This is a genomic window from Gardnerella sp. DNF00038 (assembly GCF_049262855.1).
Taxonomy (GTDB): Bacteria; Actinomycetota; Actinomycetes; order Actinomycetales; family Bifidobacteriaceae; genus Bifidobacterium; species Bifidobacterium vaginale.
In genome coordinates, this window is sequence record NZ_CP058407.1 from 807,399 (window position 1) to 1,268,771 (window position 461,373).

At 40.7% G+C, this 461,373-nt stretch carries 369 protein-coding genes, 7 tRNA genes, 7 pseudogenes and 1 riboswitch (1 of these 384 cut by a window edge); of the genes and pseudogenes, 128 read left to right on the forward strand and 255 right to left on the reverse strand.

Features of this window, described 5'->3' with window-relative positions:
* Positions 1–134: 134 nt before the first annotated feature.
* From HXT19_RS03110 to HXT19_RS03120, 3 genes are all read left to right on the forward strand, one after another.
* The gene (locus HXT19_RS03110; protein ID WP_422119749.1) at positions 135–1,136 is read left to right on the forward strand and encodes a SpaA isopeptide-forming pilin-related protein; all 1,002 of its coding nucleotides are present in this window, start codon (positions 135–137) and stop codon (positions 1,134–1,136) included.
* Positions 1,137–1,353: 217 nt separating this feature from the next.
* Positions 1,354–3,042 (forward strand): InlB B-repeat-containing protein, encoded by a 1,689-nt coding sequence (locus tag HXT19_RS03115; protein ID WP_422119752.1) that lies wholly within the window; start codon positions 1,354–1,356, stop codon positions 3,040–3,042.
* Between the two features lie 217 nt (positions 3,043–3,259).
* Entirely contained in the window at positions 3,260–3,892 is a 633-nt protein-coding gene (locus HXT19_RS03120) for a metal ABC transporter permease (protein WP_004128556.1), read from the forward strand.
* A gap of 114 nt (positions 3,893–4,006) precedes the next feature.
* Here the strand turns inward: HXT19_RS03120 and HXT19_RS03125 are convergent, their stop codons facing one another.
* On the reverse strand, positions 4,007–4,810 hold the full coding sequence (locus HXT19_RS03125) for a sulfite exporter TauE/SafE family protein (RefSeq protein WP_019261274.1): 804 nt from the start codon (positions 4,808–4,810) through the stop codon (positions 4,007–4,009).
* A gap of 129 nt (positions 4,811–4,939) precedes the next feature.
* Between HXT19_RS03125 and HXT19_RS03130 the strand changes: the two genes are divergently transcribed.
* Together HXT19_RS03130 and HXT19_RS03135 are read left to right on the forward strand one after the other, a co-directional pair.
* A complete protein-coding gene (locus HXT19_RS03130) occupies positions 4,940–5,278 on the forward strand; it encodes a hypothetical protein (RefSeq protein ID WP_004573940.1) in 339 nt (112 codons plus the stop codon).
* Between the two features lie 46 nt (positions 5,279–5,324).
* Positions 5,325–5,816: an NUDIX hydrolase gene (locus tag HXT19_RS03135; RefSeq protein ID WP_004120512.1), complete on the forward strand. Its 492-nt coding sequence runs from the start codon at positions 5,325–5,327 to the stop codon at positions 5,814–5,816.
* A 408-nt stretch (positions 5,817–6,224) separates the two neighbouring features.
* Here HXT19_RS03135 and HXT19_RS03140 read toward each other — a convergent pair whose 3' ends face one another.
* The 6 genes from HXT19_RS03140 to HXT19_RS03165 are packed head-to-tail and all read right to left on the reverse strand — an operon-like array spanning position 6,225 to position 13,202.
* Positions 6,225–7,634 (reverse strand): ABC transporter ATP-binding protein, encoded by a 1,410-nt coding sequence (locus tag HXT19_RS03140; protein WP_101887808.1) that lies wholly within the window; start codon positions 7,632–7,634, stop codon positions 6,225–6,227.
* Entirely contained in the window at positions 7,631–8,365 is a 735-nt protein-coding gene (locus HXT19_RS03145) for an energy-coupling factor transporter transmembrane component T (protein WP_101887807.1), read from the reverse strand. The genes HXT19_RS03140 and HXT19_RS03145 overlap by 4 nt, the downstream gene beginning before the upstream one ends.
* Positions 8,365–8,949 carry an MptD family putative ECF transporter S component gene (locus tag HXT19_RS03150; RefSeq protein WP_004120520.1) on the reverse strand — a complete coding sequence of 195 codons (585 nt, stop codon included), beginning with the start codon at positions 8,947–8,949 and terminating at the stop codon, positions 8,365–8,367. Before HXT19_RS03150 ends, HXT19_RS03145 begins: the two co-directional genes overlap by 1 nt.
* 47 nt (positions 8,950–8,996) lie before the next feature.
* Entirely contained in the window at positions 8,997–10,754 is a 1,758-nt protein-coding gene (locus tag HXT19_RS03155; RefSeq protein WP_101887806.1) for an ABC transporter ATP-binding protein, read from the reverse strand.
* Positions 10,747–12,492: an ABC transporter ATP-binding protein gene (locus tag HXT19_RS03160; RefSeq protein WP_101887805.1), complete on the reverse strand. Its 1,746-nt coding sequence runs from the start codon at positions 12,490–12,492 to the stop codon at positions 10,747–10,749. The genes HXT19_RS03155 and HXT19_RS03160 overlap by 8 nt, the downstream gene beginning before the upstream one ends.
* Positions 12,489–13,202, reverse strand: a complete 714-nt coding sequence (locus HXT19_RS03165) for a TetR/AcrR family transcriptional regulator (RefSeq protein WP_016827934.1) — start codon at positions 13,200–13,202, stop codon at positions 12,489–12,491. Before HXT19_RS03165 ends, HXT19_RS03160 begins: the two co-directional genes overlap by 4 nt.
* An 840-nt stretch (positions 13,203–14,042) precedes the next feature.
* Here HXT19_RS03165 and abc-f point away from each other — a divergent pair.
* From abc-f to HXT19_RS03180, 3 genes and pseudogenes are all read left to right on the forward strand, one after another.
* Positions 14,043–15,485, forward strand: coding sequence for a ribosomal protection-like ABC-F family protein (gene abc-f / locus HXT19_RS03170; protein WP_064623139.1), 1,443 nt, complete (start codon positions 14,043–14,045; stop codon positions 15,483–15,485).
* A gap of 201 nt (positions 15,486–15,686) precedes the next feature.
* Entirely contained in the window at positions 15,687–15,866 is a 180-nt protein-coding gene (locus HXT19_RS03175; RefSeq protein ID WP_064623140.1) for a hypothetical protein, read from the forward strand.
* Positions 15,862–16,230: pseudogene (locus tag HXT19_RS03180) on the forward strand (hypothetical protein); the annotation flags it as partial. The gene HXT19_RS03175 and the pseudogene HXT19_RS03180, both read left to right, overlap by 5 nt.
* Positions 16,231–16,321: 91 nt before the next feature.
* Here the strand turns inward: HXT19_RS03180 and HXT19_RS03185 are convergent.
* The gene (locus tag HXT19_RS03185; RefSeq protein ID WP_004123519.1) at positions 16,322–16,699 is read right to left on the reverse strand and encodes a type II toxin-antitoxin system death-on-curing family toxin; all 378 of its coding nucleotides are present in this window, start codon (positions 16,697–16,699) and stop codon (positions 16,322–16,324) included.
* The gene (locus HXT19_RS03190; RefSeq protein WP_004120533.1) at positions 16,696–16,944 is read right to left on the reverse strand and encodes a prevent-host-death protein; all 249 of its coding nucleotides are present in this window, start codon (positions 16,942–16,944) and stop codon (positions 16,696–16,698) included. Before HXT19_RS03190 ends, HXT19_RS03185 begins: the two co-directional genes overlap by 4 nt.
* 169 nt (positions 16,945–17,113) lie before the next feature.
* On the opposite strand from HXT19_RS03190, the gene HXT19_RS03195 reads away from it, so the two are divergent.
* The 12 genes and pseudogenes from HXT19_RS03195 to HXT19_RS03250 all read left to right on the forward strand — a co-directional run bounded on the left by HXT19_RS03195 (position 17,114) and on the right by HXT19_RS03250 (position 27,163).
* Positions 17,114–17,314 (forward strand): hypothetical protein, encoded by a 201-nt coding sequence (locus tag HXT19_RS03195; protein ID WP_064623667.1) that lies wholly within the window; start codon positions 17,114–17,116, stop codon positions 17,312–17,314.
* Positions 17,315–17,499: 185 nt separating this feature from the next.
* Positions 17,500–18,708: an ATP-binding protein gene (locus tag HXT19_RS03200; protein ID WP_013399688.1), complete on the forward strand. Its 1,209-nt coding sequence runs from the start codon at positions 17,500–17,502 to the stop codon at positions 18,706–18,708.
* A gap of 184 nt (positions 18,709–18,892) precedes the next feature.
* A complete protein-coding gene (locus tag HXT19_RS03205) occupies positions 18,893–19,045 on the forward strand; it encodes a hypothetical protein (protein ID WP_174143060.1) in 153 nt (50 codons plus the stop codon).
* Between the two features lie 36 nt (positions 19,046–19,081).
* On the forward strand, positions 19,082–20,068 hold the full coding sequence (locus HXT19_RS03210; RefSeq protein WP_101888004.1) for a helix-turn-helix domain-containing protein: 987 nt from the start codon (positions 19,082–19,084) through the stop codon (positions 20,066–20,068).
* Between the two features lie 24 nt (positions 20,069–20,092).
* Positions 20,093–20,326: pseudogene (locus HXT19_RS03215) on the forward strand (hypothetical protein); the annotation flags it as partial.
* A gap of 91 nt (positions 20,327–20,417) precedes the next feature.
* Complete coding sequence (locus tag HXT19_RS03220) at positions 20,418–20,702, forward strand: hypothetical protein (RefSeq protein ID WP_004123534.1); 285 nt, start codon at positions 20,418–20,420, stop codon at positions 20,700–20,702.
* 333 nt (positions 20,703–21,035) lie between these two features.
* Positions 21,036–22,070: an alpha/beta fold hydrolase gene (locus HXT19_RS03225; protein WP_004117905.1), complete on the forward strand. Its 1,035-nt coding sequence runs from the start codon at positions 21,036–21,038 to the stop codon at positions 22,068–22,070.
* Positions 22,071–22,778: 708 nt separating this feature from the next.
* Positions 22,779–22,988, forward strand: a pseudogene (locus HXT19_RS03230) (type I restriction endonuclease subunit R); the annotation flags it as partial.
* Positions 22,989–23,079: 91 nt separating this feature from the next.
* Positions 23,080–23,901 carry an SMODS domain-containing nucleotidyltransferase gene (locus HXT19_RS03235; protein ID WP_004125829.1) on the forward strand — a complete coding sequence of 274 codons (822 nt, stop codon included), beginning with the start codon at positions 23,080–23,082 and terminating at the stop codon, positions 23,899–23,901.
* 1 nt (position 23,902) lies between these two features.
* Complete coding sequence (locus HXT19_RS03240; protein ID WP_004125833.1) at positions 23,903–24,457, forward strand: SLATT domain-containing protein; 555 nt, start codon at positions 23,903–23,905, stop codon at positions 24,455–24,457.
* Positions 24,458–24,479: 22 nt separating this feature from the next.
* Positions 24,480–25,931 (forward strand): RNA-binding domain-containing protein, encoded by a 1,452-nt coding sequence (locus HXT19_RS03245; RefSeq protein ID WP_064623384.1) that lies wholly within the window; start codon positions 24,480–24,482, stop codon positions 25,929–25,931.
* A gap of 629 nt (positions 25,932–26,560) precedes the next feature.
* Positions 26,561–27,163 (forward strand): DUF4097 family beta strand repeat-containing protein, encoded by a 603-nt coding sequence (locus HXT19_RS03250; RefSeq protein WP_101888003.1) that lies wholly within the window; start codon positions 26,561–26,563, stop codon positions 27,161–27,163.
* A 247-nt stretch (positions 27,164–27,410) separates the two neighbouring features.
* Here the strand turns inward: HXT19_RS03250 and HXT19_RS03255 are convergent, their stop codons facing one another.
* The 4 genes from HXT19_RS03255 to tkt all read right to left on the reverse strand — a co-directional run bounded on the left by HXT19_RS03255 (position 27,411) and on the right by tkt (position 31,807).
* Positions 27,411–27,812, reverse strand: coding sequence for a DUF2178 domain-containing protein (locus tag HXT19_RS03255; RefSeq protein WP_101888002.1), 402 nt, complete (start codon positions 27,810–27,812; stop codon positions 27,411–27,413).
* Complete coding sequence (locus HXT19_RS03260) at positions 27,809–28,012, reverse strand: helix-turn-helix transcriptional regulator (protein WP_004113289.1); 204 nt, start codon at positions 28,010–28,012, stop codon at positions 27,809–27,811. The genes HXT19_RS03255 and HXT19_RS03260 overlap by 4 nt, the downstream gene beginning before the upstream one ends.
* 379 nt (positions 28,013–28,391) lie before the next feature.
* Positions 28,392–29,495, reverse strand: coding sequence for a transaldolase (gene tal / locus HXT19_RS03265; protein ID WP_064623174.1), 1,104 nt, complete (start codon positions 29,493–29,495; stop codon positions 28,392–28,394).
* Between the two features lie 212 nt (positions 29,496–29,707).
* Positions 29,708–31,807, reverse strand: coding sequence for a transketolase (gene tkt / locus HXT19_RS03270; protein ID WP_180947165.1), 2,100 nt, complete (start codon positions 31,805–31,807; stop codon positions 29,708–29,710).
* A gap of 261 nt (positions 31,808–32,068) precedes the next feature.
* Here tkt and hrcA point away from each other — a divergent pair, with 261 nt between their 5' ends.
* The 3 genes from hrcA to fmt all read left to right on the forward strand — a co-directional run bounded on the left by hrcA (position 32,069) and on the right by fmt (position 35,396).
* The gene (hrcA, locus tag HXT19_RS03275; protein ID WP_016810515.1) at positions 32,069–33,085 is read left to right on the forward strand and encodes a heat-inducible transcriptional repressor HrcA; all 1,017 of its coding nucleotides are present in this window, start codon (positions 32,069–32,071) and stop codon (positions 33,083–33,085) included.
* 59 nt (positions 33,086–33,144) lie between these two features.
* Entirely contained in the window at positions 33,145–34,302 is a 1,158-nt protein-coding gene (locus HXT19_RS03280; RefSeq protein ID WP_101886456.1) for a DnaJ C-terminal domain-containing protein, read from the forward strand.
* A gap of 113 nt (positions 34,303–34,415) precedes the next feature.
* Positions 34,416–35,396, forward strand: coding sequence for a methionyl-tRNA formyltransferase (fmt, locus tag HXT19_RS03285; RefSeq protein WP_285067353.1), 981 nt, complete (start codon positions 34,416–34,418; stop codon positions 35,394–35,396).
* A gap of 62 nt (positions 35,397–35,458) precedes the next feature.
* Here fmt and serB read toward each other — a convergent pair whose 3' ends face one another.
* Positions 35,459–36,142, reverse strand: coding sequence for a phosphoserine phosphatase SerB (serB, locus tag HXT19_RS03290; RefSeq protein ID WP_004117887.1), 684 nt, complete (start codon positions 36,140–36,142; stop codon positions 35,459–35,461).
* Between the two features lie 267 nt (positions 36,143–36,409).
* Between serB and HXT19_RS03295 the strand changes: the two genes are divergently transcribed.
* The 3 genes from HXT19_RS03295 (at position 36,410) to HXT19_RS03305 (ending at position 39,529) form a co-directional block, all read left to right on the forward strand.
* Positions 36,410–37,252, forward strand: a complete 843-nt coding sequence (locus tag HXT19_RS03295; protein WP_004111680.1) for an inositol monophosphatase family protein — start codon at positions 36,410–36,412, stop codon at positions 37,250–37,252.
* 180 nt (positions 37,253–37,432) lie between these two features.
* Positions 37,433–38,203 (forward strand): polyphosphate--glucose phosphotransferase, encoded by a 771-nt coding sequence (gene ppgK, locus HXT19_RS03300; RefSeq protein ID WP_004111678.1) that lies wholly within the window; start codon positions 37,433–37,435, stop codon positions 38,201–38,203.
* Positions 38,204–38,314: 111 nt separating this feature from the next.
* Positions 38,315–39,529, forward strand: a complete 1,215-nt coding sequence (locus HXT19_RS03305; RefSeq protein ID WP_101891978.1) for a pyridoxal phosphate-dependent aminotransferase — start codon at positions 38,315–38,317, stop codon at positions 39,527–39,529.
* 10 nt (positions 39,530–39,539) lie between these two features.
* On the opposite strand, the gene HXT19_RS03310 is transcribed toward HXT19_RS03305, so the two are convergent.
* A complete protein-coding gene (locus HXT19_RS03310; protein WP_004117879.1) occupies positions 39,540–41,759 on the reverse strand; it encodes a hypothetical protein in 2,220 nt (739 codons plus the stop codon).
* Between the two features lie 15 nt (positions 41,760–41,774).
* The gene (locus tag HXT19_RS03315; protein ID WP_004111673.1) at positions 41,775–43,376 is read right to left on the reverse strand and encodes an ABC-F family ATP-binding cassette domain-containing protein; all 1,602 of its coding nucleotides are present in this window, start codon (positions 43,374–43,376) and stop codon (positions 41,775–41,777) included.
* A 260-nt stretch (positions 43,377–43,636) separates the two neighbouring features.
* Here HXT19_RS03315 and uvrA point away from each other — a divergent pair, with 260 nt between their 5' ends.
* The 19 genes from uvrA to HXT19_RS03410 all read left to right on the forward strand — a co-directional run bounded on the left by uvrA (position 43,637) and on the right by HXT19_RS03410 (position 64,309).
* Positions 43,637–46,660, forward strand: a complete 3,024-nt coding sequence (uvrA, locus tag HXT19_RS03320; protein WP_101887999.1) for an excinuclease ABC subunit UvrA — start codon at positions 43,637–43,639, stop codon at positions 46,658–46,660.
* A gap of 47 nt (positions 46,661–46,707) precedes the next feature.
* Complete coding sequence (uvrC, locus tag HXT19_RS03325) at positions 46,708–48,939, forward strand: excinuclease ABC subunit UvrC (RefSeq protein WP_422119615.1); 2,232 nt, start codon at positions 46,708–46,710, stop codon at positions 48,937–48,939.
* A gap of 88 nt (positions 48,940–49,027) precedes the next feature.
* Positions 49,028–50,158 (forward strand): GuaB3 family IMP dehydrogenase-related protein, encoded by a 1,131-nt coding sequence (locus HXT19_RS03330; protein WP_004115105.1) that lies wholly within the window; start codon positions 49,028–49,030, stop codon positions 50,156–50,158.
* A 306-nt stretch (positions 50,159–50,464) separates the two neighbouring features.
* A complete protein-coding gene (locus HXT19_RS03335) occupies positions 50,465–51,046 on the forward strand; it encodes a hypothetical protein (protein WP_020759710.1) in 582 nt (193 codons plus the stop codon).
* Positions 51,047–51,257: 211 nt separating this feature from the next.
* Positions 51,258–53,318 (forward strand): AMP-dependent synthetase/ligase, encoded by a 2,061-nt coding sequence (locus HXT19_RS03340; protein ID WP_004117868.1) that lies wholly within the window; start codon positions 51,258–51,260, stop codon positions 53,316–53,318.
* Between the two features lie 127 nt (positions 53,319–53,445).
* Positions 53,446–53,934 (forward strand): peptide deformylase, encoded by a 489-nt coding sequence (gene def / locus HXT19_RS03345; RefSeq protein WP_004115099.1) that lies wholly within the window; start codon positions 53,446–53,448, stop codon positions 53,932–53,934.
* Positions 53,935–54,204: 270 nt separating this feature from the next.
* Positions 54,205–55,005 (forward strand): 30S ribosomal protein S2, encoded by an 801-nt coding sequence (gene rpsB, locus HXT19_RS03350; RefSeq protein ID WP_004111661.1) that lies wholly within the window; start codon positions 54,205–54,207, stop codon positions 55,003–55,005.
* A 29-nt stretch (positions 55,006–55,034) separates the two neighbouring features.
* Positions 55,035–55,886, forward strand: coding sequence for a translation elongation factor Ts (gene tsf / locus HXT19_RS03355; protein ID WP_004117867.1), 852 nt, complete (start codon positions 55,035–55,037; stop codon positions 55,884–55,886).
* Positions 55,887–56,062: 176 nt separating this feature from the next.
* Positions 56,063–56,812, forward strand: coding sequence for a UMP kinase (gene pyrH / locus HXT19_RS03360; RefSeq protein ID WP_004111656.1), 750 nt, complete (start codon positions 56,063–56,065; stop codon positions 56,810–56,812).
* Between the two features lie 102 nt (positions 56,813–56,914).
* Entirely contained in the window at positions 56,915–57,469 is a 555-nt protein-coding gene (frr, locus tag HXT19_RS03365) for a ribosome recycling factor (protein WP_004111654.1), read from the forward strand.
* A gap of 34 nt (positions 57,470–57,503) precedes the next feature.
* A complete protein-coding gene (locus HXT19_RS03370; protein ID WP_004111652.1) occupies positions 57,504–58,544 on the forward strand; it encodes a phosphatidate cytidylyltransferase in 1,041 nt (346 codons plus the stop codon).
* A gap of 90 nt (positions 58,545–58,634) precedes the next feature.
* Positions 58,635–59,570, forward strand: a complete 936-nt coding sequence (gene lgt / locus HXT19_RS03375) for a prolipoprotein diacylglyceryl transferase (protein WP_422119616.1) — start codon at positions 58,635–58,637, stop codon at positions 59,568–59,570.
* A gap of 64 nt (positions 59,571–59,634) precedes the next feature.
* Positions 59,635–60,300, forward strand: a complete 666-nt coding sequence (gene rpe, locus HXT19_RS03380) for a ribulose-phosphate 3-epimerase (RefSeq protein ID WP_004120631.1) — start codon at positions 59,635–59,637, stop codon at positions 60,298–60,300.
* 100 nt (positions 60,301–60,400) lie between these two features.
* Positions 60,401–61,003 carry a CDP-alcohol phosphatidyltransferase family protein gene (locus HXT19_RS03385; protein WP_004125866.1) on the forward strand — a complete coding sequence of 201 codons (603 nt, stop codon included), beginning with the start codon at positions 60,401–60,403 and terminating at the stop codon, positions 61,001–61,003.
* 43 nt (positions 61,004–61,046) lie between these two features.
* Positions 61,047–62,078, forward strand: a complete 1,032-nt coding sequence (locus HXT19_RS03390; RefSeq protein WP_422119617.1) for a DUF881 domain-containing protein — start codon at positions 61,047–61,049, stop codon at positions 62,076–62,078.
* A gap of 11 nt (positions 62,079–62,089) precedes the next feature.
* Entirely contained in the window at positions 62,090–62,422 is a 333-nt protein-coding gene (locus tag HXT19_RS03395) for a small basic family protein (RefSeq protein WP_004111642.1), read from the forward strand.
* A 1-nt stretch (position 62,423) separates the two neighbouring features.
* Positions 62,424–63,326: a DUF881 domain-containing protein gene (locus HXT19_RS03400; RefSeq protein ID WP_004115091.1), complete on the forward strand. Its 903-nt coding sequence runs from the start codon at positions 62,424–62,426 to the stop codon at positions 63,324–63,326.
* A gap of 18 nt (positions 63,327–63,344) precedes the next feature.
* Positions 63,345–63,785 (forward strand): FHA domain-containing protein, encoded by a 441-nt coding sequence (locus HXT19_RS03405; RefSeq protein ID WP_004111634.1) that lies wholly within the window; start codon positions 63,345–63,347, stop codon positions 63,783–63,785.
* Positions 63,785–64,309 carry a MerR family transcriptional regulator gene (locus tag HXT19_RS03410; protein WP_004115090.1) on the forward strand — a complete coding sequence of 175 codons (525 nt, stop codon included), beginning with the start codon at positions 63,785–63,787 and terminating at the stop codon, positions 64,307–64,309. Before HXT19_RS03405 ends, HXT19_RS03410 begins: the two co-directional genes overlap by 1 nt.
* A 115-nt stretch (positions 64,310–64,424) precedes the next feature.
* Here HXT19_RS03410 and HXT19_RS03415 read toward each other — a convergent pair whose 3' ends face one another.
* The 12 genes from HXT19_RS03415 to hisS all read right to left on the reverse strand — a co-directional run bounded on the left by HXT19_RS03415 (position 64,425) and on the right by hisS (position 79,450).
* Positions 64,425–65,123, reverse strand: coding sequence for an HAD hydrolase-like protein (locus HXT19_RS03415; protein WP_014554580.1), 699 nt, complete (start codon positions 65,121–65,123; stop codon positions 64,425–64,427).
* 45 nt (positions 65,124–65,168) lie between these two features.
* Entirely contained in the window at positions 65,169–65,516 is a 348-nt protein-coding gene (locus tag HXT19_RS03420; protein WP_004111625.1) for an RNA polymerase-binding protein RbpA, read from the reverse strand.
* A gap of 90 nt (positions 65,517–65,606) precedes the next feature.
* Positions 65,607–68,246: a DEAD/DEAH box helicase gene (locus tag HXT19_RS03425; RefSeq protein WP_422119618.1), complete on the reverse strand. Its 2,640-nt coding sequence runs from the start codon at positions 68,244–68,246 to the stop codon at positions 65,607–65,609.
* A 54-nt stretch (positions 68,247–68,300) separates the two neighbouring features.
* Positions 68,301–68,666, reverse strand: a complete 366-nt coding sequence (locus HXT19_RS03430) for a hypothetical protein (protein WP_004115087.1) — start codon at positions 68,664–68,666, stop codon at positions 68,301–68,303.
* A gap of 1 nt (position 68,667) precedes the next feature.
* Positions 68,668–70,593, reverse strand: coding sequence for a helix-turn-helix transcriptional regulator (locus tag HXT19_RS03435; RefSeq protein WP_004115086.1), 1,926 nt, complete (start codon positions 70,591–70,593; stop codon positions 68,668–68,670).
* Between the two features lie 252 nt (positions 70,594–70,845).
* On the reverse strand, positions 70,846–72,273 hold the full coding sequence (locus HXT19_RS03440) for a UTP--glucose-1-phosphate uridylyltransferase (protein WP_004115085.1): 1,428 nt from the start codon (positions 72,271–72,273) through the stop codon (positions 70,846–70,848).
* 162 nt (positions 72,274–72,435) lie between these two features.
* Positions 72,436–73,539 (reverse strand): amino acid ABC transporter permease, encoded by a 1,104-nt coding sequence (locus HXT19_RS03445; protein ID WP_004115083.1) that lies wholly within the window; start codon positions 73,537–73,539, stop codon positions 72,436–72,438.
* A 5-nt stretch (positions 73,540–73,544) separates the two neighbouring features.
* Positions 73,545–74,222, reverse strand: a complete 678-nt coding sequence (locus HXT19_RS03450) for an ABC transporter permease subunit (protein ID WP_004111612.1) — start codon at positions 74,220–74,222, stop codon at positions 73,545–73,547.
* Position 74,223: 1 nt separating this feature from the next.
* On the reverse strand, positions 74,224–75,096 hold the full coding sequence (locus HXT19_RS03455) for a glutamate ABC transporter substrate-binding protein (protein WP_014554578.1): 873 nt from the start codon (positions 75,094–75,096) through the stop codon (positions 74,224–74,226).
* Between the two features lie 55 nt (positions 75,097–75,151).
* Positions 75,152–75,922 (reverse strand): amino acid ABC transporter ATP-binding protein, encoded by a 771-nt coding sequence (locus HXT19_RS03460; protein WP_004137994.1) that lies wholly within the window; start codon positions 75,920–75,922, stop codon positions 75,152–75,154.
* 216 nt (positions 75,923–76,138) lie between these two features.
* Entirely contained in the window at positions 76,139–77,935 is a 1,797-nt protein-coding gene (gene aspS / locus HXT19_RS03465) for an aspartate--tRNA ligase (protein ID WP_004111605.1), read from the reverse strand.
* A gap of 114 nt (positions 77,936–78,049) precedes the next feature.
* Complete coding sequence (hisS, locus tag HXT19_RS03470) at positions 78,050–79,450, reverse strand: histidine--tRNA ligase (protein WP_004117838.1); 1,401 nt, start codon at positions 79,448–79,450, stop codon at positions 78,050–78,052.
* Positions 79,451–79,546: 96 nt separating this feature from the next.
* On the opposite strand from hisS, the gene HXT19_RS03475 reads away from it, so the two are divergent.
* The gene (locus tag HXT19_RS03475) at positions 79,547–80,914 is read left to right on the forward strand and encodes a DUF349 domain-containing protein (protein ID WP_004111602.1); all 1,368 of its coding nucleotides are present in this window, start codon (positions 79,547–79,549) and stop codon (positions 80,912–80,914) included.
* Between the two features lie 63 nt (positions 80,915–80,977).
* Here HXT19_RS03475 and HXT19_RS03480 read toward each other — a convergent pair whose 3' ends face one another.
* The 7 genes from HXT19_RS03480 to HXT19_RS03510 form a co-directional block, all read right to left on the reverse strand.
* A complete protein-coding gene (locus HXT19_RS03480; RefSeq protein ID WP_004117833.1) occupies positions 80,978–82,126 on the reverse strand; it encodes an Mrp/NBP35 family ATP-binding protein in 1,149 nt (382 codons plus the stop codon).
* Between the two features lie 9 nt (positions 82,127–82,135).
* The gene (ligA, locus tag HXT19_RS03485) at positions 82,136–85,018 is read right to left on the reverse strand and encodes an NAD-dependent DNA ligase LigA (RefSeq protein WP_009994731.1); all 2,883 of its coding nucleotides are present in this window, start codon (positions 85,016–85,018) and stop codon (positions 82,136–82,138) included.
* Between the two features lie 86 nt (positions 85,019–85,104).
* Positions 85,105–88,404, reverse strand: a complete 3,300-nt coding sequence (locus tag HXT19_RS03490) for a tetratricopeptide repeat protein (protein ID WP_014554576.1) — start codon at positions 88,402–88,404, stop codon at positions 85,105–85,107.
* Positions 88,405–88,674: 270 nt separating this feature from the next.
* Entirely contained in the window at positions 88,675–89,574 is a 900-nt protein-coding gene (locus HXT19_RS03495) for a LysR substrate-binding domain-containing protein (RefSeq protein ID WP_004115065.1), read from the reverse strand.
* An 89-nt stretch (positions 89,575–89,663) separates the two neighbouring features.
* Positions 89,664–91,277: an alkyl hydroperoxide reductase subunit F gene (ahpF, locus tag HXT19_RS03500; RefSeq protein WP_422119619.1), complete on the reverse strand. Its 1,614-nt coding sequence runs from the start codon at positions 91,275–91,277 to the stop codon at positions 89,664–89,666.
* Positions 91,278–91,352: 75 nt separating this feature from the next.
* Positions 91,353–91,916, reverse strand: coding sequence for an alkyl hydroperoxide reductase subunit C (gene ahpC, locus HXT19_RS03505; RefSeq protein WP_004111569.1), 564 nt, complete (start codon positions 91,914–91,916; stop codon positions 91,353–91,355).
* Positions 91,917–92,186: 270 nt separating this feature from the next.
* Positions 92,187–92,262, reverse strand: a tRNA-Gly gene (locus tag HXT19_RS03510).
* 304 nt (positions 92,263–92,566) lie between these two features.
* On the opposite strand from HXT19_RS03510, the gene adhP reads away from it, so the two are divergent.
* Positions 92,567–93,577: an alcohol dehydrogenase AdhP gene (gene adhP, locus HXT19_RS03515; protein WP_004111567.1), complete on the forward strand. Its 1,011-nt coding sequence runs from the start codon at positions 92,567–92,569 to the stop codon at positions 93,575–93,577.
* A 98-nt stretch (positions 93,578–93,675) separates the two neighbouring features.
* Here the strand turns inward: adhP and HXT19_RS03520 are convergent, their stop codons facing one another.
* A complete protein-coding gene (locus tag HXT19_RS03520) occupies positions 93,676–94,686 on the reverse strand; it encodes a glycosyltransferase (RefSeq protein WP_004111565.1) in 1,011 nt (336 codons plus the stop codon).
* Positions 94,687–94,794: 108 nt separating this feature from the next.
* A riboswitch (FMN riboswitch) is annotated at positions 94,795–94,946 on the forward strand.
* 5 nt (positions 94,947–94,951) lie between these two features.
* On the opposite strand from HXT19_RS03520, the gene HXT19_RS03525 reads away from it, so the two are divergent.
* From HXT19_RS03525 to HXT19_RS03535, 3 genes are all read left to right on the forward strand, one after another.
* On the forward strand, positions 94,952–95,551 hold the full coding sequence (locus HXT19_RS03525) for an ECF transporter S component (RefSeq protein WP_014554574.1): 600 nt from the start codon (positions 94,952–94,954) through the stop codon (positions 95,549–95,551).
* A gap of 58 nt (positions 95,552–95,609) precedes the next feature.
* The gene (locus tag HXT19_RS03530) at positions 95,610–97,958 is read left to right on the forward strand and encodes an energy-coupling factor transporter ATPase (protein WP_116437127.1); all 2,349 of its coding nucleotides are present in this window, start codon (positions 95,610–95,612) and stop codon (positions 97,956–97,958) included.
* A 208-nt stretch (positions 97,959–98,166) separates the two neighbouring features.
* A complete protein-coding gene (locus tag HXT19_RS03535; protein ID WP_004117809.1) occupies positions 98,167–98,472 on the forward strand; it encodes a YhbY family RNA-binding protein in 306 nt (101 codons plus the stop codon).
* Positions 98,473–98,546: 74 nt separating this feature from the next.
* Here the strand turns inward: HXT19_RS03535 and HXT19_RS03540 are convergent, their stop codons facing one another.
* The 4 genes from HXT19_RS03540 to HXT19_RS03555 all read right to left on the reverse strand — a co-directional run bounded on the left by HXT19_RS03540 (position 98,547) and on the right by HXT19_RS03555 (position 105,583).
* Positions 98,547–99,920: a replication-associated recombination protein A gene (locus HXT19_RS03540; protein ID WP_422119620.1), complete on the reverse strand. Its 1,374-nt coding sequence runs from the start codon at positions 99,918–99,920 to the stop codon at positions 98,547–98,549.
* Between the two features lie 94 nt (positions 99,921–100,014).
* Positions 100,015–102,543, reverse strand: coding sequence for a DEAD/DEAH box helicase (locus HXT19_RS03545; RefSeq protein ID WP_422119621.1), 2,529 nt, complete (start codon positions 102,541–102,543; stop codon positions 100,015–100,017).
* 65 nt (positions 102,544–102,608) lie between these two features.
* The gene (gene der / locus HXT19_RS03550) at positions 102,609–104,813 is read right to left on the reverse strand and encodes a bifunctional cytidylate kinase/GTPase Der (protein WP_422119622.1); all 2,205 of its coding nucleotides are present in this window, start codon (positions 104,811–104,813) and stop codon (positions 102,609–102,611) included.
* Positions 104,810–105,583 (reverse strand): pseudouridine synthase, encoded by a 774-nt coding sequence (locus tag HXT19_RS03555; RefSeq protein ID WP_004113665.1) that lies wholly within the window; start codon positions 105,581–105,583, stop codon positions 104,810–104,812. The genes der and HXT19_RS03555 overlap by 4 nt, the downstream gene beginning before the upstream one ends.
* 199 nt (positions 105,584–105,782) lie before the next feature.
* Between HXT19_RS03555 and HXT19_RS03560 the strand changes: the two genes are divergently transcribed.
* Positions 105,783–106,769 carry an MIP/aquaporin family protein gene (locus tag HXT19_RS03560; protein ID WP_013399605.1) on the forward strand — a complete coding sequence of 329 codons (987 nt, stop codon included), beginning with the start codon at positions 105,783–105,785 and terminating at the stop codon, positions 106,767–106,769.
* A 27-nt stretch (positions 106,770–106,796) separates the two neighbouring features.
* Here HXT19_RS03560 and HXT19_RS03565 read toward each other — a convergent pair whose 3' ends face one another.
* The 15 genes from HXT19_RS03565 to HXT19_RS03635 form a co-directional block, all read right to left on the reverse strand.
* Positions 106,797–107,186, reverse strand: coding sequence for a DUF3017 domain-containing protein (locus HXT19_RS03565; RefSeq protein ID WP_004113661.1), 390 nt, complete (start codon positions 107,184–107,186; stop codon positions 106,797–106,799).
* A gap of 106 nt (positions 107,187–107,292) precedes the next feature.
* Complete coding sequence (gene purH, locus HXT19_RS03570) at positions 107,293–108,933, reverse strand: bifunctional phosphoribosylaminoimidazolecarboxamide formyltransferase/IMP cyclohydrolase (protein ID WP_162861370.1); 1,641 nt, start codon at positions 108,931–108,933, stop codon at positions 107,293–107,295.
* A gap of 73 nt (positions 108,934–109,006) precedes the next feature.
* A complete protein-coding gene (locus tag HXT19_RS03575) occupies positions 109,007–110,602 on the reverse strand; it encodes a DUF6350 family protein (RefSeq protein WP_422119623.1) in 1,596 nt (531 codons plus the stop codon).
* A 133-nt stretch (positions 110,603–110,735) separates the two neighbouring features.
* The gene (locus HXT19_RS03580) at positions 110,736–111,317 is read right to left on the reverse strand and encodes an adenine phosphoribosyltransferase (RefSeq protein ID WP_004113656.1); all 582 of its coding nucleotides are present in this window, start codon (positions 111,315–111,317) and stop codon (positions 110,736–110,738) included.
* 18 nt (positions 111,318–111,335) lie between these two features.
* Positions 111,336–111,752: a preprotein translocase subunit YajC gene (gene yajC, locus HXT19_RS03585; protein ID WP_004113655.1), complete on the reverse strand. Its 417-nt coding sequence runs from the start codon at positions 111,750–111,752 to the stop codon at positions 111,336–111,338.
* Between the two features lie 68 nt (positions 111,753–111,820).
* Positions 111,821–112,882: a Holliday junction branch migration DNA helicase RuvB gene (ruvB, locus tag HXT19_RS03590; RefSeq protein ID WP_004113654.1), complete on the reverse strand. Its 1,062-nt coding sequence runs from the start codon at positions 112,880–112,882 to the stop codon at positions 111,821–111,823.
* 6 nt (positions 112,883–112,888) lie between these two features.
* Entirely contained in the window at positions 112,889–113,527 is a 639-nt protein-coding gene (ruvA, locus tag HXT19_RS03595) for a Holliday junction branch migration protein RuvA (protein WP_004115031.1), read from the reverse strand.
* A gap of 48 nt (positions 113,528–113,575) precedes the next feature.
* On the reverse strand, positions 113,576–114,157 hold the full coding sequence (gene ruvC / locus HXT19_RS03600; RefSeq protein ID WP_004113652.1) for a crossover junction endodeoxyribonuclease RuvC: 582 nt from the start codon (positions 114,155–114,157) through the stop codon (positions 113,576–113,578).
* 6 nt (positions 114,158–114,163) lie between these two features.
* Positions 114,164–114,922 carry a YebC/PmpR family DNA-binding transcriptional regulator gene (locus tag HXT19_RS03605; protein WP_004113651.1) on the reverse strand — a complete coding sequence of 253 codons (759 nt, stop codon included), beginning with the start codon at positions 114,920–114,922 and terminating at the stop codon, positions 114,164–114,166.
* Between the two features lie 65 nt (positions 114,923–114,987).
* The gene (locus tag HXT19_RS03610; protein WP_020759735.1) at positions 114,988–115,650 is read right to left on the reverse strand and encodes a CDP-alcohol phosphatidyltransferase family protein; all 663 of its coding nucleotides are present in this window, start codon (positions 115,648–115,650) and stop codon (positions 114,988–114,990) included.
* Between the two features lie 106 nt (positions 115,651–115,756).
* A tRNA-Gln gene (locus tag HXT19_RS03615) sits at positions 115,757–115,827 on the reverse strand.
* Between the two features lie 76 nt (positions 115,828–115,903).
* The gene (locus tag HXT19_RS03620; protein WP_032833905.1) at positions 115,904–116,926 is read right to left on the reverse strand and encodes a ribose-phosphate diphosphokinase; all 1,023 of its coding nucleotides are present in this window, start codon (positions 116,924–116,926) and stop codon (positions 115,904–115,906) included.
* A 126-nt stretch (positions 116,927–117,052) separates the two neighbouring features.
* Positions 117,053–117,889 (reverse strand): nicotinate-nucleotide adenylyltransferase, encoded by an 837-nt coding sequence (nadD, locus tag HXT19_RS03625; protein WP_004117782.1) that lies wholly within the window; start codon positions 117,887–117,889, stop codon positions 117,053–117,055.
* 49 nt (positions 117,890–117,938) lie between these two features.
* On the reverse strand, positions 117,939–118,514 hold the full coding sequence (locus tag HXT19_RS03630; RefSeq protein ID WP_020760379.1) for a hypothetical protein: 576 nt from the start codon (positions 118,512–118,514) through the stop codon (positions 117,939–117,941).
* A gap of 49 nt (positions 118,515–118,563) precedes the next feature.
* Entirely contained in the window at positions 118,564–119,922 is a 1,359-nt protein-coding gene (locus HXT19_RS03635; RefSeq protein WP_116437763.1) for a glutamate-5-semialdehyde dehydrogenase, read from the reverse strand.
* A gap of 72 nt (positions 119,923–119,994) precedes the next feature.
* Here HXT19_RS03635 and thrC point away from each other — a divergent pair, with 72 nt between their 5' ends.
* Positions 119,995–121,512, forward strand: a complete 1,518-nt coding sequence (thrC, locus tag HXT19_RS03640) for a threonine synthase (RefSeq protein ID WP_174142850.1) — start codon at positions 119,995–119,997, stop codon at positions 121,510–121,512.
* Between the two features lie 10 nt (positions 121,513–121,522).
* On the opposite strand, the gene HXT19_RS03645 is transcribed toward thrC, so the two are convergent.
* The 7 genes from HXT19_RS03645 to HXT19_RS03675 form a co-directional block, all read right to left on the reverse strand.
* Positions 121,523–122,248 (reverse strand): regulatory protein RecX, encoded by a 726-nt coding sequence (locus HXT19_RS03645; protein WP_004115019.1) that lies wholly within the window; start codon positions 122,246–122,248, stop codon positions 121,523–121,525.
* An 86-nt stretch (positions 122,249–122,334) separates the two neighbouring features.
* Positions 122,335–123,489: a recombinase RecA gene (recA, locus tag HXT19_RS03650; protein WP_004113623.1), complete on the reverse strand. Its 1,155-nt coding sequence runs from the start codon at positions 123,487–123,489 to the stop codon at positions 122,335–122,337.
* Positions 123,490–123,701: 212 nt separating this feature from the next.
* A complete protein-coding gene (locus tag HXT19_RS03655) occupies positions 123,702–123,935 on the reverse strand; it encodes a DUF3046 domain-containing protein (RefSeq protein ID WP_004113620.1) in 234 nt (77 codons plus the stop codon).
* A complete protein-coding gene (locus tag HXT19_RS03660) occupies positions 123,922–124,638 on the reverse strand; it encodes a CinA family protein (RefSeq protein WP_009994272.1) in 717 nt (238 codons plus the stop codon). Before HXT19_RS03660 ends, HXT19_RS03655 begins: the two co-directional genes overlap by 14 nt.
* A 7-nt stretch (positions 124,639–124,645) precedes the next feature.
* The gene (gene pgsA, locus HXT19_RS03665; protein ID WP_004113615.1) at positions 124,646–125,260 is read right to left on the reverse strand and encodes a CDP-diacylglycerol--glycerol-3-phosphate 3-phosphatidyltransferase; all 615 of its coding nucleotides are present in this window, start codon (positions 125,258–125,260) and stop codon (positions 124,646–124,648) included.
* 63 nt (positions 125,261–125,323) lie between these two features.
* A complete protein-coding gene (locus tag HXT19_RS03670; RefSeq protein ID WP_415698986.1) occupies positions 125,324–128,077 on the reverse strand; it encodes a DNA translocase FtsK in 2,754 nt (917 codons plus the stop codon).
* A 195-nt stretch (positions 128,078–128,272) separates the two neighbouring features.
* Positions 128,273–128,348, reverse strand: a tRNA-His gene (locus tag HXT19_RS03675).
* A 133-nt stretch (positions 128,349–128,481) separates the two neighbouring features.
* Between HXT19_RS03675 and purT the strand changes: the two genes are divergently transcribed.
* From purT to purD, 6 genes are all read left to right on the forward strand, one after another.
* The gene (gene purT / locus HXT19_RS03680) at positions 128,482–129,819 is read left to right on the forward strand and encodes a formate-dependent phosphoribosylglycinamide formyltransferase (protein ID WP_020759741.1); all 1,338 of its coding nucleotides are present in this window, start codon (positions 128,482–128,484) and stop codon (positions 129,817–129,819) included.
* A gap of 172 nt (positions 129,820–129,991) precedes the next feature.
* Positions 129,992–130,774: a phosphoribosylaminoimidazolesuccinocarboxamide synthase gene (purC, locus tag HXT19_RS03685; protein ID WP_004113609.1), complete on the forward strand. Its 783-nt coding sequence runs from the start codon at positions 129,992–129,994 to the stop codon at positions 130,772–130,774.
* A gap of 137 nt (positions 130,775–130,911) precedes the next feature.
* Entirely contained in the window at positions 130,912–134,673 is a 3,762-nt protein-coding gene (locus HXT19_RS03690) for a phosphoribosylformylglycinamidine synthase (RefSeq protein WP_422119624.1), read from the forward strand.
* 66 nt (positions 134,674–134,739) lie between these two features.
* Positions 134,740–136,227: an amidophosphoribosyltransferase gene (gene purF, locus HXT19_RS03695; RefSeq protein ID WP_410309648.1), complete on the forward strand. Its 1,488-nt coding sequence runs from the start codon at positions 134,740–134,742 to the stop codon at positions 136,225–136,227.
* Between the two features lie 80 nt (positions 136,228–136,307).
* The gene (purM, locus tag HXT19_RS03700; RefSeq protein WP_004113603.1) at positions 136,308–137,342 is read left to right on the forward strand and encodes a phosphoribosylformylglycinamidine cyclo-ligase; all 1,035 of its coding nucleotides are present in this window, start codon (positions 136,308–136,310) and stop codon (positions 137,340–137,342) included.
* 57 nt (positions 137,343–137,399) lie between these two features.
* A complete protein-coding gene (gene purD, locus HXT19_RS03705) occupies positions 137,400–138,674 on the forward strand; it encodes a phosphoribosylamine--glycine ligase (protein WP_004113602.1) in 1,275 nt (424 codons plus the stop codon).
* Between the two features lie 25 nt (positions 138,675–138,699).
* Here purD and HXT19_RS03710 read toward each other — a convergent pair whose 3' ends face one another.
* Complete coding sequence (locus HXT19_RS03710) at positions 138,700–140,733, reverse strand: LTA synthase family protein (protein WP_004117762.1); 2,034 nt, start codon at positions 140,731–140,733, stop codon at positions 138,700–138,702.
* Positions 140,734–141,000: 267 nt separating this feature from the next.
* Here HXT19_RS03710 and HXT19_RS03715 point away from each other — a divergent pair, with 267 nt between their 5' ends.
* Positions 141,001–142,377, forward strand: a complete 1,377-nt coding sequence (locus HXT19_RS03715; RefSeq protein ID WP_415698987.1) for an alpha/beta hydrolase-fold protein — start codon at positions 141,001–141,003, stop codon at positions 142,375–142,377.
* Between the two features lie 3 nt (positions 142,378–142,380).
* Positions 142,381–145,089, forward strand: a complete 2,709-nt coding sequence (locus tag HXT19_RS03720; protein WP_422119625.1) for a bifunctional lysylphosphatidylglycerol flippase/synthetase MprF — start codon at positions 142,381–142,383, stop codon at positions 145,087–145,089.
* Between the two features lie 84 nt (positions 145,090–145,173).
* On the opposite strand, the gene HXT19_RS03725 is transcribed toward HXT19_RS03720, so the two are convergent.
* The 9 genes from HXT19_RS03725 to lepA form a co-directional block, all read right to left on the reverse strand.
* The gene (locus tag HXT19_RS03725; protein ID WP_004113597.1) at positions 145,174–145,578 is read right to left on the reverse strand and encodes a Fur family transcriptional regulator; all 405 of its coding nucleotides are present in this window, start codon (positions 145,576–145,578) and stop codon (positions 145,174–145,176) included.
* Positions 145,579–145,670: 92 nt separating this feature from the next.
* Positions 145,671–146,843, reverse strand: coding sequence for a 5-(carboxyamino)imidazole ribonucleotide synthase (gene purK / locus HXT19_RS03730; RefSeq protein WP_004113596.1), 1,173 nt, complete (start codon positions 146,841–146,843; stop codon positions 145,671–145,673).
* Entirely contained in the window at positions 146,827–147,291 is a 465-nt protein-coding gene (gene purE, locus HXT19_RS03735) for a 5-(carboxyamino)imidazole ribonucleotide mutase (protein WP_415699089.1), read from the reverse strand. The genes purK and purE overlap by 17 nt, the downstream gene beginning before the upstream one ends.
* 150 nt (positions 147,292–147,441) lie before the next feature.
* Positions 147,442–148,080: an ABC transporter ATP-binding protein gene (locus tag HXT19_RS03740; RefSeq protein WP_004117754.1), complete on the reverse strand. Its 639-nt coding sequence runs from the start codon at positions 148,078–148,080 to the stop codon at positions 147,442–147,444.
* 158 nt (positions 148,081–148,238) lie between these two features.
* On the reverse strand, positions 148,239–149,579 hold the full coding sequence (locus HXT19_RS03745; RefSeq protein WP_415698990.1) for an ABC transporter permease: 1,341 nt from the start codon (positions 149,577–149,579) through the stop codon (positions 148,239–148,241).
* Positions 149,580–149,603: 24 nt separating this feature from the next.
* Entirely contained in the window at positions 149,604–150,974 is a 1,371-nt protein-coding gene (locus tag HXT19_RS03750; RefSeq protein WP_422119626.1) for an ABC transporter permease, read from the reverse strand.
* Positions 150,975–151,436: 462 nt separating this feature from the next.
* A complete protein-coding gene (locus HXT19_RS03755) occupies positions 151,437–151,892 on the reverse strand; it encodes a tripartite tricarboxylate transporter TctB family protein (protein WP_004117747.1) in 456 nt (151 codons plus the stop codon).
* 45 nt (positions 151,893–151,937) lie between these two features.
* The gene (gene hemW, locus HXT19_RS03760) at positions 151,938–153,230 is read right to left on the reverse strand and encodes a radical SAM family heme chaperone HemW (protein WP_415698993.1); all 1,293 of its coding nucleotides are present in this window, start codon (positions 153,228–153,230) and stop codon (positions 151,938–151,940) included.
* A 26-nt stretch (positions 153,231–153,256) separates the two neighbouring features.
* Positions 153,257–155,137 (reverse strand): translation elongation factor 4, encoded by a 1,881-nt coding sequence (lepA, locus tag HXT19_RS03765; RefSeq protein WP_004126037.1) that lies wholly within the window; start codon positions 155,135–155,137, stop codon positions 153,257–153,259.
* A 255-nt stretch (positions 155,138–155,392) separates the two neighbouring features.
* On the opposite strand from lepA, the gene rpsT reads away from it, so the two are divergent.
* Positions 155,393–155,653 (forward strand): 30S ribosomal protein S20, encoded by a 261-nt coding sequence (rpsT, locus tag HXT19_RS03770; RefSeq protein ID WP_004113577.1) that lies wholly within the window; start codon positions 155,393–155,395, stop codon positions 155,651–155,653.
* Positions 155,654–155,797: 144 nt separating this feature from the next.
* Here the strand turns inward: rpsT and HXT19_RS03775 are convergent, their stop codons facing one another.
* The 3 genes from HXT19_RS03775 to HXT19_RS03785 form a co-directional block, all read right to left on the reverse strand.
* Positions 155,798–156,526 (reverse strand): GntR family transcriptional regulator, encoded by a 729-nt coding sequence (locus tag HXT19_RS03775; RefSeq protein WP_004114987.1) that lies wholly within the window; start codon positions 156,524–156,526, stop codon positions 155,798–155,800.
* Positions 156,527–156,825: 299 nt separating this feature from the next.
* A complete protein-coding gene (locus tag HXT19_RS03780; RefSeq protein WP_004113572.1) occupies positions 156,826–158,211 on the reverse strand; it encodes a PTS ascorbate transporter subunit IIC in 1,386 nt (461 codons plus the stop codon).
* A 402-nt stretch (positions 158,212–158,613) separates the two neighbouring features.
* Positions 158,614–159,807 (reverse strand): SLC13 family permease, encoded by a 1,194-nt coding sequence (locus tag HXT19_RS03785; protein ID WP_020760373.1) that lies wholly within the window; start codon positions 159,805–159,807, stop codon positions 158,614–158,616.
* Between the two features lie 277 nt (positions 159,808–160,084).
* On the opposite strand from HXT19_RS03785, the gene HXT19_RS03790 reads away from it, so the two are divergent.
* A complete protein-coding gene (locus HXT19_RS03790; protein ID WP_004117736.1) occupies positions 160,085–161,800 on the forward strand; it encodes an acetolactate synthase large subunit in 1,716 nt (571 codons plus the stop codon).
* A 161-nt stretch (positions 161,801–161,961) separates the two neighbouring features.
* Here the strand turns inward: HXT19_RS03790 and HXT19_RS03795 are convergent, their stop codons facing one another.
* The gene (locus HXT19_RS03795) at positions 161,962–162,918 is read right to left on the reverse strand and encodes an ROK family protein (RefSeq protein WP_248903107.1); all 957 of its coding nucleotides are present in this window, start codon (positions 162,916–162,918) and stop codon (positions 161,962–161,964) included.
* Between the two features lie 277 nt (positions 162,919–163,195).
* Here HXT19_RS03795 and HXT19_RS03800 point away from each other — a divergent pair, with 277 nt between their 5' ends.
* Together HXT19_RS03800 and HXT19_RS03805 are read left to right on the forward strand one after the other, a co-directional pair.
* Positions 163,196–164,335, forward strand: a complete 1,140-nt coding sequence (locus tag HXT19_RS03800; protein ID WP_422119627.1) for an ROK family protein — start codon at positions 163,196–163,198, stop codon at positions 164,333–164,335.
* 66 nt (positions 164,336–164,401) lie between these two features.
* Positions 164,402–166,345: a beta-N-acetylhexosaminidase gene (locus HXT19_RS03805; RefSeq protein WP_415698998.1), complete on the forward strand. Its 1,944-nt coding sequence runs from the start codon at positions 164,402–164,404 to the stop codon at positions 166,343–166,345.
* A gap of 136 nt (positions 166,346–166,481) precedes the next feature.
* Here the strand turns inward: HXT19_RS03805 and HXT19_RS03810 are convergent, their stop codons facing one another.
* The gene (locus HXT19_RS03810; RefSeq protein ID WP_415681787.1) at positions 166,482–167,447 is read right to left on the reverse strand and encodes a nucleoside hydrolase; all 966 of its coding nucleotides are present in this window, start codon (positions 167,445–167,447) and stop codon (positions 166,482–166,484) included.
* A 17-nt stretch (positions 167,448–167,464) separates the two neighbouring features.
* Positions 167,465–168,643: an MFS transporter gene (locus HXT19_RS03815; protein ID WP_004113554.1), complete on the reverse strand. Its 1,179-nt coding sequence runs from the start codon at positions 168,641–168,643 to the stop codon at positions 167,465–167,467.
* A gap of 136 nt (positions 168,644–168,779) precedes the next feature.
* Between HXT19_RS03815 and HXT19_RS03820 the strand changes: the two genes are divergently transcribed.
* From HXT19_RS03820 to HXT19_RS03840, 5 genes are all read left to right on the forward strand, one after another.
* Positions 168,780–169,481 (forward strand): Crp/Fnr family transcriptional regulator, encoded by a 702-nt coding sequence (locus HXT19_RS03820; RefSeq protein WP_004113553.1) that lies wholly within the window; start codon positions 168,780–168,782, stop codon positions 169,479–169,481.
* 79 nt (positions 169,482–169,560) lie between these two features.
* A complete protein-coding gene (locus tag HXT19_RS03825) occupies positions 169,561–170,172 on the forward strand; it encodes an ECF transporter S component (RefSeq protein ID WP_013399619.1) in 612 nt (203 codons plus the stop codon).
* 240 nt (positions 170,173–170,412) lie between these two features.
* On the forward strand, positions 170,413–171,033 hold the full coding sequence (locus HXT19_RS03830) for an energy-coupling factor transporter transmembrane component T (RefSeq protein WP_230479200.1): 621 nt from the start codon (positions 170,413–170,415) through the stop codon (positions 171,031–171,033).
* Positions 171,017–171,871 carry an energy-coupling factor ABC transporter ATP-binding protein gene (locus HXT19_RS03835; protein ID WP_415699000.1) on the forward strand — a complete coding sequence of 285 codons (855 nt, stop codon included), beginning with the start codon at positions 171,017–171,019 and terminating at the stop codon, positions 171,869–171,871. Before HXT19_RS03830 ends, HXT19_RS03835 begins: the two co-directional genes overlap by 17 nt.
* On the forward strand, positions 171,855–172,700 hold the full coding sequence (locus HXT19_RS03840) for an energy-coupling factor ABC transporter ATP-binding protein (RefSeq protein WP_009993757.1): 846 nt from the start codon (positions 171,855–171,857) through the stop codon (positions 172,698–172,700). The genes HXT19_RS03835 and HXT19_RS03840 overlap by 17 nt, the downstream gene beginning before the upstream one ends.
* A gap of 45 nt (positions 172,701–172,745) precedes the next feature.
* Here the strand turns inward: HXT19_RS03840 and HXT19_RS03845 are convergent, their stop codons facing one another.
* Positions 172,746–175,871: an alpha-mannosidase gene (locus HXT19_RS03845; protein WP_415699002.1), complete on the reverse strand. Its 3,126-nt coding sequence runs from the start codon at positions 175,869–175,871 to the stop codon at positions 172,746–172,748.
* Positions 175,872–176,297: 426 nt separating this feature from the next.
* Here HXT19_RS03845 and HXT19_RS03850 point away from each other — a divergent pair, with 426 nt between their 5' ends.
* Complete coding sequence (locus tag HXT19_RS03850) at positions 176,298–177,548, forward strand: AGE family epimerase/isomerase (protein WP_415699003.1); 1,251 nt, start codon at positions 176,298–176,300, stop codon at positions 177,546–177,548.
* A gap of 178 nt (positions 177,549–177,726) precedes the next feature.
* Here HXT19_RS03850 and dnaG read toward each other — a convergent pair whose 3' ends face one another.
* The 9 genes from dnaG to HXT19_RS03895 all read right to left on the reverse strand — a co-directional run bounded on the left by dnaG (position 177,727) and on the right by HXT19_RS03895 (position 189,249).
* Complete coding sequence (dnaG, locus tag HXT19_RS03855; protein ID WP_101887963.1) at positions 177,727–179,829, reverse strand: DNA primase; 2,103 nt, start codon at positions 179,827–179,829, stop codon at positions 177,727–177,729.
* Between the two features lie 57 nt (positions 179,830–179,886).
* A complete protein-coding gene (locus tag HXT19_RS03860; protein WP_004114951.1) occupies positions 179,887–181,170 on the reverse strand; it encodes a deoxyguanosinetriphosphate triphosphohydrolase in 1,284 nt (427 codons plus the stop codon).
* Between the two features lie 44 nt (positions 181,171–181,214).
* Positions 181,215–182,570, reverse strand: coding sequence for an alanine racemase (gene alr, locus HXT19_RS03865; protein ID WP_415681089.1), 1,356 nt, complete (start codon positions 182,568–182,570; stop codon positions 181,215–181,217).
* Positions 182,571–182,696: 126 nt separating this feature from the next.
* Positions 182,697–183,242, reverse strand: a complete 546-nt coding sequence (locus HXT19_RS03870; RefSeq protein ID WP_415681088.1) for an N-acetyltransferase — start codon at positions 183,240–183,242, stop codon at positions 182,697–182,699.
* 60 nt (positions 183,243–183,302) lie between these two features.
* Positions 183,303–183,803, reverse strand: coding sequence for an S-ribosylhomocysteine lyase (locus HXT19_RS03875; protein ID WP_101887959.1), 501 nt, complete (start codon positions 183,801–183,803; stop codon positions 183,303–183,305).
* 181 nt (positions 183,804–183,984) lie between these two features.
* The gene (locus HXT19_RS03880) at positions 183,985–185,658 is read right to left on the reverse strand and encodes an ABC transporter ATP-binding protein (RefSeq protein WP_101887958.1); all 1,674 of its coding nucleotides are present in this window, start codon (positions 185,656–185,658) and stop codon (positions 183,985–183,987) included.
* Complete coding sequence (locus tag HXT19_RS03885; RefSeq protein WP_165847519.1) at positions 185,648–186,493, reverse strand: ABC transporter permease; 846 nt, start codon at positions 186,491–186,493, stop codon at positions 185,648–185,650. Before HXT19_RS03885 ends, HXT19_RS03880 begins: the two co-directional genes overlap by 11 nt.
* An 8-nt stretch (positions 186,494–186,501) precedes the next feature.
* Positions 186,502–187,470 (reverse strand): ABC transporter permease, encoded by a 969-nt coding sequence (locus HXT19_RS03890; protein ID WP_004138287.1) that lies wholly within the window; start codon positions 187,468–187,470, stop codon positions 186,502–186,504.
* Between the two features lie 96 nt (positions 187,471–187,566).
* Positions 187,567–189,249, reverse strand: a complete 1,683-nt coding sequence (locus HXT19_RS03895; protein ID WP_101887956.1) for an ABC transporter substrate-binding protein — start codon at positions 189,247–189,249, stop codon at positions 187,567–187,569.
* A 520-nt stretch (positions 189,250–189,769) separates the two neighbouring features.
* On the opposite strand from HXT19_RS03895, the gene pdxS reads away from it, so the two are divergent.
* Both pdxS and pdxT read left to right on the forward strand, forming a co-directional pair.
* Positions 189,770–190,603: a pyridoxal 5'-phosphate synthase lyase subunit PdxS gene (pdxS, locus tag HXT19_RS03900; protein WP_042711222.1), complete on the forward strand. Its 834-nt coding sequence runs from the start codon at positions 189,770–189,772 to the stop codon at positions 190,601–190,603.
* 15 nt (positions 190,604–190,618) lie between these two features.
* Positions 190,619–191,212 (forward strand): pyridoxal 5'-phosphate synthase glutaminase subunit PdxT, encoded by a 594-nt coding sequence (gene pdxT, locus HXT19_RS03905; RefSeq protein WP_075038864.1) that lies wholly within the window; start codon positions 190,619–190,621, stop codon positions 191,210–191,212.
* 94 nt (positions 191,213–191,306) lie between these two features.
* Here the strand turns inward: pdxT and HXT19_RS03910 are convergent, their stop codons facing one another.
* Positions 191,307–193,070: a glycoside hydrolase family 13 protein gene (locus HXT19_RS03910; protein WP_101887954.1), complete on the reverse strand. Its 1,764-nt coding sequence runs from the start codon at positions 193,068–193,070 to the stop codon at positions 191,307–191,309.
* Positions 193,071–193,273: 203 nt separating this feature from the next.
* Between HXT19_RS03910 and HXT19_RS03915 the strand changes: the two genes are divergently transcribed.
* Positions 193,274–194,044, forward strand: a complete 771-nt coding sequence (locus HXT19_RS03915; protein ID WP_004114938.1) for a type III pantothenate kinase — start codon at positions 193,274–193,276, stop codon at positions 194,042–194,044.
* Between the two features lie 39 nt (positions 194,045–194,083).
* On the opposite strand, the gene HXT19_RS03920 is transcribed toward HXT19_RS03915, so the two are convergent.
* From HXT19_RS03920 to map, 11 genes are all read right to left on the reverse strand, one after another.
* Complete coding sequence (locus tag HXT19_RS03920; protein WP_075038910.1) at positions 194,084–195,574, reverse strand: ABC transporter substrate-binding protein; 1,491 nt, start codon at positions 195,572–195,574, stop codon at positions 194,084–194,086.
* An 11-nt stretch (positions 195,575–195,585) separates the two neighbouring features.
* Positions 195,586–197,493 carry a glutamine--fructose-6-phosphate transaminase (isomerizing) gene (gene glmS, locus HXT19_RS03925; protein ID WP_101887953.1) on the reverse strand — a complete coding sequence of 636 codons (1,908 nt, stop codon included), beginning with the start codon at positions 197,491–197,493 and terminating at the stop codon, positions 195,586–195,588.
* Between the two features lie 108 nt (positions 197,494–197,601).
* Positions 197,602–198,423, reverse strand: a complete 822-nt coding sequence (locus HXT19_RS03930) for an amino acid ABC transporter ATP-binding protein (protein WP_004113503.1) — start codon at positions 198,421–198,423, stop codon at positions 197,602–197,604.
* Between the two features lie 66 nt (positions 198,424–198,489).
* Positions 198,490–199,482: an amino acid ABC transporter permease gene (locus HXT19_RS03935; RefSeq protein ID WP_004113501.1), complete on the reverse strand. Its 993-nt coding sequence runs from the start codon at positions 199,480–199,482 to the stop codon at positions 198,490–198,492.
* A 160-nt stretch (positions 199,483–199,642) separates the two neighbouring features.
* On the reverse strand, positions 199,643–200,569 hold the full coding sequence (locus HXT19_RS03940) for an ABC transporter substrate-binding protein (RefSeq protein WP_004114929.1): 927 nt from the start codon (positions 200,567–200,569) through the stop codon (positions 199,643–199,645).
* Positions 200,570–201,176: 607 nt separating this feature from the next.
* Positions 201,177–201,665, reverse strand: a complete 489-nt coding sequence (gene smpB, locus HXT19_RS03945; RefSeq protein ID WP_004113499.1) for an SsrA-binding protein SmpB — start codon at positions 201,663–201,665, stop codon at positions 201,177–201,179.
* A gap of 30 nt (positions 201,666–201,695) precedes the next feature.
* A complete protein-coding gene (locus HXT19_RS03950) occupies positions 201,696–203,090 on the reverse strand; it encodes a CHAP domain-containing protein (RefSeq protein ID WP_004138227.1) in 1,395 nt (464 codons plus the stop codon).
* Positions 203,091–203,245: 155 nt separating this feature from the next.
* Positions 203,246–204,169 carry a permease-like cell division protein FtsX gene (gene ftsX, locus HXT19_RS03955; protein ID WP_004114923.1) on the reverse strand — a complete coding sequence of 308 codons (924 nt, stop codon included), beginning with the start codon at positions 204,167–204,169 and terminating at the stop codon, positions 203,246–203,248.
* Positions 204,169–205,515 carry a cell division ATP-binding protein FtsE gene (ftsE, locus tag HXT19_RS03960; RefSeq protein WP_004114920.1) on the reverse strand — a complete coding sequence of 449 codons (1,347 nt, stop codon included), beginning with the start codon at positions 205,513–205,515 and terminating at the stop codon, positions 204,169–204,171. Before ftsE ends, ftsX begins: the two co-directional genes overlap by 1 nt.
* A 142-nt stretch (positions 205,516–205,657) precedes the next feature.
* A complete protein-coding gene (prfB, locus tag HXT19_RS03965) occupies positions 205,658–206,800 on the reverse strand; it encodes a peptide chain release factor 2 (RefSeq protein ID WP_004120869.1) in 1,143 nt (380 codons plus the stop codon).
* Between the two features lie 60 nt (positions 206,801–206,860).
* Positions 206,861–207,634: a type I methionyl aminopeptidase gene (gene map, locus HXT19_RS03970; RefSeq protein WP_004138346.1), complete on the reverse strand. Its 774-nt coding sequence runs from the start codon at positions 207,632–207,634 to the stop codon at positions 206,861–206,863.
* A gap of 91 nt (positions 207,635–207,725) precedes the next feature.
* Between map and HXT19_RS03975 the strand changes: the two genes are divergently transcribed.
* Complete coding sequence (locus tag HXT19_RS03975; protein ID WP_004138339.1) at positions 207,726–209,858, forward strand: M13 family metallopeptidase; 2,133 nt, start codon at positions 207,726–207,728, stop codon at positions 209,856–209,858.
* Positions 209,859–209,959: 101 nt separating this feature from the next.
* Here HXT19_RS03975 and HXT19_RS03980 read toward each other — a convergent pair whose 3' ends face one another.
* A complete protein-coding gene (locus HXT19_RS03980) occupies positions 209,960–211,171 on the reverse strand; it encodes a hypothetical protein (RefSeq protein WP_004138215.1) in 1,212 nt (403 codons plus the stop codon).
* 393 nt (positions 211,172–211,564) lie between these two features.
* On the opposite strand from HXT19_RS03980, the gene HXT19_RS03985 reads away from it, so the two are divergent.
* Complete coding sequence (locus HXT19_RS03985; RefSeq protein WP_004138146.1) at positions 211,565–212,209, forward strand: single-stranded DNA-binding protein; 645 nt, start codon at positions 211,565–211,567, stop codon at positions 212,207–212,209.
* Between the two features lie 206 nt (positions 212,210–212,415).
* Here HXT19_RS03985 and HXT19_RS03990 read toward each other — a convergent pair whose 3' ends face one another.
* The 13 genes from HXT19_RS03990 to HXT19_RS04050 all read right to left on the reverse strand — a co-directional run bounded on the left by HXT19_RS03990 (position 212,416) and on the right by HXT19_RS04050 (position 233,685).
* Complete coding sequence (locus HXT19_RS03990) at positions 212,416–214,245, reverse strand: proline--tRNA ligase (protein WP_032836382.1); 1,830 nt, start codon at positions 214,243–214,245, stop codon at positions 212,416–212,418.
* Between the two features lie 166 nt (positions 214,246–214,411).
* Positions 214,412–215,869: a PIF1 family DEAD/DEAH box helicase gene (locus HXT19_RS03995; protein WP_004137998.1), complete on the reverse strand. Its 1,458-nt coding sequence runs from the start codon at positions 215,867–215,869 to the stop codon at positions 214,412–214,414.
* Between the two features lie 39 nt (positions 215,870–215,908).
* Positions 215,909–216,616 carry an oligoribonuclease gene (gene orn, locus HXT19_RS04000; protein ID WP_004138208.1) on the reverse strand — a complete coding sequence of 236 codons (708 nt, stop codon included), beginning with the start codon at positions 216,614–216,616 and terminating at the stop codon, positions 215,909–215,911.
* A 71-nt stretch (positions 216,617–216,687) separates the two neighbouring features.
* Positions 216,688–216,939, reverse strand: a complete 252-nt coding sequence (locus HXT19_RS04005; protein WP_004130611.1) for a hypothetical protein — start codon at positions 216,937–216,939, stop codon at positions 216,688–216,690.
* A 136-nt stretch (positions 216,940–217,075) separates the two neighbouring features.
* Positions 217,076–217,315, reverse strand: coding sequence for a hypothetical protein (locus tag HXT19_RS04010; protein WP_004120033.1), 240 nt, complete (start codon positions 217,313–217,315; stop codon positions 217,076–217,078).
* A 192-nt stretch (positions 217,316–217,507) separates the two neighbouring features.
* Positions 217,508–219,052: an IMP dehydrogenase gene (gene guaB / locus HXT19_RS04015; protein WP_004114891.1), complete on the reverse strand. Its 1,545-nt coding sequence runs from the start codon at positions 219,050–219,052 to the stop codon at positions 217,508–217,510.
* A gap of 81 nt (positions 219,053–219,133) precedes the next feature.
* Entirely contained in the window at positions 219,134–220,237 is a 1,104-nt protein-coding gene (locus HXT19_RS04020) for an MraY family glycosyltransferase (protein WP_004113078.1), read from the reverse strand.
* The gene (locus HXT19_RS04025; RefSeq protein ID WP_422119628.1) at positions 220,234–220,920 is read right to left on the reverse strand and encodes an L-threonylcarbamoyladenylate synthase; all 687 of its coding nucleotides are present in this window, start codon (positions 220,918–220,920) and stop codon (positions 220,234–220,236) included. Before HXT19_RS04025 ends, HXT19_RS04020 begins: the two co-directional genes overlap by 4 nt.
* Positions 220,913–221,821 carry a peptide chain release factor N(5)-glutamine methyltransferase gene (gene prmC, locus HXT19_RS04030; RefSeq protein WP_422119629.1) on the reverse strand — a complete coding sequence of 303 codons (909 nt, stop codon included), beginning with the start codon at positions 221,819–221,821 and terminating at the stop codon, positions 220,913–220,915. The genes HXT19_RS04025 and prmC overlap by 8 nt, the downstream gene beginning before the upstream one ends.
* 66 nt (positions 221,822–221,887) lie before the next feature.
* Positions 221,888–222,985 (reverse strand): peptide chain release factor 1, encoded by a 1,098-nt coding sequence (gene prfA, locus HXT19_RS04035; RefSeq protein ID WP_004114886.1) that lies wholly within the window; start codon positions 222,983–222,985, stop codon positions 221,888–221,890.
* Positions 222,986–223,127: 142 nt separating this feature from the next.
* Entirely contained in the window at positions 223,128–223,340 is a 213-nt protein-coding gene (rpmE, locus tag HXT19_RS04040; protein ID WP_004114884.1) for a 50S ribosomal protein L31, read from the reverse strand.
* A 102-nt stretch (positions 223,341–223,442) separates the two neighbouring features.
* Positions 223,443–232,748 carry an InlB B-repeat-containing protein gene (locus HXT19_RS04045; protein ID WP_422119630.1) on the reverse strand — a complete coding sequence of 3,102 codons (9,306 nt, stop codon included), beginning with the start codon at positions 232,746–232,748 and terminating at the stop codon, positions 223,443–223,445.
* A gap of 319 nt (positions 232,749–233,067) precedes the next feature.
* Positions 233,068–233,685, reverse strand: coding sequence for a 50S ribosomal protein L25/general stress protein Ctc (locus tag HXT19_RS04050; RefSeq protein WP_004114880.1), 618 nt, complete (start codon positions 233,683–233,685; stop codon positions 233,068–233,070).
* 389 nt (positions 233,686–234,074) lie between these two features.
* On the opposite strand from HXT19_RS04050, the gene HXT19_RS04055 reads away from it, so the two are divergent.
* Complete coding sequence (locus HXT19_RS04055; protein ID WP_020760211.1) at positions 234,075–236,141, forward strand: AMP-dependent synthetase/ligase; 2,067 nt, start codon at positions 234,075–234,077, stop codon at positions 236,139–236,141.
* A 350-nt stretch (positions 236,142–236,491) separates the two neighbouring features.
* Here HXT19_RS04055 and era read toward each other — a convergent pair whose 3' ends face one another.
* From era to HXT19_RS04085, 6 genes are all read right to left on the reverse strand, one after another.
* Positions 236,492–237,565 carry a GTPase Era gene (gene era / locus HXT19_RS04060; protein ID WP_101887941.1) on the reverse strand — a complete coding sequence of 358 codons (1,074 nt, stop codon included), beginning with the start codon at positions 237,563–237,565 and terminating at the stop codon, positions 236,492–236,494.
* Between the two features lie 9 nt (positions 237,566–237,574).
* On the reverse strand, positions 237,575–239,119 hold the full coding sequence (locus tag HXT19_RS04065) for a hemolysin family protein (protein WP_101887940.1): 1,545 nt from the start codon (positions 239,117–239,119) through the stop codon (positions 237,575–237,577).
* Complete coding sequence (ybeY, locus tag HXT19_RS04070; RefSeq protein ID WP_004124548.1) at positions 239,109–239,636, reverse strand: rRNA maturation RNase YbeY; 528 nt, start codon at positions 239,634–239,636, stop codon at positions 239,109–239,111. The genes HXT19_RS04065 and ybeY overlap by 11 nt, the downstream gene beginning before the upstream one ends.
* Positions 239,637–239,638: 2 nt before the next feature.
* Positions 239,639–240,886 (reverse strand): PhoH family protein, encoded by a 1,248-nt coding sequence (locus HXT19_RS04075; protein ID WP_101887939.1) that lies wholly within the window; start codon positions 240,884–240,886, stop codon positions 239,639–239,641.
* 3 nt (positions 240,887–240,889) lie between these two features.
* Entirely contained in the window at positions 240,890–241,258 is a 369-nt protein-coding gene (locus tag HXT19_RS04080; RefSeq protein ID WP_004114864.1) for a histidine triad nucleotide-binding protein, read from the reverse strand.
* Between the two features lie 125 nt (positions 241,259–241,383).
* The gene (locus HXT19_RS04085) at positions 241,384–242,181 is read right to left on the reverse strand and encodes a 16S rRNA (uracil(1498)-N(3))-methyltransferase (RefSeq protein ID WP_101887938.1); all 798 of its coding nucleotides are present in this window, start codon (positions 242,179–242,181) and stop codon (positions 241,384–241,386) included.
* Between the two features lie 158 nt (positions 242,182–242,339).
* Between HXT19_RS04085 and HXT19_RS04090 the strand changes: the two genes are divergently transcribed.
* Positions 242,340–243,521 carry a succinate dehydrogenase/fumarate reductase iron-sulfur subunit gene (locus tag HXT19_RS04090; protein ID WP_101887937.1) on the forward strand — a complete coding sequence of 394 codons (1,182 nt, stop codon included), beginning with the start codon at positions 242,340–242,342 and terminating at the stop codon, positions 243,519–243,521.
* 16 nt (positions 243,522–243,537) lie between these two features.
* Here HXT19_RS04090 and HXT19_RS04095 read toward each other — a convergent pair whose 3' ends face one another.
* The 5 genes from HXT19_RS04095 to HXT19_RS04115 all read right to left on the reverse strand — a co-directional run bounded on the left by HXT19_RS04095 (position 243,538) and on the right by HXT19_RS04115 (position 248,358).
* On the reverse strand, positions 243,538–244,407 hold the full coding sequence (locus tag HXT19_RS04095; RefSeq protein ID WP_014554523.1) for a TIGR00730 family Rossman fold protein: 870 nt from the start codon (positions 244,405–244,407) through the stop codon (positions 243,538–243,540).
* Between the two features lie 69 nt (positions 244,408–244,476).
* Positions 244,477–245,736: a Na+/H+ antiporter NhaA gene (locus tag HXT19_RS04100; protein ID WP_004114860.1), complete on the reverse strand. Its 1,260-nt coding sequence runs from the start codon at positions 245,734–245,736 to the stop codon at positions 244,477–244,479.
* Between the two features lie 222 nt (positions 245,737–245,958).
* Positions 245,959–246,031: transfer RNA gene (locus HXT19_RS04105), tRNA-Ala, on the reverse strand.
* A 129-nt stretch (positions 246,032–246,160) separates the two neighbouring features.
* Positions 246,161–247,285 carry a hypothetical protein gene (locus HXT19_RS04110; protein WP_032840915.1) on the reverse strand — a complete coding sequence of 375 codons (1,125 nt, stop codon included), beginning with the start codon at positions 247,283–247,285 and terminating at the stop codon, positions 246,161–246,163.
* Positions 247,286–247,362: 77 nt separating this feature from the next.
* Positions 247,363–248,358 (reverse strand): DMT family transporter, encoded by a 996-nt coding sequence (locus HXT19_RS04115; RefSeq protein ID WP_180947157.1) that lies wholly within the window; start codon positions 248,356–248,358, stop codon positions 247,363–247,365.
* A 481-nt stretch (positions 248,359–248,839) separates the two neighbouring features.
* Here HXT19_RS04115 and HXT19_RS04120 point away from each other — a divergent pair, with 481 nt between their 5' ends.
* Positions 248,840–249,244, forward strand: coding sequence for a pyridoxamine 5'-phosphate oxidase family protein (locus tag HXT19_RS04120; protein WP_004113128.1), 405 nt, complete (start codon positions 248,840–248,842; stop codon positions 249,242–249,244).
* Positions 249,245–249,406: 162 nt separating this feature from the next.
* Here HXT19_RS04120 and HXT19_RS04125 read toward each other — a convergent pair whose 3' ends face one another.
* The 6 genes from HXT19_RS04125 to HXT19_RS04150 form a co-directional block, all read right to left on the reverse strand.
* Entirely contained in the window at positions 249,407–249,856 is a 450-nt protein-coding gene (locus HXT19_RS04125; RefSeq protein WP_004113130.1) for a DUF3021 family protein, read from the reverse strand.
* Between the two features lie 77 nt (positions 249,857–249,933).
* Positions 249,934–250,434: a LytTR family DNA-binding domain-containing protein gene (locus HXT19_RS04130; protein WP_004138033.1), complete on the reverse strand. Its 501-nt coding sequence runs from the start codon at positions 250,432–250,434 to the stop codon at positions 249,934–249,936.
* A gap of 174 nt (positions 250,435–250,608) precedes the next feature.
* Positions 250,609–251,430: a histidine phosphatase family protein gene (locus HXT19_RS04135; protein ID WP_009993488.1), complete on the reverse strand. Its 822-nt coding sequence runs from the start codon at positions 251,428–251,430 to the stop codon at positions 250,609–250,611.
* A 9-nt stretch (positions 251,431–251,439) separates the two neighbouring features.
* The gene (gene rsfS / locus HXT19_RS04140) at positions 251,440–251,877 is read right to left on the reverse strand and encodes a ribosome silencing factor (RefSeq protein ID WP_009993484.1); all 438 of its coding nucleotides are present in this window, start codon (positions 251,875–251,877) and stop codon (positions 251,440–251,442) included.
* A 29-nt stretch (positions 251,878–251,906) separates the two neighbouring features.
* Positions 251,907–253,322, reverse strand: a complete 1,416-nt coding sequence (glmU, locus tag HXT19_RS04145) for a bifunctional UDP-N-acetylglucosamine diphosphorylase/glucosamine-1-phosphate N-acetyltransferase GlmU (RefSeq protein ID WP_013399648.1) — start codon at positions 253,320–253,322, stop codon at positions 251,907–251,909.
* A 72-nt stretch (positions 253,323–253,394) separates the two neighbouring features.
* Positions 253,395–253,467, reverse strand: a tRNA-Arg gene (locus tag HXT19_RS04150).
* Positions 253,468–253,716: 249 nt separating this feature from the next.
* On the opposite strand from HXT19_RS04150, the gene HXT19_RS04155 reads away from it, so the two are divergent.
* A tRNA-Leu gene (locus HXT19_RS04155) sits at positions 253,717–253,790 on the forward strand.
* A 287-nt stretch (positions 253,791–254,077) separates the two neighbouring features.
* Here HXT19_RS04155 and pyk read toward each other — a convergent pair.
* The 6 genes and pseudogenes from pyk to HXT19_RS04185 all read right to left on the reverse strand — a co-directional run bounded on the left by pyk (position 254,078) and on the right by HXT19_RS04185 (position 260,196).
* Complete coding sequence (gene pyk, locus HXT19_RS04160) at positions 254,078–255,517, reverse strand: pyruvate kinase (RefSeq protein WP_004113139.1); 1,440 nt, start codon at positions 255,515–255,517, stop codon at positions 254,078–254,080.
* 240 nt (positions 255,518–255,757) lie between these two features.
* Entirely contained in the window at positions 255,758–257,872 is a 2,115-nt protein-coding gene (uvrB, locus tag HXT19_RS04165) for an excinuclease ABC subunit UvrB (RefSeq protein WP_004113141.1), read from the reverse strand.
* 89 nt (positions 257,873–257,961) lie between these two features.
* On the reverse strand, positions 257,962–258,633 hold the full coding sequence (coaE, locus tag HXT19_RS04170; RefSeq protein WP_020759460.1) for a dephospho-CoA kinase: 672 nt from the start codon (positions 258,631–258,633) through the stop codon (positions 257,962–257,964).
* Between the two features lie 69 nt (positions 258,634–258,702).
* Positions 258,703–259,275, reverse strand: coding sequence for a TM2 domain-containing protein (locus HXT19_RS04175; RefSeq protein ID WP_020759461.1), 573 nt, complete (start codon positions 259,273–259,275; stop codon positions 258,703–258,705).
* A 224-nt stretch (positions 259,276–259,499) separates the two neighbouring features.
* A pseudogene (locus HXT19_RS04180) lies at positions 259,500–259,616 on the reverse strand (dephospho-CoA kinase); the annotation flags it as partial.
* A 55-nt stretch (positions 259,617–259,671) separates the two neighbouring features.
* Complete coding sequence (locus HXT19_RS04185; protein WP_016833167.1) at positions 259,672–260,196, reverse strand: GNAT family N-acetyltransferase; 525 nt, start codon at positions 260,194–260,196, stop codon at positions 259,672–259,674.
* Between the two features lie 529 nt (positions 260,197–260,725).
* Between HXT19_RS04185 and HXT19_RS04190 the strand changes: the two genes are divergently transcribed.
* Entirely contained in the window at positions 260,726–262,921 is a 2,196-nt protein-coding gene (locus tag HXT19_RS04190; protein WP_020759462.1) for a sialidase family protein, read from the forward strand.
* Between the two features lie 142 nt (positions 262,922–263,063).
* Here HXT19_RS04190 and HXT19_RS04195 read toward each other — a convergent pair whose 3' ends face one another.
* The 3 genes from HXT19_RS04195 to HXT19_RS04205 form a co-directional block, all read right to left on the reverse strand.
* Positions 263,064–263,393, reverse strand: a complete 330-nt coding sequence (locus HXT19_RS04195) for a TM2 domain-containing protein (protein ID WP_009994376.1) — start codon at positions 263,391–263,393, stop codon at positions 263,064–263,066.
* A gap of 231 nt (positions 263,394–263,624) precedes the next feature.
* Positions 263,625–265,127, reverse strand: coding sequence for a 30S ribosomal protein S1 (gene rpsA / locus HXT19_RS04200; RefSeq protein ID WP_004113153.1), 1,503 nt, complete (start codon positions 265,125–265,127; stop codon positions 263,625–263,627).
* Positions 265,128–265,289: 162 nt separating this feature from the next.
* The gene (locus tag HXT19_RS04205; protein WP_020759463.1) at positions 265,290–266,174 is read right to left on the reverse strand and encodes a bifunctional methylenetetrahydrofolate dehydrogenase/methenyltetrahydrofolate cyclohydrolase; all 885 of its coding nucleotides are present in this window, start codon (positions 266,172–266,174) and stop codon (positions 265,290–265,292) included.
* A gap of 243 nt (positions 266,175–266,417) precedes the next feature.
* On the opposite strand from HXT19_RS04205, the gene HXT19_RS04210 reads away from it, so the two are divergent.
* On the forward strand, positions 266,418–267,491 hold the full coding sequence (locus HXT19_RS04210) for a metal ABC transporter solute-binding protein, Zn/Mn family (RefSeq protein WP_004114839.1): 1,074 nt from the start codon (positions 266,418–266,420) through the stop codon (positions 267,489–267,491).
* A gap of 133 nt (positions 267,492–267,624) precedes the next feature.
* Here HXT19_RS04210 and HXT19_RS04215 read toward each other — a convergent pair whose 3' ends face one another.
* Positions 267,625–268,221, reverse strand: coding sequence for a CarD family transcriptional regulator (locus HXT19_RS04215; protein ID WP_009994378.1), 597 nt, complete (start codon positions 268,219–268,221; stop codon positions 267,625–267,627).
* Between the two features lie 146 nt (positions 268,222–268,367).
* Between HXT19_RS04215 and glgB the strand changes: the two genes are divergently transcribed.
* From glgB to HXT19_RS04230, 3 genes are read left to right on the forward strand one after another with little or no spacing between them, the layout of a single operon-like run.
* The gene (gene glgB, locus HXT19_RS04220) at positions 268,368–270,641 is read left to right on the forward strand and encodes a 1,4-alpha-glucan branching protein GlgB (protein WP_004117613.1); all 2,274 of its coding nucleotides are present in this window, start codon (positions 268,368–268,370) and stop codon (positions 270,639–270,641) included.
* Between the two features lie 47 nt (positions 270,642–270,688).
* Positions 270,689–271,429, forward strand: a complete 741-nt coding sequence (locus tag HXT19_RS04225) for a response regulator transcription factor (protein ID WP_004113162.1) — start codon at positions 270,689–270,691, stop codon at positions 271,427–271,429.
* Complete coding sequence (locus HXT19_RS04230) at positions 271,401–272,534, forward strand: sensor histidine kinase (protein ID WP_004114833.1); 1,134 nt, start codon at positions 271,401–271,403, stop codon at positions 272,532–272,534. Before HXT19_RS04225 ends, HXT19_RS04230 begins: the two co-directional genes overlap by 29 nt.
* Positions 272,535–272,541: 7 nt before the next feature.
* Here the strand turns inward: HXT19_RS04230 and HXT19_RS04235 are convergent, their stop codons facing one another.
* Together HXT19_RS04235 and HXT19_RS04240 are read right to left on the reverse strand one after the other, a co-directional pair.
* Entirely contained in the window at positions 272,542–273,327 is a 786-nt protein-coding gene (locus HXT19_RS04235) for a ComF family protein (protein ID WP_009994383.1), read from the reverse strand.
* 118 nt (positions 273,328–273,445) lie between these two features.
* Positions 273,446–274,264: an HAD-IIB family hydrolase gene (locus HXT19_RS04240; protein ID WP_004113169.1), complete on the reverse strand. Its 819-nt coding sequence runs from the start codon at positions 274,262–274,264 to the stop codon at positions 273,446–273,448.
* A 175-nt stretch (positions 274,265–274,439) separates the two neighbouring features.
* On the opposite strand from HXT19_RS04240, the gene HXT19_RS04245 reads away from it, so the two are divergent.
* Positions 274,440–274,868: a metallopeptidase family protein gene (locus HXT19_RS04245; RefSeq protein WP_004138024.1), complete on the forward strand. Its 429-nt coding sequence runs from the start codon at positions 274,440–274,442 to the stop codon at positions 274,866–274,868.
* 28 nt (positions 274,869–274,896) lie between these two features.
* On the opposite strand, the gene HXT19_RS04250 is transcribed toward HXT19_RS04245, so the two are convergent.
* Both HXT19_RS04250 and HXT19_RS04255 read right to left on the reverse strand, forming a co-directional pair.
* Positions 274,897–276,498, reverse strand: a complete 1,602-nt coding sequence (locus HXT19_RS04250) for a DUF5719 family protein (RefSeq protein ID WP_285067803.1) — start codon at positions 276,496–276,498, stop codon at positions 274,897–274,899.
* Positions 276,499–276,547: 49 nt separating this feature from the next.
* Positions 276,548–279,844, reverse strand: coding sequence for a glycosyltransferase family 2 protein (locus HXT19_RS04255; protein ID WP_422119631.1), 3,297 nt, complete (start codon positions 279,842–279,844; stop codon positions 276,548–276,550).
* 104 nt (positions 279,845–279,948) lie between these two features.
* Here HXT19_RS04255 and HXT19_RS04260 point away from each other — a divergent pair, with 104 nt between their 5' ends.
* From HXT19_RS04260 to HXT19_RS04275, 4 genes are all read left to right on the forward strand, one after another.
* Positions 279,949–281,403, forward strand: coding sequence for an LCP family protein (locus tag HXT19_RS04260; RefSeq protein ID WP_004113175.1), 1,455 nt, complete (start codon positions 279,949–279,951; stop codon positions 281,401–281,403).
* Positions 281,404–281,544: 141 nt separating this feature from the next.
* Positions 281,545–282,930: an LCP family protein gene (locus HXT19_RS04265; protein WP_422119632.1), complete on the forward strand. Its 1,386-nt coding sequence runs from the start codon at positions 281,545–281,547 to the stop codon at positions 282,928–282,930.
* A gap of 95 nt (positions 282,931–283,025) precedes the next feature.
* The gene (locus tag HXT19_RS04270) at positions 283,026–284,915 is read left to right on the forward strand and encodes an FtsK/SpoIIIE domain-containing protein (RefSeq protein WP_165844581.1); all 1,890 of its coding nucleotides are present in this window, start codon (positions 283,026–283,028) and stop codon (positions 284,913–284,915) included.
* 179 nt (positions 284,916–285,094) lie between these two features.
* Positions 285,095–285,367, forward strand: a complete 273-nt coding sequence (locus HXT19_RS04275; protein ID WP_004113182.1) for a WhiB family transcriptional regulator — start codon at positions 285,095–285,097, stop codon at positions 285,365–285,367.
* Between the two features lie 7 nt (positions 285,368–285,374).
* On the opposite strand, the gene HXT19_RS04280 is transcribed toward HXT19_RS04275, so the two are convergent.
* A complete protein-coding gene (locus tag HXT19_RS04280; protein ID WP_032837358.1) occupies positions 285,375–286,859 on the reverse strand; it encodes a sensor histidine kinase in 1,485 nt (494 codons plus the stop codon).
* Between the two features lie 322 nt (positions 286,860–287,181).
* Here HXT19_RS04280 and HXT19_RS04285 point away from each other — a divergent pair, with 322 nt between their 5' ends.
* Together HXT19_RS04285 and HXT19_RS04290 are read left to right on the forward strand one after the other, a co-directional pair.
* Positions 287,182–287,448, forward strand: coding sequence for a type II toxin-antitoxin system HicA family toxin (locus tag HXT19_RS04285; RefSeq protein WP_004113190.1), 267 nt, complete (start codon positions 287,182–287,184; stop codon positions 287,446–287,448).
* Entirely contained in the window at positions 287,442–287,840 is a 399-nt protein-coding gene (locus HXT19_RS04290) for a type II toxin-antitoxin system HicB family antitoxin (protein ID WP_009993678.1), read from the forward strand. The genes HXT19_RS04285 and HXT19_RS04290 overlap by 7 nt, the downstream gene beginning before the upstream one ends.
* A 29-nt stretch (positions 287,841–287,869) precedes the next feature.
* Here the strand turns inward: HXT19_RS04290 and HXT19_RS04295 are convergent, their stop codons facing one another.
* The gene (locus HXT19_RS04295) at positions 287,870–288,478 is read right to left on the reverse strand and encodes a pyroglutamyl-peptidase I (RefSeq protein ID WP_004114816.1); all 609 of its coding nucleotides are present in this window, start codon (positions 288,476–288,478) and stop codon (positions 287,870–287,872) included.
* A gap of 335 nt (positions 288,479–288,813) precedes the next feature.
* Between HXT19_RS04295 and nox the strand changes: the two genes are divergently transcribed.
* Together nox and HXT19_RS04305 are read left to right on the forward strand one after the other, a co-directional pair.
* Positions 288,814–290,154, forward strand: a complete 1,341-nt coding sequence (gene nox / locus HXT19_RS04300; RefSeq protein ID WP_004138306.1) for a H2O-forming NADH oxidase — start codon at positions 288,814–288,816, stop codon at positions 290,152–290,154.
* 181 nt (positions 290,155–290,335) lie between these two features.
* Positions 290,336–291,460: a 4-hydroxybutyrate dehydrogenase gene (locus HXT19_RS04305; RefSeq protein WP_101890386.1), complete on the forward strand. Its 1,125-nt coding sequence runs from the start codon at positions 290,336–290,338 to the stop codon at positions 291,458–291,460.
* A 108-nt stretch (positions 291,461–291,568) separates the two neighbouring features.
* Here HXT19_RS04305 and HXT19_RS04310 read toward each other — a convergent pair whose 3' ends face one another.
* The 4 genes from HXT19_RS04310 to HXT19_RS04325 all read right to left on the reverse strand — a co-directional run bounded on the left by HXT19_RS04310 (position 291,569) and on the right by HXT19_RS04325 (position 296,741).
* Positions 291,569–293,647 carry a YhgE/Pip family protein gene (locus HXT19_RS04310; protein WP_422119753.1) on the reverse strand — a complete coding sequence of 693 codons (2,079 nt, stop codon included), beginning with the start codon at positions 293,645–293,647 and terminating at the stop codon, positions 291,569–291,571.
* Positions 293,637–294,404, reverse strand: a complete 768-nt coding sequence (locus tag HXT19_RS04315; RefSeq protein WP_020761271.1) for an ATP-binding cassette domain-containing protein — start codon at positions 294,402–294,404, stop codon at positions 293,637–293,639. The genes HXT19_RS04310 and HXT19_RS04315 overlap by 11 nt, the downstream gene beginning before the upstream one ends.
* Positions 294,405–295,014: 610 nt before the next feature.
* Positions 295,015–295,977 (reverse strand): 2-keto-3-deoxygluconate permease, encoded by a 963-nt coding sequence (locus tag HXT19_RS04320; RefSeq protein WP_004113201.1) that lies wholly within the window; start codon positions 295,975–295,977, stop codon positions 295,015–295,017.
* A gap of 11 nt (positions 295,978–295,988) precedes the next feature.
* Positions 295,989–296,741, reverse strand: coding sequence for an SDR family NAD(P)-dependent oxidoreductase (locus HXT19_RS04325; protein ID WP_004113203.1), 753 nt, complete (start codon positions 296,739–296,741; stop codon positions 295,989–295,991).
* A 278-nt stretch (positions 296,742–297,019) separates the two neighbouring features.
* Here HXT19_RS04325 and HXT19_RS04330 point away from each other — a divergent pair, with 278 nt between their 5' ends.
* A complete protein-coding gene (locus HXT19_RS04330; protein ID WP_004113204.1) occupies positions 297,020–298,351 on the forward strand; it encodes a Na+/H+ antiporter family protein in 1,332 nt (443 codons plus the stop codon).
* Positions 298,352–298,584: 233 nt separating this feature from the next.
* Positions 298,585–301,104, forward strand: coding sequence for a hypothetical protein (locus HXT19_RS04335; protein WP_422119633.1), 2,520 nt, complete (start codon positions 298,585–298,587; stop codon positions 301,102–301,104).
* 188 nt (positions 301,105–301,292) lie between these two features.
* On the opposite strand, the gene HXT19_RS04340 is transcribed toward HXT19_RS04335, so the two are convergent.
* The gene (locus HXT19_RS04340; protein WP_422114260.1) at positions 301,293–301,871 is read right to left on the reverse strand and encodes a LemA family protein; all 579 of its coding nucleotides are present in this window, start codon (positions 301,869–301,871) and stop codon (positions 301,293–301,295) included.
* A 97-nt stretch (positions 301,872–301,968) separates the two neighbouring features.
* Entirely contained in the window at positions 301,969–302,955 is a 987-nt protein-coding gene (locus HXT19_RS04345) for a DUF3137 domain-containing protein (protein WP_422114464.1), read from the reverse strand.
* Between the two features lie 400 nt (positions 302,956–303,355).
* On the opposite strand from HXT19_RS04345, the gene HXT19_RS04350 reads away from it, so the two are divergent.
* From HXT19_RS04350 to HXT19_RS04365, 4 genes are all read left to right on the forward strand, one after another.
* The gene (locus HXT19_RS04350; RefSeq protein WP_004114802.1) at positions 303,356–303,955 is read left to right on the forward strand and encodes a sensor histidine kinase; all 600 of its coding nucleotides are present in this window, start codon (positions 303,356–303,358) and stop codon (positions 303,953–303,955) included.
* A 78-nt stretch (positions 303,956–304,033) separates the two neighbouring features.
* Positions 304,034–304,834, forward strand: coding sequence for an energy-coupling factor transporter transmembrane component T family protein (locus HXT19_RS04355; RefSeq protein WP_004138180.1), 801 nt, complete (start codon positions 304,034–304,036; stop codon positions 304,832–304,834).
* The gene (locus HXT19_RS04360) at positions 304,816–305,670 is read left to right on the forward strand and encodes an energy-coupling factor ABC transporter ATP-binding protein (protein ID WP_422114261.1); all 855 of its coding nucleotides are present in this window, start codon (positions 304,816–304,818) and stop codon (positions 305,668–305,670) included. The genes HXT19_RS04355 and HXT19_RS04360 overlap by 19 nt, the downstream gene beginning before the upstream one ends.
* A complete protein-coding gene (locus HXT19_RS04365) occupies positions 305,667–306,482 on the forward strand; it encodes an energy-coupling factor ABC transporter ATP-binding protein (RefSeq protein WP_422114262.1) in 816 nt (271 codons plus the stop codon). Before HXT19_RS04360 ends, HXT19_RS04365 begins: the two co-directional genes overlap by 4 nt.
* Positions 306,483–306,668: 186 nt before the next feature.
* On the opposite strand, the gene HXT19_RS04370 is transcribed toward HXT19_RS04365, so the two are convergent.
* Both HXT19_RS04370 and HXT19_RS04375 read right to left on the reverse strand, forming a co-directional pair.
* The gene (locus HXT19_RS04370) at positions 306,669–308,453 is read right to left on the reverse strand and encodes an ABC transporter ATP-binding protein (protein ID WP_410313057.1); all 1,785 of its coding nucleotides are present in this window, start codon (positions 308,451–308,453) and stop codon (positions 306,669–306,671) included.
* Between the two features lie 271 nt (positions 308,454–308,724).
* Positions 308,725–309,534: a nucleoside phosphorylase gene (locus tag HXT19_RS04375; RefSeq protein ID WP_004114793.1), complete on the reverse strand. Its 810-nt coding sequence runs from the start codon at positions 309,532–309,534 to the stop codon at positions 308,725–308,727.
* A 615-nt stretch (positions 309,535–310,149) separates the two neighbouring features.
* Between HXT19_RS04375 and cysK the strand changes: the two genes are divergently transcribed.
* Both cysK and epsC read left to right on the forward strand, forming a co-directional pair.
* Positions 310,150–311,082 carry a cysteine synthase A gene (cysK, locus tag HXT19_RS04380; protein WP_004113241.1) on the forward strand — a complete coding sequence of 311 codons (933 nt, stop codon included), beginning with the start codon at positions 310,150–310,152 and terminating at the stop codon, positions 311,080–311,082.
* Positions 311,083–311,222: 140 nt separating this feature from the next.
* Positions 311,223–312,080 (forward strand): serine O-acetyltransferase EpsC, encoded by an 858-nt coding sequence (gene epsC / locus HXT19_RS04385; protein ID WP_422119634.1) that lies wholly within the window; start codon positions 311,223–311,225, stop codon positions 312,078–312,080.
* Between the two features lie 7 nt (positions 312,081–312,087).
* Here epsC and HXT19_RS04390 read toward each other — a convergent pair whose 3' ends face one another.
* From HXT19_RS04390 to HXT19_RS04500, 23 genes are all read right to left on the reverse strand, one after another.
* Entirely contained in the window at positions 312,088–312,510 is a 423-nt protein-coding gene (locus tag HXT19_RS04390; protein WP_422119635.1) for a GNAT family N-acetyltransferase, read from the reverse strand.
* A 101-nt stretch (positions 312,511–312,611) separates the two neighbouring features.
* Complete coding sequence (gene sstT / locus HXT19_RS04395; protein ID WP_004114786.1) at positions 312,612–313,868, reverse strand: serine/threonine transporter SstT; 1,257 nt, start codon at positions 313,866–313,868, stop codon at positions 312,612–312,614.
* A 209-nt stretch (positions 313,869–314,077) separates the two neighbouring features.
* Entirely contained in the window at positions 314,078–315,385 is a 1,308-nt protein-coding gene (locus HXT19_RS04400; RefSeq protein WP_064623609.1) for an MFS transporter, read from the reverse strand.
* A 420-nt stretch (positions 315,386–315,805) separates the two neighbouring features.
* A complete protein-coding gene (locus HXT19_RS04405; RefSeq protein ID WP_014554499.1) occupies positions 315,806–316,744 on the reverse strand; it encodes an ABC transporter permease in 939 nt (312 codons plus the stop codon).
* Positions 316,741–317,520, reverse strand: a complete 780-nt coding sequence (locus HXT19_RS04410) for a hypothetical protein (protein WP_004114776.1) — start codon at positions 317,518–317,520, stop codon at positions 316,741–316,743. Before HXT19_RS04410 ends, HXT19_RS04405 begins: the two co-directional genes overlap by 4 nt.
* 10 nt (positions 317,521–317,530) lie before the next feature.
* Entirely contained in the window at positions 317,531–318,637 is a 1,107-nt protein-coding gene (locus HXT19_RS04415; RefSeq protein WP_174142881.1) for an ABC transporter ATP-binding protein, read from the reverse strand.
* 666 nt (positions 318,638–319,303) lie between these two features.
* Positions 319,304–320,191 carry a nucleoside hydrolase gene (locus HXT19_RS04420; RefSeq protein ID WP_230454602.1) on the reverse strand — a complete coding sequence of 296 codons (888 nt, stop codon included), beginning with the start codon at positions 320,189–320,191 and terminating at the stop codon, positions 319,304–319,306.
* 44 nt (positions 320,192–320,235) lie between these two features.
* Positions 320,236–321,030, reverse strand: a complete 795-nt coding sequence (locus HXT19_RS04425; protein ID WP_004114772.1) for an energy-coupling factor ABC transporter ATP-binding protein — start codon at positions 321,028–321,030, stop codon at positions 320,236–320,238.
* A gap of 2 nt (positions 321,031–321,032) precedes the next feature.
* The gene (locus tag HXT19_RS04430; RefSeq protein ID WP_004117513.1) at positions 321,033–321,872 is read right to left on the reverse strand and encodes an energy-coupling factor ABC transporter ATP-binding protein; all 840 of its coding nucleotides are present in this window, start codon (positions 321,870–321,872) and stop codon (positions 321,033–321,035) included.
* A complete protein-coding gene (locus tag HXT19_RS04435) occupies positions 321,872–322,609 on the reverse strand; it encodes an energy-coupling factor transporter transmembrane component T (RefSeq protein WP_004113256.1) in 738 nt (245 codons plus the stop codon). The genes HXT19_RS04430 and HXT19_RS04435 overlap by 1 nt, the downstream gene beginning before the upstream one ends.
* Positions 322,602–323,213, reverse strand: coding sequence for an ECF transporter S component (locus HXT19_RS04440; RefSeq protein ID WP_032842046.1), 612 nt, complete (start codon positions 323,211–323,213; stop codon positions 322,602–322,604). The genes HXT19_RS04435 and HXT19_RS04440 overlap by 8 nt, the downstream gene beginning before the upstream one ends.
* Positions 323,214–323,804: 591 nt before the next feature.
* The gene (locus tag HXT19_RS04445; RefSeq protein ID WP_020761119.1) at positions 323,805–324,503 is read right to left on the reverse strand and encodes a Crp/Fnr family transcriptional regulator; all 699 of its coding nucleotides are present in this window, start codon (positions 324,501–324,503) and stop codon (positions 323,805–323,807) included.
* A gap of 1,074 nt (positions 324,504–325,577) precedes the next feature.
* A complete protein-coding gene (locus HXT19_RS04450) occupies positions 325,578–326,153 on the reverse strand; it encodes a hypothetical protein (protein ID WP_422119636.1) in 576 nt (191 codons plus the stop codon).
* A gap of 425 nt (positions 326,154–326,578) precedes the next feature.
* Positions 326,579–327,610 carry a PDDEXK nuclease domain-containing protein gene (locus HXT19_RS04455; protein WP_422119637.1) on the reverse strand — a complete coding sequence of 344 codons (1,032 nt, stop codon included), beginning with the start codon at positions 327,608–327,610 and terminating at the stop codon, positions 326,579–326,581.
* A 533-nt stretch (positions 327,611–328,143) separates the two neighbouring features.
* On the reverse strand, positions 328,144–329,352 hold the full coding sequence (locus tag HXT19_RS04460) for an ATP-binding protein (RefSeq protein ID WP_422119638.1): 1,209 nt from the start codon (positions 329,350–329,352) through the stop codon (positions 328,144–328,146).
* A gap of 354 nt (positions 329,353–329,706) precedes the next feature.
* On the reverse strand, positions 329,707–329,982 hold the full coding sequence (locus HXT19_RS04465) for a type II toxin-antitoxin system RelB/DinJ family antitoxin (protein ID WP_285089095.1): 276 nt from the start codon (positions 329,980–329,982) through the stop codon (positions 329,707–329,709).
* 43 nt (positions 329,983–330,025) lie between these two features.
* Positions 330,026–331,384, reverse strand: coding sequence for an ABC transporter permease (locus tag HXT19_RS04470; protein WP_240318831.1), 1,359 nt, complete (start codon positions 331,382–331,384; stop codon positions 330,026–330,028).
* A complete protein-coding gene (locus HXT19_RS04475; protein WP_014554489.1) occupies positions 331,288–332,895 on the reverse strand; it encodes an ATP-binding cassette domain-containing protein in 1,608 nt (535 codons plus the stop codon). Before HXT19_RS04475 ends, HXT19_RS04470 begins: the two co-directional genes overlap by 97 nt.
* 100 nt (positions 332,896–332,995) lie before the next feature.
* Positions 332,996–333,430: a hypothetical protein gene (locus tag HXT19_RS04480; protein ID WP_004113272.1), complete on the reverse strand. Its 435-nt coding sequence runs from the start codon at positions 333,428–333,430 to the stop codon at positions 332,996–332,998.
* Positions 333,431–333,683: 253 nt separating this feature from the next.
* Positions 333,684–333,869 carry a hypothetical protein gene (locus tag HXT19_RS04485; protein ID WP_422119754.1) on the reverse strand — a complete coding sequence of 62 codons (186 nt, stop codon included), beginning with the start codon at positions 333,867–333,869 and terminating at the stop codon, positions 333,684–333,686.
* A 93-nt stretch (positions 333,870–333,962) separates the two neighbouring features.
* Positions 333,963–335,228 carry a YcxB family protein gene (locus tag HXT19_RS04490; protein WP_285067874.1) on the reverse strand — a complete coding sequence of 422 codons (1,266 nt, stop codon included), beginning with the start codon at positions 335,226–335,228 and terminating at the stop codon, positions 333,963–333,965.
* Between the two features lie 197 nt (positions 335,229–335,425).
* Positions 335,426–336,385, reverse strand: a complete 960-nt coding sequence (locus HXT19_RS04495; protein ID WP_422119639.1) for a hypothetical protein — start codon at positions 336,383–336,385, stop codon at positions 335,426–335,428.
* Between the two features lie 129 nt (positions 336,386–336,514).
* Positions 336,515–337,021 (reverse strand): GNAT family N-acetyltransferase, encoded by a 507-nt coding sequence (locus HXT19_RS04500; protein WP_101891932.1) that lies wholly within the window; start codon positions 337,019–337,021, stop codon positions 336,515–336,517.
* A gap of 314 nt (positions 337,022–337,335) precedes the next feature.
* Here HXT19_RS04500 and HXT19_RS04505 point away from each other — a divergent pair, with 314 nt between their 5' ends.
* The 4 genes and pseudogenes from HXT19_RS04505 to HXT19_RS04520 form a co-directional block, all read left to right on the forward strand.
* A complete protein-coding gene (locus HXT19_RS04505) occupies positions 337,336–337,539 on the forward strand; it encodes a helix-turn-helix transcriptional regulator (protein WP_004134772.1) in 204 nt (67 codons plus the stop codon).
* Positions 337,536–337,937 carry a DUF2178 domain-containing protein gene (locus HXT19_RS04510; protein ID WP_422119640.1) on the forward strand — a complete coding sequence of 134 codons (402 nt, stop codon included), beginning with the start codon at positions 337,536–337,538 and terminating at the stop codon, positions 337,935–337,937. Before HXT19_RS04505 ends, HXT19_RS04510 begins: the two co-directional genes overlap by 4 nt.
* 363 nt (positions 337,938–338,300) lie before the next feature.
* Complete coding sequence (locus HXT19_RS04515; RefSeq protein WP_422119641.1) at positions 338,301–338,558, forward strand: type II toxin-antitoxin system Phd/YefM family antitoxin; 258 nt, start codon at positions 338,301–338,303, stop codon at positions 338,556–338,558.
* Positions 338,559–338,773: 215 nt separating this feature from the next.
* Positions 338,774–338,977, forward strand: a pseudogene (locus tag HXT19_RS04520) (type II toxin-antitoxin system RelE/ParE family toxin); the annotation flags it as partial.
* Between the two features lie 304 nt (positions 338,978–339,281).
* Here the strand turns inward: HXT19_RS04520 and HXT19_RS04525 are convergent.
* From HXT19_RS04525 to HXT19_RS04680, 32 genes and pseudogenes are all read right to left on the reverse strand, one after another.
* Positions 339,282–339,914 (reverse strand): helix-turn-helix domain-containing protein, encoded by a 633-nt coding sequence (locus HXT19_RS04525; RefSeq protein ID WP_285084885.1) that lies wholly within the window; start codon positions 339,912–339,914, stop codon positions 339,282–339,284.
* A 657-nt stretch (positions 339,915–340,571) separates the two neighbouring features.
* A complete protein-coding gene (locus tag HXT19_RS04530) occupies positions 340,572–341,009 on the reverse strand; it encodes a GNAT family N-acetyltransferase (RefSeq protein ID WP_119675712.1) in 438 nt (145 codons plus the stop codon).
* A gap of 71 nt (positions 341,010–341,080) precedes the next feature.
* A pseudogene (locus tag HXT19_RS04535) lies at positions 341,081–341,197 on the reverse strand (conjugal transfer protein TraG); the annotation flags it as partial.
* 31 nt (positions 341,198–341,228) lie between these two features.
* A complete protein-coding gene (locus tag HXT19_RS04540; RefSeq protein ID WP_422119642.1) occupies positions 341,229–341,714 on the reverse strand; it encodes an NUDIX hydrolase in 486 nt (161 codons plus the stop codon).
* Positions 341,715–342,173: 459 nt separating this feature from the next.
* On the reverse strand, positions 342,174–343,652 hold the full coding sequence (locus HXT19_RS04545; protein ID WP_004113321.1) for an Lsa family ABC-F type ribosomal protection protein: 1,479 nt from the start codon (positions 343,650–343,652) through the stop codon (positions 342,174–342,176).
* A 107-nt stretch (positions 343,653–343,759) separates the two neighbouring features.
* Positions 343,760–344,044 (reverse strand): hypothetical protein, encoded by a 285-nt coding sequence (locus tag HXT19_RS04550; RefSeq protein ID WP_004114737.1) that lies wholly within the window; start codon positions 344,042–344,044, stop codon positions 343,760–343,762.
* A 91-nt stretch (positions 344,045–344,135) separates the two neighbouring features.
* Entirely contained in the window at positions 344,136–344,729 is a 594-nt protein-coding gene (locus HXT19_RS04555; protein WP_004111245.1) for a DUF4097 family beta strand repeat-containing protein, read from the reverse strand.
* 270 nt (positions 344,730–344,999) lie between these two features.
* Positions 345,000–346,427 (reverse strand): class I SAM-dependent RNA methyltransferase, encoded by a 1,428-nt coding sequence (locus tag HXT19_RS04560; protein WP_101887656.1) that lies wholly within the window; start codon positions 346,425–346,427, stop codon positions 345,000–345,002.
* A gap of 55 nt (positions 346,428–346,482) precedes the next feature.
* Positions 346,483–347,256: a DUF3159 domain-containing protein gene (locus HXT19_RS04565; protein ID WP_101887657.1), complete on the reverse strand. Its 774-nt coding sequence runs from the start codon at positions 347,254–347,256 to the stop codon at positions 346,483–346,485.
* A gap of 56 nt (positions 347,257–347,312) precedes the next feature.
* Positions 347,313–348,119 carry a DUF3710 domain-containing protein gene (locus HXT19_RS04570; protein WP_004114681.1) on the reverse strand — a complete coding sequence of 269 codons (807 nt, stop codon included), beginning with the start codon at positions 348,117–348,119 and terminating at the stop codon, positions 347,313–347,315.
* Positions 348,120–348,242: 123 nt separating this feature from the next.
* Complete coding sequence (locus tag HXT19_RS04575) at positions 348,243–349,106, reverse strand: exodeoxyribonuclease III (protein WP_004113341.1); 864 nt, start codon at positions 349,104–349,106, stop codon at positions 348,243–348,245.
* 149 nt (positions 349,107–349,255) lie between these two features.
* Positions 349,256–351,283 carry a dipeptide ABC transporter ATP-binding protein gene (locus HXT19_RS04580; RefSeq protein ID WP_004113343.1) on the reverse strand — a complete coding sequence of 676 codons (2,028 nt, stop codon included), beginning with the start codon at positions 351,281–351,283 and terminating at the stop codon, positions 349,256–349,258.
* Positions 351,284–351,306: 23 nt separating this feature from the next.
* On the reverse strand, positions 351,307–352,296 hold the full coding sequence (locus HXT19_RS04585; RefSeq protein WP_180372322.1) for an ABC transporter permease: 990 nt from the start codon (positions 352,294–352,296) through the stop codon (positions 351,307–351,309).
* Positions 352,297–352,308: 12 nt separating this feature from the next.
* Positions 352,309–353,235: an ABC transporter permease gene (locus tag HXT19_RS04590; protein WP_004113346.1), complete on the reverse strand. Its 927-nt coding sequence runs from the start codon at positions 353,233–353,235 to the stop codon at positions 352,309–352,311.
* A 232-nt stretch (positions 353,236–353,467) separates the two neighbouring features.
* The gene (locus HXT19_RS04595) at positions 353,468–355,099 is read right to left on the reverse strand and encodes a peptide ABC transporter substrate-binding protein (RefSeq protein ID WP_004113349.1); all 1,632 of its coding nucleotides are present in this window, start codon (positions 355,097–355,099) and stop codon (positions 353,468–353,470) included.
* Between the two features lie 544 nt (positions 355,100–355,643).
* The gene (locus HXT19_RS04600) at positions 355,644–357,311 is read right to left on the reverse strand and encodes a CTP synthase (RefSeq protein ID WP_004114673.1); all 1,668 of its coding nucleotides are present in this window, start codon (positions 357,309–357,311) and stop codon (positions 355,644–355,646) included.
* A gap of 60 nt (positions 357,312–357,371) precedes the next feature.
* A complete protein-coding gene (gene aroQ, locus HXT19_RS04605) occupies positions 357,372–357,839 on the reverse strand; it encodes a type II 3-dehydroquinate dehydratase (RefSeq protein ID WP_004113352.1) in 468 nt (155 codons plus the stop codon).
* 3 nt (positions 357,840–357,842) lie between these two features.
* Positions 357,843–359,585 (reverse strand): bifunctional shikimate kinase/3-dehydroquinate synthase, encoded by a 1,743-nt coding sequence (locus HXT19_RS04610; protein ID WP_075038778.1) that lies wholly within the window; start codon positions 359,583–359,585, stop codon positions 357,843–357,845.
* Positions 359,582–360,769: a chorismate synthase gene (aroC, locus tag HXT19_RS04615; protein WP_422118596.1), complete on the reverse strand. Its 1,188-nt coding sequence runs from the start codon at positions 360,767–360,769 to the stop codon at positions 359,582–359,584. The genes HXT19_RS04610 and aroC overlap by 4 nt, the downstream gene beginning before the upstream one ends.
* Before the next feature lie 535 nt (positions 360,770–361,304).
* Entirely contained in the window at positions 361,305–361,820 is a 516-nt protein-coding gene (locus HXT19_RS04620) for a peptidase A24 (protein WP_014554432.1), read from the reverse strand.
* Positions 361,821–362,276: 456 nt separating this feature from the next.
* On the reverse strand, positions 362,277–363,434 hold the full coding sequence (mltG, locus tag HXT19_RS04625) for an endolytic transglycosylase MltG (protein ID WP_422119643.1): 1,158 nt from the start codon (positions 363,432–363,434) through the stop codon (positions 362,277–362,279).
* Between the two features lie 100 nt (positions 363,435–363,534).
* Positions 363,535–363,999 (reverse strand): annotated as a pseudogene (gene ruvX / locus HXT19_RS04630) (Holliday junction resolvase RuvX); the annotation flags it as partial.
* Between the two features lie 60 nt (positions 364,000–364,059).
* Entirely contained in the window at positions 364,060–366,744 is a 2,685-nt protein-coding gene (gene alaS / locus HXT19_RS04635; protein ID WP_048730125.1) for an alanine--tRNA ligase, read from the reverse strand.
* Positions 366,745–366,931: 187 nt separating this feature from the next.
* Complete coding sequence (locus HXT19_RS04640) at positions 366,932–367,171, reverse strand: hypothetical protein (RefSeq protein WP_004113365.1); 240 nt, start codon at positions 367,169–367,171, stop codon at positions 366,932–366,934.
* A complete protein-coding gene (locus tag HXT19_RS04645; protein WP_004113368.1) occupies positions 367,171–367,605 on the reverse strand; it encodes a DUF948 domain-containing protein in 435 nt (144 codons plus the stop codon). The genes HXT19_RS04640 and HXT19_RS04645 overlap by 1 nt, the downstream gene beginning before the upstream one ends.
* A gap of 160 nt (positions 367,606–367,765) precedes the next feature.
* Positions 367,766–368,440, reverse strand: coding sequence for a histidine phosphatase family protein (locus HXT19_RS04650; RefSeq protein WP_285067856.1), 675 nt, complete (start codon positions 368,438–368,440; stop codon positions 367,766–367,768).
* Between the two features lie 117 nt (positions 368,441–368,557).
* A complete protein-coding gene (gene galT, locus HXT19_RS04655; RefSeq protein WP_407066230.1) occupies positions 368,558–370,033 on the reverse strand; it encodes a galactose-1-phosphate uridylyltransferase in 1,476 nt (491 codons plus the stop codon).
* A gap of 1,028 nt (positions 370,034–371,061) precedes the next feature.
* Entirely contained in the window at positions 371,062–371,688 is a 627-nt protein-coding gene (gene rpsD, locus HXT19_RS04660; RefSeq protein ID WP_004113375.1) for a 30S ribosomal protein S4, read from the reverse strand.
* A gap of 750 nt (positions 371,689–372,438) precedes the next feature.
* Positions 372,439–373,203: an ABC transporter ATP-binding protein gene (locus tag HXT19_RS04665; RefSeq protein WP_422118598.1), complete on the reverse strand. Its 765-nt coding sequence runs from the start codon at positions 373,201–373,203 to the stop codon at positions 372,439–372,441.
* On the reverse strand, positions 373,193–374,404 hold the full coding sequence (locus HXT19_RS04670; protein ID WP_415703001.1) for an FtsX-like permease family protein: 1,212 nt from the start codon (positions 374,402–374,404) through the stop codon (positions 373,193–373,195). Before HXT19_RS04670 ends, HXT19_RS04665 begins: the two co-directional genes overlap by 11 nt.
* 21 nt (positions 374,405–374,425) lie before the next feature.
* Positions 374,426–374,851, reverse strand: coding sequence for a DUF4418 family protein (locus HXT19_RS04675; RefSeq protein ID WP_020761348.1), 426 nt, complete (start codon positions 374,849–374,851; stop codon positions 374,426–374,428).
* Positions 374,852–375,225: 374 nt separating this feature from the next.
* Positions 375,226–378,072: an ATP-dependent helicase gene (locus HXT19_RS04680; RefSeq protein WP_422118599.1), complete on the reverse strand. Its 2,847-nt coding sequence runs from the start codon at positions 378,070–378,072 to the stop codon at positions 375,226–375,228.
* A 449-nt stretch (positions 378,073–378,521) separates the two neighbouring features.
* Here HXT19_RS04680 and HXT19_RS04685 point away from each other — a divergent pair, with 449 nt between their 5' ends.
* From HXT19_RS04685 to HXT19_RS04700, 4 genes are all read left to right on the forward strand, one after another.
* Positions 378,522–379,103, forward strand: coding sequence for a xanthine phosphoribosyltransferase (locus HXT19_RS04685; RefSeq protein ID WP_004113391.1), 582 nt, complete (start codon positions 378,522–378,524; stop codon positions 379,101–379,103).
* Positions 379,104–379,325: 222 nt separating this feature from the next.
* Positions 379,326–380,576 carry a thiolase family protein gene (locus HXT19_RS04690; RefSeq protein ID WP_004114646.1) on the forward strand — a complete coding sequence of 417 codons (1,251 nt, stop codon included), beginning with the start codon at positions 379,326–379,328 and terminating at the stop codon, positions 380,574–380,576.
* 192 nt (positions 380,577–380,768) lie between these two features.
* The gene (locus tag HXT19_RS04695; protein WP_422118600.1) at positions 380,769–382,094 is read left to right on the forward strand and encodes a hydroxymethylglutaryl-CoA reductase, degradative; all 1,326 of its coding nucleotides are present in this window, start codon (positions 380,769–380,771) and stop codon (positions 382,092–382,094) included.
* Between the two features lie 143 nt (positions 382,095–382,237).
* Entirely contained in the window at positions 382,238–383,545 is a 1,308-nt protein-coding gene (locus HXT19_RS04700) for a hydroxymethylglutaryl-CoA synthase (protein WP_101890361.1), read from the forward strand.
* A gap of 209 nt (positions 383,546–383,754) precedes the next feature.
* Here HXT19_RS04700 and HXT19_RS04705 read toward each other — a convergent pair.
* The 6 genes from HXT19_RS04705 to HXT19_RS04730 all read right to left on the reverse strand — a co-directional run bounded on the left by HXT19_RS04705 (position 383,755) and on the right by HXT19_RS04730 (position 394,390).
* Positions 383,755–383,839, reverse strand: a tRNA-Ser gene (locus HXT19_RS04705).
* 84 nt (positions 383,840–383,923) lie between these two features.
* On the reverse strand, positions 383,924–384,685 hold the full coding sequence (locus HXT19_RS04710; protein WP_004117411.1) for a Bax inhibitor-1/YccA family protein: 762 nt from the start codon (positions 384,683–384,685) through the stop codon (positions 383,924–383,926).
* Between the two features lie 85 nt (positions 384,686–384,770).
* Entirely contained in the window at positions 384,771–385,577 is an 807-nt protein-coding gene (locus HXT19_RS04715; protein WP_019261378.1) for a GTP pyrophosphokinase, read from the reverse strand.
* 237 nt (positions 385,578–385,814) lie between these two features.
* Entirely contained in the window at positions 385,815–386,945 is a 1,131-nt protein-coding gene (locus HXT19_RS04720; protein WP_248911765.1) for a class C sortase, read from the reverse strand.
* A gap of 302 nt (positions 386,946–387,247) precedes the next feature.
* Positions 387,248–388,969 carry a SpaH/EbpB family LPXTG-anchored major pilin gene (locus HXT19_RS04725; RefSeq protein WP_285085125.1) on the reverse strand — a complete coding sequence of 574 codons (1,722 nt, stop codon included), beginning with the start codon at positions 388,967–388,969 and terminating at the stop codon, positions 387,248–387,250.
* Positions 388,970–389,263: 294 nt separating this feature from the next.
* Entirely contained in the window at positions 389,264–394,390 is a 5,127-nt protein-coding gene (locus tag HXT19_RS04730) for a Rib/alpha-like domain-containing protein (RefSeq protein WP_422118833.1), read from the reverse strand.
* Between the two features lie 798 nt (positions 394,391–395,188).
* Between HXT19_RS04730 and HXT19_RS04735 the strand changes: the two genes are divergently transcribed.
* Positions 395,189–395,506 (forward strand): DUF6725 family protein, encoded by a 318-nt coding sequence (locus HXT19_RS04735; protein WP_004117380.1) that lies wholly within the window; start codon positions 395,189–395,191, stop codon positions 395,504–395,506.
* Between the two features lie 239 nt (positions 395,507–395,745).
* On the opposite strand, the gene HXT19_RS04740 is transcribed toward HXT19_RS04735, so the two are convergent.
* From HXT19_RS04740 to sufB, 9 genes are all read right to left on the reverse strand, one after another.
* Positions 395,746–396,585 carry a ParA family protein gene (locus HXT19_RS04740; protein WP_004113420.1) on the reverse strand — a complete coding sequence of 280 codons (840 nt, stop codon included), beginning with the start codon at positions 396,583–396,585 and terminating at the stop codon, positions 395,746–395,748.
* Positions 396,586–396,638: 53 nt separating this feature from the next.
* Positions 396,639–397,658: a site-specific tyrosine recombinase gene (locus tag HXT19_RS04745; RefSeq protein ID WP_415691135.1), complete on the reverse strand. Its 1,020-nt coding sequence runs from the start codon at positions 397,656–397,658 to the stop codon at positions 396,639–396,641.
* A 27-nt stretch (positions 397,659–397,685) separates the two neighbouring features.
* Entirely contained in the window at positions 397,686–398,750 is a 1,065-nt protein-coding gene (locus HXT19_RS04750; RefSeq protein ID WP_422119644.1) for a prephenate dehydrogenase, read from the reverse strand.
* Positions 398,744–399,772, reverse strand: coding sequence for a prephenate dehydratase (locus tag HXT19_RS04755; RefSeq protein WP_422119645.1), 1,029 nt, complete (start codon positions 399,770–399,772; stop codon positions 398,744–398,746). The genes HXT19_RS04750 and HXT19_RS04755 overlap by 7 nt, the downstream gene beginning before the upstream one ends.
* A gap of 130 nt (positions 399,773–399,902) precedes the next feature.
* Positions 399,903–400,337 (reverse strand): alcohol dehydrogenase, encoded by a 435-nt coding sequence (locus HXT19_RS04760; RefSeq protein WP_248898488.1) that lies wholly within the window; start codon positions 400,335–400,337, stop codon positions 399,903–399,905.
* Between the two features lie 9 nt (positions 400,338–400,346).
* On the reverse strand, positions 400,347–402,269 hold the full coding sequence (typA, locus tag HXT19_RS04765; protein WP_004114597.1) for a translational GTPase TypA: 1,923 nt from the start codon (positions 402,267–402,269) through the stop codon (positions 400,347–400,349).
* An 82-nt stretch (positions 402,270–402,351) separates the two neighbouring features.
* A complete protein-coding gene (sufC, locus tag HXT19_RS04770; protein WP_004113429.1) occupies positions 402,352–403,128 on the reverse strand; it encodes a Fe-S cluster assembly ATPase SufC in 777 nt (258 codons plus the stop codon).
* A gap of 9 nt (positions 403,129–403,137) precedes the next feature.
* Positions 403,138–404,427, reverse strand: coding sequence for a Fe-S cluster assembly protein SufD (gene sufD / locus HXT19_RS04775; RefSeq protein ID WP_004117366.1), 1,290 nt, complete (start codon positions 404,425–404,427; stop codon positions 403,138–403,140).
* Positions 404,427–405,986: a Fe-S cluster assembly protein SufB gene (gene sufB / locus HXT19_RS04780; RefSeq protein ID WP_004117361.1), complete on the reverse strand. Its 1,560-nt coding sequence runs from the start codon at positions 405,984–405,986 to the stop codon at positions 404,427–404,429. The genes sufD and sufB overlap by 1 nt, the downstream gene beginning before the upstream one ends.
* A 232-nt stretch (positions 405,987–406,218) precedes the next feature.
* Here sufB and HXT19_RS04785 point away from each other — a divergent pair, with 232 nt between their 5' ends.
* Together HXT19_RS04785 and HXT19_RS04790 are read left to right on the forward strand one after the other, a co-directional pair.
* Positions 406,219–406,482 carry a type II toxin-antitoxin system RelB/DinJ family antitoxin gene (locus HXT19_RS04785; RefSeq protein WP_004113434.1) on the forward strand — a complete coding sequence of 88 codons (264 nt, stop codon included), beginning with the start codon at positions 406,219–406,221 and terminating at the stop codon, positions 406,480–406,482.
* Positions 406,475–406,735: a Txe/YoeB family addiction module toxin gene (locus HXT19_RS04790; RefSeq protein WP_004113436.1), complete on the forward strand. Its 261-nt coding sequence runs from the start codon at positions 406,475–406,477 to the stop codon at positions 406,733–406,735. The genes HXT19_RS04785 and HXT19_RS04790 overlap by 8 nt, the downstream gene beginning before the upstream one ends.
* A 9-nt stretch (positions 406,736–406,744) precedes the next feature.
* Here the strand turns inward: HXT19_RS04790 and HXT19_RS04795 are convergent, their stop codons facing one another.
* The 6 genes from HXT19_RS04795 to coaD all read right to left on the reverse strand — a co-directional run bounded on the left by HXT19_RS04795 (position 406,745) and on the right by coaD (position 411,869).
* The gene (locus HXT19_RS04795; protein WP_422118603.1) at positions 406,745–407,818 is read right to left on the reverse strand and encodes a tyrosine recombinase XerC; all 1,074 of its coding nucleotides are present in this window, start codon (positions 407,816–407,818) and stop codon (positions 406,745–406,747) included.
* A 42-nt stretch (positions 407,819–407,860) separates the two neighbouring features.
* Complete coding sequence (gene rnc / locus HXT19_RS04800) at positions 407,861–408,757, reverse strand: ribonuclease III (protein WP_004117354.1); 897 nt, start codon at positions 408,755–408,757, stop codon at positions 407,861–407,863.
* Between the two features lie 110 nt (positions 408,758–408,867).
* A complete protein-coding gene (rpmF, locus tag HXT19_RS04805; protein WP_004113441.1) occupies positions 408,868–409,062 on the reverse strand; it encodes a 50S ribosomal protein L32 in 195 nt (64 codons plus the stop codon).
* A 590-nt stretch (positions 409,063–409,652) separates the two neighbouring features.
* Complete coding sequence (locus HXT19_RS04810) at positions 409,653–410,294, reverse strand: YceD family protein (protein WP_422119646.1); 642 nt, start codon at positions 410,292–410,294, stop codon at positions 409,653–409,655.
* Positions 410,295–410,296: 2 nt separating this feature from the next.
* Positions 410,297–411,226, reverse strand: a complete 930-nt coding sequence (locus HXT19_RS04815) for a hypothetical protein (RefSeq protein WP_048730162.1) — start codon at positions 411,224–411,226, stop codon at positions 410,297–410,299.
* Positions 411,227–411,299: 73 nt separating this feature from the next.
* On the reverse strand, positions 411,300–411,869 hold the full coding sequence (coaD, locus tag HXT19_RS04820; RefSeq protein WP_014554409.1) for a pantetheine-phosphate adenylyltransferase: 570 nt from the start codon (positions 411,867–411,869) through the stop codon (positions 411,300–411,302).
* A gap of 319 nt (positions 411,870–412,188) precedes the next feature.
* Here coaD and HXT19_RS04825 point away from each other — a divergent pair, with 319 nt between their 5' ends.
* The gene (locus HXT19_RS04825) at positions 412,189–413,598 is read left to right on the forward strand and encodes a nicotinate phosphoribosyltransferase (protein ID WP_009994867.1); all 1,410 of its coding nucleotides are present in this window, start codon (positions 412,189–412,191) and stop codon (positions 413,596–413,598) included.
* Here HXT19_RS04825 and HXT19_RS04830 read toward each other — a convergent pair.
* The gene (locus HXT19_RS04830) at positions 413,595–413,942 is read right to left on the reverse strand and encodes a DUF3039 domain-containing protein (RefSeq protein ID WP_004113460.1); all 348 of its coding nucleotides are present in this window, start codon (positions 413,940–413,942) and stop codon (positions 413,595–413,597) included. The two genes, HXT19_RS04825 and HXT19_RS04830, sit on opposite strands and share 4 nt — an antisense overlap.
* 139 nt (positions 413,943–414,081) lie before the next feature.
* Here HXT19_RS04830 and cysS point away from each other — a divergent pair, with 139 nt between their 5' ends.
* From cysS to trmD, 7 genes are all read left to right on the forward strand, one after another.
* The gene (gene cysS / locus HXT19_RS04835) at positions 414,082–415,671 is read left to right on the forward strand and encodes a cysteine--tRNA ligase (RefSeq protein WP_422119647.1); all 1,590 of its coding nucleotides are present in this window, start codon (positions 414,082–414,084) and stop codon (positions 415,669–415,671) included.
* Positions 415,672–415,743: 72 nt separating this feature from the next.
* Positions 415,744–417,444 carry a signal recognition particle protein gene (gene ffh, locus HXT19_RS04840; RefSeq protein ID WP_004117337.1) on the forward strand — a complete coding sequence of 567 codons (1,701 nt, stop codon included), beginning with the start codon at positions 415,744–415,746 and terminating at the stop codon, positions 417,442–417,444.
* A 25-nt stretch (positions 417,445–417,469) separates the two neighbouring features.
* Complete coding sequence (locus tag HXT19_RS04845; protein ID WP_422119648.1) at positions 417,470–418,531, forward strand: endonuclease/exonuclease/phosphatase family protein; 1,062 nt, start codon at positions 417,470–417,472, stop codon at positions 418,529–418,531.
* 605 nt (positions 418,532–419,136) lie between these two features.
* On the forward strand, positions 419,137–419,598 hold the full coding sequence (gene rpsP / locus HXT19_RS04850) for a 30S ribosomal protein S16 (protein WP_116692659.1): 462 nt from the start codon (positions 419,137–419,139) through the stop codon (positions 419,596–419,598).
* A gap of 2 nt (positions 419,599–419,600) precedes the next feature.
* Entirely contained in the window at positions 419,601–419,834 is a 234-nt protein-coding gene (locus HXT19_RS04855) for an RNA-binding protein (protein ID WP_004113470.1), read from the forward strand.
* An 8-nt stretch (positions 419,835–419,842) separates the two neighbouring features.
* Complete coding sequence (gene rimM, locus HXT19_RS04860) at positions 419,843–420,427, forward strand: ribosome maturation factor RimM (protein ID WP_009994861.1); 585 nt, start codon at positions 419,843–419,845, stop codon at positions 420,425–420,427.
* 32 nt (positions 420,428–420,459) lie between these two features.
* Positions 420,460–421,284, forward strand: coding sequence for a tRNA (guanosine(37)-N1)-methyltransferase TrmD (gene trmD, locus HXT19_RS04865; protein ID WP_422119649.1), 825 nt, complete (start codon positions 420,460–420,462; stop codon positions 421,282–421,284).
* 3 nt (positions 421,285–421,287) lie between these two features.
* On the opposite strand, the gene HXT19_RS04870 is transcribed toward trmD, so the two are convergent.
* Positions 421,288–421,872 (reverse strand): RsmD family RNA methyltransferase, encoded by a 585-nt coding sequence (locus tag HXT19_RS04870; RefSeq protein WP_415706554.1) that lies wholly within the window; start codon positions 421,870–421,872, stop codon positions 421,288–421,290.
* Positions 421,873–422,103: 231 nt separating this feature from the next.
* Here HXT19_RS04870 and HXT19_RS04875 point away from each other — a divergent pair, with 231 nt between their 5' ends.
* Together HXT19_RS04875 and HXT19_RS04880 are read left to right on the forward strand one after the other, a co-directional pair.
* The gene (locus HXT19_RS04875; protein ID WP_004113476.1) at positions 422,104–423,042 is read left to right on the forward strand and encodes a nucleoside hydrolase; all 939 of its coding nucleotides are present in this window, start codon (positions 422,104–422,106) and stop codon (positions 423,040–423,042) included.
* Positions 423,043–423,070: 28 nt separating this feature from the next.
* Entirely contained in the window at positions 423,071–424,492 is a 1,422-nt protein-coding gene (locus HXT19_RS04880) for an MFS transporter (protein ID WP_285064570.1), read from the forward strand.
* A 128-nt stretch (positions 424,493–424,620) separates the two neighbouring features.
* Here HXT19_RS04880 and HXT19_RS04885 read toward each other — a convergent pair whose 3' ends face one another.
* The 18 genes from HXT19_RS04885 to infC form a co-directional block, all read right to left on the reverse strand.
* Positions 424,621–425,769 (reverse strand): PfkB family carbohydrate kinase, encoded by a 1,149-nt coding sequence (locus tag HXT19_RS04885; RefSeq protein ID WP_422119650.1) that lies wholly within the window; start codon positions 425,767–425,769, stop codon positions 424,621–424,623.
* Between the two features lie 255 nt (positions 425,770–426,024).
* Positions 426,025–428,412: an ATP-dependent DNA helicase RecG gene (locus tag HXT19_RS04890; protein WP_415699063.1), complete on the reverse strand. Its 2,388-nt coding sequence runs from the start codon at positions 428,410–428,412 to the stop codon at positions 426,025–426,027.
* Between the two features lie 95 nt (positions 428,413–428,507).
* Complete coding sequence (gene rpmB, locus HXT19_RS04895) at positions 428,508–428,702, reverse strand: 50S ribosomal protein L28 (RefSeq protein ID WP_004105392.1); 195 nt, start codon at positions 428,700–428,702, stop codon at positions 428,508–428,510.
* Between the two features lie 144 nt (positions 428,703–428,846).
* Positions 428,847–431,336 carry a type 2 isopentenyl-diphosphate Delta-isomerase gene (gene fni / locus HXT19_RS04900; protein ID WP_415699064.1) on the reverse strand — a complete coding sequence of 830 codons (2,490 nt, stop codon included), beginning with the start codon at positions 431,334–431,336 and terminating at the stop codon, positions 428,847–428,849.
* Positions 431,333–432,472: a diphosphomevalonate decarboxylase gene (gene mvaD, locus HXT19_RS04905; protein WP_415699065.1), complete on the reverse strand. Its 1,140-nt coding sequence runs from the start codon at positions 432,470–432,472 to the stop codon at positions 431,333–431,335. The genes fni and mvaD overlap by 4 nt, the downstream gene beginning before the upstream one ends.
* A gap of 66 nt (positions 432,473–432,538) precedes the next feature.
* Positions 432,539–433,696, reverse strand: coding sequence for a mevalonate kinase (gene mvk / locus HXT19_RS04910; protein WP_004113489.1), 1,158 nt, complete (start codon positions 433,694–433,696; stop codon positions 432,539–432,541).
* 916 nt (positions 433,697–434,612) lie between these two features.
* The gene (locus HXT19_RS04915; protein ID WP_422119651.1) at positions 434,613–441,944 is read right to left on the reverse strand and encodes a peptidase; all 7,332 of its coding nucleotides are present in this window, start codon (positions 441,942–441,944) and stop codon (positions 434,613–434,615) included.
* Between the two features lie 1,330 nt (positions 441,945–443,274).
* Complete coding sequence (gene rplI / locus HXT19_RS04920; RefSeq protein WP_004117309.1) at positions 443,275–443,721, reverse strand: 50S ribosomal protein L9; 447 nt, start codon at positions 443,719–443,721, stop codon at positions 443,275–443,277.
* Between the two features lie 16 nt (positions 443,722–443,737).
* On the reverse strand, positions 443,738–443,986 hold the full coding sequence (gene rpsR / locus HXT19_RS04925) for a 30S ribosomal protein S18 (RefSeq protein ID WP_004105399.1): 249 nt from the start codon (positions 443,984–443,986) through the stop codon (positions 443,738–443,740).
* 205 nt (positions 443,987–444,191) lie between these two features.
* Positions 444,192–444,833: a single-stranded DNA-binding protein gene (ssb, locus tag HXT19_RS04930; RefSeq protein WP_004112976.1), complete on the reverse strand. Its 642-nt coding sequence runs from the start codon at positions 444,831–444,833 to the stop codon at positions 444,192–444,194.
* Positions 444,834–444,907: 74 nt separating this feature from the next.
* Positions 444,908–445,204 (reverse strand): 30S ribosomal protein S6, encoded by a 297-nt coding sequence (gene rpsF, locus HXT19_RS04935; protein WP_004112977.1) that lies wholly within the window; start codon positions 445,202–445,204, stop codon positions 444,908–444,910.
* Between the two features lie 172 nt (positions 445,205–445,376).
* On the reverse strand, positions 445,377–446,393 hold the full coding sequence (locus HXT19_RS04940) for a ribose-phosphate diphosphokinase (protein ID WP_004112979.1): 1,017 nt from the start codon (positions 446,391–446,393) through the stop codon (positions 445,377–445,379).
* A 67-nt stretch (positions 446,394–446,460) separates the two neighbouring features.
* On the reverse strand, positions 446,461–447,483 hold the full coding sequence (locus tag HXT19_RS04945; RefSeq protein WP_004114540.1) for a ribokinase: 1,023 nt from the start codon (positions 447,481–447,483) through the stop codon (positions 446,461–446,463).
* 81 nt (positions 447,484–447,564) lie between these two features.
* Positions 447,565–448,929: a PFL family protein gene (locus HXT19_RS04950; protein ID WP_004574905.1), complete on the reverse strand. Its 1,365-nt coding sequence runs from the start codon at positions 448,927–448,929 to the stop codon at positions 447,565–447,567.
* 19 nt (positions 448,930–448,948) lie between these two features.
* Positions 448,949–449,242 carry an ACT domain-containing protein gene (locus HXT19_RS04955; protein WP_004112985.1) on the reverse strand — a complete coding sequence of 98 codons (294 nt, stop codon included), beginning with the start codon at positions 449,240–449,242 and terminating at the stop codon, positions 448,949–448,951.
* 364 nt (positions 449,243–449,606) lie between these two features.
* Entirely contained in the window at positions 449,607–449,990 is a 384-nt protein-coding gene (gene rplT, locus HXT19_RS04960; RefSeq protein ID WP_004114536.1) for a 50S ribosomal protein L20, read from the reverse strand.
* Positions 449,991–450,046: 56 nt separating this feature from the next.
* Positions 450,047–450,241 carry a 50S ribosomal protein L35 gene (gene rpmI, locus HXT19_RS04965; protein ID WP_004112988.1) on the reverse strand — a complete coding sequence of 65 codons (195 nt, stop codon included), beginning with the start codon at positions 450,239–450,241 and terminating at the stop codon, positions 450,047–450,049.
* Positions 450,222–450,956, reverse strand: coding sequence for a translation initiation factor IF-3 (gene infC, locus HXT19_RS04970; protein ID WP_013399724.1), 735 nt, complete (start codon positions 450,954–450,956; stop codon positions 450,222–450,224). The genes rpmI and infC overlap by 20 nt, the downstream gene beginning before the upstream one ends.
* A 301-nt stretch (positions 450,957–451,257) precedes the next feature.
* On the opposite strand from infC, the gene HXT19_RS04975 reads away from it, so the two are divergent.
* The 5 genes from HXT19_RS04975 (at position 451,258) to HXT19_RS04995 (ending at position 455,044) form a co-directional block, all read left to right on the forward strand.
* Entirely contained in the window at positions 451,258–451,995 is a 738-nt protein-coding gene (locus HXT19_RS04975) for a thiamine diphosphokinase (RefSeq protein ID WP_004112993.1), read from the forward strand.
* Positions 451,996–452,169: 174 nt separating this feature from the next.
* On the forward strand, positions 452,170–453,225 hold the full coding sequence (gene gap / locus HXT19_RS04980; protein ID WP_004112995.1) for a type I glyceraldehyde-3-phosphate dehydrogenase: 1,056 nt from the start codon (positions 452,170–452,172) through the stop codon (positions 453,223–453,225).
* A 110-nt stretch (positions 453,226–453,335) separates the two neighbouring features.
* Positions 453,336–453,836: a Cys-tRNA(Pro) deacylase gene (gene ybaK / locus HXT19_RS04985; protein WP_004112997.1), complete on the forward strand. Its 501-nt coding sequence runs from the start codon at positions 453,336–453,338 to the stop codon at positions 453,834–453,836.
* Between the two features lie 71 nt (positions 453,837–453,907).
* Positions 453,908–454,867 carry an aldose 1-epimerase family protein gene (locus HXT19_RS04990; RefSeq protein WP_020759597.1) on the forward strand — a complete coding sequence of 320 codons (960 nt, stop codon included), beginning with the start codon at positions 453,908–453,910 and terminating at the stop codon, positions 454,865–454,867.
* 102 nt (positions 454,868–454,969) lie between these two features.
* Complete coding sequence (locus HXT19_RS04995; protein WP_369803150.1) at positions 454,970–455,044, forward strand: 50S ribosomal protein bL37; 75 nt, start codon at positions 454,970–454,972, stop codon at positions 455,042–455,044.
* 330 nt (positions 455,045–455,374) lie between these two features.
* Here HXT19_RS04995 and HXT19_RS05000 read toward each other — a convergent pair whose 3' ends face one another.
* From HXT19_RS05000 to HXT19_RS05010, 3 genes are all read right to left on the reverse strand, one after another.
* Positions 455,375–456,163 carry a zeta toxin family protein gene (locus HXT19_RS05000; protein ID WP_032834329.1) on the reverse strand — a complete coding sequence of 263 codons (789 nt, stop codon included), beginning with the start codon at positions 456,161–456,163 and terminating at the stop codon, positions 455,375–455,377.
* A gap of 38 nt (positions 456,164–456,201) precedes the next feature.
* Positions 456,202–456,675, reverse strand: a complete 474-nt coding sequence (locus HXT19_RS05005) for a helix-turn-helix transcriptional regulator (RefSeq protein WP_004113003.1) — start codon at positions 456,673–456,675, stop codon at positions 456,202–456,204.
* Positions 456,676–457,212: 537 nt separating this feature from the next.
* On the reverse strand, positions 457,213–458,643 hold the full coding sequence (locus HXT19_RS05010) for a hypothetical protein (RefSeq protein ID WP_004114528.1): 1,431 nt from the start codon (positions 458,641–458,643) through the stop codon (positions 457,213–457,215).
* An 867-nt stretch (positions 458,644–459,510) separates the two neighbouring features.
* Here HXT19_RS05010 and galE point away from each other — a divergent pair.
* Positions 459,511–460,521: a UDP-glucose 4-epimerase GalE gene (galE, locus tag HXT19_RS05015; protein WP_004113007.1), complete on the forward strand. Its 1,011-nt coding sequence runs from the start codon at positions 459,511–459,513 to the stop codon at positions 460,519–460,521.
* Between the two features lie 224 nt (positions 460,522–460,745).
* Here the strand turns inward: galE and HXT19_RS05020 are convergent, their stop codons facing one another.
* Positions 460,746–461,373 carry the 3' portion of an ROK family transcriptional regulator gene (locus HXT19_RS05020; RefSeq protein ID WP_004113009.1) on the reverse strand. Its footprint extends 485 nt past the window's final position, so 628 of the gene's 1,113 nt are visible here — the last part of the coding sequence; its start codon lies off the right edge, out of view; the stop codon is at positions 460,746–460,748.

The following is a 461,373-nucleotide window of genomic DNA, read 5'->3' on the forward strand; positions in this document are numbered from 1 at the left end:
ATTAATTTACAAATAAATATTGCAAATCAACCCTACCTTTTCCTTGATTTTACTACGCTTGCTGACAAAAAGCCACTGTGTAAATTAAACCCTACTTTAGTTGCCATCAACATGAAAATGCGGGGTGAATAAATATGACAGCAAGAATAATAAAAAAATGGATGATCCTATTACTGGCGGTGGTCATGCTTATAAGCATGGCTCCATTAAATGTGAGTGCAAGTGCAAGTGCAAGTGAAACTGATAAGACTTATCAGGCGTATGATGCTAGTCAGCATAGAAAAGTTATAAGTGAAAATGGAACAACAGATTCAGAATGGTCCTTATGTATGGATCATCATAAACAATCTCCAGGAAAACCCGGTGAAGCCACAGGGGAATATTCAAAAAACGAAAATGCTACGAAAGATACGTATGCCAGTAACGGTGGAAAAGGAGATTTTCAGAAAATCAAAAGGATGCTATTTTATAAATTAAAACATCCGGAACTTAATTATACAGTCTTACAAAATGAATATTACTATCAGCAAGACAATAAAACTAAAATTTATGATACACATTATAGTCAAAACCCAGAATTGAACAAGCAAAAACAAGACTTAAGAACTTTTGCTGAGGATTCTTCTCATGATGATGAGATTAATAGCACAATGGAAGTTTTTATTTATAAATCAAAAAACCCAAAGATGCAAAATTTAATTAGCGCGAAGTTGAAAGAAGTTCCAACACCAACAAAAGTTAAGTTTTCTAAGAAAGCATTAACAGAGAATGGAGAAGATCTTAAGGGCGCAACTATCCAATTGACAAAAGCAGATGGAAGCTTAGTCAAAAAATGGGTAACAGATGGAACGGTAACAGAGTTTGAATTAAAAGACGGTAAGTACACATTCACAGAAACATCTGCACCAGCTAAATATCAAGTAGCGACAGCAATAACATTTGAAGTAAAAAATGGAAAAGCAATAGTGAAAGGTATAGCTGTAACAGGAAATACGATAGTGATGGTAGACAAACTATCAATTCAGGTGTTACCTAAGACTGGTGAATCCGGCTCTCTTGGCGCATTTCTTTCTGCATTGGGATTATCTTTAGCTGGTCTTGGAGTACTTTACAAAAAAATGAAGGCTTGTGAATAACGTCAAATAAATTTAGCATAAAAGGTTTGCAAGCCATGAAAAGACTGACAAAATCCTTGACAGACAGACAGCATAACTCTGTCTATTTTCACGTAGAATTTTTTAATTTGCAGAATTATATACCTGATGGATAGTTATGTGTTTCTGCCTATTTTTATGCAGTTTTTTCAAAGTAATAAAAAGAACATTTTTAGATTAATAAGGAAATGTGAATAAGATGAAATTGTTAGCAAAAAAGACAATGGGGCTACTGCTGGCAACATTAGTAGCATTTGGCGTAGTAGCTGGAACTACGCAGGCATTTGCTGGTGGCGATGCGGTAGCATCTAAGCAAGCCGACAAATATACGGAAATAGACATGCAGGAACCGTATATAAAAGACGCAGAGCTGCATGTTTATTCTGTAAAAGACGATAACGGCTCGCCTGCAGCCGCGATAACTATCACTCACAAAAATTCGGGTGGAGTTGACCCTCAGCTTACAGGCGTAAGGGAGTACACTGCCGCTGCAAAAGAAAGTTGGGTTTTTAAGAATTGGACGTACGAGCAGTTTTTAAAAGACAAGGACTACGGAAACTACAAAGGTATTTTCTATTCATTTTCGAAAGATCACAACAACAAGAGCATTCCTTATACATCGGGAAATGTGATTTCCGTAAACAGAACGGGGACTATAGGAGAATCAACATTAATTAAGCGAATTTATAAGGTCTATGCAAACCTTAATCCTACTATCACGGCAACTGCCGGTGAAGGCGGATCGATAACTCCTGCCGGAAAGACAGAAGTCACATACGGAGAAAATCAGAAATACAATTTTACAGCCAACGAAGGATACATAATAGCTTCGCTGAAGATAGACGGAGTAGAACAGACCGTCGAACATACAGCTTCGGGTTCATATGAATTCAAGGCTGTAAAATCGCCTCACACTATAGAAGTAAGCTTTGTAAGAGAATACACGATAACTTATACTGATGGCGTTGACAACGAAGCAATTTTTACCGATCAGGTTTACAAAGCTGCTTCGGGTTCCAATACTCCTGCTTTTGTGGGAACCGCTCCAAGCAGAAAAGATTATGTTTTTACAGGCTGGACTCCTACCGTTGCAGATAAGGTAACTCGTGACGTAACATACGTCGCTCAGTGGAAGGACGACAAGAACAACAATGGTACTCCTGACGATCAGGAAGGTCACTTCACAGTTACTTATACCGACGGTGTTGATGGAGCTGAAATATTCCATGACCAGGTACATCAAAATATACTCGTAAACATGCCTACTCCTGCTTTTGTGGGAACCGCTCCAAGCAGAACAGATTATGTTTTTACAGGCTGGACTCCTACCGTTGCAGATAAGGTGACTGCTAACGTAACATACGTCGCTCAGTGGAAGCGGATTCAAAGAACAGTTACTTTCAAGGATGGCAATAAGACTCATGCAAAAGTGAAAGTGGAAACTGGTAAGGCTATTAATACTGATGCGTTGACTAATGAGTTCATGCCGAAGAATCCAACGAAGGACGGTTATACCTTCAAGGAGTGGAATACGAAGGAAAATGGTAAGGGTGAGACGTTTACGGGAGAAAGCGTAGTTAATGGTGATATGACTGTGTATGCCATTTACACGAAAGATTCTGCACCAACTCCTAAGCCGGCTCCAACTCCGACACCGGCTCCAGCTCCTAAGCCGGCTCCAACTCCGACACCGACGCCAACTCCAACACCGACGCCAACTCCTAAGCCGCAGCCAACTCCTAAGCCGCAGCCTGAAAAGCGTATTGGCATGATTCCTAAGACGGGTGAATCGGCGTCGTTTGCAGGCTTGCTTGCAGCACTTGGTTTCTCGATTGCCGGACTTGCAATTCTTCTTAAGAAGAAAATGACGGAAGAAAACAATAAGTAAGCACGCTTGTTTTAAGTAACTAGCATTGTTTATTAGAAGATGGCTCTAGCGATATGTTAGAGCCATCTTTTTGTATGCTATTTTTTAAGTGTTATTTGAGATGTAAGCTTTCTTATTCTCAATAAGAAATAATATGATGCTCCAAGCTCTAAAGTTTCAGAGTACAGAGCAATAGTTTCAGAGTTCAAAAGCAAAGCTTCATTGTATACAACACGTAATGAAGCTAGATGTAATCTCCAAAGTAAAAGGACAAGGTCCAAATACAGCGTCTGGAGTGCTTTTAACTGTAGGATTCGCCCTAGGCTTTTTACTATTGAAACTTTTCCAACCAATACCTTTAAAAGTAAATAGTTTTATTTCTGGCAATATATTAACAGCTAACTCATTGGATATACAAGTAACTTCAATAGCATTAATAGCATGCATAATCACATTACTTGCATATGGTAAACAAATTATTTTTGCATGCCTCGATGAAACGTGTATGCAAGCAAGCGGATATAATTTGCGTAAAACTGACTTTATCATACTAATAATGATTACAGTTACAGTCGTTATAGTGATGCCTGCTGTTGGTTCAGTATTATCTATCTCTCTGATAGTAGGACCTGCAAGCGCAGCTATAAAACTTAGCTCATCAATATGGCAAACGGTAATTTTTGCTCCAATACTTGGAATTATAGCTGGAACTTTAGGTCTCTATTCAAGTATTTATTTAGGTCTATCTTCCGGAGGAATGATAACTGTATTTTCTGCAATTGTTTATATAGTTTGCGTAATTATTTATCACGCAAAAAACATGATAATAAAATTTATACAAGCAAAAAGAGATGTTACTCAAATGGCATAATTGTAAAAAGTCACTTTATAACGTTCTCCTATATCGTGGGGCTTAAATCTAAGCCCCACTTTTTATATTCAAAACTATTTTTTTAAATAAATAAAAGTCAAAGACTTTACATATTTAACGCTTATTCTTAGCTAAAATACCTGTTTTTAATATCATTCGTAAGCATGCACTGAACAAAAAAATACAAAACAATATATTGCATATAAAAGGTGAAATACTGCGCGCAGTTATTGCGCCTAAGTTTACAGTAAATGTCGCAAAAATACCGATAATAATTCCTTCAGTAAAATGAGTATAATGGTAACGAGCATTAGCAATACTACCACTTATAGCTGTAGGAAGCGTGACAAGCAAAGCAGTTCCTCTTGCCATAAGGTCTCCCATGCCGAGCAAAAGTTGCACGCATGGCACTATAATTCCTCCGCCACCAACGCCTAAAATACCTGAAAAAATACCAGAAAAAACGCCTATAAATATAAGACATATAGCTTTTAAAAAACTAACATTAAAATCTACATTTCTTAACGGAATCCAAACTTGACTAGAACATATAACTAGTAATACAAAAAGTGTAAAACACCAAGGAAATATTTTTTTAGGCAAAATATGTGAAAAATATACCCCAATTTGTGATCCGAAAACTGAACCTATTATTAGAAAAAATGCTGATAAAAATGACACTTTGCCGTCTAAACCGTAAACAATGCTTCCACAAAGCGACGTTATAATTATGGCAACAAGAGAAGTAGCAGTAGCATGACGCTGATCAAATTTCATAAAAACAGTTAATGCAGGAACTATCACCATTCCTCCACCTACACCGAACAATCCTGATAAGAAACCTGCTAATAGTCCAATGAAAACGATTAAAACAATATTATGGAAATTATATTTGGTTTTAAAAATATTTCTCAACATATATCTTTTCTTCACAAATTACCTCCTCGTAATTTATTCACTACTTTTACTATGTTATATGAAAAATAGAATGTTTCTATACTAGTTCAATTGTAATTTATGTATTTATTTATCTAATTAACGTAAGTAATGGATAATAAGAAGTTTATCGCAGAGACGAAAGATGTTCGTTTAACGGTGAAACGTGCTGATACCTTTGGTGTGAGCTTTGTTAACTGTGAACAAGATATATTGAGGGTTGAGGAAGCGCAAAATGTTATAAGGCTTATTCAAACTAAAAAAGTTTCAGCTTCGAATTGGCTGAGGTGGTTTACTCAGGGTATGCCTGAAATTGTTGTGAGTTTGCCACATGATGTGGAAGTTTGTGAGGTTGAATCTGATTCTAATCAAGTGCTCATCACGGATATTGAGATTGGTAAGCTTTATGTAGAAGTGAACAATGGCTTTGTATCCACTGGAGAAAGATAAAATTCATATTTAATGAAATTGACAATCAGGCCTTATGGAGGGTTTTATGGCTGAGATTTGGGATGCGTATGATAAAGAATTTAATAAATTAAAGAATATTACATTAGTGAGAGGAGAACCAATTCCTGACGGCATGTATCATTTGGTGGGCGAAGTAATTGTTAAACATATAGATGGGACTTACCTTATTATGCAAAGAGATTTTGAAAAGAAATTCGGTGGAATGTGGGAGTTGACAGCAGGTGGTTCTGCATTGCAATATGAAACACCATTAGAATGTGCAGTAAGAGAATTAAAAGAAGAAACAGGTATTGAAGCTTCAAAAATTATGGAGATCGGAAGATTTGTGCAGGATGTTTACCACTCTCTTTATGTTGAATATCTATGCGTAACCGATTGTAAGAAAAATGCAATTGCTCTTCAAAAAGGAGAAACGGTTAATTATAAGTGGGTAGATGAAAAGAGCCTTTTGGAAATGAGCCAAGACGAGTTAGTATCATCAAGGGCAATCAAACTTATTAAAACAGTAGATATATAAATTCAAGTTTGGCTGTTTGAGGGAAGATATCAACGCTCTGGGGTTGAGTGCACATGATGTTAACGTGCTTCGCTTGTGTTGAAAGCACAGTGTGCTTTCAACTTTGAGCAAGCTCAGCGAATCGAAGTGCATTCGCGAATTATGTTTTAATCGCTCATGCAAGTCGATTCGCCACTTTGCACCCAGGCTGTGAAGTCGGAAATGTTAATTAAGCACGATTCATGCACAGTATGATGAAATAATAGTTGAATCGTATGTGTCAACAAGGCGCGCAACTTTAGAACAATTTTGATTTGCTTCGGAAAAGAAACGAGTTCATTTGCGTTTATATTTATTCATACTCCCTTTTGGGGAGGTCATAGTATGTGGTTCAAGATAAATAAATTCTATGCATTTCGAGAGCTAACTTTACATATGAATCAATCTTGTGCAACATGCATGTATGAGTTCACTATCGTGAGTTACTACAACAATTGTTGTATTCATTGACTTAAGTTTTGATAGTAGCTGTGCTAGTTCTTGCATATGCGCATAGTCTAATCCGCTCGTCGGCTCGTCTAACGCTAGAATTTCTCTACCTGTTGCCAGCGCGCATGCAATTGCTAATCGCTGTTTTTGCCCACCCGATAGACTCTGCGGATGACGGTGCGCCAAAAAGTCCAAATCAAATTGTCGTAATATATTCATCGCAACATCGTTCTTATTTTTGCTGCGCTTAGGCAAACTAATTAAAACTTCATCTAAAACGCTTTCTGTAAACAGCTGGTTTCCTGTATTTTGCATCACCATAAAACATAATTTTTTACGTGCTCGATTACTTAAAACGCGATCCTCGTATTTAAAAATACCTTTGCAGTTTTTTTCTAAACCGCAAAAACAATTGAGAAAACTGGTTTTGCCAGCTCCATTTTTTCCTACAATTGCTGTAATTTGATTACGCGCAATAGCAAGCGATTTAATATTGACTATTTTCTTCTTTACGCCATGATACGCAAAGTTGAAATTTTTTAATGCGATTATCTGATCGTCTTGTGTGACAGATGGCATTTTATTAATTTGTATGGGTGATACCATAAGTCGTGTTCTCAGTCCCATTTTTTGCGCATCTATGTCGTTAAGAGCATCTTTTTGTTCGGATTTAATATCTTTAACGATCTCACCTTGTTGCATAACCACTAGGCGATCCATAATATCCCAAAGATAAGCTATTCGATGCTCAGCTACAACAATTGTTCTTCCTTGTTTTTTCCAATGCAAAATCAACTTTTTAAGCATCAACGTTGAGTCGTAATCTAAATTTGCTGAAGGTTCATCTAACAAAATTATGTTTAATCCTGCTACTTCAATTGACGCACAAGCTATTTTTTGCTTTTCGCCATCAGATAGATGAAAAATATTGCGATCCATCAAATTTTCCATGTGCAAATCAGCAACTGTTGTATCAATACGCTGATAAATATCAGATTTTGGTAGTCCTTGATTTTCACACGCAAACGCTAGTTCACTCGTTGTATCAACATTATAAAATTGTGACTTAGGATTTTGAAAAACCGTGCCTACAACATGTGCTAAATCATATAATTCATTATTTTTAAAAGATCGACCGTTTAATAGTATATCGCCTTTTACATTTCCTTGATAGAAGCGTGGAATTAAACCATTTATAAGACGTAACAGCGTTGTTTTGCCACAACCCGAAGGTCCGGTTATCAAAATTAATTCGCCATCTTCTATGCGCAAGTTAATATCATTTAATTCACTTGTATGATGGTCATCTTCAGTTCCATAATGGAAATAAACATGCCTAAATTCGATCATACGCTTACTCCTAAGCTACACAACAACCAAAAACATATGACCGACAAAGAAATGAGTAATAAAAACCAATCTTGTATTCGAAAACCAATTTGGCAAATATTAGTTCGCTTGATAGGGTAGCCTAATCCTCGAATTAACGCTGCTGCCGATAGTTCTTCGCCAATACGTACACCCGAACTAATCATAGGAATTAATTGGTACTCTAATATTTTTCCAATACCAACTGCTCCTATATGAATTTCACGCATATTCATAGCGCGACAAATTGATTTCCATTCTGTTGCAATCGTTGGAAACATTCTAAACATAACTGACATTGGCACAATAATGGCTCGTGGCATATGTATTTTTTCCATTGCTGCAATAAATTCACTCACCGAAGTTGTAGCTATAACATAATTGCCCATTGCAACTGTTGCTACAAAGCGCGTAAGAATATATCCGCACATTAAAGCGATAGGTTTTATCATACTAGGCAAATATGGTATCACCAAAAGACAGCCATAACCTATTATGAGCATGATACTTGCATGCCAAAATTTTTTCCATTGTTGTTCTATCAAAAGCAGCACAAAAGGAATGATAGATAATACAAAACTTATATCTTTCATGCGTGCGCCACACACGCCGCCCATTACGAATATTGCTAATAGCAAAACAAGGACGATTTTTACGCGTGGATCTAGAAAACTGCGTTTGTTCTTTTGCGCTGCTAGAGATGAATATGCCATTAAACAAGACCAGCTTTTTCAAAATGTTTTTTCAAAACTTTTTGACCAAACAGTCCGCCTAAAATACCGCAGATAAAGCATACAATTAGCAGAACGAACGCCATCCAATTTGGTAGGAGCTGAGCAACAGCCTCGGCATAAGCTTTACCAAAGCTTGCACGTTGTGCAAAATATTGTTCGCGATCAAGAAACAGTGACATATAGTTGCCATACATCCACAGGCTAAAAAATCCATATGTCAAAACAGCTTTTTTAGCACTGGCATAGTTGCCACTTTTGAACACAATTTCTGCAATCAAACCAGCAATCGCACTTGTTAACAACGACCACATTCCCATGCCTGTGAGCACCATCAATAGACCCATCATGATTGCCATGATAAAAATCATTCCTGGCTTTTTAACTTTGGTCAAAAAGAGCATAAAAGGAATACCGCCTATAATTGGCATTAATACCGCAAGGAGCGGCAAAAAGACGGGTACTATCCCAAGCATTGATATTACACATACAATAACAAAATAAATGGCTCCAAATATACCAATGTTTATCAGGTCATGACCACTTAATTTAGTTGCGCGTTCCATAACAAATTCCTCCTTTTTCTATCATGCGCGTTCTACACGCGCTCAAACTAATACGAAAACTCCTCTGCTGCACACGTTTTATCAATAAGATTTTGATAAGTAGGGCTTATCTGGATAAGCTCGGCATGTGTACCGCATGCTTCAACGTGACCATCTTTTAACACAACTATTCGATCAACATTTTCAATTGACTTCATGCGGTGAGAAATAATAATCACAGTCTTATTTTTTACCAATTCGGTAAGTGACTGTTGAATTTTAATCTCGTTGTCAACGTCTAAACTTGAAGCAATTTCATCAAGAATAAGAATTGGTGAGTTTTTCAAAAATGCGCGCGCTATTGATATACGCTGACGCTCGCCTCCAGAAAGCTGCTGACCGTTTTCGCCGATAATGGTGTTGATCCCATCTGGGAGTGCGTCAATAAAGTCGCAATGCGCAAGCTGAGCTGCATGTTTCACTTCTTCGTCTGTAGCATCTTCTCGACCTATACGAATATTTTCCAAAATGCTTGTGTTGAAGAGAGTAACATCTTGAAAAACGATAGATATATTTCGGTACAGGTTTTCAGTAGAAACTTTCCGTATATCTACGCCGTCAATACGAATGCTACCAGAATTAAAATCGTACAGACGCGCTATAAGTCGAAGCAGAGTTGTTTTTCCGCAGCCTGACTGCCCAACAAGTGCGCAAACTGTTCCATGCGGCACAGTAAAACTTACGTCGTTTAGCACAGGAGTAGCGTCATCGTAAGAAAAGCTGAGCTTGTTTATCTCTATATCAAAATTAGCAAATTGAGTAGCGCGTTTATCTGTAGTGTGTACGTCTGTAGCAGCTTCCGGCTGCACATCTAATACCTTTGCGTCGCGAATTTCACGAATACGCTTCACAGCCGAATTGATATAGAAAACTTCCATAAGGAATTCCATATTCGAGTCCACAAATTCTTTGAGCTTCATGGCAGCAAGAACGTAGCCTAGCAGATATAGCACAGAAATTTCGCCAGTTTGCATAAGAAAAATGCCACCGATAATCGTGAATGCCAACGAAAAATGCGAGAAAATATCGGCAAATATCAGCAAGAACCCAGCGTTGCGTTCGCTTTCCCACTGGACGCGGAGCGTGTCATCAAGCTTGGCATAAAGCTTTGTTTTTATACGTTCTGCAAGATTAAACGCCGCAATTTCCTTGGACAGCTCAATACGATCTTGAAACGCTTGAGAATTTTCGCGTAATCGCAGGTAATGTTTGTTGTGCTGCGCACGTACATAGCGCTTTGATACTACAATCAGCAAAAACGAAAGAAGCGTAGGGCCAACGGCACAAATCGCCATTTTCCAGTTCCCTATGAACATTAATACAGAAAGAAATGGTAAGAATAAACAAAACGCGAGCAGTTTCGGAACTGCGTGACTTTCTGCATGCTCAAGTGACGCTACGTCTGCCATAATACTTTGAGAGAGATCGGTAAGATCGTGTTTTGCGAAGTAAGACATTTCTAGTCGCGAAAGTTTCTCTGCAATATTAAGACGCAAATGAGCTGCTTCTTTATATGTTTCGTTATATTGTGCTTCGTATTCAAAACTCAATAGCACTGCCATTACCACCAAGGTCACAATAGAACACACAAGATAGATGGCTGTACTATGTACATGGCGTAGTAACAGATGATCTACCAACAATAGCAGCAGCATTGAAGGAACCATATTGATAACAAATACCAAAAAACTAAGTACACCCGATTTAAAAGCGCCTCGTACACCTTGATCGGTAAGAGCAAACGTATTTTTTAAAAACTTAATCATTAACAACCCTCCACTCATTAGCTTGGGTGTAAATTGTGTACAAATGTGTATATTGGCCATTTTGCGCCATAAGCTGAGCATGTGAACCGCGCTCAACAATGTGTCCGTGGTCAACAAGCAAAATCTCATCCACACCCGTAATGGACGTCAGACGATGTGCAATCATAATGACCGTTTTACCACGCATTAAACGTTTAAATGCTTTTTGTAACTCATGCTCGTTGTCTGCGTCAATAGAAGCAGACGCTTCGTCCATAATTACGATGGGAGAATTTTTTAAAATGGCACGAGCAATCGCAACGCGTTGAGTTTCTCCACCTGAAAGATACACGCCTTTTGTTCCAATTATGGTATTTTCTCGCTTATCTAATTTATCTAATACCGAATCAAGTCCTGCTGCAGAAATCGCAGACATTACTTCCTCGTGGCTTGCGTCATGTTTTACGCAGCTAACATTGTTATATAGTGTGTCACTAAACAACTTAGAATCTTGAAAAACAAAGGAAATTTCTTGCATGAGCGCTTCTTGAGAATATGTGTTAAGAGGTTTATTGCCAATTAAAATTTCTCCAGAACTTATGTTGTAATATGCGCACATCAGTTTAGCAATTGTAGATTTACCTGATCCAGATTTTCCTACTAGAGCATATATCTTATTTTCTGCTAAATTGAAGGACAGATTTTTCAAAACTTCTTTTTTGTCATACGAGAACGAAACGTTACGAAACTCAATGTTGTGATTTGCAAAATGATCTTCATTGCCAAAATGTATTTCTTCTTTCGACATTTGCGCATAAAGCTTCTCAAGCGAATCAACCGCATGATTACCCTGGAACGAGTACATGCCAATGTACATAACGCGCATAAATGCTGCAAACATTAATCCCGATACGAAAAACGTCATAATTAAATCGAGAGCCAAACGTTTGGGACTGCCCAAATCGTCAATAAAAAATACCAGCGGCAGTGTAAGTATTGCAATAATACCAAAGAAAAGGCATTCATACACAACGTATCCTGCTTTGCAATGCTTTGAATATTGGTAAGCATATGTTGAATAATTGTGAATAAGTTTGGATAGCTTTTTCATGGAACTTACTGAAACGCCAAAGATTTTGATAACAGAAATGCCACGAATATATTCGACTGTTTCGGCAGATAGATTATCGAGTGCGTCTTGGTACATTTTCATGAATTGCTTGCCGCCCATCATGCTAGCCATAATAGCGCTACCGACAATAGTAAGTATTAGAATGCATAAACCTACGCGCCAGCTTATGCAAAAGCTGAATGCAATTATGAAAAATGGCATAAGGATTGCGCGCGTAGCGTCAGGAATCATGTGTGCGACAATCGTGTGAGTGAGCGCTGCATTGTCGTCAATAGTTTTGCGAATAGTTCCAGATGAATGTGTGTCAAAGAATGTAAAACTTGCACGATTTAAGCCTTCAACACCGCGTTTGCGCAAAACATTTTCTAAATTGAATCCCACGTAATGAGCCATAAGACCCGACGCGCCAAGACATAAACTGCCGGTAAGTAAAAGCAGTGCAATGACGAATGCAAAATTTTGAGCGACAGGCAAGTTTTCGTCAATAATAAGCGCATGCAAAAAACAATGTATCGCATAATATCCGCAAGTAGTTAGTAGAGCTGACAAAGCTGAAACGAGTACTGCTCCAATAGCTAAACCCTTAAACTGTGGAATATAGGCAAACAGTTTGCGGTATGTGTTCATGAGAGCTCCTTTGCTGGTAAAGAAGTTGAAGATGCTTGAACAGACTCTTGTATGCTGCCTAACTGATTGTTTCCCTCGTCGCTGGAGCGAGTAGCGCCGCGGCTGTTGCCCTCGTGACTGGATTGAGCGGTGTCCTGTTTCAAAATATTCAAGAGCAGCTGCTTAATAAGCGCCTGATTATCTTGTACAAGTTTGTGTTCGTTGAGCACATGCGCAGAAAGAATGATCGCGTTTACAAAAAACGCCATAAGTTCAAAATTCGAAGGCTTAACAGAAAGCGTTTCTGCATCGATGTTATGTGCCCTAAACGTATCAAAAGCAGTGTGTTCAAGCTGTCTATATACCTGTTCAAGCTGGGGGTTTCTCTTCTTAGCCAACAAAAGTTCCACGTAGACGGGCATAAGCGCATTGCTATCAACTGCTTTTCTGGCCATTTCATCAGCAAGAAGATCAATGCTCCATTGCTTGCCATCCTCTATAGATTTCATCATGATGGTGTTGCGGTATGCGATGCCGTCGAGCATGATGTCGTGGAGTATGTCGGTTGTATTCTTGTAGTAGTGATAAAACCCACCCTTTGATAAGCCTGTTTCTTTTACCAGGTCTTCCATGGTTGTGTTCTCAAAGCCTTGTTTGACAAAAATACGTATAGCAGCATGCTTTATTGCTTGCTTGCGTTCATTAAAACTAAGCCGCTTATTACGAGCCATGCAATTCACCTCACACCACAAGCTGGTAAAGGGTTAACGCGCCAAATAGTTGTCATGAGTCAACGCGTAAAAAGTCTTCGCGCCTTGGCTACATCTAAGGGGTCGTCATCCTATCGACGGATGCGTCGATACATACAGTATAAGTTAGATAGTGTTTACTGTCAAGCTCTTGCTTGAAAGTAAACACTATTTGTCGATGCTGGTTAGAAGAGTGCCTGCTTGTGCTAATAAAATTCATAAGAAACTAGGCGATAGTTCAGCAAATCCATAAACGCATACCGTATTTATAGTTTGCATATATGTACCACAGTACAAAAAAGTTCAATCGTTCGTGTATTTTTGGGCTACATGGGGAGTGTCGTATTGATGTCAAGGGCTGATTAGGTGGGTGCATTTTTGCCCTTGTGTAGCAGGGGTTTGCGGGGTCTATCGTTAAAAGGTTTAATGCGAAGCGGCTTTAAGCTGGGTTCTCGCGGTTTTTGAGCGCAGTTTGGCTGTTTGAGGAAACATATCGACGGTGTAGGGTCGAGTGCACAGGATGTTAACGTACTTCGCTTGCGTTGAAAGCACACTGTGCTTTCAACTTTGAGCAAGCTCAGCGAATCGAAGTGCATTCGCGAATTATATTTAATCGCTCATGCAAGTCGATTCGCCACTTTGCACCCAGCTTTGTGAAATAAGTAAGACGATAGTTAAGTTGCTTGAAGTACTAAGTTATATATGAGTACATGGTATAATAGTGGCAATTATTTTCGGAGGTATCAAAAGATGGTAATTAATAAATCCTGTTCTAACTAATGTAGAGAGGTTAAATCCTCTCGGTATTTTCAAGGAGGATTTATGATACGTATTGATAATTTAACAAAAGTTATAGGTGCAAGAACTTTATTTGCGATTGATCATCTATCTATTGGTGCTTGTGACAAGGTTGGTTTAATTGGTGATAACGGCACAGGCAAAACCACCTTTTTACGCATACTTTCAAGTCTTGATACTGACTATGCGGGGCGAGTTCAAATGGACGACGAGATTAGTTATTTGCTCAACAATTTAGAAGATGAACTCGGTTTTATGTATCAGCGTCGTTTTCAGCAGAATTGTAGTAGTAGTCCAGGCGAGCAGCAAAGATTGAAACTGGAGCACCTTTTAGTTGATAATAAAGCATTTTTGCTTATTGACGAGCCTACATCACATTTAGACATTAAGCAAAGAAAGCTATTAGCTAAACGGCTCTATTCTCGCAATAAGGGTTTTATTCTTGTCTCCCATGATCGAGATTTTATTAATCAAACCTGTACGAAAATTTTCGAATTGGTCAATGGGAAAATTGAGGTTTATAGCGGTGATTATTCGTTTTACCTATGCGAAAGAGAAAAGAGGTATAAGTGTGCTGAGAGGGAATATGAGAGTTATGTAAAAGAAAAGAAGCGTCTTTTACAGGTTGCAAATGCAATAAAACAGCAGTCAGCAAAAGTAAAAACCACACCCAAAAGGATGGGTAACTCAGAAGCTAGGCTGCATAAAATGGGTGGGCAACAAAATAAGAAGAAGCTCGACAAACAGGTAAAAGCCACTTTAGAAAGAGTAAATCAACTAGAGGTGAAGAGTAAGCCATATCAAAATGCAGCCATCAAGCTCAATATGGACGAGCGAGAAAAAATTCATTCCAAGGTACTCATCAGGGCAGAAAATCTCAATAAGAGCTTTGATAGCAAGGTGATTTTTAAGAATGTCAATTTTGCGATAGACAATACAAATAAAGTTGCCTTATTAGGTGACAACGGTTCAGGGAAAACCACTTTGCTCAACATGATTCTTAACGGTGAAACGTGGACACATCCGAATTTACGAATTGGTTACTATAGTCAGCTAGGAGAAACACTCGACTATACAAAAACGATTCTAGGCAACGTATTACCTTATTCAATCTATGACCAGTCAATGACGAGAATCATCTTGGCTCGTCTAGGTTTCAAAACAAATGATGTGTTCAAGCAAGTGAATGTGCTTAGTGATGGTGAAAAAGCCAAGGTGAAATTGGCGAAGCTTCTAACAGGTAACTTTAATTATTTGCTGATGGATGAGCCAACTAACTTTTTAGATATTCGTGCCATAGAAGCCTTAGAAGAGCTGCTTCAAGGCTACGACAGACCCTTGCTTTTCGTGACGCATGATGTGTCCTTTATCAATAATGTAGCGGATTCTTTGTTACTTATCGAGAATGAAAAGATTACTGGTTTTGAAGGTAATTTGCAGCAATATAATGAGGAAAATGAGGTTTAAACTAATTATCATAATGAGAATATTTGCTGTTATTCGCTGGCATTGAACAAATGAGAAGTTTAGTGCCCAGAAATACATAGATGTCAATTGCAATTATCCTGGTGATTGGGATGGTGTAATAGAACGCATTGAAGAAATATAGCTCAAAAGGTAAAATGAAACCTGAATATTAGTATGTGTACGAGGAGGTGTTTAAGGATAATGGATAAGCTCGTTCGTTTTTGCCGTGAAGTAGCGACATTCGGCTTGACGGTTGCCTTAATCGCGATGCTGCTTGCCTTAATATGGGGTGGCACACTTGCTATTAGAGTTGGTTTTACCTCTTTTGCTATTGGTGTCACAGTGATCTCGCTTAAGACTGTCCTTCGAAAGACTGATTGAATTTTGTGAGGTTGAATCTGATTCTAATCAAGTGCTCATCACAGATATTGAGATTGGTAAGCTTTATGTAGAAGTGAACAATGGCAAGGTAGAAGTTGTTAATTTGAAAGCGGATGATGTCTTTCTTAAATGTTGTAATGGGTCGGCTTCAGCAACAAACGTAGAAGTAACTCATGTTTGTACACTTGATACGTTAAATGGCATGAGTATTTTAGAAGGAACAATCACCAAGGATGCAAGCCTTGAAGTAGATTGTGAGAATGGTATTAGCGAGGTTTCTGATAAGAAGAAGGTAAATTGTAAAAACGATGGGTTTGCGCATTACATGGTGCACTGCCTTAATGGAAAAGCTGTAGTTAAGTAATACTGTTGTGGTGTTTTATGTCCGCTACTTTGATCAATCGCACGAAATAGTGTTTGGCATATTCTAAAAAATGCTTTTAAATGTTGGAGTATTAGGCTTGGTGGTTTTTAATCCAGGTGTAAAGGTCATTTTCATTTGCTTTGCCTGATGCAACTTTGAGAATAATATCGATCAGTTCTTCATCTTTATAAGACAACATAATGTTGTTGAGTGCTAGAAAGATTAGCATTACATGTGTGCCGATACGCTTGTTTCCGTCTATAAAAGGGTGGTTTTTTATAAGACCAAAAGCTAGACGTGCTGCCTTATCTAAGACAGATGGGAAAAGTTCATTCTCGTCAAATGTTTGCAGTGGGGTCTTTAATGCAGAATCAAGCATTCCTTCATCTCGTATACCTGAAGAACCACCGCTTGTTTCAATCAGAGCTTGGTGAAGTTTAATAACTTGTTCTCGTGTTAAATACTTCATTTGGCAAGTTCCTCATAGACTTTTTTGTTCTTTTTTATGAACATGTTGGATAAAGCCATAACTTCATCGTTTGTTGGAACAGTAACTTTTTCAGTTTTGGCTTTTGGGAATTCTAAAATTACGTAGCGAGGAGCGTTGTTTTTCAAAATAACAGCTGATCCGTATGTGTCAACAAGTCGCGCAACTTTGGAAAAGTTTTGATTTGCTTCAGAAATAGAAACAAGCGTGTCTGTATTTACATTCATATCAAGAACCTCCATTTTTAGGAGAATTATAGCATATATTTTAGGATAAATAAATCCTAAGTATTTTGAGAGTTATTTTATAAATGACATATAGTCTATATGTGATTTAGTTGTTTATGTTTTGGGGAACAAATCGGTGTAATAATTGTAAAAAAGTTCCCTACATTATTTGATTTCTCACGGTAAAGGCTTGTTGGTTATTCCAGAAAATAAAGTTCCTGAGTTTAAGAAGTTGCTTGTTGAATATTATGAGGGTGAAGATTTGCAGGTGATTGCTTCGTTTATGATGGATATTGTTGGAAGCATTAAACGAGCACTGATTGGCTATTTTGTTTGCTGCGTGCATTTTCTGCATAAGACGATAAGTTAACCAATTTGAGCGTAATTTTAAAGTTGAACTTGAAATTTACGCCCATTATTAGAACACTGCGGCTTCAATCTCAAAGGTGAATTTTTAATTTGTTTCGTTTATAATAGAAACAAATGTAAAAAACGATAAATTCATCGACTATAATCGAAATTGTAAGCAAGGCTGTAATCGAAAGGTGTGAGGATATGTCATATATATTACGTAAAAAATACCTTAATAAGATCAAACCTTTTATTGACAAGCCTATTGTGAAGGTGATTACAGGTATGAGACGAGTGGGAAAGTCCACTTTGTTAAAAATGATTCAATCTGAATTGCTTGTAGACGTTCCTCAAAGTCGTATTATTTATATCAATTTAGAATCAGCTCAATACTTATCTGTGAAAAATGATTTTGATCTGCAGAGATTAATTACGGAACGTAGTCAACAAATCGAAGGTAAAATATATTTTTTCTTTGATGAAATTCAATTAGTTTCTCACTGGGAACGTGTTATAAATGCGCTTAGAGTTGATTATGATTGCGATATTTATTTGACTGGTTCTAACTCAAAATTATTGTCCGGCGAGCTTGCCACCTTGCTTGCGGGGCGTTATGTAAGTTTTGAGGTGCTTCCTTTTACTTTTAGCGAATTCGTGAATTTGTATCAAAGTTTGAATTTAAGCATACAGGAATTATTTCAGCTATATATCAAAATTGGTGGTATGCCTCCTCTTCATTATTTTAATGGGGAAGAGGAGCCGAGTTTTAGATATTTAAACGACATTTATAATACCGTTGTTGTTAAGGATATACTTGAATACAATTCGATCCGAGATGTTGACGTATTTAATCGCATTTTACTTTTTTGTTTAGATAATATTGGACAAAGTTTTTCGGCTAATAGTTTACGTAAATATTTTGTTAGCGAAAATCGTAAAGTTTCAGTTGATACCATTTTGAATTACTTGAATTTTTGCCAAGCGGCGTATCTTCTGAAAAAAGTTCCACGCTATGACAGTGTTGGAAAAAAGTTATTGACGGTTGAGGAAAAATACTATATAACAGATCATGGTTTTAGACAAGCAGTAGGCTTCTCAAACGTTGCGTCAATTGAACGTATTCTAGAAAATATTGTCTATATTGAGCTTTTGTCTCGTGGTTTTCAGGTTCAAGTTGGTCGTATTAATAATCAAGAAATCGATTTCATTGCTACTAGACAAGGTGAGACTGAGTATTATCAAGTCTCTTATTTGATGGCTAGCGAAGAGACTCGTAGCCGGGAATTTGGTGTTTATCGATTGGTTAAGGATAATTATCCTAAATTCGTTTTATCTATGGATACAATGAATTTTTCGCAAGAAGGGATTATACACAAATATTTACCAGATTTTCTTTTGGAAGATAATGCGTAATCTGCTTGATTTTGCTCTCATGTAGATTATGTTTCGCGATGGCTATTATTAAAAGGTTTAGTCTGCAAGCGTAAGCGCGATGTTTCATAGTTTTCCTTGCGAATTGGCGGGATATTAGTACTACGATTGGCGAGTTTTCATTCCGACGATTGGCGAAATTCTGTTCCGATGTTTGGCGGCATCAGTGAAGATGATTGGAAAGCGCGGTGTGAAAATGAAAGAAAACGAATTGGCGGTCGGTTGCGCTCATTTGTCGGCAGAAATTGCGCTTTCAACGGCAATTGCCAACCGCACTTGCTACTACGCAACTGCTGTTTCAGCTATAATTTCACCATGATCATGATGAATTCTAGTTTGAAATGGAGATGTTTTTATGATTTTAGCAGATAAAATATTGGAACTGCGTAAACAAAACGGTTGGTCGCAGGAAGAATTGGCGGACAAATTGGGCGTCAGTCGCCAAGCTGTTTCCAAATGGGAAGGTGCACAAAGTATCCCGGATATGGAACGGATAATTGCATTGAGCCGTTTGTTTGGTGTTAGTACAGATCTTCTGGTAAAAGATGAAATTGATGTTATGGGGAAGAACGTCAACGCAGATGAAAATGCCTGCCAGGAAGAAGCCGGCGTTCGCATGCGGGTAATTGAGCTGGAAGAAGCCTCCGCTTATATTGCTCACAGAATATCATTTGCCGCCTATGTTGCTCTAGGCGTTCTTCTTTGTATTCTGGCGGCAATCCCGTTGGTCGGCAGTGATCTTTTGCTTTCTCACACAGTAAATGCGCAAGTCGGTAAAACTTTGGGCTTAGCATTTAGTGTTGCGATTATTACTGTAGCTGTAGCTATTTTTATTATTCAGAGTTTCCACGGAAAGCGTTATCAATATTTGGAAAAAGAGGACTTTGAAACGGCTTACGGAGTTGACAGTGTGCTCAAAGAACGCTTGGAACGGTTCATGCCGTCGTATGTGCTGCGGACGGTCAGCGGTGTCGTTTTATGTATGGTTGCCTTTATTTTTCTTATAATTTCGGATATAGCGCCGAAATTTTATCAACTTTCATCCGGCTTTTTTGTAGTTATCGCTATTGCCCTGGTGGCAGCAGCCGTTTATTTATTCGTACAGGCGAATATTGTCCGCTCGTCCTATTACCGTTTGCTGCAACCGAAGAAAAAGATTGTCTATCCTGCAAAGATTAGGTTATTCCTCCAAGCTTACTGGCTTATAATTGTCTGCATTTATTTAGCCTACAGTTTCATCACGTCCGATTGGGGAAGAAGTTGGATTGTTTGTCCGTTGGCCGCATTGACTTACGGAGTAATAGAAGTAGTGCTCAAAGCGTGGATGCTCGGAAAGAAATAAGTGACTTTCAGCGTCGATTTTGTGGCGAATAATGTTAAGGTTGTTGCTTCTTGCATGGTGGATACGTTAAATGGTACGAGTGTTTTAGAAGGAGAAATACCTAAGGATGCATGTCTTGAAGTAGTTTGTGAGAATGGTATTAGCGAGGTTTCTGATAAGAATAAGGTCAATCTTAGTTGTAATAATCTTGGGCGCAAAACAGACGGATGTGCTCACTACGTTGTGCATTGCTTAAATGGGAAAGCTATTGCGAAGTAGCAGACATATAGATCAAAAAAGAAGCAATAAAACTTGATATAAGTTGGAATTAGAGCGTATATAGACATACCAATAAAGGAGGAAGCCGTATATGCTCTATGTAAAATTTGATGATTTCGAAGATGTTAGTGTCATGGGAAATGAGAAAGACCGTGGCATGTTTATTCCAATTAAGGATGGAAATGTGTATGCTGAGTGCGAACGGTGCGGTGTAGTTGAAAGGATCACCTCACCATGCGAATTCATTGCTAGCACATTTAAGTCAAGAGTGAACTTTAATGAAGGTTATGAATTTTGCGAGAAGTGCTTGCAAGAGGTTGAGTTTGTTACTGTCGCTTTGAGAACTGGAAAATTGCCTAATCGAGAATTGAAATAACTGAAAAAGCAAAGCAGTGATAACCGTAGTAATACAGGAAAAACTAAAGGGTTAGACCAATTTCTGAAAATAGCCTAACAATCTCACGTTGAAGCTATAGCGTTGATACAAAAGATGTAAATTTAGAAATCCTGCATTTTAAGCAGTTTTATAAGCATTTTGTATTTGAAAAAGATGAAGAAGGATACGTCAAAACAGGCCGGCAATTCTATTGCGGTGGATGTTTTAATGTAGATTAGTGTAATGAATACTCTAAAGATTATATAATAACAACAAACAGATTTTTTTATATAGTATTAGACTCTGTATACTATTTTAAAGGAAACTAATAAAATGAAGAAAATGAAGAAAATATTTTTTGGAATCTTTTCAGTTATTATTATTTTAGTAGTTTTAGTTTTTAGTCTTAGGATATATAACGACCATAAGTATAAAGATATCAATGCTTTAAATTTTCCTGAATATTATAAGGATGTTACTAATATAAGTCTATACCCTACAGATATTAATGGAGTTGATGTAACTTATGTAGATGAGGGTAGAATGCAAGGATTTAGATTTGTACCTAAAGAAAAATCACATAAGGGTCTTGTAATTTGTTTTGGAGGTTCTGAAGGAAGTCCAAATTTTGAAAATGCTAAGATATTAGCAAAAGAAGGCTATGAAACCTTTGCTCTATTTATGTTTGGTATGAAAAATCAAGAATCGACTTTGACAAAAATTCCCTTAGAACAATTTGATGATGTTATCAATTATATAAATAAAAATATAAAAGACAATAAACCGATAAGTGTTTTGGGAGCGTCAAAAGGGGCAGAATATGCACTTAATTTGGCTTGCAAATATCCTGAAATAGATAATCTGATTTTAATATCGCCTTCGTCTTATAATTTTGCTGGTCTAGATTTTAAAGATTATGGTTCATCATGGACATATAAAGGAAAGCAACTTCCATATATAGATATAAAAAAATCATCATTTAACTCATTTCTAAAAAATATTATTGTTCCAACTATAATTAAAAGTCCTATTAGTTATAAAGAATCTTATAAAAGCGCAATAGAACAAGACTCCTCAAGCCAAGAAAAACTAATACCAGTCAAAAATGTTAAGGCAAATATATTAATGATGGCTGGCGAAGATGATTTGATGTGGGATAGCTTTGCCATGGCAAAAAAAATAAAAGAGCAAAACCCTAATGCAAAGATTTATTCTTATAAAGGAGCAGGACATATATTTGCAGGCAATGGTGTTTTAAATCTAGGAAGAATTAGAATTGCAACAGGTGGAACAATTGAAAGCAATGATAAAGCAAGAAGTGAATCAAGAAAAACTATTGATGCTTTCTTAAAAGAAAATCATAAATAGATAATTACTTGTGTGTTCAAAGTAAAGGTCAAGAGCTCTTATGGCAAGGATATTATAAACAAGGTCGGCAGGCAGGATTTAAGGACATGCAAACGAGTTAATTCTTTTTGAGACATAGATAATCTTTCCATCCTTGTATTTTAATCTAACTAACTAATTTGTTTCTAATCCTTCCCGGCAATTGTTTGTTACACGGGTGGGTGAAATTTTAATTGGTTAGTTACAGGGGTGAAATTATCATAGATTAATAGCATTACGGGCTGATTAGGTGGGTGCAAATTTGCCCTTGTGTAGCAGGGCTTAGCGAGGGATATCGTTAAAAGGTTTAATGTGTGGCGGATTTAAGCTGGGTTTTCGCGGTCTTTGAGAGTGATTTTGCTGTATAGGGGAAGATATCGACGCTCTGGGGTTGAGTGCACAGTATGTTAACGTACTTCGCTTGCGTTGAAAGCACGCTGTGCTTTCAACTTTGAGCAAGCTCAGCGAATCGAAGTGCATTCGCGAATTATATTTAATCGCTCATGCAAGTCGATTCGCCACTTTGCACCAAGGCTGTGAAGTGGGAAAATAAGGTTTAGGCTAATTATCGAAGTGGTTCAATTACGATAATTATGCAAAACTATATAGATCTGTTCTATCAGTCCACAGCTCACACTGAGTCATTACTGTTTGAACAGCATCTTCCATACCTTCAGGAGGATAGTGGTGCTCCTTAAGAAACATAAATACCCGCCGGAGGGCATGGATGACGCTGTTGCTACTGTAATGCTTCAGTGTGACCTCTGGGCGGACAACAATGATATGGAGCATCGGGTAGTTAACTATAGTGAGGTACTGAAAGAGAGTAATAATCAGGAATTGATTATGGTTGCCGAAGACAGAGGAGTTTATGATAATAATGAGTGCTGGTACAGCTGATATAACGAAAAGAAGATGTTGTGGTTTCTTGGCGGCTTTCGAATAGAGTTTCCTGATAATCAAAAGGCAAAAATGAAATGGAGAAATAATTATGAGTTCAAACGTAATAAGACATGATAACATTATCCCTTTAGTAACGCGTCAAAGCATAGCAAGCAGATATCATACGGTTACGAAAGCTATAAATCAAGAGTTTTGGAATTCAACGAGTGAAACTACACATAGTCTCTATGTTGGTTCTTATGGAAGAAACACAGCAATAAATACAAGCGACATAGATATACTTGTTGAAATTCCAGAAGATGAATATAATCGGTACTCATATTCTAAATGGAATGGGCAATCTAGACTTTTACAGGCTGTGAAGAATGCGATTGAAACTCACTATTCAAGAAGCGATATTAGGGCAGATGGTCAGGTTGTTAAAATTGCCTTTTCTGATGGGATGAAATTTGAAGTGTTACCAGCGTTTCCGCAGACAAGTTTGGGTGGTAGTGTTTCATACAAATATCCAGATACGAATATGGGAGGAAACTGGAGAACAACAGATCCTAAGTCTGAGCAAAAAGCAATGAAGGAAAAGAACAGCTCATCTAATGGGTTATTGTGTGCTACTTGTAAGCACATAAGAACGATCAGAGATGATTCTTATTCGAGCTATCATCTGTCAGGAATTTTAATTGATTCCTTTGTATATGTTGCGATGGAAGGATGGCATTTTACGGATGGAGATAGCAATTCCTCAAGCCAACCAAGATCGTATGAACAGGCATTACTTGATTATTATAATCATATTCCATGCAACGAAATACTTGCGCCAAGTCTATCTGCTCCCGGAAGTGGAATGTCGATTGATACTACAAAAGGATGGGATGTCCTCGGCAAGATCCTAAATAAAATGGTATCGGAGTAAAATGGAAAGTGATAAAAGCTATAGGGCACGATTAAAAAATCAAATAAAGGATGCTTGTGGAAAAGTTATATACACATATACTGCGCATCACAAATTAGCTGATCGACTTGAGAAAGAAAATAAGTATGTGAAGAATGCACAGATTATATTGACCGCACTTTCTTCTTGCGGATTTTTTTACAGCATTATAACAAACAAGGTCATATCGACATGGGTAGGTGGAATTGCTGCTGTATTGTCTTTGTGCCTAAATCTATATGCCAAGGAATATAAGATTCAAAATGAAGTAAGCCAGCATCGAAATGCAGCAAATGTGTTGTGGGGTATTCGAGAAGAGTATGTTTCCTTATTAGTTGATTTTGAAGTGCTTGACGATAGTGAGATACAAAAAAAGAGAGATGTTCTTTGTAATAAAGTTTCAGAAGTCAATAATAATTATCCTGCAACTGATGAGAGAAGCTACAGGGCTGCGCAGAAGGCTTTGCAAAAGGAAGAAGAACAGACTTTTAAGGAGAACGAGGTTGATTCCATTTTGCCTAATGGAATTGATAAGTGAATAATCGAAAGGGGTGAGTTATATGATACTCCCTGAAAATTTGATGAACTTGATTCATCAGGGCGAGGGGCTGACGGTCGAATTCAAAAAATCAACAACAGATATTACGAAGGATGTCTACGATACTGTTTGTTCTTTTTCTAATCGGGATGGCGGTCATATTTTCTTTGGTGTGAAGGATAACGGGACGATTCTCGGTGTTGATAAAGACTGCGTTGAGCAGATGAAGAAAAATTTTGTTACTACGATTAACAATGAGAGAAAAATGTATCCGCCACTCTATTTGACTACAGAGGAATATGAGATCGATGGGCGTATTGTTCTTTATGTCTATGTCCCGGTTGGAAAAACCGTTTACCGCAATGCGGGCAGAATATTTGATCGCAATAATGAGTCGGACATCGATATTACAGATAATGCGGACATGGTTTTCAACCTTTATGCCCGTAAGCAAAGCACCTATTTTGTGAATAAGGTCTACCCTGCCATCCCGGTTTCAAGCCTTCGTCATGATCTTATGGATCGAGCAAGGAGAATGACGAGAGTGAATACTGAGCACCATCCGTGGATTGACATGACGGATGAGGAGATGCTCAGAAGCTGCGGGCTTATACTTGAGGATCCGGAAACGAACAAAGAAGGTATAACACTTGCGGCAATCTTGCTCTTTGGTACGGATAACCGTATCATATCCGTGTTACCTCAGCATAAGACAGACGCTATTTTCAGAGTGTTCAATGTTGATCGTTATGATGACAGGGATGTGGTGATTACAAACCTGATTGAAAGTTATGATCGTCTGATGGAATTTGGAAAGAAGCATCTGAATGATGTTTTTACATTGGATGGTGTCCAGCGGATAAGCGCCAGAGATAAAATCCTGCGTGAGATTATTTCCAACCTGCTCATGCACCGTGATTTTTCCAGTGGATATGTACCGAAGCTTGTCATTGAACGGGATAAGATTACAACAGAGAATGCGAACCTTGCGCATGGGCACGGCAACCTGAATCTGAAAACATTCAAGCCATTTGCAAAGAATCCGCCGATAGCAAAAGTGTTCCGTGAGATCGGACTTGCTGATGAGCTTGGAAGCGGTATGCGCAACAGCTATAAATACACGAAGATGTATTCTGGTGGAGAGCCTGTCTTTACAGAGGCAGATGTTTTTACGACAGTGATTCCTCTTTCTGAGGCGGCAACTGCCACGGTCGGGCCGACCGAAGAACTTGATCCAAGGGAGCAAGTTAGGGAGCAAGTTAGGGAGCAAGTTACGATACAAGCTCTCCTTCAATTTTGTATCGTTCCTCGTAGTCGGAAAGAAATGCAAGAATTTATGGGTCTGACCGGTAGAAGAAACTTTTCTGAAAAATATATCAAGCCTTTGCTTAGTGCAGGAAAAATAGAAATGACGATACCAGATAAGCCAAACAGCAGGAACCAGAAATATAAAAAAGTGAACATTGAAGATTAAAAAGCGACCATTGGAGACAGAAACCATATATCGAATAGAGGAAAACGGACATTCAATGTATAGTTTTGGTTTCACAAATAGGTATGTCGAGACGATGGGATTTCGGACTTATTTCCTCAGAGCGAAGTCTTGAAACGAACGTCAAATCTACGGATTTGCATATCATAGGTAGTAACATGGTCCTTTGAACTTTTCCGAGAACGTATAAGGGCAAAAATCGGTGTATTTCCGAGCAAAAACATGCTTTGACCAATTCCAGCGAACGAGCACGAATCTGGCTACACACTCGACATTAAGATGAAGCAGTCGAGCCATACAGAAAATCAGTGGCGCTCCTTTACAAATCGCGCTGAATTGGAATAGCGTTTTTTCTGATACCTACTATGCGTGCATTCTAGTTGTTGCGTTTTCGTTCTGACATTTGTTTGTGTTCATAAAGGTGAGTGTAAGACTAAATAATCTTGTTAGAAAGAAAAAAATTTGTGCTAGTTTGAAAGATTTAATAAAATACTCTCATTGGTGTAGCATACGTAAATAACAGTACCCGACGCGCCTATTAACAATGCGGACCAAGTCGGGTCTTTTGATTTTTGGTCTATAACCCGATATTTAACAAGGGAGTTGTTCAAGTGGTGAATAGTAGGAAGTTTGTAGCAAAAACGAAAGATGTTAGCTTAACGGTGAGAAGGGCTGATTCTTTTAGCATTAGTTATGTTAATTGTGAAAAAGATATATTTCATATTGAAGAAAATCAAGACGGTATAAAACTTGTTCAAACAGAAAAAGTATCGGCTTTTTACTGGCTGCATTGGCTTGCTAAAGGCAGTCCTGCTGTCATTGTTTCATTGCCGGAGAGTATTGATTTTTGTGAAATTGAAGCTGAGTCGAATCAAGTATTAGTAGCAGATATTAAAGCTGACAAGATTTATGCGGAAGTTCATAACGGCAGGGTGGAAGCAAGGAATGTTCAGGCGAATGATGTTTTTCTAAAGTGCCTTAATGGTTCTGCTGTGGCGAATAATGTTAAGGTTGTTGCTTCTTGCATGGTGGATACTTTAAATGGTACGAGTGTTTTAGAAGGAGAAATACCTAAGGATGCATGTCTTGAAGTAGTTTGTGAGAATGGCGTGGCTGAAGTTTGTGATAAGCATAAAGCAAATCTCGTGCGCAACCCAGATGGATGTGCTCACTACGTTGTGCATTGTTTGAATGGAAAAGCTGTAGTGAAGTAATACTGTTGTGGTGTTTTATGTCCGCTACTTTGACCAATCGCACGAAATAGAGTTTGGCATATTCTAAAAATGCTTCGGAATGTTGGAGTATTAGGCTTTGTGGTTTTTAATCCAAGTGTAAAGGTCATTTTCATTTGCCTCGCCTGATGCAACTTTGAGAATAAAAAAGTTCCGTATTGTAGATAAAGAATTTATGAAAGTTGGTCAGCTTCGTAATAATTAGTAAATGAGCGGGTTAGGTCTGATTTTAATATTTTTTCTCATAATATTTGTTGATAAAAAACATGATTAATGGAGAGAAGGCGACTGAAATAGCTAAAAGAGTAGCTGGTAAATATGCTTTTGTGATAAATGCAATTATGGCAATTATTCCCATTAGGTGCATTAGTATGAATGCTATTGTTGCATTTACTTTATCTTTGATTTTCTCGTTTCTTTCATCGTTCATATTTATTTTGTAGTTGTGGTCTTTTTCCATCATCTTATAGTGCATGATTTTTACGTGTGAAAGTGAGATAATTGCAACAAAAACAACTGACAGTGCAATTTCTACGGATTCGTTCAGTTTAAGAGTGAGTGCAAGAATTAGTCCGCAAATTCCTATTACATATCCTATGTACCAAAAATTCTGTGTTTTTTGTTTTTTCATTTTTTATCCTCCTCGTAGATAAATATTTCTTCGATTGTTAAATTAAAGTACTTAGCAATTTTGTATGCCAATATGATTGACGGGTTGTATCTTCCATTTTCCAAAGAACCGACTGTTTGTCTTGATACTTCGAGTGCGTCTGCAAGTTCTTCTTGTGTTATGCCTTTTTCTTTTCTAATTTGTTCAAGTCTATTTTTCACATTACATTCTCCTTCCTAATGGAAAGCTAGCTTTACATATAAGATAATTGTTTCGAGAGTAAATGTCAAGTTTGCTTTCCATTGGATTTAATATTGTATTTAATAAAGATGTGGCGAATTATGAGCCGTTTTGCAGAGATATTTATTCCAGGTTCTCAGATTAACGCCAGTGGAGATCTTTTAGATTGTGCTTTCTAAAATAAGATCATAGATGAACAATTGAATCAATTTTTTTAGATACAAGTATATCCAAGATATACATACTCCTAATGCAGCAAATGCACATGGTAATATTTCTTTATGTAAACAAAAACCGCACATGTGTGAACTAATCCACTTGCATGTGCGGTTTATGTTTAGCTATTACTGATTAATCAAATCAGGCGTTTACGCGATCGATGCCAGACTGTACGTCTGCAATCACGGAATCCCAAGACTTGATGAAGGCGGCAACACCGTCGGCCTCAAGCTTGTCGGTAACGTCCTTAATGTTAATTCCAAGCTCAGCAAGCTTGTTCATAATAGCGTGGCTTTCTTCGTAAGTGCCCTTAATGGAAGCAGCACCGTTGCCGTGATCAGCAAGAGCGTTCAAAGTCTTCTCTGGCATGGTGTTAACAACATGCTCAGCAACCAACTCATCAACGTACTTGCAATCGGAGTAAGCCGCATTCTTGGTACCGGTAGAAGCCCAAAGTGGACGCTGCTTCTTAGCACCCTTGGCCTCAAGTTCAGCCCAACGTGGGTCGGCAGCGAACTTCTTCTCGAAGAGTTCGTAAGCCAAGCGAGCGTTAGCAACAGCAGCCTTGCCTTCAAGAGCCTTAGCTTCTTCGGAGCCGTTAGCTTCGAGGAGCTTATCAACAGCGGTATCAACGCGGGAAACGAAGAAGGAAGCTACGGAACCAATGTGCTTCAAGTCGTGGCCGTTAGCAGCTGCCTGAGCGATACCTTCGATGAAGGCGTCGATGACCTGCTCGTAGCGCTCGAGGGAGAAGATCAAGGTCACGTTCACGGAGATACCCTTAGCAAGGGTAGCGGTGATAGCTGGAAGACCTTCCAAAGTTGCAGGAATCTTGATCATAACGTTTGGACGATCAACCTTTGCCCAAAGCTCTTCAGCCTGCTTTTCAGTGTTGGCAGTATCGTGAGCCAAACGTGGGTCAACTTCGATGGAGACGCGGCCGTCAACGAAGTCGGTCTTTTCAGCGATCTCGCGGAAGATATCAGTTGCGTTACGAACATCGGTGGTGGTCAACTCGCGGATAGCGGTCTCAACGTCAACCTTGCCGAGTTCCTTAAGCTGTGCGTCGTATGGACCAACCTGGCTCAAAGCCTTCTGGAAGATAGATGGGTTGGTAGTAACACCAACAACATTCTTGTTAGCGATCAAATCCTGCAAAGAACCAGACTCAATGCGGGTACGGGACAAATCGTCCAACCAAATAGAAACGCCGGAATCGCTAGTGCGCTGCGTTGCTTCAGTCATGTTATCTCCTTAACACTGTGTTCCACCAGTTGGAACACGTTGGTAGTGTTGGCGTTTTACAGGAAACAGCGGTTGATGCTAAACCAACTGTAGCTTAACATCAACACGCCTTTGCTGTTTCCAGTGAAGTTGCTAAATTAGCACTTCGAGTTTTGTGATGAATCAATTTTATTTTGACACATCAAGTTTTTTTATTTTGCTTAATTTCTATCTTAAGCGCGTGCTTCTTCGATAGAAGCCTTAGCGGCTTCTACTACGTGCTCAGCAGTAATGCCCAAATCGATCATGTTCTGACCGCCGTCACCCTGCAAGCCGTACTGTTCGATAGAAACAGCCTTGCCGCAATCGCCAAGATACTTGTACCAAGGCAATGCCAAGCCAGCTTCGATGGAAACGCGAGCCTTGACGGACTTTGGAAGGATTGCTTCCTTGTACTCTTCGTCTTGCTCTTCGAACCACTCGAGAGATGGCATAGAAAGAACGCGAGCCTTAATGCCTTCAGCTGCCAAAGTCTTGGCGCCAGCAACAGCCCACTGAACTTCAGAGCCAGTAGCCATGATGATTACGTCTGGAGTGCCTTCGCAGTCAACCAACACATAACCGCCGTGCTTTACGCCTTCGCGAGCCTTCTCAGCAGTTTCTGCAAGAGTTGGAACGCCCTGACGGGTCAAAATCATAGCGGTTGGGTAGTTGTTCTTCTTCTCGAAGAAGTAGCGGTAAGCTTCAGCAGTCTCATACTCATCTGCAGGGCGTACAACCTCAAGCTGAGGAATAGCGCGGAAAGCAGCCAAGTGCTCGATTGGCTGGTGAGTTGGACCATCTTCGCCCAAAGCTACGGAGTCGTGAGTCCAAACGTAAAGGTTTGGAATCTCCATCAAAGCAGCCAAGCGAACTGCTGGGCGCTCGTAGTCAGAGAACTGGAAGAATGTGCCGTTGAATGGGCGAGTGTCAGAACCAAGCAAAATGCCGTTGGTAATAGCACCCATTGCGAACTCGCGCACACCAAAGTGAAGCTGGCGACCGTATTCGGAAACGTTTGGCCAAGTGCGGGTTGCGTCTTCGGATGGACCGAAGGAGTCAGCGCCCTTAATGTTGGTGTTATTGGAGCCGCCCAAATCAGCGGAGCCGCCCCAAAGTTCTGGCATAACAGCAGCAATTGCGTTAAGAACTGCGCCAGAAGCCTTACGGGTAGCCACCTTGGAACCGACTTCGAAACCAGCAACCAAGTCGTCGATAGTCTTGTCGAAGCCTTCAGGAAGCTTGCCAGCCTTAAGGCGCTCGTATAGAGCAGCCTTATCTGGGTTTTGAGCAGCCCACTTTGCAAGAGCTTCATCCCAAGCCTTGTGAGCAGCCAAACCGCGTTCAGCAACCTTACGAGCATGAGCCAAAGCTTCTTCGTCGATTGGGAACGAAACTTCTGGGTCGAAACCGCAAAGTTCCTTCAAACCCTTAACAGCTTCTTCACCAAGCTTAGAGCCGTGAGAAGCTTCATTGTTGGTCTTGCCTGGGGTTGGCCAAGCAATCAAAGTATTAACCTTAATGAAGTGAGGCTTATCGGTAACTTCCTGAGCCTTTTCAATAGCTGCAGCCAAAGCCTGAACGTCTTCCTTGTAGGAGCCGTCTGGCTGAATGAAGCTAACTTCGTCGGTGTACCAACCGTATGCACGGTAACGAGCAAGAATATCCTCGGAGAAGGTGAGCTTAGTGTCGCCTTCGATCTGAATGTGGTTTGCATCGAAGATTACAGTCAAATTACCAAGCTTTTGGTTTCCAGCCAAGGAAGCAGCCTCGGAAGAAACACCTTCCTCAACGTCGCCTTCGCCGCAGATAACCCAAACCTTGTGATCGAATGGGGAAGTGCCAGCTGGAGCTTCTGGATCAAGAAGACCACGCTCAAAACGCTGACCATAAGCGAAACCAACAGCAGAAGCAAGACCCTGTCCAAGAGGACCAGTGGTCATTTCAATGCCTGGAGTTAAGCCATATTCTGGGTGACCTGGAGTACGCGTGTCTGCGCCGCCACGGAAATACTTGAGATCATCAAGAGTCAAGCCGTATCCAGAGAAGAACAGCTGCACATATTGCGTAAGCGAAGCGTGGCCGCCAGAAAGAATAAAACGATCGCGACCGGCCCACTTTGGGTCAGCTGGATCGTGCTTAATGAAGTGCTGGTACAAGGTGTACGCAATCGGTGCCAATGAAACAGGGGAGCCAGGATGTCCGTGTCCTGCTCGCTCAACAGCATCAGCCGAGAGAACCTTCGCCATCTTTACGGCGCGCTCGTCTAATGCAGACCAGTTGAATTCGGTCATGTGATCTACTTTCCTTCCAATAATTCGGGTTTTTTGCGCACAGCTTACGCTGGCCATCACCCTCACATTGCCATTTAATCCTATCTTTTATATCAGACGAATTTCTAACAAAGTGTGTCAAAACTTAACAAAAGTTTATATTTATAGTTAGTTGTTAAGATAACAAAAAATAGTTAATCACATATTATTCTGGAATATATAATAGTTGACAGTAAAAGTTACATTACCTAAATAAAAGGAGGATCAATGCAGTCACGTCGCATGATGATACTCCGTGCGGTTGTTGAAGATTATATTCGTTCACACGAGCCAGTTGGGTCAGCGTCTTTGGCTAAAAATCATAAATTAGGTGTTAGCTCTGCAACAATTCGCAACGATATGTCAATACTAGAAGAAGAAGGTTATTTAATTCAGCCACATACATCTGCTGGTCGAATTCCTACGGAAAAAGGATACAGATATTTCGTTGATGGAATGGCAGCGCTAATACCACTTTCTAATGCACAAAGAAGAGGAATACGCAGTTTCTTAAGTGGATCTGTAAGTTTGCAAGACACACTTCAACGTTCAGCTCGTCTTCTTGCAAGTATCACTGGGCAGGTTGCTCTTGTTGCGTCACCTGCATTATCTAGATCAAAAGTAAAAAGAATTGAGATTGTTCAAGTATCGTCATCAACTCTTCTTGTTGTAGTAATTACAGACGCTGGAGGAGTAGCGCAACATATGATTCAGGCTTCCAATGTGGATTCAGATGATTTGTTGCATTTAACAAATATGATTAATGAAGATTGCATTGGATTGTCGCTTTTGAATGCATCTAAAAAAGTGTGTGCATTGTCGGAACGTAAAGATTTAGTTTCCTCGTTACAAATAATTAAACAATTGTCTAATGCTATTGAAGATATGTACGATGGCGATCGAGCACACGAATTATACATGGCTGGAACCTCCCAGCTTGCGCATAGACAGAATATTGGTGATTTTGCTGCTCTTTTTGATGCTTTAGAAGAGCAAGCTGTTATTATGCGTTTGATGACTTCGCTAAGTGAGGAGGCAAGTGATTGTGCAAGTGGAGTCAGTGTTGCAATAGGTTCAGAAACTCACACGCCTGGTCTTTTGAACGCTTCTGTTGTGACGAGTGCTTACGGATATAATTCCGATCCTGATTCCGCATTCATTGGTTCAATCGGACCTACTCATATGGATTATGCTGCAACAATGACTGCGGTTAAAGCAGTGGCTAAGTATCTTAATGCGTTTATATCCGAAAATTCATAAAAATATAACTGGCTGTGCCTTATGCAAGAATTATTTTATTAAGGTAAAAGGGGAGTTAAGTGACTGACTACTACAAAATTTTAGGTGTTGATTCTAACGCTAGCGATGATGAGATTCGTAAAGCATATAGAAAATTAAGTCGAAAGTACCATCCAGATATCGCAGGTCCTGAGTTTGAAGACAAATTCAAGGAAGTTAATGCTGCATACGACGTTTTGTCTAATCCAGAAAAACGCAAAATGGTAGATATGGGTGTTGACCCAAACAATCTATCGGCATCGGGTGCTGGTGCTGGCGCTGGCGGATATGCCAATATGAATATGGATATGGGAGATATTTTAAATCAATTCTTCTCTGGATCATTTGGAACAAGTACGGGTTCTCCTATTCCGCGCGTGAATCGTGGTGAAGATTCACTCACAGAAGTTAAAGTTGATCTTAAAACAGTAGTATTTGGTGGAAATGCTAAGGTTCATGTAGTGACTTTTGGCTTGTGTCAAGATTGTGCTGGAAAAGGCTCTGCAGATAAATCAGACCCTATAACTTGCCCGCAATGCAAGGGCGCTGGTTTTGTACAAAGGGTTACTCGAACAATGTTTGGTCAAATGATGTCATCTGAGCCATGTAGAGAATGCGAAGGTCACGGAACAATCATTAAGAATGTTTGTCCAAATTGTCATGGACATGGTCGAATTCGTACATCAAGAGAAATTGGGATTACTATTCCTGCTGGTATAAAAGACAATTCTCGATTGCGACTTGCTTCGCAAGGAGCAGTAGGAGAATGTGGTGGTCCTGCTGGTGACTTGTATGTTGATGTACATATTCGAGAAGATAAACAGTTTACTAGGAATCTAAACGATTTACATTGTTGGATTGACGTTCCAATGACTTGGGCTGTTTTGGGACATAAAGTTGATATAGATACTTTTGACGGCAAAAAGAGCGTGGAAATCCCTTCTGGTTCTCAAAGTGAAAATACTATTTCTGTACCTAATTTAGGTGTAACGGTTCTAGGCTCTAAAGAACGCGGAAATCTTGTTGTTCATATTCTTGTTAATATTCCAACAAAGCTGAGCGATGAAGAGCGTAAACTTATTGAAGAGTTTGAAAAATTGCATGATGGAAAAGATAGTGTTATTGTTCAACGTGCTATCCCAGATTCAACTACAAATCACAAAGGATTCTTTAGCAAGTTAAAGGATGCTTTCTGCTAATTCGCTAATTCTTAGTATTTTCATGACTATTCTCGTTACTGTTCGATTGTTGAGAGTATATGATTTTTGAAGATGCTAGGAATAATGAAGATATTTTTTAAGGGGGTTTACGTATGGTGCTACCTATTTTATTTGCTGGAACACCAGAGGTTTCTGTTGCGCCATTGCGTGCTTTAGCTCAAGATAAAGAGCATTTTGATGTTCGTGCTGTTCTTACGAGACCTGATGCTCCGACAGGCAGAGGTAGGAAAATTGTTCCTAGCGCTGTTAAAAAAGCTGCGATTGAACTTGGAATTCCTGTTTTAGAGGTTAATCCTAGTGATGAACAGGAGTGCATAAGAGCTTTAAAGGCAACTGGCGCTAAACTTGCTGCCGTGGTTGCTTATGGAAAGATTCTTAGACAATCTGTTTTGGACGCTCTTCCTCTAGGATGGTACAACTTGCATTTCTCGCTTCTTCCACAGTGGCGAGGGGCAGCTCCTGTTCAGCGTGCAATTTGGGCTGGAGATGATATTACCGGTGCCACTGTTTTTAAGATTACGCGTGGAATGGATGAAGGACCTATTCTTGCACAAATGACTACCGAGATTGGTGCTCATGAAACAGCTGGCGACTTGCTTATGAGACTAAGCAATGATGGTGCAGATCTTCTTTGCTCTGCTCTTGTTGGGATGGAATCTGGTCAAATTATTCCTGTTGAGCAAGATTCTACACCTTGCCAAATCGCGCAAAAAATCACTGTTGAGGATGCTCATATTCGTTTTGATATTCCAGCATTTGCAATCGATAGGCAGATTCGTGCTTGCACGCCAAATCCTGGAGCTTGGTGTAATCTTCACGCTTATTGCGAAGATTCACAAATCATTAGTTTGCATGTTCTTTCTTGTGCATTGGCAAAAGATGAGGATATTTCAATACATAATCTAAGCGAACTTAAGCCTGGGCAGATTTTTGCAGGTAAGCGAAATGTCTGGGTTGGTTCTTCAAGTGGTGTTCTTGAGCTTTTAGAAGTTAAAGCGCAAGGTAAAAAGGCTATGAAGGCTGCAGATTGGGCAAGAGGAGCGCATTTAAGTCAAGAGTCCTATTTGGATTGAAGCGATAAGTGTAATCTTGAAAAACGCAAAGTAAAATTTGTATAAATTCTAGTTAGTTAAGTTTAGTTTAGTAAATCTAAAACTAGGCTTAGGTCACGCGTATCTATGCTTGCTTTAGCTTGACTTTTTAATAACTGCTTTGCGCAAAATGCGACGCCTAATCCTGCTGTTTTAATCATATCGATATCGTTAGCACCGTCTCCAATAGCAACGCTTTGAGCAATATCAATATTGTTCTTGCGCACCCAATTAATCAATGCTTTTGCTTTATATTGGCGATTTACTATAGGCTCAATAACTTTCCCACTTAGCTTAGAATCTACTACTTCTAGATTGTTTGCTACCCAAAAATCTATGTTTAGATTTGGCAGAAAATCATCTAAAACATTATTGAATCCTCCAGAAACTGCTCCTATTTTCCATCCAAAGGAATGTAATGTGTCTATAAGTTTTTTGGCTCCACTGGTTACGTGGATACTTTCAATAGCTTTTTTAAAACAAGTGCATTCGAGTCCTTTTAACATTGAAACCCTTAGCTTTAAAGATGTGTCAAAGTCAATTTCTCCTTTCATTGCTTTAGAAGTTATATATGCTAAATTTGACCCGACCCCAGCAATATCTCCTAGTAAGTCAATCACTTCTTCTTCAATAAGAGTGGCGTCAACATCTAAAACAAGAAGTCCTGGTTTTTTCAATGAAGGAACATTAATTAATTTTTGGTTTTTTAACTCTAGTATTTTAGTCATGTTATAATCTTTTGAAAGAGATGTTAGGTTATGAATTAATTTTAAGGCTGGTTTAAGAAATTTAAGGATTTGTTTTTCTATGCGTTTTGCATTGTAAAACTTTTCTATAAAACTTATATCAAATGTGAAAGTTTATTGATTTTATTGGAATATTGCGTGTGGAAGTTTGGTTTAATTTAATTAGTTGAGTAGAATAGTTGCAGATTTTATGAGAACAAGATTAAAGAATTTGAAAACAATTGTATTAGACAGAGGGGTGAGAAGAATATGGCAGGTATGAATTTAAGGGATGTAGCTCTTGAAGTTGCTAGAATATTAGAAGATGTTGGTAAACATGCATATCAGGATCAGCTTAATCCTAGAGATATGGCAAGTATGATGGTTCTAGGTGATCCTAATCAATCCGATTCAGCTTTTGGAGATAAGCTAGTACGTTTTATTGAAAATCGTCTTACTTATATAAATACTTTCCAAGGATTCTGGAGAAATAGACCAGATGATTGCAAAACAGGTGATCGTTTTTGGTGTGTAGGCAATATTGACGGTGCTATTAACTTTAACCGCGATATGGCTGAATGGACTTTAACTGTTTCGCTTTTCGAGTTTAATGATCAAGGCTCTGCTAGACCTGTTCTTGGTGTTGTTCATGCCCCAGCTTTAGGGCTTACATATTTGGCTGCTAAGGGTCAGGGTGCTATTCGTATTCGTAAAACTCCTAATGGGGAGAAGCGAGAGAAAATCACGCCTTCTACAACATCAACATTGCATGGCTCTGTTGTTTGCTATGGAATGTCTTATATTCCAGGTGAATCTAAAAGAGCTTTAGACGTTGTTTCTTCGCTTGAGGAAGAATGCCCAGCAGATATTAAGCGTATTGGTCCTGCTTCGCTTGACTTGTGCAAAGTAGCAGATGGTACTTACGACGCATATTTTGAGCCACATCTTCATAGGTGGGATATTCCAGGTGTTTCAGCTGGCGCCGTTGTTGTTAAAGAAGCACAGGGGCATGTTCGACAATGGAATGGTGACTCAATTCATTGGAGACGTGAAAATGACGTTATTGCTTCAAATGGTTTAATAAACAAAGAGCTTCAAAACTATTTGCGATAAATTAGAGTTAAAATCTTAGCAATTGTTTGCATGATTTTTAATATTAAAGCTTTAATTTTGAGAAAAACATTTATGCAATCGTTATCATTAAATAGACAATTATATAAGCGTGTCGCTTTAGCAATATTGTAGAATGAACATGATATCCCATTGTCCGACATTCAGAGGGGAGTGTTAACGATGATTGACACTGCACAAGCATTTGGCGTAGATATTGGTGGCTCTGGTATTAAGGCTGCACCAGTTAATTTGGAAAAAGGCGAGTTTGCAGAACCGCGATATAAGATTCTCACTCCAGCGGTTTCCACACCTCAAGCTGTTGCAGATATTGTTCGTCAGCAACTTGAGCATTTTGATGTTCCTGCAGATGTTCCTGTTGGAATCGCTTTTCCAGCTCCTATTAAGCCTGGAAAGAAGCTTGAGTTTATGGCGAATCTCGATCAATCTTGGATTGGTGTGGATGTTACAGAAGTGTTCAGCGAAGCTTGCGGTCGTCCTGTTACTGTAGTGAATGATGCTGATGCTGCTGGTCTTGCTGAGCAACACTTTGGTGCTGCAAAAGATAAAGATGGCTTGGTTATTGCTACTACGCTAGGCACTGGAATTGGCACAGCATTGATTTATAACGGTACTCTTATTCCTAATACAGAGCTCGGTCATATTCAGCTTGAAAAGGGTAAGGGAGATGCGGAAAAGTATGCTGCTTCTTCTGTTCGCGAAAAGTTAGACATGGGTTATAAAAAGTGGGCTAAGCGTCTTACTAAGTATTATGGTTTGATGGAAAAGTACTTTAACCCAGACCTGTTTGTTGTTGGCGGCGGTGTTAGCCGTGTTAGCGAGAAGTTCTTGCCTCATATCGACATTAAGACACCTATTGTAGTTGCGTCTTTGCATAATGAAGCTGGCATTATCGGTGCGGCATATTATGCAATGCAGCAAAGAAACAATTAAGGATTTTTGATATTTTATTTGCGCTGGATGCTTTTGCGTTCAGCGCATTTTTGTATTGCATATTTTTGTATTTTTATATATTTGGTTTATACAATGCGCTAGTGTAGTCGAGTGCGATTTTCTTCTAGAGTTGATGTGAGTGAGCCAAATCCAATTATTCTGGCTCAACGTGTTGCTATATCTAAAGGTATTAAACTTACAAAACTTAACGATTCAAACCCAACGGCACATGGTCTTTCTCCAGAGTGCTTAAATGCAAAATATACTGCGGATCCTAGAGGTCCTGTCGAAGTTAGGCGCATTCTTGCTAACTTTATAAATCATAGAGATAATCGCGTAGATCAAAATATTGTAAATAAGAAGGGTAGTTCAGCTAAGGTTCTTAATCCAGATAATCTATACGTATTATCATCAACTTCTCAAGCATACGCATGGTTAATGATGCTAATGTGTGATTGCGGTGATTCTGTTTTAGCTCCGACTCCTGGATATCCTCTTATAGAATCGATTGCAAGGCTACAAGGCGTAAAATCTATACCTTATCCGCTTGTTTATGATGGCTCTTGGACTATTGATATTCCTAGGGTTAAAGAACTTTTAGAGAATACGGATAATCGTATTCGTGCACTTGTTTTAATAAATCCAAATAATCCAACAGGATCTTATATAAAACCTCAAGAAAGAAACGCATTATTGCAACTATGCAATAAAAATAATGTGGCAATTATAGCTGATGAAGTTTTTTATGATTATTGTCTAGAACCTTTTGATGGAAACTGTAGGTTAGCAGGTGAAGAATCTACGCTAGTTTTTGCTTTAGATGGATTCTCAAAGATGCTTGCAGCTCCGCATGCAAAAGTTGGATGGATTGAGGTTTCGGGACCTAGTCAAGACGTGCAGGATGCTATGAAACGCCTTGATGTTATTGCTGATGATTTTCTTCCAATTGGTGTAACTGTATCAGAAAGAATTCCGGAATTATTGCAATGTGCTAAAGAACAAACCGATCTTGTTCAAAACAGAGTTAGGTCTAATCTTAAAACACTTAGAAAAATGCTTGCAAACTACCCAAATTGTTGCGTTAGTGCATTGCGTGCTGAAGGCGGATGGAATATTCTTATCCGTGTTCCATCGTGTTTAGATGATGATGATTTAGCTCTAAGACTTATGCAAGATTATCATCTTGTATCTCAGCCTGGCTATTACTTCGATATGCCAAATAATGGATATTTGGCATTATCTTTGTTGCCAGAAGAAAAACAATTTGTGTATGGTGTTAAAGCGTTGCTAGATACTGTTCATACAATGCTGGAAGAATTAAATTAATGAAAACAAATTAGATTAATGTGAACCAGCATCTCACAGTATGCCACATTTGAGGATTAAAACGTAGTATTGAGTCTTCTCTGCCTGGTACGAACCAGCTTAGAAAAGCTATTGCTATGGAGAAAAATAGAAGACCAAAAATAACGAATCGCAGTAAATAGCATAATGTTTTAGTTTTCCAAGTGTCACATACTGTAATATCAGCATATTTTTGTAGCAAAGAATTAATACCTATTATTGCGCTTAAAGCGAAAAGCCATGCAAAATCCGCAATATATCGCCATCCTATCCCAGCTTTTAAGCTGTCAAAAACAATAACGATTATGCCAGAAATTACAGATATTATAGCTAATCTTGTAGCGATTTTACTCATGTTTCTAGTCATTGTGAAAACGCATATAATTCCTAGTAATGCGAGTGGAGATAATGTAAACATTCCACCAATCATTGGCTCTGCATATTGCCATTTTTCAAAAGCAATAGGTTGAATTGCTATCCAAGGGAAAGTTGATATAAAACGTATTGGCAAAGCTATATAACTTAAAATGGATGGAATGATGTTCTGCGAAGGGAGACGCATTGTAGTCATATCTGTAATCGTAATCTGATATTCATTGCCAAAATTAAAAGGGGACCCAAATCTTAAAGCATTATATAATCCGATTGGTATTGCAACTATTATAAATGGAATAATTATGCAAAGAATTAGCTTTAATAAGTTTTTAAGATTTTCTATAGATTTTTTGTCACTGATAATAATATTTTTAATATATGAGTAAAAATGAGTATAAAATAGCGGAATTGCGAATAGAAAAGCGATTATAAAAGTTGGTCTACAACCAAGATTAAAAGCAATAAACAACGATCCTGCTGCAATATGCTTAAACGATATTATTGATGATGGTTTTAATTGTTCCACTATTTTGTGTGATTTTATAGTTTCCTCATCTTTAATAGATCCGAGATAAAACCATAATCCTAGTGAAGTGAAGAATAATGATGCAGCCATTGGAACTGAATAAAAGGATGTTCTAAACCACAAGTAAACGGTGTTTGAAGTAATAAAGAATAAGGTTAAACAAATTGATACACAAGCAAGAGTTGCCTGATGATTAACACGTTTAATTAGACGAATAACCAATAGTGAGCCAAAAATTAAAAATCCAATTAAGCATATGAAAGTGGCTATTGTTGTAGGGAGCATGGCTCCACCAGGAATCCACAAATTGGATATAATCTTATACGGGATAAAGAATAAAACAACTGGTATTACACCAAAATACGAATACCAATGACCCTTATAATACGCATGATCCCAATAAATATTGTGTACACAATCAGAAAGAAGATTATTTCTTGCAATTGGGTCATACGGATTAGATAATTTTTGCATTTGCGGCGGAACAGGTAAATCAAGATGAGTCTTACCTTTAAGTAGAGCGTCTGCTGTACGTGCGTATTGATCAAAATCGTAAGTGTAGTTTCCAGCAACATCAAAATGCATTGGAATACCGTTAAAAACATTCCAAAATATTGCAAAAATAGCAATCAAAAGGAAAGGTGTCCAAAATAAAGTAAGTAAAAGTCTTTGATTAATACTCTTTGTATTAAGTCTGATTTTCCAAAGCTTAGACCACGGATTCCATAATGCAATAAAAATTGAAATTATTATAAGAAGAAAAACGCGACCCCAATTCCAGCTAAAAGGTGCTCTAACATTTGCTTTAGCATCCTCAACGTCTACAACATCTCCTTTAGGATGTTGTATCCATAATCTAAGAGTGCTTTTAACTCCAATTGCTTGATCTGGAACTGGAAGCATAGCAAAACTAATGGCTCTAGGGTTGGTACTTAAAGGCTTTCCAGCGATTTTATTAACATCAATTCGTACATGCACATCCGTTTTAACAGGGCTTTTGCCAATTTTTTTCGGCGTAATTAGTGAAGGCTTAAGCTGAATATATGGTGAAGATCCGTCGGAATTAACTTCTAAATAAGATTCCGAAGGATCGGTAATTAAAAGTCCTCCAGAAGAAAGTCTTTCAATACCTGGACCAGTTGCATTGTGTGCGAACATGCTATCTGTGCTGCCAGTAACACTATTCCAAAATGGAATATTTCCAACAGTGCATTCAAACAATGCTATTAACAGCAAGATTGCTAAAGGCGCGCGAAGAACATGGAAAATGTGTTGTAGCGTAAAATTAGCAAATCTAGCTGTTGTTTTCATAGCAATCCTAAAATCCTATTCTTCCGCAACCAAATCAAGATAGTCATCACTCCACAAATCTTCGTCACCGTCTGGCATAAGAAGAACTCGTTCAGGGTTTAACGCAAGAACTGCTCCTTCATCGTGAGTAACCAATACAATAGCGCCTTCGTATTTTGCAATGGCTTTAAGAATTTCATCTCTAGAAGCTGGATCTAAATTGTTAGTAGGCTCATCGAGCAAAAGCACGTTTGCTTTTGAAGTTACAAGAGTTGCCAAGGCTAGACGAGTTTTTTCGCCTCCCGAAAGCACTTTAGCTGGCTTCATTGCGTCATCTCCAGAAAATAGGAAGCTTCCTAGCATAGATCTTGCTTGAGTGTCATTTAAATCTGGAGCAACATGCTGAAGATTTTCTAATACTGTCGCATCTAAATCCAAAGTGTCGTGTTCCTGAGCAAAATAGCCAATCTTGCAGCCATGCCCATAGTTTACGCTGCCAGTATCTGCACTTTCTTCTCCAGCTAGAATACGTAAAGTGGTTGTTTTACCAGCACCATTATATCCAAGAATAACAACTCTTGAACCTTTATCTATAGCCAAATTTATGCCAGCAAATACAATATTGGATCCATAAGCTTTTGAAATATCTTCAGCCATAATAGGTGTTCGTCCGCAAGGAGCAGGTTCTGGAAAACGAATATCTGCTACTTTCTCGCGACTTTGTGCTTCGCTTGTTTCACTTAACAGACGTTCAGCCCTACGCATCATGTTTTGAGCTGCTACTGCTTTTGTTGCTTTTGCATGTAAACGAATACCTTGTTTCATAAGGCGTTCAGCTTTTTTTTCAGCCACTTCTCGTTCTCTGCGCCTGCGTTCTTCGTCTACAACGCGTTGATGTAAGTATGCTTTCCAACCCATTGAATACATGTCTATTTGAGCCAATTGTGCATCTAAATGCCAGACTTTATTTACAACCTCATCTAGCAATTCTGTTGAATGGGATATTACTAAGAATCCACCAGAGAATTTTTTCAAATAGTTTCTCAGCCAAATTATAGAATCTGCATCTAAATGGTTGGTAGGCTCATCTAAGATCAGCGTGTCTGCATCGGAGAAAAGTATTCGTGCAAGTTCAATTCGTCTACGTTGACCGCCAGATAGAGTTCCAAGAGCTTGCTTCATAATTTCTTGTGGAAGCCCAAGGCTGTTTGCCATCGATATTGCTTCCGATTGAACAGCGTATCCACCAGCTTTTTCAAAGTCTTCAATGGCCTTATCGTAGCGATTCATGGCTTTCGTCATAATATCTGGATCTGGATTCGTCATCTCTTTTTCTGCTTTTCGTATACGAGATACGATTGATGAAATGTCGCGAGCGCTCATAATCCTATCTAACGCGCTTTGTTCTGGGTCTGCTGCATGAGTATCTTGTGGTAGATACCCCAATCCACCGCTTACTCGTACAGTTCCGCCAGCTGGGAGCATTTCTCCTGTTATTACTCGTGTAAGAGTTGTTTTTCCAGCTCCATTCCTTCCAACTAAGCCGATTTTGTCGCCTTTTGTTACATGAAAGTCGGTAGGGTTTAATAGCGTACGCGCACCAATTTGTATAGTTAATCCTTGTGCGTCAATAGCCATTTGCACCCACTCCTTAAAATAATGCTTTAATCTGAATATCTTCAAAATGTGTTAGCCAAACTCACAATTATACAGTTAGGCTTGCATAGTTTTTACTAAAGGATTTTATTCTTCATATTTCTACGTATTTCGACAACACGCAGAAAATTATCTACTTCGAACAAGTGTTCTATAATTAATTGTATTGTATAATTAGTGCTCAATCAATAGTGAGTTTGGTGCAAAGTCTTGATTCTTAAAATAGCTCTTAGGGAGGCAGAATGCAAAGCAAATCAGATTCTTCGCAAAACATGCAATTACCTTTATCCCAAGATGCAATTTTAGATAACAAAAACCATGAATGCACTAAAAAAGCTGACATCTTGCAATCTATGCTCGACTCTGCTCAGCCTGTAAAAGATAATGATAATTTAGTATATGATTTGTCTTCTGTTCCTTCAGATTTAAAGATAACCATACAAGGAGCTAGAGAGCACAATTTAAAAAATGTTAGTTTACAATTGCCTAGAAATCGTATGATTGTTTTTACTGGATTGTCAGGATCTGGTAAATCTTCTCTTGCTTTCGACACTCTTTTTGCAGAAGGTCAAAGGCGTTATGTGGAATCCTTAAGCGCGTATGCTAGGCAATTCCTTGGAAGAATGGATAAACCAGATGTAGATTTTATTGAGGGATTAAGCCCAGCTGTATCTATTGACCAAAAAACTACTAATCGTAACCCTCGTTCTACTGTTGGAACAATCACAGAAGTTTATGATTATTTAAGGCTTCTTTTTGCTAGAGTTGGAATTCCTCATTGCCCTAAATGTGGCGAACTTGTCAGTGCTCAAACACCACAACAAATGGCTAATTCTATACTTTCTTTACCAGAAAGAACAAGATTGCAAATATTAGCACCTGTTGTTAACGGCAGAAAAGGCGAATTCAAAGATACAATTACTCTTCTTAGATCAGACGGCTATTCGAGAGCGCTTGTAGATGGGCAAATGCGCGAGCTTTCTGAAGATATTACTTTAGAAAAACAAAAGAAACACACAATCGAAGTTGTAATAGATAGGTTAATTATAAAAGATGGCATACGTACTCGTTTGACTGATTCTATAGAAACGGCTTTAAAACTTTCTAAAGGAATTGTTATAGCTGATTTTGTAGATGAAGTTGCTGATTCTAAATGCAGACGCCGAAATTTTTCTGAGCACAGAGCTTGTCCTAACAATCACCAGCTTAATTTATCAGAAATAGAGCCTAGAACATTCTCATTCAACGCTCCTTATGGGGCGTGCCCCGATTGCTCTGGAATCGGTTACAATCTAGAGATTGACCCTGCTCTTGTTGTTCCAAATACAGAAAAATCACTTAACGAAGGCGCGATAGAACCTTGGGCACTAAATAAAGCTGCAGGGGAATACTATAGGCATGTGCTACAAGGGCTAAGTGTTGAACTTGGTTTTAGTATGGATACACCATGGTGTGAATTGTCGAAAGATACGCAAAATTCAATACTTTATGGGCATGATTTCGAAGTAAAAGTATCTTATAAAAATAGATGGGGTAGGCAGAGAGAATATTCAACAGGATTCGAAGGTGTAGTGCGCACTCTTATGCGCAAGCATGATGAAACAGACTCAGATCAAATGCGCCAATACTACGAGTCGTACATGCGAGAAGTTCCATGCTTAACATGTAACGGTAAACGATTGCGTCCAGAAGTCTTAGCAGTAACAATAAACTCATACTCAATTGCAGACATATGTGATATGCCAATAGAAAAAAGTCTTGAATGGATTAATTCTTTAAAACTAGAAGGATCAAGCAAGATAATTGCTAAAGAAATTGTAAAAGAAATCAAGGCAAGATTAGGATTCTTAAATGATGTTGGCTTAAATTATTTAACTCTTTCTAGAGCCGCAAAAACACTTTCAGGTGGAGAGGCACAAAGAATAAGATTGGCGACTCAAATTGGATCTGGACTAGTTGGAGTCATGTACGTTCTTGACGAGCCTTCAATAGGATTACATCAAAGAGACAATGAGAAACTCATATCAACATTGCACAATCTTCGCGACTTAGGTAACACTCTTATAGTTGTTGAACATGATGAAGATACAATTCGGCAATCCGACTGGTTAGTAGATATTGGACCCGAAGCAGGAGAAAACGGTGGAGAAGTAGTATATTGCGGACCAGCAAATCACATAAAAGATGCAAAACGTTCAATTACAGGAGACTATATTGCAAAAAGAAAATGCATAGAAGTTCCTAAAAATCGTCGAAAAATAAACAAAAATCGTTTACTAACTATTGTTGGAGCAAAAGAACACAACCTTAAAAATATAGATGTAGAAATACCTTTAGGCATATTTACTTGCATAACAGGAGTATCTGGATCTGGAAAATCTAGTCTTATAAACTCGATACTCTACCCAGTTTTAGCAGATAAGCTAAACGGCGCTCGCATTGTTCCAGGACTTCATAAACGAGTTGTTGGTATTGAAAATTGTGACAAGGTTGTTCACGTAGACCAAAACCCTATTGGCAGAACGCCAAGATCAAACCCTGCGACTTACACTGGTGTCTGGGACAAAATACGTACACTTTTTGCTCAAACACCAGAAGCAAAAGTTAGAGGTTATGGTCCTGGAAGATTCTCGTTTAACGTAAAAGGCGGAAGATGCGAAGCTTGCAGCGGAGACGGAACGCTTAAAATCGAGATGAATTTTTTGCCAGATGTATACGTACGATGTGAAGAATGTCATGGGAAAAGGTACAACAGAGATACTCTAGACGTAACGTATAACGGTAAAACTGTTTCAGACGTGCTGAATATGCCAATTTCTGAAGCTGCTGTATTCTTTAAAGCATATCCATCTATTTCAAGATATTTGGATACTCTTGTACAAGTTGGTCTTGGATATATTAAACTTGGACAAAGTGCTCCAACATTATCTGGTGGAGAATCACAAAGAGTAAAGCTTGCTACAGAGTTGCAAAAACGTTCAACTGGCAAAACTGTTTATATTCTTGATGAGCCTACAACTGGATTGCACTTTGAAGATGTTCGTAAACTTTTAAGCGTTCTTCAATCTTTGGTAGATAAAGGCAATACTGTAATAGTTATTGAACACAATCTTGATGTTGTAAAATGCGCGGATTGGATTATTGATTTAGGACCAGAGGGAGGAGACAAAGGCGGCGAAATAGTAATCACTGGCACTCCAGAAGAAGTTGCAAAATCGACAAAAAGTTGGACGGGCAAATTCTTAAAGCCTATGCTCAAATCTTAAAGGAAATATTATTAAAAAGTATTTTTATGAAAGGAGGTGAAAACATAATGGAAATTGTGAATAATAACATAGATATCAAAGAAGATGCTATAAGCAGTCAAGGCAAATGGAAGAAAACTCATCTGTCTAATAGTGATATAAGCACTACTGACATTTTGAACAATTCAGTTAAAAATAATTTTGGAGCATCACTTTTAGGTGACACGAGAGACTTATTTAGACCAAAAACTTCCGATATTCCAAATCAACCTGGAGTATACAAGTGGAGAGATGATAAGGGGAAAGTAATATACGTTGGAAAAGCAAAAAGTTTAAGAAATAGGTTGTCTAATTATTTTCAACCGTTAAATCAGCTTCATCCTAGAACTCAGTCGATGGTTTTAACAGCTCGAAGTCTAGAATGGACCGTTGTAAACACTGAGCTTGAAGCTTTAACACTAGAATACACGTGGATTAAGGAGTTTAATCCACGTTTTAATGTTGTTTTTAAAGATGATAAAACATATCCTTATCTTGCTGTATCTGTGAATGATGATTTTCCAAGAGTCTGGATCACAAGAAATAGGAATTCTAAATCAACTAGATACTTTGGTCCATATGCAAAAGTGTGGCAGCTAAGGCACAGTCTAGATTCTTTGCTTAAGACTTTTCCTGTAAGAACGTGTAGACAATCCGTTTTTGTCAAAGCTCATAAAACTGGTAGACCTTGTCTTCTTGCAGACATTGGAAAATGCTCTGCACCTTGCATTGCAAAAGTGGATCGTAAAACTCACAGAAATAATGTTGAACAATTAGTTGGTGTACTAACTGGTTCTATAGGTGATTCTTACATTAACGATTTAACAAGAGAAATGAAAGAATCTAGCGATAATCTTGATTTTGAGAATGCTGCAAAAATAAGAGATAAAATAAACATTTTTAAAACTGTTATGCAACAAAATTCTGTTGTTTTTGACGAGAATGTTGAAGCTGATGTTTTTGGTTTTAGTGGAGATTCTCTAGAGGCATGCGTTCACGCATTCTTTGTTCGCGAAGGCTTATTGCGAGGAGAGAAAAATTGGCAGGTTGAAAGAAGCGAGGATATTAGCGATGCAGATATAATAGCGAATTTGCTTATGCGAGTTTATTCAGAATATGAATCAAATAATAATTTGCAATATGAAGACTCTTTGAAAATAGAGCAATCAAGAAATGCATTGCAGATTGACTTGGAGAATACCAAGAGTAAATATATTGACTCAGCGTATCGTGCAAAAACAACAAAAGAGCGTAAAAAAAGGCAAGAATCAACAGGAAGGGGAGATTTACTAGACCCAATTACCCCAATCCCTAGAGAAATAATCATTCCTTTTGAAATATCACAGAATCAATGTGAAAATTTGGAAAATTGGTTAAGCAAATTGCGTGGATCTAAAGTTAGCATTAAGGTTCCTGAACGTGGCGATAAACGAAATCTTATGAATCAAGCAAATGATAATGCTAAACAATCATTAATGAGACTGAAGTCCAGCAGAATCAGCAGTTTAGATGCAAGAAGTAGCGCCATGAACGAGGTTGCCGATGCTCTTGGAATGAGCGAATCTCCTTTGCGTATTGAATGTTATGATATTTCCAATACGATAAATGGAGAATATCAGGTTGCATCAATGGTTGTATTTGAAGATGGTATTGCTAAACCTAGCGAGTACAGAAGATTCTCCATAAAAGGGTCTGATGGCAACGGAAAACTTGATGATTTGAGCGCATTGTATGAAACTATTTCTAGGCGTTTTAAGCACACAAGTAGTGGCGATGTAGATGATGATTACGGAGAAAATCTTGAAAAATCAAAATATAAAAAATTCGCTTATACGCCTAATCTTATAGTTGTTGACGGGGGTAGAGAACAAGCCAGAGCAGCACAAAAAGCTATGATAGATTGTGGAATAAAAAACATAGTCGTATGCGGTTTGGCTAAAAAGCTTGAAGAAGTTTGGCTTCCTAATAATGAATACCCAATTATTCTTAAACGAAGCTCCCAAGGATTATATTTGCTACAGAGAGCTAGAGATGAATCGCATCGTTTTGCTATAACTTATCATAGGCAGAAACGAAGAAGAGCCATGTTAAATTCGTCACTAGACTCGATTCCTGGTATTGGAGAGTTTTACAAAAAACGTCTTCTTTCCGTATTTGGTAGTGTTAAGAAATTAAAATATGCGAGTGTTGACGATTTACAAAAGGTTTCTGGCATCGGTCAAGCTAAAGCTAAATCTATTTACGAATCATTGCATAAGTAACACTGATATTCAATAGAATTATCTTATAAATTAGTTAAATAATTTTCGGCATGTTGATTCGTCATGATAAGACACTAGCCTTGTAAGTATGTCTCAGGAAATTGAAATAGGATTGGGCAAAAAAGCCCGAGTTGCTTACTCACTTGACGATATTGCTATACTACCTTCTCGTCGTTCTCGCGACCCGCAGGCTGTTTCTACGTCCTGGCAAGTCGATGCTTATAGTTTTGACGTACCAGTGATTGCTGCGCCAATGGATTCTGTTACTAGCCCAGATACGGCTATTGCAATGGGTCAGATGGGCGCCTTGGGTGTACTTGATTTGGAAGGTTTATGGACTCGTTACGAGGATCCAGAACCACTTCTAAAGGAAATTTCGGAGCTTCCAAACGAAATTGCTACGAAGCGTATACAAGAAATTTATTCTGAACCAATTAAGCCTGAACTTATTGTTAAACGTTTGCGCACTATTCGTGATTCTGGAGTTACTGTTGCAGGTGCTCTTTCTCCTCAGCGCACTCAGGAATTCTATTCTACTGTGTTAGAAGCTGGAGTAGATCTTTTTGTTATCCGTGGAACAGCTGTTAGTGCAGAACATGTTTCTAAAGATCATGAACCACTTAATCTAAAGAAATTTATTTATGATCTTGATGTTCCAGTTATTGTGGGAGGCTGTGCTGATTACACTTCAGCTTTGCATTTAATGAGAACTGGTGCAGCTGGAATTCTCGTAGGTTTCGGTGGAGGTGCAGTTTCTGCAACTATGAATACTCTTGGTGTTCAAGCTCCTATGGCAACTGCAATCTCGGATGTTGCCGAAGCTCGTCGCGACTATATGGATGAATCTGGCGGAAGGTATGTTCAAATTATTGCAGATGGCGGAATGGGAACATCTGGCAACTTTATTAAGGCTTTGGCTATGGGAGCAGATGCAGTTATGCTTGGAACTCCTTTAGCACGAGCAACCGAGGCTCCAGGACGCGGAATGCATTGGGGAGCAGAAGCTCGCCATCCATCTTTGCCACGCGGAATGCGTACGAATGTTGGAACTGTTGCTCCGCTGGAGAATATCTTGTTTGGTCCAAGTCATATGGCAGACGGAAAAACAAATTATGTTGGTGCGTTAAGGCGCACAATGGCATCCACTGGCTATGTCGATGTTAAGAGTTTCCAGCGTTGTAGTGTTGTATTTAACCCATTCCATCAGGATGTTCGGTAATTTTTAATACTATTTGTTTACTTCCTTGTGAGCTTAAAACTAAAAATTTAAGTGCACAAGGAAGTAAAAACTATAATGTGCATAACTTAACACTAAATAATCCTTGATTTTTCAACAAAAATCGAGGATTTAATTTTATTTATGCACACTTAGAAATAATACTTTGAATTTTTGAAATAAGTTGTATGCTTTATTTAAACCTTTGCTAGACATTGGTTTTAAATTAAAAATACAAAAAAATAAAATAAGGAATTTAAAAATAGAAAATGGGATAAGTAACAAATTTTAACGGGAAAGAGCAGGAAAATGAATAATACTCTTGGTACCATAGTCAGCGATAACTATGACGAAAATGATGCATTCTGGGAAGTTGTAAAAAACGACTTTGCTGCAAATGATGATCATCCTACGTTCAAGTGGAATGATCGCAAGCCATTGCCAGTATACGAAGGTTCATTCCTAGTGGGTTCTTCGCATTTTATGGCAACATATCATGTATCATCATGCTTTAATAATTCGGCAGATGAGGAATTGTACTTAGACCTCGCTTTAAGAGCGTGCAAAGTAGCATGTATTGCTAGTGACATTTCTAGAGGAAGACCTATATCGTCACAAATGCGTAAGGCTCTTAGCGAAGAATGTATTTTTAAGCTTGAAAACATGTGGTATTTAATATCTCAATGTTTCTCAGACAAACACGATGAATATACAAGTTGGCAACTACGTTGCAAACCGACTATGCCAAGAATGATAAATGGAATGCTAATTAGTCCAACTCGTTTTGAGGCAGTTGTTTTATTTTCTATTGGAAGCTTAAATTATTGTGCGTCTTTGGCATTTAAATCTCAAAACGGAAGTTGGATATGTACATTAGTTGACTTGGGATGATTGGTAGGAAATATACTAGCCTTTAAATTCCATTGTCAATTAAATAATAGTTAAATACAAAAATATGACTCTTCTGGTTTAGGTAATCATTATTAGTTTGCTTCTAATTATCTAACCAGAAGAGTTTATTTGTAAAGACCACCAATTTTAGGTTGACATTTTTGTATGACTTTCGTTTGTGTCGTGTTAGATATACCGTACAATTAAGACTATGCTGCGAGAATTTGCTGTAGAGGTCATTCACCCAACAAATGACGGTGACACAATTTATTCACTGCTTGCCAATAGGGCAATGCGAGATCCACAAGGCGTAATAGCCCAATGGCAAGACGATGATACTCGTCAATGGCATGATGTTACTGCATCTGAAATGCTATTAAAAGTTCGTGCAACAGCTAAGGGGTTGATTGCTCTTGGCGTTGAACGAGGAAGCAAAGTTGTTATTTATTCCCCAACCTGTTATGAGTGGGGCGTTGCGGATTTTGCTTGCGCTTGCATTGGTGCTGTAACCATTCCGATTTACGAAACAGATTCAGCAATTCAAGCTGCTGAAATTATTTCTGAAGTAAAACCTGTGATAGCTTTTGCAGGTGATGATGAACATGCACAGTGCTTAGAGCGAGTTCGCCAAGACAATAAGCGTATGTCTTTAAAGACTATTTTTAACTTTAAAGCTGCTGGAATAGATGCAGTGATTGATTTCGGAAAATCAATCAGCGACGACGAGCTTAATAAAAGCATATGTCAAGTAAAAGCTGATGATTTAGCGACTATCGTATACACCTCTGGTTCAACTGGAAAACCAAAGGGTGCAATGCTTTCCAATAGGAATTTTACGCATATTGTGTATGCAGCTTATGACGTTTTAAATGATATGCTTTATAAGCCAAGTAGACTATTGCTATTCCTTCCGTTAGCTCATTGCTTTGCCAGATACATACAGTATGTGGCAATAGGTTCTCACGGTGTTATTGGATATGTGCCAAATGCAAAGCATTTATTAGCAGATTTGCGTAGTTTTAAACCTACATATTTGCTTGGAGTCCCAAGAGTGTTTGAAAAGGTTTATAATGCTGCGTCTCAAAAAGCTGGAGCAGGTATACGAGGTAGGATTTTTGCAAAGGCTGTACAACATTTTATTGAGTGGTCTAAAGATGAAGTTGAAGGTAGAACACACTCAATTTATGCAAAACTTCAGCATGACTTTTATATGAAAACTGTTGGATCTTCCATACGATCTGCTTTGGGACCTAATTTATCATGGCTAGCTTGCGGCGGAGCTCCAATAAACGCTGAGCTTGCTCATTTCTTTAACGGGTTGGATGGAATAACCTTTATTCAAGGTTATGGAATGACCGAAACAGCAGCTCCTTGTGTTGTTAATTTTGAGCATGCTAATCAAGTTGGTTCTGTGGGTCGCCCTGGTCCTGGAATTACTATCCGTATTGCAGATGATGGAGAAGTCCTTGTAAAAGGTCCTAACGTTTTTATCGGATATTATGATAAGCCAGATCTTACTTCGGATGTTATTGACGAAGATGGATGGCTCCATTCTGGAGATTTAGGCGAGATCGACGATGAAGGATTCTTGTCTATTACTGGTAGAAAGAAAGATATTATTATCACTGCTGGTGGAAAAAATATAAGTCCAGCGCCTTTGGAAAGTATTATCTCTAAGTGTCCTCTCGTATCTCACGCAGTAGTTGTAGGAGACGGTAAGCCATTTGTTTCCGCTTTGATTGAGGTTGAGCCAGATATGGTTCGTTCTTGGCTTAAGAGTCAAGGAATGGATGAAAATCTTTCTATGAGTGCTGTTGCGGAAAACGATGCTATTCGTTCTGTTGTACAACAGTTTATTGATCAGGCAAATAGCACTGTTTCTAGGGCTGAGTCTATTCGTAAATTTATTATTTTGGATGAAGAATTTTCACAAGAAACTGGCACTTTGACTCCAAGCATGAAAGTTGTGCGTCCTAAGGTTTTGAAGAGGTATTGTGATCTTATAGAGAATCAGCTTTATGCTCCAAAACCAAACAGTAGACCATTACCTGCTACAGTTAAGATTTTAGATAAGACAACTGAGACTGTTAAGCAAGCGCAAGAAACTGTTAAACAGGCTCAAGAAGCGGTTACTCCTAGAGTTAAGCAAGCAATCGATCAGGCTGCTACTCATCTGAAACGTTTTGGTGAGGATTTGCCTACACAGGTTAATGTAAAAGATCAGCATACTGAATATGCTGAGAAGAATAATAATTCTAACGACAAAGAATAGTTATTCGAAACTAAATTAGCTATAAAACGTTAAATAGGCTGATTAAAATTGCAATTTTAATTACACTAAGTCTTGTATAATTGCATTGCATTTTTAATTAGCCTTTTAGAATTTTTAAGGAAGTACTGTGACTATTAGACAGATTCGCATTGTTCCAGATCCTGTTCTTCGAACACCATGTGATCCAATTCGTGAGATTACTCCAGCAGTTAGAAATCTCGTAGAAGATTTATTAGAGACTGTAAACGATCCAGGAAGAGCAGGTCTTAGTGCAAATCAAATAGGTATTAGCCTTAGAGCGTTTTCATACAATATTGAAGGTCATATTGGCTATATTCTCAATCCTGTTATTGAAGAATTGAGTGGTGAACAATATGGGGATGAAGGTTGCTTGTCCGTTCCAAGATTATGGTATAAGACTCGCAGGGCAGATTATGCTAGGGCTAAAGGCATTGATTTAGACGGTAAAACTATTGTTCTAGAGGGCAAGGGTTTAATGGCTCGTATGATTCAGCATGAGTGTGATCATTTAGATGGACACGTTTATTTGGATCGTTTAGAGAAAGATGTTAGAAAACAAGCTTTGCGCCAACTTCGTAATGGATTATCTAAATAATATCTAAATGAGAACTAGCAACAACTATAGTATTAGTTTGTATTATTTATTTAGTATTAAGCGTCTGATATGATTATCTTTTGCGTGTCCATTGAGCATGAATGTTGTCGCGTTATATGATTGCTCGTTTTTTATTGTCTACTCGGATACGCGAATACGCGCCATGTACGCGTCCGTTCGTGTCGGTCGGCTTGGATTTAGACATATGTTATCCAAGTTGCATGCGAACAGGCATGGCCAGGCAAGAACCGACAAGAAAGGTATATAGATATGGCACAGATTACCATGAGTGAAATGCTGAAGGCAGGTTTGCACTTCGGACATCAGACTCGTCGCTGGAATCCAAAGATGAAGCAATTTATTCTAACCCAGCGCAATGGTATTCATATAATCAATTTGTTCAAGTCGCTCGACATGATCGACAAGGCTTATGACTTCATTAAGCAGACTGTTGCTCACAACGGTACTGTTTTGTTCGTGGGTACCAAGAAGCAGGCTCAAGAAGCTGTGCAAAATCAGGCTACTCGTGTGAACATGCCTTACGTGAGCGAGCGTTGGCTCGGCGGTATGCTGACGAACTTCCAGACTGTTTCCACTCGCGTAAAGCGTCTCAAGGAACTTGAGGAAATGGACTTCACTGATGTTCGTGGATCTGGTTTGACTAAGAAGGAGCTTTTGCTTCTTGAACGCGAAAAGGACAAGCTTTCCAAGCAGCTCGGCGGTATTCGCAACATGAACCGTACTCCTTCGGCAATGTTTGTTGTTGATATTAACAAGGAAGCTTTGGCCGTTGAAGAAGCTCACAAGCTTGGTATTCCAGTTGTGGCAATCGTTGACACCAACACTGATCCAGACTCTGTTGAGTATCCTATTCCAGCAAATGATGATGCAATTCGTGGTGTCGAGCTTCTTACTAGCTTGATGGCTGACGCTGTTGCAGAAGGTTTGCTTGAACGTGCTGGAAAGGGCGCAAAGTCCGAAGGTTCTGACGCTCAGCCAATGGCAGCATGGGAAAAGGAACTACTCACTAAGGAAACTGAACAGTCTGAAGACGAAGCCAAGGCTGAATAAGTCTGTTGGCGGTTAATGAGGAGAACAAAATGGCAGCAATTACTGCAGCGTTGATTAAGCAGGTGCGCGAAGAAACTGGCGCTGGCATGATGGACGTTAAGAAGGCTCTTACCGAAGCCGAAGGCGATGTAGCTCGCGCTAAGGAAATTATCCGTGCTAAGGGCATTCAGGCCGCTGGCAAGCGTGAAGGTCGCAAGGCTCAGGAAGGAACCGTTGCTTCTAAGGTTGTTAAAACTGCAGAAGGTGAAACTGGCTATGCAGTTGAATTGAATTCCGAAACCGACTTTGTTGCTAAGACTCCAAAGTTCGTTGAATTCTCCGAAACTGTGTTGAACAATGCTATTGAAGCCAATGCTTCTAGTGCAGAAGAGCTTCTTGCAGCTAAGGCTGGAGATGCTACGGTTAAGGAAGAAGTAGAAGAAGCAGCAGCATTGTTTGGCGAGCACGTTAAGGTTGGGCAGATTGCCAAGATTAGCGGTCCTCACGTTGAGGTTTATGCTCACAAGAAGTCCGTTGAATTACCTCCAAGCATTGTTTCTATGATTGCTACCGACGAAGCGGGCGCTAAGGTTGCTCACGAAGCTGCTTTGCAGATTTCCGCTATGGGCGCTCAGTGGCTTCGCCGCGAAGATGTTCCAGCAGATGTGTTGGAGTCTGAGCGTCGCGTTGCTACAGAAAAGTCTTTAGCTGAAGGCAAGCCAGAGAAGATTGTTCCAAAGATTGTTGAAGGCCGTTTGAACGCCTTCTTCAAGGAAACCGTTCTTCTTGAGCAGTCTTATGTCAAGGATCCTTCCAAGACTATTGGAGATTTGTTCAAGGAAGTTGGTGGCACTGCTTTGGCTTTCGCTCGCGTTGAGGTTGGCAAAGGCTCTGCTGAATAATTTTTAAGCGAAAGCTTATTAAAAATTCATAAAACAAGAATGGGTTTGCGTGATAAGTCATGCAAGCCCATTCTTTTAATTTATACATTATAAAATCGTGTTTTGCTGTGTCGTCATTGAAAGATATCATGGCAAAGATATGCTTGCGTTCGCCGTTATGACTGGAGGAAAGTTTTATGACTATCGCACAAGCGGGGGAAAGCAAGTCTCGTAGAGTTTTATTGAAGCTCTCGGGAGAAGCATTTGGCGGTGGAGCCGTTGGTATTGATACTCATGTTATTCGTAGAATTGCTGGAGAAATTGTAAAAGCAGTGCATGAAGGCGTGCAAGTTGCAATTGTTGTTGGCGGCGGAAACTTCTTCCGCGGAGCAGAACTTCAGCAGGCTGGAATTGATCGTAGCCGTGGTGACTATATGGGTATGCTCGGTACTGTTATGAATTGCTTGGCTTTGCAAGATTTTCTTGAACAAGCAGGGCAGGCAACGCGTGTGCAAACTGCTATAACAATGGGTCAAGTTGCAGAACCTTATATTCCACTTAAGGCAATTCGACACCTTGAAAAGGGTCGTGTAGTTATTTTTGGTGCTGGTGCTGGAATGCCATATTTTTCAACCGACACTGTATCTATTCAGCGATCTTTGGAAATACATTGCGATGAGGTTTTGATGGGCAAGAATGGTGTAGATGGCGTTTATAGCGCTGATCCACGGAAAGATAAGAACGCGAAGAAATTTGTAACGTTAAATTATCAACGTGCTCTTGTCGATGGTCTTGCTGTTATGGATGCTTCTGCACTATCTATGGCTAGAGATAACAAGCAGAAGATTCGCGTATTCGGATTAGAGGGTGAAGGAAACGTCACTAGAGCACTGGTTGGTGAGGAAATCGGAACTTTAGTTTCGGATGCTGAACCTACATTTGCTTAAATATGCGAATATTCATAATTTGAATATTTAAAATTTAATAAACATGAATAGATAGTTAAATAATAAATTTTAAAATTGGCACATACCGATAAAGGAGAATACATGCCAGCGATTATCGATCAGGCTCTTGAACAGATGAACAAGTCTGTGGAAGCTACTAAAGAGAACTTCATGGGTATTAGAACTGGACGTGCTAATCCTGCTCTTCTTAATGGCATTATGGTTGACTATTATGGTGCTCCAACACCTATTAAGGCTGTTGCTTCTATTGGTGTTCCAGAGCCTCGCACTCTTTCTGTAACTCCTTTTGATGCTTCGCAAGCTAATGCTGTAGAAAAGGCTATTCGCGATTCAGATTTAGGAGTAAGCCCTAATAGAGATGGAAATGTAATTCGTGTTACAATGCCAGAACTTACAGAAGACCGTCGTAAAGAATACGTAAAGCTTGCTAAAACAAAAGCTGAAGAAGGTAAGGTTGCTGTTCGAAATATTCGCCGTAAAACCAAGGAGAATATTGATAAGTCTGTAAAAGATGGTGAAATCGGCGAAGATGAAGGAGAGCGCTTACAAAAAGAGCTTGATAAAGTTACGAAGCAAGTAACTGATTCCTTAGATGCTTTGCTTGATGGCAAGCAGAAGGAAATAATGGAGGTCTGATTCTTCAGAAACTTTTAGGTTGAATGGGTGTCGTATGAATCAAGAAAATCTTGGAGAATTGTCTAACAAAGCTGATTTGTTAACTAATAACAATTTAGTCGGTAATAATAAGTCGGCAAAATCTGATTCTTCACATGAAAAGACCATTAACGGCACCCATGATACTTTAGACGATATAAATCGTCGTACTGGCAGAAATATGCCTCAGGCTATAGCGACTGCGATTTTATTGGTTGCTGTGATTGTTGCTTGTCTTGTAATTAGCATCGATACTTTTGTTATTCTTTTAACCATTTTTATGGTTCTCGCGTTGTGGGAGTTGCATGTAGATTTTGCTACGGCAGGTTTCAGGATTCCATTTCTGTTATTGTCTGTTTGTTCTGTAATCACTATTCTTTCTGCTTTTTATGCAAGATGGCATACTGTTGCTATGGCTAGTGGCATAACAGCATCATTGCTTTTAACTGTTGTTTTTGCTACATTGAATAGCACTGTTTCGCAAAGGACTTTACGCGCTGTAGAAAAAAAGCTCCAGCATCCTACATCATCTAAAAGTGCAAAGGCAAATACTTTCACTAATACGGCAGTCTCATTGTTTGTTGTATTGTATATTCCTTTGCTTGCCTCATGCATTGTTTTGTCTTTAACAAATACTAAGTATGCTATAGCGCATGCGATGCTGCTTGTGTTTCTACCAGCTTTAAGTGACACTGGTGGTTTGTTTGCTGGTGCGTGGCTTGGTAAGCATAAGCTCTCTCCTCGTATTTCTCCTAAGAAATCAATAGAGGGTCTTTTAGGGTCAATGCTTTTTGCTTTGATAGGTGCTTACGCTATCATATCTGGCTTCTATGGATCTTCTTGGATAAAATTCTGGTGGATGCCAGCAATAATGGGTGTTGCATCAGGCATGGTTGGTACCTTTGGTGATTTATGTGCTTCAATGCTTAAAAGGGATATTGGTATTAAGGATATGGGGCATTTGCTTAAAGGTCACGGTGGCGTTTTAGATAGAGTGGATTCTATTTTGCTTTGTGCGCCTGTTCTTATGGCGTTGATTAAGGTTGTAGGATTCTAATTTATAGGTAATATTTTAGATATTAATCGTTTGTTTTGTCATAAAAACATTACAAGTAACCGTCATGGTTTTCTACTAACATGAGGATTTATGACGATTTGTTCTATTCCTAGTCCTAGTATTTCTCAGATTACATTAGGACCTGTCACGTTAAGATTTTATGCTTTATCAATTCTTGCTGGTGCACTTGTTGCAATGTGGATTACCACTCGTAGATGGAAACGAGAAGGCGGAGATTTTAATCAGATATTAGATGTTGCACTGGTTAGTCTTCCGTCAGGAATAGTTGGAGCACGTCTTTATCATGTTATTACCACTCCCGAAAAGTTCTTTGGACCTAAGGGAGATTTGTTGGAGATGTTTAGAATTTGGAATGGTGGCTTAGGAATCTGGGGAGGAGTAATCCTAGGATCTATTGCTGCAAGCGCACTGTGTGCCTATAAAAAATATCCAATAAGCTTGCTCGCAGATGCAGCTGCACCTAGCTTGCTTATTGCACAAGGTATAGGGCGGTTAGGTAATTGGTTTAACCAAGAACTTTATGGTGCTCCAACTACTTTGCCATGGGGCCTAAAACTTAATTATTCTGCTGCAAATGCTATAGGACACAGTGAAAGTTGCTACGATGGTCTCACATGCCCAGAGGGTACTCTGTTTCACCCTACTTTCTTATATGAAATGATTTGGAATTTTGCAGGCGCAGCCTTGCTTATTTCTTTCGGCAAAGTTCTTAAGAGAAAACTTAAATCTGGATCTGAGTTTGTTCTTTACGTAATGTGGTATACGGCAGGAAGAATGTGGATTGAGTCTTTAAGGATTGATTTTTCACATACTTTCCTTGGAGTAAGAATTAACGTATGGGTTTCTATAGTTATATTTATTATTTCAATTATTGTTTTTATGATTTTGCAGAATAGCCACAGGTCAAGAACAGATCTTGTGAATCGTCTTATTGATATAACTGCAGATGAACGTGAGCGCGAATCTCAATCTAATTCAAATATTAAAACAAAAAGATTATCCTAAAATATTCTTAAATAATATAGTTATTTTGTTTTTCTAGTCGCTTGCTTTTCTTAGAATGGAACACATGAATATACAAATAGCACCTAGCATTCTTTCTGCAGATTTTTGCAATCTTGAAAGAGATCTTATAGCAATTTCAAATGCTGATCTTGTTCACGTTGATGTTATGGATCATCATTTTGTACCGAATTTAACTTTAGGGGAGCCTATTGTTAAACGTATTTGCGAAGTAACCGATCTTCCTGTAGATGTTCATTTGATGATTGAGGATCCTGATCGTTGGGCTCCAGAGTATGCAAAACTTGGTGCTGATTCTGTGAGCTTCCATATGGGTGCCACTCATGCGCCTGTTCGTCTTGCTCGTCAGCTTCGAGACATGGGTTGCAAAGCTTGTTTTGCAGTTCGCCCAGCTGAGCCAGTTGAACCTATTTTCGATATTCTTGATGAATTCGATATGGTTCTTATTATGACTGTTGAGCCTGGTTTTGGTGGACAGAAGTTCTTGAGCAATCAAATGGGTAAGGTTCGTCGTTTACGTGATGAAATTACTCGTCGTGGATTGGATACTCATATTCAGGTTGATGGTGGAGTAAGCCCTTCTACAGCTGCTATAGTCGCAGAAGCTGGTGCTGATGTGCTGGTTGCAGGATCTGCTGTTTATGGTGCTGAAAATCCATCAGCAGCTATTGATTCTATTCGTAATATTGCGCAAGAGGCTTGGCGAGCATGAAACTTTTATTGGGGCATTTTTAGAATAATGCCCCAATATTTTATTTATGCAAAATAGAATACAATTAGTAAATCTTTTAAATTGTTTTAAGGAAATTGGTATGGTTAAGTTCGTTTCTAATCAGGAGTACAGTCCTGAAGCACTTGATCGAGTTTTTACTGTACCTAATGTGATTAGTTTTCTGCGTATATGTTCAATACCATATCTTGCCATTTTAATTGCGCAAAATAAAATGTGGTTTGCTCTAATTATTCTTGCTATATCTGCTTTTTCAGATTGCGTTGATGGTTATATTGCTAGAACTTTTAATCAGGTTAGTAAATTAGGGCAGATTTTAGATCCTGTTGCGGATAGGCTTTTAATAGCATGCAGCATTTTAGCTTTAGCGTTTGCCAAGATTATACCTTGGTGGGCGTTGGCTCTTGTTGTTTTGCGAGACATAATAATGGCTATTTTGATTGTTATTCTTGCGCAATATGATTATGGACCTTTACCAGTGAACTTCATGGGTAAAACTGGAACAGCATTATTGATGGTTACTATCGTATTATTTATGATTGTTTATGCTGTTGCGACTGAACCAATGCTTATTCTGTATGCTGCAGCAATAGCTTGTGCAATTTGGGGAATAACGCTTTACTGGTTTGCTGGAGTGTTGTATTGCATTCAAGCTTATAAGTTATTAATAAAAAAGTTTAAATAAGGATTATACGTATTATAAACTGGTTTGAATAACGGACATATTTATGGTGCAAAAGACTTCTAATCTAAATCATGATGTGAATAACACTGATCATAGTGTTATTCCAGAGTCTTTTCCTGCTCCAACCGTTATCTTATTTTCAAAACGCAGAGCAGTTTTTTCCAAATCAGTGTTTGCTCTTGGTCCTCATCATGTGACTACTTCAAGTTATAACTTTTCTAACCATAATGAAAAAAGACGTCGTATTGAAGACTATTCATTACGCTTAATTGACGATTTAAGCAATAGACCAGTGGATCCTCTTTTTATGGATTCCCGTCTTAATAAGCAGAATGTTAGTAAGATTAATCTCTGGATTACTAGAATAATTGTTTTTATTATTTGTGTTGCTCTTGGTACTGTGGGAAGCCAATTTGTGCGAAAATTGCATACGGATTCTCGTAAAGCCATACGTTTATCGTTAGCTAACGAGCTTACTTCTCACGCAAGCCGTTTTGACAATCTTGTTAAAGATGTAACTAGATTGCGGGCTAGTGTAGATCGTGAGTCAAAAAGAATTAATACTCCTTATGAAAATCAAGTTGATAAATCTGACAATATGACGAATGGTACACATGGTGTTGTAGGGCCTGGAATTGTTTTAACTATTGCTAATCCTATTTCTACAAACAATGACGTCTCTAGCGGCAACATTCCTAGAGAAATGGCTAAAGGAGAAAGAATTAGGGTTGTTACAGATAGAGATATTCAGATTTTTGTTTCCATTCTTTGGGATGCAGGCGCAGAAGCAATATCAATAAATGGTCATAGAATTGGCGCTCAAACGTCCATCCGTACTGCTGGGTCAACTATTCTTATAGGTGTTAATCAGACTCAAAGCCCTTATATGATTGAGGCTATTGGAGACAGTTCTAGTCTTATTGAAAAGTTAAATTCTCAAAAGCGCTCTCCGTGGTTTGTTTCTCTTAGCGACGCAGGTATTAACCCGCAAATTTCTAAGTCAAATACGCTTAAACTTTCTGCTGCGGGAACTGGTGAAATTAATTTTGCAAAAGAATTATTGAGTAGGAGATAGGAAAATAGGTTATGACAGCTGTTCTTGGATTGATTTTAGGTGCGCTTATTGGGATTGTTGTACATCCTGATATTCCAGTAGTTATTCAACCTTATCTGCCGATTATGGTTCTTGCAGCCTTGGATGCTCTGCTTGGAGCTGCTAGAGCTTATTTTGAGCGTAGTTTCTCTGATAAGGTGTTTGTTATTTCATTCTTTTCGAATGTTATTGCTGCTACTCTTTTAGTTTTACTCGGAAACCAACTTGGAGTTGGAGCACAATTGCAAACTGCTGTTATTGTTGTATTAGGAATACGAATCTTCTCTAACGTTTCTGCAATACGTCGTTTTATATTTAGAGGCTGATATGCGTCACCCATTTTCTAATACATCAAAAAATAGCATAAAGAACGACAATTTAGACGATACTTTTGATAAAAATGTTGACAAAAATATTGATAAAAATATTGACAATATCGTCAGAAAATTGCATCGTCAGCATGCTAAAGATCGCGAAAGTGATCGTACACAAACAGGTTCTTTCCCGATTGTTAAACGAAAAAATAAGCCTTCATTGCAAGGTCATATTACGCGTACTCGTATTTTAACTGGCTTACTTGTTATGCTTCTTTGTGCATTGCTTGGATTTGCTTATATGATTCAAGTTAATAGAAGTACACTTGTATATCAGACGATGAGTGAGGATGAGCTTACTCGTTTAATTACAGAAACTAATTCGCAAATACAAAATCTAGAGCAGCGAAAGTTTGAGTTAACTAGCCAGCTTAATTCTTTAAAAGCATCTGTTAACAAACAGGAGGAAGCTGCTAGGATTGCTAAGCAGAATTCTCAGACGAGTGGTTTAATATCTGGTCGTCTTCCAGCTGTTGGTAAGGGAGTAATTATTCACATTACTGCTGGAGAAAAAGAGCGTGTGGATGCTGCTACAATGTTTCAACTGCTTGAAGAGCTTCGTAATGCTGGAGTGGAGGTTATGTCTGTTAACGACATACGTATAGTAACTTCTAGCTATATTTCTGACACTAAGCATGGGTTATTGTGTGATGCAATTGAGATTAATCCTCCATATGTTGTTAAGGCTATTGGCGAGCCTCAGAATTTGCAAAACGCCGTAAATATTGCTGGGGGAGTTGGGTCTAGATTAAAAGTCAAATTCGGTGCTTCCGTATATGTTTCAACGCCTGAAGAGGTTGAAATTCGCTCGACACGCGAACCAAAACAGTATCAATATGCAAAACCGGTCGAATAAGAAGGTAAAATAGCAATTATGACTGAACCGATTCCTACTGCTGGCGAAACAACCATTATTGGTATGCCAGCTATTACCATTCCAATAAACTCTAATGCAGATCGTCCTCTTAGGCAGGATGATTTAGATACTATAGCAAAGCTGCTTCCTGGTACCGCTTTACTTATTTCTACACGTGGAGCAGTTTCTGGATCGCGTTATTTACTAGATGAGGACGTCGTTTCTGTTGGACGAGATTCTAGAGCTGATATTATGCTAGACGATTCTACTGTCTCTAGAGCTCATGCTGTTTTTCGTAGAAATGGTACTGTTTTTAGCATTGCTGACGCTGGAAGTCTAAATGGAACGTATGTTAATCGTAACCGTGTTGATGAAGCTATTCTTCATAATGGTGACGAAATTATGATTGGCAAGTTCCGATTAATGTTCTTTACGTGTGACGCTGTTACTAAACGATAATGAATTTTGAAAACTCTCCTGAAGATAGTGCGTTGGTTGATTCTTTAAAACATGATCATCAGCCAACGCAGGGGGAACTGTTTTCGTTTTCGGATGATGAAGAGTATTCCACAGGATACCGTGGAAGCGTTGCTATGAATATCGCTGGTATTACATATAGACAACTTGATTATTGGGCTCGTAAACACATAATTGAGCCTTCTATTAATCCGTCTCATGGTTCTGGGTCTCGTCGTTTATATTCTTTTAAAGACATTGCAATTATGGCGGTTTCTAAGCGACTTTTAGACGCTGGAGTAAATCTTACTAATGTGACTACTGCTATAGTGTTTTTAAATTGTTTTAGTGTAAAGCATCTCGAAAATATGACCATAATTTGCGATGGTCAATCTGTTGTGGAATGCGATAGTAATCAGGAAAATATGCGAGATATGCTTGAATGTGGCACAGCTGTTTTTGCTATAGCTGTTGGTCGTATTGTTAAACAGGTTAAAGCTGATTTAGACTCTGCATTATCTAAGTAAATTTCTAATGTATTTGTATATTTTATCCCTAAAATATATCTAATCTGACATAACGTACATTATCGGATAAATACTCATATATTTTTTAGCACGAAAAACAAATAATATTTCAAAATTATTCAAAATACTCATTAATGGCATTATTCAAATCAGAAACACTGTCGATAATACGATATGCTCCGTGAGTTTTAAGCTCACCAGGCTCGGCATAACCCCAAGAGCAACCCAAACAATCAATATCGCATGCTAAAGCGCCATCAACATCCGTCCAACGGTCGCCAACCATTAAAGCACGATCCCGTAAAGGATTGAATCCAATATTTTCAAAAACATAGCGAATAACTTGATCTTTATTAATCCTAGACATATCTTTGCTAGCACCATAAATACCATCAATCAAGTTTGTCAATCCAAAATGATCACAAATTGGTTTAACTTGATATTCAGGCTTGCAAGATGCAGTAGCAAGATAATAACCAGACTTTCGTAGCAACTTAAGCTGTTCAGGGATGCCATCATAAACTTTGTTCAAAAAATTCCCAGTAATCATATCACCATTTGGATTATCAGGATCTATAAAAGTTGCAACTTCGGAATAATATTTCCTATACAATTTAACGCCTTCAGATTGCAATTCTTTAGGCATATGATTCCTCTGAAAAGATTCAAGTATAGACGGTCCAACAAAACGCAACATTTCAGTATCATCAGGTATCTGCATACCAAGATCAGACATCGCTTTTTTAGCGCACGCAATAATACCAGTATGCGATTGTGTTAAAGTACCATCTAAATCAAGAAGAACAACTTTCATGACAGCTTATTTCCCTTAGAAGTGTTTTGTTTGTAAAAATAATTCTCACTCGTAATCAGGAATCCAACCCTCATGATGCATCTTTAAACGCTTATCAAGTAAAGCTTTAAGCTCTTCTTCACTTCTACGCTCTAAAAGCATATCCCAATGCGTGCGAGCTGGCTTATTAAAATCATCATCTGGCCTGTCTGCATCGCCTTCCTTATGTGCTAATGCACCACAACGGCATTCCCACTCTTCAGGGATCTCGGCACCTTGAGCAAATGGAAGAATCGTTCTGTGACCCTTAGGGCACACATATGCAACATCGTTACGAGCAGCGAAATCAACATTATCGTCGGATTCCAATGATTTAGCTCCAATGCTCATTCCACGTAAACTGCGCTCTGCCATAATATATTATTCTCCTTTTTGTTTTCATTATAAAGCTAGCGAATTGCACGGACGATACACAAAGGTATACCATGATATATCAATAACATATCAAACATCACAATAAGCAACTACCCCGCGATTAATAAGTTTAGCTGCTTCATAAGCATTGTGAGCTAAAGAATCATCTACGTTAGGCAATATTTTCAAATATTCGCTAGCAACAGCAAGTTGATTAAGTAAGTCAATAAGTCTTTTTGCAAATCTGACAAAATCACCACCAGTTATGTCAGTATTTTGCAATATGTTGAGTAAATCAGCACCTTGAGCCCAATCATAAATCATATCAATTGCACCAAAATCAAGAGGTCTTAAAGCATCAAGATGATTATTCAAGCACATATCACTTATACGAATAAATAATTCTTTCATCTTTAAAACTGTATTGAATACAGGCGCATTTAATCCTCCAGGATACCTACGCGGCTCTCCCCCAGCAGGACCCCTAGATTCATACACTAATGCAGATAAACAAGACAATAATTGAATAGGAGTTAGATTATTAAAAATTCCTTCACAAATTGATTGAGCAAAAACAACATCAAGCTCGTTGTAAAGTCTACGAAGCAACTGACCCTTGTCTGTTAACACTAAAGCATCGTTCGTATTTTTTAAATAATCTAATCTACAAAGTACTTCACAAATACTATCAAAACATCTTGCAACTGAGCCGGTGCGAGAATTATAGCGATCCTTAACCTGATTTAGTTCACGCATTTCTCGAGCCCAATAATAACCCCAGTGTAAATGTTCTTGAATATCTGGGCATCCTGCACAAGGATGGTTACGCTCCTCGTTGCGTAAGGTATCGATAGTTTTATCTAATTCTTTAAAAGCTTTAGCACGCTCAACTTCACTAGCAAATATTGTATGCTTAAGTTTTCTACGCTGATCATGTTGAGCATCTTTAAGACGCATTCTAAGAGTCATAAACTCAGAAAAATCACCTTGAATGCAATGAAAAGCTTGTTCATAACCGCTAATAGCTTCTTTAAGATCCTCAATACGACTTAAAAGCCTTTGAGCAGAAGCATTGGCTTCCCATTGAGCAAAAGAACTGCTTAGAGTTATGCGAGCAGTTTTAACATCACTATTATTTAGGAGATTAACAGCCATGTTGAATGTAGGAACAAAGCTAGAATGAAGAGGATACACTCGTTTACTAGACAAGGATGCAGCCTTAGAAGGATCAAAATCAGGATTGTCAATTAACACTGCATGACCAATATCATCTATGCCACGTCTGCCAGCGCGACCAGTAAGTTGTGTGAACTCACCAGGAGTTAGCGGAACGTGACCTGTACCATCAAATTTAACAAGTTTTTCAACAACAACACTTCTCGCAGGCATATTTAAACCTAAAGCAAGAGTTTCTGTAGCAAAAATAACCTTAATAAGACCGCGTTCAAAAAGCGTTTCTACAATATGGCGAAAAATAGCAATCATACCAGCGTGATGAGCTGCAAAACCTTGTTCAAGAGCATACCTAAAACGCTCAAATCTAAGTGCCTTTAAATCGCTTTTGCTTAGCTTATTTTCCGCAATCATAGAATCAACTATTCTGCGAATTTCATACATTTCTTCATCGCTAGTAAGAGATAATCCAGCGTTTAAACATTGTTGAACAGCCTGATCGCATCCTGAACGAGAAAAAATAAAATATATTCCTGGTAGCATATCAAGGTAATCAAGCTCATCTATAACAGCCCACCTTTTAGGGGTGTGTCTAACAGCAACTTCTCCCCTATTACTTTTAGATGAATTAGAAAACTTATTCTTAGAAAACTTGCCTTTGCTAAAACGTTTATTTACATTACGATAAGATGCTTTACGTCGTAAAGAGGCATTCTCCCATTGAGTGATTTTTCTTGTTAAAGCAAGATTTACATGATTGGTGCTATTACCATTTTTATCAACATCATATAAGTTAAGTAATTCAGGCTCTGTGCGTCCATCCTTTTGGATAATAACATGTCTTTCAAGTGGAACAGGACGATGCTCATCTACAACCAAATGTGTTTCTCCGCGCACAGAAGAAATCCATGCACTAAAATCTTCCACATTAGAAACAGTTGCAGAAAGACCAATAATCTTAACGCTCTGAGGAAGATGAATAATAACTTCTTCCCACACAGCACCCCTGAACTTATCTGCAAGATAATGAACCTCATCTAAAACAACAAATCCAAGAGATTTAAGAGTAATTGAACGTTCATAAAGCATATTGCGTAAAACTTCTGTAGTCATAACAACAATATCAGCCTCTGGATTAACCGAAGTATCTCCAGTTAAAAGTCCAACTCTATCTATTCCATAAACTTCACAAAAATCATGATATTTTTGATTACTTAAAGCCTTAATAGGAGTTGTGTAAAATGTTTTAACTCCACGATTTACGCCTAGAAAAACAGCAAAATCAGCAACAACAGTTTTACCTGCTCCAGTAGGAGCTGCCACAAGAACATTATCTCCATTTTCCAGTGCATCAATTGCTTCTGCTTGAAAATCATCTAAATCAAAACTTAAAGATTGTTCAAATTTTGCAGCCATAGTTCGAGAGTGCTCAATAGTTTGCTTAAACAAATTAAACCGTTCAGCTGGAGATAAAGGAATTTCAGAATCATTCTTGTAATCGTTTGAATCAACAAGAATATCATTTTTCTTTTTCTTGCGATATGACGTCTTAGACATAAAAAAGTTTAGTTCTTTCTTCTTAAATCAAAATAATTTTAAGTTCGCAATTCACTAAGATTCTTTTGACTCTTTAAAATTAGGATTATCAATATCTTCTTGACGCAACGACTTTGTATTCCAATTTTGCCAAATGGACTTATGGGTTTCTCTTATACGATTATGACGATCATTAACCTTAATTCGAGTATGCTCGTATCTACGTGCCGCATCCTTTATAGGACGAGTGAATAGCGGGCTTGTATCATTATCTAAAGAATCATCATTGTCTTGAAGTCTTTCAAAGCAAGAAGAAACTTTTTCAAGAAAACTTGAAGAATTTTCAAAAATCCTAAAAGCATTTCTAATAGCGAAAACAGTCCCGCATGCAATCATACAAAGCATGAAAAGCGTAATAATAACCCAAATCCACCACGGCATTTTAATTCTCCACAATAGGAGAATCGCTATGATCAACACTCAATTCACGTTGAGCACGAGCAATAATCATAGTACGCAAAGTTTCTGGAGAAACAGCTTTAATATGACGGGCATGCGCAATACAGAAAGCAACAAACCAAGAATCTGAGCAAACAGTCAAATGAACTTTAACCCCACTCCCACAAGGCTCAACCGTAGCACCTGAAAGACTCTTTAAGAAGTTTAAATCAGGTTCATCAGTGATAAAGCATGTTTGCGTACCATTGTCAAAACTCCACTTACGAAGTTCGCTAATAGGAACATCTGGAATTTCTACAGGGCAAACAGGCGTAATTACCTCTGCATGCTCAATGCGAGCAACGCGAAGAACTTGCCAAATTCTAGGCAAACCATTTGCCTTATTGATAGAAGTATCCTTCGCAACTAGACTACGTTTATCTTCTGGAGCCTGATTTTCAACATCAGTCCAAACTGCAACGTAATAAACGCCTTCATCAACAAAAATCTTAGAAGGTGCAACAACTTTCCTACGAGTTCTGCCTGCTCCGTCTGTATACTCCATGTCAATTAGAGCACCAGCATTAATAGCGCTACGAACTATAGAACAGTTTCTAGGCTCTACTTCATAACCAGTAAGGCTCAGCCAAGGAGTTTCACCTGGACGCACATGCCTACGCAAACGCATATACAAAGCCTTAGCCTGGTCTCTCTGTTCAACAGGAAGAAGCGGAGAATGAGCAAGATAATTAACTGATGCGGTCAACATGCTCATATACTGTTGAGAAACACCAGCCAAACGCTCAAGCCCTAATGAATTTGTTGCAGAAACAATTCCTTCAGCTTCTAGCAAAGACCAATCAATATCGAAGAACTGACTACCAGCCATCTCTCCATCATCAGATACAGTCGTAAGAGTATTGATATCTTTGTGCAAAATAGCAACAAATCTACGAAGTTCGTCTTCACTCTTTGGCTTTCCTATAAATCTAACAGCAAGCTCATCCAATGGGAACTCTTCACCAAGATGTGCAGAAAGGAAGAGCATTAATCGAAGTCTGCGATCAACCTCACTGCCAGTTTGGAAAGATGCTTTCTTTTGGCGTGATTTGTCTGGCTCAGAGTCAGACAAATCCTGATTATCGTCAGAGCTATTTTGCGATAAATCGTCTTGCTCAACATAATCTTCATCGCAAGACACAAATTCCGTTGCAGCATTAAGTCTACGATGGAATGCATCTACTGCTTCTTGTGGACTTACAACACAAGAACCTGGATGTTCAAGCACAAACATCGCTAAATCATCTGAATCAGTATAAGCAACATTCAAATGCTCGCCATCAACATCAACTGTTGCGGCGAATCTACGTGAATCAATAACCTTAACTAATGCATCTGGAATTGTCTGAGTGCCTAAACCTGGAGCGATAGAATCAAGACCTAGTCCAGGTATAGGAGTTTGAGGAACTCTTGGAGCTGTGCGAGACGCAGAAGAATGCTGTTGCTCAACTTTACGAGATTCAGAAGAAGAAATGGACATAGACCTAGCCAAATAATTGGCAGCAGCCAAAACAGGAAGTTCTTCTTGCTCGAAACGTATACGAACTCTTGGCTCATCGCCAAGCTGCAATCTATAAGATGCAAAATCTTGCCCTTCGGATTTGGAAGAATATTCTGGCTGTCGTGACTCAATTGCAATTCCCATAGCCGCAAGTTTTGCACGATCCCTTTGGAACTGCTTGGCAAAAGCTGCCTTAGCAGCCTGATCAGCAAGCTCTCCATATGAATCAGCATAAGCTTTAACTCGTTGTGCAATCTGACGCGAAGTCAGCCATTGTGGAAATGCGGAAGACAACACCGCTAGCACATCTAGCTCATGTTTGCCCCACTTATCGGAAAAACGACGTCTTCCGTTACTTCCTTCTGCCATTGGTCCTCACGTATCGTTTCTTTTGTAGTTTCCTTCCATGCATAGAGAATCTGCGATTAATGTAAGACGCTAAATCCTCCACACACACTTTATCTATTTTAATGGTGTTTTGCTATACGTGTGGACATTTTTAAAAAAACTCATGATTTTTCTTATTTTATTATTTTCAAGGGTAAGAGAACCCTTGAAAACAAGCCATTTCACGCGCGACACGCCATAAATATTTTTTAATTCTCAAATTTCACACGCTATTTACACCCATTCATCTGGTTCAATACCCTGAGGCCCAACAAATTCCCCATTTGGAACGTAGCTTGGCTCTCCAGTATCTTCTAAAACAGCATCGGAGAACATAGAAACCTGATTACCAAATGTCCAATCACCACGAATAGTAACTGACTTTGCAGCAGCTAAAGCAGGAACCGAATAAGGGAATCTTTCGTTGAAATCATTGATATTTCGATAATAACGAGGATCGAGATCAATATCTGGGAATATGTAGTTGCCATCCTCCATCTCATAAGAATCAGTAAGATGGAATCTGTCTGAACGCATTATAAACAAATCATTAGTTGTCTTGACAGGCAAGAATCTCATTCTATCTACTTCTACACAAATAGCATCATTAAAAAGCGAAATTGCAGCACCCATCGCAGTTTCCAGCTGAATAACTTTCTCGCTTTTTTCATTTGTAGGATCAATAGTTTTTCTATTGCAAATCACAGGAAGAGGAAGAACTCCATTGTATTCTTCCAACTTTTTTTGTAATGCGTCAACGCGAACCCAAATATTATTTGTATTAAAATAGGGATGTTTCTTAATACTTTGAGCACTTCTTCGATCTTCTGGATGAACTTGAGTCATTTCTCGAAGCATCATTCTTCCAGTTTCGAGATCTCTAACAATATGACCACCTTTACGATCGGCTTGAGTACGCTTAGCAACCTCAATCATTATTGAAGCACCCGTGTTTTCAAAGTGCTGAGCAAGAGTACGAGAAGGTCTAGCGCCTAAATTATCTGAATTTGAAATAAATAAATATTCAATACCATTTTTCTTCAAAACGTTTAACAATCCTGATTCCCAAATTGTAGAGAAAATATCTCCATGACCTGGAGGACACCACTCTAACTCAGGATCTTCTGGATAAGAAACTGGCTCACAGGTTTCCTCTAGCAATTTCGGTTCTTGATGCTGAATAATTTCAACAGGAATGTTTTCTTGAGAAAATTTACGATTACGCTTCAGCACTTGTAATGTATCTTTAGATGTGCGGAAAGAGTTCATAAAAATAAGAGGTAAATCAACACCTAAGCGTTGGCGTGCTGTAAGAACCTGACCGATTATTATATCTATAAATCGCATTTGTCGAGCTTTGTGCCTACGGACAGGCAACAAAGATTTTGCGCACGACAATCCCATAGACGTTCCCAAACCACCATTAAGCTTAATAAACGCTGTTTTTGCAAAAGCGTTTACAGCTTTATCATGATCAATAGTCTCATAAATTTCGTGAAAATTTGGAACACTCTTAATAGGCTCTACAGTGTTTTCGCGAATAAATTCACCAGACTTATCATTAATCCACGAGTCATAAAGATGCGCAAATTGATTAATCGCAATCTCACTCATACCTTGTTCGCGCATCTTTGCAGCGGACAATTCAAAAGTGTCGCCCATTTAAGACAGCCTCCTTGTATGCATTATGTTTAATAGTTTATCTATTCAATCTATATGTTGCAAACAAGGTGAATGGATTTTATTACTAAAAATCAAAAAATAGCACAACAGGCGGAATCAAACCCATTGCGCTATTATTCATAATTAATCTAAAAATTAGAATTAATCATGCTTTTTATTATTTTTATCTTGGTTAGTATTTTGACTATCATCTAAATTCTCGTCACCAGTTTCTAGATGATGCTCATCGTAGCCTTGCAAGTAACGAGTACGACGCCAATGGTGAATAGAAGCGTTTGTACCGCGGTGATGCACGTGGTACTTTCTAGGAGTTCCACCGTACGGAAGCTCTTTAACTTCCTTAGCAACAGCAATCTGATTCACGTTAGAAGGATCCATAATTGCGATTGGCGCAACAGGTTCTGGTTCAGTCGGAGCTGCAGTTCTGCTACTGAGCTTTGATGGGAGCCATTCAGCAAACCAAGAAAGCGCCCAGCAAATCAAGAAGTACACAACTGCAGCAACAGTCAAAGTTTGCAAAATGTTAAAGTACATTGATCCAAGTCGTCTAGATTCTTGGAGCAAATCAGTGTACATAATGATGGAACCTAATGCAGTGTCTTTTAACACAACAACAAGCTGAGTTACTGCTGCTGGGAGCATTGCGATGATAGCTTGTGGCATTTCGATTTGTGTTAAAGACTGATATTGAGATAGTCCAAGTGCCAAAGACGCTTCACGCTGACCGTTAGGAAGATTTCCAACGCCAGATCGAACTAGCTCTGCAACAACGGAACCGTTGTACAAGATCAAAGACAACACAACGGCCCAGTAAGACGCGCCACTTATTCCAGCAAACGCAAATCCTCGCCAAAGGAAGATCATAAGCAAAAGCACTGGCACAGCGCGGCAAAACTCAACTACAACGGCAGAAATGCTGCGAAGAAACAGGTTAGGCAATAGTCTTAAAAGACCAAATAAAAGTCCAAAAACTATCGATCCCACAACGGCAAGAAGTGAAGCTTTAAGAGTCATCCACAATCCTGGAAGATAAAAATCAGTCCACGCTTCCGATTCCACAGCTGGATTCCACAAATCCCACGAAAGCTGATTTTCGCCTTCGGGAGGATTGCTAAGTCTTAAAAGCAAAGCAATAACAATAAGTGCAAACACAACGCACGCAACAATATTTGCAATGCGAATCTTTTTTAAAGCCTTAGGCCCAGGCGCATCAAATAACAGAGATTTTTCTTGTTTTTTTGCCATTTTCATCACCTTCTAACCGCAAGCTTATTAGACAAATAAGTTGTGAAAATACCGATTGGAATAATCAACACAATGTATCCGCACGCAAAAATCAAAAAGATTGGAACAATCAAATCTGCATGCCTTTCAATCATCTCACTCATAAGAGTAGATGTTTCAGTTGCAACAGATGCAGCTGCAGCAACAGTGGAATTTTTAAGCAACGCAATAAAAGTGTTTCCAAGAGGTGCTACAGATCCGCAAAATGTTTGAGGCAAAATCACATTAAAAGCCGATTGGAAGAAGTTAAGTCCAAGCGCTCTACATGCTTCTGCCTGACCCAAAGGTACGGTATTTAAACCAGATCTTAAGGATTCGCAAACAAAAGCTGCAGTGTAGAAACTCAAGCCAGCAATTGCAAGCCAGAAGAAGTTTACGCTAAAAACAGTTGAAAAACCGAGCTTTAGCTGAGCATACACGCCAAGAACCATAAATACCATGATTATTGTTAGAGGCATATTCTTAAAGAACTCAACGTATGCGCTTGCAATAATTCGAAGCGAATGAATTGGGCAAATCCTCATCATAACTAGAATCACACCAAGAATCGTTGAAAAAAGCACGCTCCACAATGTGATTTCAATATTCACCAAGAATGCTCCTGGAATATTGTATGAAGTAAATAATTGCACAAAGTCTTGCATTTTACTCCTCCCCCTCATTTGGTACTGGCGGATTATACTTTGCGTTTGGCTTAAAACCAGTTCCGCGCATGTTATCGTCTAAAGCTCTTTTCCATGAACCATTTTTAATCATGTCTTTAAGAGCATTATTAATGCGCTTAGCTAGCTTAGTGTTTCCTTTTTTAATGCCAATGCCGTAGTGCTCTTCAGTAAATGGCTTACTAACAAGCTTTAGTCTGCCTCTAGATGCTGTAGCAAGACCAGCGAGAATAATATCGTCTGTTGTAACAGCGTCTACGATTCCAGAGAATAATGCTGTTGCACATTCTGCATAGCCAGGCTGTTGCATAAGTTGAACTTTTGAAGAGTACTTCTCTTTAATAACTATTGCAGACGTAGAACCAGTTACTGAGCATAAACGCTTTCCGTCTAAATCGTCTGGACCGCTTACTTTATGCTCGTCTTTGCGAACTAATAAATCTTGACCTGCAATAAAGTATGGTCCAGCAAAAGAAACAGTGTTTTTTCTAGCATCTGTTATAGAATATGTTGCAACAATCATATCTACATCGCCATTTTGAAGCATTGCTTCACGCTGTTTTGAAGGCGATTCCTTCCAAACAATCCTATCTTCGGAGTAACCCAACTTTTTGGCAACGTACTTTGCAACGTCTACATCAAAACCAACGTAAGTTCCAGACTTTTTAAAGCCAAGACCAGGCTGATCAAACTTAATGCCAATGCGTATTACATCGTTGCGACTATTTTTACTGCAAGCGCTAAGTGGTAGAACGCAGCACAATGCGCAAATCATAGATAAAATTGCGCGATATGTATGTCTTAATCCCAGTTTGTAACGCTTACACTTAAGCGCAATATTGTGTAAATATTTCATAACTACCTCTTAAAGATTTAAAAAATCGCTATTAATGATTTAAAAACGAGTCAAATTAATGAGTCAAAATCTTTGAAAGGAAGTCTTTTGCTCTGTCTGTCTTTGGATTTTCAAAGAACTCTTCTGGTGTATTTTGCTCAAGAATTCTGCCATCTGCCATAAACACGATTTTGTCTGCAGCTTTACGTGCAAAACCCATCTCGTGAGTAACGCAAATCATGGTCATTCCTTCTTTTGCAAGCTCAACCATAACATCAAGAACTTCGTTAACCATTTCTGGATCAAGCGCAGATGTAGGCTCATCAAAAAGCATAACCTTTGGATGCATTGCAAGCGCGCGAGCAATTGCCACTCGCTGCTGCTGACCTCCAGAAAGCTGAGAAGGCATTTTGTTAGCTTGATTATCAACACCAACTCTAGCAAGAAGATCCATTGCCAAACTTTCTGCTTCTTGCTGCTCCATATGACGAACCTTAATAGGAGCAAGCGTAACGTTTTCTAGAATCGTCTTGTTTGCAAAAAGATTAAAAGACTGGAACACCATTCCTACTTCTGCACGCAATGCGGCAAGTTCTTTTCCCTCTTGAGGAAGAGGCTTACCATCAATGCGAATGTCTCCAGAGTCAATAGTTTCAAGACGATTAATCGTCCTGCACATTGTTGACTTGCCAGAACCAGAAGGTCCAATAATAACAAGCACTTCGCCTTTATTAACAGTCAAGTTAATATCTTTTAAAACGTGAAGCTTACCGTAGTGTTTTTCAACATGGCTAAGTTCCACCAACGGCTGTGCTACTTTTTTTGTGTTGTTTAATTTAGTATCCATAAAAAGGATTCTAATGTTCTTTTGTTACATGCGTTTATCGTAATAGTTACTTTTAAACGCTTATAAAGTTACGGAAAACAATAAAAATGATACCAAAATGTTAATTTTAGTTTAAAAATGCCGTTAAGTTCGGATTTCCTAATACAATCACACAACTTAACGGCATTTATTAGCAATATTTAAATTGTAAATTATTGCATTCTATTATATTTACGATTACTCGTCTTCTTCTGGATCGTAATCGACGCCAGTTTCAGCACGCTGTTCGTCAGAAATTGGAGCAGGAGCGCCAGTTAGAGGGTCGCGTCCGCCGCCAGCCTTAGGGAAGGCGATTACGTCGCGAATCGAGCTTGCGCCTGCAAGAATTGCAGCAGTACGATCCCAGCCCAAAGCAATACCAGCGTGAGGTGGAGCACCGTACTTAAAGGCTTCAAGCAAGAAGCCGAACTTTTCTTCTGCTTCCGCTTTGTCGATTCCAAGAACATCAAGCACGCGATCTTGAATATCGTCGCGGTGAATACGAACGGAGCCACCGCCCATCTCGTTACCGTTGCACACGATATCGTAAGAATCGCTCATTGCATGCTCTGGATCTTTATCGAACTTATCAATCCAATCAGCAGATGGCATTGTAAATGGATGGTGCATAGAAGTCCACTTAGAATGGCCAACTGCAACATCATCATCGTCTGGATCATCTGTGCGCTTAAACAATGGGAAGTCAACAACCCAAGTAAACGCAAACTCGTCTGGGTGAAGCAATCCTGCGCGGCTTGCAAGCTCTACACGAACTGCACCAAGCAAAAGCTGAGAAGATTCACGGCTTCCTGCTGCAAAGAATACAGCATCGCCATCTTGCGCACCAACAGCTTCCTTAAGTCCTGCACGCTCTTCTTCGCTAAGATTCTTAGCAACAGGGCCTTTTAGCTCACCATCTTCACCAAAGACTACATAAGCCAAGCCCTTAGCTCCACGCTGCTTAGCCCAATCCTGCCATGCGTCAAACTGACGACGAGGTGTATCTGCACCGCCCTTAAAGAGCACAGCGCCAACATAAGGAGCTTGGAACACGCGGAATGGAGTGTTCTTAAAGAAGTCAGTCAACTCAATAAGTGGGTTTCCAAAACGCAAATCAGGCTTGTCGGAACCGTACTTATCCATAGCTTCCTGCCAAGTGATTCGAGGCAAAGGAAGAGTAATCTCGTGACCAGCTTCCTTCCAAATAGCAGCAATAACGCGCTCTGCCATAGCCATAACATCTTCTTGGCTTGCAAAGCTCATTTCCATATCAAGCTGAGTGAACTCAGGCTGACGATCAGCACGGAAATCTTCATCACGATAGCAGCGAGCAAGCTGATAGTAGCGCTCAACACCAGAAACCATAAGCAACTGCTTTAAAAGCTGCGGAGACTGTGGAAGAGCGTACCAAGAGCCTGGAACCAAACGTGCTGGAACAACAAAGTCGCGAGCGCCTTCTGGAGTGGACTTAATAAACGTTGGCGTTTCTACTTCTGTAAAGTCCATATCTTCCAAAGCGTGACGAGCTGCCTTAGCCATATCAGAGCGAAGCTTTAGATTACGCTGCATTGATGGGCGGCGCAAATCAAGATAACGATACTTCAAACGAACATCTTCGCTAGGAAGCTTGTTTTCAGACTCGTTTTCCAATGCTGTAGAAACCTGGAATGGTAACGCATCGGACTTAGCGAGAATTGTCATTTTATTCGCAACGATTTCGATTTTTCCTGTTGCTAAATGGTCATTTTCATTGCCATCTGGACGCAGGCGAACTTCGCCAGTAACCTGAACAACAAATTCACTACGCAATGGTCGCGCAGTTTCCTCATCGTAAATAACAACCTGCACTAAACCTGTGTTGTCACGAACATCTACGAAAGCGACGCCACCGTGATCACGGCGACGATCAACCCAACCAGCAATGGTTACGTTCTGTCCGACCAAGGTCTCAGTCACTTCAACGGCATGGTGTGTGCGATACGCCGTCTGGCTCATAAGTCCACTTCCTTGTTTAAATAATTTTGTTAATTTTTGTTTTGACTTTAATAGTTTACCGCATGAATCGCGCGTTCAAATATTGCAAAATATATTCTTAAAATATAAAGCAAATTATTGAGCGCAAGAAACAGTCTGCCGGGCATAAACAGTATCTGGTTGCCAAGACGTGGCGTCTGCAGAAACTTGTTCCCCAGTAATAATATTCTTCACTTCATCATGGTTAGATTCAGAATCTGCACTATCAGCTGGGAACCACACATAAGGAATACCTAACTTATCTGCATATTTTATCTGCTTACCAAGTTTTGCTGCACTTGGAGAGACATCGGCAGCAATTCCTCTAGCACGAAGCTTTCGAGCAATCTCGTTACAAGCAGACCTATCTTCCTCATCCCAAACTGCCACCAATACTGCAGCAGGAGAAACACGGGAAACAGTGGCACCAGCTGTGTGAAGCATATAAGAAAGTAAACGCGAAAGTCCTATAGAAAGACCTACGCCTGGATACTTTTTATTACCTTGAGAAACAAGATTATCGTAGCGTCCGCCAGAGCAGATTGATCCAAGGGATTCAGCACCATCCAAGAATGTTTCATACACAGAGCCAGTGTAATAATCCAATCCTCGCGCAATCTTCAAATCTGCCACAACAGCACCTGGACGAATTTTTGCTGCATCGTCCACAATCATTGCAAGAGTTTCAACACCTTGTGAAGCTAAAGTGTACGATTCGTTATCTTCACTGCGAGAAATATCATGCTTATCGCATAATTCATCGAAACGAGACTTCAACTCATCTCCTGTTTCAGCAGTAAGTTCAGCCAATTCTAAGCATGCAGCAGCTTGGGAGTCCGTAGCTCCGCACTCTTTTACCAAAAGCTTAGCAACTTCTTCAGCGCCAATTTTGTCGAGTTTGTCGATTTCTCGAAGAACTCCCTCAATATCGCTTAAACCAATACCTCGATAAAAACCTTCAGAAAGCTTACGATTATTGGCGTGAACAGTGGCTTTAGGTAATCCAAATTCGCGCAAACGTTCAAGTGCTTCTACCATAACAAGAGGAAGCTCTACTTCGTAGTGAGACGGCAAATCACCATTCCCCACAACATCAATATCTGCTTGAACAAATTCACGGAAGCGTCCTTCTTGCGGACGTTCGCCGCGCCAAACTTTTTGCATCTGCCAGCGTTTAAAAGGAAAAGCTAAATCGCCAGTGTGTTCAACAACATAACGACTAAGAGGAACTGTTAAATCAAAATGCAAACCTATTCGATTTTCAACAGGAGTGTCGCTTTCATGCCCCACCTCTTGCAATCTAGACAAAAGATATATTTCTTTGCTAGTTTCGCCTTTTTTTAACAGACTTGAACCCTGCTCAACAGCACGAGTTTCAATGCCTATAAAACCATTTAATTCAAATACTTCCCGCAATGTGTCCATAACACGCTGTTCAACAGCGCGCTCACTAGGAAGCCACTCTGGAAAACCAGATATTGATGAGCCTTGTACCATGTCCACTATAATAGGTTATGTTGCGGAAAAATCATGGCTTACCGTCATACTTATTCGTAACACTGTTACCGTGCATTTGCTGTAAGGAGTCGACCCGTGACCGAACAGACTAAACCTGAAGAAACTACTAAACAAACTACCCCAAAGCCGCATGCGCCGTCGCCTGCAAACTTTGCTAACAAGGCTCGCGTTGTTGCTGCGGTTCCAACTATCTCGTATAGCGACGAAGATGTTAAAACCGCTAAAACCTTTGGGCGAGTTGATGAAAATGGAAACGTTTATGTTCGTGAAGGAGCTGACGAACGCGAAGTAGGTCAGTATTCTACTGGTACTCCAGAGGATGCTTTGACTTTCTACGTACATCGTTATCTTGACTTAAAGATTAAGCTTGATCTCTTCGAAAAAAGACTTGAATCGTCTAATGTGAGACCTAAGGAAATTGATGAGACTTTAGCTACTTTAGAGGCGGATCTTAAGGAACCATCGGTAGTTGGAGACATCGCTGCTTTGAATGCTCGACACGCCGAATTGCAAGCTAAGGCTGCGTCTAAAAAAGAAGAACTTGCAAAAGCTCGCAAAGATGAATTAGATAAAGCTCTTAAAGAACGTACTGCTATTGTTGAACAGGCAGAAACGTTAGTTGCTCAAATAGGTGATTCTACAAATTGGCGCTCGCTTTCAGATAAGCTTCGTTCCCTGTTTGACAAGTGGCAGCAACATCAGCGCACTACGATTCATCTCAATAAGGCGGATGCTGACGCTTTGTGGCAGCGATTTTCTAAAGCTCGTTCTGCTTTCACTCAAGCACGCAACGCTTGGGTTAAGGAGCGTGATACTGAAAGAAATACTGCTAAAGAAATTAAGGAAGCCATTATTGCTGAAGCTGAAAGCTTGAAGGAATCAACTAAATGGCGTGAGACTTCTATGAAGTTTAATGCTTTGATGGATCGCTGGAAGAAGGCTGGAAATGCTGGTCGTCAGCACGACGATGAGTTATGGGCTAAGTTCCGTGAAGCTGCAGACACATTCTATCATGCTCGTCAAGAAGATAGAGAAAAGATGAATGCTGGTGAAAAAGAAAATCTTTCCAAGAAGGAAGCTTTGCTTGTTAAGGCAGAAGCTCTTCTTCCTGTTAAAGATGAAGAAGCAGCAAAAGCAGCTCGCAAAGCATTATCTGAGATTCAAGAAGAATGGGACAAGATTGGTTTTGTTCCACGCGAAGATATGCGCAGAATTGAATCCCGCTTAAATGATGTGGATAAGAAGATTAAGGCTGTTGAAGATGCTGCTTGGAAAGATGCTGACCCAGAGGCAGACGCTCGTAAGTCTAGTTTTGCTACGCAATTGAAGGCTCAGCTCGAGGAGCTTGATTCTAAAATTGCAAGTGAAAAAGATGCAAAGCGTAAGGCTAAGCTTCAGGCTGAAAAAGCTACAAAAGAACAATGGTTGAATGCTATTAAGTAATTAATCATTAATCATTTAAATATGGGGTTACTTAAAAATTAAGTAACCCCATATTTAATAGTTTTATTTAACAGTTTCCATTAAAGCTTTAGCAAGTTGAATAAAGGTGTTAGCTAATTGTGAATTAGCTAGGCTTCCATCCTTTTTAAGAACCGCAGGTCTGCCAGACTCTCCAATTTCTCTAATACTCGTATCTAATGGAATTTGTGCTAAAAGAGGCACATTCTTACCAAGAGCTTTACAAAGCTGGTCACTAACGCGTTTTCCGCCACCTGAACCAAAGATTTCCAAGCGCGCTCCATTATTTTCAAACCAACTCATATTTTCTACAACTCCACGCACATTAACTGGAATTTGCAACGCCATAAGACCTGCTCTAACGGCAACATCTGAAGCACTAGGCTGAGGAGTTGTAACAACCACAAGCTCCACATTAGGCAATGATTGAGCAACAGCCAGAGCCATATCTCCAGTTCCAGGCGCCAAATCTAAAAGAAGCACATCTGGGTCTGCCCACCAAACGTCGCAAAGAAACTGTTCAAGAGAACGTTGCAAGCGAGGACCACGCCACAAAATCGCACGATCTGTTCCAGCAAACATTCCAATAGAAATCAGTTTAACTCCCCAAGCTTCCACTGGCATAAGCATGCCATTCAAATTAGTAGGCTGACTTGTAACACCAAACATACGCGGTAGAGAAAATCCATAAACGTCTGCATCTATTGCTGCTGTTTTGTATCCAAGAGCCGCGAAAGTGGCTGCTAAATTGGCAGTTATGGAAGACTTTCCAACTCCCCCTTTTCCAGATGCTATAGCAAAAATTCTTGTTTTAACGCCATTTTTATTAAAAGGATTTTCTTTACGTTCCTCTTTCAAATCCGAAACAAGTTTTGCAAGCTTATCCTTACTCATAGCGCTTATATTTACGTGAGGAACAAGATTTGCATTAGGATATTTTTTTACAGCTGATTGAATTCTCTGTGTAATTACTTGTGCTAGAGGACAATCTGGAACAGTAAGTTCTATGCTTATAGTCACATCATAAGTTGGATAAGAATTATCAAAATCGCATACACTAGTGACATTTTGTTTTCCACTTACGTGTATGCCAGTTACCATATTTAGTTCAGTAACTGAACGACCTAATTCTGGATCAATAACACTTCCTAATAGATCGTAAATGCGAGTTTCGAGTTCAATAGTGCTGCTCATTTTTAACTTTTACGATTCGTTCTTAAAATCAAGTTCGTATTTGCTATCTAGAGCAGATTCAATACTGCCAGTATTAAGCAAAATCTTAAATTGATTCTCATCTAGCATAGGTATACCAAGTTCTTCTGCTTTAGTGGCTTTAGAACCAGCATTTTCTCCTACAATAACGCAATACGTCTTTTTGCTAACAGAAGAGGCTGCTTTTCCTCCCCTAGAAGAAATAGCTTCTTTAGCTGAATCTCTGGTAAAGCCTTCTAATGATCCTGTAACAACAACCGTTTTGCCACTAAGAGTCTGTTCGATACTGTCCGCATTAGAAGAGTCAGAAGATCCAACTACTCCGGCTTCATTCCATTTACGTAAAACTTCACTACGCCAATCTTGAGGATTCTTCGATTTTTCAAACCAATCGTATACGGCTTGAGCAATTTCTGGACCAACTCCATCAATTTGTGTTAAATCTTCAACAGATGCTTTAGAAATATTCTCAATTGAACCAAATCTTGCCGCTATTAGTCTTGCTGTAGGCGGACCAAGTCTACGAATAGACAAAGCCACTAGCACACGCCAAAGTGTTGCAGACTTACCCTTTTGAGCTATTTCTTCTAACATTGCTCTTGTTGTTTCACTTGGACGAGTGTATTCAGGAACACTCACTGTTTGAAGAACATTATTTTTACGAATTTTCTTTTCAACTAACCTTATTACATAAGCGTCAGAAGGAACTTCAAATATTGGGTAATCTGGATTTAAAGATTCCTTAAGCTCATCACTGTTGGAATCATCATTGGATTTTCTTCTTGTAGCTTCTAAAGGTCTAGTCCAGAATGCAGAAACCTGTCTCCACAATCCAGATCCGCCTATTTTTTTAGTTCTTTTCTTTAATTTTCCGTCTTTTCCTAATTCTTTCCATTCTTCAACAAGAGGTATTTCTTTCCAAACTTTAATATTTCGCAAATCGGCTGCAGTAATGTTAAAAATATCCGCTTCGCTTCTTATAACAGGTTCTTGAGATTTTGGAAGATCAAACACAGATTCCGGAATAGTTGGTTGCAAAGAAGAGCCGCGCTGAATTACTATTTTGTCAATATCAGGATGATAGACCTCTGCAGTTGTAGGTCTAGAATCTTCTGGATTTGTTAAAGCTAGTGCAGAAGATTCTCCAAGATTTTCAATGTCGAATGCGTGCCTCGATGCAAGATTAATTATTCTCTCTGTTAATTGTGCTGGGCAGTTTTCTACATTTGGACAACGAATATCCTTGTCTCCCTCTTTAGCAGGTGCAAGCTTAGATCCGCATGATGGGCAATACTCTGGCATAACAAATTTGCGTAATTTGCTTTCATTTCCATCCCTATACTTTAGTACTGGACCAACTAATTCTGGTATAACATCGCCAGCTTTACGAACAACAACAGTATCGCCTATAAGCACACCTTTATGCTCAACTTCGTAAGGATTATGCAATGTTGTGCGCGATATTGTAGATCCTGCAACAGTTACTGGGTCCAAAACAGCAACAGGAGTGACTCTACCTGTTCTTCCTACTTGAACAACAATGTCTTTAAGAACAGTATTTACTTCTTCTGGAGGATACTTGTACGCAATTGCCCATCTTGGTGCTCTAGATGTAGACCCTAGTTCTCTTTGCAAAGCACGATCGTCTACTTTAACTACAATTCCATCTAAGGCATGAATAATAGAGTTTCTGTGTTCTCCATAGTATTCAATCATATCTTCTATTTGTTCAAAAGACGTAACTTTGCGAGTATAAGGAGATACGGGTATCCCCCATTTTTTATACAGCTCGTATGCGTCCGACTGATTAAACGATGTTTGCTTATGTGATTTATGCTCAGAATCATTTCTTACTGAATCTTTCCACTTTAAATCACCTAATCCATGCGCTATAAAGCTTAATCGTCTTGTTGCAGTGATTCTAGGATCCTTTTGTCTTAAAGACCCTGCAGCAGCGTTTCTTGGATTAGCAAAAGCAGGCTTTCCTAAATCTTCTTGCTCAATATTCAGCTTTCTAAAATCCGCCCATTTCATAAAAACTTCACCACGAATTTCCACAAATTCTGGAATATCGTCTGAATTTTCGCATTTAAGCTGAGTCGGTATTTCTTCGATTGTTCTTACATTCAGAGATATGTCTTCTCCAGTAACGCCATCTCCTCGAGTTAGTCCTTGTTCCAAAGTTCCATTTCTGTATATGAGATTTAACGCAAGTCCATCGATTTTTACTTCGCATGTCATTGGCAATGGCTTATTTTGGGGCCATTTTAAATCGCGAATAATGCTATCGTACCAAGATTTTAGCTCTTCTAATGAGAATACATCATCTAAACTCATCATTCTTGATGGATGTTTAACTGACGCAAAATCGTTCGAAAAAGTTCCACCAACTCTATGTGTTGGTGATTGAGGCGTATCTAATATTGGGAATGTAGATTCTAGTGAGCTTAAAACTCGCATTCTTGTGTCATAAGCAGCGTCAGAACTACTTGGTGAATCATCAACATAATAAGCTATCTGATCTGATTGAGCCCAAGCAGCTAATTTTGCCCATAATCTAGCAGCTTGCTCGCTTGTTAAAAGTGAAGGTTCTAGCTTAGATAATGCAATAGCGTCTACATCTGTTGGCTCTAATTTAGAAATCCAATCATTAAAATCTGTAGTTGAACTAAACTCGTGTGATGTGTTAGATGTATTGTTCTCGCCTGGCTCATGAACATTTTGGTTTTGATTATCGACTTTGCTGATGCTTGAAGATAATGAATCGTTGTTAACACTTGATTTATCAGTATTTAGCGAATCATCAAAATCGTCGAAAAGAGATAATTGTTCTCCAACTGCGTGTGACGACTTATCGCTATTAGACGCAATCATAAGCTTTCCCTTCAAAACCTTTTCATTATCCTATCTACCAGACAGGAGTCAATAACTGATTATAATTACTATTTAATAAGAGTTGTTTATGAGTTAAGCGAGCGCAAAAACTGCATTTGAACAACGTTATCTGATGAATTGTTGCTGAACAGCATTCTTGCTCTTGCAACGGAAAGCGTTCGTGCAATAACAAACATTCCCTCGTTTACTGTTATTTTTGCAGCTTCATCAATAATCTCATAAGCTTCAACATCTGGCCATTTTGGAACATTGTTTATTTTTAAAACTTCTTCTACTTGAGACATATCATTAGGAGCTGGAATGCACTGTGACTGCATACGGCTCAGTAATTCATCAAGCTCTATTTCAATAGACTCAATTTTTCCAGAAGATAAATTGTCTGCCATTTTATATGATGCTACAGCAAGAGGGAAATTATCTTGCATCCACTCTGCGTAAGCAAGTCTGTAATATATAAAAGCGGCGTCTTCTCTATCAAAGCATACTGGTAATGCGTTTAGACACACTGCTTCTACAGAAGTCCAATCTTCTTTCTCTGTAAGCTGTGAAGCTAACTTGAGATGAGAAATAACATATGTTGGAGCGTATGAAACCATTGTGTTTAAGTGTTTTAGTGCATCCTCATGCCTGCTGAGTTGAGTTAGTAAGTCTGCTAACTCCATATGCGCGTAAAAAAGACCATCTGGTATAAGTATCATACGTTCATTTTGGGTTGCAAATATTCGATTGTATACAACTCGCTCTGCGTAGGAATTAAAGTATCTTGGTACAACATCGTTGAAGGAAAACATGGAATCGAAATGTTTTACTGCATTTTCGTATTCTTCGATGGCATTTTCCAAGTCTCCACTCATAAATTGCTCATGAGCATGAAGTCTCATATTATAAATGTCTTTTGAAACTTTAAAAGATATTTCGGGTATTTCTTTTTCGTCTATTAAAGCGCTTGTTATAAGATTTGCTTTCTCATTTAATTCTGGATCGTCAATACTTTCCACAATATCCATTGCCATACGAGCTTTTTCTGCATTAGATATCATTACTTCTGACGATATGTGATGAAAATCCGCAACAGCCTGTTGTAATAAATCTTCTCTTTGAATTGAAAGACCTTTAGAGTTGGTAGTACCTAATGTTTTTTGAGATTTGATGTCAAAAATTACATCTGAAAACTCAGGTTCCTCCTGTGCTCCATGAGGAGAAAAACAACTATCTCTCAGATCAAAGCTTGGTTCAATCGGGTTTAATGCGCCTTCTTCATCTATTTTCATATTTGCGTTAAATTTTTTGTATGCGCCAAGAGGATTATTCAACCCATTTGCACGAATATGTTTTATAAAAGATTCACGATTGAATGTGACTGTCAATAAAGACTTTACAGTTGGGTATTTGCTAAAAGCATCCATAGGATTAGGTTCAATAGGATCTGATCCAATATCGTTCGTATTGCTATCACTAATCTCAGTATCACTGTAGCTATCACTAGAATTTATCGATTTGCTACTGGTGGCTTTATTACTACTATCAGGCACAGTCACTTCATCTTCGTGAAGAATAGTATGATTAGTGAAGTTTTGTAAATCTTGCACATTCGCTAGTCCGTTATTAACATCTCCATGAATATCTCCATCTTTAGGATCGCCTTTAGAACGAGCTGCCTCACGATTCATATTATTCAAAGCATTAATTGTTTGATTTAGGATTTTACTCATAGCATCATCTTGAGCAGCAACCATTTCTTCTAAGCCTATTGAATCTAATCTTATAGATACATTCTGTACTTCTTCACTTGCTCCAAATGCAAGGGTTGCCATGATTATTCCAAGTCGAAGATTGTAATCAGTTGTCATACGAGACTTATCTGCATTAGTTAAAGTAATCCATTTTTGGTTAGCAGAATCAAATCTTCTAGTCGGCATCATCGAACTGCCAGTTGCCATAAATGCTAATGCAACATTACCGTCTTCTAGATTAGAGCGAAAATCAGTATCAAACCTAAATGGTAAATAAAGACTTCTAATTAATCCAGATAATCTTTGTCTATAAGACCATTCGCAATTAGAAGATCCATCTGACTTGTAAATATAAAGGTCGTTAGATTTTTTTGCAGTATTCCACAAGTGCATTAATGGGCGAATATTGTCGTCTTGTAAAGGATTACCAAAACTATTCATATCCAATTCGCCGTTAGCACAAAACGCTGGATCTTCTATAAACGATAAATCTATTTCAGATATTTGACCAAAGTTTACAGAATTTTCCGTTAAATTACCGCCATTAGCGCAATTTTCTTCTAAACAACTACTAATGGACTGGAAACGGTTAATAGCACCTTCTATTCGCAATACTTTCAACGCAGCTTTTGCTTCTAAAGAATCATCCCATACTAGGAAATTAGCGTCTGAAACTTGCGACTTTTGCAAATGTAAGCGTTCTGCTCCATGAACAGCTTCAAGCGGACCACTATGTTCTAAAGCGCCAGAATCTAACATAAGATAAGCAAAATATTTTTCCATTGACGAAACACGCAAACCTGCTTTTTCCGCCACTTTTGAATCCATAATGCTTCTTCTAATAGCTCCAAGAGGGGCTTCCTTTGTAAGACGCCTAAAAATATTGCCAGATCCGAAACCGCTAAACGCTCTAGTTATATCTGGAATAAAGAACGATGCAAAGAAAGATGTTGAAATAGCATCGCAGTATGAAAGATTGCAACGGAGTCTGTCAGGAAGCAAAACTCTAGTTTCTTCAAGAGTATATGCTTCTTTTTTGTCATTAACTTTACGAATCCAAGATGATACCCATTGCATGCCTTCATCTTGTGATAGCTGAACAACTACATCTCCTCTTATAACAACTAAATCAGATTCACGATTATTTTTATTGATTGAATTTACTTTTTTACGCGCATGACTCGCATGAGTAATTTTCCTATCATCAACACCATAGAAACGTAACGAATCTTTAAGAGTCATAGAATTTTGTTCTACAAAAGATAACTCTGGTATTCTTTCCATCGTATCTTCAATAGAAATGTCATGTCCTGTATAAACACGACCTTCAAAATCTGCAACAGCAAGCTGACGAAAACGTTTGCAATCATCATTGAATAATCCAATAGCTATACCATGTTTTTTCCCAGAAAGTTTAATCCAACCTAACTTTACGTTTTTTGGCATCATTGGAAAATCTTTAAAAATATGCTTTTTAGAAAATATCCTAACTGGAATAGATTCTCTATTTTCCCACAATGTTTTAATGGTTTCCTGCACAATCTGCATACTATCATCTGCAATATCTGAGCGATTTTTTTCACTACTTTCGGCAGAATCTATTTTCTTGCTAGATTGCACTTCGTCTTGCATATTCCTCGTTCTTTCGTTTTAAAGCCAACTACTATTTTCGTAAAACCCGTAAAACTAAATATTTAAGTGATTTCCATACGTGTTGCATTTATTCTTACTCAAACATTTTAAGTATAGCTGATTATCGGTTCGAAAAACACAATTAGAAGTAGAATATGTTTTAACTCTTTTAGAACAAAATCAAATTATATTTCATTTCAATCTTGTTTTAATCTAACATGTGAATGCTTTAATTGCTTTTAAAGTTTAAAAATATAAATTTTATTAACTTCACTTATGCAAATTCACGCATGCACCAGAAATAATCTTAGCTAAACCGTCCATAATTTGATCCACTGGAGAAGCTGCTCTCCAGTTTAAATACAGCGAACGATATGGTTTTGGATCTTTAAACTCGCGAATTGTTAATCCTGATGGCTGAACAATTGGAGGAAGAATAGAAAGACGCGGAAGCAAAGTCACATCTTTACTTCCAACAACCATGTATCGTAAGGTTTCCAAAGACGTAGCATAAAATTCAGACTGTTTTGCACCAACTTTTTGACATACATCTATCATGCTTCTACGCATGCAATGACCATCTTCTAAAAGTAGCACTTTTTGGCTAGACAATTGCGAAACATCAATCGGAGTTTTTTCATGACCAAACTGCGAATTTGTAGAAGCAGCCAATAAAAAGTCCTCGTCAAAAATATGTTTTACTTTCAAAGAAGATTCATTTAATTGCTCGCTTAATATTGCGCCATCAATCTGACCACTATGCAACATTTCTACAAGGCTAGCAGACTTTTCTTCAACAAATCGAATATTAAAATTCGGCTTAACTTTACGCAAAACTGGCATTATTCTTGGCAAAAGATAAGGGCATAATGTTGGAAAAACGCCTAAAACTATAGTAGATGACCATGGGTCTTCTAATCGCCTTGCTGCTTGATAAATACTTGAAACGTCGGCATGAATACGCTTTGCATAATACACGACTTCTCTGCCTGCTGGAGTTAGAATTTGCTTTCCAGGAGTTCTTTCAATAAGACAAACTCCAAGCAAATCTTCTAACTTTTTAATTTGCGTAGACAACGTTGGTTGAGAAACGTGCATACGTTCAGCTGCTTTTGTAAAACTTTCCTCTTTTGCAAAAGCAATTAAGTATTCAAGTGATTTAATGTTCACGTAATCATCTTTCTTATTAAAAGTAGTAAGAATATAATATATATAAATTTTAAGTATCAAAAGCTTATGCGTTAAAAGTTAATCTAGTTTTACACATTTCTAATTAGATAGTCGAATGCACTAAGAGCCGCGTTTGCTCCAGATCCATATGCTGTAACAATTTGCTTATAAGGCTCATCTGTGCAATCGCCAGCAGCAAAAATGCCATGAACACTCGTGCACCCTTTTCTATCTGTTACTATTTCCGAACGATTATTTAAGCTTAGTTTGTTTGAAATCCATTTAGTATTTGGCATTAAACCAATTTGAACAAACACGCCGTCTGTGTGCAAAATTTTCTCACTATTTTCACCATTATTAGCATTGCGATCTTTATAACGTACTGCAATAACCTTTGTTCCGTCTCCTTCTATAGAACTAAGAGCAGCACCTGTTATTACAGTAGTATTAGAAAGATTATTTAGAGCATTAACTAATATTTGATCTGCTTTAAGCGTGTTCATATACTCGATTAGAGTAACGTGATTTGCAACACCTGCTAAGTCTATTGCAGCTTCGACTCCAGAATTTCCTCCGCCAACAACTACAACATTCTTATTTTTAAATAATGGACCATCGCAATGCGGGCAGAACGACACTCCCTTGTTTCTATATTCGTCTTCCCCAGGAATGCCAAGTGTTCTCCATGTAGCGCCTGTTGCAATAATCACTGCTTTAGCTTTTAAGCTTCCGCCAGATTTAGTACTAATTGTGTGCAATCCGTAAGATTCTTCAGCAATATCTAAAGATGTAGCCCAATCGGGAGTAAATACGTCAATGTCATATTGAGCAATGTGGTTTGTTAAATCGTTAGCAAGCTTTGCGCCTGTTGTGTGCGTTTGCGAAATATGATTTTCAATGCTTTCTGTTTCAACAACTTGACCGCCTCTGTGGTCCATAATCATTGCTGTTTTAAGGCCTTTTCTAGCTGTGTAAATCGCTGCGGCGCTTGCAGCAGGGCCTCCACCTACAAGAATAACGTCGTACGGATTTTTGGCGTTCATTTTTTGTGCTAGTGAAGAATCGACAGAAACCTTAGAATTGCTTGAATCGCTATTTTCCTCTTGACTTAAAAGAATCGCAACTAATTCGTCTATAGATGATCTTCCAGAAGAAATCATTTTTCCGTTTTCAAAAACTGCAGGAACACTCATTACGCCAAGAGAATCTACCTCGTCTTTAAAAGCGCTCCCTTCTACAGCAATATGTTTTACTTTAGGATTAATAATCGAAATTGTATTAAGCGATTGAACAACCTCTGGGCAATTAATGCAAGTAACAGACATGTATGTTGTAACTTCATGACTTCCAATGCTCAAAATTGCTTTGCGCTGACCATCGCTTATTTTGGGAGCGTAACCGCTTACTTGCAAAATCGCTAAAACTAAAGAGCTAAACTCGTGTCCAAGAGGTAAACCAGCAAAGCTTACAGACACATTAGTTTGTGGATTAAGTACTGCGAAACTTGGTTTGCGATTTACGCGACTTTTATCACCTTCTATAACAGTGATTTTGCTGCTTTGATCTGCTACTTTATTTAAAAGCTCAATAACTTTTTGAGAATTTTTACTACTATCAACATATGCAACAAGATTAATAGGATTAACCATTTTTGTTAATAATCCAGCAAGTTGAGTAGTTAAGTTTGAATCCAATAAAGACATTATTTTCACTTTCTATTCTTAAGTAGCAGATCTTTAGCAGTAAATTAATTATTAGAAAATCAGACTTTTAAAAAATCAGATCTTCCCAACCAAGTCAATAGATGGAGCAAGTGTTTCTTCTCCCTGCTCCCACTTTGCTGGACATACTTCTCCTGGATGGGATGCAATAAATTGAGCAGCTTTAACTTTGCGAAGCATCTCATCTGCATTTCTGCCGATTCCATCTGCTGTCATCTCGTAGAATTGAATATTTCCTTGAGGATCAACCAAGAATGTTGCGCGATGAGCTAAACCAGATTCCTCATTCAAAGCATTAAAGTTTTTAGAGAGCGCGCCGTTTGGATCTCCAAGCATTGTGTATTTTACTTTTGCAATAGCTTTAGAGTCATCGTGCCAAGCTTTGTGAACAAAATGAGTGTCTGTTGAAACAGAATAAACTTCTACGCCTAATTTTTGAAGATCTTCGTAGTGATTTGCAAGATCTTCAAGCTCTGTTGGGCACACAAACGAAAAGTCTGCTGGATAGAAGAAGAATATAGCCCACTTTCCAAGAACATCATTATCGCTTACTTCTACAAATTCACCATTTTTATATCCGTTTACTTTAAACGGAAGAATATGCGTACCAATAAGGCTCATAACAACTCCAATCTTTAATTGTTTATTTAAAAAATTTTCATTTTTTGCAATTAGCAATATTTTGACCTATTTGCTAAATCTAATTATTTAGAATCAGAATTCAGCATTAAAATCATGATAGATTATTTATATCAAAAAGACTATATGTATAGACAACATCTATAGCGCTAGATATTGTATGTCAATAACTATTTAATAAATTTATATTTTCATAAAACAAAGATGACTAAAACAAACTAAAAAATATGACAAAAGCAGAAGAAAAAAAAATGGAGCGGACAACGGGACTCGAACCCGCGGTCTCAACCTTGGCAAGGTTGCGCTTTACCAACTAAGCTATGTCCGCAAACAAAATGTCATAATAGCCTGATTTCTTTTTAAATGCAAGTTATGAGTAAAAATAAAAATTTATAGTGATTTTTCTGCAATATACATGCAATTTTACGGAGTGTTGAATAAAAGAAAAATATTGATTACGATAATTATTATCATTAAGCCATAAATTTTTATAAAATTTTTCTTAAAATGTGATTTTTATCATGAAAAATCGTAAAAATAATGTAGAATAAAAGATAGCTTTTACCAAACAGGTAAAAGAAACCGAAAAGGTAATGTTTTTCAAAGATGAAGCATAGAACAAGGAGGTTTCTATGAAGGCTATTGTTGCAACCAAAGATAAGAAGGCTCAGGTTGTAGAGAAGGAACTCCGCCCATTGGAATTTGGTGAGGCCTTACTCGATATGGAGTGCTGCGGCGTATGCCACACCGATCTTCACGTTAAGAACCAAGATTTTGGCGATAAAACAGGCGTTGTTCTTGGACACGAAGGTATTGGTATTGTTAAGGAAGTTGGCCCTGGTGTTACAACATTAAAGCCAGGCGACCGTGCATCTGTAGCATGGTTCTTCAAGGGTTGCGGACATTGCGAATATTGCACCACAGGCAGAGAAACACTTTGCCGTAGCGTTTTGAACGCAGGATACACTGCCGATGGTGGCATGTCTCAAGAGTGCATCGTCGCAGCAGACTACGCAGTAAAGGTCCCAGAAGGCTTGGATCCAGCTCCTGCAAGCTCCATCACTTGCGCTGGCGTTACAACCTACAAGGCTATTAAGGAATCTGGCGTACATCCAGGCGAATGGCTTATTTTATTCGGTCTTGGCGGTCTTGGTAATCTTGCGTTGCAATATGCAAAGAACGTATTTGGTGCGCACGTAATCGCAGTAGATGTTAACGATGCTCAGCTTGAATTTGCTAAGGAATATGGCGCAGATTTGTGCGTGAACCCACTTAAGGAAAATGTTCCTGAATTTGCTATGAAGAAGGTAGGCGGCGCTCATGGCGCTGTCGTAACCGCTGTAAGCAAGGCTGCTTTTAACAGCGCAGTTGACTCTGTGCGAGCAGGCGGCACTGTTGCAGCTGTTGGTCTTCCACCAGAAGAAATGGAACTTAGCATTCCTCGCCTTGTTCTTGACGGAATCCGCTTGGTTGGTTCTCTTGTTGGAACTCGTAAGGATTTGGAAGAAGCGTTCCAGTTTGGTGCTGAAGGCAAGGTTCTTCCACAGTGCCATATGCGCAAGATGGAAGACATTAACGACATCTTCGACGAGATGCTCAGCGGTAAGATTCGCGGTCGAATGGTAATCGACCTCTCCCACTGAAAAAGAGATAAAATAAAAAAAAACTAAAAGCCACTTAGCAAATGCTAGGTGGCTTTTAGTTTATGTTTTAAGATGTTTTAAGACTTAATTTTTGTACACTATTTCAACGGAGGCATTGGCTTCCAATTAGGATCATGCAAAATTTTTCTGCTTGCAATCCAACCAGTAAAAAGCTTTTTAACACCACTTAAAATATGCTCACGATCTACAGCAACAAGCCTAATAAACTCTTTTGCAGCAGTTAATGCTGTTCCAAGAGCAAACATAAATGGTCGATAATCGCCATGAATCATAAAGTATCGCGCCATAAAACCACGATTTCGCATAATATGGTAACGATTCATGTCAGAAGTAGAATTTAGTTGACGAACGCCAGCAATATCCCAATTAGGAATATTACGAGTTCTACGAAGAATAACATCTTTTACAACAATCGGATTCGTAACTTTGCTAGCAAGGTATCCGTAAGTTGTGTCATCCCAATAAATAAAATAATGCGGATCTGGCAAACCGATTTTCTCTACAATATTGCGCTTAAATAATCCGCCTTCAAAGCACATAGTGTTCATAACGCGATACCCAGATGGTCCAAATGCTGCTGGAGCAATTGGGTTAGGGATTCCAAGAGAAACAATAAATTTATATTGCCAATAAAAATCGCCACCGTCGTAGTCTAAACGGCTGCCTTGAATCACATCGTGGCTTTTAGTCCACTTTGAAAGACGTTCAATAGATTCTGGAACAGTTTCAACATCATCGTCCATAACCCAGAACCACTGCGCGCCAAGTTCATACGCTTTTTTAACACCAGCACTAAAACCGCCAGCTCCCCCAAGATTGCTGCTTTGAGGCGCGTAAACAACGCGGTTTGAATCGCCAAAATTATCCACGCTAGCAGAACCCCAGCGACGTGTAAGAACATCATCTAAATCTTGCACCATATCACGAGTTTTTTCACTCTTCTCATTGTCTACAACAACAATCCTCCATGGGCATTGATTTAATCGTTCAAAAGATTTAAACAGATTTTCAAGCAACTCCTGACGCTTATAAGTAACTACAACAACAGCAAGCTTATCAATAGTATTATCATTTATAACTTCGCTCATATTTTTAATATTACACTAGCATTGCCATCAATATTATTAATAAAATTCAAATTTTTTAGTACAAACTTCATTTTCAGATAAATGTTCATAGCATAAGATAAAAATAAAGTGTAGTTTCAGGGAAGGTGAAAATCCTTACTGGCGGTAACGAGGTAATTCTTGTATTAGTGAATTTTCTCGAAGCCCGCGAGCGGCAACGCGCTGCTGATTCGGTTAAAATCCGAAGCCAACGGTTAAAGTCCGGATGAAAGAAACGGAGGCTCTAATGAGCATTTCACGCGAAAATAATCATAAAACAAGCAATCACACAGCAAATAATCACGCAACTTACTCTGGCACAAACTATTGGTCAAGCGAAAAAATTGCTAAATACGCGCTATTTGTTGCGCTCTCTATTGCTGTAAGCTTTATAGAATTTCCACTTATTCCGGACCTAAGCTACCTTAAATACGATCCTTCGGGAATTGTGTGTTTAATTGCAGGATTTGCATACGGACCATTCGCCGCTGCAATCGTAAGCGTGCTAGGATTTGCTCCACACTTCTTTACTAACCCGTTTGGCGCAATAATGGCAATATTGGTTTCAATGGGCGCGTCTGTTAGCGCTGCAATCGTCTACAAAAAAATTAGAACCAAAGAAGGCGCTATTATTTCGCTTATAGTTGGCTCTGTAGTTGCGATTGCTCTTGCAATAGTTGGAAATCTTATTATTACGCCATTTTATGCCCATATGAGCGTTGAACAAGTTGCCGCTCTTATAGTTCCAGCTCTGCTACCGTTTAATGCTATTAAGCTTGCGATTCATTGCGTAATAACTATGCTTGTTTATAAGCCTGTTTCAAAGCTTCTTAACTACAACAAATAGCAAACAAATAGCATTAGCCAAAATAGCATTAGTCAATTAAGTAAAAAGCAAGCTGATTATGCAAAGCAATAAAGTTATTCAAGATAAAACATGTTGCAAAGTCGAAAAAAGCAATACGGATTATTTTGCTAAAAAAGATAATGCTGTTTCTTTGCAAAAAGTTCGCTTTAGCTACGATGGCGGAAAAACTTGGATTCTAGACGGAATAGATCTTGAAATTGCATATGGTCAAAGAATCGCAATCATTGGCAAAAATGGTAGTGGAAAGTCCACGCTAGCTAAAATTATTGCAGGACTTTCTTCCCCAGATTCTGGAATTGTTACGCTATGCGGAATAAAAGTTTTTGAAGCAAACAATGTTGATTCAAAAGCTTACCAAAAAGCACGAGAATCTATTGGAGCATTGTTTCAAAGCCCAGAAGACCAAATCGTTACAACAGTTGTAGAAGACGATGTTGCTTTTGGGCTTGAAAACTTGTGCGCTTCTAAAGAATTTATGAAGCAAAATATAAGCAATGCTTTACGCGCTGTAAACATGGAAAATCACCGTTTTAGCGACCCGAGCAATATGAGTGGAGGTCAGCAGCAGCGCGTTGCTATTGCATCGTCGATTGCTACAAAATCAAAACTTCTTGTATTAGATGAGCCTACAAGCATGCTTGATTCTTGCGCAAAAGAAGATGTAAATAAGCTTTTTAACAAATTGCAAACGAGCGGCACAACAATCGTACAAGTTACGCATAAGATTAGCGAATGCAAAAATGCGGATCGAATATTGATGCTAGAAAATGGAAAATTGCGTGATGTAAGTTTATTGGAATTAGATGAATTTTTCACGGAAAAATCGCCAGCTGTTATTGAATCAAAAAGCATGACGGAAAATGCAAAAAAATCAAATACAGCAATTGAAATATCGAATTTAAATGTGAGCTATACAAATAGTCAAACTCCAATAATAAGAGACTATTCTCTAAGCGTAAAATCAGGCGAAATCGTTGCAATAATGGGAAAAAACGGGTGCGGAAAATCAACGCTCGCAAAAGCAATATGCGCACTTATTAAATACGATTCTGGCTCCATTTGCGTAAACGGAATAAAAATTAGCGAAAAAACAAGCAAATCGCAAATGCGAGAAATTCGCAAAAACATTGGTTACGTTATGCAATTGCCAGAACAGCAACTTTTTGCACAAACTGTTTTTGAAGACGTAGCATACGGGCCAAAAAACTTTGGATTAGAAGGACGTGAATTACATTCCAGAGTATTGAACGCACTAAAATCATTGCATATTGAACACTTAGCACAAAAATCCCCATTCGAACTTTCTGGCGGACAGCAACGACTAGCAGCAATCGCAGGTGTTTTAGCTTGCAATCCAAAAATTTTGGTTTTAGACGAGCCTACAGCAGGATTAGATTTTGAGTATGCAAAAATCGTACTAAAAATTTTAAGCGATTTACACAATAAAGGCATAACAATTATTGTTATTACTCACAATCTAAACGAAGCAAAATCGCTTGGAGCGCGCATAGTTACGTTAGAATCGCGCAAAAAGAAGGAGATTCAAGAACACGCGCAAGACGAAAAGCTTGAAAATGCTAGCGAGAATGTTAACGAAAAGAAAAACGAAATCAAAAACAAGTCATTGCTAAGCTTATTCAATACGCGAATCATACTAATATCATGCTTAATTCTTATGTTTAGCGCGTTTAGTATTACAAACTTCTATCAACTAGGAATTCTTGCACTATCAACGCTTGCTCTAATATTTCTCGCTAGAATATCACCTATAAAATTATTGTTGTCATTGCATATGTTTATTGCAATATTCGTATTTTCTGGAATGTTTAATCTTCTAGTTGTGCATTCTGGAAGAGAAATTTTTAAAATTGGACCGCTATTAATAACAGATGATGGAATAAAGTTTGCAATACTTTTCGCTTCAAGATTTTCGCTTGTTATACTAATCGGATCAATAATTGTACTAACAATAAGCCAAACGCGGTTGACTGAAGCATGCGCGTCTATTATTTCGCCTCTTAAAAGCGTAGGATTGCCAAGTCAAGAAATTGCTCTTATTATGAGCCTTGCTTTGCGCTTTTTGCCGACTCTTTCAAAAGAAGCAGAATCTGTAGCCTTAGCTCAAATCGCAAGAGGCGGAAACATAAAAGACGGGTCTATAAAAAAGCGATTGCGAGCAATAACATCTCTTATAGTTCCAGGATTTGCAAGCGTGATTCGGCATGCAAACACACTAGGGCTTGCACTAGATTCTAGATGCTACGTTCCTGGATCAAAGCGCACGCACTTACATACGGAGAAAATGCGCTTAAAAGACTTTGCACTTTTAATAATTACATTAGCTATTGTGTGCGGAATAATTTTTGCTGGAATATTTGTATATTGAACTCATTGAACGTATTGAACGCGGATTCTTACGGTTAATGTATAATCCGATAAGCATTGAAAATTTAAGCGTTACAAGTAGATAATCAATAGTCGATAGTTGGTTGTCGATAATTGCGTTTGACAATATAGCGTTTTGACGTTTTAATGTTTTGAAAATTGACGTTTTAGCGTTTTACGCATGTTGAACGCGATTTGGAAGGAAAATAATGGCATTAACTAAAAAGCAGATTAAGCAATTGCGCGCGCTCGCTAACACTTTAAGCCCATTGCTTTACGTTGGAAAAAACGATATTAGCGATGCTGCTGTTAAGCAAGCAGACGAAACAATGCAATCTCATGAACTTATGAAGTGTGCTGTACAAGATGGCTCTGGATTAAGCGCTAAAGAAGCTGCGCAGGAACTTGCAGAACATCTTGGTGCCGAAGTTGTGCAAGTAATTGGCAACCGCTTTGTGCTGTTCCGCGTTTCAAATCGCGAAGATATTGACCACATTATGCTTGTTCGCGAGTAAAACTCTCTTAAAAAAATAGTAATACTGTATTAAAAGGCTTCTTACAATTCTAAGAAGCCTTTTAATTATTGACTTTAGTTATTGTCAGCAGATTTGTGGAGAATATTGCGAATTTGAGATAAACGTTGCGAAATCTCGTGCTCGTAGCCGCGATTATTTGGGTAATAATATTCGCGACCAACTAGCTCATCTGGCATATATTGCTGAGATACAACAGCACCCGGATAATCGTGAGCGTACTTGTACCCATCATGATTGCCCCAACTTTTCATCAAAGCAGTTGGCGCGTTACGCAGATGAAGAGGCACTTGACCAATATTTCCAGCATCAACATCTTGCAAAGCCTTATTAATCGCATTATAGCTTGCGTTTGATTTTGGAGCAGTTGCTACAGCAATCACAGCTTCCGAAAGAATAATCCGCGCTTCTGGCATGCCAATTAGAGCAACCGCTTGAGCTGCAGCAACAGTTACTTGCAAAATTTGTGGAGCCGCCATACCAACTTCTTCGGCAGCAGCAATCATAATTCGCCTTGCAATAAAACGCGGGTCTTCACCAGCTCTAAGCATTCGCGCTAAATAATGCAAAGAAGCGTCAACATCACTTCCACGCATTGACTTAATAAAAGCAGAAATCACATCGTAATGGTCGTCGCCATCTTTGTCGTAGCGAACTGTAGTAGTATCCATTACATTAGAAACAATATCAGCAGTAATTACAGGCTTATTTTTACCATGCTGCAACGCAACATCTCCTGTTACTGCTCCTGCAGCCGCCTCTAAAATAGTGAGAGTTTTGCGAGCATCTCCCCCACTTAAACGAATAATTGAATCAATAGCATCATCGTCGATTTTAAGCTGATCATTAAGACCATTTTCGCTTGAAATTGCGCGTTCTATAAGCGTGTGCAAATCTTCTACACTGAGAGACTCAAGTTTAACAACTACTGATCTACTAAGTAGTGGCTTAATGATTGAAAAACTTGGGTTTTCGGTAGTAGCTCCAATAAAAGTTACATCGCGATTTTCAACGCTTGGAAGCAAAGCATCTTGCTGTGATTTAGAAAAACGGTGAACTTCGTCAATAAACAGAACTGTTTCTTGACCTTTACTAACTAAACGCTCATGTGCTCGATCTAACACAGCTCGAACATCTTTAACTCCAGAAGTTACAGCAGAAAGCTCTTCAAACACGCGACCAGACTGTCTAGCCACAATATAAGCAAGCGTAGTTTTACCAACTCCTGGAGGTCCAAACAACACAACAGAACTTGGAGATGTAAGAGAACCTTTAGATTGCGGATTCGCAAGCCTGCGCAAAGGCGAACCATCTTTTAGCGCATGAGTCTGCCCAAGCACGTCTTCGATAGCGCTTGGGCGCATACGCACTGCCAACGGACGCGTCACATCGCTAGGTGCACTACTTGCGGAAAATAAATCTTTCTCCATAATTACCAGCTTACACTACATATAGAACAAACGTTCGATTGCATTCTGCATTCTGTGTTTTGCATTCTGTGCTCTGTTAGCACATTTTTAAGAATCACACGTGCGACACGCTGTAGTCAAAGAACACAACTTCGCCTGTATCTTGTGTGGAATCCAAATCAACAATTCCAGTAATAGCCCAATTATGGTCTCCGTCCGAATCGTCAATAATTTGCCGAACTTTCCACGAATGTTCACTCTTCTCAAGAGAATCATCCAAAATAAACAAGTCGCCACTTCTAGCCTTGGCATCGATACCAACATACTCGTGCTCATCGTAATAGTCGTCAAGCACATCATTCCACTCGTGAACACCGTAACCCCAAGCTTTGTCAAGCTCTCCTAAAGTATCCGCATCTTCCAAATCCATAAGCTGCACGCGACGGAACATTGCGTTTCGAATCAACACAATAAGTCCACGACGATCCTCAACTACAGACTCAGAAGTTCCAGGCGCAGCCATAGTTACAGCGCTAGCTTCAGCGTCCGACCCTCCAGCACTTTCCCACTCGTCAACAAGACTTGAATCAATAGATCGCACAACAAGACGAAGCCACGAAATAATATCACGTAATTCTTCGTTAAGCATGTCTTCTGGCACAGTACGAGCAAGCGAACGATAAGCGTCCGAAAGGTAACGAAGAAGCGTTCCCTCACTTCTAGCAATGCCATAACGAGAAATGTATCCAGTAAAATCGGATGCGGTTTCAACCATGTCTCGAAGTACAGATTTAGGCTTAATCCAGTAGTCGTTTGCCCACGGAACATCTTTGCGATATTGCGCAAAAGCAGGCTCAAGCAAATCTTCAAGAGGCTTAGGGTAGCTAACTTCCGCTAAGCGTTCCATGCGCTCCTCGTAATCAATGCCATCATCCTTCATACCAGCCATTGCAGCATCGCGAGCCTTACGCTCTTGTGCGCGAAGCACAGGCTTAGGATCATCTAAAGTTGCTTCAACCATAGAAATTACATCAAGCGCATAGCTTGGAGATTCTGGGTCTAGAAGTTCCAAAGCTGCGAGTAAGAATGGAGAAAGCGGCTGATCCAGCGCAAAGCCCTCTGGCATAGCAACATCAAGATCATAATCACAAGAACCATCCGAAAGCTCTCTGCATTCAATAACTTGAGTATCGAGCAAAGTTTGGAAAATATCGTTGCAACGCTCGAGCAATTTCTCTTTATCTTGCGGCTTTTGCGCACTATCTTCAATAAGTTTTTCAACGCGTGCTCTAGCATCCCCACCTTGCGTAACTTCGTTCAAAATCATTGAGTGCGTTACAACCATGTGAGGATTCAAAGTTTCTGGAGCGCTTTCAATAAGCTTAGTAAACGTTAGCTCGCCCCAAACTACAAAGCCTTCTGGAGCTTTCTTACGCTTAACTTTTTTAAGCTTCTTAGGATCATTTCCAGCTTTTGCAACAGCGCGCGCATTCTCAATCTCGAACTCTGGAGCCTCTGCAACTACTAAGCCCTCAGTATCGAATCCCATTCTGCCTGCACGTCCTGCAATTTGATGAAACTCGCGAGCACGAAGCTTTCTACTACGATTCCCATCAAATTTTGTAAGAGCTGTAAGAACAACCGAGTGAATTGGCACGTTAATACCAACTCCGAGAGTGTCTGTGCCACAAATAACGGGCAGCAATCCTTGCTGAGCTAACTGTTCGACAAGCCTACGGTAGCGCGGAAGCATACCAGCATGGTGTACGCCTACACCCGTGCGCAGTAGCCTTTGCAAAATTTTGCCGAAACCTGTAGTAAATTTAGTGCCTTTAATAGCTTGAGCAATTTTGTCTCGCTGATCTTTGCTAGAAACCCCCGTGCTTGCAAGCGCTTGAGCTGTTTCTAGAGCTGCATCTTGCGAAAAATGAACTACATAGATTGGCGTTAAACCCTTGTTAAATAAGAGTTCTACAGTTGTTGCAAGCGGCTTATCTGTGTACTCGTATTCGAGTGGGATTGGTCTTGGCGCATTAGCAATAATATCAACACTACGTTTTGTTGATTTTTCTAAACGTTCCGCAATATCCGTTACGTCTCCAAGAGTTGCGCTCATAAGTAAGAATTGCGTATTTGGAAGTGTAAGTAACGGAACTTGCCAAGCCCATCCGCGCTCTGGATCACCATAGTAGTGGAATTCGTCCATTGCAACGCAATCGACTTCAGCGTTTGCGCCTTCGCGTAAGGCTTGATTTGCTAAGATTTCTGCAGTGCAGCAGATTATTGGAGCGTCCGCGTTAATATGCGAATCTCCTGTAATCATGCCAACGTTGTCGCGCCCAAAAATCGCAACTAAATCGAAGAATTTTTCGGAAACAAGAGCTTTAATTGGCGCAGTATAGTAGGAGCGTCTGCCGGTAGCGAGCGCTGCAAAATGCATGCCGAGCGCTACTAGAGATTTTCCAGAACCGGTTGGAGTATTTAAGATAACATGGTCTCCTGCAAGCAAATCCATAACAGATTCTTCTTGATGCGGCCACAAATCTACATGCTTGTTATCTTTAGCCCAATCAACAAATGCTTGAAAAATCTCGTCTTCGCTAGCATGATGCAAATCAAAAGCTAACTCGCCCAGACCAGCCATATTCCGCTCCTACTTTACTTAAGCTTTACTCGTGACTTTAATCGCAAATTTATTTACTTGCGATTTTACTTGCGCTTCTTCTTATCTCGTACTTTTACAGAGATTTGAATAGGAGTTCCCTCAAATCCAAACTCTTCTCGAAGAGAACGCTCAATAAAGCGACGGTAACCGTGCTCTAAGAAGCCTGTTGCGAATATCACGAAACGCGGTGGGCGCGTAGAAGCCTGAGTAGCAAACAAGATTCTCGCTTGCTTTCCGCCTCGCAAAGGATGCGGATGAGCAGACTGAATACGACCTAAGAAAGCGTTGAGCTTGCCTGTAGGAATGCGCTTATCCCAGCTGTCTAAAGCTGTTCGCATAGCGCGCGCAAGACGATTCGTATGCCATCCTGTTTTTGCGGAGAGATTAACGCGCTCAGCCCAAGTTACGCGCTCAAACTCAGTTTTCCACAAGCGTTCCATGCGCTGTCTAGAAAATTCGTCCATCAAGTCCCACTTGTTAAACACAAGTACGATTGCTCGACCCGCGTCTACAGCCTGGCTCATAACTTTCAAATCCTGCTCTGCAATCGGCTGGGAAGAATCGAAAAGAATCAAAGCAAGTTCAGAACGCTCAATCGCAGCTTGCGTACGAAGTGAAGAATAGTATTCAGCACCAGTAAGCTTATGCTGCCTGCGCTTAATACCAGCAGTGTCAATAAACAGCCAGTCTTCTCCATAAACTCGCACAACCTCATCAACAGGATCTCGAGTAGTTCCAGCCAAATCGTTTACAACAGAACGTTCTTCATGAGCTAAATGGTTCAAAAGCGAAGACTTACCAACGTTTGGACGCCCAACTAAAGCAACTCTGCGAAGTCCTTCTGGAGTCAAGAATCCTGAAGTTTTATTCGCTTTCTTCAAAGAGTTAAGAGCCGCGTCAAGCAAATCTCCAACGCCTCTGCCATGCATTGCAGAAATTCCGTAAGGCTCACCCATTCCGAGCTTCCAAAACTCTGCAGTTAAATACTCGCTTCTAGCGTCGTCAACCTTGTTAACTGCCAGAGTAATAGGCTTACCTGCAGCGCGAAGCATTGAAACAATGCGCTCGTCTGTAGCTGTTAAACCAACTTGACCATCTACTAGGAAAATCACAGCATCGCTTAAACGCACTGCCACTTGCGCTTGCTGAGCAATAGAAGAATCAATGCCTTCAACATCTGCTTCCCAGCCGCCAGTGTCAACCAGCTTGAAGTTGGTTCCAGCCCACTCAGCGTCGTAACTTACGCGATCTCTAGTAACACCTGGAGTATCTTCTACAACAGCGACACGATGGCCCAAAATACGATTTACAAGCGTTGATTTTCCAACGTTTGGTCGACCTATAACGGCGATTACTCCAACAGCTTTTGTATCTTTCGATTCATCATCGCTTGCAAAATCACCACTAAGAAGCGCACGATCTTCATCATCAAGATCGTAGCCTTCAAGATTTGCAGCATAACGGTCGTACTCATCTTGCTCAATTGCATCGTCAACAATCTCTACAAGCGCGTCAAGAGTCTGCTCAAAAGTTAAATCAGAATTATCTAGAGTTGTAACACCGTCTGCAGCTTTAAGAAAATTCGTAACTTTAGCATCTTTAGCATCACGAGCGCGAATATCGTCTTCTTCAGATTCATTATTCTTAGATTCATTATTTTGCAAATTTTCTTGCGCAATATCCTGCTTATTTCTGCGAGCTTGACGCACTTCCTCACGAGCAGTAAGAAGCACTCGAACTTGAGCATTTGGAGCCACAACAGTAGTAATATCGCGGCCTTCTGCAACTATTCCCTCTCCGCCTGAGAAAGAATCTTCACTAGACTCTGAAGCAATATACGCGCGCTGAGCAGCAATAAGCATGCGTCGAACTGCAGGAATCGAAGAAACCGTAGACACGTGCGAAGAAACTTCGCTGGAACGCAATTCTTCGCTAATATCTTCACTATCAATTACGACTACAGGATTTTTTGGATCAACACTAAATTCAGCATGATCTTCCGTAAACAATGCTCCAACAGCTTCAACAATTTGATTCAAGCGTTTTGCATCTGCAGAATTCGTTGAATTTCCTTCTTCATCCAACTCAAGCTGCTTGCTTAAATCAATACCTTGCTTCAAGCACCACCAAGCAGCAGCTCGATACATTGCCCCCGTATCTAAATACGCAAAACCATAGTATTGCGCTAAAGCACGAGAAGTAGAAGATTTACCTACTCCTGCTGGTCCATCAATTGCTACGCAAATCACAGGCCAACCTCCTTAGAAAGCGAGCGCACTTCTGTTTGAGAAAGCACTCGATACGATCCAGCTTTTAAGTCCCCTAACTTAATAGGCCCAATTTGAGTACGCACAAGACGCTTTACAGGATATCCTACGGCTCCAAAAATCCTGCGCACAATGCGATTTTTGCCAGAGTGTAAAACAACTTTTACGATTGTTGCATCGTGATTTTGGTCGATTATTGCACAGCGATCGAGCTTAATCCAGCCGTCTTCCAGATTTACGCCTTGCGAAACTAGCCTGCGGCAAACCATTCCGTTGATCTTGCCTTCAACAGTTGCAATATACGTTTTCTCAACTTCATACTTTGGATGCATAACATGCTGGCTTAACTCACCATCGTTGGTCATTAAAATAAGACCTTCAGAATCGTAGTCCAAGCGTCCCATGTGGAAAATTCGCTCGTACTTATCTCCAACAATGTCTCTTAAAGTGAAGCGACCTTTCGGATCATCCATTGCGCTCAAAACTCTTTTAGGCTTATTAAGCGCGAGCGTTACAAGCTTGTGATTAAATTTCACTCTCGATCCGTCTACGCGTATTTTTTGTTTACTTGGATCTACTCGAGTTCCGAGTGTTGTTACAAGCTCATCATCTACTTCAACACGCCCATCTAAGATTATTTCTTCACACTTTCGGCGTGAACCAAATCCCGCTTCAGCAAGTAGCTTTTGCAGTCGAACAGCGTTTTTGGATTCTTGTTGCGCCTGATTGGCGCGGGAATATGCGTTTGGCATCGTTCTCCCAACGTGACCTTATTCGTATTCTTTTAATAAATTAGTAGCAAATTTTCATATTCTGCAATAAATACAGGAAATTACCACGTTTTTCTATGTTAGCGTATGGCATAGCCGTGATACTATAGCAAACGTTTGGTTGTGCTGTAAATAATAAAAACCAGCATAGCGGTGTACACAATTAACGTAAGGAATTGTTATGAACTACACTTCAAATGCAGATTGCTCTGTTTCTAAACAATCTTCTGCACTTAGAACTCCGCTCATTTTTAGAGTAGGAGCAGAATTCATTGCAAGCGCTTTTGCAATGTTCACTATCTACATGTTCTCATCTATTGTTACTGCAATGTATGGCGTAAATGTTCTTATGATTGCAGTAGGAACTGGCATTGCTTATGCTGCTGCTATTGGTATTGCATCTAAGTTTTCTGGCGGACATGTAAATCCTGCTATAACTATCGCATCTATGCTTACTGGCAGAACTCCTTATATTTCTGGAATTTTATACATTATTGCTCAGGTTCTTGGAGCTATCGCTGCAGCTGGAGTAACTGTTTTTGTTCTGCCACAAACAAAGATGGTTCCAGCTCACACTTGGTTTGCTCCTGTTGTTAATGGTTTTGAAAATGCTTCCATTTCTGCAAACCAACTTAAGAGTGTTAATGCATCTTTTGGCGTTATTACTGCTCTTGTTGTTGAAATTATTGCAGTTCTTGTTATTGTTGCAACAGCCATGACGTACATGAATGACAACGGCAGCACAAAATGCGGATATTCTACTCACATGGGCATTGCTTATGCCGCTGGAGCTTTCATTACTTATCAAATTACTGGAGCTGGTTTAAACCCTGCCCGTTCTACTGGCATTGCTATTCTTGCTCAATCGCAAAAGTTATCTGTCTCACCATTGAGTCAACTTTGGGTATTTTGGATTGCACCTGTTTTTGCCGCTGCGCTCGTAGGATTTGTCATGCTTATTTGCAAGCTTGCAACTTCTTCTTCAAATAATCAGAATCCTGTTGCTGCTGATTGCTCAAATCAAACTTCTCCTGTTCTACAGAATACTGTTCCTGTAGTTCCAGAACCTCCTGTTAACACAGAGTCTTCAGTAACCCCTTCTACGACTTTGGATTCTACTGGAAACGATAATGTTCCATTTAATCCTTTTAACAGAGATGATAAATAGAATTTCGTGAATTAAATCTATCGGATTCTACATTAAGAAAAAAATTGAAAAATACGTTATCAATAGTCCAATTCCTAGCGAAATGCTTATGAAAGAATCGAAGGCTACAGATCTAACCTTCCATGGACTTTTTTGAGTAAATATTAAGCGTATGATTCCAAGAACAATGGCTGTTGCGGCAATTATTACCGTGGCAGCCATTGTTTTACCCATAAACGCCAATACTGCGCTTACGCATACTATTGCTGCCACAATCCATTGCGCATACGGTTTTCCTTCTTTGACTTCAGAAACGTATATATGGTTTGATTTTTTTGCTAATTCAGATTCATTTACATTTAAAATGTTCTTTTGAATTTTTGATACATCGTCTTGTTTTTCATACCGATCATTAATTGTCATACTTGTATAATACATAAAAGACCTTGGAAAGTATACGAAAATACAATCCAAGGTCCTTTTTATAGAATACTTGTATTAATTAAAAAATTAATAAATATTTTATTATTCAGTCAAATACTATTTAGTGGAAGAAGTGCCTTGTACCAGTAGTGTACATTGTTACTCCAGCCGCACGCGCAGCTTCAAACACTTCCTCATCTCTAATTGACCCTCCTGGCTGCACAATTGCTCGCACACCTGCGTCAATAAGGATTTGCGGACCATCAGCAAATGGGAAGAATGCATCCGAAGCCGCAACAGCTCCACGAGCACGCTCAACACCATCAGCAAGAGTATTAGCACGCTCAACAGCCAAGTGGCAAGAATCCACGCGATTAACCTGCCCCATGCCAATGCCAACAGTAGCATTATCGTGTGCAAGTAGAATTGCGTTAGACTTTACGCAACGAAGCGAGCGCCATGCAAACTCTAAGTCTCTCAAAGTATCAGTATCTGCAGCTTCTCCAGATACAAGAGTCCAATTTTGAGGATTATCGCCAAAATCATCAATCTTATCTGCGCTTTGTACCAATGCGCCACCATCAATAGGATGCACCTGCAAGCCCAAAACTGGAGGATTTGCAACCTTTAAGATTCGCAAATTCTTCTTCTTAGTGCGCAATAACTCCAAAGCCTCAGGCTCATAATCTGGAGCAACAATTACCTCTGTGAAAATTGGTCGAACACTTTCAGCCATTTCTAGTGTAACAGTTGAATTGCAAGCAATCACACCGCCGTAAGCACTTACAGGATCGCAAGCGTGAGCTTTCTTATGAGCAATAGCTGCAGTTGCACCTATTGCTAAGCCGCAAGGATTATTATGCTTGCATACTGCAACAGCGATTTGTGGGGCAAAATCCCATACTGCACGCCAAGCCGCATCCGCATCAACATAATTGTTGTAGCTCATCGGCTTTCCACCAAGAAGTTCAGCTTGAGCTAAACCTCCCTTATGCAATGGGTCAAGATAAAGCCCCGCCTGCTGATGTGGATTTTCACCATATCTAAGCTTGCGATTTAACTTCCACGTACGCGTATAATCAGTTGGAAGAATCAAATCCTCACTTGTTTTATCAACTGAATTTGCGTCTTCCTCAGACTTGGTCTTCATACTTTCTGGAATTGACCAAACTTCACTTGTCCACTGGCATATTGCAGCATCGTAAGAAGCCGTATGTTCAAATGCTTTATGCGCCAAGTATTCGCGTTCTTCTAGGCTAAAACCTTCTCCAGATAACACTCTTTGGGCAAGAATATTATAATCTGCAGGGTCTGTAATAACAGCCACAGATTTATGATTTTTCGCGGCAGCGCGAACCATAGATGGTCCACCAATATCGATTTTCTCAATAATCTGAGCTTCGCTTCCACCGCTCATAACAGTGTTTACAAACGGATACAAATTCACTACAACAGCATCAAATGGCTCAATATTTAACTCTTTAAGCTGCTTTACATGATCAGGATTGCTCATATCTGCTAAAATCCCAGCGTGAATATGTGGATCGAGCGTCTTAACCCTACCATCTAAGCTTTCTGGGAAACCTGTTATATCAGATACTTCCGTAACCTTTACACCTAATTCTTGGAGTTTTGCAGCTGTTGAACCTGTTGAAACAACCTGAGTTCCGCACTTTTTAAAAGCGTCTGCCAGAGTTTCTAGCCCTTCTTTGCAAAATACTGATACAAGTACTCGCTTGATTGACCTTTTACCTGTGGTTATCAGCACATCTGCACTTGATTCTTGCGCGTGTATCTGTTGCACGGTGGTCTTCCTCCTTGATGTTGGACGAGGATTATTTTTTATTGACTTTCGAACTAACTGTTCTAGGTTTTCTAGTATCAGTTTTGTTCTCAAGCAAAGGTTGTTTTTTAGTGGATTTAACGCTTCGCGGCTGACTTATATTATCTGTTTCATTTTGACTAATTGAACAAGATGAACGCGTTTTTTCTTTTTTTGAAGACATATAATCAGCAGACTTTTCAGACATATTGTTTTCTTTAGGAGTTATTACTGACGTTTCACATGACTGTTCAACTGGTTTTGATTGCGATTTTATGTTCTGATTTTCTTTTGACTTTTCACTAATATTTTCAGATAACTTTTTGGAAAATATATTAAAATTCGACGGCTTAATGGAATCATATTTCTCAAAAATTTTAGAACTTAACGCACGAATAGAAATTATTATTGCGCACACAAATATAACGAGAATCCAGGCCAACCCAAAACCAAATACTGTTAAATGACCTAAAGCACGAACACTTCTACTTACATTTACACCAACATTGGATAAACGATATTTACCTAAATCACCGTTTGCGAACAAGAATAGTATACTCATAACGAGTATTACTAATATGCAAGTTGATACCAAAACTACAGCTGATTCCACAAAAGCAATAACGGTAGACTTCCAATCAAGTTTATCTTTATCGAAATGCAAACGAATATTACAAGACTTAGAATATAAGATCACAAATAACGCAAATACGCCACATAAGGCAAAAACAATACCATTGACAAGAAGCCTATAAAGTGAATCACCTATAGAGTCTGGGAATATGGCAAAGAATGGAACAGGAGGCAAAGACTTACGATTAACTGCATAAATTGTGAAATTAGCAACTGATCCTATAGCAAATCCTGAACCTGAAATCCATGATAATGCCCATAATGCAACGTTTGGAAGCCATATCAGACATGCAATTGTGGTTAAAATTCTTGAACCTAATTGCATTCCTAACTTTGAAAAAACTATCTCAACATTACTTGCTCCAACAATGGACCAAAAGATAATCGTTGATAATGCAATAATTGCATAAATTGACAACACGATTACGGTTGAATAAAGGCAAATTTTTATGCGTTTTAATATATGTTCAGGAACATTTTTTGTTATATTATTTTTGATTAATACAAACAATGAGCTGTATGGGAAAACAGCTATTAACTGTGCAAAAGCATATACACAAGAGCTTTTTAACAATATGACTGGTAACGAATCCAATAACTCAATATTAGTATTTTGAGATATAACTCCAGTGATGAAAACCCAAACAAATAAACCAATACAATTTACTAGCGATCCACCTTTTAGTTTTCTCATCAGAATCGCAAGCATTGTAATTATAAGCGAAGTCAAACCAAGTGGAATAACTGTAAGAATAAAATCATCAAAGCCTAGACCAACTCCTTGCGCAAAAAGAAGAGCAGCCCACGTCATCGACATTGATGAATCGGAAAGATTACCAGTTCCTTCTTCTATAGAAATAACAAGAAGGGTTAGTGACATGAATAATCCAACAACTATTGCAAAAATCAAAGTCGCAATAGCGGGTATAGATATCCCCTTCAAAATGCTAATAAGAGAAGACTTCAGTTTTTTCATAACATCATCCTCCCTTATTAGCCGCTTGAAGTTAAATCTAAGTTGTTCGATTTTTTATGATTACAACTAAAAACAATATATGAATAAATGTAGCTGCCCAAGTACAACACAAGCTACTACTCATACACCACTTTTATGCAGGCATCGTCATTAAACTAGAGCATTTATAAGATTGCAACTCATTCATTCCGCTAATTCCTGTTAACTCCATTACAAAGCAGAATCCAGCAACAGTGCCCTGCGACCTTTCAACAAGTCGCGCAGCAGCTTTTGCAGTTCCTCCTGTAGCAATTAAATCGTCAACAATAAGAACACGCTGACCAGGCTTTATAAGATCTTTCTCAATCTCTATCTTAGCTTCCCCATATTCGAGAGAATATGACTCGCTTATGACTTCGGGAGGCAATTTACCTGCTTTTCTTACGGCAACAAAACCTTTATTGAGTCGAGCAGCCAAAGCTGGACCAAACAAAAATCCACGAGCCTCAAGTCCAGCAACTAAATCAAATGAATCTTGAGAAACTGGCAACGAATCTACTAATGAATCAATAAGAATTCGCATACCACGATTATCAGCAAAAACAGGAAGAAAATCGCGGAAAACAATCTTTGGATTTGGAAACCCTGGAATTGTTCTAATAAGAGATGCTAAATATTTAACATCCTCATCACTAACATTCTTCAAAGATTTTACTGTAATATCAGTTGTTGTCATAATCTTATTGTTCTTATCTCAGTTTTCTTTGACTTCACCAGTTTCGCTGGATTCTTGAATCTGCTCAGTTTCGCTCGATTCTTGAGATTCATCTTTATCAGATGCATCAACATCTTCCGAGTTATCAGCTTCATCGTCTTTGTCATAGCTGTTGAAATCTACACGAACATAAACTCTATTCACAGCTCTGAAAGACACTCGAAGTAAACTACCTTCTGAATCTAGAACAATCTCTTCGTGATCAGAATCAACTACGACGACCTTACCGATAATTCCACCAATTGTTATAACTTCAACGCCTGGTTTCAAAGAATCATGGAAGGACTTCAACTCATTTTGACGCTTTTTCATATTACGAGATTGGAACCACATGATACCAACCATGGCAATCACGAGTACAATAAGCATGCCATACTGGCTAACAAATTGGGGCACAATAAACTCCTTATGTATCCAACCCTGAGACGGACAAAACACCGCCCAAAACACTTATTTTATGTTATCTATCTGACATTATCAGGCGCTTTAAGACCTAAGTGTTGCCAAGCTTTTTCAGTGGCAACACGACCTTTAGGAGTCCTAATAAGAAACCCTTCACGCACTAAATACGGCTCACAAACGGTTTCTACAGTTTCTGCCTCTTCTCCAACCATTGCAGCCAAATTATTAAGCCCAACTGGACCACCATTAAATTGATTCACAATAGCTTTCAAAACCGCAATATCTAGACGGTCAAGACCTTGAGTATCAATCTGATACAACGATAAGGCTTCTATTACAGACTCGCGATTTACATCTTTAAGATTATGCACAACTGCCCAATCACGTACGCGTCTTAACAGTCGATTTGCGATTCTAGGAGTTCCTCTGGAACGAATAGCAAGTTCTTTAGCTGCTTGATCAACAAGATGAACACCAAGAAGAACAGATGAACGTTCAATCAGTTTTTCCAACTCATCGTGAGGATAAAAATCCAAGTGAGCCGTAAAACCAAAACGTGCTCTAAGCGGAGAAGGAAGCATACCTTCGCGCGTAGTAGCACCAACCACAGTAAAATGCGGCAATGTAAGAGGTATAGAAGACGCCCCTGGTCCTTTGCCAACCATAACATCAACTCGGAAATCTTCCATAGCTATATAAAGCAACTCTTCTGCAGCTCGAGGCAAACGATGAATCTCATCAATAAACAGTACTTCACCAGTATCAAGAGAACTCAAAATTGATGCTAAATCACCAGCATGTTGAATAGCAGGACCAGACGTAACTCTAATAGATACGCCTAACTCATTAGCAACAATCATTGCTAATGTTGTTTTTCCAAGCCCAGGAGGACCTGCAAGCAACATGTGATCTGGAGGAACATCACGCAATCTTGCAGCATCCAAAAAAAGTTGTAACTGCGCCTTTAAAAGAGGCTGTCCAATAAATCCATCTAGAGCATGAGGTCTTAATTCTTCATCGCTAATCTGTTCATTTCCTATAGGAGATGATGAAACAATTCTTAATGAATCTTCGGATACGCCAGTATTTAAAGCTTGTACGTCGATTCCTTCATCCAAACTCATGAATCATCACCTGCCTCTATCTAACGCTGCCAATGCCATACGCAAAACATTAGGCATATCTGAATCACTGATTGGCAGAGCAATTTTTTCACTATTACACACGTTTTCAACCGCTCTTTGAGCATCTGACTGCTTCCACCCTAAAGACATAAGTCCATCGACAACCTTGCTGATGCCAGATTCATCAAATTCCTTTTTATAAGATTTTGAATCTTTAGAAGTATCATCTTCATTTAATTGAGATACGTCAATAGAACCTTTAAGTTCAAGAACAATTTTTTGAGCACCCTTTTTACCTAATCCTGGAGCAGAAGACAATGCGGTGATATCGCCATCTGCAATAGCCTGCAATAAACGATTCACATTTAAAGTGGAAAGTAAAGAAAGAGCAACTTTAGGACCAACACCACTAACTTTCTGCTGAATTTGAAGAAAAATACGCTTGGCAGGCATACTTGTAAAACCATACAAAGTAACAGCATCTTGACTTACTTGTAAAGACGTATAAACCTTAACATCTTGACCTTCATGCAGCGCAGCCAAATCAGACGATGGCATATAAACTTCATAGCCAACACCACTAACACAGATAAGCGCACATCGAGAATCAACTGATTCAATAACGCCGCTAAGCATACCAATCATCAGCGCTCACCTTTCTAGATAAATAGAACATCTGTTCTATAAAACATACTACATGTCACGTCCGACAGAAGAATGTCTGCTAGCAGAACGCAAAGAAGCAGCCCACTTTCGTTGAGCCTCAGTTAAATGTTGCTCTCGCTCTCCTCCTTGCAAAGCCCCTGCTGGGCGAAGCGCGTGACAAATCGCTTGAGCCAAGGCATCAGCTGCATCTGCAGGAGTCGGTAAAACATTAAGATTTAAAAGACGCGCAACCATGCGCTCTACCTGAGTTTTATCCGCCTTTCCATTTCCAGCAACAGCGAGTTTAACCTCTGTAGGAGTATGCAAAGCTACAGGAATACCTCTCTGAGCAGCAGCCAACATTGCAACACCTGCAACTTGAGCAGTACCAAGAACAGTGTTTCGATTTTCTTGAGCAAAAACACGCTCAATCGAAATAGTATCTGGCGAAAACCTTTCGATTTTCTCCACCAGTCCATTGTAAATTTCGAGCAATCTTAAATCTTGAGAAGTCTTAGGATCACTTCTTAATACATCGACGTGAATAAAAGAAAGCCGACGAGAAACGCCGGCTTCAATCACGCCGACCCCGCAGCGAGTAAGCCCGGGATCAACGCCCAAAATCATCATAGGAAACTATTCTGCTTCCTCAAGCTGAGCCATAACCTCATCTGAAGCAGTCCAGTTGCTGTAAATATTCTGAACATCGTCCAAATCGTCGAGATTGTCAATCAAACGAGACACTTTCTGAGCATCTTCAAAGCTCAATTCAACCTCATTGTTTGGATGCATAACGATTTCTGCGGAATCATAGTCGAAACCAGCATCTTGCAAAGCCTTACGAACAGTTACCAAATCGCTAGAATCAGTGTATACGGAATACACATCACCGTCGTCAGCAACATCTTCAGCGCCAGCTTCTGCAGCAATATCAAAAAGCTTGCTATAGTCAACGCCTTCGCTAGGAACCTCAATCAAGCCCTTACGCTCAAAGTTGAAGCTAACAGAACCGCTTGTAGCCAAAGAACCATTGCCCTTTGTAAGAGTGGAGCGAACGTCTGCTGCAGCGCGGTTGCGATTATCAGTAAGGCACTCAATAATCAATCCAACACCTGCTGGAGCATAGCCTTCGTAAACAATCTCTTCGTAGTTTGCGCCGCCTGCTTCTTCACCAGAACCACGCTTAACAGCGCGCTTAATATTATCTGCTGGCATAGAAGCTTTTTTAGCCTTAACGATTGCATCGTACAAAGTTGGGTTACCATCAGGGTCTCCACCACCAAGACGAGCAGCGATTTCAATATTCTTAATAAGCTTGGCGAAAAGCTTGCCGCGCTTAGCGTCAATAGCGGCTTTCTTATGCTTTGTGGTCGCCCACTTGGAATGACCTGACATGATACTCCTAAAAAGTGTACGGTTACGTAAACGTGATGATTTTAATGCTCTTTAGCGACAAATCGTCATACGCTAGTATTTTTAAGCAAATTTTTAACTTCAAAAATCCTCTGTATAACGGTTATGATACCACCAATACAAAGGATAAACATGGCTAAACTAAGCCATAAAAGCCAGCCAGTTAATCCACTTAATCCCATTGAAATCAATATAATAGCCACTCTGTCTGCTCTAGTAATCAAACCTTTTTTAGCTTCCACCCCAACAGACTCACCTCTTGCTCTAGCATATGACGTTACAAAAGCAGCCATAATTGCTATTAGCGAACAAAGCAATCCGCAATATTTTATAAAACCATTAACATATTCTGGCAAATATAAACATATGTTGATATTTTTAGCACGATATAAGCAAATACAAACACACAAAAATAGAGACCAATCAGCGATTCTATCTAAAGTAGAATCCAAAAACGCACCAAATTTCGTTCCACCATTTTGATTAGTTAAAGCAGCGACTGAACCATCCAAAGCATCTGCAAGGACAAAAATCGTAAGCAAAATTGTACCGAATAAAAGACAGCCAGTCATAGAAACAAAAATTGAGGTTACTACAACAGCCAAAGTACCGAAAACAGTAATGTCATTTGCTGTACAGCCAAATTTTACAAGCAGCTTAGCAATAGGCGCAATAACACGCTTGAATCCACCTCTTAAAGATTCCAACATATCTAATAAAACGCCTTCCTAGATTAAACAAGCTACTCATACACACACTATCAACAAACTATGTTAATAAAAAACGCCGCTTAAAATTAAGCGGCGCAATTTCTAGCTCCCTCACCTGGATTCGAACCAAGACAAAGGGTTCCAAAGACCCGTGTGCTGCCATTACACCATGAGGGAACGGCGGAAAAAACCGCCAAGTCACTATTATGCCATAACAATTGACATCGTCAAGTTTGGCGTGGCGAAATAGGATTTATGCAAAGAAGAACCCCTTGCCATGATGCTCTGGATAAGTGTCAAACAGCTTTGCAACAGACCCATCTTCAAACACAGCTTTAATAGCACTTGCCAAAAGTGGGGCAATTGAAAGAACAGTTAACCCATCCCAACGCTTTTCTTCTGGAATTGGAACAGTATCCGTTAACACCACTTCCCTAGCTCCGCAATTCTTTAAACGTTCAACTGCAGGACCAGAAAGCACTCCGTGAGTTGCAACAACCGTAACAGACTTTGCACCAGCGTCCTTAAGAACATTACAAGCGCCTGCAATTGTTCCAGCAGTGTCAATTAAATCATCAACCATAACACAATCACGCCCAGCAACATCACCAACAACACGATTTGCTACAGCCTGATTTGGACGAGTAATATCTCTAGTCTTATGAACAAAAGCCAATGGACCTCCGCCTAAACGTTGCGCCCACTGTTCTGCAACTCGGATTCGACCTGCGTCTGGCGAAACAACGGTAACGTTTCCTAAATCTTCGCTGAAACGATCTCGAACGTAATCAACCAGCACTGGCATAGCAATCAAATGGTCTACAGGACCATCGAAGAATCCTTGCGATTGTGCCGCATGCAAGTCAACGCTCATGATTCGATCTGCGCCTGCTGTTTTAAGCAAATCAAACATCAAGCGGCAAGAAATAGGCTCACGACCGCGATGCTTTTTATCTTGTCTAGAATATCCAAGCAACGGGCACACAGCGGTAATAGAACGAGCAGACGCGCGCTTTAATGCGTCGATCATAATTAACTGTTCCATAATGGACTTGTTAACAGGGTCACTATGACTTTGCAACACAAACACGTCTGTTCCTCGCACAGACTGAGTGTAACGAACATACATCTCGCCATTGGCAAAATCATATGCTGTTGTTTCCAATACTTCTATACCAAGCTGATTTGCAACATCTCGAGCAAGCTTCGGATGCGCGCGACCAGTTACGAGAACAAGGTTTTTATCTGGCTTTCCTTCAAGGACGATGCTCACCATATCTCCAAACGCTAGTTCACTAACAGCCCACAAAAAACGGACTGTGATTAATACTATCTATTTGCGCAGACTATAATCATTAAGCCGTTTCATACACAACAAATCATTGCAAAAGATTCCAAATAATCACAAATCGCGTCTGTATAAACCATGCTTAACAATGTATTGAACAACTCCATCTGGAACCAAATACCATACAGGCTCCCCGTGCTCAGCTCGCTTACGAACATCAGTAGAAGAAATTGCTAGTGCTGGGATTTCCAAAATGTCAACTGGGAAACGATGACTGTGACAATTAATCATATCGTCACAAGAATCCGCTGAATACACATGAGCCTCAATTTGAGTAAACTTTTCTGGACTAGAATACCCAGGACGAGTAACAGCCACAAATCTAGCCAAATTCCACAGTTCTCTAGCATCTTTCCATTGCATAATCTCCGCAATAGCATCCGCGCCTGTAATAAAGAAAAGTTCAGCATCTGGATGCTGAGATCGAATATCGCGAAGCGTATCAATTGTATAAGTAACACCTGGTCTATCAATATCCACTCTGGAAACTGTGAACTTGGGATTAGAAGCAGTTGCAATCACAGTCATCAAATATCGATCTTCTGCGTTAGTAACCTTCTTATCAAGTTTAAAAACAGGCTTTCCTGTAGGAACAAAAATAACTTCGTCTAGATCATAAACCCATGCAACTTCAGAAGCTGCTACCAAGTGGCCGTTGTGAATAGGGTCAAAAGTGCCGCCCATGATCCCTATTCGTTGGCGCTGATGAACATTACCTCTAGCAGATTGACGGTGTTTAACAACACCTACCACAACAGGCGGCGCAGCCTCAGTGCCATTAAAAGACCCTTGGAACAAGTCAGACATTCTGCGCTCTTCAGAAAAATCTTTTACTTCTGACTTAATACTATTTTGGGAATCAACTTTAGAGTTGTTTAGATTATTTTGCATTAATTCATTTCCATATTTTGTTCAAAATACACAAAATCAAGCATCATGATTATTTTGCACCATCAAGCAAATCAGCAGCATCATCTGCCTTAGCTTCACCGATAACGCTAGAGGCAACGTTCGCCTTATCAGGATTAATATTGCCCATTTCCTCATTCCACTCATCTTGAACAACCCGTTTAATCTCCTCAAATGTTGGAAGAGGAAAATCAGGCTGGAAAATACTTCTAATCTTTGCAACAGATTCTGTAATCTTAATAAGAATATCTGCCATATTATCTACTTCACCGCAACGCTCAAGATTACTGAATTGAGATATATTATCTTCCATTTTTCTCAAATTCTTATTAATCTCATCTAAAGCAGCATTATCCTGAGGCTTGAAAACAGTACGATTATCCCTATCTGGCCAACCCATTAATATTGCATCAGCATATTCAAGAGAAGATCTTTGAGATGCAGACGCAATACCATCTTCAATTTGCACTAAAAACACATAGCGAACTATGGATAAACGCTCAGCGGAAATATCTAAAGCATCTAAAACATTGAAATCAGACACACCATATGATTCGCTTTTCGCGTATACAATATCTGATTTAGTTGATTCCTGTGTATTTGGCATACTCATAACCTTACTCTTAATACCTTATTATCTGTCACAATTTATAACATCAAGCTCTTATTTGACCATCTCCATAACCAATCCACTTTGTGGTTGTCATTTCTCTCAAACCCATCGGACCCCTGGCATGTAATTTTTGAGTGGAAATGCCAAGCTCAGCTCCAAAACCAAATTCGCCGCCATCCGTAAATCTTGTTGAAGCATTTACCATAACAACAGCTGAGTCTACAGATGACACAAAATTATTGATTGTTAAATAATCTTCAGCAATAATCGTCTCAGTATGCCCCGTTGAATACTTTGTAATATGATTCGCAGCATCCTCAACATCTTTTACAATCTTTACTCCTATTTGCAAAGACAAATATTCACGATTCCAATCATCATCATTTGCATGTTCTAACTGCAAACCATTGATATTTGAATCGAATAGAATATTGTAGGATTTTTCATCAGCATGAATCAAAACATTATGTTTAGCTAACTCGCTTGCAATTCTTGGCAGAAAATCTTTAGCAATATCTTGATTTACAAGCAATTTTTCTGCAGCATTACAAACTCCAACTCTTTGAGTTTTTGCATTTACAATAATTTGTATCGCTTTTTCAAAATCTGCTGTTTTATCTACGTAAATATGAACATTTCCAGCTCCAGTTTCTATAACTGGAACTGTTGACTCTTTAACAACTGCAGCGATTAGATTTGCACTTCCTCTAGGAACAAGAACATCAATATGACCATGAGCATGCATCATTGACGTTGCTCCACTTCTTCCAAGATCATCAACAGATTCTATAAGATTTCCACTTACACCAAAATCTTTTAATACTTGCTTGATTACAGAAATTGTCGCATGGTTCGTGCGCTCAGCTGCACTACCGCCTCTTAAAATTACAGCATTTGAAGATTTTATGCACAAAGATGCAACGTCAACAGTCACATTTGGTCTAGCTTCGTAAATAATTCCCATTACGCCTATTGGCACTCTTACTTGAGAAAGCCTAAGACCATTTTCTAGCGTGTATCCACGAACAACTTCTCCAACAGGATCTTGTAATTGCGCTATTTTTCTAATACTTTTTGCAGATTGGAATATTCTTTCTTCATCAAATTTAAGTCTGTCTAGTTTTCCAGCATCCATACCATTTTTTTGAGCTTTTTCTAAGTCTTGCTTATTTGCTTCTTCAATAAATTCTGCATTATTTTCAATAGAATCAGCAATAGCATTTAGAAGATTATTTTTAAAATTGGTATTAGCTTTAGCAAATTCACGCTGTGCTATTCGCGAAGCATCCGATCTAGAAAAAACAATAGAATCTATAGAGTCCCCATAATCTTTAGACATATTGTTTTGTGCATTACTATGCGTTTCATCTAACTTTGTATCAAGATTAATCATATTGAACATATTAGCAATAGCAGTACTTAGGCTCCACCTCTTCAGGTAACATGTATACCAATTAGCACGAATGGAGGAATCATGGCAGAAAACACTACGAATACAGTTATGTTTCACAGCACTAGGTCAAACTCTAAAACCTATACATCGAAGCAAGCTATTCGTAGAGGAATAGCAGATGATGGTGGCTTGTTTGTTACGGATTGCCTTGGTGAAACTCGTTACGATATTTCTAATCTTTCTGGGAAAACTTATAAACAGATTGCTAAAGACGTTCTTCAAATTCTCCTTCCAGATTTTACGTCTAGCGAGCTTGATGAGTGCGTTGAAAATGCTTATGGAAGTCAGTGGGAAGATAGTGAAATTACTCCTCTAAAGACTCTTGGAAATAATAATGATTTTGTTCTAGAGCTTTTCCACGGTCCTACATGTGCTTTTAAAGATGTTGCTTTGCAGATTTTGCCGCAATTCATTAGTCACACAAAAAATGTATCTGATTCTAATAAAAATGTTATGATTCTTACCGCCACTTCGGGAGATACAGGAAAAGCTGCGCTAGCTGGGTTTGCGGATATTGAAGGCACTTCTATGGTCACTTTTTACCCAGAAGGTAAAGTAAGTAAAATTCAAGAATTGCAAATGACAACTCAAAGTGGAAATAACGTAAAAGTATGCGCTGTTAGAGGAAATTTTGACGATGCGCAAAGCGGCGTTAAACAAATATTTACTAACAATTCAATTAATGAAACGGTTGAAAACAATAATCACGCACTGCTTTCTTCTGCTAATTCGATTAATATTGGAAGACTTATTCCTCAAGTTGTTTACTACTTCTACGCTTATTCTAAGCTTGTTGAACAAGGCGTTATTGAACTTGGTAATGAAGTGGAATTTTGTGTCCCTACTGGCAATTTTGGAAATATTCTTGCTGGATATTACGCGAAAATTCTTGGTCTTCCTGTAAAACACTTAATCGTAGCGAGCAACAGCAACAATGTTTTGTTTGACTTTTTGGTCAGTGGAACATATAACAAGATTCGACCATTTAACCAAACAATTGCACCGTCTATGGATATTCTTGTTTCTTCTAATTTAGAACGCATGCTTTACTACATGTGCGATAAAGATACACGACTGTTGCAAATGCTTATGAATGATTTACAACAATGGGGCGCCTTTGAAATACCAGATAATGTTCTTTCTAAAATTAGGAAACTTTTTGGTTGCGGATGGGCAAACGAGGATCAAATTCGCGATTCCATACAAGAATGCTGGAATAAGCATAATTATGTTATTGATCCACATACTGCTTGCGGATACTTTGTTATGAATCATATTCCTCATGATTCTAATGTTCCGCGTGTTCTTTTGAGCACAGCAAGCCCGTATAAGTTCCCTAGGGTTGTTTGCGAATCTTTAGGCCTAAATATTGAAGGATTAGATGATTTTGCTTGCATGGATTTGTTAGAAAGCAAAACTTCTACAAACGCTCCTAAAATGCTTAGCGAACTTAAAAATAAAACAGCTAGATTCAACGATGTTATTAACATCGAAGATATGCCAGATTATGTTCTTAAGTGCGCTAACGAAATTTACTAAAGATTTTGGTTTAAGACTTAAACAAAGCATAATATACTTCGTTTAGTGTGTTTAAATCATGACCTTTTCTAGCTCCTGCAGAAAAGAATCTACGTCTTTTTACATTATCGTCTAGGCTTTTAAGTTTTAACGATAACTTTCTGCCTAATTCCCATGCAGCTTCTTCAAAAACACCGTCTTCTCTAGCTTCTTGCAATGTTGAACAGACCACAGTGGAAGAAACGCCCTTTTTTTGTAGCTCAAGGCGAGTCGCACGTTCTCCCAACAATCTAGATACACATGAGCGTATAACGGATCTAGCATATTGTTCATCGTCAACCAAATGTAATTCTTCCAAACGAATTATTACGGATTCAACAATATTCTCTTTGTAACCCTTATTTATGAGCCTATTCTTTAAATCATCGGAAGATCTAGCTGAATAATCTAGCATTCGTAAAGCAGATTCTCTACAATCGTCGAAATCAGAGGCTTTTTTGGCATCTACTTTTTTAGCAGCTTTTCTACTATTAAATGAATTATACTTCTTAAAAGCGTAAGAAGAGTTTTCTTCACAATAATCTTCATGATTATTATCTAAGCTATCAAATGACGTATCATAAGCATCACTAACGCCAACTGTTGTTAAATCACAACCATTAACTTCAGATTCTTCTGCTTTTTCACACTCATTTTCTGCAGAATAATAAGAATCAACAGGTTTATGATTGCGAAGAAAACTCTCTACACTAATCATCTTCTATTCTTTTCACTGAATCTCAGCCAATATGATGTGAATCAGCTAAACTCAACTTTGTTTTAATAATTTTATTTAATATAGTTTTATTTGACATCACTGCCTTTTGAAGTGTTTGTTTTACTATCAGCACTTGAAGATGATACTGACTGAGAATTGTCATCTTCATCTTCTACCTCAACGAATTGATCTTCTGGCTTCATTAGCCCAAACGCTACTTTTACTTTATCGCTAATCTCTTCTGTAATAGCAGGATTATCTTTAAGGAATTGGCGAACGTTCTCCCTACCTTGCCCAAGTTGTTCACCTTCGTAAGTGAACCAAGAACCAGATTTTTTAATAACATCGCACTGTACAGCCATATCGATTACAGAACCTTCAGTTGATATTCCTTCTCCGTAAAGAACATCAAACTCTGCTGTTTTAAAAGGCGGAGCCATTTTATTCTTTACAATCTTTACCTTAGTACGATTTCCAACAGCCTCTTCACCATTTTTGATAGTAGAAACTCGTCTAATATCCATTCGAACAGATGAATAGAATTTAAGAGCTTTACCACCAGTAGTTGTTTCTGGATTACCGAAGAATACACCAATTTTTTCACGAAGCTGATTAATAAATATTGCTGTCGTTCCAGCTTGAGACAATGCACCAGTCATTTTTCTTAAAGCTTGGCTCATTAAGCGCGCTTGTAAACCAACATGGCTATCTCCCATATCTCCATCAATTTCCGCTTTTGGAACAAGAGCTGCTACAGAATCAACTACTATAACATCTAAAGCACCAGAACGAATTAGCATGTCGGCAATCTCTAATGCTTGTTCACCATTATCTGGCTGAGAAACAATAAGAGAATCTGTGTCAACACCCAATTTACGCGCATAAACTGGATCTAAAGCATGCTCAGCATCAATAAATGCAGCAATACCACCATTCTTTTGAGCATTAGCAACAATATGCAAAGCTAATGTTGTTTTACCAGAAGATTCAGGACCATAAACTTCCACAATACGCCCACGAGGAACGCCACCAATCCCTAGAGCCATATCTAGAGCTATTGAGCCAGTAGGGATAACCTCCACGTCTTGTAGTGGCTTATCACCCAATCGCATTGCGGAACCTTTACCATATTGTTTTTCAACATTGGCAAGAGCTGTTTCCAACGCTGCTTTTCTACGAGGATCTGCCTTGTCGGCATCAATAAGACGATCCACTGCACCTTTTTTTGCTTGTTGTGCCATATCTGCTACTCCTTTCGCATGCCGATGTATTGATTGACGTTAATACAATACATAATGACTATGCAAGCGTTTTAGAGCAATGTGGTTAAAGGTTTTACTCAATAACACAATAGGCACTTATCACGCTGCAAGAAGCCCAACAATTGACATTATACACCATAAACGAACATTTGTTCGACAAGTGTGTTGACTTGAAATTCCAACGAAAATATCTATTTTGCAGGCATTGGTGGAGCATTATGATCTTTACCCCACCTCTTACTATCAGGAATATTCATGTGATCACATAAAACATTCCAGACAATTCTTGGCTCTACTCCAGCATCAATCGCCTCACGAGCACTCATACCATTAAGTTTTTGCAGCTCCTGATCTTTTGCGATACTCCTGCCAAACTCCCTGCCAAATACCTCTTCAAGAAGCTCCCAGAATTCACGCTCGCGCATCAAAAATCCAATCTTCAAAAATTATGGAATGCAGAATTTTTATTAACGCATAAACGACACCGTTTCGAACTTCTTCACGATTACCAGAAATATCTAATTGAACAGAAATCAACAATCCTAAATCACAAGAATAAAAATCACATTTCTCCAAGGAGAAATTACTAATTTTCCCACACTTACAATCAAAAACGCAATTTTTTATTCTATTAAACTTGCAAAAAATCGCATCAGAGTCAAGCGAATAGCAAGATTTATCTGTAACAGTTGGAACAAAAACACCAATATACGCCAACCCAGCTGGCTTACCAGCATCAGAGCCAGGTCCAGCAACACCAGTAGTTGACAATCCAATAATAGGAAAATCAGGATTGTCAACATCTTTTTGTTGCTCAAAACGCTTATAACACCAACCAGATCCACTGTATAATCTTGCTGCACCAAACGCCATTTGCTTTGCTACTCGCGCATCTACAGCACCACACGATTTTAATAAATCGCAATCCACACCAAGTATCTTAGATTTTTCACGAATATCGTAAGTAACAGCAGATCCAAGAAAAACTCTAGAAGCGCCAGGAATCTTTACAAACGAATCTGAAAGAAGACCCCCAGTCAGAGACTCAGCACATGCGATATGCAAAGAATGTGCATCGCAAAAATCAAGAATCTCACTAGCTAAAACACTAACAGAGTCACTACACATATCTATATCAATGCTTCAAAGCGTCGTTCACATAAAGAATACCAGAGTAAGTAGCAAAACCTATTGCAATTCCAATCAAACCGTAAGCAATGGAGTAATAGCAAATCACCCAAAGTGGAATATCATTTGCGCAGAAAATAGGAACAATAGGAACGAGAAGCATTGCAATACCAATTGACTGAGAAAGTGTCTTAAACTTTCCAGCAGAAGATGCTGCAATCACTTTACCGCCCTTATTTATAACATAGAATCGTAAAATAGTTATGCCAATTTCACGAATAACAAACAAAGCAGTAATCCACCAATATAGTTCTCCAAAAGCTGACGCAATAATAAGCGCGGAAAGCATAAGAAGCTTATCTGCTATAGGATCTAGTAATTTACCAAGCTCAGTTACCTGATTGTATTTTCTAGCCATCCAACCATCTAATTTATCTGTAGAAGCTGCAATTACAAACAAAACAAACACTGACCAACGTATCGCAGTAGAAGTATAACCCCAAGGACCTGCAACCAAATATAAGATTATAAATAGAATGGAAAGAATAATCCTTATGTATGTCACTACATTAGGAGCATAATCCCAACCTTCAAGTAATTTAGACTTACTGTTTTTCAACATCTATAAATACCTCCATAAAGCTACACAAATATGGTATAGCAAACGCAAAACTTAATTCAACTTTTACAAAGAATCACTTTCACCGCGAATAAATGCTAAAACTTTAGGCAAATCTTGAGGTTGCACAAGAACCTCACGTGCCTTAGATCCTTCGGATGGACCAACAACGCCACGCGACTCAAGCAAATCCATTAACCTACCAGCTTTAGAAAAGCCAACACGCAATTTTCTTTGAAGCATCGAAGTGGATCCAAACTGAGCGCCTACTACAAGCTCTGCAGCCTGAAGCAGCTCATCCATATCGTCGCCAATATCGCTAGTTTTAAGCTTGCTTTGAGCTTGAGCATCCGCTTTTTGAGCCATTTGTTCAATATCTTCACGATACTTTGGCTTGCGCTGAGTGCGAACATACTCCACAGCTCTGCGGATTTCAGATTCACTCACCCACGAGCCCTGCACACGCTGAGGCTTAGCAGCACCCATTGGAAGGAACAAAGCGTCACCTTGACCAATCAAAGTTTCTGCACCAACAGTATCGAGAATAACCCTGGAATCAGTTGCAGATGAAGTAGCAAAAGCCAAGCGAGAAGGAATATTTGCTTTAATCAAACCTGTTACAACGTCAACAGATGGGCGCTGAGTAGCAAGAACCAAATGCACTCCTGCAGCTCGAGCAAGCTGAGTAATACGCTGAATAGAACTTTCCACATCGTTCTTAGCAACCATCATCAAATCAGCCATCTCGTCTACAACCACAAGCAAATACGGGTATGGAGCAACTTTTCGATTAGAACCAGCCGGAGCATGAACTTTTCCTTCACGCACAGCCTTGTTGAAATCTTTAACATGGCGGAAGCCGAAGAATTGCAAGTCGTCGTAGCGCGCATCCATCTCTTTAACAACCCACTCGAGAGCCTGCGCAGCCTTCTTAGGATCCGTAATAATCGGTGTGAGCAAATGCGGAATGCCAGCGTATGCAGAAAGCTCTACTCTCTTAGGATCTACCAAAATCATACGAACCTGTTCAGGTGTTGCTCGCATGATAATAGAAGTGAGCATCGAGTTAATAAAACTCGACTTACCAGATCCTGTAGCACCTGCAACAAGCAAATGCGGCATTTTATCGAGAGCTGCCGTTACGAAATGACCCTCAACATCCTTACCAACACCTGTAAGCATAGGGTTTGGATCTTGGCGCGCTTTATCAGACCTAAGAACATCTCCCAGATTTACAATCTCTCTATCTACATTCGGAATCTCAATACCAATTGCAGACTTGCCTGGAATTGGAGAGAGAATACGCACATCAGTACTTGCTACAGCATACGCAATATTCTTTTGAAGATTCGTTACCTTCTCTACTTTTACTCCAGATCCTAACTCAACTTCATATTGAGTTACAGAAGGACCTCTTAAGAAGCCAATAACCTTCGCATCTACCTCAAATTGTTCAAAGGTAGAAGTTAAAGCTCGAATCACACGATCATTCGCTGGTGTTCTTGTTGCATGAGGCTTTCCATGAACAAGTATGTTCAAATCCGGCAGCATATAAGGCTCATCTTCAAGAACATTAGAATCACTATGATTTGAATCATATATATCTTTGCCAGCACCGCTATCACTATTATTTTCTTGCGATGACCTATATTTATCTAATTGCTGAGCAGGCATCTTCCCCCAAGGATCAGAAGAATATTGCTCACTGGAGCTTATAGGAGCCTTAGGGAATTCATCAATATATAATTCTGGAGACGTTTTCCAAGCATTAGAATTCGCAGGAGAGCCACTTGAAGATACAAACCTAGGAGACTCACGATTCTGTGATTTATCAACCGTATTTTCATAATCTTGCGATTGATTACTAAAGTCACCATCATGACTATTCGTGCGATCAGCATTATTTGATTCGTCATTGCTACCGCCATCTTTTGAAGATGCACAGAGAAAAGCATCATCTCCAGCATACTCATCTAAAAGCTCATTATTACTATCTTTTTTCTTAGTTCCAAATAGTGAATTCCATAATTTAGAAATTAACGAATTATGCAAAGACCTGCGAGACTTTTCAGATTTGTTAGAATCATCATGAGTTGGCACTCCATCAGCAAATTCAAGTGTTTTATCATCATCCTTAGAATCATTATCGTATGAATCTTCCTCAGAATTATCGTCTTTACTATCTTTACTATCTTTAGAAAAAGCAGAAAATATAAACTGCGCTATATCTGTAACATGCAATTTTAGAATCATCAAAAGCGAAAAAATTGCGATAATAACAAAAATTACTAGAGCAAAAGTCCTAGATAATCCCCAAGCTAAAGGAGAGCCAAGAGAAAAACCTAATAATCCACCAGATTTTTGCAAATCTTCTATGTGAAAATGTTGATTTTTACTAGCAAATAAAATATCTAAAATAGAACATATAGACCACAAAATAAGAACAAAACCACCTATAACACGTGGGTTACCTGATTTTGATCCACTATTTCTCATTAGTCTAATTGCTACAGCAAATAACCAAACTGGTAAAACAATGCTCATAACTCCAAAAACTGCAGATGCTGTGAAGTGAAAAGCAACGCCTATAAAACCACTAACTCTAAACCATTCCGATGCACAGAAAAGAATTGCAAGAATAATCATTACAAAGCACAATCCATCTCTGCGGTATGCTTCGTCGTATTCTCCCACACCAAAAAGCGAACGTACTACTTTACCAACAAGTCGCGGAACAAAAAGCAGCGCGGATTCCCAAAAAGGTTCATCATAAGATACATTTGATGACGACTTTGATGACTTACCGCCCCTACCTGCCATATATAAGCTCCTTAAACATAAATTTATGAAACATAACAAATTATGCAATCCACATTATTCTACCCCAACGTGTACTAATATACGGGCATAAACGTGTACTGATAAATTAAAAAATCTAATTGCAAAAAGAATGATACTCAAAGTAAAAAAATAATCTAGCATAAAAAAAAATTCGGCTGAAACCAGCCGAAAAAATGGGGTGGCTAACGCGGCTTGAACGCGCGACCTTCTGAACCACAATCAGATGCTCTACCAACTGAGCTATAGCCACCATTATGGCGCGAAACCCTTCGGGAATCGCACAACAGAGGAATACTATACACGATTTTTTAAATTTATGCTAGTCAATCTTCATTCGGCGCGTCGCACGACAATTCGACATTGCGTAATGTAAGAATATAGTTATGAGTTTTTCGCAAAAATCAGATTCAAATAATGAATTAAATGAAAGCGTTACAAACGAGCGAATTTTTGGTATTTTTGATTCAAAGTTACATACAACAAAAGTTCTTCTTCTTGGCTCTGGAGAACTTGGCAAAGAGATTGCTATAGAACTTATCAGGCTTGGCATAAGAGTATGCGCGGCAGATAGCTATGCGAACGCTCCAGCAATGCAAGTAGCTCAAGAAAATCGCGTTATAGATATGAGCGACTCTCAAGAGTTGCAAGACTTAATAAACGATATAAACCCAGACATAATAATTCCTGAAATTGAAGCAATATCAACTCAAATACTAAAAAATGTTGTAAAGAGTAAGAAAATTCAAGTTGTTCCAAGCTCTGATATTACTGCAATTGCTATGGACCGCGAAGCTTTGCGAAAAATTTCACACGAAAAACTAGGATTGCCAACAACACCATATCGATTTGCTTCTAACTATGAAGAATTAGAAAAAGGAGCAAAAATCGTAGGATATCCATGCGTCGTAAAACCAATTATGAGCTCATCTGGTCACGGTCAATCAATAGTAAAAAATCCTGAAAACCTACAAAATGCTTGGGTAGAAGCACAAAATGGAAGAAGATCTAAGCATAAGAATCAGAACGCACAAAACGCTGACATATCTCGCGTAATTGTTGAAGCTTTAGCACCATTAGACTACGAGCTAACAGTACTAACTGTAAGCTCTAGCGCTGGAATAACAACATGCGAACCCATTGCACAATTTCAAAAAAATGGCGATTACAGGCAATCATGGCAACCAGCAAATATACCAGAAAACGTTCGAATCAACGCTCAAAATATTGCTAAACGAGCCGTTGAAGGTCTATCTAAAATAGCAAGAGAAAACGGAGAAACTGGGTGGGGCGTTTATGGAGTTGAACTCTTTGTTCTTAAAAACGGTGATTTACTTTTCAACGAACTATCCCCTCGTCCGCACGATACTGGTATGGTTACAATGATTTCACAGTATTACAGCGAGTTTGCTCTGCATGTTTTAGCGATTTTGGGTGTTCCTATTACTCAAAAGCACACTGCTCTTTGTTTAAAAAATAATGAAGTCGCTTTAAGCCATGCACTTGTTGTAGAAGGTAATGGAAAAATTGGATTTGCGAATGTAGCAAAATCATTAAACACTGAAGATTGCGCAAGATGTGATATACGCATCTTTGGAAAGCCAGAAGTTCACGGCTCAAGACGCTTAGGTGTTATTTTGACAGTATCAAACAGCGTGCGTGATGCAAAATCTTGCGCGACACGCATTGCTAGCGAATTACACACTGTAGAACTACCGTCTTAAAACATCGAAAAATCAAGGTTTTTACTGGTTTAAGACATTAAAAGAATAAAAAATAATCTAAAAAAATTGTAGGTAACAATTGTTAGTCTGAACGTGCTGACAAGGTTGGATAAACCTTCGAACAATGTTGGTTTTCGCCTACAGCCATAGATGCAACAAGAGAGGCACGTCAATGGAAAAACTTGACAAGTTGTATGAGGGCAAAGCAAAGAAATTGTATGCCACTGATAACAATAATGTGTTGTGGGTGGAATACATGAATCAGGCAACAGCTGGCAACGGTCTTAAAAAAGCTCAAATTGCTGGCAAAGGCAGCTTAAACAATCAAATAACTTCTTTACTATTCCATCTTCTTGAGGCGCGTGGCGTGAAAAGCCACTTCCTAGGGCGCATTTCTAGCACTGAGCAACTTGTAAAACGCATGAAAATGTTCCCATTAGAAATAATAATGCGAAATACTGCTGCTGGTTCTTTTGCAAAACGTTATGCTGTAAAAGAAGGCACTCCTTTAAAGAAACCATTATTGGAATTCTGCGTTAAATCCGACGAACTTGGCGATCCATTTATTAATCCTGAAGGCGTTGTAGCTCTTGGATTAGCAACCGATGAAGAGATGGCAGAAATTACTCGCCAAGCTCATGCTGTTAATAATGCATTGCTTGATGTTTTCTCTAAGATTGACGTACAGCTTGTTGACTTCAAGATTGAAGAAGGCGTTGACTCTAAGGGAAACATTCTGCTTGCTGACGAAATAACGCCAGATACTTGCAGACTTTGGGATAAGCGCAATACAAATAATTCTGAAGTAAGCCACTTAGATAAAGATTTATTCAGACGAGATTTAGGAGATATAATTCCAGCCTACGAGGAGATATTCTCAAGGCTTAAATCTCTTGCTCAAAGCGAAGGCGTAAACTTCGACGAAATAAATCCAAATAATTATGTTGAAGAATGATTTTTAATGTGGCTCGCATCTTTCGAGGTGCGAGCCACGCGCGTTCTTAAAGCAAAACTAAACAAAATTGAAAAAGAAAACTGAAAAAACAAAACAACCAAAATAGCCAAAACGTACAATTACAAGGCAGGTTTACCGTGGTATTTCGCGTTTATGTTGAAAAGCAATCTGGTTTCGATGTTAAGGCACAGCATCTTAATCACGAGCTTAAAGAAATTCTAGGAATAGATTCTTTAAAATCAACGCGCATAATAAACAGGTATGATGTTGAAGGAATATCAGAAGATCTATTCAACACTGCTATCAAAACAGTTTTTAGCGAACCACCAGTCGATAACACCTATGATTATCTGCCCATAAGCACAAGCGAACATGTTTTTGCTATGGAATTTCTTCCAGGACAATTTGATCAGCGAGCAGAATCTGCAAGTGAATGCATACAGCTTATAAGCCAAGGAGAGCGACCAAGGGTAAGAACCGCGCAAATCTTGGCTTTTAAAGGTGATTTGTCTAAAAAAGATTTGGACGCAATTAAACGCTACATAATTAATCCAGTTGAAGCGCGCGAAGCATCTTTAGATAAAGTCAATACTTTGCAAACAGAAACAGTTATTCCAGCAAATGTGGAAGTTATCAACGGATTCAACGATTTAGACGAACAAGGTTTAAAAAAGTTCATAGAAGATCGCGCGCTTGCAATGGACTTGGAAGACGCAAAATTCTGCCAGAACTATTTTAAAAACGAAAATCGCAATCCAACTATTACAGAAATCAAAGTAATAGACACATATTGGTCTGATCATTGCCGTCATACAACTTTTGGCACGCATCTTACAAACATAAAAATAGACGATAAGCAAGTACAAACCGCATTCAATCGTTATCTTGAAATGCGAGAAGAACTTAATCGCACAAATAAGCCGATTTGCCTTATGGATATGGCAACTATTGGTGCAAAGTATTTGAAGCATAATGGGATTCTTAAAAATCTAGACGAATCCGAAGAAATCAACGCTTGTACAGTAAAAATCAAAGTTGACGTAAACGGGCACGATGAAGATTGGCTGTTTTTGTTTAAAAACGAAACACATAATCATCCTACAGAAATCGAGCCTTTTGGTGGTGCTGCAACATGCATTGGCGGATGCATTCGCGACCCTCTTTCGGGAAGATCTTACGTATATCAGGCAATGCGAGTAACTGGTGCTGCAGATCCTAGAACGCCAATAGCCCAAACTCTTGAAGGAAAATTGCCTCAAAGAAAAATCGTAACGTCGGCAGCTGCAGGCTACTCTTCTTACGGAAATCAAATTGGACTTGCAACAGGCGAAGTACACGAGATTTACCACCCAGGATACGTTGCAAAACGAATGGAAGTGGGTGCGGTTGTAGCCGCTACCCCAGCAGACCATGTTCGAAGAGAAACACCTGAGCCAGGAGACGTTATTATTCTTCTAGGTGGACGAACTGGAAGAGACGGAATTGGTGGAGCAACTGGTGCTTCTAAAGCGCAAGACACTGATAGCATTGAGGAATGCGGAGCAGAAGTTCAAAAAGGAAATGCTCCTATTGAACGCAAGTTACAACGACTTTTCCGCCGCAAAGATGCATGCAGACTTATTAAGCGTTGCAACGACTTTGGCGCTGGCGGCGTAAGCGTTGCAACGGGTGAAATTGCAGATGGCTTGATTATTGATTTAGATAAAGTCTCTAAAAAATATGAAGGTCTTGATGGCACAGAGCTTGCGATTTCTGAATCTCAAGAACGAATGGCTGTTGATGTTGCAGCAAGCGATGCCGACGAATTTTTGTCATACGCACGTCAGGAAAATTTGGAAGCACAAATTGTAGCCATAGTCACAGAAGAAGCACGAATGAAAATGACTTGGCGAGGAAAAACAATTGTGGATCTAAGCCGTGAATTCCTAGCTTCTAATGGAGCTCCAAAAGAGCAAAATATTCACGTTGAAAGTGGCGAAAACTATACTTCGAAATGGCAAGATATAAGTGGCGAATACGCTAATAAATCTTTTGACGAGCGCATGAAAAATCTTGTTTCCAACATAAATATTTGCTCAAACAAAGGTCTTAGTGAAATGTTCGACTCCACTATTGGAGCTGCAACAGTTCTTATGCCTTTTGGAGGCAGACGTCAGCTTACTCCTGCACAAGCAATGGTTGCAAAATTGCCAGTTTTTGGAGAAACGAACACCGCTTCTGCAATGTCATGGGGCTTTAACCCATATATTATGGAAAAGAATCAATTTACTGGAGCTTATTTAGCTGTTGTTGAATCTTTGGCAAAGCTCACAGCCAGCGGTTTTACTATAGAAAATGCTTATTTAAGTTTGCAAGAATATTTTGGAAAGCCTCATAATGTTCCAGAACGTTGGGGAAAACCAATGGCAGCTATTCTTGGAGCTTTAAGCGCACAAATTGACTTTGGTGTAGGCGCTATTGGCGGCAAAGATTCTATGAGCGGAAGCTTTGAAAATCTTGATGTTCCACCAACACTTATTTCTTTTGCTGTTTCTACAGGAGACGCGAGAAACGTTGTTTCGCCAGAATTCAAAAAAGCCAATAGTAGAATTTTAAGAATATTGCCTAAATATAAGGAAGATGGAATCACGCCTAAATCTCAAAGCTTCTTAGAGGTGATTAGGATTGTGGAAAATCTTACCTCAAATAAACATGCGCTTTCCGTTAGCACTCCTGGATTTGGTGCTAGTGCGGAAATCTTATTTAAGATGACTTTGGGAAATCATATTGGGTTAAAGCTTAATAATGCGATTAGCAAGAATGATTTGTTTAAGCCAGCATATGGGTCGTTCTATGTGGAACTTAAAGATGATTCTGAACTTACGTATGCAGATTCAGATCTTGTAAGCGTAGATGTAGTAGGCGAAACTTGTAATGAGTTCGAGTTTTGCGTAGAAAACGAGAAACTTAATTTAGCTAGTTTGCAAGAAGATTGGGAAAATACTTTAGAAGATATATTCCCGTATCGAGAGAAGGGAGACTCAGTTCCTGCTATAAACTCTAGTGAACTGAAGTATTCTCATAACCACATGCGTTCTCATAGAAAAACTCCGATTAGTCACCCACGCGTAATCATTCCAGTTTTCCCTGGAAACAATTGCGAATACGACACTCAAGCAGCGTTTGAAAAAGCTGGAGCAGAATGCAAAACGCTTATAATCAATAATTTAAGCGCTGATGATATTGCTCAATCTGCAAAAGATCTTGTTGATGAGATTAATAAAAGCCAAATTGTTATGATTCCAGGCGGATTCTCTGGAGGTGATGAACCAGACGGTTCAGCCAAGTTTATAGCATCTTTCTTTAGGAATCCTGCTGTTAGTGACGCTGTTCGCGATTTGCTCAATAATCGCGATGGCTTAATGCTTGGTATTTGCAATGGTTTCCAAGCTCTTATTAAACTAGGGCTTGTCCCGTTTGGAGATATTGTTCCAATGGATTCAGAATGCCCGACTTTAACGTTTAACACTATTGGAAGGCATCAAAGCAAGATTGTTAGAACTCGCGTTGCTTCTAATCTTTCTCCATGGCTTTCAAATTGCAAAGTTGGCGATGTTCATAGTGTTGCAATATCTCATGGAGAAGGTCGATTCGTAGCATTGCCAGAAGTTATGGATACTCTTATACAAAACGGCCAAATCGCAACACAATACGTTGACAGCAATGGAGTTCCAAGCATGAATCTTAAAGTGAATCCGAACGGTTCACTTATGGCTGTAGAAGGAATCACTAGCCCAGATGGCAGAGTGTTTGGAAAAATGGGACATTGCGAACGCAGCGGAAACGGTTTGTACGTGAATATTCCAGATTTTAGAACACAAAACATTTTTAGCGCTGGAGTCGAATATTTCACTGCATAATGTGATTTTTGTAGCAAGTTTATAGGAAAATCTTGATTAAGAATCTACAACAACAGGGGGTGTTTGATGTCTGCAGAGCTCGAAGACATTCATGAAGAATGTGGCGTTTTTGGCGTTTGGGGTCATTCAGATGCTGCTAGATTAACATATTTTGGATTACATGCACTGCAACACCGAGGTCAAGAAGGCGCTGGAATCGTATCAAACGATAATGGTCATCTTAAAGGTTACAGAAACCTAGGTCTTTTAACTCAGGTTTTTGCAAACGAAGACATTATGAAGAAACTTACTGGAAACAGCGCAATTGGGCACGTTCGTTATGCTACTGCTGGTTCGGGAAGTGTTGAAAACATTCAGCCTTTTCTTTTTTGTTTCCATGATGGAGATGTTGCTTTAGGACATAATGGCAATCTTACTAATTGCACAACTCTTAGGAATAAACTTGAAGATGAGGGAGCAATCTTCCACTCGAATTCGGATACTGAAGTGTTAATGCATCTTATTAGAAGATCAAATAAAACTTCTTTTATGGATAAGCTTAAAGATGCTTTGCAAATAGTTCATGGTGGTTTTGCCTATTTGCTTCTAACTGAAAAGGAGCTTATTGGCGTAACAGACCCGAATGGTTTTAGACCTCTTTCTTTAGGAAGAATGAGCAATGGAGCTTATGTACTCGCATCCGAAACTTGCGCATTAGATATTGTTAGAGCAGAGTTTATTCGCGATATTGAGCCTGGCGAAATAATTGTTATTGATGACGATGGCTACACTATTGAGCAATATACAAAGCACGTACAACATGCAGTATGCTCAATGGAATTTATTTATTTCGCTCGCCCAGATTCTAATATTTACGGTATTAATGTTCATTCTGTGCGAAAGCGTATGGGTGCGCGTTTGGCTAAAGAATCTCCTGTTGACGCAGACATGGTTATTGGAGTACCTAATTCTTCACTTTCTGCTGCTGCAGGATACGCTGAAACAAGCGGAATTCCAAATGAAATGGGATTGATTAAAAACCAGTATGTTGCACGCACTTTTATTCAACCAACACAAGAATTACGCGAGCAAGGCGTTCGTATGAAACTTTCTGCTGTTCGTGGCGTAGTTGCAGGAAAACGCGTTATCGTTATTGACGATTCAATTGTTCGCGGAACTACCTCTAAGCGCATTGTGCAATTGCTACGAGAAGCTGGAGCTAAAGAGGTACATATGCGTATTTCTTCTCCTCCTCTTAAATATCCTTGCTTCTACGGTATTGATATTCAAACCACAAAGGAACTTATTGCAGCAAAACATTCAGTCGAAGAAATACGCGAGTATATTGATGCTGATTCCTTAGCATTTTTGTCTTTAGATGGATTAGTAGAGTCGATTGGATTAAAAAAGCCAGCGCCTTATGGCGGTTTGTGTGTTGCTTACTTTAATGGCGACTACCCTACTGCACTAGACGATTACGGCGAAGAATTCTTGGCTTCACTTACTCCTGAAGAACGCGAACATTTGCAAGAAGTGAGAAAGCACAGCAAATATTCACACGAAAATCTTATATAACTTAATATTTTAATTGTTTACCGCAATTTATAAATAAAATTTAAGAAAATACTTATAACATAGTTATGAAAGGAATCAATATGCCACACGCATATGAAGAGGCTGGCGTAAGCGTAGAAGCAGGATACGAAGTAGTACGTCGTATTAAATCGCATGTGAATCGCACGAAACGCCCAGGCGTTGTAGGTGGCATCGGCGGATTTGGCGGCTTATTTGATTTGGCATCTCTTGGTTACAAAGAGCCAGTGCTGATTTCTGGTACGGATGGCGTTGGAACCAAGCTTGTGATTGCAAAAATGATGAATAAGCATAACACTATTGGCATTGATTGCGTTGCAATGTGCGTAAACGATATTGCAGCTCAAGGTGCCGAGCCTCTTTTCTTCCTCGATTACATTGCGTGTGGGAAAAACAATCCTGAAATACTTGAGCAGGTAGTTTCAGGCGTTGCAGATGGTTGCGTGCAATCAGAAGCAGGTTTAATTGGCGGCGAAACTGCTGAAATGCCTGGAATGTATGACGAAGACGAGTACGATCTTGCAGGTTTTGCAGTAGGCGTTGCAGAACGTTCGAATATTGTTGACGGCTCTGCTATTTGCGAAGGCGACGTGCTTATAGGACTTCCTTCTTCAGGAGTTCATTCAAATGGATTCTCTCTTGTTCGCAAAGCTTTGTTTGAAGAAGCAGGTTTTAGCGTTGACACCAAGTTAGATGAGCTTGGCGGCAAAACGCTTGGCGAAGTTCTTCTTGAACCTACTCGAATCTACGTAAAAGCTTTGAAGCCACTTTTTGCTGAGCATCTTATTAAGGGAGTTGCTCATATTACAGGCGGCGGATTTATTGAAAATGTTCCTCGCATGTATGCGGATGATTTGGCTGCAAAAATTGATACCACTAGCTGGAGCGTTCCACCTATTTTTGGCGTTATTGAAAAAGCTGGAGAAGTTACTCACGCTGAAATGTTCAACGTTTTTAATATGGGAATTGGCATGGTTTTGTCAGTTGATGAAAGCAAAGCAAACGAGGCAATGCGTATACTAAACGAGCATGACGAAACCGCTTATATTATTGGCAAAATGGCTAAGCGCGAAAACGCTGCAGTTGAGTTGTTGTAAACCGCAAAAAACGCAAAACAGTAGACAGCAAAATCTTAAAGCAATAAAGGATTAAAAATGAAAGTTTTAGTAGTTGGTTCTGGCGCTCGCGAACACGCTATTGCACACGCGTTACTTAAAGGAGAAAGCGTTGAAGAAGTAACTGTTGCTCCTGGAAATCCTGGTATTGCAGCAGATGGAATTCAAACTGTAAACATAAGTCAATCAGATCATGACGCTCTTATTAAGTTCGTTAAAGACAATAACTACGATTTTGCGTTCATTGGTCCTGAAGTTCCGCTTATGAATGGCATTGTTGACGATTTTGAAGCGCATGGAATTGCCGCTTTTGGTCCAAACAAAGCCGCAGCTCAAATTGAAGGCTCTAAAGATTTCGCAAAAAAGCTTATGGCTCGTCACAACGTTCCAACTGCCTCCTACAAAACATTTGACGCTTTGGAGCCTGCACGCGCATACGTTCTTGAGCATGGTGCTCCAATTGTTATTAAAGCGGACGGTTTGGCTGCTGGAAAAGGCGTTACTGTTGCTATGGATGAGCAAACAGCAGTTGATGCTTTGGAAGATATTTTCGTCGATCATCGTTTTGGTCAAGCTGGAGCAAAAGTTGTTATTGAAGAATTTTTGCAAGGTCAAGAGTTTTCACTTATGAGTTTCGTAAGCGGAACTGATTTTTGGGTTATGCCAATTTCTCAAGACCACAAACGCGCTCACGACGGCGACACTGGTCCAAATACTGGCGGCATGGGAGCTTATAGTCCTGTTCCACAAATTAGCGACGAAACAGTTCAGCGTGCTATTGACGAGATTGTGCGCCCAACTGTTGAAGGACTAGCTAAAGAGGGCACGCCTTTTACCGGTGTACTTTATGCTGGATTAATTGATACAGCTTCAGGGCCTAAAGTTATTGAGTTTAATGCTCGTTTTGGAGACCCAGAAACCGAAGTTGTTCTTCCAAGACTTACTAGCGACTTTGGTGAAGCTATTTTTAACATTTTGCATGGCAAAGAACCAACATTTACTTGGATTAAAAATGGCGTAACTCTTGGAGTTGTATTAGCAAGCGAAGGCTACCCTGGCACTTTAGTTACTGGAACTCCTCTTCCTCAAATTCCTATTGACGAAGATCAAGGTCAGCACGTGTATTATGCAGGAGTAAAAAGCGATGAAGAAAGCGGAAAACTTCTTACTTCTTCAGGCAGAATAGCTCTTGTGCAAGTGCATGGAAACGATGTAAAAGACGCTCAAAACAACGTCTACAGCATATTAGATAAGCTTAATCTTCCTCACATGTTCTTTAGGCATGACATTGCGTCAAAAGCACTAGACCTGTAGAGGATGATCCGACTATCTGATTATCTTAAAAACCAAGAAAGTTTGTGTTTTTAAGATAATGCTTCCCAGCTGTAATGTCGTACTGAATCAAGCGATAATCATGCAATAATTGCTTAGTTTCTTTATTCATACTATTAGCAATCATTGGCTTACCATGATTATTCAGATAGATGGATTGTCCTTCTGGAATCCTATCCCAACCTTGAATCTTATTGACTACAGGAGGCTCCATAGCACTAACCTTATCGTGTAATCTAGTAAGGAAAGCTATATAGGGCGAAACCTTTGAATTAGTATGAGATGCTACTTGAGATATGAAGAAGTTTGGAGACGAATAAGTATTTTTATGAATATTTTTAATCTTATTTGTCTCAATAGCTTTTCTATTTGACCAAATAAAGTAGTCAGTTAAATGCAGATCTAGAGAATTATTTTGATCTGCACTAGCCGTACTGTATACGCCAGGAAGATGATCGCCGTAAAACACAACAGTAACAGGCTTGTCAATTGAATCAAGATTCTCTAAGAACTTTTGCGTAGCATGATCCGTGTAATTAACACCCTTAGCATATGTTTCAATTGATGATGTTTCCGATTGTCCTAAATTAGGTGAACCATCTTTTGCTTTTGCAACAAAATCATTATTCTTATACCAATTTCTATAAGGCATATGATTTTGCATTGTGACTACTTGCACAAACTGCGGCTTTTTACTAGCAGAAATTGACTCAAATGCGCTATCGTAAGCTGAAGAATCTGAAACATAAGGAGATTTATCCAACATTTTTTTATGAGAAATAATATTAGGACCTTCAAGAGCATAAAACTTACTAAAACCGAACTTCTTGTAGTTTATTGATCTAGAATACATGCTTGGCTCATATGGATGAAAAGCTACAGAATTTCCTTCACTACCCCAATATCTGTTGATTGTAGGAGTCCAAGAAGAATTTGGAACAAGCTGCTGATACGGGCTTGTAAGAGATGAATTGAAGTTCACCATGCTCAATCCCGTAAGAGACATATATTCGAGATTCGCTGTTCCCCCACCATAACCAGAAGAAAGCATTAAACCACTATCTGTTTTCTCTTTCAAAGAGCTTATAAATGGCATTGGATTCTTATTCAGTTGCAATCCTGGAACCCTCATTGGGTTTGAGAAAGATTCCGAAAGTACATAAACCACAGTATTGTCTGAAATTTTGCTTTTGCGAGAAACATTGATTTTCTTAGCTTCAGTATCATATTTTTTTAGAAGAGCTTTCATAGTGGATTCATTGTAATCCGCTGGTTTATCCATAACTTTTGGATTCACTTGTCTTAAGAAAGCAACTAAAGCACCGTTTCTTTGCGAATCATAAACAGAATCCCACATCGCAGGAGCATCGCCCATAAACTTAGCAAAACCGTTAGCACTAGAACCAACTGTTCCAACCCCAGAAACATACCATCCAAGACCCAAAAAACACACTAAGCATGTAACAACTCTAATTACAATAGAAATGCGAAAATCCTTAGTAAACACGATTTTTCCGCGATTTACATCTACAAAATGCATAAAAATAGCAGCAATAACAGCTACAAGTACAGCAATTATGGAGCAGACAATCACGGCTATAGCATTATCCGGCAGAAAAGATGCGATATTCCCCGTATTACTCTTTAAAAAGTTCAAGTCCGCTGGAAGAATTGTCTCGTATCTAACATTAACCTTCATATACTCGATTACAGAAATTATTACAGATAATGTAATCAGAATAAGTGTAGTAATCCAAAAACGATTTATTACCATCAACAGAATTCCGTAAATTAGAGCAACTATAAGCAGATTCAAAACGAATACAAAATTTAAGCTAATCCACATTTTTGAAATTATGTTCCATGCGCTTGCCGAAAGCGAGGAGGTCATTTCCACTCGTCCAGACCTTTGAACAGAAAGCTGCACAATCATAACCATTATTGCATCAAATACAACGAACAGAACCGCATACAACCATCGCGGAATCGCAAGCTTAAAACGCTTAAAAATAGTAAGAAAATTGCTTAATGGCAATTTCACACCCTTCTAATTACATGACTAATACATAACTCATTTACGCATCTATGTTACAAATACATTTTAATTATCGCCATCGTCATAAATAAACATAACTTGTAGTAAACAATTGTGTATATTCATACTTTTGACGTATTGCAATAAACTCTGTATCTTTTATCATTATAATTGATGACATAATATAGAAAATTTTAAGGATTACGAATTATATTATCAACGGCTATATTTTTTGACAGCTCTAATCTAGTGAGGTTTTAAGGAACAGTAAAAATGAAGTTTATTGCCACAATTAACCTAATGCACGGCATACTACCTATAAGTATATTCGCAATATCTGGATTATGCTTAGCTGTCCTTTTAATAACAAAATCTAAAAAAATAAAGTATTTTCCATCTCTTTTAACACAATTAGGTTCTGCATCATTATTCGCAATTATATTTGGATTTATAACTTGGCTTATTTCAGACGTTTTTCTTGTATTCGGAGTAAGCCTAGGATGGCTCGTGATTTTTTCTATTGCAGGAGGATTTGCAGCCGTAGGATTTGCTTTAAGCGCTGCGATAATATCTAAAGGATATAGAAGAGCTTTCGCAATATTTTCAATTATTCTGTTTATTTTAGCCACAATGATTCGCGTAAATATGATTTATGGCGAATACACAACTATTGGATCAGTATTTGGATTAGGTAATTATCCAAAGCTTGAAGAGCATAATAAACATAATGGGGTTATGGAAATCGCTGATTGGAATTCACTCGCAGCACAAAACAAGCTCCCAAAAATACCATCCAAAGGAATAAGTAGATCCGTTAAAATTCCCGCAACAACATCTAACTTCCGTGCCCGCACCGCAAACGTCTACTTACCACCAGCAGCTTTAACAAAATACGCTCCAAAACTGCCTGTAATGGTTCTTCTTTCTGGTCAACCAGGAAGCCCTAATAGGCTATTTGCTGCGAGCGAAATTGTAAACACCTTAGACGCTTATGCTAAGGATCATAATGGTTTAGCTCCGATTGTTGTGTCACCAGATCAAAACGGTACTGCAACACACAATTCTCTTTGCGCGGATACAAAGGTTTATGGAAAAGCACAAACTTATTTGACAAAAGATGTTGTTAATTGGATTCATAAAAATCTACCAGCCAGCAACAATCCAGCACTTTGGCTAATGGGAGGATTTTCTCAAGGAGGAACTTGCGCAACTCAGATTGTGCCAGCTTATCCTAAACTATTTGGAAACATGTATTCTGCAGGCGGAGAACTAGAGCCAACATACAAGAATCGCGATGAAACAATAAAACGTTATTTTGATGGAGATCGCAAAAAATACGAAAAGCATATTCCAGCAAACATAATGAGAAAAAATGCTCCTTTAAAACAAAATTATTACTCTATAGCTGGAGCTTGGGATCCTAAATCGCAAGTAAATCAGTCTAATATTGCTATAGCGGCTCATAAGTCTGGAATAAGCGTTATAACCATGATTTCTAAAGGATCTGGACACGATTGGCATACCGTTCAAAATGGGTTAAAAGTTGTAATCGACCATCTTTGTAAAGATTCTGGAATAACAAGCAATTATCCAAATTTAAACTCTTATAATAATATTCAAGTGGTTATCAATCAGAAGGTGAGGCGATAAATCATGCCAAACTTTTTATCAAAAAATCACGAGTCTACAGCAAAACATCATTTAAGCGTTCTTACCAACGATGTGCGCATGTGGCTATCGCAGCGCGTGCTAGCAGCGAAAATAACTCTAGTTTTCTTGGTTATTAACCTTATTCACTGGGTTTTCAGTACCGTAATGCACATCTATACTTATGGCACCAATGCAACTCTTTCACAATTCTTCTCGTATCATAAACCGAAAATAAGCTCTACTTTTTTGTTTGGGCATAGAAATATTACACAGCTTCTGATTAAACTATTCCACTCGCTATTTTTTGTAAATAGTTTCTCATCTCTAATAGTAAATGCAATACTTTCACTTGTTTTAATAGGATTAGCCGAAACACGTATCGGTAAAATGCGTTTGCTTTTTGTTTCCGTAACAAGCACTCTTATTGGAACAATACTCGGGCTTACTTTAATCGGTAATCTTTCAATGATTATTAGAAACATGCGTTGGATTACTAGAATACCAATTAGACTTTCTCCTTTTACACTTTTTGTTGGAGCTTTTATGGCTGCAGCAACATGCGAATCAATATTGTGGCGTAGACGAATGTTTGTTTTGGGATATGCAATCACGTCTGCAATGCTTCTTTATAGTGGAAATCCTGGGGATTATTGCACAATTTTTGCAGCAATTTGTGGCCATATTATTGGCAATCTGATGAACAAAAATAGCAATGCTAATACAAATACTGTGAAAAGCGCGAACTGGTGGGAAGGAACAGACTACGAGATTAGACGTCTATTTGCCATAACTCAACTTGTTATGGCTTTAGGACCAGTTCTTGCACTATCTTCTAGATCTCATGCTGGAATACTAACTACATTAGGTTTATTCATGTCTCCGCAAATGGGTACGAAACCGTGGCTAGCAAGATGTATATCAAACTATAGTTCAAGCAGTTGCCTGCTTCATTCAGGATTACAACACGCAACAATAGGAGGTCTTTGGATTCGTATTCTTTTGCCTATTGTCACTTTAATGATTATATCTTGGGGACTTTTACGCGGAAGAAGACTTGCAGCTTATGCTGCTATAACAATCAACGGAATTACAGCAGTATATGCAACAATGTATTTTGCTATTTTGCCTTTGATTGCAACTAAACAAACTATGATTTTCCACAAGAATAATGCTACTTCTATAGCCTTTATGCTTACAGCTTTGCCTCCTTTATTAATAGCAATTCTACTGTTTATAAGCATAAAGCATTTTCCAAATCATAGTGATAAGCTTGAGCGCAGAGTTGGATTAGTTGCAATTGTTTTTGCACTATTTTCTACTGGAATAGGATATGTTTGCTTCGGGTTGATTGCACCAAATGAATTTAAGCCTGTAGCAGACTTGCATCATTTACTACGTGATCTTCCAGGGCGTTGGATGCCTATGGGCTTTGGATTAAGGTCCAATGCCATGCTTACACCTATAACTCCTTTGTCTTCAGCAATAACTCAAGGTGTTGGAGTTCTATTCTGGCTTGTTCTTTTTGCTGTTTGCATGGTGTGGTTTAGAAACAAAATAACAATTAATGAAGAAGACCGCAAAAAAGCAAGCGAGTTAGTTCAACTTGGTGGAGACACCATGAGTTTTATGACAACATGGCATGATAACCACTATTGGTTCTCCGCCACTGAACATTCTGCAATAGCATACAGACTAAAATATGGAGTTGCTTTAACTCTAACTGGTCCTTTTGGAGATAAAACAGAATATAAACAAGATTTGAAAGCGTTTATTCAACTTTGCGAACAAAATTCATGGTCTCCAGCATTCTACGCTGTTCACGATGAAGAACGAAAAGCCTTGGAATCTATTGGTTTTTCTTCTATAAAAGTTGGAAGCGATATGCTAGTCTACCCTAAAGAGTGGCAAACTAGGGGTAAAAAGTGGCAGGATATTCGCACTGCCATAAACAAGGCAAAACGTGATGGAATAACAGATGTTCTTAGCACTTACAACGATGCTCCTTGGGAAGTTCAGCAACAAATTATTGAGATTTCGGAAGAATGGGCGGAACTTAAAGCCCTTCCAGAAATGAAGTTTACTCTTGGCGGTTTGGAAGAATTGCATGATCCTAGAGTAAAGATTTTGTATGCGATTGACGAGAATAATCGCGTTCTTGGGGTTACAAGTTGGATGCCGACTTATGACAATAATCGCATAATCGGGTGGACTCTTGATTTTATGAGACATCGCACGAATAGCCCTAATGGAATTATGGAGTTGCTTATCGCTAGAATGGCGGAACGGTTAAGAGACGAAGGTCTTGAAAATCCAGAATCTGCTGTGGAGTTTATGAGTCTTTCTGCAGCTCCTCTTGCTGGAATAACAGATATTTGTGAAAATTCTACATTAAGCAATGAGGATTCTAGTAAAGATATCCAGGCAAGCCAAAAGCCTACAATTCATGGAGATTCTCAATCTTCAAATCATCATGAATCAAATGATATTATTGTTCATACGCTTGAAATGATGTCCGATATTTTGGAGCCAGCATACGGATTTAAGTCGCTTTATTTCTTTAAAAAGAAGTTCCAGCCTACTAATAGACCTGTATACATATGCTATTTGGATTCTGCAAAACTAGCACAAATATCGTTAGCTGTTACAAGCTCTTATTTGCCAGAGACTAATCCTAAGCAGATTTTAGAAATGCTAAAAACTCTTAAAAAATAGTTCATGTAATGAAAAATCAGCCTAAATTCTAAATCTAGGCTGATTTTTAACTGTAATTAATTAGATTGATTAATGAGTTTGCAATCAATCTACACTCTGATTACAGTCTGGGCATAATCCAAACACTTCCAAAGTGTGATCTATAACCGTATACCCATGAGATTCGGCGATCTTGTGAATCCAACCCTCATCATCAGGAGGCTCTATATCCACGGTTTTACCACACTTTTCACACACAAGATGGTGATGATGAGTATTCTCATCGCAAATGCGAAATAGTTGCTGTCCATTAAAACGAACAGTATCAACATCGCCACTTTGTGCAAGCATATTAAGCTGACGATACACTGTGGCTAAACCAATGATTTCACCATCTTCCACAAGCAGGCGATGCAGATTCTGTGCAGAAACAAAATTACGCGAAGCTCTTAAATGTTCAAGAACAGTTTCTTTTTGCTTAGTGTTTCTGCGTACTGGCTCACCAACCATTATTTAACCTTTTACCTTTCAAACTATTAAAAGATCTAATACTAGTCCAACAAACTATAACTATTTAAATTTTAAGACTAATACTAAATCTTTTAATCAAGCTCGTCATCCCAACAGCCAGTAGCATCTAATTCTGCAGCTTCTTTAACTGGGTCATCACACAAAACAGTAATATGACCCATTTTGCGATTTTTACGAACCTCAGCCTTTCCATAGTCATGAACATGCCATTCTGGATGCTCTAATATAAGAGAACGAGTAGGAGCAACATGTTGACCAAGAACATTAACCATCACTGCAGGAGAAAGCAGCTTAGGCTTTTTTAAAGGCCATCCAACAATACCGCGAATATGTGCTTCAAACTGATCCATATCGCAAGCTTCAATCGTGTAATGCCCAGAATTGTGAGGGCGAGGAGCAAGCTCGTTTACTACTACACGATTATCTTTAGTAATAAATAACTCAATGCCAAGCGTTCCAGCAAGCTCAAAACCTTTAGCCAGTTGAAGCGCTAAATCGTGTGCGGTCTCTTCTACAACAGGATCCACAACTGCAGGTGCGAGAGTCATATGAAGAATGCTATTGTGATGAACGTTTTTTACAAGAGGATAAGTCACAAAATCATTACCATTGCCGGAAACAAGAATTGAAGCTTCAAAAGCAAAATCTACAAAGCCTTCAAGAATAGACGGAGGGAATTTTCCTCCCCTATCGGAACGGTGATGAATATTAGCAACATCTTCTTCAGTGCGAAGAACATCCTGACCATGACCATCATAGCCACCACGACGAGTCTTAAGAATAGCAGGCAAACCAATTTCTTCGATTGCTGCGTCTAAATCGTCAAGATTATTGACTTCACGCCATTTAGCTGTTTCAATGCCATGTTTATTAATAAACTCTTTTTCACAAACACGATCTTGTGTAACACGCAATAAATCTGTGCCCTGAGGAATAGCTGTTAAATGACGAACCTTATCTAACGCATCTGCGTTAACATTTTCAAACTCGTATGTAAGAACATCACAACGTTCAGCAAGCTCGCGCAAGCCTTCAGGATCATCATAATTTGCCTCAACCTGCAAATCTGCAACCTGAAATACTGGGCAATCAAGCGTTGGATCTAAAACTCCTATGCGGAATCCCATATGTCTAGCTGCAATAGCCATCATGCGTCCCAATTGACCGCCGCCAATAATTCCAATAGTGGCTCCTGGCATCAAACGCTCTACAGCACCATTAGTGACTTCAGATAAGCTCGGCATTAGATTCCTCAACATTCTCTTTTAATTCTTGACGGTAATCTTCAAGTTCGTCTGCAAGACGATTATCTGTTGTGCTCAACATGCTTACTGCAAGCAAACCAGCATTTGTAGCTCCCGAGTTGCCCACAGCTGTTGTAGCAACAGGAATACCACCAGGCATTTGCACTATAGAAAGCAAAGAATCCCAGCCCGAAAGAGCATGGGATTTTACAGGAACACCAACAACTGGAAGAGTTGTTTGAGCAGCAATCATACCTGGTAAGTGGGCCGCTCCACCAGCGCCAGCAATAATTACGCGAAAACCATTTTTTCTAGCACTGTGAGCAAAATCTGCCATAAGTTCTGGAGTGCGATGTGCAGAAATAACTTTTTTCATATACGGCACTCTGAATCTTTCTAGGATTTCGCAGGCATGACGCATGGTTTCCCAATCACTTGAAGACCCCATAACAACTGCCACAATAGGCTTAGAATCTGACACTTCAGCCACAACAACCTCCCCGTGTATGCACTGATACGCAACTTCTGCGCAAAGGTTACGCACAGGTTTTACTTTACGCAGAAGCACGGAAAAATTGTTGATAATTAGTCTTTTATATTATTTTTTTGTTAACTGTTTGTTTTTGAGAACATATTTTATGTCTGCAGCAGCCGCCACATCGCTCGAATGTGTTACAACAATCACGCATTTTCCGTGTTTATGAGCTGCGTCTTTTAAGATTGATATAACTTCTTGTGTTGTATTTGGATCCAAGCTACCTGTTGGCTCGTCTGCAAGAATAACAGGAGCAGAAGATACAAGCGCTCGCGCAATAGCCACTCGCTGCTGCTGCCCGCCAGAAAGCTTTGTTATATTTCTAGTTGATTCGTCTTCACTAAGTCCCAGTTCTTTAAGAATCTTGGAATCAGCATTTGAATTAACAAGACGCAAGTTTTCTACAGGAGTCAAGTAGTCGATTAGATTGAAATTCTGAAAAACTAAAGACACATGATTCTTGCGATGATTAGAATATCCACCATTCTTGGAAATATCTTGTCCATCAAACAATACTGTTCCTTTTGTTGGAGTATCTAATCCTGCTAGAAGAGATAGCATAGTGGATTTTCCAGCTCCAGATTGACCTGTAATACTGTATATTTTCCCTGATTCAAAATCCGCATTAACGTTTCTAAGAACAGGAATATTAGTTGCACCATAAGAATAATCAACGTTGTTAAGTTTTAATAAAGTAGTCATAATAAAACTCCAATATTTTCTAAATTTAATATTTCATACTTAATATTTAATACTTGTAAATTTTTAATTTTCTATCAGAATCCGAATCTTATTCTTAATAAAATCCAGTTAAATCCAATCTTCTAATTGATTCATATTAATTATCTAAGAAAATCACCTCAGCTCATTGAATTCAATACAAAGCGAGGCTTTTTAAACATTATTGGCGCAAGAGCAATGCATAGAGATACAAACGCTATAGCAAATCCTATAAGAATAGCAAAAAATGTTTGTTTATTTGGAATCCAAGAAATGCTTAAGTCAGAAATTGTACTATTTGAGACATTAGCCAATAGCATTGATCCTACACTTGAAGATATTGCAGACCCAATTAGAATTGATGCAACTGAACAGAAGGCTGTTATTATAAAAACTTCTATAATCATTTGCAAAGCTATTACAGACTTGTTCATACCAATTGCCATTAGAACTCCAACTTCGTGAATCCTTCCTCGAACCCAAAAAACAAGAACTAAACCAAGCACTATAATTCCGACTAATGCAAGACACATTAAAATCATTGTTACTAGTTGCTTAACTGTTTTTACAGATTGAAGAACAGAGGCAAATCTTTGCGCATTGTTTTCTACAGAAAGCATGCCATCGCCATCGTTTTTAGCGATTTTATTAGCTTCTTCTAAAGCTTTAGTTAGATTATTTGAATTTTGCATAACGCACTTTATAGAACTGCGATTTTTACTTCCAGACAGGTAAAGAGCGGATTCTAAATCAGTTATTACGCGATTTTCGGAAGAGTCTGACGGCAACGCACCTTTTGTTTGCATCTTGCCAGAAAAAATACCAACAACCTTAAGATTAATGCTTTTGCTGCCTTGTTTTAGCTTTAAAACAGAGCCGAGTTTAAGATTATTTTGCTTAGCAAAAGACTTGTGAATTATTGCAGATTTTGCGCGCTTAAAGTCGCCAGGTGCCGAAGAATGAATATGATTACCTTCCTCAAGCTTATATAATCCTTCTTGAAATCCTTGTGATAACTGTGATCTAGTTGTTCCCGTTATTGAAACAAGCGAAAACATCTCATCATTGTCTAAACGCGGACCATGTATTGGCGCTACAATTTTAACGTTAACAGGATTTGCTAAAACATCTTTTTCTTCTGCAATAGTTTTTATTCCACTAATCTTTTTAAATTTTGCAATAAGATTTTCTGGAATTCCTTCGTTTTTTTGCAAATCTTGAGGAATATCTTGCTGCGATTGATTAGCGGAATCACTAGAAGAATCAGACTCTGGCAAAGTCTCTCCCTGCGTTTTTGCATAAACGCTAAAACCTAAGCCAATATTAGAAGCTATTTGATTCTCAAGATTTTTTACAGAAGCAATAACTCCACTCTGGCAAATAAGCGCACTAAGAACAACCGTAATAATCAAAGCTAAAATAGCACTGCGCCTTGGTTTTCTAACTATAGCTAACCAAGCTCTTTTTATAATTTGAATCATTTTACCACCTACTTTTGCAGCCAACTACTTTTGCATGCCAAGCAAATCTCTAGGAGACTTTCGCAAAATAGGAAGATAAGACAACGCAACTGCCACAACAATAACCATCAGAACAATTAATGACGATTGAATTAAACATTCTGTGTTAACTTGAACAGCAATCTTATCTAATGTTCTCGTTGCCATGCTCGATTCTAGATTTCCTCCAGCTTGCCCCATCGAACTAAGCTGCTGCGCGGCAGAATTTTTTACTGAGCCTAATGCGCAATCACTAATCCAAGGAGATATTGCGCTCGCAAAACCGTAACCTATTGCAATGGCTGGAATCGCAAGTAGCACAAGCTCAAAAAGCTGCTGCAACACAAGGGACGCCTTTCCTACACCAATTGAGGTTAGAACACCAATTTCTCTTCTACGCTCATTAATCCAAAGAATAAGCACTAATCCTAAAGCAATTACAGCAAACGCGCTTACTGCAATAACTGTTATGTTCATCATGGATTTTACGCCTTTTGCTGCTCCAATCATGCCTTGTACGAATTGATCATCTCGAGTAATCTGATAGTTTTGCAAATCAATCGGCAGCTTAGACGCTTCTTCAATCACAGAATCTGCGTCCGCTCCTTTTTTAACCTTAAAACTTGCGTCCTGGTATATTTCTTTTCCAGGCTTATATTTGTAAAGTTCTCTAGTTGTTTTTAAATCTGTATACACAGTGTTTGCAGTTAATTCCGCGCGCGTTGCAACTGGGTGATTGTTAGCTCCGCCATAAATTCCAACTATGCGTGTTTTTACTTGCTCCGTAGAATGGTTAAGATTATCAGCGTCAAACGGGTTTGCTTTAAGTGTTAATGAATCGCCTAATTTTAAGCCATTTAGTTTTGCTAAATCTTCGTGAATTAAGGAAGCATGCTCATCTGATTCTTGCAAAGCTCTTCCTTTAACCATGTGGATTGATTTTGTTTTAAACGCATTTAAGCCCTTAGAAGAGTTTGTTCCCTCTAGGTTTACAGCGTTGCCGAATTGCTTTTCTCTACGAGCATCGTAGTCTTGAACACCTTTTATTCTGGCTGCTTTTGCGTCAACTAAATCAGCAGTAACATTTTGACGCAAAACATAAGAATCAACGTTTTTTAGTGACGCGATTTTTTTAACATCACTTGGCTTAACAGTTCCTGCTCCCCTAGGAGTTCCAGGATTTACTTGCGGATTATTTGCTAAAACAAAACTAGATTCTGCCTGTTCTTCTACCTTTTTGCCTTCTTTTTCTGCAGCAATCGCAACTGCAGAAGATGCCAGCAGAAGCGTTGAAATTAATGCTAATATTACAAACACTATTGCTGATTTCACTCTTTTTCTCAAAACGTAGCGTATTGCGCGAGAAATAAATGTCATCGACTACCTTCCTCATTGAACACTTGTCATTATGAAATTGTCTGTTACAAAATAGGTACAATAAGTACAATCTCGTAGCTTATATGATTTACCCTTATAAAAAGCTAAGAAAGAACTGTTGATTTTCTTTAAATATCTTAGAAAATTTTATGAAAATTACTGATTTAATCTAAAAAATATGCGCAATATTGTTATAATCATTTTAAATATTTTTAGTTGTCGAATGATTATAGAAGAAAATTACGCAAACAAACTATAAGTTTTACTAATTAATACTTACTAGTCAAAAAAATTTATTCTGCCTGATTTAACTAGAATTTGCATGATCATTTTGCAGGATTTGCATAGATAAAAGCGTGTAAAACAAACAAGGCGCGCACATTGTATTAACAAAGTACTCGCCCTAATTATTAAAAACAGTTTTATTTATTTATAAACAAACCTAAATCGACCCAAATCTAACTAAAGCGCGGTACCGTGCTGATCGAGTCGCGGATTTTGCTTAGAGTTGCTAAAGCTAAAGAACAGCCCAAACACGCCCAAAGCAAACAACACTGCAACAGTTATAACAAGCACCATTGGCTGACTTGGCAGCCACATAATTACCAAGAACGCGAATGCAGAAAGCAAGAGAACAGCCCAAGAACACACGCCAATAACTTTGCGAACAGTATTCCAAGTATCATCTCCAGCCTTAGCTCGCTTAATATTACGAGTTAACTGTTCCTCTTGTTCTGTAACGCTAGAAGATGGCTTCCAACCGTCAACGCCGTTTTCTTGGAGCCTTCTTGAATGTTCTTGCAGATTGTATTCGTCAATCATTCCACCGCGACCGCGGCCATTCGTTTGATCGTATTGAGACGGGATTCCCCTACGACTCTGCCTGGCTTTTGCTCTACGCTCTTTGCGGTTTGCCATGATTGATTCCTTTCTGCATTGAATTTTCACACAATACGAATCATTTTAACGCATAACTAAGCCATTTTGGCACGCGTCAACAATTTTTTCGATTAATAAATCGTTTAATAAACGCCCTTTTCGAGTGGCAGCAATACGATTTTTGTTCAACACTGCCAAATCTTCTTTACACACTTCGATTAGCACTTTTTGCAAATAAGAATCGTCAAATTCGCAATTTGCTTTACGCATCTTTGTACACAATTCATCAATACTAAGACCTTCCCTAATGCGCAACCCAAGCATTACCTCTTCTATCAACGCATCCTCGCTATTTATACACTCGTAGTTTTGCCAAGGCACGTTTCCTGCATTAATCGCATGCGCCCAACGTTTTGGATGCAAAATATCCCAAGATCTAAGATTGTAAAACTTGCTTGAATCCGCCAAAAGAGCACAATCATCCATGCTTTGCTTGCTAATGCCGCTAACAGAATTGTAGTGAGAATGAGCCCCTGGGCCAATTCCTGCCCAATCAATGTTCTTCCAATATCCAAGATTATGTTGAGACTCAAAACCAGTGCGCGCCCAGTTAGAAATCTCATACCACTTTAAGCCAGCAGAATTAAAAAACTCGTCTGCAACTTCGTATTTCGCGGCTTCATCATCGTCATCTGGCGCGTGAATTGTGCCAGCAGCAATTTGGCGACCCATTTTTGTGCGCGGCTCTACTGTTAGCGCATACGCGGAAACGTGGTTAACGCCCAGGCTCAAAGCCATTTCTACCGACTTTCGCCAATCGTCTAGACTCTCCCCTGGAGCTCCATAAATCAAATCAACACTCGAACGCAAACCACAAGCATCCGCTGCTTTAACTCCGCGCTCTACATTTTCTGGCGTATGCGTGCGGTCAAGCGTTTTTAACACATGCGGCACAGCCGATTGCATTCCAAAAGATATTCGCGTAAATCCACCTTCTGCAAGCGTCTCAATATAAGACTCATCTGCAGTGTCTGGATTTGCTTCTGTAGTTATTTCCGCGCCAGGCATAATGCCCCACAAGTTACGTATTTCTTGCAAAATTCGCACTAAATCTTGCGCTTTAAGAACGGTCGGAGTCCCGCCGCCGAAGAAAACAGATTGCGCTTTAGGCTCGAAAATCCCGTGAAATTCCTGCCACTTTTTTACAAGACGCATCTCTAGAATCGCAACATCCGCGTACCCTTCACGACTCGCACCTTCGCCCAAATCACGAGCAGTATACGTATTAAAATCGCAATAACCGCAGCGACGCAAGCAAAACGGCACGTGCACGTAAACTTCAAAAGGCATGATTGAACGTGAATCTTCACTTGTCATGTTCGATTCAAAATTCAATATAAGCCTCAGCCTTCAGACTTTTGCGCTGCACGAATCTTATCTTTAGTGTCTCTATCGTTTGCGCCATCGTCTGTAGCCAAAGCTGCAACAAACGCTTCTTGCGGAACTTCAACGTGTCCAAGCATCTTCATGCGCTTCTTACCAGCCTTTTGCTTTTCAAGAAGCTTGCGCTTACGAGTAATATCGCCGCCGTAGCATTTAGCGAGTACGTCTTTTCTAAGCGCACTAATCGTTTCGCGCGCAATAATACGCGAGCCAATCGCAGCCTGAATTGGAATCTCAAACTGTTGGCGAGGAATAAGTCCGCGAAGCTTCTTCGTCATCATAACGCCGTAAGAATAAGCCTTATCTCGGTGAACAATCGCGCTAAAAGCGTCAACCTTATCTCCCTGAATAAGAATATCTACCTTAACAAGATCTGCAGCTTGCTCGCCATCTTCGTGGTAGTCAAGAGAAGCGTAGCCTTTTGTGCGGCTTTTAAGCTGATCGAAGAAGTCAAAAACGATTTCTGCAAGAGGAATCCTGTAGTGCATTTCCACGCGATCGGCACTAATGTATTCCATTGTGCCCATTTCCCCACGATGATCTTGGCACAAGTCCATAATCGCGCCAATAAAATCTTTAGGCGCAATAATATCGGCAGCAACCATTGGCTCAATAATGCGCTTGATTTTGCCTTCTGGGAACTCGCTAGGATTAGTCACATGATGCTCGGTGCCGTCTTCGCTAGTAACATCGTAAGTTACGTTTGGAGCAGTTGAAATAAGATCTAATCCAAATTCTCGACTTAAGCGCTCGGAAACAATCTCCATGTGCAAAAGACCTAAGAATCCACAACGGAAACCAAATCCCAACGCAACCGACGTTTCTGGCTCGTAAATAAGAGCAGCATCGTTAAGTTTTAGCTTATCGAGAGCATCTCTTAGCTCTGGGAATTGCGCGTTATCTATTGGGAATAAGCCAGCGTAAACCATAGGCTTAGGGTCTCTGTAGCCTTCCAAAGGCTCAGATGCGGGATTTACAGCGCTAGTAATAGTGTCGCCAACTTTAGATTGACTCACGTCTTTTGCGCCTGTAATTACGTAGCCGACTTCTCCAGCTCCAAGCGCCTTGGTTGGAGCCATATCTGGGCTAATAACGCCGATTTCAATAGGATCATGCGTCATGCCAATGCCCATCATATGCAATTTTTCACGCGATTTAAGCTCGCCATCAACCATACGAATATATGTGACGATTCCGCGATACGAATCGTAGACTGAGTCAAAAATAAGCGCACGAGCAGCGCCATTAGGATTTCCACTAGGAGCTGGCACTTCCAGCACGATTTGGTCGAGAAGATCTTTTACACCTTCGCCAGTTTTCCCAGAAACACGCAAAACTTCATTAGGCTTGCAACCAATTAATCCAGCTATTTCTTCCGCATGCTTGTCTGGCTCCGCACTAGGCAAATCGATTTTGTTTAATACAGGAATAATCGTTAAATCATGTTCGATTGCCATATAAAGGTTAGAAAGCGTCTGCGCTTCAATACCTTGAGTGGCATCCACAAGCAAAACCGCACCCTCGCATGCTGCAAGCGCACGCGAAACTTCGTAAGTAAAATCAACGTGACCAGGAGTATCAATCATGCCAAGCGAATACTCTTTACCGTCAAAAACCCAAGGAACTCGAACAGCTTGCGATTTAATAGTGATTCCGCGCTCTTGCTCAATATCCATGCGATCCAAGAAACGGTCTCGCATCTCACGTTCTGGCACAATTCCAGAAAGCTGCAAAATGCGATCCGCTACAGTAGACTTGCCGTGATCTATATGCGCAATAATGCAGAAGTTGCGTATCAACGATTGATCCGTAAATCCTGGCTGGTTATGCGGTGTAATCAAAGCAAATATCTCCTTTTAAGACACAATGAATATATAGTATAATGTGCATCAAGCACTGTAACTCATTAATGGTAGCAACTTGACTACCCTAGTCCAAGAAGATAAGAACAGCAAGTTATGCACTTAATTACATTTAATGCATGCAGTAAGCATTATGGTGATTAATATTCGTGAAAATTAGTGGTTTTATCCAAGAATCATGCTATGCTTACCCTTTGTATGTCCTTGATATAGCAAACGTCGTTTGGAGTAATAGTGGCAAACATTAAGTCGCAGAAAAAGCGCGTGCTCACCAATGAGAAGGCACACAAGCGTAACGTGGCAGTGAAGTCTGCTTTGAAGACTGCTATCCGCGCTACTCGTGAAGCCATCGCTGCTGGTGACAAGGCTGCAGCTGAAGCTGCATTCGCAGTGGCTGCTAAGAAGCTTGACAAGGCTGCAGGTCGTGGTGTGATTCATAAGAATCAGGCTGCAAACCGTAAGTCTGGTCTTGCTTTGGCAATCAACGCTCTTTAAAATAGTCGCATTAGATTGCGATCTTAATTAGAGTTTGAAAAATCTCCGTTATCATTTGTTTACATTTGGTAACGGAGATTTTCTGTATACTAGAACATTTTTATATAGAAAAACAAGAATCGTTCAAGAATAAATAAAGTAATATCAAACAGTAATATGCATTTTGAATTGAATATCACAATACTTTGGTGTATAAACAGCAGCACCAAAGGCTATTATTGAACCAAAAGAGTCCTTAACAATGGATTCAACTGCAAGAGATGGAGTTTTATCTTCAACCTGTAAAACTTTTGCCATGGTTCCACATAGTTGCTCAACATGAACAGACAAATCATTTTCACAAAGCTTTACAGCGTAATCGCTTTCTAGAAACTCTGCTAAAGATTTTTTCGTAAAATCATGAGTCAAAACTTTTGGAAATCTTGAAGCTTCAAGATAAACTACACTGTAATTAGACAAAACGTCATCAACGTACTTTAATCGTTTAACACAAATAAGATCAATTGACTCATCTAAACCAAGCTTATAAGCAGCAGATTCATCTTTAACTACATCATTTTGAATAACTTTGATTCGTATATGTTCTTTGCTTTCAGAATAATTCTGGTAAAAGCCTTGAACCTGGTCTGATATAACTTCACGGTTAACACTGTGAATAACATCTCTTGCTCTAAAAGTTCCTTTGCCTTGTATTCTTACAAGCAGACCTTCCAATATCAGATTATCAACTGCATGTCTAAGAGTAATTCTGCTAACGTTGTATTGCTTACACAATTCTACCTCTGGAGGAAGTTGTTCGTCTGGCTCCATTAAGTCAATGCGTTTCCTAAGATTGTCTCGCACGGCAATATATTTAGGTACACCTTCGGTCACAATCCACTCTCCAAATAGTAATTTTCTTTTAAAAGCTATTAAAAAAAAATCTTAAAAAATGAAGCTTTTAAGAAAATTTTTACAAATTTGCTTTCAAAACACACAACAGTTACATAGTATCAGTATATTATGCCAATATACGATTAAGGCGTGCCTATACTACAAAAGGCTACAATCTTAAATTATTGATTAAAGTTGCTATTTAATCGCAAATTCAAGATCATAACCTTTTAGACTTATCGTTTCTATTTTTAATTGTGATTTAAGTTTAATTTCTACAATAACTCTTCACAATTGTATTAGTTTTCAATTGCATATTTGACTTTACTATTTTCTCTGCGCGTCAACAATATTGAAGACGCGTAGAAAAGAACATAAGATATTACAACTGCAATAATACTTACGATTTTGCCTCCTGCAACATTCGTGTAACCAAGAAAAACTCCAGTTACACCAAAATCAGCGTCTGAATAAGTGGAGTTTGCAGAACCAAGATTACCCAAAACAGGCAAAAGAAGTAACGGCAAGAATGTAATAACAATACCATTAACAAAACCGCCTACAACGCAGCCTCTTCTACCAGCTTGGCCGTTGCTAAATACGCCAGTAACACCACCAGCCATAAAGTGAGCAACAATTCCTGGAATAACAACTGTTGTGCCAGCCAAAGCCATAATAACCATTCCAACAATTCCGCCAGCAAAGCTTGCCAAGAATCCAATAAGAACAGCGTTTGGAGCAAAACCAAAAGTCATAGGAGCATCCAATGCTGGTTTAGCGTTTTTAACGAGTTTTTCGGATATTCCCTTAAATGCTGGAACAATCTCATCTAAAACAACCTGTACGCCTGCAAGAATAATGAAAACGCCTGCAGAGAACATTGCAGCCTTAAGAATAACAAACACAATAAAGTTTTGCCCATTAGATAAATGCGATTCAATATATTGCGGCCCCGCAAAAAGTGCTACAACAGCGTAGATAATTGCCATTGAAAGTGCAATGAGAACAGTTGTATCTTTTAAGAATCCAAGAGCAGCTGGGAACTTAATATCTTCAGTAGACTTAGACGGATGCTTTTTAGAAGCTGTAAGTTTTGCAATCAAAGTTCCAATAAGAACTCCACTACTCGTAGGATGTCCAAGTGCAACATCATCTTTGCCGGAGGCAGTGCGCATAAATGACTGAACCAATGCTGGAGAAATCGTAATAAGTAGACCTTGAGCGAATGATCCGAGAATAATAACGGTTAGAGTATTAAAACCTGCGACATTGAAGATTACTGCGAGCATACTTGCCATATAGAATGCAACGTGACCAGTTAAGTAAATGAACTTAAATCTAGATGTTATTGATAAAACAATGTTAACAATCATTCCAAAGAAGAAGATTAATGCTGCTTCTGATCCATACTTCATAAGAACTGTACCGATTATAGCTTCATTATTTGGTACTACGCCTTGAACATGGAACGCATATTGGAACATGCTCCCAAAAGGATTTAGTGCTTCAGTGACTACTCCAGATCCTGCTGCCAATACTAAGAAACCAATCATTGTACGAATAGAGCCTTGTACTATGTCGGAAATCTTTTTGCCTTGTACTGCAAGACCAATTAGAGAAATCATTGCAACTATTACAGATGGTTGTCTAAAAACATCTAGCAGTATAGACAGAACACCGTTCATAGTTCTCTCCTTATATGTTATTTATTAATATGTGAGCTGATTTTGGCATGCATAATTTACAAAATTACAAGAGAGAAAATGTAATTAATGCCAAAAGTCTTTTGCCCAAACTTAACTTAGTGCAAGAAGAAATAATAATGGATAAGCCAAGACATAAATTTGTTATAATGTTATATTCAATTTTTGATGATTTTCGTATATATTTTAAATAAAATGAAAATTATTAAGCATAATTGCAATTTAATAGAAAATAATACAACAAAATCGCAAACAATCCGAAATTTACTAGCATTCCATTGCAGAATAACATAAAAATATGTGAAAATAATCACAACAATTGCAATAAAAGACACGCCCACAATGCGAAAATCACGCAAAAATCACGCAAAAACCAGAAAGACGCTACTCAATAATCCAAGCTAAACCAATCAAAACAGCCAAGAAAAGAAGATTCACAATTGTGTACATAAGCAAATAGCGACCCTTATGATGAGGGTACTTATGTGTAATACTCTTGTATGAAATCAAAGATGCCATAGACGCAATAAGTGTTCCCATACCGCCAAGATTAGTACCAATAATAAGCATCTTCCACTGATCACAGAAGCCAGAAAGTAAGATAGTAGTTGGAACGTTGCTAATCACCTGACTAGATACAACAGAAACTTCCATAGGATGAGAACCAACCCACATTTGCGCGATCTCAGTAAATCCTGGAACCCTACGCATGTTCCCGATAAAAATAAAGAACATTATAAACGTAAGAGGCAAAGCCCAGTCCAGAGCGCGAAATACGTGAGAATCACAAATAATAAAGGCAATAACAACTGCCAAAACCATAATCCAGTCTGGAATCCAGCCAGCTACTCCACACAAGCACAAAACGAATAAAAGACTATAAACAATAACTCGCCATTGAGTAAAGCCAACACCATAACCCATAACGCGAATCTCATCTGGCTTAGGTGATTTAGAGTGCGGAGCCAAAACACTTTGTTCAATGTCATCACCATGCAAGCCTTCAAATTGATCGACTTTTCTAGAGCTAAAGAACACAAACGCAAACGCAATCATAAGAATCGCAGCGCTAAGAGTGTAAGGGGCCATAATGGAAAGAAAATCGCCCGTAGACATTTTAGTAAGCGCTTTAAGATACAAATTGTGCGCGTTGCCAATAGGTGTTAACATACTTCCAACGTTTGCACCAATCGTCATTAAAGTCACAACAAGAATTGCGTGCTTTTCTGCATTCGCCATCATCAAAACAGAAATCGCAAAAGGAACAAAAGTTACAAGTGCAACATCATTAGTTATAAGCATAGCTGAGAAAAACGTTAGAGACATAAGAACCAGAACTAATCCGCGCTCAGTTCTTACTCTTCTAAGAAGATTTGCACCAATGCTTCTAAAAACGCCTATTCGCTGGAATCCGCAAACAACCATCATTAAGCAAACAAGCTGAGAAATAGTGTTTACATGAATGTAGCCAAAATATTGTGCGTCTGGTGGAACGAAAAAACAAGAAATAACAGCTAAGACGGCAGCCACAATAAGGATGGTTTCACACTTGACCAAATTCAGAAGCCAGCGCCTCATCGTTCCTCCGTGACAAAAATACACAACTCGTTCAATTGTATAAGAAACCCAATCCAAAGGGGCAAAAATTCCCGACAAAATCGTTGAAATAACAAGGCATATTGTCTTAAAAGAGCTTTAGTTTTGCCACAAAGCGAATAGGCAAAAATCCGCCCATTTTTATGACACGCGCAAAATGGGCGCATGTCGTAGAAGACTATATTATAAATGGAAAAGAAGTCTTGAAGTTTAAGCTTAAAGGCTGAAACAACTTAAAGCAAAAGCGAGAAGCGCAATTATGGCAAACGAAGAATTGCAGAAAACAAAACAAAACAATCATAAAAGAAACACAGCGGATTTGGTTGTAGAATGCCTTGTAAATGAAGGCGTTGAAGTTGTTTTTGGAATCCCAGGCGAAGAAAATATTCCGCTTTTAGAAGCAATTGAACGAAATGGAAACATACGCTTTGTGCTTACTCGCCACGAGCAAGGCGCAGGTTTTATGGCCGCAACTTATGCTCATATTACTGGAAAGCCAGGCGTGTGCTTAGCAACGCTTGGACCTGGAGCATTAAATCTTACTCTTCCAGTGGCTCAGGCAAACGCAAGCACGACCCCGCTTGTTGCAATATGCGCTCAAGGAAACGTATCTCGTCTTTATAAAGAATCTCACCAAATCATTGATTTGGTGTCATTGTTCCAACCGATCACTCAGTGGTCTTCGATGATGTTAGCTCCAAGCACTGCTCCAGAAATGGTTCGTAAAGCTTTCTCAATCGCTCAAAGAAAGCGTCCAGGAGCAACCTGCCTTGTAATCCCAGAAGACATTAGCGAAATGAGCGTTCCAGAAAACGCAAAGCCACTTCCACTTCCAAGACCTCTGCACATCCTTCCCGCTCCAGATACTATTGACGAAGCTGCTAAAATCATTAGCCAAGCAAAAACGCCGATTATTCTTGCAGGAAACGGAGTTGCACGAAGCCATGCTCAAGATCAGCTACGCGCTTTTGCAGAACAGCTTAATGTTCCAGTTGCAACAACATTTGAAGGCAAAGGCGTGTTCCCAGATAATCACCCTAATGCTCTTGGCGTAGTCGGATTCATGCATAGGGATTATGAGAATTTTGCTTTCGATACAGCAGATTTGATTATTGCTGTTGGATTCTCTATACAACAGTTTGACCCTAAGAAGATTAATCCAAATATTGACAAGACTATTATTCACATAAACACATTTGTTGAAGACACAGACGCACACTACCCTACTGCCCTAAACATTATGGCAGATATTGGTCAGACTCTTAAAACTCTTACAAATGTTCTTAAGGATAGAAACATTACTTTTGATGTAACTCACCCAAAGATTCGTCAAATGATTACAGACGAGCTACGTTCGTTTGAAAACGATAACAGTATTCCTATGAAACCACAGCGTGTTGTATACGACACTAGGCGCGCTGTTCCAGAAGGAACCAAGGTTCTTGTAGATACGGGCGCTTTAAAAATGTGGATGGCAAGGCTTTACCCAACAATGCATCCAAATACGTGCATTATAGACAACAGCCTTTCTACAATGGCTTGGACTTTGCCTGGAGCTGTTGGAGCATCGTTTATTAAAGATAATAGTGGAAAAATCAACACAAAGCCTGTTCTTGCTGTTATGGGCGACGGCAGCTTTATGATGAATGTTCAAGAGATTGAAACCGCTGTTCGCGTGGGTTCTAGAATGGTTGTTCTAGTTTGGGAAGACAACGCTTACGGATTGATTAAGTGGAAGATGGACTTACACGCTGGAGAACACGAATACGTTGATTTTACTAATCCAAATGTTCCAAAATTGGCAGAAAGCTTTGGAGCTAGAGGCCATGTCGTACAAAAGCCAGAAGACTTATACAACATGCTTAAAGAAGCTTTGGAACAAGAAAGCGGCGTTGACGTTATAGCTTGCCCAGTGGATTATAGCGAAAACATGAAGCTTATTGAAAAGCTTGGAGACATTGATTTTGGCAACTAGGTTGATTGTGACAACTATAGTGCTAATTGCATAAGAAGAATCTCCGCACTTGCATTAATTCAGTTATCATCTGCCAATTTAAAGATAGTTAAAGGTAGTTTTCTGAAGAATAAATGCAATGCGGAGATTTTTATAATACTTTTACAACACGGTTTAAATATTTAATTTTCCTCCTTTGCTTTATCATCGTAGCGTCTGCCAATAAGAGCTGCTCCTAACGCACCAAAGAACACTTCTTGATTTGCAATCACTACACGATCGGGTATTTTTAGTGAGGACAAAAATGACGATTTTTGTTCAAGTCTACAAATGTATTCTTTTACGCCTTTTAATAAAATTGCTCCTGTTTTACTCACTCCTCCACCAATAACAATAATCTCTGGATCAAAAGTAACTGTAATAATCTGTAGTGCACTAACTAAGGTGGAAATGAACTTATTCCATACTTTTTCAGCTTCTTTATTTTTAGCAGAAACATTGCGCAGCAAAGACGCGATAGGATACTCATTCTTTGCTGGCCAAAGTTTAGATAAACCAGTTCCAGAGATTATTGTTTCTACACATCCACGCTGTCCACATGGGCAATCCCTGCCCTGCGTATCAGCAACTATATGACCTATTTCTCCAGCCACACCAGTGGAGCCGTGGAAAATAGAGCCATTAATGATAATTCCCGCAGAAACTCCAGTACCTAAATTCAAAAACACTAAACTACTAGAATCAGAACCATAATAATTATATGCACCGAATGCTGCAGCATTAACATCATTATCTATTACAGAATTCAATCCAAAACGTTTACGTATTTCAGTCTTAAAATCTATACTATGAGATCCCAAATTTACTGATTCAGATACTTGCCCAGTATGTTGATTAACTAAACCAGGCACACCAATTCCTATAGTGAATTTAGTATCATTGCCATATTTTAGGATAATTTGATTAATCACTTCAGAAATAAGCTTGCACACTTCATCGACAATCTCTACTTCACCTTGCTTGGTAGAAACTTGAGAATGCGCAATCAGTTCATTATTAGTATTGAAAGCTGCACATAATACTTTTGTTCCACCTACATCTACCCCTATGCTTATACGCGACGGTGTGCTGTGCGTCATAATAAACTCCTTAGAAAAATACTTCTGCTTTGAAGTTGAACCCTATTAAACCAATTAAGTACAATTATTGCACTAAAAGATAAAAATGCAAGACTATCTAATATATTTAATAAAAACATTGAAAAATAAAGGAATCTATAGTTCCAATATTTCATATATAAAAAATAAAATTAGAAAATATTTTACAAAAACATGTTTTAGTATATATTCCAAACTATATATTTATCTGATAGAATATCATGTATAAAACAATGGGCATTAAAAGTGGAACGACGACATGAGCATAAAAACAATAGCGAAGCCAATGATTAATCAATTAATGACAGTGTCTCAAAAAACCATACCTGCCGACGCAAGAATAAATAACAGAATGCTAATATTCAACTATTTATTCCCAAAACAAATACTTTCTAGAGCTATGCTCGTAAGAAAAACAAAATTATCAAAAGCATCTATTTCAACCGTCGTGTACGAAATGCTTGAAGACCACATATTAGTAGAAAGTGGTCAAGAGTCAAAAATAGAAAGAGGTAAAAAAGGTACACTACTCGAAGTAGACGCAAACTATTGGAACATTATAACTATAGATCTTTCACAACCTTGTCTCATACAAGGCGCTGTTGTTAATCTGTGCGGAGATATATTAAAAAGATCGGAAATATCGTTATATAAAAGCACAGATGCGAACTGTAAAAAAATCATAGAAGTTTGCAAAACTCTAATAAATAATTCAAATAATCACATACTAGGAATAGGAATTGCTGTACCTGGAATCGTAGACGATGAAGGAAGAGTAATTCGCTCATCGAATCTTCAGTGGGAAAATATAAACATTAAAGAAGAGTTGATTAAGCATTTTAATTGTCCAATTATCGTTGATCATGACACGAATAGCGCATTACTAGCCGAAAGATTCTTCGGCAACGGCGTACCAAATACAATATTTATACAGTTATCGTTAGGTGTTGGCGCATCAATATTAATAAATGATGCTATTATCACTGGAATAAATAATTCTGCAGGAGAAATTGGTCATATTACAGTAGATCCGCAAGGACCAGATTGTTCATGCGGCAAAAAAGGATGTTTAGAAACATATATTTCCGCGGAAACACTGCATAGAAAAATGTTTACATCAAATAGAAAACCAGAAGATATATTAGCAGAGGCAGGTAATTATTTAGGAAAAGCTCTCACAACAACAATTAATCTTTTAGACCTAACAGACGTGGTAATTTATGGACCATCCGACATTGTAAATAAGGTATTTATAAGCTCTACAGAAAAAGCAATACAAGAATATGGTCCATACAGTCCAAAACATCCTTGTACAGTAAGAAGATGCACTTGCAACAATGACATAACTCTTATAGGAGAATGTATATCAGTAATTCAAAATAGAATCATGAATCTCTAAGATATAAAAAGCAAAGAAGCAATCAACAAAAAATTAATGTAAAAACTAGTAGCAAAGAAGCACAAAATGAAAATCGACAATTCAAATACCGAAATAATACCTTCACCACAAAACATATCAATATACGCAAAAGATACTATTACGCTTCCACAATCAAGTCATATTAGTTTCATAAATATTAAACCAGACTTAAGAATAACTACAGCAGCAAAACAGCTATGTGAAGATTTGAAAAACAATCACAATTGCAACTGGAGCATTAGCTACTCAGAAGGATATAAAAGCGCTATATCGGCAGCTATTAACAAAAATCTACGTATTCAAGAATATAAAATTTCATCTAAAATCTCGACCAATCAAACACTTATAAGCATAGAAGCTGGGAGCATAGCGAGTATATGCTTTGCAATACAAACTATAAGACAACTAATTATGCAATATGGTCTAATACTGCCATCATTACAAATTCAAGACTTTCCAGAAATACCTGTAAGAGCATATTCTTATGATGTTTCAAGAGGAAGAGTGCCAAAACTTTCATGGTTAAAAACTTTAGTAGACCAGTTAAGTCTATACAAATATAATCAACTTCAACTATACGTAGAACATGTTATCGATTTAGATGACACAATTGAATCCTGGATTGGACATTCACCATTAACTTGTAGTGAGATTATCGATCTAGATGAATACTGCTATGCAAGAGGAATAGAACTCGTTCCAACACTTGCAACTTTTGGACACATGTATGAAATACTAAGAAGTAACTCATATAAACAGCTTGGCGAATTCCCAGAACAATCAGAAAGACCCTTCAGTTTTGTTGAAAGAATGATGCATCATACTCTAAATCCCACTAATCCTAACACTATACCGTTTATATCTAAAAGGATTAAAGATTATGCATCACTATTTAAATCTAATAAGTTTAATATTGGCGCCGATGAGACCTTTGACCTTGGATGCGGTGAAAGTAAAAATGTTGCTGAAAAAATAGGAGTGGCAAATCTTTATTTGTCCTATATTAAAAAGCTATGTGAAAAATTACACGAATTAGATTTGCAGCCAATAATGTATGCTGATATTGCAATAAAACACCCAGAGTTATTAGCTGATATTCCAAAAAATGTTATTTTTGCAAATTGGGATTACTCGGCAAACATGAATGAAAACAATATAAAACTAATAAAAAGTCAGAATCGCGATCAATACGTATGCCCTGGCACACAATCTTGGAATAGGCTTATACCAGATTTTGACTCTGCTATAAATAACATATCCAAAACATGTGAATATGGGCACAAAAATCATGTATTAGGATTTTTGTTAACTGATTGGGGAGATTATGGACATATAAACGATCCCATACTCTCACTTCCGTATGTAATAATATCATCGGAATATGCTTGGAAATCTAATAATATTGCAAAAAAAGATTTAATAAACAAGGTAAGTAATGTATTTGCTAACAGAACAAACTCAAACTTACTTAACATTATTAAACAAGCGTCTCATGCACAAGCATTCAGCTGGTCTGACGCTGTGCAATTCAAAGAACTTGAATACAATAACGAAAATATAGCAAACGAAGATGTACTATTTTCATTAGGATATCCAAAGAACACTTCCCTAGAACAAGCAAGAAGACGATTCTTAAATGAAAGAGAATCACAAATATTAAATGCTAAAGAATATAATCGCACTCTATCAGAATGCTCAAAGAGCATCTACAATATAAATGCTTGCAGCGAAAATATAAACTGTGAAAATATAAACAAAGATTTTATAAGCACTAGCATTTTAAACATTCAAGGTCAACAACTGCTCAACCAATTAGGGTTGTACATACTAAACCAGAGATTTACTCTAGCTGAAGCAAAATCTTTTAAAACAAATTTGAACGAATGGTTCACACAATATCAAAATCGTTGGGAATCAATAGGTAAAACGGCAGACCTGTACAGGATACGAGAAGTATTGGATTGGTATATAAAAATACTAGGGATGTGAGAAAAGTATATTTACTGGACATATACGCATTAAATATAAATACGACCGAGAAAGTTTATGAATAACAATAAACAAACCCGGTCGTATTTAAATGTTATTGCAAGATAGAAAAGCATGTCGGTAAAGACAAATTTTGCTAATCTACAACATGTAAAGTACGATAAATGTAATTTTTATATTTTTCTGGATTAAGCTTACTACATATTTCAGCATTCGGAGTCTTCCCAGAGAAGAAATTAGCGTCAACAAGAACTGAACCATAACTTGGTCCAGGAGTTGCATCAACTTGGCAATAATATTTTGTGCATTCGCTTATACATTCAGGATATAGCGCAGCGGCAACAGCAGATGGATCAGCCATATCGAGATAAGCATCCCCAAAACGGCTAATATTCATTTCCATTAATTCCCTATTGCAATCAATGGCAAACTTACCAAGTTCTCCACTTTCGCGAATATTAGCAATTTCTTGTGGATTCAGCATACATTCTCCCAAGCATGCATCCCATCCAACAAACATAATATTTTTAAGACCAGAATCAACTAATATCTTTGCAGCTTCTGCATCTTGCCAAATATTGAATTCTGCTACAGGAGAAACATTTCCACGACCTAGACCAGCAGATCCCATAACTACTATGCGACCAACTTTTTTCATCGCTTCATAATCAACCTTAATAGCTAGAGCAATGTTAGTTAATGGCCCTAATGCAATAATGTCTATTTCACCATCCTCACTGTTTCTCAAAGTTTCAATCATTTTCAAAACAGCATTACCATTACTTTCTTTTAAGCGATGAGGCACTAGACCAATATCACCCATTCCATCTCTGCCATGGGTTTCATGAGCATAAACCAAATCGCGCAACAGCATGCTGCTACTTCCTTTATATACAGGTGGTTCATATGAACCAGCATGCTCGATAGTAGTAAGCGTATTAATAGTCGCTTGTTCCATGCATACGTTTCCTGATACAGTGGAAAACATTAATATCTTATATCTAGGATCATTTAAAGCCATGGCAATTGCCATAGCATCATCCGAACCACAATCTGTATCTATTATTATTTTCTTTTTAGAATAAATTTCTTTATTTTCCATAAACTCTCAACACCCTATCAATTAATAGAAACTGTATCTTCAAATGTAACTATCTTTAGCAGTGCAGCCGAAGCAATACATATTGCCAGCATTATAAGCCCAAATGTATATGAGAACCCTACTCCAAATTGCGAAATAACAGCACCAACAACGATAGGAGTTAGCATATCAGCTACGCCACTTGCTGTAGCAACGATAGAGCATGCTATACTCACGCGCTTATACATAATTCTAGAGGCAATTGCAACAATAACACTAAATAAAACGCCTAAGAAAAGACCAGCAACGAAAAGCCCAATATAGTAACTCAAGGCAGTGTTAACAAGCATTGCGGCAAGAATAGCAATAAAGGAACCGATACAATTCATGAGTAGCACTAAGGTACCTTTTACATATCTCAGAATCCAAGTGAAAAGGAAACCTCCAAGGACACAACCTAAGTTAAATAGTGTAAACATAAATGCAGCATTTGATTCGCTTATTCCTTTTGTTATTGCAAAACTTGTTGTATACATACCTATAGCAGTCGATACTCCGCTGAATGCGGCAACTGAAATAACAATTCCAGCATAGGCAAGAATCTTACTCTTAGCATATAGTGGCCTGATATGTTCTTCCTCTTTCTCTGTATCTTTAATCTCAGACGTATCTTTGACTATAAAAGACACCGCACAGATAATAAATGAAAGAATACCTAACACATAATATGACCATGCATAAGATAATTTACCACTCAAGAACAGACCTAATACAAATGGTGAAACTGTAGTTCCTACACCAAATAGTCCTTGTCCAAAAGTCAATGAACTTTCATAATTCTTTTTGAATATGCTACTTAACAATGTTGGGCATGCAGCATCCTGCGTGCCAAATGCAATGCCTCCCGCAAACGCAAGTATTAAACCAGAAACAAAACTAGGAATTGTAGGAATACCAAACATAAATATGCCAGTAATAAAAGTACCAATTCCTAAAACTTTTACTGATCCAATTTTCTCTACAAGAACACCTGTTATGTTAACGGTGAGAATTCTACCAAGAGCATATGCTGATCCAAGTAAACCGACAAGTTCAATCTTCTGTCCATAGGTTTGTACTAACTGTGGCAACGTACTGCCAATCATTACACATGTCGAACCTGCCAAGAAATACATAGCAAATGAAAGAAAAGCTTTTAGCGCATCATTACGCTTCATGATTTCACACTTTCCTAGTTCTTTTAATTAACATTTATAAACCATTAGAGGCTTGCCTAAAAAATATCATGATTTTATAATGCTTAAAATGACACTTGTCATGACTAATTTTGTTCTTAAGGAGTAAAAGTAAATCATGAACAACAAATGTATAGCAACGGCGCTTGCATTTATACTAGATGCAACGGATAGCATGAGTACGATTGTAAAAATAGAGAAAGCAAAACAACTCATTCCTCACCAATTCATACGAACATATCACACTAATGATGTTCTCATAAATATGAATAGTGCAGCAAAATATGTATATATCTTTTTAGATGGTAAAGCTACAGTTCGAGGAAGTTTAAATCGTAACGATGGAGTTATTTCAAATATTGAACCAATAGAAATACTGGGACTTTTTGAACTCGTTACCAATGAACCGCATTATACTGCTTTCGTTATGGCAGAAGAAAAAAGTTTGGTATTTAGAATTCCATCTTCGCTATTTCGCGAAATTGTTCAAGAAAATGGCAAAATTTGCTATTGCGTATTATCAATATTCGCAAAAACAGCGGGAAGAACAATGCAAGAAGCAGCAACGAAAAGACTACTTGAATCAATTGACATTATTGGATATTATTTATATACTCAAGCAAACAAAGATAGACCGTATATATGCCCATATACTCGCGAAGATTTAGCAAAAATACTAAATATTAATTTACGAACTTTATACAGGTATCTAGAATCCATGAAAAAAGAGAATCTTATAACAAGCATAAGAGGAAAATTGGTTATAACGGACCAACATTTTGCTTTGCTACATAAAAGATACTCTTCTATGACTATTTAATTATCAAATGACAAATGTCATTTGATAATTAAATAGTCAAAAAGATAATATTTGTAGTAATCAAATAGGAAGTGATTGCATGAAACAGATAATTAAATCATTCAAGGAAGAATTTACTACTGTTGCAGTTGTCACAATACCATTATGTGTTGCTGTTAATTATATTTCTGGAACTATAGCAGGTATGCTAAAACTACCTATTTTCCTTGATACTATAGGTACTTTATTTGCATGCATGATTTTTGGGCCACTTGTAGGAATAACAACTGGAATGCTATCTTCAATAATTTCATCAATCACTATGCCAACCATGCTTCCATTCATAGTGGTCAATATTGCTCTAGCCTTATGCGCTGGTATTCTAGCAAAACATAAAATGTTTTCAAATTATATGAAAATTTTTATTTCTTCAATAATCATGGCAACAATATCCATTATTATTTCAGCACCGATTGTAGTCCTAGTATTTAGCGGGTTCACTGGCGGAGGATCATCTATTATAGCGGCTTTAATAACTGCATCTGGAATGAATATCTGGATTTCTGTATTCTCTACTGAAGGATTCTTTACATGGGTTGATAGAGTATTAACAATCATTATATGCTTAAGCGTTATAAAATGCTTGCCCAATAAATTACTGCTTCTTTTCCCATTAGGTTTACTTTATTTAAAAAATTCAGATTCTGAATAGTAAAAATTAAATCGAGTTTACTATATAAATACAGAGATAAAAGTAATTATGTACATGCATTATATCGATACTATTAATCAAGTAAAAAATACCAAGATACTTGCGACGCTATACCCGACAACAAAATTTATATTGACCATATATTTAATATTAGTAGATATTATATTAAATACTTTTTCATTCACATTATACAATTTGCGACTTTTATTGTTCCCCTATTTTGTTGCTCTACTTGTTCTGATGATTCTATGTGGAATAAAAAAGAATGGATATAAGCTCGTATCAAGTATAGCCATGTTCTCATTATTTGTTGCGATATTTCAAGTCGCTTTCTGTAGACAAGGAAATACAATATTAAGTCTTAATTTTTTGCAGATTACAGATACAGCATTGTCTAATTCTATAACGCTCGGAATGAATACCTTAAATATATCAACTATAGTCATATGTTTTTTCCAAATAACTGATATAGAAGATATTACAATATCTTTAAACAAACTTGGGATGAGCAATAAAACATGTTTCATAATACTTTCTACTTTCCAAACTATTGATTATTTACAAGTGCAAATTAAAGCAATCATAACCTCGCAAAAAAGTCGTGGAATAAACTTTAATGGAAATTTAATACGTAGAATTGGCACATTTACTTCGATTTTGCTTCCAGCATTTATTACTTCATTAATAAACATCGAGCAACGCATAATGATGCTTGATTCGCGAAATTTTTTTAGTTCAGAAAAAAAGACATATATTAAACAGGTTAATCATAATGGTCACGAAAAATTGGTATTAACAATAGGAACAATTACACTAGTTTTTCTTATTCTAGGAAGAGTAATTTATGGTTATATCATATAATATTTGCAATTTTTCATACACTTATCCACTTACTTCAAAACCAGCTTTAAGCAACATAACAATACAGATAGAATCAGGGAAAATATATGGAGTAATTGGCGCTAATACTTCAGGTAAATCAAGTCTATGCTTATCTCTTAAGGGATATATTCCTCATTTCTATAAAGGAAAATATTCTGGAAAAATACTATTAAACAACACGATTGATTTATTAAAATCTAATGAATGTGACAGCGTAGGCTTTGTATTTAGCGATCCTTTTTCGCAGTTGAGTCATATCAAAAAAACTGTATTTGAAGAAATTGCATTCAGCTTAGAAAATCGCAGTATCCCTATTCAACAAATAGAGAGTCTGGTTACACAAGTTATGCAATTACTTAACATAGAACAACTTGCGCTTCAAAACCCACTAACCCTATCCGGAGGGCAGGTTCAACGCGTTGCAATCGCGTGCGTTATAGTTAATAATCCAGAAATACTAATTCTTGACGAACCTACTTCACAACTTGATCCAGAAGAAACTAAAAATATTTATAATTTTCTACAAAAATACAAAGACGAGGGACATACCGTAATAATTAGTGAACAAGATACAAATTTGTTAGCGGAATATGCAGATAATATCATTGTTCTTCAAAATGGTTTTATCACTCATTATGGAAATAAATATGATGTTTTTTATGATGAAACTTTCCCTTCTGACTGTATTGATATTCCAGAAGTTGTCAAAATTGTGAAAAAGTTACGTAAGTTTGATATCCAAATAACCCCTGGCATAACAGATATAGGCGAATTAATAGTTTTATTAAAGGAGAAATGCGATGAGCATCGCAATTAAATTGAACGATGTAAGTTTTCAATATCCTTCAAATGAAAAAATAAAAAATAAAAATAATGATAAACAAGAAAAATCCTGCAGAATACTAAACCACGTAAACATAGAATTCGAAAGTGGTGAATTATGCGCAATAATAGGTAGCAATGGAGCAGGTAAAAGCACTCTCGCCAAAATAATAGACAATTTATTACAGCCAACTTCTGGAGACATAACTATTGAAGGAAAACAATATAAGACATTAAAGCAACACGATATTACATCACTCGTTGGTTATATTTTTCAAAACCCAAATGATCAAATTTTTAACAGCACTGTACATAAAGAAATTACATATGGGATAAAGAATATAAACAATGATCTTTACAGTCGCGTTCTGAATCTTACTGGTTTAAACGATAAAGAAAATACAAACCCATTTAATTTGTCATTCGCTGAAAGAAAATTTATTAACATTGCATCTGCACTACTAAGAGAACCACATATTATTATTATGGATGAAGTGACTGGTGGGTTGGATAAACCACAAAAAATGCGACTTGTAAAAATACTTAATTATTTACATACGATAAATGTAACAGTATTATTTATCACCCATGACATGGAATTCGCATACGAAAATTGTCAAAATGCTCTCATACTTGATAACGGAAATGTGTTATACAAAGGGAGCATCGAATCTGCATTCCAGAATGTAGAAATAATAAAACGCGCGCATATTGACCAACCAATCATAGTACATATAATGAATGCGCTCGGAATTAACTATATGCATAAAGATAATCCTATACGTGCTTTAGCTAAATATATTGCGAATCGCAATAATCATTAAGGTATATGCAATCAAAAGCATCAAAATATAAACAAAATATCAACATTAAGATGCAATGCGAATACGCAATGAACATAGTTGGAAAGGACGTAATTCTACATTTAACGCGTCATTATTATTGTGCAAAGCTATAGGCATACCATGCAGCACTGGCATTTCCATAAGATCTACCTCTTCAATTGAGGAATAACGCAAGATTTTATTGAGTTTTATTTGCCCATTTGCATATCCACCAGACGGCTCGTGAATACGTAAGATTATATCTCCAGAACAATCGTCAGCCAGCTTAACCCAATCTAATGCAATTAGACCTGAGTTTCTGCGAATCGTAAACAATGGATCGACTTCTGGTAGCATATCAATAATTGGCGAATTCAAAAAATCAGCTGTACTTAGAACTGAATCCATATTTGCATCAGCAATAAATGACCAAGTAAATTCATGCTTACCTTGATCGGTGTTAGGATCGGGGTAAAGAGGCGCAGAAAGCAAAGATAATCTGAGCATAGTTCCATAAGATGAAGAATAATCGCCAATAGGAGCAGTATCAGCGCCATAAGTAGACGAATTTGCAACAGCAACAGCATACGAGGAATCTTCTATACGAACAAACCTATGTGTGCATGATTCAAACTTTGCATCATCACTACGAGTATTTTTTACTATTGGCCTTTCAACTAAACCATATTGGCACTCATACTGGGCCTTATCTGAACATACGGATGTTGGCATATCTACTTTTAGAAATTGCTCTTTAGCATTCCAATCAACTTGCGCATGGAAATCAAGTCGTTTAACACATGGCTCTAAAATTATACTTGTTTTAATCTTAACATCCTTTTTACATGCCAAGATTTCAACAGATACACCGCCCGATAAAAGCTCTTTAACGTCAACAATTGAAGAATCATCAATCTTACGATTCCTCATAAATGCATCTCGCTCAATATCCCATGCATCCCACTGATACGGCTCATCTTTTAATATCTCATATTGCGCCATGCGATAACCAGATGGGATTAGCTCACGATTAAATTTAATATCTTCAACAGAAGATACTGTGCCATCGCGTTCAATAGTCACACTTAAAACACCATTATTAAGAATTACTCCACCATCATTTTTGTGTTTTACAGTTGTTGTATTATTTTTACAGCTTTCACTACATTGATATAAATTCCAAGCGACCTCATTTTTACCTGTATAAGTCAACAACTTTACATTTTCACGCGCATTAACCGCGTTAACCGTGCTGTTAGCTTTTACAATCGCATTGGCAATATCTGAAATAATTTTACGTAAACAAGAAATATCTCTAGCATATTCTTCTCTAGCTTGCCTATGAACCCATGCAATAGCAGAACCAGGAAGAATATCGTGGAACTGGTTCAATAATAAAGTCTTCCAAATTCTAGTAAGCTCATCGTTATTGAAACGATATTCTGGCGCATACACTCGAGCTAAAACAACAAGATATTCAGCCACACGCAACAATGATTCCTCCATGCGGCAATAACGCTTCATATCTTGCTGAGAAGTAAGAGTTTTTCTATGCAACTCTAGATAAAGCTCACCCTTAAACACTGGCGTATTGCAATTTGAATCGTCAACAATATCTTTTCGTATTTTTTCAAATAACTCATCAGGAGTGCCGAAATCAACTCTAGGAGCACCCTCTAAATTACGATCACGCCTAATACGAGCAGTCATTTCGCGAGTAGGCCCTCCACCGCCATCGCCAAAACCGTATAACAATATTGCGTGATCAGATAAATCTTTATCCAAAAAATTGCGTTGAGAATAAACTAACTCATGCATGCTCACAGATGAAGCATAAGTATTAGATGGAGGAAAATGAGCTAAAATCCTAGAACCGTCTATTCCTTCCCAAAGGAATGAATGATGTGGGAATTTAGTGGTATCATTCCAAGAAATCTTTTGAGTTAAAAACCAATCAAATCCAGCGCGGCGAGCAAGTTGAGGCAATGCGCCAGTATAGCCAAAACTGTCTGGGAGCCAAATGCCATGCGGATCAACACCAAAATGCTCCTTAAAATAGCGCTTACCAAAAGTCATTTGTCGAATTAAAGATTCACCACATGGCATAATTACATCGGACTCAACCCACATACCACCAACAGGTATAAAACGTCCTTCTTTAATCCTATTTTTCATACGCTCAAATAAATCGGGATGCTCGTTTTCTAGCCACTCGTATTGTTGAGCAGAACTCATAGCATAAGTACAATCAGGATCCTCATCCATAAGAGCTAAAACGTTAGATATTGTGCGTGCGACTTTCCTGTGCGTCTCGCGCACAGGCCATTGCCAAGCAGAGTCAATATGAGCATGTCCAACAGCAATATGCCTTAGAGAACTTGCCGCCGCGGGCTGACTTAATACATTAGACAACATATTACGAGCATTTTGAACAGTAGAAGAATCATGTTCATCATAGGCATTTAAGGAGCGCTGTAAAGCTTTAGCTAGTTTCCAGTATCGCGGATTATCGTCATTCAATTCTCGCATCAAAGAACTTACAGTCTCAAGATCCATATAATAATCAAAAATATTACGATTAAAAACAGTAACGTCAACATACTTCAACATATATTGGCATTCGGTTTTTCCAGTAGCACGCTCACCTAAATCAGTAGGAGAAAACGCAGTAGGTCCTTCAACAAATGGATTGTCTGCAGCTTCCAAATATAAAGTAAAATTACCATTTTCATCAATACTAATCGAACGATTATTATGCTCATCAATCAACGGAACCCAATGATTACAAGGGTTTACAGCTTTTATAACTCTTCCGTCAACGTTATACACTAATCCTTCAGCTTGAAAACCAGGGAAAAGATTACTAATCCAACCTAAATCAACATTTAGCTCAACTTTGCACCCCTTTACCTTTGAAAGATCAATCGACCCTGATATCTCAAACCACGTTGTTCCCCAAGTTGTTCCCCAAACGCTTGGAACATTGAATGAATGAAACACAATATCGTTTCTTTTTAACTTAGAAAAGAATTCGTTAGAAGAAATAGGTTCTCCAGCAATCTCATACGCTCGAATTTTACAATGCAATAAAACAGTATTTATATGCGGGTATAAGCGTTGTTGCATAACTCTTGTACAGCGATTTAATTGCTGCTCAGGTAATAAAAACATAGTTTCTACACTTCTTTCTTACACAATTAAACATTTATACGTAAATCACGTACACGCAAATCACATACGCATAAATCGCATATCTAACATATAAAGACAAGACAAGTATACGATATTAAATCAGTAAAAGTTTATGACAAAAGACAGTAATTAATAAAAATTCATAACTGTTATGAATTTTGGGAAATAAACCTGAATTTTGCTAACCAAAGTTATAATATTTAATCAGCAAAGAGTAATTGTCCATATATAGTGATGAGCTGTTAGAAACTTCAGAAAATATTAAAGATGATATTTTCTAATTGGAATAATTATCTGTAGACAGTATATAAACAGCATAAATGAAGATAGGCAATTATTCATCCCTAACATAACACATGACTCTGTTGATTCAATTTTAAAATTACAATCTACGAAAGGACAATAATGCAAGATTTTGAAACAACTAAATATACGTTTGACACACAAGCCAACAGAATATTCATGGCAGAACAAACAAAACAATTACTTGATTTCGCAAAAAACTTCCCAGCACCAATAGGAGGGTCAGGATGGCTCAACACAGACGGAACACTAGATAAAACACGCGGAGTACAAACATGGATTACAGCACGAATGACTCATGTTTACTCAATAGGAGAAATGTTAGGATACAAAAAAGCGAATCAACTTGTTGAACGAGGACTCGACGGACTATTAGGTCCTTTACACGACAACGAACACGGAGGATGGTATCAACAAGTAAGTTGGAACAAAGAACCTGAAAAAGACAAAATTTGTTACACTCACGCATTCGTCATACTAGCCGCATCAAGCGCACTACTAGCAGGACATGAACGAGCAAAACAACTATTAGAAGATGCATTAAAAGTATTCGATAAATACTTCTGGAATAATGAAATAGGTTTAACAGTAGACACATGGGATACAAGCTTCAATAAGCTTGATTCTTATCGCGGGCTTAATGCAAACATGCATACAACAGAAGCATTTCTTGCAGTAGCTGATAGCACAGGAGATGAAAAATATAGAGAACGCGCAAAGCGCATAATCAGCCACGTAATCAATTGGGCATCTAACAACAATTGGCGAATACCAGAACATTTCAACGATCAATGGCAAGCAGACTTAGAATATAATAAAGACAAAAAAGATGACCAATTTAAACCATACGGTGCAACACCAGGTCATGGAATCGAATGGTCAAGATTAATACTCCAATGGGCATACAGTTACTATAAGGAAGATTGCAAACAGCGAAGAGAAGCATTAAACGCTGCAGAAAATTTGTTTAACCAAGCATTAAAAGATGGATGGAATGTTGACGGACAACCAGGTATCGTATACACAACAGACTGGAATGGAAAGCCTATAGTCCACGACCGTATGCATTGGACACTAGCAGAAGCCATTAATACATCATCAACGCTTTACAGAATCACTAAAAATAAGCAATATGCTACTTGGTATAAAGAATTCTGCAAATATCTAGACCACTCAGTCATTGATCACGCTAACGGTTCGTGGTTCCATCAACTCGATGATAAAAACAATGTTTTAAATACTGTATGGCCAGGAAAATCAGACGCTTATCATGCTTTCCAATCCACTCTGATTCCATTTATAGATCCAACGTGTTCTATAGCAAGCGCTATATACAGAGAGCAACTTGATTAATAATAAAATATTGTTAATTTATTAATTTAATAATCCACATTGCAATTAAATCTGCAGTGTGGATTATTTCATCACATACACTCCAAATATTTCACAAATACGTATAAAAATATAAAAATGAGAAACGTTAAAAAGTAAAGTAAACAGCATTAGGACGTAAATACAATATTGATGCACATTATAGAATTTGCGACTGAAGGTCTTTTCGAGCGCTTTCCATTTTAGTGATTTGACCTAAAAGAGTAAGCTTTTCTTGACCATCAGGAAGCTTACTCATACGAACTTTAAAAGCTCCAATCTTTCGCATAAAACCAACGTCTAAAAGCTTAATAAGCAGCTCGTTTGCGTACTTTTGCTCTTCTTCACTAGGAACGCGCAAAAGATCAGATGGTCCGCCTTTAACACTTTCGCCACTATAGTCGTAAGCAGCCGACGAGTTAAGCGAAGAAGCGCTACTTAAGCCCTTGCTTAAAGACAATGGAAGAGGCATTACAGAAAGCTCGTTAATAACACCTTCTAACATAAGGCCAGCAGCTTTAGTTATAATATGAAGCCATAATCCTTGACTTACATTTGAAGTAGGCAATCCCCCAGCTGCCACAAAAGCCTGAAAAAGCGTTCTAAAAACTGGCGTAATAAAATTATTCAAAGTAAGCTGCGCAAAAAGCTGACTGTTAAACGCTAAAGGAGATTGCATAAGAACAGCCATAAATTGCTGCTCACACATAAACACGGAATCGTCAACCTTATAGTAACTTTGATTTTTGTACGCGCTTCTAAGCATAGCTGTTTTTATAGCAGCTTCATTCATGCTTTGAGAACGCTGATCAAATACGCGAGAATCCGCGGAAACGATAGAAGAATAGCTTTTAGAATAAGCGTCATCGTCTATAACATGCAATCGCCTTCTATTAGACTCCACTTCCCTACGCATAACGTCTAAATCAACACCAATATTTCTAACAGCTTTTCTAGTGTACAAGTCAAGCAAAGACATGTCTCGAATTTGCGCAACAAGAGGAGCAACCGCCTTAACAGCACCCATCTGCCCTGTTGCAAAAGACGTGTCAAACTTACGAATAACAGTGTCGATTACAAAATCGTAAAGAGGATTAGCGCGTGCAATCAAAGAGCGAACAGCCTCATCTCCCCTTTGAATACGCAAATCGCAAGGGTCTAAGTTGTTATCTGCAACAGCAACAAAAGTCTGTGTCAAAAACGCTGAATCTAAGCCAAAAGCATGTAACGCAGCTTTCTGACCTGCCGCATCTCCATCAAAAGTAAAAACAATACGCGAACTGACTTTTTGACCTTCTACTTTTACAGGCCCCACAAGCTGAATCGCTCCCAAAGAATCGTCTGCAATAAGACGGCGAATAATCTTCGCATGCTCCGCACCAAAAGCCGTTCCACAAGTTGCAACAGCAGTATCTACACCAGCTAAATGGCAAGCCATAACATCCGTATAGCCTTCCACAATCACAACTTGACGCTTTTTAACAATATTCGACTTAGCAATATCAATTCCATAAAGAACCTGCGTTTTCCTATACAACACAGTATCTGGAGTGTTAATGTACTTTGCACTAATAGAATCGTCGTCATAAAGCTTTCTAGCACCAAAACCCAAAGTTCTGCCTGTAGAATCTCGAATAGGCCACGTTAATCTGCCGCGAAAATAATCGTAAATTCCACGCTGACCTTGGCGCGCTAAACCTGCATCCAATAATTCTTGACGAGTAAAACCCTTATTAGACAAATATCTAACTAGAGTATCCCAACTATTCGGCGCATATCCGCAACCAAAACGTTCACATTGCGCTTGAGTAAAATTACGTCCAGCAAGCAAACTACGAGCTGGAGCTGCTTCTTTAGAGTTGATTTGGGACACGAAAAAACGCTGAGCTTCCTCATTTGCTTCTATAAGACGAGCACGCTTAGAACCTGCGTGAGCACTATCTTTACCAGCTTGCGATTGGTCATAATGAACTTCAACGTGGTATCGATCTGCCAACAGTTCTACTGCCTCGCGAAAATCAATGTTTTCTTTTTGCTCAACGTACTTAAAAACATCTCCGCCAGCACCGCAACCAAAGCAATGCCAGACACCTAAGCTTGGACGAACGCTAAAACTAGGCGTTTTTTCATCGTGAAACGGGCAAAGCCCCACAAAAGTACCCGTTCCAGAAGGCTTAAGCGTAACAGTTGCAGATACAATATCGTACAAATCTGCAGCAGCGCGCACACGCTCAACGTCTTCTTTTACAATCATTCCAGCCATAATCTCTAGCTTATCGCAAGCCGAAGGCTATAGACACTCTACGAAAAAAGCGCAAATTTAACACAAAGCGGCATGAAGAGCTGTAGCCGATCCATCTGTAAGACTTGCAACTTGATCAATCGCAACTCTTAAACGCTCGTCTTCGCTAGAGCAAGTATTCCAATCACTTATAAACACAGCTTCCATAGCATCGTGCGCTCTTGGAGACTTGCTCATAAAAACTTCAACCAAATCTGTTAGAATCTTTTGCTCACGCTTATAAAACTCGCGCTCTCTAGGTTGGATTATAAAATGCACAGCCAAGCTTTTAAGAACGATTATCTCGTAAGATGTTTCTGGTGGAATAACAACATTTGCGCGGTAGCGAATCAAAGCACCGCTACCATATTTTTCTCGAGTTGCTCTCTCAACTGAGCTTGCAAACCTGCCAATTAAAGCACTAGTAATATTCTTTAAGTGAGCGAGAGACCTTCTAGAGCCGTCAAAAGAATCAGGGAACATGTTAAGAGCACGCAAACGCTTAAAAGCTGCCAAAAGACTATCTTCATCCCACTGGCTGCCATACCAATTATGAGCTTCTTGAACAACTTGATCCGCAACGCTTGAATCCCAAACAAGCTCCGTATTAAAAGCGCCAGTCACAATCGCGTCTTCAATATCGTGAACACTGTACGCAATATCATCGGAAAGATCCATAATCTGGCATTCCATAGGTTTTAATTCGCGAGGAGAGCCACTTTTTAGCCAATCAAAAACTTCCCTATCATCTGGGTAAACGCAGAATTTTAGGTCACGCTCGCCTTTATCGTGCGCTTTTGCTTCATCAAAACCCCAAGGATATTTAACAGCAGCATCCAAGCTTGCACGCGTAAGATTTACTCCTGCACTAGCGCCATTTTCTCTAAAAACTTTAGGCTCTAAACGCGTTAAAAGTCTAAGAGTTTGAGCATTTCCTTCAAAACCACCAATATTGCTGGCGATTTGAGCAAGCGCGCGCTCGCCATTATGACCAAAAGGCGGATGACCTAAGTCATGAGCTAAGCAAGCGCAATCTACAACATCTGGATCCGCGCCAAGCATCGAAGCAATCTGGCGACCAATTTGCGCAACTTCCAACGTGTGCGTTAAGCGCGTTCGAGCAAAATCGTCGGAGCCTGCTACAAGCACTTGGCTTTTAGCGCCGAGTCTTCTAAGCGCTGAAGAGTGGATTATTCTGGCTCTGTCTCGTTCAAACGGAGTGCGAGCGCGCGTGTGGTGAGGCTCGCTAGCCCATCTCTCAGTATCGTGCAAGCTGTATTCGCCAACAACTTCGTTATCGGAAGCAATCACATCGTTACACATTAAAAACCTCTTCAACTAATCGCAAGCCGCAAATCGCAAAATATTTAGATTAAGCTTTTTTCGTCCAACATTTTTATGTCTTTTTTAGGCAAAACTTCGTAAGCATTCTTATACAATCGAGGAACTCTAGGACCAATCCCAGTCATAATCTCGTAGCTTATTGTTCCTGCAGCTTCCGCCCAATCGTCTGCCGTCGGCTCCGCATATTCAATACCTCTGCCTGGCCCAAAAAGCCTGACTGTATCTCCTTCTTTAACCCCAAGCTCTTTAGCACTGCCTTTTAAGTCAACGATAAATTGATCCATGCAAACGCGCCCCGAAACATGCAAAATCCTAGCACCGTTATTAGTTTCTACGCGCACTGGTCCTCCAGGCTTATCAACATGCCGAGATCCTTGCATATCGTATCCGCTAGCGGCGCGCAAAATGCCATCCGCATAGCCAAGTGGAACGATTGCTGTGCTTGTATTGTCTGGCGTTAAATACGTGCGGCCGTACGAAATGCCGTGACCTGCTTCTACAGATTTAACTGTTCCTAATTGCGCTTGTAAAGTCATAGCTGGACGCAAGTCGTAAGTTTGAGGCACTCCCATAACAGGGTCTGGCTCGTATCCGTACAATCCAATTCCTGGGCGAACAAGCTCAAATCGTATCTCTGGTCTATTAAGAGTTGCAGCCGTATTAGCTAAATGTCGGATTTTAGGCTCCAACCCAGCTTCGCGCATTCTGCGAGTAAAATCGTGGAATTGCTCAATTTGCCTATCTGTAGACGCCACAAACTCTGGAACGTCTGGGCAATCAGCAACAGCCAAGTGACTCCATTGCCCAATAACTTCGATTAATCCCTGGCTAGAATATTCACTAAGTTTTTCTAAAGCATCACTAAAGCCTGCAGGCGTAAAACCGTTTCTGCCAAATCCTGTATCTACTTTAACGTGTACGCGCGCGGTAGTGCAAACCGATTTAGCAGCGAGCGCAACAGCATCAATTGAATCAAGCGAGCCAACAGAAATATCAATATCCGCGTTTATTAAATCAGCAAAAAGAGACGTTGGAGCGCTGGTGAGCCACGTAAGAATACGGCATCTGCTTGAATCAATTCCACACGCGCGAAGTCGCAAAGCCTCATAAGGCTGAGCTGTGCCAAGCCAAGTTGCTCCTCCTGCTAGAGCTGCAAGCGCACTAGGAATAAGCCCGTGACCATAAGCGTCTGCTTTAACAACTCCCATAACTGCTGGCGACTTTTGCCCAGGCTGCAAATCTTTAGAAACACGCTCAACCAGCGTTCGCATATTATCCCTGAGCGCTTTTAAATCAACGATTACCTGCCCCGGGTATGTACTTAAGGCGCGAGCATAGTTTTCTTGCAAAATCGCTTGTATACTCGAATTTTTACACATATCTCACGCCTTTACTTTTAGTTTTTAGCTTTATGTTTAATTTTTACTTTTATATTTATTTTTCGTCTACTATATCTGCAACTAATTTTGACTTACATTTTAATACTGCAAATACAGCAAATACCGCTAATACCGTATTACATGATTATGCGAGCGCAACCATTGATACGCGATTCTAGTTGCACTATGCGCGCGATCTGGAATCACAACAAGACCACACTTGCTAAAGCCTTCTCGCAAAATAACTTTTTGCATAATCAAGTTGTCGGGATGAGTGTCGATTCTAACATTAGAGTAGTTGAGCTTAGCCCATTTTAAACACTCTCTTGCCATTTTTGGCTTGACTCCCGAAGATGCAAGTCGATGGATTGTAACGTATGGCAAAACGTCATCTAGCCACGCTCCGTCAATCTTTGCGTAGACTTCATCAATCCCTTCGCACAGTGCAAATTGCGCCAAAATGCGCTCATTGCCAAAGTCTGGGTCCGTGTCTACAAGAAGATTAAAACGGTTCAAACGAATATCTTCTATAACACTAGATGTTAGAGGAAAACGATCTCCCCATTGATGAGGATTGCCATTATTTGCCATAAATACTCTTGCTCTCTCATAAATATTTTCAATATCTTTTAGATCGCTAAGAGTTGCTTTCCTCAATCTTATTTCACACATACACCCCCCTATGCTTAGAATATGGCGATTTTACAGTATTACACAAGCGAACGCAACAAGTCACACAATCTTACGCTCAAAAGGATCGGAGCTAATGCCCTTGTCTAAAATATCTTTGCACCATTGACGCGCTCCAAACAAACTATGATCGCGGTAGTTTCCGCAAGACTCAATAGTTGTAGCTGGAACATCTTCCCAAGTAGCTTTGTACGCAATAAATTCAAGCGATTCCTTCAACGCGCGCGCAACATCTTCCGTGCTATGAGTGCCCCAAGTTAAAAGGTGGAATCCTGTGCGGCAACCAAATGGAGAGCAATCAATGTAACCTTCAATGCGCTGACGCAAAAGAACAGCAATCGTATGCTCAATCGTATGCAAAGCGCCCGTAGGAATAGCCTCTTGGTTAGGCTGAGTTAAGCGAATATCGTAGTTAGAAATAACATCTCCATTCGGGCCTTTTTGAGTGTCAATATAGCGAACATATGGAGCTTTAACTTTAGTGTGATCAAGCTCAAAGCTTTCTGGACGAGGAGTTGGCTTATTGTTTTGATTTTCGCTCATTTTATCTTTCCTAACTTGTAATACACGCGCAAAATGTATGCGTAAATATGCGTAAATAACGATTACTAACAATATTAGACGCTATTCTTGCCAAACACACATAAACGCGAATTTAAAAAATATTTTTTATTGACTTACAAAGCTTATTACTTACAAACTTGCAAGACTTACAGATACAGACTTACAAAGTAGCAGCATCAATAAGTTCACGCGTGTAGCTATGTTTTGGATTAGTTAAAATTTGACTTACATTCCCAGATTCAACAACAACGCCATCTTTTAGAACAACAACACTAGACGCCAAATGCTGAATCATACCAAGATCGTGGCTAACGAATACGCACGCCATATTAGGGCGATTTGCACGAATCACATTAAAAGCATCTAAAATTCTTGTGCGCTCAGCAACATCGATTGCGCTCATTGGCTCATCTGCAACCAAAACTCTAGGATTATTGATTAGCGCGCGCGCAATCGCAACGCATTGAGCTTGCCCACCCGAAAGCTCGCAAGGGTATCTTTTGCTAAAAACATTAGGATTTAATCCAACTAAATTCAAAACATCATCTACTTTAGAATCAATAACATGTGAATCAACAGTATTTGAATCAACAGTATTTGAATCAGAACTCATGTTTTTACGCCATATTTCAAGCGGCTCAGAAACACTTTTTCTAACTGTCCAACGCGGGTCTAAAGCTGCAAAAGGATGCTGAAATACAAGCGAACATTGTCTTCTCATATTTACGTAAGCAGAATCTTTTAAACTTAATTTTTTAGCGTTTTTAACAGTTTCAACAACTTTGCCGCAATACTCTATTCTTCCTTCGCTTATTTCTTGCAATCCAAGTAAAGAGCGAATCAAAGTTGTTTTACCACTTCCAGATCCGCCAATTAGCGCTAACGATTCGCCAACTCTAAGATTAAAGTCAACGCCTTTTAATGCTTCAACCCGAGTCTTTGAACTTCCTAAAACAACGTGAATGTTTTTAGCTTTAAAAATGCAATCATCTTTAGAAGAATTATTCTTATTTAAATCACTTTTACAGTCAAGGCTTAGATCATTATTATCTAAACTTAAATCATTTTTACTAAGACTTAAAGCTCGCGCAGCAAGAACAAGCTGTTTAGTAGAGCGAACCTTAGGATTTTCTAGCAATTCACCAACGCGCGCGCTATCGACTAATCGCCCAGAATCCAAAACATAGCAACGAGTAGCAGCGCGAGAAAGAACCGAAAAATCGTGAGTAACAAAAAGCATTGAAGCGCCCATATCATCAACTAAAGAAGTGAGCATATTTACAACATCTTTTTGCGTAACAGAATCAAGAGCAGTAGTTGGCTCATCCGCAAGAATCAACTTAGGGCAAGTTATAAGAGCTGTAGCAATACCAACTCGCTGCATTTGCCCGCCCGAAAGCTCAAAAGTACGCTTATTCAAAATATTCGCGCCTAAACCAACTTTTTCAAGCATAACTTTAACGCGATTTTGAATATCGTCTTCGTCTAAATTGTAATGAAGCCTAAGAGGTAACGCGATTTGCTCGCTAACACTCATAATAGGGTTAAGAGCACGATCCGCTTGCTGAAAAACGACGCCAACATACTTGCCACGAATGCGCGCAAGCGCAGAATCGTTAGCGCCAACAGTTTGGGCATTGCCAACATGGCAAGAACCAGTGATTTTGCAATTAGACGGAACTAAGCCAATCGCAGCTCTTAAAAGCATTGACTTACCAGAGCCAGAAGATCCAACTAGCCCAACGCGCTCACCATCTTTAACGTTAAGTGAAACATCACTTAAAATGCGCGAAGATCCAATGCTAAGAGATAATCCTTTTACATCAAGACTCATTCTTAGACTCCCTATTTGCTGGATTTGTAACACTTCTTAAAACATCGCCAAAAAGATTAAGAGCCAAAACTGTTAAAGTAACAACAAGACCAGGCCATAGAGCCGCAAGCGGATAAACGTGAATCAAAGTAACCGAAGTAGAAAGAACACGACCCCAACTCGGCACTCCCGAAGGAACACCAACACCTAGATAAGTCAGTCCGCTTTCCGCTAAAATAACAGTTCCTGCAGAAAGCGAAAGCTGAACGGAAGCAATTGGCAAAATATTAGGAAGAACATGCTTTAGCAAAACGTAACTTCTGCTAGCGCCATTAGAAATCGCGCAATCAACATAGTCAGACTTAAGAACAAGAACAGCACTTGGACGTAAAATACGCGCAAGATTTAAGCCGTAGCCGAATCCGCATGCAAGCATGATTACAAGAACGGACGCTCCAAGAGGCACAGCAAGCATAAGCGCAATCAAAACCGTTGGAATGGAAATTAAAGCGTCTACTGCCATAATGATTACGGAACGAATTTTTTGAACGCGGCAAATCGTAAAGCTTAAAATCACAAACCCAACAACGCTTGCAATCACAATTGTTGAAATAACAAGCAAAATCTCTACTCTAGAACCAGCCATAAGCCAACTAAGCATATCTGCACCCGTGCCATCTGTGCCAAGCCAATGCTTTAGCGAAGGCTTTTGCCATACCTGGTATCCGTTTGTTTCCAGAAGAGAATAAGGCGTCCACACAAAAGAAAGCGCAGCTACAAAAATCCACAAGCACAAAATAATGCAAACAAATTTTCCAATAATTCCGCGCCAAATGCGGCTTAAAAACTTAATCATTGCTTGAATCACTCCCCACTTGAATCTTGGCTAAGTCTTGAATCCAACAAACGATGCAACACGTCAATCGCAAACCCAACAAGCAAGAACAATGCAGAAAGCATAAAAAGATTGCCTTGAACAGATATAAGATCTCGCAAACCAACATCGCGCACAAGACCCATACCCATTCCAGGAAGCGAAAACAGATTTTCAATAACCATTACGCCCATAATCATGTGCGCAAAAGTCAAGCCGATTACAGACACAAGCTGCGGCAACGCTAATCGCAAGCCAACGCGCCAAATCATTTGCTTTTTAGTCATTCCACAAGCCATAGCTTGCAAAGCAATATCGCTATTAGAAATCTGTTCTAACGATGCTGCAGTGTAACGCATAAAACCAGATCCAACAATAATGCCAACTGTTAGCGCTGGAAGAATCAAAGACAAAAACGCACTACCAAAATCACGCCAACCATCTGTTGGAAAACCTTGAGTAGGGAAAAGCTCCACCAAACCAATGCCCTTGCCAAAAATCATGATTAAAATCATTCCACCCCAAAGAGCTGGAACAGATCCTGCTGTAATAGCACAAAACCTTGCGACTACTTGCGAAGCCTTGCCAGAATGCAAAACTTGCAAACATCCAAGAGGAATACCAATTGCGAGCGCAATTAAAAGTCCAAGGAAAATAAGTGGAAAAGTTATACTAGCACGCATAGCAATAGTGGATGCAACGGAGCGACCAGTGAGCATTGAAACACCAAAGTCGCCTCTAAAAACGCCAAAAATCCACTCTAAATATTGAACGAAAAGGGGCTTGTTTAATCCTAAATCGCGTCTTAATTGCTCAACTTTTCCATCTGGCGCGTTTAAGCCAGCCATAACTTGAGCAACGTCTCCAGGTAAAACCCTAAGAGCAAGAAATACGATTGCAGAAATAAATAGCAGCGCTACAAAAAACAACGTGATGCGTCGAAGAATCATGCGCTTCATACAAACCCCTTACTTAGTTTAATGTTCCCGAGAATTTCCGCTTTTTGTACGTGATTTTGCCTATTTTACGTACAAAATCGGGAAAATTAGAACAAATCACTTAAGTCGCAAGTTGTATAGCGGCAAAAGAACTTGATTAATATCAAAAGGCATGCCTTCAAGATTCTTTACCTTAGCTGTAACAACCTTATAATTAAGCAACCAATCTGCAGGAGCATCCTTGCTAACAATTCTCGCAGCCTTAGCAAGAAGCTTATTAGACTCCTTAGTATTCGCGCAAAGCATTGCCTTAGCATACAAATCCTGAACCTGCTTATTGTTGTAGCCATAGTAATATTTAGGATCTGCCCACTGGCCAAAATCATGGCTTTCATTGTGATCTACCATAGACAAATCGTAGTTTTTATTGTTATAAACGTCGTGAAGCCAAGTAGTAAATTCTACAATGTTTACCTTCAGATCAATGCCAATCTTCTTTAGCTGAGACCTCAACTGGTCACCAAGTTGCGTTCCATAAATATTCGGGTATGTAAGCGAAAGATGCAAAGGATTTGATTCGCTGAAACCAGCCTCCTTCATCAATGACTTAGCGCGCTTAACATCATGAGTGTAAATATTAGTCAAATCCTCATAACCTGGGTCAAGAGAAGGAATCGGTCCGCCAAGCAAAGCATCCGTACCGCCGCGTGAAGCAATAATCTGCTTATGGTCAATAGCATATCGAATCGCTTGGCGCACGCGCTTATCTTTAGTCCGCTCACCATTCATGTTCATAGCAAGCACAAATTTATCGGTACTGTTTCCAGCTTTAACAACATAGCGCTTTGTATCCGCTTTAAAAGTCTTAGCAAGCTGACCTGAAATAGGCGCCAAAGCTTGAACAGCTCCAGAAGAAAGCGCATCTACAGCAGCAACATCATCCACAAAATAGCGAACAACAACTTTTGATGTTCTAGGCTTATTAATACCCTTGTAGCACGGATTTGCCTTTAACACAACACGGTCATTCGGCACAAACTTTTCTACCAAATACGGGCCAGATCCAACAGCTTGAGTTTTAGCATCATAATTCGCAAGCTTATCGAAGACTAAGCCAGCTCTAGAGCACAACGCCCACAAAAGCTTTGCGTTTGGCTCTTTAAGCTTGATTTCAAACGTGTAATCATCTTTAGCTTTAGCGGATTCAACTTTTCCAACCATGTTTGATCCGCGATATTTCTTTGCAACAAGCTCGTTAAAAGACCACTCAGCATCTTTAGCAGTAAGCCTGTGCTTGTTAGAAAACACGACTCCCTTACGCATGTGGAACGTGTACTTTAAGCCATCTTTGCTTATTTCCCAACTCTTTGCAAGGGATGGAACAACCTGATTTTTAGTATTTCTAGCTACAAGACCTTCATACACGTTTCCAATCAATAGCTGTTCCAAGGAAGAGCCAGATTGATTGCGAATATCGAGATTTGTAGGAGCAAGTTTTAATCCGATTGACACAGTTTTATTTGATACTTGTGTAGAAGATGTTTGACTTGCAGGATTTTTTTGTGGACCTGTAAATGTTGCAATAATAGCGCTAACCACTGCAATTACTACGATTGCTACAGAAACAAGCCAGAATTTTCCTAAACCACGCTTATTAGCTTTATATCCCCTTTTAGACGCAGCATTAAGCGAAGCATCTGTACTAGAACTAAATTGCGATTGCTCTGCGTTTTCTTGCCCATAGAATTTATCGGTCGCGTCGTTATTGTACGCGCCATCTTTGGGTTCTTTGTTATCCATTCAACAAACCTTTCTGGATTGTAATTAGATACATTATTTATATTTAATTTATATTTATTCTGTTTTACAGCTCGTCGCTTTATCTAGCTGCAACTTTCGCAACCATAAAGTCAACGGCAAACACAATCGTATCCGATTCACAAGTCAAACGAAGATGCGGTGAGTCTAAACAACACATTGCATATTTGCATGATTTTTCAGATATTTTAAGCCTATTTTATTACCATATATCCTACGAATGTGATTAAATGCCAACAGACGTAAACTTGCAAACGTGCGCAAAATCCTAAAAAGATTAGAATCACGCTAGCTTGCATATTAACAAAATACATACGTTTAATAGATGCATGAAAATGTGTAGTATAACAATGTACAACATAAAAATGCGTTTAATATGTTTAGTAAAAAGCGAGGAATAATGGCAGAGAACTTGAATACTACGGTAACAGTAAACGAATCCTCGGATCCGCAAAATAACGGCAGCCAAGACCGCACTGCTCTAAATCGCCAGCTTGCACAAATGCTTAAGGGCGGCGTGATTATGGACGTTACTACTCCAGAGCAGGCACGAATTGCTGAAGATTCTGGAGCTTGCGCTGTAATGGCGTTGGAGCGTATTCCTGCCGATATTCGCGCGGCTGGCGGAGTTTCTAGAATGAGCGACCCAGCTATGATTCACGGAATCCAAGAGGCTGTGTCTATTCCTGTTATGGCAAAATGCCGTATTGGTCACTTTGTTGAAGCGCAGGTGCTTGAGGCTATTGAGATCGATTACATTGACGAAAGCGAAGTGCTTAGCCCAGCAGACGACGTTTACCACATTAACAAGCGCGATTTTGCAGTTCCATTTGTTTGCGGTGCAAAAGATTTGGGAGAAGCTTTGCGCAGGATTAACGAGGGTGCTTCCATGATTCGCACAAAGGGCGAGCCTGGAACTGGAGATGTTATTCAAGCTGTGCGCCACATGCGCATGATGAATTCCGCAATACGCAAGCTTACAAGCATGCGCGAAGATGAGCTTTTTGAGGAAGCTAAGACTTTGCGCGTGCCTTTCGATCTTGTAAAGTACGTTGCACAAAACGGCAAACTTCCTGTTGTAAACTTTGCAGCTGGCGGTGTTGCAACCCCTGCAGACGCTGCTTTAATGATGCAGCTTGGTGCAGAAGGCGTTTTTGTTGGCTCTGGCATCTTTAAGTCTGGAGATCCAGCAAAGCGCGCTGCTGCAATAGTTAAGGCTGTGACTAATTACAAAGACGCTAAAATGATTGCTAAGCTTTCCGAGAATTTGGGCGAAGCGATGGTTGGTATTAACGAGCAGGAAATCAAGCTTTTAATGGCAAATCGCGGCGAGTAATTGAGGCGAATTATTTTGGCAAACTCACCTATCAATACAAATAATTGCTCGCATACTGTAGCAGTTTTAGCTGTTCAAGGTGCTTTTCTTGAACATCGCTTAATGCTTGAAAAATTAGGCGCACACGTTATTGAGCTTCGTCAAGCGCGCGACTTGGAGCAGTCTTTTGACCGCCTTGTTTTACCGGGCGGCGAAAGCACTGTGCAATCGAAGCTTCTCAAAGAGCAAAATATGCTCGAACCTTTGCGCGAGAAGATTGCAAACGGAATGCCAGTTCTTGGCACTTGTGCAGGCTTGATTTTGCTTGCAAAAAACGTGGAAGGTAACGAAGTTAGCGGATTTGGCACACTAGACGTTACAGTTAAGCGCAACGCTTACGGCCGCCAGCTTGGAAGCTTCCACTACGAATCTGAGTTTGGAAATCTTGGCAAAGTGCCGATGACGTTTATTCGCGCGCCTTATATTGTGCAAGTCGGTCCTAATGCCGAAACTCTTGCAACAGTAGATGGCAACGTTGTTGCAGCTCGCCAAGGAAATCAAATCGGAACAGCTTTTCACCCAGAGCTTGATGAAGACACTAGAATACACCAGCTTTTCTTAAGCTTATAGATATCTTGCGTTTGTAAATTAAAGTGGCACTTAAATAACTTGATTAAGTGCCACTTTTATTGATTAAATCGCCAGTAAAATCGCTAATAAATCGCTATTTTACTTCAAAAATCGCGTATCCAAAAGCTCCAAGAGATTGATTTTGAGCATCATAATTGTAGCTAATAATCGGCTTACAATCAGGCAAAGCACTAAACGAATCGTTAGATTCATTAAACGCATTTAAAGCTACAACAACACGCTTAGAGTCAGTTTCTCGCGCAAACACAAACTTTCCGCGCTCATCATAGTCAAGAACTCTAAAATTACCATGAATAAAGCAATCGTTATTTTTACGCAATTTTATAAGTTCGCGAAATAAATCACGATTATCGCTGACAGGATTTGACCAAGGCATAGGCGCTCGATAATCACACTCTTCAAAACCAATTACACCAAGCTCATCACCATAGAACACGCTTGGGGCTCCAACAGATGTAAGCAAACAAAGCTCAGCCAAGCGGAATCGCTTATCTGCCGTAGAAAAGTCGCAAGCTTCCGAAGAGCTTTGAGCACACAAGCTTCTAAAGCGACTAACGTCATGGCTATCAAGCAAATTCAATTGACCTTGAACAATCGGGAATGGGTATCTTAAAAGCATATCTACAAATCGACTATTAAACTCGCGCGCATTAATCTTGCCAAAAGCAAAGAAATCGCGGCAAACTTTGCGGAATTCGTAGTTCATAGTGGAGTCAAACATGTCTCCTTGTAGCCAACGCTCAGAATTCTCCCAAATCTCAGCAATTAGCACACTATCTTTTTTAGTCTTTTTAGCAACAGAGCGGAAGGCACGCCAAAAGTCTTTATCAACTTCATTCGCAACATCCAAACGCCAACCGTCAACATCAAAATCTTCAAGCCAATAGCGGCAAACGTCCATAAAATAGTCGCGAACTTCGGGATTAGAAGTATTGAGCTTTGGCATTTTACGCTCATACGCAAAACACGTGTAGCTTGGGCGCTTACCATCTTCGGGGCGCTTAACAGGGAACTTTAATCCATAGAACCAATCCTTGTATCGCGAATTTTCGCCATTTTTAACAACATCGTCAAACGCGAAGAAATACCAACTAGAATGATTAAAAACGCCGTCAATAATTATGTGCATGCCGCGATTATGAACCTCGCTAACAAGCTCCCTAAAATCGTCGTCCGTTCCTAAATTAGGGCAAACATGGTAGTAGTCAAGAAGATCGTAACGATGGTATTCTGCAGCTTTAAAAATAGGATTTAAATACAAGCAATTAAAGCCCAAATCCTCAATATAATCAAGATTTTCGATTATTCCTCTAATGGTTCCACCTAAACGAGTGTGTAAAGTTTGGCCAGTTTTCTCATCAAAATAATCTTTTGCCTCGCAACTTATGCCACGTTTAGAATCTGCAAAACTATCTGGGAAAATGTTATAAACAACAGCCTCTTTAAGCCAATTAGGAACGTCGCTAATCTCCTCGCGGCGAATAAATGGGAACTGGTAGACTTCTGTACGATCGTCTGGAAAATCAGTCGCAATAGTATCGGCGTACAAATACAAGCGCTCATCCGCATCTTGCATCTCAAAGTAATAACAAACTCTATCTAAATCGCTGCTTATGTTTGCTTCATAGTAGTCAAAGTAATCGTCGCTTGCAATCTTTTCCATTTTCAGCGTGCAGAACTGATCTAACGGAGTCAAATCGACGCGATTTCCGTAATGCAAAACGCATGAACAAAGATTATTCTTTGCCGCACGCAAGCGAATTGTTAAACAATATTCTGCCGTAGAATACGCGTATTGTGAAAGTGGTCGGTGCAATATTGCATGACGATTTATCATTTACATTTCCTTTCTAGCCTCGCTGCCATTGTTTTCGACTTTATCACCTACTGTGCTACACCGCCACACTTTTATGCGATTTTCTAAAGCAGCAAGCACAAACAATCAAATTGAACGCAACGGACTTAGCATTAATGTAATATTGCTCTAAAGATGCGCATACTTAAGTTTGGCAACACACAACAAACACAACGGAGGCGAATATGCTTTTAGCAGTAGACATTGGAAACACGAATATTGTGCTTGGATTCTTGGAGAACGGCAAGATTGTTGGCACGTATAGAATGACTACAAAAGCAAATCACACTTCCGACGAATACGGCATTATGATTACGCAATTCTTAAATCTTAGCGGTTTTAGCGTAAACGATGTTGAAGATGTTATTGTTGCTTCGGTTGTCCCAAAAGTTATGCACTCGTTCCGCGCAAGCATTGTTAAGTTTTTGCAAATCGACCCTATGATTGTAGGCCCTGGAGTAAAAACTGGCGTAAATATTCGCATTGACGAGCCACGCTCTTTGGGAGCAGACTGCTTAGCGGATTGTGTTGGCGCGTTTTACGAATACGGCGGCCCCGTATTAGTTATAGATTTTGGCACAGCTACAACCTATAACTACGTTGATAAAAGCGGAGCAATTACTTGCGGACTTATTTGCACGGGAATTAGTGCGGCGGCTGCAGCTCTATGGGATAATACTGCTCAGCTTCCAGAAGTTGAGATTTCGCGCCCTAAATCCGTTCTTGCAAAATCAACTCGTCCTGCTATGCAAGCTGGATTGTATTACAGCTTCTTGGGTGGAATTGAGCGCACGATTGAGCAATTCAAAATAGAAATAAATGAGCCTTTTAAGGTTGTTGCTACAGGCGGCTTGGGACGACTTTTTGAAAAAGACGTTGAAACTATTGATTATTACGATCCAAATTTGATTTTTAAAGGAATGTACGAGATTTATAGACGAACGATCGGCTGCTAGCGACTTTTCCTTTGGATTACAGACCTAAAGTGCATAAGTCTAGCGCACAACAAAACCCTGATTATACCCGTATTCTTTCAAGTCTTTTTTCCAAAGATTAATACCATCTTTAAGACTAATTTTAGGACCAGGGTCGTCTGGAAGTTGAAAATCCTTACCATCGTCTTGTTTAATGCCTGCATCAATCATCGACTGCACTGTTAAACGTGCTCTTGATTTTCTGTTCCAATCATAGGCCAAACCGACTGTGAAACGAAAATCGCTACGAGAATATACTTCAAACGGCAAATATTTGTAGCCTGTATCTACATGATTTGCTGCATCTGCAAAAATACGGTTGAATTGTTGTCCTCCGAAATATGGCACATCGATTCCGCGAGAATCACGAACCATTGTTTTGTTTAGGAACGCTTTGTCTCTAAGAGTCACAACGTCTGCTGGGAATGCTCCAGATAAAACTCTTTCTTTAATACCAGTCTGATCATGGCATACAAAATTCACAAAACGCATCGCGGCTTCAGGCTTGCGACTAGACTGAAGGACGCTTAGAGCAGATCCTCCCATTTGCGCATTGTCATTGTTTCCATTCATAGTCGGAACTCTCGCTACACGCCACAACCCTGCTCCGCCTGGAATATCATGCATTAAAAGCGATGTCATCCATGCTCCAGCAAAAACAGATGCAACGCTGCCAGAACCGACTGCACTTTTCCAAGCTGGAGTCCAAGTTGCAAGTCTTGTATCAACCAAATCTTCGTCAATCATGGACTGCCAAAATTTAGTAAAGTCTTTTGTTCCTTTGTCTTTACTTAAGCGAACTGTAACGGTTTTACCATCGTGAGAAGTTATAAAAGGTCTTCCTCCTGCAAGCCAAATCATAGCGTTGTAAAAACTTGCATCTCCAGAATCTGCAGCAATATAAACGCCAATATTTTTTAATTTTCTTGCAGCATGTAGATAATCCTTCCAGGTGTGAATTTGCGTAACATCCACACCTGCTTGGTTGAATACGTCTTGATTATAAAACCATGCTAAAGGACCTGAATCCATTGGCAATCCATAAACTCGTCCTCCTAATTGAACAGAAGACCATGTGCCTGGCGTATAGAATGTTTGAGTTCCTTGAACGCGATTTGTAATATCCAAAAGTTGTCCGCTAACCGCGTATTGTGGCAAAGCGTGGTATTCAAGCTGGGCAACATCTGGCATACCGTAACCGTCTTGAATAGCGCTATTAAGATTGTTGTATCCGCTTGTATCTTTAACACTAACGCGAATATCTGGATTTTGTTTCTCAAAATCTGCCGCAATCCGCTTCATGCTTGGTTCCCAAGACCATACTGTTATTTTTGTTCTAGAATCAACAGATCCGCATGACGCACAAAAAGCAACAATAAAAACGCATGTAATCGCAGAAATTACGCGCTTTATATTACGAACAAAAACGCGGTTTATATTACGGTTTATATTACGCATAACAAAACAACCAAAATTCTGCTTGCGACTTTTCTGCGGGCTTCTTGCACACATAATATTCACTGCTATTCTACAGTTACAGATTTTGCAAGATTCCTAGGCTTATCAACGTCATAGCCTTTAAGCTTTGCCATATTCATAGCAAAAAGTTGTAATGCTACAACATCTACTAAAGGACTTAACAACGTTGGGCATTTAGGGCGCCAGAACACAATATCTGCGTAACGCTCAGCGTCTGGATCACCATCTTCTGCAACCGCAATAGTAAACGCTCCGCGAGCCTTAACTTCTTCAATTCCCGAGATTACTTTAGCGTGTAAAACGTCTCTGCCTCTAGAAGATGGCACTATAACAACAACTGGCTCGCCTTTGTCTACTAGAGCTATCGGGCCATGTTTAAGCTCTCCTGCTGCAAAACCTTCTGTAAACGTGTACGCAATCTCTTTTAGCTTTAATGCGCCTTCTAAAGCAACTGGGTAGCCAACATGCCTGCCAAGGAACAAGAACGATTTTGCATCTATTGTTTTCTTTGCGGCTTGCATAATCGAATCAGCTTGCGTATCTAAAACGTTTTGTATTTTATCTGGCATTTCTTTAAGCTGGGACACGATTTGCTGTATTTCATCTCTGTACATTGTTCCCTTGACTTGAGCCAAATAAAGCCCAAGCATGTATGCTGCTACGATTTGCGCAACAAATGCTTTTGTAGAAGCAACTGCGATTTCTGGGCCAGCATGAGTGTAAAGTACAGCATCCGATTCTCGCGGAATACTCGAGCCTTGAGTGTTGCATATTGCAAGCACGCGGCTGCCCTGCTCGCGCGCGTGCCTTAACGCCATTAACGTGTCCATTGTTTCGCCAGATTGAGATATTGCGACAACAAGCGTTCTATGCGTTAAAATTGGGTCTCTGTACCTAAATTCGTGAGCCAACTCCACTTCTACTGGCACGCGCACCCAATGTTCAATCGCATATTTTGCAACTAATCCAGCGTAGCTTGCTGTTCCACAAGCTACAACTATTATCTTGTCGATTGATCGCAAAATATCTTGACTAATTCTAACTTCGTCAAGAATAATGTTCCCTTTTGCGTCGAATCGTCCTCGTAAAGTATCAGCTACGGCATGTGGATCTTCGTGGATTTCCTTATCCATAAAGGAATCCCATCCGCCTTTTTCTACTGCAGAAGCATCCCAGTCTACTGTAAAACAACTAGGGTTTTTAATCTCGTTGCCGTCAAAATCAGTAAGACGAAGCTGTGCTTTTTTGTTTCCTTCTATATCTCCGATTAAAACAGCTTGATCTTGACCAACTTCAAGCACTTTATCTGTGTATTGAACAAAAGCAGCAACATCGGAGCCTAGAAAATACTCGTTATTTGAAACACCTACTACAAGCGGCGAATCGTGACGAACAGCAGCAACAATATTAGGCTGTCTAACGTCTACTGCAAGTAGAGTAAAAGCTCCTTTAAGAATTTTTGCAACTCGTCTTATTGCTTCAAAAAGATCTGGCTTACCAGTTTCTTCAATTATTTGATTCGCGATTTTTCCAAGCGCTTTTGCTGCAACTTCCGTATCTGTTTGAGACGAAAACTCTATGCCTTCTTTTTGCATTTGTTCTTTAAGACTAATAGCGTTCTCAATAATACCGTTGTGAATAAGGGCGATTTTTCCATCGGCACTAGTATGCGGATGCGCGTTTAAATCACAAGGAGCGCCATTCGTAGCCCATCGAGTGTGACCTATTGCCACACTCGCTTCCGGCATTGGATCAGCTTCTATATCTTTTCTTAAAACAGCTAAGCGACCAGCTTTTTTGCGAACGCATATAGAATCCATTCCTGGAGCAGCAAGAGCTACTCCAGATGAATCATATCCGCGATATTCTAAGCGTTCTAATCCATTTAAGCAAACTTCTAAAGGCTTTGCGCAAACTGTGCCAAAACCTGCATATCCTACAATGCCACACATAATTTTCTATTGTACGTTATAAAGCGTGCGTGTTTCTACACATGTCGAAAATATGCAAAAATCTTATTAAAATACGCGAAAAACACTTGCAAAACACTTGCAAAACACTTATAAAACGTGATGTAGAAAATCTTTAAATCTTTCTGTTTGTGGGCAATCTATGATTCCTGAAGTACCACATTCAACAACTTTTCCGCCATCCATGAACACAACTTGATCTGCAACTTCTCGTGCAAAGCCAATCTCGTGAGTTACAACAATCATTGTCATTCCATCATTAGCTAAATCGCGCATAACGTTAAGCACTTCCCCAACTAGTTCTGGGTCTAATGCAGACGTAGGCTCGTCAAAAAGCATTATTTCTGGTTTCATCGCAAGCGCACGCGCAATGGCAACTCGCTGCTGCTGACCACCCGAAAGCTGAGAAGGATAATGGTCTACGCGGTCTGCCATTCCAACACGTTCAAGTTCTTTAATTGCTAAATCGCGTGCAGCGGTTTTGTCCATGTGTAAAACATGAACTGGCGCTTCCATAACGTTTTCAATAGCCGTCATATGCGGGAACAAATTAAAACGTTGGAACACCATTCCAAGCTTTGCGCGTTGCTCTGCAATTTCTTTGTCGTTTAACGCTTGCAATGCTTCTTTACCTTTATGTATAACGGTTTTTACGCCAATGCGCTCGCCATAAATTGTGATTTTACCAGACGTAATTTTTTCTAGTTGATTTATCAATCGCAATAGGGTTGATTTTCCACTTCCAGAAGGACCGAGTATGACTGTTACACTTCCTGGATTAACAGTCATGTCAACTCCCTTAAGGACTTGAAGATTACCGAAGGACTTGTGTAAATCCTTTATGACTACTGCTGGAGTATCACTTTTAGTAACATTTTGGCTTTGTGTATCAACCGTTAAAATATCAGTCATTTTTCCTCAAATCTAATTACGATTATATAAAATTTGTAATTTTGACGCGGTTTATGCGTTATATGTTTATGCGTTAAAACCTAACATTGTTGCATTATTGCGACCCTTTACAGCGTCACTATTCGCTTTAATCGCATTATCTCCACGTTTTGCAGCATTAGAGTTAATTTGAGCATTGTTTACAATGTCTTTTGCTTCGAATCCTTTACCAAAATGCTTTTCTAACATAACTTGAAAAACCATCAAAATAGACGTAATAATTAAATACCAAATGCTAGCAACTATAAGCAACGGAATCGGCTTATAAATACGATTTGCTACAGCATTTGTGGCAAACTGAAGTTCTAAGGTAAAAGGCACAGCTAAAACCAGAGACGTAGTTTTAAGCATACCGATAGTCTCATTGCCCAAAGGTGGAACGATAATACGCATAGCCTGAGGCAAAACAACCCTGCGCATAGTCAAAGACCTGCCCATGCCAAGAGCTTGAGCTGCCTCAACCTGACCAGCATCCACAGCTTCTAAACCAGCACGAACAATCTCCGACAAATACGCAGCCTCATTAAGAGACAATCCAATAACTGCAGCGTTTAAAGAAGTCATAACAACGTTGGAATCAATGGAGAAAAACTCAACGGATGTAAACGGAATGCCCATACTCAACTTAGGAACAAGCACAGCAAACATTCCCCAAAATACTAGCTGCGTATAAACTGGAGTACCCCTAAAGAACCAAATAAAGAACCAGCTTACGGCTCGAAGAACAGGGTTTACAGACTTACGCATCATTGCTAATCCTATAGCAAGAACGATTGCAATAATCATAGACAAGAACGTGAGTATTAGCGTCCAAGCAATGCCTGTAAGAACATTGTCGCTTATTAGATATATGCCTACAACATTCCACTCAAAACGCGGATTTGTAACTATAGAATAAAGCAGCGAGCACGCAATTATAGCTACGATTATGCCAGCTATGATTGGTCCAGGTTTTTTGACTGGTAGAATTCGATCACCATCAGAATTTTGCGAAAGCTTCTTACTCGCATTGTTAAACATATTTTCTCCATTAACATTTTAAATTGTCACATATGTGAATAATAACTAGCGGATTATTAACTAGTAATTAACGCACTTGCGATGTACAAATATATTAAATACAAATAAGGCGTGCGGTTTTCACTATACTAATAGCTACAAACGCACGCCAAATTTAAGATCAGACTTCTGGATTTACTTGCGCTTCCTTAATGGCAACGTTTTCAACACCCCACTTCTTTAGAATGTCATTATAAACGCCATTCTTCATAAGCTTATCGATTGCGGCCTTAATGAGCTTTAACATCTTAGCATCGTCCTTCTTAACAGCTGCACCCATTGGCTCCGCGTCGTTGCTGCTTTCTAGAATCTCTAGCTTTCCATTGTTCTTTATTGCAGCATAACCAGCTACAGGAGTGTCAGCATACATAACGTCTGCACGACCAGAAAGCAATGCTGTAGTGGCGTCGGTCTGCTCCTTAAAGCTCATGATTTCTAGTGGCTTATCGTTATTTGCCTTGCACTGCTTTTTAGCTTCTTCCATGATTGGCTCGCCAACAGTGCCTGTTTCTAATGTAACTTTTTTGCCGCAAAGATTCTTTGGATCTACTTTAGTTGGGTTTCCTTTACGAACTTCAAAAGATAAGCCAGCGTTTGCGTACGTTACAAAATCAACGGACTTCATACGTTCAGCGTTTACAGTAAAGCCCGAGATTCCAACGTTATATTTGCTTCCGATTGCTGGAATAATGGAATCAAACTGAGCATGCATAATCTTCGCTTTTAAGCCCATCAATTTTGCTAAAGCTTTAGAAAAGTCGATTTCGTAGCCGACTGGTGTTTTGCCATCTGCAGCGAAGAACTCTGCTGGAGCATAGCTAACGTTTACACCAACTGTTAATTCGCCAGTTTTTGCAACGCTTTCTGGAACAAGTTTTGCAATCTCATCGTCTTTTTGAACTTTGCTTACATCGTAGCTGCGTGCCACATCTGGGTCTGCTGCCTTAGAATCGGCTGGACCGCATGCGCATGTGCATCCAATCAATGCAAGAGTTGCAATTGCTGCAATAGGCTTAATTGACTTAAAAATCTTATTTGACTTAAGCATTTTCTTCTCCTGTCCAATATTTAAAGAATAAATAACTTATAATTTACAGTGATATGCATAACTATACACGATAACGCTACTAAATTGCGATTATTAAAATGCAAAAACTGAATATTCATAAATTGACATACATGAATATGCTAAAAATCAGCAAAAAATAACGAATTGCAAAATCAAAAGCCGTATATTATTCACAAAAATGAATAATATACGGCGTGTCGTTTATAGACCTACTACAAAGTTGTACGTTTACACCAAGCTGGGTAGAGATTCGAGATTTTTCGCACTGAATGAGATGAACCTCAGCATCTTTGATGGTGATTCATCGAATGAAGAAGAAAAATCGAGAATCTCAGTGATAAAAACCACGTAATTGTTCAAGCACGTAAGAGGGCTGGGTGATTCTTGGTCGAACAGTATAAGAGCGGCAGCCGATACCAAATAATCCAATGAGCCACCACTACAAACAAACTTCAACTCAAAAAAACAAAATCAAAGCCAAATCGGAACAACCGCAACACCAGAAAACACGTAAGAGGCGGAGCGTTGTGAGACAAGAAACACCCAGCCCTCGCGCAACAGTAAGCAAGAAATAAAAAACAGCAAATCACCTAGATTGCATATTCTTGTATCGCATAGCGCGCAATGCTTCGCGCTTATCTTGTTCTTCGCGCAATGCTTGCCGCTTATCGTACTCTTTTTTGCCTCGCGCCAAAGCAATCTCAACTTTAGCGTAGCTGCCTTTAAAATAAATCCTCAAAGGCACAATAGTGTAACCTTTAGCTTCAATCTGCCTAGAAAGCTTAGCAATTTGAATCGCATGAAGAAGCAACTTGCGCTTGCGCTTAGGAGCATGATTATTCCAAGTGCCATTTAAGTACTCTGGAATATTTGCGCCTTCTAGCCAAATCTCACCACGTCTATCAATATTCACAAACGCTTCAGCTAAAGAAGCTCTGCCTTCGCGCAAAGACTTAACCTCTGTGCCAGTAAGAGCAATACCTGCTTCATAGCAATCTTCAATCGCATAGTCGTGATTTGCTTTTTTATTTCTTGCAACAGTTAAAGTACCATCTGAACCAGGTTTTTTATCCAAATTACACCAGCCTAAATCGAATCATAAAAATTAATAGTGAACATACTCATAATTGCCAGCATTACGAATAGTCCTATAAGACGGGAACGTAGCAAATCCAACGCCACCTTCAGAAATCAGTACCGAACCGTCCGAATTAACGCGTTCAACAACAGCAACATGTCCATATGTAGGATCTGATCCAGCAGCTCCTCTAGCAAATACCATAACAGCACCAACATGCGGTGTGTGATTTACAAGATACCCAAGTCTACGCCCAGAATTCGCCCAATCAGCACCGTTGCCCATAAAGGATCCTACTGGAAGACCAAGCTGTGATCTGCGCAAATACGCCCAAAGTGTGCATTGGCGAGCTGGATAGGCAGAACCTCCAGCTGTGTTACCAGTATTATGACCATAGCAATTGCCAGAACCAGCAGGACAATTCCCAGGAACCGCGTAATTCATACCATTTGCAGCACCATTAGAAAGCGGTAATGCAGGCAAGGAAGGAGTATTCCAACTGCCGCCGCCTCTAAGTTGTTGACGATTACCATTATTAGGATTCATGCGAGCTGCAGCCGTAGCAGCTAAAGCCCTAGCTTGAGCGTCAATCTGTGACTTCAAAGCAATTATTTCAGCAGCTTCGCGAGCATCTTGAGAAGTAAGACTATTCTTTTGACTCTCTAACTGCTTTCTTAGAATAGTTCCCTGATCTCTTAAAGACTGAAGAGAACGCTGCTTTTCACTGGCAGCCTTAGCCGCAGCCTGAGCACTCTGCGCCTCAGAATCAGCTTTTGCTTTTAATTTTTGAATCTCTGTTTCAATAGCAGCTAAGCGCTGACGTCTATTCATAGAATTACTCAAAGTAACAGCAGCATCATTTGCAGCATTTGCTTCGCTACGTGCAACAGCAGCTTCTGACTGAAGTTTTCCAACAAACTGCTCGGTAGTAGTGGAGTTAGTCACCATTGCCATTACGTTAGAGGCATTGGAGCCATGGAAACTTTTGCGAGCAAGTTGAGCTACAGCAGCCTTTGCATCATCAAAATCTTCGCCAGTCTGCTTGATTTTTTCTTCTAAATCGAGTTTGTCTTTTTGCGCAGACTGCAAACGCTGATTTGTTGATTCAACAAGGCCCATAGCTTGTTGCGCTTGCTCCTGAGCTTGCTGAGCAGCACGGACTTGATTAGGGATTTGATGTTCGTTTAAATCATTGAGCTCTAGGATCTTATCAGCAAGCTGTTTATTGACTCCAGCAAGACGCTTTTTAAGAGCGGCATTACTTTGAACTTTCCTGTTGTAATCTTGCATGGTAACTGCATCAGCGCGTAGTGGCTGGCAAGCATATAAGGTAATACCGGCAGAAAGCATAAGAAAGCTGCTTGCAATCACGCTTGCAACAGTGCGCTTACAATATTTTGCATGGCATTTCTTGCTTTCCATATTTACTTCCCTTTCAAGTAGAATAATTCAAACACAACTAATGCGAATTATACATTGAAAATTCTATTATCGATAAAATTTTTTTATTTATGATTTTTTATTTATGATCTATTAATGTTCATAATTTATTGATAATTTAAATTTTTCTTTTATGTTTACGCTTGCAGATATCTTCTGAGTGCAACCGCTGAGGCGACTATTGAAAGTAGCACGGCTCCAAGAACCAGCACTGGAACTGTCATCCAAACAGTTGTTTGATTTACAAATGGCATCCAACGAACGTTTTGTGCAAGCCAATCTGTAATAAACACTTTAACAACAACGCTTAGCGCGCACCCAGATAGCAGAGAGCCCATAAGGGACGCAAAAGCACCTTCTAAAATAAATGGCATGCGAATTGTCCAATTAGACGCGCCCACAAGTCGCATAATCTCCGTCTCTTGTTTTCTAGATGCTGCAGACATACGAATAGTTGTACCGGTTAGCATAATCGCAACAACAACCATAACTGCAGCAAGCACGATTGTAACAGCCGTGGCATGATTCAAAACGCTAAACACTGGGTCAAAAATTTGTCTTTGGTCTACTACTTCCTCAACACCATTTCTGCCAGAAAGAACTTCTGAAACAACCTGGTATTTGGTTGGATTTGTGAGCTTTAGTCGCAAAGAATCTTGCATATCAGCAGCTGTTAAAGTACGCCCCTGATATAAGCCATTAGGATATTGCTTAAGAAAAGTATTCTTGTAAAATTCGCTTCTACTAACATAAGTGATATTCGAAACATCATCACCTAACTCTTGGTTAATAATGTTTTCCAATTTTACAATTTCTTCTTTAGTAGGAGCTTTTCCAGAAGCACAGGATGCTGACTGACTTGTACCGTCTGGGCAAAGCCATGCTACAACTTCTACCTTGTCATACCAATCGCCTTTGGCTTTTGTGATTTGCGCTTGCATAAGAACAGATGCGCCTATAAACAAGAACGATATGAAGGTAACGAGCATTACCGAAACAATCATAGAAACGTTTCTGCGCAAGCTAATCCACGTTTCTGAGAATATGAACTGCAATCGCATTACTCGTCTCCTTCGTTCTTAAGATTTTCGCTTTTACTGGCTTCAGATTTACTTTTTTCATTGGATTCTTTAGATTCAATATAATCGCCAGTTTCGCTTGGATTCTCGCTTGTATTGCCGACGTTTTCGCCAGAATTTTCGCTAGAATTTTCAATATCGTTTTCGACAATATTTTCTGTATTATTCTTATCTTTTTGATTCTCACTTAAATCAAGAGAATCGCCAGAATCCGAAGAGTTGCTAGAATCTGCAAAATCTGAATTCTTCATATCTTCAGCATCATTCGACTTTTGCACGGGAGGAGCTGGTGGAATTGAAAGACCACGCCCCCAAGTCATAGTTGTTTCTAAAGGCTGAAAAACTTCACCATATCTACCCGTTCTGCCTGAATGAACAGATTGCGCAAGTCGAGCAATACCCTCATTATCTTCAGAACCATTTTGCAAAGTTTGCGCAACAGCATCCATAGCCTGCTTTGCTTGAGCTGCACGCTTTGCGCGTTTAGACATGAATCTGTAATTTTTAGGATCTTCAGAAGACGAGTTAAAACTAGTGTGATCAGAGCCTGAATCTGCCACAGTACGAACACCTGAATCGCCTTCAACTGCCTGCTGAGCTTTCGACTTTTGCTCAACATCTGCGTCTGGGAAGTAAAGCGCAGAATCATAAGAGCCTTCGCGTTCGTCTCGCACAATTTTTCCAGCATGAAGCTCCACAACTCGCTTGCGCATTGAGTTAACAATTTCTTCATTATGCGTAGCCATAACAATTGTAGTGCCCGTACGATTAATGGCGTCCAAAACTTCCATAATGCCAAGCGAAGTAGTTGGATCCAAATTACCAGTAGGCTCGTCAGCGAGAAGAATTTGCGGATGATTCACGTACGCGCGCGCAATTGCAACACGCTGAGCTTCACCACCCGAAAGCTCATGCGGATAATTATTTTCCTTACCAGTTAAGCCAACCGTTTCAAGCACACGCGGAACAAGCGACTTAATAGTAGAACGACTCGTGCCAATAACTTCTAGTGCAAAAGCCACGTTCTGATACACGGTTTTATTATTCAACAGTTTATAATCCTGGAAAATAAAGCCGAGAGTACGTCTATACTGCGGAACCTGACGATTCACTAAGCGTCGCAAGTCATTACCAGCAACGTGAATCTCGCCCTTAGTGGCCTCCTCTTCGCGCAGCAGCAAGCTTAGAAGAGTTGTTTTACCAGATCCAGACGCTCCAACAAGAAACACGAAGTCGCCACGATTAACGTCTAAAGAAATATCGTCCAAAGCAGGGCGCGTACCCTTAGGATAGATCTTCGACACATGTTCTAGTGAAATCAGAGACATATTCTGCAGTTTCCTTTACGAACTATTGAACGATATACTTTAATTTTGTTTTTAACTATTTTATATTTTATTTTTGATTTTTATTCTGACTTTTATCTTGAATTTTATCTTGAATTTTATCTTGAATTTTATCTAATGCAGACTAAGCTTGCGACTTTTCCTCAGCCTCTTTTTTAGCTGCAACTCTCTGTTCGTGACGCCAACGAATTCCAGCTTCAATAAAACCGTCAATATCGCCGTCAAAAACAGCCTGAGTTTGCGAAGTTTCGTAGCCAGTGCGCAAATCCTTCACCATCTGGTATGGGTGAAGCACGTATGAGCGCATTTGGTCTCCCCAACTTGCCTTAATATCTCCAGCAAGCTCCTTCTTTTTCGCTGCTTCCTCAGCATGCTTAAGCACAAGTAAACGCGATTGCAAAACCGCCATTGCAGCAGCTCGGTTCTGAATCTGGCTGCGCTCATCTTGCATTGAAACAACCAAACCAGTTGGCAAATGCGTGATGCGCACAGCGGAATACGTAGTGTTTACGCCTTGTCCGCCAGGGCCAGACGCCTGGAAAGTATCCACACGAATGTCAGAATCTGGAATGTCAATATGATCTGTAGCTTCAACAAGTGGGATTACTTCTACGGCACTAAAGCCAGTTTGACGCCTGCCTTGATTGTCGAATGGAGAAATACGAACCATTCTGTGAGTGCCGCCTTCTACGGAAAGACGACCATACGCATATGGGGCATCAACTTGGAAAGTGGCGGATTTAATACCAGCTTCTTCTGCGTAAGACGTATCCATCATCTTAGTTTTGTAGCCGTTTCGTTCCGCCCAACGCAAGTACATTCTAAGAAGCATTTGCGCAAAATCGGCAGCATCCACACCACCCGCACCAGAGCGTATTGTCACCACCGCTGCACGAGCATCATATTCGCCGTCAAGAAGAGTTTGAACTTCCATATCGTCCAACTCGTGAGCAATAGAGCCAAGCTCCTCTTGAGCCTCGCTCATAGAATCAGCATCCTCTTCTTCCTGACCAAGTTCAATCAAAGTCTTAGTATCTTCAATGCGTTGCTCAACGGCTTGTAAACGCTTTAATTGAGACTGAGCTGCCGAAAGCTTACTCGTAACTTGCTGAGCGTGATCAGAATCATCCCAAAGTCCAGGCTCCGAAGCCTGCTTTTCTAAATCTGCAATAGCAGTCTTCAACGAATTAACGTCTAAAGCCTTAGAAATCAAAGAATACTTTGCTTCAACATCATTTAACGCTTGGGCAAAATCAAATTCCGCCATTTACTTAAAGTACCTCTTTATATTTTATATTATTCGTTTTACGCACTTACTATTCGAAGTTTAGCGTACGGTCAAAATCTCTGGACCATTCTCTGTAATTGCAATCGTATGCTCGCTATGAGCGCCACGCGAACCGTCAGCAGATCGAAGAGTCCAACCGTCTTTTGGATCTTGATAAATCTCGTCAGTAGTCTTTAAGAACCACGGCTCAATAGCAATAACCAAGCCTGGACGAAGCTTGTAGCCGTGATGCGCAGTGCCATCGTTAGGAACGTGCGGATCGCCATGCATAATATGGCCAACTCCGTGACCGCCAAACTCAAGATTTACGCTGTAACCATACTCGTGAGCAACGCATCCAACAGCTGCAGAAATGTCTCCAAGGCGGTTTCCAGGCTGAGCCATGTTAATTCCAGCCTCAAGTGCTTCCTCAGTGCACTTAATTAAGCGCAAATCTTCAGGATCCGCATGCTTTCCAACCACGAAACTAATAGCAGAATCTCCAACCCATCCGTCAACGTTAACCGCTAAGTCAAGAGTCAACAAATCGCCGTCTTTAAGGTTGTAATCAAAAGGAACTCCGTGAAGAACAGCATCGTTTACAGAAGTGCAAATGTAGTGCGCAAAAGGACCAGTTCCAAAATCAGGAGCGTAGTCAACATAGCAAGAAGACGCACCTTTACGGCTCATAATGCGTTGACGAACAAAGTCATCAATCTCAAGAAGATTTGTTCCAACTTTTGTCATTGCTTGTAAATCTTTAAGAATACTACCAACGAAGCGACCCGCAGGCTTCATAGCTTCAATCTCGGATGGAGTTTTAAGTTCAATCATGATTTAAGACTAACGCGCAGGCACGAAAATAGCGCAAAATATAGCGAAAATACTAGCTAATGATGTCGCTTAATACTTGTAATCTAGGCACATGCCTAATAACAATGATAATAATAATAAAGAATCGCAGAAGGAAATTTCTGCTGTAAATTTTGACCCAGCTTCCTTCTCATCGGTTACTCGACCACAAGACGATTTATTCCGTTACGTAAACGGTCCTTGGATTGACACTTACACTCTTCCAGAAGACAAGCCAATGTATGGTGCTTTCTACAAGCTTGCAGAAGATGCAGAGACGCAAATTCGAGATATTTTAGAAAGCGAAGATTGCCCAGCCAAAAAGTCGCGAATCCTATACCGCAACTATTTAGATACTGCATCTATTGAAAAAGCTGGAATTACACCAATTAAGAGCGATTTAGACGCTGTTGATGCAGCTAGCAGCAAAGAAGACTTAGTTCGCACTATTGCTTCTCTTACTCCATATGGCGGACCTAATGCAATGTTTGCTTTTGGCGTCTGCGGAGACCCTAAAGACCCTAAGACGAATATTATGCACATTGAGCAGGCTGGATTGGGCTTGCCAGACGAAGCATACTATCGCGAAGATAATTACGCTCCGATTCGCGCTGAATACGTAAAAATGGTGGCTTCATTGTTGCGCTTAGCTGGATACGGTGATGCCACTACTACAAGAGAGCAATCGGAACGTTTCTTGAAGGTTGAAACACAAATCGCAAGCAACCACTGGGATAACGTAGCAACACGCGATTCTCAAAAAACTTATAATCCTTACGATTATGCGGATTTGGCAAAAACGCTTGAAGCGCTGAATCTTGACGCATTCTTGGATGCTGCTCAAAAATCTTACGACGATTCCGAAGAAGCAAAGAATCAGCCAATAGATTTTCGTAAAGCTTTTAGCAAAGTAGTAGTTCACGAGCCAAGCTTTATAGAAGGATTGAATAAGATTTGGCAAGAAGCCGACTTAGAAGATCTAAAGCTTTGGGCACGCGTGCACGTGATTTTGTGCTGGGCAAGCATGTTAAGCGAGGATTTTGCACAAGCGCGATTCGACTTCTACGGCAAAGTGCTTTCTGGCGCCACCAAGCCGCGCGATCGCTGGAAGCGCGCAATCGGAGTTGTTGACGATGCTTGCGGCGAGGAAGTCGGTAAAGAATACGTGCGCTTGCACTTCCCTGAGTCTTCTAAAAAGTATATGCAAGGCTTAGTTGACAATCTTATTAACGCTTACCGCGAGTCGATTTCTCACAGCAGCTGGCTTGGCGAGGAAACTAAAGCAAAGGCTTTGGAAAAGCTTAGCAAGTTTGAGCCAAATATTGGTTATACTAATCATTGGATTGACTACTCTGCGCTAAATATTAAGGAAGACGCTGGCTTAATTGAGAATATGCGCGAAGTTTCTCGATTTGTGTTTGGTAGGTATACTGCAAAAGCTGGAGAACCTGTGGATCGCGAAGAGTGGCAGATGACTCCGCAAACTGTAAACGCTTACTACGATCCGCTGCTTAACGTAATCGTGTTCCCAGCTGCGATTTTGCAGCCGCCATTCTTTAGCCCGAGTGCTCCAGACGCAGCAAACTACGGCGCTATTGGTGCCGTAATCGGTCACGAAATCGGCCACGGTTTTGACGATCAAGGTTGCGAATATGATGGCGACGGCGTGCTTAACAATTGGTGGACTGAAGAAGACAAAACCAACTTCACTGAGCGCACTAAAACGCTTATTGAGCAATACAATGCTTTTACACCAACGCAGCTTATTGTTAAATACTCTCACTTAAAGAGCAAAGAAGAGCGCGATGCAATGCCTCACGTAAATGGCGCTTTAACAATCGGCGAAAACATTGGTGATTTAAGCGGCGTAACTATTGCTCTTAAAGCCTACGCTTTTGCTTTGCAAAAGAGCAAGGGACAAGAAGTCGACGGAAGTGATGATGCGATTCGCGAAACTTTGCTGAACGCTCCTAAGATTGATGGTTTCACTGCTTTGCAACGATTCTTCTTAAGCTACGCACTTGTGTGGCGTTCAAAGGCTCGTAACGAGATTGCGGAGCAATACCTTCAAATCGACCCACACTCCCCTGCAGAGTGCCGCACTAATGGCATTGCGCGCAACGTTGACTTGTTCTACGATGCTTTCGACGTTAAAGAAGGCGACGAGATGTGGCTCGACCCAAGCGAGCGCGTACACATTTGGTAAATCGCAAATAAAACTAAAGTAAATAAGTAAACAAAAGCCTGCAAGCGTTTAAAACGTTTGCAGGCTTTTTAAATGATACTAATCAGATTTACTAATCAGATTCACACGCCGAAAGCGTAGGTCTTAACGTCAGACAAATTACCGTTCTCATCGTAAGCTTCGAAATGAGTCCAGTAAACGCCTGGGCGTGGGCTCCACAAAGCCCAAGGACCATCAAATCCTTCAACCCACTGCTTAGCATTGTAATCATAAATCTTAATCTTGGTAGAACCATTAGGATTATTAGTTGATGCACCAAGAAGAACACTACTGCCTTGCCAACCAGCATAAGTTCCAGTAATAACTGTTTGGCTTGGAACTGTGTAGTGGAAAGCAATTGTCTTTTCTAGAACAACTTTCTTGGTAGAAGGATCACGAGCTTCGCAATGCAGCCAATAATCACCTGGCTTTGTAACCCAAGAAGCCCAGTTTCCAGTACTCCAATCAGCAATAGTAGCCCACTGCTGAGTATTCAAATTGTAGGAAAGCCAACGATACTCAAGCTGCTTGTCGGTGTAAGCATTTGCACCAACAGCAATATCGTTATTACGGATAATCCAAGCAAAATCAAGGTGAGGAGCAACACCTAACTTGCCTTGTGGGTAGTCAGTGTCTCCAACCTGAGTTGAAAGAGTCAAAACAGATACTCTTCCGTATTTGGTACCTGCTATTTCGCCATATCCGAAGGAAATGTTTTCTGGATTCAAAATCTGGTAAAGATGAGCATTGTCAGTAGTTGCAGCACCATTAGACTGGTGTAATGCAGATTCCTCTCCAGCAGTCCAATCCGACATAGCTTCTTCTGGGCTTTCACCCCAAGCAACGTTTTCGCCCCAAGCCTTACGACCATCGTAGTTTGGAAGGCTCACACCATCCGCAGCAAAATGACCAAGTTTTCCATGCTGAACAGTCTCATTTGCACGACGATAAGCATCCTCTTCATTAGCACGATCATAGCGAATATCGTTAATATACTGCTCTTTTGTAAGACCCTTAGAAGCAACATAATCCGCAAGAGGCATACCGTTCATAAGGGTAACGCCATCGTCATAATACTTTGAACGCACATCACGAATTGCACCTAAAATGTAGCTTGCAACTGACTGATTCTGAACTTGCCAATTAGTATTAACATTAGCAACACTGTGATTCTGCACTATAACCAAAGCACTAGCAGATACTGCAGTAGATCCAATCATTGCTACGCAGGCAACGGCTGATGCTGCAGCAGCTAAACATTTCTTTGCAGAAAATACGTGCGACTTATGCCACATAAATGTAGTCCTCTCTCCACGTGATTAATAACTACTTTTCAGTAATCCCTGATTCAAATAACACAAACATGTAGGCAAAAAATTCAAGCTTCACCTTCCAATGCTAATGAAAAACAAAAACTACTTCCGCTAAGTATATCAATCTACATATATTTTCCGCATTTTAGACTCGCTTACTCAGTTTTATATATTTTGTCAAGAGTTTTTAAACGATGTGCATAAAGCATAGGCTTTAACCACATTGATAAAAATATCTTGCAAAACTATTTTTGATACTTCATAGTTGATTCTACTGCGGCAAATTTATTGAAAATCACAATAATCAACACGTGTTGCGCGATGAATTTTGAGATTTAAATTAGTCGCAGTCCAAACTTTTGAAAGGTTAAGAATATGGCACAACAACAAGCAACACTAACAATCAGCGGCTATGTAGGGAATGACCCTGTGAACTTTAGTCGCAACGAAAACTCACCAGCATGCTCACTTAGAATAGGAAGCACAACGTCTTACTATCATAGCGAGGAAAGACAGTGGAAAGATAGACCGACAACTTGGATGACAGTAAAAGCATACAAGTCTTTAGCTGCAAATGTACTAAAAAGCGTGCATAAGGGAGACGCGATAGTCGTATGTGGAAATTTAAACACGGAATCCTGGCACAAAGACGGAGAAGACCGATCTCGAGTTGTACTAGAAGCAACCGCAATTGGACACGACCTAAATCGAGGAATCAGTGCTTTTACTAAATACTCTTATAATCGTGGAAGAACCGATCAGAGTAACAATAGCAAATATCACACTAATCAAATAAACCAAGAAAATCGGTCAAATCAAGAGACTTATTCCAACCAAGATTTGAGCTTGGCGATGAAAAACCCTATGGCTAATACATATTCTATGGATTCTTCGCAAGAAAACGACAGCCAAGAATACCATTATGATGCTGAATCTTCAGCAAAAGAAACAATAGATTTCGTCTCACAAGTCGAAGAAAACCAATATGACGATATTGAAGGAGGTGTAAATGATTTTTAGAAAGTTTTAATAGAATTAAACATTAAAACTTATGAACATTCTATTCTAATAATTTAGATAATTTTTTACTATTCATAGCAATATTGCCGCTGAAAATAATGCGTATAATATACAAAGCATTACACCAACGGCAATATTGCTTAGTCGTTTAATTGTTTAATAGTTTAATTGCTTAATCGCTGATTCGTTGTTAACAGTTATTGCGATTACAACTGTTCACGAACGCGCTCTACAATTCGAGCAGCAGCCTCATCCACTGGAATTGCCTCAACGTTTGAACCGTTGCGATCGCGGATTTCAATCGTTCCATTGTTCACAGTATCGCGGCCGGCTACAGCAATCAGCGGCACACCAACAAGCTCAGCATCCTTAAACTTCACGCCTGGAGAAACCTTTGGACGATCGTCGAAGATTACTTCGATTCCCTGCTTACTAAGCTCTTCAACAACCTTCTCAGCAGCATCGAAAGCAACTTGATCCTTGCCTGTAGCAACGACGTGAACTTGAGCTGGAGCAATCGCCATAGGCCATGCAAGACCATCATCATCGTGATGCGTTTCTGCCAAGCATGCAATCACGCGGCTAACGCCAATACCGTAACAGCCCATCCAAACTGGTACAGCTTTACCATTTTCGTTAAGAACGCTTAAGCCCAAAGCCTTAGAATACTTTAAACCAAGCTGGAACACCTGACCAATCTCAACACCGCGTTCGAAGCTCAATGGACCGGAACCATCTGGGCTCATATCGCCATCGCGAACCTGGGCTGCTTCAACAACACCATCAGCCTCAAAATCGCGGCCGTAAACAGCGTTGTAAACATGCTTTCCGTCTTCGTCGGCTCCTGTAACCCAGGCGCTGCCCTTTACAACGTGAGCATCCATCAAGTAGCGGACAGGATTTTCAATTCCACTACCATCTTTGCGAGCTTGAGGACCTAATACGCTAAAGCCAATGTAGCCCTTAACAAACTCAGGATGAGCCTTCAAATCATCCTCAGTTGCTTCTTCAATTTCTGCAGGAGCAAACTGAGCTTCAAGACGCTTCATATCTACCTGGCGGTCACCTGGAATACCAATAGCCACGATTTCGCGCCATGGCTCCTCGTGCTCGCCGCCCTCAGCATCAGCTGGGTGCTTAACAGCAATAATCAAGTTCTTCAAAGTGTCGGACGCTTGCCATTCGCGACCATCTTTACGCGGATGCAAATCGTTGGAAACCTTAACCAAAGCCTCAATCGTCTTAGCCTCTGGAGTTTCGAGAGCTTCTGCTGCAGGAGTTGCCGAATAATCAACCTCTTGCATTTCTGGAGTGGTAAGAGCCTCAACATTCCAAGCTTTTCCAGAAGGAGCGAGCGCAAAAGTATCTTCGCCAATTGACATTGGAGCCAAGAATTCCTCAGAATCAGAGCCACCCATAGGGCCGGAAACAGCGTGAACAATCACGTATTTAATGCCCAAACGGTCGAAAATTCGAGCGTAAGCAGCGCGCTCTTCAACATAAGCAGACTTCAAACCATCTTCGTCAATCGAGAACGAATAACCATCCTGCATAATAAACTCGCGGCCGCGAATAAGACCTGCACGAGGACGGAATTCATCGCGATACTTCGTTTGAATCTGATACAAAGTAACTGGCAAATCCTTGTAAGAAGAATACATATCCTTAACAAGCAATGTGAAAACTTCTTCGTGCGTTGGAGCAAGAAGATAGTCAGCCTCATGACGATCCTTAAGGCGGAAAATATTATCGCCGTATTCTTCCCAACGATTTGTAGCCTCATAAGGCTCACGTGGAAGAAGCGCTGGGAAGTGTACTTCCTGCGCACCAATACCGTTGATTTCTTCACGAATAATCGCTTGGACCTTGTTTAAAACCTTGAGTCCGAGCGGCAACCAAGTCCACACACCTGGAGCGGATTTACGAATATAGCCTGCGCGCTGCATAAGTTTTGCGGAAGTTACGTCCGCGTCTGCTGGATCCTCGCGCAGCGTACGAAGGAACAGCTGAGACATACGAAGTACATTGGAATTCATGCGTTCCAATCTATTTGCGCATGAGGACATAAACACTTGTTTACACTATTAAACAATAGCAATAACACTTTCCCGACTTTGTAGCTTAAAACGACGATTAGAGCTACAAAAAGCGGAAGATTTTCCCGACTTTGTAGCTAAAAACAACGATTAAAGCTACAAAAAGCTAGAACTCATCGTCGAAGGAAAATTCGTCATTATACGCGTAATTGACAGCGCCAAAAATGTCAAACTCTTGCTGATTTGCAGAATCATCTTCCGCATTATTTGTTACGAAAGAAGCAGCACCGTCGCTAGCAAGCAACTCACTCGCGCGTTTAGAAGCCTCACGCAAGAATCCGTCTAACAGTACAGCATCCGCCGAAACACTAAACGCGCGATCGTTAATACCTTCCAAATAAAGCCCGCCCAGATTTTCCACGCGAGAAAGCGCAACGTATCCCATTCCGGGAGCAAAAGTTCTACGCAAATCCATTACCGCACTGTCAAGCGTCATACCTTGCGATTTATGAATCGTAATTCCCCACGCGCATCTAAGTGGCACTTGATTTATGCTAGCAAGAACAGTCTCACCATCCGTCATTTCCCAAGCAGCCGGCTTAAGAGTGACAATATTGCCGTTTTCAAACTCAATAATCGGCCATCCGCCTTTAGATTCAGGTGCGAATCTCAAAACTCGCCCAACCGAGCCGTTCACATATTGCTTATCTTGATCATTTCGCAACGCCATCACTGCAGCTCCAACCTTTAATACAAGCCGTTCTGGAGCGAGCATATTCTTTTTTAAACGCTCGACGAGATTTTTAGGGCCGGCTTCTGTTGCCACGAATTCGTGAGGCTCAGCATCAATTGCCGCAAGCTGCACATTATTTAAGCCATCTGCTTGTGAGTTCGTAGGGAAAAGATGCACTGAAACTTCATCGTCTTGCGGATACTCACCAAGGCGACTAGCCAACACTTGCTTATCTTCGTCGCTTACAAGACCGCCACGAATATCCGTCAAAACTTCAAGCAATTTGCCGTCATCCTGACGATGTTGTTCAGTTAAATAGCACACAACAGGCTTTAAAGCATCCCAGGCGAAAGATTCCGTAATATATCCTTCTGGATTCTTGCCAGCAGCAGCATACTTTTCGCGCGACTCAATAAACTCTGGACTTGGCTCGAATACATCGCGATTTCGCATAGAAGTACTCACAGGAGGCAGCTGGAAGAAATCTCCCGAAATAACTACTTGAAGTCCGCCGAAGGGAGCAGAGTTTTTGCGCACTTTACGGCATACTTCATCAACCATGTCAAAAAGCCACGCGTGAATCATTGAAACTTCGTCCAACACGAGCACTTCCGTGGCTTTTATGCGTTTCCCTCGCCTAGCTCTAATGGTTTTAAGAAGCGAATCGCTAAGCGCGTTTGAAACTCCAACTCCACTCCACGAGTGAATGGTTTGACCGTTTAAATGCGTTGCTGCGATTCCGGTAGAAGCCGTTACAGCCACGTTTAAACCATTTTTTCTCATTGCGCGAATAGCTTCGTTTAATACGTAGGTTTTACCTGCACCCGGAGCGCCGGTAATGAAAACGCTTACACCAGCGTTGATTATGGTTAGGGCTTCGGATTGCTTCATTGGCAGTACCTTTTATTGCGTTTAGTAGTCGCGCTTTGTTTAATAGTCGCGCTTTTCTGCGGAATTTACGTCTTCTAATGCTTCACCGCGGCGCTCATAGTCACGAAGCAAGCTCGTGCTCTCAATGTGCTGTGCGCCAGCTTTTGCCTGTGCTTCGCTTGGGCCTGGAGCTGGAATGAACATCATATCGCTGTAGTAGCGCAACTCGTCAATCGACTCAATAATATCCGCGAGCGCACGATGGCCTCCGTGCTTTGCTGGCTTATTGCGGTAAACATCTGGGTAAAGTCTGCGCGAAATCTCCTTCAATGTGCTTACGTCGATTACGCGGTAATGCAAATTTGCCATTAAATCTGGCATGTAGCGGTCGAGGAACTTTTTATCGGAGCCAACAGAGTTGCCAGCAAGATGTGCTTTTCCGTGCTCTGGCAAAAAGCGCTTTACATACTCAACAACCTGCTTTTGTGCTTCTTCTAGAGGCAAACCGTTTTTATTCCACTCGTCAACAAGACCAGAAGATGTGTGCATATTGCGTACGAAATCGTTCATATGAGCCACAGCAGCATCGCTCGGCTTAATCACTAAATCAATACCGTCGTCTAGAACTTTCAAATTAAAATCAGTTGGAACTACAGATACTTCGCATAATTCGTCGTGGAAAATATCGAGTCCCGTCATCTCGCAATCAATCCAAATTAAGCGCGATTCTTCCGGCGTAAACGTAAGATCTTCCTTAGCTTCAGCCATTTTCGTTCCTTTCCTAATATTTTTTCGAACCCATCAGCCTACATCTTCCCAGCGACGACTAACAGCTAAAATCACATCTCTGGCATATCAGAAAGTGAAATTCTAGAATATGATCCATTTTTCTTATCTTCAGGGTGAGGCTCTAAACCGATAATAGTTATTGACATATGATCTGGACCATAAACCCAATACATTCTCATTGCACTACTTGTTTTATTCTCCAAGTAGGATTGCCAAACTCTAACACCATATCTATTTGTCAATTCTTCAATATCATGAGTATGCAATCCTGGATGCCTTGGATTTTCAGATAAAAGTTTCATAGATTTTCCCCATTTCTTATAAAGAGAAAGATCTTTTTTACTTATACTGCCTTCTAGAAACTCTTTCTTCAATCTCTCCCAAATATTAGACATCTCTGGAATACCCATTCTAATATTGAAGTTCATTCACTTACTCCTAGAAGTCAGAGAGATCAACAGGTTCAGAGACTTTGCCAATCTTAAAATTGCGGATTGCTTCATCCATACTTTTAAGAGTTTTAGAAGAGATACTCTTAGGAATAGTAAGCTCACGTGGCTCTAATAAAATACAACCATTATCACATTCTTTAACATTGTAATAAGGGTATTTAGCTCCGCGCAGAGTTACACGCTTTTTACTATCAAGACGAACGTCATAATCTTTCACTACTTCCACAAAACACCTCATTTTTAGTGGGATATCCCACTAACTATACAATAATTTTATACGAATTGTCAAAACAAAAACGACGAAAAGTTAGAAAGTAGCAAAAAAGACTTAGCTAACTCTTCGCCGTTTAATGCAAAATTACTTGCGATTTATACGCGACTTATACGCGCAACTCACGCAACTTGCGCAACTTGCGATTTAGTTGTGGAAACCGCTGTAGTTTGGCGCTTCTGCAGTCATCACAATATCGTGAGGATGCGATTCGCGAAGACCTGCATCCGTAATGCGAATAAAGCGACCGCGCTCTTGCATTTCCTTAATATTGTGAGCACCAACGTAGAACATGGACTGATGCAAGCCGCCAAGCAACTGGTAAAGCACAGCGTTAAGCGGACCGCGATATGGAACTTCGCCTTCCACGCCTTCTGGAACCACCTTATCGGAGCTTGTAACGTCTGCCTGGAAGTAACGATCCTTAGAATAAGACTTCTTACCGCGAGGAGCCATTGCGCCAAGCGAGCCCATGCCACGATAAAGCTTATACTGCTTGCCGTGAAGCAAAACCTTTTCACCTGGAGCTTCCTCGCAACCAGCCAAAGTGCCGCCGAGCATAACGGTGTCAGCGCCAGCAACCAAAGCCTTAGCAATATCGCCAGAATAGTGAATACCACCATCAGCAATGCATGGAACGCCAGCAGCCTTGCAAGCCTGAGCCGCATCATAAACAGCAGTAAGCTGAGGCACACCAACGCCTGCAACAACGCGCGTAGTGCAAATAGAGCCTGGTCCAACGCCAACCTTTACAGCGTCGACGCCGGCATCAATCATAGCCTGAGCGCCTTGGCGAGTAGCAATATTTCCGCCAATAATTTGTACTCCGTCAAACGCCTTATCTGCCTTAATTCTGCGAATCATATCGAGAGCCAATCGAGCCTCTCCGTTTGCGGTATCAACCACAAGCACGTCAACTCCAGCTTCCATAAGCGCGCACGCACGCTGCCAAGCATCTCCAAGGAAGCCAATTCCAGCAGCCACGCGCAAGCGACCCTGATCATCCTTAGTAGCATCTGGATACTGCTCAGTCTTCACAAAATCCTTAACAGTAATCAAACCAGTAAGCTTGCCTTCTGCATCAACCAAAGGCAATTTTTCAACTTTGTTGTCTGCAAGCAAACGATGCGCGTCTTCTTTAGAAATATTAGAAGGACCAGTGACGAGATTTTCGCGAGTCATCACGTCTTTGACTTTCAAACGATCATAGTCTTCGGAAGCAATGAAACGCATATCGCGATTGGTAATAATACCAACTAGACGATTTTCGCTATCTACCACTGGCAAACCAGAAATATGAAAACGCCCGCACAATTTATCTAAATCTGCGAGCGTTGCATCTGGGTGAACAGTGAGTGGGTCGGTAATCATACCAGACTCGCTGCGCTTAACAATATCGACTTGCGCAGCCTGATCATCTATAGAAAGATTGCGATGAAGAACACCAATTCCGCCATTTCGAGCCATTGCAATAGCCATATCGGACTCGGTTACTGTGTCCATTGCCGCAGAAATTGCAGGAACTTTCATAGTGATTTCGCGAGTCAGATGAGTGGTTGTATCCACTTCGGATGGGATTACATCGGTTTCGTTTGGAAGCAACAGCACATCATCATAAGCAAGTCCGAGCTTCTCGAAAATTGGTGGAACAGGAGCATACACGGATTCCGTGTTCATATCAGTTGTAGCCATAGGGTTACTATACGTTTTTGCTATGACGTTTGTAAAAATCGCGTTTCATAAACTATGATTCGCGAGTATTCGAGTATTATTTTACGAATTTCGTAGCTCTGGCAGCCGCCTGCGCAAATATGGCATCATTGTAAGAACTGTAAGCAGCGCTGCCGCAATAATCATGCCAACAAGCACGTAAATTGCTTTAAAGAACAGAATCATTATTGACCCGAAAGATATAAGCGCCGCCCATCCCCACAAAATAAGTACTGCTCCTTGCACAGAATGCCCAATGCGCAACATTCTGTGATGCAAATGCATGCGGTCTGGATGCATTGGCGACTGCCCTTTTGCAAGCCTTCTGCATATTGCTAAACACATGTCTAACACTGGCAAAAACAGCACTAAAATCGGAAGCAAAATCGGCATAAATACTGGCAAATATATGCTTGTGTGCACTGCAGATGGATCTAAGTGACCCGTCATTATAATAGACGCGCAAGTTATTAAATACCCGATTAGCATGGAGCCAGAATCACCCATAAAAAGCTTTGCAGGATGCCAATTGTGCAAAATAAACCCTAAGCACATTCCAACCATTGCAACGTCTATAAGAGTTGCCATTGAAGCGTAGCTTGGAGATGTGCGCGCAAGAATATAAGAGTATGTTGCGAAGGCGATTCCGCCTATTGCCACAATTCCAGAAGCCAGTCCATCTAGTCCGTCTACAAAGTTGACTGCATTAATTGAAGCCACGATTAGTATTGCGGTTATTGCGATTGAAAGACTTGGAGACGCTGTAACTAGAGAGCCGAGCGGCAATGTTACGATTTGAAGCCCTCCCCATGCTACAAAAACAGCTATTAGCAATTGACCTGCAAGTTTTAGCATCCAATCTAAGTCCCAAATGTCGTCACAAACACCCAAAAGGCATACGAGTACAGCTCCAGCTAAAACTACCCACGGCTGGTGTGTTCCTGTAAAAAGCCCTGAAATAAAAGGCATGGAGCTTGCAAACGCCATTGATACAGCAAAGCCGAATAGCATTCCCACTCCACCCATACGTGGCGTAGGTATTGTGTGCACGTCGCGAGCGCGCACTTTTCCCACGGCTCCTATGCGAATCGCAAGATGACGTACAAGCGGCATTATTAGCCAAGTTGCGCCTCCTGCGATTGCTGCTATAAACAGGTATACCCTCATTTCTTGCGACTTTCTGCTCTTATCTGTTCTTCACTTATTACGCCTTCGCGCAAAATCACAATTCCGTCTTTATCGCTTGCATCCGCGCCAACTACTGTGCTTGCTACGTGTGAGCGAGTTGGACCAGCATTTAAATACAGCGGAATTTCGTCTCCAAAAGCTGCTACTGCCTCTTCTACGCTGTCTGCGCTCTCGTTTCCGCTGCGATTTGCGCTAGACGCAGCCAAAGGGCCCGTAACTCTTAAAATTTGCATTAATTCTGGGCAATCTGGCACGCGCACGCCTTGCGTTGCTTCAGCTTGGATTTTGTTTTTATTATTGTTTTGAACGTCACTACTATCTGCTTTACAAAGCGTAGCAAGCCTTGTAGCTACCGAATCTTTTCTTGCGCGAGCGATTGGCGAATATCCGCCTGGCAGGAATTTTTCCGCAAGTACGTCTAGTGGATTTGGCAAGTAAAGCCCAAGTTTTTCTAGGTCACTTACGCTACTCATAAGTATTTGCAAGGCTTTTGTGCGCGGCCTGCGTTTTAGTTGGTAGATTTTCGTTACTGCATCCTCGTTAAATGGGTCGCATGCTACTCCGTAAACTGTGTCTGTTGGCACTACGATTACGCCGCCTGCGTTTATTATTTGCGCTGCGAGTTGCAATGATTCTTCGTTAATCGTGCAAATTTTACTCATTTTTAGCCTCTTTTTTGCATACTACAAATCTTGCTCTGTTTGTTAAGTCGTTTTTGACTTTTGCGCTGCTAAATCCTACGTTTTTTGCATAATCTGCAAGCGCTTCTCCTTGCGTAATATCGTGTTCCATAATCATTATTCCACCCCTACACAAATATGCAAAACTCGCTTTTACAATTTTTTGCGGTATTAGTAGCCCGTCTTGAGATCCACCATATAGCGCCATTTTAGGGTCGTAGTCGCGAGCTTCAATCTGCTCTACTGGCTGGCTTTCTGGCACATACGGCGGATTTGTGATTACTACATCTACTTTCTCTTTAATCGCAGCTTTTTCAGGCAGATTAACGTTTGTAGCATCGCCTAATATTGCGTGATATCTGTTTGAAATATCATATTTTTCCGCGATTTTGTTGTAGTTTTTTTGCAAATATTCAAAAGCTTTGGGAGACTTTTCCACTGCCCACACTTGCGCATCTGCAACTTCGCTTGCTATCGATAATCCAATCGCTCCCGAACCTGCACACAAGTCTAAAACAATAGGATTTTTTAGATTATTTGCGCGAATCCAATCTAATCCCTCTTGAACTACCACTTCTGTCTCAGGCCGCGGCACAAAAACACCTTTGCCAACTATTAGGTCTATGTAGCGAAAAGTAGCGCATCCAATAATATGTTGCAATGGCTCGCGCGAAGCACGTCTAGATATAAAATCGCTATATTTGCTAGCGTAATCGTGCGAAAAATTCTTAAAATCGCCAAGTATTAGCGCTTTGTTTAAGTCTGCCAAACTTACGCCACAAGCGTGAGCCAGTAGCAAACGTGCGTCGTATTCTGCCGACTCTACTCCTGCATCTTCAAGTTTTTCGGCAGATGCGCGCAAAATGTGCAAAATTTCTTGCATTTTACAAGCCACGTGGTGATTTTACTTATCTTACTTAATTTACTTGGATAACTTAACTTACTTGGCTTACTTGGCTTTAGCTAAGCGATCGGCTTCATCCGCCTGAATATCACTGTCGATAACAGGCTGCAAGTCTCCGTTAAGCACCTGGTCAAGATTGTATGCCTTGTAGTTTGTGCGATGATCCACGATACGATTTTCTGGGAAGTTGTACGTGCGGATTCGCTCGGAGCGATCCAACGAGCGCACCTGCGAGTGACGCATATCTGCAGCCTCCGCAGCCTCCTGCTCGTGCTTCATGGCTAGCAAGCGCGACTTTAGCACGCGAAGAGCTGCCGCACGGTTTTGAATTTGCGACTTTTCATCTTGCATGCTAACAACAATTCCCGTTGGAATATGTGTCATACGGACAGCGGAATAAGTAGTGTTCACGGACTGTCCGCCAGGACCGGAGCTCATGAAGATGTCGATTTTCAGGTCTTTTGGATCGATTTCGATTTCGTCGTCGTCTTCGTCTGCTTCTGGGAACACGATTACACCAGCCGCGGAAGTTTGAATACGCCCTTGCGATTCAGTTACTGGGATTCGCTGCACGCGATGCACGCCGCCCTCGTATTTCATGCTTGCCCACACGCCGTCTTCTGGAGCAGGTGTACCTTTTGCGCGAATCGCAAGCTGCACGTCTTTTACGCCGCCAAGTTCCGTCGAATTTTCGCTTTGTATTACAGTAGTCCAGCCGCGCTTTTCCGCGTAACGCATGTACATGCGCAACAAATCTCCAGCAAACAGAGCCGCTTCTTCGCCGCCCGTACCAGCTTTGATTTCCATAATCATGTCTCGCGCATCGTCTGGATCTCTAGGAATCAGCGCTGTGCGCAACTTTTCTTTTGCTGCTGGAATTTGTTCTTCTAATTGTTTTGCTTCTTTTGCTAAGTCTTCGTCTTCGCTTGCCATTTCGCTAGCTACTTCGTAGTCTTCGCAAAGCTGCTTGTAATTTAGGTACGCGCTTACGATTGACCCGAGTTCTGCGTGTCTACGACCGAGCTTGCGAATTGCGTCTGGATTAGACGCTACTTCTGGCTCTCCCATGCGATTTTCAATATCGCGGTATTCGTTTAGAGCTGTAACCGCTGCTGGGAACTGTTCCTCTACTGACTCAGCCATCATATTCCTTTGTAGTCGCGCATAACGCGGATTTTGAATCGAAAATATTAAATTTAAATATTGTAAGACGCATGTATGTTGCACATAAAACGCCAGCCCCGATTCCGCGAGTTACACGAAAGCAGGGCTGGCGTTTAAAAAGCTACTTAGTCTTCTTACCGTAGCGCTTCTCGAAGCGAGCCACGCGGCCGCCGGTGTCGAGAATCTTCTGCTTGCCGGTATAGAATGGGTGGCACTTTGAGCACACGTCAACCGTCATATGATCGCCATTTGCGGTGGAACGAGTTACGAAAGTGTCTCCGCAGGAGCAGGTAACCTGCACTGCGTGATAGTCGGGATGAATACCCTGCTTCATAATGTCTCCTATGGAATTCGGGCGACCCGGGTCGCAAAGCCCCAATAGCTAAGCGTGAACCGGAACCTTCGTTATTCTAGTCACTACCCTCGACTCAACAAATCAACTTTCGTTATCTTCGTTCTTACGTCTGCGATGCTTAGCAGCAAATCCAGCTAAACCAACAGACGCTAACAAGCTGGCGATTAACGCGGACTGTGTAACGTCACTACCCGTTTGAGGCAGAGCTTCTGACGGCTGTTTTGCAGTATCCTTCACAGCTTCTGGCTCTGTTTTTTGCTTCGGTTCCGTAGCCTGTTCAGGTACGACTTCAGACGAAGGAGCTTCAGGCATTAGAATATACGGATATGATTCTGGCATCGGATATTCTTCTTGTCTTGGCTCTTCTTCTGGCTTCGACGGAGCTGGTGCAGGAGCTGGCGGCACAGGCGTTGGAACAGGTTTGCTCTCAGAAATCACATCAATTTCAACAGTAATTTCCGCTTCGCGACCATACTTATCGGTAGTAGTAAACGTTAGCTCAACTTTCGGCTTGCCGTCAACAATCTTAGGCGTGCCAGAAATCTTGCATTCAGTACCAGCGCAATTTGCGTTAATGCCGTTTACAGAAGTCAAGCCTTGAGCAACTAACTCGTTAATAGTTAATGTCTTGCCATCTACTGTAACCGTTGTGTTATTAACATCTCCTTCAGTCATGTTTTGCAATCTGAAGTTCGTTAGAATACCCTCGCGAGCAGAACCACTAAACTTAAACTTCATAGGAGCCATCTTCTCGAAGTTTGCAGTAATAATGGTTTCGCTTTCTGGGAATACCATTGCAATATCAGCGTCAGTAATACCAGCTTGTACAAGTAAATTCTTCAAAGCTTCAATAGTTGAGTGTTGTGAATTACGAATTATTTTTGCCGTATATGACTTTCCTAATGTTTCAGCAACAATAGCCAATCTATTACGACTTGCTTCATAACTCATATTCTCGTTATTTATAGCTTCAGCAAGAATATTCTTTATAGCCGCAAATGTAGAATTCTTAGATTTGCGGATTACATTAGCTGTAAACGACATGCCATAGCGTTCAGCAATCTTAGCTAATGTTTCACGCTCAATATCAGTTGATTTGTGGTTATCAGCACTGTTATAGATGGTATCAATATGTTTAGAGTAAGATACTTCATCCCAATTCTTGAATATGTAACCTTTGTTAGCAAGAACGTCTGGAATATAATTATTTATTTCAGATATTCTATCTTTACGCACCCAGTATGTATGTACTCGTGACTGCATAGTTCCGCCATTGCCAGCTACATACGTTACCTTTGTGTAGTTTTCTAAAATAAACTTTCCTGCTTGACTGTTACTTGAAGGTAAATCTCTCTCTGCAATCACATTCGGAAGCACTTGAATAGGTACATTTTCATAACGTACTATCTTTGCACCCTTCTTATTTGGATCAGATGTTTCAACCCTCACTCTAACAGTAGTAATGCCCGGCTTTGCAATACGAACGGAATTGGCACCGGAAGAATAAGCTACACCCGCACCATGCATGCCCGCAATCTCTAGGTTATTAGGATCAACACCAGACACAAGCTCATCAGGAGCAGGAACTTCGTCTCCAACACTCTTAACAAACTGAGATACATTCACAGGCATATCAGCAATCTGATTTGCAACATATACGCGAATTTGTCTATTCTTATTTGTGTCAGTTAACGGAACAGGTTTGTTGCCTGCATCATAAACTTCCCACTTGCTAAAGCCCTTAAGCTGTTGCTTTAACTCATTAGTTTTATTATTAACGTCATTTTCATATGTAGTACTATCGGACTTAAAGTAGATAACTTTCGGTTTGTATGAGCCATCATCCCACTTCCTTCCGAAAGCTGGTAAGAACACATACGGCACGTAGTTATCTGGAATTTTCTCATTACTCTTCGCGTCGATGATGTTCATCACCTTTTCATACACTGCTTGGTATGTAGTATTTTCAGAGTACTTTAATTTGCGAATCTCATCATTCGTTAACAACTTTTCACCATTCGCGTTTTGCACATCAACGCTAGTTGCAGATGCTGGTTCACTTACCATCAAAGTAGTGACAGGAATTTCAGGTTGATTTGCTAAGCTTCTTCTTGCACGCGAACGAGCATCAGAATTATCATTATCAACAAAATTCTCAAGCTTCCTCCAGCCTTTGAACACGTAATGGTATCCATCAGCGTCATAATCCTTGCCAACAGCTTGCGGAGCTTTTACGCCCGTAACATCGTCTTTAAGAACGTAGTACAGCTTAGTAGTATCTTTATCAAGGCTGCCCTGATCTTTATGATCAACTTGATTGGCATTTATAAAGTTGACCTTAACATACTTATCCTTATTGAGAACAAGATCACGCTCTGCAGCAACACCCGTAAGAGGATTAGTATCGCCAGGCTGATGTGAAGGCTGAGTACTATCTGGTTTCGGTAGGCTCTTATCGTACATCAACTGGTAAATCACCTTTAAGCGTCCTACAAGTCTATAAGTCTTGTAATCTGCTGCATCCTTATACTTAACTGTAACTTTCAAAGGAACAGTGTACAAAGCAGGTTTCTTAAGCATCTTCTGCTTTAATGTATTTTGTTCAGCTTCAGTTGGTAAATCATATTCGACTTTTATGTCTTCTACGCCATTATTCGTAGCAGCATCTGCTTTGAGTTGAGGCATATTAGTTATAAAATCGGTTAACTTTGGAAGCGTGTCAGGCTTATCTTGCACAGCGACCAAGTAATCAGTCTGCACTGTTGGTTCTGTCCAAGGGGTTTGATCTGCCACGAACTCTTGGAATGGTTCATTGACTTTCCACTTGTCAGTAGAGTCAGCGACATTTGGAATTGAATCAACCTTCTTACCGTCGTTAAGCATGCTGCTTCGAGACCAAGTTCCCTTAGCGCCAGTTAGCTGATTATTAAGCCAAGCTAATGCGCCACTTCCTTCTTTTGTAATCTTCTCAAGATCAGTGCCCTTCTTTACGTAGAACACTTTAGGGCCGCTTGTGCCATCTTTCCACAATCGCCCTGGAGCAGGCTTGAAGATTGCAACTACAGCATCCTTAGGAACTTCACCACCGTCAGAAGTGCTAGAGAAGTATTCAATCTTCTTGTAAACAGCGGTGTAAGTTTTGCCAGAATTATCGTCAACAGTAACATCTTTATAACGACCTTCAGGATCGATATCGTACTTCTGCTCTGGATTTGGATTCTCAGCAGTCGGTTCTACAACCTTAGTTGCCCAGCCCTTGAACACATAGTAGTAATTATCTTGACCGTGATCCTTACCGAAGGCTTGCGGCACGCGGATTCTAACTTCCTTACCCTTATAAACGTACGCAGTAAGAGTAGTTTCTCCGCCAGCAGGATGATTAGCATTATCTCCATCGTGACCAACAATAGTGCCTTCATCATTCTTTCCGGTAAAAGTAATCGGTGCATACTCGTCAATATGAGCTTTGCCGTAGTCGGTAGCTTTGAACTTATCCCAATCGCTTGCGTACACCAAATCTGGCAGCACGCGGTACAGCACTTCAGCTTCAGCACTGTTATCACCAAGCTTCACTTGCACTTTAATCTTGTGCAAGCCTGGAGTGTTGTCAAACTTTTCACCATCAGCAAAGCTGAACTTAGCACCATCTGGATAATCACCAGCATTCGTTATAAGCTTCTTAGCATCATCACTATTTGCAATACTAATATTCTCAGTTGGCTTAAGCACTTGCGGAGCTGCAGCAACAGGAGCTTTTAGCTTGAATTTAGCAGTGTAAATTACCTCAGGACTGTTCTGCTCTTCGGAGCGAATCGGCAAGCGACTTACGCCATCAGCATACTGAAGCTTCGTAGAGCCAGCATCATACGAACCAATTTGCGAAGTCCAGCCATCAAACTCATAGCCTTGCTTTGCTTTCACTGTTGGAAGTGGCATCTGGTATGCCTTCGTGCCCTTAATCGCATCGTACACAAGAGCAGAGCCGTCAGCTACATCCTTGTTCTGCCAGTCAACAACGCTGCCCATAGAGCCTTGCTTATCATCCACTTTAAACACGTAGCGCGTGTAGTTGGTTGGGCGATACTGATTATCGTCCTGACGCTTAAGCACGCGAACGTCTTTATACTTGAAGGTGATTGTAGGGATACCGTTAGTCTGCTTACCTTCGCTATCAGTAGTATAAATAATATTCTTCTGCGTAGTTTCCGGCATAAATCCTTCAATCGGCTTATAGAATGCTACGTCATAGTTTCTATTTACAGAGCTGACTTCGCTTTCTGGAAGAAGCTCCTTGCCGTTTTGATCAATATACTTTACCTTATACTTGCGCGTATTGTACGTTTGGTAAATAAACTCGCCAGTATTCTGCTTCTCATCACTCGAGGCTTCAAAGCTAGTGAAATGCTTATCCGGGAAGTGCGTTTCGTCACTGTAGACTGCTTCAGCATTGTAGCGCAAATGCTCGCGCAAACCTGAAACCGTTTGAGTAGAAATGTGATCCACCATCGCGGCTTTTTCTGCGTCTGAAAGACCCTCTTTCTTATAGTCAGCAAACGTGTACCCTGGCTTTAAGAATATGTGCTTAAAAGTACCGTTGTAGCGAGTATCCCTAACCCACACTGCATCAAGCTTTATATCTTCTACTACTTTATTGCCAAAAGCGTACGGCAAAGTTTTGCCGTTCTTAGTAATTTCCCAACCGTAGAAGTCGTAGCCCTTACGCGTTGGAACCTTTATATCATTCTTTTCGTCAATAACATTGTAGCGAGCGAACTCTTTTTTCTTAACTACATCTTGGATAGTATTGCCGTTTTCGTCAGTTCCAGGCATATGGTAGTCAAGCGTCACAGTGTGCTTAATATTAGTTGGCTTACCCCAGGCAGCGTAAAGCTTAATGCCGTTGACTGGCATTGTAATATCTTTGTTTTCGCCATTTATAAACTGAGTACCAGCCTGATCAACAGCCCAGCCTTTAAACACATAGTCTTCTGGCAAATCAGCAGGGCGAACGATGGAGTAAGTCTTGTTATTAAGCGTGAAAGTATACTTGCCGTCGAACTGCTTAGACGTATTACCGGCATCGTCTTTAGTTACAGAAGCATCGTAAGACGTATCGTTTCCGTATAAATCTTTGTCTTCGCCCGTCAAATCTTTTTTGCCGCGCTTAGTCAAGCTATACTCGAACGGCAGGCTCTCTTTAGCAGAGCCATTGCCGTCCTTTATAGCCTTGCCGTCCGCATTATAAAACTGCACATCGTACGACTTGCGGTTGTACCTAAATTCAAGTAGTTTGTTAGTTTCAAATTCAGTTGCATCACCAGAATAATCTTCTTGTTCATCTACTGGAACGCCCCTATACTTTCGAAATGCTAAATGATACTTTTTAGCAAAAGCATTCTTCTCACCATCACTTAAATCATCCCAATTCCCATGACCATGAGATTCGTTATACCACTCTTCCCGATTATCTTCAAAGTCGAATGAATCTAACGAATCACCAACTTTTGTCTTATCATAACCATTAGCAGGATTAAAACCTGCAATAGATGGAGCTGTATATAAATAACCCGAATTGTCAGTATCATCTTTGCTATATGAATCAGTTGAAAGCTCATAATCATTGTCGCCTATATCATCGCCACCGTTTTTAGCAGACGCTATACTTTGCTTCCTAATAATCACCTGTATAGGCGCACTGTTACTACTGCTATCAGCTGTAAGCAGACGCTGATTATCTTTCAACTCGTATTGGTGTGCACTAGGATTCGAAGGGTCATCGCTAATTTTAGGCACTGTTCCAGCACCATTCTTAAGAGCAACACGCAAACTAGGGTCAGCAAATTCTTTTATAGTAAAACGATACGGAGGAGTGTCACGATACTCTACTTTCCCTGAATATCCAAGCTGCCATCCTAAAGAGCCTATATCTTCTTTATTAAAATCTAATTCATTTATATCAGGCCAAATATCAGTAAGCTTTTGACCGTAACGAACATTTACGCGGTAACCTTTATGGTTAATTACATTGCCATTATCATCTTCGTTATTATTATCATACTCCGTTGAACAATCGCCGCCGCCAGCATAGCAATAAATAGTTGTTTTGCCGTTTTCGTCTTTTCTTTTTATAGCAGCATTGTTTAAGCTATCATTTTTTATACCAGCAGGCTTAGCAAAAATAAGCTCGTAAGTATTGCGGTCGTAAACTAAGTTAAGAGTGTTGTTTAAGTCGTCAGCGCAAAGCTGCGATTTACTACGTTTGCCTAAATCTGGGCGACCCGGCACAAAATCATGTTGCTCAGTATTAAGCTTTTTAGTAAGCTCCTTATTCACATGGAAGTAGCGCGTAAATAAATCCTTGCCTTTATTTTCAGCGGCACCAGGATTCGCGGTATTGTACCCATCTAAGCTTGTTACAGGCGTATCGTTCATCCAGTTGAACTTTGAAATTAAGCCAGTCTTATGGTCAGAATCTTTTCCCTGCAGCTCTTCTTTAGTTAAGCCAAGCTCTGGGGCACTTACATAATCATCCGCGCTTGTTCCATTAAGAGCATTAGCGTCCTTAATAACGCCGGCATCATCCATTTTATCAAGCGCAACGTCGCTATCTGTCTTCACATTCTTGCGCTCAACAAGACCAACAAAGTCGTAGTTTTTAAGCGAATTTGGATTATCTTTGTCAACTAAATCCGCTTTTTGCACCCACACGTTCACGCGGTAGCTAGTAGTATTGTTCGCTTCCCAATTAGCGCGGAATTGCACATTGTGATCCGGCATCTTGTAGTCATCAAGAGAAACAATAGTATTCTCAGCATAAAGCGGATCACTCTCTTTGCTAGGATCTACTAAAGACCATCCTTTAAAAGTGTAACCGCGCCTAGTTGGGTTCGTAACTTGTGGCACATCTTGCTGGTAATACACTTTTTGAGCAGTAACATCCGTGCCGCCATCAGAATCGTACGTAACTTCATACGCTTTACGGTAGTAGCGAAGGTTCAAAACTAGCTTGTCTTTTTCATCTTCAGAATCCGAAAGCGGCGAGCTAATAAGATTATGCTCCGGTTCGTAGCCTGGGATGTACGTTGAAACAGCTGTTACATCCGAGCCAACTATGCCAGTAATCTCTGTAACGTGTATTTTCTCAGTAGTGCCATCCTTATGCGTTACAGTAATTACTTTACCTATACCCAAATTAGGAGCATCGATAAACTTATCCTTATTATCGAGATCTTGCACCAAGTGACGCACATAGTACTTAGCTGTTTTAGGAGCGTAGTTGATGTTCAACTCGCCGTAGTACTGAATGCCGTCTTCTGCTGGCATCTGCGTAGAGGATGAAGATTGCGGATTTGTAGTTGTTTGAGATGATGAGGTTTGCGGAGCTTGAGCGACGTTATTTCCCCCAACAGCCTGCCTTTTCTTTACAGCGTATTCTTTAATAAGATTTTTGTCTAGACGCAAGTAGCGAACAGCGTCCGCATTCGTACCGTCGTCAATAACGAACTCGTTTTTATCGTTTTTAATGTAGTACTGGTATGTGCCTGAATGATATACAGATGGGCGGTATCCAGCAGACTTTGGAAGCTCAATATATTCGTACTTGCCATCTTTGCCAAGATTATCGAAGCCGGCTTTGTCAATCGTAAGCTCGTACGGCTGCACAAGCTGCTTATTCGCAGCGCCACCAATCGTATAGCGAATTTGCAAATTGTATGTAGCTTTTGGCTTTTTGTCGGTTTGTACCTGTTCGTTGGCTTGCTCTGTGCTCTTCGCCTCTGGATTATCTGTATTCGGCTTAATTACCTGGCTGTTTGGATCAGTTGCTGCGTTATTAGTTGTTGTGCCAGTGTTCTGTGTGCCAGCGGTCGGTGTAGAAGCAGGTGAAGCAGGTGAAGGCGTTGTGTCAGAAGCTGAAGGCGTAGCGCTTTTATCTTTGCCAGTGACGTCTGTACCTGTAACTGCACCTTGCGCATTATCATGCGAACCTTGTGCAGTGCCTTGTGCAGTTGGATTTTCTGCACTTTGCCCTTGCGCACCTTGCCCCCCTTGAGCATTGCCATTGCCTTCTGCACTTGGGCTCGCTGTATTTCCAGCACCAGCGCTAGATTCTGTACCTGCTGAAGGTGCAGAAGCAGACGGAGTTTCAGGCGCATTACTTGCAGGAGTTACACTACTCCCCTTGTTAGAACCGTTTGCACTTTCATCAACACTCCTACGAGAACGCACTTTTGGCTTATTTGCATCATTTACTGTATTCGCATTTTCTTCGTGAGTGCTTGAAGGTTGTGCGTTTGTATTCTGCTCTATAGCAGGCTGCTGATTTTCAGCGTGTTCAGTCTGCGCTGTATTCTGATTTGGTTCAGCCTTTGCCTCTGGTTCCGTCTTCGCAACAGTCTTTGCACTTGCAGGCTGTGAAGTTTCTGGTTGTGCAGATTGCTTCGCTGCAGGAGCAGCATCCGGCTTTACAGCATCAGGATTTGTCGCAGCCGGCTTTGTGTATGAAGCCTTTGTATCTGCTGGCTTTACAGAATTTTCAACTTTAGGTTTTGCAGCAGTTGGCTTTTCAGTCGTTTTATGTGCATGTACAGACGCGTTCGACTTTGGCTTCTCCGCGACTTTACCAGTTTCAGCTGGATTGGTTTGCTCAGCATTAGTATGCTTTGCATCAGACTTCTTCGCAGATTTTACAGGTTTTGTAATCTCAGAACTTGCTGTACCTTGCTCACTCTTAGTCGCAGTCTTAGTAGCACTATTATCGGCACTATTAGTAGCAGATCTATCCTCAAAATTATTAGTATCAAAAGAACGATTTGAAGTCGAAGACGAATCGCCATTTGTAACAAAATATTCGCCATAATCCTTAACACCTACGGAAGAATCGCCAGCAACCGTTTCCTGATTCTCAGCGCCTTCAGCTATAGAATTAGAATCAGTATTTTTAACTGAATACTCTTTAGCAGAACCAACCATCTGACGCGTAGTACGATCAAAAGTAGCACCCGTGTTAAGCAATCCATGCTTATATAAGCCGTTTCCATCGCCCTTGCCATCGCCCTTGCCATTACCATTCCCAGCACCTTTGCCAGAAGTCTTAGCAACACTATTTACATAAGACGGATCAAAAGAATCAGGGTTAAAAGAAGTCCTAGCTAAAGCCGCTGCGCCAGGCAACACCATAGACAATGTAGACGCTAAAGCTACAGCTGCAACGCCAAGGCGATGACTAGAAGCACTAGTAGCAGTAGACGAGGAAGAACGCTTAGCAGCCTTAGCATTTTTCTTAGCGCTCTTAACGTTATTAGCGTTCTTAGCGTCGCCAGAAACACTCTTATGCTTAGCAGATTTAATGCTTAAAACGTCACTACCACTATTTTTAGTTCTAGCCAATTCGACTCCCAAACTCCGTTACATCTAGTACATAGAATCAACATGCACGTTTAGTATTTAACAATCAAAATACACAACATACGGCAATGTTTAGCAACCAGTGCACTCCAAAAAAATACTTAACCTTTATTATTTAAGCACAAGCTATGGATACCCCCCCCCATAAGCATTGCAATTTCTGTGTTTTTGGTGTTTCTTGTACTAAGTGAAATACCATGCTTGGTAGAGATTCTCGATTTTTCAAAAAAAAAACCGCGCAAACCAAGAAAATCTTGACTATGCGCGGCTTATAAAATCTTAGAAAATCCTAAGCAAAACCTTACTCGGCTGCAGGAGCTTCTGCAGCAGGAGCGGCAGCATCGGCAGCAGGAGCGGCAGCTGTCTCTTCTGTAGCAGCATCTTCTGGAACAGTAACGCTAACAACAGACTCTTCGCCATCCATGTCGAGCACAACGCCCTCAGGAAGCTTAACATCTTTAGCAAACACCTTGGTGCCATCGGTCAAGCCGTCAACATTAACCACCAAGCGCTCTGGCAAGTTGGCAACGTCTGCGCGAACCTTAAGCTCCTGAACGTCTACGAATGCAACAGCAGCACCCTTTGGAGTGCCTTCAACAAACACTGGCACCTCAACGTCAATCTTTTCGCCAGCCTTAACTTCGTAGAAGTCAATGTGCTCAACGATGCGCTTAACAGGGTTGCGCTGAACGTCCTTAACAACTGCGATTCGTGACTCATTGCCGAACTTAATAGTGAACAAAGCGTTTGCGTGACGAAGAGAAAGAGTAGTCTCCCTCATTGGAAGAGTCACGTGTACAGGCTCAGCACCACCAGCGTAAATGCTGGCTGGAATCAAATTGGCAACACGCAAACGGCGAGCAACGCCCTTACCGAATTCATTGCGAACTTCGCCTTCAAGTGTAATCTTTGTAGCCATATCGGTCTCCTTATGGTCTGGATTATGCGGATAATCTTATTTAAATCCAGCTTCAGGCGCACCGACGCGCCGAAAACCACCATAAGTTGGCTATCAGCCCAGTCGATAACGGAACTTACACAACAATCGCAAGCAACCAACGAATCGCAAAGCGCCTATCGCAAGTATCGCAGTGTTATTCCCTCGCCAAAGCAACTTATCTAGTCTATAAAAACACTTAGACAGATAAAGTCTAAAGTCAAATCCAACACCAAAAGGTGACTTGAATCACACCAACGATTATCATGTATATATAGTCAAAGGCGCATAACAAATATGTGCTCGAAACAAGCTGATTTAACCAAAATAAATTAGCAAATTTAAGCATTTAGCAAAATTAAGGAGCAGATGTGTCCGTCCTAAATACACTCCAGCAGCAAGCTTTCAATCTTGCTCGTAAGGCTTTGCAAATTGGCAGCAACTTCGCGCACCCAGTAAGCGACGACATCGCAGGAGAACCAGACTATTCTATTCCACAAGATCAGCAAGACGGATCACAGAATAAACAGAATAATCTGCTTCAGCAAAATCAGTATCTTCCACGAGTAGACGAATGGGGTTCTCAACTACAAACCACCACTTTCCTAGACCCACAAACTGGCTTGCTAACCACAAAAACGGACGGAAATCCGCCATTAGACGAAGGCACAAGCATCTACGACTTGTATGCAGACAGGGCAGCAAGAATGGGAGATGATCCACTTTACACATACAAAGAAAACGATGAATGGGTTACAAAAACAGCCAACCAGTTCCTTACAGAAGTTAGAAAAGCCGCAAAAGGCTTGATTCACTATGGATTGCGCAAAGGCGACGCTGTTGCGTTAATGTGCAAAACCTCGTATGAGTGGGATGTTGTTGACGCTGCGGTTATGGCTTGCGGAGGCGTTCTGGCTACAATTTACGACACGGACTCCGCTGAGCAAATTCGCAACATTGTAAATAACTCCGATTCGCGCTTTTTGATTGTTGGCACAACTGAAATGAAAGACAATGCAGAAGGAGCTATTGAAGAATGCCCGAGCCTTGAGCGCATTATTTGCATAGAAACAGGCGGATTGGCGGAACTACAAGCCTTTGAATACTCCGTTAGCGATGAAGAACTAGACGAGCGAATTGACTCGGTTAAAAAAACCGACTTGTGCTCTATTGTGTACACTTCTGGATCTACAGCTGCGCCAAAAGGCGTGGAAATGACGCATGAGCATTACTGCACAACCGCGTTAAACTTGCCAACTTACTTGCCGGACTTGCTTAGCGAGCCTAACGGTTCTGTGCTTCTATTCTTACCTCAAGCCCATTCGTTTGCGCGCGCAATCAACTATATTGTTGTGGCGAGCACGCTTAGAATCTACATTGCGCAAGGCATTACAACGCTTATATCCGACCTTCAAGTCGCAAAACCAACTGTTATGATTGTTGTTCCGCGCGTGCTCGAAAAAGTGTATAACGCAGCTTCGCAAAAGGCAGGTCATGGTGCTAAGGGACTTGCTTTCCAGGGGGCTGTTGTTACGGCTCAGCAATACATGAAGGAAGTTCAGGATTCTGGAGATGCTAAGGCGCTAACAAAGGCTCGCCGCGCTGCTTACGATCCACTGGTTTACCGCCCGATTCGCCAAGCGCTTGGTGGGCGTGCGCGCTGGATTGTTGCTGGCGGTGCACCACTGGATCCAGAGCTGCTAGCGTTCTTCCGCGGCGCAGGCGTGCCAGTTTACGAGGGCTATGGTCTTACAGAAACCACTGCCCCGTGCGCGTTTACTCCTATTGGCGTTCCATTCCGTGAAGGCTCTGTTGGCATTGCTTTCCCAGCTTTCACTTTGCGAATTGCTAAAGATGGCGAAGTGCAAATTAAGGGCACTTGCGTGTTTAAGAAGTATCACAAGAATGAAGAGGCGACCGAAACTTCGTTTACAGAAGACGGATGGTATGCTACTGGCGATTTGGGCAGAATTGACGACGATGGCATGCTTTACATTACTGGTCGCAAGAAGGACTTGATCATTACTGCTGGCGGCAAGAATGTGGCTCCTGGTCCTATTGAAGAAGTGATTAAGCGTTGCGAGCTTGTGTCTCAAGCTCTTGTTCTTGGAGATAAGAGGCCATTCATATCTGCTCTTGTGACTTTAGACGAGGAGATTTTACGCAATTGGCTTAAAACCAAGGGTTTGGACGAGACTATGAGCATGGAAGACGCCGTAAATAACGCGGTTGTGCGTGCGGAAGTCCAAAAGTTTGTGGATATTGCAAACGAGGGCGTATCGCGCGCGGAATCTGTGCGAAAGTTCATTATTCTGCCAGAAGAGTTTACTCAAGAAAACGGCTTAATGACGGCTTCTATGAAGATTATTCGCCCGCGCGTTATTAAGAAGTATTCTGCATTGCTCAACGCGCAAATGTACACGATTCGCAAGAAGTAGCGCCTAAAGCGTAACTCGCAAATCGCCCAAAACCGCGGTTGACTGGTCTTATAACTGACTAGTCTTCCGCGGTTTTTTGTATCTACACACGATCCCGCTTTTTGTAGCTCTACACACGAAAATCAGCAACAAAATGCGGAAAAAACGACGCTTCATGTAGTGCGTTTGTATGACGACACGCCGTATTTTAGGTACAAACACACTACAAGGCAGGTCCTCGTTCGCACGGATTAGCCGTGCGAACGTCTTCGCTTGCGTTGAAAGCACACCGTGCTTTCAACCTTAAGCAAGCTCAGCGCTCCGAATTGCCTTTTCGCGCTACGCTCTAAGCGAAAAGGCAGGTCGTCGCGCTAGAAACCCAAGCGCTCAAGCTTCTTAGGGTCGCTCTGCCACCCCTTTGCAACCTTTACATGCAAATCGAGCACAGCCTTAGCGCCCGTAATACGATTCACAGCAGTGCGCAAACGCTTCTTAACACGCACAAGATGCTCCGCACCGCGCCCAATAATAATCGGCTTTTGCGAATCGCGCTCAACATACACCGACACAATCACATGCGTTTTATTATCGTCATATTGCGCATCACCCCCATCGCCTGGGCGCACAATGTCATCTACAACAACCGCAAGCGAATGTGGCAACTCGTCGTCAAGCTCCTCAAGAAAAGCCCCACGAATCAGCTCCGCAATCATGCTTGAAGGGCTTTCCTCACTAAGCTGATCGTCTGGATACATCTTTGGACCTTCTGGAAGATTATCAATCAAAACCTTCTTCACTTCGTCAACATTGTCGCGTTCTAGCGCGCTAACTGGCACAATATCTGTAAAATCAGCAAACTGTTGAATCTCAATCAAATGAGACACCAACTCATCGCGGCTTATAGAATAAATTTTTGTGACGATTCCAATAAGCGGAACCTTCCACACCCAGTTTCCAGACGCGTCTTTTTTAGCAAAGTCGGAGCGAAGTCGGCTTAAGATTCTTCTATCTCCCGGCCCAATCTCCTGATCTGCTGGAAGCAAGAAAGCAATCGCATCCACATCTGCAAGAGACTCGTCTACAATATCGTTCAAACGCTGACCTAACAAAGTGCGCGGTCTGTGGATTCCTGGCGTATCAACTAACACCATTTGCGCGTTTGGAGTTGTTAAGATTCCGCGAATCGCCTTTCGCGTTGTCTCTGGGCGAGAAGACGCGATTGCGATTTGCGTTCCAATTAACGCGTTCATAAGCGTTGATTTTCCAACGTTTGGTCTGCCTACTACCGCAACAAATCCCGATTTATAGCCGTTAAAATCGGGCGCTTCTACGCTAGCTTTTAGGGAAGGATCTAAATTAGCAAACATTTCGTCATTCATATCGTCCATATCGTCCATATCGTCCATATCGTCACTCATATCATTAACATCTTTCATATCATTCATAATTCAACACTATTTATCGCCAGCAACTTGCGACGATCCACTGTCTTTGCCACTATCTTTATCGCCATTTTTTCCATCAGTCTTTCCATCGTTTTTCCCATCAGTCTTGCTATCACTCTTTCCGCCGCTCTTTCCACTATCGTCTTCTTCTTTGAGACCTTGAATATCTTTAAGCCCTTGAATATCTCGCTCAACAAGAATCGTGGAGACTTTCTTGCGCCGCCCAGCAGAATCAACAGCGGTTAGTTTAAGACCTCGCGTCACAGCACTAGACCCAACAATCGGCACGTTTCCAAGCAACTTGGTAAGCAACCCAAACACAGTGTCTACATCGTCTTCGTCTATATGAACTTCAAAAATATCTTCCAAATCGGCGATTGGCGTGCGCGCAGGCATTTTCCACACACCCTTACTCACCTCTTGCGGATCCGCGTGCTGAGTGCGGTCGTGCTCGTCTTCTAGCTCTCCAACAATTTGTTCAATCGCGTCTTCAATCGTCACAAGCCCTGCAATTCCACCATATTCGTCTACAACAACGGCAACGTGTTGGCGGATTCGCTGCATTTCGTGGAATAAATCATCCACTGGCTTGGACTCTGGAACAAGCATTGGACTTCTACTAATCGTAGAAACCGCGCGCGAAGATGCCGCTGGATTAAACACGGTTGCGCGCACAGCATCCTTTAAATACGCGATTCCTTCCAAATCGTCAACCGACTCGCCAATTATAGGCACGCGAGAAAATCCGGATCTTGAGCATAATTTTAGGAAATTTTCCAGCGTCTCATCGTTTTTAACGCAAATCATATCGGTTCGCGGAACCATGATTTCTCGCGTCAACGTGTCGGAAAGCGTAAGCACATTGCGCATCATTTCCGAAACTTCTGGGTCAAAATCGTTTGCTTCCACGAGCCTATCAATACTCGCTTTAGCTTGGTCTAATTGAATATTTTCCAACTCTTCGTCGTCGGAAAGCGCAACATTTTTCTTATGATTTTGGCTTTGATTTTGCGAATCTCCACGGCTTGCGATTTTTGCAAAAGGATTCATAAAAACAGCAATCGAAACTATTCTAGACAAGCGCATTAGCTTAAACACTGGCTGAGCTGCACCCACTGACCTTGGTCGCACAAGAATGGAAACAATTGCAACAATCATTGCCACTATTAGTCCGATTAATAACGTTAACCAAAGAGGCGCGCCAAGAGTCGCCGCGATTGCAGAAAAAGCCACACCATCTAGCACGTTACACACGATTCGCACAAACGCACACGCTCCGCTAGTAGCATATCTATCTGCTATAAGCTTTTTTGCTCTGCGTATTCTAGCAAGCTTCCTCAAGCGAACGATTTGACTTTCGCTATCGTTTGTTTGCTCTTCAATCATAAGATTATTAAGACTAGACCTTGTAACTCTTGGCACAGCTCCTTCCGCCGCCGCCATTGCAAGCGAAAGCCACACAAGCAAAACTGCGACTATTGCAATCGCACCCAAGCAAGCCCACATATGCGCAGGTAAATCGGGAATCGGCGGAATTGTAATGTTATTTAGCATGATTTTTCTCGTATTCTTCCAGCTCATTTACGGCACCATCTGGCAAAGTGGCGTCGTAAAGTTCGCCAGATCTAGCTGCAAAGAACGTTAGCAAAAGCTGTCTTTGCAAGCCGAACATCTGCTTTTCTTCTTGAGGCGTAGTGTGATCGTAGCCAAGCAAATGCAACATTCCGTGAATCGTGAGCAATAGCATCTCTTCCATTGTGCTATGCCCTGCCGCTGCCGCTTGTTGAGATGCTACCCATGGGCAAATCACAAGGTCTCCAAGCATTCCTTCACTAACTTTGTCGTCGCTTCCAGGAGTCAGCTCGTCCATTGGAAAACTCATAACGTCTGTAGGACCTTCTAAGTCCATCCACTTTTCATGAAGACTAGCGATTGGCTCTGGGTCCACAAAAGTAATCGACAAATCGGATTGAACGCTTACTCGCATTTGTTGCAAAACCCACATTCCAAGGTCGGAGAATATTTTTGGGTCGATTTGCCAAACGGTTTCGTTCATCACTTCAACACTCATGATTACTTGCTATTCCTCTCAAGATTTTGCGATTCGTTGGCTGCTTGCGACTCAAGACTTTTCCTATTTTTAGCCTTCTCGCGCCTAAAATCAGCCTCGCGATTTTCCCACGCTTCATACGCTTCTACGATTCGCCCAACAAGCTCGGCCCTAACAACGTCTTGCGCATTTAAGTGAACAAACGCAATGCTTTTAACGTCTTTCAGCACGTTCTCAATCGAAGCTAATCCAGATTTGGGAACCGCTAAATCAACTTGCGTTCTATCTCCTGTAATCACCATTGTGGTGTTAAATCCAAGACGCGTCAAAAACATCTTAAGCTGCTGAACAGTAGCATTTTGCGCTTCGTCTAAAATAACAAAAGCGTCATTAAGCGTGCGACCTCTCATGTATGCAAGCGGAGCCACTTCCACAACGTTCTCGTCCATGTATCGCTTAAGTTGCGGCGCTCCCAACATGTCGGAAAGCGCGTCGTAAAGCGGCCTTAAATATGGGTCTACTTTGTCGTTTAGCGTTCCAGGCAAGAATCCAAGATTTTCCCCAGCTTCTACAGCAGGGCGCGTCAACACTATTCTTCGCACTCGCCCATCTTCTAAAGCTCTAACAGCCTTAGCAACCGCTAAATACGTTTTTCCAGTACCAGCAGGCCCAATTCCAAACGTTACAGTATTTGATTCCATTGCTTGCACATAAGCCGTTTGACCAGCTGTTTTTGCGCGAACAGGATTTCCTCCTGCAAACGTTATAACACCTTTAGCCATTCGCGCTTTTCTGCTCATTGCGCGCCTTTTAGCATCTTCACTAGATGGCATTAAATCGGCAGAACCGCGCGCAAAATCGCTTTCGATTGAACCAGCGCCAAAGCCAGATTTAGTTCCATTACCAAAAGACTTTAATCCGCTAAACACTCCGTCTAAAACTCCGCCATTGTGCCCAATCCTATCGATTCGCACATTATGCTCGCTACCTTTAAGCACATCTCTTTCTAACATGCGTTTTACAGCATAAGAATCAACAGGAGCTTCGTAAGCGCAATCAACTATTTTGCGCAACGCGTGTTCGGCTTTGCAAGCGTCTTCTTCACTTCTTGCGCTTCTAGATACGATTTTCACACAATCCGCGTGAACGGAAATATCTATGCTTGGAAAAGCTTTCTCCAACTCTCTTAAGTTTGAATCTGCTGCTCCCAAAACAGCAACTGGGCTTAATTCGCTTGGAATTTGAACAATACGCGTTGTACTATTTGCCACGATTTATAAACTACCTTCTTCAAGTTTTTCGCCTGTTAAAACATGAGCGTGAACATGGAACACGGTTTGACCAGCTCCCAAACCAGTGTTGAAAACAAGGCGATAATCGCCATTATAAAAGTCGTTTGCAATTTTTTGCGCAACGCATGCAATATGAGCCAAAACATCAGAATCATTTTGAGCAAGATCTGCAACATTCTTGTAATGATTGCGCGGAACAATCAAAACATGCACCTTGGCTTGCGGATTAATATCTTTAAAAGCCACTACTTCATCGTCTTCATACACTTTGCTGCTTGGGATTTGCCCATCAATTATCTTGCAAAAAATGCAATCGTCGTCAGTTTTGTATGTTTTGCATGCTTTATCCATTATTTTGCCCACTTTTCAATAATTCTTATTGCAATTCTTGTTGCAATTCTTATTGCCGAACACCATTTATTATTTTACACAAAACACGCACAAAGCTCTCAAAAATTGCTCTCAAAGATTGCTTACTATTCATACCTGCCAAGTGCTCTAGAAAGCAACGATAAGCATACTGGCCCTGCTGTAGATGCGCGTAAAATATTGCTTCCTAAAACGCAACTTTTAGCTCCAGCGTCTATAAAACTTTGAACTTCTTCTTCGCTAATTCCTCCTTCTGGCCCCACAATTACGTAAACAGTGCGCGTTTTGCCGTCTTTTAAGCATTTTTCCGTTAAGTCGTTTACGTAGTTTTCGATTTGACTAAAAGAATCCGTTGCGTCTTGATGCAAAACGACTACAAGACTTCCGTAAACGCATGCACGCCTACAAATCGCTAGAATCTGCTTGCTTGTTACTGGTTCTAAAAGTTCTGGCATCCACGCTCTGCGCGATTGCTCCGTTGCAGCCTCAAGCACCTGATTCCAACGCTTATCTGTGCGCCCTGGCTTCCATTTTGAAATCGACCTATTTGCGCACCAAGGAATTACTTCGTCTACACCAATTTGCGTAGCCATGTCTATTGCTTGCTCGTCGTGACCCGTTTTTGCGAGAGCCTGAATAAGCGCTAATCGGATTGTTGGCGCTGGCTCTTTTATGAACGAATCTACTGTAACTAAGCCGTTTTCGCTGTCTGTAATCGTTGCGTGAATTCGCACTCCTTTGCCGTCCGAAAGGTCTAGCGAATCTCCATCCGAAAGTCGCATTGCGCTTATTGCATGCCTTTTAACGTGTTGAGGCAAACTAAGAGTCCACCCTTCTTCAATCCCGTTTGCAAGAACGGGCGCATCGTCTTTATTTGTATCCAGCAAAAACAAAGCATCTGTCATAATTTAAGCCTAACGTTAGGCGCAGCCAACATTTTCGCTACTTCTGTGATTCGCTCAAGTATTTCTACTTCTGCATTTTCGCTCAAGTATTTCTACTCAAGTATTTCTGTGCAAGTATTATGGCAAACTAGAATTATACGAATTGGAGGTATGCGCAAATGGTTGACGATTTTAGACGCAACTTTGCGCATTCCATTAACCAAGATTGCACTACAAGCGATGAAGCTTTTGTGACTTTTCGCGTATCTCGTTTTACGCCAAATGACGATTCTTGCGATTCGTCGGTTACTTGCGACCCCGCGGTTGCTGGCGATTCAGCCACCGATTCAGCCACCGATTCAGCACCAATCGCCTCCACTAACTCCCCTGGTTTAGTTAGAAGGCACAGAGAAAGCCCTTTTGCAAAAAAGCGCAAAAGTAGCCCATTTTCAACGCAAAATTCTGGCGATTTACAAGCTAAACCATTAAGCGGAAAACATTGGATTCAAGATTATACGATTCGCGCGCGCAAAAACGACACGATTTTAGACTGCTTGCTTAAAATTAAACGCACACTAGACCCCACTTTGGCATTTAGATACTCTTGCGGTCACGGCGTTTGCGGATCGGATGCTGCAAATGTAAACGGCATGCCTACTTTGCTTTGCACAGCTACAATCGCCCAAAACGCTAGGCAAAATACGCAAACTCAAGGTGTTAGATCAAGCGGTTTTAGAAAAACTGGTAGCGTAAAATCGCAAGCAACCGCAACAGCGACAACAGCGACAACCGCAACATCAACCACATCCGCAGAAAATCACAATCTGCAAGTGCAATCTAAAGAAACTCTTTCTTTAATCCAAAATGGAAGCTTTGGCATTATTGAGATTGCGCCACTTTCAGGCTTTCCTATTCAAAGAGATCTTATTTGCGATCTTTCCCCAATGATTGCACAGCTTAAAAGACTCGAGCCATATTTGCAAGCGCAAGATGTTCAAACAAGAAACAGCAGCGGAAAGCTTGCGATTATTGAGTTTTTGCAACACCCAGAGCAGCTTGCAAAGTTTGAGCTTTTAAGCAATTGCATAATGTGCGGAGTGTGTGAAGGAATTTGCCCAGTCTATGCAGGCGGAGAAGCGTTTATTGGACCTGCAGCACTTGTAAATGCTGCGCGATTTATTAACGATTCTAGAGATAACGCCACTAATCGAAGATTAGACTTGGCGGATTCTAGCGACGGCATAAGCGCGTGCCAATCTGTGCGAGCATGCTCCAGGCAATGCCCACGCGGAATCGACGTTGGAGAAGAAATTTGGCAACTTACAACGCTTATAAATGAGCGAAAAATGAAGGAAAACTAGCCAAAACTAGCCAAAACTAATTAATAAACTTGTCTCCGCTAGCGATTCGCACAGCTTCTAGAGGGTCGTCTGTAATCGCAAGCAAATTAGGGTCAAAAGACGATATAAGTCCTCTTTCTTTAACTGTAGTTTCAATCCAATTCATAAGGCCTTTCCAATATTCGCTGCCGAAAAGAACAACAGGAATTTTAGAAACCTTATGCGTTTGAACAAGCGTAAGCGACTCAAAAAGCTCGTCCATTGTGCCAAAACCGCCTGGGCACACAATAATTCCCGAAGAATATTTTAGGAACATTGTTTTGCGAACAAAAAAGTAACGAAATTGCATTCCAAGATTCACCCACTGATTTAGGCCCTGCTCGTGAGGCAATTCGATTCCTAACCCCACGCTTGTTCCGCCAGCTTCTGCCGCTCCGCGATTTGCCGCTTCCATAATTCCAGGTCCGCCGCCCGTAATCACAGCAAAACCGCGTTTTACAAGCTCTTTGCCCATTATGCGAGCGCTACTGTATTCTGGCGCATCTGGCTTTATTCGTGCAGAGCCAAACACGCTAACAGCTAATCCAAGTTTTGCTAAAGCGTCGAAGCCATCAATAAATTCGGCTTGTATTCTAAGAACTCGCCAAGGGTCAAGTCCTTGCCACGCATGATTATCTTGCAAATCGCCGTTAGGCAAATCGTGTTGCAATAGCGTTTCAGTTGTGCTTTCCTTAGGAATCATTGGTCCGCGCATCATTACGGCGCCGCTGTAATAAGTGTCTTTCCAAGGTGAATTCTGTTCGCTTTGCGCGCGCAAGTCGCAAGCATTATCTGGATTATCAGATTTACCAGAATTATCTAAACTATCTAAATTACCTAAATTATCTAAATTATTATTAGAAACCATAAGTCACCTTTAGAACTTTCTAGTCACTTTCTAGTCGTCTTGTAATCGCGTTAAATAAACGCATTAAAGTCACTCTTCAATATCGTCTAATTCTTCTTCCATATGATTCGATTGCTTTGCAAGCATAAATCCCGAAACAGCAGCCGCAATAATAGACGCCACTAGTACTCCGAATCGCGCTTCTCCCGAAAGATCCGCATCGCTGTATGCAAGCGAAGCGATTAGCAAAGACACAGTAAAACCAATTCCGCACGCGCATGCTGTAGGCAAAAGGTCGCGAACGCGCAAATCGTCTGGAACGCGCAAGCCAATAACTTTCTTAGCAAACCAAGCAGTAATCATAATTCCAAGTGGCTTTCCAACAACTAGCGCAATCGTAATCGCAATTAGTATTGGAGACAAGAACAGCTGCCAAGTCAATGTTTCAAAATGAACTCCAGTTGCAAAAAGCGCAAAAACTGGCAGCGCAAACAAAGAAGACAAAGGCTGAATTTTCTGTCGATACCTTTCGGCTCTAAGCGACTTTTCGCCGTGAACAAGATGCGCAGGAGTTAGCAAACCAACCATTACGCCTGCAAGAGTTGGGTGAACGCCAGCTTGATACATCATAACCCACGCAAGCAAGCCAACAAGAGCCACAACAGGCCATGGAACGCGCTTTAATCGCACAAGCATAGTCCATACTAATCCGCATAAAACAACGCCCACAAACCAATACCATGCGTTAAGCGAAGAGAAGAACAATGCGATTAATGCGATTCCAAGAAGATCGTCTACTGTAGCCAGAGTCATTAAAAATGCGCGCAAGGCTTTAGGAAGCGTTTTAGCAAAAAGCGCAAGAACAGCCAGCGAGAATGCTATATCTGTTGCCGTAGGAATAGCCCAGCCAGCGCGAACCATGTCTAAAGACGGAAGCGCTCCAGAAGTAAGTCGCATAATCTCTTGACCAGCGTGCAACTCCGAGAATATTGTAACAGTTCCCGCAAAAAGAATAGGAGGAACAACCATACCTCCAATCGCGCAAATCATTGGCATTGCTGCCGCGCGAGGGTCTCTAAGCGATCCTGCAATAAGCTCGTGTTTTAAGTCTAAACCAACTGTAAGAAAGAAAATAGTTAACAAGCCGTCTTGAACCCAGTGGCTAATCGACATGTGAATATTTGTGTACGGAATTCCTATTTGAGTGTGAGAAACAGCTTCAAAAATCGGAGACGTAAATGGCAAATTTGCAAGCATTAATCCAGCTAAAGCAAATCCGAGCATAATTAACCCAGATGTACGCTCATTATTGGCTATTTTGCATACTGTTTTCCAAGAGCGTCTTAGCATGATGTAAATCTTCCCTCCGATTTTCTATCTTTTATTTTCTATTTTCTATTTTTGACTTTTAGTTTTTAGTTTCGACTTTTTACTTTCGACTTTTGTTTAACAATTTACGGCATATAAATTTTATGCGATAAAGTTTATGCACCTAGGACTTATAAGTATATAGGATACGTATCGAAATATAACAAAAAACGCCACCTCGCTTAGAAGTGACGTTTCAAATTGTGGAGCTAGGGGGATTCGAACCCCCGACCCCCTCCATGCCATGGAGATGCGCTACCAGCTGCGCCATAGCCCCGTTTTTAATTGTGCAGCTCAAACGAACCTTTGATAGAATACAACAGATTTTGCTACCAACCAAACTCGGCGTGTCGTAAACTCCTCAATTTTTGTTGTAAAAATATGGATTTCTTGCCGCATAAAACTATTATTCGCCACTACCCGATGATTGTCGCGATCCAGATTCTCCCTGCTGTACAGAAGTACCACCATCTGCACCATTAGGTGAAGAATAAGAAGGAGATGAAGGAGACGAAGCCGATCCAGAATCTGTGTTTTGTGAAGAATCACCCTTAGATCCGCTAGATTTTGAGTCAGATCCAGAATTGTTTAATCCATCCGCACCCTTTGAATCACCACTATTCGAAGAGTTTTTATCATCTAAAGAGTTTCCTTCATGATTATTCGCATCTTTTTTATCAGACGGTTTTTTATCCGAACCATTCTCATCATTCTTATTGTCTTCATTAGATTTAGAATAGTTGCCTGAATCTTGATTCTGATTTTGAATACGATTATTCTCACCATTTTCAGGAGTCTGATTTCCCCTATTAGTCTGATTGTTATTTTGCGCAGGATTCTGCGGTAAATTGTTTAAATTATCAGTGCCTTTTCCTTGCGTAAACAACAGAACCATGCCAGCAGTAATAATCACCGCAGCAAGAGCGCTAAGAACAGCAACTAAAATAGTAAGTCGTTTGTACCTTGACTCATCATCCACGTATTTTTTCTGCTTTGCATAGTCATAATCACTATTGTTGCCTAATCTACGCTTTGCGTCGGTTAGCGTAAGCAGAGAATCCGAATCTCCTTCCGAAAGCGAATTATCTTCTTCTTTCATCTTTCTTAATGAAGACAATTCCATAATGCTTGTGTTATCAACGCTATTATCAGTATTTTGCCCAGAGGCAGTAGCCATAACTTTTCTAACTGTTTTTATTCTGCGAGGTTCGTTCGCTTCATGAACCTCATATTCTTCTGGCATATCATCCTCTAATGCAATAAATCGTGCATTATTTACAACTTTAGTGTCATCATCTGCATAATGGCTTGAAACTGATTTTAATGCAGAAGAAGACTGGATCTTTTTTGAAGACGCGTGAATAACATTTTGATAAAGTTGCGATGCTACAGCAGACACAATCGAACCTATTGCAACACCAATTACTGATCCTGCTATACCGATTTTTGACGATAGAAGGAATGCTGTAACAGCTGCTAAAGAACCAGCCAGCACTTGCGTAAACGATATTCCTTTGAAGAAGTTCTTCACAAGTACCACCTTACAAAATTATTATTTACTACTATTCAAATTGACAATTATTGACAACTATTTAAATTGACAACTATTTAAATTGTAGATGCTGCTGCAGATGCAACTTTAGACTCTGTTTCAGAAATTTTCTGCTTATTTTTGATTTTTATAAGCTCAATATGTTCTGCCAAACTTGCAAGCAGAATCGCAGCAAAAATCAATGCAAAGCCAATAAAAGCAACGCTTGTTACGCGCTCGTTGTATAGAATGCTAGAAAATAGCAATGTAAATAAGCATTCTGTGCACATAATCACGGAAGCGTTAGCTGTTGAAAGATAAATCAGAGTATAGTTTTGAATGATTTGCGCAAGAACAGTTACTATCACTATAAGATAGAACATGTTCGTAATAGTTATCCAATTATCTTCGGCATTAAAATTAGGCAAAGGCTCACTTACTGCAGCTCCGCACAAAAATAGAACTCCAGAAACACTAAACTGACCGAATGTTAAAGCAACGGGATTGTATTGTCTAGAATAATACGCTAAGTATGTTAAGTTAAACGCAAAAACAGCCGCACAGATAAGAGTTAAAACATCTCCGTGAGAAAGCGTAAGAACAAGCAAGCCTGGCTTTAGCGCAACGAATCCAACGCCCACAACGCATGTTAAAGCAGCAATAATTCCTAAAAGCGTTGGCTTCTTTTTAATAATCATCCACGCGGAAAATGGCGCTATAACGCAATATGCAGCTGTGAGAAAAGCACTTCTACCTGGGTCTATCCACCTTAATCCTTCTGTTTGAGTAACTAAAGATGCGTAATATGTAACACCTGTTAAAAGCGAAGGAATTATTAGCTTTTTAGTAAAATTTTTGCGGATTGTTTTAAAGAAGACTGCGCCCATTATTATGCACGCTCCAAGCATGCGAACTCCCATAAGCCATTGAGGTGGGAATACTTCTAGAGCGTATTTAGATGAGACGTAGCTTCCGCCCCAAATTGCGGCGCATAAGAGCAACATGATTCGCGCGAAGTTTACGTTAATTCGATTGTTCTGTCTTGGTTGAACCGCGCTATTTATTTCACTCATGTCACTCCCCTCAATTTCTTGCAAATCACAAGTCTATAACATTAAATTTTTCTTTAAGTTAGCTAAATTGCCTTATAAACTTTATAGAATAGACATAATTACAAGAAAAGTACAACCCATCGGCGTTCCTTCGGAAAATTTCCTAATTGACAACTGAATTGGTTGTACACACTGCGACTTTACCTTAATATTTACGATTCATGATTGATGCGCGACGACCTGCCTTTTCGCTTAAAGCGTAGCGCGTTAGCGATTTTCCGCTTTTTGTACGTGATTTAGGTCAAATATGGTACAAAGTGCGGAAAATTACGTTTGCACTTTGTGCAATTGGTGATTTATGTCACAAGTTTAGGCGTTTTTGCAAAAACTTGTCGAATTTTAAGCCTTTATATGCAGGATTGCGCGTAATCTTAGATGTGATTGAATCATAATCATATGATTGCGCGATTGAAAAAATAATCAGTTGAAGAAAGGACTCAACATGGCAACTCTTAGTGAAGATATGAAGACTTTTATTGAGAACAATTTGGCTTGGATTGCAACGATTAGCAAAGATGGCGAGCTTGATCTTGGACCAAAGATGTCAATGTTTGTTCTAGACGATAATCACCTTGCTTACCATGAGCGCACTGCAGGTCAGCATTTTAAGAACTTGCAAGATGGCAGCCAGTTGGTTGTAGCAGTTGCAAATTTGGCAGAAAAGAAGGGCTATCGCTTCCGCGGAACTGTTACGCTTCACACGGATGACGCGATTTACAATGAGCAAGTTCGCGTTGCCGAAGAAAAGGGCACAAAGAAGCCTGCTGCCGTTCCTGTTATGGAGATTAATGAGATTCAGGATTTGACTTCTGGAGCTAATGCTGGAAAGACAATTACTAAAGATTAGTCAAAATACTAATTTTTAGTAAAAATCTAACAAAACGCCGAATTTTTAGGTCTCTAATACGCGGAATACAATATCGAGTGGCGTTCGTCCTCAATGGCGAAGATGAACACCACTCAATTTTTATTTGATTAATTTTTATTTGATTATTTAATTGTCACTAATTTACTTGTTTTCTTTACGCAATGCTTGCAACCTAGCGTTCATTTCTTCCGCTTTCTTCTTCTCGAAGTAATAAATTATTGCAGCAATCGCAATCGGGAAAATAACAGTGAATACAATCCATCCGCAAATCACAGCTGGCTCATCTTTGAATGAAATCCACCCAACAATCACCGATACAATAAATTGAATAGCAATTGGTGGAACTAGCGCAAAAACGAATTTTGCGAGATTTGACATACGCTCATTCGACCAAAAAATAGCGAACACTCCATAGCCTATGCCTATAACAAACGATGCTACAGCATAAGATGCAATTCTGTTTCCAACTGCGCTATGCGCTAACAGGCTAGATACAAAACTGATTGCAGTAAAAATAGTGCACCCTATGCCAATGCCTTTGACAATGTTTTTTGCCATTGTTTTGCCTAAAGTTGTAACTTGCTTTTCCATAATAATCATTTCCTTTTTAAGTATTAAAAAATTAGTATTAAAATTTTTGATAGTTTTATATTTGACTACGCTTAAAACTACATTCCTAAGCGCTTTTTGAATCCTGCTAAGCATCTGCGACTAATCCACTCAACGCTTCCGTCGTCCATTTTTACGCTCATACTTCCGCCGAATCCTGGATCTACTCGAACAATGCGATTCAAGTTCACGATTGCGGATTTAGATATGCGCACAAACGACGCGAATTGCGGATTGTCAAAATCCATTAGGCGCTTGTAAGAAACGCACTCGCCTTTATCACTGTGGATGATTACGCGCGAATTTTCTACGCAAATCATAATCACATCTGGCTCGTGCATAACAATAATCGAATCGTTAATATAACCATATATAAATGAATTATTGTTGCTATTTTCCGCATTTACAGTATTATTTTCAGTGTTACTTGCTTTTGCATTTTTAGAATCAATGCCTTGCAAATTGGCTATAATGCGTTTAAGATTGTCGTCAATATTGTGAACTGACAATTGAGCGTGCTGCTCCTCTTCTGGCGGCACAATAGCAATCGTTACTTTCATCAAGCCTCCCTTCCGTATACTACCGTTAGCTTTTGCTAACTTTTCTTAGCTTTTGCTAGCTTTTTGTTTTGTAATTTTGACTATACGGCACTGTAAATAGTCTGTCTTTACAAAACCGCTAAACGGTAGTTTTTGGAACATAAGCGGCGAAAAATGAAAAGATTACACAGCTACTTAAGCCGCTCCCCAAATGCGAATAAGACGCTGACTTGTAGGGTCGGCTGCAGGGCCTTGATCGTAAGCATCCAAACGCCAATGGATTGAACCATCCGCGTTAAGACTTGGAATTAAACGCGCCCAACGACCGTTTCCCATTCCACCAATCGTCTTATAAGAAGGATCTACCTTGTCTAATCCAAGAAGCTTATGAACAGTTTGAGATAGGCAAGAGCCGTGCGAAAACACTAGCAAATCGCGATCCGAGCCAGTTTTGCGCGCCCAATCCTCAACAGCTTTCGCCGCGCGCTCGCCAACTTCTTGCTTAGTTTCTGCACCGTGGTTGAGTTCACCACCTTTGCCATCAACCCATGACTTAAAATCTTCAGGCCATTTTTCGTTAATTTGCTGGCGATTAAGGCCTTCCCACTCTCCAAAAAAGCGCTCGCGCACACCATTTTCAACGTGAACATTAAGCTCAATCTTATCTGCAAAAGCATGAGCTGTCTGTTGTGCGCGAATAAGCGGAGAAGCAATTGCAACAAAACTCGCGTCTGCTTCTTCTGGAGTAATGCGCACGTGCTCCTCGCTATTTGGATTCTTTGGGTCTTCTAAGTCGGAAGCTCCAAAAAGAACACGCAAAGCCTTACCAGAGCGAGTCACCTGGTCTATTCCAGACTCATCTAAAGCAATATCAATCATGCCTTGAAGTCTAAATTGTGCATTATAAGGCGTCTGGCCATGGCGAACAAGCATTACAGAACGCGCAATACCTTCGTGAGCGCTGTTTTTATTGGCATTATGCGCAATTTGCGTTGCGCTTTCAACAAAATCAACCATTATCTTGCGCTACCTTTCAGACTCTTGATCGCCATTTTGCGCATCATAGACATAATCGCCATCCGCATCGCTCTCATCATGCTCTGGAAGTTGCAAATCAATTGCAGGGCAATCATTCCACAAACGCTCAAGGCGATAAAACTCGCGCGCTTCCTCGTGCATAATATGAATCACAAAGTCGCCAAAATCAAGCAAAATCCACTGTGCTAGTTCTAAACCTTCTCGAGATAAAGCTTTACGCTTATTGTCTTTTAAGTACAAGTCTTTTTCGATTTCTTCGCTAACAGCTAAGACTTGACGCTCGTTAGATGCAGAAACAACCAGCATGGCGTCTGTAATTCCAAGCAGATTGCTAACGTCAAAAGCCTGGATATTAGTGGCTTTTAACCTATCAGCTGCAGCCGCAGCAATCCTAATCGCGTTAACAGAGCTTTCTAAAGCTGCCATTGTTTCTCCTTAACTATTGAACTATCGAACTAGCGCTCCCAAACTGGCTTCCAGCCTTCTACAACATGCTGCGTATTTTCCGAATACACCATGGAATCCGCTGGAACATCGTGACGCACAACAGATCCTGCACCCGTTGTAACTCCATCTCCAACAGTAACGGGAGCTACAAACAGGTTTCCTGCACCAACATGCGCGTTAGAGCCAATAGTCGTGTGATTCTTATGCACACCGTCGTAGTTTGCTGTAATTGTGCCACCGCCGATATTCGTGTGCTCACCCAAATCAGCGTCGCCCATGTAGCTTAAGTGTGGAACCTTAGTGCCGTTTCCAATATGCGCTTTCTTCATCTCCACAAACGCGCCCGCTTTGCTCTCCTCGCCAAGCACATTTCCTGGTCGCAAATACGTCCACGGACCAATGTTTGCAGCGCGGCAAATATGTGATTCTTGCACACGCGAGCGCTCCACAACCGCGTCTTCATCTACTTGCGCATCGATAAGCGTAGTGTATGGTCCTACAACCGCACCGCTTTTAACAATCGTTTGCCCTTGCAAGAAGCACCCTGGAAGTACCGTAACGTCTTCTTGCAAAACAACATCGTCTTCGATCCACGTGTTTTCTGGGTCTAGAATCGTTACGCCTTCAAGCATCCACTTTTCGCAAACGCGCTTGTTGTATGCTTTTGCAAGCGCAGCTAATTGAACGCGTGTATTTACGCCTTCTACTCTCAACGAATCAGCTGCCGCCATTGCTCCAACACGCCCCATTGTGCGAGCGTGCTCTAGCGCATCCGTTAAGTAAAACTCGCCTTGAGCGTTCTTGGAATTAAGGTTAGATATTGCGTCTGTAAGCACTTCCGCATCGAACACGTACACAGATGTGTTCACTTCCTTAATCGCAAGCTCTCCTGCATTAGCATCTTTGTGTTCAACAATTCTTAGCACATCACCATTTGCTTCTCGCACAATTCGCCCGTAGCCAGTGGCATCGTCTAAAACAGCGGTTAAAACAGTTGCTACATTGCCTTGATTATTGTGAAAATCAATTAATGATTGCAATGTTTGCGTGTCTAAAAGTGGCATATCACTTGCCGCAATTACCACAGAACCTTTAAGCGCACTACCACATTCTTGTTTTGAAGCTTCATTAAGATCTCGCATTGCGCACTGCACTGCCCTGCCCGTTCCAGGCTTATCATCCTGGTTCACAATACGCACGGCGTTATTGTAGCTTTGCGCAGCTGCCGACACTCGTTGCGCTTGAGCGTGCACTACAACAGCAAGCTCCTTAGGGTTTACGCCTGCCATTGCGTTCATTACGCGATTTAAGAACGTTTTTCCAGCGAACGGATGCAATACTTTCGGCGTTGTTGAACGCATGCGCGTCCCATCACCTGCTGCCAGAATTATCGCTGCGGCTACATTATCATTATGCTTTTCCACGCGCGCTCCTTGTTTTTATGAGATATTGTCGAAATGCTTTCGAAATAATACAAGAGCAGAAAATCAAACAAGTGCCCCCGACGCGATTCGAACGCGCAACCAACGGATTAGAAGGCCGTTGCTCTATCCATTGAGCTACAGAGGCGCAAGTCGCAATTATACCAAAATTCTTACATCAACACACCCAGTCTTAAATAATTTGCAAATTAATATTTCTGTTTTGACTCTGTTTTGACTCTGTTTTGATTTATATTTATTTATTTTGATTTTACTTTGGGTTTTTGGTGCTCGGCTGCTAGCGACTTTTCCGCACGCGCAACACGCGGTATATTTGATTACTCTACAAAATGTGGTATAGTCATCAAGTCGCGTTAAAACGCGGATAATTTAAGATGCCCCTGTATCCCAATTGGTAGAGGAAACAGCCTCAAAATCTGTGCAGTGTGAGTTCGAGTCTCACCGGGGGCACGTGCACAACGCCGCTTAACATTCTAAGCGGCGTTTTTGTTATCTTCTCTCTCACGCGATTTTGCACGATACACAAACGACACACCAAACGACACACTTAATCCTCGTAGCGTTTTCATTACTGCGTTTGTTCCCTTTTTGGCTCAAATGGTAAACAAACGCGGGAATAGACGACTTCGAGTTTAAATCGTAGCGTGAGAAATCACCAGATTCATGCTAAACGAAAACGCGCACCCAAAAGGATGCGCGTTTAAAAAACTAACGATTAACTAGCAATCAACTAGGGATTAATCGCAAGCACCAACGGTGTGAACGTAAATAGAGTCGGTACGACCAGCCTGGCGCTCACCCTGAGCAGTGCTCAAAACAACAATCTTGTCGCCGTCTTCAACCTTACCAGCTTCACGAAGAACCTTGTCGGTGAAGATCATAAGATCGTGACGGTTCATATCGTGGTAGTCCTCGCTAATCAAGAAGCCTTCAGTGCCCCAGCTCAAAGCCAACCAGTGATAAGTGTGCTCATTGTTGGTCAAGCCGTAGATTGGAGCAGCTGGGCGTTCGCGAGAAATGCGATGCACAGTGCGACCAGTCTGAGTGTAAGCAACAATCGCCTTAGCGTTAAGCTTGTCCGCCAAGTCAACAGCTGCAGAAGAAACTGCACCCGTGCTAGACATGTCAAGCTCCACAGATGGAATGCGATCATAGCCATTTTCAGTCGCGTATTGAGAAATACGAGACATGGTCTGAACGGTAACTGCTGGATACTTGCCGACTGCGGTCTCGTTAGATGTCATAGTTGCATCGGCGCCGTCAAGAACAGCGTTAGCGCAATCAGAAGCCTCTGCACGAGTTGGAACTGGAGAGTTAACCATTGATCCAAGAACTTCGGTAGCAACGATTACTGGCTTTGCGTATTGGCGAGAAAGCTCAATGCAGCGCTTGGTAACGAGTGGAACCTGCTCAAGTGGCATCTCCACTGCCATATCTCCACGAGCAACCATAATGCCATCAAAGGTCTTAACAATCTCTTCCAAGTTTGCAACAGCCTGTGGCTTCTCAATCTTTGCAACGATTGGAATGCGGCGGCCTTCTTCGTCCATGATTTCGTGAGCGCGATCAATATCGGTAGCAAAACGCACGAACGACATTGCAATAATGTCTGCACCCGTGCGAATAGCCCAACGAAGATCAGACTCATCCTTTTCGGTCAATGCTGGAAGAGAAACGGCAACGCCTGGAAGGTTAATGCCCTTGTGGCTAGAAACTGGGCCAGCAACAACAACCTTAGTGTGTACGTCGTTGCCTTCTACCTTGGTAACCTCAAGACGAACCTTGCCGTCATCAATCAAAATTGGATCGCCTGCGTGGCAATCTCCTGGCAAACCCTTGAAGGTTGTGGAAGTGCGATGCTCATCACCCTCAATATCGTCTGTGGTAATAACGAACTCTTGGCCCTCTTCCAAATAAACCTTGTCTTCGCCGTCAGCGTTCTTCTTGAACCAGCCGCAACGAATCTTTGGACCTTGCAAATCAACAAGAGCAGCAACATTACGACCAGTGGTCTTTGAAGCTTCGCGCACATTGTTGTAAACGCGCAAATGATCTTCAGGAGTGCCATGCGAACGGTTTAAGCGAGCAACATCCATGCCAGCTTCAACAAGCTTGGTAATACCCTCTAACGATTCGGTAGCTGGTCCAATAGTATCAACAATTTTGGCTTTTCTCATAATGCCTGCCTGTTTCCTTTGTTTATTTTTAAATGGGAAAATACCCACTTTCCGAGTAATAGTGTACCAGCAAATTGTGACCTATAGACAAAACTCGCGCTTATTTATTTATCGCGTCTATTTATTAGGCACACTTATCACTTAGCAACACTCATTTATTAAAGCACGATTACCTTGCGACTAGTCACGATTAATCACTACTAGCTTATTTATACGCGATTAACTCACGATTAATCATACTCACTTATTAGCCTCATCCATTTGACGCAATTCTTTCTTTAGATCGCGTATTTCGTCACGCAATCGCGCTGCAAGCTCGAATTGCAACTGTTCTGCCGCTGTATGCATTTGCTCACTCAGATTCTTAATCAAAGACATAATATCGTCTTGCGGCAACTCAGAAATATTCGCCATACGCTTTTCTTTACTTTGCTGCCCAAGATTCGGCTCTTTTGGCACTCCATAATGCGAGTTCCCAGCCTTATTAGCATTCCTGTAACCGCCTGCTAGCAAAGTTTGAGTATCAACATCCTCTTTAGCAAGCATGTCGTTCACGTCACTAATCTTCTTTCGCAAAGGCTTAGGGTCAATTCCGTGAGCCTTGTTGTACGCGATTTGCTTTTCGCGGCGGCGCTCTGTCTCGCTAATCGCCTTGCTCATAGCATCCGTAACAGCATCCGCATACATAAGAACAGTTCCAGAAACGTTACGAGCAGCGCGGCCAATCGTCTGAATAAGCGAGCGGTAAGATCTTAAGAAGCCTTCTTTATCTGCATCTAAAATCGCAACCAGCGAAACTTCCGGCAAATCCAAACCCTCACGAAGCAAATTAATGCCAACAATCACATCAATTTTTCCTTCGCGAAGCTCGCGCAAAAGCTCCACTCTGCGCAAAGTATCAACATCCGAATGCAAGTACTCAACTTTAATACCAAGCTCCAAAAAGTAATCAGTTAAGTCTTCCGCCATTTTCTTTGTAAGCGTAGTAACAAGCACGCGCTCATCTTTTGCAACACGCGCCTTAATCTCCGCAAGCAAATCGTCAACCTGCCCTTCCACAGGTCGAACCTCAATCTTAGGGTCAAGCAAGCCAGTTGGGCGAATAATCTGTTCAACTACGCCATCCGAAAGTCCCAACTCGTAATCTCCAGGTGTTGCCGAAAGATACACAGTTTGACCAACATGCTCCAAAAATTCTTTCCACTTTAACGGGCGATTATCCATTGCAGAAGGCAGTCTAAAACCATGCTCCACAAGCGTTCTTTTGCGCGAAGCATCGCCTTCATACATAGCTCCGATTTGCGGCACGGTTACGTGCGACTCATCTAAAACAAGCAAAAAGTCGTCTGGGAAAAAGTCAAGAAGCGTATGCGGAGGCGTGCCTGCATCGCGCCCGTCAAAATGCCTCGAATAATTTTCCACTCCTGGACACACTCCAACCTGTCGAAGCATTTCCAAATCGTACGTAGTTCGCATTTCCAAACGCTGAGCTTCCAGCAATTTATTCTGCTTTTTAAGCTGCGCAACTCTTTCGTCACGCTCTTTTTCAATCGCCTCAAGCGCGCGCTCCATGCGCTCCGGCCCCGCAATATAGTGAGATGCTGGGAAAATATGAACACTACTCTCTTGGCGAATCACTTCCCCAGTAAGCGGATGCAACATTGTAATTCTGTCGATTTCGTCACCAAAGAACTCAATTCGCACAGCTAATTCTTCGTAAACTGGAATAATCTCAACCGTATCTCCACGCACTCTAAAAGTTCCGCGCGTAAACGCAATGTCATTGCGCTTGTATTGCATGCTAACAAATTGACGTAATAAATCGTCTCGCTCAAGCTGCTCCCCAACGCTTAACATAAGCATTCGCTCGGCATACTCCTCTGGGGTACCAAGTCCATAAATGCAAGAAACAGTAGCTACAACAACGCAATCCCTGCGCGTAAGCAAATTCGCTGTAGCTGCGTGACGAAGACGCTCAACATCGTCGTTAATATTCGAGTCTTTTTCAATATACGTGTCTGTTTGCGGAATATACGCTTCCGGCTGATAGTAGTCGTAGTAAGACACAAAATAGCTCACAGCATTATCTGGCATAAGCTCGCGAAACTCCGCGCAAAGCTGAGCTGCCAAAGTTTTATTCGGCTCAATAATAAGTGTAGGCCTTTGCAAACGCTCAATTAGCCAAGCGGTTGTAGCAGTTTTACCAGTACCAGTTGCGCCCATTAAAACAACGTCGTTTTCGCCGTTTTCAATGCGATTAGCCAGCTCTTCGATTGCTTGCGGCTGGTCGCCCGAAGGCGCATACGGAGCTTTTACTACAAACGGCTTGTTTGTGCGCTGAATTTTATTCGACATTATTTTTCTCCAAGAGCATCAAGAGCATTTTATTTATTTTACTAAAACCCAACAATCGCGCGGTTGCTTGCGATTTTTCCGCGCGGTATCTAATGCTCCTTACCCATCCACGTTTTAATTTTTGAATCAACGCTTTTAAGCATAACTTCCATAGGCTTTGTAGAATCAACCACAAAATCCGCGATTTTTTTGCGCTCAATCTCTTCAACTTGATTACTTATGCGCTGCTCCGCCTGATTCTGGCTCATTTTGCGCTCGCTTATCATTCTCGCAATGCGAACATCTTTAGGTGCTTCAACTGTAATAATATGATCAAAACTAAATGGAATGCTGTCAATTACTTGCGCGAGAAGCGGAATATCGTGCACAATAACAGATCTTAAAGATGCTCGTTCACTGCAATCTTCTTTAGAAATTTTCCTAGAATACTCGCTTATATACTCACCTTCTAAAGTCTTCGCTAAATCATAAATAGCAGGATGAATAAGCGACTCAATCCTGCTTAACGCTTGCTTATGATTTACATCATCGCCAAAAATATGCTCCGCAATAAACTCGCGATTTAAAGAGCCATCATTCTTAACAGCATTTTCCCCAAAAATGCTTACGATTTTCTGCAAGACTGCGCTTCCCGGTTCCACTACTTTACGCGCTAAAACATCGTAATCTATAACAAACGCGCCAAACGAACGCAAATAATTTACTACTGTAGATTTTCCAGCAGCGATTCCGCCCGTTACAGCAATCCGCATCATTGTCATATTTTGATTATAATTAATGCCCCAGTAACTAATTACCGGGGCATTATATGCTAAATAGTAATTGTAAAATTAGTCTTGAAGTTCAGCACCATCGGCATCCTTATGCCACTTAGAACCAGGCTGAGAGCAAAGAATGCAAATTCCTTCAATAAATGCCCAAATTCCAGAAACAAAAGCCAGCAAGCCGAAAGAAAGAATAGAAATAAGAAGCTGGGCAATAGCCTTGCCTTTAAAACCAAGATAGAAATTGTGCACACCCAAAGCGCCCAAGAAAATCGCTAACAGGCCTGCAGCAATCTTGTTACGAGAGCTTCTGTATGTGTTTGATGAATAATTAGACCCATAGTTAGAGTATGAAGATGCTTGATTGTACTGAGGAGTAGACTGAGAGTACTGACCATATTGCGGCTGAGCATTGTACTGAGGCTGAGCATATGAATTCTGATTATACTGAGTCTGACCATACTGTGGCTGAGCATTGTACTGAGGCTGAGCACCATACTGGGATTGGTTGTTATATTGTGGCTGAGCCTGGTTATACTGCTGGGACTGATCATTGTACTGTGGTTGTCCGTACTGAGTCTGTCCGTCAGAGCCTGAGTAATCTCCAGTTTGCTTATCTAAATCACTCACAATAATCACACTTTCTCTCGTAAGAAATTTATTTTCTTAAAAACTGTATAATAAAAAATTAATAAATCAAAGCGTTATTACTAAAGATATTAAAAGATGCCCCGATGATTACTCACCGAGGGCATCTTATTTATAAGATTTTAGTAGAAAACTACTTCTTTTCGCTCAAAAGCTGTTCACGCAAAGCTGCGAGCTGATCGGAATCAGCTAAAGCACCTTCGGTAGAAGCCTCATTCACGCGCTAAAACATCGTAATCTATAGCAAACGCGCCAAGCGAACGCAAATGATTTGCTACTGTAGATTTTCCAGCTGCAATTCCGCCCTTTACCGCAATCCGCATCATTGTCATATTTTGATTATAAACGATACATTTCTCACAATAACGTAAGTTTTAATTGACCCAACTAAAACTTCTTATATAGCACGCAGTAAATAGACCCGTAATAAGATTTCCAATTATCGGTTAATAAACTGTATCCAAGCTTATTATAAAAATCTAAAGCAACAGCATTATTATCTTTTTCTGTAGATAAAATTATTGTTTTATATAATTTAAGATTTTCGACTTTCTTCATAAGCGCACTGCCAACGCCTATATGCTGAAACTCAGGATCTACAAACAACTCATTTAGCTCTAAGCTTTGATTGTACCAATCATAATTTTCTGATAAAAATGGCTTAATTTTATTCGCATACCAATTATCTTGTAATAATTCTATGCCATATAAAACACCGATAATACGATTATTCATTGTAGCAACAAGTAAAAGCGCACTATTGTTATCTTTCAAACTATCTAATATGCGCTCACGAACATTATCTATACGATCCAGTTCTTTAGGGAATGCTTTTAGATATAAATCTAAAATTATATTCATATTATCTTTGGCTTCTAAATAATCTAATTTTTTAATTTCAATGTTCTTCATAAAAATCCTTTATACAAGCTACTATCCGTATTACAACACAACATATTTAATCGACATATGCATATTTGATTTTACATAACCATCGTTATATAAGTACTAATTATTATTTTCGAAATATTTTCGCTTATATTCACTTAATCAATATAATTTCTTCTTTTTATCATAAAATTCAACATACGTCACATGTCATATGAATGATTTAGAATCTACAGATACGAGGTAATTGTTCTCGCAAACTATAAAGACAAAGATGTAATTTATAGGTAATTACTTATACGCCTTCAATGAAGAAAGGAATATAATGATTGGAACAGCGCATAAAGTTTGCAAAAATATTTTCTCAGCAATTCTTACATCTGCAACAATTGTGTCACTTAGCATAGGTGTAGCATCAGCAACTACCCCCCCCCCCGAACAAACTGAACCAGTAACATTTACGATTACACGTACGGATGATTTAAAAAATGATGTTCGAGTTGGGGATACGCTAAGATATAAGCTGACTTACACAAATAATACTAATCACAATGTGACTGTTTGGCCAACTAAAAGTAATCTCACTGCTGTGGCCGTTGAAGGAAATAATGGTAACTGTAGATGGAGAGATCTACAACCAGGAAAAACTGTATCATGCACGCAAGGATTCCATATAACAGAGAATTCTGACATTAAAGAAAAAGGTTTCACTCCGTCAACCGATTGGAAAATTAGCAAAGATGCAAATGGTAATGAAGTTATATCTACTCCAAAATTAATTGGCGAAAAAGTTACAAATATTAATCCAGTTCCAAGGCCTAGAAAAGACGGGGATCCTATTAGATTAGCAACAATAGGTCAAACTGTGGAAGGACTAACTGGAAAACCTTATTATAGAATACCTGCAATAGCTGAAGCTAACAATGGTTGGATTCTTACAGCTTGGGATTATCGACCAAATGGTGCAGCTGATGCCCCTAATCCAAATTCTATTGTTCAAAGAATATCTAAAGACGGTGGAAAAACTTTTGAAAAAATACAAATCGTAGCAAAAGGAAAAGAAAACTCAAATAAAGATGGACTCTCAAATAAATATGGATTCTCTGACCCTTCATATGTTGTAGACCAAGAAACAGGCAATATTTTCTTATTCTTCGTAAAATCATACGATGGTGGCGTATGGGATTCTACAGCTAGTACAGATAAAAGTGATAGACATATTTTAGACGCTGCTGTTACTTGCTCAAAAGATAACGGTTTAACTTGGAGTGAGCCAAAAGTTATAACTAAAGACATAACTAAATATCCAAAAAATGAACGAGCTAGATTTGCTACTTCTGGGCATGGTATTCAACTAAAATACGGAAAATATAAAGGTCGTTTAATACAACAATACGCAATAGTAAACAGTTCCAATGGAAGTGTGCAAAGAAACAATGAGAAGTGGCAAGCAGTATCTGTATACTCTGATGACCATGGAGTAACTTGGAAAGCTGGAAATCCAGTTGGACTAGGTAAAGAACAAAGCCATATGGATGAAAATAAGGTTGTAGAGCTTTCTGATGGAAGAATTATGTTAAACTCTAGACCACATGAAGGCGGTGCAAATAATCATAGAATCATTGCTTTTTCTAATGATGGCGGAGAAACGTATGGTAAAGCATACAAAGATGAGACACTGCCAGATCCAGGTAATAACGCTCAAATAACAAGAGCATTCCCAGATGCTCCAATTGGATCTGATGCAGCTAAAATCCTCTTATATTCATCTTCTTCTGGTTCTGGAAGAGCAAATGGCTTGATACGTGTCTCATATAATGATGGAGAAAATTGGACAGAAGAAAAGGGATTCAAGAATGGTGCAATGGCGTACTCCACTATTCAAGCTTTAAGCCAAAAAGCAGGAGGCGGCTATGGTCTTCTATATGAGGGCGATAATAATGACATAATGTATACGAGAATTTCTGCTGACTGGTTAAGTATACGTCCTAACATAACCTTAGCTTCCACAACTAAAATTAATCTATCCACCAAAGAGATAAGTCTTCCTGTGGTAAATCCTACGAGTACTAAATATGAAAATATTAAAGCTACGTCTATAAATACAAGTGATTTTACTGCATCAAGCGATTCTATAACAATCGAAGCGAATAAAACTACATATATTCCTTTGAAAATTGAAGTGCCTAAAACAGCAAAAGTTGGAGATAAACTTACTGCAAAAATTCGTATTGCGTCTGCAAACAAAAATCAAGATCGTTCAAGCACAGAATTATCATTTGAAACGAGTATAACTTTAAATGTTGCAAGTGAAACTAAAGATTCTAGTACTCAAACAGATCCTCTACCTAACAATCAATCACATACTGATACACAAACAGGAAAAGATCCTGAAACAACACAATCCGAAGAGGAGATAAATAAGAATAACAATAAACAGAATAGCAGCACATTTAACATAGATAAAGAATATTCTCAAAATTACAGAAAGGATTATTCTAATACAGACGATTCCAGAACGAATTATCATTACTCTTCAAAAGCAAAACAGGATAATTACAATGTGGATAACAACAGCATTGATAATGAAAATAATGATAAGCATTATAGCAAATCTGGCAATGCTTTAGCAAAGAATAGAGGAATGATGCAAAAAACTGGAATCAACACAACTATTCCTTATGCTTTAATGATTCTATTAATAGCTATCTCTGCAGCATTAATGAAATTAAAAAATATGCAATATTAAAGAATAAGTATATTTGCTATATTATTCATTTGTTCTAATGTTTTAGGCATAAAAAATAAAAGATGCGTTTTGGAAATTGAATTCTAAAACGCATCTTTTATTTGTAAAATTACTTATAAATCTTAATACTAAATATTTATTTTTAGTCTTTTAACTCAGCACCATCAGCATCTTTGTGCCACTTACTTCCAGGCTTTGAGCAAAGAATCAAAATACCCTCAACCAATGCCCATATTCCCGTAATAATCAACAGGAAACCAAAAGAAAGAACAGAAATAAGCAGCTGTGCAATCGCCTTTCCTTTAAAACCAAGATAAAAATTGTGCACACCTAAAAATCCTAAGAAAATCGCTAGCAAACCTGCAACAATTTTATTGCGCGAGCTTACTAAAGTTGCTTTAGCGTTTTCCTCATTATTACCATCATACGAAGGGAACTGAGGATTTTTCTGATTGTTATCAAACGTGCTCATAATCTTCACCAATCCTTTTAAGAATTATGATTAATGTTTAAAAGCATCATATAATCATTATTCTTAAAAGAAAATTAATTGTACCTATATTTAATTACAAAACTTGAGTCACAAAAATACTCGTAAAACATACTCAAAACAGTAACCAAACAGTAACCAAACATAAACAAAATTGCCCCGATGGTAACTCATCAGGGCAATTGTTAATAAACTTCTAGTAGAAAGTAGAAACTACTTCTTTTCGCTCAAAAGCTGTTCGCGCAAAGCTGCGAGCTGATCGGAATCAGCTAAAGCACCTTCGCTAGCTGCTTCAGAAGAATAGTTGGAAGCAACTTCTTCCTTCTTTTCTTCCTTAGCTGGCTTCTTTTCAGCTTCTTCGTTCTGACCATCAGCGGCTGCGGATTCTGCTGCAGCTGCGAGTTCCTTAGCGGCAAACACCTTGTGCTGCTCCCACAATTCGTGAGCTGCTGCATACTGTGCTTCCCACTCTTCGCGCTGCTGCTCGTAACCAGCAATCCACTCGTTAGTGTTTGGATCGAAGCCTTCTGGGTACTTGTAGTTTCCTTCTTCGTCATACTCAGCTGGCATGCCGTAGAGAGCTGGATCGAAATCTTCAGAATTTGGATCAACAGCCTCGTTAGCCTGCTTCAAGGAGAGCGAGATACGACGACGATCGAGGTCTACGTCAATAACCTTAACGAATACTTCTTCGCCACCCTTAACAACAGTTTCTGGGTTCTCTACATGACGGTTAGCAAGCTCGGAAATGTGAACCAAGCCTTCGATGCCGTCTTCAACGGAGATGAACACACCGAACTGAACAATCTTGGTGACCTTACCCTTAACAACCTGTCCAGGAACATGGGTACGAGCGAAGCGCTGCCATGGATCTTCCTGAGTTGCCTTAAGGGAGAGGGAGATGCGTTCGCGATCGAGATCAACGTCGAGAACCTCAACAGTGACCTTATCGCCAACCTTAACAACCTCGGATGGGTGATCGATATGCTTCCAAGAAAGCTCGGAAACGTGAATGAGACCGTCAACACCGCCGAGATCAACGAATGCGCCGAAGTTCACGATAGAAGACACAACGCCTTCACGAATCTGACCCTTCTTAAGCTGCGAAAGGAAGGTCTCGCGAACTTCGGACTGGGTTTCCTCGAGGAATTGACGACGAGAAAGTACAACATTGTTGCGATTCTTATCGAGCTCAAGAATCTTAGCCTTAATCTTCTGGCCAATGTATGGGGAAAGATCGCGAACGCGACGCATTTCAACGAGGGAAGCTGGCAAGAAGCCGCGCAAACCGATGTCTACAATCAAGCCGCCCTTAACAGCCTCAATAACGGTACCTTCAACAATACCGTCTGCATCCTTGATCTTCTCAATATCACCCCAAGCACGCTCATACTGTGCACGCTTCTTGGAGAGAATAAGACGTCCTTCCTTGTCTTCCTTAGTTACAACAAGGGCTTCGATGGTGTCGCCAACTTCAACAACATCATCTGGATCAACGTCTTTCTTGATGGAAAGTTCACGGGAAGGGATTACACCTTCAGTTTTGTAGCCGATGTCCAACAATACTTCGTCGTGATCAATCTTTACGACTGTACCTTCAACTAAATCACCATCGTCAAAATTCTTGATGGTTGAATCGACTGCCTTGATGAAGTCTTCTTCGGTGCCAATATCATTAATCGCAACCTTGGCGACTTCGTTATTATTCTCTGCCATTACTTATTAGTGGTTTCTTCTTGGGGTGGATATTACTCGATATTAAATTATGACTTTTGTACGCGCACTATGCACGCGCTCTGTCAATGTTATATATAGGCATAGCCAAAATCGCCGTTTTACTTCGGGCGTGTCGCGCTACTTGATATTTGCTACTTAACACTACTCGCCGCTTGCTGCTCGCTCAGCCATGTCAACAACATTAGCCAATAGCATTGCGCGAGTCATTGGACCCACTCCACCAGGATTTGGCGAATACGCTCCCGCGACTTCTCTACAAGCAACATCAACATCGCCTTTTACACGATATCTGCCCACTTCTTCATCAAAAACGCGCGATACACCAACATCAACCAACACACATCCAGGCTTAACATCGCAAGGCTTTACAAATCCAGTGCTGCCCATTGCTGCAATAATAACGTCGGAGCGCATCATAATATCATGCAAATCGCGCGTGCGCGTGTGGCATAATGTTACAGTTGCATCTACTCCCCTGCGCGTAAGAAGCAGCCCGATTGTTCGTCCAACAGTAATTCCTCGTCCAAGTACGCACACATTTTTGCCTTCAAGATCAATGTTATAAGCATCTAGCAGTGCCAAAATTCCTCGCGGCGTGCATGGAAGAGGTGTAACAATATCTCCCGAAATATGCATAACCAGCTCGCCTAAATTGTACGGATGCATTCCGTCGCAATCTTTTGCAGGGTCTATTGCCTCAATAATCTTCTTAGAATCCACGCCTTTTGGCAAAGGTAATTGCACTATAAAACCTGTGCAGGAAGGGTCATTATTTAATTTTTCGACAGCAGTAAGAATTTCGTATTCGCTAGCGTCTTCTGGCAAATCGCATCGGATTGAGCGAATCCCCACTTCTTCGCAATCCTTGTGTTTTCCAGCAACATACTTCAACGAACCAGGGTCGCTTCCAACTAAAAGCGTTCCAAGCCCTGGATTAATGCCCTTTTCTTTAAGCTTTTCTACTCTATTTTTTAAGTCGCTTTTAATACTTGCAGCTAGCGCTTTCCCATCTAATACAACAACCATGATTCACTTCCCAGCTCGCATGTTAATTCTTATGTTCAACTTACAAATCATCTAATACAATTCGTACACGTAGTATATTCGTATGGATAGGCTATCGTGAGGTATAGAGGTGCGCGACACAACTACTAATAACAGGATATTAATAATAGAATGGTATTTATTATTAGTAATACAACTTATTAGCTGTACCACAGCAGTACCACACTTTTGTACGTGCACGCTGTTTACGGAAGGGGCGCAAAGATGTGTGAAAATACTTTTCATTTAAGTCGCGCAAAGAAAATATGCAAAGCGATTTTAGCTTGCGCAATTGTGCCATCAATGTTGATTGGCATGGCTGGGTGCGGTGCAAATTCACAATCTTCTGAAAAAACAACACATACAAAAAAAGAAATTAAACAAATTAAAGTTGTTTCCACACTTGAATCTTGGGCAAGCTTAGCCAGAGAGATCGGAGGCAACGATGTTGTTGTTAAGTCAATAATAAACAAGCCAGATGTTGATTCCTCCTCATTTAAACCATCCAGTAAGGATTTGCAAAAACTTTATGATGCACAAGTTGTGATTTCTAACGGGGCTGGATATGACAGTTGGATTGCAAAATACTTATCTAAAAAGAGCGAAACAGTAAATGCTGCTTCTACAGTTGGCGCTTTAAATGGTGATAATCCTTACTTATGGTTGTCCAAAGATGCGAGAAGTGCTATGGCGTCTAATATTTGCGACGTTTTCTCTAAGATTCTTCCGTCAAAGAAGAAGATTTTTACTAAAAGACTTAATACTGTTAAATCTCAAGAAAAGAATCTTGACGAGTATATTGAAAAGTTTGGTAAAGATCACAAAAACTTAAAGTATGCGTCGACTAATCCTATTCTTTTCTGGCTTATGTCAGATATGAATATAGAGGATTCTACTCCTAAAGAATATGCTACTCAGGCTGCTCAAGACGATGCTATTGATAAGACTAATGTGGACAAATTCCAGAAATTAATAGAAGAAAGAAAATTTGACGTAATAATCAACAACAGTCAACGCAATAATACTGACATAAGCATTTTGACTGGAACAGCTGGAAGAAGCTACACGTCTGTGATGTGGGTTAACGAGCTCATGCCAACGTATGCAACCGATTTAAGAAAATGGGTTATGAAAATTTGCGAAGACATTGACAATGCCGGTAAAGCTACGATTAACATGAGAAAAGAGTTGGGAAAGCACGAAGCCTCTCAGCAAAATAAGCCTATTACAGAAAAGCCTACAGTTTCTAAGCCAGATCCAAGTAGGTCTAACAAAGGTCAGCAGGATCCTGGAAAGTAAATCTGAAAAATAAAAATAAGTAGAAGATATAGGAAGATATAAAAAAATATAAATAAAGAATAAAATTCACCTCCTAAATTTTTATAACTTAGGAGGTGAATTTTTATGTCCTATTTCTTTTTAGTTTTATGTCCTACTTCTTTTTAGATTTTTTAGACCTCTCGGCAAGCAATCTAAGAGTATCTGCAGCAGCTTCTTCTGGAGCTTGAGTATGGTGTTGCTCATCTCCAGGCAGAGGATCAGCATATCCAAGATTCACATTTAACAAGCGTTCTGCCTGCTCTTCGTCAATCTTTTCAGATAATGCAATTTCCGAAATAAGAATACTGCGAGCGCGAGCAAGCATACGCTTTTCTCCTGCAGACAAACCATGTTCGTCTACATCTCGCTGTGATAAATCTCGAACAACTTCTGCAATCTTGTTAACATCGCCAGTAGCGATTTTCTCAACATTAAGCTTGTATCTACGAGACCAATTCATTTCTTTTTCGAGAATAGGAGTGCGTAAAATTTCAAAAACTTTAGCAACTTCTTTTGCGCCTACAATATCTCGAACGCCAACTTTTTTGACATTGTCTACTGGGACATTAATCTCTAAACCATCTGAAGACAATACAACTAAGCGTAAGTATTGCCTAGTAATACCTTTGACAGTGCGTTCACTAATTTCCTCGACTCGAGCCGCACCATGACGAGGATAGACGACCATATCGCCGACTTGATAACCCACAGAACCCTCCGTATGCACAGAAAAACTCATTTCAGTTTTCCATAAGGCAAAGACTTGAGGCTCGAAAAGATATTTTTTTGACTGATTAGTCAAACTTTGCTCAAAACACACAAGACATACGCAAATAATGTTGTATGATAGACAACATGAGTACAGTATCTAACATCAATGAAGATGCAATCGCAATGGCTGTCCGTCAGGACGTGCTTGCTGCGGTCAGCAACGCAGAATACTACAATCCACACGAGGTCCTTGGTGGACATCTCGGAACTGGCAAAGGCGCTGGTACTGCCACGGTTCGCGTATTGCGACCAATGGCCAAGAAGGTAACAATTCTTACTAAGGGCGGAGAATACGAAGCCAAACACGAATACAACGGTATTTTTACTGCTGTTGTTCCTGCCACAAAGCATTCTAAGAGCAAAGAATGGTCTGTTCCTAGCTATCGTATCCGCACTGTGGAAGTGGATGGAACTGAGTCTGTAGATGATGATCCGTACCGTTACTTGCCTCAGATTGGCGATATGGACATGTATCTGTTTGGCGAAGGCAGACACGAAAGACTTTGGGAAGCACTGGGTGCTCATGTTAAAAGCATTACCGATTCTTGGGGTCTTGTTAGCCCAGAAACAGGCAAGATGGTTAAAAAAGTTACTGGAACTGCTTTTACGGTGTGGGCGCCAAACGCACGCGCTGTAAGAGTTGTTGGCAACTTTAACTATTGGAATGGTCGCCGCCACGCAATGCGTTCTCTTGGATCTAGCGGTATTTGGGAGCTTTTCATTCCAGGAGTAGGTGCAGGCGAAGTTTATAAGTTTGAGATTATGACTCAAGCTGGAAACTGGATTATGAAGGCAGATCCTATGGAGCGCTCTCATGAGCTTCCACCTAATACTGGATCTGTTGTTGTTGATTCCGAATTTAAATGGCACGATAGCGAATGGCTTGAACATCGCGCAAAGACTAATGCTCACGATGGTCCTGTAAGCATCTACGAAGTTCAGGCAAATAGCTGGAATCGCGATTACGATAATTATCGCGAACTTGCAGATCACCTGGTTGATTACGTTCAGCAAGAAGGCTTTACTCACGTTGAGTTTATGCCTCTTACCCAATACCCGTTCTCAGGTTCTTGGGGTTATCAGGTGACTGGTTATTACGCTGTTGACTCTAGGCTTGGAAGCCCAGACGACTTTAAGTACTTGGTAAACAAGCTCCACAAGGCTGGCATTGGTGTGATTATGGATTGGGTTCCAGCACACTTCCCTAAGGATGACTTTGCTTTGGGTAGATTCGACGGCACTGCGCTTTATGAAGACCCTGATCCTCTTCGCGGCGAGCACCCAGATTGGGGAACGTACATATTTAACTTTGGCAGACACGAGGTTCGTAACTTCTTGGTTGCTAACGCCTGCTTCTGGCTTAGCGAGTATCACGTTGATGCTTTGCGTGTAGACGCTGTGTCTTCTATGCTCTACTTGGATTACAGCCGTGAAGCTGGTCAATGGCGTCCAAACATGTATGGCGGACGCGAAAACCTTGAGGCTATTGACTTTATTAAGGAAGCAAACGCTACTGCATACAAGAATAATCCTGGAATTATGATGATTGCAGAAGAGTCCACTGCATATCAAGGAGTTACTGCTCCTACAGACATGGGCGGCTTAGGCTTTGGCTTAAAGTGGAATATGGGCTGGATGCACGACACTTTGCAATACCTTAAGGAAGAGCCGATTAATCGCCGTTGGCATCACAACGAAATCACATTCTCTATGGTTTACGCATATTCCGAACATTATGTGTTGCCTTTGAGCCACGATGAAGTTGTCTATGGCAAGGGATCTCTTCTTGGAAAGATGCCTGGAGACGAGTGGCAGCAATTTGCTGGCCTTCGTGCGCTTTTGGCATATCAGTGGTCTCACCCAGGAAAGAATCTTCTGTTTATGGGTGGAGAAATTGGTCAGTCTTGCGAATGGAACTTCAACAATTCGCTTAATTGGCATGAGCTTCAATGGCCGTTCCATCAAGGTGTACAAAAGTTGGTAGCAGATCTTAACGCTTTGTATAAGAGTTCTAGAGCATTTTGGAGCCAAGACTTTACGCCAGACGGATTCCAGTGGCTTACTAGCGACGATTCTGATCACAATACTTTAAGCTACATTCGTATTGGTGATAACGGTGAAGAAATTGTTGTGGTTGTTAACTTCTCTGGTCAGGCTTGGCAAGATTATCAAGTGGCATTGCCTAAGGGTGGTCAATGGGAAGAAGTTCTTACAACAGACGACGCTAAGTATTGTGGTTCTGATATTCACAATGGCACATTCACAGCCGCTGCTGAAGAGTATCATTCAAGACCATATTCTGCAAGGATTACTGTTCCAGCGCTTGGAGCTGTATTCCTTAAGCCAGTCAGCAAGTAGTTAGTTGATAATTAATAACTTAAGTTAGGAATCTGAATTAGGTTAAAATGTTGGACACTCCATCAGAAAAAGGTGTTCCTCGAACAATTCTTGTTGTAGAGGATGAGCCAGATTTAGCCACAGCTATTGCGCAACGTATTGTTGCCAGAGGTTGGAAGGCTAGAGTTGTTTCTGATGGAGTGTCTGCTGTTAAAGCTGCTTTAACATTAAAGCCTGATCTTATAATTATGGACGTCATGCTTCCTGTTATGGACGGCATTGAGGCGACTCGCAGAATAGTATCTAGATACCCTATTCCTGTGCTGATGCTTACAGCTAGAGATGCTGAGTCGGATAAACTGGCTGGATTAAGCGCTGGAGCAGACGATTATGTTACTAAACCGTTTTCTCCTAGAGAACTTATCGCAAGATGTGCTGCTATTTTGAGGAGAGTTGAAAGAGCTACTTTAATCGCAAATAGAGCGCAATATAACGCTCTATTTAAGTTTGGAGATTTGATTATTGACCCTAGACAGAGGCTTGTTACTCTTAACGGTAAAGAAATTCATTTTACTCCTACTGAATTTTCTTTATTGACTACTTTTGCAAAGCATCCTCATGATGTTTTAAAACGAGAAACACTTTTAGAAGAAGTCTGGGATTGGCCAGATGCTTCTGGAACTAGAACTGTTGATTCACATGTTAAATCTTTAAGACATAAAATTGGTTCTTCTTGGATTCGCACAATACATGGAATAGGTTATGCTTTTGAGCCACCTGATGAAGATTATGACCAAATATTTAACTAGAAATAATAAAAATAACAATAACAATTCTGTTGATAAAGTAGGTAAAGTCGATTCTTTTTCTGAGGTCACTTTGCGATCTGCTTTGCATCCTAATCGTTTTATAGGGTTTTTTGCGTCTTTAAAAGGTGAATTATCTGCGATTATTGTTGTTGCAACAGCTATAGCATTTGTAATGGCTTGGTTTCTTTTAAAAGTTGGGTTAAGCGGATGGATTGCAATGCCTATAACGCTAGCTGTAGCGCTAGGTATAACTTACGCATTTTCCAGAGGATTAACTGCTCCGCTTAGACAAATGCGAGATGCTTCTGAAGCAATGGCAGATGGTGATTATTCCGTGCGAGTTCAGATTGAGAATAGAAAAGACGAGGTTGGAAAATTAACTCTAGCTTTTAACGAAATGGCTGAAGAACTAGAGCATGCTGATAATATGAGGCGTGATCTTATAGCTAATGTAAGCCACGAGCTTAGAACACCTGTTAGTGCATTACAAGCTATGGTAGAAAATCTTGCTGATGGAGTTGTAGAGCCGACACCGTCGAATATGGAGGCTATTCTAAATCAGATTCACAAGTTGGCTGATTTAATCACTTTTCTACTCGATTTGTCTAGAGTAGAAGCTGGTGCAGAAAGTCTTGTTATTACAGAGTTCGATTTTAAAGATTTTCTTAACAGTATTGTCGAACCTATAGAAATAGCGGATGCTGGGCATAATCATCATATAAGTCTTAATGTCGAAAATGATATTACGCTTGTTGGGGACAAAAATCGCCTATCGCAATTGTTTACTAATGTGGTTTCTAATTCTATTAAACATTCTGCAGACAATACTAAGATTCTTATAACAGCAAAATCGAATCATGAGAAGAATACTCTAGTTTGTAACGTTATTAATTTTGGAAACCAGATTCCTAAGGAGGATAGGGCTGATATTTTCCGAAAATTTGTTAAGGGAAGCCAAGGTATTGGAACTGAGTCTGGTGGCACAGGATTGGGTTTGTCTATTGCAAGATGGGCTGCACAATTGCATAACGGTACTGTAAAAGTTGTTGATGATAAGCGTGGAGCTAATTTTGAGATTACACTACCGCTTACGTATAACAAATAACGAGTTATTATAATCCGTATAAAACACTTTCCTTTGACCATACTCCTGCTATAGCAAAACACGCGAAAACTGTTATACCACAATCTTTTAATGCTTCAACACAATTTTTCATCGTAGATCCTGTAGTGATAATGTCGTCTAAAAGTATTACTTTGCATCCTTTTGGCACTATTCTTGTGTCTACTAAAAACCCTTTTGTGGTTCGCAAAGATCGTCCCCTACTTCCTTTAACTTGAACTGATTTTACTTTTATTTTGCCCATTTTGATTGCTTTTACAACCCGTGCATTAATACCATATTCTTTAAGATTTTTAGAAACGTATTTAGCAATAGGATCCATGTGTTTTCTTCCGCGTTTTCTTTGTGATTTAGAAGACGATGGAATTGGTACGATAATAAGATTTTCAATAATATTTTCATCGGTATTTTTGCAATTACTTTCATAACTATTTTTATAATCACTAATAACTTTGATTATCAATTGAGAAACCAAATATGAAAAAGGCTTATCGAGAAGTTGATTACTATGATCCTTCCAACACAACAAAGATTTCCTTACAAAACCTACATAAGTTGAGCACGAATAAATATTTCCGCACATTACGCTTATCAAAGGATCCTTATGCCATTCTTTAAACATACTCGTGCAATCATCGCACAAAACGCAATCAGGAAGATCACATCCTGCGCAGCCAACTGGAAGAATAAGATTAACCATGGTTTTAAAAACAATCGTCCAAGAAATGTTAAGAATAAGCCCATTTATTTTATGAGTTAGATTTTTTAAAAGCATAAATCGACGATAAATATTACAAAATGTAATTGCAATAAAATTAAGTCAATGTGGTTAAAGGCTATTTTAAAATTTGAAAATATTTATGGAATTAGAAAATTGTCTAAAAATCAGCGCACTAGGAATTAAGATGTTTTAACATTCCAGTGCACAAGTTAAATGTGTCACTAGGATCTTTTACTCTAATAGCCAAAGCTCTAGTTAAAGATGTTGGGTAATCATTACCGCCTTCATACATTCGATCTCCAACAAAAGCCATCTTATTTAAAGGAATATGGCAATAGGAAGAAAGAGCCTTAAGAGCTTGAGCCTTATTATCGCCTTTGCTGACAATATCGACACTAGTAAAACCACCAGCACGCACAGAAAAATCAGGCAAATTTTTAGAAATTTCTTGAGCTAAAGTAGTTTTTAAAATTCCACTAGGATCCCACTGTTTTTTAAATTCAACAGGAGCGAGTTGACCTAAAGCTGAAAAAGTGATTTGCGTACCACGATTCTCTATCTGACTCCCCCAAAGTTTCTCATCTGAATCACACTTCCACAAACCCATTTTTTTAGCACAAGATATAATTACTTCAATAACATGATTTGCATCATCGTCAGAAATATTATGCGAGTAAATGCAGTACAATCTCCCATCCGAAATGCGATAATAGCTTGCTCCATTAGTCGGCATAATGTGTAGATTATCAAGTCTTGTATATGCAGGTAAAACATTTAAAATCTGACTTTTAACTAGTCGCAAGTCACCGCCAGTAATAACAGCAATAGGCAACCTATTTATCAAATCACCAAAAACTGTACGCATTCCACTTGTCATAGGCTTTTTTGAACAAGCAAGAGTATTGTCTAAATCAAAACCAATAAGCGAATACGATACAAGATACTCACAAAGTCCTTGCTCATTCCACTCATGAATATTAGACTCCAACACTTGCCTCCTGTACAAACCTTGCAATTCAAGTATTCCATATTATTAACATATTTACTACAACGTGTCTTGCATGTTTTGCAGACCACTCATTTCACCATCTATTTCACCATCTATTTCACCATCTATTCCACTATGAGTTTGTCAAATTGCCCTAGCATACAAATAAAGTTAAAGCATGACGTCTTTAATATGGGAACAGCGAAGATATAAAAATCGACACGGCAGAGGAATGAGAATGCCAATGTTTGGCACAAGACTACCACGGTACAGAACAGCAAGCGGAATGTTTGACTCAATGGTAGCTGGTCAAATACGAAGACTTAATGGCGCATGGTCTAATCTTACAAAAGGCGTGCAGTTTGCTGTAGAAGACGTTCCACCATCTCAACCAGTACTTTGGGAAAGCAACAAAAGAATAATGTCTCAAGTATTTCCAGCTTCCAAAGGAATACCACCTAGAATCGTATTGTACAGGCTGCCGCTATGCACACATGTTACTAGTCGCGCAGAATTACAATACGCCATTCGAGATGAGATGGTCCAACGACTAGCAGAATTGTATGGCAGAAGACCAGAAGAAATAGACCCAGACTGGGGATTGTAAAGATAATTAAAATAGTTTACTAAATAAACTACTTCACAATAGCAGGATTTGCTCTAACCTTAACACTTATTCTGTTAGGATCAAGTGATTTAGAAGGAATCCAAGCAACTCCTGCAAGTCCCGCGCTATTTACCGTATTATTTTGAATCCTAGAAGCAAAAGATACGCCAGACTTTGATTTAAGCGTAAACATAATTGCTTTAGGATTAATATCTTTTGCATATATTGTTGAAACAGTATAAGGTTTAATATCAACCGCTTTAGAAGATACCTTTATTCCATAAGAATCATAAGCATTTATGGTTACGTGAGAATTATCCACTAAACCATTTGCAATATATAACGAAGTTTCATCTGCAGAAAGCGGAGATACAAAAGCACTATTAGTCATAGGATTAACAGCATTAACAAAAGCAATATCACTCTGACCATCTTTACCGTTTCTTTCAACAGAAGCCATAATAAAAGTCGAGACAGTGCTTTGAGCAAAAATAGCGCCAACTCCCTTAGGAGCATTTCCTAAATCAACAACCTGAACTTGCCTTGCATTAAGATCTACTTCCTTAATGCTTTTCTTTCCTAAATCATCCAGCCAATATAAATCGAGTTTCCCACTTTTATCAGACCAAATATAAGCTTTGACCTGATCTCCATCTGTAATGCCGGGTAAAACAGGTTCCTTAGACGCTGAGCTTGTTGGCTGAATAATATCCACTCCCTTAGAAACAAGTCCTTGAGAGCGAACGACTTTAACAAAAGATGAAACTGGTGCTTGGTCACTTGAAACTTGAATATACAGCCCATTAGTTTTCTCGGCTGCGGCAGAAATGTTAAAAGAAGAGTCACTATGCGCTGGAACAGTAAAAGTACTTCCAGTAGATAGATTCATTTGAGCACCTGATCTACTTGTTGACCACGCTTTAACACTCACAACAGTTGGTTTTGATGAAAGATTAATAGAATTTAATCTTATTGACACACCTTCCGATATTTGCGGAATAATAAAGTTTTGTCGCATTGATGGAGATACGCAAGAAGTAGCAGACAAACCTTTTAAATCCCCATTTGTTGCCCAAGATACACTAGAAGCAACTGATCCAGTACCAGACTGTGCATTAAGAAAATTGCTTTCTAAAATTTGAGCATCTTTGTCTACATTATTTTCAGCAAAATAAGCTTTACTATCATCATCTGAATTAGAAACATTAGTAAAAGATTTATTGACTAAATCTTTAGAATTCCCAGAATCTTTTAAACCATGTACAGAGGACTTATAAACATTGCCAAAGGACGCATATCGCGCAACCGACTTTAAATCACCTTCGGATTCTTGAAACTCACTATCGCCATAATTTGCTAAATCTGGCAAAGATACTCTAGTCGGACAAACCGTTTGAAAATTAGTAGAACTTACTTGTTTTTCCACACTTCCATTCGGATAAATAGGATCATCCATAATATGTTTAAACGGAGATGTGTAGGATATTACAACAGCAGTAGAAACTAGTATTGCAGCGCTTAAAAGCGACAATAACAATAATTTGAATCTTCTAAAACGAGTAGAAAGATTAACAGAAGCATACTCTTCTGCATGGCGATGACTATTTTTAGAATTCTTATTCGACTTCATTTAAATCTTCCCTGACATATTATTCGTTTAATAAATCATAATCATCTAACTAATCATCTAAACGCTCTATTAAATTGCTATTATTAAAACGCGGCAACGCTACTAAGCAATACAATAATAGGACTAAAGCAAAAACAATAAACCAAGGCATTCTCCATGAAAGTGGACGAGAATGGCTATAAATCGATGTTTTTGAAACAGATTTTTTACTGTTATCAACATCAAAACGGCAGTATGTTCCGTGATCAGATGAAACAACAAGTTGAGTACCATCGGAAGCATTAACGTTAGCAATCAGGTTTTCTGTAGCCTCCTTATTAGAAGTACTATCAGAAGACAAGATGGAATTGTTAGCAGATAAGTTAGTTTTAGTTATGGAATCGTTAACAATATAAATTCCACCTATTCCAAGCTGTTTCAGAGTTTCTATAGACTCATCGTCTGCATGAGAAAGAAGCTTAGAAGCTGCATAATATAGTGTGTTTCTGCTAGGAGAATACCCGTAAAGTACATCTCGAACTTGTAATGCTGGAGATAGATCAATAAGATCACCGCGAACAGTTCGCATAAGTGAAATATCTAGCTCACGACTATTTATTGCTTTAATAGCAAGGACTCGATTAGAGTCATTCTTCCTTAAATAGTCAGAAACAACCATTGGTAAACCGTTATCACTTGCATAAACAGAAGTTAAAGGACCACTTGTTATAGCAAATAATCCGAGCAGAATAGCAACAGCAAAAATACCAAAAGCTAAAATTCCTCTAGCAAGATGAATAATCTTACGGAGCATCGCTTTAGCAGAGCGCCTAATAGCAGCACGCTTAGAAACGCGCGTCGTATAATCGTCTGGATTATTATCAATATTTATATTAGATCTTCGCAAAGGCTCAAAACGATGAACAGCTTTACCAGCAACCATGCACATGCAAGCAAGCACACCAAGCGCGCTTAAACATACGCCTGGAAGAACGCTAGAAGATATAGGTCCATCAAAATCCGCTGCGATAACGACTCGAGATGCAACTAATGAAAGAGCCATACCACTTACTATCACAACCCACATCATTCTAGAAGTTCTTAAAGCAAATGGAAGAGCAAGAGAAGCTAAAGCCATTAACAAAGCGAGAACAGCAAACACAATCATTATGATTCCGCGAAGCTGCATAATAGGCAAAGATTGAGAAGAAAAATGATTCAAATCAATATTGAAAGCTCTAAGTAAAACATCTAAATAGTTGACAACTCTAGGAGCACCATTGATTTTTTGCGATGGAACAGCCATAGTCGCAAAAAGCTGACGCCACATTCCAGATTCAAAATAGCGAACTACACTACCTAGAGTTGGAAGAAGAACCAACACAGAAGGTATAGGCATAAGCGCTAGCATAAAACGATGTGAACGAACCATTATCAATGATGCTATGAAAATAACAATCATAGGTAGGATAAGCTGAGGGCAAGCTGCAAGAGGAATCATAAAGCATAACGATGCGCATGCAGCACATTGTATAGATGGAACAGGAAGCACTGGGTCTTCTGTAACATACATTCCTACAGCGTGGAAAGCAAACGCAAATGCTGCTGGCAAAAACACCATTGTTAGAAGCATTGGTAAGTCGCCTCTAGCGAATATGCCAAATGCCATTGCAATCATTGTCCAACAAATACCAGAACAAACTCTTACAATATCGGAACGAGTAAATACTCCTGCAAGCGCCCAAAAACTTAACAACATTGCTGGAGCTGCAAGGAAGAAAATAACACTTACTGCAGCGATTGTATTGCCACCAAACACAATAGAGGCGAGCATCCAAATAATAAGAAGAGGAGATGGAGGCATTGCAGAAGCAAAACCATCATCTGGAATATAAGATCCAATTGCAGAATTAAAAAGTTGATTAAAACTAGAGCCAGTTGGAAGTAATTGGCTTGAATAAAGCGAGGATCCAGAAAAAATCTTACTAATAGGAGCACCATAAAGAAGCATAACAGCCGCAAACACAAGCAAAGAAGCAAAAATAGCAGCACTCCAACGAAGTAAAATTCGCTTATGCAAATGTCGTCTTGCAAGCGGACTTAAAATAACTCCCTTTTTTTGAGTTTTAAAAGCAACAGTCTTGTCTTTCCAACGTGTAATTTGGCTACGACTTGCTATAAGGGACGAAAGCCTCTTCAAAGACACTTTCGCCACTCTAGATACTCTTCTTCTAGCAAAAATAGCTCTAGGAAATTGCGCTAATGCTATCCACGGGAGCATAAGGTGCATGAATGCCACATATGGTTGCTTAGCAAACAAAGACTGCAAGGCGCGAATTAATGACATAGGCAGGCTACACAACCAAACAATTGGCCACATAATCACACGAATATCCGTGTACAAATATCTTTGTTTTGCCATAATCGAATATGCAGAACCGTAGCAAATACTAGATTTTTCAACAGGTCTTTCTTCTCCACTTCGAGTGCGGATTCCATCAAAACGCGCTCTTCTATGCGCTATGCGAGCTTTTGGCACAACAACTACTCGCCCACCGCTTAAAATAACTCGCCTACAAAAATCGTTAGACTCTTCAAACGTTGTTAACCAAGGTTGAGTCCCTCGCATTTGCCATGCGCTAAGAGAAACAAGAGCACCAGCCAAAGAAACAGAATAAACATCTCCGCGAAAATCATACTGCTCCTGATCTGGTTCACCTTCTACAGTAAGAGAATGCACTCTATGTTTCCATGCATACATGCCAACATTGTGCAAAATCTTACCCTGCCAATCCACTTGTTTTGCACCTAGAATACAAGCTGTTGGTGTATTTCTCCATGTTTCTCTTAAAGCCTCAAGACACTTGTTATCGCAAGGTTTTGAATCGTCGTGAAGAAGCCACAAGGATTTAACGCCTTGCAATGGTAAAAGTTTTCTCAAAGATTTTTCTACCGCATCGCCAAAAGATTTTGCAGATTTAATAGGTAGAACAATAATCTTTATCTTTGCGTAAGATTCCTGTATATAACCCTGATTGTTGTTAGAAAAATCACCACCATAATTACTAACAAAATCTGCGCTAGAAATTAGACCAGATAATGTTGTTGGTTCTATTTGAACATTAAAAGATGTTACAGATTCTTTTTCTACTCTATTAGCACAATCAGCTACAACAATAGTTCCTGGAAGAACAGTTTGATTTATTAAAGCTTGCAAAGTGTCTTCATAAAACCGCGTATCTCTCTCAACACTCATTATTGAAATAATCGACGAATCAACTTCGCGCGGTTGCTTGCGATTTAAAGCTGAAAAAACGTGTAAAACATTATTTTCAAACGTATCAGTCTCAGCGGTTAATGAATCCATACATAATAGTGTACGCAAGGGGTATGTATTATGCATGTTTAGATAATTCTCAATAGAATGCACTATAATAGTAGCTTATATGTGTGTTTACGAAAGAAGGAAGCATGGCAGCCTCTCGCTATGAACAAGACCGCCGGTACCAAACTAACTATTGGGACTCCTCAGCTCCACATCATAGCTTAAGCAATCATATTTTATATAATTCTCGTAAATTAATTTCTATTGTTATTGTTGCCATTCTAGCCTTCTTTTCTACAATCATAGCAGCTGTTTGGCTTGATTTTTCGTCTACAATACAATCTCGTGTTGTTAACATGATTACAAAAGATGGCAAAAAAGTTCAAGCAGTAGACCCTAACGCTGGTAAAACAATCAACATTCTTGTTCTTGGTCAAGATACTCGAGAAGGCAGAAACCGTGCTTTTCAGGGCGGTGGAGAAGATGAAAATCATCAATCAGATACGGCAATGATTGTTCAAATCAGCGCAGACAGATCCTATATAAATATTGTTTCTATTCCAAGAGACTCAATGGTTAAAGCAGCATCATGCAATACGACTAATGGAAAAATTCCTTCCAGACGCAAAGTGATGTTTAATTCTATTTTTGCTCTTGGGTACGCTAAAGGCGGCGACTTAGCATCGGCAGCATCGTGCACTCTTGCAACAGTAAATGAAATTACTGGATTAGATATAACTAATTTCATTGTTGCAGACTTTAGTGGTCTAAGCGACATGATTAACGCAATAGGCGGCGTAAATTTGTGTATTCCAGTAGATACTAAAGACTACTACACTGGAGTTAATTTAAAGCACGGATTACAGCATTTAGATGGTGTTCAAGCAACACAGTATGCAAGAATGAGGCATGATACTGCAAGCGATGGCTCAGATATTATGAGAACTACTCGTCAACAATATCTACTAAAACAGCTTATTCATCAAGCATTGTCTAAAAACTTGTTCACACAATCTGGTCAGCTATATCAGCTTGCAAAATCTGCTCTAAAATCGCTTAATATAAGCGAAGGATTAGCAAATCCTGCGACACTGGTTGGATTAGCAACAAGCCTTCACAAGTTAAATACTTCTAATATTTATGCACAAACAATACCGATTACAGCTGATCCAGCTGACGAGAATCGTGTTATTCTTGACGACAGTGCAGAAGACGTTTGGGAATTGATGAGAGAAAATAAACCACTTACTAAGCATCTTGCCTCTAAGCAAAGTAAGTCTGAAAAATCTACAAAGAAAAATTCTAAAGAAGATAAAAAATCAACTTCTAAAGATTCCAATGTCTCAAATGACGATTCGGATAATACGAACGGTACAGGTTCCTACGATTCTACAAATAGCGGACCAGCAGGAAAACTTAGCGCTATTAATCCAAAAACTGGATTAGCTAAAGACGAATTAGGCAGACTAATAGACCCAAATAGTGGAGGCATAGTGGATCCAAATGATGGAACAATAAGAGATCCAAATACTGGGCATTACATGGGTATTGCAGATAAATACTTAAATAACACTATTTGCGCAGTTCCAAAAGGGAAATAATAAGAAAGATAGAAAATATATTTTCGACACTACTTTATAACCACAATGCTTTATAATGCCATTGTTAGTTATTGCATTGAGTTAATACGATTAGAAATTATTAATTAGCAAACACATACGAGTTATGCTACAGGAGGATAAATGAGCCAGCAACGTCCAGAAGACGCTTCAGGGAATCAGAATAATCCTCCTAGTTTTGCACCATCTAATCGTAGAAAAAATAAGAATGGCTCTTACTCACACAATACAAGCGCAAATAATGGAAATGCAATACCGAGTTTTCCTCCTAAACAGAATAACAAATTTAAAGAAATAGAAAATCAAAACTCACAAATCAATCAAAAAGCACCATCTTTTGCACCAACATCGCGCAAAAACGGCAACACAAGTCATCCAAAAATATCGAATATAACACCATCAATTAATGTGCAACCGATTAGCACAGCATATTCAAATTCCGAATCGTATATGATTTCACCTGAGTCTTATATAGGAACGTCTAATAAAATCTTTGAAAAACCAGACGATGTAGAATCAATTGATAATCCTGCTAATAACCCTATAGGTTATAGAAAAAAACATCATTTCTTAAAATACTTAACTCTATTGTTAGTAACGCTCTTAATTATTGTAGGAGTGTGTGGAGCGTTATCTTGGAACTGGGTTGATTCACAAATAAAACGCGAACCATGGTTGACTAATACAGAAGACACTCAAGAAACAACATGGCTTATTCTAGGATCAGACCAGAGAGAAGGCGAAGAAGCTAAAGAGATAACAGGCTTTAGAACAGACACTATTCTTGTACTAACAAAACCTGTAAGCGGACACAGCTCTTTAATATCAATTCCAAGAGACTCGCTTGTTTCAATAAATGGTCAGCAAATGAAAATAAACACTGTTGCGCAAGATATTGGAAAACAAGCCTTAACAAAAACAGTCGAAAAAATAACTGGTCACAAAATAGACCATGTAGCAGAAATAAAATTCGAAGGACTTACAAAAGTTGTAAATTCTCTGGGCGGAATAGATTTATGCTATAACCGTACTGTAAATGATGCATACAGTGGTCTTAATTGGACAGCTGGATGCCATAGCGTAGACGGAACAGTTGCGCTAGCTTTTTCCAGAATGAGATACGCGGATCCACAATCCGACTTTGGTAGAGCAGCAAGACAACGCATGGTGATAAGCGCAATAATGAAAAAAGCATTATCTAGCAGCACACTTACAAATTTTGGGACCGTAAAAGGATTTGCAAAAGCATCTCTCGATTCAGCAATGTTAGACGAAAACACAAATCCTGGAACACTACTAAACATGGGGCTTGCGTTTAAAGAAGCTACAGGAAAAGACGGTGTAACGGGAACAGTTTATTGGACAAACCCTGATTATGAGGTTTACGGAGTCGGATCATCAGTATTGTTAGACGACGCCAAGAACATTGAATTATTCAACCAGTTATCTGCAGGAACACATGCTCCTGGAAGCGTAGGAACACTTGCAGAATTAATGAATCAACAATAATACGAATACGATTAACACGATTAACACAAAAGTTTTATCGTATTTAAACCTTTAACCACACTGCTGTATTTTCCTTGCACAAACTGTAAAAACTCATGCATGATTGCGCTATGGAATATAAGGAATGTAAAAACTACGGAAACTATGAAAACAACGCAATCTATAATAAAAACGCATCCTCAAAATCAATGTTTTGGATGCAGATTATCGCTAATATTGTGCCGATTTTTGCCAATATTGCTCTAGCAATAATGGCGTGCTTGCAAAAAAGTTGGATGATGTTAGCTATGGTCGTCCCAAGCATAATGATGTATATTGCTTGCTTAATACCACAAATTATTCAATACAATGTGAATAAGAAAAGTGATAACAAAAACGAAAATAATATTAAAAAACATGTTGAAACACAATTTTCTAAAAGGATAAGTCGCCAGCATGTTCAAGGTGTTCCGAATACGCTTGTTCCAATAAATTTAGAAGCAATACTGATAAATAATGCGAATCAAATAAGCAGCATAAGTAATTCTAAAAATATAGTAAATCATGCTACTCCTCCATGGAAAAATGTTGTTTACTCTTGGCTAAAATCTTCCAATGAGTCAAATAAAAAACTCGTAGCACCAATCGGTATAAGCGAAAACGGATATTTTTGTTTAGACCTTATTAGAAACGGACCACACGCTCTTGTAGCAGGTACAACAGGCTCAGGCAAATCTGTGTTACTAACATCATGGTGTTTGGCTTTAGCATTCAACTACTCCCCCAAATCTTTGCAATTTGTTTTTATGGATTTTAAGGGTGGAGCCACATTTGACGCTCTTTCCACACTCCCACACAGCATTGGGAATGTAGGAGATCTAAACCTTCAACATGCAGTAAGAGCACTTAAAGGATTAGAAAAAGAATTAGATAGAAGAGAAAGATTAGTAGCATGCCAAGGATGCCATGATATTAATCAAGTAAAACCATACCAGCCTTCACTGGCTATTGTTATAGACGAATTTCACGCATTAAAAAATCAATTGCCAGACTACATGAATCGTCTTATACGAATAGCATCAGTTGGAAGATCCTTAGGAATGCACCTTATAGCATGCACACAGAATCCAATGGCACAAGTAAATGCAGACATGAAAGCAAATATGTCTATAAACATATGTTTAAGAGTTAGAGATGCAATGCAATCTCATGAATTATTAGGATCATCTTGTGCAGCGAGCATAAATCCAAACAATCCTGGAGCAGCATACTGCAACACTGGAGATGGAATAATAGCATTACAATGCTCACAAAGCAGAAACAAAGATTCTCTTATACAAGCAATAAAATTAGCTGGAAAATTCTACTACTATAATCAACCTAAACAACTATTCAGTGCTCCATTACCAAGATATTTAGGTTATTCAACAATCAAAAATTATTGCAATAATACTTTTTGCAACAATAAATCTTCTAGGTTTAATTCTGACTTTAGCTATGACTTAAGTAAAGAAGATGGATTGTTAATAGGCTTAAAAGACGATGGCATTAATTTAAGCGAGGCAATTCTACCTACAAATCTGGGAAATATCGCAATTATTGGAGGAAATAAGAGAGGAAAAACTAATCTTATAAACGTAATTTCTAAAGCTATAAAATCAAGAAACACATACAACAATTCGCAAAATATTTATATTTTAGACAATGCAGACTCACTGCTAGAACCTTTTAGTAGCGACACAAAGTCTCAAGAATTTCAAAGTAAACTAGTCAATCCAAAAATAACTGTAATTTTCTGCGCACAAAACGCAAGGCATATTCGCATACCAGAACAAGCACCAGTAAGAATAATATTCCCAACAGGAGATGCTGGAACAGATACAATGCTAGGAATACCATCAGACTTGCTAAAAACTCTTAATGTAGATGATTATCAAACTCCAGGAAGATGCGTAATGGTAATTCCTGGAAGTGCTAATCTATTACAGATTTTAAGTTTTACATAAGGCTTTACATAAAAAATATTTTAAATTATTCAAAAAATTAAAAAAATAAAAAATTCTTAAAAAAGTCTTGAAAAAAAGTTATATTCATGGTTTCCTTGAGTGCGGATAGTTTTTAAAAACAAAGTTTAATAATAGTTTTAACCAGCGTAAGCTACGTTTTTTAAAGGGGATATTTATTTATGAGCAGCGCATTTGATTGGCGTTCAAAAGCAGCATGCAGAGACAAAGATCCTGAGCTTTTCTTCCCAGTAGGAAGTAACAGTGCATCTAATCAGCAGGTTGAGGAAGCCAAAGCAGTGTGCAGAACTTGTAACGTTGCAGACAATTGCCTAAGATGCGCGCTTGAAACAAGCCAAGATTACGGCGTATGGGGTGGTCTTAGTGAAGATGAACGACGATCACTAAAACGCAGGGCTATACGTGCAAGAAGAAACCAAAATGCAGAACTGTAATCTACATCTACTCCACTCCTGGAACTCGTAGCTTAATGTCGAGAAGAACACGAGTTCCACCTTCTCTACGTTGCTCCCATTTAACTGTTCCGCCAAAGTCGTTAGTAACAAAAGTATTGATTAACTGAGTGCCTAACCCAGATCCAGAAGACTTAGCCATACCGTGCAAAGACTCACTTTCAATACCCTCTCCATCATCTTCGACGACGATACTCAGATTATCCCCACCTCTACCAACAGAAATCTTAATATGTCCTTCACTAACTCCCTCAAAACCATGCTCTACTGCGTTAGTCACAAGTTCTGTTAAAACAAGAGAAAGAGGAGTTGCATCTTGTGCTGCCAACATGCCAAACTTGCCACAAAAATCTATCGTAATATTCTGATTTTGCGAAGCAAGCTCAATAGACATTTTAAGCAAACTAGAAATAACCTTATCAAAATCAACAACCTCATCAGCTGTTTGACTTAAACCTTCGTGAACAAGAGCAATCGTCTGAACGCGTCTTTGTGCTTCTTCTAATTCTTTACGTACTTCTGCAGACTTAGTTTTTCTAGCTTGAAGACGAAGCAAAGCAGAAACAGCTTGAAGATTATTCTTAACACGATGATGAATTTCAGAAATAGTAGCATTCTTAGTTTGAAGCTCTTTTTCCCTACGGAGAACCTCTGTAACATCACGACAAAGAACAACTGCACCCGTTCGATCATTTGGACCATACAATGGAAGCGAGCGCATAGAAACAACAGAATTATTAACTTCTAGTTCGCAATCAACATCCGCTTTACCGCTTAGTACAAGAGGCAAACTTTCAGGAACAACATCGTTTGTGTGCAACAATCTTGCTCCAAACTCGCATAGAAACTCGCCTTGCATAGTGTCTAATCCGCCTAATCTACGGAAACAGCTAATTGCGTTAGGAGAAGCATAGCGCACAACTCCGCTTTCTTCTAAAATAATAAAACCATCTGCAACTCTAGCATTGTGGCGCTGATTTAGCATTGAATCGTGGTATGGAAATTGCTCTCGCGAAATCATGTCGAACAGAGTTTTGCCAGCATTAATGCTTTCGGTCTCATACCTACCGTTTGATTCTCTTGTAGCAAGATTTGTTTCTCTAAGAACAAGACCTAACGTCTTGCCATTATGACGCACTGGGGCGTAAACATTACAAACTGTTGCTCTTCCAACAGTTCTTAATACAGAAGAGTGGAAACTTGTTTCCTTACTCATTGCTGCACTTAGTTCTTGATGCATTGATTCATCTAGCTTTACGCCCAACAAATCTTCAGTTCGAAGTGTAATTGCTGTAGACGGACGACATTGTTCTGCCACAACGTAATCACCATTGCCGTTTTGAATAATCAAAAGCAAGTCTGCAAAACTTAAGTCTGCTATTACCTGCCAGTCTGCTACAAGGTGATGCAGCCATTCGCGATCAGACTCATCAAAATCTGGACGCGTTGCAAGAATATGAGAAAAATCAGCCATAACCACAATAATATAGCCACATGGATAAATCTAAAACTATGGAGGATTTACTCCTACCAATTACGTGGCAACAAATTACAATAACTCTTTTAATAAAATAGTCTTATAAATTTCTGTTCATAGATTTCTGTTAATAAAATAAATTTACGACTTTCCATATTTGTACGAACAAAAGTTAGTTTAAATTTGCATCGTTTCTTATATTTCACTCCAAATCATGATTTGCATAATTTCTATGCAGCAAACCGAATACATTGACACCATATGTAACACCACTTATAATTTTATAAACACCAAAAACACGCTATTAACTGGGGGTGAAATGTCGCAATGGGACAAATTACTTAAGCGAATACTTAGCTTATCTAAAGATATGAGATTTGAGGAATTGAAAAAAGTGCTAGAAGCCTACGGATATGAAATGTGCAATCCAAGAAGCGGAAGCAGTCATTATACTTTTCGCAAAAATCACGCCAACCCAATTACAATTCCTAAGCATGAACCAATCAAAAAGATATACGTAGAAATGGTGAAATCTGTAGTAGAAGCAGAAGACGAAGAAATAAAAGAGGAAAATCAAATATGGTGAAAACACTTACGAATAAAACGCTTAGCTACTACATGTCACTCCCATACAAGCTGGAGATTGTAAAAGATCCAGATGAAGGCGGATTTGTGTCCTACTACCCTGATTTGCCAGGGTGCATGAGTTCTGGAGAATCCGAACAAGAAGCAGCAGCAAATGCGCAGGATGCTAAAAAGGCTTGGCTGGAAGCCGCACTTCAAAGCAAAGTAAACATAAAAGAGCCGTCTTACCATGAGATAAATGATTATTCTGGGCAATTCAAATTGCGTCTTCCTAAAGAATTACACAGACAATTGTCTGAGCAATCTCAAGCCGAAGGCATAAGCATGAACCAGTATTGCGTTTATCTTCTTTCGCAAAACAACGCTATTGAGCGCGTGCTTGAGCGAGCATAGAAAATAAATACCTGGCTATTTGCTAGCAATCACTCGCAATCACTTGCAATCACTCGCAGTGCAATTTCAATGCCTCGAAGCATATCAGCTAAACTCATAGAACTCGTGCTCGGCTTATTGAGAACCTGCTCAGGCAAATACGGAACGTGAATGAAACCGCTCTTGATCGGCAATTTTTTAGTCTGGCAATAATGACAAACACTGTAAAGCACGTCATTACACACGTATGCGCCCGCAGAAAAAGACACAGACGCCGGCAATTTTGCTTTATTTAAAGCGTCAACTATGCTTACAACTGGCAAAGTCGCTTTATAAGCCACATCACCATCTTGCACAACAGGCTCATACCAAGGCTTATATCCACTATTATCCGGTATGCGCGCAGCTCTACAGTTAATACCAACATACTCGACATTAAAACAAGCAGAACCGCCAAATTGCCCTAACGAAAGCACAGCATTAGGATGAACTTCCTCTATTTTCTCAATAACTTTTTGCGCACCCTTGTTAAATTCCGTAGGAATCTGCAAACGAACAAGTTCCACACCCTCAGGAGCATGCACTGATTGCGCAATCTCCCACGACGGATTTATAGACTCATTATCAAACGGCGTAAAACCAGTAATCAAAATACGCATTAAAATACCCCCTCATACAACTCTCACTTATCAAACTTTATCAAAGTTTATCAAAATTTATCAAAATTTATCAAAAGACATTGCGAAACTATATATACACGAATGCACTTATATAAAACACTCACGATTCTATTACATACTTCACGTTCATAGAAAAGATTAAATCGTAATTACAACTTATACAATAATCAGAAACAACACACCTAGAATCAAAATTAGCAAGACTCGTATCAATGTAATAAGATTTAGTACCAGCGTGTAACTAACAAACAATGTGGTTAACAGCACGCATATGAAAATTAAACAGTAACATCAACGACGAAAAGAGATTACCGATGACCAAGATTATTCAGATTGGCGCAAATCATGCTGGCACTGCCTGCGCTAACACCATTTTGAGCTACCCAGGAAACGATCTTACAATTTACGATCAGAATAGCAACATTTCCTTCCTTGGCTGCGGTATGGCTTTGTGGATTGGAAAGCAGATTCAAAGCAGCGATGGTCTGTTCTACCAGAAGCCAGAAGATTTCGTTAAAAAGGGCGCAAAAGTAAATCTTGAAAGCAAAGTTCTAGACATTGATTACGCAAAGAAAGAAGTTACTGTAGAGCTTAAAGACGGCACTGTTATTCACGATTCTTACGATAAACTCGTTCTAGCTACTGGTAGCCTTCCAAACAAGCCACGCATTAAAGGCATTGACTTGGAAAACGTGCAAATGGTAAAGCTTTTCCAGAACGCGCAAACTGTTATTGCTAAGCTTCAAGAGCGCGATTTTAATAACGTTGTGGTTCTTGGCGGCGGCTACATTGGCGTGGAACTTGCGGAAGCTTTTAAGCGCCTTGGCAAGAACGTGACTCTTATTGACATGGAAGACCATATTCTTAACGGCTATTTTGACCCAGAGTTTTCCGATAATTTGAAGCAGATTATGGAAGATAAGGGCATTAAGTTTGAGCTTGGTCAAGCTGTTGAAGAGATTGTTGGAGATACTGAAGTTAAGGCTGTTAAAACAAGCAAGGGTACTTACGATGCCGACATGGTGATTTGTGCTATTGGATTCCACCCAAATGTTGCTCTTGGAAAAGATCATTTGAAGCAATACGAAAACGGCGCTTTCCTTGTTGATAAAAAGCAGCAAACTTCCGACCCAGACGTGTACGCTATTGGCGATTGCGCTACAATCTACGACAACGCTCGAGACCGCGTAAACTACATTGCGCTCGCTACTAATGCCGTTAGAAGCGGCTTGATTGCAGGCCACAACGTTTGCGGAACTCCTGTAGAAACCGAGGGCGTGCAAGGCTCTAGCGCAATGATGATTTACGACTACAAGCTTGTTTGCACTGGTTTGAGCTTAACGGCTGCTCAAAAAGAGGGCATGGACGTTGATTACGTTGATTTTGAGGATACTCAAAAGCCTGCGTTTATGGAAGTTGAGAATCCAAAAGTTAAGATTCGCATTGTTTACAAGAAGGATTCTAAGGTGATTGTTGGATGCCAATTGGCTTCTAACTACGATATGTCTGCAGCAATCCACCTGTTCTCTCTTGCTATTCAAAAGAAAGTCACGATTAAAGAGCTTGCATTGTGTGATATCTTCTTTATGCCTCACTTCAACCAGCCATACAATTACATTACGATGGCAGCTTACACGGCTTTGTTGAAGGGATGATTAGCTTCTGATTAATCTCTGCTGATTAAGTTCTGCGATTAGCTTAAATCGCGTTTATTAAACCAAGCAATTTGTTCTATAATGGAGCGGTTGCTTGGTTTTTTAATCATCCGCGCACAAATCGCGAATTAAAACGCGCATATTAGCGTAAGACGTACAAATTAAAACAAAGGAGTCTAGGATGAAGCAGCTATCTATTAAGCCAACTATTCACAAATTTGAAAATACGCGCGATTTTGCGCAAGAATTTAAGCTTGGCAAAGACGATTTGGTTATTACAAACAAGTACATTTGGGAGCCTTATTTTGGCGATTTAAATCTTGATTGTAATGTGATTTTCCAAGAAAACTACGGCAAGGGCGAGCCAAGCGACGAAATGGTTGACGCGATTGTTCGAGATATTCACACTACTCCAAGGCGCGTGATTGGCATTGGCGGCGGCACTGTTTTGGATATTTCTAAAGTTTGCGCGTTAAAGCAAACAAGCCCGCTTGAAGACTTGATTGATGGCAAGATTCCTGCGCAAAAAGGCGCAGATCTTATTCTTGTTCCAACTACTTGCGGCACTGGTTCCGAAGTTACAAACGTTGCCGTGTTCTCGCTCACAAAGCGCAACACTAAAAAGGGTTTGGCAAACGATTCTTGCTACGCTACAGACGCGGTTCTTATTCCAGAATTGTTAAAGAGCCTGCCTGATTACGTTTTTGCAACCAGCTCTATTGATGCTCTTACGCATTCTATTGAGTCTGCACTCTCCCCTATTGCAACAGAGCTTACAAAAATGTTTAGTTACAAGGCTTGCGGTCTTATTTTGCAAAGCTACATGCGAGTTGTTAAGGAAGGTAGCAGCGCTAAAGCCCAAGTTGTAAGCGACTTGGTTTCGGCAAGTCTTTACGCTGGCATTGCATTTGGTAATGCCGGATGCGGTTGCGTGCACGCTATGGCTTATCCTCTTGGCGGCACTTTCCACGTGGCTCATGGCGAAACGAACGCCGCGCTTCTTACAAGCGTTTTGCGCTACTATGCTAAGCACGAAGAGAATAGCGCTGAAAACACTGAACTTTCTAAGCTTTTTGACTTCATGGCAAATATTCTTGAATGCCAAAAAGCAGATGTATTAGATAAACTTGACGAAGTTCTTAACACGATTCTCCCTAAGCACAAGCTTCACGAGTATGGAATGACCAAAGACATGATTCGCGATTGGGCTGCAAGCGTTGTTAAAGAGCAGCAGCGACTTTTGAAGAATTCGTACATGCATATGAGCGAAGATGCTATTGCCGAAGTTTACGCATCTACTTTCTAAAGTCGGATAACGTATTTATAAAGTAACTAAATTAAACAAAATTCACTAAAAAATCCCCGCAACCAACAAGAGCTGCGGGGATTTTAATTATCGCGCCTACATGAACGCTTATGCATCAAGCGTTATTACAGGATGCAAATCAAACATTTTTACAGTACGCTTCATGCGGAAGGCAATACTTGTTATAGCAATCGCAATAACGCCGAAAAGCACAAGCATTCCAATGCCTGAAACTATTTCACCACTGTTCTTTCCAGACATTGCTTGACGCAACCCCATAATCGAGTACGTCATTGGCAAATATGGGTGAACAGCTCTAAAGAATGCCGGCGTCATTTGTACTGGGAACGTTCCTGCAGAGCTTGTGATTTGCAACATAAGTAGCACAATCGCAACTATTCGCCCTGGCATGCGGAACACCACCATAATCATTTGCATTATAGCCATAAAGACTATTGACGCTATAATCCCCAGCGCGTAGAATGCACCAACATTATCGATTTGGAACTTCAACGCTCCTTGAACAACGCCCATAAGAATAATCGCTTGCGCAACGCCCATAATCACAAACGGCGTCAAGCTAATAAGCGCGCTTTTAAGCGGATTCATGCCGTTTAGTATCGCTCGCCTATCCATAACTCTCAAAACGAATGTTGTCATAAGAGCACCAACCCAAAGGGCGATAGAAATAAAGTAAGGAGCAAAACCAGTTCCATAGTTTTCAACGTGCGAATACTCGTGCTCTTCCAAGGAAACTGGTGCGCTCATCATCTTACTTTTTTGAACAATACCGTTTACTTTTCCAGACTTTTGAGCATCTTTAAGCCCGTCATGCAATTTCTTAGCACCATCAACAAGCTTTGGAGTGTTATCAGATAGCTTCTTAGCGCCGGAATTAAGCTGATCAGAACCGTTCACTATTTTCGCAGAACCTTGTGCAGCTGCATTCACGCCATTATTTAGTTTCTCGCTACCGTTACTTACTTGAGCCAAACCGTCAGCAAGATTATTCGCTCCAGCAGCAAGCTTATTTGAGCCAGTATTAACAGCTTCAATACCTTGAGATATTGCGTCAGCACCGCCCTTTATTTGCAAGCTTCCTGCAGAAAGCTTGTCTGCTCCAGCGCTTAAAGCAGAAAGATTTGTTTCTAGAAGATTAGAATTTTCACCTAATCCTTCTGCCAAACTTTGCAAATTAGCAAGCACGTCTTCCTTTGTTACTGCTGGGTTTTGCGCTTGCATAAGAAGACCAGTAATTTGTGCTTTTGTTTCAGCGTTTCCAGCTTTAACATGTTCTTCTAATTCGTTGCTTGAAGCTGCAAGCTTTTGAGCTCCTTCATAGAATTCGCTTGTCGCTGCCGATAGCCTTTGCGTTCCTTCGCTTAACTGTTGGGCTCCGTTTGCTAAATCTTGCGTTTTTTGTGCAAGATATTGAGCTCCTTCTTTGCTGCGAGCATTGGCTTCAGTTAGCGTATTCGCGCCTTTTTGAAGCTCCCCTAATCCGCCTTGAAGTTTTTGCAAAGATTGCGAAAGTTTATTCGACCCATCTGCAAGCTTATTTATTCCGCCTTGCAAAGACTTTGAACCTTCATGCAATGCTCCAGCACCGTTTGCAGCAGCACCAAGAGAATCGGAAGCTGAATTAACTTTCGCAAACATGTGCTCCCAATACTCTTGAGCAATCGCCTCGCTAATCTCAGTACGCATAGTGCGGAAAGCAGTTTTACCAATTTGTGAAGCCAGCATATTGCTTGCTTGATCGTACTTTACGTGAAGTTTTGCTTTAGTTGGAGTATCGTATTGCGCGGAAGCAATGCACTTACTGAAGGAAGCTGGAATAGTTGCTACCATAAAATAGTTGCCATTTTTAATGCCTTTGTTTGCTTCAGCACTATTTACAAAATTCCATTGGAAACCTTCACTACCGTCTTTTTGATTCTTTAAACGAGTTTTGATTTCGTTTCCAATGTTTCGCATTTTGCCGTTAATCATAGCGCCATTGTCTTCAACAACAACAGCCACAGGCACAGTATCCAAAGTCTTATAAGGATTTGTAAATGCCCATAAGTAAAGCGATCCGTATAAAAGTGGAATCAAAGCTACGGTTCCAATAACAAGCTTTCGAGCTTTTCCTTTCATCGTATTGTTAATCTCACGAAATGCAAGAGCAATAGTACTAACGTGCATTGTTTTCACCACCATTTACTTCACTTGTAGCAAGTTGAGAATCAGTATGAGAATTTTCTGCTTTCTCATTATTTGGCATAAGTCTTAAGACTTGATCCGCTTGCTTTTCTAACTCACTTTGCAAAACTCCAACAAGGCAGGAGCAGTAGTTTTTGCTAACATATTCGCGAATATCGGAAAGTAAGCATTCGCTTTGCTCGCTAGTAAGCTCTGTTTCAACTCCATCAACAAATAGCAACCACGGTTGCTTTAATAATGCCAACGCAATTGCCAAGCGCATGCGCTCGCACGGAGTCAACTCTCCTATTGCTGTTTTGTGAGGAGAAAATACTTTCCATTGAGCAAGAAGATTGTACGCGTATTGGCGCAATGCTTCGCGATTTTTTACATCATTTTTATACTGTTCGCGAAATAGTGGCGAAGATGATGCGAGTTTTAGCTCACTCATCAAAACTTCTTCTATTGTTTGCATTTTGTAGAATTCGTTAATTCCGTTGAATAATCCCAATCCCACATATTTACGTGATTCTTTAAAATCGTTAGGAAGAGTTGAGTCCGCAATAGTAAGAGTTCCGTTCGTAAATTTCATATAACCAGACAGTGCAAGCAGCAAAGCTGATTTTCCAGAGCCGTGTTCACCTGATATTGCAACGATTTGATGAGGCTCTACTTTTAACGATACGTCCCAAAATGGTGTTCTTCTAAATATTTGTAAGCCTAATTCTTTAGCTTCTAAAAGTGTTTGTTCTTCTTGCATAATTTGTCTGCGGCAAAATACCGATGGCATACATTTTTAAATGGTACACATTTTTAATGTTGCTATCGAAATTGCTATGCATTCCTCCTTTGCATCTAACTTTTTCAATTTTCAATTTTTAATTTTTTGATTTTCCTAACTTCAGACTCAATATTTAATTCTGATATCGCCTATAATGATTTTGGCGACTACCTCATATTGCTATGTTGCAACAAAAGGTTATAAATTAAGAGACCAATTATTGACGTTAATCTCCTGAAAGTACTTTCATCGTACTATTCAAGGCGAACAAATATTAACTTATTTTTAAACATTTTGTTCATTTGTCTATATTTTAGCCATAAAAATACGCTATATATAACAAAATCTCACATTTTTGATTTAATCATGTTACTTCCAAATATCATAAATAATCTTAAATCTATTTATGAAAGTTAAACCACTTGAGACGAGTGCTGGCTTTTGTAAATCATTGCTGGCATGTTTTAGTGTTGTTTACGTCTTTCTAAAATCAATCGCAATAGTAATTCAGCCCCACAAATTTTATTTTGCAGGGCTGAACTAGTTATTTTATTTATTATCTATTTTTTATTTATTTATTATCTATTGATTACTTGCTAGATTTTTTAGCAAATTTTTTACTCACTAGTGCAGTTAACCATGGCGTAGCCAAAGCAGTAATAATTACTGCAGCAGCAATTTGAGGAGTTGCTATTAATGCGGCTTTTGCCAAATTTGGATCTATAGCCATCATTGCAGCTGGTGTTGCAACAGCACTTGCTGCAGTACTACTTATTGCAGCTCCAGCAATACCAGAGCCCCTAGTTAAGAAGCGATCTGCTAATACTGTAAATACAAATCCAGAAAGCACTATAATGCCAAGCAGCACACCAGAAAGTCCACCTTCAACTAGTTGAGCAAAGTTCATGTTTGCTCCTAGAACAAAGCCCAGAATCATGGTTATAGGGATTATGCCATTAACCAGTTGCTTCTTCATGTAAGGGAAACAATTTCCTAGAATCATTCCTAAAACAAGAGGCAAAATTGATCCAACAATCTGCCAGAATGGTATTACGGCTTGCCCAGAAGAGTTCATAACAATCATTGTTACTGTTGGACCAACGCTTATGGTTGTCATAGCAACAGCTCCACGATCTACTTCAGTGCCATAGTTTGCTGTAATACCAGAATAAAGTGCATTATTAGCTACAGTCATTGCGCCTAAAATAGATAACATTGACAATCCAAGTAGATTATTGTTGCAGAACTTGGAAACAAGCAGAGCAATAACAATAGCAGTTAGGATCTTAACGCTAATAATCACAGCACCGCGCCACAAAGCTTTAGGAGCGTTCTTAAATGAAAGACTTGCTCCAATGCAAAGCATGAATGCGCCGACTAAAGGACCAGTTCCGTTAATTACAGCTGTTGTAAAACCACCTATTTTTAAGGTTGCTGGGAAACATGAGTTTACCAAGCATCCTATAAATAGAGGAACAACGATTGTAGCTCCTGGAATTTTTATTTTCTTTAAGTCTATTTTTGTGATTTGGCTTTTTAGGTTTGCGAACATGATTTTCTCCGTCAGCCGTCTAATACGATTCCGCCATCAACATCGCCAATCTCTCCGTTAACGAAGGAGGCTTCTTTAGATGCAAAGAATAGAATCATTTGCGCAATTTCTACAGGTTGTGCTTTGCGGCGCAAAGGAATTGCGTTAATAATTTTCGCTTCCTTTTCCTTATCTTCCTTCAAAGCTTGAGTCATTGGTGTTTCAGTATAAGATGGGCATACTGCATTGCAACGAATGCCATACTTGCCGCCTTCTTTTGCAACGGCTTTTGTTAAACCATTCACACCAGCTTTAGATGTTGCGTATGCTGCTGTTCCTAGTAAACCGCCACCAATTTTTCCAGCAACAGAGCTAACGTTTACTATTCTTCCGCCACCATTTTCCTTAAAATGCTCAAATAAAGCATGGTTTGTTGCGTAAGTGCCGTAAAGATTAATCTTTACTGTTCTATCAAATTCAGCGTCTGTTAACTGTTCAAATGGAACAGTTGATACAACGCCTCCGCAGTTTACCAAAACATCCACTTTGCCAAAATCTTTGATTATCTGCGCAAAAACGTCGTTAACATTTTGAACATCACCAAGATTTATCTTATAGACAAAGATATTATCTGAACCTAATTCAGATTTTGTTTGGTTTGCTTTTTCTTCATTGATATCGGCGATAATTACCTTTCCGCCTCCATCTAGTACGCCTCGCACGACTTCTCTGCCGATTCCTTGGGCGCCTCCTGTTACAATGACCACGTCATTTGTGAAATTCATTGTTTTTACCTTCTTTCTGAAAAAGAGATAATAACATGGCTGAGTCTACTCTTAAATGCTATTGTTAACAAATTTGTATTAATGTATTTAATTAGTGTATTTAACTTTTAAAGAGTACTTTATAAAAAAGTAATTTAAGTTTTACTTTGCAAATAAAACTTTACGTAAATCTTTATGATATTGTCTTTAATTATTAAAATTTAAAAATTATCAAAATTGAAAAACATATTATTTGCAAACATCAAAATGAAGATAACTTTAAAAAGAGGTGAAACAGTATGCAGATTTTAAACATTCTATGCAATCCGGTAATCGTATCGGTTGTAGTGTTATGCGCGTTAAGTCTCGCTAAACTCAATGTTTTACTCGCAATGATTGTTGCATGCGTTGCAGGAGGCATAGCTGGACATCTCCCTCTTTTTGGAGATGGAAGCCATACTATTATGGCTTTGCTATGTGATGGTTTTTCCACAAATGCGCAAACTGCGCTCGCCTACATTCTTCTTGGTACTTTTGCAGAAGCAATTACAGCAACTGGCCTAGCTCAAATCATTTCTAAAAAAATCAGTAAACTTATCGGCACAAACAAATTTATTCTTCTTGCAGTTCTAACAATTATTGCATGCATGTCTCAAAATATTGTGCCTGTTCATATTGCTTACATTCCTATTCTTATTCCGCCAATTCTTTCCATTATGAACAAGCTTAAGCTAGATCGCCGCGCCGCCGCATGCTGCACTGCGTTCGGACTAGAAGTGCCATACATTGCTATTCCATTTGGCTTTGGCTTAATTTTCCAAACAGTTATTGCAACTAATCTTTCTAAAAATGGTATGAAAGTTAGCGTTTCAGACGTTAGCGCTGTGAACTGGTATTTAGGTGCTGCAATGCTTGCAGCCCTCCTATTCGCCGTGTTTGTGCTATACAGAAAGCCTCGCGAATATAAAACAACCGAAGCAGATACTCGCGCAGCGGACGCTGTTGTTGGCCCGCTTACTAAAGCACACTATGTAACCATGCTTGCGATTATTGTTGTTGTAGTAGTTCAAGTTATTAGTAAGGATCTTTCACTTTCTTCTCTTGCAGGTCTTGCAACCATGATTATTTTTAGAGCCGTTGCATGGAAAGATATCGATAAGCAGCTTATGGGCGGCGTTAAGCTTATGGGTCTTATTGCATTTATTATGCTCATTGCTGGCGGCTACGCTAACGTGATTCAAGCTACGGGCGGAGTTAATGAGCTTGTACACTTTGGCGTTGCTTCTATGGGTCAAAACAAGCTAATCGCTGCATTCGTTATTACGATTATTGGTTTGCTTGTAACTATGGGCATAGGCACTTCGTTTGGCACGGTTCCTATTCTTGCAGTTTTGTTCGTGCCTCTTTGCCAAAGCATTGGTTTTAGCACTCCTGCAACAATTATTCTTATGTCTTCTGCTGCAGCTCTTGGAGACGCAGGCTCCCCTGCTTCCGATACAACGCTTGGCCCTACTTCTGGCCTAAATGCAGATGGTCAGCATAGCCACATTTGGGATACTTGCATTCCAACATTCCTTATCTTCAACATTCCACTTATGGCTGCAGGTATTGTAATATCTCAGTTTATTTAGCAGATTATTTCTTAAGATTAGATACTAAATATCTTATATTATTTAGCTAAATATTTAGTTGAATATTCAATAGAGATTAAGTATTTCGAAACGCGAATAAGTGTTTATTGATAGAATTATCAATAAACACTTATATTTTTTATCAAAATCGTTATAATGTAATATGCAATTATGTATTTGTTATATTTTATGAAATAAAGTAACAAAAGTTTAGTTAATTAATTGGGTATTTTATGAATAAGACAGCGAAAATCATTCTGACCTCAACCATGATGGGTATTGCGACCGCAGCTTGCGCAGTATGCATGAGCCAAACCGCTTATGCTGCTGATACTAATGCAAGTAGTGTCAATGGAACTAATGTTGAGAGTGCAAATAGTAGCACAAAAACAAATACCCCCCCCCCACCACATACCGATTCCACTAATCAGCATAATTTAAAAAATGATAAATCTACTAACCACAACAACACTACCAGTGAAGATCGCGACTACGATACAAATACGGTTCAAACAACTGTTGATTCCAAAGGCGTAACGACAGATAAGGATGTTCAGCAAAACACATCACACGCTGATTCAACAAGCAATGAATTAGCATCGGGGACAGCGACCGATAAGAACGGCACACAAGTCAAATGGCAAGTAACGTATAATTCCAGTAATATCAAAGCTACTGACGCGGCAAAAATGAGCGAATATGGCAAACAGCTCAATTATGATTCTAATAATAATAAGCTAATCGCAACTATGAGCAATTTGCCATTCAAGAATGAAGCAGCAAATGTTGTTGCAAGGAAATATAACGAAATTACCTTAAAAGTTACAAACAACAATGAAACGACGCCTACAATCATTAGCAATATTAAAGAAACACCATGGTTCTACAAAAGTCAATATTTAAAGAATATTTTGGATGAAATTGATAAAACAACAATCGGTTCGTACAACTTTACGAGATACAATCAAGAACAAAAAGTTGGCGGCAAACACCTTAGCGGTTTGAAATACAACTTTAGTGCGCGCAAAGTTGAGGGCACGCCAATAATAACAGACTGGCAGGAAGGTGAAACAAGCCGCATAATTCCTGTATACATGGCAACAACCCATACGGGCAAAGATTCAGACTATATAACGTTGGGCATATTGCAAAACATTACTGTAAATAAGCCACAGACACCCGTTGTTCCACCAACACCACAGCCAAAGCCACCTGTTACACCACCAGTCCCAAAGCCACCTGAGTCTGCTACTAATGTATTGGCATCTGGAACTGCAACGGACAGTAACGACAAACAGGTTCAGTGGCAAGTAATAAATAACGATAAAAATACTAATACTGAACAAATAAGGGCGTACGCTCAGTATCTCAGTTACAATCCCAATACAAACGCGTTGACAATGACAGATGTTGCAGCGTTTACAGAAGACGGTAAAGCTATTTCCGCAAGAAAACTCAGCAACGTTACGCTAAAAATCACGAAGGACGGAAAAACAACAGAAGAAAACATCAAAGAAACGCCATGGTTCTTCAAAGATCAAAATTCACAGAAGATGTGGGACTCAATTAACCAGACAACAATAGGCACGTATAGCTTTGCAAAACACAATCTTGAACAAAAAGTCGGTGGCGTAGGGCTGGAAGGTTTGACCTACGACTTTCTGAATAAGAATTTTGATGGCGCTCCTACGATTGCCTGGAAGAATGGCGAAATAAGCCGCGAAATTCCTGTGTATATAGCAACGATCCATAAAGGTAAAGATGGCTCAGACTATATGACGGTAGGTGAATTTAAGAAATTCAAGGCGTATAAAAATAGGAATGATATTTTTGAAGGCGAACCTGGAACTAATCCTCTAACAAAGCAGCAGTATAAATTTAGTGATCTTGGCGACAATAATGTTAGTAGAACAGTAACTGCCATGTATGCTAATGGCCCTATTTATCTTAAGCCGGGAGAAACAAAAACGGTGCCACTCAAGTTTTATCTGGTAGATGAAAATCGTAAGCCAATTAAGGATATTACTGATGAATTTATGAAGGTATTGAATCCAGAACCAAAGGAAGTGGAAATAAAAAAGGTTCTGTTTACTCGAAATCGGCAGACGTCTTTGATGGATATGAATGTGTCGTATGTGCTGCATACGGATTATTCAATTACATTTACCGCGAATAAAGATGCTCAGGTTGGGGATTCTTACAACACAGATGGCTCTAAGTTGGATAATCTTCCAATGGTTCTTAATCCAGCAGAAACGCCAAAATATACCTATGAGCCGGGTATAACGTTACATGAGAAGAACAACCCAGGACATGTTGCTTTTATCAATGCATTCTTTGACGTGATAAAAGCAACACCTAATCCAACACCTAATCCAAATCCTAATCCAAATCCTAATCCAAATCCTAATCCAAAATCTCCTAAGCCGGAACCACCTAAACCGGAACCACCTAAACCGGAACCACCAAAGCCGGAACCAACTCCTGTTCCAACTACGAAATCGGAGCCTATTCCAGTTCCTATAATTCCTGCGCTAGAACAAATGCCAATGCCAGTGACAGAACTGGAACCAGAACCGGAACCAACGCAAGAAGAGACTGTGGAAGAAGCACCGACTCTACAAACGCACGAACCGCTTGCACGCGCAGGTTCTACAACCTCAACCATTGCAGGCACTGGATTAGCGTTCCTGCTGTCAGCTTTCGGCGCATTTTCGCTTAAACGCACGCGCATTGGCAAGCACAGCAAGTAACGAGCACAGATAACCAATAACGCAAATAACTAATAAACGCCAGTCAAGTTGAACTAAACTAACTGGCGTTTATTTTTAAAAACACCAATCAACCAATACAAATGTAGCCAATCGATGCAAATTCGCGGGCGATTGCCTACATTAGATATACCGTCTAGCTAAACATTTTCACTAACTAAACATATTCGCTAGCTCAGTATGCTATCAATATTCTTCTTATTGCTTAAATCATCTTCATCAAGAAAATCCATCTGCTTTATTCCGCTTAATCTTGCAATAAGCGAAACTGGGAAAGTAACAATATTTTGATTAAGAGCGCTGATATTACTATTTACAATTCTTTTTGCTGCAGCCAATTGCTCGTTTTCGTCGTTCACTTCTTCTTGCAAATTCAGAAATTGTTCAGAAGACTTTAATTCTGGGTAGGCTTCTGCCAAAGCATAAATCTTCCCTATCGCATGATTCTGATTTTTTATTACCGCACTAGAATCATCAGAGTTTAAGCCTTCTCTTAGACTCACTAAATCCACTAATGTTGTTTTTTCATATTTTGCAAATGACTGTGCAACTTTGAACATTTGGCAAATCGTGTCATATCTTTTAGCGAGCGCAATATCAACGTTTTTCTGCGACTCTTTTATAATCACTCTATATTTTCTTAATCTATTTAAAGTGCCAATAAACCAACCAATAATCATTACAAGCACTATTGCAATAACTATTAAAATGGTGTCCCTATCTATAATGCTATCCATAATGTCACTCATAATGTCTCCTTTAGTTCTAGTCTTTCTCTAGTCTTAGTTTTCTCTAGTCTTAGTTTTTCTGCTTTTGCAATTCGCCAGTATCGCAATTTTCTAGCTTCTAATTTTGCAATTTTTCTCTAATTACGCTGATTATTTCGTAATATTCAGCCAAAACATCTCTAAATCTTGCATATTCTCTTGTTAAAGATAGGTTTTCTATTCCAGATTTTCCAGGATTTCCTAATATATACCGACCAGAATCAAAAGCTGCAATAATATGCTCGCTATCTAGATATATGCAAACTCTCATTCTTTTTTGCAAATTATTCAATAATTCTATAAAACTTGGATCTAATACAAGCTTTGTATAAAAATCGTCTGTAGAAAAGATTGAATACGAGTTGTTAAACTCAATGGATTCTGTTTGAACTTCACTCTCCTCTTTTGTTTTTTTGCCATAGTATCCACTTAGTTTTTGCCCCATAAAGTTCTTTCCAGTAACGGGAACGATTCTAATGTGACCATTTATATTGGTTTTTGCGTTTATTAATAAGACCTGCCCAATAAAATCCGTTTTTTTAACAGTTTTTCCACTTTCACTTCTAGAAGTGTGCATTGCTTGCATGTTTGAAAATTCAGTTTTGAATTCATCGCCAAAAATTATGTGTTTATTTGAATAATAAATACTAGATATTGGCAGAAGATTATTAAAAATACTGTCGTCAATTCCTTCAGAATTTTCTAATACCGTTCCAGGCAGAATCGCATTTAGAATCGGCGTTAAGACATTATTCGCATATAGAGTATTTACATCAACCTTATTTGTTACAAAAAACTTGCCAGCAAAGCAAACAACAAAAGCAATTATTATGAGTAAAGGATATTTATAAGTAGAGTAATCAAGAGAAGGCAGATAATTGCCAACAGCACCAATAATCAGTACAACTGGTATTAATGGGATTAAACGCATTGGGTCAAAAGCGTTATTTTTTACGCCTTCTTTTAACTCATTTAATTTCCCTTGCATTTGAGGAGATTTTTCTAATTTATTAAGTCTTTCTAAAACTTCGGGATTTGTAAACACACCACTATGTTTTACATTCATCGTCATCTCCCTCTTATAATCACCAATATTTTTATAACAATATTTTCGTAACAACATTTTTATAAAAGGCATAAAAATCTCTTATATTTTTTTATCATAAATAATCATTATTTGGAATACTAGAATTTTTGAATAGTTAAATTTGTGATAGCAAAATTTGGAATAGTGAAATAGTCAAATAACAAAATAATAACAACTTTGATTTTGCTAGAGAAGTGGTATAGCTGTGATTATTTTCCGCAAAAATTTAATACAAAATAAATAATAAAGAATCAGTTAAAATAACAAAAAATAAACAAGATTACAATTTATAACACATTAATTTTCAACTACTTTAATAACATTTCTCAAAGCGTATAATGAACTTGAATTTATTCCTTAACTGATAGGAAGTTCAAAAATGGTAAAGAAACTAAAAAATATTTGGAGCGTTAAATTAACTACTGCTTCACTCGTACTAATACCAGCCGCAATCGGCATAAATTATGTTGCGAAACTATTTGCAAGCATGCTAAAACTACCACTTTGGCTTGGCACACTAGGCACTTGCATTTCAGCATGCTTGGCTGGGCCTGTTGTAGGCGGAATTGCTGGATTTTTAACCAATATTGTTTACGGCTTAACAATTGATCCAATTTCTACAGTCTATAGCATTACAGCTGCAGCAATTGGAGTAAGCGTTGGAATCGCTGCACGATTAAAATATATGGACAAAGGCCTACACATTTTTATAACAAGCCTTATTGTTGCAGCAATCGCAATAATCATTTCTACACCTCTAAACATGATTTATTGGGGCGGAACCACTGGAAACGTTTGGGGTGACGCTGTTTTTGCAGCAATGGGTTCCAAAGGCTTCTTTGCATCATTCGTAGATGAGCTTGTTGTAGATATACCAGACAAGATTGTTGTTTTGTTCCTTGCAGCTGGAATTTATAAAGTTCTTCCTAAGAGTTTAATAGCCATATATCAATCAGATGACGAAGATCTTGATAAATAAACGTTTATCACCAGAAAATAAATCGCATAAACGCTAAGTTCTACAAGTTTTAATATAAGCACAATAAGACGAGATAGCATGAAAAGCATCAGCCTATTTGAAGATAAGCATTCGTTTCTAAACGGACTATCTGCAAAAACCAAGCTTGCATACGTAATATGCGCTACAAGTACACCGAGTTTGCTTGGAGGCTATAGTTCTTTCGCTATCTTTATTATTTTGAGCCTAATCTTACTTGCAACATCAAAGGTTCTAGCAAAAATAAAAATCGTAATACAAGTTACTGGTTTTATTATTGTAACTATTTTTATAGTTCAGACTTTCTTTAGATCAGGAAATTACACGATTTTATTCAAACTAGGACCTTTGATTGCTCGCAAAGAAGGTTTTGAAGTAGCTATGAAGATTGTGCTAAATATATTAAATATTTCGTTTGCATTTTGTGTTTTAACGCTTACAACTAAACCTTCTAATATGATGCAAGAGATGATACAAGCTGGATTACCACCTAAGATGGGTTATGTTTTTGTATCTCTATTCCAAATCATTCCTCAAATAACACAGCAAACTTCGACTATTGTTGACGCTCAAAGAAGCAGAGGATTGAAAACAAAAGGTTCTCTTATAACGCGTTTCAAAGCTTTTTTGCCTTTAATATCCCCGATTATAATGTCTTCATTTATGAGTTCTAAAGAAAGAACTATAGCTTTAGAAGTTCGCGGATTTTCGTGCAATAATCAAAAAACATTCATAAAACCATTTAAGCCAAGCAAATACAATACGCTATTTTTATGCGCTTGTTTAATTGTAATAATAGCGTCTATTATTTATGCGTTGCTTCATAATTCAGGATATATAGCATGGCAGCTATTCATATAGAGCACTTAAAATATCGCTATCCTTATAGTAATACTCTTGCACTTAATGACATTTCTTGCGATATTCATAAAGGCGAATTTATTGGAATAATAGGTGCTAATGGAGCTGGAAAATCAACATTATCTCAAGCCATTTTAGGTCTTGTTCCTAATCTTTACCACGGAGCATACGGCGGCAAAGTTGAGGTAGACGGTCTTAATGCAAAAACTACGCCAATAGACAGTCTTTGCAAAAAAGTTGGTTTAGTTTTTCAAAATCCTTTTAATCAAATTACTGGATCTAAACTTACTGTTTACGAAGAAATTGCGTTTGGGCTTGAAAATCTTGGAATTGAGCAAAACGAAATGCAAAGTCGCGTAGAGAAAATCATGGACATGCTCAACATTGCCCATCTTAAAGATTGTTCTCCATACGATTTATCTGGCGGTCAAATGCAGCGAATGTCTATTGCCGCTATTTTAGTTATGCAACCAGAAGTAATAATTTTAGACGAGCCAACTTCGCAACTTGATCCTAAAGGTTCTGAAGAGGTTTTTAAGTCGGTAGAATCCTTAAAAAATCAGGGTCAAACTATTATTATGGTTGAGCACAAAATGGAAAAAATCGCGCAATATAGCGACCGCGTAATGCTTTTAAGCGAAGGAAAACTCATTGATTTTGATACTCCGCAAAAAATCTTTTCTCGCGAAGACTTGGAAGAATATGGCGTAAATCCTCCTGTTTATACTCAAATTTGTAAAAAACTTTCGTTAAAAAACAATAATGGCTTGTATCCAATAACTCTTGAACAAACGTCACACATTTTAAAATCAAATGAAGGGAATCGCTTATCATGACTCCTACTATTCAAATACGAAATGTGTCTTTTTCTCATACTCCAACATCACAAATATTCAATAATCTAAATTTGTCTTTTGCACCTGGAGCATGTGCTATTGTTGGTCAAAATGGCACTGGAAAAACAACTTTACTTAAAATCCTTAGAGGACTTCTTACGCCGAAATCTGGAAGCGTTTTATTAAATGGTAAAGATATTGCAGAATGTACTGTTCCCTCTCTTGCTAAAGATATTGGATTCGTATTCCAGAATCCAGATGACCAGATTTTTGAATCAACGGTTATACGCGAAGTAATGTTTGGACTTTTAAAAATTGGAATTGATAAGAGTCAAGCATTGATCCAAGCAAAAGAAAGTCTAAAACTCGTAGGACTTTTAGATAAAAGCTACTTAAATCCTTACGATTTAAGTCTTTGTGAAAGGAAAATGGTTTCTATTGCGTCAATTTTAGCAATGGATACGAAAGTTGTTATTTTAGATGAGCCTACGATTGCTCAGGACGATCGCGGAAAACGTTGTATTGAATCAATTATTAAGCACCTTGTTTCTCAGGGAAAAACTATTATAGCTGTTCTTCACGATATGGATTTTGTGGCTCGAGTATTTAATCGCGTTGTTGTGCTTTCAAATGGTCGAATTCTTTTTGACGGTGCTGCGCGCGACGCTTTTAGGCGAGACGACATACTTTCTATTGCACAGCTCGACAAGCCAGATGTTGTGAAGCTGTGTGAGAAACTGGGTTATGAAGATACGTTCCTATCTGTTGAAGAATTTGTGAACACTTATCGTGAACGAAATAATTGCAGATAGCAGAAACGGAATAATCAGAGTGCTAATCGCAAAGTATCCAATACCAAAGTAGCCAATCGATGCAAATTCGCGGGCGATTGGCTACTATCGCAGAAAGCATGCTGCGTTAATATTTTTACCGAGATTGAAATTGCACAGCGCATTACAACAAACCAGCGCAAGCCAGCCCAAGCCAGCGCCATATACTCACATAGACACAGTATAAAGCGAGTAGAAGTAAGCCTTCTGATTCATAAGCTCCTCAAAGCTTCCGCGCTCAATAAGCTCGCCGCTTTTCATCACAAGGATCTCATCATATTGCTTAAGCGAATTAGCATCCAAGCGGTGAGTTACAACAAGTCGAAGAATTCCTTGCAAATCCAAAATAGACTGCGTTACGTTCGCGCTCGTCTCGTTATCTAACGCGCTCGTTGCCTCATCAACCAGCAGAATCTCGGACTTTTTAAGCAAGCTTCGCGCAATAGCAATACGCTGCTTTTCACCGCCAGAAAGATGACTACCGTTCTCGCCACACTGATAGTCCTTGCCTTTAGCAGCAATCAAATTATCCAAACCAGCCAAGTGAATCACGCGATCCACCTCCGCGTCCTGAAATGGCTTAAAAAGCGTAATATTATCTAAAATCGAAGCATCAAACATAAACACAGACTGCTGCATAAGAGTCGTCTTATCATAAAGCGAACTCTTGCTCACATTGCTAAGTTCGTGATTATTCAGCTGCACACTACCCTTATAATCCTTGTAGTATCCCATAAGCAAATTAATCAAACTACTCTTACCAGCACCAGAAGGCCCTACTATCGCGTAAGATTTTCCAGCTTGCAAAGTTAGATTTACGTTTTTCAAGACTTTACGATCAGCATCGTAAGAATACGAAACATCTCGCAAAACAATGCTTTTAATAGAATCGTCAATAATATCGCCAGAATCTTCCTTAACGTTACTCATATAATCAGCCATCTTGCTAATAAGCTTCTTAGCACCCTTCATCTCGCCAAACATTTGCGGAAGACTTGCAATAGGCTGAAGCACTCCATTCATCAAATTAGTGAAAGCTAACACCATTCCAGCAGTAATAACACCAACATGAGCGTTAACCATCCAAGCGCCAACAAGCATCACGCCAAGCTGAGTTGCAAGGCTTGAAATCGTTCCAAGAGCAGAAACAGTAATCATCGTTTTTTCGCGAAGATTCTTAGTATGCTCAAGCTCCATCGACTGATTCTGATAACGGTTAATAACCTCCTGCTCCGCCTTAAAACTCTTAATAACCGAAACTCCGTTCAAAACATCCTTAGTCAGAGCCGTATAAGACTCATTCGACTTAGAAACCTGCTCCTCTCGAGTGGCAATTCCATTAGCTGTAAGAATCGAGCACGCCATTGGAAGCACAGAAATAATAAGAGCAATAACAGTGAGCAATGGACTATAGTAAATCATAAGAGCTAGCGAGCTTACAAGCATAAGAACGTCTTGAACAAAGTCAAAAATCTTCTTCAAATACTTTTCTTGAATACGCTCGCAATCATTAGTAAGTACAGAAAGATACGTGCCAGAATTCGCAAGCGAAAAATCACTATAACTCTTTTTTAAAAGCTTCTTAATAACAGACTCTTTATACTGATTCATTGCTTTTTCAAGAAAGCGGGGGTACGCACTGCGCTTCAACGCAAAAATCAGGGAGATTACCAGCATAAAGGAAGCGACAAGCAGAAAAATAGTAGTTAAAGAGAAGGCTCCTTTGCCAGACATATAGTCGAAAATAATTTGCAAAATCCAAGAAATAGCAGTGTAAATCATAGACAGGGCAATAAAAACTATCATCGAAAGAAAAGCTACAAGTTTGTTTTCCTTGAAAAATAGTTTTACGTAATTTTTCACGTCGGGATACAGTTTGGACGATTGCTGATTCGCCACAGTATTTTGATTCGCGGGCGATTGCTGATTTGCCGCGTTGTCAGTTTTACTCATTCTCGCTACCTCTCACTTCCTTTATATCTATACTATTTCTATTATCTCTTCTCTAATAGCATTTTCGCAGCTAGCATCTTCATAAGCTATTTGCTTATTCACTCGCTACAAAGCATTGAAAGCTACACTATCATACTTATCATGATTATTAACCCTTAACGTAATACTTAAACGCATTTATACGTAATTCTTGACAGAAATAATAAGCATAGAGTTAAAAAAAAAATCAAATTAAAACACTGATTCCATATGTATTATCAGTGTAAACGTGTCAAATGCGCAACGTTGCTTCAATACAAAGCTCAAGAGCATACGCTTTAGAGTCTCCACCCCAATTGCGCTCATCGTAATTTTCAACATCGTGCAAAGTATCTGCAGTGTAAAGAATCTCACCCCAAACAATCCCACGCATTTGCGCACAAGCCGCTAAAGCAGAACACTCCATCTCAACAACCGCGCATCCCTCCTGCTTACGATTAGCAACTTTCGTCTTAGTTTCACGGAAAAACCCATCCGTAGTCCACGTTTTAACTTCATGATAAGGCAAATTGTGCGCCTGTAAAGTTTGTAAAATAGCACGTCTCGAGCGCTCTGAAACGTCAACATAACGACTTGGAGGCAAATAATGATAAGAAGTCCCCTCATCCCTTAAAGCTTTATACGGAACCAGGAAAACATTTTCCGCATAATCAACTAGCGATCCGCAAGAACCAGCACTAACAACTTCGCTAACACCGTAAGAAATCAGCCAGTCTAAGATCTGAACAGCGGCAGGAGCACCAACTGGAGCCTGCACTAAGCAGATTTTTTGCGTTTCTTCTTCTACTTCGCTGCCTGTATTTTCTCTTACTTTTTTCTCTACTTTTTCTTCCAAAACATATATTGGATATACTTTAGTTGCAGATTCAAAATTTGCTACAATCGTAGCTTTCCTACTTAAAGCATACTGATCAATTTCATCGCCTAAGAAAGCAAAAACCGCTTTAGATGGAAGCTGAACAGAAATATTATCGTGTTTTGGCATTAAAACTGCACTTTTATCGTAATCATACTCTAAAATCGGCAAATCATATTCTGTCATATAATCAACTCTTTCATACAATCGACTAATTCTACAAGCCATTCAATCCTATATACCAGCACGCACATTATCGCACGAAAATCACAAATCAGCCAAACACAACAAATTCTCGGGCGATTGGCTACTATCGCCAAACAGAGACACTCACGCATGAGAAGGAGTACATATCAAAGTTTGACAAACACAGATCCATTCGCTATAGTCTTCACTTATCACCATTTCTACTAGTAAAGGAGTGCGCATGTATCATACAAATATGATGACAAATTGTTGTTGTAACGTATGCTGTTGCGCATTTCTTAATCGAAATGATGTTTGCAAGCACTAAGTATGCATCATCTAGCCTGTGTTAAAAAGCATTTACGTTAAAACACAGCAAATTACGATTCAAGAAACAGCGCGCTGTTTCTTTTTTTATGCCAAAAATCGAATATAAGACGTTGAAAAGATAACAATTTAATACGGATTAGATATTAAACAGATAAATGGCATCTTTAGAAACAACTAATAAAGCAATAGTCGCTTTATTAATAAAATCATTTTTTAAAAATTAAAAACAAATCAAACAAAACAAAAACAAACAAGTAAAACAACAAACAAGTAAGGGGAAATATTATGTCTAATATTTACAAGTCCGTGCAAGAACTCGTAGGCCACACTCCACTTATGGAGCTTACGCACATTGAAAAAGAGTATAATCTAGCAGCAAAAATCCTTGTAAAACTCGAATACTTCAACCCAGCAGGCTCTGTAAAAGACCGAATTGCAAAGCAGATGATTGAAGAAGCAGAAGCCGAAGGCACGCTTAAACCAGGCTCAGTAATTGTTGAGCCAACCTCTGGAAATACTGGCATTGGTCTTTCAATGATTGCTCAAACAAAAGGATACAAAAGCATTATTGTTATGCCAGAAAGCATGTCTATTGAACGCAGAAAACTTATGAAAGCATACGGCGCCGAACTCGTGCTCACCCCAGCTGCAGAAGGAATGAAAGGCGCAATTGCCAAAGCGAAGGAAATCGTTGAAAACACGCCAAACGCGTGGACTCCAGGACAGTTTACAAATCAAGCAAATGTGCACGCGCACTACAACACAACAGGTCCAGAAATTTGGCAAGACACTGACGGAAACGTGGATATGCTCATTGCTGGCGTTGGAACAGGCGGCACAATCACAGGTACTGGCACATATTTAAAGGAACAAAATCCACATCTGGAAGTAATCGCAGTAGAACCAGCCGAATCCCCTGTGCTCGCAGGCGGCAAGCCAGGAGCGCACAAGATTCAAGGAATCGGCGCAGGATTCGTGCCAGATGTGCTCAACAAAAACATCTACGATCGCATTATTCATGTGACAAATGAAGACGCAATTGAAAACGGCAAGCTTATAAGCAAAAAAGAAGGCGTTCTCGTGGGTATTTCTTCTGGAGCTGCAATCTGGGCAGCAATCCAAGAAGCAAAAAGAGAAAAAAACAGTGGTAAAACCATTGTTGCAATACTTCCCGATTCAGGAGATCGATACTTGTCTACAGCATTATTTGAAGACTAACTACATTTAGGAGCGCTACTGTAAATACGCAAGTTTTGATTAAATAATATATGGATAATATATGGATAATAAATAACATTATTAGATAATGATCAAAACTATAAAATAAAGAAAAATAATAAAAATAACGGGAGAAATGTATGAGTGATCGCCTTGATCTTATAAATCAACTAAACTCAATTCACGATTCAGACATAAGGCAAGCTACATTCATACCTAATTACCGAAATATTATTGCACTCATACATGCGACTCAGGCTCTACTTTTGCCTGAGTTGCATGTGCGCAATGAAATCAACGAGGCTACACAACTCAACGCTAGTTTGAACAATAACGCTAGTTTGAATACAATTGCTTCAAACGCATTAGACACTATAGAACGCATTATATTCCACGAACTTCAATGCTACACAAGCAACACAATTAAAATTCGAGAAACTTGCAATCAATTTATAAATACTCTTCCTACAATTAAAAAGTTACTTTTAACAGATATTCAAGCCATGTATGAAGGCGATCCTGCTTGCACAAGCAAAGTAGAAGTCACACTCGCATACCCTGGTTTTTATGCGATGCTTATTCACCGCACAGCTCACGCACTATACGAACTTAACGTACCGCTAATTCCTAGACTTATGAGCGAATATGCACACAGAAAAACTGGAATCGACATTCATCCAGGAGCAAAAATTGGCGCATATTTTTGCATTGATCACGGAACTGGCATTGTAATTGGCGAAACAACTGTAATCGGCGAGCATGTTAAGCTTTACCAAGGCGTAACGCTGGGTGCACAAAGTTTTGCGCTAGACGAGGATGGAAATCCTATAAAAGGCGGAAAGCGGCATCCAAATATTGGCGATAACGTAGTAATCTACGCAAACGCAACAATCTTAGGCGGAGAAACCACAATAGGAAGCGGAAGTATAATCGCAGCAAACGCGTGGATTAACCGCAGTATTCCTGCAAACACAACCTACCACTTTCCTAAAGCCTAATACGCAATCATGCTCTGTCTTTTATAAAACCGCAGCACTCGATTTCTGATAACTCAATAAAACCAGCAGATTTATAAAAAGCAATAGTTTTTTCAGTACAATCCGTGGTTAATTGAATTTGACGAACATTAGGGTAAAAATCCACAATCGCATTTAACAAAGCAGAACCTATCCCCTGACGTTGATACTCTGGCAAAACAAGAATATCTTGAATAAGAACAACCGTATATCCGTCACCAACAGCTCTAGCAATTCCAACTAGCTCATCATTTTTATACGCAGCTAAAACCTTGAGTGAATTGTTAAAGCCATTTTCTAAAGCAACTAAATCATCTGTATACGAAGACCAACCAACAGAATCATATAGTCTTAAAATATCTTTGCTATTATATTTTTTATACTCTTTTATTTGCACGTCTGTTAAATTCATTTACAACAACACCTCGCAAAACATAGCAAAAGTACGCGATTCTAAAACGTAAAAACGGAAGAACGCGCACTAATAATAATACTTAACAACAGCTAAAACAGCTACTTTTTAAGTTGCACTGGCTCGTGATCCTTGCCCATCTTAAACTTAAGACCTGCACGCTGCCACATGCGATATTCACCAACTGCCGTAAAGAGAACATCTGTGGAAGAGTTAAGCGCAGTTTCGCACGAATCTTGAATCACGCCAATAATAAGACCAATAGCAACTACTTGCATAGCAATATCGTTTGAAATACCAAACGATGAGCACGCAAGAGGTATAAGCAAAAGCGAACCACCAGCAACACCAGACGCGCCTGCAGCGCTAACTGCAGAAAGCACAGACAAAATCACAGCTGTTGGAATATCAACGTAAATCCCAAGAGTGTGAGCAGCACACAAAGCCATAATCGAAATCGTTATAGCAGCACCACTCATATTAATGGTTGATCCAAGCGATATAGAAACTGAGTAATTGTCTTTGTTAAAACCGAGTTTTTCGCACAAATTCATGTTTACAGGGATATTTGCAGCAGAAGAACGCATAAAGAACGCTGTAACTCCCGAATCGCGCAACGTTCGCAATACAAGAGGATACGGATTCTTGCCAGTGAGAGCAAAAACCAAAATTGGATTAACAATCAAAGCAACAACAGCCATAGTGCATACTAATAAGGCAATAACGGAACCGTATTCACTAAAAATACGAAGACCATTGCTTGCCACTGTTGTATAAACAAGACCCATAATACCAAAAGGCGCTGCGTTAATAATCCAGTGAACAATTTTTCCAATAGCAGACGAAACGTTGTCAAAGAATGCTTTAGTGGAAGGCTCAGCCAAACGAAGCGCCACACCGAAGGCAATTGCCCAGAATAAAATACCAATAAAGTTTCCCTTAGCAAGAGCGTCTACAGGGTTTACCACAATATTTAACACAAGAGAATTAAGAACTTCACCGATTCCTTGAGGAGATGGTGAAGATGCTGCTTCAACATGCGCAAAAGTGAAGTCAACAGGGAAAATCATAGCTGCACATACAGCTATAAGGCTTGCAGTGAAAGTAGAAATCGCATACAACACGATTACAAGCTTCATGTTTCCAACACTTTTTGCTTTTGCAAGCGCTCCAATCACAAGGCAAAATACCAAGATAGGCGCAACGGATTTAAGTGCGCTCACAAACAGCTTTCCAATAAGATCTAACAAGTAAACGTGAGCTGGCACAAAAAGACCAAGTGCAGCGCCAAGAAAAAGACCAATGACAATACGCAGAATAAGGTCAATGTTATTCCACTTTTGAATAATCTTGTGCATGAGAGTCTCCTGTAATTTAGTTTGTGCAGAATATTTTATACTCTTTTATTTGTATTCATACTCGCAAGATCTTCTATTTTTACATATTATACACACGCATGCATATATATGCAAATCGTTAAGTTCTAGCAATTTAACAATGCTTTTTGCTTAGAAGATAACACTTATTAATCACATATAAACTTCATATATTCTGCAGCGCAAATCATCTAATCTGCATAACTCGTATTGGGTAATTGAGGCAAAACAACAAGCAATCCTGCTGTGAAAATCAGCGCGAGTATAGGCAAAAGCTGCCATTGGAACGCCGATGAGAATGCAAATCCAATCCAAGAACCAGTAGTAGCACCAATCGCAAACGCGAGGCGCGCCCAACCAGAAAACTTAGCGAGAGCACTCCCATTAAACAGAATCTGACGCGCAACAATAATCGGCTCTACTAGTAGCATTCCGCCAATCGCTTCAAGTAAGAATGCAAAGCACATCATTGGCAAAAGATTAATAAACATAAGACAATAAGCAAGCAAGCTCACAGCAATACCTAAAATCGCCACTTTTCTTAAGCCGAGCTTTTGAGACGAATGCGCATACAAAACGGATGCGAGCACGCTTCCTACACCAGTGAAAATATACAGTATTGTTAAAGATTTAGAGCCATATTGCTTACCTAGACCAAGAAGAATATAGGAAACAGAGCATGCAGGAATAAAAGCAACCAAAAGAGATCCAGCAAGAAGCATGATTTTACTCTTTAGTAATGGATTCGCAGATTTATTAGATGCAGATTTGGAATCAACATCATTTTCTTGATTTTCTTTCGATTCTTTCGACGCTTCCTCTACATCTTGCGGTGTTTCTTCTACTTCATTAGACGCTTGCGCTTTTTCCTCTATTTCGCAAGACGCTTGCGCAATGTCTTGTTTCATAATAAATCGCGTAGCACAAGCCGCAAAAGAAGTGACGGACGAGAAAATCAAAACCGCAGGAATCGACCAGCTTGCAATCCAAGATCCAAGCGGAGAGCCGAGCAAGGTTCCTGTAATACTTGCCAAAATACTAACAATGCCGCTGTAGTTGACAATCATACCGTCATCGCCACCTGCAGCATCAACCTCGAAAACTTCGCTAGCAATGTCAATCACTTGACCTGTAATCAACAATGCGCAAGAAAGAGCTACAAGCGACCACTTCCACGCAGGAGATCCAAGCATAAGAAGCGGTAGTAAACTGAGCACGCCTTCTACGCCTTCAGTCATAGCAAGAGCGCGAAAACCGCCAAGCTTATCAACTATCCAACCAGAGCATGGCGAAAGAAAATCGGCAACCGTCATAAAAGTCTTACGAAAACCAATCACCCAAGCCGGCAAGCCCACAATAATAATAGAAGGCAAAACCGAGCCTTCATACGCTTGGTTACCGAGCATAGAAAAACAGAAGCCAACCAGCGCCCATCGCAATGCTGGGCTAATAGATCTCATACGAATAAAAATATTATTCTTGCTAAATATTGACTTCACAGCAACCAACTCTCCTCTAAAACTCTTTCAAAAACGCAAATCATAATGCAAGCTTACGCAAACTTACAGGCAAACTTACACAACTACTCACAAATCGCTATCAAACTTAAATAATTCACTACAAATTACACAAATCCAATAGCTTATTTAGTAAATTTGATATCACTATACTCTTGTTTAAAAAAAAGCAAAAATTGCGTTATTATCGCACATGAGTATTTCTACACTTTTTTGAGTGCACACTATGGATAGTGGGTGCACTTTTTAACGATAGAAAAAGGTAATCGTTAAAAAGTTTAAGATTAGCTTGGTAGCTTGCTGAACAATCTTACGCAATAATCAACATGCCACTAGCATTACACCCACTCCACACCAGCGAATCTAATCCTTATATAATTAACTAAATCCCATATTTATCAGCTAAAACCCTATATTGGTTAAAGTACCTTTACGCTGTTGAACCGCCACACCAACATTCCATATGATCACACCAACAATTGCCCATAACATGCCAACAACAAGAATCACAAGTAGCGATACGCCAACATTTACAGAACCATCAACTATACTACGCGATACTTGAGTAACATGAGTTACTGGAATCACATATAACACGTATTGCATCATCTTAGGAAATACGCTAATCGGAGCAATCACACCACAAACAATAGGAAGTATTGCACTAAGCGCGTTAGAAATAGTATAAACATCATTCATCATCATGCTTATAGCAGCTATAGCAATACCAAATCCCGTAGAAGCAACAGGAACAATAAGGAACAACAGCATCAACGCACTCATATTAATCATCAAGAAAGCACTTGGGCTTACTACAAGCATTGTTATAAACAAAGTCACAGCATCACTCACTAAAGAAATAGTCAAGAGCGCAATAATACGACCTAACCATAATGGTAATGCAACTTTTGCGCTTGTAAGCACGAATGGTGTTGTGCCTTCAAATCGATCCCATGCTAGTGCTTCTGACACAGTCATACTTGTGGAAATAGAACACGCTCCCATCACAGCAGCAAGAGTTGAAGCAATCAAACTATGATTAAAACCCGCGCTAGTTGCAGCACTAGCTGTTCCATTGAATCCTCCACTTACAGCTCCAGCTAGAAAAACGTATAAGAACGTGGATAAAAGAGGCTCAATAATCATACGAATAACAGCAGTATTCCAACTATTTAAGCTAGGTATACTCTGTATACTCACTCTTGCACCAGTTCGTATACTAGATAACACGCTCACGTGACCATACTGAGAATATTGATTATATTGATGCAATCTAGCGCACTTACTATTTTGAATAATTTTATTTCGCATAGTTTCAACCTGATTATTATTTCGTATCATATTATGTTTAAACTCCCATTAAGCGTTGCAAGTCGAATAGCATGACGTAACATAAAACCTGCAATAACAAGCAAAACGCTGGATAATACAACACATAACACAATTGCTAACACAGTAGTAGCATTAAACGATTGCGCATGAGCCACCCACACTGCCGACGTAAGCGGATGAATAAATGCAATAATGCGAGCAGGCAATGGCATTGATTCTACAGGGATTACTATTCCACAAAGCATCCATACAGGAATTAAAATCAAACCTTCATAAACTGTAGCTTTACGGCATAATACAAAAATTCCAGATAATAATGCAGCAGAAGCTACGCAAGCGAGCATAGAAAGTAAGTATCCAACTAGCTGCGTGAATGTTATCATAAAGAACCCATGGCATAAAACAGCAACGGTAATAATCGCAAGCGGCATACCAATGCACCCAAGTAAAGCTGCGGATCCTACAATAGGAAGAAACACTGCAGAAGGTGATATAACACTTAAAGTTAAATATTGTAATGTTCCTAAATAACGCTGGTATCCAATAATTCCAACAGCAGTAGTTGTAGCAGACCATAATCCAGCGATAGAAGAATCAACCCAAATATTATTAAGACAATTAGCGCAATCATGAGAAAAACCATAGTATGCAACAATTTTCATCAACGCAAAACATACTGGAGCAAGTATCGCATTTTGCAAGAAAAACGTTGTTTTCGCTAAACTTTTAAGCTGAAACCACATGCCACGAATCACAGAAGCGTATGAATGAGTAGAAGTATTCATATTAAACCTCCTACTTACTTAACGGGAGCAAGGACGGCGAAGAAGACGGCGTAGCAGCAGAAGAAGTAGAAATATTTGATGCAGAAATATTGTCATTTTGCACAATAGCAAGATACGTTTCTTCCAAACTTGCAGCGCGATCACCTAAACGCGTAATCCCATCAACAGGAATTTTAATATTTCGTTCTTGAGATAATGTTTTGCTCCACGCGATAGTAATATTTAACACTCCGTGTGATTCAAAAACATCACACCACAACACTCCATCAAGTTTTTGCAATTCTTCCTTAACAATAGGAGTTCCGCTTGATAGTTCACCGTCATACGCGTACATTGTTACGTGATCGATATGCTGCAAAGAAGCCAACTGCTGAACACTTCCCTGAGCGATAATATTACCGTGATTTATTACAGCAACAGTATCAGCTAATTTTTCAGCCTCACTCATCTCATGCGTAGTTAGCAAAATCGCTATTCCTTGATCTCGTAAAGCATGAATAATTTCACGTACTTTCCTAGCATTTTCAGGATCCAAACCAGTGGTAGGCTCATCTAAAAGCATAAGATCCGTTCTAGCGACCAGCGATCGAGCAATATGTAACCGCTGCCACATTCCCCTTGAAAAAGTTTGAACAGCATCATGAGCTTTATCAAGTAAATCAACTTGCTCAAGAGCATCGTGAATACGCTTTCCTTGCTCCCTATATGGAACAGCAGAAAGATCAGCAAAATAACGAAGATTATCTAATGCACTTAACCTTTGATAAAATCCTCGCTCACCTCCAAGAAGTAACGACACGTGCTTACGCGCTTCTCGAGGATTACTCACAGCATCAATATTGGCAATACGAACACTACCACTATCAGGAGCTAACAACGTACCAACAATTTTTACGGTAGTTGTTTTACCTGCACCATTAGGGCCAAGCAAGCAAAATATTTCACCAGAATGAATATCAAAAGATACGTTATGTAAAACTTGGCGAGTTGTTTTCTTACGACCGAATCCACGAGAATAAGATCTTGTTATATTATCAATACGCAATATTAAGTTGCTAGTTGACTGCTTATTATTGTTATCGCGACTATTAGTTGCGTCTTCTATATTATTATTCATTATTATTGCTTCGTTCTTACGTGTTATTAAAGCTTAATTCTTACTATTATTGAATAAATTTCAACAATGAAAATTAATTAGATAAAAAAGATAACGCTTGCTTACAAGAACGATAAGAACACGCAACAACATGCAAAAAACGTGCAAAAAACCAACGCGCATGTGCAAACATAATGACAAACATCATATGCAATGCGTGTTTAATACTGCTAAAGAATATGTATCTTAAGCTGTTTTATGTGCTTTTATATGCCTTTCAAACCGTTCTTAAGATTAGCGATCATTTGGGCAGTCATAGCGCAACACCTCATAAACTTAAATGTGCTTTACGTGGAAAATTATACGAGCATTACGTCAAAAACTCAAATATAAGCACGCTTAAAACTCTAAAAGAGCTATTGCTGAGTAACAATTATCACATTAACACATAGAAAATAACATTTATGCTCTATTGAAGCATCTTACTTTGCAATTTTTAATATTCATCAAAATCAATCACCTTATCAAATACATCACAATTAGTTTGCGAGCGCAACGCAACATCCAATTCAAGTAGTTATGAAGCAGAATGCAAAGGTAAAGCCGATATGAGACGCTAAGTCTATATCTTTATTTGGTCCATTGCTATATAACTTCTATATTTCAGCAATATGCATTACATCATCTTTACACTTCTTTATCTAACTTTTCCAATCCTTCAACTAGAGTCTCTACAAATTTTTTCCTGTCTACCTGTTTGAGCACAAACACATTATCTTTGTGCTTCGGAACTTTCCTCAGATCAGCCAATGTCTGTCCTCTTGAAATCCCATTATCAGTAACAATATCTACATAATAATTTTTCCCTGAAAAAATATCTGGTTTAATTAGATATTCCACAGCACAAAGATCATGAATAGGACTGTCTACAAATCCAAACTGCTTACCACTTTCGTTATAAAAACTCAAAAGTTCATAAGCTAGATGGCTGACTTTCCCTTTATCTTTTAACGTTTTAATCTCATTCAGAGTAATCGCAGCATTCTCTGTGACGTCAAGACCCGCCATGATAACCGATATTCCTGAATGAAATACTATATGAGCAGCTTCTGGATCCACGTATATATTAAATTCTGCCAACTCCGTGCAGTTTCCATGGCTAATGCCACCGCCCATCATGCTGATGCACTCTATTTTTTCTTTCACCTCAGGATATACTTTTAAAAGAAGCGCAAGATTTGTCAACGGCGCAAGCGCAACTAGCGTGGTTTTCTCTTTGGACTCCATAATTTTATGGTACATATATTCTACTGCATTTTCTGATACAACAGGATAATCAGTTCCATTAAAATACGATCCATCCATCCCACTGTCACCATGTGCCTCTGGCGCTGTATTTAATGGCTTCACCAGGGGCTTATCCTGTCCTTTCGCGAGAGGAATATCCGAATGCACAAATTCCAAAATATTTTTTGCATTTGTTGTAACTTTTTCTATTGTCTGATTTCCTCCAACTGTAGAAATTCCCAAAATCTTTAATTTTTCAGGATTCGCGATAGCTGTAAGAATTGCCATGGCATCATCGTGCCCAGGATCACAATCAATCCATATTTGTCTCATTATTTTGCCACCCCAATCATATCGTCTATTGTTAATACACTCTTGTATCCAAGAAGATTAGCGAACTGACAGATATATGGCTGTTTTAGATTACTAGATTTTAACAATTCCTCATCCCAGAAAATCTCTTTTGGACTTACATCCCTTCTTTTCTGTTTGTTTGCCATTACAATAACTCTATTGAATTCCTTCACTACGAATTCCATATCATGCGTGATGGTTATAACAATTTTATTCTTTGAGATAAGCCAATTTATGATTTCGCCAAGTCTTTCTGTAGAACCCCTGTCCTGCCCCGCTGTTGGCTCATCCAAAATCACAACATCAGTATCCATGGCTACAATTGCAGCAATCGTAATAAATTTTCGCTTTGAATACGATAGATTGTACGGATGTTCTTCCAATACATTCTCTACTCCACAAAGCTTTGCAGCCTCTTCTACTCTTTTATTAACATCTTCCTTTGCTATTCCTCTTTTTGATAATCCAAAAGCAATTTCTTTGTAGATACTATCCTGGAAAATCTGATCATCTGGATTTTGAAACACATAACCCACATTTTTAGCAATTTGCGCTGCTGTACGATTCACTGTGCTTGTACCATTTACCAGAACTTCGCCTTTTGTTGGGCGCAATAATCCATTCATTAATTTTACTGTTGTTGTCTTGCCAGCGCCATTCTGTCCAATAATTGCTACTTTTTCTCCCTTTTCAAACTTCATACTGACGTTTTCAACTGCCGTATACCCATTTGAATATTGGAATGATACATTTTTAAGTTCTAAATATGCCATTGTCACTGTACCTCCTTCATAATCTTTTCAACTGCTTTTTTGACCGTAAGTGGAATTTCATTCCCTTTTACACTTCCCTTTTTTAGAAAATAAAGCACAATCTGAGGGAGCTGACCGCCATACTCTAATACTTTTGGATCTGTCAAAACATCTTTCGACTCTCCATGCATCACAAGCTCTCCGTTATGCATCAAAAGGATAGAATCACAGTACTCTGCTATAAGATCAATCTTATGCTCGATCAAAATGATAGTTTTGCCCTGTTTCTTTAAAATATTTACGATTTCAAATATATCTTCCGTACTCTTCGGATCGAGCTGTGAAGTTGGTTCATCCATGATAACAACTTCTGGATCTAATGCAATCATGGACGCCAGCGCAACTCTTTGCTTCTGTCCACCTGATAATTCATATGGATTTTTATCCACCAATTCTTCCAGATGGAAAATTTTTACCAGTTCATCTACTCTCTCTATCATCCGCTCCCTTGGGATTCCGATATTTTCCATACCATATGCAATTTCTTCATATACGTTGTCTTTTACACCTGAAATTTGCACAAATGGATTCTGAAAAGAATAACCTACGATAGAAGCGAGTTCACCCGAACCATAAGTATCAATTTTACGACCATTGATTAAAATTTCTCCTTCTAATTTTCCTCTATATAATTCAGGAATAAAACCGCGGATAATGTTACATAACGTTGTTTTTCCGGATTCATTTTCCCCTATAAGCCCGTACACTTTACCCTGCTCGAAACAGTACGTAAAATTACGAACCACTTGCTTTTCTTCCAAAGGATATCGGTAACTTACATTTTTTAAAACAATCTCTGCCATTACATCAACCTCCATACGACATATCCGATAAACAAAATCACGCTTAATACTTCCAGCACAATGTCTAATGCTGTTTTATTAAGAACGTAAACGGAAGTTTTCTTGCCTTTTGCTGAAAATGCTCGCGATTCTAGAGCAAGTACACGTTCTTCTGTCTGCTGAATTGACGAAAGTACCAGCGGACCAAGCATTGGAATGAATGCCTTCATCCTTGTTATCAATCCACCTTCTGTCTCAATTCCTCTTGATTTCTGCGCATCTGTTATTGTTTTTGAAATAATTGACATCTGCGGAATCAGTTGGATTGTTGAAGAGATCAGAAATGTTACTTTTCTTGGCGTACCTGCATGCTCCAGAGAATAAGTGATATCTTTTACTTTCGTTGTTTCAAAAAATATCATTATCGCAGAAGCTATTGCTGCAATCTTCGATGTCATAGACAAACTTGTTGCAAGTCCTATCTGAGAAAAGTGAATAAATCCCCAGATTGGTATCTGATCATCATTAGCAACAACAAATACTTGCATAACAAATATGAACAAAATAATAATAAAAATAGATTTAAAAAATGCACTTAAGAACTGTTTCGTTGTTCCCGCCATAAGACTAATAATCAAAAATACAGGGAGCAATGCGTACTGTAATGCATATCCTGGTGTAAAAATACTAATAATCACGACCAAAAGTGTAATCATAAATTTTGTGGTTGGGTATAATTTACCAATTCTGCTATCCATTGATTTTTGCCCCTTTCTTTTTAATATATTGAAGTCCATAGTTTAATTTGACTAAAAAGCGGTCTGGAATTCTTCGCACAACAATCCATGCAACCGCAAAGTTTACAATTGTATTAATTGTTCCTGAGATTACATTTGTTGTTAATACAGAATTCCAAAGAGCCTGTCCTGATGCAACGAATGCAGCTGTAAGAAGATCTGTTCCAGCTCCAGTAACTCCACCAAACATGAACACCGTGACTACAGCAGCAGATACAGATGACACTACATTTAGAAGAACACAACCGAATACAATCCCAAGAATGTTACTGTATAATTTCCATCTGGAAAGGAATCCAGATACAAGTCCGATCAGCATTGATACTATTGCATAGCCAAAAGCTGTAGGATAGATCATTCCGTTTACTGCATTTCCAAGTAATCCTGTTACCATTCCAACCCATGGACCCATGAGCATGGATACCAGAATTGTTCCAATTTGGTCAATAAAAATCGGAAGTTTCAATATTTGAGACATCTGATAGCCTACTACGTTAATTGATACACCCACTGGTATCAATACAAGTGCTATCAATGAAAAATCATATTTTAATCCTCTTTTCACTTCTTTTCCTTTCTGCCCGTTTATATAGTTCGTTATATTCCTAAATGGACTCTTATGTTTCCCGCCTGAATACATTTATGGAAAATTCCCATGATTCAAATTTTCAACGCTTACACAATCTATTCTTCATTCTTCATGATTTCCGAGAAAAATATCCTGTAAGCCTACATCCCACTGATGTGGTGAAAATGCTTAGCACATAAAACTACATTGTCAGTGCTTCTTTACAGCTTTTACACACATTGATGCAACTACACTAAAACCCAGCACAATTGCAAGATTCGCACCTTCGCTATCGCAATGATACAACAAGAATCACAGTGAATATATCTACAGGTCTTACATAATGATCCATCTGATACACATAATCAATATTTATAGAACCAAAAACAAGTCCTTTTATCTTGCATTGCTCACATTTTAACCTCCTTGTTCATGTCGCTTATTTTTCATTTATTGTATATACTTTCTATTTCCTTCTAAAGGTCATATGTCCTTTCATAAAATTAACAACAACTTATACAAAAACAGCAGGAATTGCATTACAAAATCCCTGCTGTCATACCAATTATGAATAAATTGTTTTAGTGATTACGAATAAATATTTGTTTGTAGTTCTTTATATTGATGTTTGCTAATAATGATTTTTTTCTGTACATTTTTTAGTTCACCAGTCTCTTTCAATTTCTGTAAATTGCGCCCAACTGTCCTGATACTCATTCCGATTCCATTTGCAATGTCCTTATATTCCGCTTCTATCAGTAACTCACCACTTGCATTCTTCATATTCTGATGACTTTCGTAATATGTAATCAAAAAGAATCTCACTCGATCCAATCCAGACATGTAGTACATAATCCCATCATTTCCCGAACGTTTATATAAATCGTCTGACAGAAGATTAATGCATTTCTTAAGTAATTCTTTGTCTTCCATGATTGTCTTATATACCAACGCTGCATCTATCCGTAACGCCTTCACTTTAGTTACTGTACTAAGCGTTGCAATATAACTATCTCTCCCCGCAAGAATCTCCAATAGACCAATACTACCGTTAGTACTGTTTAACTGAAAATAACTGTATGTACTTCCATTCATATACTCACGTATTCCAGCAACTATGCCATCTTGTATGAAATATATGTAATATGGTCTCTCGCCCCTAGATACAAGAATACTGTTCTTTTCATACTCTACTAAAACGCCTTTTTTTATTAGAGACTCTGGCAATGCATGCAAATTAAAATCTCCGTCTGATCTATATTTCTCCCATAACTTTTCCAGAATCATGCTTATCACCTGCGTCTAATTCCTCTATTATTTTGTTATCTTACTCACCATAGTTTCCACCAACAATTAAGAACAGATTATCTTTATTGCAAATGTTTTAACAATCAAGATTCCAAGTATGAAATGATCTATGTGCACATCATGCTATCAAATCCGCATACTAAATCTTACTTTATTTATTATCCTTTTGCCTTTGTTAATTAACTTGCAGACATTACGCGATACATTGTTTTTGCAGGCGCTTATTGTTGAAGAAAACTTGACTAACGCTCAAAATTTTGCGTTCGTGATTGCACGATTATTCTGCCATACTCTACGTTATCTTTTAGCGCGTATCACATTATTATATATGTTTTGATGCATTTAATCACATAATTATACGCTATGTTAGTGTTTTTATCACATTGTTATACGCTATGTTAATCCTAGTATGACAATCGTTACCATACATGCAACCAGAATCCCAACCGTATTAACACAATCCCAACCGTATTAATATCAGAAAGCCTCACTCCGTGAAAAATATCACGAAGTGAGGCAATCAGTCACAATAAAAACCAGACTAAAAGTCCAGTCTTAACATGCTACTACTTGTTGCAATGATGCAAAACACCACGACGCTTACCAGCGAAAAGTGTTACACAAGCAGCAGCCAAAACAGCAGCAAACAATGGATTCTTCGTTATGTTGGCATAAGCATCGCAGGCAGAACGGTAACACTCAAGGTCATAGATACAACACACAAAACAGCACTAGACACTGCCAACACACGATGCTTCATATTTTTCTTCATATCCCTCACCTCGTGATACGCAATAGTCGTTAATTCACGTAAAATGGCACATATCCCTTATTTTGCGCACTGACGAAGTTCTACCGTGAACCACACTATTTGCGTTCGCTATACCTTTCATAGTGTACTCCTATAACACTAATCAGTAAATATCCATAAACTATGCGCGAATTTGTTTGACATTACCAATTGATATGTGGGTTATAGGTCCAAAAGTGCGTAAAGCTAGGATGATTAATATTTTTGGTTTATACTCCAAGACAATTAGAAACAGAGAGTTGTTAATTTTTTTGTTCAATAATTTTATCGGTAAATGCCTTTAAAAATTCTTTAGAATTGCTCCATCCTGCACCATTGTTTAATCCAGAGAAATCAAAACCAGATATTTCATCTAAAACTTTACTACAAACCCATTCATACATTCCAGCCTCTTTGCTTTTATATATTATTAGGAACAATGGTTTCATTGCTTTTTTACCTAATAATATGACACTAATATATTGTTTAGAATACATTACATCGTTATACCATTGTCCTGTCAGCCAATAGAATTTATCTTTGCGCCCCTTTTCACCAATCTCATCGCATAGATTTTGTAATTGTTTAGCCACATACGTAAGAACCTTTTTATCTATGTTTTTTATAAGCAAAGTTTCATCAACACCATTTTTACTTACCTCTTTCCAGTCAACATCTTCATTATTTTCTGTGTGTCCTTCATTTTTTGCAGACTTTTGATTTTCTGTTTTTAGCTCTCTATTATTATTGCTAAAACTATTCTGATTCTTACAACCTGAAATAAGTGATATAAGGCAAACTACCATAGTCAAAAAAGCATAATGCTTGATATGCTTCATTTATACCTCCACCTACAACTTAATCTTTACCTAATTGCAGTTACGATCATCATGTTCAATCTTCACTCTGTTATTCACTATCATCTGCCCAATATTCATTCATCTCGTAGTACAAATCATCTTTGAGTCTAATAAAACTGACGGGATGTAAATTATGGACAAAGAATGCAGATCTGCAGCCTGCAAAATAATTGTATCTAAAAATCATCCGATAATCTACAGGATTTTATTTCCATACATAAACAAATGTGTGGCAAAATGAGTACACGCTTTAACGATAGAAGCGAGCAACGTTAAAAGGTTTGCCATTTATTAACAAATCCCAAATGCTTCAAATCCACTAGCAGAAAACAAATAGCTTCAGAATACAAAAAGGCGGTTAGATTTTACTCTAATCACCTTTTACGCATTATAATTATTAAATTCTATTCGTTTGTTTCTTCCGCAATATCTATATATTCTTTTAATTTTCGTTGCAACAAATTCTTATCTATCAGTTTTAATGTATACTCAGATACCATTGTAGGCGAAAGACTTCTACTTAATGCAAACTCTACTACCTCATCATCTTTTGAAGCACAAAGGATTACTCCTACGCTTGGATTTTCAGTTTGTTTCTTTACTTCTCTATCCAGTGCTTCTAAATAGAGGTTCATTTTTCCGATATATTCCGGTTTAAACTCTCCAATTTTTAATTCAAATGCAACTAAACAAGATAATCCCCTATGATAGAAAAGCAAATCTATATAGTAATCATGATTGCCAACCTGTATCCTATACTCATTACCTATAAAGGAAAAATCTTTCCCAATCTCTAAAATAAAGTTCTTCAAATTCTCTAGAATTGACTTCTGAAATTCTCTTTCATTCCCAAGCTCGGGAGCATCGATAAATTCTAAAACATAACTGTCCATAAACAAATTATGCGTCTCTTGTTTTACCCTTTGTATAGCAGGCAAATTATTACTATTTGAAAGCATATAACGCTCATAATAGCCACTGTCCATCTGCCTTACCAACTCTCGGTGAGTTAGATTCTCGTTAATAGCTAAGTTAATGTAGAATTCTCTTTCTTCTTTACTCTTAGATCCAGATATTATTTTCAAATGATTAGACCAGCTCAATTGTGTCAACAATGTTGACACTTTTTCATCATCCTTATATATCTCATAGAATTGCTTCATTCTATAAAGTCCCCTACGGGTAAATCCTTTTAAATCAGGATAATTTTCAGAGAAAAAATCAGCAACATTTTCCACAAAATTTGATCCATAAGCTGCTTCTTTACTTTTCTCGCTTATATACTTTCCCACTTCTTGATACATCAAGATTAATTCTTCATTAACTTTTCTATAAGCGCGATCCTTTGCACTTTCGACAATCTTAACAATATCATCAAACTGATGATTATCTTTTCTAATACCTGTATTCTGCAATACCATCTTAGCCCTATTCATTTTTTCACCTCCCTCATATTTACTTTCTTTCACCCTACTTACACTACAAAAAGTATAACATTTTGGGGGAGGATTTCCCCACTCCGAAATTAGTGGGTATTACTTACAATATGTTAAAATCACTTATTTTATATCGTTTTCAATCTCATATAAAAATTTTTTCTAAGACGATTTTCACTTAACCAATACCCACAACCAGAACCAGGACTTTTCACCGCACTCATCGCTTATAAGTGAAATTTAATGATAAAATCGATAATTTATAAGTTATAACTGATAAAATAGCAAAATCGTATCTAAAATCTCAAGAAGTAAGCTTAAATCCACAGCACGCTAAACCTTTTAACATTTAGTCCCTACAACCACATTTTTAACCAAAGCCAATCGTCGTACTAATATCCCGCCAAACGTCGGAATAAAAATCCGCCAATTCGCAAGGAAAACAATGAAACATCGCGCTTACGCTTGCAGACTAAACCTTTTAATAATAGCCATCGCGAAACATAATCTACATGAGAGCAAAATCAAGCAGATTACGCATTCTCTTCCAGTAGAAAATCTGGTAAATATTTGTGTATAATACCTTCTTGCGAAAAATTCATTGTATCCATAGATAAAACGAATTTAGGATAATTATCCTTAACCAATCGATAAACACCAAATTCCCGGCTACGAGTCTCTTCGCTAGCCATCAAATAAGAGACTTGATAATACTCAGTTTCACCTTGTCTAGTAGCAATGAAATCGATTTCTTGATTATTAATACGACCAACTTGAACCTGAAAACCACGAGACAAAAGCTCAATATAGACAATATTTTCTAGAATACGTTCAATTGACGCAACGTTTGAGAAGCCTACTGCTTGTCTAAAACCATGATCTGTTATATAGTATTTTTCCTCAACCGTCAATAACTTTTTTCCAACACTGTCATAGCGTGGAACTTTTTTCAGAAGATACGCCGCTTGGCAAAAATTCAAGTAATTCAAAATGGTATCAACTGAAACTTTACGATTTTCGCTAACAAAATATTTACGTAAACTATTAGCCGAAAAACTTTGTCCAATATTATCTAAACAAAAAAGTAAAATGCGATTAAATACGTCAACATCTCGGATCGAATTGTATTCAAGTATATCCTTAACAACAACGGTATTATAAATGTCGTTTAAATATCTAAAACTCGGCTCCTCTTCCCCATTAAAATAATGAAGAGGAGGCATACCACCAATTTTGATATATAGCTGAAATAATTCCTGTATGCTTAAATTCAAACTTTGATACAAATTCACGAATTCGCTAAAAGTAAAAGGAAGCACCTCAAAACTTACATAACGCCCCGCAAGCAAGGTGGCAAGCTCGCCGGACAATAATTTTGAGTTAGAACCAGTCAAATAAATATCGCAATCATAATCAACTCTAAGCGCATTTATAACACGTTCCCAGTGAGAAACTAATTGAATTTCATCAAAGAAAAAATATATTTTACCTTCGATTTGTTGACTACGTTCCGTAATTAATCTCTGCAGATCAAAATCATTTTTCACAGATAAGTATTGAGCTGATTCTAAATTGATATAAATAATACGACTTTGAGGAACGTCTACAAGCAATTCAGATTGAATCATTTTTAACAAAGTGGACTTTCCCACTCGTCTCATACCTGTAATCACCTTCACAATAGGCTTGTCAATAAAAGGTTTGATCTTATTAAGATATTTTTTACGTAATATATATGACATATCCTCACACCTTTCGATTACAGCCTTGCTTACAATTTCGATTATAGTCGATAAATTTATTGTTTTTTATAGTTGTTTCTATTATAAACGAAACAAATTAAAATTCACCTTTGAGGTTTATGATTAAAAAAAAAATAAAACATCTTTATTCAAACGTCTGCAATTCGTATGCTTTTAATACACATCCCGTGACATCAAGCAAACGTTCTAAACGTGAGATTTAGGAAACTTACGAGTATAGCTACACTTTTTTCAAGTGCACACTATGGATATTGGGTGCACTTTTTAACGATAGGAAAAGCTATCGTTAAAAGGTTTAATTTTCTAAAACCAAGATTACCCCACGGTTTCCTATCATCGTTCAAGCTCTTCAAAAACATCATCTATCTGATAACTATCACTTTGAGCCGCCTGATCATAGCCTTTAGCCATCAACGCGTTAAACGTTTTCTCATCCATATCATCTTGCGCTGGAAGAGACTTCGGAATAGTAAGCGAAAACGGAATACCCTTATTAAGAATGATTTGACGATAAAACATGTCAATAGCAGTAGCCCTAGGAATTCCAATAGTTTCCAAAATCTGCTCCGCCTGCTGCTTAATATTTTCCTGTATTCTCACATTCACCATCAGTAACGTCTCAACGAACGCAACTCACAGTACTTTTGGATTCTTAATATTCATCAAAATTAATCACTTTATCAAATACATCACAATTAGTTTGCGCGTGCAACACAACTACAAGCTTGTTATTCCTCGTTTTAGCACATCTGATAGCTCGCACGATTATTTCACGTTCACTACAACCATCAGCATCAGTTACACTTTTGAACGTCTCATCCAACATAACAACAGTTCGCTGCTGAGAACCAATACACTTTGTGAGCGACGTGAAATCTGGAGCAACAATAGCACCGTTATCATCAAATAAGTAATCTTCAATCAGCATACAATTCTGAGTATTGTTATGATCAAACCAATCTCGCAACAATACTGATTTACCAGCACCACTAGCGCCAATAATAGCAACTGAAGAAATATCACTATCAGCAATAGTTTTACTAAGATTCTGATATGCTAATTCATTCCTCTTATACGCTTGCTGCTTACGCTCATAATTTTCCAAACTGAAAACTCGCTGAGCAGTCTGGGTTAAAACTCCTGAATCTTGCAAAGTTTCAATCACATTTTCCAAGCTTGACGACAGCATTACCACAAAATACAACACAGCACTAGCAGAAGCAAAATTCATTGATGATACTGTAAGCATATAAAGTATTGAAAATTCCAACACTAAAGAAAGACTTTGCATCATGCAATTTCTCACTGTGTAAATATTGATAAAACGACGCATACGCTGCCAATACTTATTTTCTGACGAAGCATAATGATACTTGCGCGAACTATCAAAAATAGCACCTTGCGGTAAGCTTCGCGTTGATAATAACGACGATAATGCTCCTAAGAACTTATCGCGATATTGTGCTTGTTTATCCGCAGCCGTATTAAGTAATCGAGAACCGGCATACCATATTAGACAAGATAACGGCACCATAATAATCATTATGTATACGTACTGCGGTACTGCAGCAATTGTCATAGCAAGAACTATTACTGTTTGAACAATAATAAAAATAACGTGTGCAATAGCACTAGGAATACTCATCTGTAAGTCAGAAAAATCATCCCCAAGTCTACCTAAAACATCACCTTTATTATCAATATTTGAATACTTATGCAAACGCATAATCAAACGATTATGCAGTTTTGTAAGTCTCACAATTGGCACAGCATATACAGGAAAATTAAGAGCAATAATACCAACTACAATAAGCAAGCTTGCAAACAATGCAGAAGACTGAAGCATATTTAAGTTGGTGTTCGTAGCAATATTCTCTACAAACATTAACTCAGCAAGAACTATGAGTACTGTTGCTATCGGCAAACAAACAATACTAGCGGAGAATAATTCGCGCACAGTTCTAATGAACTTACCACGTGATTCTGCACCTGTAGGAATTTTCGATTCCACACAATCCGCTTGCATAGTTTTACACTACAAGTATTCTGCAAATGATTTTCTTCAACCACACTATGCGTGACTTGCTTAGAGTTGTTACCATAAAACACGCAAGGAATATACTCTGGATTACGTGCAAATAAAACAATATGATGAACTTGAGAACTTAGCATAGCTTGTGAAACTGTTTCTCGAAGCTCTGGATTTAACACAGAAAACACGTCATCAAGCACCAAATATTCCACGTCTTGAGCAAACGCCATAGCCAGCACCACGCGTTGACACTCACCAACAGATAACGTTTCAGGATTATGCAAAAACCTATCCGCAACCTCACGTGACACATTAAATAAACGCAAGAAGTTTTCGTACTTCCGACGAGTATCATCGCTCGCAATATCAAACCAAGCTTCAATAAGCCCCTGCGACATAATAGGATTACAAGGCACCAATATTTTACTACTGCTAACAATGGAATCATACGCATTCAACGCCGATCCAGCTTCTTTAGACAAAAGAGCGAACTTATTATCAAACACAACAGAATCAGAAATATTAGTAGCATCCGCGAGAGTATTATTCATAGCATTTTGCTCTAATTGCACTAAATCCTTGTCCATTGGAAGAGCAAGCCGAATCACGCGATAATTCACAATATTATTCTGCATGGCGCCATACAAATATTTAATCGCAAAAAGAATTCCAACATTAAACAACGCATTTGGAAAAATAGTTACATGAACAAGAACAACACCAGCAAGCAGTAATGTCAACCCACCTTGCTCGACAATATTACTCAATAATTGAGGAAATATGCGCTTATAAAGCACTCTTTCTTCTGCTTTACGTGCATCTTCAATCGCTGTAATACCAACATTATAACGATACACTCTTGAAGCGTGAGGAAGTTTATCAATAATTTTACTGAGAAGATTACGACGTTTACCTTCTAAATCCACATAGTTCTTCCACAATACGCCAATCCAACGTATAAGGAACAAATTACCAACGCATAATAGAACTAATAGTAAAACCGCTACAATACTATTCTCGTGATATTGAACAACACAGATAGCAAAAAGAATAATAAACTGCAATATTGATAACACAAAATCAACACCATAAGCTATCTGACTTATCTGATTTGGATATGTTAATGCCGAAGACTGCAATGTTTCATCATCATTATTCTGAACAGATAAACGCACAAAACGATGGAAAGTAAGCTGACGAAACAAAGCGATAAGAAGCATTTCACAACGATCTTTAGCAATAAAACCAGATGCTTGTAAGAAGAAAGATAACGCCAACTTAAACGCAACAAACCCTTCAAGCAGCGTCGAAGCAGAATGCAACGATCCCATCGTATAAATAAGCAGCAACATTCCAGCAAGCTGTATCAAACCAGTAATAAAAACTGATAACACCTGCGGCATAAGAACTATAAAATATACTAAAGCACCTTTTGTACGTTGATGCTTCGCAACGAACGAATCATAACGAGATACAACCCTATTTAACATATACCTCCAACATACATATTCATTCCAAACCCTCTAATCTACAAGTTTCATTAACTAATTCATCATCAGGGAAACGATTCAAATCAAGTGCAAAATATCACTATTTCTTCTTATAACCTACAGCAACATTACCTGCTTTATTAAGCCCTGGTACTTTAAGAACATCAGAGCCTGGCTTGTCTTTTAAATCAAATTTCCCAACTAAAAATAAAGATTTAAGTCCCGGACCAGGTAAATTGAACGATGAGTCAACTAACTTAATACGCTTATCTCCAAGAGTGACTTTAGACAAATCATAGTGAGAATCAAGAATATCGCGCGACACAAAGAGATACAACTCATCCTTATTCATATAGTTTTCTGGTATACGAAACTCTTCCCGAGACACCGCCACCGTTTCCCAATGATACGACGCAAGCTCCGCCTTCTCTTCATCGTCAGCACATCCCGCAAGAGAAAAGAGAGTACCTATCAGCAGAAGTACAACAAGACAACTTTGAAAAATGGTTTTACCAAAAATAGTTTTACTTCTCATAACACTACTAGCCTCCTTTTCGCTAACACGACTCTGTATCAAATGATCATAAAACAGATTATTAAGCAAACAAGATCTACAATTCACTCTGATTACTGTAATAGTCTTAATAAATATATTATTTTTTTTATTAATTTGTCTAGACTATCGACGCTAATTTCTTCACTTACTAGCAAACTATAATTTTCATAAACAGCAAGATTCGCATAAACAAAAGAGCCAGAAGTAGAAGAAACAGCATAATCGCGCGCGTTTAATGCCTCCAACAATATTCCCTCATAAACGAAGCAATCACCTGCAAATCTTCACCCTCATAATATTCAACAAGCAACTTCTTAAACTCAGGAACCCTATTTTCTGGAATAACCAACAAGCCATTACTATGAGAAATCAAATAATGCAGGGAACTTTTTACAATTTTTACACTGATTTGTTCCACAAAACATAAGCAACTAGCGCACACAACTATGGATTCTACTATCTGGCGATCTTCCTACACTCTTCGATTCTAGCATCCAACCAATCTGCCTTACTACCACTCTGCCTCACTCTTTGTAATTAGTCCAGTGCTATATTCATACGTGTAGGTGTTCTGCATATGAGCATCGCTCGGCGACCAGCTTCCATCTGAAGATTTTGAAGCCTTAAACAGAATATAAAAACCACATTTTCCATCCTGAGAGTCCCTGTTATACTGCAGATAAGTAATGTCCGAAAGGCTTTCATTCAAAACAAAGTACATATCTCCCTTGGCAGTATAGTTCTCCTTGAACGTAAATCCTTGCGCCGCAAAATACTTATCAAATATCTTAAGCGCTGCATTTCTTTCCTTTTTTGATTCTAAATCACGCGCAGCGGCATCATGCAAATCGGAATTTTTCTCTGTCTCTTCAACCTTTAATCTTGTATCTTTCCTGTTATTACGATCAATTCTGCTATACCACTCAGATTCACTTATTTTTGGATCAGTATCAGTTGAATCTTTCATTGGTCGAAGATACTTAAGGAAAAATGGGCCTTCAGACTTATAAAGATAATACTCAAAAGGAGCATACATATCGTCCACGTGCTCTGTATACGTACCATTATCATTTTGTTTCACAGAATATCTGTCAACAATAAACAAAACGTCAAAAAATCCAAGACCTAAGATAATCAATACACAAAGCAGAACATGTAGACAACGAAGTACAATTCTTATACCTATCTTCCGTACACGCGAAATAAGATAGAGATTATAGAAGACACATACAAGAGAAATCGTAATCATCCAAACAACTGGCATTGCCGCGCATATAACATATACCCAAGTCTGCAAAAGCCACTGATTTGGAAGACGTACCGCAGTTATTCCAAAGAATGCAGTTAGAATGCCACTTAACACAAAAAAGCAACAAAGAATTAGCGAGATTCTACCCTTTCCCCATTGCTTGCCATAGCTAAGAAAAGATTTATTACGCTCTACATTTGCACTACGAAAACGGCTGTGTAGATTGCGCTGCCAAATAACACAAATAACCCAAATAAGAGAAACTACAACAAGAAGCAGAATTGCAAAACAATAAGTGATCCATCCAAAAAGCTGTAGCTTATTGGACGCCATAAAAACAGTTCCAATAATCATTAAGATGGAAAAGATTTCCGCACTCAGCTGTAAAACCTTATACTTGGATGATCCCTTATTTGCACTGTGAAGGTTTTCACATATTTGCTCATGTGATTCACAATATAGAGGATTTTTCTCATCTGTAGGAGTATGTTCCTGCTTTTCTTTCTCTTTCATCGATGAATCTGACATTTTTCTATCCCTATATTCTGTTCCTATATTGCGCTTACGATTTGCAATTGTTCTAATTATTCCAGTCGCTTAGTCTGTTCTCTTCTAGCGTAAATAATCGCGAGTATTTCAACTTCTTTTCTACTCTCATCAACACAACGCTTTCAACATACGTAGAGCCCTTTGCTCAAAGAAGAAGAAAACAGTCTTATAAAATCTTATGCAGCTACTGCGGTTCTTCTCCATGGATGATGCTTTATAACGATAACAATATCTGTAAGCACAACACCAACGACTACGCTTACCCATACTAAGCTCGGTGTAAGCAGCCAAGCGAGAACACCAAAAATCAGCAGTCGAAGCAGCACAACAATAACCAAGAAAGGCAAACTTTTTGTTAAGCATTTCTGTTGATCAGCCTTCAATGCGCCCATCAGAACCATAACCGCAGCCGCCGCGCAAGAAAATAGCATATTGCCCAAGAACATGACGAGTAGAGTTCGCCATCCAGCAATAGTACCAAGCATCCACCATTGCAGCATCAATGCAAGCAAAAATGTGACAACATCGCATACTGCTTCCATCAGCATATTCGCAACAATTAACGAGGAGAACGTTAGAGACACACCTCTAGAAGTGTCTGTTTTACCTGCGCTCGCATGCTGTAATGCAATCATGTTTCTCGCCTCGGCGCGCTTTACGCGCTCTTCTTCAAGCATTTGAACGCCAAGCTCAACCGATTTCTTTGAAGCTTCCTGTAATTGCGCATCCGTCATACATGGCTGCCAAGGCTTTTCAAAAACAAACAGCAACACACTAGTAATCGCTGCGCCAATAATAATGCTTAGCAGCGTAGTATTGGAAACAAGCAATAAAGCAATACCGGAAGTCACCAGCAGCCTGAGTACGAAATCGATGATTCCGATAAGCAAATCGCCAGACCTGTCATCTGGTCTGCGATGCCTATCCCACTGCAGATACGCTGTGCTTAGCAGCGAAAACACCACAACACTCAGTGCGAGTATTGCCACAGTTTCCCAACCTAGTACGCGGTGCCCTATGAACTGTTGTACAAGCAACGCAATAATAAGCGTGCAAATGCCAGCAACAGTTTCTGTAATCACATGACCCCAAAAAGCATGCTTGAAAAGCACTGGTCTTACATTCGTCTCACTCATCATCTTCTCCTAGAAAAAGCAATTACGGAATATCGTGCTATGATTGCACAGCTTCGATTGCACAAAATGTCTAAAAATTGTCCTAAGTCACGATTGAGTGGTCAGTATAGATAAAATTTAATATTTTTCCTATATATTAATCCAATACCTTCTTGTTGTAACGTTTCCTCTTGATAAACTATTTTTCACTTTGTTTTCTAAAATTCCACCATTATTTTCTATAACTTTTATAGATCCGATATTGTCATCATCACACGTAATTAAAACTTTATGCAGATTCAAAGTCTCTTTACAATATGTAAGTGCCATAGAAAGCATTTTTGTTCCATAGCCCTTCATGCATTCAGATTGTCTAACTTCGTACCCTATGTGACCACCATAGTTAATTAAAAAAGAATTTAATTCATGCCTAATATTAATTTCACCAATAAATTTTTCATTATCTATCAGCCAAAATGTAGTAGCTCTAACATAATTTTCAGGTAAATTTATACCATGTTCAATATTATAAGAACTCTCTATAATTGTATCATAGTTTCTAAAACGTCTTTCAGCATTCGGCCTAAAAATCTCATCTTCTTCATTTGCTTCTATATAACCTTGGATATATTTACTATCTGGTCTAATTAATTTCATAAGTTCTCCTTATTCTTAATATGTGATTCTAATAAGAATACAATTCTATTAAAATTAGAATCCATAATAGTCTGTTTAGCTTTAATAGTATTACTATTAAAAAAAAAAACCACACATACAAGCTTTATTAAAGAAAAAATTTAATTTTTTCAACACATTAGCACTACATTTACATCAGCATTAGCAAAGCAAAGCTCACGGCAGGTGCTCCGCCACATCTTTATTGAATACAATGGAAAGCAAACTTGACATTTACTCTCGAAACAATTATCTTATATGTAAAGCTAGCTTTCCATTAGGAAGGAGAATGTAATGTGAAAAATAGACTTGAACAAATTAGAAAAGAAAAAGGCATAACACAAGAAGAACTTGCAGACGCACTCGAAGTATCAAGACAAACAGTCGGTTCTTTGGAAAATGGAAGATACAACCCGTCAATCATATTGGCATACAAAATTGCCAAGTACTTTGATTTAACAATCGAAGAAATATTTATCTACGAGGAAGATAAAAAATGAAAAAACAGAAAACCCAAAATTTTTGGTACATAGGATATGTAATAGGAATTTGCGGACTAATTCTTGCACTCACTCTTAAACTGAACGAATCCGTAGAAATTGCACTGTCAGTTGTTTTTGTTGCAACTATCTCACTTTCACACGTAAAAATCATGCACTATAAGATGATAGAAAAAGACCACAACTACAAAATAAATGTGAACGATGAAAGAAACGAGAAAATCAAAGATAAAGTAAATGCAACAATAGCATTCATACTAATGCACCTAATGGGAATAATTGCCATAATTGCATTTATCACAAAAGCATATTTACCAGCTGCTCTTCTAGCTATTTCAATCGCATTTTCTCCATTAATCATGTTTTTTATCAACAAATATTATGAGAAAAAATATTAAAATCAGACCTGACCCGCTCATTTACTACTTATTACGAAGCTTACCAACTTTCATAAATTCTTTATCTCTAATACGGAACTTTTTTATGATTATTGTGACGGTTTGTTCCCCAAAACATAAACAACTAAATTAATAATTACTCGACAGCAAAATAGCAAAATCACATCTAGAATCTCGAGGAGTAATCTTAAATCCACCACATACTAAACCTTTTAACATTTAGTCATTACAACCGCATTTTTAACCAAAGCCAATCATCGTACTAATATCTCGCCAAACGTCGGAATAAAAGTTCGATAGCGCGCTAACTATTGTAATCTTGATAATATTATGATACTTTTTTGATAAAAGGAGGTTGATACTATGATCAATATTCGCCCAGTTTCCGATTTAAGAAATAAATTCCCAGAAGTAGAAGAAACAGTTATAAATTCAAATACACCAGTATTCCTTACAAAAAACGGTTATGGAACTATGGTTCTCATGAGCATCAAACAATACTCCACTCTCACTGACAACGTTGAAAGAAAACTCGACGAAGCAGATACTTTTGCCGCAAACACTTCTACACGTCTTTCTAAAGACGACGTCTTTGATAGCGTAAGGAGAAGGATTAATTAACACGAGAACACCACTACTACAGGATTAGTGTACGCAACTTTTCTGTTTTTTACGTTGTCATCGACGACACTATGGAAGTGCGAAGACTTCTATACTCAAAACGAAATATTGACGCACTACTGGAATAACTATTCCTAATAACAATCATTATTATGCTAACGATTATTAAAAAAGCTATCGTTAAAGGTTTAAAATTGACTTTATAGCCTGATTTCAGGCATGGTATCCATTCTACTAACACCATGCCCATGCAATATTAGATTGTTGGCTGGAAGCCGTGGTGTTCTAAAGGAATACGCAGGGTTCCCATAGATAGCTACACAGCTTTTTACCTCGTAGATGAAGATAAATGTAGCGTGACGGTTGTTCGTATCTTTTATGCAGGCAGAAACATCGAAAATATTATCAACAACAAATAATGGAAATTCGACAATATGTGACATATCTTTCTAAAAGCCCAATGTAACGTTTTATATGGTCAAAATCATGACTTGGTGACAATGAACTTTTTACGCATAGGTCAAATAATTTCAATAGACTAGCTAGATGCAAAGAATATGCATTTTTATATGTGTGCAAAAATCGAATTTCATTTCTTATGATTAACTGTCATGTAAAACACTAAAAGCATGTACAACACACGGAAAATAAAAATCAGAAGAATGCGGAAATCAAAACTGAAAACCACATTCTTCTGACCAATTCCCAACCAACTACTGGTTCTTACTTATCATGCAACTTACCAACTTGCATAAATTCCTTATCACCAACACACATCTTCTTATCAGTGAACTTTACTCGCATCATTCTGCTAATAATATACTCATCCGTTATCAGCACAAAAAATTGCTTTTCTTTTTTATTCACCAAGTAATACTGTTCACTGCCAATACTCTCTACCGCTTTACCGAATGCAAACGTATCAAACAAAGGAATATCACCGAACAAAGTAGTAATACACCCGATAAAATTATCCATAAACTTTTCAGACGAATTTGGAATAAACTTCGTCACCGTGAGCATAATAATTTCAGCGTCTGCATATTCATCGCGAATAATTTGTTCCTTCATCTTGATTTTCTTACGAACACCTAATTTTGCATTAAGACCATACTTCTCTAAATCAATAGGCTTCTTAATGATTGACAAATCAATAGCATTGTCTTTATCCAACAAATGGTCGACAGTAACACCCAGCGCATCCGCAATCACCTTCAAATTTGCAACATCCGGCAGACCGCGACCACCTTCCCACTTCGCTACCGCAGCACGCGAAACCATAATCATTTCAGCAAGTTCTTCCTGAGTTAAACCCGCTTCCACGCGCGCATTTCTGATTTTTTCTCCTAACAACATCGTATAACTCCTTTCATTGGCCATTAGTTTTCGTTCTTAACGATTATTTGTTTTGCTTGTAATGCAATTAATAATCGCACTGCGTAATTACATGCTAACGAGCAACATATGAATAGAAAAGGAACGAGCGAGAACACAAGTGCTACGAATCGTAACATGGCATTTTCTTAGCACACGCGCACATAATTATGTGAAAATAGCTGTTTCAAAAGAAATTTATACAAAACTAACAGAGAACGTACAAAATCCAAGGTGCACGATCCATACAACACAACGCGCCGAAGACCGATATCCACCTCATTACTCTGCTCTCATTCATGCCAATCCCCAACAACGAACGTACGGAATAAGGCAACAGAAACATAAGTTTGTTGTCAAATGCATGTTGGGATATATAACACAGAAAGCAACAGTTTCAGAGTTCAGAAGGAAAAGTTTCATTGTATCCAAGAGTTAAGAAACTAGAACTAACATTTTGTCGTGTATATATTAGTGAGAAGCATTTGAAATACTTTCTTAGCTTCTTAGTGAGTTTTCCCTATTTATTGATAGCAAAACATAGGGAAATTAGGCAAGAAAAAAGACGATAGATTTTTTCTTTTCTATCGTCTTACGCATTTAGTATTTAATTTTTCAGTTCAACAAACTAGAATTGACTTATTCGAAAATTTTAATAAATCTCTTTTGCGTCTTATCACATACATATCCTATATTTTCATAGAATTTATGTGCTTCTGTTCTTGCTTCTGCTGAGTTTAACCTGATAAACTTAATTAATTTTTGTCGAGAATCCATTTCTAAATGATTCATCAATTTTTTTCCAATGCTTCTTCCTTGAAACTCTGGTAAAACAGCTAATCCTAGAATATTTAATCCACAATCTGAATAAAGACTCTCATATATTTCAGCATGTATAAATCCAACAACTTTATGTAAATCCTCATCCTCATAAACATAAATCACATGATGCTTTTTATCAGCTGATAGTTTTGTGATTTGATTCTCTACTAACTCTGTAGAAACAGTATATCCTAAAGAAATATCACATATTTCTCGTATAGATTGAGCATCTTCTTTTGTTATTTTTCTAATCATTTCATCGCCTCCACAACTCCAAATTTATCTAGCTCTACTATATCGAATACATCCTCGACCATATATAAATCTTACAATCTTGTAATTACCGTATTTCTATTAAGCTTAACCTTGCCTTTTCTCTTTATATATTCTTCAATATCAAACACATTATTATTGTCACAATCTTCTAAGAAATAATATTTACGTAACGATCTCTTGCCATAATAGCGGGATTCATTAATATCTTTCATCTGAAATTATATGCTCTATTCCACTATGCTCCGATTTAAGATATTCTTTCATAAATGTCGGGTAAGCCTTGCACTTATCAAGCTCATCTATAGGTAACCAATGCATTGTCTCTTTAGCACCTGACTCTGTAGTGCTTTGGCTCGTAAAATCTCTTTTGCCCATGGGCTTCATCAAGTAGTAGAGTGTAATCTCATGGAAGTCTACTCCATCTAAGCCGGAACTACCGATGAATAAGTTCTCGTGTATTACGGCAAGGTGATCTACTTCATAATTAAGACCTGTCTCTTCAAATACTTCTCTCTTAACGGCTTCTTCTGACGTCTCGCCCATGTGAACCGCTCCGCCAACTGAGTAGAAATAGTCATCCTCATCATTTCTTGCAAATAGCACACAACCTTCTTCGACTATGATAGCTGCCGCTCTATATCTAAATGCTTTTTTATCGTTAATAAATCCGCAATTATATTCCATAGTTTACTCCTTTATTTTTTATCTAATGACTGTGACTTATGGTTCAAATGCAAACAAGTTCCCAATCTTAATTGAAAATCCAAGTGATTGATACATTTGTATATCACATTGTGCACAAGCAACAGTCATTGAACTTATTGCACTCGACCCTAGAGCGTTGATATCTTCCCTCAAACAGCCAAAATACGTTCAAAAACCACGCCAAGCCAGCTTAAATCCACCACGCATTAAACCTTTTAACGATAGCCCTCGCTAAACCCTGCTATACAAGGGCAAATTTGCACCCACCTAATCAGCCCTTGACATCAATACGACAGTCTCACATGTTTCAAGACTACCCTGATGATAACCATGCATCAAAAAAGAGCCTTAACGTTCGTTGCAGGAAAGAAGCTGACAAGGGGAATGTCGTATGATGATAAAAGTCTAAGGCACTACAAACTGGGATTTGGATTTTACTTAAAATTGTATTATTTTATTAGCGATATCTTCTACAAATCGCTTATCGTGTTCCACAAATATGAGTGTAGGCTTTGCTTCTTTTATAATTTCCTCAATCTGTATTCTTGATATTACATCTATATAATTCAGTGGTTCGTCCCAAACAAATATATGAGCTGGCTTTGAGAAACTTACAGCAATTAAAACTTTCTTTTTTTGTCCATCACTATAATTCTTCATATCCATTTCAAATAATTCTCTTGAAAAATCTAATTTTCTTAGAATTGTTTTACACAATGTTTCATCAACATCTTGCTTGTGAATATATTCATTTAGGCTACCTGTTAAATTAGATGTGTCTTGAGGAATATACGAGATTTTTAAATTACCTGCTAATTTTATCTCACCTGTATACTCGTGATTTATACCTAATAAAATTTTAATCAAGGTTGATTTTCCGCTACCATTACCCCCATATATAGCCACTATGTCGCCTTGCTTTATCTCGAAACTTACATTATTTAGGATCTGTCTCTCTCCATAGCATGATGATAAATTGCTAACCGATATTAGAGGATTTTTATGATGATGTAATGGATGCAATAATAGACTTTCCTTTGTTTCGATATCTTTTAGTAAACTCTGTTTTTCTTCTATTGCCTTGTTTTGTCTATTCTCCAAATTCTTAGATTTTTTCATCATCTTGGCTGATTGATGACCTATATGTCCTTTGTCTGGTTTTACACCTGATACTTTTACACCATTTTTAGTATTTTCAATTTTATCAGACCAAATTTGACTTTGTCTTGCAGACTCTTTTAATCGTTTAATATCTTTTCTTAATCTCTCATTTTGACTAATTTCAAATTGGTCTTTCATCACTTTGTTTTCATACCATGATGTAAAATTTCCCGATTGGACATCAATAGAATTCCTGTTAATAGAAATAACATGATTGATACAACCATCTAAAAAATCTCTATCATGAGATATAAGCAAAAATCCTTTTTTACTTTTCAGATATTCACTTACAATTTTTCTTCCGTCCATATCTAAATGGTTTGTTGGTTCATCAATAAGTAAAAAGCCATCTTCTCTTGTAAACAAAATAGCTAAAAGGATTTTTGTTTGTTCCCCTTTAGAAAGCGTTTCAAACTCTCTGTAAACAAGGTTCTCATCTACATTTAGCAAACTGAGTTCTCTAAATAACTTCCATTCTTCATCATCTGATATTAGTTCTTTATATAACTCAATTCCTAATTTTGAAGTATCGCTTATATTTGGTGGAAATTTAATAAATTCAACATCCTTGCTTATTTTACCTTGATAAGTTTCTTGATTTAAAAGTAACTTAAATAGAGTTGATTTACCGATTCCATTTCTTCCTATCAATCCCGTTTTCCAGTTTGTATCAAAGGAAAACGATACATTTTTAAATATGGGTTTTACATATCCATAATATGAGAAAGTGAGGTTTTCAATTTTAATTACTGACATAAAACGCCTCCCTAAATTATCATTTACCGCCCGGGTGCAAAGTGTGTGCACCTTTTAACGTTTAGTTTTTCATGTATTACTACGGTTATCACTGCTTTGCTTTTCAGTCATTTCAATTCTCGATTAGGTAATTTTCCAGTTCTCAAAGCGACAGTAACAAACTCAACCTCTTGCAAGCACTTCTCGCAAAGTTCATAACCTTCATTGAAGTTCACTCTTGACCTAAATGTGCTAGCAATGAATTCGCATGGTGAGGTGATCCTTTCAACTACACCGCACCGTTCGCACTCAGCATACACATTCCCATCCTTAATCGGAATAAACATTCCATGATCTTTCTCATTTCCCATGACGCTAACATCTTCGAAATCATCAAATTTTACATAGAGCATATACGGCTTCCTCCTTTATCGGTATGTCTATATACGCTCTAATTCCAACTTATATCAAGTTTTATTGCTTCTTTTTTGATCTATATGTCTGCTACTTCGCAATAGCTTTCCCATTAAGACAGTGCACCATGTAATGCGCAAATCCATCGTTTTTACAATTTACCTTCTTCTTATCTGAAACCTCGGTGACACCATTCTCACAATCTACTTCAAGGCTTGCATCCTTGGTGATTGTTCCTTCTAAAATACTCATGCCATTTAACGTATCAAGCGTACAAACATGAGTTACTTCTACGTTTGTTGCTGAAGCCAACCCATTATAACATTTAAGAAAGACATCATCCGCCTTCAAATTAACAACTTCTACCTTGCCATTGTTCACTTCTACATAAAGCTTACCAATCTCAATATCCGTGATGAGCACTTGATTAGAATCAGATTCAACCTCACAAACTTCCACATCATGTGGCAAACTCACAACAATTTCAGGCATACCCTGAGTAAGCCACCTCACCCAATTCGAAGCTGAGACTTTTTTAGTTTGAATAAGCCTTATAACATTTTGCGCTTCCTCAACCCTCAATATATCTTGTTCACAGTTAACAAAGCTCACACCAAAGGTATCAGCACGTTTCACCGTTAAACGAACATCTTTCGTCTCTGCGATAAACTTCTTATTATCCATTCCTTAAGCACCTCCTCGTGCACATACTAATAATCAGGTTTCATTTTACCTTTTGAGCTATATTTTCCCACTTCACAGGGTGGGTGCAAAGTGGGTGCACTTTTTAACGTTAACATCCTGTGCACTCAACCCTAGAGCGTCGACATCTTCCCTCAAACAGCCAAACTGCACTCAAAAATCACGAGAACCCAGCTTAAAGCCGCCGCACATTAAACCTTTTAACGATAGCCCTCGCTAACCCCTGCTACACAAGGGCAAATTTGCACCCACCTAATCAGCCCTTGACATCAATACGACACTCTCGACGTGATGAGTTTCCGGATATAAGTCGAATGCGCGCAAAGACTGAACGCTGTAGCCAAGCTCACTAAACGTGCCAACATCGCGAGCAAGACTAGTCGGATCGCAGGCAACGTACACAACAGCTCTTGCTCCAGACTTCGCAATCTGCTTACAAACTTGAGCTTTAGCACCAGCGCGCGGAGGATCCAACACAACAACATCTGGATGCGCAAATCGGCGCACAATTTTAGACGATTTACTCGCCTTAAACACCTGCGATTCAAGCGTTTGCGCAACATCCCCTTCAAGCGCTTCAACAATATCTCTGCTAAGCCCTGCGCGCCCAATGTTTCGCCTTGCGTTCTTTACAGCAATCGGCGCACCCTCAATACTAAGCACGCGCGCTGGCTCTGCAGAACCAAAAGTGCCAGTAGTACCAAGAGCACCCACAGCACTAGAAGAATCTCCTCCAACATTAGCCAAAGTCGCAAGCGGAATCGTAAACAAACCCGATCCAGAATACAAATCCCACAAAACCGTATTCTTAGTACGACCACCAAGCGCAGAACGAACTAATCCCAAAACGTAGTTCACCAAATGCTCTGGAGCTGCGCGATGAATCTGCCAAAAACCGCGGGCGTCAACATCGTAATCAAAAGTACGCATACGCGATGAATCTCCATCAACAGCAACGCGTACACTCTCACTCAACAATGCCGATCCTGCAACCAACTCATCATTTACTATAAGCGCATAATTTTCGCCAATCGCACTAAGAAGCGCAGCCTTATCATTAAAATCAAAACCATCAACTCGAGGCTCTGGAACAGCAAGACGAATTTGCGCATTTGGCGAGAAAGAACGATTCCACAAGTCCAAAGAATCCGCAACAGCCAAAACCGCGCGCGACGCAAGTGGCATAGTATCAATCGCAATGCGATCATGCGACTCGCGCTTACGCATAGACAATCGCCCTTCATCATCCGCAACCAACTCCATGCGCGTACGCCAATTAAACCCGTTAAGCTCCTCATCCCCCGGCATGCGCTCAACAGTAATATCGCTATCCGCAATATCCATATGCGCTAAACGCTGGAATTGATTGGCAATTACGGACGCCTTCCAACGAATCTGCCCAGGCAAAGAAACATGAATTAAATCCGCGCCACCAACTCCGCCACCCTGAGCCAAAGGACCAGCGAGCTTCCATTGCGGCTCTACACGATCAGCGCTAGGCTCCAAAACTTCCACAACTTCCCCAGTAAAAAAGTGCGCTTTTGCACGCATCGGCTCATCCATGCGCACAACAACCAGCTCACCAGGTAGCGCAAATCGCACGAATACAACGCGTCCGTCAAGATGACCTACGCATCTTCCTTGATCCGCATAACGCTCGATTCGCATCGTCACTTGCATAAACTACCCCTTAGTTTTGCGTTTTGTTAAGCCAATTCGCTAACACTGATTTTTGTTAAGCTGATTTTACTTCACTTGAATTTACATCGTTTTTATCTTCGTCAATCTGATTTTCTTCACGATAATTTTCTTCGCGATTTTTATGATGAAGACGCATAAACGGCGTTGCAATAATCAAGTAAGAAACCCAAATTGCGAGCGCCCAGAATGGCAATCCCATAAGCAATCGAACAGTGCCGAGCCAGACAACGTGATTCGTCAAATATAATGGCACTTGCAAAACAAGCCTCAGAGCAAAAACACCAATCCACAATCCAGTAACATACATGTATGCACGCTTAAGCGGCTTATAATCAAGCCATTCGTGCAGCCACTCGCCAAAATTTTCCGTAGGCATTTTGCGAATCGATTCAATCACAAGCCCAAGCGCTGGCACGCGCACAATCAGCGAAATCGCAAGAAGCGCACCATACACAGCGTTTGTAATAAAGCCCATCATGTAGTAGTCGCGAGCTTGATGACTCGTCCACACCCAAATAAGGCAAATCCCTACAGAAACCAACCCACTTAGAGCACCCATAATCGACTGGCGTTGAATCATGCGCGCCACAACTTGCAAAACTGCAAGAGCTGCAGACGCAATAACCGTTGTTTGTACGTTTCGCGTTACAACAAAGCAAATAACAAACAGCAAGCCTGGCAGCATGGATTCAATTACGCCTCGAACTCCTCCAAGGGAGTCAATAACAGAAAACGTGTTTCCTTCAGATCCAATAGAAGCCAAAGAGGCTAATCCTGAGCGTTTTTTGCCGCGCGAATCTTTTTCCAAGACAATATCCTTTGCTGCCTGACTTTTACTATCGACTCTTAACTATCGACTCTTAACTATCTGATTTCAGAAAACATTGGTCCACGAGTTAGCGTGGTTTTGACTTCTACTTGCTGATCTGCACCAAGTGGACCCTTTGGACGACCTAGATTTTCTTCAGAATCGTCAGAACCAGCAGAACCATCTTTACCTGCATTACTTGGAGCAACCAAATCGTGCATTGGAATCATATCTCTAGGAGCAAGTGGCTCTGTTCCGCGGTCTATAACAATATCACTAAACCACTTGTTAAGAAGCACAGTCTCTTCGCTTGTTTTTTGCGACTCTAAAGCAGCACTCCCAGAAAACACTCCGCGAAGCATCCAACGCGGACCATCCACACCAACAATTCTAGTTTCCACTGTCTTATCGTCAACCTTGACTGGAAGTATGAGTTCCTTGCCAAAAACTCCATTCGCTTCCCTAGCATTAGAGTTTCCCTTAAGCAAATCCGCACGAACTTCACTCCATATTCCTTCTGTTTTAGGAGCTGCAAATGCTTCAACCTCAATGCTAGAAGATTTATATGTAACAGTTATGCCAAGAACTTGACCAGTTTCACGCTGCTTTTTTACTCGCAACTCTATACCTTGTAAATATGGTATATATATGGAGCCGAAATCAACATAAGTACCTAAATTAGGTAGTTTCTCATCAGACATGTCCCATGGACCTCTAAGACTTCCGCGTCCTAAGTACGTGTCTGCATCATATCCGCCTGCAGTCAGATCGCTTAGAGCGGAATTTTGGGATTGAAATTCTGCAAGATTCTCAGCATCATCTTTGGCAGCTTTCGACTTGCGCTTGGATTTAAACCATCCCATGGCTCCTCTTTTCTAATGGATTCTTCTTAATAAGCTCTAATTGCCATTTTTCGATGAATACTTTACATATTTCTAATGGCTATTTTTACTCAACTTCACCAGCCTATCACAAGCAAAGCAAAATCACACATTATATTTTATGTTTAAAGCAGCATGGTCAGACCAGCGAGAATCGTAGCTTTGAGCACGATCAATCACGAATCCGCACGCAGTTTCTGCAATTTCAGGTGTTGCAAACTGATAGTCTAATCGCCATCCAACGTTATTATCAAAAGCTTTACCTCGTTGACTCCACCAAGTGTATGGTCCTTGAATATCGCCAGCAAGCATACGCATAACGTCCACAAATTCATACTCGTTAATCCAACGATCAATATAAGCGCGTTCCTCTGGCAAAAATCCAGCACTTTTCTCATTCGCTTTAGCGTTTTTAATGTCAAGAGGCGTGTGTGCAATATTAAAATCACCGCATAAAATCGCCTGATTTCCGCCACTTGCAGCAATATCTCTAAGCTCCCCTAATCGCTTTAACATAGTATCTAGAAAGCGGAATTTTTGCTGCATTTTCTGTGGATCATCAACGTTTCCAGCGTGAACATACACAGATGCAACAGTAATATCATACCCTTGCGGAGTATGTACGTCGGTTTCTACCCATCGCCCAGAATCAACGTCTTCACTTAAACCAGGCAAACCGTAACGCTGCTCTACAACTGGCAAAGTCGTTACAAGCGCCACACCAGCTCTACCTTTTATTTCACAAATCTGATTTGTAACAGAAAATCGCCTGTCATTTTGACCAGATTCACCACTTTTAGACGTATACAAATCCTTGATTTTACTCATAATCGGATCAATCGCATCTTGCGGAGCGCGAACCTCTTGCATACACCACACATCTGGCGTGTGATCTTGAACCCAATCGAGCATCCCCTTGCGCCAAGCCGCACGAATCCCATTCAAATTTGAAGTCGTAATTGTAATCATAAGTTCCACTCTAATATGCACACAACACAAAGTACGCAAAAATAAAGGTGCAGAAGTTTTGACTCCTACACCTTTATTTTAAATTTAAATTTATTTTAAATTTATAGTTTATAAGACACTAGTTTTAAGGCCCATAAACCAGCTTGCGACTAATCCAAGCCAAGTTCCAAATTTCCACCTGGAATTGCATCGAGAAGATCGCGAGTGTACTCCTTTTGAGGATGATCAAACACTTCGTCGGTTGTAGCATGCTCAACAAGTTTGCCATGTTGCATAACAACAACCTCGTCCGCAATCTGACGAACAACAGCCAAATCGTGAGTGATGAACAAGTAGCTTAATCCTCGCTCCGCTTGCAAATCGTTAAGCAAATGCAAAACCTGATCTTGCACAAGCACATCCAAAGCAGACACAGCTTCGTCGCAAACGATTACATCCGGATCCAATGCCATAGCACGCGCAATCGCAATGCGCTGACGCTGTCCGCCTGAAAGCTCGTTCGGGAAGCGAGTCATAACAGAAGCAGGCATACGAACCATGTCCAAAAGCTCGCGCACACGATTCTGTCTACTCTTTTTATCGCCAATCTTATGAATTCGCAAAGGCTCTTCAATAGAACGATAAATCGAATACATTGGGTCTAGCGAACCATAAGGATTTTGGAATACTGGCTGCACATGTCGACGGAAGTCAAGCAAATCAGCACCCTTGAAATCAGCAATATTCTTGCCTTCGTAAGTAACTGTTCCACTTGTTGGATTTAGAAGTCGCAAAACCATGTTTGCAACAGTAGACTTACCAGAACCAGACTCACCCACGATTGCCAACGTTGTTCCGCGCTTAATCGAGAACGAAACATCGTCAACAGCCTTGAAAAGCTCCTTCTTGCGCGGAAGCTTAAACTCTCGGGTTAAGTGATCGACTGTAATAATATGCTCGCTCTTTTCAAGAGCTTGCTCGCCTACTACGTGATGCTCAAGCAAATTATCCGCGTTACCACCATGCTCCTTAACGGAAATGATTCGTTGAGAAGCAAGACTTGGAGCGGCAGCAACAAGTCGCTTAGTATAAGGATGCTGAGGATGCTGCAAAACGTCCAAAGATGGACCAGATTCAACAACGCGACCCTTATACATAACAACAACGTGCTGTGCGCGAGCTGCAGCCAAACCTAAATCGTGAGTAATAAAGAGCACAGAAGTGCCGAGAGAATCAGTAAGCGTATGCAAATGGTCAAGAATGCGCTTTTGCACAGTAACGTCGAGTGCGGAAGTTGGCTCATCTGCAATAAGCAAATCTGGGCGGCACGCAAGGCCAATCGCGATTAACGCGCGCTGACGCATACCGCCGGAAAACTCGTGTGGGAATTGCCTTGCGCGAGTTGCTGCATCTGGCAAACCAGCTTCATCAAGCAAACCAGCAATGCGGTCTTCAACACTTGCTCCAATAACATACTTTTTTGCGATTTCCCAAGCTTTGTCGTCGTCTACGCCATACTTGATTAAATCGTCTGCAACGCGCCAACGAGTTTCGGAACCTGGAACCCACTCTTTTTTGTAGTATTCCATAGCTTCATTAAACTTTTCGGCATTTGTTTGCTCACTAAGACCAACCTGCGCCAAAGCTTGCTTTGCAGCGTCCAATAATGCGCTCAGTTCTTTAGAGCCAAGGAAGATTTCATCTTCATTGCTTTTGACTTCTACAGCGTCTCCTGCTAAAGCTTCTGCAAGTGCGGAGCGCTTCTCATGACTAACGTCAACGCCATTTGCAAGAAGAGCCTCTTTAACTTGAGTTCCAATTCGCCAAACAGGATTAAGGTTGCTCATAGGGTCTTGCGGAACCAATCCCATTGCTGTACCGCGCAAAGCCGCATAATCTTTAGGCTTTAGATTACTTATTTCTTGACCTTTAAGCTTAATAGAACCACCCGTAACGTGACCTGTTCCTGGAAGCAAGCCTAAAACCGCCATTGCAGAAGTTGACTTTCCAGAACCAGATTCACCCACGATTGCAACCCATTGACCTGGGTAAACGTTGAAGCTCGCATCGCGAACAGCGTGTACGGCTTTTTTAGAATCCGTTGTAAAGTCAACTTGAAGATTTTTAACTTCCAGCAAAGGACCCTGCTCACGTTGCATTGCAAGGGTATCTACATTTTTACGTGTTGCTGTGTTCATAATCACTATTCCTCCACGCTAACTTACGCCTTACGGCTCTTTGGATCCAACGCATCTTTTACGGCGTCGCCCATCATAATAAAGGCGAGAACAGTAATAGCGAGCGCAATAGACGGATAGAACAAAACTTCTGGATTTGTAGTAAGAACATTCCTAGCGGTAGAAATATCTACACCCCAGCTAACGGTCGTAGTTGGCAAACCAATACCAAGGAAGCTAAGTGTTGCTTCCAAAACAATGTAAGAACCAAGGGATGTTGTTCCTACAACAATGATTGGGGCCAGCGAGTTTGGAATAATATGACGGAAAAGATTACGCATTGGAGTTGAACCTAAAGCTGTAGAAGCCGTATTAAACTCAAGATTCTTGGATTCCATAACGGCACTTCTTGCGATTCGAGCAACGCCTACCCATCCAAAGAGAACCATAACAAACACGATTTTCCAAATCGACTTAGATGTGCGGAACATTTGCAAAACTACGATTGCACCCAACAGCATTGGTAGAGCCAGGAAGATATCGGTGATTCGGCTAAGAACCGCATCAATCCATCCGCCAAAGAATCCAGCCAAAGCTCCAATTAGCGAACCAACTAACACCACTAAAGCCGTTGCGAGCAAGCCAACGCTTAAAGATGTACGTGTTCCATATACAACTCGAGCGTAAATATCGCATCCTTGCATGTCGAATCCAAACGGATGTGCAGCAGAAGCTGGCTCAAGCGAATGCTCCAAAACACAGTAATTAGGATTGTGCTTTGTGAGAGCGCCTGGGAAGAGCGCAACAAAAATAATTGCAATAATCAAAATTGCAGAAACAATAAACAATGGATTTCTGCGCAAAGATCTCCAAGCATCAGCCCACATGCTTGTAGCTGGAGCAGATTCGTCTACAGAATCAACTTCTTGAAGAGGCGTATCGTCAAGAGGAGCAACATAGCGTTCCTGACCTGGCAATGTGTTGTAATTTGCATTATTTGTAATCAAATTATCTTCCATCAAATTATCTTCCATAATGTGCTCTCCTTACGCGTAGCGAATGCGCGGATCTAGAGCCGCGTACAACATGTCAACAAGAAGATTGCTGACTACAAATATCAACATAAGAAGCGTAACTATAGAAACAACAAGGTTTCCTTCTCCTTTTAGTATTCCCTGATACGTAAGGAATCCAACGCCATGAATGTTGAAGATTGTTTCCGAAATCATTGCGCCGCCCATAAGAGCGCCCAAATCTTGACCTAAGAATGTAACAACAGGAATAAGCGAGTTACGCAAAATGTGTCGAACAATAACGGAGCCTTCTTTTAAGCCCTTTGCGCGAGCCGTGCGCACGTAATCAAGCGATATGTTTGACGAAATTTCCGACCTTGTAAGTCGAATAATATACGCCATTGACACGGATCCAAGAACTATCGCAGGAAGAAGAAGATCATAGAATCCAGGATCATTGCTTGCTGTAACAGGCATAATATGCCACTTAACACCAAACACGTATTGTCCAATAAAGCCAGTAACAAATGTTGGCACAGAAATAAGAAGAAGTGATACAACCAGGATTACACTGTCGTACCACTTTCCTTTCTTTAAGCCAGAGATTATGCCGAAAGCTACGCCGAACAAGGCTTCAAAGGCAAACGCCATCAACGCAAGCTTAATGGTTACTGGGAATGCGCGACCAATTTCGTCAATTACTGGCTGACCAGCAAAAGTATGTCCAAAATCAAGAGTAAGCGCATTCTTTAAGAACAACAAATATTGAATAATAAATGGCTTATCCAAGTTATACTCGGCACGAATTTGCGCTTCTACAGCATGGTTAATTGGCTTATCTCCAAACATTGCTTTTACTGGATCTCCAGGCAAAGCAAACACCAAAGCGTATACCAACAATGTTGTGCCGAGAACCACAGGAATCATCTGCAAAACGCGACGCAGAACGTATTTACCCATTGGTTTCTCCTTATATATTTACTTAAAAATTCGCATAGCACACACCCAACTTGTGGCTTGCATATTGATTTAACCCAACCTAAGTAAAAACACAAAGTGCTGCCTCGAACAGCGGATAGAATTTTGTAATTTTATTCGCCATTCGAAGGCAGCAGCACGTTTTTACATGCTATTAAATTATGGTTTATTTTTTAATAGCTACTTGATATTAATAGCTACTTGATTTTGATCTTTACTTGTGGAGCTTGTAGTAAAGTGGCATATTCTGCCAATCCATTACAAAGCCCTTCAAGCTTGGAACCATAACAGCCTTAGCGTTCGAGTAGAACAGTGGTACGTATGGAAGATCCTCAAGAAGAATCTCGTTAGCTTGCTGATAAAGCTTAGTTGCCTCAGCTTGCTTAGAAGAAGAAGCCTTCTTAAGCAAAGCATCGAACTTAGGATTCTTGTAATCAGCTTCGTTAGAACCATTGCCATCTGCAGCAACGGAAGCAAATTCCTGAGTCAAGTAGTTTTCTGGGCTTGGGTAATCTGGCATCCAGCCTGCACGCCATGCACCTTTAATCTGACGCTGTTCGCATGCGTTACGGAACTCTTGGAATGTTGGAACTGGAGTGGTTTCAGCATTAATTCCAAGATGATTCTTAAGGGAGTTTACAACTGCGTCGAACACAGACTTAGCGTTGCCATCGGCGTTGTAAGTAAAGGTAAGAGGACCATCATACTTAGAGATCTTATCTGCCTTTGCCCAAAGTTCCTTAGCCTTTGCGGCATTAAACTTAAGGTTTTCGTGTCCCTTAAGATCTGCCTTGTAGCCTGGAGTCAAAGGAGAAGTGAACTCGTTTGCAGGAGATGCTGTACTGTTAAGAACCTTCTTGATGATGGTTTCGCGATCGATTGCCATAGAAACAGCTTGACGACGCAAGCGGCCTTCTTCGGTAGTTACATCGAAGTGTGGCAATTTTGCAGGAATACCGAACTGCTGGATTACGGAACCTGGACGGTTGTATGCCTTAACAGTGGTGTCCTTTTGGAAAGTCTTTGTTTCGGTATCTGGAATATTATCCGTCATATCAAGATTGCCAGACTGAACATCGCGGTAAGCAGCGGTGCCGTCGGTGTAAATCTTAAAGGTAACGCCGTCATTCTGAGCCTTGCGTGGGCCATCGTAATCTGGGTTCTTTACAACTTCGATCTGCTTGTTGTGATCCCAAGACTTAAACAAGTATGGTCCAGAAGAAACTGGCTTTTCGCCGTAAGCCTTTGGATTCTTGTAGAAGGACTCTGGAAGAGGGGCGAATGCAAGGTAACCAACCTTAACAGCAAACACAGAATCTGGCTGGTTCAAATCAACAGTAAAGGTGTACTTATCTACAACCTTTAAGCCAGAAAGCTGCTCGTCGCCCTTAGTATCATTCTTCTGCAAGTCTTCGTAGCCCTTAATGGTCTGGAAGAAGGAAGAGCACTTCTGAGCATTCTTAGCGTTTGCTACAAAGCTCCAAGCCTTAGTAAAGCTTTCTGCGGTGATTGGAGTGCCATCGCTGAACTTCTTATCTTTTTTAAGCTTAACAGTGTATTGGGTCGCATCGGCGTTTGGAGTTACGCTCTCGGCATCTTCGTTTACCGTGTTGCCCTTTTCATCAAAAGTGACCAACGTGGAGTTGACCAATACAGCAGGACGAGCACCAGCATTCTCGTTAATGTTTCCTGGAACAAGCTCGTTCTGAGGCTCGGAGTCGTTTACAGTAATAACAACCTTGCCACCATTTGTTTGAGCGGTCTTCGAGGCAGAAGAACCGCATCCACCTAGCAGCATAGCAACCGAGCACGCAGCTGCGGCAAAAAGTAATGCCTTATTCTTCATATGTTTTCTCCTAACGTTGGGTATGGCAGGATTCAATTAAATATCACGAAAAAGTCTCATTACAAGCTTTACAGGCTTTTACAGGCTTAATAAATAAAATCCACCTAGTATTTATTGCCAGATGGATTCTTTGCAAAGCCAATAAGGAGGCCTCTTCGTTGATTAAAATTCAATCATACGGATTTTATTAAACAACGCAAGCTAAAAGTCTAAATGTAAAATTTACTGTTATTTTGTCTATAAATCATAAAAACAACTATTATAATAGAAAAATATTAGATTAAATCGTATTTTAGATGATATTTTGCCAAGTCTTTTACATTTGTATAGATATTACAAAAATGTAAATTTGCACTAGAAATATGTAACAATTATGTTAAACGATGCAAAATATGCAACAAGATATTCAAATATTAATCAAAATAAAAGTGGTGTAAATTCGCACCCAAACGTACGACTCTACACCACTTAATAAATAAAATCAAATGAATATTGAAATTATTTTTAAAATATTTTTATTATATTTTTCACCTATTGGTAAATACTACTCAGCCTCGCTAGCCTGATGTTCAAGAGCAGCCGCCACTAAACCAGCAAACAGTGGATGAGGCTTAGTTGGTCGAGACTTAAACTCTGGATGAGCCTGAGTTGCCACATAGAATGGGTGAACTTCCTTTGGAAGCTCCACAAACTCAGTCAAATTACCATCTGGGCTTTGACCGCTAATACGCAAGCCGGCTTCGCGCAAACGATCTTTATACGCCACGTTCACTTCATAACGGTGACGGTGACGCTCAGTAACATGCGTAGTACCGTAAAGCTCAGCAACAATAGAGCCTTCTTCAAGAAGAGCAGGATAAGAGCCGAGTCGCATTGTGTGACCCATATCTCCCTTACCGTCCACAATATCCTTCTGCTCTTCCATAGTTGCGATTACTGGATCGCCACAATCCTTCTCGAACTCAGTGGAATTAGCATCCTCAAGACCGAGAACGTGACGAGCGTACTCAATAACCATAGATTGCAAGCCAAGGCAAAGACCAAGCGTTGGCAAACCATGCTCGCGAGCGTAACGCAAAGCGCCAATCTTACCTTCAATACCGCGAATTCCGAAGCCGCCTGGAATAACCATGCCATCCATTTGGTCAAGAGCCGCCGCCGCACCTTCTTGAGTTTCGCACTTGTCGGCAGCAACCCAGCGCACGTTAACCTTAGCCCAGTTTGCAAAACCGCCAGCTTTAATAGCCTCAGTAACAGAAAGATATGCATCTGGCAAATCAATGTACTTGCCAACAATTGCAATGTTTAGCTCATGCTTTGGATGATGCACGCGCTCAAGCAAATCTTCCCACTCGTTCCAATCAACATCGTGGAATGGAAGCTCAAGCTCACGCACAACGTAAGCATCCAAGCCCTCGTTGAACAAAATTTTCGGCACATCGTAAATGCTTGGAGCGTCAACGCAGTTCACAACGCCTTCAGCGTCAACATCGCACATAAGCGAAATTTTGTCTTTAATGCCTTGATTAAGCGGACGATCCGAACGCAAAACAAGCGCGTCTGGAGAAATGCCAAGAGATCGGAGCATCATCACAGAATGCTGAGTTGGCTTAGTCTTTAATTCGTGAGCTGCGGCTATATAAGGCACCAAAGAAACGTGCACAAACATGCAGTTTTCAGGACCTAAATCGCGACGAACTTCGCGAGCAGCCTCCAAAAATGGCTGGGACTCAATATCTCCAACAGTACCGCCGATTTCCGTAATAATCACGTCTACATCGTCGCTAGCCTGCGCGCGCATACGCGACTTAATTTCGCCAGTAATATGCGGAATAACCTGCACGCACTGACCCAAATATTCGCCAGCACGCTCCTTACGAAGCACAGACTGATAAATCTGACCAGTTGTAACATTCGCTTTTTGACTTAAGAAAACATCGAGGAATCGCTCGTAATGACCAATATCAAGATCTGTTTCTGCGCCGTCTTCTGTAACGTAAACCTCACCATGTTGGAATGGGTTCATTGTACCCGGGTCAACATTGATATAAGGATCGAGTTTTTGTTGTAAAACGTGAAGACCACGACTACGCAAAAGTCTGCCTAATGAAGATGCAGTAAGACCTTTTCCGAGGGACGAAACAACGCCACCAGTGACAAAAATATGCTTTGTAATATGCTCCTGAGAGTTACCATGTTTTCTTCTAACCATGGAACTCCATAGTATCTTCGAGCCTCGACTCGGAAGAATAATTGAAAAGTCAAATCAAAGTCAAATCAAATGAGCAACAGCCTCGAGCGCAAGCTTATATCCATACAGTCCCATGCCTGTAATAGTTCCAGTTGCAACAGGACTAATCACGCTTATTTTCCGGAAAGAATCGCGGGCAGAAGGATTAGAAATATGCACTTCCATTAGTGGCACTCCAGCATCTAAAACCATGTGCGCAGCATCCGCGAGCGCATAACTGTAGTGCGTAAAAGCAGCAGGATTCATAACTACTGGCGTATGAGTATCAGCAGCTTCGTGCATCCAATGAACCATTTGCGCTTCGTCGTCGCTTTGGCGAACTTCCACTTGTAAATTAAGCTCTTGTGCCCACTTTTTGCAAAGCGCGCACAACGTTTTAAAATCTTGACTGCCATAAACGTCTGGCTGGCGAACGCCTAATCGCCCCAAATTTGGGCCATTTACTACTAAAACTTTACGGATGTTTATAGTGTTTTCTGCATCTACCATTTTCTAACCTCTAATCTTATTAAACGCTTCGCGAATCGCCTCCAGCGGCGGATTATCTAAGTGAATCGGGTTTCCAATCCCGTCTAAAACAACAAATCGTAAGGTGTTGCCTCTAGCTTTTTTATCTTTATGCATCAAGTCAAGAACCTTAGCAAAAGCATCGTCATTATTGCCGCCGCCATTCCAAGATATTGGCAATCCAAGTGATTTTAAAAGCGAGCGATGATACTCAACGTCTTCTGGACTTAAATAGCCCAAAATTTGCGCAAGGCTCGCCGCAAAAACCATTCCAACAGCAACCGCGTTTCCATGACGCCAAGAAAAATGCTCGATTTGCTCAATCGCATGCCCTAAAGTATGCCCATAATTCAAAAACTCGCGCAAACCTTGTTCTTTTAAGTCGTTAGAAACGTGGTATGCCTTAACGCGCACGCTTTTTTCTATTAGATCGCAAACCATATTATTTAAATCTGCATCGTCTAAAATAGAAGGACCATCAACAGAGCGCAACTTGCTAGCATTTTGAGGATTTTCCAGAATTTTTAAGATGCTAGAATCGCCAATAAACCCTGATTTTGCAACTTCTCCAAGTCCTTCAACAAAAATATCGTTAGGAAGAGTAGAAAACGCGCAAGTATCTGCCAAAACGCCAACAGGAGTGTAAAAACTACCAACCAAATTCTTGCCAGCTGCAGTATTTACACCAGTTTTTCCTCCAGTCGAAGCGTCTACCATTGCAAGAAGCGAAGTCGGGCAATTTACGTAGCGGATTCCACGCATCCAAGTAGAAGCAACAAATCCAGCTAAATCCGTAGCTGCTCCACCACCCAAACCAACAATCGCATCTGAACGCGTAAAACCAGCGTTTGCAAGGCGCGACCACACAAAATCCGCAACCTTAACAGTTTTACCAGCCTCTGCGTCTGGAATAAGAATATCGAAAACATCGTAGCCAGATGCGCGCAAAATAGATCTTGCTTTATCGCTATGTCTTTGAACAGGCTGAGTGTGAATTAAAGCTACTCGAACAGGCTGTTTTCCAAGCATTTGAGGTAAAAGACTCATAGCGCCTGCGCCAATATGAACATCGTAATCTTCAATACCTTTACCATCTACATGAACGATTCGTTGCATAATCATATCTTTTACCTTTCTTGCGGCAGGTTTTGGCGTTAATCCGTAAACGCGAGCGTGTAAATTCGCCACTTTGCAAAACACAGGATCACGCTTATCAAACAAATCCATCCATCGTTTTGCGCCATCTTCGCCGCTTAACATAGGACGATTAGAATTCCAGCTTACGCGCTCAATTGCATCACTTGCATTTACTTGCAAATACACAACACGACCGCCTAGCTTTGTATATTTTCTTAAGACATCTTGCGTCTCCTTACGCATTGGAGCACCGCCACCTAGGGCGACTATTGGGGCGGATTGCTCAAAATATGGGAAAATAGCATCTCTAACAATTTGAGTTTCAATATCTCTAAAAGACTCTTCGCCAAAATCCTTAAAATATTGAGCAATCGGCATATTGATTTTTTGCTCAATTAAATCGTCTGTATCTATAAAAGGAACATTCAAAATATGCGCTAATTCCTTGCCAACACGCGTTTTTCCAGCTGCAGGCATGCCGATTATAACGGCTAACGGCATTTGAGTTTGCGATACATCTTGCGAAATGTCTTTCAAAGAATCTCTAAGCGAATCTGGCAAGGAATCATGCAAAGAATCTTCTTCGCTCATCTCATATGCTCTTTCCAAGATTGAACGTAATTTATAGCATTTCTAGCGGTTTCTTCTAGCGAATCTCCACCAAACTTTTCTAACGCATACTTTGCAAGCGTTAATCGAACCATTGCCTCTGCAACTACAGAAGCAGCTGGGACAGCCGTAAAATCGGAGCGCTGATTAATTGCCTGCGCTGGCTGGCCAGTAAGCACATCTACCGTTCGCAAAGCGCGAGGAATGGACGGAATCGGCTTCATTGCAGCGCGCACGCGAATTATCTCTCCATTTGACATTCCGCCTTCAATTCCTCCAGCACGATTGCTAAGGCGCGTGATTTTGCCATCTTCGCCTGTTACGATCTCGTCGTGAGCAACCGAGCCAGGGCGATTTGCTTCTTCGAAACCGTCTCCAATCTCCACGCCTTTAATAGCTTGGATTCCCATAAGCGCCGCAGCCAGTGCCGCATCCAAACGGCGATCCGACTCTACATACGTTCCAACTCCAGCAGGCATGCCGTATGCCAAAACCTCTACTACGCCGCCAAGCGTATCTGCATTTGCTTTTGCTTCATCAATACGAGCAACCATGCGAGCTTCGGCATCTTTATCTAGAGTACGAACTGGCGAAGCATCCAACGCATCAACATCGTCTGGAGTTGGTAGGGGTAAACTTTTGCTTACATATTCGCCGCCGATTCCAATAACGTGCGCAACTGTGCGCACACCCAACGCTTGGTGCAAAAACGCATCAGCTACAGCGCCTAAAGCCACGCGGGAAGCCGTTTCCCTAGCGCTCGAACGCTCCAAAATCTCGCGAGCATCACTAAAACCATATTTACGCATGCCCGTTAAATCCGCATGCCCTGGGCGAGGCCTAGAAAGCGGCGCGTTACGACCTTCCACACTTAAATCATGGTCTAACGGGTCTGCGCTCATCACTTCCACCCACTTTGGCCACTCACTATTTGCGATTTCTATAGCAATTGGAGACCCAAGAGTAACACCGTGGCGAACGCCTGTAAGCAAACGCACTTTGTCTTGCTCAAACTTCATTCGCGCTCCGCGACCATATCCAAGTCGTCTACGCGCAAGAGCAGAAACAATGTCTGCGCTAGTAATCTTAACTCCTGCTGGCACGCCTTCAATCATTGCCACCAGTGCTTCACCATGCGACTCCCCTGCCGTTTGCCATCTAAGCATGCCTTCTCCAATCGCGTTGTGCGTTATATTTATTGTTATACTTCTTGCACTTAATACTGTATTTTATTTTAAATCAATACTAGATTCTAAATTCTTTATTTTACTAACAACTAAGTATTGCTAATAATCTATGAAATAAATCGCAAAAAGCCTTTAACCACATTGAGTAAAATTTGTTGCAATGCTTTCCTATTTAGCGTTGTAGGAGGGCTGGCTAATTCTTGTCTCACAACGCTCCGCCTATTACGTGTAGTTTGTTGTTGCTGTTGTTCCGATTTGGCTTTGATTTTGTTTTTTGAGTTGAAGTTTGTTTGTAGGCGTGTGCCATTGGATTATTTGGTATCGGCTGCCGCTCTTATACTGTTCGACCAAGAATCACACAGCCCTCTTACGTGCTTGAACAATTGCGTAGTTTTCATCACCGAGATTCTCGATTTTTTCTTGCTGCTTCAGCGAATCACCATTTCATGCTGAGGTTCGCTTCATTCGCTGCGAAAAATCTCGAATCTCTACCTAGCTTGGCGTATTTGTGTAATTACAAAAAACCGCAAAGCATAACGGCGATTATGGAAGATGCAGCTAATACGGGTACAAACGGGATTTTATTTTGTTCATTTTGCACAAGATGCCCGCGGAAAAATCGCAAGCAGACTTTAGAGCAGATTTTCCACACTAAAATCCAAATTAATCCAAATATTCCGATTGATGCAAACCAGTAGATTATGCAATCAAATCCAAATAGCGCCAAAGCTTGAGCGATCATAGAAGCGCATGTAACATCGCCAAATCCAAGTGCTCCGCGCACGCAAAGTTTTTGCACCAAAACGTAGAATGCAAAAACTGATACTGCAAAAAGCCAGCCACGTAAAAGAAAATTAACATTATGAAAAGTAATCAGCGAAAAAATAAGGTTAGCGGCAGATTGCGCAAAAGCAGCTAGTACAACCCAAAGTCTAGGCACAATACGGCTTGTTAAATCCGTCGCACACACTGCAATCATGCATATAAGCGTTGGTGTTGCAAATAAACAAGTAACAATAAACTGACTCATTTGATTATGCTAAATAAGCGAAAATTGCATTGCAACAAATTTCACTCAATGTGGTTAAAGGCTTGTGTGGTTATGCAGATTGCACCAAGTATGGTAGAGATTCGAGATTTTTCGCACTGAATGAGATGAACCTCAGCATCTTTGATGGTGATTCATCGAATGAAGAAGAAAAATCGAGAATCTCGGTGATTAAGTGGTACGCAATTGTTAAAGATATTCAGAAGGTTTGATGTATTTCTATACGAGCAATAAAAGAGGAGCGTAGCGACGGGACTTGCGAGGAGAGAAATACTCAAACCTCGCGCAACACTAGGTAAGGAAAATCGTTCGCACGCTCTAAGCGCGCGAACGTCTTCGCTTGCGTTGAAAGCACACTGTGCTTTCAACCTTAAGCAAGCTCAGCGCTCCGAATTACCTTCGCGCGCTACGCTTTAAGCGCGAAGGTAGGTCGTCGCGCTAGTTGGCGTTTTCGTTAGAACGCTTATACTCGTCGCGAATCTTCAAGAAATCATCGTAGTTATCCGCAAACTTAGTTTCGCCGGTCTTTAAGTTAGTGGTAACAAAATAAATCCATGATCCTTTTTCTGGATTAATCGAAGCCAGAATAGCATTATCTCCAGGAATACTTATAGGAGTAGGCGGCAATCCTTTGCGAATCCTAGTGTTGTATGGATTACTTGCATCATCTAATTGTGCTTGCGTAAGGTTGATTGCCTTAATTCCAATACCGTAAGCAACCGTAGTGTCCATTCCCAAAGGCATGTCTTTAGCTAAACGGTTTAATATTACGCGCGAAACTTTACCATAGTATTCACGATTATTTACTTCCGCTTCCGCAATAGACGCAATTTTGAGAATATCTTGACGCAGTTTTCCTTTAGGAACTCCCAATGAATCAAGTTTCTGAATACGCTTATCTACCATTTTGGCAAGTATTTTAGTAGCAGATTTCATGGATTTTACGTTGTAAACTCCAGGCTCCAACCATCCTTCAAAACTTCCGCCCGCTTCTGGCGGCAAAATCCCCGCTCCGTCTGTTTTTTGAATCGCGTTAAATTGAGCAATGTCAATTCCAGAGATTTGTGCAGCCTTACGAATAACGTCTGTTGATCGTTCTCCTGCTTTAACGTCTAAGAATCCGCCTGCTTTACTTTGATCTGAAAGAATATTTACAACATCAATTGAGTTCATATACTTTTTAAGCGCATAAATTCCTGGGTATAAAATCTTGTTGTTCGCAGCAACAATATTAGAAAAAGTTGATTGTGACTTTACAACTTGCGCTTTAACAAGATTGTTCCCAACTTCTACAGATCCTTGACCTGGCTCAATCGTAAACTCAACGAATCCGTTTCCAGGTCCTGGCCAATCGTCCATAATCGTAGACTGATTGTTGGTTTTTATGTAAACCGCAACCCTATATAATCCATACCCAACAATGAACATGAGTGCAAAAACTAGTACAAGCATAAATGCGATTATGCGGTTTCTTTTATTTTTGCGATTCTTGCGCGCGGTTCTTGCTTTTCTCGATTTTGGCGGAATAGGAGGATGGGAGGAATCGTGGCTCCATTTAGCGTTTTGATTGAAAAAATCGTCTATATTCTCACTCATTAAACGCTTCCTTCCTAATGCAGTCGATTTGCGAATTATTTTGCGAATTATTTTGCGAATTGCTTAAATCTTTTATTGCGATTTGCGAATTGCTTTCTATATTTTTGCAAACATTCTTATAATCGTCAATCGCAGATTGCAAAATCAACACTGCCGATTGCTGATCTACCATAGGACGATGCTTTTTAGTAGAAAAATCAGCATCTAACAGTTGTTTATGAGCTGTAACTGTTGTTAGTCTCTCGTCTTTAAAAACGACTTCTGGAATAAAATCGAGAGACCAATCTCCATAATCAAAAAGCGACTTCATTCTTTTGACTAAATTAGTACCCCAACGACGCGCTTTTTTAGCAGATTTTCCTTCAGTTCCGTCTAATTGCAAAGGAAGACCTATTACAACACGACTAACACTATTATCTTCGATAATGTTTAAAACATCTTCAATCGCATTAAACGAATCACCATAGGATTGAATATTACCGATTGGGTGAGCAAAAGTCAGCTCAGGGTCGGACTTAGAAAGCCCAACCCTGGCATCTCCTAAATCAATACCTAACCACACCATGAATTTTATGCTGCTCTTGGTAAAGATTATATCGTTTTGTTTTAAGCGTGTAGCTACGCACTAGTCGAGCTTAGCCACTTCGCTCTTAACAGCCTCAAGCGCTTCGTCAATCTTAGAAGCATCAGTTCCGCCGCCTTGAGCGAAGTCTGGCTTTCCTCCGCCGCCACCGCCAAGAATCTTGGAAGCAGTACGCACAAGATCGCCAGCCTTGGCACCTAGATCACGCGCGGCGTCGTTAGTCGCCACCGCCACCATTGGACGATCCTCTTCATTCACGCCACACAGCGCCACAATCACAGGAGCATCCTCACCTAAGCGAGAACGAACATCCAGTGTTGTTTTGCGCAATGCATCGAAGGAACCAAAGTTTCCAACATTCTTTACAGCAAGCTTAACCGTTGCGCCACTTTGTTTAGCCGCCTCAACCAATTCTGGAACAGCATCGTTAAGCTGAGCCTCATACACCGAAGAAAGCTTGCGGTCTGAATCCTTCATCTTGTTGAGCAAGGACTCCAAGCGCTCAGCTAACTCATCTGGGCGTGCATTAACCATGCCAGCAAGTTGCGCCACCAAAGCGTGCTCACGAGCACCATATTCATACGCCTCTTCGCCGCAAAGCGCGTCGATTCTGCGAACACCAGAGCCAATGGAAGACTCGGAAAGGATTGTAACCATACCAATCTTTCCAGTGCTCTTAGCGTGAGTACCACCGCAAAGCTCGCGGCTCCAACCGTCGCCAATCTCAACAACGCGCACAATATCACCGTACTTTTCGCCGAACAAGTGCATTGCTCCAAGCTTGAAAGCGTCATCGATTGGCATTTCCTTTGGAACAACCTGCAAATCGTCACGAATACGCTCGTTTACGCGAGCTTCTACACGCAGCAGCGCATCCTTATCAACAGCCTTTGGCCACTGGAAGTCAAAGCGCAAACGATCTGGATCAACTACAGAACCGCGCTGAGTTGCCTGCGGACCAAGCTCTTCGCGCAAAGCCTTGTGAAGAGTATGCGTAGCAGTATGGCTTCGAGCCAAAGCAGCACGGCGCACCTGATCAATATTCGTGTTCACTGGAGCACCAACACTCAAAGTGCCTTCAGTAAGTCGGCAGCTGTGAACAATCAAATCCTTGATTGGACGCTGAACATCGTCAACTTCCAAAATCGCGCCGTCGTCGGAAATAATCTCACCCTGATCAGCAATCTGACCACCGCGCTCAGCATAGAATGGCGTGCGATCAAGAATAACTTCAACGTTTGCAGGAGCGCTAACACTTTTAACAGCACCCTTACCGGCTTCAACAATTGCCAAAACGTTTGAACGGCTGGAGAAATCTGTGTAACCGAGGAAGTCGATTGGCTTTTCAAGCTCCTTCTTAATATCGTCATAAACGCTAACATCCACATTGTGACGCTTCTTCAAAGCATCAGCGCGAGCGCGACCTTTCTGCTCGCTCATAAGCTCGCGGAACTTAGCTTCATCAACCTTAACACCCTGCTCAGCAGCCATCTCCAAAGTCAACTCGATTGGGAAGCCGTAAGTATCATGCAAAGTAAATGCGTCGGAACCACCAACAATAGGGTCATCCTTGTGTTCTTTCTTAGCTTTTTCAACAGCCAAGTCAAGAATAGTTGTGCCCTTTTCAAGAGTTCTGCGGAACGCGTCTTCTTCACCATATGCAGCTTCGCTAACCTCGTGGAAAGTGTTGTTAAGCTCTGGGTAGCTTGGTTCCATTGCAGCCTTAGAAACTGGGAACAAGGTTGTAAGAACTGGGTCCTGAACGCCGAGCATGCGCATTGCGCGAACGGTTCTGCGAAGAAGACGACGAAGCACGTATCCGCGTCCAACGTTACTTGGGCGCACACCATCGCTCATAATCATCAAAGCGGAACGCACGTGATCTGCTACAACGCGGAAACGCACATCAGCATCATTATTATCGCCGTACTTTACACCGCTAAGCTTTTCTGCAGCTTCAATAACTGGATAAACTTCGTCTGTTTCGTAAATATTTTCCTTACCTTGCATAAGGTAAGCCAAACGTTCCAAACCTGCGCCGGTATCGATATTCTTCTGGTCAAGCTCACCAACAATATGCAAATCAGTCTTAGACTTTACGTTATCTACCTGGAAGTTTTCGAAGACCAAATCCCAAATCTCAATGAAACGAGATTCGTCAGCAGCAGGACCGCCATCCTTACCGTATTTAGGACCGCGATCAACGTAGATTTCGGAGCATGGGCCGCCAGGACCAGGACCACCAGTGGTCCAGAAGTTATCTTCCATACCGAAAACTTGCATGTGCTCTGGGTCGAAGCCTTCGTTCTTCCAAATTGCGCGAGCTTCATCATCGTCGGTATAAGTAGTTACCCAGAGCTTTTCAGGGTCAAATCCGTATCCGCCCTTATCTTGCGGAGTTGTTAAAAGCTCCCAAGCGTAGTGAATCGCTTCTTCCTTAAAATAATCGCCAAACGAGAAGTTACCAACCATCTGGAAGAACGTGCCGTGACGAGTAGTTTTGCCGACTTCGTCAATATCAAGAGTACGCACGCACTTCTGGTTAGACGTCATTCTGCGAGAAGGAGGCGTTTGCTCTCCCAAAAGATAAGGTATGAATGGAACCATGCCTGCAATCGTGAAAAGCGTCGTTGGATTTGGTGAAATCAGCGATGCTGAAGGCACGACCATATGACCATGATTACCAAAGTAGTCAAGATAACGCTTTGCAATTTCTGCTGTGCGCATAGGTACGAACTCCTTGTGTTATATTAAAACGCCATGCAACAGGGCGGCACAAAAGAATATCATACCATCATGCTTTAAGGCGCGAGTCGCAGAATGATTAATCTGCAAGACCAATTTTTGATTATAAAACTTTACCTATAAAAACTTTAGTTATAAAAAACTTTCAAGACTTATTAGCAAGCTTATTTTATTTAGCATACTTATTAGCATACTTAGAATTAAGCTGCGACTCGTGAGTTTTTCTGCTGGAATTAAAATCCTTAAATAAAGACAAAATCGTGGTTAAAGTAAGATTCTTCGGATCTTTATCAAAGAAAAAATCTCCAACACTTTCTGGGAATTTTCCTTTAATATAAGCGCGAGCCTTAGTAACAGACATCACGCCTATTACTATTCCTACGCAAAGCCAGAATAAACGCTTAAACATCACTCCCCCTTAGACTCACTCGACTCACCAGAATTAGCTGCGTGGCGTGCAGAAGATTCTGAAAAATCCGTTGGAACTGTAGGCTTATTGAAGAATGCGTTAATAGTGTCCTTAAGAGCATATCCAGCTGCAGCAATCTTAATAATAGGTTTTCCAAGAAAAGCACCATACAAATCTGTAAGAGCACCAACATTAGTCGCAGTGGTGCGAGCAGCATCCGTAACAGCATTAACATCTTCTAAGGTTTTGTTTACTTGCTTTACTGTAGTAACAGACTCATCAATAGCAGGCAAAGCATGTTCACCTGATTCCTTAACGGTTTGAGCAATCTGATTAAACATCTTACCCAACCTAATCAGAGGATAAATCATAAAACCAGAAAGAACCGCAAACGAAATCGCGGCAATCAGAGCAGCTATGTCTCCAACGCTCATCGTAACCTCTTTCCTGCTGTTTTTACGCGCGACTAACCCACGCAATGTATTTAAAAGATTAACGAAGAGTCAAGACTCTTCGAGTAAACCACTAACACATATCTTTCTTAATATATCAACCCTAATATATCAATATATAAAAGTGGATTTACAGTACGCTCTACTCGTTGTAACCCTTAATAGTTATAGCCTGATCAAGTGGCTTAGAAGTGTCAAAATCTAAACGAGTCACACTACCATTTTGCGGACGCTCGCTCAAATCGTAGCCAGCAGGCGCAAAACGATGCATAAGACTTAAAAGCGTGTTTCCGTGTGAGATTTGCAAAACACTATCTCCATCTTTTAACACTGGATTGCTGGCGATTATTTTAAAACCGCCCTCAACACGCTTCCAATACTCAATATCCGACTCAGCATCGTGGAATGGATCCGCCTCTTTGAGCATATCTCGGGTAGCCGAAAGCCCAAACTTTTCAACGATTTCATTATATGTTTTTGCTCCGTGAGGAGCACCTGCTGCCCACCAAGCCATATTCATGTCTTGTCCTTCAAAATATCCGTAGCATTGCTCACGAAAATGCATATCGCTTATGAGTTGTGGTCGAGCATGAGTGTGTTTTTCGTTTTCGCTTAAAATACGCTCAGCAGTGATTTGAGCACGAGTTGTATCTGAACAATATGCTGCAGCAAAAATGACATTAGCTAATTTTTCTGCTGCACGATCTGCGTCTGCAAGTCCTTTATCGGTAAGAGGAGAATTTGACCAACCTTGAAGACGATTGTAGCAATTAAACATGGTTTGACCATGACGAACTAAATAAAGATGCAGCAACATAACTTAATCATCTCACTTTTAATAAATTGTTCTACACAATGTTTTATGCAATGCTTTAAACAATGCTTCACACAAATTGACTTTGTTATTTGTTTAATCAGACTAATACAGGTAAGACTAATCCAAATCAACATCGCCTAATTCTTGGAATCTACTTGCAATCAGCTCTGGCGTTGTATCAGAAATCCAAGATGCCATCCCAGCTTCCGACCCAGCCAAATACTTGATTTTGTTAGCATCTCGCATAAACGAGAAGAATTGTAAATTAAGACGATAATGCGCACGACGAGAATCATGCACAGGAGCCTGATGCCATGCTGCAACATAAGGCAAATCAACAAATTCGCTAGAATTTGCAGCACTCATACCAGAAGATAAGTCGAAAGCAGCCGAACCTGCAAACGATTTAGTACTAGAGTCGCCATTAAAACCAAAGAACTTATTAGCACGTCTAAGAAGTGTTATATAAATTTGTGCCAAATCCCAACGCTCTTGGTCGTCAAGCTGATCCAAAGTAAGAACATCACGAACAGGAGCAACATGCACTTCTAGAGGCCAACGCGCTGCTGCTGGCACATACGCAACCCAACTATGATTATGCATAATCACACGCTTTTTAGCCTCAATCTCCGAATTCATCAAATCCTTAAGAAGATTACTGCCAGTGCGCTCAAAATAAGCCTCTGTGTGGCGCAACTCCTGCTCCAACCTAGGAGCAATAAACGGATAAGCATAAATCTGACCGTGAGGATGATTCAAAGTCACACCAATTTGGCTGCCGTGATTTTCAAAAGGATAAATCTGCTTAATGCCATCAATTTGGCTAATTTCCGCGGTTCTAAACGCCCAAGCTTCAACAATCGTGCGCATTCGCAAAACAGAAAGATTAGCTGGAAGCATGTTTTCGTTGGAACTAAAGCAAATCACCTCACAACGACCAGCTGCAGGAGCCTGCTTCCACAGCGGATTGCCATCAACGTAGGTTGTTGTGTTTGGCACTCCTGCAACCTGAGCCATAGCTGGATAACGGTTTTCAAAAACAACAACGTCGTAGTCTTCGTCTGGAATTTCACCATCTTGATACTCAGATTCTGGCTTTCTACCAGCGAATGGGTCGATTCTTGATTGCTGATTACTATCACTATTTAAGCTATCGCTATTTGAACTCTCTCTAAGAATGGGGGCTGGTCGTTTTGCCCACAGCCTAGACATAGGAATCCAGTCTCCTGTAAGCGGATCCTGACGCATTTGCGGAACTTCTCTAGGAACCTCATTACCTTCGCTATCAAAATGAGATGTAAAGCGATACGCCAACTTTCTAGGGTCAATCAGCTCCCTTGTTTTGTGTCCGCTAACATATTCTGGGTTGTCGTCGATGTAGAAAAAGTCGCGACCGTCGGAAAGCTTTGTTACCGTAATACGAATATGCTCACGCGCGTAAGTTCCTGGGCGATACAACTTATACGGATACTCTCCACCGAAATCTCGAATAGGAGTTTGAACAGTCGGAATTTGTTGCGTTTGGTAGAAGGCATTATCGCCTAGCGAAGAGCGCATTGGCGACTGTAATCCTTGGTATGATTCCGAATGCATAGTAGATTGCGCAGACTGCACGTTTTCAGCCACCTCTTCTTCTGCTTGAGCTACAAGACTACTCAGCGAAGAATCTCCAACACCCGTGCTGGTTATTTTGTTAATAACCGAGTAGTTTGCTCCGCCAGCCTTGTTCCTAGCGCGAATTGCATTAATGTCTATTGCATCAAAAGCATCTGTGTCTTCCAAGCTTTTTTCAACTTGACGCTCATCTGCCTTCTTATGCGTAGTGCCGTCTTCATCAATTTCAAATCCTGCTGCAGCGCCACCTTCAAATCCACCACCAGGACCAGCGAAACCAGCTGTTGTTGGAATATTGTGAAGTCCTGCAACTTTTTTAGGCTTTTCCACAAAATCATCCCCTTCAAAAACGTTATTGCTTAACACGTCTTTTGCGTCTCTTACATCTTCTGCATCTTCTGCATACTGTGCGTTGTGCGCAGTCATATATTGCTGTGCTTCTTGCACCGCTTTCACATCTTCTTCATTGCTAATTTGAGACATCTTTGACTCCATCGTCTCTTTATTCTTCTTTATCTTCTTTTATTTTCGTATAACTTCTTATTCTTGTATCTTCTTACTTACAACGCTTACTAGACGCTTAGTTATCTATTATATATTTTCTGATTCAACACTCGCAGAATGTTATATTTTGTGATATAACGAATATTATTGTGAATAATTATATATGATTTTGTTTTTTTATTAAACTGTTTTGTTACAAAATGTACGGTTGCTGGCGACTAATCCCAAACAAAAGTTAATGTGCACCAACATGTAACCAACTTTTACGTAGTTCATACTGATTTTATACAAATGCACTACGATTCGTGCAGTATTTTCCGCACTTTGTAGCTCTAAACAGCGTGTTGAACAACAAAATGCGGAAAAACTTCCGCACTTTGTAGTCCAACACACCAATCAGAACTACAAAACACGGGAAGAATAGCAAATAAAACGCATTGACCCCCACTATGCAATGCACAGCAGGGGTCAAGCGGTATGTCCTTAAGAATGAAATCCAGAATTTAGCGAGCGTAGTACTCGACGACGTACTGGATGTTGACTTCAACTGGAATCTGATCGACTTCCGGCTTACGAGTCAAAGTAGCCTTCAAAGAGGCAAGATTCACATCGAGATAACCAGGAACTGCTGGCAAAACGTCACGATGAACGCCTTCAGCAGCCATCTGGAATGGCACCATTGTCTGGCTCTTAGCGCGAACCTGAATGGTCTGGCCTGGCTTAACACGGTAGGATGGGCGATCAACAAGATTGCCATCTACCAAAATGTGACGATGCACAACAAACTGGCGAGCCTGAGCGGTTGTGCGAGCAAAACCTGCGCGCAAAACCAAAGCGTCAAGACGGGTTTCCAAATCGGTGAGCATTGCGTCACCAGTCTGACCTGCAGTGTGCGTACCCTTTTCGTAAGCTGCACGAAGCTGCTTCTCGGAAAGACCGTACTGAGCGCGAAGACGCTGCTTCTCGCGAAGACGTACTGCGTAATCTGACTCGGTACGACGACGAGTGCGGCCGTGCTCACCTGGAGCATATGGACGCTTCTCGAAAATACGCTGAGCCTTTGGGGTCAAAGCGATGCCGAGGGCGCGAGAAAGACGCACCTGACGGCGAGAACGCTGAATATTAGTCATTACTAATCCTTTATTCTGTCGTTATCTGAACGGAACGTGAACCAAACATTTACGATTGTTCACGCTGAGCCGGCCTCTCCAGTGCTTCTTCGTGCTAACACACGAACGCGAAAGCATTAAAACGCTGAAATAACGCCATAATTCTTGCGCGCCGACCCACTGATGGGCTAAGGCTCCAGATAATGCCTACAAAAAATAGGCATCGTTTCTCATACTACTCCGCGCCGTAGATACTCGCGCTCGCATCAACGTCATCTTTTGCACGCATATTACACCAAGCTAGGTGAAGATTCGAGGTTTTTCGCCGTGAACGAGGTGAGCCTCAGCGCCGAAGGTGGTGACTCGCCGAGAGAGCAAGAAAAATCGAGAATCTCGGTGATAAAAACCACGCAATTGTTCAAGCACGTAAGAGGGCTGGGTGATTCTTGGTCGAACAGTATAAGAGCGGCAGCCGATACCAAATAATCCAAATGATCAACCACTACAAACAAACCTCAATCCAAAAACAAAATCAAAGACAAAACGGAACAACCGCAACAACAACCAACACGTAAGAGGCGGAGCGTTGTGCGAATCGACGACTTCGAGCTGCATAATGCGCGAGAAGTCACCTCGATTCGCTGAGCTTGCTCAAAGTTGAAAGCACAGTGTGCTTTCAACGCAAGCGAAGGCGCGAGCGCGCTTAGACCGCGCGAACGCAGAAACACCCAGCCCTCAGCAACTCTAAATAGGAAAACCGCGCAACAAAGCTCAGTCACAGAGTGCACGAAGTATGCCAGAGTCCATTGTGTAAACACAGTCAGCGCTTGCAGCAACAGATTCATCGTGAGTAACGACTAAAACAGCCGCGCCAGAAGCCGCACAATCGCGCAGCAAAGACACCACAGTTTGAGTATTTTGCGAATCCAAATCGCCCGTAGGCTCATCCAACAGCAGTAAACGCGGGTTGTTAATCAAAGAGCGCGCAATCATAACGCGTCTCATTTCTCCGCCAGAAAGCTCACGTGGATAACAATGCGCAAGATCGTCCACGTTAAGTCGCTTAAGCAAATCCATAGCGAAGGAAGTCACATTCGCACAATCTTCTGGCTCAAGTTTTTCCGTAAAATCGCCTATTCGCTTAGAAGAAGCATCAAAAATCTTAACAGGCAAAATAACGTTATTTATCACATTCAAATTAGCAAGCAGCGTCTGCGATTGCGTAACAAAACCAATGTTTTTTGCGCGAATCGCAGAAATTTGCTCGTCGCTTATAGAAGGCAGTGAAATATTGCATCCAAAAATCGTAACGTTTCCACGCGTCGGCTTTAAAAGACCTGCAATCATGTTTAAAAGAGTAGATTTTCCATTGCCAGACTTGCCCACAATCGCAACAAAGTCGCCAGCTTTAAGCGAAAAATTAACATTGTCTACAGCAATAAACTTCCTATTTTTGCGTTTAAATTCGCGAGTGACATTTTTAAGATTTACTACTAAATCGTTACTAACAACTTTATTCGCCATTTTATTCGCCATCTCTTAAAGTCAAATACGCTTCCCTGCTTGCGATTCGCCCCACAATAATCGCAGAAGTTACCAAAACACTAGCGAACGAAAACGCTACAGAAACTGCCGCAAGCGCGCACACAAACCAAACATTCGACTCCAAGTACGGCAATTGCAACTGTTGAGAAATAACAACATTATATGGGAACAAAATAAGCGAAGCAAAAGCAACGCCAATCACGCCTCCGCCAAAACCAATCGCAGACGATTCACGCGCGACCATCTTTAGAAGCATGCGCCTATTTGCACCAAGAATCCTCAATGAAGCAAATTCCCTCTTGCGCTCCGATGTAGAAGACGCAAAAACGCACACAAGAATCAACACGCCCACAAGCCAAAACGCAAGAATGCCAAGAAAAATCGCCTTATTTAGCACCTCTAAGCTCTTTTTAGTCTGCTCTGTAATTCCGCCTGGAAAGACCACTCCAAGACTTTTAATTCCGCTAGTTTTACGAATATTTTCCGCAACTTTTTGAGCGCTAAAACCCCTGCTCACTTTTACAAGAACAGCGCTAACTGCCTTGCGCGCGTATTTTGCAGGAATCGCAGTGTGCCCAACTTTAGAAGAATATTTAATAACCGCTGGAATCGTGTCTCTGTTTACAAACACTGAGTTATCTAAGCTAGTGCCCGTTTTAGCAAGTTGCGCAACAATCGGCCATTCGTGCCCATACAAGCGAACAGTATTTTTGTAAGACACAAGCACGTTTGCGCCTGCAATCATATGCCCTTTTTTAAGCTCGCTTTTGTGTTGCGAATAAATCCATGGCGCGATTACAAAGTCACTCGTAGGGTCAAAACCTATGATTTGCAACTTTTCTGCGCAGCATCCAGCAGATAGAGAAGATATGTAAGTTTGTACGCTTGCTTTTTCAACGCCTTTTGATTTTCGCACAAAATCCTCAATATTGTTCGTAAAGTAAAACGTGCTCGATCCGCCATTAGTTAGCAACGCTTCCGCACGATTGTATGTGTTTTGCGGAATCACCATAATATCCGCGCCAAGGCGAGCGCGCATACTACTTAAACCATTAGAAAGATTTAGGGAGATTAGTGAGCCGCCAAAAAACACTGCAGCTAAGCACGCGGAAACCACAATTAACGCGGCGGTTCTAAGCGGCTTTTGCTTTAGGTTTTCTAGCGGCAATCTCTTTAATGTAATAGTGTGCATAGTAAATTACTTAGATGCGCACTAGCAAGCAGACTTAGTATCGAGATACACGCTAACGGATGCAAACACCAACGCTAGTACAGATAGCACAATCAACGTTGGACGCATAACAGATGCGCAATGCATCATTGGACTTTTGCAAACACCAATAAGGAATGTTGTAGTAGCAATCATAAACAGAGAGTTAGCGATTACAGCAATATTTAAGCCAGCGCGAACGTGTTCTTTAACAAATAGCGCAATAATGCCTAGAATTGCAATAACTACGCCAATTCCAATAGCCACGCGGCCGGTGTAGTAGCATGCCATAGGTTGCATCATCATAGGCATTTTTTGCATTTTATGCATGCCTCCAGTTGAGCATGGTTTTGCAAATGTCAATGGCGCTATAGCAATAAGAATTCCAAAAATAATTGCATGAAGCGATGCGAATAATTTGTTTTTCATAATAAATACCTCATTAAATCTAGTTATTATTTTTTAGTGTTGCTCTTTAACGCAACACGCTTTACGGCACTCACGTTTGTAAGCGCCACGCCTTTTAAAATCTCATTATAAATACAATCGCAATGTTTAAGAGCTTAATCGACTTACTCTTGAGTCACGAATCTTACACATTTGCGGTTTCGTCTACTTCTATATTTTTCCTACTTTTATATTTTTTCGTATAGCTTAATAGAAAACAAGTCTTGAATATTTTGTTTTAGTGTATATAATCACGCACTAGTTATAACAATATTACAATTAACAATTTAAAGTAATCTTCAATAGGATTTCATTATTTTAAGTGCAACATTTATAAAACAAAAAAATTTACAATTTTACAATTTCTCAATTGGTGCAACTCTTAACATGAGTCTTTTTACACCATCCGAGCCAAAGTCAACTGTGATAATCGAGTTTCTTCCCTTGTCTTGCGTTTTAAGAACAGTTCCAAGACCGTAAGTGTCGTGCGAAATTTTATCGCCTTCATGAAAATCGTTGATATTTAAGTGATTGTCCTTTTCTTGCAAACCTTGTTTTTTGTAAGACAACGATGATGAAGATGACTGCAAATTTGATGTGGATGATTGATGCTGGTATGATTCACTAGATTTTCTGGCGATACGAGTGGTGACTTTGCCAGACTTTGAACCATACGACTTGCCATATGAATTGCCATATGAATTAGAGCCATAAGACTTTGAGCTATACGACTTGCCATAATGCGATTTTCGGTAACTCGATCCGCCGTAAGTGGTGTACGAATCGTCGTCCCAACCACCATCGCTTCCAAAATCGCGGTCAAAATCGCGGTCAAAATCACTGCCCGCTCCCCTAAGCCCAGCACGCATAACATCTGCTTCCTTGCGCTTCCAAGAAATCAAATCGGCAGGAATCTCGTCCAAAAACTGGCTTTGTATCATTTCCGCTGACTTGCCCCATTGCGATCTCTCAGCCGCCCAAGTGACGTACAAAATCTTCTTAGCGCGAGTTATGCCAACGTATGCAAGACGACGCTCCTCGCAAAGCTCCTTTTGATTGTCAACACAGCGCGAATGAGGAAAAGTGCCCTGCTCCATTCCAGTCAAAAACACAACAGGATATTCCAAACCTTTAGCCGTGTGAAGCGTCATAAGCGTAACTTTTCCAGTATCTTCGCCCTGGTCTGGAAGCTGATCAGAATCCGCAACCAAAGCCGTAGTCTCCAAAAAACCAGCGACATTAGCATCAGGCGTATTCTGCTCATACTCGGCTGCAACAGATTGTAATTGAGACAAGTTATCTACTCTAAATTCGTCTTGAGGGTCCTTAGACTCTCGCAAATCCTGCAACAATCCGCTCTCGTTAAGCACGTTCTCCACAACCTTAGAAGGCTTGGAATCGTTAGCTTTCATAAAGTCAATAAGCGAAGTCATAAGATCCCTAAAACTCTTAAGCGCATTAAAAGTTCTAGATGAAATACCAATTTGTTCTGCAATCTTATCTATTTGACTAAGAGCAGACCAAAAACTTATAGAATTTTCTTTTGCATAAGACGTAATCTGCGACTCAGCACGCGCACCAAGACCACGCTTCGGAACGTTTAAAATGCGGCGCATATTGACATCGTCATCAGGGTTTGCAATCGACTGCAAGTAAGCAAGCGCATCTTTGACTTCGCGACGCTCATAGAACTTAGTTCCGCCAACAAGTTGATAAGGCAAGCCCGACTTAATAAGCGCATCTTCTAAGCTACGCGATTGCGAATTTGCGCGATACATAATCGCAATATCTGAATAGTTTACGCCATCTTCGCCTGCCAAACGCGCGATTTCTTGAGCAACCCAAGAAGCCTCACCTTGCGCGTTATCTGCTACATAACCGACAATCGGCGAACCTTTGCCTAAAGATGTCCACAACTTTTTAGGTTTTCGATTAGCGTTGTTGGAGATCACAGCATTTGCAGCATCCAAAATGGTTTGCGTAGAGCGATAATTCTGCTCCAACATAATTGTTGTAGCGCTTGGAAAATCCTGCTCAAAGTCTTGAATATTGCGAATATCTGCACCGCGGAAAGCGTAAATTGACTGGTCGGAATCGCCAACAACCGTGATTGAAGATTGCGGAAGTTGAGTGGAATCTGGTGAAACAGTGGAATCAGTGGAATAATCATCCACACCTGCAAGCTCACGAATCAACACGTATTGCGCGTGATTGGTATCCTGATATTCGTCAACCAAAATGTAACGGAACTTTCGCTTGTAATACGCGCTAACTTGCGGATTTTGGCGCAAAAGCTTAACCGTTAACATAATCAAATCGTCAAAATCAACAGCATTCGAAACGCTAAGCCTATTTTGATACTCCGCGTAAACAGCAGCATAAAGCGCATCAGCATTGCCAGCAGCATTAAAGCTAGATGCACCAGATACAGACGCGCCTGGCTTATAATCTGGTGCGTAATTTTTAAGATTTTCCTGCCAAGTAACCAAATTATTTTTGAAATCAGATATCTTAGACAATAAAAGTTTAGGAGTAAACTTTTTAATATCGATATTCAATTCGGATGCGATTATTTTAACAAGACGCTCGCAATCGGAAGAATCGTAGATAGAAAAACCTGATTTTAAGCCGATTGAATCGCCATGAGCGCGAAGAATTTTAACGCAAGCGGAATGGAAAGTGGAAACCCACATGCTATTTGCACTATTGCCTATTAAGCTCGCCAAGCGCTCGCGCATCTCCGCAGCCGCTTTATTTGTAAACGTGATTGCAAGAATTTGGCTCGGCCACGCCTTGCGATTAGCCAAAATCCACGCGATTCGGCGCGTAAGAACACGCGTTTTGCCGCTGCCTGCGCCAGCTCCGATTAAAAGCGCTGGGCCAGTGTATTGAACAGCCTTGGATTGCTGTGGATTTAAGCCTTCTAAAAGCGATTGTGGGTTGATTTCAGGAATGTTGGAAGATTGTGCGGATGTTTGAGCGTATTGGGCAGCGGCAGAAGATTGAGCTGTTTGGGAAGATTGTACGGAATTTGAATATTTTGCGGAAAAATCGCCAGCAACCGTAGAAGCAGAAACTTCGCTCGTCATATCTTTATTAATAGGTGCATCGCTAATAGGAGCATTGCTAATAGAAGCATCGCTCTGCTCGTCGGCATCTTCTGGATTGCCAAACAAATCAAAATCGTAACCGTACTTGCTCAAAAGCCCCTCACTCCCGTGTTCCAAATCGCAAAAATTAAACTCTAACCAATTTTAACGAACGGCAGCCAAACACAAATCGTGCGTTTTGCACTATACGCATTACGCAACTTACGCACTTTGTAGCACATTTGACCCAAATCACGTACAAAAAGCGGAAAAACTGACGCACTTTGTAGCTCTAAACAACGTTTTGCATCGTTCGCGCGCTACGCTCTAAGCGAAAAGGTAGGTCTTGTCGCTCGCGCGTTACAGCGCGCTCACGTCCTCGCTTGCGTTGAAAGCACACTGTGCTTTCAACCTTGAGCAAGCTCAGCGCTCCGAATTACCTTTTCGCGCTACGCTTCTCAAGCGAAAAGGTAGGTCGTCGCGCAAGTGAGTCAAAGCTGGGGGTAAGCTATACAAATACACGCTACACACGCAAAATGCGGCGCAATTTGAAAGGAATAATCGTGCAAGAACTTGAAGAACGTATCCAAAAAGAAGGCATTGTTAAGCCAGGAAATGTTTTGAAAGTTGACGCATTCCTTAACCACCAGTGCGATTGCGCGCTTTTTGACGCAATGGGAGCTGCATGGGCGCAGCATTTTAAAAACACGCAAATCAACAAAATCCTAACAATCGAGTCTTCGGGAATCGGAATCGCGTGCGTTGCTGCGCGTCATTTTGGCAACGTTCCAGTGGTTTTTGCAAAGAAAGCGCAATCAATCAACTTGGATGGCGATCAATACGTGTCTACCGTATTCTCGTTCACAAAGCAACGCGAATTCCCTGTAATTGTGTCTAGAAAATATTTGAGCGCAGACGACCGCGTTTTAATTTTGGACGATTTTTTGGCTAATGGCAAAGCTTTGCAAGGGTTGATTGACATTTGCGATCACGCTGGAGCCACGGTTGCTGGCATTGGCATTGCGATTGAAAAAGGCTTCCAAGGCGGCGGAGATGCGTTGCGCGAAGCTGGATATGACTTGGATTCGCTGGCGATTGTGGAGTCGATGGATCCTAACGATGGGTCAATCACCTTCCGCCAATAGCCAAGTCAATATGATTGTGCGCAAATTGTGAAAAAATTAAACATAATTCTTCACAAATCGCAATTTTGCGTAAAAATACGATAAAGTAGTTCGGTTGGTGTTTGAAACCTATTACTCTAAATGTGCTAGCTTTCAACATGCAATTTTTAATAATTTTCAATAAGATAGCTTGATCAAGATAGCTTTAATCGGCTAGTTTTCAACTGATTGGCGGCTAAACGTATGAGTGATGTTGTGATTGTAAGCGCAGCGCGCACACCGATAGGAAAATTCGGAGGCGCGTTGAAATCGCTCACATCTGTTGAGTTAGGAACAATCGCAGCAAAAGCCGCAATCGAACGCGCAAAAATCAGTCCAAAATCTGTAGATCAAGCGATTTTTGGCAACGTACTTCAAGCAGGCAGCGGTCAAAACGTTGCGCGCCAAATCGCCCTTAGCTCGGGGCTTGACGAGTCAAGTTGCGCAATGACAATCAACGAAGTTTGCGGATCTGGTCTTAAAGCCATTCGCCTTGCGCAATCTGCGATTTGCATGGGAGATGCAAAAGTGGTAGTTGCTGGAGGCACGGAAAGCATGAGCAACGTGCCGTTTTACGCGCAAAACGTGCGATTTGGTGGCCTTCGCTACGGCAACAGCGCACTGGTTGATGGACTAAAAAAAGACGGACTTTGTGACGCTTTTACTGGCAAAGAAATGGGAGTTACTGCCGAAAACGTGGCCGCGAAGTTTGGCATAACGCGCAAGCAGCAAGACGCTTTTGCGTTAAAATCGCACCAGAAAGCCGTTTTCGCGCAAAATAACGGCGATTTTGACGCGGAGATTGCACCCGTGCAGCTTTTGGACGGAACTGTGATTAACAGAGACGAGCATCCGCGCGCCAACACTTCTATAGAGAAACTTTCTAAGCTTAAAACGTTGTTTGAGGCGGATTTTGACAGGTGCGAAACTGGTGGAATGCGCGAGGCAGATGAAACTCGCGAGGCGTATTCTGGAGCAAAACACTCTCCTACTGTAACAGCCGGAAACGCAAGCGGCATAAACGACGGCGCAGCAGCACTCGTCTTAATGAGCAAAGACTACGCAATCGCGCACGGAATCGACTATTTGGCAGAAATCGTAGGATTTGCAGAAGGTGGAATCAGTCCAGACCTTATGGGCTACGCGCCAAAACACGTTATGGAACGCATGCTAAAAAACACGGGCTACACCGTTGAAAACATTGACCTTTTTGAGATTAACGAAGCGTTTGCCGCACAAAGCATAGCCGTGTGCCAGCAGCTGAACATCAACGAAAGCAAACTGAACATAAGAGGCGGCGCGATTGCGCTCGGGCATCCTTTGGGCGCTAGCGGAGCCAGGATTTTAACAACACTTCTTTACGCACTTAGAGACAATCACATGCAAAACGGTGTTGCAGCTCTGTGCGTGGGAGGCGGAATTGGAGTGAGCATGCAAGTTAGGATGCGAAAGTAGACGTGTGATAGACGTGCACGTGTTGTGACACGCGCGAAGTAAGTCGCAGAACGCATACGGAGTGTTGTGATACGCGCGGTTGCTGGCGGTGAATGTGGCGGTTGCCGGCGACTTGAATAGCGTCAATAGCGTCAAAGCAACATTGCAAAAGTGAAAATCGCGAAAATGACGTCAAAAAAAAAATGGAGAAACATGGCAGCTTTTCGAGAATTAAGCGTAGAACAGCGCATAAAAACGCTGGAATCAGAGGGCGCGCTTAGCGGCGATTACACGCAACTTCTGCTCGCACAACTCGCGCAAAGCAGCGAAACAAACATTCCTGCAAGCGTTGCAAACAGCATGATCGAAAACCAAATCGGGCGATTCAGCCTGCCAGTAGGCGTTGTGCGCGGCCTAAAAGTAAACGGAGTTATGCAAAACGTGCTGATGGCTACAGAAGAGCCATCCGTGATCGCTGCCGCATGCAACGGTGCAAAAATCGCAGCAAAAAGCCTAGAAAACGGCGTTGTAGCACACAGCGCACATTACGTTACGCGCGCACAAATAGTTTTTGAAGACGCGGACGGAAGCGTAGCCAAAAAACTAGATAGCATAATGCGTAATGAGTCAAAACGCACGGCGATTAGTGAGGTTGCGCGCTCCGCACACCCATCAATATACCAACGCGGCGGCGGATTAGAACGCGCGCAGGCGGCGGCGTTAACAGGCTTCGCCAAGCTAACACTAGACATAAACGCATGCGACGCAATGGGAGCAAACATAGCAAACACCATTGGCGAAGCTGTTAAAACCCAGCTGGAAAGCTGGGTTGGACGCAAGGCGCTGGTGGCAATTCTTGCCAACTCCAGCCGCGCGGCAACAGTCGCCGAAGTGCGCATACCCGTAGAAGCGCTTGTGACTAGCGCAAAAACAGCCGCGGCTGGAGATGCCGACGGCATGCGCCTTGCGCGCCGCATCGCCGCCTTAAGCTCCCTGGCCGCCGTAGACGCGGAGCGTGCTGCAACCCACAACAAAGGAATCCTAAATGGAATAGTTGCAGCAGCACTCGTATCTGGCAACGACACGCGCGCATTACAAGCCGCCGCACACGAATGGGCAGCAAAATCTGGTCGTTACATGCCTCTTTCAACCTGGACCTTGCAAAATTCAGGTCAAATCCTTTACGGTCGCATCGAAATCCCGTTGCAAATCGGCACAGTGGGCGGCGCAATCGCCTCGCTCCCAATGTCAAAAGTCGCGCTGCAAGTTTCTAAAGTCAATAACGCCAATGATTTCCGTAACGTTCTAGCAGCCGTAGGACTCGTGCAAAACCTGGCGGCTCTTCGCGCACTCGCAGGTCCTGGAATCCAAGCTGGTCACATGCGCCTTCAAGCCGCAAATATCGCTATAGCATCTGGAGCGCGCGGAGACGAAATTCAAAAAGTTGTGCACGCGCTTCTAAACGAAAATTCTTCCGATTTAAACACGAATTCTGCAAGGATGATTCTTGATAATTTGCGAAAAGACAAAAATACTTAGAGTTTAAAATGATAATTACACGTGTTACTCGGTTAACTGCGACTTCCTTCTGTTTGGGATAAGTCGCCAGCAACCACGCCGTAAAATTTACACCACTAAAATCGTCCTTAAAAAAAAATCGCCTTAAAAAAAAATAGGAAATCATGAGCAATACTTCAAAAAACACGCCAAAAGTCGGAATCGACCGCATAACTTTCGCAACCCCAAATTGCTATCTAAGCATGCGCGACCTTGCGATTGAGCGCGGAATAGACCCGAACAAATTCACAATCGGAATCGGTCAAAGCCAACAGGCAGTGCCACCAAACCACCAAGACATCGTAACACTTGGCGCTCAAGCTGCTCTGCCGCTTATGCAGTACATCGACAGCAACCGCCTCAAAATGGTGATCGTTGGCACAGAAAGCGGCGTCGACGCCAGCAAATCCAGCGCGCTTTATATTCACAAACTTCTAAACCTTAGCTCGTGGGTGCGCTGCGTGGAAGTAAAAGAAGCGTGTTATGGCGGAACTGCGGCGCTTATGATGGCTCGTGACTACGTTTTGACGCATCCTGGCGCGCAAGTTTTGGTGATTGCTGCAGACATTGCGCGCTACGGCGTTGGCACTCCTGGCGAGGTGACGCAAGGCGCTGGTGCTGTGGCGATGCTTGTAAGCGAGAATCCACACGTGTTGCAAATCAACGACGACAGCGTTGTAAAATCGGCGGAAATCCAGGATTTTTGGCGTCCCGTATATCAAAGCACGGCGTTGGCTCGCGGAAAGTTTTCAACCGAACAATACATTCGCATGTTCTGCGACGTGTGGCAGCGGTACAGTGCGGAAAACGCCTGCAATTTCAACGATTTTGAGGCGATTTGCTTCCATCTTCCATACACAAAAATGGGGCTTAAAGCGCTTCGAGCTGGGTTGGAGGAAAAGTCGAGCGCGCCTATTACAAGCGATACGCGCGAACGTCTTCTTGCGCGATACCAAGACAGCACACAATATAGTCGCCGAATCGGTAATATTTACACTGGTTCACTCTATTTAGGATTAATTTCTTTACTTGATTACGATTATTTTAAGAATTTTGACGATTCTGCGGTTGATGGCGATAGTGAGGTTTCTTGCGACTTATCTTCCGCAACACACACAAACGAATCGCCGACATGCCTGTCTCCTTTACTCTCAGGTCAAAAAATCGGCTTGTTCTCCTACGGTTCTGGCGCTGTAGCAGAATTCTTTAGCGCAACACTTGTTCCAGACTGGCGTAGCGCGCTGTTTTCTAATCAGCACTTAAAGTCGCTAAACAATCGCACGCAATTAAGCGTTTCGCAATACGAGGAGATGTTTAACAGCGCAGCGCCTTATTCTCCGCAGGATTTTATAAGCAGCCAGAAGAATCGAAGTGGCGCGCGATTCGTACTTGACTCCATCACATCTCAAGAGCATAACTATCGTTCTATCTAGCTGTAGTGCGATTGTACTGAATTACGGTGTTTTTTAATACAAACGCACTACACATACACACAAAACCGTAGTGCGATTGTACCAAAATACGGCAGGTCGTCGCGCAAACACACTACGCATACACACAAAAACAAGCCAAAAACGTTGATATATCAAGGGTTTTCGGCATGAAAAAAGGGTTTCTAGCAATTTGCTAGAAACCCCGTTCGCGGATGAGGCGAGATTCGAACTCGCGGTAGGTTTCCCTACAACGGTTTTCAAGACCGTCTCCTTAGACCGCTCGGACACCCATCCATGTGTGATTGCTACGCAGTATGCACATCAATCACACAAGCGAATAGCCTACCATAATCCCTAGGAAAACGCACATACTCGTATCTAGTCGCGCCTATTTCCCAGCAACTCCAGCAAGTACACAAACATGTTGATGAAGTCCAAATAAAGATTAAACGCGCAAATAATCGAAATACGTTTAATCATTTCTGGCTGATCAGCATACGCTTCAAAAATCGCACGAGTTTTCTGTGCATCGTAAGCCGTAAGACCTGCAAAAATCAGCACTGCAATCGCAGCAATAAATCGCATTGTTCCAGCACTTGGAGCAACAAACATAAGAATTACCTGACTCACGCACAACACCAGCAAAGCCACCATAAGAATAGGACCAGCCTTAAGCATATTCACTTTTGTAGTGAGCGCAAGCATTGTAAGGCACAGGAAGAATCCAGCAGTTAAAGCCAAAACCATTGCAATAGAGCCTAGACTAAACACAGTAAAAATCGTACTAAGCGTAAAGCCAGTAAGCGCAGCATACGCATAGAACATCGCACGCGCAGCAAAAACGCTCATTTTCATAACGCGCATTCCAAGCACAACAGCAAGCACCACTTGCGCAATAATAATGCCGAAGAATCCAAATCGACCCGTAGCATACAAGTAAGAGTAAAGCGCACCCGTACTTTGCGTAAACATTGCCACAAGCGTTGTGACAATTAGTCCAACAGTCATCTCTGCGTAAACTCGACGCACACTCACTCGCTCTGCCTGCTCGCGCACATAAGTAGCCTGCGCGTCGACAATTGTTGGGTTTTGTGCAAAGTTGCCAGCATAATTGCTGTTAAAATTTCCAAAATCTCCCATAATTCCTCCTAAATCCTTATTAAGTATTTAATTATAGTACATTTGTACGACTATGTGTGTCGCACAGATCAATATGCATTAGTTGTTACGACTCAGGCGCATCCTCCACGCGCGGCGCACCATTAATATCGCGATGAATACCCTGCATTTGCGCCTCAATTGCCTGCAAATTCTGCGCGCACTCAAGCAGCGTCTTAGAATGCTCCGCCAACTTTGCGTCCGGCAAATCAGCCTTATAGCGCAACGCGTGCTCCAAACTCGCCCAATAATCCATTGCGATTGTACGGAATTGCACCTCCACCGGCGTGTAATGCGCACCCGACGACAAAAACACTGGCACAGCGTAAATCACGTGCAAACTGCGATACCCGTTCGGCTTTGGGTTTTTAATGTAATCCTTAACCTGCAACACTTGAATATCCGTTTGCTTGGAAAGGTATTGCGCAACCGCATACACGTCATCGCGATAGTTGCAAATCACGCGGATTCCAGCCACATCAAACAGATTGTCACGAATCGAACGCGTTGATATGCTTAGGTTTCTGCGGCGCAGCTTCTCAAAAATCGAGTGCACGGATTTTAGTCGCCGCTCCATGTGATGCACGGGATTGTGCGAAAATCGCACCTGAAACTCACCGTCCAAAATCTCCAGCTTCGTGCTGATTTCGTACATCGCGCCTTCATACACCTGCATCATGTTTACGAATTCGTCCATCTGCTCAGGCGGAAGATGCGGAGTTTCGCTTTTTATAGGTGATTTTTGCGCGGACTTTTCGTCGGCGGTTGCTTGCGATTTTTCCGCAGCGGTCTCTGGCGACTCACCATCGCCAGCACCTTGCAAGCTTGCGTAAAGTTCGGCCAAATTTAAACGATTATGACGATCAAGTATCACGGTTCTTATTCTACTCGTAATTTTGTTATAAGTCTGATAATCGCCTGAAAATATGCGCGACGACCTGCCTTCGCGCTTAAAGCGTAGCGCGCGAAGGCAATTCGGAGCGCTGAGCCGCTCAAGGCAGAAGCACTGCTTCTGCGCGGCGAAGACGTGAGCGCGGCTAATCCGCGCGAACGATGTGACGCACTTTCTAGCTCTAAACAGCGTGTTGGACTACAAAATCGGGAAATAGCGCTAGCGCAGTTTAATCTCGCCGCGCCCAACCCACAGTATGTGCTTGCCGCGAATATCCCACTTACGCCGCCTCTTACCAGCAACCACAGTGATCATCATGGCAAGAATCGCCGCCGAGAATATCATCGCAATAACAAACAACGTCATCCATAGCGGCCATTGCACATGGTCTTCTGGCGGCGCAACAGGGTCCGGCAGCACACGATACCCCGTAACCAGCAACCTATGCGAGTTCACACCATACGGCGTACAAGTAAGCAGCGTAGCTAAATCGCGCCCCTTCTCGCGCTGCAGCAAACTTATATCGTGCGGATCCACCACGTTTATACGAAACACCTTGTAACGCAAGGTCTCCCCTTGCACATCAAGATAAAAGTAGTCACCCTTTTTAAGGTCTGTTAGCGAATCAAACATGGTTGCGTTCGGCAAACCAGTGTGCGCGGTGATTACAGTATGCCGCCCCTTGCCGCCCACTGGCAAATCCGTGCCGTACAAATGCCCCGCACCTCGTGCAAGCGTATCTTCTTTTGTACCGTGGTAAATCGGCAGCTTTACGCCAATCTTCGGAATCTTTATAATGCCGATAATGCCCATCGGCTCCTCAAGCGTTTTAAGATAACGCTTGTATCCAGGCGTGTTAGTTATATCTTCCTGACCGTCGCCTCCGTACGGGTCGCGCGTGAGCATGTCTTTGCGCGTTGCGTTGTAGCGCTTTGCGCCGCGAATGTGCGCGCGCCGCACGTCGCCAGCCTGATCGTGATTATACTTGTCGTACGCTGTCGATATCTCCTTCGAAACGTGATTGTTCCACAGCGTTGAGCACACAGGGTAGCTAAAGCACAAAATGCCTGCAAGAACCAGCGCAATCGGCTCTAAGATACGCATCAGTGTGCTTTTCTTTTTAGTTATTTTTTTAGTTTTAAGTGTATTTTGGTTTATATTTTTGCTTGAGTTGGATCGTGGAATTTGCTCTTCGGTTGCTTGCGACTTATCCGCTAGCAAACCACTCGCACCAGCCACACTGCTCGTGCCAGCCACATTGGAGGTACGCTTCGCCTTATTCTTAAACAATTTAGCAACAGCGCGCTCACTCAACGAGTGGCACAAATTGCTAATATCGGCTAGCTTCATAACTCCTCCAAGCTCAAGCTATTGAATTAAAGATAATATTTGGTTTGATTTTGCTACAAACGCAGTGGGATTTTGCGCTTTTTGTTGCTCAAAACGGCAAAATTAACAACAAAATCGGGAAAAACTTACCGAAAATGTTGCTTAAAACCACAAAATCAACAACAAAAAGCGGAAAAACGACGGGTTTTGTTGTTTTAACAGTCCACATAGGATTGAGTCTAGGGTTTTTGCCCTAGACTCAATCGTTTATAGATTTAATCTTATAGACTCAATCTTTATGATTTGCTAATCAACTGAGCAAATCACGCAGCCTGCTGCTCTTCTTCCTTCTTGCGATTCTTAAGGAATACGAACATACCAGAGCCCACAAGACCAAGACCCACGAGAGCGAAGATAATCACACCAGCAGCACCAGTCTTTGGAAGCTTGAACCAATCATTTCCTCCATCCTTCTTATTATCTGGAAGGTTTGCTATTGGAACTTCTACTACAGAATTACCAGATGAACTAGTATCCACCTCATGAGGTTGCTCAGAACGTATGAATCCATTTGGAGCCTTAATCTCAACAACATAGATTTTGCTATTTGCACTAGTAACTTTAGCATTGTAATCATTAGTTTTGCCCTGATTATTTGTCTCCATATATTTCTTACCATTATCAGCAAATCCAGGCAGTGCTGCACTACAATTAGCTTCTGTGTCTGGATCTTTAGCACATTTATCAGCTTCAGTCTTATTATCGAATGCTTTAAACTGCGCACCACTCAATACTTTTGTCTTTGTTTGACCTGTATCAGTTCCGTTGTACTTCAAAATATGGAACTTACGGAAGTTTGTCTTATTATCATCACCATGAATATCTGGAGTAGTACCGCCAGGAACGTGACCAGGATTGAAACCATACTTGTTGATAAGTTCAGAAGTATTAGAACTATTGCCAAAATCTTTCTTCACTTTAAGATTCAAGGTAACAATAACTCGAATATCTTTATTAGTATCACCAGCAAATTTCTTTGTAATTTTGCCTCTACCTGTTTCATTGAAAGCAAAAAGAATATGACTACGAGTAGCATCATTAGTCGTGTCTACAACAGTTAAAGTATAATCGGTATTCTTTTCAAGTTTTTGCGATGTAGCAGACTTTAGCTCACTTTTAATAGTGTCATACTCTCCAACGTTAACATCAGCTTGAATCTTATTTACTTCCAGATCATCATAAGCAGATTTCAACGCGTCATCAAAAATAGCAAAATCTATAATGTTTTTGGCATCAAAATCATTACCGTTGTTAACTTTAATAGGTGTTGCAGGTAACTTAACCTTAGCTGTTATCTTATATGGCAGTGTGTCACCAACACCAACAATTTTCCCAGTCAAAGCATCCTTTTGAACATCATTCTTAGCATTACGATTCTTTGGCTCAACACTAACAGAGTAAGTGTAAGTATTCTTATTAGTAGCATCTGCACGTGTAATCTGAGGAACTGTCACAAAGAATGGATTAAACTCAGGTGTAAATCCAGTTGGAACACCAGTTTCTTCAACATAGTACAATCCTATATCAAGATTCTTGAACTCAGCTACACCATCTTCGTTAGAAACATTCTTCGTTGTTTCTTCCATCTTTCCACCAGTACCGAACGAATTATCCATAGAAACTTTTTCGGTAATTTTCTTATCGATAATCGCCTGATTTAGATCATTAACCTTAGCTGCTAATTTAATCCAGCCATCCTCGGTCTTAAGATCGTACATATTCTCATTGCCAATCTTAGAAACTTTCTTGACTGTAAATGTTGCGCCGTTAAGACCAACAGAGTTACCAGAAGTATTATCCTTCTTATGGATGGTAATGGAACCCTTCTTGTTGGCTTCAAGAGTTGTATCCCATGGAGCCTTTTCAGCAGCAGTCTGAGCAGCCCAAGCGGAGCTGCCAGCAACCACGGCGCCAGCAACGCACAGCGTGCCAGCCATTGCAAGCGAAGCCACCGCGGCAACGCATTGTTTAGTGAACTTATTCACTTTCTTCTCCTTTATATCAGTGCCCTTTTGGGCAGGTTTTTGAGGAAAATACGGTTATTGTTTAATATTTATTGTTTATTTTGTGTTGCGATATATAGGCAAGCCACAATCTGTAAGCAAGCCACGGTTCGTGATCAATCCACAATTTGCGAACGAGCCACAATTATTCATCGCGCTAATGTTTACGCGAATCGTAGTACGCAACAAGTTTTAGCGAGAATCGCACCGCAAGCTTGCAAGCCAGCGCTACTCTTTCGACTAGCCGACTAGCAGGATTGCGTGCAAATTTTTTCATCAGCATCGCCACCTTTCGCTACGTCGCCTTAAAGCGCGAAGCTTTTTGGCAGTTTTGCAGATAAAATCTTTAATCAGTGTCTTACGCAACAACGCATCAAGCATCGCGCGCCCCCACTTGGTTTGCTCAAGGAAGAACCCAGCTGCCATCACGCCCGTGCCAATCACGCACAGCACGCTCATCAGCATGTTCCAGTTCACGCAATCTTCCCCGCCTGTCTTCGGCAGCTTAAATTGTTCGACCACGTGTACTGGGAAATACTTGACAGCCCAATCTTCATCCCTATTACCAGTTGGATTAATCGTTGCTGCAATGTCGTTATTTGTAACGTCAATTTTGTGATCGTCACCAACAGCCGCTTTGTATGTATCCAAAGCATCAGGCTTCAACGCAAACACAGCGCAATAGTATTCTCCAGTTTGAGTAGGCGCTTTGCTGCTCGTAATAGTTCCGCTTGCGCGCTCTGTTGTATTTCCAGTGCTGTCAAACAAAAGGTACTTACCTGCAGGATTGCAGCCATCACCAGCTTTACCACTCTTACGGCACTCCTGTTGTTCCTGGAAGCTTGCATGATCCCATGCCTTCTGCCAATCAAGTTTGAAGAACAGCTTATCGAGATTTTCACTCCACTGTTGCGAATTACTGCTGTTAGAAGTAGCACTACCTTCCCTACACAGTAATCTAAGAGTAATGCCGCCAATTTTATGAGATGACCAAGAGTCAATACCCATATTCTTCAGCAAGCCAATACCCTTCATAACAGTAATGCCATTAATATCGTCTACAGGTCCAGTAAACTTGCCATTTTCATACTGCTTGTATACGTTAAGATGCAAATCACCATTCAACTTCCATGGTCGCAAAATATTCACAGACGCATAAATAGGCTTACCATTGTTACCAGAATCTTCATCTTGAGAAGTGGAACCATCTGGATAGTGAACAACAACAGGCACTTTATCAGGATTATTCTCTGTCGTGGCAGGCATCCACTTATGAGGATAAAAAGCTACTTTGCCGAATTTACCAGCTTGGGTTTTATCCTTAGCATTCTTTTTATCATCGGTATTATCTTGGCCATTTTCAAACAAAGCGTAGGTTAACAATGGAATATTTGCATTTTCAGATTTATACTTCTTAATCTCAAACCAAGTTCCAGCAGGCAAATCGCCTGTTTTAATATCATCCTGATTGTAGGTAGCTTCATTTGCATTCTTGGTACTTTGCGGCGCGCCAGAAGTTCCGTGAGTACCAGCATCAAGGGTAATGGTCTCATACTTTGGGTTATAGTAGTGAGAATCTGGATGCACGGAAATATTTAACGTACTTACTGACCAGTCAATACTATTTACAGTATCCAGCTCAGGATTATTTGCATTTGTTTTATTATTTAAAACAGTTTTAATCTGATCGAAAACATTACCTGAAGAAAGGTGCTTTCTTACAATTCCATCGAACTTATCTTGCAGTTTTCCATGCTTACCTTTAATGACAAGATCTTTAATAGCGTATACTTTGCAAACAAAGTCACCGTAATTCTTAGGAGTACCTTTAATATACCCATTAGTACGCTCAGTAGTTTCATTATTACCATTGGCATTCACGTCATAGTCATAAAGGTAATCTGAAATATTACATCCACTACCATTAGATTTATTACACTTCTTACGCAAAGCATTATCCGTAGCATGCAACCACTGTTTTGGAGAAGAAGTGTTCCCTGGACCAACAAGAGTTAAACCATTAATTCCTCCAAGTTTGTAAGAATTAGGTTTAGCTTTACCAGTCTTAGTATCCTTCTCATAGCAAATCATGCGTTGATAAATAAGACCTGGCTTATATGTTGACCAAGAGTCAACAAGCTTATCTTGAATTTTTTTATTCTTCTTATACTCGTTACTTCCAAGAATATGGAGCTTTAAATCACCATTACGTGGAGTTTCTCGAACAACATGTACCTTCGCGTACACGGGGTTTCCAAGATTACCTGAATCTGGGTCTTCAGAAGTAGAACCATCTGGATAGTGCACAACTACAGGCTGATTGTAATCACCATCTTCCATCCACTTATGAGGTCGGAACGTAACCTTACCAAATCTACTTCCAGATCCCTCAGATGAATCATTGCCTTTATTTCCGCTCTTTGGCTTATTACTTTGATTTTCAGGTTCCCAATCAGCCCAGTTTAACTTATTATCACCAGTTTTATATTTTTTAAACTCAAACCATGTTCCGTCAGGAAGTGGGCCTTGCTTAACATCACCCTGATTCTTATTGGCATTGTTAGCATTTTTCTGGCTTGTAGGAGATGAAGTTGTATTCTTGTACACTTTACCATCAATAACTTTTGTACTGTTAGTAAAGTTACCAGCTCTAGCAGTTATAGGCACATAACTAGGGTTGTATCTGTGAGACAGTGAGTAAACAGTAAAGCGGAAAAGAGATGAAGCCATATCTCCGGAGTTATAATCCTTCATAAGAGACGGAGAATCTTTAGCTAATTTATCAAAGTTTTCTAATAATTGGCTACCTTGATGGAACGCAAACACTCTGCAACCAAAGGTACCTTTAGAGATAGGAGTACCACTGATTGTTGCGCGAGAACGCTCCATAGTATCTTTTTCATAATCTTTTTTATAAAGATACTTATTAGTTTCACACTTAAGATTATCTCTTGTACATAGTGCTTCTTGCTTTTCGCTTGCACGTTCCCATTGCACTGGATCTCCAAGATGCAATCCATTAAAACTATCAGAACTACTTTTTATAAAAGTGTGATTTGCTGTGATATCATTCTTCTCTTCGTAACAAATAGAACGAAATACAATCTTGCCCTGATTAACATTAGACCATGAGTCAAGAATCAAATTTGGTTTCATTTTTTCATTGATAGTAAGATTCAGCGGCCTATTCGAATCCACTCCAATACCACTTAGACTATAATTATCGTTACCTTTATTTATTGCTAAATGTAAGTCACCTTGACCTGCAATAATTTTTTTTACGGTGACTTTGGCATAAACAGGAGCACCCTCATTCGCTGAGTAAGGATCTGCAGAAGTAGAACCATCTGGATAGGTAACAAGCACAGGCGTCTGTTCACTTTTGCCTTGATCAACTTTACCTGGAGTAAAATGTACCCTACCTGTATTCAAATCATTATTCTCAATTTTTGACCAACTTAATACCTTAGAACTAATGTCAATAGTGCTATCGCCTAATTTCTTAGTATATTTTTTTAAGACGAATGAAGTACCTCGAGGAAGAGGACCCTCTTGAATAATAACGTTATTTTTTCTCTTTGAATCTTTAGCACTAGTAGGTGGATTTGCATAAGCATTCTTCGCAGTAGGCTCAACATTTTCTAACGTCTCATACACAGGGTTGTATATCCACGATTGAGGTATGACCTTAACCTTCGTATTGTGAGTGTATTCAAGAGTCTTAGAATTGTTGCAATTGTACAATTCGGGATTAGGATATGTAATTTTTGTGCCAAAAGTAAAAGTCTTATCTTTATCAGATTTACGAGGATTATATGTTATGTATCCTGAATTAGGATTAATATAAACAGACCCTTCAGGCATATTATTAGGAGAATTTACTGTTTGAATACTACTATCAGACTTGTTTACAATTGAGTATCGTATACCAATATCATCAGGTAAATCAGTGGAAGTTTTTCCATCATACACAAATTTACCTTTAGAACTGTCACCCTCCCATTTACCCGTTTTGATAAAAGGCTTTACTGTTACTGGACGACCATAAGTAGTAAGCGGAACATTATCCTTACCGTAATCTTTCAGCATAGAATCGTTATACTGTGGGTAATCAATGTCATTCACACCTTTAGGGTTCATGTTATGCAAGTGTTCCACATAATCAGGTATGCCATCACCATCAGTATCAAATGGACCAAAAACCGCGTACTTATTTCTACGATAATCACTTCTAAAACCAGCAGCAACAGGCATTTTTGTATACACATCTTTTTCAGTGTATCCATTTGCTAGGTAGGCAGTAACAATCCACGTATAACGTCTATCATTAGACCACTCCCAGCTCGCGAACATTGTCTCAAAAAGATTTCTATCATTCCACTTTTTTATTTCGCACATAGAATACTGACAATCCTCAGTATTCCCTTGTAATCGCGAGTATTTGTAAGGATTTGGAAGGCCACCGCCAACGCCATTGTCTCCACTCGAAGGTCCAAGATTATCATTCCAGTTATTGTTGAAACCATTAAGCTGACCATTATCATTAGGATTTTTAGTATATGTCCAAGCTGTCCATTTTCCTCCATATGTTTTAAGAGTACCAATACGCATATCATCTTGATCTTCACGAACAAGCTGTGCAGAAGTCTCACCGATGTTTATCTTACCGCTTGAACCTTCCCAATAACGTTTAACAAGTATTGAACTTTTATCTAAACCCTTAGGCAGGAACAATGAAAGCGTAGGTCTACCCAGATAAGCAGTACCGTCTTTAGGTTTATTTCCTTTAGGCTGCATCTCACCTGAATCAAGCTGCCTAGCAAACTCAGCATTCCTGTTGAAAATTATTTTATAAGTTACTTTCGTTCTTCCATTTTCTTTTTCAATAACAGGATCTTCAATCCTCATATCTCTAAATGCATCAGCAGCATCATAAGTATGCTCTTCATCTTTTCTACCTTTATTATCTTCAGTTGTAGCAGCAACATAACCGTTACCAGCGTAATCCCACCAAACACTTGCCGCATTAGCACTATTCACTGGCGGCACGATGAGCATGGTTACTATGGTGGCAAAGGTGACAATTATTGCAAGAATCATGTTTCGGAAGATATGCGATTTTCTTGCTGTTTTACCTATGTATGAACTTAATGAATCATTATCCGATAATGAAGAAGAAGATGATGAAGATAAAGAAGATGATGAAGAATTTACTTGCATATTTGAGTACGAATAAATTGGCGCACTGTGGTAATCGGAATCTGGGCGCGTTGAATAGGTAGAGTCAGAACCAGCAGGCGCATCTGCCACGCTATTCGCATTGTCAGTATCGCTCACAGAAAAAACCTTCTGCGCAATGCAGTACACGCGAGATGCGAAACGAGCAAACTTTGCAGGTAACATAATCGACTCACCTTCGATTGTCATTTTTGGCTAGTTTGTACATCCTAGCCATTTTGGCAATTTCGGCTATTGCATAAGCAACACCCTGCTTTTACACGAATCCCAAAATTGGGCAGAATACTACACGTATCAAGTACAGAAGTACTAAGAGCATTCAAATACATGAACTAGCATTTAGCAATTGCAGCATTTACAAACAACGCTTAATGCGATTCCACATGTGAGCACAACAATAAAGCAGCAGAACGCGCAGCTTTACTAAAGTACTCAAGCAAAAGCATTTAGCAAATATACCCCCCCCCCCCCATAACGAATTGCAAGAAAAAATAGACTTTAACAGAACTTTAAGGAAAAGTTTTTACAATCGTTCTCTTTTACAAAAAAATCTATTGATTGATTGCTAATAACAGAATAGTTTTATGTAGTAGGTGAAGTGTTTTGCGTGACCTGCGTGTCGTAAAACCACAACATCTTGTGGTTCGGATGCGCACTGACCACAAATCGCCAGCTATGTAGTGCGATTGTACTGAATTTCAGCGTTTTTGATACAAACGCACTACATAAAAGCGCTCAGGCAGGTCGTCGCGCAAACTCGGGAAAGCAGATCATTCGTTCGAGCAGTGCAGAGTATTGCAAAACGTTACGAGTTTGATAGCACTGCGATACAATTAACAAAGTCAAAGCAAAACACACGGCAAATAACGCGAATACACAAATAACACGGAAGGCAGCACTACGATTAGCTTAATTAGGCGGCAGATTCTGCCAGAGTTTATACCAGTTGGCGCACGAATTGTTGTGCGAACATACAAAGTCGCGCAATTAGGCGGCGGAGAAAGATCGCAAACCAATTGCAACGCACAAACAAACAATGGCAGAACAGAAACAGCTGGCAGCGAGCAAGCAAACAATGACAATGCTCAAACAGGCAATGGCAGCGCGCAAAAAATCGAATACCACGACGCGATTGGTCACGTAATAAGCTGGGACGGCGCAACATTGCATCTTATGCGAGACGCGGCAGCAAACGGAAGCCGACCCGAGCAAGAAATGTTCATCGACGCGCGCACAATCGTGCGATTAAAGCCCGTGCCCGAGCGCAAACATCGCAGCTAATCTACGCAAGCTATGTAGTGCGATTGTACTGAATTTCAGCGTGTCGTACCGCGTGCTACGCTTTAAGCAAAAAGGCAGGTCGTCGCGCGAGAGAATGTTGCTCTAATTGGCGTGTCGAGCAACAAAAAGCGGAAAGTTTTCCCGACTTTGTAGCTCAAAACCACAAAATCAACAACAAAAAGCGGAAATATCGTTCGCGCACTACAGCGCAATGCGAAGGCAGATCGTCACGCAAAGCGCTATTCAACAACGCCGTTAGAAATCAGCTCGCGCGCAACCTCGCGATACTCCTTAGCAGTCTTATGCTCAGGAGCAAAAATCGTAATCGGAACCGCAGCAACAGTAGAATCCGGCAGCTTAATCGAACGCGAAATAACAGAATGCAGCACGCGCCCCTGGAAAGCCTCGTAAATCCTTTGCAAAACCTCTTCGCTATGCAAAGTGCGCGTAAACATAGTAACGAGCACGCCAAACACTTGCAAATCTGGGTTAATTCTGTGCTGCACTTTTTCAATCGACTGCATAAGCAGCGCCACGCCTCTAAGCGCAAAGAACTCCGCAGCAACAGGAATAATCACACCATCCGCCGCCGTAAGCGCGTTTACAGTGAGCAAGCCAAGCGAAGGCTGGCAGTCAATAATAATAACGTCGTATTCGTTACGAACTTTGCGCAACACGCCAGCCAAAATCTGCTCGCGACCAACCTCGGTAACAAGCTGCACCTCTGCAGCAGAAAGATCAATGTTTGCAGGCATAACGTCAATGTTTTCGGTGGCAGTGTGACGAATCACATCGTGCACGTCTACAGAAGAATCAAAAAGCGCCGTATAAACCGTGTTATCAAGCGCGTTCGCATTAATCCCAAGCCCCACCGTTGCAGCGCCTTGCGGATCGAAGTCAACAATTAAAACTCGCCTACCGTATTGACTCAGTGCACCAGCGATATTGATGGAGCTGGTAGTTTTACCAACGCCACCCTTCTGGTTACACATAGCAATAATGCGCGCAGGACCGTGCGTTGTAAGCGCATCGGGCGCGCGGAAAGTCTCATATTCGCGTCCAAGTAAATCAGTAGGCATACGCTCCAGTTTATCAAAAGGTATGTTCAGTGAATCGATGCGTCGTTGTGAAGCTATCTCGCACGCGGATGGCTCATAACATACGCCTCCATAAGCGCATCTGGACTTATATGCGTGTAAATTTGCGTTGTTGTAACGGACGCATGCCCAAGCAGCTCCTGCACAGTGCGAACATCGGCGCCCCCTGAAATCAAATGCGTTGCAAATGAATGTCGAAGCGTGTGAGGATGCAATTCTTTGCCAATTTTAGCCATTTTGCCAGCGCGCGAAATCGCCTCCCACGCGGATTGGCGAGACAGCGATTTGCCACGTTTGTTGAGGAAAATCACGTGAGTATTAGCAGATTTTGACGATGAGTTTAAGGGTGACTTGAGTCGCGACTTTACTTGCGACTTTGCGGTTGCTGGCGACTTTTGCGCGCGACTTGCAAGAATAGGTCTTGCGTTAGCTAAATAATCGCGCAACGCACGTACCGCGCACTTTCCAATCGGCACGAGTCTCTGCTTTTGTCCCTTGCCACTAAGCCGCACAACTGATTCCGTCAAATCAATATCCTCGAATTTTAGTCCAACCGCCTCGCTCACGCGCGCGCCAGTCGCGTACAAAAATTCCACAAGCGCACGGTCTCGAAGCGAGACGGCATCCGTGCTACCAAATCCGCCAGCAGCATCGATTACGCGCTCCACTTCGCTAATGCTGAGCACGTCTGGAAGATGCTCCGCTTGCTTTGGCGCTTTGACTTCTGCAGAAGGGTCGCTTGCGATTTGCGCGTTGGAAAGCATGAATTTGTTCCACTCGTGGATGCTTGCGATTCGCCGCGCAATCGTGCGAGGTCCTAAGTTTTGCGATGACATTGCTTGTGATGACATTGCGCGCACGTATTCTTCAATATCTAGTTGCGTGATTTCATTAACATCGTTTATTTTTCGGGCTTCGCGCAGCCAGTTCGTGTATTTTGTAAGATCCGACTCGTAAGCTTCAACGGTTTTTGGCGAAAGCCCGCGCTCCACGCTTATGTGGTTTAGAAACTGCTGGATTTTTGGGGAAAATGGCGATTGCTGCGATTCGGTCATATGTCAATTATATGCCGCTCGAATCTACTACTTCGAGTTGCGTAATGCGCAAGCAACCGCAGAGTCACTAAACGCCACGCCAACAATCTGCTCGCCGCTTTGCGCACTTTGAATCAGCTGACTTTGCCAATCACCTGCACAATCAAGCGCAAATCGAAGCTCGCGCAAATCGCCAGCCGACTCATCGCAAGCAACCGCGCGCTCCTTATACTTATATTCGCGCCAAGAATCAGCCTTAGCAAAAAACGCGCGCTCATCGCTAGCAACCGCAGAATCGCCATCGCTCTCCTCAAGCATCTTCTTCGCAAAACTCAACTCCTCAATCACGCTTCCAAGCAAATCCGCCACATTTCGCCGATTTTCCGCAACCATCGCACGCGTGCGATTCGGGTCCGTAAGCGCAACTCGCGTCATATCTCGCCAAGAACCAGCCGACATTTGCAACGCAACATTGCGATTTTCGCTTCCGCACAAAACGTTCGCCAGCGCTGTAGAAACAACGTGCGGCATGTGCGAAATCAGCGCCGCCGAAGCGTCGTGTATAGAATCGTTCAACACAAGCGCGCGATTGCCACACAACGACACAATAACGCGCAAAACCGCGCAAAACCGCCAAAAATCACTGCTCTCATCAACGCTAACTGCCCAAAGCGCGCCGTCCAGCAGCTGCGCGCTAGACGCCTGCCAACCCGTAAACTCGCTGCCAGCCATAGGATGCGCGCCAATATAGCAATCACCAAGCCCCGCTGCCTTAACCTGCTCGCGCACAAGCCCCTTAACGCTACCAACATCCGTCAAAGTTGTGTGCTGTTTGTTGATTCCGCGCGAAATCTCGCCAAGAACTTCTGGCATAGAGGCAAGCGAATTGCACAAAATCAAAACATTTGGCTGCATGCGCGCAAGATCCGCAACGCTTTCAACGCAAGTGATTCCAAGCGCCCTCGCCTCTTTATACATTGTTTGATGGCGATTATACGCGTACACTTTGCAGGAGCCAGTCGCAGCCAAACGCTTTGCGATTGATCCGCCAATAAGTCCAAGTCCAACAATACCAACAGAAAATTTTTGAGAAAATCCAGCATCTTCTACCATAATAATTCTCTTTCTGCATGCATTACGTTCAAAGCGCTCAAAGCATCAACTGAAGCATCGCCTGGAGCATCAATACACACTCCGCCATTAGGCAGCATCCAATCATTCATAACCGGATTATCTCTATTATCAGAAGGATACACTGCTAAAACTCGAACCCAATCACCATGTTCAACAACTTCTTGAATCATAGCTTTACACGTAGAATCCCAAGGAGCAGAATCAACAGTTGCAATAAAACTATATAAACCATCCTGACCTTTAATCGGCCTAGACATAAAAGAAGTCATATTAAGACCATGATCGCGCACAACATCAAGCAAATTTGCCAGAACTCCAGCACCTGTAGAACGCGGAATAAAAGCAATAATCGAAGAAAAAGATGAATAGCATTCGCGATGCATACTAACAAAATTGAAAGCCTCATCTCTAGGAGCTAACACTAAAAACTCAGTGCGCGCGCCAGAAAAATCTTCAACAGCTTCACTCACAATCCGCCTATTGTATAAATCAGCACAAATTTTAGGGCACAAAGCAACTTCGCCATTAACTAAATCCCTACAAGCAGCAGCGTTTGAAGACGCAGTTTTTTCTTTCAATCCATGCTTTTGAGCAAACTTACGGCATTGTGCCAACGCGTGAGGGTGAGCAACAATAGTCGAACAGTTATCGATTGAATCCGACTGGCAAACAACAGCATCAAAACTTATATCAACACCCAAGCGAGCAATGCCAACCATATTTTTTGCATCAATTAATAAATCTAAATTAGGTATTACTACACCTTCAATATTGTTTTCCCACGCAATAATACCCAAATCGTGACAATCTTCAATTTCACTAGCAATATTACAAACATTCTCACACGCAGTTGGAATAAGACGCAAAGCACCTAACGATTTACATTGTTCTTTAACTTTTAAAGCAGCTTGATGAGTAAAAGAACCTTCTGGTCCTAAATAACATAATTTGCGGGCATTATTACTGTTCTTATTACTATTCATGACTATATTGCTATTCATGACTATTCCTCAAACTACTTTAAGATTGTAAGATTTTAAGATTGTAAGACTTTAAGACTATAAGACTGACTATATAAGACTGTAAGTAAGACTACCTTACATTGATTTAGCACCACTTATTTAGCACCACTTATTTAGCACCAGAAATAATAAAGAATTTATTAGGCATACAAAGCAAAACTACGTGAGCGATGATAATACCATAAAGCCAAAAATATCCAGCATTTTGCGCAATCCACGGAAGATTATCCACGCCAAAGCCAACGGCAACAAGCACGCCTCGAAACGCGCCAAAAATCCTAAACCATCCAAGCGCAATCATCCACACAACCGAACAGCACACAATTGCGTGCAAAATAAAGCCAAACATGCCACAAAGCATGCAAGCAAAACACGCGCTCAAAGTAACAAGCAAAAGCGCGATTACAAGACCGTACGGAAAGTTGTACATAGCGCCCATTCGATGCGCAAAAGTGCCCAAAACCGCGCAAAATGCCGCCAAAACGCATAAAGCCGCACACTTGCTAGCAAATAGCACGGAATGCGACTTTATGTTAAACATCATTTTAAGGAATCACGCAGCATTATTTTGACGACGCTGCTTAGCACGCCACTTATACCATTCATCACGGCTCAAAATGATCTTGCGCACGCGAATCGACTCAGGCGTAACTTCCACACACTCATCTTCGTTAGCAAAGTCAAGCGACTCTTCCAAGCTCATCTTAATTGGTGGAGTCAAAGTCTCAAGCACATCTGCTGTAGAAGAACGCATGTTAGTCATATGCTTAGCAAGCGTAATGTTAACGTCCAACTCGTCTGGCTTATTGTTAATACCAACGATTTGACCTTCGTACACAGGGCTTTGCGGATCCACAAAGAACACGCCACGCGCCTGCAAACGCTGCATAGCATAAGGCGTTGCAACACCCTTACGATCGCAAACCATGGAGCCGTTTTGACGAGTTACAATCTGACCAGCCCATGGAGCATAGCCTGCAGAAATAGAGCTTGCGATTCCCGTTCCGCGAGTCGCAGAAAGAAGAGCTGTGCGGAAGCCAATAAGACCGCGAGAAGGAACAGTAAATTGCAAGCGAATCCAGCCAGATCCGTGATTGCTCATAGAATCCATGCGACCCTTGCGATCCGCCATAAGCTGCGTAACAGTACCCATGTATTCTTCTGGAACATCAATCGTAGTGTTTTCCATAGGCTCGTTAATTTGGCCGTCAATCGTCTTAGTAACAACTTGAGGACGACCAACTGTAAGCTCGTAGCCTTCGCGACGCATTTGCTCCGCCAAAACTGCCAACGCCAACTCGCCACGACCCTGAACTTCCCAAGCATCTGGGCGGTCTGTTGGAAGAACCTTAATAGACACGTTACCAATAAGCTCGCGATCAAGCCTATCTTTAATCATGCGCGCTGTAAGCTTGTGATCCTTACCTTCTGTGCCAGCAAGCGGCGAATCGTTAATGCCGAAAGTCATGGAGATAGCTGGGTCGTCAACGTGAATCAATGGAAGAGGCTTTGGATCGTTCTGATCTACAATCGTCTCGCCAATCATAATGTCATTAACGCCTGCAACTGCAACAATATCTCCAGGACCTGCAGATGCAACAGGAGTTCGCTCCAAGCCTTGCGTGCGCAAAAGCTCAGAAACACGGAAGTTTTCAATAGAGCCGTCTACACGAGAAAGCCCGTAAGTCTTACCCTTTTCCAAAGTGCCATTGTAGATTCGCACTAAGCCTAAGCGGCCAAGGAAGTCGGAAGAATCGATGTTTGCAACGTGCGCCTGAAGAGGTGCGCCTTCCTCGTACTCTGGTGCTGGAATGTTGGAAATAATGGAGTCAAAAAGAGGCTCCAAATTATCATTGTCTGGCAAACCGCCGTTTTCTGGCTGATTCAAGGATGCATAGCCAGCTTTTGCAGCGCAATAAATAACAGGCAAATCAAGAAGCGAATCAATATCTAGGTCGATTCCTTCTTCAACAACGTCTTGTGCAAGACCGAGAAGCAAATCTGTAGCTTCGCTCACAACCTCGTCAATACGCGCATCTGGACGATCCGTTTTGTTAACGCACAAAATCACTGGCAACTTTGCCTCAAGAGCCTTACGTAGAACGAATCGAGTTTGTGGAAGTGGGCCTTCGGAAGCGTCAACAAGCAGCACAACGCCATCAACCATGGAGATGCCGCGCTCTACTTCGCCACCAAAGTCGGCGTGACCTGGGGTATCGATTACGTTGATTGTAATTCCCTCTGGGTGACCGTACTTTTCTGCGAGCGGGCCAGTGTATTGCACAGCAGTGTTCTTGGCAAGAATGGTGATGCCTTTTTCGCGCTCAAGGTCGTTGGAGTCCATTACGCGGTCTGGCACTTCTTCTCGCTCAGAGAATACGTGCGACTGCTGAAGCATGGCATTTACGAGCGTTGTTTTACCATGATCAACGTGCGCTACGATTGCCACATTTCTAATATCACCGCGAACAGTCATTACAAACCTCTTCCGTTTTATTTAGCCAAACCTAGACGAGTTTACTCGCGGCTTTAGACACGCCGCTTATGCAATCGCAGATTCACGCAATCGCAGATTCGCTGGCACCTTCTGGCAAATACTTGTCGTATCCTTCTTCTTCCAACTCGTCTGCAAGCTCCGGTCCTGCCGTCTTTACAAAGTGACCTTGCGCAAAAACGTGAACAATATCTGGCTTAATGTACTTTAGGATTCGCGTGTAATGCGTAACCATCATAATTCCCAAACCAGTGCTTTCTTTGGCGCGATTTACGCCTTCCGAAACAATTCGCAAAGCATCCACGTCTAGACCAGAATCCGTCTCGTCTAAAATCGCAAACTTTGGCTTTAAAATCTCTAGTTGCAAAACTTCCGCGCGCTTTTTCTCGCCGCCCGAAAATCCCTCGTTTACAGAACGAGATGCAAACTTTGGGTCCATTCTTAAGCGCTTCATTGCTTCGTTAAGCTCTTTAACCCACGCGCGCAAAGTCGGAGCCTCGCCGCTCACTTCTGTTTTTGCTGTGCGCAAAAAGTTCGTCATCGAAACGCCAGGTACCTCTACCGGGTATTGCATTGCAAGAAACAGCCCAGCTTTTGCGCGCTCGTCTGGAGTCATCTTCAAAATATCTTCGCCGTCTAGAAGCACCTGACCCGAATCCACTTCGTACTTTGGGTGACCTGCCAAAGTGTATGCGAGAGTAGATTTTCCAGAGCCATTCGGACCCATAATCGCGTGCGTTTCGCCAGAATTAACTGTAAGATTTACGCCCTTTAAGATTTGCTTGCGTCCCTCTTTTGTTTCTACAGACGCGTACAAATCCTTGATTTCTAAAGTTGACATGTTTATCTCCTATTCTTCGGTTTCTGGCGATTTTTCCGCATTTACAGATTCTGCGGCTGCTTGCGATTCTTCCGTCTTAGCTAAACGCCTCTCAATCGCAGCCATCAAATGATCTACGATTTGCGGCACGCCAATCTCCTCAATAAGCTCGTTAAAGAATCCGCGCACAACAAGCTTCCTAGCATCCGCTTCGCTTACTCCGCGAGATTGCAAGTAAAACAGCTCCTCGTCGTCGAATCTGCCGACAGAACTTGCATGACCTGCGCCAATAATATTTCCATTTTCGATTTCTAGATTTGGCTCCGAATCGGCAATCGCGCCAGGAGTTAGCACCAAGTTTCTGTTCAACTCGTACGAATCCGTGCCTGGAGCTTCTGGCTTAATAAGCGCGTTTCCAACCCATGTAGAATGCGCTCCCTTGCCGTAAAGCGCGCCCTTATACACTACTCGCGACTTGCATTCTGGGTGATTGTGCACAACCATCGTACGATGCTCAACATGCTCGCCTGGATCCACAAAATACATGCCAAGCATGTTTAAATCGCCCTTTTCGCCACCAAAATCCTGATCCATGCGGATTCGCACAACGTCTCCGCCAAGCGTGACCATTGTGTGACGAAGCGAAGCACCCTGCCCAACGTGAATCCTATGATTTCCAACGTGTTTGCTGCCTGAATCCCACTCTTGAATGAACGTTGTAGAAACATGCGCGTTATCTCCAAGAATGATTTCTACGCCTTCAGCAAGCTTTGCAACTCCTGTGTGTTCTACGATAATATCCGCGTTTGTGTAAGAATCAGCTTCAATCACTAAGTGCAATGCGTCAAGTGACTTCGCAGCGTCTAGCGATTGCAAGTTGTTTCCGTGAATTTGCAATATTATTGGCTTTGTAACTTCGCCACAAACATGCAAAACGTACGCCGACTTTGCAGAATTCCACGCAACAGCAGCCACGCGATCCGAAGGCTTCATCTCTGTATGCGGAGCCTCGTTTTTAGGCAAAATTTGCATCGTTACATGCGAATCGCCATCAACACCTTTTAGCTCCACAGCAACGTTGTTAGACGGCTTAAAACTATCAAAGAACTCGGAAATTCGCTCAACTGGAGTGTATCGCCAATCTTCCTGCTTCCTAGTTGGAATCGTAAAGTCTTGCACATTAAAAGAGCGCACGGATTTATCTGCACTAGAAGGCATTGCAGCAGGAACCGCGTAAGGATCATTAGGGTCTGCTACAGGAATATTAATTTCTTTTTCCGTCATTTTATTGCCTAAATTCTTTTTCAGATCTTCGCTCATCACCCCACGGATCCTTCCATTTGCAATTCCACAAGACGATTAAGCTCCAGAGCATACTCCATCGGCAACTGGCGACTAATCGGCTCCACAAAGCCGCGCACAATCATTCCCATAGCCTCTTTTTCTTCCAGCCCTCGACTCATCAAGTAGAAAAGCTGATCTTCGGAAACCTTGGAAACAGTGGCCTCGTGAGCCATCGAAACGTTATCTTCGCGCACGTCAACATGCGGATAAGTGTCGGACCTTGAAAAATCGTCAACAAGCAAAGCGTCGCACACAACTGAAGAGCTAGAGCCGCTAGCGCCCTTAACAATCTTCACAAGACCGCGGTAAGCAGAGCGTCCACCGCCGCGCGAAATCGACTTAGCAACAATCGTAGAACTCGTGTGCGGAGCCAAATGAATCATCTTCGCACCCGTATCTTGGTACTGACCGCGGCCCGCAAAGCTCAAAGACATGGTTTCTGCTTTTGCGTACGGCTCAGCAAGAATGCATGCAGGATACTTCATAGTAGCCTTGGAGCCAATGTTTCCATCAACCCACTCCATTGTGCCGCCTTCGCGCACGTAAGCTCGCTGAGTTACCAAGTTGTACACGTTATTTGACCAATTTTGCACGGTTGTGTAGCGCACGCGCGCATGCTTTTCTACAACAATCTCAACGTTTGCAGCGTGGAGCGAGTCCGTGGAATAGATCGGAGCTGTGCAACCTTCAACGTAATGCACGTACGATCCTTCGTCTGCAATAATCAACGTGCGCTCAAACTGACCCATGTTTGGCGTGTTAATGCGGAAGTAAGCCTGAAGCGGAATATCTACATGCACGCCTTTTGGCACGTACACAAACGATCCGCCACTCCAAGCCGCTGTGTTAAGAGCCGCAAACTTGTTGTCGTCAACTGGAATCACAGTTGCAAAATACTTTTTTACAAGCTCTGGATACTTTTGAACTGCTGTATCCGTATCAACAAAAATCACGCCTTGAGATGCTAAATCCTCGCGAATCGAATTGTAAATAACTTCCGACTCGTACTGTGCTGCAACGCCTGAAACTAAACGCTTTTTCTCCGCCTCTGGAATGCCAAGCCTATCGTAAGTTTTGCGAATATCTTCTGGCAAATCATCCCAAGTTTTCGCTTGATCATGAACAGGGCGCACGTAGTATTTAAAATCGTCTGCGTCAAAACCGCTTAAATCCACTCCCCAATCAGGCATCGGCTTTTGCAAAAACGCGCGGTAGCCTTGCAAACGAAGGTTTAGCATCCACTCTGGCTCGTGTTTGTCTGCGGAAATTGCGCGAACAACCGACTCGTCAATGCCCTTCTTTGCAGCTTCGCCTGCCGCATCCGAATCATGCCAGCCGTAATTGTACTCGCCAAATTCAGCAACAATCTGCTCGTCTTGGCGAATTTTATCTTCGTTTACGCGAGCGCGATCTGCCACGTACTGGCTCATTTCAACGTCTGCCGCGCTGGATTCTGGCGTGCTGGAGTCGTTTTGATTTGCTGCATTCTCATTCAATGATGCGCTTGATTCAGGCTTATTTGAATCATCAACCACTGTTTTACCCTCCTATCAAGCTTATAAATCGATTATACATTTAGCCACGCAACGCACGCTCCGAGATTTTTGACTTTGCGCGATTTTGCCACCATTTTGCCACCAAACGTGACTCAAATCACATCTTTACATTCTCTGCATAAACCTTGTCTGTATAAATGAAAATAAAGAAAAATACTTTATTTTTTATTGCATTTTTATTAAAATCTTATTTAGAAAGGTGGTAATTTAGATGACAACAAATACAGTGAACATTAATTTCAAGCTAAATGCAGACGATAAACGACTTATGGAAAATGTTTGCCGAGAACTAGGGCTTTCAATGAGTGCAGCATTCACAATATTTGCTAAGAAAGTTGGAAGAGAACACAGAATACCATTCGAAGTTTCAGCAGATCCGTTTTACAATCCGGAGAATATAAGTCGTCTTAAAAAATCCATAGCACACATGGAAGAAACAGGCGGCACTATACACGAGGTTCCGCTCGATGATTAAAGCCTGGACAGATGAAGCGTGGGAAGACTTTGAGTACTGGTCTAAGCAAGATAAGAAAACTCTTAAGAGGATCCTTCAGCTTCTTAAAGATATTGATCGCAACGGATATAACGGCATAGGTAAACCAGAACCTCTGAAAGGTGATTTTTCTGGATACTGGAGTAGACGGATTGATGACTGTAACAGAATAGTTTACCGAATCGATGGAAACATAATGAGAATAGTTCAGTGCGGTTCACATTATGATAGATGATCGCAAAATCTACGCACGCGGGAAGGCTTGCGAGTAACGCTGTTTAAGAGCCTGAATAGAAACGTGCGTGTAGCGCTGCGTTGTGTTAAGCGACGAATGCCCCAAAAGCTCCTGAACCTCGCGAAGGTCCGCTCCCCCGTTGAGCATATGTGTTGCAGCACTGTGGCGAAGCGCGTGCGGCGCAACATCTGGCACGTTTGCAGCAGCTGCAGCCTCGTGAACAATGCTCCTAACAATGCGCTGGTCAATGCGCTTTGCTCGCGCGCCCAAAAACAGCGCTTGCGAGTTTACGGCAGATTTTTCTTGCAGCGCACTTCTCCCACAGTCAAGCCACTTTTTACACGCTTTTGCAGCAGGAACACCGAATGGTACTACACGCTGCTTGTTTCCCTTACCTGTAACTTTTACAGTGTGATTTTCAAAATCCATATCTTGCACATTAAGACCCGTAAGCTCCCCCACACGCATGCCCGTGGCATATAAAAGCTCTAAAATCGCAGCATTTCTGAGTGCGATTACATACTCTTGTTTCGTTTTTGTTTGAGATTTTATTTTAGATTTTATTCGCATTTTTATTTGCGACTTTAGTGGTGTATTTTCTTGATGCTCGGTTGCTGGCGACTTATCCACAGCATAATCTTCAGAACGATCCTCAGCACAATCCAATAACTTTTCCGCTTGCGCCTCGTCTAAAACCGTAGGAAGCTCATTAACAATTTTAGGTGTATTAAGAATTTGCGCAGGATTTGCGCTAATCAAACCAACGTGTGTAGTCCATGCAAAAAAGCCGCGCACAGCCACTACTTTGCGAGCCAAACTAGAGCGCGCGTGATTCTTATTAAGCCAATACATCCATTGACGCAGAACGCTTGTAGACACAGAATTTAAATCAGAAAGATCGTTTACACCACACCATTCAAGGCATTGCAAAACATCTACCCTATATGCGCGAAGAGTGCGACTTCCAAGGCCTTTATTTGAACGCAAATAATCAATATACCGATCGGATAAGTCGGAAGCTTCCGTTGACGATACCAAACCATCGTCAAATAATAAATCATTATTATTACGACTGCTAGCCATAGAACCGCCTCAAATCGCCTATATCACAGCAATCAGAAAGCTCTAATTACCGCTTTCTCCGCTAGACTTACGCCTTCTATCCAACACGTGCCAAGCTTTATCTGCAGCAGCAAGCTGAGCCTTGCGCTTGCTAGAACCATCCGCCTCACCCAACAGCTCGTCGCCGCTTTCGTGTGCCAAAACCGCGCGCGCATGGAACACGGGCGCATAATCTGGGCCAGAAACCGACATCCTATATTGCGGCTCGTCAAGCCCCATCTCGTGCGCCAAAACCGTAAGCGAAGTCTTCCAATCCAGAGCAGGACCTTCTGTAAGAACCTCCGCCAAAGTGTCGTCAATCAAACGATGCACTACAGCGCGCGCCTCGTCAATGCCATGCTCAACAAAAGTCGCGCCAATAAGCGCCTCAACAATATCGCACAAAATCGAGTCTTTTTGAGCGCCTCCATGCTCCATCTCGCCATGACCCAAAAGAATATACGGTCCAACGTGCAACTTATCTCGCGCAACCGCGCTCAAAGCCCACTCCGAAACAGCCTTAGCGCGAAGCTTAGCCAACTGACCTTCCGTCATATCTGGGTGAGCAGAAAACAGCGTTTCTGTAGAAACAAGCTCCAAAACAGCGTCTCCCAAAAACTCTAGACGCTCGTAGTTTTTAGTGCCTGGATGCTCGTGCGAAAACGAGCGATGAGTGAGCGCCTCAACAAGTAAATCTGGCGAAATCGTAGTACCGAGCGCGCGTAAAAGCTCCTGAGTAGGGTCACCATCATGAGTATGTCCGTCTTTAGAACGCGTAACACCTATGCTGCTAGTTCTAGCATTTTCTGGATGATTTGGGTTCTGATAATTGCGATTTTGAACGTCATTTTTTACATCATCTTGAATGTCATGCTGATCTTTTGTATTGTTCCCACTCATATTTTCAACATTATAGCGCATGCGTTGAAGTCGTTGATTTACAACCTCATGCAATTTCAAGCTCAATAAAAGCGTGCAAAAACACAAGAACCCTGCCACCCGTCGATGGCAGGGTTCTTTTAAAATACAACCTACTTGGTGTGCGCAGAGCGAATTGCTTCGCGATACACGCGACCGCGGAAGTTACCGCAGGTTGGGCAAGCCATGTGAGACAACGCTGGCGAACCGCAGTTCGGGCAGGTAATAGTCTGCACGGCAGAAGCCTTCCAATTGGCGCGACGCGAATGAGTATTAGCGCGCGAGGTCTTGTACTTTGGCAGTGCCATAATCTTTCCTCTATTTCGTTCAACCGATTGAGCTTAAGCGTTCTGTATATTACAGCAAGCGCCATACATTATTCAGAAACACACTACATGGCAGGTCGTCGTTCGCGCGTTACAGCGCTCTATTCCTCGCGGCTATTAGTAGCCGCTCGGCTGATTTGGCATGTAAAGTCCACTGGACTTTACATTTGAGCCAAATCACGCTTTGAAGGAGCTTGAAATGCGTTATGCAATTTCAAGCTCAGTCAAAGCGCAAGTAAGGTAGAGATTCGAGGTTTTTCGCAGCTAGCGAGGCGAGCCTCAGCATGAAATGGTGACTCGCCGAGAGAGCAAGAAAAATCGAGAATCTCGGTGATGAAAGCTACGCAATTGTTCAAGCACGTAAGAGGGCTGGGTGATTCTTGGTCGAACAGTATAAGAGCGGCAGCCGATACCAAATAATCCAAATGATCAACCACTACAAACAAACCTCAATCCAAAAACAGAATCAAAGCCAAAACGGAACAACCGCAACAACAGACAACACGTAATAGGCAGAGCGTTGTGAGACAAGAAACACCCAGCCCTCACACAACAACAAACAAGGATTTTATTCAGGCAGATTGTTGTGATTCAAGCTTTTGCTTAAGTCCTTCAAGCGCCGCAAACCGAATATCCGTAATATCGTGATGATGATCTGGATGTTCGTTCAAGTTTTCTCCGCATTGCGAGCAAAGGCCCTTGCAATCTGGCTCACACAAAGGTTTAAGCGGCAGCTCGCTAACCATTGTGTCCCTAATCAATGCCTCGATATCAGCAAAGTCGCCTCCGCCAACCAGTGGATACACGTTTCCAGAATCGTCGCCCTCGTCCCAAATATCAGCATCTTCTAAATCATCATTATCGCCATTAGATCTATTAGATTTAGAATTATTGGAACGCGCACCACCCTTGCTTTCCACCTGTGCAAAGAACGCGCACACATCAACACTCCAATCCCTATGCAACGGCATCAGGCATCTAGAGCACTCTGCGTGTACGCGCGCTGTAATCGTACCCTGGAACATAAGCCCATCCACTACGGAATCAAAGTTGCCGTCTACTGTAACATCGCTCCCTGGCTTCACGCCAATAACGCTGTCTCCTATACCTTCTGGCGCCGGGAAAACGCGATGCAATTGCATGCTACTTCCTGCTCGTGCCGCCATTTGCGCAACTGGTACCGCCCATAAAGACTGGGAGGGATGCGATGCCATTTTTAGTTCCTTTCTTCGCTTTCGTTTACAACTTCTCCATTAACTTGTCTGTTAATCTCGTCTTGCACATGCGCCGCCGCACGCCTGCGTTCTTCTAGAACTCGCTGACCTGCTTGAACATCCTGCTCTAGCTTGTCTAACTGCTGTTTTAAACCTTCCATAACCGTAGCACTGTACTGATCCGCACCACGCGTGAGTTTATCAGACTTTGCCTGCGCCTCGTTTACGATTCCTCTCGCCTGATTTCTTGCGATGGCGACCACGTTTTCTTGCCCAGCCAAGAATTTAGCTCTCTCTTGTGCTTCTTCAATCATCTGAGCAGCCTGGCTTTGCGCAGAACTTACGATTGAATTTGCTTGAGCCTGAGCTGTGCGCAAGCGTCTCTCTGCCTCTCGCATTAATGCACTCGCGCGCTCAAGTTGCACTGGTAGCATGTCTTTTAACCTAGATAAGTAGTCGCCGAATTCTTCGCGATCAATCTTTGCCATTCCAGCAGAAAACAGCACGCCTTTTGCTTCATTTAATGTGGTTTCCATTGTGTCGATTATGTCGTAAACTGTTGTGAATTCTTCACGCGACTTTGTTCGCACTTCTTCGCTTACTGTTTGCGGATTAGCGGCTTTAAACACGTTTTCTTTTTCATCTTCAAATTCTATTGCACCACCGTCTTCGCGTTCACGCAAATCTGGCATTGGGAACAAGTTTTGCGCATTATCGCCAGCAGCCGCAGAATCAGCAGAAGAATCGCCAGCAACCGTAGAATCGCCAGCACTATCATCCTTAGTCTTATTTGCCGCAGGCACTGCGTCGTAAGCTTCAAAAGCAGCACTGGGCGAATCATCGTTGTTTGCAATCACTGGATTTAATGGCAACTTTTGGCTGCGATTTGCCGATACTTGGCTTTCCATTGTGTCGTCTTCGTTTTCGCTCATTTTTTCTCCTTCGCTAAGTAGCTGCTCTCTGTTTCTCCTAATAATTTTATTTTATTATTTTAATTTTATGACTTTATTGTACGTATTTTTGTGATATTGCAATTGTTTTAGAAAAAACGTTCTGTAAAAGTGGAACCACATTATCTGGCACCATTCCCGAAACGTCTCCGCCGTGACGAGCAACATCTTTTACAACGGAGCTAGAAACATGTTCCAAAATAGGGTCTGCAGGCAGGAACATGGTTTCTATCCCAGCAAGCTTGCGATTAACCAGAGCCATTCCAAGCTCCGCCTCATAGTCACCATTTTGGCGCAATCCTTTAACTATTACGGTTGCGCCGACTTTTTTGCAATAATCTGTGATAAGACCATCTGTTGAGGCAACAACTATTTTGCACGCTGGCGACTGTGCTGCTCCGCATAAAGGTGGAGCAAATTCCCCGACTGGAAAATCATTTTTTAGGTTTTTAACAGCATTGCGAATAATATCCACACGCTCCGATTCGGAAAACATTGGCGTTTTTGCCGCGTTAACAGCCACCAAAACATGCACTTCTTTAAAGAGATGCGTACAACGTTGTATCACGTCTAAGTGTCCGGCTGTAACGGGATCGTAGGAGCCTGGGCAAACAGCTATAGTCATGCTTTTAGATTACCACGAATCTGACACGAGTCTGACACGAATCAGGCATGAGCTATACATAAGCTAGACATAAGCCTATTTTTCCTGATTGTGTTTCTTTTTCCCCGCGTTTGTTCCCATATTTGACGTTTTGATAAACAAACACGGGCAAAATACGCAGCTCGAAGTCGTCGATTCGCGCGGCGAAAAATCGAGAATCCCCACGCACTAATAGTAGATAGGCGTAGGACTATGATTGGCTGCAGGTAAAAGTCGCTTATAAAAGTCGTAAAGAACGCGCTTTAAGTTTGATTACTAAAATCGCAAGAAAGGATTGAAAATGCTTGATTCTTTTGATTTCTCAAAGTCCGAAGCAAAGTCTGAAGTAAAGTCTTACACAAACTCTTCCGTACTCATGACAGACATGTACGAGTACACAATGCTCGACGCAGCACTAAAAGACGGAACAGCAAATCGCAAATGCGTTTTTGAGATTTTTACTAGGCACCTTCCTCAAGGCCGCCGCTACGGAGTGGTAGCAGGCACAGGCAGAATCCTAGAGGAGCTAGCGCGATTCCACTTTAGCGACGATGACTTGCGATTTTTGCAAGACCGCAAAATTGTAAGCAAAGACACCATTAAATGGCTAGAAAACTACCATTTTAGCGGCAAAATCCGCGGTTACAGAGAAGGCGAAATGTTCTTCCCAGATTCGCCGATTTTGCAAGTTGAAGGCACTTTTGGCGAGTGCACGTTGCTAGAAACGTTGCTACTTTCCGTGCTTAACTACGATTGCGCAGTGGCGAGCGCCGCCGCACGCATGGTTTCCGCGTCTGCTGGAAGGCCGTGCATGGATATGGGTGGCAGGCGCACAAACGAGTGGTCGGCTGTGGCTGCTTCTCGCGCGGCGGTAATCGGCGGTTTTAAAGGCACGGCAAACCTGCTTGCGGCAAAGCTTTACGGGCTTAAGGCGATTGGAACGGCCGCGCATTGCTTTACGCTTGTGCACGATTCGGAGCGCGATGCCTTTGAGTCACAAATTGCAGCACTCGGAAAAGGAACAACGTTGCTTGTAGACACATACAACGTAGAAGAGGCTGTTAAAACCGCCGTGCAAGTTGCTGGTGCGGATCTTGGCGGCGTACGCATTGATTCGGGCGATTTGTGCGTTATGGCTCGTCGCGTTCGCGCACAGCTCGATGCGTTGGGTGCTAAAAATACTAAAATCACGGTTACGAACGATTTGGACGAGTATGCGCTTGCGTCTTTGCAAAATGCGCCAGTCGATTCCTACGGCATTGGAACAATGCTTGTTACAGGTTCGGGCGCGCCTACTTGCGCAATGGTTTATAAACTCACAGAACGTGAAGGCGCGGATGGAGTTATGCAACCTGTTGCTAAGAAGTCTAAGAATAAGGCGACTGTTCCAGGGCGTAAGCTTGCGTACCGTTCCTACGATTTTAGCGGCGGTGCAAATGGCGGCGTGGCTAGCAATGGCGTAGCCGATTGTGAGCATGTAATTTCTGGCTCGGAGAGTGTCCTCGCGACTTTTAAGCCGCAAGATTCTTGGGAAGATTTGCTAGTTGACTACGTGCAAAATGGCGAATTTAATACGGAGTTTATGGGTCATGACGCAATTATGCGAGCACAGGACTATTGTGCTAGAGCACTTAGCAGACTTCCGATTTCTGCTCAAAGTCTTATGCGTGGCGACCCTGCTATTCCTACAGAAATCAACGTTTTAGGCTAAAAGCCCAGATTGTTCATCTCTTCGTAGATTTTTTTGCACTCTGGGCAAACAGGATAGTCGTTAGCTTCGCGCTTTGGAATCCATACTTTTCCGCACAGTGCTACAACAGGACGGCCAGTTAGTCGCGATTCGATTACGCGATCCTTGGAAACGTAGTGTGCAAAGCGGTCTGCATCACCACCATCGTCCATTCGCGCTGATTCATCTACCTCTGGCTTTTCAAGTACGCTCGTGCTTGTGCTAGACCCAGAATCTGGGAGGCTTTGTGAATCGTCTTCCATAACAGCGTTCAAATTAGCAGCGTTTGGATCTTCGCTATACTTTGAATCATTTGAAAACGTCATTGCATCCCTTTCGTACAAATCGCGCTTTGTTGATTGCGACTCATGTTTATACAAGCATAAGTCATAATCGCAACAAATACTCGAATCGACAACTTCGAGCTTAACGCGTGAGTTATTAGCTAAACATATAATTGAGATTATGCTTGAAAATACGAACAGAACTCTTACATCAGCAGCCGCACAATTGCGCCTATATAACACGGCAACGCACAACACTAGCGAGTTTACAACGGTTACTCCTGGCCACGTTGGAATGTACGTGTGTGGCGCGACTGTGCAAAGCTCGCCTCATATAGGTCATATTCGCGCCGCAATCGCCTTCGACGTTGTTCGCCGATGGCTTTTGCGCCTTGGCTACACTGTCACTTTTGTTAGAAATGTTACAGATATTGACGATAAAATCATCAAAAAAGCTAGCGAAAATGGCCAAACATGGTGGCAGCGCGCCTACATTTACGAGCGCGAGTTCACTAAAGCTTACGACACTCTTGGCGTTATGCCGCCAACAGTGGAGCCGCGCGCAACTGGTCACATAAACGATATGGTGGAGCTTATACAACGCCTTATTGATCGCGGTCATGCATACGCAATAACAGACGCAAATGGAAATCCTACTGGAAACGTGTATTTTAGTGTGCCAAGCTGGCAAGATTACGGCGCTCTAACACATCAAAATGGTAATTCAGACGGCAGCAATAGCGACGACAAATCCAGCAAAGCCGACAAATACAATCCAGTTGACCCTGCTGACGCAAGCCCAGATAAGCATGATGCTCGCGATTTTGCACTTTGGAAAGCACCTTGCGATTTTGACCAAAAAGACGCGCGCTGGAACACGCCGTTTGGAGCAGGACGCCCAGGTTGGCACATTGAATGCTCAGCAATGAGCCACCGCTATCTTGGCGATTCCTTCGACATTCACGGCGGCGGACTAGACTTGCGCTTCCCACACCACGAAAACGAGATGGCACAAACACTCGCTGCTGGATGGAAGAGTGCAAACGTGTGGATGCACTCCGCGTGGGTTACATCTAAGGGCGAAAAAATGAGCAAATCCCTTGGAAACGGTCTTTCTGTTCCATCTGTTTTAGCTCAAAAATCCGCGTGGGTCGTGCGATACGCGCTAGGCGGCGTGCAGTACCGCGCAATGCTTGAGTGGTCGGATCAATCTTTGACCGAGGCACAATCTGCTTATGATCGCATATCTAACTTCCTCGAGCGCGCAAATCGCGTAATCGAAAATCAGCCAGATTATGCGGAAGTTCAAAGCGTTGATGCAGATAATCTTCCAAAAGATTTTACTAAAGCTATGAACGACGATATTAACGTTTCGGGCGCGTTGGCTGCGATTTTTACTGCGATTCGCTCTGGTAACGCGCTTTTGGATGACTATGCGCAAAATCAAAACGAAAATCAAAGCAACGGCATTAAAAGCCTTATTAAGACTTGTGTTTTGCAAGTTCGTGCAATGCTAGACACTCTTGGACTAGACCCTTATTCTCCACAATGGCGCAATCTTTCGCAAAAATCGCAAGATTTAGGTGCGAATAATGGCGCAAACGCGGAGCATAAGGTTCTTGAATCTTTGATTGCAAATCAGCTTGAACAAAGGGCTATTGCACGCGCAGCTAAGGATTTTGCACGCGCAGACGCGATTCGCGACTCTTTAACCGCCGCTGGCGTTGTAATCGAAGATTGCGCACAAGGGTCATCGTGGCATTTGTCTTAAGTAAAAGCAATGTAAACATGATAAAAAGCAATACAACAAAACATTCCAAACAACCTGTAGAATAGAGCAATTATGGCAGCATTTAGTTCGTTAACAGAAAGACTTTCTGGCGCATTCAAACACTTGCGCAGAAAAGGGAAATTATCCGACGCAGACATCGACGGCACGATTCGTGAAATTCGTCGTGCGCTTTTAGACGCAGACGTAGCTCTAGATGTTGTGCGATCGTTTACTGCTAAAATTCGCGAGCGCGCACTAGGCGAGGAAGTTTCTAGCGCACTGAATCCTGCTCAGCAAGTTGTGCGAATTGTAAACGACGAGCTTACAAACGTTTTGGGTTCAGGCGTTGATAGACCGCTGAATTTTGCAAAATATCCACCAACTGTAATCATGCTTGCTGGTTTGCAAGGCGCTGGTAAAACAACGCTCGCTGGAAAGTTGGGCTACTGGCTTAAGGATTCGGGTCATACGCCTTTGCTTGTTGCGGCGGATTTGCAACGTCCTAACGCTGTTACGCAGCTTGAGGTTGTTGCAGAGCGTGCAGGTGTGGCGATTTTTGCGCCAGAGCGAGGCGTGCAAAGTGACGGCGGCAGCGAAGTTGTTTCGGCTGGTTTAGCCACTGGGGACCCTGTTAAAGTTGCGCGAGATTCTATTGACTACGCGCGCGCAAAAATGTACGACACGGTTATTATCGATACCGCTGGTCGCCTTGGCGTGGACGATGCTCTTATGCAGCAGGCGCGCGAGATTCGCGATGCTGTTAATCCGCAAGAAATTCTGTTTGTTATAGACGCCATGATTGGTCAGGACGCTGTTCGTACGGCTCAAGCTTTTAACGAGGGCGTTGACTTTACGGGTGTTGTGCTTTCTAAGTTAGATGGCGATGCACGAGGCGGCGCTGCATTATCTGTTGCAAGCGTTACGGGAAAGCCGATTTTGTTCGCCTCTACTGGCGAAGGTTTGAAGGATTTTGAGATTTTCCATCCAGATAGAATGGCTTCAAGAATCCTCGACATGGGCGATATTCTAACGCTTATTGAGAATGCGCAAAAACAGTTTGACGAGGAAGAGTCTAGAAAAGCTGCCGCTAAAATATCTGAAGGAACTTTTGGACTAGACGACTTTTTGGATCAGCTTCAGCAGGTTAAAAAGCTTGGTTCTATGAAGAAGATTCTTGGTATGATGCCTGGAATGGCAGCGCACAGACAGGAACTTGAGCAGTTTGATGACCGCGAGATAGACCGCACGGAAGCTATTATTCGTTCGATGACGCCTAAAGAGCGCAAAGACACCAAGATTATTGATGGTTCTAGGCGCGCGCGCATTGCAGCTGGCGCAGGCGTTCCAGTTTCTGCAGTGAATGCGCTTTTGCAACGCTTTGAGCAAGCAGCTAAAATGATGAAGCGCATGAGCAATGGCGGCGGCGCAGGAATGCCTGGAATGGGCGGAATGCCTGGGTTTGGCGGTCCTGGCGGAAAGTCTAAGCGTAAAGACAAGAAGAGCAAGAAGAAGGGCGGAAAGTCTGGTAATCCTATGCGTCGCGAGGCCGAGGAGCGCGCGCTTAGAGAACGCTTGTCTGGAAATTCTTCTGCGAATAGTGCAAATGATGACGCGAATGGCGAGTCTGCTTTTATGAAGAAGAAGCAGGATTTGCCTAATAATTTGCCAGAAAATCTTCAAAATCTTATGAGTGGCGAAGGTGACTTTGCTGACGAAATGCCTGATTTACCGCCTAATTTGGGCGGCGGACTCGCAGGTCTTTTCGGCAGATAACGCGAATAATACGAATAATCAGTAGATGATTTACGCTATTTTACTTGCGATTTTACTTGTTGCACTTGTTTTGCTTCTAGCTTGGCAGCTACTTAGGTGGCTGCCAGCTGGAGCGGATAGACTAAAGCCACTGCCATATGTTATTGCATTGCTTCCAATTGCGCCGTTTTGCGCTGCGCTTGGGCTAGTCGTCAGCGCTGTGGCTGCAGTTGCAACACGATCGCAAAATGAATTTTATAAATCTTATTTATTTTTGTGCGTAGCATATGCGCTGTTATTCGTAATCTCTTTAAAATCGTATACGCCGTATTGGGCAGTAAGATTGCGGCGAATAAAACAGGAAAAATCGCCAGAATTATCACTAGAAAAATCGAGAGAAATCCGCGTTATGACGCTTAATTGCAGATATGGTCGCGCAAACGCAAGTCAAATAATAAAGTTAGCAAAAACGCATAAAATCGATACGATTCTTTTACAAGAAGTAAGCAAAAAACTTGTAAAAAACCTTGAAAAACTTGGGATTAAGCGCGATTTTGCACATGTGCAATTGGGAAGCGCGAACGGACATGAAAATGGCGGCTTTAACGCGATTTATACGCGACTAAGCAATGTTAAATCTTTTGGTAAGTCTATTAAGATTGATGCAGCAAACGTTCCAATCGTTACGGCGGTTACTCGCGACTCATCCGCGGAAAATCTTTTAATAACATTCGCTTCGGCGCATCCAAAGTCGCCTATGCGCGGATGTGCGGCTTGGAGCAGCGGAATAATGGCGCTTGCAAAAATCGGCGAAAATCACAATGAAAACAACGTCAAAGACGTCAAAATAATCGGCGGAGACTTAAACTCTACTCCAGACCACCCAAGCTTTAGAGCGCTACTAAAATCAGGCTTTTTAGACGCATCAATGCAAATCGGCAAGCGACTAAAGACTTGGCCAACGTGGCAAAAATGGCCGAATCTTGCACTTGACCATGTGCTAGTAAAATCAACAGGATGCAACGCTATAGCCACAGAGCAACGCGCGATTCGCGTGGATGGAAGCGACCACTTTGCGTTAATCGTTTGCGTTTCAATCCTACTCTAGTTTGCCGCCTTCTTCGCGCGAATAACTATGCTCTTTGCATACAATACCCCACTAAGTCAGGTAGAGATTCGAGATTTTTCGCAGCGAATGAAGCGAACCTCAGCATCTTTGATGGTGATTCGCTGAAGTAGCAAGAAAAATCGAGAATCTCGGTGATTAAGCAATACGCAATTGTTCAAGAATGTAAAAGGGCTGGGTGATTCTTGGTCGAACAGTATAAGAGCGGCAGCCGATACCAAATAATCCAAATGATCAACCACTACAAACAAACTTCAACCCAAAAAACGAAATCAAAGCCAAATCGGAACAACCGCAACTCTAGACTACACGTAATAGGCGGAGCGTTGTGAGACAAGAATTAGCCAGCCCTCATACAACGCTAAATAGGAAAATCCGCTCACATCTTCGCTTGACTTTGTACGAAAAATCGGAACAAATTACGTACATTATCAGCAAAACAAATAGTCCACACAATCAGTCATAATAGAAAAGTTATTCGCGTGAATCGAAGCCCTCTTATCGACCACGCGAGGAACAGTGGAACTCGCAAGGAGTGCCCCACACCCGAGCGAAATTCTACGACTCTAGTTATAAGGAGAGCCATTTTGGCAACCAAGATTCGTCTTAAGAGATTGGGCAAGAAGTTCTACGCCTTCTATCGCGTTGTAATTTCTGATTCGCGCAACAAGCGTAACGGCAAGTCCATCGAAGAGATCGGCATCTACGATCCAAACAAGCAGCCATCTTTGATTCAGATTAAGTCTGATCGTGCACAGTACTGGCTTGGCGTTGGCGCACAGCCAACCGAACCAGTGTTGAAGCTGCTAAAGATTACTGGCGATTGGCAGAAGTTCAAGGGTCTTGACGGTGCAGAAGGCACTTTGAAGACTTCCGAAGCTGGTCCAGACGCACAGGCTCGCGTTGAGGCTGTAGAAGCCGAAGCTCAGAAGCTTAAGGCTGCTAAGTCCGAAGCCGCTGCAAAGGCTCAGGCTGCTGCAGAAGCCGCTAAGAACGAAGCTGAAGAAGCTCCAGCAGCAGATGCTGAAGCCGAGGAAAAGGCTGAGTAATTATGCTGGCTCAAGCTGTGGAACATCTCATTAAAAACATCGTTGATTTTCCAGATGACGTGTCCGTGCGTTCTCACGAAAACGCTCGCGGCGAACTTTTGCGCGTGCGCGTAAATCCAGAAGACATCGGTAGAGTTATTGGAAGAAACGGTCGTACCGCTAATGCCATTCGTGTTGTTGTACAGGCTCTAAGCCGTCACAACGTTCGCGTTGACATTATGGACGTACGTAAGTGAGATTGAACGTGGCTAAAAACCAACTTTTTGACAACCCTCAGCAAGGTTCAAACAACCTACTGAGGGTTTGTCGTATTGGAAAAGCGCAAGGACTAAAAGGCGAAGTCACTGTCCAAATTTTTACCGACGAACCTTATGAGCGCTTTAAAGCAGGCAATGTGCTTTACACGCAAGACGGCGAGCGCGAGTTTACAATCGAGTCTGCGCGAACGTTTAAAAGCCGTTGGATTTTGCTTTTTGAACAAAGTCTAAATCGCAACGATGCAGAGGCATTAAACGGCTTAGAGCTTTACACTAAGGCTCAAAGCGCGCAAGAGTTAGAGCAAGAAAATGCTTGGTATATTAAGGATTTGGTGGGTCTTAGCGCGCGCATTTGTGAGAATAATTCACTTGGAGTTGCGCCGCGTGAAATCGGCAAAGTCGTAGACGTTATTGATGGTGCTCAATCATTGCTTAAAATCCGACTTTCAACTCCTGTTGGCGATGATAAAACTGCGCTAGTGCCTTTCGTTCAAGCACTGGTTCCAGAAGTTAATCTTAAAGAAAAATATTTAACTTTAGATCCTCCAGGTGGATTAATCCCAGGAATCTAAAACACATGATTTAAGCTTAAAGGCTTTATAAAATGCAAATCGACATAATCTCCGTGTTCCCTGAATATTTTCGCATGCTAGATCTGAGCTTGCTTGGTAAAGCGCAAGATAATGGCTTGCTTAAAATCAACGCGTATAATCTTAGAAAATGGACGCATGACGTTCATCAATCTGTTGATGATACGCCAGTTGGGGGCGGCGCTGGAATGGTGATGAAGCCAGAAGTGTGGGCGGAATGCCTTGATGAGCTGCTTTATAATGGAGATGACGCCGATAATGACGATAACAAAGCCGATATTGGCGATAACGGCACAGTTCTAATCTTCCCAAACCCTTCTGCCCCACTGTTTTCGCAAAAAGACGCTACACAATTAGCAAGCGCAAAGCGACTTGTATTTGTGTGCGGACGCTACGAAGGCTATGACGCGCGAATCCCAGAATACTATAAATCGCGCGGAGTAGATGTGCGCGAATATTCGATTGGCGACTACGTTCTTAACGGCGGCGAAGTGGCTGTTAGCGTTATGGTAGAGGCTATTACGCGCTTGATTCCAGGCTTTATGGGTAACCCAGAGTCGATTGTTGAAGAGTCGTACACTGGCGCGGATGCGATTCTTGAGCATCACCAATACACTCGTCCCACAACTTGGCGCGATCTTAGCGTGCCTGCGATTCTTACTTCGGGCGACCACGCTAAAGTGGATCGATTCCGCAGAGATGATGCACTAGCGCGCACTAGCCAGATTAGACCAGATTTAATTGAGAAACTTGATTGCAAGTCGCTTAGTAAGCAGGATAGAAAAACTCTGATTAGCCTTGGGTGGGAGGTTTCTGGCGATTCGCCAAAACGCCTATAAAGGTCATCGATTCGTGGATTGAATGAACATTACGGCAGTTTCGCCATAGTTGCGCGTGTCGAAAATCTCCCATCCTGAGCAAATCGTAGGCGCAACACTGCGCGCGCTACGCTCTAAAACAATAAGCGTGTCAGCTGCGGCACTTACAACGCCCTTACTGACCATATTCTCAATCAAAAGCTCAACTTGCTCTGTCTCTAATGCGTACGGCGGATCCACAAACACCAAATCGAACGCTTCACCGCTGTAGTCTTGCACAAACTGCTCCGCGCGTCTTTTATTTACGCGAGCGCTTAAATCTTCACTCCACGCGCCTTGACTTTGTAGTACTTTAACAGTTTTTGTTATTAACGCCGCAGCAGCTGCGTTCGCTTCTACGCACACGAGTTCTTTTGCGCCTCTAGAAATCGCTTCTACGCCTAACGCCGCTGTGCCAGCGAATAAGTCGAGTACGCGAGCGCTATCGCATACTCCCCATGAGTCGAGTCTAGAAAAAATCGCCTCTTTTGTGCGATCTGTTGTTGGTCTTGTACATGACTTTGCAGCGCATAATGGCGTGCCTTTAAATCTTCCTGCAATTACGTGCATGTTTCAAGCATATCATTTTAAATTATTTAGACTTGTGTCGAATTTTGTTATTGATATACTTGGAACGGTCATTTGTTTATTTATATAAACAAATGTTGCTTAGCACTGGTTTCTGACGATTTATCCCAAACTACGCTAAACAATGAAGTTTGCTAAAAAGCCTAAGCATAAAATATCTAAATCCCAGCTACAACTGACATATAAATATAACTAAACAACTAAGGAGCTAAAATGACCACAATCATTCTAGATTGCGATCCAGGCCATGACGACGCTATGGCTATTCTGCTAGCGCTTGGCAATCCAAACATCGATTTGCTTGGTGTAACAACAGTAGGCGGAAATCAAAGCCTAGAAAAGGTGACTTACAATGCGCGAGCAACTCTAGAAATGGCACATGCTACAAATATCCCTGTTCACGCAGGCTGCGACCGCCCAATGATCCGTCCTCTAGAAGTTGCTGCTGCTGTTCACGGAGAAACTGGCCTGGATGGAGTGACTTTGCCAGAGCCGACTCGTCCTTTAGATGAGGGACACGCAGTAAACTGGATTATTGACACAATAATGAGTCATGAGCCAGGCACGATTACACTCGTACCAACTGGACCTCTTACAAACATAGCTATGGCAGTTCGCCTAGAGCCACGAATCGTTAGCCGAGTTAAGGAAGTTGTTCTCATGGGCGGCGGCTATCACGTTGGCAATTGGAGCGCTGTTGCAGAATTCAACATTAAGGTAGATCCTGAAGCGGCACACGTTGTGTTCAATGAGGATTGGCCTATTACAATGGTTGGCCTTGATTTAACTCATCAGGCACTTTGCACTCCAGAAGTACAAGCTAGGATTGACGCTATCGGTACGCCTCTTTCTGCTTTTGCAAGCGGATTGATGGACTTCTTCCGTAAGGCATACAAGAACAACCAAGACTTTATCGACCCACCAGTTCATGATCCTTGCACGGTTGCATATTTGATAGATCACAGCGTTGTACAAACTCGCAGATGCCCTGTAGACGTTGAGATTAAGGGAGATTTGACGCTTGGCATGACGGTAGCAGATTTGCGTGGACCAGAGCCATCGGCTGACAAGTGCCATACTCAAGTGGCAACTAAACTCGACTTTAACAAGTTCTGGGATTTGATTATTGACGCTTTAAAAGAATTGAAATAATTGAGGTAATTGAAAATAGAGGTTAATTATGACTGAGGTTTCATCTAAAAAACCATCTATGTTGGATAAGGGTGGACGATCAATCGTAGCGCTTATGGTAGCGCTGCTTGTGGCGATTTTCGCATTCCAGCTTAACGCATCTATGCTTTCTCCAGCTCTAGCAACAATGACTCGAGAGCTTAAAACAACGGATTCTCAAATCGCCTTAACGCAAACAGTATTCTTTACTGCAGCAGCATTATTCTCGCTGTTCTTGCCGCGTTTAGCTGATCTTGTTGGACGAAAAAAGGTTCTTACTGGAATTTTAATCTCCACTATTTTGGGTTGTGCAGTTAGCGCTATTGCGCCAAATGTAACAGTTCTTATGATTGGACGAATCCTTCAGGGCGCAAGCGGACCGGTTGTGCCAATGTGCTTGATTATGCTCCGCGTGCGCGTTAGCGAAGAAAAGCGTTACGCAAAATTAATGGCAATTCTGACTTCTGTGAACGGCGGTATTGCAGGCGTTGATGCGCTTCTTGGCGGCTGGCTTGCAGGAAACTTTGGCTTTAGATCCGTATTCTGGACTATGGCAGCCATTGGTATAATCGCTGTTCTTTTGGTTGCTTTCTATGCTGAAGAATCCCATGCTCAAGATACTCCAAAGATGGATTGGGTTGGAGTCGTAACCCTTGGTATAGCATTCCTAGCAGCATATCTTGCTATCAACGAGATTGGTAAACTTGCTGGCGCTAATTTGAGTCTTGTAGCAGGTCTTGTGATTCTTGCAGCAGTATTCTTTGTAGTGTTCTGGAACGTAGAGGGCAAAAGCTCTGCTCCTCTTGTTTCTACAAAATATATGAGTCAGCGTCGCACTTGGGGCTTGCTTTCTTGCACGCTTCTTACTATGACTGGCGTATTTGCAATTATGAACGGCGTTGTTCCACAGCTAGCTCAAGATGCTAAGGCTGGCGCTGGAATGGGTGCGGACATCGTAAGCTTTGCAACGCTTACACCTTACGCAATCATCGGCTTCGTGTTTGGACCTGTTGCGGGTATGCTTGCTGCAAAGTTCGGGTATCGTCTGGTGCTGCGTGCTGGAATTCTTGTGAGCGTTCTTGGCGTGGTGTTTGGAATTTATGTTGCAGCCTCGCCTTCTGTTTGGGCGCTTGTAGTGCTTTCTTTGTGGCTTGGTATCAGCTATGCTGGCGTTGCAAACATTATGCTTAACGGTCTTGGAATTGTGCTTTCCCCAAAGGATAATCCTGGATATTTGCCTGGAATGAATGCTGGCGCGTTTAATCTTGGTGCAGGCTTGAGCTTTGCGATTCTTTACGCTGTTATGACTAGTTTTGTACAATCTGCTGGAGCATCAGCTGGATATGTTGCTTCGATGGTTGCTGGAATCGTGCTACTCGCTTTGGCGTTTGCATGCTCGTTCTTGATTCCTAAGCCAGAAGATTGCGAGTGATTCACTAATCTAATTCATTCGTTTTCATTCTTTTAATAATTGCCTGAGAATGTTGCAGAAATCATATTTTGCACACCATTCTCAGGCTAATTTTTTGCGCAACAACAAACTAGGTAGAGATTCGAGATTTACACGCGCTCGTGAATGTTTTCCATCCTCTCCATTACAAGCTCTGGAGTCATCGACTCGTGCACAGCTTCTACCGACTCTGTGTTAAGAGCTGCGGCGGCTACAGCGAATCGCCCTGTCTTCGTGTTATCAAAATGATTATACCTAGCGTAGATCAACGCCGCTGTAGCAGCATCGCTTGATCCATTGTCGTTGCCAACCGCGCGCACGCCTTCTCCACCGTTTCCGTGCGCAACAATCATTCTTTGTACACGTTTTAGCGGTACGGGATAGAACGCTACTCCTTCGTCCGCTACGCCATATGCTACTCCTTCGCGCCCCGAGTTAACAAACACATGCCCAACTCCGCGTTTTAGCAATACTTTAGCGCATCTTACTGCAGATTTTTCGTCTACCACACAAATGCCTGTTAACGCCTGCGATTCGGCTGTGTCTAATATGAGTGTGTCTATGCAGTGTAGTCTGGAAAGTATTCGTGGAGCTTTTGCATCGGTTATTGCGCGCACCATTATTGGTCTGTGATAGTTGTCGCACACCCATTCGAAGGATTTTTGTGAAATGTTGGTGTCTAGTGCAACTATGTCTGCGTTTTCTATTATCGATATTCTTTCGCGCAAGAAGTCTGGTGTCATGTAATCGTAGATGCTCATGTCGTCTAGTGCTAAAAGCCTTTGCCCCGATGCGTCTCCTACATACATGTATGATGCTGTCATTGCGTCTGGTAGCTGCTTTGAGTATCCTATTTCTAATCCGTTTACAGATGCGTCGACTTTGAATAATTCTCCGTTGTGGTCGCCGCCGTACACGGATACTAGGCTTACTCGTGTGTTCATTCTTTCTAGTGCCACGGCTATGTTTCGTCCGACTCCGCCTAGCGCGTATCGTACTTTTGCAGCGTTTGAAGTGTAGTCCATTAGGTCTCCGCACGCGATTCCCAGCACGTCCATGCTTATTCCGCCTATTACTGTTACGTAGCTAGGTGGTGTGACTATGTATCCTTTTCCTCTAAGGTATCCTTTGCGAATAAGATTGGAAATGTGTGCAGCTACGCCTGATCTTGTTATTCCTGCTAGGTCTGCAAGTTCTTGCTGACTAATCATAGGGTTCTGTTGAATCCACGATAGAATTTGTTGTTCGCGCTCAGTCATCTTTGCCTCATCTCTCGCGATTTTACCTTTCTATATATCTAGGATATTCAAAAATTGTTTTTTTCGCACGTTTATTGTGAAAATATATATTATTTTTTATTATATTATTTTTTATTTGGCGTTTATTTTTTTATTTGGCGTCTGGGTGCTTAATCGTTATCAGCCGCTTTTAATAGTGCTTTTAGCCTATTAAAAGCGATTTTTGTACAAAACTACTTGGACAATCTGTGTTTCATGAATCTGATTTCAATTAATCTAATTGCTTAGTATTGCTGTGCTGCTACCTTGTGTAAAGTCTAAAACTGCTCCAGCTGTTTGTGGATGTTCTAGTAAGGTCGGGTCGTGTTCTAGTAGCGTGTTTGCGTCCTCTCTTGCTTCTGCAATGATTTTTGCGTCTTTTACTACTCTTAATAGTTTTAGACTGGATTTTCCACCTGACTGGCTGTCTCCTAGAACGTCTCCAACGTTTCTTAATTCTAGGTCTTTTTGGGCTATTATGGCGCCGTCTAACGAGTTTTCTACTACTTGTAAACGTTCAGCTGCTAACTGGTTGTTTGGTGCGTTTGAAACTAGGAAAGCCCAGGATTGTGTGCCTGAACGTCCCACTCGTCCTCTGAGCTGGTGTAATTGCGCTAGTCCGAAGCGGTCTGCGTCGAAAATCACTATACAACTGGCTTTTGCTACGTCTACTCCGACTTCTATAACCGTTGTGGAAACTAGGATTTGTACTTGTCCACTGTCGAATTTGTGCATTATTTCGCGTTTTTCTTCATCGCTTGTACGACCTGTTAGTTGTGCGAATTCTACGCCTTTGAATTGTGGTAGGTTTTGTAAGCGTTTTGATATTTGTAAAACTGTGTGGACTTCTCGCTGAGCAATTTGTGTATTTTGTGTATTTTGTGTATTTAGCGTGTATGAGTCTTGGTTTTCTTGGTAGATCGCATCAGCATTATTATAAGTATTGTAAGTATTATCGTTGTTTTCTTCGCTGTCTTCACTATCTATTCGAGCGCATACAACATATGCTCGCTCTCCTGCATCGATTCTAGAGCGAATGTGGTAGAACATGGATGCCATCTTATGCGAGTCTTCTTCGTTTATTACAAAAGTGCGGATTGGTTTGCGTCCGCCTGGAAGCTCTGTTAAATAGGATGCGTCTAGGTCTCCAAACCATGTCATTGCTGCGGATCGCGGTATTGGTGTGGCTGTCATGACTAACAAGTGTGGAACCGCGTTTCCGCTTATCTTGCGTAATAGTGTGTCTCGTTGTTCTACGCCAAATCTGTGCTGTTCGTCGATTATCACCAGCGCTAGGTTTGTTGGTTTAAAGCTTGCGGAGAAAGCTGCGTGTGTTGCCACAATAATCGCTGGCTCTCCACTTGCTACTTTTGCTAGTGCACTTCGTCTGCTGGCTAGCTTCATTCCGCCTGTTATGAGCGTTATTTCAACGTTTAGTCCTGCACGCTCAATCATCTGTTGTAGGTTTGTGGCATGCTGTGATGCTAATACTTGTGTTGGGGCTATTAGTACCGCTTGGTGTCCTGAGCCTACGACTTGTAGCATCGCGCTCATTGCTACTATTGTTTTTCCAGAGCCGACTTCTCCTTGCAAAAGACGACGCATTGGTTTTAATAGCGATTCGCTGGTTGCTTGCGATTCGCCTTGCATATCTGCTGTTATTTCGCTAATAACGTTTTTTTGTCCTTCTGTTAGCTCGAATGGTAGGCTTTCTTCAAAGCGTTTTCTTAGCTCGCTGTTTTCGCACGTGTATGCCTTATTTTCTCCTGATTTTTTGCGTGATTGCAAAACTGCTATTTGTGATATGAATGCTTCTTCGTAGCGCATTGTGTGTATTGCGTTTTCAAAGTCGTTTTTGTTTTGTGGATTGTGGATTGATTCGAATGCTGCCGCGCGGTGCATTAGGTTTCTACTGTTTGTGACGAATTGTGGCAGAACGTCTGGCAAAACATCTGAAAGAATATCTGTATCGGGAATATTAGTATCGCCAGAATCGCAAGTCTTAAAAAGTCGCAATAATCCTAAAATCGTCTCGTGAATATGTTCACTAGATATTCTCGAATTTGCGTGGTAAATCGGTTGTGGCGCGCAAAGTTTTTCAATCCCATCTTCTACACTTTGCACAGAAAAATCATCACTGTTTTGCACGCGCGCATCAGTATTATAAGCAGAATCATCGCTTTCAGCACTCTTTGCTCGAACAGTTAGAATCTGCGGATGTGTAAACTGTAGTCTCCCATTGAACTCGCCGCTTGTGCCTCCTACAACAACGGTTTGTCCTACTGCAATTCTGCCACTAATCCATTGCACGTATTGTCTGTTCTTTGAAAAATACACAATCTGCGCTTGTGCCGCATCTTGCGCTACGTTTACTTCTAGCCGATATCCTCTTCTCGCTGCCATTTGCACTATGTTTATGGATTGTATTATCGCCGAGAACGCCACTTCTTGCCCTGGAATAATCTGGCTTAAATGCGTGGATTTTAGCGGATTTGTGACTCTAAATGGGTAGTATGTTAGCGCGTCTTTTACTGTGATTACGCCTAGTGATTTTAGGGCAGACGCGCGTCTTTTGTTACTTATGATTGATGATATTGCTGTGTTTAGTGTTATGCGTGCTGCCATACTTCGATTATAATCATCGTGCTACGATTTAAGCGAAAAATAGGGAAACAAAAAAGCCCCGAGCACTGCTCAGGGCCTTACATCTAACACGCGATTCACGCCTCAACGCGCTGAACCTTGCCTGCCTTAATGCATTTTACGCACACACGAAGGCGAACATTTTCGCCATCAATGGTGGTGCGAACCGGCTGAAGGTTCGGGCGGAAGGTGCGCTTATTGCGGATGTGCGAATGTGAAACGCTGAAACCGGTTTGCGGTCCCTTGCCACATACTGCGCAACGAGCTGCCATAATTGGACTCCTATTTTCTTTGACTTGCAAGTCTTGCGTCGCTCACCCACGCAAACCGCCCACGCGACTAACCGACGCTAAATCGCATAAACAAATAAGCATGCTTGAACGCACAACTACACAAGTATATCACTACGCCCGACATTAAATCACACAGGGCTTATCATCAATCAAAATCCGCGAATTTTCGCGCAAATCCTCAATATTCTTGCATCCAAGCAACGCCATAATCACACGAATCTGCGCCTTCCAAGACTCAATTTGCTCAACAAGCGCATCTTCTCCTTCGTTAATAAGCGTGTGCAAAAACTCGCCAGCAACTCCAACAGCGCTTGCACCAAGCCGCAATGAGCGCACAACATCAAGCGGCGTACGCACTCCTCCGCTTGCAAACACTTGCATTCGCGCACTATTGCAAGAATCCGATGAATCGCGCGGCTCGCACAAAATCTCATCGCATTGCGCTATGTCTAGCAACGATTCGACAGTTGTAAGCCCCCAGTAGTCGAGGAACTCGTAGTCGCTTTTACGCCCACGCCTTGCGTTTTCAATCGCAACAAAATTCGTGCCTCCGCGTCCGCCAACGTCCACCGCACGCACGCCCACATTTTTCAACCGCAGCACATCATGAGCGCTCATTCCACATCCAGTCTCTTTAACAACAACTGGCACTTTCATTGAATCAAGCTCGCGCGCAATGGCCTCAATATTGTTAAGCCACGCACTAAAATCGCGGTCTCCTTCGCTCATCACAAGCTCTTGTGCCGCGTTTAGGTGGATTTGCAACGCGTTTGCTTGCAAAATTTCTACAGCTTTAATCGCCTGCTCAGCGCTCACTCCTGCGCTTACATTCGCCATTACAAATCCATGCGGATTAAAGCGTCGAATCACGCTAAAAGTCCCTGCAAGCCGCGGATTTTTAAGCGCTGCGCTTAGCGAGCCAGAAGCCATTGCTAAGCCAGTTTTTGCAGCTACCCTCGCTAGCGACTCGTTTATATTTTCGCCTTTTTTGCTTCCGCCCGTCATTGCGTTAATATACAGCGGAGTATCCCATTTTGTGGTTTCGTCAAACACGCTCACACTTGTATCTACATCGCTTAATGCCAATTGCGGCAGCGCGTTTGGAATAAACCGCACGTGTTCAAAACCAGATTCCGCGTGCACATTGTATTGTTCGCACGCGAGTTTTATGTGATCGTCTTTGCGTTGTTCAATAAGCGAGAGGTCGCTACTTTCATCAAATTCTGCGACTTTCAGATTAAGCGCCTCAATACCGCTGTTTTGCCATTCTTCTTCAATGCGAACAAACACAGCATCAAAATCTTCCGCGCGCGCAATCGCGATTCCGCAATCTCCTCCGCCTGCTCCACTTGTTTTGGACGGCAATCCTGCATCATTGGCAACTTCTATTAGCCGCGTGAGTTTTGGCGTTTCGATTAGTGTTCCCGTGATTTCGCCAAGATCTTTTAGCAGCGCACGATTTCGCGCAAATCCGCTTAATAACGCGTCTATGCGCCCATTTTCTAGCGCATTTGCGATTTTTTGCACGCATTTTTCGCTTTGTACGCAAAAATCTTCGTATGTTTTAGCGTAAGTCTTAGCGCTTGTTTTAGAAGGATTGTGCGCGGTTAAATCGCCAGCCTTCACTCCAGCTTTTACGCTTCCAACAAGTTCTGCGCTGCTGGCAGGACTCCCCGTCCACCCAACTAAGAGTCGCAAGCCTGCGCCTACTTTTAATCGTTTTACTTCAAATCGCGGCCATTTTTTTCTAAGCAGCTTGTGTAGGCTTGAGTCTCCACTTTCAATCATTTCTATTTCTGCCTCAAGCCATTCGCGATTGTACGCGCGGTACATTACCCATCCGCCGTATGCGCTTGCTGCCACGTCTCCGCCGCTTCCTGACTTTTTTACTAGCGACGATGCAATTATGGCTAGCTTGCACAATTCTGGCGTTGTAAGCGTTAATCCGTACCATTTGCACAGCGCTCGCACAGCCGCCACCGTTACGGCTGCAGATGATCCAAGCCCGTATTTTTTGCCTGTTTTTTTATCGTCTAAATCACTTTCTATTTGTAGATTGTATAGGTTTATGGCTGTATTTCCTTCATCTAGTAAAACGTTTTTTACTTCTTTTGTTTCGCGCGCAAAATCGTCTACTATTTGCATTGCGGAAAATACGTATGAATAGATTTTTTTTAATTTTTTTATTTGAGAATCTTGGTTTTGTTCATCGCTGGTTGCTGGCGACTTTTCCGCTGGCAAGTCGCAAGCATCCGTTGAGTCTTTTGCGCTCATAGTTATATCTTCTGCATCTTTTTCGTCTAAAATAAATTCCCTGCCGAAGATTCCACGCTTCCAATAAAGAGGCTTATAGTTTTTAGACTCACTCGTGATTTTTCCGTAAAATGTTGGTAAATCTAGTTTTTTAAGATTATTTTTTTCGGATTCGTTTTTATTAAAGTCGCAGCTGTTATACGTTTTTCCATGACTATCACGTATTAGTAGGTTGTCATCGTCAACTGTAACTTTTACATAACGATTCACAGCTGCTACGATTGCAGCGCATCCATCTACAACAGCGTATTCGCCTGCTATGTAAAGTTTTCCAGGCGCTAAAGCTTGCTCATTAGTCATGATTCTCTCCGTATGCTAACGCCACTTCCTGGGCGCGCAATAACAAACTGCGGATTGGATTGCGCAAAGCTGCTAAATGACGGCGATTCCTGCGACTCGCGCAAACGCTTAATCTCACTCAACACGCGCAAACTCAACTCGTTTTTAACTCGCAAAACTTGCTCCGCGCTAGTTAAAACTTTAACATTCGGACCAGCATCCATTGTAGCCCAAACAGGAAATCCGCTTTCATCGCGCATTTTTCGCACAACGTTAAGCACAACATGCGTTTCATCTGTTAAATAGTTTACGCTTTCAGCAGCGGCACGCATTGCGTCGTGCATTCCTAAAGCGTTTCTCTCCGACACTTCTCCCAATGCTTGAATATCACAATTTTTGATAGCTGATAACGCCGTATTTAGGTCTTTTTTGCAGTTTTTGATCCAGTCTGCGTAGATTGGTGATGTTTCTACTGTGCGTCGCATTGCTTCACGGCTTGAAATCTTCTTTTTACTAGAGTTTAAAATAACAGTTACCATTGCGAGTTGAAGCTCTTCTGGCGTTTCGATTGGCTCTGCGTAAGACGTTTCGTCGCTTGCGCCAGCGTTCCATAATACTAATCCGCCGTAAATCGACCTGCATGCTGATCCAGATCCTTTGCGAGCTAGAATCGATAAGTTGCGTGGGCTTAGGTTTAATCCTGCGGCGTATGATGCTGCAGACGCAAGTGCCGCAAAACCAGATGCGCTAGAAGCTAATCCTGCGGCTGTTGGAACTGTGTTTACGCTTACGACTTGCGCTTTGCTCTTAATTCCAGCCATTTTTCGCACAATATCTAGCATTTTTACTATTCGTGCACGCTCTGAACTTTGGAGTAAATAGCCTGTAAAGTTTACTCCGTTTAAGCAAATCGAGTCTGCCTCTAGGCAATCATCAAATCGTACTTTTGTTGTTGTGGAAAATCCGTCTAAAGTCAGAGATAATGAGGAAGTATATGGCAAAATCAGAGTTTTATCTCGTTTCCCCCAATATTTGATTAGCGCAATATTTGCGTTTGCTGTAGCTGTAAAAGCTGCTCCGTAATTACTGTTATTAAACGAATCAATATCATCAAGCACATTAAACGCTATTTTTGGCTCAATTTCAACGTTTTTCACGCGTATCCTTTCTTAAGTCTTTAGTCTTTAAAGCGTTTTTAAAGCATACTAACGAATTAGTTATGATTATTGTCCGATTTCTACAATCCACGTTCTAGCTGCTCCAGCGTTTTTAAGCGCTATGCTTACTTTAGACGCATCCTCCTGACTTTGCGCAATGGCTATAATGCATCCACCTCCGCCTCCGCCTGTAAGCTTTGCTCCTAGAGCACCATTTTCGCAAGCATTTTTAACTAGAGCGTCTAAAAATGGCGTACTTACACCTAATTCCGCAAGAATTTTGTGAGCACGAGTCATGCTCGATCCAATATTTTGTATATTACCAAACTCTAAATCATTCTCTGCGTTAAGAGCGATTTGACCAAGCTCTTGCAAAAGTGCATTTACGATTTTCGGCTGGCTATCGCGTTTTTTGCGTAATGCTTCTACTGTTACTTTTGTTGTTCCTTTGAATCCCGAATCAGCTAGCACAATCCAAGCACGTATTGTTGGGCTTATGCTCATTCGGCTAAATTTGCCATCCAAGAAGCGAACTGGCTGCTGCAGCATCGCACTGGTTGCTGTGGCGTCTAATCCAGATGCTTTCCCGTGCGCAACGCGTTCTGCGTCTTGCGTAATCTCGAATAGTTTTTCATCGCTGGCATTAATACTGTAGTAGTCGAGTATTGCGCGGATCACTGCTCCTGCTGCTGCCGCCGAAGACCCCAATCCTCGCTCTGGCGGAAAATCGCAAGCGGTTTCTATTTGCAATGCTTCGCCCTGCCAATTGGCGAAACGTAATGCCTCTTGTATTGCGGTTTTAATCGACGCGAATCGCGCAGGTGCGCTTCGTAAAAGACCATCAAATCCTAATGCTTTAAATGTTATGAGGTTTTGCATCTGGCAGCTAAGGTCTTCTGCTGAATCGCATAATTCTGCTCTTTTGCCTTCGTCTGCTGTGGCGCTTGTGTCGTTGAGTGTTCGTGCACTTGTTACTGTTGCGTGCATCTTAAGATTTTGCAGTGGAAGCGCTACTGCGCTGTAGCCATAAACAACCGAGTGTTCGCCAAAAAGAATCACTTTTGCGCAAGTTGTGCCTCTGCCGACGCGATTTTTTGCGCGCGCAACCACGAGCATACTATTGAACTCGTTATTGCGCTCTTTATCACGCTCATTCTTGTGTGCATTCTTGCTCTCGCACGGATTGGATGCGTGGCGATTCGCTAAAGTGTTGCACTCAGTCACTAATCCTCCTTTGCGACACATATGGCTTACTTGTTGGCACTGCTTAATTGATGCGCGTTTAAGCTTATTTGCCCAACTTTTATAATCTAGTCGCTAAAGCGATTAAACACCACGATTTGCTCTATACGCACACAACACATTCACATTTCCCGAATTTGCGCTCCAATCTACCTTTTCGCTTAAAGCGTAGCGCGAAAAGGTAATTCGGAGCGCTGAGCCGCTCAAACGTAAAGTCCAGTGGACTTTACGTGCGGCGAAGACGTGAGCGCAGCTAACCTGCGCGAGCGACACGACACGTCGTAAACTCGGTACAATCGCACTACATGATTACGCCAAACTAGGTAGAGATTCGAGATTTTTCGCAGCTATCGAAGCGAGCCTCAGCGTCGCTAGATGGTGACTCGCTGAGAGAGCAAGAAAAATCGAGAATCTCGGTGATTAAGTGATACGCAATTGTTCAGACTTGTAAGAGGGCTGGGTGATTCTTGGTCGAACAATATAAGAGCGGCAGCCGATACCAAATAATCCAAATGATCAACCACTACAAACAAACTTCAACCCAAAAAACGAAATCAAAGCCAAAACGGAACAACCGCAACACCAGACAACACGCAAGAGGCAGAGCGTTGTGCGAATCGACGACTTCGAGCTGCATAATGCGCGAGAAGTCACCTCGATTCGCTGAGCCGCTTAAACGTAAAGTCCAGTGGACTTTACGTGCGTCGAAGGCGTGAGCGCGATGTAACGCGCGAGCGTAGAATTAGCCAGCCCTCATACAACAGTAAACAGAGAATGTCGCGCAATACCAAGTAAGGAATAGTGCGCAACACCAAATAATTAATGGCTTGAAGAAACTATCCCCAAGCCATTAATCTACACTACGTTGCAGCAGCATCACACACTGCTACAGATTAAACTAACGAGCCGAATGCTTCCTACGCTTAGACGCAGCACCAACCACTCCGAGCCCAGCAAACACCGCAGCCAAAGCAGCAAACACCGAGGAACTAGCGCCAGTATTAACACCACTCACGTCACCACGCTTGAAATTCATTCCAGCAGAGTTACGCGCCGCAAGCATACCCGCACGCAAAGCTGCACGCGCAGCACGCAAACGAGCCAACGCCGAATCAACCTGCCCCTGAGTAGCATTCGCGTCCGCTAACACTAAACGAGCATAATTCAAAGCCGCATTAAACTCACTGACCAAGTTAGAATCAGCCACTACGCCACTAGCATTAGCCGAAACATCACCAAGAGCTTGATCAACCTCAGCCTGCAAAACACTCTTATCAACAACATTATTAACACTAGTATTATTCGAATCATTAACACCAACACCAGTATTGTCACCAACACCACTGCCACTATTAATAAGTCTGTTATAAGCATCAATCAACTTTTGCTTAGCATCACGAAGCCTACGAAGAGCCTGATCAACCTGATCCTGAGTAGCATTAGGATCATTAAGCACACTATCCGCATCATTCAACGCCTGCTGATACTCCGCCAAATCAGCAGCCTTACCAATAATGAACGGAATCGACTTACGGAAATCAGGATCATTGCCAGCCTCAGTATTCAAATCAGACTTATCAGTCTTATAGCCTTCAGTAATCTTCTTCTTAGCAGCTTGCAATGCATCTAGAGCATCGTAAAGCTGCTTTTGAGTTGGGACTTTAGTACCAGCTGGAAGATTAGTCTTTGGCTTACCAGTAGTGCGATCAAAATTGGCGAGAAGAGTCTTAGCAGCAGTAAGCTTGTCGTTGTAATCCTTAAGAGCCTTCTTAGCAGCGTCATCACCCTTAGCAGTCGCGTTCTTGAACGCAGGAGTGTTCTCGAACACGTCATCACGCTTGTCGTTGTCTCCATCCTTAGACTTGTCAACTTCTTGCTGAAGCTCAGTAGAACTGGTCTTATAATCAGCAAGAATTTTATCCTTGATTTCCTTAAGCTTCTTAAGAGCCTCGTCAACTTCCTTCTGAGATGGAACGTCAGTTAGATCAGACTTTGGTTTATTGTCATTACCGAACTTTTCAAGCAAAGCCCTAGCTTTCTTCAACGCATCCCTATAAGCAGTGATGTCAGCATTATCCTTGCCGTCATCAGTCTTCTTAGAATCAGCGTTCTTGAACTCAGTAGTAGCCTCAAAGTCATCTTTACCAACGGTAGTTACACCATCAGCAGTAGACTTCGCAGACTCATCCTTCAAAGCCTTAGCATTGGTCGTAAAGGCGTCATCGATAGCTTTCTTTGCTTTTTGCAAGGCTTCCAAAGCTGTCTTAACATCAGCATTAGTTGGCTTTTTATCTGGATCAGCATTCGGATCTGGGTTCTTCACCTGATCAATAATCTTCTTCGCTGCTTCAAACTTATCGTTATAATCTTGAAGCTTCTTGGTGGCAGAAGTATCAGCCGTTGCATCAGTACCAGTTTCGGACTGCTTCTTATACAGAGCATTCTTGTACGGAATCGACTCCTCAAATGGAGGTGTTACAGGCTTGCCTGTAGCATCCTTGTCGCCAACCTCCTTTTCAAGAGGATCAACAACAGTCTTGTACCCGTTGGTAACTGTATCCATGGCTGCTTGCAGGGTCTTAAGAGCTTCATCGACTTCCTGCTGAGTCTTGCCAGTTGGATTATCAATGATGTCCTTGGCTTTCTTCAAAGCACTGTCTGTTACAGTGTCATCCAAAGCATCAATAGCTGATTTCGCATTAGACTTCTTATCTTGATCGGCATTCTGGTCATCGTTAATAGCCTTAGCATTCTTATACTCAGGAGTCTTTTTGAAGTCACCATTTGCATAATCTTTAGCAGCGGTTAGCGCATCAAGATTGGTCTTGTAACCATCAGTAATAGTTTGCTTTGCCTTCTTCAAAGCCTCAAGCGCCTCGTCAACCTGCTTCTGCGTTGGACGCTCAGAAGGCTTCTTGTTTGTATCTGTTGCAGCCTTTACAAGATCGCGAGCAGCCTTGAGTGCATCCTTGTAAGCCTTAACATCCTCATTGTCGCTGGTACCATCCTTCTTAGCGTCGGCGTTCTTGAACTCTGGAGAGTTCTCGAACTTGCCATCTATAGAAGATCCTTCAGCATCCGCCTTAGACAAATCCGCCTCAGTGCTCAACTTAGAAGTGTCGGTCTTGTAGGTATCCTCAAGCGTCTTACGAGCGGTATCGAGCTCTGTCAAAGCATCGTCAATCTGCTTCTGAGTTGGCTTAGCATCGAGAGGCGTCTTAGTGTCGTCGTGCTTTGAGAGCAACTCCTGAGCTTCGGCTAACGCCTTGTCGTATGCCTTCTTAGCTTCTTTAGCAGCGTTGTTCCTGGTGTCATCAGGCTTGCCATCAGCAGTTAAGAAGTGAGGATCAGATGCGTTGCGATATGCGTCGGAATCCTTTGTGCCCTCGACGGCAGGATTTGCACCCTCTGCGTCTTTACCGTTCTTATCAACACTCTTCTTCAGTGCTTCAACGTTAGTATCTTGAGCCTTAAGAGCGTCACGCTTCTCATCAAGCTTCTTAAGAGCCGCATCCACCTGCGCCTGGGTAGCGGTTGGATCCGTCAAAAGCTTCTTAGCATCAGCAAGCGCCTCGTCGTAGTCTGTAGCCTTCTGCTTGATATCAGCGTATCCAGAAGTATCTTCATTGCCATCAGTACCCAGCTTGTGCGGATCCTTAGCATTCTTATACGCTGGATCGTGCTGAGTATCGGTATCCTTGTTGATGGATTCCTGCAGCTTATCGGTCTTAGTCGCAAACTTATCCAGACCCTTCGCCGCATCATTCATTTCTTGAAGAATTTTGGTAACATCCCTATTCAGCGGCTCACCGTTCTTGTGCGCCTGAATACCTTTCAGGTAGTCCTTATCGTTAGGGTCGCCATCTTCCTTCGGGATAATGTTATCAGGAATATCATGACCATTTGCTTGATCCTTTGGAAGCGTGTTAGTAATCGCCTTATGTAGCTTTTCAGCTGCATCGTCATAAGCCTTCTTAGCTTTCTTAGCAGCTTCTACATCAGCTTTTTCTGCTTCACTAGGATTTTCCTTTTCAGCAAGAGCCTTCAAATTCTTGTAGGCAGGGCTGTTTTGTATTGCAAGGTTATTAAGCGCAGCAGCCGAAAGCTTAGAAGTGTCTGTTGCATATGTGTCAATAAGTTTACGAGCTTCAATAAGCTGATTTTTAACCTTATCAGCCTGCTCTTGCGTTACCGTACTATTCGGCTTATTAAGCTCCGTCATCAAATCTTTTGCAGCGTGGTAAGCGTCGTTATAGGCTTTGAAGTCCTTCGCAGCCTGAGAATCCTGACCATCAGCCTGCGCCTTATCAAACGCATTGAAATAGGCTGGCATTAGATAGCCACTGAAGTTGTCTGCAAGCGCTTTGCCAAGATCGGTTTTATCGGTAGAGTATTTGTCGGAATGAAGTGCGGTTTCAGCAGCTTCAAGCGCTTTCTTGGCGTCCTCAACATCTTTCTTGGTGGCTTTGTCGTTTGCGAGGACGTCTTTAGCTTTCTTTAAAGCGTCATCGTAATTCTTAACAGCTTGCTGAGCAGCAGTGTCATTAGTCTTATTCTTTGCATTCTTATAGAATACACTCTGCTTGCTGTCGTCATTTGGATCAGGATTATCGAAGCTCTTTTGCACGGCAGCGTCAAGAGGAGATTTGTCTGTTGCATTCTTGTCGAGCGCATCCTTAGCTTTCTTAAGATCCTCAATAGCTTTGTTTACATCCTTTTGAGAAGCGTTTGGATCCTTAGAAAGTTCGTTTGCCTTCTTTACAGCGTTATCGTAAGCTGTACGCTCATCCGACGTAGAGTTCTGGTAGGTTGGGTCGGCGGTCTTAAGCTTTTCGTTGCCAGTCTTAGTCGCATCGCCCGTGTTCACTTTGCCATGCTGAGCGATAGCATTATTCAACTCATCCTTGTTGGTGGTGAAGTCGTTAAGGGCTTTACGAGCTTCGTCCAGCTTCGCCTTGGCGTCGTCAACAGCCTTCTGCGTGGCATTCTTGTCTTCCTTTACCTTATTGGCTTCAGTCAGCGCGTCATCGTAAGCTGTCTTGGCTTTCCTAGCAGCTTCGTTCTTGGTGGTATCTGTATTGCCGTTAGCATCCTTGAAGTCAGGCTCAGTAACATTCTTATATTTATCGCTTGCCTTCGTACCAGTTGTAGCTTGCTGACCTTGAGCAGGTGTTCCATCTTCATCAATCGACTTATTCAGCTCTTCCTTCTTGGTAGCATCACCATCAAGAGCCTCGCGCGCCTTATTCAAAGTAATAGTCGCGTTATCAACCTCAGCCTTAAGCTCTTCGGTTAAATCAGCATCAGTTTTGTTACCAACTTTTGTAAGCGTATCCTGAGCAACCTTCAACGCATCGTCATACGCAGCTTTCTTATCAGCAGACGCATTGTAATACGCAGCAACGGTAGGAACTTCCTTATTGTCAACCGTAGTTGTCTTGTGCTCGCCAACTGAATTCTTCAGATCCTTTATCTTATTCTTCGTCTGCGGTACAAACACCACGTTGATACCCTTAGGAGTATTGCGCAAATTATACTTGTTCTCGCCATACACGTAGTTGTAGTAATACAAGCTATAAGGCTCAATAAACAAGCGCCCGAGCATGAATTTGCCTGTTTTACCAGCAACGTTTACCTTTTTGCTGTCATCGTCAAACGTAAAGTCGCCTACACTTGACTGCTCGTCACCCATCTTCTTGTTGGAGTTATCAACAGGTTTTGCAAAACCGCCATAGCTACTACCATTAAGCTTAACAAGATTTAGAACACCAATTGGCTCTCCTTTGTCGTCAACCGTGTAAGACCTGTGAGTACGTCTAGCTTGCCCGTTCGAACCTTCTCGCTTAACAGTATCAATCTCAGTTCCAAGAAGATTCTCTCGCAACTGTGGGTTATCAGTCTTCACATCAGACTTTACAGTAGCTTTCAATAAACCAAGTACGGCTTTCGTATTGATTTGCTCGCCTTTATCTGGATCGTAACGGTAAACCAGAGTCTTGCCATCTTCCATCCAAGCAAGACCTTCATCGCTTGTGCGCCCACTAATCTTGTTATTGCTAGCCTCCCAGCTAAGCGTGTAATCCTTGCGCAAATCAATCAAACGCGTAAGCTCATGCTTCTGAATGTCGGACTCAAACTGAGCATATGCTTTATCGGTTCTGATAGTAACGGTAATTTTATTTTCATTCATACCGTTGGAAATGCCCGTGTTCTGACCACCACTTGCAGTCGTATCTCCCGTAAGATACTCAAGCGAAATCTGCTTTTCGTAGTCTTTTGCACTTAAACCAAGCTCTTGATTGTCTTTATTAGCTTCGTAAATAGCTTTCTTGATTTGCTTCAACTCAGCTTGCGAATAGCCCAAAGGATTAGCAACAACCACTGCCTTAACCTTCGAGTTTTCAGAATCACTTGGAATTGCAACTTTATCAGTAGCAACTCTTGTAAGCACTAAATCACTCAAAGGAATCTTTGGATCATCTTGCGGGCTCAAGCCATCGAAGTCGATTGTTGCAGTGCCATTGTTATCAAACGTAACTTTGTCAGTAGATACGCCGTTAAGTTTTGCAAGATTCTTTTTGATTTGAGTCTTTTGATCCTCTGTCAACTTGCTAAAATCAACTGTATCCACAACTGGCTTCTCAATGCGAGTACTATAGCGCACTACAGTAAGAGGTATTTCCGGAGACTTCATTCCCAAATCTGTTACAAGATACGTTTTAAGCTTTCGCTCGCCAAATGAGTAATCATCACCATTCTTATTATTGATTTCTTTGAACATAGCTTCGTCATAAGAACCCAGACTTTGCGGAATTTTTGCGTCTACCGTATCTGGAGTGTTATTAACAGTGTTTTCATCAACGCGTAAACCAACACCTGTTGACTTACTTTGAGCAACAAGCTGATCAGCTACACTGCTACCAGACTTATGTTCAGTAGGAAGATTTACTGCTTTGTGAAGTACTTCTCGTACTTTATCTGCCGTCAATCTATCGTTATACTTTAAGACGATTGATCCTGCTGTTTTTGGCGGAACAAGCGTCGCAACACGGAAGTTATTAGATGTTTTGTCATGCTGCAAATTAGTCTTATCGTAATACAAGAAGATTGAGCGGTTTGCGCAATAGCCTTGACCCGAAGATATGCCGCCATCCCTGAATGGCTGCTGCATAATCAAGTCCACGCTACCGTCAGTATTTGTCTTTAACTCGTAAATTCCAGAATAACTTTGGTGCATTTCATCTTTGCGCTCAGAATCAAATTCGATGATTTTCTTGTAAGCTTCAGGATCATCAGTATTAATACTATCTTTTGAATCTGGAAGAATTACTACGCGTACAACCGGCTTGCCATCCGCACTCTTTGGCAAATGGTACACAACTTTCTGCTTTTCAAGTTGTGTATCAAACGTGTTGCTAGGAGTTGCCCAACCATAAATGTTTGGCAGATTTTGTGAAAAAACTACCTCATCAGGATTGTGCTCTGTGCCAGCGCGATCTTCTTCCTGAGGTACTGTGCTTGCAGGAGTCTCAGGTTGCTTATTTTCATCTAGCGAACGCTTTATACGACTCTTCTTTGCAACATTTTCTGCAGGTGCGTTATTTTCCGCAGTGGTGCTACTGGTTGTATTAGTCTTATCAGCTGCAGGAGTCTTATTGGTAGTGGTCTTACTATCTACAGACTCAGTGCTCGCAGTATTCTGCTCAGCGATTTTCTTCTGCTCAGCATTATTCTCAATTTGCTTCTTACCATCAGTCTTTACTACAGACTGCACAGAAGCATTCTTACTGCTAGTTAAATTCTGTTCGGTCTTAGACTTGTTATACTGAGTCTCGGCAACATTCTTGTCTGTAGCAACCTTCTTATCAGCCTGATCATTCTTAGCCGCAGAAGGCTCAGCTTTCTTAGAATCCTCAATCTTAGAAGCATAATCCTTCTTAGTAGTTTCGGTCGCAGTCTTATCAGAATCCTTAGAGCCATCAGCCTCAGCATTCTTCTTAGCAACTAAATTCTGCTCCTTTGTAGAATCATTCGTATTAACAGGAGCAACATTAGCCTCCACAGCCATTGCAGGAGTTGCGCCAAAAGCAATCGCGGCGCCAGCGATCACGCCAGCAGCACCAGCCGAAAGAGCAGCCACCTTACGCATATCGACAGCCTTTTCAATAGCTTTACTTACTACAGCATCTAACTTCACAGTATTCGCATGCTTTCTGGATTTTGATACCATGATATACTTCTTTCACTTAGTGATCCGATAACAAGGCAGATTCGCATGTCCGCCTATAGACATGCAAAATGCAAATTTTCAACAACGCTAATTTAAAATTTTCATAGCTCACATTTATAAAATCGCAAGCTATCTTTGTTAGGTTATTATAACAATTTAAAAATTTTTTTGAAGTCAAATAACATATGTTTAAATCAAAAAAGCCTATAGTACCCCCCCCCCCAAGCCATATTTTTCAACGGTTTTAGGGATTAATATTTTTTTGCAAATATTTTGAATAGGGGCGTTTTTTCACAACTTTTCATTAACCAATCTAAACATTTGTTATGATACAAATCACATTTTAGACCCTCTGCAGTGGGTTTTTTACTTTTATCCCGCGTTTGTTCCCATATTTGGTATTTCGATAAACAAACGCGGGAATACCCCTCGCGAACGTAGAAACACCCAGCCCTCGCGCAACAACAAACAAGGAATATCGCTCGCGCGGATTAGCCGCGCTCACGTCTTCGCCGCATGTAAAGTCCACTGGACTTTACGTTTGAGCGGCTCAGCGCTCCGAATTGCCTTTTCGCGCTACGCTCTAAGCGAAAAAGCAGGTCGTCGCGCAAGCAAGGTAGAGATTCGAGATTTTTCGCACTGAATGAGATGTATCGCTCGCGCGTTACAGCGCGCTCACGTCTTCGCTTGCGTTGAAAGCACACTGTGCTTTCAACTTTGAGCAAGCTCAGCGAATCGAAGTGCATTCGCGCGCTACGCTTTAAGCGCCCATGCAGGTCGATTCGCAGTCCTCCGATGGTGATTCATCGAATGAAGAAGAAAAATCTCGAATATCGGTGATAAAAACCACGCAAAAGTCCTAGATATTCAGAAGGTTTGATGTATTTCTATACGAGCAATAAAAGAGGAGCGTAGCGACGGGACTTGCGAGGAGAGAAATACATCAAACCTCGCGTAACAACAAATGGGTAATATCGCTCGCGTTATATTTGCATCACGAGCGAGACAAATCTAACGAAATTAAGCCAAAAAACGTTACAAATATCTCATCAATGATGCAAATATAACGAATTTGGGTCAAAAAACGTTACAAATGCCTCACGAGCGAGACATATGTAACAAATCTTGGGAAAAGCACAAAGCGCCCATGCAGGTCGATTCGCACGCAGAATAATAAAAAGCTCTGTGTGAGTCACAGCAAGTAAAACTCGCCACAACTCACACAGAGCCAATGCTTAAGATCAATCCAAATGGATTGCCTCCCAACGCAAATACAACGCAAATCCTACAAAACTCGCAACACTCGCGTGGGAAGCTGGAACACGTTTAACTACTCAGCTACAACCTTAACAGTAAAGGAAGCGCTGATTTCTGGGTGAAGAGCCACAGTTGCTGGGAATTCGCCAGTGGTCTTGATTGCAGCAACGCTAATAGCGCGTGCTTCAACGGCGGCCTTTGGTGCCAAAGCAGCAGCAATCTTATCGGCGGAAATACCACCGAAGAGCTTGCCAGACTCGCTCACCTTAGCGGCGATTTCTACAACAGCGCCTTCGATTGCTGCCTTAGCTGCAACAGCCTCTTCGCGAGTGGCAACAGCCTTAGCCAAGCGAGCGCGGCGCATCGCTTCAATCTGGGAAGCAGCACCCTTATTCCATGCAAAAGCTAAGCCTTGTGGAATCAAGTAGTTACGTGCGTAACCAGCCTTAACAGTAATAACGTCACCAGAGTGACCCAAGTTTGCAACGGTCTTGGTGAGAATAACCTTGGTTTCTGCCATGTTCTTATCCTCTCAATCAGCGACCAGTGGTGGCGTATGGGAGCAAAGCCATTTCGCGAGCGTTCTTAACTGCCTTCGCGATCTTGCGCTGTTCCTGTACGGTTACACCAGTAATACGACGGGAACGAATCTTGCCGCGGTCCGAAACGAACTTACGCAACAAAGCAACGTCCTTGTAATCAATTTCAGTAATCTTGGCAGCCTTCAAAGGATTTGGCTTCTTTTTGAAAGGCTTGACCGGTGGTTGCGGCCTCTTACGTGACATAGGATGTCCTCTCTCAAATGCGTTATAAACATTTATTTTTGTTTACACGCTAAACTGATGTTTTTAAGTTTATAAAAGTCAATTTTTAGTTAGATTTTAAATCAAATTCTAAATTATGTTTTAGATTAGACTAACAAGCGCCTAACCAGATAGTCGCAAGCAACCGCGGATTAACCGCCATTATCTCGCCTAGTAAGCTAGTAAACTAGAACTCTGGCTCTTCGTCTGATCCACCAAAATCGGAGCTAGCTCCAAACGTTGCAAATCCGCCATTTGATGGAGCAGAAGCACTCCACGGGTCTTCAACGTTTACGCCCTGATTAGCGCCATTTTGCGCATTCATTCCAGCACCAGCAGCCGCACTATTCGCATAATTCGCGCCGCCAGCATAACCGCCAGTGTATCCACCAGCATTCATACCAGCTCCAGCACCAGCGCCCTGATTGAATCCATTATTGTTCCCAGCAAAACCGCCTTTAGAGCTCAAACGATTAACTTGAGCAGTAGCAAATCGCAGGGATGGCCCAATTTCATCAATCATCAAATCGATGCTGTATCGCTTTTCGTTGCTGTTTTTATCAACGTAGTTGTTTGCACGCAATCTGCCCTGAACAATAACACGCATTCCCTTTGTAAGCGTTTGCGCGCAATGCTCAGCTAAGTCTCCCCATGCAACACATCTAAGCGATAATGGTGTGCCATTAATGTAGCTATTTGTTCTTCTGTCAAAAGTCGAAGAATTAGACACAATTGTGAAAGAAGTTCTAACACTGCCGTTAGAACTGGTGGCAGTTTCTGGCTCTTTAGCCAAATTTCCAATCACCGTTATAACAGTTTCTCCAGCCATTGCAGCCTCATTCCCTACTTTAAGACTTTTCTTACTTTGAGATTTTAGAACAAAAATCCAACTTTATTTTGACTTTACTTTGCGTCCTTGCGAAGAATCTTCGTGCGGACTACAGATTCGTTAAGATTCAAAACACGGTCAAGCTCGTCGCTAAGAGCTGGCTCAGCAGTGTAATTCACTACAACGTAGTTGCCTTCAGTCTTGCCGTCAATCTCATAGGCAAGCTTACGACGACCCCAGTAGTCGGTACCGTCAACGGAACCGCCCTCTTTGGTGACAAGCTCAAGATACTGCTCGGTCAACTTCTTAAGACCGCGCTCATCAAGCTCTGGATCGGCAATGAACATCAGTTCATACTTATGTGCAGACATCACCCACCTCCTTCGGACTATTCGGCTGTGGAATTTCCACAGCAGGAGTGTGTTTGCAAATCGTTCGCAAATTAAGTTATTACGCAATATTTTTTGCATATTTAATTTTACGAACAACCTATTAAGTCTACATCATGCTGGCGACTCGCCACCGCGCAGCTAATCAACAACACTAATGAGCGTAAATATTTCTGTGCTTCATGTCTTCTGGAAGTGCGTTTCTAAGCGAAACAAGCGATCCAGACCTGAACACAGACCTAATTCCAGCAGCAAGAAGAGGTGCAATCGAAAGAACCGTCATATTCTCTAAGCGCTTTTCTTCTGGAACAGGAACAGTGTCTGTCAAAATGATTTCGCGAGCTCCGCAACCTTTAAGTCGCTCTACGGCAGGTCCTGAAAGAAGCGCATGAGTTGCCACCAAAGTAACAGACTTCGCACCTGCTCCTCTAAGCGTGCGAACAGCTTCGCAAATCGTGCCGGCCGTGTCAATCATATCGTCTACAACAATGCAATCTCTGTCTTGAATATCGCCAATAATTCCGTGCGCTTCCGCGTGATTTGGCCTTGTTGTATCTCGAGTTTTGTGAATAAACGCTAACGGCAATCCACCAAGCTTTGCGGCCCACTGCTCCGAAACCTTGATTCGTCCAGCGTCTGGAGAAACAATCGTAGTGTTTTCTAGGCTCATAGTGTTACGAACGTAATCAATCAACACTGGCATTGCTGTTAAGTGGTCTACAGGTCCGTCGAAGAATCCCTGCTCTTGAGCCGCGTGCATGTCAACGGTAAGAATCCTTTTAGCTCCAGCGGAACGGAATAAGTCAAACATAAGTCGCGCTGTAATTGGCTCACGACCTTGATGCTTTTTATCTTGACGCGAATACCCAAAGAAAGGTGCTACAACGTTTATGCTTCTAGCGGATGCTCGCCTTAAAGAGTCAACCATAAGCAGCTGTTCCATAATCCAATTGTTGATTGGATCGGTGTGCGCTTGCAAAACAAAAACGTCTGCGCCTCGAACTGGCTGCGTAAAGCGCACATACATTTCTCCGTTTGCAAAATCGTAGGCAGTTGTTTCTAGAACGTCTATTCCAAGGTATTTGGCAGTTTCTTCCGCAAGTTGCGGATACGCTCTACCCGTTACCAGCATCATTTGCTTTTTTGGAGTGCCTTCAAGAATTGTTGACATATCTGCCTTCCCATTTGCAAAATCTGTAAAAACGCATACTAACCTAGTCTATCAGCATACAGCGCCACTACTCAAACGCACGAACCACCTGTTGCGCGCTGCCGTAAGACGATTGCGCTCCAAATCCTGTTGCTGCGTACGCAGAAACATATGTTGCCACTTGCGCACTTTGAGCTAGACTAAATCCAGCTGCAAGTCCTGCCAAAACGGTTCCCATAAATGCGTCACCGCATCCCGTGGTGTCTACTGCAGAAACTTTTTGCGGGCATATGCGAACAGCCTTTTTACCATCTTCCGCATTGTAATCTAAAACAACAGAGCCTTCTGCACCAAGAGTCACAACTGCCTCGTCGAAACCATACTCGTGCATAATGCGCGCCGCATCAAACCAGTCAAAATCATCCCAATTGCCATCTTCTGGCTCGTGAATTTTAAGTAATTGCGCCATTTCATGCTCGTTTACAAGCAGTATGCTTGCGTTTTCAATCAACTCGCGTGGCAGCTCGCTTACAAAAGGCGAATTATTAAGTAAAACTTTTACGCCAGCTGTGCGCGCAATTTTTGCAGCCTCCGTTACAGTTTCCATTGGGCTTTCAAGGCACAATCCTAAAACGCTTGCACTGCTAATAGCCTTCTTAACATCTTCTTGACTAATATATTCCACACTTACTTTTGCATTGGATCCTGGAGCATAGACGATTGTGTTTTCGCCAGCTTTTGCATCTACTGTTATTACTGTTGCGCCACTTTTTATGCCTTCTACACGTAAAATTTTAGATGTGTCTACACCTGCAGATTCTAGCGTGTTAAGAAGGAATTCTGCGTTTTCGTCGCTGCCTACAGCACCAAACATTTGCACATTCGCGCCGATTTTTGCTGCAGAAACGGCTTGATTCCCAGATTTTCCTCCTGGTAGTACTCGCAAATCACTTCCGTTTACAGTTTCTCCAGGATTTGGAAGACGATCGGCAACTATTGTGTAATCTGCGTTCATGGAACCTACTACAGCAACATGATTTTGACTTTCGCCTATTTTTTTAAGCGCGTTAGCAAGATTTTCGTTGCTTAACGGAGTAGTTTTTTCTATCATAGAAACCCTTTCATAAATATTCATAAATATTCACAGATATTCACACAATTTTAGACGTCGTCACTTTTAGACGACATCGCCCTAATTTTTAAAGCTATGCACAGGCGCTGGAATTCGCCCACCGCGCGAAACGAATTCCTCGCAGCTTTCGGTGTTTACTGGCATAATCGGAGCATACCCCATTAAACCGCCAAAATTGGCCATTTGCCCAACGCTTTTCCCTTCCACAGGGATTATGCGCACAGCAGTTGTTTTTTGATTTATCATTCCTATTGCTGCCTCATCCGCTATCATTCCAGATATTGTTGCAGCTGTTGTGCTTCCAGGAATTGCAATCATGTCTAAGCCTACAGAGCATACACACGTCATTGCTTCTAGCTTTTCTATTCTAAGGCAGCCTGACTTTGCCGCAGCAATCATGTTTGCGTCTTCCGAAACAGGTATAAACGCGCCAGAAAGCCCACCAACGTAGCTGCTAGCCATTATTCCGCCTTTTTTAACTTGATCATTAAGCATTGCAAGAGCGGCTGTTGTGCCAGGAGCGCCAACAGTAGAAAGTCCGATTTTTTCTAAGACTTCGCCTACGGAGTCTCCCACGGCTGGTGTTGGCGCAAGCGACAAGTCGATTATGCCAAACGGCACCCCTAGCCTTCTAGATGCCTCTTGCGCAACCAACTGGCCTACTCGCGTAATCTTAAAAGCCGTGCGCTTAATCGTTTCGCACAAGAACGCAAAATCCTTCCCGCGCGCCTCGTCTAGCGCGCGCGAAACCACGCCTGGTCCAGATACGCCAACGTTTATCACAGCGTCTCCTTCTGTTACTCCGTGGAATCCACCTGCCATAAACGGATTATCGTCTGGAGCGTTGCAGAATGCTACGAACTTCACGCATCCGTAGGAGTCTCGGTCTGCAGTTGCCTGTGCGATTTGTTTGATTACTCGCCCAAGTAACTCCACGCAATACATGTCAATTCCAGTGCGTGTGGAACCTACGTTTGCGCTTGAGCACACAATATCTGTCTCACTCAAGGCTTTTGGCAATGATTCTATAAGCATGCGGTCGGCTGTTGTCATAGATTTTGCAGGCAGCGCTGAGTATCCGCCGATTAGATCCACTCCAACTTTTTTTGCTGCTTTGTCTAGCGCGTGCGCAATTTGCACAAAATCGTCTGGGCTTTTGCACGCAGAAGCTCCAACTAGGCTTATTGGTGTTACGGTTATGCGCTTGTTCACAATAGGAATTCCGTAGTCGCGTTCAATCGCGCAGCCCGTGCTGACTAAGTCTTTTGCAAGGCGCGTAATCTTGTTGTACACGTTTTCGCACACTTTTTGCACGCTTGCGTCTGCACAGTCTAGCAGGTTTATTCCCATTGTTATGGTTCTAACGTCGAGTTTTTCTTGCTCGATCATTGAGTTTGTTTCGCTCACTTCCATAATGTTTAGCATGGGTTTCTCCTACTAATACCTAGATTCTGTGCATGTTTGTAAAAATTTCCGCGCGCTGGCAGTGTATGCGAACGCCGATTTCTTCGCCTAGTTTTGCTAGTTCTTCCGCTAATTCGCCAAATTCTACGCTTATTTCATTTACGTCTACAATCATCATCATGTTAAAAAAGCCATTGACGATTGTTTGAGATATGTCTAGGATATTCGCTTTGCGGCTTGCTAAATGTGATGTTACTTTGGCTATGATTCCTACGGCATCTTTGCCTACTACGGTGATTACGGCTTTGTTTTCATCATGATTAGTGGTGTTCATAATCACTCCTATTGGCGATTTTTCTCTTTTATTGGTCTTATTATTTTTTTATTTTTTATTTTTATTAGGCGCAAAACCCTTACCGACCGACGGTTGCTGGCGACTCATCAGCACGTCACCTGATCTGTTTCGATCTAGTAAAGCGCTGGTTTTTGCTCAATGCTTATACTATTGCCCGTTATGTATAAAACGCAACATACATAATATGCAAAATACTTATACAAAAACCCGCCACAATGGGCGGGTTTAATATAAAAACCTAGCTAAACTATCTATTTAGCTTAATCTATTCAGTCTAATCTATTTAGCCTGACTAATCAGCTTAGCTAGAATAGTCAGACCGAACAGGCTAAATCAAACTAAATCAGGCTTCTACTGGAGCATTCACATCAGCTGGCAAAGCAGCCTTAGCAGCTTCAACGATTGCCTTGAAGGTTTCAACGTCGCTAACAGCGAGCTCAGCCAAAGCGCGGCGATCCAATTCGATGCCAGCCAAACGCAAGCCCTGAATGAAGCGGTTGTAGGTGATTCCTTCTGCGCGAACTGCAGCGTTAATACGCTGAATCCACAACTTGCGGAAGTCGCCCTTGCGAGCCTTGCGGTCGCGGAAGTTGTAAGTAAATGAGTGAAGCAGCTGTTCCTTTGCCTTACGATAAAGACGGGAACGCTGACCGCGATAACCCGAAGCCCTATCAAGAACAACGCGACGCTTCTTGTGAGCATTAACTGCGCGCTTTACTCGTGCCATAAGTATTCCTCAGCTTTCTTAAAAAATCTTTAATTGCGTCTTCGCTTTACTGCAACTTACTTAGCCAGCAAGCCCTTCAAATTCTTGCTCTGTGCTGTAGCCAAAACTTTATCTGCAGACAAAGCACGACGCTTGCGAGCAGACTTATGCTCCAAGTTGTGGCGCATTGCGCTACCATCGTGCATTACCTTACCAGTGCCGGTAAGGCGAACGCGCTTGGACGCTGCGGAATTAGTTTTCATCTTCGGCATTGCTGCCCTCCTTATGATTCTGATCAGATTCTACAGAAGCTTGTGCTGCGACTGCTGCCGCATCCTGAGTTCCTTGCTTTGCTGCAAGACGCGCTGCCTGGCGAGCCTGACGTTCTGCGCGCGATTCAGCGCCTCTACGACGCTGCTCAGACTGAGTATGAATCTTCTTGCCCTTAGGAGCGAGAGTCATTATTATGTTACGACCCTCCTGCTTAGGGGCAAACTCAATAGTTCCACTTTCGGAAACCTCATCTGCAAGCCTACGCAATAACTCAACTCCGCCGATAGGACGCGATTGCTCGCGACCACGCAGCATAATGGTGACTTTAACCTTATCGCCGCCATTTAGGAATCGAAGAACATGACCCTTCTTAACGTCAAAATCATGATCATCAATCTTGAGTCGGAAACGAATTTCCTTAATCTCAGCTGTGCTTTGATTACGACGCGCTTCACGAGCCTTAATCTTCTCGTTGTACTTGTACTTACCGTAGTCAATAAGCTTGGCTACAGGAGGCTTAGCAGTAGGTGCCACCTCGACGAGATCGAGGTTCGCTTCCTTTGCCAGGTTCAACGCTACCGAGGTCGCGATGACCCCCACTTGCTCGCCTTTCGGACCGATAAGGCGTACCTGGGAGACGCGAATCTCTTCGTTAATGCGTGGTTCGTCGCTAATGATGACTCCAATCCTTGTTAAAACAGTGGAACAGCACACCAAAAGGCAAAGATAAATTCAAGTTCACACATCAATCAAAATAAGCACGCAACCTAAATTCATAGCCGTGCGGCTTTGTAGCAATAAATAAATGCCACGTGACCGAAGTCATGAACCCGAAACCACTTTGGGCTTCCAGGTGGGATATACCACTTTCTTGATTACTCAAGCCAAATGTCTATTCTACTTGGAGCCTTGACATTAATCAATGCCAATAATCAACCGTGCTCAAAAATACTAAACAAATCGCAGTAAAACACGCAAAATAAACGCAATTCCACGCGCGCGATATTATGAGACTATGGAGCCTTTAAAGCGCTGCGTTGTTTTAGCAGCTGGAGATTATTACGACCATACGCGCGAACATGTTCCTGATCGCGCTTTAACTATTGCGGCAGATGGTGGCTGGGATCATGCGTGCAGACTCGGCTTGCATGTTGATGCTCTAATTGGTGACTTTGATTCTGTGCGCTTAAAGCTTCCAACAGATGCTGCCATTACACGACTTCCCGCCGAAAAAGATGATCCAGATTTGCTTTCTGCTCTTAAAGTTGGCTGGGCTAAAGGTTCTAGAGAATTCCATATTTTTGGCGGCTTAGGCGGTCGCGTCGATCACACGATTTCCAATATTCAGCTTATGGTTCGACTTGCCGTTAGAGGCGGAATTGGATTCTTGTATGGAGACGGCACGATTGTTACAGCAATTCACAACGGTTCTCTTGACTTTCCTGCATCTAATGGTCACGAAGGCCGCATGGTTTCTGTGTTCTCACACACGCCCGTTTCTAGCGATGTAAACGAGATTGGTCTTAAATATCAACTTCAGCACGCAACTATGTATGGTGATGCCGTTCAAGGCTTAAGCAACGAGTTACTAAACGACACTCCTGCACATATTGACGTTCATGAAGGCACTCTTGTAATCACATTCCCTATAGATGCTCCACTGCCGCAAGTCAGCTGGTTTAAGCGGCCAGTTGGCGATTTGGGAGATATAAACACTAGCATTTCAAGCGCTCTAGCTGTGCCATCAAAATAGCGTAAATAATCGCAATTTGCGGTGTAGAGAGCAAAAATGCCTCGTAATGCGTCGTACATACCGCACATTAAAATGAACATGTTAGTTTAAATAACGAAGACCAAAACGTATTGTTAAAAATCGCGAAAAATCGCTAGAACTATGCGTTAAGGTTTCACTCAAGGGAGATCCCATATGACAGTCAAGATTGGTATTAACGGCTTTGGACGTATCGGCCGTTTGGCATTCCGTCGTATTTTTGAGCTTCAGGCTCGTGGCGGTCAAGCTGGCGATATCGAAGTCGCAGCCATCAACGATCTGACCACTCCTTCGATGCTTGCTTACTTGCTTAAGTACGACAGCACTCATGGCACTTTCCGCCACGACGACGGCACCCCAGTTGAGGTTACCTCCACAGAAGACGCAATCGTCGTAGATGGTAAGACTTACAAGGTTTACGCTGAAAAAGATGCAAACAATATTCCATGGGTTAAGAACGATGGCGTTGAGTTCGTGCTCGAGTGCACTGGTTTCTACACTTCTGCAGAAAAGTCCCAGGCTCACTTGAACGCTGGAGCTAAGAAGGTTCTTATCTCCGCTCCTGCTAAAGACGAAACCACCCCAACCGTTGTGTTTGGTGTGAACCAAGACATTTTGAAGCCAACCGACAACATTGTGTCCGCTGGCTCTTGCACAACTAACTCCATGGCTGCAATGGTTAAGCTTTTGCAGGATAACTGGGGTATTAAGTCTGGCTTCATGACCACCATCCACGCTTACACTGGCACCCAGATGATTCTCGACGGTCCACGCGGCTCCAAGCCACGCAACAACCGTTCTGCAGCTTGCAACACCATCGAGCACTCCACTGGTGCTGCTAAGGCAATCGGCAAGGTTGTTCCAGAGGTTAACGGAAAGCTTCAGGGTCATGCTCAGCGTATTCAGGTTCCAGATGGATCTGTTACCGAGTTGACCACTGTTCTCGAGAAGCCAGCAACCACCGAAGAAATCAACGAAGCCTTTAAGAAGGCATTCGAAAACTGCGAATACTTCGGTTACAATGCCGATAGCATTGTGTCTTCCGATATTATTGGCGACACCCACGGTGGCGTTTTCGATCCAACTCAGACCGATGTTAACACTGTTGACGGCGTAACTTTGGCTCGTACCGTTACCTTCTACGATAACGAGTACGGCTTTACTGCTAACATGATTCGCACCTTGCTTTACTTCGCTGAGATTGCTGAGTAAAGTTAGCGAAACACGGTAAAGCTAATAAAGCTTAAATAAAAGCTATAAACCCCTTGCGGTGACTCATCGCAGGGGGTTTTCGCAAAACATTTTGCACACGGGGGGTAAAAATGAGCAAAAAACATGCTACGACAGGTAAAGCAACGCCAGCAATCGCACAGTTAGAAAACGCTGGAATTACGTTCCGCGTTGTTGACTATGAGCACGATGCAGACCACATGGATGATGGGTATGGCATGGAAGCAGCGCAAAAATTAGGCGTAAATGCTGAACAAGTGTGCAAAACACTTATGGTAGACACTGGGGAAAAACGCGTAGTTGGGATTGTGCCAGTAAACGGTAGATTGAGTATGAAGGCGATTGCTAGCGCAGTAAATGCCAAAAAAGCCAGTATGACAAGCCCAGATGTAGCCCAACGCGAAAGCGGCTACGTGGTTGGCGGAATCAGCCCATTTGGTCAGCGTACTCATCACGAAACCGTTCTGGATGCTAGTGTTATGCACTTTGATGAGATTCTTGTTTCTGGAGGCAAACGCGGTCTTGATGTTGTTCTAAATCCAAACGATTTAGTTAGCTTGCTTAACGCAACCGTAGCAGATATATTAGCTTAAGTAATACAATTTATATTAGAAGTATTAAATTATATTAGAAGTATTAAAACGTTTTCACATAGGGGTGATTTATGAAATCGTATTCGTTACCACCGAGAACAGGTAACCAATACACGATTTGCCACAAAGATTACAAGGCTACAATAACACAACTTGGGGCTGCACTACGCAATTTTACTTGGAGAAATAGTGATATTGTTGTGCCATTTGAGGCTGACGAGTTACCGCCTTGCTTCAATGGACAAATACTTATTCCTTTCCCAAATCGTGTAGATAAAGCGTCTTACAAGTTCCAAAACGCGTCTTATACTCTGCCTATCGACGAGCGAGATAGAGACACAGCTTTGCACGGCTACGGATACCGTTCATACTGGCAAACTTTAAGCGTTACACAATCCAGTGTGAGTCTTTTATGGCGATCACCAAATATGGAAGGATATCCTTTTGACATTGTCACCATAGCCACTTGGGAGCTTGACGATTATGGGATTCATTTAACGTTGAATACAACCAATCATGGCAATGATGATGCTCCATGGGCTGCTGCAATGCACCCTTGGCTGTGCAACGGATTACAAGGGCATGGAGACGAGATTGATCAACTAAACTCTAAGTGCAAGCTTAAGCTTCCTGCAAAAACGCATGTGCGCGCAAATGAACGTTTAATACCAGTTGGTACAGAAAGCGTAGACGGAACGCGATTTGATTTACGCGATAATCCATTTTTAGTTAATCAGCCATTTGATGATGCTTGGACTGATTTAATTAGGGATGACGATGAGTGGACTACTGCGATTTTTACGCGAGCTGACGACTTACAAATAGCGGTAAAAGGCGACAAAAGCGTAACATCATTCCAAGTGTGCACTGCAACTGGTTTCCCTGCAGACAAGCATCCTTGCGGAGTTGCTGTAGAACCACAGACGGCGTATGCGAATGCATTTAACACAGGAACAGACTTGACTGTTATAGCACCACAGGAAACTGTTGTTAACCAATTTAGAATTTCACCTCTGATTGAGAATATGTAATAGCTGCATATATGTGACATCTGGTGAAAGACAAAAGCTTGAACGTCTTGGCAATGTGCGATAATCCCTAAGGTTGTTCATTTTAATCGTTAGGAGTTTATTATGGGTATGCGTGGACGTAAGCGCAAGGCACGCCGCAAAAAGGCAGCAAATCACGGCAAAAGACCAAATGCTTAAGTTAGTGATTTATTAACCTTTATTTTTGGTGATTTTAAACTATTTTAAAAAAGACGAGCATATTCACTTTTATTGTGGACATGCTCGTTTTTTATATTAACTACGACAAGTCTTTCTTGATATTTCAACGAAAACTCGAGTTGTTGACACACCTTTTGCCGCTTATCTGAATTTTTTACCCCACAACTCTTCACTCTGCCTATCTCTTACCCCGCATTTGTTTATCAAAACGCCAAATATGGGAACAAATGCGGGATAAAAAAAAAACAAAATACTACAAAATAACCCACTCGCGCAAATCAGCCGCGCTAATGCAAGTCTCTGCAAATTCTACAAACTTTTATCTATCAACTTGTCTAGTTCATTCAACCTATTCTTAGCGTGGCAAATCAACTTTTTCTCATCAATAGTTTTCTTGCCAAAGAGCACTTCCTTAAGAACACTAGCTGCTGTAATATTTGGACTATTTTTATACGAATCAGAATCATATATACATTTTTCGTCTCGCTTGTAAATCTGAATTCTGTCAAATATTTTCGATTGTTCTAATTTCAACAAGTTATCTACTATATTGTTCACAATATTGTCGTGATGATCCTTAGGAGTTGCCCTAGCACTTTTAGGATCTTCCAAATACATTTCCCTGTAGCGAATCAGTGTACTGATCCATGACAATTCAGGTTTTGTTGCGATGACAGCAAGAGAAACACGGTAACCGCGATCTATCAACATTTTTGCAGTGCTGCTAGGCACTTCAACACTGCGCAAAGTACCTTCAATTATGAGATTATATTTTTTAGAACTTAACTCATCAATTAAGCTTCTTACCATTTTTGCTGAAAAAGCACTCGTATATTTAACACTTTCTTTACCGTATTTATCAAGCAACTCGCAATAATAAGGGTGTTGAGTCCTATAGCTATCAGCATCAAGGATTATTATGTTACCGTTAAATTCTTTTTGTTTTATTACATGAATGGTCGTTTTGCCAGCACCACTTTGTCCACCGAGTAAAACCGCCTTAGGATGCAAATCTGCATGCTTATACATTTGTAAAGAACGTAAATTTCTTAACAAACAGTGAGTAAAATACTCTTCGCTAAAATCTTCTATAACCATAGCAAAATCACACTTACCCATATTTTTCTATACGATTGTTAACTATTTTTATTGCAACTTACGTATTCAAGCAAGCGTTCTATGCCATCTAAATATCCGATATAACGATTTATATCTTCAAAATTTGTAGATGTATAAATCTTTGTATTAATTACATCTGATAAATCATCACTAATTGCAATCCATGCATTAGAAGAATCATCAAATTGTATATTCATACTATCCTCGTATTTATATAAACGAGCCAGTAAAAGTGCGCCACGCTCCTTTAAAACTTCAATCTTCATATTCAAATCGTATTTATCAGATGCAGATAATTCTTTTTCATGTACGATATCAAAAAGAGAAACCTTGAATTTATCACAAATCTTATCTATTAACCTAGTTGAAATAGCACTTGTACCATTTTCGTATCGCACAATGCTATTACGAGATACTCCTAATGCTTCAGCTAACTCTTGTTGAGTTATTTTTTTTGAGCGACGTAGTGCTCGAATATTCACAGAAACCATATATACGCCCTTTTATAAAAAATCTGCAATAACAATTAATTCAAAATTAAGATTTAAGATTTATTTGTGATATAAGCATATAACAAAAAACATTGAAGCACCAATTTTGGTGCAAAATCTTTACAAAATTTTTAAACTCTCACAACACATACAAAAATATTAAATTGCTCAATAATTGAAAATAAAAAGGGTCATAAGCCAAAATAAAAGATTTAAAGAAAACAAAAAGGCTCGGAGAGTTGACGCCCCTAGTAGCATCTATCTCCAAGCCCTTAATAATCACAGCACTATTACTGTCCCTAGCAAAAACAGCACTGCTAATTACCCTCAACAGTCAACTCACAAAACCAGCATCACCAGAATCCACTGCGAAAAAAGGAAATTAAGCAAAACAGTAAAAACCAGTAATGCAATCCTGCAAGAAAACTTGCGACAGAAATCAAAGAAAACTACCACAGTTGAGAGCAAAATCATAGAAGTGAGCGCACTGAAAAATACGCAGCACGCTCACCGATAACACTTAACGTGCTTTTTAACTTAGTGACGCATCTTGCGAACAGCAGCACCCATACCAGCAAGCATAGAAGCAGCCAAAGCAGTCAAAGCAACACCAACACCAGCATTACCAAGCTGCTCGCCAGCCTTACCACCATGACCATTACCACCCTTGGTGCCCATACCAGCAAGCTCACCCTTAGCAGCAGCAGCGGCACCAGCCTTACCAGCGGCTGGAGCAGCAGTCTGAGCCTTAGCCTCAACCTTCTTAGCCTCAGCCTTAGCAGCAGCAGAAGCAGCAGGGAAATCAGTAGAAACTGGGTTCAAAGTGTTAGGATCAGCAAAGCCCTTAACAGCAGAAGCCTCAACCTCAACAGCCTTATTAAAAGCAGCACGATAATTCACAAGAGCAGTATTATAAGCAGTAGCAGCAAGCAAAGCCTTACCACTCTTCTCTCCGAAATTCTTCTCAGCATCAGCATACTCATGAGTCCTATAAGCATTAGCCTTAGACTGAGCAGCCTTCAAATCAATAACAGCAGCCTTGTAAGCATCAGTATCAGTCTTACCAGCCACGCGAAGAGCCTCTTCACGATCAGCAGCAGACTTCACCTGAGCATCCAAAGCAGCCATCTGAGTCTTAGCAGCCTCAAAATCAGCCTTAGCCTTAACAAACTTCTCCTGAGCATCCTTATTAGTAGCATCAGCCTCAGCAAGCACAACCTGAGTACGCATCAACTCAGCAGAAGCAGCAGACTTAGATGGATCAGCAGTCTGAACAGGTTTAGTCTGATCTGGCTTAGTCTGATCTGGCTTAGTCTGATCTGGCTTGGTCTCACCAGGCTTAGTCTGATCTGGCTTAGTCTCACCGCCTGGATTCACACCACGCAACGCGTTCAAATAACGCTGATTGGCTTCAACCTGAGCCTTAGCAGCAGCAACAGCCTCAGTCTGAGCTGTAACCTTAGCATCAGCAGCATCAAGAGCAGTCTTCAAATCTTCAGCTTTCTTCTCAAGAGTCTTGCCTTCAGCATCTGTATCCTTAAGCTTCGCTTCAGCTTCAGTATTAGCCTTATCTAAACTCTTGTATTCTTCAGACTGCTTATATTCTGCAGTAGCTTTAGTCTTATCGAAATCCTTATCGTTAACATGCTTTCCAAGATAAGCAGTCAAGCCATCTTCCACTGCCTTCTTAGCAGCTTCTGCAGCCTTCTTAGCAGCATCAAACTTGGTTTTAGCATTCTCATAAGCCGTCTTAGCTGCAGCTTGGGCGCTTTGAAGCTTGACCAAACTTATCTCTGCAGTTCTCACAGCACGCTGGCTTTCACGAAGAGTCTTGTTAGCCTCATGAATTTGTACAGCATCAGCAAGAGCATCACCTTTGGCACCAGCGAATGCTGGGGTTGCCATTGCGAAGCCGGCAAGCAAAGTTGCGCCAGCAGCGAAAGCGGCGATAGCCTTCTTATTCATCATTTTAATTTCCTTTCTTCTTCTCCTCCACGTAAAACACGCGAAGAGAAATTTTAAACATCCAACAACATTCCGAAATATTGTGGATAACCACCATCTAGAGCATCTAGCTAGCAGCTGTTATTAACATACCCCCCCCCGTTTAAAAAAGTCAAGAGGCAATCACACAAAACAAACAGAAAAAAATAATGTTATACACAAACTAATCCACAATAAAAACTATTTTCATCATAATATTTGTGGATTAACACTAATAAAACCGTAAAAACACATTGTTTCAAGGTTTTTAAAGAATTTTCCCAGACTTTTCTCAGGAAACTACTCGAACAAGAACACTAACACTATAAAACCATTGAAAAATCAACATTCCACACACATCACACACGCAACACGCCGACACCATGCATCGCCACACAGCGCCACACAGCGCCACGCCAACACAAACCAACATCAAACGAAATGCCATGCTACAAGGCAATCACACCCAACTAGATTCCCGCGTTTGTTCCCTTTTTTAGCAAAATAGAAACAAACACGGACGCGACGACCTGCCTTCGCGCTCAAAGCGTAGCGCGCGAAGGCAATTCGATTCCCGCATTGCTTCTAAAAATTTGCTGCAAAAGTACAAATTCTCGAGCAAGTGTTGTATACTAAAATCACAAAAGATAACATATATGAGCAAAAATGAACACAGAACTGATGGAAAATGTGCATATCACAATCTGTATGTTTTTCAATCTTTCTATTTCAGCTTTTGCTTTATATGATGATTTTTTGCCTTAAAAAATATATAGCGACCTTATACAACCAAGTTCGTATAACAAATCTTATGCAATACTTTTGCGTAAAACATGCAAGAAAGGCTTCAAAATGACAGTCCTTGTAACAGGTGGATGCGGGTACATTGGCGCACACGTTGTTCACGCACTACATCAAGCCAAGCAAAACGTCGTCGTAGTGGATGACCTTAGCTATGGCAAACCAACTCGCATCGAAGGCGCGCGACTTTATGGAATGGATATATCTTCTCCAGACGCTGGTGCGCGACTTGCACAAATCATGAAGGATGAAAATGTTGACTCCGTTATTCACTTTGCAGCGCGCAAGCAGGTTGGGGAATCTGTAGAAAAGCCGCTTTGGTACTATCAGCAGAATATAAACGGCATGCTTAATGTTTTAGAAGCTATGCGACAAAGTGGAGCAAAAAAACTCGTGTTCTCGTCTAGTGCTGCAACATACGGCGAGCCTCCTGTAGAGGTTGTTCCAGAAGACGTTGTACCAATGCTTCCAATTAACCCATATGGTCAAACAAAGCTCTTCGGCGAATGGATGGCACGGGCATGTGAAAAACCATACGGCATTCGCTTCTGCGCCCTACGCTACTTTAACGTTGCAGGCTGCGGACCTGTTGAGCTAGAAGATCCAGCTATACTGAACCTTATTCCTATGCTTCTTGAACGTTTACAGAAAGGCAAAGCGCCTGCAATTTTTGGCAGCGACTACCCTACTCCAGATGGCACTTGCATTCGCGACTACATTCATGTTTCCGATCTTGCAGATGCACACATTGCTGCACTATCATACTTGGATCGCGACGAGCGCAAGTACGATGCGTTTAACGTTGGTACTGGAAAGGGCACATCAGTGCGCCAGATTGTTGAAGAGATTCGCAAAGTTACGAAATTGCCATTTAAAGAGGCAATTCTAGATCGTAGAGCTGGCGACCCACCTCAGCTAATTGGCAGCCCGAAGCGAATCAACGAAGAAATGGGATGGCATGCAAAATACAACGTGCAAGACATAGTTGAATCTGCATGGAAAGCTTGGCAAGCAAATCCAGAACATCATATTGACGTTGATACTTGGAAGCAGCAAGACTAAAACAAGATACATAAAAATAAAGACGCATAAACAAAGACACATAAACAAAATAGCTCCTTCGTAAAACGCAACATATGAATCTAAATCACAACATATGTTTATAAACGAAGGAGCTATTTACATTATGATTTATAATTATTTAAATTTGCATTATTGCCAACCAGCCAACAATTAACACAAAACCACTAAGCACACAAACACACTAATGCATACATCAACACGCATCAACAAAGTTCGCTTCGCATAACAGCTACACTTTCTCCAAGCAATGACGCATCTTGTTCTAATGCTGGGAATCGCACTCTTACAGCCCCAAATAGCTTGCTATCAATCCTGCTGTTAATCGCAAACTGCATATTAGCAATAAAAGTATCGTTAATAATACTGCTATCACCATTTACTACCACATCTTCAATACCATTCATAGCTATAGGAATGGCTAATATCTTACCCAAAGAAGTTCCAGCCTGAGTAATAATCCTATCTTTTTCCGATGGAGCATCCGCAATACGCTGTTGCAAACGCGGAATCGATATAAGTGTTTCCAAACATCCTCGTTTACCACAACGACATAAAAGACCATCTTCATCAACAACAACATGTCCAATTTCGCCTGCAGTAAATTTTCCGCCGTCAACAATCTTATTAGAAATCAGTGTTCCTGCACCAACACCACGAGCGATTTGTATGTATATTAAATTACTCGATCCATTAGCAAGTTGTTTTTCTCCCAAGGCTGCAGCATTAGCATTATTATCAACACGAACCGGAACATTAAATATTTTTCGCAAATCATCCGCCAGTGTAACATTTTTCCAACCTAGATGAGGTGCTGATAGAATTTTCCCTTCA

Bases quoted from the DNA above. Each gene is read 5' to 3' on its own strand.
- HXT19_RS04540 (WP_422119642.1), bottom strand. From the start codon at position 341,714: ATGGAATATAATTGCGGATTTATTAACGATAAAAAAGCATTTAGATAT.
- HXT19_RS03295 (WP_004111680.1), top strand. From the start codon at position 36,410: ATGGCAGGTATGAATTTAAGGGATGTAGCTCTTGAAGTTGCTAGAATA.
- HXT19_RS04415 (WP_174142881.1), bottom strand. From the start codon at position 318,637: ATGAATAATAATATAGAAGACGCAACTAATAGTCGCGATAACAATAAT.
- HXT19_RS04825 (WP_009994867.1), top strand. From the start codon at position 412,189: ATGCTTGATTCTTTTGATTTCTCAAAGTCCGAAGCAAAGTCTGAAGTA.
- alr (WP_415681089.1), bottom strand. From the start codon at position 182,570: ATGTGTAAAAATTCGAGTATACAAGCGATTTTGCAAGAAAACTATGCT.
- HXT19_RS04410 (WP_004114776.1), bottom strand. From the start codon at position 317,520: ATGAATACTTCTACTCATTCATACGCTTCTGTGATTCGTGGCATGTGG.
- gap (WP_004112995.1), top strand. From the start codon at position 452,170: ATGACAGTCAAGATTGGTATTAACGGCTTTGGACGTATCGGCCGTTTG.
- HXT19_RS03875 (WP_101887959.1), bottom strand. From the start codon at position 183,803: ATGAGCGAAAATCAAAACAATAAGCCAACTCCTCGTCCAGAAAGCTTT.
- HXT19_RS04530 (WP_119675712.1), bottom strand. From the start codon at position 341,009: ATGATTAGAAAAATAACAAAAGAAGATGCTCAATCTATACGAGAAATA.
- HXT19_RS04795 (WP_422118603.1), bottom strand. From the start codon at position 407,818: ATGGCTAGCAGTCGTAATAATAATGATTTATTATTTGACGATGGTTTG.
- HXT19_RS04120 (WP_004113128.1), top strand. From the start codon at position 248,840: ATGGCAACTCTTAGTGAAGATATGAAGACTTTTATTGAGAACAATTTG.
- HXT19_RS03950 (WP_004138227.1), bottom strand. From the start codon at position 203,090: ATGGAAAGCAAGAAATGCCATGCAAAATATTGTAAGCGCACTGTTGCA.
- HXT19_RS04585 (WP_180372322.1), bottom strand. From the start codon at position 352,296: ATGGAAGATAATTTGATGGAAGATAATTTGATTACAAATAATGCAAAT.
- HXT19_RS04020 (WP_004113078.1), bottom strand. From the start codon at position 220,237: ATGAGGGTATACCTGTTTATAGCAGCAATCGCAGGAGGCGCAACTTGG.
- HXT19_RS04475 (WP_014554489.1), bottom strand. From the start codon at position 332,895: ATGTTAAATAGGGTTGTATCTCGTTATGATTCGTTCGTTGCGAAGCAT.
- HXT19_RS04810 (WP_422119646.1), bottom strand. From the start codon at position 410,294: ATGGCATCGCATCCCTCCCAGTCTTTATGGGCGGTACCAGTTGCGCAA.
- HXT19_RS03845 (WP_415699002.1), bottom strand. From the start codon at position 175,871: ATGTTTTTATTACCTGAGCAGCAATTAAATCGCTGTACAAGAGTTATG.
- trmD (WP_422119649.1), top strand. From the start codon at position 420,460: ATGCAAATCGACATAATCTCCGTGTTCCCTGAATATTTTCGCATGCTA.
- HXT19_RS04350 (WP_004114802.1), top strand. From the start codon at position 303,356: ATGGTAAAGAAACTAAAAAATATTTGGAGCGTTAAATTAACTACTGCT.
- cysS (WP_422119647.1), top strand. From the start codon at position 414,082: ATGCTTGAAAATACGAACAGAACTCTTACATCAGCAGCCGCACAATTG.
- HXT19_RS04130 (WP_004138033.1), bottom strand. From the start codon at position 250,434: ATGAAAGTAACGATTGCTATTGTGCCGCCAGAAGAGGAGCAGCACGCT.
- era (WP_101887941.1), bottom strand. From the start codon at position 237,565: ATGAATGATATGAAAGATGTTAATGATATGAGTGACGATATGGACGAT.
- HXT19_RS03870 (WP_415681088.1), bottom strand. From the start codon at position 183,242: ATGTGTGAAATAAGATTGAGGAAAGCAACTCTTAGCGATCTAAAAGAT.
- rpsA (WP_004113153.1), bottom strand. From the start codon at position 265,127: ATGGCAGAGAATAATAACGAAGTCGCCAAGGTTGCGATTAATGATATT.
- HXT19_RS04340 (WP_422114260.1), bottom strand. From the start codon at position 301,871: ATGAGTGACATTATGGATAGCATTATAGATAGGGACACCATTTTAATA.
- HXT19_RS04500 (WP_101891932.1), bottom strand. From the start codon at position 337,021: ATGAAATTAATTAGACCAGATAGTAAATATATCCAAGGTTATATAGAA.
- HXT19_RS03110 (WP_422119749.1), top strand. From the start codon at position 135: ATGACAGCAAGAATAATAAAAAAATGGATGATCCTATTACTGGCGGTG.
- HXT19_RS04305 (WP_101890386.1), top strand. From the start codon at position 290,336: ATGAAGCAGCTATCTATTAAGCCAACTATTCACAAATTTGAAAATACG.
- glmS (WP_101887953.1), bottom strand. From the start codon at position 197,493: ATGTGTGGCATTGTAGGATATGCAGGTTTTGGCACAGTTTGCGCAAAG.
- HXT19_RS03395 (WP_004111642.1), top strand. From the start codon at position 62,090: ATGACAGCTGTTCTTGGATTGATTTTAGGTGCGCTTATTGGGATTGTT.
- HXT19_RS03795 (WP_248903107.1), bottom strand. From the start codon at position 162,918: ATGACGCACAGCACACCGTCGCGTATAAGCATAGGGGTAGATGTAGGT.
- HXT19_RS03490 (WP_014554576.1), bottom strand. From the start codon at position 88,404: ATGCAAGACGAAGTGCAATCTAGCAAGAAAATAGATTCTGCCGAAAGT.
- HXT19_RS03670 (WP_415698986.1), bottom strand. From the start codon at position 128,077: ATGGCAGGTAGGGGCGGTAAGTCATCAAAGTCGTCATCAAATGTATCT.
- HXT19_RS04690 (WP_004114646.1), top strand. From the start codon at position 379,326: ATGAGTGATGTTGTGATTGTAAGCGCAGCGCGCACACCGATAGGAAAA.
- guaB (WP_004114891.1), bottom strand. From the start codon at position 219,052: ATGGCTACAACTGATATGAACACGGAATCCGTGTATGCTCCTGTTCCA.
- ybeY (WP_004124548.1), bottom strand. From the start codon at position 239,636: ATGAGTGTTGAAGTGATGAACGAAACCGTTTGGCAAATCGACCCAAAA.
- ruvB (WP_004113654.1), bottom strand. From the start codon at position 112,882: ATGAGTTTGGATGAAGGAATCGACGTACAAGCTTTAAATACTGGCGTA.
- thrC (WP_174142850.1), top strand. From the start codon at position 119,995: ATGGCAGAAAACACTACGAATACAGTTATGTTTCACAGCACTAGGTCA.
- HXT19_RS03750 (WP_422119626.1), bottom strand. From the start codon at position 150,974: ATGACATTTATTTCTCGCGCAATACGCTACGTTTTGAGAAAAAGAGTG.
- HXT19_RS03885 (WP_165847519.1), bottom strand. From the start codon at position 186,493: ATGATTAAGTTTTTAAGCCGCATTTGGCGCGGAATTATTGGAAAATTT.
- HXT19_RS03980 (WP_004138215.1), bottom strand. From the start codon at position 211,171: ATGTGGCATAAGTCGCACGTATTTTCTGCAAAGAAATGTTTAGCTGCT.
- HXT19_RS03940 (WP_004114929.1), bottom strand. From the start codon at position 200,569: ATGCTTAAGTCAAATAAGATTTTTAAGTCAATTAAGCCTATTGCAGCA.
- HXT19_RS03185 (WP_004123519.1), bottom strand. From the start codon at position 16,699: ATGAAGTATTTAACACGAGAACAAGTTATTAAACTTCACCAAGCTCTG.
- HXT19_RS03850 (WP_415699003.1), top strand. From the start codon at position 176,298: ATGCAAGATTTTGAAACAACTAAATATACGTTTGACACACAAGCCAAC.
- HXT19_RS03740 (WP_004117754.1), bottom strand. From the start codon at position 148,080: ATGACTACTTTATTAAAACTTAACAACGTTGATTATTCTTATGGTGCA.
- HXT19_RS04335 (WP_422119633.1), top strand. From the start codon at position 298,585: ATGAATAAGACAGCGAAAATCATTCTGACCTCAACCATGATGGGTATT.
- HXT19_RS03715 (WP_415698987.1), top strand. From the start codon at position 141,001: ATGAAGTTTATTGCCACAATTAACCTAATGCACGGCATACTACCTATA.
- HXT19_RS03310 (WP_004117879.1), bottom strand. From the start codon at position 41,759: ATGAAAACAACAGCTAGATTTGCTAATTTTACGCTACAACACATTTTC.
- HXT19_RS04665 (WP_422118598.1), bottom strand. From the start codon at position 373,203: ATGGCGAATAAAATGGCGAATAAAGTTGTTAGTAACGATTTAGTAGTA.
- HXT19_RS04650 (WP_285067856.1), bottom strand. From the start codon at position 368,440: ATGTTGCTGCATCTTTATTTAGTTCGTCATGGTCAAACCATGTTTAAT.
- HXT19_RS04025 (WP_422119628.1), bottom strand. From the start codon at position 220,920: ATGAGTAAAATTTGCACGATTAACGAAGAATCATTGCAACTCGCAGCG.
- HXT19_RS03115 (WP_422119752.1), top strand. From the start codon at position 1,354: ATGAAATTGTTAGCAAAAAAGACAATGGGGCTACTGCTGGCAACATTA.
- HXT19_RS04510 (WP_422119640.1), top strand. From the start codon at position 337,536: ATGAAAAAACAGAAAACCCAAAATTTTTGGTACATAGGATATGTAATA.
- HXT19_RS04250 (WP_285067803.1), bottom strand. From the start codon at position 276,498: ATGAAGTCGAATAAGAATTCTAAAAATAGTCATCGCCATGCAGAAGAG.
- HXT19_RS04310 (WP_422119753.1), bottom strand. From the start codon at position 293,647: ATGCACGTTAGTACTATTGCTCTTGCATTTCGTGAGATTAACAATACG.
- HXT19_RS03815 (WP_004113554.1), bottom strand. From the start codon at position 168,643: ATGAAGCGTAATGATGCGCTAAAAGCTTTTCTTTCATTTGCTATGTAT.
- HXT19_RS03915 (WP_004114938.1), top strand. From the start codon at position 193,274: ATGCTTTTAGCAGTAGACATTGGAAACACGAATATTGTGCTTGGATTC.
- HXT19_RS04185 (WP_016833167.1), bottom strand. From the start codon at position 260,196: ATGAAGAACATTGAAATTAAAAAATTAGATTATTTAGAAGCCAAAGAT.
- HXT19_RS04880 (WP_285064570.1), top strand. From the start codon at position 423,071: ATGACTGAGGTTTCATCTAAAAAACCATCTATGTTGGATAAGGGTGGA.
- HXT19_RS04360 (WP_422114261.1), top strand. From the start codon at position 304,816: ATGGCAGCTATTCATATAGAGCACTTAAAATATCGCTATCCTTATAGT.
- HXT19_RS03560 (WP_013399605.1), top strand. From the start codon at position 105,783: ATGAACTACACTTCAAATGCAGATTGCTCTGTTTCTAAACAATCTTCT.
- HXT19_RS04610 (WP_075038778.1), bottom strand. From the start codon at position 359,585: ATGAGCGAAGAAGATTCTTTGCATGATTCCTTGCCAGATTCGCTTAGA.
- HXT19_RS04955 (WP_004112985.1), bottom strand. From the start codon at position 449,242: ATGAACACCACTAATCATGATGAAAACAAAGCCGTAATCACCGTAGTA.
- HXT19_RS03405 (WP_004111634.1), top strand. From the start codon at position 63,345: ATGACTGAACCGATTCCTACTGCTGGCGAAACAACCATTATTGGTATG.
- HXT19_RS03435 (WP_004115086.1), bottom strand. From the start codon at position 70,593: ATGGCAGAAGGAAGTAACGGAAGACGTCGTTTTTCCGATAAGTGGGGC.
- HXT19_RS04580 (WP_004113343.1), bottom strand. From the start codon at position 351,283: ATGAACACAGCAACACGTAAAAATGTAGATACCCTTGCAATGCAACGT.
- rpmI (WP_004112988.1), bottom strand. From the start codon at position 450,241: ATGCCGAAGATGAAAACTAATTCCGCAGCGTCCAAGCGCGTTCGCCTT.
- tkt (WP_180947165.1), bottom strand. From the start codon at position 31,807: ATGACCGAATTCAACTGGTCTGCATTAGACGAGCGCGCCGTAAAGATG.
- HXT19_RS04315 (WP_020761271.1), bottom strand. From the start codon at position 294,404: ATGCAAGAAGAACAAACACTTTTAGAAGCTAAAGAATTAGGCTTACAA.
- ligA (WP_009994731.1), bottom strand. From the start codon at position 85,018: ATGATTGCGTCTAATAGCGATAAGTCGTCACACGCAGTTGGAGAACAA.
- HXT19_RS04285 (WP_004113190.1), top strand. From the start codon at position 287,182: ATGTCGCAATGGGACAAATTACTTAAGCGAATACTTAGCTTATCTAAA.
- HXT19_RS04230 (WP_004114833.1), top strand. From the start codon at position 271,401: ATGAAGATTATGACCAAATATTTAACTAGAAATAATAAAAATAACAAT.
- HXT19_RS04365 (WP_422114262.1), top strand. From the start codon at position 305,667: ATGACTCCTACTATTCAAATACGAAATGTGTCTTTTTCTCATACTCCA.
- HXT19_RS03450 (WP_004111612.1), bottom strand. From the start codon at position 74,222: ATGCAAGACTTTGTGCAATTATTTACTTCATACAATATTCCAGGAGCA.
- HXT19_RS04345 (WP_422114464.1), bottom strand. From the start codon at position 302,955: ATGAATGTAAAACATAGTGGTGTGTTTACAAATCCCGAAGTTTTAGAA.
- HXT19_RS04710 (WP_004117411.1), bottom strand. From the start codon at position 384,685: ATGGGAGATTTTGGAAATTTTAACAGCAATTATGCTGGCAACTTTGCA.
- HXT19_RS03890 (WP_004138287.1), bottom strand. From the start codon at position 187,470: ATGAAGCGCATGATTCTTCGACGCATCACGTTGTTTTTTGTAGCGCTG.
- HXT19_RS03805 (WP_415698998.1), top strand. From the start codon at position 164,402: ATGAAAATCGACAATTCAAATACCGAAATAATACCTTCACCACAAAAC.
- rpsR (WP_004105399.1), bottom strand. From the start codon at position 443,986: ATGTCACGTAAGAGGCCGCAACCACCGGTCAAGCCTTTCAAAAAGAAG.
- HXT19_RS03340 (WP_004117868.1), top strand. From the start codon at position 51,258: ATGCTGCGAGAATTTGCTGTAGAGGTCATTCACCCAACAAATGACGGT.
- pgsA (WP_004113615.1), bottom strand. From the start codon at position 125,260: ATGTTGAAAAACAGTAAGTCTAAATTACTTGAAGGTTGGGATTATGCT.
- HXT19_RS03660 (WP_009994272.1), bottom strand. From the start codon at position 124,638: ATGTGTAGTGACTCTGTTAGTGTTTTAGCTAGTGAGATTCTTGATTTT.
- HXT19_RS03240 (WP_004125833.1), top strand. From the start codon at position 23,903: ATGGAAAGTGATAAAAGCTATAGGGCACGATTAAAAAATCAAATAAAG.
- HXT19_RS03565 (WP_004113661.1), bottom strand. From the start codon at position 107,186: ATGTATTATACAAGTATGACAATTAATGATCGGTATGAAAAACAAGAC.
- HXT19_RS04745 (WP_415691135.1), bottom strand. From the start codon at position 397,658: ATGACCGAATCGCAGCAATCGCCATTTTCCCCAAAAATCCAGCAGTTT.
- HXT19_RS04245 (WP_004138024.1), top strand. From the start codon at position 274,440: ATGACGTCTTTAATATGGGAACAGCGAAGATATAAAAATCGACACGGC.
- HXT19_RS03415 (WP_014554580.1), bottom strand. From the start codon at position 65,123: ATGAAAGTTGTTCTTCTTGATTTAGATGGTACTTTAACACAATCGCAT.
- HXT19_RS03150 (WP_004120520.1), bottom strand. From the start codon at position 8,949: ATGGAACGCGCAACTAAATTAAGTGGTCATGACCTGATAAACATTGGT.
- hrcA (WP_016810515.1), top strand. From the start codon at position 32,069: ATGATGATACTCCGTGCGGTTGTTGAAGATTATATTCGTTCACACGAG.
- HXT19_RS03630 (WP_020760379.1), bottom strand. From the start codon at position 118,514: ATGCCAAATACACAGGAATCAACTAAATCAGATATTGTATACGCGAAA.
- hisS (WP_004117838.1), bottom strand. From the start codon at position 79,450: ATGGTACAAGGCTCATCAATATCTGGTTTTCCAGAGTGGCTTCCTAGT.
- frr (WP_004111654.1), top strand. From the start codon at position 56,915: ATGCCAGCGATTATCGATCAGGCTCTTGAACAGATGAACAAGTCTGTG.
- HXT19_RS04480 (WP_004113272.1), bottom strand. From the start codon at position 333,430: ATGAGAAGTAAAACTATTTTTGGTAAAACCATTTTTCAAAGTTGTCTT.
- ftsE (WP_004114920.1), bottom strand. From the start codon at position 205,515: ATGTCTCTGATTTCACTAGAACATGTGTCGAAGATCTATCCTAAGGGT.
- HXT19_RS04815 (WP_048730162.1), bottom strand. From the start codon at position 411,226: ATGAGCGAAAACGAAGACGACACAATGGAAAGCCAAGTATCGGCAAAT.
- HXT19_RS04990 (WP_020759597.1), top strand. From the start codon at position 453,908: ATGAAATCGTATTCGTTACCACCGAGAACAGGTAACCAATACACGATT.
- HXT19_RS03390 (WP_422119617.1), top strand. From the start codon at position 61,047: ATGGTGCAAAAGACTTCTAATCTAAATCATGATGTGAATAACACTGAT.
- abc-f (WP_064623139.1), top strand. From the start codon at position 14,043: ATGATACGTATTGATAATTTAACAAAAGTTATAGGTGCAAGAACTTTA.
- HXT19_RS04575 (WP_004113341.1), bottom strand. From the start codon at position 349,106: ATGATTACAATTACGACTTCAAATTTGAATGGGATTCGTGCGGCTTGG.
- HXT19_RS04005 (WP_004130611.1), bottom strand. From the start codon at position 216,939: ATGAAACTTTTATCTGAAAATCCAAGGCATCCAGGATTGCATACTCAT.
- galT (WP_407066230.1), bottom strand. From the start codon at position 370,033: ATGCATTCGGAATCATACCAAGGATTACAGTCGCCAATGCGCTCTTCG.
- HXT19_RS03130 (WP_004573940.1), top strand. From the start codon at position 4,940: ATGGATAATAAGAAGTTTATCGCAGAGACGAAAGATGTTCGTTTAACG.
- HXT19_RS03330 (WP_004115105.1), top strand. From the start codon at position 49,028: ATGTCTCAGGAAATTGAAATAGGATTGGGCAAAAAAGCCCGAGTTGCT.
- HXT19_RS03455 (WP_014554578.1), bottom strand. From the start codon at position 75,096: ATGAAATATTTACACAATATTGCGCTTAAGTGTAAGCGTTACAAACTG.
- HXT19_RS03780 (WP_004113572.1), bottom strand. From the start codon at position 158,211: ATGAACGGTGTTCTGTCTATACTGCTAGATGTTTTTAGACAACCATCT.
- HXT19_RS04595 (WP_004113349.1), bottom strand. From the start codon at position 355,099: ATGAAGAATAAGGCATTACTTTTTGCCGCAGCTGCGTGCTCGGTTGCT.
- HXT19_RS03460 (WP_004137994.1), bottom strand. From the start codon at position 75,922: ATGGATACTAAATTAAACAACACAAAAAAAGTAGCACAGCCGTTGGTG.
- HXT19_RS03530 (WP_116437127.1), top strand. From the start codon at position 95,610: ATGCAAAGCAATAAAGTTATTCAAGATAAAACATGTTGCAAAGTCGAA.
- HXT19_RS04255 (WP_422119631.1), bottom strand. From the start codon at position 279,844: ATGGATTCATTAACCGCTGAGACTGATACGTTTGAAAATAATGTTTTA.
- purC (WP_004113609.1), top strand. From the start codon at position 129,992: ATGGAAAAACTTGACAAGTTGTATGAGGGCAAAGCAAAGAAATTGTAT.
- HXT19_RS03785 (WP_020760373.1), bottom strand. From the start codon at position 159,807: ATGAGGCGCTGGCTTCTGAATTTGGTCAAGTGTGAAACCATCCTTATT.
- HXT19_RS03580 (WP_004113656.1), bottom strand. From the start codon at position 111,317: ATGACAACAACTGATATTACAGTAAAATCTTTGAAGAATGTTAGTGAT.
- lgt (WP_422119616.1), top strand. From the start codon at position 58,635: ATGACGATTTGTTCTATTCCTAGTCCTAGTATTTCTCAGATTACATTA.
- rpmE (WP_004114884.1), bottom strand. From the start codon at position 223,340: ATGAAGCAGGGTATTCATCCCGACTATCACGCAGTGCAGGTTACCTGC.
- HXT19_RS03225 (WP_004117905.1), top strand. From the start codon at position 21,036: ATGAAGAAAATGAAGAAAATATTTTTTGGAATCTTTTCAGTTATTATT.
- HXT19_RS03645 (WP_004115019.1), bottom strand. From the start codon at position 122,248: ATGATTAGTGTAGAGAGTTTTCTTCGCAATCATAAACCTGTTGATTCT.
- galE (WP_004113007.1), top strand. From the start codon at position 459,511: ATGACAGTCCTTGTAACAGGTGGATGCGGGTACATTGGCGCACACGTT.
- HXT19_RS04135 (WP_009993488.1), bottom strand. From the start codon at position 251,430: ATGGTTGATTTTGTTGAAAGCGCAACGCAAATTGCGCATAATGCCAAT.
- rplI (WP_004117309.1), bottom strand. From the start codon at position 443,721: ATGGCAGAAACCAAGGTTATTCTCACCAAGACCGTTGCAAACTTGGGT.
- aroC (WP_422118596.1), bottom strand. From the start codon at position 360,769: ATGCTTAGATGGCAAACGGCAGGGGAGTCGCATGGTGAAGCACTGGTG.
- HXT19_RS04085 (WP_101887938.1), bottom strand. From the start codon at position 242,181: ATGACAGATGCTTTGTTTTTGCTGGATACAAATAAAGACGATGCGCCC.
- HXT19_RS04465 (WP_285089095.1), bottom strand. From the start codon at position 329,982: ATGGTGAATGTGAGAATACAGGAAAATATTAAGCAGCAGGCGGAGCAG.
- rpmB (WP_004105392.1), bottom strand. From the start codon at position 428,702: ATGGCAGCTCGTTGCGCAGTATGTGGCAAGGGACCGCAAACCGGTTTC.
- coaE (WP_020759460.1), bottom strand. From the start codon at position 258,633: ATGACAATGATGCGGATTGCTGTAACGGGCGGAATCGCTGCTGGAAAA.
- HXT19_RS04555 (WP_004111245.1), bottom strand. From the start codon at position 344,729: ATGGATAATAAGAAGTTTATCGCAGAGACGAAAGATGTTCGTTTAACG.
- HXT19_RS04730 (WP_422118833.1), bottom strand. From the start codon at position 394,390: ATGTTACCTGCAAAGTTTGCTCGTTTCGCATCTCGCGTGTACTGCATT.
- HXT19_RS04785 (WP_004113434.1), top strand. From the start codon at position 406,219: ATGACAACAAATACAGTGAACATTAATTTCAAGCTAAATGCAGACGAT.
- nadD (WP_004117782.1), bottom strand. From the start codon at position 117,889: ATGCAAAATAATCTAAACAACTCTAAAGTTGATTCCCAAAATAGTATT.
- HXT19_RS04875 (WP_004113476.1), top strand. From the start codon at position 422,104: ATGACCACAATCATTCTAGATTGCGATCCAGGCCATGACGACGCTATG.
- HXT19_RS03140 (WP_101887808.1), bottom strand. From the start codon at position 7,634: ATGATCGAATTTAGGCATGTTTATTTCCATTATGGAACTGAAGATGAC.
- HXT19_RS04320 (WP_004113201.1), bottom strand. From the start codon at position 295,977: ATGTTCGCAAACCTAAAAAGCCAAATCACAAAAATAGACTTAAAGAAA.
- HXT19_RS04260 (WP_004113175.1), top strand. From the start codon at position 279,949: ATGGCAGCCTCTCGCTATGAACAAGACCGCCGGTACCAAACTAACTAT.
- HXT19_RS04405 (WP_014554499.1), bottom strand. From the start codon at position 316,744: ATGATACGAAATAATAATCAGGTTGAAACTATGCGAAATAAAATTATT.
- HXT19_RS04720 (WP_248911765.1), bottom strand. From the start codon at position 386,945: ATGAAGCTAGCCGATATTAGCAATTTGTGCCACTCGTTGAGTGAGCGC.
- ahpC (WP_004111569.1), bottom strand. From the start codon at position 91,916: ATGAGCCTTATTGGTACGCATATTCTTCCGTTTAAAGTAAACGGATAT.
- HXT19_RS03935 (WP_004113501.1), bottom strand. From the start codon at position 199,482: ATGTTTAACAATGCGAGTAAGAAGCTTTCGCAAAATTCTGATGGTGAT.
- adhP (WP_004111567.1), top strand. From the start codon at position 92,567: ATGAAGGCTATTGTTGCAACCAAAGATAAGAAGGCTCAGGTTGTAGAG.
- HXT19_RS04265 (WP_422119632.1), top strand. From the start codon at position 281,545: ATGAGCCAGCAACGTCCAGAAGACGCTTCAGGGAATCAGAATAATCCT.
- fni (WP_415699064.1), bottom strand. From the start codon at position 431,336: ATGACTAATGAGCAAGCTTTAGCGCCTGGAAAACTTTACATAGCAGGC.
- HXT19_RS04195 (WP_009994376.1), bottom strand. From the start codon at position 263,393: ATGAGCACGTTTGATAACAATCAGAAAAATCCTCAGTTCCCTTCGTAT.
- HXT19_RS04885 (WP_422119650.1), bottom strand. From the start codon at position 425,769: ATGACTGAGCGCGAACAACAAATTCTATCGTGGATTCAACAGAACCCT.
- HXT19_RS04525 (WP_285084885.1), bottom strand. From the start codon at position 339,914: ATGTTGTTAGGAGAAAAAATCAGAAATGCGCGCGTGGAAGCGGGTTTA.
- HXT19_RS04295 (WP_004114816.1), bottom strand. From the start codon at position 288,478: ATGCGTATTTTGATTACTGGTTTTACGCCGTTTGATAATGAGTCTATA.
- HXT19_RS04325 (WP_004113203.1), bottom strand. From the start codon at position 296,741: ATGAATTTCACAAATGACGTGGTCATTGTAACAGGAGGCGCCCAAGGA.
- HXT19_RS05010 (WP_004114528.1), bottom strand. From the start codon at position 458,643: ATGATGAATAAGAAGGCTATCGCCGCTTTCGCTGCTGGCGCAACTTTG.
- HXT19_RS03315 (WP_004111673.1), bottom strand. From the start codon at position 43,376: ATGGCTATTGACGCACAAGGATTAACTATACAAATTGGTGCGCGTACG.
- HXT19_RS04890 (WP_415699063.1), bottom strand. From the start codon at position 428,412: ATGGCAGCACGCATAACACTAAACACAGCAATATCATCAATCATAAGT.
- HXT19_RS04760 (WP_248898488.1), bottom strand. From the start codon at position 400,337: ATGATGTTTAACATAAAGTCGCATTCCGTGCTATTTGCTAGCAAGTGT.
- HXT19_RS03895 (WP_101887956.1), bottom strand. From the start codon at position 189,249: ATGGATAACAAAGAACCCAAAGATGGCGCGTACAATAACGACGCGACC.
- ffh (WP_004117337.1), top strand. From the start codon at position 415,744: ATGGCAGCATTTAGTTCGTTAACAGAAAGACTTTCTGGCGCATTCAAA.
- HXT19_RS04050 (WP_004114880.1), bottom strand. From the start codon at position 233,685: ATGGCTACAAAGATTACACTTGAAGGCGAAGTTCGCAATGAATTCGGT.
- rsfS (WP_009993484.1), bottom strand. From the start codon at position 251,877: ATGGCAGCTTTAGAAAGCTCTGTTAACGCGATTAGGATTGCTGCGGCT.
- HXT19_RS03810 (WP_415681787.1), bottom strand. From the start codon at position 167,447: ATGGAAAATAAAGAAATTTATTCTAAAAAGAAAATAATAATAGATACA.
- purD (WP_004113602.1), top strand. From the start codon at position 137,400: ATGAAAGTTTTAGTAGTTGGTTCTGGCGCTCGCGAACACGCTATTGCA.
- HXT19_RS03335 (WP_020759710.1), top strand. From the start codon at position 50,465: ATGAATAATACTCTTGGTACCATAGTCAGCGATAACTATGACGAAAAT.
- HXT19_RS04700 (WP_101890361.1), top strand. From the start codon at position 382,238: ATGAGCAATACTTCAAAAAACACGCCAAAAGTCGGAATCGACCGCATA.
- HXT19_RS04390 (WP_422119635.1), bottom strand. From the start codon at position 312,510: ATGAATTTAACAGACGTGCAAATAAAAGAGTATAAAAAATATAATAGC.
- prmC (WP_422119629.1), bottom strand. From the start codon at position 221,821: ATGCAAGAAATTTTGCACATTTTGCGCGCATCTGCCGAAAAACTTGAA.
- purF (WP_410309648.1), top strand. From the start codon at position 134,740: ATGTCTGCAGAGCTCGAAGACATTCATGAAGAATGTGGCGTTTTTGGC.
- typA (WP_004114597.1), bottom strand. From the start codon at position 402,269: ATGACTGTTCGCGGTGATATTAGAAATGTGGCAATCGTAGCGCACGTT.
- HXT19_RS03400 (WP_004115091.1), top strand. From the start codon at position 62,424: ATGCGTCACCCATTTTCTAATACATCAAAAAATAGCATAAAGAACGAC.
- HXT19_RS03385 (WP_004125866.1), top strand. From the start codon at position 60,401: ATGGTTAAGTTCGTTTCTAATCAGGAGTACAGTCCTGAAGCACTTGAT.
- HXT19_RS03720 (WP_422119625.1), top strand. From the start codon at position 142,381: ATGCCAAACTTTTTATCAAAAAATCACGAGTCTACAGCAAAACATCAT.
- HXT19_RS03200 (WP_013399688.1), top strand. From the start codon at position 17,500: ATGTCATATATATTACGTAAAAAATACCTTAATAAGATCAAACCTTTT.
- HXT19_RS04855 (WP_004113470.1), top strand. From the start codon at position 419,601: ATGCTGGCTCAAGCTGTGGAACATCTCATTAAAAACATCGTTGATTTT.
- HXT19_RS03545 (WP_422119621.1), bottom strand. From the start codon at position 102,543: ATGGCTGGTCTGGGCGAGTTAGCTTTTGATTTGCATCATGCTAGCGAA.
- HXT19_RS04080 (WP_004114864.1), bottom strand. From the start codon at position 241,258: ATGGATAAAGCATGCAAAACATACAAAACTGACGACGATTGCATTTTT.
- HXT19_RS04100 (WP_004114860.1), bottom strand. From the start codon at position 245,736: ATGCTAAGACGCTCTTGGAAAACAGTATGCAAAATAGCCAATAATGAG.
- HXT19_RS03540 (WP_422119620.1), bottom strand. From the start codon at position 99,920: ATGGAGAAAGATTTATTTTCCGCAAGTAGTGCACCTAGCGATGTGACG.
- purM (WP_004113603.1), top strand. From the start codon at position 136,308: ATGCCACACGCATATGAAGAGGCTGGCGTAAGCGTAGAAGCAGGATAC.
- rpe (WP_004120631.1), top strand. From the start codon at position 59,635: ATGAATATACAAATAGCACCTAGCATTCTTTCTGCAGATTTTTGCAAT.
- ybaK (WP_004112997.1), top strand. From the start codon at position 453,336: ATGAGCAAAAAACATGCTACGACAGGTAAAGCAACGCCAGCAATCGCA.
- hemW (WP_415698993.1), bottom strand. From the start codon at position 153,230: ATGACAAGTGAAGATTCACGTTCAATCATGCCTTTTGAAGTTTACGTG.
- HXT19_RS04290 (WP_009993678.1), top strand. From the start codon at position 287,442: ATGGTGAAAACACTTACGAATAAAACGCTTAGCTACTACATGTCACTC.
- HXT19_RS04225 (WP_004113162.1), top strand. From the start codon at position 270,689: ATGTTGGACACTCCATCAGAAAAAGGTGTTCCTCGAACAATTCTTGTT.
- HXT19_RS03190 (WP_004120533.1), bottom strand. From the start codon at position 16,944: ATGAATGTAAATACAGACACGCTTGTTTCTATTTCTGAAGCAAATCAA.
- sufD (WP_004117366.1), bottom strand. From the start codon at position 404,427: ATGAGCGAAGATCTGAAAAAGAATTTAGGCAATAAAATGACGGAAAAA.
- HXT19_RS04870 (WP_415706554.1), bottom strand. From the start codon at position 421,872: ATGCACGTAATTGCAGGAAGATTTAAAGGCACGCCATTATGCGCTGCA.
- HXT19_RS04545 (WP_004113321.1), bottom strand. From the start codon at position 343,652: ATGTCAGTAATTAAAATTGAAAACCTCACTTTCTCATATTATGGATAT.
- HXT19_RS03835 (WP_415699000.1), top strand. From the start codon at position 171,017: ATGGTTATATCATATAATATTTGCAATTTTTCATACACTTATCCACTT.
- HXT19_RS03755 (WP_004117747.1), bottom strand. From the start codon at position 151,892: ATGGCAAACCGCAAAGAGCGTAGAGCAAAAGCCAGGCAGAGTCGTAGG.
- glgB (WP_004117613.1), top strand. From the start codon at position 268,368: ATGAGTACAGTATCTAACATCAATGAAGATGCAATCGCAATGGCTGTC.
- HXT19_RS03245 (WP_064623384.1), top strand. From the start codon at position 24,480: ATGATACTCCCTGAAAATTTGATGAACTTGATTCATCAGGGCGAGGGG.
- HXT19_RS03860 (WP_004114951.1), bottom strand. From the start codon at position 181,170: ATGTGTAACGATGTGATTGCTTCCGATAACGAAGTTGTTGGCGAATAC.
- HXT19_RS03975 (WP_004138339.1), top strand. From the start codon at position 207,726: ATGCCTAATAACAATGATAATAATAATAAAGAATCGCAGAAGGAAATT.
- HXT19_RS04205 (WP_020759463.1), bottom strand. From the start codon at position 266,174: ATGGTTGTTGTATTAGATGGGAAAGCGCTAGCTGCAAGTATTAAAAGC.
- HXT19_RS04430 (WP_004117513.1), bottom strand. From the start codon at position 321,872: ATGGCAGAGATTGTTTTAAAAAATGTAAGTTACCGATATCCTTTGGAA.
- nox (WP_004138306.1), top strand. From the start codon at position 288,814: ATGACCAAGATTATTCAGATTGGCGCAAATCATGCTGGCACTGCCTGC.
- HXT19_RS04270 (WP_165844581.1), top strand. From the start codon at position 283,026: ATGCATGATTGCGCTATGGAATATAAGGAATGTAAAAACTACGGAAAC.
- HXT19_RS04675 (WP_020761348.1), bottom strand. From the start codon at position 374,851: ATGAAAAACAAATTATTCGCATCGCTTCATGCAATTATTTTTGGAATT.
- HXT19_RS04355 (WP_004138180.1), top strand. From the start codon at position 304,034: ATGAAAAGCATCAGCCTATTTGAAGATAAGCATTCGTTTCTAAACGGA.
- HXT19_RS04445 (WP_020761119.1), bottom strand. From the start codon at position 324,503: ATGATTCTGGAAAAGTTATGGGAGAAATATAGATCAGACGGAGATTTT.
- HXT19_RS03160 (WP_101887805.1), bottom strand. From the start codon at position 12,492: ATGAACACATACCGCAAACTGTTTGCCTATATTCCACAGTTTAAGGGT.
- rpsF (WP_004112977.1), bottom strand. From the start codon at position 445,204: ATGTCTGCACATAAGTATGAACTGATGTTCATTGCCGATCCAGAGCTT.
- HXT19_RS04420 (WP_230454602.1), bottom strand. From the start codon at position 320,191: ATGGCAATTCTTACAGCTATCGCGAATCCTGAAAAATTAAAGATTTTG.
- HXT19_RS03825 (WP_013399619.1), top strand. From the start codon at position 169,561: ATGAAACAGATAATTAAATCATTCAAGGAAGAATTTACTACTGTTGCA.
- HXT19_RS04670 (WP_415703001.1), bottom strand. From the start codon at position 374,404: ATGCACACTATTACATTAAAGAGATTGCCGCTAGAAAACCTAAAGCAA.
- fmt (WP_285067353.1), top strand. From the start codon at position 34,416: ATGGTGCTACCTATTTTATTTGCTGGAACACCAGAGGTTTCTGTTGCG.
- HXT19_RS04435 (WP_004113256.1), bottom strand. From the start codon at position 322,609: ATGGATAGCAGAATTGGTAAATTATACCCAACCACAAAATTTATGATT.
- HXT19_RS04125 (WP_004113130.1), bottom strand. From the start codon at position 249,856: ATGGAAAAGCAAGTTACAACTTTAGGCAAAACAATGGCAAAAAACATT.
- HXT19_RS03410 (WP_004115090.1), top strand. From the start codon at position 63,785: ATGAATTTTGAAAACTCTCCTGAAGATAGTGCGTTGGTTGATTCTTTA.
- prfB (WP_004120869.1), bottom strand. From the start codon at position 206,800: ATGGCGGAATTTGATTTTGCCCAAGCGTTAAATGATGTTGAAGCAAAG.
- HXT19_RS03820 (WP_004113553.1), top strand. From the start codon at position 168,780: ATGAACAACAAATGTATAGCAACGGCGCTTGCATTTATACTAGATGCA.
- HXT19_RS04235 (WP_009994383.1), bottom strand. From the start codon at position 273,327: ATGCTTTTAAAAAATCTAACTCATAAAATAAATGGGCTTATTCTTAAC.
- sufC (WP_004113429.1), bottom strand. From the start codon at position 403,128: ATGTCAACTTTAGAAATCAAGGATTTGTACGCGTCTGTAGAAACAAAA.
- purK (WP_004113596.1), bottom strand. From the start codon at position 146,843: ATGCCGAGCTTATCTGAAGTCACTAATGGTGCTGTAGAGCGTTTGATG.
- HXT19_RS04495 (WP_422119639.1), bottom strand. From the start codon at position 336,385: ATGAGTGAGACGAATGTAAGACCAGTGCTTTTCAAGCATGCTTTTTGG.
- pyk (WP_004113139.1), bottom strand. From the start codon at position 255,517: ATGAGAAAAGCCAAAATTGTTGATACTATTGGACCAGCTACCGAATCG.
- ruvC (WP_004113652.1), bottom strand. From the start codon at position 114,157: ATGATGATTTTGGGCGTTGATCCCGGGCTTACTCGCTGCGGGGTCGGC.
- uvrC (WP_422119615.1), top strand. From the start codon at position 46,708: ATGGAAATTGTGAATAATAACATAGATATCAAAGAAGATGCTATAAGC.
- HXT19_RS04550 (WP_004114737.1), bottom strand. From the start codon at position 344,044: ATGCTCTATGTAAAATTTGATGATTTCGAAGATGTTAGCGTCATGGGA.
- tal (WP_064623174.1), bottom strand. From the start codon at position 29,495: ATGACTGAAGCAACGCAGCGCACTAGCGATTCCGGCGTTTCTATTTGG.
- dnaG (WP_101887963.1), bottom strand. From the start codon at position 179,829: ATGGCTGGAATGATTGTAAAAGAAGACGTTGAGCGTGTGCGCGCTGCT.
- HXT19_RS03425 (WP_422119618.1), bottom strand. From the start codon at position 68,246: ATGTCTAAGACGTCATATCGCAAGAAAAAGAAAAATGATATTCTTGTT.
- rpsD (WP_004113375.1), bottom strand. From the start codon at position 371,688: ATGACTAATATTCAGCGTTCTCGCCGTCAGGTGCGTCTTTCTCGCGCC.
- HXT19_RS04115 (WP_180947157.1), bottom strand. From the start codon at position 248,358: ATGAGTGAAATAAATAGCGCGGTTCAACCAAGACAGAACAATCGAATT.
- mltG (WP_422119643.1), bottom strand. From the start codon at position 363,434: ATGAGTGAGAATATAGACGATTTTTTCAATCAAAACGCTAAATGGAGC.
- HXT19_RS03125 (WP_019261274.1), bottom strand. From the start codon at position 4,810: ATGTTGAGAAATATTTTTAAAACCAAATATAATTTCCATAATATTGTT.
- HXT19_RS04065 (WP_101887940.1), bottom strand. From the start codon at position 239,119: ATGCTAAATAACATTACAATTCCGCCGATTCCCGATTTACCTGCGCAT.
- HXT19_RS03655 (WP_004113620.1), bottom strand. From the start codon at position 123,935: ATGCGCGAGCGTGAATTCTGGGAGCTTCTTGAAGAGGTATTTGGCAGG.
- HXT19_RS03910 (WP_101887954.1), bottom strand. From the start codon at position 193,070: ATGATAAATCGTCATGCAATATTGCACCGACCACTTTCACAATACGCG.
- epsC (WP_422119634.1), top strand. From the start codon at position 311,223: ATGAGTGATCGCCTTGATCTTATAAATCAACTAAACTCAATTCACGAT.
- HXT19_RS03220 (WP_004123534.1), top strand. From the start codon at position 20,418: ATGCTCTATGTAAAATTTGATGATTTCGAAGATGTTAGTGTCATGGGA.
- HXT19_RS03445 (WP_004115083.1), bottom strand. From the start codon at position 73,539: ATGGCAAAAAAACAAGAAAAATCTCTGTTATTTGATGCGCCTGGGCCT.
- uvrA (WP_101887999.1), top strand. From the start codon at position 43,637: ATGCAAAGCAAATCAGATTCTTCGCAAAACATGCAATTACCTTTATCC.
- HXT19_RS04750 (WP_422119644.1), bottom strand. From the start codon at position 398,750: ATGGTAGAAGATGCTGGATTTTCTCAAAAATTTTCTGTTGGTATTGTT.
- HXT19_RS03920 (WP_075038910.1), bottom strand. From the start codon at position 195,574: ATGTGTGCAAGAAGCCCGCAGAAAAGTCGCAAGCAGAATTTTGGTTGT.
- HXT19_RS03175 (WP_064623140.1), top strand. From the start codon at position 15,687: ATGGATAAGCTCGTTCGTTTTTGCCGTGAAGTAGCGACATTCGGCTTG.
- rpmF (WP_004113441.1), bottom strand. From the start codon at position 409,062: ATGGCACTGCCAAAGTACAAGACCTCGCGCGCTAATACTCATTCGCGT.
- HXT19_RS04455 (WP_422119637.1), bottom strand. From the start codon at position 327,610: ATGAATAGGGCTAAGATGGTATTGCAGAATACAGGTATTAGAAAAGAT.
- HXT19_RS04950 (WP_004574905.1), bottom strand. From the start codon at position 448,929: ATGCTAAACATTATGGAAGTGAGCGAAACAAACTCAATGATCGAGCAA.
- HXT19_RS04790 (WP_004113436.1), top strand. From the start codon at position 406,475: ATGATTAAAGCCTGGACAGATGAAGCGTGGGAAGACTTTGAGTACTGG.
- HXT19_RS05005 (WP_004113003.1), bottom strand. From the start codon at position 456,675: ATGGTTTCTGTGAATATTCGAGCACTACGTCGCTCAAAAAAAATAACT.
- HXT19_RS03990 (WP_032836382.1), bottom strand. From the start codon at position 214,245: ATGAATTCCAATGTACTTCGTATGTCTCAGCTGTTCCTTCGTACGCTG.
- HXT19_RS04645 (WP_004113368.1), bottom strand. From the start codon at position 367,605: ATGAGCGTTGGAGACATAGCTGCTCTGATTGCCGCGATTTCGTTTGCG.
- HXT19_RS04210 (WP_004114839.1), top strand. From the start codon at position 266,418: ATGTGTGAAAATACTTTTCATTTAAGTCGCGCAAAGAAAATATGCAAA.
- HXT19_RS03840 (WP_009993757.1), top strand. From the start codon at position 171,855: ATGAGCATCGCAATTAAATTGAACGATGTAAGTTTTCAATATCCTTCA.
- HXT19_RS03800 (WP_422119627.1), top strand. From the start codon at position 163,196: ATGAGCATAAAAACAATAGCGAAGCCAATGATTAATCAATTAATGACA.
- HXT19_RS03235 (WP_004125829.1), top strand. From the start codon at position 23,080: ATGAGTTCAAACGTAATAAGACATGATAACATTATCCCTTTAGTAACG.
- HXT19_RS03555 (WP_004113665.1), bottom strand. From the start codon at position 105,583: ATGCCAAACGCATATTCCCGCGCCAATCAGGCGCAACAAGAATCCAAA.
- HXT19_RS04620 (WP_014554432.1), bottom strand. From the start codon at position 361,820: ATGAGTCAGTTTATTGTTACTTGTTTATTTGCAACACCAACGCTTATA.
- HXT19_RS04560 (WP_101887656.1), bottom strand. From the start codon at position 346,427: ATGCAAGTGACGATGCGAATCGAGCGTTATGCGGATCAAGGAAGATGC.
- HXT19_RS03480 (WP_004117833.1), bottom strand. From the start codon at position 82,126: ATGAGCAGCACTATTGAACTCGAAACTCGCATTTACGATCTATTAGGA.
- HXT19_RS04740 (WP_004113420.1), bottom strand. From the start codon at position 396,585: ATGCCTACTGATTTACTTGGACGCGAATATGAGACTTTCCGCGCGCCC.
- HXT19_RS03145 (WP_101887807.1), bottom strand. From the start codon at position 8,365: ATGGCATATTCATCTCTAGCAGCGCAAAAGAACAAACGCAGTTTTCTA.
- coaD (WP_014554409.1), bottom strand. From the start codon at position 411,869: ATGACTATAGCTGTTTGCCCAGGCTCCTACGATCCCGTTACAGCCGGA.
- HXT19_RS03725 (WP_004113597.1), bottom strand. From the start codon at position 145,578: ATGGTTGGTGAGCCAGTACGCAGAAACACTAAGCAAAAAGAAACTGTT.
- HXT19_RS03420 (WP_004111625.1), bottom strand. From the start codon at position 65,516: ATGGCAGAGCGCAGTTTACGTGGAATGAGCATTGGAGCTAAATCATTG.
- HXT19_RS04095 (WP_014554523.1), bottom strand. From the start codon at position 244,407: ATGGTTTCTAATAATAATTTAGATAATTTAGGTAATTTAGATAGTTTA.
- HXT19_RS03930 (WP_004113503.1), bottom strand. From the start codon at position 198,423: ATGACTGATATTTTAACGGTTGATACACAAAGCCAAAATGTTACTAAA.
- orn (WP_004138208.1), bottom strand. From the start codon at position 216,616: ATGGCTGAAGCTAAGGAAGATCTTACGTTTACGCCGGAAGAATCGCGC.
- HXT19_RS04755 (WP_422119645.1), bottom strand. From the start codon at position 399,772: ATGAATAGCAATATAGTCATGAATAGTAATAAGAACAGTAATAATGCC.
- HXT19_RS03635 (WP_116437763.1), bottom strand. From the start codon at position 119,922: ATGTTCAATATGATTAATCTTGATACAAAGTTAGATGAAACGCATAGT.
- HXT19_RS03430 (WP_004115087.1), bottom strand. From the start codon at position 68,666: ATGCCGTGGTGGATTTGGGTTATTATTACGCTTTTCATGCTTTGTATG.
- HXT19_RS03120 (WP_004128556.1), top strand. From the start codon at position 3,260: ATGAAGCTAGATGTAATCTCCAAAGTAAAAGGACAAGGTCCAAATACA.
- HXT19_RS04280 (WP_032837358.1), bottom strand. From the start codon at position 286,859: ATGGCTGATTTTTCTCATATTCTTGCAACGCGTCCAGATTTTGATGAG.
- HXT19_RS04570 (WP_004114681.1), bottom strand. From the start codon at position 348,119: ATGGGATGGTTTAAATCCAAGCGCAAGTCGAAAGCTGCCAAAGATGAT.
- sstT (WP_004114786.1), bottom strand. From the start codon at position 313,868: ATGCACAAGATTATTCAAAAGTGGAATAACATTGACCTTATTCTGCGT.
- rplT (WP_004114536.1), bottom strand. From the start codon at position 449,990: ATGGCACGAGTAAAGCGCGCAGTTAATGCTCACAAGAAGCGTCGCGTT.
- HXT19_RS03525 (WP_014554574.1), top strand. From the start codon at position 94,952: ATGAGCATTTCACGCGAAAATAATCATAAAACAAGCAATCACACAGCA.
- HXT19_RS04450 (WP_422119636.1), bottom strand. From the start codon at position 326,153: ATGAAGCATATCAAGCATTATGCTTTTTTGACTATGGTAGTTTGCCTT.
- HXT19_RS04845 (WP_422119648.1), top strand. From the start codon at position 417,470: ATGATTTACGCTATTTTACTTGCGATTTTACTTGTTGCACTTGTTTTG.
- HXT19_RS03155 (WP_101887806.1), bottom strand. From the start codon at position 10,754: ATGATTAAGTTTTTAAAAAATACGTTTGCTCTTACCGATCAAGGTGTA.
- HXT19_RS03745 (WP_415698990.1), bottom strand. From the start codon at position 149,579: ATGATTCAAATTATAAAAAGAGCTTGGTTAGCTATAGTTAGAAAACCA.
- HXT19_RS03790 (WP_004117736.1), top strand. From the start codon at position 160,085: ATGGCAAACGAAGAATTGCAGAAAACAAAACAAAACAATCATAAAAGA.
- alaS (WP_048730125.1), bottom strand. From the start codon at position 366,744: ATGCGCACAGCAGAAATTGCAAAGCGTTATCTTGACTACTTTGGTAAT.
- prfA (WP_004114886.1), bottom strand. From the start codon at position 222,985: ATGGCTGAGTCAGTAGAGGAACAGTTCCCAGCAGCGGTTACAGCTCTA.
- HXT19_RS03520 (WP_004111565.1), bottom strand. From the start codon at position 94,686: ATGAGCGAAGTTATAAATGATAATACTATTGATAAGCTTGCTGTTGTT.
- HXT19_RS04330 (WP_004113204.1), top strand. From the start codon at position 297,020: ATGCAGATTTTAAACATTCTATGCAATCCGGTAATCGTATCGGTTGTA.
- rnc (WP_004117354.1), bottom strand. From the start codon at position 408,757: ATGCGCTATAATGTTGAAAATATGAGTGGGAACAATACAAAAGATCAG.
- HXT19_RS04090 (WP_101887937.1), top strand. From the start codon at position 242,340: ATGGTTGACGATTTTAGACGCAACTTTGCGCATTCCATTAACCAAGAT.
- HXT19_RS04425 (WP_004114772.1), bottom strand. From the start codon at position 321,030: ATGGCATATTTAGAACTTAAAAATGTATCATTCCAATATTCAAATGGG.
- tsf (WP_004117867.1), top strand. From the start codon at position 55,035: ATGGCAGCAATTACTGCAGCGTTGATTAAGCAGGTGCGCGAAGAAACT.
- serB (WP_004117887.1), bottom strand. From the start codon at position 36,142: ATGACTAAAATACTAGAGTTAAAAAACCAAAAATTAATTAATGTTCCT.
- ftsX (WP_004114923.1), bottom strand. From the start codon at position 204,169: ATGCGATTGCAGTTCATATTCTCAGAAACGTGGATTAGCTTGCGCAGA.
- HXT19_RS03440 (WP_004115085.1), bottom strand. From the start codon at position 72,273: ATGGGCGACACTTTTGAATTGTCCGCTGCAAAGATGCGCGAACAAGGT.
- pdxS (WP_042711222.1), top strand. From the start codon at position 189,770: ATGCTTAAGGGCGGCGTGATTATGGACGTTACTACTCCAGAGCAGGCA.
- HXT19_RS03620 (WP_032833905.1), bottom strand. From the start codon at position 116,926: ATGGTGAGCATCGTCCTTGAAGGAAAGCCAGATAAAAACCTTGTTCTC.
- aspS (WP_004111605.1), bottom strand. From the start codon at position 77,935: ATGAGCCAGACGGCGTATCGCACACACCATGCCGTTGAAGTGACTGAG.
- HXT19_RS04370 (WP_410313057.1), bottom strand. From the start codon at position 308,453: ATGAGTAAAACTGACAACGCGGCAAATCAGCAATCGCCCGCGAATCAA.
- HXT19_RS03575 (WP_422119623.1), bottom strand. From the start codon at position 110,602: ATGAAAAAACTGAAGTCTTCTCTTATTAGCATTTTGAAGGGGATATCT.
- purT (WP_020759741.1), top strand. From the start codon at position 128,482: ATGAGTTTTTCGCAAAAATCAGATTCAAATAATGAATTAAATGAAAGC.
- HXT19_RS04490 (WP_285067874.1), bottom strand. From the start codon at position 335,228: ATGTCAGATTCATCGATGAAAGAGAAAGAAAAGCAGGAACATACTCCT.
- uvrB (WP_004113141.1), bottom strand. From the start codon at position 257,872: ATGTCGAATAAAATTCAGCGCACAAACAAGCCGTTTGTAGTAAAAGCT.
- HXT19_RS03985 (WP_004138146.1), top strand. From the start codon at position 211,565: ATGGCACAACAACAAGCAACACTAACAATCAGCGGCTATGTAGGGAAT.
- HXT19_RS05000 (WP_032834329.1), bottom strand. From the start codon at position 456,163: ATGGTTATAGAAGATTTTAGCGAAGAGTATTTTACTCACTGTTTGTTA.
- rpsB (WP_004111661.1), top strand. From the start codon at position 54,205: ATGGCACAGATTACCATGAGTGAAATGCTGAAGGCAGGTTTGCACTTC.
- HXT19_RS04375 (WP_004114793.1), bottom strand. From the start codon at position 309,534: ATGACAGAATATGATTTGCCGATTTTAGAGTATGATTACGATAAAAGT.
- ppgK (WP_004111678.1), top strand. From the start codon at position 37,433: ATGATTGACACTGCACAAGCATTTGGCGTAGATATTGGTGGCTCTGGT.
- aroQ (WP_004113352.1), bottom strand. From the start codon at position 357,839: ATGGTAGATGCAGAAAACACTATAAACATCCGTAAAGTTTTAGTAGTA.
- HXT19_RS04640 (WP_004113365.1), bottom strand. From the start codon at position 367,171: ATGTTTAAGCGTTTATTCTGGCTTTGCGTAGGAATAGTAATAGGCGTG.
- HXT19_RS04830 (WP_004113460.1), bottom strand. From the start codon at position 413,942: ATGACGTTTTCAAATGATTCAAAGTATAGCGAAGATCCAAACGCTGCT.
- HXT19_RS03605 (WP_004113651.1), bottom strand. From the start codon at position 114,922: ATGTCAGGTCATTCCAAGTGGGCGACCACAAAGCATAAGAAAGCCGCT.
- HXT19_RS03610 (WP_020759735.1), bottom strand. From the start codon at position 115,650: ATGTTGGAATCTTTAAGAGGTGGATTCAAGCGTGTTATTGCGCCTATT.
- ahpF (WP_422119619.1), bottom strand. From the start codon at position 91,277: ATGTCTTTATTGGATTCAAACTTAACTACTCAACTTGCTGGATTATTA.
- HXT19_RS04940 (WP_004112979.1), bottom strand. From the start codon at position 446,393: ATGTCAACAATTCTTGAAGGCACTCCAAAAAAGCAAATGATGCTGGTA.
- HXT19_RS04600 (WP_004114673.1), bottom strand. From the start codon at position 357,311: ATGGTTAGAAGAAAACATGGTAACTCTCAGGAGCATATTACAAAGCAT.
- HXT19_RS04515 (WP_422119641.1), top strand. From the start codon at position 338,301: ATGATCAATATTCGCCCAGTTTCCGATTTAAGAAATAAATTCCCAGAA.
- HXT19_RS03210 (WP_101888004.1), top strand. From the start codon at position 19,082: ATGATTTTAGCAGATAAAATATTGGAACTGCGTAAACAAAACGGTTGG.
- HXT19_RS03370 (WP_004111652.1), top strand. From the start codon at position 57,504: ATGAATCAAGAAAATCTTGGAGAATTGTCTAACAAAGCTGATTTGTTA.
- HXT19_RS04460 (WP_422119638.1), bottom strand. From the start codon at position 329,352: ATGTCATATATATTACGTAAAAAATATCTTAATAAGATCAAACCTTTT.
- map (WP_004138346.1), bottom strand. From the start codon at position 207,634: ATGATTGAACTTAAAACTCCATCCGAGATTGAAGCTATGAAGCCTGCG.
- ssb (WP_004112976.1), bottom strand. From the start codon at position 444,833: ATGGCTGGAGAAACTGTTATAACGGTGATTGGAAATTTGGCTAAAGAG.
- HXT19_RS04275 (WP_004113182.1), top strand. From the start codon at position 285,095: ATGAGCAGCGCATTTGATTGGCGTTCAAAAGCAGCATGCAGAGACAAA.
- cysK (WP_004113241.1), top strand. From the start codon at position 310,150: ATGTCTAATATTTACAAGTCCGTGCAAGAACTCGTAGGCCACACTCCA.
- HXT19_RS04695 (WP_422118600.1), top strand. From the start codon at position 380,769: ATGGCAGCTTTTCGAGAATTAAGCGTAGAACAGCGCATAAAAACGCTG.
- HXT19_RS04590 (WP_004113346.1), bottom strand. From the start codon at position 353,235: ATGGGTAAATACGTTCTGCGTCGCGTTTTGCAGATGATTCCTGTGGTT.
- HXT19_RS03830 (WP_230479200.1), top strand. From the start codon at position 170,413: ATGATTCTATGTGGAATAAAAAAGAATGGATATAAGCTCGTATCAAGT.
- HXT19_RS04975 (WP_004112993.1), top strand. From the start codon at position 451,258: ATGGAGCCTTTAAAGCGCTGCGTTGTTTTAGCAGCTGGAGATTATTAC.
- HXT19_RS03995 (WP_004137998.1), bottom strand. From the start codon at position 215,869: ATGAAGCAATCCGAAGCCCTAACCATAATCAACGCTGGTGTAAGCGTT.
- HXT19_RS04915 (WP_422119651.1), bottom strand. From the start codon at position 441,944: ATGGTATCAAAATCCAGAAAGCATGCGAATACTGTGAAGTTAGATGCT.
- HXT19_RS03135 (WP_004120512.1), top strand. From the start codon at position 5,325: ATGGCTGAGATTTGGGATGCGTATGATAAAGAATTTAATAAATTAAAG.
- HXT19_RS03535 (WP_004117809.1), top strand. From the start codon at position 98,167: ATGGCATTAACTAAAAAGCAGATTAAGCAATTGCGCGCGCTCGCTAAC.
- recA (WP_004113623.1), bottom strand. From the start codon at position 123,489: ATGGCACAACAAGCAAAAAAAGGTGCAGTGGATCGTCTTATTGATGCC.
- ruvA (WP_004115031.1), bottom strand. From the start codon at position 113,527: ATGATTGGTATGCTTAGCGGCGTTATTGAATCAGTTGATTCTCGATGT.
- HXT19_RS03255 (WP_101888002.1), bottom strand. From the start codon at position 27,812: ATGAAAAAACAAAAAACACAGAATTTTTGGTACATAGGATATGTAATA.
- HXT19_RS03880 (WP_101887958.1), bottom strand. From the start codon at position 185,658: ATGAGTCTTGATGTAAAAGGATTATCTCTTAGCATTGGATCTTCGCGC.
- pyrH (WP_004111656.1), top strand. From the start codon at position 56,063: ATGACTATCGCACAAGCGGGGGAAAGCAAGTCTCGTAGAGTTTTATTG.
- purE (WP_415699089.1), bottom strand. From the start codon at position 147,291: ATGGGGTCTTCAAGTGATTGGGAAACCATGCGTCATGCCTGCGAAATC.
- HXT19_RS03165 (WP_016827934.1), bottom strand. From the start codon at position 13,202: ATGGCTCGTAATAAGCGGCTTAGTTTTAATGAACGCAAGCAAGCAATA.
- HXT19_RS04945 (WP_004114540.1), bottom strand. From the start codon at position 447,483: ATGATAGAAAAAACTACTCCGTTAAGCAACGAAAATCTTGCTAACGCG.